The organism is Lelliottia sp. RD5, from assembly GCF_056032945.1.
On sequence record NZ_JBVYHQ010000001.1, the window covers coordinates 795,192 to 1,250,644 of the forward strand.

Genomic DNA, 455,453 nt, shown 5'->3' on the forward strand with positions numbered 1-455,453 from the left:
AAGATAAGACAAAATTCCACGCTAAATTTATAAGCGTACCGGCCACTGACCCCCTCCTGACGTCCTGTGTCGTTTTCCCGGCGTATCGCAATTCAATTTGCGAGATTAGGGTGAGAGAAGGCAAACGTTTACCTCTCAATTTATCAGGAGCTTAGGATATGGTCTGGAGTGACAGCTAATGGCAACAATTAAAGATGTAGCGAAACGCGCAAACGTTTCCACTACAACCGTATCACATGTAATTAACAAAACCCGTTTCGTGGCGGAAGAGACGCGCAACGCCGTTTGGGCTGCAATCAAAGAATTGCACTACTCACCGAGCGCTGTTGCTCGCAGCTTGAAAGTGAATCACACCAAGTCAATTGGTCTGCTGGCGACCAGCAGTGAAGCGGCCTATTTCGCCGAAATTATCGAAGCGGTTGAGAAAAACTGCTTCCAGAAAGGCTATACCCTGATTCTGGGAAATGCCTGGAACAGTCAGGAAAAACAGCGCGCTTACCTGTCGATGATGGCGCAAAAGCGCGTCGATGGCCTGTTGGTCATGTGTTCCGAATATCCAGAATCCGTGCTGTCGATGCTCGAAGAGTATCGTCATATCCCAATGGTGGTAATGGATTGGGGTGACACGCGCGCTGACTTTACCGATTCCGTTAACGATAACGCCTTCGAAGGCGGTTACATGGCTGGCCGTTACCTGATCGAACGTGGTCATCGCGAGATTGGTGTCATCCCCGGCCCGCTTGAGCGCAACACCGGTGCTGGCCGTCTGGCAGGCTTTATGAAAGCCATGGAAGAAGCGCTGATTACCGTCCCGGAAAACTGGATTGTACAGGGCGACTTTGAGCCAGAATCGGGCTACCGCGCGATGCAGCAGATTGTTTCGCACTCACATCGTCCGACAGCCGTGTTCTGCGGCGGTGATATTATGGCGATGGGTGCGCTTTGCGCAGCCGATGAGCTGGGTTTACGCGTCCCGCAGGATATTTCCGTGATCGGGTATGATAACGTGCGCAACGCTCGCTACTTTACTCCCGCGCTGACGACGATTCATCAGCCGAAAGACTCCCTGGGTGAAACGGCGTTCAACATGCTGATGGATCGTATCGTCAGCAAGCGTGAAGAGTCTCAGTCAATTGAAGTCCATCCGCGTCTGATTGAACGTCGCTCCGTCGCTGACGGACCGTTCCGCGATTACCGTCGTTAATCGTTTCTACGGGGCCGGTTATTCCGGCTCCCGTAGCCACTCTCTGTTCAGCGTTTCACTATCACCTAAATAGTCCAGCAGCCAGGCCAGCGCAGGCGACATATCGTTTTGCTGCCATGTCAGGCAACAGGCCGCAACCGGAAACGGATTTTCAAGCTCGAGCGCCACCCATTCTCCGCGATCAATCCGTGGACGCGCGAAATGCACAGGCACCATCCCCACACACAATCCAGCCGACAAACAGGTTGCCGACGATTCCCAGTCTGGCGCGACGACCCGCCGCTGGTTATCAAGCAGCCAGGTGATGCGCTTTGGCAGCGATCGTGACGTGTCCTCCATCACCAGCGACGGCCAGTTGCGCAACACGTCGTCACTCAGCGGGCCTTCCATCGTGGCCAAAGGATGATCGCTTGCCACCACGCAGCGCCAGCTCAATGTTCCCATATCCCGAAAGGCATAGCGGCCCCCGACGGGAATGGCCTGTGTCGCGCCGATCGCCATCTCCACCCTACCGTCGGATAACGCATCCCATACGCCATTAAACACTTCCTGGGACACGCGAAGTTCCACATCCGAGAAATGGCGATAGAAATCGACTACCATCTGCCGCGTCCGTTGAGGTTTAACGATGTTATCCACCGCAATCGAAAGATGACCGCGCCAGCCATTGGCAATCTGCTGGCACTGTTCACGCGTGATCATCATTTTTTTGATAACAGATCGGCCTTCTTTCAAAAACCACACGCCAGCCGGGGTCAGAACGACATCCCGATGACGGCGTTCGAACAGGGGTACTGCCAGCCACTCCTCCATCTGCCGTACCGTATAGCTGACGGCAGATGGTACGCGATGCAGTTCTTGCGCGGCTCCGCTAAAGCTACCATTTCGGGCGACAGCATCCACAACTTCTAATGAATATTCAGACCACATTTTTTGCCTGCAAAATTTTTGAACGCAACCGCCAAATATTAGCGTTTCACAAGCCAGATTGCACTCCCTACACTCTGCGCCAAAGTACACCTGCCTTCATTAGGAAATGACAATGCAACCCAACAACGGATTCTTAGTCTGGCTCGGCGGTTTGAGCGTGCTGGGCTTTTTAGCCACCGACATGTATTTGCCGGCGTTTGCCGCGATGCAGCAAGACTTGCAGACACCGGCTGCCGCAATCAGCGCCAGCCTCAGCTTGTTCCTGGCCGGTTTTGCCTTCGCACAGCTGCTGTGGGGACCGCTCTCTGACCGTTATGGCCGCAAACCTATTCTTCTTCTCGGCTTAACCATCTTTGCGCTGGGATGTCTGGGCATGCTGTGGGTGCGTGATGCAACCTGGCTGCTGGTACTGCGCTTTGTGCAGGCGTTTGGCGTGTGTGCTGCCGCAGTGACCTGGCAGGCGCTGGTCACCGACTACTATCCCGCATCCCGCGTTAACCGTATTTTTGCGACCATCATGCCGCTCGTGGGGCTTTCACCGGCGCTGGCGCCGCTGCTCGGGAGCTGGATTCTGGTGCATTTTGACTGGCAGGCGATCTTTGCCACGCTGTTTATCATCACCCTGGTTCTGATGTTGCCCGCGTTTGCGCTTAAGCCCGCTCAAGCCAAACCTGTCGAGAACAATGCGGTACGTGTCACCTTTATGTCACTGCTGCGTTCCCGCGCTTATCGTGGAAATGTGCTGATTTACGCGGCCTGTTCCGCGAGCTTTTTTGCCTGGCTCACTGGCTCACCGTTTATTCTGCACGACATGGGTTACACTCCTGCAGTGATTGGCCTGAGCTACGTACCGCAGACCATCGCGTTCCTTGTCGGCGGCTATGGCTGTCGCGCAGCGCTGCAAAAATGGCAGGGTCAACAGATGCTGCCCTGGCTGTTGGTGCTGTACGCGCTGAGCGTTATCGGCACCTGGGCTGTCGGGTTTATTCCAAACGTCGGCCTGGCTGAAATCCTAATCCCGTTCTGCGTGATGGCCGTGGCTAACGGCGCTATTTATCCGATCGTGGTTGCCCAGGCGTTGCGTCCGTTTCCTCATGCAACGGGTCGTGCTGCGGCATTACAAAACACGCTGCAATTGGGTCTGTGTTTCCTCTCAAGCCTCATTGTCTCGGCATTGATCGCAACGCCATTGATGACGACCACCAGCGTGATGCTGGTGACGGTCGCGCTCGCCGCACTCGGTTATCGCATGCAAGTTTCAGCCACTGAAAATATACAAGATGGAACGGCGGTAGAATCGTCACAAGCATAGTCGTGGACGTAATTTTGTGATTTACAAGTACTTAGGCTGCTAACAACTTTCAGTTGAATGCGTGATTTTTGAAGCCTATACTAAATTTGGTTCATATAAATACGATAAATATTATCTGTTAACGGGAGCCGGAGTGCTCCCGTTTTACCATGGAAGGCTTTTCGGCAAGGGTTATCCCCCTTCCTCTGTTCTACGTCGGATACTAGCCTCACGGATAATTCCGTGAGACTTCTCACAAACCATAAAAAGCGGCTACGCTGTTTGAAGGTTCTGATCACATCAGGTGATGGAGAAGCTATGAGTTCATCGTGCATAGAAGAAGTCAGCCTTCGGGACGACAATTGGTCCCGAATCGTGAGTGAGTTATTGAGTCGCGCGGGCATTACCGTCAACGGGCCCGCCCCTTCTGATATTCAGGTCAAACATCCCGATTTTTTTAAGCGCGTGTTACAGGAGGGATCGCTCGGATTGGGCGAAAGCTTTATGGACGGCTGGTGGGAATGTGAGCGGCTGGATGTTTTTTTCAACAACGTGCTGCGCGCCGGCCTTGATAGCCAACTCCCCCACCATCTGAGAGACACGTTACGCATCGCCTCCGCCCGCCTGTTTAATCTGCAAAGTAAAAAGCGGGCGTGGATTGTCGGGAAGGAACATTACGATCTCGGTAATGACCTGTTCACGCGGATGCTCGACCCCTTGATGCAGTATTCTTGCGCTTACTGGAAAGACGCCTCCACGCTTGAGGAGGCTCAGTTAGCCAAACTCCACCTCATCTGCGAGAAATTACAGCTACAACCCGGCATGCGCGTGCTGGATATTGGCTGCGGCTGGGGAGGACTGGCGTATTACATGGCCAAAAATTACGGTGTCAGCGTGGTGGGCGTGACCATTTCTGCCGAACAGCAAAAAATGGCTCAGGACCGCTGCCAGGGTCTCGATGTCACCATTTTATTGCAAGATTACCGTGATCTTAACGACCAGTTTGACCGCATTGTCTCTGTTGGGATGTTTGAACACGTCGGCCCCAAAAATTACGATACCTATTTCGCGGTCACCGATCGCAATCTCAAGCCAGACGGCGTGTTCCTTCTCCACACAATCGGTTCCAAAAAAACGGACCATACTGTCGATCCGTGGATCAATAAATACATTTTCCCGAATGGCTGTCTCCCCTCAGTCCGCCAGATTGCGAAGGCCAGCGAGCCTCATTATGTGATGGAAGACTGGCATAATTTTGGCGCGGATTACGATACCACGTTGATGGCCTGGCACGCCCGCTTCCAGGCCTCGTGGCCTGACATTGCTGATAATTATTCAGATCGTTTCAGGCGGATGTTTAGCTATTATCTGAACGCTTGCGCGGGAGCTTTTCGCGCCCGTGATATCCAGCTGTGGCAGATTGTGTTTAGCCGGGGTGTAGAGCACGGCCTGCGCGTGCCGAGATAGTTATCACGCGTATAAGCACAATTGAAAAATCCGGAAATGGCGATCATTTCCGGAATTTTTTGCCGTTTGAACGGTGAGCGGTTTGTTCCTCACCGTTCATACCTGCCGACAAGACGTTGACCGACCCGTCATCAAGGCATTAGCTGAAGATGCGTAAAATATAATCCAGAATAAGGGATGGAAGGGTGAAGTCCGGGTCAGCAAATGTCACACCGTGGGCGCCCAGCTGAGAGAAAATCGGCAGCGTAAGAGCAGGCAATACGCATAACAACAAGCCGTTAATTCCACTGGCAATCACTGCCCCTCGGAAACCACCGGTTGCGTTACCAAAGATAGCCGCCGCGCCCCCCGTAATAAAGCTTGCCATGATGCCTGGTACGATAATAGGAAGGCCTATGACCGGGAAAATTAAGATACAAACCAGTTCAACAATAAAGCTTATCAGGAAACCGATTAACGTTGCGTTTGGTGCCTTGGTGAACAGCACCATGACATCAACGGCAGGTACGGCACCCGGGGCGAACACGCGAGCAAAGCCTTTAAAGGCGGGAACAATTTCGGCAGTAAACAGATTCACACCTGCTTTAGCCAGATAGAGACCACAGGCAAAAATAGCGGATTGCTCAAGAATAAAGATAACAACGTTTTTATCTCCTGCACCTGGACCGTAAACCATTGTCATCGCATCTTTGACTTGAGGCTGGGTCGCAAATAGACAAGAGATAAGCAGTAAAACCAGCATGGTTAATAGCGTGGCGATATTCGGCTCACGAATAAAGTCAAATTTATTACTGATTTTCAGGTGTTCGGTATCAGTACTCTTGTTACCAAACCATTTCCCCATGTATGAGCCAATAATATAAGACGAGATGGCCGCATGTGAAATGGCATACTCATCTGAACCGATAATTTCACGACTAAATCGATTAAGAATAAAAGGTGATACCGCCATGTAAGTCCCGATCAACACTGAACATATCATCACCATTTGGTAATTACTGAATCCAAACTGCATTAATACTGCAGTGAGCGCGAAGGCCATAAACAAGACGAGATGCAAGGAAAGATAAATAAATTTAAAGCGCGTAAATCGCGCCAAAATAATATTGAGTATCATTGAAAAAAGAAGAATAAGCGCTGCTGTCGCCCCTAACTTATCAATTGTCGCGGCCATGATCGCTTCATTGCTGGGGACCACACCCACGATATCAAAAGCTTTTGAGAACAGTGAACTGAAAGCCGTCAGTACTTTCATTAAAATGCTGCCGCCCACTTTTATCATTGTAAAGCCAATAAAAGAAAGCGCCGTCCCGGTTATCAGTCTTGATACCGATGCCTTTTGGAATAACAAACCAAGAAATGCCACAATTGCTATTATTACGGCGGGCGTTTTCACTAGCCCTAATAGTATGTCCATTATCGAATCCCAGTCAGATATTGTATGCCCATGGCGAGCGTTTTATAAGAAACTCAAATCACCAGCATACTAGCACTACTCAGAATGGGTTAAGTGATAACTAAATCACAAAAGAAACGCAGTTACCCATAAAATAAAATAATGTTTCATTTTAATTGTTATGAATTGGTTTCCAAACCAGGAATTAGCGTTATAAATTTGTAAATGCCATTCTAGTCGAGTGGCATTGTGCTTTTAGCTGAAGCATTTTTAAACGCTGGCTTAATGAGCTTGAGATGGGTTACGTTAAGAAAGTGGGGAGACCACTCGGTCTGCGCGAATACGTGTTAAGGTAAAATGGAGCGAATTGCTGAACATTCCGCATAAAAAATCCGGAAACGATGATCATTTCCGGATGACTCACGTTGGCGTTGATAAACCGTCCACACGGATGCCAGAGATTAAACGTACTGAATCACTCTTCCGAGCCGAATTGAGTTGCCGCTTGTTTCGCAGCCAGTACGCGTTCAACGGTGTCCACTACAGCCTGCGTTTGCGGATCAATTTCGATATTGATGCGATGACCGATCTTTTTGTTGCCAAGCGTGGTGCGCTGCAGCGTTTCTGGAATTAAATGCACACAGAAACGCGTTGGAGTCACTTCGCCAACCGTCAGGCTAATCCCATCAACACCAATAAACCCCTTATACAAAATGTATTTCATCAGGGTGGGATCCTGGAGCTTAAACCAGATCTGACGGTTGTTTTCAGACGTGAGGATTTTTGAAATCTCAGCAGTGGTCATAATATGGCCTGACATTAAATGACCGCCAATTTCATCGCTAAATTTCGCCGCGCGTTCAACGTTTACCGTATCGCCTTCGACCAACTCGCCCAAATTGGTAATACGCAGCGTCTCTTTCATCAGATCAAAGCTAATACGATTACCGTTAATCTCCGTTACCGTCAGACAGCAACCGTTGTGCGCAACCGATGCACCTGTTTCCAGCCCGTCGAGCATATGATCCGGCAGCTCTACAACATGGGTACGGAAATTGGGTTTCTCATCAATAGACACCAGTTTTGCTGTGCCCTGCACGATACCAGTAAACATGCTTATCACTCCTTTTTTATCCGCGCGGCGTTGACACCGCTTAATCGCATCACAATAACAGCTGGAAAAACAGGTTGCCAGTTAAGCGCATTTTCTGGCGATTTTTTCACTAGATAAAAGAATAAACCCCGCTACAATAGCTGGCATCCCCCCTGCATTTTCTTCTTGCTGCCAGTTATGGCGGGTTTTGTAGTCTTTCAAATAACAACAATATAAAAGGTGTTCACGTGCAGAAGTACATGCTAGAAGCGCGGCAGTTATTAGCACTGGCAATACCAGTGATCCTCGCGCAAGTCGCTCAAACCTCAATGGGATTCGTGGATACGGTGATGGCCGGCGGATACAGCGCCACCGATATGGCTGCCGTGGCGATCGGTACCTCTATCTGGCTCCCGGCAATTCTTTTTGGCCACGGCCTGCTGCTCGCGCTGACGCCCGTTATTGCGCAGTTGAATGGTTCAGGACGTCGCGAGCGTATCGCCCACCAGGTGCGTCAGGGTTTCTGGCTCGCCGGTTTTGTCTCCATTCTGGTTATGGTTGTACTGTGGAATGCGGGCTACATCATTCGCTCCATGGATAACATCGATCCCGCGCTGGCGGATAAATCCGTCGGCTATTTACGCGCACTGCTATGGGGTGTGCCAGGCTATTTGCTCTTCCAGGTCGCGCGAAATCAATGCGAAGGTTTGGCCAAAACCAAACCCGGTATGGTCATGGGCTTTATCGGGCTGCTGGTCAACATCCCGGTCAACTACATCTTCATTTATGGCCATTTCGGCATGCCTGAACTGGGAGGCGTCGGCTGCGGCGTGGCAACCGCAGCCGTATATTGGGTCATGTTCTTTAGCATGATTTCCTATGTGAAGCGCGCACGTTCCATGCGTGACATCCGCAATGAAAAACGCTTCAGCAAACCTGATATGGATGTTCTCAAGCGTCTGACACAGTTGGGTTTACCTATCGCGCTGGCGCTATTTTTTGAGGTGACTTTGTTTGCCGTTGTCGCTCTGCTGGTTTCACCGCTGGGCATTGTGGATGTTGCAGGGCACCAGATCGCGCTGAATTTCAGCTCGCTGATGTTTGTTCTGCCTATGTCGCTGGCGGCCGCGGTGACGATTCGCGTTGGCTATCGCCTGGGACAAGGATCAACGCTCGATGCACAAACTGCCGCGCGCACGGGATTGGGTGTGGGAGTGTGTATGGCGCTCTGCACGGCACTTTTTACCGTCGCCCTGCGCGAGCAAATCGCCCTGCTGTATAATGACAATCCGGAAGTGATTACCCTTGCGTCGCATCTTATGCTGTTAGCCGCGATATATCAGCTCTCGGATTCCATTCAGGTTATCGGCAGCGGCATCCTGCGTGGCTATAAAGATACGCGGTCGATCTTCTTTATTACCTTCACCGCTTACTGGGTGCTGGGTTTGCCAACCGGTTATATTCTGGCACTTACAGATCTGGTCGTTGATCGCATGGGACCGGCCGGATTCTGGATGGGCTTTATCATCGGTTTAACGTCCGCCGCTATCCTGATGATGCTGCGGATGCGTTTCCTGCAACGTCAGCCGTCCAGCGTTATTTTGCAACGCGCAGCACGCTAAACCTCAGATAGCCGCCTGCGGGCGGCTACTTTCTCTTCACTTTGCGCGGTAATTCCGCAATCGCGTGAAATACGAAAGAAAATTGCGATTTCCCTCTTGCCTGATCTCCCCGGTGCCGCTAATATTCGTCCCCGTTGTCCCAGACAACACGTTGCGTTCATAGCTCAGTTGGTTAGAGCACCACCTTGACATGGTGGGGGTCGTTGGTTCGAGTCCAATTGAACGCACCATTTTGCGTCCGTAGCTCAGTTGGTTAGAGCACCACCTTGACATGGTGGGGGTCGGTGGTTCGAGTCCACTCGGACGCACCATTTCAGCTCTGAAATGGTGCACATTCCTTCTTTTGAATCCTGATTCATCCCTCTGCTAAATTCCTCCTTTCGTTTCATTTGCTCATTACCCGTTTTCTACCACAATTATTCTGCATGGCCGTTATTTCCCATGGAGTCGGTACAATAAAACAGGTAAGTCACGATGAAAAAAATTGCGATAATTGGGGCCGGGCCTACGGGCATCTACACGTTTTTCTCTTTGCTCAGACACAAGACGCCGCTTTCAGTGACAATCTATGAGCAAGCCGAAGAAGCCGGTGTTGGGATGCCGTACAGCGATGAAGATAATTCCAGGATGATGCTGGCCAATATCGCCAGCATAGAAATTCCGCCGCTTTTCTCTACCTACATCGACTGGCTGCGGACTCAGGATACCGCGCACCTCGCCCGCTACGGCGTCGATAAATCGTCCCTTCATGTCCGACAATTCCTGCCGCGTATTCTGCTCGGCGAGTATTTCCGCGATCAGTTTCTGAAACTCGTTCAGCAAGCCAGGAAAACGGGGTTTGAGGTCAACGTGATCGAGTCATGCCAGGTGACTGACCTCGAGGCGTTGCCAGACGGCGTCACAGTATGGGCAGAAAATCAGTCCAGTCCTGAGGTTTTCGACCTCGCGGTTATCGCCACCGGGCACGTCTGGCCTGAAGATGACACCTCTACGCGCGCCTTCTTTCCCAGCCCCTGGTCCGGTCTCATGGCGGAGGATATCCGCGCCTGTAATGTCGGTATTTTAGGGACCTCGCTGAGTGGCCTTGATGCCGCGATGGCCGTCGTCATTCAGCATGGCACATTCACTGAAACAGATAATCACTGTGTGACCTTCCGCCTGGATGAAGGGAGCGAGTCGCTTAGCATCGTGCTGGCCTCTCGTTCAGGAATCCTGCCAGAAGCCGATTTTTACTGCCCTATTCCCTATGAACCGTTAACCCTCGCGACAGAACAGACCATTGAAAATGAAATCGCAGCGGGCGCAGAAGGCCTTCTGGATCGCGTGTTTGCCCTCATGGTTCAAGAACTTGAACATGCCGACCCGCACTGGAGCCAAACCGTCGCACTCAACACACTGAATGCTGACAGTTTTCACGATGCCTGGTTTGCCGAGCGGCACAAGCACGATCCCTTCCGCTGGGCCGAGTCCAACCTTGAGGAAGTCGAACGCAATAAACGCGACAAACGCACGGTGCCCTGGCGCTATACGATTCTGAGGCTGCATGAAGTCGTGCAGGACATTGTTCCGCGTCTAAATGAGACGGACAGAAAGCGTTTTGACGCGGGTCTCGCACGCGTTTTCATCGATAATTATGCGGCCATCCCGTCAGAGTCGATTCGCAGGCTGCTGGCGTTACGCGAGGCAGGCATCATCAGCGTCGTGGCGCTGGGCGCGGATTACGACATGGAGGTGAAAGAGAATCTGACGGTGATTCGAACGCAGGATAAAACGTATGAATTCGACGTGTTTATCGATGCCCGTGGGCAAAAACCGCTGAAGACGAAAGACCTTCCGTTCCCGAGGTTGCGCAAGCAGATTGAGGCAACCGGCGATGCGATTCCGGACGTTGGCGATGATTACACGTTGCTTGAGCCTGAAGATGTTCGCGGGAAAATTGCGTTTGCCGCATTACCCTATCTTATGCATGACCAACCCTTCGTGCAGGGTCTGGTGGTCAGCGCTGAAATTGGGGAGGCCATTGCTCAGGCGGTCAATCGCCAGACATCAAAAACGCGAAAACGGCTGCCGTTTATTGAGATGTGAAGCGGTCTGATTTCGATGCAATCATTTAAAAGGAGCCTGTTAGCATGCTTTGCTACAGCTCTTTTTTATTTTGCGGCGTCTAACGCGGGTTGAAGCGACAAACATGACGTTGCGAAAAGGCATGAAATTCAGGGTGGGATTATTCCCCACCCTGAAACGCCGTACGCTTACTCGAAGTAAACCTGCGGATTATCAGACAGCGACACGAAGCTTTTGCTGTCTTTATCCAGCGCACGAATATCACCGCTTTCAATATCATAAACCCAGCCGTGCAGGCGGATGGCGTTGTTCCGTAAGCCAACGGCGACCGACGGGTGCGTTTTAACGTTATTCAGCTGAGCGATGACATTTTCCTGAACCATCGCGTTCACTTTGTCTGTCGGATTGTCCCAGGTTTTCTGCTCAACAACCGCTTTCGCGGCATCGGAATAGCGCAACCAGTGGGAGACAGCCGGCATAGGATCAAGATTCGCGTTGTCAGCAATGGCTTTCATCGCGCCGCAGTTGGAGTGACCGCAAATCACGATGTCGGTTACACCCAGCGCCACGACGGCGTACTCAATAGTGGCTGATACACCACCCGGCTCTGGCCCGAACGACGGTACGATATTTCCCGCATTACGAATGACAAAGAGCTGTCCGGGTTCCTGCTGGGTGACCAGTTCGGGGACCAAACGGCTATCCGAGCAGGAAATGAAAAGCGCTTTGGGATTCTGGCTGGACGCTAAACTGCGGAAGAGTTCTTTACGTTGCGGGAAAACCTCTTTTTGAAAGCTGAGAAAACCTTCAATAATATGTTGCATAGCAATGTCTCTTTTATCTGTTTTAGTTTAGGCATGATCTGGATCACGCTCCTGAAGTTTACCCACCGCGCTTCACTTGAGACAAGAAATATATTTCTGACCCGAATGCATCACGATTTCATGCGCGTTCGCATTGATGTTCTGGCGTTCAAACGCGCCGTACAGGCGTTCAAATTTAACAGGGCTCAGGCGACGGACGATCTCCTCAACTACTGCACCCGGCAGCGGCAGCATATTCGGATAGCTCCACATAAACGAGACGCGATCAGCGCCGGGCGTCACCTGCAAAATATCACCGGCGAGCAATACGCCGTCACCCTCGTGCCAGTGCAGCACCGTCCCGCCCGCAAAGTGCCCCCCCAGCCGCAGTAGCCTCACAGTCGGCAGAATATCCAGAACATCCCCGTCCCAAAAATGCAGCGCCGGGCAGTCTCGCATCACCCATTCGCGGTCGCTGGCGTGCAGATAAACCGGCGCGTCGAACGCCGCGGCCCAGTCCTGCATGGTCGTGTAGTAATGAGGATGCGATATCGCAATCGCGCTGATCCCGCCGAGTGCGGTGATCAAAGTTTGAGTTGCGGCATCAAGGTTCGCAATGCAGTCCCAAAGCACATTGCCTTGCGGAGTTCTCAGTAGAAAAGCGCGTTGATTAATTGCGAATTTGGGTACCGTTTTTAGGCTCAGAAGGTGCGGTTCAAGCTGCTGCCATTTATTCGTGTGCGACGTCACTACGGTGTCAAAATCGACCCAAGACTGCCCGCTCACCGGAACATACTGGCGCTCGTCCTCACAAATTTTGCAGCGTTCAACCGTGCCCCGTGACGCGTCATAAGACGTCCCACAGGTTTTGCAGAGAATAATCATGGGCTCTCCCGTTATGTCATCAGGGAAAGAGTATGGCAGGGATTGGCCTTACGTGCGGTGATGTACTTCATCGTCCATTTTTGGCTTATAATGTTCCAGGAACAAAAACGAACAAAGTAGGTAAATGATGGAAATTGATCTCGATAATCTGGTGTTTAACGGACTGGATGAAGCTGAAGAGCGCAACGCTGAACGTCTGGAAGATGCGGACAAAAAAGCGCAGGCGGTTGTGGCTGACGATGATTGCGGCGACGCCTGTAAAATCTAATCTTTCAATATCAAAGCACTGGACTGGTTCCGGTGCTTTTTTATGCATTTATCCAGGCTGTCAATCGCCGGTTGCCCGCGGATCTCATCACGATAATCGCTCGGCGCAGCGCCCATACCCATAACATCCTTTCGCCCTCTTCCTCTTTCATCGGTAGCCAATGCGGCGACACCTCTGCAGTCAGCGTTGTGTAGATACATTCAGGTATCGGCAGCACAGTTCGTTCCAGTAAGTGACGCGCGTCTGGCGTAACTCAGCGTGATGTTTTGTCATGGAACCACTCCGGATCGATGTTCGCGACATCGACGCCGTAAAGACTGGCAATCGGAAGTACCGACTCGATAACACGTTGCGCACTGTTCTCCGCGCGCTCGGATGGGGTTGCAAAGAACCGCCGTAACGTATTCACCCAGTTTTGCATGATTCTGACTCCTCACCGTTTTGTCTGATCTCAGTTAAACACCCGTTTTCACCACAAAGGAAATACCAATTTCGGCAGACGATGTGCGTTATCTGCAAAAGCATTCTTTTCCGCTACTTGTCGATAACACATTGTTCACTAATGCCTTTTTGCATATAGCAAAGAACGATTTCTTATTTGGCGATAGCGAACGCTTATGGGAGCGTAACGGGACAAAACAAAAACAACGGGAAAGCAGAGGAATCTATGGCAACGCACAAAAAACATTATCAGCAGGTCGTGCTGGCACTCGGTTTACTGACGGCAGGCGGTATTTTATCGACACAGGCTCAGGCCGATCAGCTCGCGGATATCAAAGCCGCAGGCGTGGTGAAAGTCGCCACTTTTGACGCGAATCCGCCGTTCGGCTCCATCGATGCGAAAACACATGACATCGTCGGATATGACGTTGACTTTGCGAAAGCGCTCGCAAAATCCCTGGGCGTTAAGCTGGAACTGGTGGCGACGAATCCCGCCAACCGCATCCCTTTGCTGCAATCTGGAAAAGCCGATCTTATTGTCGCGGACATTACCATCACCCCGGAACGTGCACAGGTCATTGATTTCTCAACGCCCTATTTCGTAACCGGTCAGCAATTCCTGGTTCCGGTAAAATCGGCGGATAAACTCGACGATTACAGCAAGGCGCGCATTGGCGCGGTTAAAGGAACCACTGGTGAACAGGCGTTGCATCAGCGTTTCCCGCAATCCCGCGTACTTTCCTATGATGATATTCCGCTGGCGCTGACCGCGCTGCGAAACGGTAACGTCCAGGCGATCACGCAGGACAGCACCATTCTGGCGGGCTTGCTGGCGCAAGCCCCTGATAAAGCCAACTTCAAAATTCTGCCGGACCTGCTCAGTAAAGAAGAGATCGGCGTCGGCGTGAAAAAAGGCGAAACCGCCCTGCTCAACGTCGTCAACACCGAGCTGGTTAACCTTGAGAAAAGCGGCGAAGCGGCCAAAATCTATGACGTTTGGTTCGGGCCACAAACCCCTTCACCGCAGCCCCGCGCCTTTAAAATAATAGAAGCCCAGTAAGATGCTCTCAGGTTTATTCTCACGCTCCGCGGCTCGTGCCGCGGATTTTTCACATCTGGAACATGCCAGCGTTGAGTTCCGAAATGTGGTGAAACGCTACGGCGACCATCAGGTGCTTAACGGGATAAATTTCACCGTCGCCCCCGGCGAAGTGGTGGCCATCCTCGGCCCCTCGGGTTCAGGTAAATCCACCATGATCCGGCTCATCAATCAGCTCGAATCCCTGAACGGTGGTGACATACTGATTGATAACAAACCCACGCGCGCGCTGACCGGCACAGCCCTTCGTCAACTGCGAAGCCGTGTCGGATTTGTGTTCCAGCAATTCAACCTATACGCCCATCTCAGCGCGTCTGAGAACATCAGTCTGGCGCTTGAAAAAGTGCACGGCTGGACGCCGCCGCTGGCTCAGGCTCGCGCGCTAGCCCTGCTCGAACATGTCGGCATGGTGGAAAAAGCGCAGCATTATCCGGCACAGCTTTCCGGCGGGCAGCAGCAGCGCGTCGCGATTGCGCGCGCACTGGCGTCCTCACCACAAATTATCCTGTTTGATGAGCCGACATCCGCGCTCGATCCCGAGATGATCGGCGAGGTACTGCAGGTCATGAAATCCCTCGCCCACAGCGGGATCACCATGATTGTGGTAACGCATGAGATGCAGTTCGCTCGTGAGATTGCTGACCGGGTGGTGTTTATTGACGGCGGCGAGATCCTTGAGACCGCCCCGCCAGCGCAATTTTTCCAGCATCCGGAACATCCTCGCACCCGCCGTTTCCAGCAAAAAGTGTTAAACCCGCTTCATCAGGAGCAGCCGTAATGCCCGCGCTCGACTGGCAAGGTGTGTTGACCGGACAACCTGTGCAATGGATTTTATCCGGCTTCCTGACCACGCTGTGGGTGACGCTGGCGGGGATGATCATCGCCACCAGCCTGGCGATTCTGTTTCTGTTGTTACGCACGGCTGGCGGTAAAACGGGCAATATCATCGTTTCCGTCTGGGTATCGCTGTTTCGCAATACGCCGTTACTGGTGCAACTCCTGTTCTGGTATTTTGCGGCGTGGAACTGGCTGCCGTTTACGCTCCGGGATTACATCAATGGCGAACACACCTGGTCTGTTTTACCGGGCGACGTCTGGTGGTTCACGCCTGAGTTTTTATGTTCCGCCTGGGGACTTGGCGTGTTCACCTCAGCGTTTCTGGTTGAAGAAATTGAATCCGGGTTACAGGCTGTCTCGCGCGGGCAGCGGCAGGCTGCGCTTGCGCAAGGGTTTTCCTCATGGCAGATCTTCCGCTTTATCCTGCTCCCGCAAGGCCTCGCGCATGCGTGGCAGCCGGTTGTTGGCCAGTATCTGAACTTAATGAAACTCTCCTCGCTGGCCAGCGGCATTGGCTTTGCCGAGCTGACCTATCAGGTGCGCCAAATTGAAAGTTATAACGCGCATGCGCTGGAAGCCTTTACCGTCGGCACGGTGCTTTACCTGCTGACCGGCGTATTAATGGGGCTGCTGCTGGGCAAACTCGGTCCCACTTGCACAAAGCGTATTCAGCGAGCACCAAAAATCACGATTGCCACAGGGAGTGAAAACGCATGATCGCCGGACTGGCTGTGATAACCGATAACCTGGATTATCTGCTGTGGGGGCGGCTTTCCGCAGGCCAGCCCGGGGGCGTGTTGCTGACACTGCTGATGGCGTTGGGCGCGGCGGTTCTGGCTCTGCCCACGGGTATAGCACTGGCAAGTCTGGCCTGGCGTTTCCCTGGCATGGTGCGCAAGGTGCTTTATGTGTGGGCCGAAGTGATCCGCGGTATTCCGCTTATCTTTGTAATTTTCTGGCTGTGGTATTTGCTGCCACTGTTAACCGGTGGGGATATGCCCGGTGCCGTTACCGTAACCCTGGCGCTGGCATGGTTTACCGCGGCGGCGGTGATGCACTCGGTGTTAGCGGGCCTTCGCGCCCTGCCGACCGGGCAATACGAAGCCGCGCTGACGCAGGGTTTTGGCACGCAGCAAACGCTATGGTTAATATTACTCCCGCAGGTATTCCGCACCATTCTGCCATCGCTTTTGGGGATTTTTATCAGTCTGCTGAAAGACACGTCGCTGGCCTTTATTGTGAACGTTCCGGAGCTAACGACCGTGGCCGGACAGGTCAATAACCGGGTGCAAATTTACCCGGCAGCGATCTTTATCTTCACCGGCTTGGTGTATTACCTGCTTTGCTGCGCCCTGGAGCAAATAGCAAAACGCTGGCGGGCAACCCGGCCAGCGTTTTGAGGAATGTACGTGATGAGAATGCGCGATGCGCCTTCATGCTTACGCGGTGAATACAACCAAGTAGATATTTTTGGATTTCATAACGCTGTTGATTAAAACATTTTTGATTTGAGGAATAATGATTCGCACATTTTATTTAAAGGTAAACATGATGTGCGCGTCATTTTTAACGCTGATTTTCAAAAGTGGCATCTGAAAATAAATAACGCGGGGTATTACTATTGCAAACAAGTAACGCTGCCAGGATTATCCCGCCAGCGATTTGATGACGGTTTCCATCGCCTGAGTGGTTAACTCGCTGCGCTTGATGCGCTGGTTTGCCAGCGAAGTGCGCAAAACGCCTGCGATAACAATGTGTTTTGGTTCCTGGCCTAAATCGCGCATTTCAAGAACCACTTTGCCTACGACCCGGCACATCTCCTGATACAACGCTTCGTCTTTGGTGATATTGCCCATATTGCTCACTCCATTGGCCTTTTCGCCTAGCTTAAAGGATTCACTGGTTCTATACAAAGAAAAAGCCCGGCACAATGTGCCGGGCTTTAATAAAAAATAAATGTTTAATTGTTTACAGGAATAACTGCGCCTTTATATTTGGTGCGGATCCAGTCCTGAATTTCTTTTGAATGCAGTACGCTCACCAGCGCCACGATATCTTTCTTCTTCTCATCGCCACGATGCACCGTAATGATGTTGGCATACGGGTTATTTTCACCGCTCTCGACGGCGATAGGATCGTGAACCGGGTCCAGACCCGCATCGATGGCATAGTTGGCGTTAATCACTACCGCATCACCTTCGTCATTGTTATACATCTGCGGCAGCAGCGCGGCTTCGACGTTCGGGGTGAATTTCAGTTTTTTCGGGTTTTCAACGATATCGCTGATGCGTGCCGTTACTTTATCAATGCCCGGCTTCAGCTTGATAACGCCTTCTTTCTCGAAGATGGAAAGAATACGACCTTCTTCAGAGACCGCATCACGCATGATAATTTTGCCGCCTTCCGGCAGGTCTTTCAGCGACTTGTATTTTTTCGAGTAAATGCCAATAGGCTCGATGTGGATCGCGCCTGCACTGACGAAATCGTAATCTTTATCGCCTGCATGATCTTTCAGCACGCTGTTCAGGTAAGGAATGTGCTGGAAATAGTTCGCGTCGATGTCACGGCCCGCCAACGCGGTGTTCGGCAGGATGTAGTCCTGGAACGGTTTGATTTCCAGATCGATGCCCTGTTTTGCCAGAATCGGTTTAGCCTGCTCCAGAATTTCGGCATGTGGCGTGTTGGACGCTCCCACGGTCAGGGTGTCCGCCCAGGATGCAAAACTCAGGGCGCTCAGCGTTGCGGCGGCAATCAGTGTCAGTGTTTTTTTCATGATGTCGGTTCCTGTGTGTTTTTTAGTATGTGTAATTTCAGCGTTTATCGAGCAATGAAGTCATGACATCGCCGCAATACTGGATAATGAAAACGATGATTAAAATGGTCACCGTTGCCACCAGCGTGACGTCACCGTGGTTGCGCTGGAATCCTTCCAGATAAGCCAGATTTCCCAAACCGCCTGCCCCAATCACCCCGGCCATTGCGCTGTAGCTCACCAGGGCAATCAGCGTTACCGTGATGCCTGATACCAGCGCAGGGGATGATTCTGGCAATAAAACCCGAAAAATTAAGGTACTCAGTCGTGCACCCATTGAACGCGTCGCTTCGATAACCCCTTTATCCACTTCTCGCAGGGCGATCTCGACCAGGCGCGCATAGAAAGGGGCCGCACCGACAATCAGTGCAGGAAGTGCTGCATTCGCACCGAGAATGGTGCCGACAATCGTTTTGGTGAAGGGAATCAACAAAACAATCAGGATGATGAACGGGATAGAGCGGAACACGTTCACCACAATCGAGATCACGCTATACAGCGTTCGGTTCTGAAATAACCCGCCGCGCGCGGTTAAAAACAGCGCCAGGCCCAGTGCAATGCCGAGCACAAAAGTCGCGATCCCGGACAGTGCGGTCATGTACAACGTTTCAAGCGTCGCCGCCCAGAGTTGATCCCATTTCAGATGCGGGAAAAGTGTTTCAGCCATGCTTAATTACCTCACCGTCAATATCGCTGTGCTTCAGGTCGGCGAGGATATTGTTCAATTGTTCTTCTGTCGCCACCACGTGCAGCCATAGCTGGCCAAACACACCGTGGGCGGTTTGTGTCATTTTGCCGTGCAGGATATTAAACGGCAGGCCGTAACGCAGCGTCAGCTCACCGACAATCGGCTTGTGCGTGCTGTGCCCGGTAAACGTCAGCTTAATGACGGTGCCTTCAAGTTCATTTGCCAGCTCCGGGTTGAATGCCTCCTCGTCGTGATACTGACTCACCTGGCGTACGAACTGCCGGGTAATCGGTTTTTGCGGATGCGTGAAGACGCTCAGGACGTCGCCCTCCTCCACCACCTGACCATTTTCCATCACCGCCACGCGGTCGCAGATTTTGCGCACAACGTGCATCTCATGGGTAATCAGCACAATCGTCAGCTTGAAACGACGGTTAATGTCGAGCAGCAAATCAAGGATCTGATCGGTCGTCTGCGGGTCGAGCGCAGAGGTCGCCTCATCGCACAGCAACACATCCGGGTTATTAGCCAGCGCACGCGCAATGCCGACGCGCTGCTTTTGCCCGCCGCTCAACTGGGACGGATAGGCATTTTCGCGTCCTGTCAGGCCCACCAGCTCCACCAGTTCAGCCACCCGCGCCGTAATTTTGTTTTTCGGTACGCCCGCGATTTGCATGGAAAAGGCAATATTCTCATTGACCGTACGCGACCACAGCAGGTTGAAGTGCTGGAAAACCATGCTGATTTTCAGTCGCGCCTGGCGCAATGCTTCGCCCTTCGCCGATGAGATGTCATGACCGTTAATCGTCACATTGCCGGACGTCGGTTTTTCCAGACCGTTCAGCAGGCGAATCAGCGTACTTTTTCCGGCGCCGCTATAGCCAATAATTCCGTAAATCTGTCCCTGCTCAACCGTCAAATTGACGTTATCAACAGCGGTGAGCGACACTTTCCCGTTGTCAAAAACCTTCGAAATATTCCTGAGAACAATCATTATTTTACTTATCCGTTACGCATATAGCGGTTTAGCAGTATGGATGTCCAAACGATAATAAACAGACGTTATCATGATTTAAATGAACAAAATAGTCTTTCTTATAACCTCCAGAAATATGTAGCGTGGCAACTGGCCGCAGGAGGATTAGCTTATTTTCAGCAATCATTATCTGTCAGATGCATATGTGACGGTGTAGTTGACGTAAAAACGCGCATTTTTGCAGCATTTTGCGCTTAGATAGCCATCCTCCCATCTGGAGCACTTGACGGCTTGCAGTCCTTACCGCTAAAAACGTTATTTATATTACTTTCCGTTCTATAAGGCAGTGAAACGTTCTTTATTGAGTAGATTTCACAGTCCTATCATCCAGCCATGTTCCTTTTCTGGAAAAGACCATGGCGATTTATCACTCCGTTACCGAACTGATCGGCCGCACGCCGATGATTCAGCTTCATAAACTGAATACCGGTCCGTGCTCACTCTTTTTAAAACTCGAAAACCAGAATCCCGGCGGCTCCATTAAAGACCGCGTGGCGCTGTCGATGATTAATGAAGCCGAGCGTAAAGGTCTGCTCGCACCGGGCGGGACCATTATTGAAGCCACCGCCGGAAACACCGGGCTGGGGCTGGCGCTGATTGCCGCGCAAAAAGGCTATGCCTTAATTCTGGTCGTCCCCGACAAAATGAGCCGCGAAAAAATCTTCCATCTCCGTGCGCTGGGTGCGCACGTTGTGCTGACGCGGTCCGACGTGAATAAAGGTCATCCGGCGTATTACCAGGATTACGCCCAGCGGCTGGCAGAGGAGACGCCAGGCGCATTTTATATTGACCAGTTCAATAACGAGGCGAATCCGCTGGCTCATCGCACCTCCACCGCGCCGGAGCTGTTTGAACAGCTTGGCGGCAGCATTGACGCCATTGTGGTTGGCGTAGGATCGGGCGGGACGCTTGGCGGGTTGCAGGCGTGGTTTGCCGAGCACTCGCCACACACCGAGTTTGTCCTCGCCGATCCGGCCGGATCGGTACTGGCCGATCAGGTGGAGTCCGGTCGTTATCAGGAAGCGGGTTCGTGGCTGGTGGAAGGCATCGGCGAGGATTTTATCCCGCCGCTGGCTCACATCGAAGGGGTGCACCAGGCGTTTCGCGTGAGCGATCGTGAAGCCTTTGCCACTGCGCGCGACCTGTTGAAAACCGAAGGCATTCTGGCCGGCTCCTCGAGCGGTACGTTGCTCGCGGCGGCGCTGCGATACTGCCAGGCGCAAACCACCCCCAAACGGGTGGTGACGTTTGCCTGCGACAGCGGCAACAAATATCTGTCGAAAATGTTTAATGACGACTGGATGCGCCAGCAAGGGCTGATCGCGCGTCCTCGATCGGGCGATCTGTCTGACTACATTGCGCTACGCCATGACGAAGGGGCCACCGTGACCGCCGCGCCCGATGACACGCTCGCCACCGTTCTGGCACGAATGCGCCTGTATGACATTTCCCAGCTTCCGGTGCTGGAGAACGGCCAGGTTGTCGGCATCGTCGATGAATGGGATCTGGTCAGCCATATCGCGGGAGACGAAGCGCGTTTCGCCCTGCCCGTGACGCACGCCATGACCCGTCACGTTGAAGTGCTGGATAAACATTCGCCAGAGAGCGCGCTGAAGCCGATTTTCGATCGCGGCCTGGTCGCCGTCATTAATGACCATGACCGTTTTCTCGGTCTGATAACGCGCAGCGATGTCCTCACCGTCTGGCGCAACCGTCTACAACAATAAGGAGAACACCATGAAAACACTGGCCACGTTAAGCGTCCACAGCGGCGAGTTTCACGATCAGCATGGCGCGGTGATGCCGCCGATTTATGCCACATCAACATTTGCGCAACCGTCACCCGGCAATCACACCGGATACGAGTATTCCCGCAGCGGCAATCCGACCCGCCATGCGCTGGAAACCGCCATCGCTGAACTGGAGAGCGGCACGCGCGGGTTTGCGTTCGCATCAGGGCTGGCGGCTATCGCCACCGTGCTGGAGCTGCTGGATAAAGACAGCCATATTGTCGCGATTGACGATGTTTACGGCGGAACGTATCGCCTGATAGAGAATGTGCGCAAACGCAGTTCAGGCCTGCAGGTGAGCTGGGTTGAGCCCGGCGACCTTGCCGGGATCGACGCGGCCATCCGCCCCGAGACCAAAATGATATGGGTGGAAACCCCGACCAATCCCCTGCTGAAACTGGCCGATCTCGCGGGGATCGCCGATATCGCCCGTCGCCATAACATTATTAGCGTCGCGGATAACACCTTTGCGTCGCCGGTCATTCATCGTCCGCTGGAGTTTGGTTTTGATATCGTGGTGCATTCTGCGACGAAATACCTCAACGGCCACTCGGACGTGGTCGCCGGGCTGGCGGTGGTCGGCAGTAATAGCGCGCTGGCAGAAAAGCTGGGGTATTTGCAAAATGCGATTGGTGGCGTCCTCGATCCGTTCAGCAGTTTCCTGACGTTACGTGGAATTCGTACCCTTGCGTTGCGCATGGAAAAACACAGCGCGAATGCGCTGGCGATTGCGCAACGGCTGGAGCAGCATCCACAAATTGAAAAAGTCTGGTTCCCGTGGCTGGAATCTCATCCACATTATCAGCTTGCCCGCACCCAGATGGCGCTGCCCGGTGGGATGATTTCGGTGGTGGTCAAAGGGGATGCGCAACGGGCAACGGACATCATCCGTAAGCTGAAATTATTTACGTTGGCCGAAAGCCTGGGCGGTGTGGAAAGCCTTGTTAGCCAGCCGTACAGCATGACCCATGCGTCTATTCCTCTCGATCAGCGGCTGGCAAAGGGCATAGTTCCACAGCTGATTCGCCTGTCTGTCGGAATAGAGGATGTGAACGACCTGATTGCCGACCTGGAACACGCGCTGACAATTTAACCCTTTTGCGGCAGAGAGGTCATCTGCCGCAACAACCTGCTCTGGCACCTTAACGCGTTGATAACAATCTTATGTGAAACTGCACAGATTATTTTTGAAACGCCGTTTCCATTTTCCTTTTGTCTGAAAATCAGCGTATAATGCGCGCCTAATCCCTGGTGAATGGTTTCAGCCCTTGGAATACAAAAAACAACGTAAAATTTCTCCTCTCCTTCGTTGGGCTGATACTCAGGCACACTTTCTTCTGCACGCTCATTTGATGTCACCTATCCTTAGTGCGTGCCATTTAAAATTTCGCAACACAGGTTTGACTCCGCGGCAGTGCGCCCCCGGAGCGAGATTCCCATATCCTTCCCAACTTAAAAGACTAAGACTGTCATGAAAAAGACGAAAATTGTTTGCACCATCGGCCCGAAAACCGAATCTGAAGAGATGCTGAGCAAAATGCTGGACGCCGGCATGAACGTAATGCGTCTGAACTTCTCTCACGGCGATTATGCTGAACACGGTCAGCGTATTCAGAACTTGCGCAACGTGATGAGCAAGTCGGGTAAAAAAGCCGCCATTCTGCTGGATACCAAAGGCCCAGAAATCCGCACCATTAAACTGGAAGGCGGCAACGACGTCTCCCTGAAAGCCGGTCAGACCTTCACCTTCACCACGGATAAAACCGTTGTGGGTAACAGCGATATCGTGGCTGTAACTTATGAAGGCTTCACCAGCGATCTGTCTGTTGGCAACACCGTACTGGTGGACGATGGCCTGATCGGTATGGAAGTCACCGCGATCGAAGGCAAAAACGTTGTTTGTAAAGTACTGAACAACGGCGACCTGGGCGAAAACAAAGGCGTTAACCTGCCAGGCGTTTCTATCGCCCTGCCAGCGCTGGCTGAAAAAGACAAACAGGACCTGATCTTTGGTTGCGAACAAGGCGTTGACTTTGTTGCTGCTTCCTTCATCCGTAAGCGTTCTGACGTTGTCGAAATCCGTGAACACCTGAAAGCCCACGGTGGCGAGAACATCCAGATCATCTCCAAGATCGAAAACCAGGAAGGCCTGAACAACTTCGACGAAATCCTCGAAGCGTCAGACGGCATCATGGTTGCGCGTGGCGACCTGGGCGTTGAGATCCCGGTTGAAGAAGTTATCTTCGCGCAGAAGATGATGATCGAGAAATGTGTGCGTGCGCGTAAAGTGGTTATCACCGCAACACAGATGCTTGATTCTATGATCAAAAACCCACGCCCTACCCGTGCAGAAGCCGGCGACGTCGCGAACGCCATCATTGATGGTACCGACGCAGTAATGCTGTCCGGTGAGTCCGCGAAGGGTAAATACCCGCTGGAAGCTGTAACCATCATGGCAACCATCTGCGAGCGTACTGACCGCGTGATGACCAGCCGTCTGGACAGCAACAACGATAGCCGTAAGATGCGTATCACCGAAGCCGTTTGTCGTGGCGCGGTTGAAACGGCTGAAAAACTGGATGCGCCGCTGATCGTTGTAGCGACCCAGGGCGGTAAATCTGCGAAAGCCGTGCGTAAATACTTCCCAAGCGCGACCATCCTGGCGCTGACGACCAACGAAACCACTGCGCGTCAGTTGGTTCTGAGCAAAGGCGTGATCCCACACCTGGTCAAAGAGATTGCCTCTACCGACGATTTCTATCGTCTGGGTAAAGAAGTTGCCCTGCAGCTGGTCGATCGTGGTCTGGCACGTAAAGGCGACGTTGTTGTGATGGTTTCTGGTGCACTGGTTCCAAGCGGCACCACAAATACGGCATCTGTTCACGTGCTGTAATCATTAACAAACGAATTGTTTTTTACAAAAAGCGCCCTCGGGGCGCTTTTTTATTTTTGACAACGCCATGTTTATTCTAAAAGCAAATCGAGTTTTTCTATTTAAGAGTGAATTATCTAAGATGAATCCGATGATAAATCCCTTTTTTAACATAGCTTTTTTAAAGAATTGCCCGGATTCGTTGTTTCTTTGAGCGAACGATCAAAATTAAGGGTATTCCCATCAAAAAAATATTCTCAACCTAAAAAACTTTGTGTAATACTTGTAACGCTACATGGAGATTAACTCAATCTAGAGGGTATTAATAATGAATCGTACTAAACTGGTACTGGGCGCGGTAATCCTGGCTTCTACTATGCTGGCAGGTTGTTCTTCTAACGCTAAAATCGATCAACTGTCTTCTGACGTTCAGACTCTGAACGCTAAAGTTGATCAGCTGAGCAACGACGTGAACGCAATGCGTTCTGACGTTCAGGCTGCTAAAGACGACGCAGCACGCGCTAACCAGCGTCTGGACAACCAGGCTACTAAATACCGTAAGTAATAGTACCTGTTAATAAAATGGCGCACATTGTGCGCCATTTTTTTGCCTGTTTTCCGCGAATCCCTACTGCATCACCACGTCCTGCTCGCCTTCAGAGACTGCCGCTGAAACACGAGTGTTCTGCACCGACAACACCGCACTGTTCGCAGAAGGGCCATTACCGGCCGACACGGCGACCGGAATCCCGGCACGACGCGTTAACGCTTTGTCGATCAGCGCCTTGTCATTCCCTTCCTGAGACACAAAAGACGCAAAGTCTGCGTTGTGGAGGATTGGCGTGGTTTGCGGGTTCTCGCCTTCTGTTTGCGCCAGAGGACGGTGCACCTCAATGTAGTGCCTGCCATCCGGTTCTACCGAGAACTTCACAGGTTCATTGATGATCTGCACGCGCGTCCCCACGCGGGCCTGCGCAAACAGCGCTTTGATATCCGGGGCGTTCATTCGCATGCACCCGGAACTGACACGCAGCCCGACGCTATCGGGAGCGCTGGTGCCGTGGATAAGATATTCCCCATTACCTATCCCCAGACGCAACGCAAAGCGCCCTAACGGGTTATTAGGCCCTGCTGGTACTACCGGCGGCAGTTTGATGCCCTGAGCCAGTGAGCGCGCTCTGATGCCCGCTGTAGGCGTCCAGGTTGGATTAGGGATCTTCTGGCTTACCCGCGTGGTGCTGACCGGCGTCTCCAGTCCTAATTGCCCTATCCCTAACGGATAGACCTGGACGATATTTTCACCCGGCGGGAAATAATAGAGCCGCAGTTCGGCCAGGTTCACCACAATGCCTTCTCGCGGCGTATCAGGGAGCAGCATTTGCGACGGGATCGTAATCACCGTGCCGGGCGCAGGATAGACCGGTGCAATCGTATTATTGGTTTCGAGGATCAGTTGCGCCGCCGTATTAAATCGTCGGGCAATAGCCTGCAAATTTTTATCCCCTTCCTGAATGGAATAGGTTTGATTTTGACCGATAAGACGGCTTCCCGCAGGCGGCAACGGGTAATCCATCGCGCTGGCAGAATGCAGGCCACCGAAAGAGCTAATCAGTAAAAGAGTAATAAGAGACGCGCGCTTCATGCTGAGATTCCTTATTCACTGACAGGACGCCAGAAAGCTGAAAAACCCGCGAGATGGGAACCACCTCGCGAAACATGAATGAATGCTGTTTTGTTAGTTTAGCTAATGTTGGCGGCTTTGGAGCGGATTGCGCGGATCATCGCTTCCAGCCCCTGAGATCGGGAGGGGGTTAAATGCTGTGCCAGCGCCATTTTTTCGAACCACGAGCGAATGTCGAAGGCGACAATATCCTGCGCGGACATCTGGTGATACAGAATGAAAACGACGGCCACCAGGCCTTTGACAATCGCCGCATCACTATCACCCTGTAACTCAATCACGCCATCATCGTTCTGGCGCATCACAATCCACACCTGACTCTGGCAGCCCTGAATAATATTCTCCGGGCTATGTGCCTCTTCGCTGAGAACCGGCAGTCGCTGCCCCAGCTCAATGATGTACAGGTACTTTTCTTCCCAGTTGGCGCAACGGGTAAAGTTACGCAACAGTTTATCTCTGTCCGGCAACGCGGCCATCTCTTGCCTCTCTCTTATCCCAGGAGGTGATGGATGCGTTTCAGCCCCGTCACCAGCCTGTCGACCTCTTCCGTCGTGTTATACATCACCAGCGACGCGCGGCACATTGCCGGCACCTGGTAAAACGCCATCAGCGGCATTGCGCAGTGGTGACCCGTGCGGACCGCCACGCCATAGTTATCCAGGAAACTGCCCACATCGTAGGCGTGATGTTTGCCCAGATTAAAGGCAATAACGCCTTTACGCGAGTCAGGACCATACAGGGTCAAATCCGGCACGCTGGCCAGTTCCGCGAGCGCATAGCGCATCAGAGACGCTTCGTACTCTGCGATAGCATCCAGCCCGATCGTCGAAACGTAGTCGATTGCCGCACCCAGCCCAATGATCCCGCCGGTATTCGGCGTACCCGCTTCAAACCGCCACGGGGCTTTGGCGTACGTCGTCCCCTGCGTCAGGCTGACGGTCGCGATCATCGATCCGCCCCCTTCCCACGGCGGCATCGCCTGCAAAATAGCGTCTTTCACATACAGCACACCGATACCGGTAGGGCCATAGAGTTTGTGGCCGGAAAACACGTAAAAATCACAGTCCAGCACCTGCACGTCAACGGTGTGATGCATAACGGCCTGCGCACCATCCACCAGCACTTTTGCGCCAGCCTGATGCGCTTTCGCAATGATTTCAGCGACCGGATTCTCCGTGCCCAGCACGTTAGAGATCTGCGTCATCGCCACCAGTCGCGTACGCGCATCGAGCAGCGCGTCGAGCTGCTCCAGCTGCAACGTGCCGTCCACATTGAGTGGGATGACGCGCAGCTGCGCACCTACACGCTCGCAGAGCATCTGCCACGGCACGATATTGGCGTGGTGCTCCATCTGGGTGATCACAATATTATCGCCCGCCTGCACTTGGGCATTGCCCCAGCTATTGGCGACCAGGTTAATCCCTTCGGTCGTGCCGCGCACAAACACCAGCTCTTCCGGCGAACGGGCATTGAGGAATGTCGCCACCTGCGTGCGGACAGTTTCCATACGCTGCGTGGCTTCCGCGCTCAGGGTATGGATCCCGCGATGCACGGCCGCATAGCCGTGGCGGTAAAATTCCATCTCGGCGTCAATCACCTGATTCGGCTTTTGCGCACTGGCTGCGCTGTCAAGATAGGCAAGCGGCAAACCGTTGACTTCACGGGTCAGGACAGGGAAATCCGCCCGCACTTTCTCTACCGGGAAACTCATGCTTTGCCTCCAGGCAAACGCTGACCAATGCGCGCCAGCACCTGCTGTTTGAGTACTTCGTCGCCGAGTGCTTCCGTCAGTTCCGCAGCAAACGCGTAGATGATCATTTTCTGCGCGGCCTGTTTGTCAATCCCACGCGAACGGAGATAGAACATCTGTTCGTCGTCGATACGACCGACCGTCGCGCCATGGCTGCATTTCACGTCATCGGCGTAAATTTCCAGCTGCGGCTTGGTATCCACCTCAGACAAACGCCCCAGCAGCAAATTGTTGTTGGTCATCTGCCCGTCGGTTTTGATAGCGTGTTGCGCAACATTGATCATGCCGTTAAACACCGCACGCCCCTTATCGTTGACGATAATTTTGTGCATCTGACGGCTATTGCAGTAGCCCTTATTATGCTCAACCCAGGTGCGCGTATCGCACACTTCAGATTTCACCGGCATCGCCAGGCTGTTAATGCGCAGTGTGGTATTTTCGCCGTTGAGCTGGGTACTGGTGTTATGGCGCAGCACCGAACCGCCGAGCAGGAAGCTGTGGCTAAACGCCGCCGCATCGGCTGCCATAAAGAGATCGTTATGGGCAAAATGGTGACACGTCGGGTTTTCGAACGCCAGCTTGATGTGATGCAGTTGCGCATTCGCCGCGACGTTCATCGTCACGCGCGCGCCGGTGAAATGCGCAGTCTCGTTCAGGCTGACGTAATGCTCAAGAATGGTCGCATCGGCCCCTTCGGCCAGTTCAACATGGTGACGATAATGCGCGGTGTTGACCTCGTCGCCCTCAAGACCCTGCGTGATATGCAGCAGCAGCAACGGTTTTGCCGGACGCTGATTACGCTTAACGCGAATGTGCGTCACGCTCGGAGAAAGGCTTTCGGTCAGATGCAGAAACACGTCCGGCTGCACTGGCGCGGGCAAGGCCTGACGATTGTCGTTAATCTCAACGTCAAAACCGCTGCCTTCGGTGCTATCGCTAAGTGACGGGTTATAGCACCCGTCGACAAACACCAGGCGCACGGCGTCAATATTCAGCGCCAGCGCATCGCGCTGAGCCGGGCTAACGTCCGCCAGCCGCGTCACAAACTGGCTGTTCAGCAAGCCGTCCAGCGGGGTGTATTTCCAGTTCTCATGCTTACGCGTCGGCAGGCCCAGCCGCAGCATGTGTTGCAGATGCTGCTGCGCGTATTCCGAACGCGTTTTGCCCTGCGCTTCAAACAGGCGATGCCACTGCTGCAGCGCGTTACTGCTGTTCGGTAAGCCAGCCATAGCCCTGCTCCTCCAGTTGTTTGACCAGCGTAAAATCACCCGATTTCACAATACGGCCCTGGTACAGCACGTGGACGTGATCCGGTTTGATATAGTCCAGAATGCGCTGGTAGTGGGTGACGATAATGAACGAACGTTTTCCATCACGCAGGGAGTTCACGCCATCAGCGACAATTTTCAGCGCATCAATGTCCAGCCCGGAGTCGGTTTCATCCAGAATGCACAGCTCAGGTTCAAGCACCGCCATCTGCAGAATGTCGTTACGCTTTTTCTCACCGCCGGAGAACCCCACGTTCACCGAGCGGGTCAGCAAATCTTCCGGCATTTTCAGCAGTTTGATCTTCTCTTCCATCAGATCCTGAAAATCAAAACGATCCAGTTCTTCTTGACCGCGGTATTTCCGCACCGCATTCAGAGACGTTTGCAGGAAGAACTGGTTGCTGACGCCCGGGATTTCGACCGGGTACTGAAAAGCCATGAAAATGCCTTCGCCCGCGCGGTCTTCCGGTGACAGTTCCAGCAAGTCTTTGCCTTTGAATTCAACCGTTCCGCCGACGACTTCATAGTCTTCACGTCCGGCAAGCGTAGCCGACAGCGTGCTTTTACCAGAACCATTCGGGCCCATAATGGCGTGCACTTCGCCCGGACGAACCTCGATGTTCAGCCCGCGCAGGATCGCTTTATCTTCCACACTGACCTGTAAATCTTTAATGCTTAACATGTGCTTTCCTTAATCCTTAACCGACGCTGTGTTCGAGGCTAATTGCCAACAGTTTTTGTGCTTCAACGGCGAATTCCAGCGGCAGTTCAGAGAACACGTCTTTGCAGAAGCCGTTCACGATCATCGAAATGGCATCTTCTTCGCTGATCCCGCGCTGCAGACAGTAAAACAGCTGATCTTCACCGATGCGTGAAGTGGTGGCTTCATGTTCAAGCTGAGCCGTATTGTTACGGCACTCCACATACGGGAAGGTGTGCGCGCCGCAGTCGGTGCCAATCAGCATCGAGTCGCATTGGGTAAAGTTGCGTGCGTTGGTGGCCGTCGGCATGATTTTCACCAGGCCGCGATAGCTGTTCTGGCTGTGTCCGGCGGAGATCCCTTTCGAAATAATCGTCGATTTGGTGTTTTTACCGATGTGAATCATTTTGGTGCCGGTATCGGCCTGCTGATGCCCGCTGGTCAGCGCTACGGAGTAGAACTCACCGATGGAGTTATCCCCGCGCAAAATGCAGCTCGGGTATTTCCAGGTGATGGCTGAGCCGGTTTCTGACTGTGTCCAGGACATTTTGCTGTTTTCACCTTCGCACAGCGCGCGTTTGGTGACGAAATTCAAAATCCCGCCCGTATTGCCATCGCCCGGGAACCAGTTCTGCACGGTGGAATATTTCACTTCCGCATCTTTATGGATAATCACTTCCACCACGGCTGCGTGCAGCTGGTAGCTGTCGCGCACGGGCGCAGAACACCCTTCGATATAACTGACGTAGCTGCCTTCGTCGGCCACCAGAATGGTGCGCTCGAACTGTCCGGTTTTTTCAGCGTTGATACGGAAATAGGTCGACAGTTCCATCGGGCAACGCACGCCTTTCGGGATGTAAATAAAGGTCCCGTCAGAGGCCACGGCGGCATTGAGTGCAGCAAAGAAATTATCGTTACTCGGCACAACGGTGCCGATGTACTTTTTCACCAGATCCGGATGATCGTGGATCGCTTCGCCGAATGAACAGAAGATAATGCCCTGCTCCGCCAGCTTGCCGCGATAGGTCGTGGCGACGGAAACGGAGTCAAAAATGGCATCGACCGCCACTTCGCGTCCTTCACGGACCGGCACGCCGAGCTGTTCAAACGCCTCTTCCACCTCTTTACTCAGATAACTATTTTCCCCGGTCTGCTGCACAGCGCCAGGCTGTGAGGCACAGGTATCGTCACAGCTACCGCAGGACGGCGCGGAGTAATAGCTGTAATCCTGATAGTTCAGATGTTTATAGTGCGCCTTCAGCCAGTGCGGCTCTTCCATCTCCAACCATGCGCGAAATGCGCTCAGGCGAAATTCGAGCATCCATTCTGGCTCGTTACGCTTTGCCGAGATTGCCCGCACGACATCTTCGTTAATGCCTTTTGCGAGCTCATCAGTTTGTAGCTGGGTGAAGAACCCCTCTTTGTAATTGAGGTGCCCGCCGCTCCAGGTGTTGACATCGTCAGTTGCTTCAGTATTACGAGACATAGTACCGCCTATACCCCAAAGCTTTCGCCGCAGCCGCATTCGTTCTGGGCTTTCGGGTTATTAAATTTGAATAACTGGTTTAAACCTTCGCGCACGAAATCGACTTCTGTTCCATCGATAAACGGCATGGCCTGGAGGGCGACAAACAGCTTCGCGCCGTCCGTTTCAAAGATCAGATCGTCTTTCTCAGGCTCGGTGACCGTATCCAGCACGTAGCCAAAGCCCGCACAGCCGGTCTGTTTCACGCCTAAACGCAAACCCACTATTTCCGGTTTTTTATCGATTAATTCGTGAATCTGCGCCGCCGCAGTCGGCGTGAGAGTCAATCCACGCCAGGCGAAATCAGCAGGGTTAAAGGTTTCTGAATGCAGTTCCATAGGTCCACCTCGTCTATTGAGCCACTACGGGCATAACACCATGTTAGTGATAACGATTATCACTTCAACCCCCTGACAGCAGGGGCTTTCGGCTTAATCGCCCTTTTTGGCTACTTTACTTAAGCATAGACCCTGCCACGGCTGGCAGGAGCGTTGGATAAAATAATGCAATACATTGATAAATAATGGATTATAAAAAGCTAATCGCTGCAACGGGTTACCCTGTTAAAGATGTATAGATAATGCCTATTTTTAAAATAGACAGAGCAGAATTTCCAGGAAAATACTGAAACAGGGTGAAAATGGCGCGTCGAGCGGGCGATTTGGCCGTCAGGCGCTAGACTTTAGGAGACACCAAAAGGAGATTACTATGTCATCACATGATTTTGAGAATGAAGCCGATCGCCTGGCGAATAAAGCCTTTAACAAAGCTGACGAACTTGCTGGAGAAGCGCAATCCCAGTTTGGCGCTGCGGTTGACTCTCCGAAACATCAGCTTAAAGGCGCAGCACGAAAATATGCCGCCAAAGCGTCGGATGTGGCAGATGATGTGTCTGAAAGAGTGCGTGATAATCCGCTTACTGGATTGATGGCCGCAGGTGCCATTGGCCTCATTATTGGCCTGTTGATGGGTCGTAAATAACACTTTCACTCTGGCCCGCAAGGGCCTTTTTTACAATCCCGCTTCGTGGAACGACACCGAAAACCCCTGCTCTCGCCAGTGATCCAGCTGTTCCTGCTGACGTGGTGTAGCGGTTTTACCCGTCCAGACAAAGATTTTTTGCCCCGGGAAAAGCTCCGGGCGTGGGGAATCGATCGGCTCTGCTAACACGTCAATATGCCAGCCTTTATGGGAAAGCCGGGCAGCTTCAAGCCACAGGCGCGTGCGGTCTTCGCACTCCCATCCCATTAACAGCGCGTCTTTGCCTGGTTTTTTGCGCGACTCTACAAGAGAAGCCGCCGCAACCTCAATGAGCACGCCGTCTAGCAGACTTGCCATATGGCGAACCGTGTTTTGATCGAGACTCATGCGTTGGCGGACCGGGACAAGAATATGATCGATGAGGGCTTCAACGGAATGCTCACGGCGGAAGTCAGCAAGTTTGGCGCGCAGTTTTGCCGGGCTGGCGTAGCGCAAGACCAGCATCATCTCTTCCTGATATGCCGTCCAGCTACTCTCCGTGACCAGTTCCTGCGTGCCCAAAAGGGCTTTCACCTTGCCCACCGAAACGCCGCTCTTCATAAGACGTTTAATTTCTTCGATGCGCAGAATGTCTTCTTCATCGAACTGGCGATGGCCGCCTTCGCTGCGCTGCGGTTTCAACAAACCATAGCGACGCTGCCATGCACGCAGCGTAACTGGGTTGATTCCGCATCGTTCGGCGACTTCGCCGATACTGTAATAGGCCATTAGCTCCCTCACGCTCAATACTTCCATACTAAAACTAACTAACCTTATCAGATTGTACAAACGAAATGTATAACTAAGAACCCGGATGACAGCAAGTATTAGTCTTACAAACCCGGATTAGGTTTATGCATTGTTGTACAAACTTTACGGCATGTATCGCTTAGCATGAGGGAGATTTACGGCAACGTTAGAAATCGACTTTCTTTTCAGGCCAGGCAATCGGCGGAATGCCCCCCAGTTTTGGGCTGGCAAAAAGATGCCCCTGAAACTCAGAAATGCCCGCCGATTCAAGCCACATCCACTCTTCCGCTTTTTCAACGCCCACGGCGCAAAACTGGATTTCCAGTGAGGCGCAGCATTTGATGATGGCCTGGACAATCGCCTGGCGCGGGCCGCTTTTATGCACATCCGCAACCAGTTCGCGGTTGATCTTGATACGATCTGGCTGGAATTGCGCCAGCAGCAGCAAGCCTGCAAAACCGGCACCAAAGTGATCGATCGCCACGCTGATGCCGGCGCTCTTGAGCTGTCGGACCGCCCCTTTGAATTCGGTGAGCCGCGAAATCACTTCACTTTCGGTGAATTCGATAATGATTTGCTCAGGCACCAGACCATTGGCGGCAATTTCTTTCAGCAGGAAATCGACGGCATCAGGCACATTGACCAGCGTCATCGGCAGCAGATTCAGGGATAACGTCTGGCCTTCAAGGCCCAGCGCACTCGCCATAGATAGCGCCACCTGTTTGCTTTTCAGATCAGATTCGTAAATCGCATTCCCGGTCAGCGACGCAAAATAAGTGACCGGGGACTCGCCATACGGCGTTCGCAGCAGCGCTTCCCAGGAGACAACTTGTTGAGTCAACGGGTCAACAATAGGCTGAAACGCAAAGCTACAGTCTGCCCCTTTGGCGATCACTTGAGGCTGGCGTGAAAACGCATCCTCTTCGGGGATGAAATCCCACGAATCGCCCGGCGGAATCTCGAAATAGTTTTCTTTTTCAGTGGCTTCGACAAAGGTTCGGAAGAACTGTAGCGCACGATCGTTGTACGTCAGCTGATAGCGCGTTGTCCCTTTATTCAACACCTGCTGAAGCACTTCTTCCCTGTCATAGCGCCTCAGATCAAAGAGTTCCATTCCTACATGGCCAAATCGTCTTGATGGACCGTAGTCATAGAGCAACTCCACCAGATTGTAGTGCCGGGTGTCCTGGCAAATATGCTCGTAGATACGCCTGACGCTCTCTTCTGGCCCTTCCAGCAGCTGGAAAAAGTGCATTCCGTTAAATAATAAAATCCCTGTGACGTCAGAGTGCCGATTCTTATCGGCGGCAGCCTCTACCATCTTTTCCAGAGATTTAACTGGAACGTCCGCGCAGATATGGCTGCGGTAAATAATGGTTGTGAGCATGATTTTCCAGGGTGTTTTTGAGTGGGTCACACATGCAAATGGTGTGAATATCGCTTGTTATACCATATTAGTTGCTTAACAAATAATTTACAGCTCAAGGATTTAGCTGTTTTTTTGCTCCGTTTTTCCGCCTTGTACAACTTTGCTTTTGCATACACGTTGTACAATATATCCTTTGCATAATCCTGCATTCGTGACAAACGTAACGCATTGATTTATATAAAACCTGTTACAAAAAATGAAAAAATATGAAAATACTGTACATTTTTAATGTACAGATTTAAGAAAAGTGTATACCTTATTTGTAACGTTACTGATTACTCATTTTTACAGGATCGAAACATGCGCCAGAACGGATACCAACCCGATGCCGCCACTGCCATTGCACAATACTTTGACAAGGCCGCCTTACCTACCCAGCAGGAGACGCTCGGACAGGTGGTTGTCGAAATCCTGCGTGACGGGCGCAGCCTGAACCGCAAGACGCTGTGTGCCAAGCTCCTGTGCCGTCTTGAAGATGCATCGGATTTGGAAGAAGAGAAACATTATCAAACGCTTATCGGATTACTGTTTGATCGCTGAAGTTCGCAAAACAATTAACAGGTTTCCTGGTTTGTCAGTCAACGGGACGAAGGAGCGCTGAGGGCTAGCAAAGACCAGGCGATCGGAAATGCTGTTAGAGATGCTGTTATGAATAGACGTGGTGTAGACAAAATAGTTGACGAGCTTATTGGTGAAGCCGTTCTTTCGCTTTTGAAAGAGAACGGCCCCATCAATACGCATGCATTAACGCAAAGATTACGGAATATGAAAGCTCATGAAAAGGATCCTGAGAGGCGGGAAGCCATAGCAGCGGTTATTGCAGAGATAAGCGGCAATGATGTGGCGTTTAAACATTACAGAGCCGTGCAAAACCCAGCGAATCGAGAGGGATCTCAAAGGATGAATAATAACAACGTTGTTCCTTTATTCAGCAACGGAAAGCCTGCCGATCCAAAGAAAATACATTGACTGCCAACCGCCACTTAACCATCACGGTGAGAATAAATGAGACAGAATATTCAGGTTCAACCCGAATTTAATACAGCAAACTTTGATAGCGCAGTATCAGAATATTTTCGTAACGCAGGCGATCGGTTTGCGGATGAGTCCGCTGTCTTTAACGCTGCGGTGCGTGATGTGCTGGTAAACGATGGGTATGTCTCCAACAAAGCGATCATTCTTTGGCTCATTCATGCGCTGGAGTCGACGAGCGATGTCGTTCGCGCCGACGTGATACGCAAAACGCTGGAAATCGTTGTGGGTTACACCATGGATGATATTTAACGCCCGCACCTCAATCCCTGTAACGTGTCATCGTCAAATGTGTCGAGCATCATGACGATGACACGCTCTTCTAAGCAACAATCCCTTCAATAAAACCTGATATATCAATGAAATGAATATATGGCATGGATTCTGCTTATGTCCTGCTTTCGAGAGTGTTTCCCGCTGAACCTCTCTTCATTTCTTAACAGGTCTGTTATTGATGAAAAAAGTCGCAAGCGTCTGCCCTTACTGCGGTGCAGGCTGTAAATTAAACCTCGTTGTCGAAAACAATCGTATTATCCGCGCCGAAGCCGCCGATGGCGTCACGAATCAGGGTACGCTGTGCCTGAAAGGTTTTTACGGTTGGGATTTTCTGAACGATACCCGACTCCTCACCCCTCGCCTGACCCAACCGATGATCCGCTACAACAAAGGTGACGCCTTTACGCCCGTCACCTGGGAAGAGGCGATCCGTTACACCGCGAATAAACTGAAAACGATCAAAGAACACTATGGCCCACGATCCATTATGACCACCGGGTCATCACGCGGAACGGGCAACGAAACCAACTATGTGATGCAGAAATTTGCTCGCGCCGTCCTGAACACCAACAATGTCGACTGCTGCGCGCGCGTATGTCACGGCCCGTCTGTTGCCGGTTTGCAGCAAACGCTCGGGAACGGGGCGATGAGTAACTCGATTAACGATATCGAGAACTCAAAATGCCTGCTGGTGTTTGGCTATAACTGTGCAGATTCTCACCCTATCGTGGCGCGACGCGTGCTGAAAGCGCGTCAGAACGGCGCGAAAATCATCGTTTGCGACCCGCGTCGTATCGAAACCGCCCGCATCGCCGATCAACATTTACCGCTCAAAAACGGCAGCAATATGGCGCTGGTTAATGCGTTCGGCTACGTCCTGCTGGAAGAGGAGTTGTACGACAAAACCTACGTCGCACGCTTTGCTGAGGGGCTCGATGCCTATCGTGAGACCGTCAAAGATTACGCCCCAGAAAAGGTTGAGCATCTGACCGGCATTCCCGCGCGGGACGTGCGTCAGGCAATGCGCATCTTTGCGGCCGCGCCGTCTGCCACGGTGATGTGGGGCATGGGCGTGACGCAGTTTGGACAAGCGGTGGATGTGGTAAAAGGGCTTTCCAGCCTGGCGCTGCTGACCGGGAATCTTGGTCGTCCTGCCGTTGGCGTCGGCCCGGTTCGCGGTCAAAACAACGTGCAGGGCGCGTGTGATATGGGCGTTCTGCCCAACATGTTCCCCGGCTATCAGGATGTCACCGATCCTGAAATACGTCAGAAATTTGCCGACGCGTGGGGAATTGACGCCACCAAAATGGACGATCAGCCAGGCGTTCGCATCACCGAAGTCCCGCATCTGGCGCTGGAAGGCAAGGTGAAAGCCTATTACATCATGGGCGAAGATCCGCTTCAGACCGAGGCCGATCTGGGCCTGGTGCGCAGCGGTTTTGAGGCTCTCGATTTCGTTGTGGTGCAAGATATCTTCATGACCAAAACGGCGGAAGTGGCGGACGTGCTGCTGCCCGCGACGTCCTGGGGTGAGCACGGCGGGGTATTCACCTGCGCCGATCGCGGATTCCAGCGTTTTGGCAAGGCGATCGAGGCCACCGGCAACGTGAAGCGCGACTGGGAGATCATCAGTCTGCTGGCCAGCGAGATGGGTTATCCGATGCATTACGATTCCAACCAGCAAATCTGGGACGAAATGCGCGAGCTGTGCCCGCTGTTTTACGGTGTCACCTACGAAAAAATGGGCGAGATGGGTCATATTCAGTGGCCATGTCCGACGCTGGATCACCCAGGCACGCCGTACCTGTACAAAGATAATCAGTTCGATACGCCGAGCGGCAAAGGTCAGCTGTTCGCCGCTCCGTGGCGCGCACCTGCCGAAGTGCCGGACCCGGATTATCCGCTGGTACTCTGCACCGTGCGTGAAGTCGGACATTACTCCTGCCGCTCCATGACCGGTAACTGCGCTGCGTTGCAAAGTCTGGCCGATGAACCGGGGCGCGTACAGATTCACCCGGCGGATGCCGACGCGTTGGGCATTGCGGATGGACAACTGGTGTGGGTGCGTTCGCGTCGCGGGAAAGTGATTACCCGTGCCAGCGTCAGTGAGCGCATTAACGCCGGTGCGGTTTACATGACTTATCAGTGGTGGATTGGGGCGTGCAATGAACTGACCCAGGATAACCTCGATCCGATTTCCAAAACGCCCGAAACCAAATATTGTGCGGTGCAGCTTGAGGCTATCGACGATCAGCGTTGGGCGGAGGATTATGCCGCGACGGCCTATCAGTCGATGAAATCACGGTTAATCAGTGCGGTGAACGTTTAGCAGAGCATTAACGGGAATGAACAGCAAAGAGGCTCGCCGGTGCGAGCCTCTTTTTTATCGCTTACTCTTTGTTTTGCTCTTTGGCTTCGACCTCGCGATACCAGCGTGGATGGTGTTTCTTCGCCCAACGACGGCTCACCTTCCCTTCAATCATCCCCTTCACTGACCCTTTCACCCAGAACGCCATATACATATGGATCAGGATGGCGTGAATCAAAATAATCGCCGCCGTGGCATGAATTAACAGACTCCAGCGCACCACCGTCATCGGGAAATAATGGGCAAAATAGGGACGCCAGATAATCACGCCCGTCGCCAGCAGCACAAAAATCATGCTCATAATGCTCCAGAACATCATTTTCTGTCCGGCGTTATATTTGCCGACGTCCGCCACTTTGTGTTCGTTGCCTTTCAGCACTTCAACAATCCCTTTTATCCAGGGCAGATCCTGTTTATCCGGAATGTTGTGATGCACGAAACGCACAAACATAAACATCAGCGCAAAGAATATCAGTACGCCAAAAAACGGATGCAGAATACGCCCCATTTGCGGTGTGCCGAAGGTCTGAGTGAGCCACTGAAGCGTCGGGAAAAAGAGCGCAATCCCGGAGAGAGAGACCAGGAAGAAGCAGATCACTACCGTCCAGTGACAGGCGCGATCGATAAACTTCGTGCGCAGGATCATTTTGCTCTTACTCATGATCGTTCTCCTCTTCATCGTCGTCCGTCTCTTTGTTTGGCCCCACACCGATATAGTGGTAAATCAGTCCGGCAAACGTGGCGATAAATCCGGCTGCAGAGAGCGGCTTCAGAATGCCTTTCCACAGGTTGACCGGGACGTCGATTTTCGGATCGTTTGGCAGATTGTGATACAGCTCCGGCTGGTCGGCATGGTGCAACACGTACATCACATGCGTGCCGCCCACGCCCTGCGGGTTGTAAACGCCGGCATGCGCATAGCCGCGTTTTTTGAGCTGCGCCACGCGCGTCTCCCCCATCTCCAGCATCTCTTTTTTGCTGCCGAAATGAATCGCGCCGGTCGGACACGTTTTGACGCACGCCGGTTCCTGGCCGACGGTCACGCGATCCACGCACAACGTACATTTGTAGACGCGGTTATCGTCAGGATTCAGACGGGGAATGTTGAACGGACAGCCGGCGATGCAGTATCCGCAACCGATGCAGTGCTCGGACTGAAAATCCACAATCCCGTTGGCATACTGGATAATCGCCCCGGCAGACGGGCAGGCTTTGAGGCAGCCCGGATCCGCGCAGTGCATGCAGCCGTCCTTGCGGATCAGCCACTCCAGCTTGTTGTTTTGCGTGGTTTCGCTAAAGCGCATCACCGTCCAGGATTTGGCCGTCAAATCCATCGGATTGTCGTACACGCCTTCGCACACCCCCACTTCATCGCGAATATCATTCCATTCGGAACAGGCGACCTGACAACCTTTACAGCCGATGCAGGTTGAGACATCGATAAGCTTCGCGACTTCGGTTTTGAAGTCCCGCGCATGGGGCGGAGGCGTGAAGCCGTTGGTGGCCGAACGCTTGATAATATCTTGTGATTGCATGGACATAGGTGGCCTCCCTTACGCCTTCTCGATGTCGACTAAAAACGCCTTGTACTCCGGCGTCTGCGAGTTGGCGTCGCCCACGGAGGGCGTCAACGTATTCGCCAGGAAGCCTTTACGTGTCGCCCCCTCAAAGCCCCAGTGACACGGAATGCCCACGGTGTTGACCTTACGTCCGTCAATGGTCAGGGTTTGCAGGCGTTTGGTGACCACCGCTTTCGCTTTGATAAAGCCACGTTTCGACATCACTTTCACTTCATCCCCGGCGACAATGCCCTTCTCTTGCGCCAGCGCTTCGCCAATTTCGACAAACTGATCCGGCTGGGCAATTGCGTTGAGCCGCGCATGTTTGGTCCAGTGACGGAACAGCTCGGTGATTGAATAGGTAGTGGCGACATACGGGAAGTCATCGGCTTTGCCCATATTCGGCAGGTCTTCCTTGAAGATGCGCGCGACGGGGCTGGATATGACATTCGGATGCAGCGGGTTGGTGCCAATCGGCGATTCAATCGGTTCATAATGTTCCGGGAACGGGCCGTCGTTCATCTTGTCGATGGAGAACAGACGCGCCACCCCTTCTGGATTCATGATAAACGGCCCGACGTTGCTGCCCGGTGCCGACGCGTTGTAATCCGCCACGTCCTGACCGGTCCATTTTTTGCCATCCCAGTGCAGCAAAGCACGTTTGGCGTCCCAGGGTTTCCCGGCCACATCGGCAGAGGCGCGGTTGTAGAGAATGCGACGGTTCGCCGGCCACGACCACGCCCAGCCTGGCGTACAGCCCAGTCCGTACGGATCGCTGTTATCGCGGTTCGCCATCTGATTGCCCTGCTCGGTCCAGCTTCCGCAGTACACCCAGCAGAAGCTGCTGGTGGTGCCGTCATCGCGTAGCTGCGCAAAACTGCTGAGCTGCTGGCCTTTTTTCGCCACCAGCTGGCCTTTGTCATCAAACAGATCCACCAGCGCCACGCCGTTGGCTTCGCGGGCAATCTCTTCCGGATGCGGATCGCGGGGATTTTTGTAATCCCACGACATGTTCAGCACCGGCGCCGGGTTCGCCCCGCCTTCGGCCTGATAGAGTTCGCGCAGGCGCGTAAACAGGCGGCCCAGAATTTTGCCGTCGTGCATCGCTTCACCCGGTGGCTCAGCGGCCGCCCAGTGCCATTGCAGCCAGCGGCCCGAGTTGGCAATGGAACCATCTTCTTCCGCAAAACAGGATGATGGCAGACGGAAGACTTCGGTCTGGATATCCGCTGGATTCACGTCGTTCATTTCGCCGTGATGCTGCCAGAAGGTTGATGACTCGGTGACCAGCGGATCGATAACCACCATGTATTTGAGCTTCGAGAGCGCCCGGGACGATTTGTTCTTATCCGGGAACGCCGCCAGCGGATTAAAGCCCTGAACGATGTAACCGTTGATTTTCCCGTCGAGCATCAGCTTGGCCTGGGTCATCACGTCATACAGACGATCCCATTTCGGCAGCCAGTCGTAGCCCCAGTTGTTGTCTGCCGTGGCATGTTCACCCCAGAAGCTTTTCATCATGCTGATAAAGAACTTCGGCGTGTTTTGCCAGTAGTTCACTTCGTTAAGCCCCAGCGACGGCGGGGTGATCTGCGAGATATAGGTCTGATAATCCGGCTGCTTTTCGGACGGCAGCGGCATGTAGCCCGGCAGATTGGTTGAGAGCAACCCCAGATCGGTGTAGCCCTGAATATTGGAGTGACCGCGCAGCGCGTTGACGCCGCCGCCTGCCATCCCGATATTGCCGAGCAACAGTTGCAACATGCCCGCCGCACGGATGATCTGTGCGCCCGCCGTGTGGTGCGTCCAGCCGAGCGCGTACAAGATTGTCGCCGTGCGATCCGGTACGCTGGTGCTGGCGAGGATCGCGCAAATGCGGTTGAAATCATCAATCGACGTTCCGCACAGACGGTTCACCATCTCTGGCGTATAGCGATCGACGTGCGCTTTAAGCAGATTCCAGACGCAGCGCGGATGGCTGAGCGTATCGTCACGCTGCACCTGGCCCTGCGCGTCCAGTTGATAGAACCAGCTCGATTTATCGTACTGACGCTTTTCGGCGTCATAGCCGCTGAACAGACCGTCATCGAACGCATAGTCGTCGCGAATAATCAGGCTGGCATTGGTGTAGGCACGGACGTATTCGTGCTGGATGGCGTCATGCGCAATCAGATAGCGAATGGCCCCCAGCAGGAAAGCGGTGTCTGAACCGGCACGGATGGGTGCATAAAGATCGGCAACCGCTGCGCTGCGGTTAAAGCGTGGATCCACCACCACCACCGTGGCGTCGTTTTTGGTCTGCGCTTCAACGACCCATTTAAAGCCGACCGGATGGGCTTCCGCGGCGTTACCGCCCATGATCAACACCACGTTGGCGTTTTTAATATCAACCCAGTTATTGGTCATCGCCCCGCGACCAAAGGTGGGTGCCAGGGCGGCAACGGTTGGACCGTGGCACAAACGTGCCTGACAGTCGATCGCCACCATGCCCAGCGCGCGGGCAAATTTTCCGTCGAGAATACCGGTTTCATTGCTGGCCGCCGACGAACAGAGCATGCCCGTGGTTGTCCAGCGGTTGACCGTCAGCCCTTGGGCGTTCTTTTCGATAAAGTTGGCGTCACGATCCGCTTTCATCAGACGGGCGATACGCTCGATGGCGTCGTCCCATGAAATACGCTGCCATTTATCAGACCCCGGCGCGCGGTATTCGGGATACAGCAGGCGGGTCTCACTGTGGATGTAATCCAGTACCCCTGCCCCTTTCGGGCAAAGTGAACCCCGGCTGACCGGATGATCCGCGTCGCCTTCGACGTGATAGATACTTTCTTTGACGTTTTTGGCATCGTCGCCGAGGCTATACATAATCATGCCGCAGCCAACCGAGCAGTATGTACAGTTATTACGCGTCTCTTTTGCTTTTAAGAGTTTGTATTGACGTGTTTCCGCGAGCGCGGAAAAAGATGATAAAAATCCGAGAGATGCAACAGTGGTTCCTGCCATACCGCCCGCGCAGATCTTAAAGAACTGCCTCCGGCTAAACTCCATGTATCCTCCAGCTTAAACTTAAGACGGGAAAAGGGACGGAGATTATAGGGTTATTAAGCTGGATAAACCATTATCCATTTGTGGTTATACGCGGTGAGATCACAGAGGAGTAAAAAACAAAAAAGGCCGCCTCAGCGACCTTTTATCAGGTATCGAACATTAATGGACGTGAACGCCCAACCGCCAGGCAAAATAGATCTCTTCTTTTAATTCATTAGAAGAGAGCGCGAGCAAGTCGGCAAATTCCAGTTCAAGCTGTTTAAGCTTTTTCAGGTACTGTGCCGGAGACAAGTTGCTCTTATCGCGACGCAAAAACTCTACTGCCAGTATGGCTGGGTTTAATTCGGTATCCATAACATCCTCTCTTGTGTACAAATCCTGACCAGTATAACACCTTTCACTGCCCATTTTTTGACCAGAGACAATTTGTTGCAGATGCTTACCGTTGTTTAAACCACGGTGGTCGTCAGCCGCGACGAGCAGCACAGGCGGTCCTGCTCATCAAAGATGTCAATTTGCCACACCTGATGACGGCCCCCCGTATGCAATGCCCGGCACACACCCCGCACACGCCCACTGCGCACAGACCGGATGTGATTGGCATTCACCTCAAGCCCGACGGCTTTTTGCTCGCCCTCGGTACAGAGATAACCCGCAACCGAACCCAGCGTTTCGGCGAGCACCACCGAGGCTCCGCCGTGCAGCAAGCCGAACGGCTGATGGGTGCGGTGATCCACGGGCATGGTGGCCTCAATCTCGTCTGCCCCGATACGCGTAAATTGAATATCGAGCAGCCCGACCATGTTGCCCTCGCCCATGGCGTTGAGCGCGTGCAGCGTGACGTCGCGTTTCCAGATCATCCCATAATCTCCAGTAAAGCCTGTAACGGATGGCGAACGCCGTTGCCTTCGACGCGTTTCACCTGGCTGCGACAGGAATACCCCGTCGCCAGACAGCGGTTACGCGGCAAACGCTGCATCGCCTGATGCCACGACAGTTCGTAAATCCCGAGGGAATTGGCGTGGTTTTTCACTTCATGCCCATACGTCCCGGCCATACCGCAGCAGCCGACGCTGACGTTTTCCAGTTTCGCCCCAAAACGGGCGAAGATAGACGCCCACTGAGCAGGCGCAGCAGGCAGCGCGGTCACTTCGGTACAGTGGCCAAACAGATACCAGGATTCCCCGCTTGTCTCCTGCGTCGCAACATTTTGCAGCGCCGCGGGCAACCATTCGTGTACCAGCATGACGTTGAAGTCACCGCGCTTATCGCCGAGCGTTTGTTTGTATTCATCGCGATAACACAGCACCAGCGCCGGATCGACGCCCACCATCGGCATCCCAAGCTGCGCAACGCGATTCAGGAAGTCAGACGTTTTCTGCGCCGTTTTGGCAAACCGGCTCAGGAAGCCTTTAATATGCTGCGCTTTGCCATTCGGTGAGAACGGCAGGACCACCGGCTGATAGCCCACACGTTCCACTAAGCGTACAAAATCGGCGACCACCCGTGCATCGTAATAGCTGGTGAACGGATCCTGCACCACCAGCACAGTTTTCGTTTTTTGTTCGTCGCTCAAGGTTTCCAGCTGTTCCAGCGTCATATTGGCCGAACGGTGTCCGACCAGCTCGCGTTGCAGAGACGGCGTTGAGAGCAGCGGCAGATCGACCATGCCGATATGCTTTTCGGACAGCTTGCGCACCAGCGGCTGATTGATGAAAAAGTTGAAGGTTTTTGGCGCGCGCGCCATCAACGGCGCATAGATTTCAACCGTCGCCACCAGATGATCGCGCATCGGGCGCAGATAGCGGGAGTGATAAAGCTGCAGGAAGCGCGAGCGGAACTCCGGCACGTCAATTTTGATCGGGCACTGCGTCGAGCAGGCTTTACAGGCCAGGCAGCCGGACATCGCCTCTTTCACTTCGTGCGAGAAATCGTACTCACCTTTACTGGCATGCCAGCTGTTTCGGGAGCGTTCAATCAGCGTGCGCAGGCTGGCGCGTTTTTCCGGCAGGTCGTTTTCCAGCTTAACCGGATCGACACCGCGATCCGCCAGCAGACGCAGCCATTCACGTACCAGCGTCGCACGCCCTTTTGGGGAATGGATGCGGTTGCTGGTGATTTTCATCGACGGACACATCGGGCTTTTCACGTCGAAGTTAAAGCACAAACCGTTGCCGTTACACTCCATCGCGCCGCGCCAGGATGAGCGCACCGCAATCGGGATCTGCCGGTCGAAGGTGCCACGCTTCACGGCGCCGACCTGCATCATCGGATCGTCAACGCCTGCTGGCGGGCAAATTTTGCCCGGATTGAGACGGTTATCCGGATCAAACGCCGCTTTGACTTTGCGCAGTTCACCATACAGTTGCTCGCCGAAAAACGCCGGGCTGTACTCTGCGCGGAATCCTTTGCCGTGCTCGCCCCACAGCAGACCGCCGTATTTCGCCGTGAGTGCCACCACCTCATCAGAGATGCGCTTCATCAGCATCTCCTGCTGGGGATCACACATATCCAGCGCAGGACGCACGTGCAATACGCCGGCATCGACATGGCCGAACATGCCGTAGCTCAGGCCGTGGCCGTCGAGCAGCGCACGGAACTCGACGATATAATCCGCCAGATGTTCCGGCGGTACGCAGGTGTCTTCCGCAAACGGAATCGGCTTCGCCGCCCCTTTAGCGTTACCCAGCAGACCGACCGCTTTTTTACGCATCGCATAGATCCGCTCGATGCCCGAGAGGTCGTTGCACAGTTGCCAGCCAATCACGCCGCCTTCACCCGTGGCGATCAGTTCATCGAGACGGTTGCATAGCATTGATACCTGGCTCTCAATCAGCGCCGCGTCATCGCCCGCAAATTCCACGATGTTCAGCCCGAGCATCTCTTTATCCGGCACGTCGGTAATCAGCTCGCTGACCGAATGCCAGACAATATCTTCCCGCGCCAGATTGAGCACTTTAGAGTCGACGGTTTCCACCGACAGCGCCCGCGCATCGACCATAAACGGCGCATTGCGCAGCGCGGAATCGAAAGAGTTATATTTAACGTTGACCAGACGGCGCACCTTCGGCAGCCGGGTGATGTCCAGACGCGCTTCAGTGATAAACGCCAGCGTACCTTCGGAGCCGGTCAGAATACGGGTTAAGTCGAATTCGCTGAGATCGTCATTGAAAACATGACGCAGATCGTAGCCGGTCAGGAAGCGGTTAAGTTTCGGGAATTTATCGATAATCAGCTGACGGTTGTCGCGACAGCTATCCAGCACGGTACGGTAAATTCTCCCGACCGCGGTGTTGTCTTTCCCGAGCGTTTCAGCCAGTTCAACCGGCATCGCCTGGGTATCAAGAATATCGCCGCCCAACAGCACTGCGCGGACGCCCAGAATATGATCGGATGTTTTCCCGTAGACCAGCGACCCCTGCCCGGAGGCATCGGTGTTAATCATGCCGCCAATGGTAGCGCGGTTACTGGTCGAGAGCTCCGGCGCGAAGAAATAGCCGTAAGGTTTCAGGAACTGGTTGAGCTGATCTTTTATCACGCCCGCTTCAACACGCACCCAGCCCTCTTCGGGGTTGATCTCAATAATACGGTTCATATAACGCGACATATCAATGATGATGCCCTGATTCAGAGCCTGACCATTGGTGCCGGTTCCGCCGCCGCGCGGGGTAAAGACCAGCGACGCGAAACGTTCCTGGGCCGCCAGACGCGAAATGAGCGCCACGTCTGCGGTGGAACGCGGGAAAACGACGGCATCGGGAAGTAACTGATAGATACTGTTGTCGGTCGCCATCGTTAGCCTGTCGGCATAGCTGGTGGCGGTATCACCTGTAAAACCCTGTTGCTCCAGTGCTTGCAAATAATTCAGTACCAGCTGAACGACGCCGGGTGCCTGAGAAATCAATGGGATCATTACTGTCGACCCTAATTATTAAGTGGTGAACTCCCTGGATAGTTCGCGCTGATTGCGGCTGGTAACGGCGTGGACCCTGGCGCAGAGATAACGCTTTAACGGGGAGGTACGCACCCAACCAACGCAGCTACAGCATGAAATATGACGGGAGATAATCGTTTGCGTTGTGTCTGAATGTTTGTATCACATTTTTTTCTTATACGCTCAGCAGAATTACGGGCAGAATCCGACTGTCAAAAACGGCTGAAATCACTAATGATTAGAGTGACGCGGTTTTAGCTTTCCACCTGCGCGGCTGGTGTTCATTAAAGGTAAATTTCATTTATGGTCAATCTTCGTCAGCCCAGGGACGTTGCGCAAATTCTGCTGTCGGTGCTGTTTTTAGCCATCATCATCATTGCGTGTCTATGGATAGTACGCCCTTTTGTTCTGGGTTTTGCGTGGGCCGGAACGGTGGTTATCGCCACCTGGCCACTGTTTATTCGTCTGCAAAAACTGCTGTTTGGTCGTCGCTCACTGGCGGTGGTGGTGATGACGCTGTTTCTTTTTCTGGTCTTCATTATTCCGATTGCGCTGCTGGTGAACAGTCTGGTCGATACCAGCGGGCCGGTGATTCGCTCGATTACCAGCGGCGAAATGACCATTCCGGATCTCGCGTGGCTGAACAGTGTGCCGATAATTGGCGCGAAGCTTTACAGCGGCTGGCATAGCCTGCTGGAGATGGGCGGCAGTGCGATCATGACGAAGGTCCGGCCATACATCGGCACCACCACCACCTGGTTTGTGGGTCAGGCGGCGCATGTTGGGCGTTTCGTGATGCATTGCGCCCTGATGCTGGTCTTCAGCGCCCTGCTTTACTGGCGTGGCGAACAGGTGGCCCTCGGCGTGCGTCATTTTGCCACGCGCCTGGCAGGACCGCGAGGTGATGCGGCCGTGTTGCTGGCAGGACAGGCGGTACGCGCCGTGGCGCTCGGTGTGGTGGTGACTGCGCTGGCGCAAGCGGTTCTCGGCGGCATTGGTCTGGCGATTTCAGGCGTACCGTATGCGACCATTTTCACGGTCATCATGATCCTGACCTGTCTGGTGCAGCTTGGGCCTCTGCTGGTGCTGGTCCCGTGCATTATCTGGCTTTACTGGAGCGGCGACACCACCTGGGGCACAGTGCTGCTGGTGTGGAGTTGCGTGGTTGGCACGATGGACAACGTTATCCGCCCGATGCTGATACGCATGGGCGCCGATCTGCCGCTGATTCTGATCCTGTCTGGCGTCATTGGCGGTTTGATTGCTTTCGGCATGATTGGACTGTTTATTGGTCCGGTTCTGTTGGCCGTGACCTGGCGTCTGTTCTCCGCATGGGTGCATGAAATTCCGCCGCCTGCGACCGACCCGGATGTGGTGTTACACGAACTCGAAACGCTGGAAGATAAAAACAAGCAGTAGTTCTCTCCAGGCGGGGCAACCCGCCTGATACATAAGCCCAACTAATCAATTTTGATACGTAAAACGAGTCTGGCCTGCTGCGCCTCACCTAACCACGTCATTCCCCTCGCAAAATGTTCACGCCCCTTAAACTATTGAGACGAATCTGATCGACGCAAAAACGTAGCATGCCTACTATTAGCTCAAGGTTATAAATCAACGCATTGATTTATAAGCATGGAAATCCCCTGAGTGAAACAACGAATTGCTGTGTGTAGTCTTTGCCCATCTCCCACGATGGGCTTTTTTTTATGCTTTTTTTTGGCGAGTACGAGCCTGAGACATAAAAAAGCCCGGCAAGCATGACGCCGCCGGGCTTTTTCAGGAAGACATTACTTCTTCAGTTCGGCCAGACTCAGCCAGGTTTGCACCACCGTATCTGGGTTCAGGGACAGGCTGTCGATCCCTTCTTCCATCAGCCATGCCGCAAAATCTTCGTGATCGGAAGGACCCTGACCACAAATCCCGACGTATTTGCCCTGTTTCTTGGCTGCGCGAATAGCCATCGACAGCAACGCTTTTACCGCTTCATTACGTTCGTCGAACAGCTCTGACACCACGCCAGAATCTCGGTCCAGGCCCAGAGCCAGCTGCGTCATATCATTGGAGCCGATTGAGAAGCCGTCGAAATGTTCCAGGAACTGCTCTGCCAGCAGGGCATTTGACGGGATTTCACACATCATGATGATCTTCAGCCCGTTCTCGCCGCGTTTGAGTCCCTGACGTGCCAGCTCCTCTACCACGGCTTTCGCCTGCTCAACGGTTCGCACAAACGGCACCATGATTTCGACATTGGTGAGACCCATTTCGTTACGCACGCGTTTTACCGCGTCGCATTCCAGGGCGAAACAGTCGCGGAAACTGTCAGAAACGTAACGGCCAGCACCACGGAAGCCCAGCATCGGGTTCTCTTCTTCTGGCTCGTAGCGCTCACCGCCCACCAGATTGGCGTATTCGTTAGACTTAAAGTCTGACAGACGCACAATCACCCGCTTTGGATAGAACGCCGCCCCAAGCGTCGCGATCCCTTCCGTCAGACGGCCTACGTAGAACTCTTTCGGCGAGTCGTAGCCTTTCATCATCTCGCGAATTTCTTTTTGAAGCGCGACGTCCTGGTCGTCAAACTCCAGCAGCGCACGCGGATGCACCCCAATCATGCGGTTGATGATAAATTCCAGACGCGCCAGGCCCACGCCTTCGTTAGGCAGACAGGCAAAATCAAAGGCACGGTCAGGGTTACCGACGTTCATCATGATTTTAAGCGGCAGATCCGGCATGGTATCGACGCTGGAACTTTTCACGCTGAAATCCAGAATATCGGCATACACGTAGCCGGTATCGCCTTCGGCGCAGGAGACGGTCACTTTCTCGTCATCTTTCATGCGTTCGGTCGCGTCACCACAGCCCACCACCGCCGGGATGCCCAGCTCACGCGCGATGATGGCGGCGTGACAGGTGCGGCCACCACGGTTTGTGACGATTGCCGCGGCTTTTTTCATGATCGGTTCCCAGTCAGGGTCGGTCATGTCAGTCACCAGCACATCACCCGGCTGAACCAGATTCATTTCGCTGATATCGTGGATCACTTTGACCGGACCCGCGCCAATACGGTGGCCAATCGCACGGCCTTCGGCCACGATTTTGCCCTGCGCATGCAGCGTGTAACGCTCCATCACCTGGCCGCGAGAACGCACGGTTTCTGGACGGGCCTGCACGATAAACAGCTTACCGGTGTGCCCGTCTTTCGCCCATTCGATGTCCATCGGACGGCCATAGTGCTTCTCAATTTGCACCGCTTGTTTCGCCAGCTCCTGCACGTCGTCATCACTGAGAGAGAAACGGTCGCGCTGCTCCTGCGGCACATCTTCAATCTCAACCTGTTTACCGTGTTCAAGATTCGGCGCATAAATCATGCGGATTTTTTTGGAACCCATCGTACGACGAACGATAGAGGGGCGATTCGCCGCCAGCGTCGGTTTGTGTACATAGAATTCGTCAGGGTTAACCGCGCCCTGCACCACCATCTCACCCAGCCCCCAGGCGGAAGTGATAAACACCACCTGATCGAAACCGGATTCGGTATCAATCGAGAACATCACGCCGGAAGCGCCAACATCGGAGCGCACCATGCGCTGCACGCCCGCAGAGAGCGCGACGCCACGGTGATCGTAGCCCTGATGCACGCGATAGGAGATGGCGCGGTCATTGAACAGCGAAGCAAAGACGTGTTTCACCGCGACCAGCACGGCGTCATACCCCTGCACGTTGAGGAACGTTTCCTGCTGACCAGCAAACGAGGCATCCGGCATATCTTCTGCGGTGGCGGAAGAGCGCACGGCAAACGAAGCCTGCGCGTCGTCGGCAGACAGTTGGTTATAAGCCTCATGAATGGCGTGTTCCAGTTCAGGCTGGAAAGGTGTGTCGATGATCCACTGGCGGATTTGCGAACCGGCTTTGGCAAGCTCGGTCACGTCGTCAATATCCGTTTTGTCCAGCAGGTCGTAAATGCGCTGGTTTACACCGCTCTGATCGAGAAAATAGTTAAACGCATCGGCGGTAGTGGCAAAACCATTCGGTACGGAAACACCCATACCGGACAGGTTTGTAATCATTTCACCCAGGGAGGCATTTTTGCCTCCAACTCTGTCTACATCATTCATGCCGAGTTGGTTATACCAAAGCACCAGCGGTGACGAGCCATTGTTGGACATCGAAACAATCCTTTTGTGATATTTAAGCGGAGTAAGAAACGTCTGACTTCGTATTTATACTTGCATATTTATCCCCGACAAAAAAACGGTGAATCGTGTAAGCACTTTTATTTTTCTCTTTTTCGGATACTTTCCCATCAGCGCCTAACGCCATGATTCGTATGGATTCATACAAAGACCATGAAACTTAGACGCCTATATGGAAAATGAAATCCACTTTTCATTAAAATTAAAAACACCATTTCATTTATAATTTAAAAACGTTCTTTGCTGTGTATTTTACTTTTTTAATTTATGCTTTCAGTCAATTAGGTTCGCTATTCTGGGTGAGTAAAATGGATAATGCTGTCGATCGCCACGTTTTTTATATTTCTGATGGTACGGCCATCACCGCCGAGGTGTTGGGCCATGCGGTGATGTCACAATTCCCGGTGGCGATAAACAGCATCACGCTGCCGTTTGTCGAAAATGAAAGTCGCGCCAAAGCGGTGAAAGAGCAAATTGATGCGATTTACCAGCAAACCGGCGCGCGCCCGTTAGTGTTCTATTCCATCGTTATCCCCGAAATTCGCGACATTATTTTGCAAAGTGAAGGCTTCTGTCAGGATATTGTGCAGGCGTTGGTCGCGCCCTTGCAGGGTGAGTTAAAACTCGACCCGACGCCCATTGCCCATCGCACTCACGGGCTCAATCCGGGCAACCTGATCAAATATGACGCGCGTATCGCCGCGATTGATTACACCCTGGCGCACGACGACGGGATTTCGATGCGTAATCTCGATCAGGCCCAGGTGATTTTGCTTGGCGTATCGCGCTGCGGCAAAACGCCCACCAGCCTGTATCTGGCGATGCAGTTTGGCATTCGTGCCGCGAATTACCCTTTTATTGCCGACGATATGGATAACCTGGTGCTCCCTCCCGCGCTGAAACCGTTGCAGCATAAACTGTTTGGTCTGACCATTAATCCAGAGCGCCTCGCTGCCATCCGCGAAGAACGTCGTGAGAACAGTCGTTATGCGTCCATGCGTCAGTGCCGCATGGAGGTGTCGGAAGTCGAAGCGCTGTACCGTAAAAACCAAATTCCGTGGCTGAACAGCACCAACTATTCGGTAGAAGAGATCGCCACAAAAATCCTCGACATCATGGGTCTGAATCGCCGCATGTACTAATATGCTAGTACATTATTTTCATTTCAGTTATGATCGCTTTCACTCTCGGGGCCGACATGCCCCGAACTTGAAATCAGCAGGGATTGGTTTAAGGTGATGCCCATCACTTCCCGGTAGTCTGCCGATGAAGCAAATATTTCTGAGACATTCCATGAATAAAACCGACGAACTTCGCACAGCGCGTATTGAAAGTCTGGTGACGCCCGCAGAACTGGCACAGCGCCACCCCGTTTCCGCAAGCGTTGCGGAACATGTCATTGCGTCGCGCCGACGCATCGAAAAAATACTGAACGGCGAAGATCGCCGTTTACTGGTGGTTATTGGCCCGTGCTCGATCCACGATCTTGATGCTGCAATGGATTATGCCAAGCGCCTGAAGGTGCTGCGCGATAAGCACCAGGATCGCCTTGAAATCGTTATGCGCACCTATTTCGAGAAACCGCGCACCGTGGTGGGCTGGAAAGGGCTGATTTCCGATCCTGATTTGAACGGCAGCTATCGCGTTAATCACGGTATCGAACTGGCGCGTAAATTACTGCTCCAGGTGAACGAACTCGGCGTGCCGACAGCCACCGAGTTTCTCGATATGGTGATCGGACAGTTTATCGCGGACTTGATTAGTTGGGGCGCGATTGGCGCGCGGACCACCGAAAGCCAGATCCATCGCGAGATGGCCTCTGCCCTTTCTTGCCCGGTAGGCTTTAAAAACGGTACGGATGGAAATACGCACATCGCGGTCGATGCTATCCGCGCCTCGCGTGCCAGCCATATGTTCCTCTCGCCGGACAAAAACGGTCAGATGACCATTTATCAGACCAGCGGTAACCCGTATGGCCATATCATTATGCGTGGGGGTAAAAAACCTAACTACCATGCCGAAGATATCGCCGCGGCCTGCGATACGCTGCACGAGTTTGATCTCCCGGAACATCTGGTGGTCGATTTCAGCCACGGCAACTGCCAGAAGCAACATCGTCGCCAACTGGACGTGTGCGATGAAATTTGTCAGCAAATACGCAGCGGTTCGACCGCTATCGCCGGAATCATGGCGGAAAGTTTCCTGAAAGAAGGCACACAAAAAGTCGTGGCAGGACAACCTATTGCGTATGGTCAGTCGATCACCGATCCGTGTCTAAGCTGGGAAGACAGCGAACTGCTGCTTGAAAAATTAGCGTCTGCCGTCGATAGCCGTTTTTAATTACCTCCCCCGCTGCCCTGGCGGGGTTTTTATTTCACTACCCGTCACTTTTCAAACCCTTCGCAGCAAATTTGATCCAGTCACATTTTTTTCACAAAAAGGCTTGCCGTGAAATTTCACTTTATTGATAATGATTATCATTGTTACTTTGATTATTATTTTTAAACATTATGTCACGTACGGATAACACGGCGACCACGCTCGCAAAAGATTGCACACAGCCTAAACCCACTGCTCCGGAGCGTCGGATAGACAGCAAAAGTCTGCTTGGCGATGAAGGACGGGTAATTATTGAGCATGACGGCCAGCAGTATCTGCTGCGCCAGACCCATGCCGGAAAACTGATTCTTACGAAATAAACCTAGCCATACTATTCGCCAGCCACCCAGGTGATCCCCAGGCAGCCAGCGCTTTCGATTTCCTAATGGAGAGTTGCTATGCCATACCTGCATTCCGCGTCGTTGCGCCCATCGCTGCTGGCGCTGGCCGTTGTCAGTGCCCTTCCGGGCATTGCTTTTGCGGCCTCTGATGAAATGACCGTCACCGCAACGGGCAACGCCCGCAGCGCGTTCGAAGCGCCAATGATGGTGAGCGTTATCGACGCCACCGCCCCAGAAAATCAAACCGCCAGCTCCGCGGCCGATCTGCTGCGCACCGTGCCGGGCATCACGCTGGACGGCACGGGCCGCACCAACGGTCAGGACGTGAATTTGCGCGGTTACGACAGACGCGGCGTGCTGATTTTAGTCGATGGCGTGCGTCAGGGAACGGATACCGGACACCTCAACAGCACGTTTCTCGATCCGGCGCTGATCAAACGTATCGAAGTGGTACGAGGCCCGTCTGCTCTGCTGTACGGCAGCGGCGCGATGGGCGGCGTGATTTCCTATGACACGGTAGACGCGAAAGATCTGCTGGAGGCCGGGAAAAACAGCGGTTTCCGCGTGTTTGGGACCGGTGCTACGGGCGATCACAGTATTGGCATGGGCGCCAGCGCGTTTGGTCGCACCGACGTGCTGGACGGCGTTGTTGCGTGGTCCAGCCGCGATCGCGGGGATTTACGTCAAAGCGACGGCACCACCGCGCCAAACGATGAATCCATCAATAACATGCTGGCGAAAGGCAGCTGGAAAATCGACAGCGCCCAGACGCTGGGCGGCTCGCTGCGCTATTACAACAACGCGGCGCAGGAGCCTAAAAACCCACAAACCATCGATGCAAGTGATAGCAGTAACCCGATGACGGATCGCTCCACCATCCAGCGTGATGCGCAATTGACCTACAGCATTGCACCAGACGGCAACGACTGGCTGAACGCGGATGCAAAGGTGTACTGGTCTGAAGCGCGTATCAACGCGCAAAACGTCGACAGCACCGCCGAATTCCGCAAGCAAACCACCAAAGGCGGAAAAGTGGAGAACCGTACGCATCTGTTTACTGACACCTTCGCCTCGCACCTGCTCACCTACGGCGGGGAGTATTATCGTCAGGAGCAAAATCCAGGCGGCGCGACCACCGGTTTCCCGGAGGCCAAAATCGACTTCAGCTCCGGCTGGCTACAGGACGAAATCACCCTGCGCGACCTGCCGATCACGCTGTTAGGCGGCACACGCTATGATAACTACCGTGGCAGCAGCGAGGGGTATGACGATGTCGATGCGGATAAATGGTCATCCCGTGCGGGCATCACGGTTACTCCGGCCGACTGGCTGATGCTGTTCGGGTCCTACGCGCAGGCGTTTCGCGCGCCAACAATGGGCGAGATGTATAACGATTCTAAACACTTCTCCATTGGCAGTTTCTACACTAACTACTGGGTGCCGAACCCGAATCTGCGTCCGGAAACCAACGAAACACAAGAGTACGGTTTTGGTCTGCGCTTTGACGACCTGATGCTGGCCAACGATGAGCTGGAGTTCAAAGCCAGCTACTTCGATACCAAAGCCAAAGACTACATCTCTACGACCGTTGATTTTGCTGCCGCGACCACGCAATCCTATAACGTGCCTGACGCCAAAATATGGGGCTGGGACGTGATGGCGAAATACACGGCGGATCTGTTCAGCCTTGACGTGGCGTATAACCGCACGCGCGGGAAAGACACCGATACGGGCGAATACATCTCGACGATTAACCCGGACACTGTGACCAGTAAACTGAACGTTCCGGTGGCCCAAAGCGGCTTCTCGGTTGGTTGGATCGGCACATTTACCGATCGTTCAACGCATATCAGCAGCGAATACAGTAAACAGCCGGGCTACGCGGTGAATGACTTCTACGTGAGCTATCAGGGACAGCAAGCTCTCAAAGGGGTCACTACCACGCTGGTCCTGGGCAATGCCTTCGACAAAGAGTACTGGTCACCGCAGGGCATTCCGCAGGATGGCCGCAACGGTAAGATTTTCGTCAGTTATCAGTGGTAATCCCCCTTGCCCCGGTGCGCCGGGGCCTTATCCGAAAGGAAGAGACAATGAATCACTACACCCGCTGGCTTGAGTTAAAAGAAGAAAACCCAGGAAAATACGCGCGCGACATCGCCGGGCTGATGAACCTCAGCGAAGCCGAACTGACGTTCGCCCGCGTGGGGCACGACGCCTGGCGTTTGCACGGGGACATCCGTGCGATCTTCGGCGCGCTGGAAACTGTCGGCGAAACAAAATGCATTTGCCGCAACGAATACGCCGTTCATGAACAGATCGGCACGTTCACCAATCAACACCTTAATGGCCATGCCGGGCTGGTGCTGAATCCGCGCGCGCTGGATCTGCGCCTGTTCCTGAGCCAATGGGCAAGCGTGTTCCACATCTGCGAAGCCACGGCACGCGGTGAACGCCAGAGTATTCAATTTTTTGACCATCAGGGTGATGCGCTGCTCAAGGTCTATACCACCGATAACACGGACGCTTCCGCGTGGGGCGATATTTTGACCCGTTTTATCGTTGCCGATAATCCTGCGTTGGATCTGAAAGCGGCCGATGTGGCGCTCAACAGCGCGTCGCCTGATGCTGAAAAAGTCGATGCGGAATGGCGCGCCATGACTGACGTGCATCAGTTCTTCAGCCTCCTGAAGCGCCACAGTCTGAACCGTCAACAGGCGTTCCGTCTGGTGGGTGACGACCTGGCCTGTAAAGTAGACAACCGCGCCTTAGCACGCCTGTTGGATGCCGCGCATCAGACCGGAAACGAAATTATGGTCTTCGTGGGCAACCGCGGCTGCGTGCAAATATTTACCGGCGCAGTGGAAAAAGTGGTGCCGATGAAGGGCTGGCTCAACATTTTCAATCCAGCGTTTACCCTGCATTTGCTGGAAGAGACGATCGCGGAAACATGGGTTACGCGTAAGCCTACCGCCGACGGCCACGTCACTAGCCTCGAACTGTTCGCCGCAGACGGGACGCAGATTGCGCAACTTTATGGCCAGCGTACCGAAGGCGAACCAGAACAAACGCAGTGGCGCGCGCAGATCGATGCTTTGACACCGAATGGGATAGCCGCATGAGAAAATGGCTTGCCCTGATTATTGCCCTACCGCTGACGGCGTTCGCTGCGCCACAGGAGAAGATCGTCGCGCTCGGCGGGGACGTTACGGAGATTATCTCTGCGTTGGGCGCAGAGTCTTCTCTCGTGGCGCGCGACAGCACCAGCCTGTGGCCGCAGCGGGTCACGTCGCTTCCAGACGTGGGCTATCTGCGCCAGTTAAACGCCGAGGGTATTCTGGCGATGCGCCCAACGCTGGTGCTGGCAAGCGCGCAGGCGCAGCCTTCGTTAGCGCTTAAACAGGTCGAGCAAAGCAACGTGAACGTCGTGACGGTACCGGGCGGTAACGATCTGAGCGCAATCGATGAGAAGATCCGCGTGATTGCGCAAGCAACCCATCGCGTCGTGAAGGGAGAGGCTCTGCGCAAAACGGTGCAGCAGGAACTGGCAGCGCTACCGACGTCGCCACTCAATAAACGCGTGCTGTTTATTCTCAGTCACGGCGGGATGAACGCGATGGCTGCCGGCCAACAAACCGCTGCGGATACGGCGATTCGCGCCGCCGGTTTGCACAATGCCATGCAGGGATTTTCGCGCTATCAGCCCTTGTCTCAGGAAGGCGTGATTGCCAGCCAGCCCGATCTGGTGGTGATCTCGCAGGCTGGCGTGCAGGCCGTAGGCGGCGAAGCGAATCTGTGGAAGCTGCCGGGTCTGGCGCAAACGCCTGCGGGTCGTAACAAACAGATTTTGCAGATTGATGATATGGCGCTGCTCGGATTTAGCGTCCGTACGCCTCACGCCATTCAACAGCTGCGTGATAAAGCCGAGCAATTGCCCTGATGACTCGCCGCATCGCGCTATCGCTATGGATGCTGGCATTTTCGCTGGCGTTGACGACGCTGCTGGCGACCGGTTTTGGCGCGTTGCGTCTGCCGGTCACGCTGCTGTGGAGCGGTCACGATGAAACCCTGCGCCAGATCTGGCTGACCATCCGTGTCCCGCGCGTGCTGCTGGCTCTGGTGATCGGCGGTTCGCTGGCGCTGGCAGGCTGCGTGATGCAGGGTCTGTTTCGCAATCCGCTGGCCGATCCTGGATTACTGGGGATCAGCAGCGGCGCGGCCTGTGCCGTCGCGCTGTGGGTGGTGTTGCCCTTTTCACTCCCGGCGTTGCTAATGCTTTATGCTCCCATGCTGGCGGCCTTTTTGGGTGCGCTGGCGGCCACGCTGGTGATTTTCTTGCTCAGCCAACAACAGGCCAGTTCCCTGTCGCGCTTACTGCTGGTGGGGATTGCCATCAATGCGCTGTGCGGCGCGGTAGTCGGTGTGATGTCATGGGTCAGCAATGACGCTCAGCTGCGTCAGCTTTCACTGTGGGGCATGGGCAGTCTTGGGTCTGCACAGTGGTCAACATTATTGGCTGCAACCTCGCTGATGATCCCAGCCGTGATGGTTATCTGGCGCCTGGCCGGGGCACTGAATTTACTGCAGTTGGGCGATGAAGAGGCGCATTATCTGGGTATCGACGTCCGCGCCGTGCAGCGTATGTTGCTGCTGTGCAGCGCCTTGCTGGTGGCGTCCGCCGTGGCAGTGAGCGGTGTGATTGGCTTTATCGGTTTAGTGGTTCCACATGTGGTGCGGATGTGGCTGGGCGCCGATCACCGGGCCGTTATCCCAGGCTCAGTGCTGGCGGGCGCTTTTTTACTGCTGATCGCCGATACCCTCGCACGCACCGTCGTTACACCGGCAGAAATGCCCGTCGGATTGCTGACCAGTCTGCTGGGCGCGCCGTGGTTTTTATGGCTCATTTTCCGTCGGGGAGCGCACTTTGGCTGAACAATTTCTGGCGCAGGCGCTGACCTACCGTATCGCAGATAAAACCGTACTTCATGATGTGTCGCTTTCGCTGAACCCGGGTGAAATGGTGGCGCTGATCGGCCCCAACGGTGCGGGAAAATCCACGCTGCTACGTCTGCTGACGGGCTATCTTCCACCGACCTCTGGCAGCTGTAAACTGGCCGGGAAACCACTGGGAAAGTGGAGCATGCAGAGGCTGTCGCGCCATCGCGCCGTTATGCGCCAGCAGACACAGCTCGAATTTGACTGGCCGGTTGAGGCCGTTATTGGAATGGGAAGATCGCCGTGGACCTCGCAGCCGGAAGCCACCGTGATCGCACAGGTAATGCAGATAACGGGGTGTACGCCGCTGGCAGGACGAAAATATGCAGCATTGTCGGGCGGTGAACAGCAGCGCGTTCAGCTGGCCCGGGCTTTGGCCCAACTGTGGTGCGACGGAGCGCCGCGCGGCTGGCTGTTTCTCGACGAACCCACATCGGCGTTAGATCTTTACCACCAGCAACATGTACTGCGGCTGCTGAAATCCTTAACCGCTAAAGGGAATCTGCACGTTTGCGTGGTGCTGCACGATCTCAATCTGGCCGCGCTGTGGGCCGATCGGATCGTGCTGCTGCATGAAGGGAAAATCGTTTCGCAGGGCGCGCCCGACTCGGTTTTACAGGCCGACGATCTGGCGCGCTGGTACGGCGCCCAAGTTCACGTTGGCCTGCATCCGACGAGTGCTATTCCGCAGGTATTTCTCGCCCCTTAGCTGGAACAGCTCACTTCCAGCCGTTTGCCCCAGTCCGGCGGGCGGCTGACATAGTCATCATCTCTGTCGTCAAACGGCGTGCGTAAGGCGTCGTGCAATCGATGCAACTCGGCATAATCGCCCTGCTCGGCCTGCTCTATCGCCCGCTGCGCCAGCCAGTTACGCAAGATCATGGCCGGATTGACCGCGTTCATTTGCGCGTTGCGGACGTCATCAGGCGTTTCCTCACGCTGCAGGCGCTCACGATAGGTTGCAAACCAGCTATCAAAGGCCTGTCGATCGATAAACTCATCGCGCAATGGCGAAGCGGCACTGTGCTTTTCGGTCTGACCAAGCATGCGGAAAGTGCGCGTATAATCGCTGCCTTCACGCGCCATAAGTGCAAACAGCGCGTTGAGGATATCGTTATCCCCTTTCTCCTGGGTCATCAACCCCAGCTTGCGGCGCATGAGTTTGCCGTATTCCTGCATCAGCACTTCCTGATACCGATCCAGCGCATCATTCAGAGCCTCGACGTCAATAAATGGTGAAAGAGCTTGCGCCAGACGCTGTAAGTTCCATAGTCCAACCGCAGGCTGATTTTCAAAACTGTAGCGTCCCTGATAATCAGAGTGGTTACAGATGAAATCCGGCTGATAGTCATCGAGGAAGCCGTACGGGCCGTAGTCAATCGTCAGCCCGAGAATAGACATGTTGTCGGTGTTCATCACCCCATGCGCGAAGCCCACCGTTTGCCAGCAGGCCATCAGCGATGCCGTACGCGCCACCACATCCCGGAACCAAAGAACATATTTATCGGCGTCGTTCTGCCACTGCGGCCAGTGATGGGCAATGACAAAATCAGCGAGTTGGCGGACCTTTTTTGGCTCACGGCGATAGTAAAAATGTTCAAAATGGCCGAATCGCACGTGGCTTTGCGCAATACGCATCAGCATTGCGCCCTGCTCCATCGATTCGCGGGCAACCTGAGTATCGCTGGTGACAATGGATAACGCGCGTGAAGTGGGGATCCCCAGGGCATGCATCGCTTCTGAGGCCAGGCTCTCACGGATTGTTGAGCGAAGCACTGCGCGCCCGTCGCCCATACGCGAATACGGCGTCAAGCCAGCGCCTTTCAGATGCCAGTCGACGGTTTGTCCGTTCGCGAGCTGTTGTTCGCCCAGCAAGATGCCACGTCCATCCCCAAGCTGTCCTGCCCACACACCAAACTGGTGGCCGCTATAGACCTGTGCCAGCGGGCGCATGCCGGGAAGCAGCGTTTCGCCTCCCCATACGCCCGCGCCTGCATCGGCGTGGAATAACGACGCAGGCACGCCTAGATCATTCGCCAGACTGGCGTTGTGCCAGATCAAACGGGCATTTTTCAGCGGAGTGGGATTGAGCGCGGTGTAGAAACCGGGTAATTCGTCATGCCAGTGAGCAGTAAAAGACAGGGTCATAGGTCCTCCTGTCTTAAGTGTAGAGGGTTTACCCGCACTTAAACACGGGCGAAATGAAGGGTTATCGTTGGACGAGGGACGTCACTTGCTCGGCAGTCACCGCTGACCACAAATTGCCTTGCATGGCGCTGAAATTGAATGGCAGCATACGTCGCAAGATCTCTTCATCGTCGACGCCTGCAACAATTACGCCCTGGCAATAGGGCGTGATTTGCGCCAGAATCGCGCGCATAAAGGGTTCAAACGAAAACTCGGCAACCCGCGCATGGATAAATCCTTTATCCAGTGCAATGCGTTTAAACAATCCATCAAAGACGGCTTTGTTGGATGCAGTTCCCGCCCCAAAGTCAGCCAACACCATTGGGAAATGGATTGCCATTCTTGCGAGCACGGGATCGTCTTTTCCATTATTTAAACCGGGAAAACTCTCATTAACCGTAAACTCAAGAAATGGATAGCGTTCTAATATTGATGTGGCATTCCCGTCTGCCAAAAGATACTCAACAATAGCAGGCGATATATTTATCCATGCAATAAGGTGATGCTGAATAAAAAACAGTTTACACGCGTCCAGCAATTCCAGCTTTTCGTGAAACAGCGCTAACTCGTCTGCCGCACTGAGATGCGGGGTGACCAGTTCCGTTGGAATACGGACGTCAGTTCCCACGCCAACAAAGTGAGCAAAAATTTCTAAACCTTTTAGCTCCCCTGCGCAATTGCGAGCAGGAAGTAATAATAGTTCAGAGTGATAAGGATTATTCAGGGTGACAATCATTGCGCCGGCCCCGCGTTTAAGAAGATAACGAGCATCCTGGAGCAATTGCTAAAATAATTCAACTTTATTGATTTTAAAAAGATTAATTTCATTGTTTCCTTTTTATTTTTAAGATTTTTCCATCAATCTAAAATAATTTTATCCTGGTTATGGTGTAATAGCCAGTTTTAGCGAAAACAGCTACTTATCGACATAATTAATTACATTTAGATTTAACTCAAACTGGATAACTTAAAAACGAGCGCGATTCAGATGACCGCGCCAGGAAGAAACGGAAACCGCCCGCTATATACGTCGAGCCTGCCAGAAGTTTTTCCGCCAGTAGACATTATCCAGAGAAGATCGCATCACACCGCGACTGGTTGAGGCATGAATAAACTGATTGTCGGTATCATAAATGCCAACATGCAGGCCACTTTCACCTGAGCCCGTTTTAAAAAACACCAGATCGCCCGGCAATAAATCGCCTTTGTCTATTTGCGTACCGATCTCAGCCTGCATCCGCGTTTCGCGCGGGAGTTGCAGATCGAACTTATCGCGGAAGGTCATCAGCACGAAGCCTGAACAATCAACGCCACCACGACTCATTCCACCGTAGCGATAAGGTGCCCCGCGCCAGTGTTGCAACTGGTCGTTAAGATTGGCGATCACGGTAATAGAATCCGATAACCGCGGATTAGGGGGCGGTGCACGATGACTGCTGCATCCTGCAAGTAATAACATGCCCACAATGATTAACCAGAATCGCATTTCCAGACGAATCCTCTGCTTTTTTATCCTTTCCGTAATTTAGCCTGTGATTACGCAACCTTGCAAGAAACGCTATTCCTGAACGGTCGAAATCAGCATTCGGTGCCCTTCAATATCCAGACGACGAAAAGGCATACCGTAAGCCTGAGCAAGATTAGGTGGCGTCAGTACGCTGTCGCGCGCGCCGCTGGCGATCATGGCCCCGCGCGCCAAAAGCCATACCCGGTGGGCGTGGCGCAGCGTGTGGTTTAAATCGTGACTGCTCATCACAACGGCGATGCCTTTGCCGGAAAGCAGGCTTAATAGCTTGTCGAGCGCGGCCTGCTGAGCCACATCCAGACCGCTCATCGGCTCATCCAGTAACAACACGCTCCCGTGAGGATTTCCCGCCGGATGGATTTGCAGGATCGCGGCGGCCAGGCGCACACGCTGCCACTCACCGCCGGAGAGTTGGTTGGCGTTGCGCGCGAGTTTATCTTCCAGCCCCAGCGCGCAAGTGACATCCTCAAGCAGCGCGGAATGGGTTTTATCATGCTGATGCAGGGCCAGATAGTGCCAGACAGGCATGGCAAAGGGCGGCATCTGCTGCTGGATAAGGTAGCTGCGCCGGTGAGCCAGCGAGACGGGAGACCACTCGCGAAGAGAATGTCCCAGTAACGTGATTTCCCCCTCACCCATCGTCAGCCCAGCCATACGGGCCAGCAACGTACTTTTCCCAGCTCCGTTGGGGCCGACAAGATGCACGATCTCACCCGGATGAACCTCAGCGTTGACCGGTTCCAGCCTTCCCTTCTGCGCCACGCCCGTCAGCTGCATCAGCATGGTCATTACTTCGCCAGTGCCAGCTTGATCGATTCCATCACAATAGGGTCTTCGGGTGCCATATCCGGAGAAAAACGTTGTACAACCTGTCCGTCACGGCCAACCAGGAATTTCTCGAAATTCCACAAAATATCATCCGGATACAGAGGCGCACGTCCTTTGCTCGCCATGCGCTCATAGAATCCGCTTTGTTCTGGCGCAACGGCCGTTGGGGCTGCAGCGATCAGCTTTTGGTAAAGCGGATGGCGATTTTCACCGTTCACATCAATTTTGCTGAACATGGGGAATGTGACGCCATAGGTGGTACTGCAAAACGTTTTGATCTCCTCTTCACTGCCCTGTTCCTGACCCAGAAACTGATTACACGGGAAACCAAGAACCACCAGGCCATCCTTCTCCCAGGCTTTTTGAATGTTTTCAAGCTGTTCATACTGCGGCGTCAAACCGCATTTCGACGCGACGTTCACGATCAACAACACTTTACCTTTGTAGCTTTCGAGCGTTGTTTTCTCGCCATCAATGGTCGTGACTTCGGTATTCAGAATATCGTACTGCATAGCGTCCCCTTAGTTTGTTTACTCTATCGGATCTCACGTCCGGCCTTTAATAGTAGACAGATAAAGCAATTAAATACCAAATATTAGTCTAAACAATAATTTATCATGAAATCAGTGAATTACAAAAATGACTCACGGCAAAGAGCGGCCAGGGCAGGACATGCAGTGATAAGTAAACCCGCAGCGGCAATACGCATCGCTCCAAAGCGGATAATTATTGTGCAGGTAAAAACGCCCGCCCCGATGCCGACCATAAAGGCAGCTTTACGACCTTGTTTTGCGCCAGTGAACATAACGGCAAGATACACGTTGCCCATCCCCAGAACAAAATGGTGATGGGCAGCGTGGCGAGAGAATTGTCAGGCGCAATTGCATTACCCACAATTGCGCCTGTAGCATAAAAAACTGCGGCGTTAGCACCGGCGAGAGCCTGTGCGGACGACGGAAGGAAGAGATTATTTTTCTGGTCTGCAACGGGCAGGAAGCGTTATGTGGACATGTGATTAATTATCCTGATTCATGGTAAGCACTATCCGGAAGCGCGCTTCACCCCTCTTCAGTCTGTCGAGGGCCTCGTTTGCACGCTCAAAGGGCATCTGTTCTATGACGGGCAAAGTCTGAAAGAGATGGCTGAACTTGAGCGCGCGCTCGGTTTGTGCCGGTGTGCTGACGAAGGATCCTGTCAGGGTACGTTCAGCGCCGATCATCATACCCGGCATGACCTGCAGTGGTGTTCGCCCGGCACCCAGCAGGATCGCTTTTCCCCGCGGTGCCAGGGCGGGCAGCAAGGCTGCGACCGTTTCTGAATCCGGCGCCGTAGCCACAATAAAATCGACACCACCGTCATTTTTCAGGCGTTCTAAACCGTTTTCCTTAAATGTATCGATGTAGTGATGCGCGCCCAGCTCAAAGGCCACTCGTTCTTTATCACTCCCCCGTGCAACTACCGTAACCTCAAAACCCATTTTACGGGCGTACTGAACGGCCATATGGCCAAGTCCCCCCATCCCGAGAACCGCCACTCGGTCGCCTGCCCTGGCACCAGAATTACGCAGCGCGTTGAAGGTAGCAGTGCCGGCGCAAAGGATCGGTGCGGCATGCACAGAAGAAAGCGCTGATGGAATGGCTATCAGCGCGGTATGTCGCATGACAACGTACTCTGCGTAGCCGCCATCGCAGCTCAGACCCGGCGTCAGCTGATTTTCACAGAGATGAAAAAGCCCGTTGCGGCATGGGTTACAGTATTGACAGTACCCCCCCAGACGCCCGACGCCTACACGCTGACCGGTTTGCCAGATACCCGGCACCCGATCTCCTTTCCGGGCGATATATCCGACAATCTCATGTCCCGGTATACGGCCTGGTTGGCCCTCCTGCGGCGCTTTTTCTGCGTCCCGGAGATCGGCACCGCATACCCCGCATGCTTCAATTTTAATGAGTACATCATCAGGGCCGGGAGCAGGTATCGGCCGCTCTGTCATTTCCAGCACACCGGGGGCAACGATCTGCATAGCACGATATTTTTTATTCATAAATTGCACCAGTAAAAATGGGGATTATCAGATTGCAGGCGCGACGAGAAAACGAGATACCCTGTTACAGGCGGTGACGGTTGCAACGGCTTCCACGGTCTCATTTCCATCTAACAGATTTTTCAGCGCGTCGCTAACGTTCTTCTCAACCACGACGTTGCGGGTGGACTGGTCCGTAAGATGAATCAGCAGCGTCTCGGTTTGGGAATATCATTTCTTCCTATTGAGCAGAATAGTCCAGCCGCGTCAGCTCAGTGTTAAGTCACCTTCGATCAGCATATTCTGGGCCAGTAACCACCGGTTCATGGAGATGTTAATCACCCGCTGATGGACCCCTTCAAACTGATGCATTGTGCCGTCACCGCTGACGTGAATGACATACTGAAGCCTGCCGGAAGCCGCCTTTGCAGGTCTGTCGCCGGTTGCCGGTATACCTTTCGGAAGATGCCCGTCAGTGTGTATTTCAAGATGTTTGAGCGCGATACCGCAAGCCCTGGCTTCCTGAATGAAGGCGGCCATCATGCAGGCATTAAACGCAGCGAGCATCAGCTCCTGGGGGTCAGGAGCCAGCCCTTCACCATCCAGCGAAACCGGTTCATCGGAATCGATAACATGACTTTGCATGACTGGTGTGGCGTTGTCTGCGGAAAAGGACTGGCAGAGCGTCCGGCTGGCCATGCTCCCCCGCCACGTAGTGACAAGGTCGTAATGCGCGGTCTGGATTTGCATAATCACTCCAGTACCGCACGCGAGCCAGCACGTGCGGCATACTCATCAGGCGTTACGGCCGGCCATCACACCGCCATCGATATCCCAGATAGCGCCGGTGACCCAGCCCGTCTTATCAGAAAGCAGGAAAGCAACGGTTTCCGCGATATCGACCGGGGTACCCACGCGTCCGATCGGATGGAAACTGTCAAAGCTGTTCATCACATCCTTCACGTCGTCTTTCGGAATGAAACCTTCGTAAATTGGCGTGTGAACGACGGCCGGAGAAACCGCATTCACGCGGATCCCTTTCTCACCAAGCTCAATGGCCAGGTTTTTGGTCAGCGCATGCAGACCGGCTTTAGCCATTGAGTAAGCTGAAGACGGTGTGGCACCGATGGCCTGTTGTGCCCACATGGAGCCGATATTCACGATAGAGCCTTTAATACTGCCCTCGACCATATTGCGCACCACGTCACGGGTAATAAAGAACGTGGCGCGGTTAATATTCATATACATGTCATAGTCTGACGTTTCATGTTCGGTGAAGGGTTTCGGGAAGAATACGCCAGCCGCATTGACCAGCAGGCTGATATCTTTGTGTTCGGCGTTAATGATATCCACCACGTGCTGCATACCTTCTTCTTTCATCAGGTCGGCAACGATGACGGAAACCTGACCGTCTGCAGCCAGTGCCTGGCGGGCCTGCTCAGCTTTGTCCTGACGATGACCAACAAGCACAACGCTGCCGCCGTTTTTCACGACCAGCTTCGCCGTTTCGAAGCCCATACCGCTTGTACCGCCGACCACTAACAGTTTTTTACCGGCAAAAGATGCGTTCATCGCTACCCTCTTTATATTCATCTGAGTGAGATTGATGAAAAGCCGCGCTCCTCATCGTGTGAAGCCAGAATGCCACCCTGAAGGTTGGTTGACGACTGAGAAGAAATTGCGACACAGGAAAGAAAATCTTTCTCGCTAGCGTATACTGAGACAAATAACGGATCAGGACGACGACAATGCGATCGCTAAACCGACTTAAATGGCTACACGCTTTTGAAGCCACCGCCAGGCACGGCAGCTTTACCGGCGCGGCACAGGAGCTGGGCGTTACGCCCGCAGCAGTAGGCCAGCTGGTACGCTCGCTGGAAGACTGGGTCGGACACCCGCTTCTTCACCGTACCCGCTCAGGAAAAGAGCGGCTGACGCTGGTTGATGAAGCGCAGGAGGCGCTGCAGGACATCACGCAGGGGCTCGACAAACTTGAAACCGGATTAAACAAGCTTCGTGGCCGCCGTTCGCGCTCGGTAGTGGTCGTAACGGCGTCGCAGGTACTGATGATGAACTGGCTAATGGATCGCCTGAACCGGTTTTCGGAAACGCACGAAAATATCGATCTGCGGCTTAACGTCACGGAAAAGCTGATGGACGTGTCGCACGGCGAGGCGGATATCGGTATTCGCTGCGGACAGGGCGACTGGCCTGGCGTGAATAAAACCTGGCTGATGGATGAAGAGGCGGTGCTGGTCTGCAGTCCGCGCCTGGTGCCACCAGAGAAAATGGCCTGCAGCGAATGGCTCGCCACGCAAAAACTCATTCACGATGACACGCCGCATCCTGGGGCGGATTTTCCGTCATGGGATGATGTACTGATGGCGGTTGGTGCACCCGAAGCGCTGGAAAGCGGGCTGCATATTAACTCCACCTCAGCAGTGATCCTGTCGGCCCTGAGCGGCAGAGGCGTGGCTATTGTCCGGTACGCTCTGGTGACGAAGCTTATCGAAACCGGGCAGCTGGTCCAACTGCATCCCGACCATCGCTGGCCACTCAAATGGTCCTATTATCTTGTCACTCCACAGCAGAATGTCATGCGTGATGAAGTAAAGGTATTCCACAACTGGCTTCTTCAGGACGTCGTCTCGGACCGTTCATAAACTGCCCCCTCAGGCATTACGCTGCCCGGTAATCACGCCGGGCAGCGTAATGCTTATTCCACGACAAATCACGACATAGAATTTCTACTCTGCTTCGCAAGATTATCTGATTTGTTGAAGCCCTCTGGCTTTTTCATAATCTTCCTCAACGAAAGGTAATACACACCGGATCTTTAAACGGGTGCATTGCCTCAACCCTGAGAAAAGGAGAGCAAGATGGCTTATCTGCAAATCACCCTGGATATCAGTAATGAAAACCGTACGGCAGCAGCAGGGGTATACCAGAAATACAAAACCCCGTTTCTGACCACCATCGAGGGTGCCACCTCTAAAGAACTGCTTATCCGTGACGAAGACGTCCAGGTGCTTCACGGTTTTAATACCGTCGCCCAGGCACAGGCATATCTCAACAGCCAACTATTCACACAGGACGTTGTTGCCGGATTAAAACCTTATTTAAACAGCGCGCCTGGCGTGCGTATTTTTGACGTCATGTAATGACTTTTCTGAGACAAACACTCACCGGAGTTTTCAATGTTCTTAAACTGGAATGAATATCGCAGTGGTCTGCTCGCCACTGTTGGCAAATTTGCCAAACTGCAGCCTGAATTTATGAAAGGCTTGCAGCAGATGGACAAAGGGGCGTCAGAAAACAAGCATCTCGATCCCAAAACCCATGAGCTGATTGCACTGGCAGTGGCTGTAACCACCCGCTGCGACGGCTGCCTGGCCGTGCATGTAGACGCTGCGGTTAAGCACGGTGCCACGCGTGAAGAGATCGCCGAAGCGCTGGCCGTTGCCATTAGCCTGAACACCGGCGCAGCGCTGACGTATACCGCGCGTGCTCTGGATGTGTACGATAATTTGCCAAACAAATAGGCCTGCAGACGGCCCCTGTGGGCCGTCAAATCACTGATTATGACATTACTGAATTCTGATTTTTCGCAGCGTGCGATCGTCACCCCGGATGATTATCAGTGGGTATCTTCTCCCCAGCCCGGCGTTGAGCGCGTGATGCTTGACCGCATTGGTCACGAGCAGGCTCGCGCAACCAGCCTTGTCAGATATGCGCCCGGGTCCGAATTTCCCGAACACAGCCATCCCGGCGGAGAGGAAATTCTGGTGCTCAACGGGACTTTTACCGAAAACGGTGTCGATCATCCTGCTGGCTGGTACCTGCGCAGTCCGGACGGTTCTTCTCATCAACCCTCCAGCCGCGACGGCACAACCATTTTCGTCAAGCTGCGCCAGATGTCTGCCGATGAACGCCAGCCGGTCAGGATAAACACGCAGGAGGCAGCCAACTGGCACGGGCAGCCGCACAGACAAATCTGCCCCTTATTCTCCGGTACTTCAGAAACCGTTCTGCTTCAGAAGCTTGCCCCGGGCGAGCCGGTCTTCTGTGCGCCACGTGTTGGCGGAGCAGAACTCCTTCTTCTGAAAGGGCAACTCGTGGCGCCGGAAGATTGCTATGAGGCAGGAAGCTGGCTGCGGTTTCCGCCGGGTGATATGCCTGCTCTTATGGCCACCGCCTCTGGTGCACTTTTTTATCTGAAAACGGGACATCTGAGCCCTACACCCCTGACCGGAGCGACATGATGAAGCAGCGCGTTGTTATCATTGGTGCGGGCATAAGCGGCCTTTATGCCGCCACGCTGCTTGAAAAAGCGGGTGTTGACTATGTGATTCTTGAGGCTCGCGACAGCACGGGCGGGCGCGTGCTGTCAGGCCTGGAATTGGCGGGCACCTCCGCGGGCATTCATGTAGATATGGGGGCCGCGTGGTTCTGGCCTGATATTCAACCAGACTTCGCGCACCTGATCGAGCGGCTGAATCTTCCGGTAATAGCGCATGGCCGCCCGGGTGACATGCTCTACGAACGCCAGCTGAATTCGCCCCCCGAACGCTATCCAGCATGGGAGAGCTCTCCGGCGTCTTTCAGGCTGAAGGGAGGAATGCAGGCGCTGACGGCGGCGCTCAAAAGTCAGATCCCGGTTGAGAGGATTAAAACAGGCCATCAGGTGATAGCTTTATCCCGGGCCGGCAAGGAAGTGCAGGTCCATACCCGGTCCGAAGGCAGTAAAAAAGCCGTGTTTTCCGTGGAGCATGCCTTCCTCGCTTTGCCTCCTGCCCTGGCAGCTAAAATAGATTTCAGACCGGCGATGCCGGAACAGGTGCTTTCAAACTGGCGGAAAACCCCGACGTGGATGGCCCCCCATGCGAAATATGTCGCTGTATATAAAACGGACTTACTGCATGCACGACAACTTTCAGGGAATGCAGGAAGCCGCGTTGGGCCAATGGTTGAGATCCACGACGTATCCGAGCCAGATTCGGATAAAACGGCAATTTTCGGTTTTATTGGCGTACCGGCACAATCGAGATGGACGGTCAGCGAAACGGTGCTCAAAGGCCTTTGCCGGGAGCAGCTCGTACGCTTATTTGGACAGGATGCGGCAGAACCAGAAGCTGAGTATATAAAAGACTGGGCGGCCGATCCGTATACTGCAACGGAATCTGATCTCCTTCAGGACGTCGGGCACGCAATGCCTGAGCAACTTCTCGCCAGGGGTGAATGGTCTCGCGAGATGACGGGCATCGCCAGTGAATGGTCGCCGCAGTTCTCGGGTTATCTGGCAGGCGCAATTGACTCCGCGTCAAGGGGTGTTCAGCGCTGGCTACATCAGAAATAATCCCGCAAAAATGGTTGCAGCCTTTCGAGCCGGAGATGGGTTATTAAAAAAATGGCTATCGGGTTCGATACTACGTCAGCTGTTAAAAGCAGCTGGCTTCTGAAATGTCTGTTTCTGGCACCTGTGGATACTTTCGCGACAAGGTCCGCAGTGAGCAAAAAGCGGACGTCTGCATGGGGTACGCAGACGTCCGGATAATGATACGAAGTGGACAGATTACTTAACCCGGTTCCCGTCTTCATCAATCACTTTTTCACCGTCCTCTTTGGTGAACGTGCCTTTCTGACCTTCAGGTAGAATATTCAGCACAATTTCTGAGGGGCGACAAAGACGCGTACCAAGCGGCGTCACTACAATCGGTCGATTAATCAGGATCGGATGCTTAAGCATAAAATCGATCAACTGTTCATCAGAAAATGTATCTTCATCAAGACCCAACTGCTCATAAGGTTCAACGTTCTTACGCAACAACGCGCGCACCGTCATTCCCATATCTGAGATGAGTTTAATCAGCTCGTCGCGGGTCGGTGGCGTATCGAGATAGTAAATAATGGTCGGTTCGTTACCGCTGTTACGGATCATCTCCAGCGTGTTGCGCGAGGTGCCGCAGGCCGGGTTGTGGTAGAGAGTAATATTGCTCATATCAGTATCTCATTACAAAGTGACAGAGAGCCGCCACGTCAGCGCGGCCAGTGTGACAAACAGCACGGGTAGCGTCATGATAATGCCGGTGCGGAAGTAATAGCCCCAGGTGATGGTCATGTTTTTCTGAGCCAGCACGTGAAGCCACAGCAGAGTGGCCAGACTGCCAATCGGGGTGATTTTTGGGCCTAAATCGCAACCAATCACATTGGCATAAATCATCCCCTCTTTGACGATGCCGGTCGCAGCACTTCCGTCAATCGACAGTGCGCCAATCAGCACCGTCGGCATGTTGTTCATCACCGACGACATAAACGCCGTCAGGAAGCCGGTGCCAAACGTGGCAGCCCATAGACCTCTCTCTGCCAGCCTATTAAGCACGTCAGAAAGAGACTCAGTGAGTCCGGCATTGCGCAGGCCGTAGACGACCAGGTACATCCCCAGCGAGAAAATAACGATCTGCCAGGGTGCACCGCGCAGCACTTTCCCGGTATTAATGGCATGGCCTCTCTTTGCCACCACGAACAGCACGGCTGCGCCAGCTGCCGCTATCGCACTGACGGGGATCCCCAGCGGCTCCAGAACAAAGAACCCGAGCAGCAGGAGCAGCAGAACAATCCAGCCGGCTCTGAACGTCGCCGGATCTTTAATCGCACTGGCAGGCACTTTCAGCAATGAAACATCATATGTCGCCGGAATATCCCGACGGAAGAAGAGATGCAGCATGAGCAGCGTGGCGGCAATGGCTGCCAGATTCACGGGGACCATCACAGAGGCGTACCGCGTAAAGCTCAGGCCAAAGAAATCCGCCGAGACAATATTCACCAGGTTAGAGACGATGAGCGGCAGACTGGCGGTATCGGCGATGAATCCCGCAGCCATGACAAAGGCCAGCGTCGTGCTCTGGCTGAACCCCAGCGCCAGCAGCATCGCAATCACAATTGGCGTCAGGATCAGCGCTGCACCGTCGTTAGCAAAGAGCGCAGCAACAGCGGCACCGAGCAGAATTATCCAGGTAAACAGCAGGCGTCCACGTCCGTTACCCCAGTGGGCGATATGCAGCGCGGCCCATTCAAAGAAACCGGACTCATCGAGCAGCAGGCTGATGATGATCACCGCAATGAATGCCGCTGTCGCATTCCAGACGATATTCCAGACCACGGGGATATCACCCATGTGGATGACCCCGGTTCCCAGCGCCAGTAAGGCCCCGATACTTGCACTCCAGCCAATACTGAGGCCTCGTGGCTGCCAAATGACCAGAACCAGCGTCAGTAAAAAGATACTCCCTGCCAGTAACATTTCAGACTCCAATATATATGTTTATATGTATGTGATTAAATCTATCAGCAGGAACTACAGGCAGATTTTTCCATCCATTTACGGACATCTTCGCGCAGGCACTGCCATGACGTCGTAATCGTCTCAGCTGCCCACGCTGGCATGTGGGGTGACAGACGATAATAGACCCATTTGCCTTCCCGACGGTCCAGCACCAGTTCAGCCCCGCGCAGGATAGCCATGTGGCGAGAAATCTTGGGCTGCGATTCGGAGGTGGCCGCGCAGATATCGCACACACACAGTTCGCCGGACTCACGGAGAAGCATGATAATGGCGAGGCGGGTTTCATCCGACAGAATTTTAAAAAGCTGAACAGGCTGTAGCATTTATCACTCCATTCCCTTTAGAATATACATATGCTATATCATATGTATTGAATTTAAAAATCATAAAAACCGCCCGGAGTAGAAAAATGGAAGAGTTCCCTGCCCTGAACACAGATTGCTTTGATCGGCAAATTGCTGAACGCCTTCCTTTACAGGAACCGCCGCGCATTCTGATTCTATATGGCTCGGTAAGAGAGCGTTCTTACAGTCGTTTTGCAGCAGAAGAAGCAGGTCGCCTGCTGACGGCGATGGGAGCTGAGGTGAAATTTTTTAACCCTTCCGGTTTACCCCTGCCGGATGATGCTCCGGATACGCACCCAAAAGTCATCGCGCTGCGCGAGCTGGTCAGATGGTGCGACGGGATGGTGTGGAGCTCCCCTGAGCGGCACGGGGCAATGAGCGCAGTGATGAAGGCGCAGATAGACTGGATACCCTTAAGCGAAGGTGCCGTTCGTCCTTCGCAGGGCAAAACCCTTGCGGTGATGCAGGTCTGTGGCGGCTCTCAGTCCTTCAATGCCGTGAACCAGATGCGCATTCTGGGTAGGTGGATGCGGATGTTCACTATACCTAATCAGTCTTCAGTGGCCAAAGCCTGGCAGGAATTCGATGAGAATGGACGAATGAAACCCTCATCCTGGTATGATCGTATCGTCGATGTCGCCGAGGAGCTGTTTAAAATCACGCTACTGCTTAAGGGACAAAGCGGTTATCTGGCCGATCGCTACAGTGAAAGAAAGGAAAGCCATCAGGAACTTTCATCCCGTGTTAATCAGGAAAAAATATAGCGGTCCTCTCTTGATAACTTCAAACCGAGTTCAGTTAACAGGGTCCTCTTTTGGCACAGCGAGGACCAGGATATCCTGCAGCACTCATCGCTCCTAAGAAGATCAGCGTATAGTGTGGTACCGCGAGCGGGAGCATTTCACGCTTCATCTGTCAGTGTTGCTGTATGTCTTGTCCCGCGAAGTACAGCATCCCTTTCCTCTTTCGGTATTCTACTCATCCAGAATATGCATCAGCGACTCGCTGTCTTTACGCGGCGCGTTCTCATCGAATAATGACGAAAAAACAAAATTCACGACCTCAATCGTGTTCGAGGACGCTCGAATACCAAACCTGATATATACACGTTGCACCATTCACCTCTTCAGGATTATTTATGATGTGCATACGCGTTTTTTGTTTATCGTCTGTGTTCCTTTACGGGATACACGTGCAGGCATCGCCAGGCTTTCGTCAGATAACGTTATCAGACCCGACGCGCGACAATCTCAATGTGGCTGTGTGGTATCCAACGGCTTCTGAGGGAAAAGCAGTTGATATAGGCAGTAATCCCGCTTTTGTTGGTGTGACGGTGAACCCCGATGCACCGCCATTGCCTGGCGTTCATCCTCTCCTGGTTATTTCACACGGATACCACGGAAACTGGCGGAATCTCTCCTGGATTGCTGCGGCGATGGCTGCAGAGGGGTATATTGTTGCCGCCCCGGATCATCCAGGCACGACGACGTTTGATCAGAATCCGAGAGAGGCTAAAAAGTTGTGGCGACGTCCGCAGGATATTTCTCGGGTTATTGATTTCGTCATAGCGTCCCCTACTCTGTTCGGGGCAACGGACAGGGGACGTATTGTCGCTTTAGGGCATTCTCTTGGCGGGTGGACAGTCATGTCGCTAGCGGGTGCGCGATTTCAGCCTTCTTTGTTCATTCGTGATTGTCAAAACCATTCCAGACGGGGCGACTGCCGGTTAATAGAAAAACTTGGCATCAATGACACGCTTTCCCTGGAAAAAATATCCGCAAATCACCGTGATGCACGAATCCGGGCTGTCGTCTCTCTTGATACAGGATTAGCTCCTGGTTTTACCCCTCAGAGTCTGAATGCTATTAATATTCCAGTCCTGATTTTAGCGGCACAGGCGGACGGACTGGGAGAATTACCCGCGGATCAGGAGTCTGGATACATTGCTGCCGAAATGAATCCAGACTGGAGACAATACGAGAGGGTTGAAGGCGCGACACATTTCAGTTTCATGCAGCTTTGTAAACCTGGCGCTGAAATTCTGCTAAACGAAGACTCACCTGGCGACGATATTGTTTGCCAGGATGGCCCCCGAGCAAAGCGAGTGGCTATTCATCAACGCCTGATTCGTAAAATCAGTGCATTTCTGAATTCTTCGCTTGATTACCCTGCATCTTCTGCCGGAACAAGGTAGGTGACACGCCGGAAATTCGCAGAAACTCACGGTTAAAATTGGATTTGGTGGTGAATCCAGACTCCAGCATGATATCCGTCACGGGCAACGGGGTGTTTGACAGCAGTTCCTTTGCCCGGTCAATTCTGAAGCCATTGATCCACTGCGATACATTGCACTGACTCACTGAATTGACTGCACCTGAAAGGTGCCGAGCTGGAATGCCGGTTTTTCGGGCCAGGATACTCAGTGTGAGGTCGGGATTAAGATAAATTTGTGTTTCACGAACGTGATTCTCGAGTCTGCGATAAATCCCCTCAAACTCTCCCGCGGGCACCACAACACACTCGGGAGGCGTTTCTTCACGGTTATCATTTCCTGATACCGTTGTCCTTCCCGCACTGACAATGGCCGCGGCGATGAGAGGAAGCAGTATCATCTGGAAAATGACAATCATATCCGGGGCTTGTTTTCCACCGCTGATGCTGAAGTCAAGCGTAACCGCAAGATCTGTCAGTGCAGATAGACACAAAAAGCAGCCTGCGAAAAATGCCATTTTTACAGTGTGTGTTGACTCTGCCAGTCGACTCAGCGTGAAGTTACCCTCTCCCTGCCATGCAAGACGAATGAGGCCACATCCGTATCCTGTAAACAGGATGAAGAGGATGAAATCCGTCGCAACCGGCCAAAACATCCGGATCACTAATGCAATGGCGGGGGGGAAAGTGAGCAATAATGCGCGACGCTGCTTATTAGCATCTGTCATCGTGATAAAACTGTGCCATGCGAGCGGGGGCAGGAGTATTGCTAAGACGGATTGAATATTCCTGAGCATGGCTGAATCGTATTCCCAGCGCAGCGTACCTAGCGTTAGCAGGACGGTGCAGGCGATAAGAAAACGCAGCGTCCCACTGTGGCGATTTTTTTCGGGGAATAGCGCCATGACGATTAAAACCAATAGCGCAAACAGAGTAATAACAGGAAAGGGAACAGAAAACATGACCGCAGAACCCTCATAAATATTTACGAGGAATAGTTGCACAGATGAAGGCAACCTGTCTTCTTAAACACAACAAAACAGTCTAACAATCCTTTAAGACACGATTTATCTCAACGCGACTCACCCCTCCCCTTTTTACCGTATCGTCTGCCCCTCGCGCTTAAGGGGCAGCGGCCTGAGCCCGTTAATTAATACATCGTGGTATGAATCGTACCCCGTTATGATACCCCTTGCGAACTTCCGCTCCTCACTCAGAGCAGACTGTATTCTGTCGCAGTCTGCTCCGTGCCAGAAGCGGAAATTGGCTTTATGAGCCGACATGCGTACGCCGCTCAGTTCGAACTCATTTCTAAGAATCAAAGCGCCAGCCAGCGGCAGTTGACAGCGTCACAAACGGACCCGCCAGCGTCATATTGTGATGACCTATGATCTCTTTTGCTGACAAATGCTCGTTATCCATCGTTGTATGCGCATCAGAAATCAGTACGGTTCTGAATCCCAGTTCCGGTGCTGCGCGGCAGGTGGAGTCCACACAAAACTCTGTTTTCATCCCGGCAATAACCAGTTGCGTTATACCGCGTTTGATAAGTTGATGCCGCAGGTCGGTATCCCGAAAACAATTGGGATACTTTTTAATAAACACGATATCCCGCTGAGCGTTCACATTCAGTTCAGACAGGAGTTGTGTTAACGGACTTTGCTCGGAGAATGGGGAATCATCAGGTCCGGTGTGGCGGGCAAAAAATACAGGCACATGAGCCTGCCTCGCTTTAGCAATCAGCTCGCAAACATTAGACAGAACGGCTTCTGCTGAATGTGGAGAGGCCGGGCCGCGGAAAAGACCTTCCTGCATATCAATGATTAACAGTGCGCTTTCAGGTAATGACATCAAATTTCTCCATTCAAATTATCATGAACGGAGAACAGGTCCCCGTCCGGTTTGGCGGGGAGCGTAGCGCTGTTTTGTCAGGTGCCGGTCACAGATACGCTCACGCCGCCGCAGAAAGCGGTGGTTGCTGCACGTGTCGTGGTAGCAGGGACTGACATACGCATTTTATGACCTTGATTGTTTTTATCTGGAATCAAAATTAGCACACCTCCCGATAAAAAATCTTTTAAATTATACAGCTGTACACGGCCGACTGCTGGCTTCCCACCCTTAAGATAGGGTATGAAAATGCACCGATGGTTTAGCGACCGGCCTTTAAGAGTAGCCAGATAAATACAGGTGCGCCCAGCGTCGCCGTCACGACGCCGATGGGCAACTCTGCTGCGGTCAGTGCAAGACGGGCAATAATGTCGGCGATGAGCAGCGTCGCGGCACCGGCAACAGCGGATGCGGGTAATAATGTACGGTGGTCGGTCATTCCGCCGAGGCGCAACATATGCGGGATGACAAGGCCGATAAATCCAATCGCCCCGGCCAGGGCAACGCTTACGCCGACCATCCAGCCGAGCGCGATGACCAGTATTTTGCGCCATAAGTCGATCGACAGGCCCAGTTGACGGGCCGAGGTTTCGCCTAAGGCCAGCATATTCAATGGCGCTGACTGACATGATGCCCAGACAATAATGGGCAACAGCAGCAGCATTAACCAGCCCTGACGCCAGTCTACGCCACCAAACCCTCCCATCATCCAGTACATCAGTTGGCGCAGATCAAACGATGTTGAGAAATACACCGCCCATGTCATCAGGGCGCTACAAATAATCCCCAGCGCGACGCCGGCCAGTAACAATCGGCTGGTCGACAGATTTCGTCTGGCAAAACGAAGCAAAATCACCGTGATCAGCAATGCCCCGGCGATAGCGCTGATGCTGACGATCCAGCCTGACAGCGCCCCTGCGCCGAACATCACTGCCGCGATAAGCCCGACGCCTGCGCCATTCGAGACGCCAAGCAATCCCGGCTCTGCCAGTGGGTTCTCAAACAAAGCCTGCATCATCGTCCCGCACAAGGCCAGCGCGGCACCTACCAGTATCACCGCCACTGTGCGCGGCAAACGAATTTGCCAGACAAAAAGTTGGCCCTGCTCGCTCATCCAGTTTTCTGGCCCAATCCACTGGTCACCCGCACAAAGGCTGACCGTCATAGCCACGACGAGTAATGCCAGGAGCACGAGTAACCCGCGCAGATCGGAGCGATGTTGACGAGAGGCATAATCATGCATGGGTATTGTTTTCATGTGGGAGATGTCATTGATTTTACGGCGGGTACGCGAGAGAGCAAAGAAAAAAGGCCGCATCAGCGGCCTTTTTAGGTAGTTCAATTACTCTGCTTTAGGCGTTGCGTTTTCGACACGGCTTTTTAACTTCTGTCCGGGTCTGAAGGTCACCACGCGGCGGGCTGTAATGGGAATATCTTCCCCCGTCTTCGGGTTACGGCCCGGACGTTGGTTTTTGTCTCGCAAATCAAAATTGCCAAAACCGGACAGTTTAACCTGCTCACCGTTTTCCAGAGCACGACGGATCTCTTCGAAAAACAGCTCTACCAGTTCTTTGGCATCCCGTTTGCTAAGCCCAAGCTTATCAAACAGATATTCTGACATTTCAGCTTTTGTAAGCGCCATAGGTTCAATCCCTCAATGATGCCTGGAATCGCTCTTTTAATGCCTCTACACATTTGGCGACGGTAGCGGCAATCTCCTCTTCTTCGAGTGTACGGCTGGTATCCTGAAGGATAAGGCTAATAGCGAGGCTCTTAAAACCTTCTGCTACGCCCTTGCCGCGGTACACGTCAAATAAGTTTACGCCAACTACCTGATTTACGCCAACTTTCTTACATTCGGCCAAAATATCTGCTGCGGGCACGTTTTCAGCCACCACAACGGCGATATCACGACGGTTCGCCGGGAAGCGTGAAACGTCCTGAGCCTGAGGAATGACGCGGTCTGCGACCTTGTTCCACTCTAACTCGAACACCATAGTGCGGCCGTTCAGATCCAGTTTGCGCTCCAGCTCAGGGTGAACAACACCAATGAAACCAATGCGTTCACCTTGTAAATAAATGGCAGCACTTTGGCCCGGATGCAAGCCCTGGCAGGCTTCAGCACGGAATTCAATTTCAGATAATTTACCGGTCAGATCGAGAACGGACTCCAGATCGCCTTTCACATCGTAAAAATCAACGCTGTTTTTCGTCAGATCCCAATGCTCTTCGTAGCGATTGCCGCAGATAGCACCTGCCAGCATCAGATCCTGGCGAATCCCGAGATTAGCCTGCGTATCAGGAACAAAACGCAGACCGGTTTCGAAGATACGGACACGGCTCTGCTGACGGTTCTGATTATAAACGATAGTACCGAGCAGACCGGTCAACAGGGAAAGTCGCATCGCAGACATTTCGCTGGAGATCGGATTTGGCAGAATCAGGGCTTCATGACCCGGATGCACCAGCTGCTGCAGTTTGGGATCAACGAAGCTATAGGTAATCACTTCCTGATAGCCTTTGTCGTTAAGCATGGTTTTCACACGCTTCAACGACAGATCGGCTTCTCGGTGAGTCCCCATGATCAAACCTGCTTGCACTGGCTCATCGGGAATATTGTTGTAGCCGTATACACGCGCCACTTCCTCTACCAGATCTTCTTCGATTGAAATATCGAAACGCCAGCTCGGCGCAATGGCCTGCCACTGATCCTGACCTTCTGTGACATCACAGCCCAGGCGACGCAGAATGTCGCTGACCTGCGCATCGGCAATATGATGACCAATCAGGCGATCCAGCTTACTGCGACGCAGCGTGATGGTTGCGCATTTTGGCAGCATTGCTTCGTTGGTCACATCGATGACCGGACCTGCTTCACCGCCACAGATGTCGATCAGCAGACGCGTTGCACGTTCCATCGCTTTGTACTGCAGAGCCGGATCAACACCGCGTTCATAACGGTGAGAGGCATCGGTATGCAAACCATGACGACGCGCGCGACCGGTGATAGACAGCGGACTGAAGAATGCGCATTCCAGCAGCACGTTCTGGGTTTCGTCATTCACGCCCGAATGTTCACCACCAAAGATGCCGCCCATTGCCAGCGCTTTGTTGTGATCGGCAATAACCAGAGTGTCTGCACTGAGCTTCGCTTCGCTACCGTCGAGCAGAACCAGGGTTTCACCCTCTTTCGCCATACGCACCACGATGCCACCTTCGATACGATCTTTATCGAAAGCATGCATCGGCTGGCCCAGTTCGAGCAGCACGAAGTTGGTGACGTCAACAACAGCGTCGATTGAACGGATGCCACAGCGACGCAGCTTCTCTTTCATCCACAGCGGCGTAGGCGCTTTAACGTTGATGCCTTTCACTACGCGGCCCAGGTAACGCGGACACGCATCAGCGGCCTCAACCTGAATCGGCAGCGTGTCGGCAATGGTTGCCGCTACAGGCGCAATATCTGGCGTGTTCAGCTCGGTTTGATTTATCACGGCCACATCGCGGGCCACGCCGATAATACCTAAGCAGTCGGCACGGTTCGGGGTGACGCTGATTTCAATCGTGTTGTCATCAAGCTTGAGGTACTCGCGAATATCGGTGCCAATCGATGCATCGACAGGAAGTTCGATGATGCCGTTATGGTCGTCGGAAATCCCGAGTTCAGAGAAGGAGCACAGCATCCCCTCTGATGGCTCGCCACGCAGTTTGGCGGCTTTGATTTTGAAATCGCCCGGCAGAACCGCGCCCACAGTGGCTACGGCCACTTTCAGCCCTTGACGGCAGTTTGGCGCGCCGCAGACGATATCCAACAGGCGTTCGCCACCGACGTTAACCTTTGTGACGCGCAGCTTGTCAGCATTCGGGTGCTGGCCGCACTCGACCACTTCACCCACAACCACGCCGTTAAATGCGCCGGAAACGGGTTCGACGCCGTCGACTTCCAGACCGGCCATAGTGATCTGGTTAGAAAGTGCTTCACTGTCGAGCGTCGTGTTTACCCATTCGCGTAACCACAGTTCACTGAATTTCATTGTTCTGTCCTGCCCTTATTTAAACTGTTTGAGGAAACGCAGATCGTTTTCGAAGAATGCGCGCAAATCGGTTACGCCATAACGCAGCATCGTCAGGCGCTCCATGCCCATACCGAAGGCAAAGCCGGAATAAATTTCCGGATCAATACCCACGTTGCGCAGTACGTTCGGATGAACCATGCCGCAGCCCAGAACTTCGAGCCATTTGCCATTTTTACCCATCACGTCAACTTCCGCAGACGGTTCAGTGAACGGGAAATAGGACGGACGGAAACGAACCTGCAAATCTTCCTCAAAGAAGTTGTTCAGGAAGTCATGAAGCGTGCCTTTCAGATTGGTAAAGCTGATGTTTTTATCAACGATCAGCCCTTCCATTTGATGGAACATTGGCGTGTGGGTCTGATCGTAATCGTTACGGTACACGCGACCCGGCGCGATGATGCGGATCGGCGGCGCTTGTTCCTTCATGGTACGGATCTGCACGCCAGAGGTCTGGGTACGCAGCAAACGCGTGGCATCAAACCAGAACGTGTCGTGGTCAGCGCGTGCCGGATGATGGCCAGGAATATTGAGGGCATCGAAGTTATGGTAGTCATCTTCGATTTCCGGGCCAGTCGCCACGGTAAAGCCGAGCTCACCGAAGAAACTTTCAATGCGATCGATGGTGCGAGTCACCGGATGTAGACCGCCGTTCTCGATACGACGTCCAGGCAAGGAAACATCAATCGTTTCTTCAGCCAGGCGCGCGTTCAATGCGGCGCTTTCCAGGTCAGATTTACGCGCGTTTAACGCTTGCTGAACCTGTTCTTTCGCTTCGTTGATGACTGCACCTGCAGCCGGGCGCTCTTCAGGCGGCAGCTCCCGCAGGGTGGTCATTTGAAGGGTCAAATGCCCTTTTTTACCCAGATATTCGACGCGGACATTGTCTAGTGCGGCAACATCTGAGGCTTGATTAATGGCGGCCGTTGCATTGGCAACCAGCTCTGCGAGATGTGACATGTTTTTCCTCGTTATGTGGCGATATTCATCAGCGATAGAAACAAAAAAAGCCTCCATCAGGAGGCTTTCCGGCGCTGTTTTTCGTTTCATCTTTCACGCGCAAGCCTCCTGAACTCAGGTGCTAAAGTAAAAGAAGAAGCGGAAAATAGCAGCATTCATGCTTGCGTTACCTTGTGTGGTACATGCCGTAAGGCCTTATTGAAAAGGCTAGACGGAGAATTGTCAATTATTTGATAGCCTTGTGAAACAAAAGAGGGAGCAAAGCCCCCTCTTTCAACTGGCTTATGCCAGTGCTGCTTTCGCTTTTTCGACCAGAGCGGTGAACGCTAATTTGTCGAATACTGCGATGTCAGCCAGAATCTTACGGTCGATTTCAACAGAGGCTTTTTTCAGGCCGTTGATGAATTTGCTGTAAGAAATACCGTTCTGACGTGCTGCTGCGTTGATACGCGCAATCCACAGTTGACGGAACTGACGCTTACGTTGACGACGGTCACGGTAAGCATACTGACCAGCTTTGATAACAGCCTGGAAGGCAACGCGGTATACGCGTGAACGCGCACCGTAGTAGCCTTTGGCTTGTTTCAAAATTTTCTTGTGACGTGCACGGGCAACTACACCACGTTTTACGCGAGCCATATGTGCTCTCCTGTATCTATTCTAATTAAAAAGTTAAAAAAACGTTAACGACTTATGCGTACGGCAGGCACGCGATAACCAGACCCAAATCGCCTTTAGAAACCATGGCTTTTGGACGCAGGTGACGTTTACGCTTGGTAGCTTTTTTAGTCAGAATGTGACGCAGGTTAGCACGCTTGTGTTTAAATCCACCTTTACCGGTTTTTTTAAAACGCTTAGCAGCACCGCGTACGGTCTTAATTTTTGGCATTTTAATAACTTCCACTTCGCATTGTTAATAAACGAAACATAGGCGAACAAAATCTGCGAAGCCCGTAGGCTCCACAGATCTTGCTACTTGAAGGCCTTACTGTTTCTTCTTAGGAGCGAGCACCATGATCATCTGGCGGCCTTCGATCTTCGATGGGAAGGATTCGACCACTGCCAGTTCACTCAGATCGTCACGGACGCGATTAAGCACTTCCATACCGATCTGCTGATGAGCCATCTCACGACCGCGGAAACGCAGCGTGATCTTAGCTTTATCACCCTCTTCCAGAAAGCGTACCAGGCTGCGGAGTTTTACCTGGTAATCGCCATCGTCTGTGCCAGGTCGGAATTTAATTTCCTTAACCTGAATAACTTTTTGCTTTTTCTTCTGTTCCTTAGAAGACTTGCTCTTTTCATAGAGGAACTTGCCGTAATCCATGATACGACAAACTGGCGGCTCGGCGTTAGGGCTGATTTCGACTAAGTCTACTCCGGACTCTTCTGCTTTTTCCAGAGCTTCTCTCAGACTCACAATACCAAGCTGCTCGCCTTCCAGACCTGTTAAGCGAACTTCTTGCGCGCGAATTTCGCTATTAATACGATTCGGGCGCGCCGTTTGAACTCGTTTTCCGCCTTTAATACCTTATACCTCCAGTTGTTGAAGACTGCGGCTGCGAATCTCTAGTCGCAGCTTCTCAATCACTTCATTTACGTCCAGGCTGCCCAAGTCTTTACCACGGCGGGTGCGAACGGCAACTTTGCCTGATTCCACCTCTTTATCACCGCAGACCAACATGTAAGGGACACGACGTAATGTGTGCTCACGGATTTTAAAGCCAATCTTCTCATTTCTCAAGTCCGCTTTTACGCGAATGCCCGCATTTTGTAGTTTCTGCGTCAATTCTTTAACGTAATCAGCCTGAGAATCGGTAATATTCATCACCACGACCTGCACTGGCGCAAGCCAGGTTGGGAAGAAGCCCGCGAATTCTTCGGTAAGAATACCGATAAAGCGTTCAATAGAACCCAGAATCGCACGGTGAATCATAACCGGAATCTGACGCTCGTTGTCTTCGCCAACATAAGAGGCGCTTAAACGCTGCGGCAGAGAGAAGTCCAGCTGCACCGTACCGCACTGCCAGGCGCGGTCGAGACAGTCATACAGTGTAAATTCGATTTTCGGACCGTAGAATGCGCCTTCACCCAGTTGATACTCAAATGGAATGTTATTTTCTTCAAGCGCAACTGCCAGATCCGCCTCAGCACGATCCCAGGTCTCGTCACTGCCGATACGTTTTTCCGGACGAGTTGAGAGTTTGACAACGATTTTCTCGAAGCCAAAAGTGCTATACATATCGTAGACCATACGAATACAGGCGTTAACTTCCTCTCGCACCTGACCTTCAGTACAGAAGATATGCGCGTCATCCTGAGTAAAGCCGCGTACACGCATCAGACCATGCAATGCACCTGATGGTTCATTACGATGACAGCTACCGAACTCCGCCATACGCAGCGGCAGATCGCGATAAGATTTCAGACCCTGATTAAAGATCTGAACGTGGCCAGGACAGTTCATCGGCTTGATGCAGTATTCACGGTTCTCTGAAGACGTCGTGAACATCGCATCTTTATAGTTGTCCCAGTGGCCGGTTTTTTCCCACAGCACACGGTCCATCATGAACGGGCCTTTCACTTCCTGATACTGATATTCTTTCAACTTAGAGCGTACGAAAGTTTCCAGTTCACGGAAGATAGTCCAGCCATCGTTATGCCAGAAGACCATACCCGGCGCCTCTTCCTGCATATGATACAGGTCGAGTTGTTTACCGATTTTACGGTGGTCACGCTTCGCTGCTTCTTCCAGACGAACCAGATAAGCATTCAGGGCTTTTTTGTCTGCCCAAGCGGTACCATAAATACGCTGCAACATCTTATTGTTGCTGTCGCCACGCCAGTACGCACCGGCAATCTTCATCAATTTGAAGTGGTGACAGAAACGCATGTTCGGCACGTGCGGTCCACGACACATGTCGACATATTCTTCGTGATGATACAAGCCGGGCTTGTCATCATGCGAAATGTTCTCATCAAGAATAGAAACTTTGTAGTTTTCGCCACGCTTCACGAAGGTTTCACGCGCTTCGTGCCAGCTGACATTCTTCTTGATGACTTCGTAGTTAGTTTCGGCGAGCTCGTGCATACGTTTTTCTAGCGCGTCGATGTCTTCCTGAGTCAGCGTATGGTCAAGATCAACGTCATAGTAGAAGCCGTTATCAATAACCGGGCCAATCGCCATTTTGGTATTCGGCCACAGCTGCTTAATAGCATGGCCCAACAGGTGCGCGCAGGAGTGACGAATGATCTCAAGACCTTCGGCATCCTTGGCGGTAATGATGGAAAGCTGTGCGTCGTTTTCAATCAGATCGGAAGCATCAACCAACTCACCGTTTACACGGCCAGCGATGGTGGCTTTAGCCAGGCCAGGACCAATGTCCAGGGCAACATCCATCGGGCTTACGGCACGGTCAAAATGGCGTTGACTGCCATCAGGAAGAGTAATTACAGGCATTTTATATCCTTATTTGCAGTGATGCCCCACACATAAGAGCATATACAAAGAAAATAATCGTGTTTTGACAATGGATTACGACACCATCTGACCAACAATCGTCAAATTGGCTCGCCATCCGACACATAACCGTAATCAGACAAACTCTGATTTACGATCTGTTCCCAGATGGTAACACTAACAAAAGGGGGAATGCACTCCCTGCACCGAGATTACTGCATCTACAACTTGCGTATGAGTTGAGTAAGTTTTGCGTTGCGGCGCTCGCGATCTACATTTGCTGGGCTACGCTTTTACAAGGCCTTACAACGAAGGGAGGGCATACTATGAATGTTTCCAGCAGAACGGTTGTCATATTGAATATTCTCTCTGCCGCGGGACTGGTCATGCTGCTTGCGAGCAAGTTTAACTGGTTTTGACTCTGCGGGTAGGCTATACATCCTGTATATTGATAAAGAGATGTAAGCTAAACACAAGGAAGGACCATGCCATCAAAACGCTTTGCGAAAAAACACTGGAAAATGGTGGTGGTATTAATCGCTATCTGCGCAGCGATGTTATTATTACGTTGGGCGGCAATGTTGTGGGGCTAAAGAAACGACTCAACATTACGTATGTTAATACATAATGTATCCCGCCTAATACGAATGGGTGATTATACGCTTACAAAGATAAAACATTAATTCGTAAATCTTTAAATAAATTTACGCCTTATCCCATGTTAAAAACCGGTACGTCAGAATCCGGTTTTTACAGGGTGGGATGATGCCAATAATGTCATGCAAAGTAATGACCCGTTAAGATCAAGACCACTCACCCGCCACAAGTTTATGTACATCAAATGCGTCATTCATTGACTGTCCGGTGGATTGTGAGCCCGGCGCAATGTTTGAGCCCGCTTCGACATCAGAAGCGCGAGTAATACCGATTTGAGTTGAGGCGTCACTGGCAGACTGTGTAGCTGAATCAGCGGCAAATACACCAAATGAAAGTGTTGAAAGCACCATTGCTGCTGCAGCGGTTTTGAATTTATTCATAATGTTTTTCTCTTTCTTAATTAATGCAGAATAACTTGAGACAAATAAATGCCTATGTTGTTAGTGTAGATCTGGATCACACTTTTGCATAGTCAATTTATTTATCAAAAAGTGTCAAATAAACTGAAGACTTATCAAGAGAGACAATTATGAAGAAATTATGGAGATAGCGAATAAATAGATTATTTAAAACGCTGTTTACGTTTTAATAGCACGCTTTGTTAAAATAAAAATGGGCCGAAAATATTTCGGCCCGAGAGAATTACATTTTGTAACCTAAGGAAATCGTGGTTCTACGATCTGTATGTTCCGGAGCAGAAGCCGGTGGTTCAGAGTTCCAGGTGACGTTATAAGCGACTTTCAAACCAAAGTGTTCGTTAATCGCCACATTCAGCGCAGTCTCTGAGTTCAGTGTCGTATCATCAGCACCAAATACGGAGACACCCTGAGTGAATTTGGCGTTATCAGTGAACTGCCAGGCATAGGTGCCAGACGCGTAACCCAACGGTTGCGTTTTGGTATCGCCATCTGTGTATTCGTCATAACGCACACCAGGACCGAATTCAAAACGGAAACTGTGTACTGGCCCGTTCAGGAACTGACGACCATAACCCGCAGTGAACACATCACGCTGACGGTAGCCGTTGTAGCGGTCTGTTAACCAGCTTGCCTGTCCGAAGAGATAATCCGTATCGGTCATGTTGTAACGGCTACGGCCGCCAACCGCATACTTCTCAGAAGAGCGCTCGTCGTTAGAGGAGGTATTACTCGCATTACCCCACAGTGACCAGGCTGTGCTATTTCCGTACCAGGTCATGGTGGTATCAGCCGTCAGGGAAGAGCTTTTAGTGTTACCCGATTGCGCCAGATAACCAGCGTTAAGGTTGCCTTCAAACGGTTTCTGCGCAGTGGAGGGGTCATCCATGACAGTAAAAACGGTATCATCAGCGGCTGCATACATTGAGGCAAACACGCCTCCCGCCAGCATCATTGCAGCGGGTACTGTCTTCAAAAGCTTCATTTTTAAGGGAGTCCGTACAACAAAAAAAGAGACCATCACGGTCTCGGAAACTTTCTTGAGGATCAATGAGAAGGCATCCGTAGAAAGGTAACAAATTATAAAAAGGCTCATATAACATAGCAATGATTTCTTATTTCATTTTTTGAATAAGAACGATCTTAAACCGACTTTTATTACATAATAAAAAGACGCTATCGCTTTAAACATTTATATTAAAAATCATACTGTTATTTACTTTCTTTTCTGCATAATGAGTGCCAGGCTTAAAGAAGCCATTCTAAAAGGAGGTCATAATGGTACAGATTTACACTCTGACGCTCTCCCCTTCTCTCGACAGTGCCACCCTGACACCACAGATTTACCCTGAGGGCAAACTACGCTGTAGCGCTCCCGTCTTTGAACCCGGCGGTGGAGGCATCAACGTTGCGCGCGCCATTACTCATCTTGGCGGTAAAGCTACCGCCATATTTCCCGCCGGAGGTGCCACCGGTGAACATCTGGTGGCATTACTGGCAGACGAACAGGTCGCCGTTGACACTGTTCAGGCCAAAGACTGGACGCGGCAAAATTTGCACGTTCACGTCGAATCCAGCGGTGAGCAGTATCGTTTCGTGATGCCCGGCGCCATGCTGACTGACGATGAATTCCGTCAGTTGGAAGAGAAAGTCATGGCGATTGAAAGCGGATCGATACTCGTGATCAGCGGCAGTCTGCCACCCGGCGTCAAAACCGAAAAACTCACGCAACTCATCCATGCTGCTCAAAAACAGGGCCTGCGCTGCGTTGTTGATAGTTCAGGCGACGCACTTACGGCAGCGTTGGAATCCGGCGATCTGGAACTTATCAAGCCAAACCAAAAAGAGTTGAGCGCGCTGGTGAATCGCGCATTAACGCAGCCCGACGATGTACGTGCCGCAGCTCAGGAGCTGGTACGCAGCGGGAAATCACGCCGCGTGGTGGTATCACTTGGGCCGCAGGGTGCGCTCGCCGTTGACGAGTCGGGTTACGTACAGGTCGTTCCCCCGCCGATGAAAAGCCAGAGCACCGTTGGCGCGGGTGACAGCATGGTCGGCGCGATGACGTTAAAACTTGCGCAAGGCGCATCCTTACTGGAGATGACGCGTCATGGCGTCGCGGCAGGCAGCGCCGCCACCATCAACAAAGGGACGCGGCTCTGTTCGCTCGCCGATACGCAAAAAATCGTCGACTATCTCACTCAACAGTAACCCTTGCTTCCCCCTAAACCCTGGGGGAAGTGTGCATAAAGTCGCCAAAATGGCACAATCAACTATGCTAAAAAAACTTTCATAATAACAACGAGGTGAAATATGAGCAGTGGTGATATCACCCGCTACGTGGTAATCGTAAAAATTCATGAAGATTCGCTGACCGAGCTCAACGAAATCACCAATCATTTCTCGCGAGGCGGTTTTTTGCTCACGATGGCGGATGATGAAGGAAACATTCATGACCTGGGCATCAACACTTTTGGGCTGATCAGCACCCTCAGTGCCGATGAAGTCAAAACGCTGGCCAATGGTCTTGTCGAAAGCGCGACAGGCAAAGAAGCCGACATCCAGGTTAACACCTGGGAAGCGTGGCAAAAAAGCGAACAATAAGTGCCCTGTATACATCCAAACGGCTCAGGTGTGCGTTAGCTCGTATTATTTAACGGCGGTTCTGCGCTAACTTTATGATCTGGCGGACAACATGGGAGAATCATCATGTGGCAGGCTATCAATCATCTGTTAAATGAACAGCTGGGCGAAGGGGAAATTGAACTGCGTAACGAGTTGCCGGGCGGAGAGATACACGCCGCATGGCATCTGCGGTTTGCCGGGCGCGATCTCTTCGTGAAATGTGATGAGCGGGAACTTCTTCCTATTTTCACCGCCGAAGCCGATCAGCTCGAGTTATTGTCGCGCAGCAAAACCGTCTCGGTGCCAAAAGTTTGGGCGCTGGGCAGCGATCGTGACTACAGCTTCCTGGTGATGGATTATCTCCCTGCCCGCCCTCTGGATGCTCACAACGCCTTTTTGTTGGGCCAGCAGATTGCGCGGCTGCACGCGTGGAGCGATCAACCGCAGTTTGGTCTCGATTTTGATAACGATCTCTCGACCACACCGCAGCCCAATGCCTGGCAGCGCCGCTGGTCCACCTTTTTTGCGGAACAACGCATCGGCTGGCAGCTGGAACTTGCTGCGGAAAAAGGTCTCTCTTTTGGCAACATTGATGCGATTGTCGACCACGTTCATCAGCGGCTCGCGTCGCACCAGCCGCAACCGTCGTTGCTCCACGGTGACTTATGGTCTGAAAACTGTGCACTAGGACCAAACGGCCCGTATATTTTTGACCCGGCCTGCTACTGGGGCGACCGGGAATGCGATCTAGCGATGTTACCGCTGCATCCTGAACAACCGCCGCAAATCTATGACGGCTATCAGGCTGTTTCACCGCTGCCCCCCGACTTTCTCGATCGACAACCGATCTATCAGCTCTACACGCTGTTTAACCGGGCAATTTTGTTTGGAGGGGAGCATCTGGTCAATGCCCAACGCGCGTTGGACAGGGTTTTAGCGGCATAGGCTCAGAAATAGCCATGAAAAGGGGTGGTCAACACCACCCTGTTTCGCTTTACAGAAATCCCAGCAATGAGAAGAAGAAATACCCACAGACGATAACAATCACCGGCAAAACGTACAGCGGGAATATCTGCAGGAAAATGGTGTGATGCGGCACTACAATGCGTGATTCAGTCTGCTCTCGGGTTAAGCCATCAACCCCCTTCGCTTGTTCAAGAATCAGTTGATCTTCAACGCCCTCACGCAGAAAACGGGTCTGGCGACTCATGCGTGCCCCCGACGCTTGCAGCGCTAGCGCGATAAAGATCAGTGCAAAGATTATCCAAAACACAATGTTCAATTGCTGCTGAAAATGAGGGGTGGGTGAGTTGTACCAAAAGAAATTCAAAAAAGGCGTATTAAAGCGCATCATCTCAATCATAACATGTGCAAAATCAAGCATAACTGCATTAATACCCGCCTGTTTTTCACTGCGCTCATACATGAATTTCAGCACTGAAATCAGCGTGGAAATCACCGCTGGGATGAAAATTACCCATCCGGCCACGCGTTTTAGCACTGCGATGCGTCCAGCTTGTTGATACGTCATCAGTTCCCCTTGATAAAGACGCTCTGTTTGAGCCTAAGTTTACCTTCAGGTGGCGAATTTCGCCTGATATTTAAAAGCGATATGGTAAATTGCTTCTGAGTTCCTGTTTTAACCTTCCGCTGTACCCCTACGAAAGGAGATGTTGTCATGTCGACCCCGCACCAAATTGTTGCTGCCATTTTCGATATGGATGGATTACTGATCGATTCTGAACCTTTGTGGGATCGTGCTGAACTTGATGTGATGGCAAGTATCGGGGTGGACATCAGCCGCCGCGCAGAACTTCCCGATACGCTGGGCCTGCGCATTGATATGGTCGTCGAGCTTTGGTTCGCGCATCAACCGTGGAGCGGTCCGAGCCGTGAAGAGGTTACCGCCCGCGTGATCGATAGAGCCATTTCCCTTGTTGAAGAAAAACGTCCCCTGTTGCCTGGCGCCCGCGACGCCATTGCGCTGTGCAAATCTCAGGGGCTAAAAGTCGGTCTGGCCTCCGCCTCCCCGCTGCATATGCTGGAAAAAGTGCTGGAGATGTTTGATCTGCGCGACAGCTTTGACGCTCTGGCCTCGGCAGAAAAACTGCCGTACAGCAAACCGCATCCGCAGGTGTATATGGATTGTGCCGCAAAACTTGAGGTTGATCCGTTGGCCTGCGTGGCGTTGGAAGATTCCGTGAACGGCATGATCGCCTCTAAAGCGGCACGCATGCGCTCGATTGTCGTTCCGGCGGAAGAAGGCCAGCACGATCCCCGCTTTGCACTGGCAAATGCGAAGCTGACGTCACTCGTCGATTTAACCCCCACTCACCTTTTCGGCCAATAGCATCGCGTTTCGGGCAACATGGGGTTGCCCGAAAACATGACCGCCATAATATTTTTAAAACATCATTTCATTTTAATTTGTATTTCCCCGTAACGGCTTCTATTCTTACCTTCAGAACGACAATAACCCTACACTCTGAGGTACATATGATACTGGATGCCTTTAATCTTTCGGGAAAAGTCGCCATCGTGACAGGATGCGATACGGGCTTAGGCCAGGGAATGACGCTGGGGCTCGCGCAAGCGGGATGCGATATTGTGGGTGTAAACCGCAAAATTCCCGAAGAGACGGCAGCCAAAGTCATCGCCTTAGGCCGACGTTTTATGGCGATACAGGCCGATCTCAGCAAGCAAGACACCATAGATGACATCGTCAGCAAAACCGTCGCTGAAATGGGGCGCGTCGATATTCTGGTCAATAATGCAGGCACCATCCGCCGGGAAGACGCACTGACCTTCAGTGAAAAAAACTGGGATGACGTGATCAACCTGAATCTGAAATCGGTGTTCTTCCTTTCCCAGGCCGTCGCACGCCAGTTCATCGCGCAAGGCGGAGGCGGGAAAATCATTAACATCGCCTCAATGCTCTCATTCCAGGGCGGGATTCGCGTACCTTCTTATACGGCGTCCAAAAGCGGGGTATTAGGTATCACGCGCCTGCTGGCCAACGAGTGGGCAACGCACAATATCAACGTCAACGCCATTGCACCCGGCTACATGGCGACCAACAACACTCAGCAATTGCGCGATGACGAGCAGCGCAGCAAAGAGATTCTCGACCGCATCCCCGCCGCGCGCTGGGGAACGCCTGAAGATCTGCAAGGCCCGGTGGTCTTCCTGGCGTCAGCCGCGTCGGATTACATTAGCGGGTATACCCTCGCCGTTGATGGAGGCTGGCTGGCGCGTTAGCGCCGCTTTGTGACAAAGAGTTACACCGTAACCTCTTCCGCCTACTGTATAAAAACCCTATACTGTATGAATTGACAGTTTCGTGGATTTTATCATGACGGCGGAAGGCCACCTCCTTTTTTCAATTGCCTGCGCAGTGTTTGCCAAAAACGCTGAGCTGACCCCTGTGCTGGCGCAGGGCGACTGGTGGCATATCGTTCCGTCTGCGGTCCTCACCTGCTTGCTGCCAGATATTGATCATCCGAAGTCATTTTTGGGGCAACGGTTAAAATGGATAGCCAAACCTATCGCCCGGGCCTTTGGCCATCGCGGATTTACGCACAGCCTGCTGGCGGTATTTATCCTGCTGACCTGCTTTTACCTCAAAATTCCCGAAAGCTGGATTGTCCCCGCAGATGCCATTCAGGGTATGGTGCTCGGCTATTTGAGCCATATCCTCGCTGATATGCTCACACCCGCCGGTGTTCCGCTGCTCTGGCCATGTCGCTGGCGCTTCCGCTTTCCTATTCTGGCTCCGCAAAAAGGCAACCAGCTGGAACGCGTATTATGCATGGCGCTCTTCGCTTACGCGGTATGGATGCCCCAGACGCTGCCCGAAAATGGTGCAGTGCGCTGGTCCTCACAGATGATCAATACGCTGCAATTTCAGTTCAATCGTTTTATTAATCACCAGATTGAACATTAAACCAACAAAATAATCACATCTGTCATAAATCATTCCATTTGGATATAAGCGCTACATCACACTTCTGCTAACCTTGCGCCAACATGATCGGAATATACCGATCGGATAATAAATCAGGAGAACGGGGATGAATTTTCCACTAATCGCGAACATCGTGGTGTTCGTTGTCTTGCTATTGCTGCTGGCGCAGACGCGTCACAAGCAGTGGAGCCTGGCGAAAAAGGTACTCGTAGGTCTGGTCATGGGTGTGGTATTTGGTCTGGCATTGCAGGCGATTTACGGCTCCGATAACCCGGTTCTGAAAGATTCCATTCAGTGGTTTAACGTTGTTGGTAACGGCTACGTCCAACTGCTGCAAATGATCGTCATGCCGCTGGTCTTCGCCTCTATTCTGAGTGCGGTAGCGCGTCTGCATAATGCCTCACAGCTGGGTAAAATCAGCTTCCTGACGATTGGCACTCTGCTCTTCACTACGCTTATCTCTGCGCTGGTCGGTGTGCTGGTGACCAATGTCTTTGGCCTGACCGCTGAAGGTCTGGTGCAGGGCACTGCGGAAACCGCGCGTCTGACGGCTATCGAAACCAACTATGCAGGCAAAGTAGCGGACCTGAGCGTCCCGCAATTGCTGCTCTCTTTCGTGCCGAAAAACCCGTTTGCCGATCTGACTGGCGCAAATCCAACGTCCATTATTAGCGTGGTGATTTTTGCAGCCTTCCTGGGTGTAGCAGCGCTGAAACTGCTGAAAGACGATGCGCCAAAAGGCCAACGCGTTCTGACGGCCATCGACACGCTGCAAAGCTGGGTAATGAAGCTGGTGCGTCTGGTTATGCAGTTAACGCCATACGGTGTTCTGGCGCTGATGACCAAAGTCGTTGCGGGCTCTAACCTGCAGGACATCATCAAACTGGGTAGCTTCGTTATTGCCTCTTATCTCGGTCTGGGCATCATGTTTGTCGTTCACGGCATCCTGCTGGGTGTGAACGGCGTCAGCCCGCTGAAATACTTCCGTAAGGTCTGGCCGGTGCTGACGTTCGCATTCACCAGCCGCTCCAGCGCTGCGTCTATTCCGTTGAACGTTGAAGCACAAACGCGTCGTCTGGGTGTGCCGGAGTCGATCGCCAGCTTCTCAGCCTCTTTCGGTGCGACAATTGGCCAGAACGGTTGCGCGGGTCTGTATCCGGCCATGCTGGCCGTTATGGTTGCGCCAACAGTCGGCATCAACCCGCTTGATCCGGTATGGATCGCGACGCTGGTCGGCATCGTGACCGTCAGCTCCGCCGGCGTTGCAGGTGTGGGTGGCGGTGCGACGTTTGCCGCGCTGATCGTACTGCCTGCGATGGGTCTTCCGGTCACGCTGGTTGCACTGCTGATTTCCGTTGAGCCGCTGATCGACATGGGTCGTACCGCGCTGAACGTCAGCGGTTCTATGACCGCCGGGACGCTAAGCAGCCAGTGGCTCAAGCAGACCGACAAAGAAATTATGGATAGTGACGAAAACGCCGAGCTGGCGCACCGTTAATCCCGCCAAAGTAAAAGCCACCTTCTTAGAAGGTGGCTTTTGAGAATGCCCCCTGTAAGGGGGGCGATTATCACCTTCTGTTCCTACTCTAGCATTTCCATCTGCTGTTCATGCGTTTGTTCCGTTTTCTCCTGATGCCGCACGTATCGTCTGATAATTTCTTCATTCACCCCAACCGTATCGACAAAATACCCACGGGACCAAAAATGGTTTCCCCATAATTTTTTCCTGATGTGTGGAAAACGGTTGTAGAGCCTGATTGCACTACGCCCTTTCAGATGCCCCATCAGAGTGGATATTGAGATTTTGGGTGGAACGATTACGACAAGATGTACATGATCTGGCTGAATATTTAGCTCAAGGACCTCACAATCTTTTATTCCGCAGAGAATATAGATCGTCCTATACAGTTCCTTGCCAAGCTTATCTTTCAGGATCCTGAAACGGTACTTTGGCGTCCACACTATGTGGTATTTGCAACGCCAATATACATGTGATGAACTCCTGTAAAGCCCCATGTCGGTTTGTCTCCTTTTACTTGTGGTGAGTAAGCAGAGATATTCCGGCATGGGCATTCTTCAGGCTATAGCCTTACAGGATCAATCACCACCTCCCTAGGAGGTGGTTTAGGGGTGACAACAAAAAACCGCCCTCGGGCGGTTTTTTGTTGTCTGTTATTCCTGAATATCTTGATCCTGACGGATTTGCATCGCCCAGCGTTGGGCTGCTTCCGGCTCACTGAAGGCTGGGGAGCGACGGAAATGTTCACTCATCAGGACAAACGCCACATATTTTCCCCGTAACTGCCAGACATCGCGAAAGCCATCCACCTTCAGGGCGTGAGCGGGCGGCGCAGGTTCGACGCGAGGCACGTAGCTAATAACAGGACGGTTTTGTTGACGAAATGATTTCATAATCAGCTGGTTCACTAAAACAAATTCTGGAAACAGGAAATTCCTATCATAGCCGATTCCCACCCCGTGCGTCGCGCCCGGCATGCACCGCATGCCGCCTTTCGTTAAACGTCCTGTCTGAAAAATCTCAGTTTGCCCGTCAACAAACTACATTGTTCTATAGTTAACAGGGTTTTTCGCAACAACGATCCACTTCAGCAATGAAAAAGGAGACGAGTGCAATGTCGCATAAAGATAAGAAACATCAAGCTCAACCATCGCCCATCCATGGTACAGAGGAATCAAAACCGGGTATGGATTCACTGGCACCTCAAGACGGCTCTCATAAAGCGACGCCTGAGCCCTCAGCCCCTGGCGAGCAGCCAACTGCATCGGGCAGCGTGAAATCGCCGGATACCGGCAACGATAAACTTAAGTCACTGGAATCTCACCGCAAGGGCGGCGAAAATTATGCGCTGACGACGAATCAGGGCGTGCGCATCGCCGACGACCAAAACTCGCTACGCGCCGGGAATCGTGGCCCGACGCTGCTTGAAGACTTTATTCTGCGAGAAAAGATCACCCATTTTGACCACGAACGCATTCCGGAACGTATCGTTCATGCGCGCGGTTCTGCTGCACACGGTTATTTTCAGCCGTATAAGAATCTCAGCGACATCACTAAAGCCGACTTCCTTTCCGACCCAGATAAAATCACGCCCGTGTTCGTGCGTTTTTCTACCGTTCAGGGCGGCGCGGGCTCTGCTGACACCGTGCGCGATATCCGTGGTTTTGCCACCAAGTTCTACACCGAAGAAGGGATTTTTGATCTCGTTGGCAATAACACACCGGTGTTCTTTATTCAGGATGCGCATAAATTCCCTGACTTTGTCCATGCAGTCAAACCGGAGCCTCACTGGGCAATTCCGCAGGGACAAAGCGCGCACGACACTTTCTGGGACTATATTTCGCTCCAGCCTGAGACGCTGCATAACGTGATGTGGGCCATGTCCGATCGCGGCATTCCGCGTAGCTACCGTACGATGGAAGGGTTTGGTATTCACACGTTCCGCATGATCAATGCTGAAGGGAAAGCAACGTTCGTCCGCTTCCACTGGAAACCGGTGGCGGGTAAAGCCTCGCTGGTGTGGGACGAGGCGCAAAAGCTGACCGGACGCGATCCCGATTTCCACCGTCGTGAGCTATGGGAATCAATCGAGGCAGGCGATTATCCAGAATACGAGCTTGGGTTACAGCTGATTCCGGAAGAGGATGAGTTCAAATTTGATTTTGACTTGCTGGACCCCACCAAACTCATCCCTGAAGAGCTGGTTCCGGTACAACTGGTCGGCAAAATGGTGCTCAACCGCAACCCCGACAATTTCTTTGCCGAAAACGAACAGGTGGCGTTCCACCCGGGTCATATTGTTCCGGGACTGGACTTCACCAACGATCCGCTCCTGCAGGGCCGTCTGTTCTCTTATACCGATACGCAAATCAGCCGTCTCGGCGGGCCAAACTTCCACGAAATCCCGATCAATCGCCCAACCTGTCCGTACCATAATTTCCAGCGCGACGGGATGCACAGGCAGGATATCGATACCAATCCGGCGAATTATGAACCCAACTCTATCAACGACAACTGGCCGCGTGAAACGCCGCCGGCCCCTAAACGGGGAGGATTTGAGTCTTATCAGGAACGCGTCGAAGGGACAAAAATCCGCGAGCGTAGCCCGTCGTTTGGCGAATATTACGCCCACCCTCGCCTGTTCTGGCAAAGCCAGACACCGATTGAGCAACAGCATATTATCGGTGCTTTTAGCTTTGAATTAAGCAAAGTGGTGCGCACCTATATTCGCGAGCGCGTCGTGGATCAGCTGGCACATATCGACGTCAAACTGGCGCAAAGCGTTGCCGATAATCTGGGCATTACGCTCAGCGACGAGCAGCGTCATCTTGCGCCACCGAAAGACGTCAACGGACTGAAAAAAGACGCATCGCTGAGCCTTTACGCTGTGCCGGGCGGAACCATTAAAGGTCGTGTCGTCGCAGTATTGTTGAACGACAAAACCCGTTCCAGCGACGTACTGGCAATCCTGCAAGCGCTCAAAACTAAGGGCGTACACACTAAACTGCTCTACTCACGAATGGGCGAGGTGACGACCGATGACGGCTCCGTTCTGCCGATTGCCGGAACGTTTGCGGGTGCGCCGTCGCTGACTGTCGATGCCGTTATCGTACCCTGCGGTGATATTAAGAGTCTTCTTGGCAACGGAGACGCCGCCTATTATCTGCTTGAGGCGTACAAGCACCTGAAACCGATCGCGCTGGCTGGCGATGCGCGCAAGTTCAAATCGCTGTTGAAAGTGGCCGATAAGGGCGAGGAAGGCATCGTTGAAGGTGACGGCGCTGACGATCAGTTTATGGATCAGCTTTTCGACCAAATGGCCGCACACCGTGTGTGGTCCAGAAGCAGCAAAATCGCCAGTATTCCGGCGTAAACATATCGCCGGGTAGACACTACCCGGCGATATTTCACGTTATAAATCCAGGAACGACCCCAGACGATAGCCGCGTTCTGCAATCGCATATTTCAGCGAGGGCGACGTCAGCACGTCAAGTTCCACAAGGCGCGGCCAGCAATAGGCACTTCTACGCACCGTGTTATCGACAAACGCGGGATGCGTCATCATCTCAAATGACCGTTCACCACGTGCAGCAGAAGCATCCAGAACCTGCAAGAACAGCGTTTCGCTGATTTCATCGCCATAAAAATCGCTGCTGTATCCTTCGCTAGTTGGCGCACGGCTCAACGTCAAATCGTGAGCAGTTTGCACCTGACGGTCCACGCGCATTGCCACCCCTTTTCGCGCTGCAAACTCTGCGACCAGCGGGAAAATTGCGGGGATCATATGCACATGATGATGGCTGTCAATATGGGTCGGTTCGCGTCCGAAAAGATCGACAAAACGATTAAACTGACAGTCCAGTTCACGCACAATTTCGTCGAGCGGCAACGTCCCCTGCTCCGCCATCTGCCAAATCCATTTTCCCAGTTGCCCGCTGCGCGTCAGTCCTGGCATCGACGACAGCGGCATTCCGAGCGTCAACACAAAATGCATCCCCACGCCCAAGCCCGGCCATTCGCGCGCTAGCGCGGCGGCATGTTCGACCGCTTCGCCGTTGACCAGCGCAGTGGTGGACGTCACCACTCCGTGGCGACTGGCTTCAACGATGCCGTAGTTTTGCCCCTTCGAGAGGCCAAAATCATCGGCGTTTACGATCAGCAACTTGTCCATTTTCGTCCCTCTTAGCGTTGTTCGCGTTTGAGTTTCTCAACCGTCGCCGCAAAATTAGGCAACCATTTTTCATGCGCCAGGATCATTTCGCGAGCCAGCAATTCCGCATCACGATCGGAATGCACCAGCGGGCTGAGATTCAGCGCCAACAACACATCATTCAATTCGCCACTCAGCGCCGCATGGCTGGCAGCCACTTCGAAGCCTTTGATAGTGTGAATCAAGCCCATGACTTTCTCATCAAAATGGGTGATACGCGCATGTGGTGTCGCGCCATCGCGGCCCAGAATGCAGGTCATTTCAACCGCCCAGTCTGCCGGGATATTATCAATATGCCCGTGATGCGGCACGTTCACGTAATGTTCAGCTTGCTTATCATTGTAAATCGCGTTGATCACTTCACAGGCGGCGTCGGAATAGTACGCTCCACCGCGCAGCTCAAGCTCTTTAGGTTTGACGTTCAACTCTGGATCTTTATACAAATCAAACAGCTGTTTCTCGACTTTCTGCACAACCTGCGCACGTGCGCCGCCTTTGTAGTACTCGCCCATTTCAATCGCCAGCATCTCTTTCTGCTTAAAGTAATAGAGCAAGTAAGAGCACGGCAGCAGATTCAGGGAACGAATCAGCCCTTCACTGAACGGCAGATCGAAGATATTTTTCACTGAACCGGCCGTCAGACGTCCCGACGCAACGCCGTCCAGCAGCTCAGCGAAGCGCGATTCGCCGTTGACCAACACGTCTTTGATAAAGACCATGTGGTTGAGACCAAAAAGTTCAATGGAAAGATCGTCACTGTCAGACAGCACCAGCACGTCACGAATAAACATTTTCATGCCGATTGGAATGTTGCACACGCCGATAAAACGTTTAAAACCGGTATGGCGATACACCGCTTCCGTCACCATCCCGGCCGGGTTGGTGAAGTTAATGACCCACGCCTGCGGGCAAATCTCTTCCACATCTTTAATAATGTCAAAAATCACCGGAATGGTGCGCAGGCCTTTAAACAGCCCCCCTGCTCCGTTCGTTTCCTGACCTAAGTAACCGTGGCTCAACGGGATACGCTCGTCGAGTTCACGCGCTTTAAGTTGGCCAACGCGCAGCTGTGTTGTGACAAAATCAGCGTCTTTTAACGCCAGACGACGATCGAGCGTTTTATGAATGGTTAACGGAACGCCGGCTTTTTTCACCATGCGCTGGCACAGGTCGAAAATAATATCGAGTTTCTCCTGCCCTTCTTCAACATCCACCAGCCATAATTCGCTCACAGGCAACTCGTGATAACGTTTCAGAAAACCTTCGAGCAATTCTGGGGTATAACTGCTGCCGCCGCCGATAGTCACGACTTTTAATTTCTGTTGCATAATATCTCCCTTAGCGTAATCAGGATAACTGCCTGCAAAGTATAGCGCGGCATTCCCGCTATAATATGGGCAAGCAATTACGTCAATATTGATGGCGGTTCACACCGCCCAAATTAATTGATGACCGTTAAACTTTTACGATAACTACTTGGTGTAAAAGAGGTGAATTTTTTAAAGGTTTTAATAAACAGACTCGGACTGCTATATCCCGACTCATATGCGATATCGGTGATAGAGTAGTTGGTAATTTCGAGCTGTTTTTTGGCAAAATTAATACGAATGCCGTTAATAATTTGCACCGGTGTTTTTTGATAATAACGCTGCGTGGCGCGGGTAAGATACTCTTGCGATTTACCCGACAGGGCGATCATATTTTCCAGCGCGTTATCGCCAAACTGCATTTTGTCATGCATTAATTCAACGGTACCACGGAGCCATTGCGGAATGTCATCGGCAATCTGCTGTTCATCACGATGATGGCGCAATCGGTTCATCACATAAAAGGTGACCGTCTCGATAAATTCGTCAAATTCATTGTCACGGAAATTCAATGATGCAATTACCGTTTCGATCCACGTCAGGAATTCATTTTTGACGCGATAACCCTGCGAGGCAACAAAGCAGAATGGCACCAGCGGTAAATAATGTTTTTCGAAGAAGCGTCGGCTTACGCCAACATTGAGAATACGCGTGGCACCAAATTCATAAAAACTCTGGTGATACGATCCCATCGGCAGGAAAACAAAGTCACCACGCTCCAGCAGCACCCGCTTGCCGTTGATTTCCTGATAGTAACGACCGGTCAGAACAATGGTGAATTCGTAGTAATCATGCTGGTGCAGGCCGCTGACGCTTTCCGTTTTATTGTAGATAACCACGTGAAAATTCTTGCCATTAAACAACTGCTGCTCAAGTGCGGTTTTAATTTCCATCGTGTTTACCTCCTGCGGCCTGACTTATTTCATCTTCTCGTGAAGCTCGATCAACTCTGCGACGAGCTCGCGTGCCAGCATTGACGTCATCAAATGATCCTGGGCGTGAACTAACACCAGACTGACTTTCATTTTACCTTCGCCCTGGTCGCTTTCAATCAGCTTTGTTTGCACCAGATGCGCTTCGTTAAGCGCGGTACGCGACTGCGCCATCATGGTTTTCGCGGCCTCGAAATCGCCCTGTTTCGCCCGCTTAAGCGCAGCGTATGCCAGGCTACGTGCTTGTCCAGAATTGATGATGAGACCCATCACCACTTCTTCGAGGTCGTTTTCGGCGGCTTCTTCTGCCACGATAGTATCCAAATCAAACATCTTCATCTCCTTTTACCGCCGCGGGTTGCCCCGCGGCCTGACAATCTTAGAATTTCAGTGCGTTAGCAATATCTTCTTCACTTTCCTGCTCATCAATCACCGCCTGTGCCTTATTAGACACCGCCACGAACGGCAGGTAGACCAGCGTTGAAACACCCAGGTTGAACAAGGCCACACAGAGTGCGGCAACACTGCCGTTACTATTGAAGAAGGCGCCAAGACCGGTTGGCATTGTCCACGGCGCGAGGTTGGTCACGGGTGGGATAATCCCCATCGAGTAGGCAGCCAGGGTAATGGCGGCCAAAATCGGCTGAACCAGCACGAAAGGAATAAACATCACCGGGTTCATAATAATCGGTAAACCAAACAGAATCGGCTCGTTAATCTGGAAGATGCCTGATGGGAGCGCCAGCTTCGCAACCTGACGATGATCAGCGCGGCGTGAACCGATAAAGATGGCGATAATCAGTCCCAGCGTTGCTCCGGAGCCACCCAGCAGAATATAGGAATCCAGCATCGGTTTAGCCCAGAAGTGGAACTCTTTCCCTGCGGCAATTGCAGCTTCAACAGAACCATACTGGTTATAGAGGGCGATATTCTCCAGCGCCCACGGGGTCATGATGCCATTATCCAGCGCGGTGAGTGCCAGCGAGCCGTGTACGCCGAAGAACCACAACAGAGAGTTAAAGATGACGTAGGCCCATCCCACCACACTGCCCATCGACGCCAGCGGTCTGGAGACAGAATCCATGATGATCTGGTGGAAGTTATTTCCGTGGTTGGCTAACAGCCAGGAGATAATACCGAATACGGATAAGATCAAAAAACCGGGAATTAAGGCTGAGAAAGAGCGTGATACTGACGCAGGCACGCTATCCGGCAAAGTAATGACCCAATTGCGACGAATAACAAAGGTAAACATCTCCGCAACGATCAGGCCAATGATCATCCCGGAAATAATATTCTGACCACCCAGCCAGTTTGCACCGACAGCATAAGCTTCACCGACACTGTATGGCGTCACGGTCATAAAAGCCGCCACGGCTAACAGACCCGCCGCCATCGGGTCAACTTTGCGTTCCTCAGCTAATGCTGAACCAATGAAAAATGGTGCCATCAGCGACATAATGCCTAACGTACCGTTATATACGTTACCACCAATAGCTTTAAAACCGTTCAGCGTTTCAATGGTAGAGGCATCCAGACGAATGCCCATAGAATAGAAAAACGAACCTTCACCAAAACTTAAAAAGACGTTATTGATTAAAACGAACATGGCCCCAGCCAGGGTCAGCGGCATTAATTTAATAAAACCATTTTTAATCGCATTAATATGAGGCTGCTTCCCTATTCTTACAGCAAAAGGAAGAAGTACCTTTTCAAGAGAGCCAATAAAATTACTCATAGAATTGCCCTTAAAAGCCGCAATAAATTATTGCGGCGTAAGTGTGTGAAATAACTCTTTGACGGGAAAATAAAATATTTTAATTAGCGGCAGCTTTTTTAATGGATGCAACTGCAGCTTTAAGAACACCCAAACCATCGATTTTGCCGTACAGCGCAGAATCGATCACTTCAACAGGTTTATTCGGCAATAAACGCTGAATTTCTGGCAGCATATAGGCAATTTGTGGTCCCAGTAGGATGACATCCGCAGCCGGGCCTTTTTCACCTGCCAGCGTTTCAGGAAACGCTTCAATCACCACAGGAACATCGTACTTTTCAGCTTGCGCGCGCATTTTTGACACCAGTAACGACGTTGACATGCCCGCAGAGCAAAACAGATAGATATGTTTCTTTTCCATAGCCACTTCCCTCTTGTATGACCACCCACTATCACCAGATTGACACCTGCGGGCGTTACACTTGTTTGTCATTGAAATCGAGTATACGGCAAGGCGGGATGAGGTGATAATTCGCGGTTAATCAAAATTGTCTCTCCTTGACCTGTCGTTTTGACTGCCCTCACAGTTTATGTAAATAATTCGCGCAAATAAATAAGATTCGTCAATGCATAAAAAAACCGGCCAGTTGGCCGGTTTGTTCAGATGCTCAGGCTAAAACGTTATTTTGCTTTCGGTGCCTGTGGATCGGTATCATACTCAGCACAGGTCTGATAACCCGAGTTGATCACGTGTCCTGTATCATCCAACGCGACAAAATAGGTTTCTGCTTTACCGTCACGTTGACCCAGAATGTAAGTCTGGCAAGTCCCACGCGCATGAATCATGGTCACTTCTGAAGAAGGTTTACCCGCTACCTGCATCACCTGCGCGCGGCTCATGCCTTTTTTCACATCTTTAACGACCGGCTGTGTAAATTGATCGGATGTACGATCATAAGCTGTACAACCTGCCAGCATAGTCAATACCGCCGCTGCACCTAAAATTCCCGCTACGTTCTTGTTCATATTCTTCCGTCCTCTTGTTTATCAGCGCTTGTTAATCAGCGTGTTATCTAAGCATGGGATAAAAATGTCTATTCATCAACTTTACGAGCGAAGCAGAGTGTTTTTCGGAAAATTCTAATAAAACAACGATAAGCGACAAAATCGTCTTAATTTGCCCCTCTCGAAACTGTGATCCTTGTCGTTTTCCGCCCAAAGGGTTAATTTTGACACATCACACAGTGTGCTTTTTTTGCTAATGGAGGGCGTAATGGCTCTGCAACAAGAAATTATTCAGGCGCTTGGCGTCAAGCCTGCCATTGATGCCGATGCGGAAATTCGTCGCAGCATCGATTTTTTGAAAGCCTATTTGAAAACAAACTCGTTTCTGAAAACGCTGGTGTTAGGCATCAGCGGCGGTCAGGACTCTACGCTTGCCGGTAAACTTTGCCAGCAGGCTATTTCGGAATTGCGCCAGGAAACAGGTGATGCGTCGCTGCAGTTTATCGCGGTGCGACTGCCTTACGGTGTCCAGGCCGACGAGCAGGATTGTCAGGACGCCATCGCTTTTATTCAGCCGGATCGCGTGCTAACTGTGAACATCAAAGGTTCCGTGCTTGCCAGCGAGCAAGCGCTACGCGAAGCGGGCCTTGAACTCAGCGATTTCGTGCGCGGCAATGAAAAAGCGCGTGAGCGAATGAAAGCGCAATACAGCATCGCCGGAATGACAAAAGGCGTAGTGGTGGGCACCGATCACGCCGCGGAGGCCGTAACGGGCTTTTTCACCAAATATGGTGACGGCGGTACCGACATTAACCCGCTTTTCCGCCTCAACAAGCGCCAGGGAAAACAGTTACTGGCCGCACTTGGCTGCCCGGAACACCTTTATCTGAAAGCTCCTACCGCCGATCTGGAGGACGACCGCCCTTCTCTACCGGATGAAGCCGCGCTTGGCGTCACGTATGAAAATATCGATGATTATCTGGAAGGGAAAACGTTGGATGAGCCCATCGCCCGTACGATCGAGGGCTGGTATCTGAAAACCGAGCATAAGCGTCGCCCACCGATTACGGTATTCGACGACTTCTGGAAACGCTAAACGTCATTAAGAGGCGGCCATTGCCGCCTCTTTTTTAACCACTCGCAACCTGCTACACTGTATAGCTGAACAGTATACGGAGTTTTTTGTGAGCAGGCGTCAATCTGCCCCGCGTCTTGAGTTTGAAGCGGCGGCCATCTACGAATACCCAGAACATCTTCGCCCCTGGCTTGAGGCGCTTCCAAAACAGCCCGGCGTCTATTTCTTTCATGGCGAGAGCGACGCCATGCCGCTCTATATCGGCAAAAGTATTAATATCCGCAGTCGGGTGTTATCGCATCTGCGTACGCCTGACGAGGCCGCGATGCTGCGCCAGTCGCGGCGAATTACCTGGATGCAAACCGCGGGCGAGTTGGGTGCATTACTGCTTGAAGCGCGTCTGATCAAAGAGCAGCAGCCGCTGTTCAATAAACGCCTGCGTCGCAATCGCCAGCTGTGCTCACTGCAAATCACGGCTGGGAAACCGCAGGTTGTTTATGCCCGAGACGTGGATTTCTCCCACGCACCGGGTCTGCATGGCCTGTTTGCCAATCGCCGTGCAGCATTGCAAGCGCTGCAAACGCTCGCCGATGCGCAGCAGCTTTGCTATGGCGTGCTGGGGCTGGAATCACTCACTCGCGGGCGCGCCTGTTTCCGCTTTGCGCTAAAGCGATGTGCAGGTGCATGCTGCGGTAAAGAAAGTATTGAAGAACACGATGCGAGATTAAGGGAAGGTCTGGCGGCGCTGAGCGTCACCTGCTGGCCATGGCAAGGCGCCATTGCGCTGAAAGAAACCCGCGATGATATGACGCATTATCACATCATTCATAACTGGTTCTGGCTGGGTGCCGTCGATACATTAGATGATGCGACGGCACTCCTGCGCGCCCCAGCCGGGTTTGATCACGATGGTTATAAAATCCTGTGCAAACCGCTGTTTGCCGGTGGGTATGAAATCATTGAACTCAGTGTCCCGGAAGCCAGGTAATTTCGCTGAACAACAGCGTCCCTTCAGATTCCAGTAAACGTATCGTGTGCGTTCCGTCCTGCCAGCTTGCGCCCTGATCGGCTGTCAGGAGTTTGTCCCCTAACTGCCACGCGCCACTCAGCACAAACGCCACGCCCCCGCGTGAGGCAAACGTCGTAAAGGTGCGATCGGCGACGCGCACTTTTGCCCGGCAACAGTCGCGCTTCGTCATGATATTGAAATCCATCGACATCCGCCCTTCGGTGAGATTCGCCTTCACCGGATGGTCACCCGCAAAACTAAACGGCTGGTGTCGTTTCAGGGTATGGCAGAACGCATGCCCCGCATCCAGCGTCACTTCGCCACCTTCAAGAAGTGTGATAACCCGATCAACACCTGGAAAAAGAGAGAACTCGCCGTTGCTGGCGATAGAGGCAATACTGGCACGCCAGTGAAAATCACGCGTCGCAGACGGAAAACAGCAAATCTCGCGCGTCTCGCCAGCCCCGTTTCGCCAGAGATTAACCGGCATTTTACGGATATCAAAAAAATCCATCACCACTCCTGAAAGGCGCAACTCGCACCAGGGCAACACTGCGTCAATGTCGCTATCTTGATTGTTATCGTTGGGTTATTACAGATGCATTATCGGCAGCAATGCAAGGAGGCCTTAGTGCGGCGCTAAAAAAAACACTAACGCCATGACTCTCTTAAACATTATCCAAACCGCTTACAGGAGCATACCGTGCTGGTGGCGCGTGACAAGAGGGTGAGAAAGAAAAAACCGCCGGACCTGTCCACCGCGATTACGCTTTTGTGAACAGGATTCCGGCGGTCTTATATGTGTTGAGCTGATTATTCAGCTGGCGGAGCCATTTTACCTTCTGGCGCAGGACGTTCTGTCAGACGCTTCTCAAAATTGGCATTGAATTGTTTTTTCTGTTCCGGGGTCAGAATGTTGTAAATCTTATTCTGCGTTTCCATACGGGCCAACATGCCGGCTTTGTGCTGCTCAGCCATCTTGTCGATTTGCGCTTCCGCTTTTGCTTTGTCAAACGTATTGCTCGCAATGATATCGTGCATTGCGCGGCGCTCTTCCAGCGGAGGACGTTTCATCTGATCGCGCTGGCTTTTCATGATCTCGCGGACCTGCTGTTTCTGCGCATCCGTCAGGTTCAGATCTTTAAACATCATGTCGTGATGCATACCCGGCTTGCCTTTATGGTGCATCATCTTGCTATCAGCGGGTGCGGCGGTTGTCGTCGCGGTGTCTGCGGCGAACGCCATGCTGGTAGCGCCCAAAGCCAGGGTAGAAGCAACAAACAGTGCAGTTAATTTACGCATAATTTTTTGTCCTTACTTTCAGTTATTCTTCGGCGCTATGCCGTGTTGACGAGATTAACTTTACGGGGTTTATCGTCAATAAATCAGAGCAACGGTAAAACAATGAAAGTGTAAAAAACAAATTATAGCCAAATGTGGAGGAATTAAGGATAAAGCGTGGAGAGTTGAAACAAAAATAGGCAAATAGCTGACTTTAAAGAGATTATGAAGAAGTATACCGTCCTGCGGATTAATAATAAAGCAGTACACCAGGATAAATCTGCAAATAACGGCAATCGCCGTTATCGATAAGAAATTAAATTGATACTCCTCTCTCCCCAGAGAGAGGAAATAGCGTCAGGTTAATTTCTCGAGCATCAACCCAGCCCGCAGGCCGAAGGCTACCGAGGGATTAGGGAATAACACGTATTCCGTCGTTTTCTGCACTTCGTAGCGCTCGTCACCGTCTTGCGCTAACACGACACCATGCCGAAAAGGAGTGAAGTTCAACGTATGCGCCGCCATGTGTAGCCGGAATGCCTCGCTGCGGCGGGTGATCTGCTGCACGACACGATAGCGCTCGACGGTTCCTGAATGATGTTCAGGCTCGTTTCCGGAAAGCAGGGCACGCAGCGCCAGATGCGTTGGCGCAAAGCGCGAAAGATCGTTCTGCCCGAACGGCAGCGCTTTTCCTAGCTCCAGCGTACAGGCCAGCGTACCAAAATTCTCGCAGGTAAAATGGGTAAATGTCCCGCCAGGTGACTGATGGAAGACCAGCGCCTCAAGACCCGCATCCCCCAGCCAGCCAAGGAAAGACTCATCCCAGGGCTGGTTGCGCTGCGGCATAACGCCGAAACGCACGTGATAAGACGCACGAATGGCGGTATGCAGATCGAGATGCCAGCGATCAGGACCCGCCGTGGCAAAAAACTCGCGCACGCTGTTTTCAAGCTGAAGTGCCCGCGCAGGCTCATCACCAGGCGGAAACTGCCCCCCGCGTCCACCAAACATCCGGTTGATATCACTTTCCAGATAGCGCTTGTTTTGCGCCAGCGCCGGGGGATTCCCCAGCACCACCAGCACGCGGCAGCGCAAAGAAATGTCACCGTTAAAAAGTGCTCGCAGCAGTAAATCGACAATCTCAACCGGTGCGGTTTCATTGCCGTGAATCCCGGCTGAAAGCACTAAAGACCGCTCACAGGCGTCAAAAGGGATCAGTTCAAGTAACCCGCGCCCGGACCATGTCCAGTGAAACGTCGGCCCCTCGCCTTGCCGCGCAGCAGGCGTTTCATCCGCCAGCGTCAGCGCCAGTAAATTCTGCATAATCTCTCCTCAGCGCTGGAACGGGTAAACCGATCCAAGATGCAGGATCGTCGTTAAGGCATCCAGCGCCTCACGCCCTTCGCGCAGCAGATGCGGATCGACCAAATCCGCCTGCGTTAAGCGATCGCGATAATAACGATCAACCCAGTCGTTGAGCGTATTGAATAAGGTATCGTTCATCAGTACCGCCGGATTGACGGCGCGGATTTCGTCCGGCGTCAGCACCACCCGCAGGCGTAAACATGCGGGGCCTCCACCGTTCGCCATACTTTCGCGCAGATCGAACACGTTAAGCTCGCTGATGGGATTATCGCCCTTGACCAGTTCGCTGAGATATCGCCATACGCCCTGATGATTTTGCGACTCCTGCGGGAGAACCAGCAGCATGCTGCCATCCTCGCGGCTCAGCAGCTGGCTGTTAAACAGATAGGTTTCCACCGCGTCCTGCACGCTGACGGCACTTGTCGGCACCTGAATTGGCGTAAAGCCCGGCACGCGCTCGGCCAGGGTAGCCATTAATTTCTCCTGCTGGGCAAACGCCTGCTCGTGGCAAAACAACACCTGACGATTCGAAACCGCAATCACGTCGTTATGAAACACGCCCCGATCGATAACCTGTGGATTTTGCTGCGCAAACACCACCTGCCCCGGGTTGACCTGATTCAGACGCGCAACGGCATGGCTCGCGGCCAGGGTCTGGCGCGCCGGATAACGGGACGGCGCGACGTGTCCACTATCATCGCGGCCATAAATAAAAAGCTGCGTGGAGGGTTCGCCGTAGTCCCCGCCCAGACGGTTATGGTTGGCTGCCCCTTCATCACCAAACATCGCCACCTGTGGGAGCGCTTCGTGCACGCTAAACCGCGCATCATCCTTGAAGATGGCGCGCAGCACCCGCTCGGTGGTGACCGCTTCAGTCGCGCGATGGAATTTATTGTTGAGATTCGCCACGGTCAGATGCACTTTTCCGTCCAGCGTATCTGCCGATGGCGCAACGGTGGCTGCATTAGCCACCCACATTGACGATGCTGAACTGGCCGCCGAGAGCAGGTGCGGCGCTTGCGTTCCGGCTTTTTCGACGACATGCTCATCGCTGCCGCTAAAACCGAGCTGGCGCAGCACCTCGACGTTTGGGCGCTCCTGCGGCGGGATCACCGCCTGCACAAAACCCGCGTCCGCCAGCGCTTTCATTTTTTGCAGCCCCTGCTTGGCCGCCAGCTTTGGATTCGAGACCTGGAATCGGTGTTTCGTCGAAGCTTCGTTGCCAAACGACAATCCGGCGTAATGGTGGGTCAGCCCCACCAGCCCGTCAAAGTTGACTTCACGCGCTTTCATGACGATTCCCCTGGGTAAAATCGAGTCCTGGGTTGAGCGTTTCCGGCAGCGTCAGAGCGGGTGTTTCCAGGCTGGCCATCGGCCACGCACAGTAATCGGCGGCATACCACGCGCTGGCGCGATGATTACCGGATGCGCCCACACCACCAAATGGCGCGGTGCTCGCCGCTCCGGTCAGCGGTTTGTTCCAGTTCACAATCCCCGCACGTGCTTCAATCAGCAGTTGATCAAACTTATCGCGATCGGGTGAAATCAGGCCGCTCGACAGACCATAGCGCGTATTGTTTGCCATCGCGATTGCGCTGTCGAAATCATCGTAACGCCAGACACACAGCAGCGGGCCAAAAACCTCTTCATCCGGTACATCCCGTGCATCCGACATATCAATGATGCCCGGCGTTAACAGGGATGTTCCTAGTTGCATCAGCGTGGGTTCCAGCAGCGTTTTCGCGCCACGCGCCACGTGTTCGCGCCAGGCCTGAATGACGTTATTCGCAGCCTGTTCGGAAATCAGCCCACCGATAAACGGCTGCGGCTCGGCATCCCATGCGCCAGGCACCAGACGCGCGGTCACCTCAATGAGACGCGCCAGGAAAGCATCGCCCTGCGCACCGTTTTTCACCAGCAGACGACGGGCGCACGTGCAGCGCTGTCCGGCGGTGACAAACGCCGACTGAATAGCCAGATGCACAGCGGCGTCAATATCATCAGGATCTTCAACAATCAGGGGATTATTGCCACCCATTTCCAGCGCCAGAATTTTCTCCGGCTGGCCTGCCAGCTGGCGATGCAGCTGATATCCCGTTCCTGCACTGCCGGTAAAGAGAAGGCCGTCGAGATCGCTTAACGCGCTCAGCGCCTGGCCGGTTTCACGTCCACCCTGAACCAGATTGAGCACGCCCGGCGGAAGGCCCGCCTGTTCCCAGAGTTTCACAACCGCTTCACCGCTCCACGGCGTCAGTTCGCTCGGCTTAAAAATAACGGTATTCCCTGCCAGCAGCGCGGGCACAATATGGCCGTTGGGCAGATGCCCCGGGAAATTGTACGGGCCGAAGACCGCCAGCACGCCGTGCGGACGATGACGCAGCGTTGCGGCGCCGTCGGCCATATCGGTGTGCTGTTCGCCGGTGCGGGTGTGATAGGCCTTAACCGAAATAGCGATTTTATTGATCATCGCCGTGATTTCGGTCGTCGCCTCCCAGCGCGGCTTGCCGGTTTCGCGGGCAATAATGCTGGTCAGTTCTGCCTTATTCGATTCCAGCAGCGTCGCGAATTTTTCGACGATCGCCTGACGCGCCGTAAACGGCAGTTTTGCCCACGCCGGAAAAGCTTTTCTGGCCGCCTGAGACGCCTGTGCTACCTGAGCCGGACTCGCATCAAACCCCTGCCAGAGCGCTTCGTTGCCTACCGGGTTGGTCTTCACGCGTCGTTCACCTTCGCCCGTGACCCAGTCGCCATTGATCCATAAACTCATGCTGTTTTCTCCTCGGGGCAAAGTCGCACCAGACGAACGGTATCGCCTGCGTTACATTTCAGGGCGTCCAACTGGGCTGCGGTCAGCACCAGACGTTCACATTTTGGGTTGGTATGAATCAGCATCGCGCGAAACTGATCGTACTGCTCGTTCGCCACCAGACAAGCGGGCCATTCACCGGGGGCGGGCTGGCCTTCTGCCACTGTCACCAGACGGCTTTTACGGATGGCACGCACGCGGTCGACGTCGCATTCCAGCGTCGGGCCACCGTCAAAAATATCGACATAGTTATGGTAGCGGAAACCTTCTTTCTCCAGCACCGCGCGAGCGGGCGCGGTCTGCGGATGAACCTGGCCAATTACCGCCTGCGCTTCTGGACTTAAAAAGTCGGTGTAGATCGGATGTTTCGGCATTAATTCGGCGATAAACGCTTTCTGCCCTGTTCCGCACAAATAGTCGGCACGGCTAAATTCCATCGAGAAGAAGCGTTCGCCCAGGCTTTCCCAGAACGGGGAGTAGCCCGTTTCATCAATAACGCCGCGCATTTCCGCCACCACTTTTTCGTTAAAGCGATCGCGAAACGCGGCCATGAACATAAAGCGGGATTTCGAGAGCAGATAGCCGTTGCCCTCTTTGCGCCAGTCGGGGTCAAGAAATAAAGTGCAGAGTTCGCTGCTGCCGGTGTGATCGTTGCTGAGGAAAAGCGTCGGCAGCGCGTTATAAACATTCAGCTCTTTCGATGCGTGAACCAGCGTGCCGACGCGGTAGTTGTACCACGGGTCATTAAGACCTACCGCCACCTCGATAGCGCAGATCCCGACCACGGTCCCGGTATCAGACTCTTCCAGAACAAAGACGTAGCCTTGTTCACTTTTTGGCAGCGTCCCTTGCCAGGTTTGCAGGGCGCGGTCGATACGAGACGACAGCGTTTTCTCATCGGCAGGAAGCGAGGTCAGCCCGCCTCCCGTCTTACCGGCAAGCTGCATGAGTCCGGCGAGATCGCCGCGCTCAACGGGACGGATAACCATCATGATGACACCCCGGATTTCACCTGTTCACAGGCCAGGGCAAAACGGTCTAAACCGGTGGCGACCTCTTCTTCGCTGACGATTAACGCCGGTGCAAAACGCACCACGTTAGCTCCCGCGATGAGCACCATCACGCCCGCTTTTGCAGCTTCCTGTGAAATAAGTTTAGCTTTTCCGGCAAATTCAGCCGTCAGTTCGCAGCCGATCAGCAGCCCCAGACCACGAATTTCTTTGAACATACCGGTTTTACTGTTAATGGCGTTTAGACGCTCCACAAACCAGTCGTGGCGCTGCTTCACGCCTTTTAACACCTCTGGCGTATTGATGATATCCAGCACCTGTCCAGCCACCGCCGAGGCCAGCGGGTTACCGCCGTACGTCGTGCCGTGCGTGCCCACGACCATCACGCTGGCACATTTGTTGGTCGTCAACATTGCCCCAATCGGGAATCCACCACCGAGTGCTTTGGCTGTCGACAGCACATCCGGCGTCACGCCGTAGTGCATATACGCATACAGCTCGCCGGTACGACCGACACCGGTCTGGACTTCATCAAAAATCAGCAGCGCATTGTGGCGATCGCACAGGTCGCGCAACCCTTGCAGGAACGCTTTATCGGCAGGCACCACGCCGCCCTCACCCTGCATCGGCTCGACAATAACCGCGCAGGTATTGTCATTAATCAGCTCAGCTGCAGAGGCCAGATCGTTATAAATGGCGTGACGAATGTCCGGCGGCAGCGGAGCAAAATCCTGTGAATAGGCCGGCTGACCGCCCGCGCTCACGGTAAACAGGGTGCGCCCGTGGAAGGCGTTTTTGAACGCCACTATTCCGCTTTTTTGCGCGCCAAAATGATCGTGAGCGTATTTACGTGCCAGCTTGAGCGCCGCTTCGTTGGCCTCGGCACCGGAGTTACAGAAAAAGATTTTTTCGGCAAAAGTCGCGTCGATCAGTTTTTTAGCCAGGCGCAGCGCAGGTTCGTTGGTATAGCCGTTGCCGGTATGCCAGAACTTCGCGGCCTGATCGTTCAACGCCTGACGCAGCGCCGGATGCGCGTGCCCGAGGGCATTCACCGCAATCCCACCGGCAAAGTCGATATACTCTTTACCCTGCTGGTCCCACAGGCGTGAGCCTTCACCCCGTACCGGAATAAAAGCCGCCGGAGCGTAAACCGGCATCATCCATTCATCGAAATTTTCACGCGTAATTGACAGAGACATAGCGACCTCATCCGGTAAATTAAAAGTTATTCAAATGTTAAATAATTGAGTGTTTGCACTGTGAATGTAGATTGCAGAGTTCGTGCCAGCCAGCGATAAAATTGCATAAATGGGTTGGGAGGACGGAATATCAATAAGTTAAGCATTACCGCCATTCACTTTTAATGCATAAAAAGTGAATATTTTTACAGCAAGCGGCGGTTTGCCGCAGGAAAAACAGAAATATTATTCACGAGCCAAATATTATTCTGGATTTGTGATCGCTCGCGAAATTTACCGGCCGTTTGCGCCCTGTTTGAGGGCAAGGTGCGTCGAAATGGTGCAAATATTGCACCGTCGGGATTTTCTGTTGCAGTTATTGGTTGAACCCGATAACAGACGACGCAAATTCTGCTAACATCCATGCACTATTCACCTTGCACTGGCAGCGACTATGAAATTTGTCTCTTTTAATATCAACGGCCTGCGCGCCCGCCCTCACCAACTGGAAGCCATCGTTGAGCAACATCAGCCAGACGTGATCGGCCTGCAGGAGACAAAAGTTCACGACGACATGTTCCCCCTCGAAGACGTCGCCAAACTGGGCTACAACGTCTTTTATCACGGGCAGAAAGGCCACTATGGCGTGGCGCTGCTGACCAAACAGACGCCGGTTTCCGTGCGTCGCGGCTTCCCCGGTGACGACGGTGAAGCGCAGCGGCGCATTATCATGGCGGAAATTCCCTCTCCGCTTGGGAACATCACCGTCATCAATGGTTATTTCCCGCAGGGCGAAAGCCGCGACCACCCGACAAAATTCCCGGCTAAGGCCAAGTTCTACCAGGATCTGCAGGATTATCTGACGACGGAACTGAACAAAGAGAATCCGGTGCTGATCATGGGTGACGTGAATATCAGCCCAACGGACCTGGATATCGGCATCGGCGAAGACAGCCGCAAGCGCTGGCTGCGTACCGGTAAATGCTCGTTCCTGCCGGAAGAGCGCGAGTGGATGCAGCGTCTGCAAAGCTGGGGCCTGGTGGATACGTTCCGTGCCGCAAACCCGGATACGCAGGACCGCTTCTCGTGGTTTGACTACCGCTCAAAAGGTTTTGATGACAACCGCGGCCTGCGCATCGACCTGCTGCTGGCCAGCGCGCCGCTGGCAGAACGTTGCATCGAAACCGGCATCGATTACGACATTCGCGGCATGGAAAAGCCGTCCGATCACGCGCCAGTCTGGGCGAAGTTCAAACTGTAATCGCCGGTGAAACTGCAAAAAACCCTGTTGATATGCGCCCTGTTGGGCGCATTTTTCATGATTCAGACGCTGCTGCCCCCCGGTTTTCTTTCGCTCGAATCGATCAAAACGCATCAGCTCGCGCTACAGGACTATGTTGAACAGGCTCCCGCACGCAGTGCCGTGCTCTATTTCGCCGCCTACGTGGTGGTCTCTGCCCTGTCGATTCCGGGTGCGGCGCTGCTCACCCTGCTCGGGGGCACGCTGTTCCCGTTTTGGCAGGGCATTCTGCTGGTGTCGTTTGCCTCGACGCTGGGCGCGACGCTGGCGATGCTGACCAGCCGTTATATTCTGCGCGATGGGGTTCAGCGCCGGTTCAGCCATCAACTAAAAACGGTTAATGAGGGGATGGATCGCAACGGCGCATTTTATCTTTTCGCCCTGCGTCTGATGCCCCTTTTTCCGTTCTTCCTGGTCAATTTGCTCGCCGGTTTAACAAGCCTTAGCGTGCGTCGTTACTGGTGGATTAGCCAACTGGCGATGCTACCCGCCACGGTGATATTCCTGAATGCCGGACGCGAACTGGGCAAGTTGACGTCGCTGCGCGATATTCTGTCGCCGGGCATACTTTTCGCCTTTACACTTTTAGGGTTATTGCCGCTCGTTTCACGCTGGCTGTTTTCTCGCTATTTCCATTCTTCTCATTAACAGGGAGGCATTATGCGCCGTGTGCGTTGCTGCGTATTTCTGATCGGACTGCTGCTGGCAGCCCCCGCTATGGCTGATGCCCGCTGGCAAACCGTGCAGAACGAAGCCAAAGGCCAGACCGTCTGGTTTAACGCCTGGGGCGGCGATCAGGCCGTCAACCGTTATCTCGATTGGGTGAGCGGCGAGATGAAAACCCATTACGCGATCACCCTCAAAATCGTGCATCTTGCCGATGCCGCCGATGCGGTCAAACGCATCCAGACGGAATCCGCCGCTGGGCGAAAAACCAACGGTTCTGTCGATTTACTGTGGGTGAACGGGGAGAATTTCCGCACGCTGAAAGAGGCAGACTTGCTGCAAACGGGCTGGGCGCAAACGCTGCCGAACTGGCGCTATGTCGATACCGATAAACCGGTTACCGAAGATTTTGCCATCCCCACCGACGGCGCAGAATCCCCGTGGGGCGGCGCGCAGCTGACGTTTATTGCCCGCAAACAGAGTCTGCCGGTTCCGCTCGCCGATCCCGAAGCCTTACTCAACTATGCGCAAAGCAATCCCGGCAAAATCACTTATCCGCGTCCGCCCGATTTCACCGGCACGGCGTGGCTGGAACAACTCCTGCTGACGCTTACGGCACATCCTGATGCGCTGAACGTCGCGCCGGATTCACATACGTTTGAGGCCGTGACGGCTCCGCTGTGGAATTATCTGGATAGACTGCACCCACTGCTGTGGCGCGACGGCAAAGATTTTCCACCGAGTCCTGCACGAATGGATGCCCTACTCGCCAGCGGTAATCTGAATATGTCTGTCACCTTTAATCCGGCCCACGCGCAGCAAAAAGTGGCCAGCGGCGAACTGCCTGCCGACAGCTACAGTTTTGGCTTTCGCGACGGCATGATAGGCAATGTGCATTTCGTGGCGATCCCGGCAAACAGCAGCGCCAGCGCGAGTGCCAAAGTTGTCGCCAATTTCCTGCTGTCGCCCGAGGCGCAAATTCGCAAAGCCGATCCTAAAATCTGGGGCGACCCGAGCGTGTTAAGTCCGCAAAAACTCGCCTCCGAGCAGGCCGCGCAACTGCAACAATTTATCCCCACCGGGTTGCCGAAAACCTTGCCGGAACCGCACGCGGCGTGGGTTAGCGCGCTGGAGCAAGAATGGTTGCGTCGTTACGGCACCCGCTAGGCTGGCTGGTCGGGATAGCGATCGCCGTCATTTATGCGCCGCTGATCCCTGCCGCAGTAATGCTGGTGACACCGGCTTTTTCGCTTGCCGGATGGCAGGCGCTGTTTAGCGATCCGCAGCTGCCGCAGGCGTTTATCGCCACGTTGGTTTCTACGCTTATCGCCACCGCAGGATCGCTTTTGATTGCCCTGTGCGTGGTCACGGCGCTTTGGCCCGGCGAGCGCTGGCGGCGTTTGCATACCCGACTGCCGTGGCTGCTGGCCGTTCCGCATGTCGCCTTTGCCACCAGCGTGCTGCTGATGTTTGCGGAAGGCGGTGCGTTTTATCAATGGTGCAGCGCCTGTTCTCCCCTGCTTGATCGCTACGGTATTGGCCTGGGGCTGACGCTCGCGGTGAAAGAGAGCGCATTTGTGCTGTGGGCGATGTATGCAGTGCTGCCCGAAAAGACGCTGGCGCAACAGTGGGTGGTACTGCGAACGCTCGGTTATTCGCGCATTCAAGGGCTTTTCTGGCTGGTGCTGCCCGCCATCACGCCAGCGCTCGGCGCGGTAATGCTGGCGGTGGTCGCCTGGTCGCTGTCGGTGGTGGATGTCGCGATTATCCTTGGGCCGGGTAATCCGCCGACGCTGGCGGTGCTGGCCTGGCAGTGGTTGAGTCAGGGTGATGCCCAGCAGCAGATCAAAGGGACATTGCTGTGCCTGCTGCTCCTTCTGCTGCTGGCGCTGTTTGCCGCCCTCGGTTTTATAATCTGGAGACGCTGGCATCGCCCGGTTCCCGCCGCGTCGGGCGTTCGGCAGCCGTTGGGCGCGCCCGTTGTCGGCACAACGCTGGGAGGGCTACTGCCGCTTTGCGGTGTTTTATGCGCAGCGGCGCTGGTGTTGCTGGCGGACGGAGACAGTTTTGATTTTGTGCCGTTTAGCACCAGTCTCTCGTTGGCCCTATTTTCTGGCCTGATCGCCCTGACGATTATTCTACTCTGGCTCGAGTGGGGACCGTCTCGCGGATCGCTCTGGATCTGGCTTCCGCTGGCACTTCCCGCCCTGCCGCTGGTCGCGGGACAGTACCGTATCGCACTCTTCATGGGCATCGACGGAACCTATTTCGCGGTGCTGTGGGGGCATCTGCTGTGGGTGTTGCCGTGGATGCTGCTGGTGCTGCAACCCGCCTGGCGCAGGCTGGATCCGCGCGCGATAGTAATCGCGAGAACGCTTGGCATGCGGCGCAGTAAAATATTTTGGACGATCAAATGCCCGTTGCTGACCCGCCCTCTGCTTACCGCTTTTGCCACGGGCTTCTCCGTCAGCATGGCGCAATATTTGCCCACGCTGTGGCTGGGCGCGGGACGATTCCCGACGCTGACCACCGAGGCGGTCGCGCTGAGCAGCGGCGGTAGCACGGCCATTCTCGCGGCGCGCGCGCTGTGGTTACTGGCGCTGACGGCAGCCGCTTTTGGCCTCGCGGCAGGTTTATCCCGCCTGGCGGGTCGTTTCAGACGAGGTCTACGTTAATGCTGATAGTAAAAAATCTGACGCTTGAACCGCTGTTACGCCGCGTGAACTTTAGCGTGAATAAGGGCGAGATCGTCACGTTGATGGGTCCGTCGGGCAGTGGAAAATCCACGCTGTTCGCCTGGATGGTGGGTGCACTCTCACCTGATTTTACGGTCAGCGGCGAGCTGTGGCTGAACGACAGACAATGCGACGCGCTGCCCATCGAGAACCGTAAGATCGGTATTTTGTTCCAGGATGCACTGCTGTTCGACCACTTTAGCGTGGGGCAAAATCTGCTGCTGGCGCTACCTGCGCATATCAAAGGCCGTGCTCGGCGTGAGCAGGTTGAGCACGCGCTGAAAAGTGCAGGTCTTGATGGGTTTTACGCAAGCGATCCGGCCACGCTCTCGGGTGGGGAGCGCGCCAGAGTCAGCCTGTTGCGCGCGCTTCTGGCGCAGCCGCACGCGCTGCTGCTGGATGAACCGTTTAGTCGTCTGGACAAAGCGCTGCGCGTCACATTTCGGGAATGGGTGTTCGCACAGGTTCGCGCGCTCAATATTCCCGTGGTGCTGGTCACGCACGATGAAGACGATATTCCGGCGGAGGGACGCGTGCTTCAGCTGTCCATGTGGCAATAATTTATGTGCTAACGCAAAGAACTCTGGCGAGCGGGGGACGAAAATGACACACCTTTTACCTGATATCAGATTTTTCGATGAAACGTGTTTCTCACCTGTCCACGCTCACCATGATCCTGGGGCTCGCCACTTTCTCCACCGCTGCCGCTGATATGGCGCAATCACTGACGTTTGCGCAGCTGCAACAGCATCAGGGTACGGTTATCGACACCCGCGCCAGCGCGTTTTATAACGGCTGGCCGCAGACGCTGTCTGGCCCGTCCGGGCATGAACCTGCCGCGCTGAATCTCTCCGCCAGCTGGCTTAACGTGATGAGTGACGAACAGCTCGCAGGCTGGGCAAAACAGCACAACCTGACGCCAGCGTCTGTGATTGCCCTGTACGGCAGTGACGCAGACAATCAGGCCGTCAAAGCGCGCTTAAACAATGCCGGATATTCGACGGTTTCAACGCTGGGCGACGCGCTGCAAACCCCTGCCCGCCTGCAACGCCTGCCTCATTTTGAGCAACTGGTTTATCCGCAGTGGATCCATCAGTTACAGCAGGGTAAAAAAGTGGCTGCCGCGCCGACAGGTGATTTTAAAATCATCGAAGCCGCCTGGGGCGCGCCCAAATTCTATCTTCTGAATCATATTCCTGGCGCGGATTACATTGATACCAATGAAGTCGAAAGCGAACCGCTGTGGAATAAAGTGTCAGATGACAAACTGAAAGCCATGCTGGCGAAGCACGGCATCCGTCACGACACGACCGTCATTCTGTATGGCCGCGACGTCTATGCTGCGGCACGCGTGGCGCAAATCATGCTGTACGCCGGTGTGAAGGACGTACGCATTCTGGACGGTGGCTGGAAAGCGTGGTCCGACGCGAATCTGCCGGTCGAGCGCGGGACACCTGCCAGGGTTAAACCGGCGAACGATTTTGGCGCGCCCATTCCTGGGCAGCCGCAGTTGATGGTGGATATGGAACAGGCGCGCGGTATGCTGCATCGCAAGGATGCCTCGCTGGTTAGCATTCGCTCGTGGCCGGAATTTATCGGTGAAACCAGCGGCTATAGCTACATCAAACCCAAAGGCGAAATCGCCGGGGCCCGCTGGGGTCATGCGGGCAGCGATGCCACCCATATGGAGGACTTCCACAACCCCGATGGAACCATGCGCAGCGCAGATGATATCGCGGCGATGTGGAAGCAGTGGAATATTCTGCCCGATCAGCATGTGGCGTTTTATTGCGGCACGGGCTGGCGCGCATCAGAAACCTTTATGTACGCGCGGGCGATGGGCTGGCAAAACGTCGCCGTGTACGACGGCGGCTGGTACGAATGGAGCGGTCATCCGCAAAACCCAGTCACGACCGGCCCACTGACGCCTGAAAGCACGCTTTAACGGGCGAGCGCTTTCAGCGTTTGATACCCGCTCCAGACGCGCGTTGTGGTGGTTAGCCAGCACAACGCGCCAAAGATCCAGGCGAAAAGCGCAAAGTGCATCGGGAACAAACAGCACAGCGCGAACAGCAGAATTGTCTCCGTCCCTTCCGTTAATCCCCCCAGATAATAAAACGACTTGTGCGCGTAGCCTGGATTATCAATATCATGCTTTGCAGCCAGCGCCGCAAACGCCAGAAAACTGCTCCCCGTACCGATAAACGCAAACAGCAGCCAGGCTGCCGCCAGGGCATTTTCCGCCGGAGCGGCCAGCGCAAAACCAAACGGCACCAGGGCGTAAAACAGGAAATCGAGCGCAATATCGAGAAAGCCACCGGCATCGGTTATGCCGCGCCGCCGCGCCAGCGCACCGTCGAGTCCGTCGAGCAAACGGTTCAACACGATGGCTACCAGCGCCGCCAGATACCAGCCCAGCGCCAGAAAAGGCAACGCCAGCACGCCGATGGCAAACCCTACCAGCGTTAAGCCATCGGCGGTGATAGTCGGCTTATCAAGCCTCTCCACCAGACGGTTAAGCCGCGTTTTTATGCGCGGATGCACATGTCTGTCAAGCATGCGGTTTCCCTTTAAACGTGTCGCAGAGCCCCTGCGCCGGAATATCCAGCGCAGCGTTGAAACGTGCCGAAAGATTCTGAAACGCAATCAGGGCGGTCATTTCTGTTATGCCGGCGTCGCTATAAAAACGCTTTAGCTCGGTTTTTACGTCGTCACCGATCTGCGGCGGCGTGGCGGTTGTCGCCTCCGCATAGGCCAGCGCAGCCCGCTCATCCGCGCTGAACAGCGTCGAATCGCGCCAGTGGCTGACGGCGTGCACTTTATCCAGCGCGCCGCAGCGCTCGGCCAGACGCAAGCTGTTGGCATCAATACAAAATGCGCAGTGACAAAGCTGCGATACGCGGGTCATCAGCAGCGAGCGCAGCGTTGGACTGAGGCGCGCATGACGGCGCTCAAGAAAGCCGACAAACAGCGCCACCAGCCAGAACAAACGCGGCATTCGTCCCCACCAGCGGGTGGGATTAAGCACGGCGCCGAAATGCTTTTTCTGCATCGCAGCGATGGGTTTTAGGCTGACGGGAATTGATTTGACGGGGTGGACCCAGGCGGTAGTTTCTTTCACCGAACTCTCCTGATAGCTGGACTCTTTGAAAGGCGACGATAATATGTCGTTTTTCTCCCTCAATTATTGATGACCATGCTGAAAACTCTCGATGTTGTCGCCGCGATCCTTGAACAGGACGGCAAAATTTTGCTGGCGCAGCGCCCACCCCACGCCGATCAGCCCGGAATGTGGGAATTTGCCGGCGGTAAAGTCGAAGCGGGCGAAACGCAGCCCGACGCGCTGATTCGCGAGCTGCGCGAGGAACTGGGCATCGAGGCGCAGCCTGCGCAGTATGTCGCCAGCCATGAGCGCGAAGTGTCGCAGCGGCCGATCGCGCTGCACGCATGGCACGTCCCGACGTTCAGCGGCGAGCTGACTGCCCATTATCACAGCGGGCTGGTGTGGTGTACGCCCGAGGAGGCGCTAACGTATCCGCTCGCACCTGCCGACATTCCCTTGCTGGAAGCGTTTATTCTTTTACGCGCCGCCAGACCAGCGGGTTCGTGCTGATGGTGCGTTCATCACGCTGGCACTGCAACAGCACGCCGTCGGCTTTCACGACCGCCCCTTCCGAATAGTTCTGATCCTGATAGATGCAGCATTGATTACACGGCTGCGCGCGCTGGCCGCCGGAGCTAAACACCTCTGCCGGAACGTTAACGTCGACATCCGGGCGAAAACGGTCAGCCTGAGCGCCTGTCGATAAAAGCGCAAACAGCGCGGTAATGATGTAACGGTTCATAGACGTCTGTTCCTGTTGTGTCCTTGTTATGACTATAACGGTTAATCGAGCTGAACCTTTAATTTGTCAGCCCATCGTTTTTTGTTATGACTCGCGCACGATAATTAATTTCCCTTTCGTCGCGAATTTTCGCTTGCCTCACAAAGCGGTACGGGTGGTATAGTCGAAAACGACCAAAAATCACCCGCACAACACACAAAATATAAAAAATCATCATAAGAGGTTCTTATATCTATGGATCAGACACGCACTCTGGAATCGTTTCTTACCCATGTTCAAAGCCGCGACCCGCATCAGAGCGAGTTCGCGCAGGCCGTTCGTGAAGTAATGACCACGTTGTGGCCGTTTCTTGAAGAAAACCCGCGTTATCGTCAAATGTCCTTGCTTGAGCGCCTGGTTGAACCGGAGCGCGTCATTCAGTTCCGCGTGGTGTGGGTTGACGATCGTAATCAGGTGCAGGTTAACCGTGCATGGCGCGTCCAGTTTAACTCCGCTATCGGCCCGTTTAAGGGCGGGATGCGTTTCCACCCTTCAGTGAATTTATCGATTCTGAAATTCCTGGGCTTTGAGCAGACGTTCAAGAATGCGCTCACCACGCTGCCGATGGGCGGAGGGAAAGGCGGCAGCGATTTCGATCCGAAAGGCAAAAGCGAAGGCGAAGTGATGCGTTTCTGCCAGGCGCTGATGACCGAACTGTATCGCCATCTTGGACCTGACACCGACGTACCGGCGGGCGATATCGGCGTGGGCGGACGTGAAGTTGGCTTTATGGCCGGGATGATGAAAAAACTCTCCAATAACAGCGCCTGCGTGTTCACGGGTAAAGGACTCTCCTTTGGCGGCAGCTTGATCCGTCCGGAAGCGACGGGCTATGGCCTGGTCTATTTCACCGAGGCGATGTTAAAACGCCACGGGTTGGGCTTTGAAGGGATGCGCGTGGCAGTGTCGGGGTCCGGGAACGTGGCGCAGTACGCAATTGAAAAAGCGATGCAGTTTGGCGCGCGCGTGATTACCGCCTCTGACTCCAGCGGCACGGTGGTGGATGAAGCGGGTTTCACCACAGAAAAACTGGCCCGACTGTGTGAAATCAAAGCCAGCCGCGACGGTCGCGTGGCGGACTATGCGCGTGAGTTTGGCCTGACCTATCTGGAAGGCAAACAGCCGTGGTCCGTGCCGGCAGATATCGCCCTGCCGTGTGCAACGCAAAACGAGCTGGACGTCGACGCGGCGCAGCAGCTCATCGCAAATGGCGTAAAAGCGGTTGCAGAAGGCGCGAACATGCCGACGACCATCGAAGCGACCGATTTGTTCCTGGAAGCAGGCGTGCTATTTGCGCCAGGAAAAGCGGCGAACGCGGGCGGCGTGGCGACATCAGGTCTGGAAATGGCGCAGAACGCGGCGCGTCTGGGCTGGAAAGCTGAGAAAGTGGATGCGCGTCTGCATCACATCATGCTGGATATTCACCACTCCTGCGTTGAGTATGGCGGTGAAGATAAGCAGACCAACTATGTGCGTGGCGCGAATATCGCCGGATTCGTGAAAGTGGCGGATGCGATGATTGGGCAAGGTGTGATTTAAGATTAGTTGGTGCGATCTGATGCACTCACCTCACCCCTCTCCCACCGAGAGAGGGGGAAGACATTAAAAACGGCAGCCGAGGCTACCGTTTTACTTTTACCTTGGGCGGTCTGGTGCCCTCACCCCAACCCTCTCCCACGGGAGAGAGAAGGAGAAGTAGAGGGAGAACACGCTAAAAATGGCAACAGGGATGTCAGGCAGCACTCTTTTTCTTTTTGAACGGTTTCTTCGCGCCGCCCGGCGCTACCATTCCTCTGAAATTTTTCACCGGCGTCGTTCGCGCCTGATTAATCAGGTCAAATAATGTTCCCACCAGCGGCTGCATAAAGTCCTGGTAACGGCACTCTTTTTCACTGATTTTGGTCAGGATCGATTCCCAGTGCGCCGTCATATCCGGTCGTGCGGCCAGCTCCGGCAGGGAGTGAATCAGCGCGCGGCCCGGATCCGTTGACTGGATATAGCGGCCTTTCTTGATAAGAAAACCGCGTTTAAACAGCAGTTCGATAATTCCCGCACGCGTGGCCTCAGTGCCTAATCCGTCCGTCGCACGCAGGATCTTTTTCAGATCTTTATCCTGCACAAAACGGGCGATTCCGGTCATGGCGGAGAGCAGCGTCGCATCGGTGAAGTGGCGCGGCGGTTGAGTCTGACGCTCAATCACTTCACCTTTTTCGCACAGCAGCTCATCGTTTTTCGCGACCACTGGCAGCGGCGTGCCGTCGTTTTCTTCGTCGCGCTCTTTATTCCCCAGCAGCGTTCGCCAGCCGGCTTCGGCCAGGAATCGCGCTTTCGCGACAAACTTCGCTTTGGCAATCTCCAGCTCGATAACGCATTTGCGGAACATGGCGTCGGCACAAAACTGCATCAGATACTGACGAGCCACCAGCTGATAAACCTTCGACTCATTTTCGGTCAGATTAACGTTGCTGGCGCGCGCCGTCGGGATAATCGCATGGTGGGCATCGACTTTTTTATCATCCCAGCAGCGATTACGTGTTTCCAGATTCACGGCGGGCTGCGGGAGCAGATCCGGCGCGTGGACACCAATCGCATTCAACACCGCGTGGCGCCCGGCAAAATGTTCTTCCGGCAAGTAGCGGCTATCCGAACGCGGATAGGTAATCAGCTTGTGCGTTTCATAAAGCTTCTGGCAGATATCGAGGACATTTTGTGCGCTCATGCCGTAGCGTTTGCCCGCTTCAATCTGTAATGCCGAAAGCGAAAACGGTAGCGGCGCGGGTTCTGATTCCCGTTTATCGTTATAGCTGGTGACGAGCGCAGGCTGACCGGCAATGCGGTTAACCACGTGATCCGCCAGCGGACGATGCAACAAACGCCCTTCTTCGTCCTGATATGGCTCACAGGCTTCGCTGGGCTGCCAGACGGCGACAAAACGCTCGTCCTTTGGCGTCACGATATGCGCTTTCACCTCAAAGAAATCTTTCGCCACGAAGTTCTCGATCTCTTCGTCACGGCGCACCACCAGTCCTAAAACAGGCGTTTGCACCCGTCCAACGGAAAGGACACCCTGATAGCCAGCGTTGCGCCCTAAAATCGTATACGCACGGGTCATGTTGATGCCGTACAACCAGTCGGCACGCGCACGGGCCAGCGCGGAGACGCACAGCGGGATAAATTCGTTATTAGAACGCAGGCGAGAAATCGCGCGCTCAACGGCCTGCGGATTGAGATCGTTTATCAGACAGCGCTGCACTTGCTTGCGCTTTTCCGGTGCCAGCTCAAGATAATCAAGCACTTCATCCACCAGCAGTTGCCCTTCGCGATCCGGGTCACCTGCATGGACGATTTCAGCGGCGTCGTGCAGGAAACGCTTGATCACATTGAGCTGTTTTGTAACCGACGGGCGCGGTTGCAAGCGCCATTTTTCCGGCACGATAGGCAGATCGTTGAGATTCCAGCGCGCGTAGCGGCTGTCATAGGCGTCCGGCTGGGCCTGTTCAAGCAGGTGCCCGATACACCAGGTCACCACCTGCCCGTTTCCGCACTCAATAAAGCCGTCGCCCTTGCGATGTGGCTTGGGCAACACATCCGCAATGGCTCGGGCCAGGCTTGGCTTTTCCGCAATATACAACCGCATCGAATTAACGAATCTCAATCATCGGACGGCCGCCGCGAGCCGTTACCAGCTCACCGATCGCGGTCAGGGTGATACCGAATTCTGCGGCCGTGGCTTTGACTTCAGCTTCCGATTCTGGCGTCACCGCCAGCAGAAGACCGCCGGACGTTTGCGGATCGCACAGCAGATCGCGCCATTCGGCAGGCATTTCGCCCATCAGATGTCCGTAGCTGGCAAAGTTACGCTGCGTCCCGCCAGGAACTGCGCCTTGCGCGATGTACTCTTCAACGCCCGGCAGTTTTGGAATGTCCTTATACACAATTTGCGCCTGTACGCCTGCGCCCTGACAGACTTCGCTCAGATGACCGAGCAGCCCAAAACCGGTAACGTCGGTCATCGCTTTCACGCCGTCAATATTGGCGAATGCGGCACCCGCGAGGTTCATCTGGCACATCACTTCCGTCGCAAGGCCAATATGCTCTGGCTTGAGCAGCGATTTTTTCTCGGCGGTGGTCAGCACGCCAATCCCCAGTGGTTTGGTCAGGAACAGTTTACAACCCGCCTGCGCGGTGCTGTTACGCTTGACGCGTTCCGTCGGGACGATGCCGGTGACGGCCAGACCAAAAATCGGCTCCGGGGCGTCGATGGAATGGCCACCCGCCAGCGCGATCCCCGCCTGCTGACAGGCAAAGCGCCCGCCCTCAATCACTTCGCGAGCAATTTCCGGCGCAAGGGTGTTAATCGGCCAGCCCAGGATGGCGATCGCCATGATCGGTTTACCGCCCATCGCAAAAATATCGCTGATCGCATTGGTGGCCGCGATGCGCCCAAAATCAAATGGATTATCGACGATAGGCATAAAGAAATCGGTCGTGCTGATAACGCTGGTGCCGTTGCCTAAATCATAAACCGCCGCATCATCACGCGTTTCATTACCGACAAGCAGGTTCGGGTCGACAAACTTCGCCTGTTCGCTGTGCAGAATGGTCTCCAGCACCTTAGGGGAAATTTTACAACCGCAACCTGCTCCGTGGCTGTATTGCGTTAGACGAATGGTTTGCTCGCTCATGGACATCTCCTGTCATTGCTGTGGCGCTATGGTAGCGCTCATTCCTTAAAGAGGTAAGTCTGACTGTCTGAATTCTGGCGCGGATGCGCAGAATCCAGACAGTTTAGTGTGATTATCAGAAATGGGTGACGAACGGTGTGGCGTCGGGCACGGAAACGGTGGTGGACGCTTTCAGCTGTGGCGTGCCGAGATAGAGGAAACCGACGATTTTATCGTGTGCGCCGCAGGACAATCCCTCGCGAACAACCGGGCTGTCGGTCAACGGACCGGTGCGCCAGATGCCGTTAAAACCCTGCGCGACCGCCGCCATTTGCATGGCCATCACTGCGCAACCTGCTGACATCTCTTGTTCCCAGACGGGCACCTTATGTCCGGCCTGACATTTTGCCACCACGGCGATAATCATTGGCGCGCGGAACGGCGCGCTGCGGGCTTTATCAATGGCCTTGTCGTCTTGACTGGCGGCGATTGCCGCTTTCTCGAGTAAAGCACTGAAGCGCTCACGCCCTTCACCTTCGATAATAAAGAAATGCCACGGCTGCAGCGTACCGTGGTCCGGCGCGCGCATACCGGCCTGCAGAATGCTGTCCAGCTGCTGACCCGCAGGCGCGGGTTCGGCCAGACGCGAAGCGCTACGACGGTTAACAAGCAGTTCAAGTGCGTCCATTGGTTAACTCCTGTCTTCAAAATTGCTCACAAAATTAACACGGCAGCAGATTTTGTTACAGCGTAGTGGGCGATTCCTGCTGACAAGTGGCGGTTGGGTCATTACGATAAGCCCACATTGCCGTCCAGTCGCGACGGAACAGTCATTTTCTGGTTAGGGAGTACACATGCGAACCCTTTGGCGAATTTTTGCCGGTTTCTTTAAATGGACGTGGCGGCTGCTCAATTTTGTCCGCGAGCTGGTGATGAACGTATTTTTCATCTTCCTGATTCTGGTCTGTGTAGGTATCTGGATGCACATCAGCAGCAGCAACCAGGCGCAGAATTCCGGACGTGGCGCGCTGCTGCTGGATATCACCGGCGTGATTGTCGACAAACCTTCCGCCAGTAATCGTCTGGGGGTGATTGGTCGCCAGCTGTTTGGTGCGACGTCCGATCGCCTACAGGAAAACTCCCTGTTTGATATCGTTGATACCATTCGTCAGGCCAAAGACGACCGCAACATCACCGGGATCGTTCTGGATCTGAAGAACTTTGCCGGCGCCGACCAGCCGTCAATGCAATATATCGGTAAAGCCCTGCGCGAATTCCGCGACAGCGGTAAACCGGTGATTGCGGTGGGCGATAGCTACAGCCAGGGGCAATATTATCTGGCGAGCTTTGCCAACAAAATTTGGCTTTCCCCACAGGGTACGGTTGATTTGCACGGGTTTGCGACGAACGGCCTGTATTACAAATCGCTGCTCGAGAAGCTGAAAGTGACCACGCATGTCTTCCGCGTCGGTACCTATAAATCCGCCGTTGAACCGTTTATTCGCGACGATATGTCGCCTGCCGCGCGTGAAGCCGACAGCCGCTGGATTGGCGAGCTGTGGAATAACTATCTGACCACCGTTGCCGCTAACCGTCAGGTCACCCCTGAGCAAATCTTCCCGGGCGCGCAAGCGATGCTGGATGGGCTGCAAAAAGTGGATGGCGATACGGCGAAATATGCTCTGGATAACAAACTGGTCGATACGCTCGGATCCAGCGCAGATATCGAAAAAGCACTGACCAAACAGTTTGGCTGGAGCAAAGAAGACAAGAATTACAGCGCGGTGAGCCTGTATGACTACACCACGAAGAAGCCGAGCGAAACGGGTGATAGCGTCGCCGTGGTTTTCGCCAATGGCGCCATCATGGATGGCGAAGAGACACCGGGCAACGTGGGAGGGGATACAACGGCATCGCAAATCCGTGAAGCGCGCCTCGACCCGAAAGTGAAAGCGATTGTTCTGCGCGTCAACAGCCCTGGCGGCAGCGTCAGTGCGTCTGAAGTGATTCGCGCTGAGCTGGCCGCGGCGCGTGCTGCTGGTAAGCCGGTCGTGGTCTCAATGGGCGGTATGGCGGCATCCGGCGGATACTGGATCTCCACGCCAGCCAACTACATTGTGGCAAACCCAAGCACGCTGACCGGTTCTATCGGTATCTTCGGGGTGATCAACACCGTAGAAAACAGCCTGGATTATCTGGGTGTGCACACGGATGGCGTTGCCACCTCGCCACTGGCCGATGTGTCTGTGACCAAATCGCTGCCGCCGGAAGTGTCGCAGATGATGCAGTTGACCATCGAGAACGGCTATAAGCGCTTTATCACGCTGGTGGCGGAATCACGTAAGTCAACGCCAGAGCAGATCGATAAAATTGCTCAGGGCCACGTCTGGACCGGTCAGGATGCGAAAAGCAACGGTCTGGTCGACAGCCTGGGTGATTTTGATGACGCCGTCGCGAAGGCCGCCGAGCTGGCGAAGCTGAAACAGTGGCACATTGCGTATTACCAGGATGAGCCAACGTTTATTGATATGGTCATGAACGGGATGTCCGGTTCAGTGCGCGCCATGCTGCCAGCCGCCATTCAGGCGTATCTGCCAGCGCCTGTGGCGACCGCTGCGAGCGTTGTCAAAGGTGAAAGCGACAAACTCGCCGCCTTTAACGATCCGCAAAACCGTTACGCATTTTGCCTGACCTGCGCAAACGTACGCTAACCTCGTCCCCTCTTCTCACGAAGGGGGGATTTTTCTTTGAAGCTTAAGAACACACCATCATGCAGAAGAAATCGATTTATGTAGCGTATACCGGCGGTACGATCGGTATGCAGCGCTCAGAAAATGGCTATATCCCTGTCTCCGGTCACCTGCAGCGCCAGCTCGCGCTGATGCCAGAGTTCCATCGCCCGGAAATGCCTGACTTCACCATTCACGAATACGATCCGCTGATGGACTCGTCCGATATGACGCCAGAAGACTGGCAGCATATTGCGGACGATATTAAAGCGCATTATGACGATTACGACGGTTTCGTGATCCTGCACGGCACCGACACCATGGCGTTTACCGCCTCCGCGCTCTCCTTCATGCTGGAGAATTTGGGTAAACCGGTGATCGTCACGGGGTCGCAAATCCCGCTGGCGGAACTGCGATCCGACGGGCAGATCAATTTGCTGAACTCCCTGTACGTGGCGGCAAATTACCCGATTAACGAAGTGACGCTGTTTTTCAACAATCGTCTGTATCGCGGAAATCGCACCACCAAAGCCCACGCAGACGGGTTCGACGCTTTTGCTTCGCCAAATCTGCAAGCGCTGCTGGAAGCGGGTATTCATATCCGTCGCCTTGGCACCCCGCCTGCCCCACACACTGCGGGCGAATTGATTGTCCATCCGATCACCCCGCAGCCGATTGGCGTGGTGACGATTTATCCCGGAATTTCAGCTGACGTGGTGCGTAACTTCCTGCGTCAGCCGGTTAAAGCGCTGATCCTGCGCTCCTACGGTGTGGGCAATGCGCCGCAAAACGGTGAATTCCTGAAAGAGCTTCAGGAAGCGAGCGCGCGCGGTATTCTGGTGATTAACCTGACGCAGTGCATGTCTGGCAAGGTCAATATGGGCGGTTATGCCACCGGCAATGCGCTGGCTCAGGCCGGAGTGATTAGCGGATTTGATATGACGGTCGAAGCCACGCTGACTAAACTTCACTATTTACTCAGTCAGGATCTGGACGTGGATGCGATGCGCAAGGCCATGATGCAAAACCTGCGCGGCGAGCTGACGCCGGACGAATAAGGAGTTTTTAATGAAACAACGAGCCCTGCTGCTGGTCGATCTGCAAAATGATTTTTGCGCCGGCGGCGCACTGGCTGTCGCTGAAGGCGACAGCACCGTTGATGTGGCTAATGCGCTGATTGCCTGGTGTAAAGCGCGCGGTGAGGCAGTGGTTGCGAGCCAGGACTGGCATCCTGCGGATCACGGCAGCTTTGCCAGTCAGCATAACGCGGAACCGTTTTCTCAAGGCGAACTCGACGGGCTGGCGCAAACGCTCTGGCCGGATCATTGCGTTCAGCAAACGGAAGGCGCACAGCTGCATCCGCTGCTCAATCAGCACGCCATTGATGCGGTGTTTCATAAAGGCGAAAATCCCTTAATCGACAGCTACAGCGCCTTTTTTGATAACGAACATCGCCAGCAAACTGCGCTGGATGAATGGCTGCGTCATCATGAGGTAGGCGAGCTGATTGTGATGGGGCTGGCGACGGATTACTGTGTAAAATACACCGTGCTGGATGCGCTAAAGCTCGGTTATCGGGTCAACGTTATTACCGATGGCTGTCGGGGCGTGAACCTTAACGCGCAGGATAGCGCGCTGGCGTTTATGGAGATGTCCACAGCTGGCGCGACGCTCTATACGCTGGCGGACTGGCAAGAGACCCAGGCTTAACGTTTAATCCGCGGTGTCGTAATACGAGATCGCTGTTTCATTTTTCTATGAGGTACGTCGTATGGCTTTTATCCCAAAAAATTATGCCCGGCTGGAAGTCGGTTATCGGGAAAAGGCGCTAAAACTCTTTCCATGGGTCTGCGGGCGCTGTTCACGTGAATTCGTCTATTCGAATTTGCGCGAGTTGACCGTGCATCATATCGATCACGATCACAGCAATAACCCGGAAGATGGCAGCAACTGGGAGATGTTGTGCCTGTACTGCCACGATCATGAGCATTCGAAATACACCGAAGTGGATCTGTACGGTTCAACGGTTGTGGCAGGAGAAGATGCGCAGAAGGACGTGGGTGAAGCGAAATACAATCCGTTTGCCAATCTAAAAGCGATGATTGACAAGAAATAACCCTGAATATCTCTCCCTCCCGTCATGTGTCGAAAACCATTCAGGAGGGAGGGATTGCCATATAGGCTGAGTCGCGCGAGGGATCAGGATTTAAAGGTCGCAATCGGTTTTGGCGTAATGCCAAAATCTTCTTTCAGCTCGCGCTTGCTTTTCATCACCATCTGACCCTGCGTGTCAATCGTCATGTGCTGAGCGTCATTGTTGTTGCGCGCCTGCCATAACATCACCAGTTGCAAACTGTTCTCTTTTTGCTCTGCCGTCAGCGCCACGCCGTCCGGCCATTTTCCTAATTCAACTGCCGTCACCAGACGCTGATAAACCTCTGGCGTCATACTGTTGATCATGTCATCGATATTCATGAAAAATCCGCTCTGAAGGAATAATTTGCTGAATCGTTTCTTCAGCCTTTGGTCTGGTCGCCATTTTCATCGTCTGAGAAGCTCATCGAAGCCGAATTGACGCAAAAACGCTCGCCCGTTGGCTGCGGGCCATCCGGGAACACATGCCCGAGGTGCGCATCACAGTTCCCACAGCGGATTTCGGTGCGCTGCATACCATGGCTGGAGTCGGTAAGGTAACGGATGGCTTCGTCACTCACCGGCTCGTAAAAGCTTGGCCATCCGCAGCCAGAATCGTATTTTGTTTGTGAGTTAAACAGCGGGGCATCGCACACCAGACAGTGATACACGCCATCCCGCTTATTGTGCAGTAAACGCCCGGTAAATGGGGGTTCGGTCCCGTGATTCTGCGTCACGTAGAACTGCATTTCAGTCAGATTTTTTTTCAGTTCATCAGGGTTATGTTGATTCGACATTGCTCATATCTCGCTGTTGAAACAGACACGTTTTACCGAGAATTCTAACAAAACATTAACACTGAAGTGTGAACTTTTGTTCTAAACTTATGCGTTGCGGTTCAGCAGTCAGCCAATTGTGATCTTTCTCACATATTTATCCTGATGGCCCTTTAAAATCCCGCGCGCAGCCCCCATGTGGTTGCTAGCTCAAAAGGAAAGTGAGGCGGTCAGTCGCACAAAGGTTATGCACAGGATTGATTTGTCGCAATGATTGACACGATTCCGCTTGACGCTGCGTAAGGTTTTTGTAATTTTACAGGCAACCTTTTATTCACTAACAAATAGCTGGTGGAATATATGACTATCAAAGTAGGTATCAACGGTTTTGGCCGTATCGGCCGTATTGTTTTCCGTGCTGCTCAGGAACGTTCTGACATCGAGATCGTTGCAATCAACGACCTGTTAGACGCTGAATACATGGCTTACATGCTGAAATACGACTCAACTCACGGTCGTTTTAACGGCACTGTAGAAGTCAAAGACGGCCACCTGGTTGTTAACGGCAAAACTATCCGTGTTACCGCAGAACGTGACCCGGCTAACCTGAAGTGGAACGAAGTTAACGTTGACGTTGTTGCTGAAGCAACGGGTCTGTTCCTGACCGACGAAACGGCGCGTAAACACATCACTGCGGGTGCGAAGAAAGTTGTTCTGACTGGTCCTTCCAAAGACAACACCCCGATGTTCGTTAAAGGCGCAAACTTCGAGAAGTATGCTGGCCAGGATATCGTTTCTAACGCATCTTGCACCACCAACTGCCTGGCTCCACTGGCTAAAGTTATCAACGACAACTTCGGTATCGTTGAAGGCCTGATGACCACTGTTCACGCAACTACCGCTACTCAGAAAACTGTTGATGGCCCGTCTCACAAAGACTGGCGCGGCGGCCGCGGCGCAGCTCAGAACATCATCCCTTCTTCTACCGGTGCTGCTAAAGCTGTAGGCGTTGTACTGCCAGAGCTGAACGGTAAAATCACGGGTATGGCATTCCGCGTTCCAACTCCAAACGTGTCTGTTGTTGACCTGACCGTTCGTCTGGAAAAAGCAGCGTCTTACGAAGAAATCAAGAAAGCAATCAAAGCGGCTGCTGAAGGCCCAATGAAAGGCGTTCTGGGTTACACCGAAGACGACGTTGTATCTACCGATTTCAACGGCGAAGTTTGCACTTCCGTGTTCGATGCTAAAGCAGGTATCGCACTGAACGACAACTTTGTGAAACTGGTTTCCTGGTACGACAACGAAACAGGTTACTCTAACAAAGTACTGGACCTGATCGCTCACATCTCCAAATAAGTTGAGATGAGAATCTGATCCAAAAAGGCGACTTCGGTCGCCTTTTTTATTGTCTCAACCCACTGTTTTAATGGACTTTTATACAATTAATGTCCACATAGCGTCCACAACGCCAAAGTCCTCTGACTTGCGGGACTTTGTCATTGTATTTACATCTTTGTGCAAATGTCGGCAGACTGTCTTAATACTTAGTGCTAATTATTTCCAACCACATGCTTTTTGGAGTGGTTTCATTGCTTCAGATAAACCGGCTAGATCAAATGTCGCATTGACGGGAGCTTCGTTATAAGGGGTTATCCTTGCGAACATTTTGTCTGCTTTCGCTAAGGCTTTAACAAAATCAATGTCGCTGCCTCTGTAAAAAACAGCTTTTGTATCAGTTGATATCGACCACTGTTTTTCAACAGCTTTTTGCTTATCTAAGCGATGTAGCATGCTCGTTTGTTCAAGGCCTAAATACACATCCCAATCTATGTATACATCCGTTTGCTTTTCACGGCAGGCAACGTAAATTGTCGGTGTAACGCTCTCACCAAACGGCGTCTGAATGAAATCATTACTGGAAAGAGCGAGAATAACATTCTTCGAATCATCTACCGGTGATGTAGTAATCGAAGTTTGCCACTTGCCGGGGTTTCCCACTAACTCATGAGTTGACTCGGTACTCTCAGAAGAATTCTTCGGGAATAATTTATCGTAACATGCCAATCTCTTTATTCCGTTAACTTCACTCTGGCATGCCGACAAGGCTTTACGGTCAGGTTGGTGAATTTCGGCTATTACTGTATTAGTAACCGGCATTTTCGAGTTTGTTGAAGGTTTAAAGGTTGGGTAGAAAAATCGATCATAACAAGACAATCGCTTATCATTATCTTTCTCAGCCGGACATTGATCTCGACTTTCAAATTTTTGAGCATTTTCGGTACGGGTTGGTGGTATCGAATTGTCATAGCAGGCAAGTCGATTGTCACTATTTTCTATAACCCGGCATTGAAGCACATCATTGAACTTATTAAGCTCAGGTGCGGCGTGAACTGACAATGCACTAAGCGCTATAAATGACGCTCCAGCAGTACAAGCATATGTATTCATTGGATCATCCTTTTGATGTTTGATGCCATAATCTATCCCCTATGAATGTTTACTTTTTGATATTAGTTACATCGGTTTTGAATTTTATCGGAATAGTACGCATTGACAAGAATGGAATGTGTTAATTTGAAGGTGTATCCAATTAAACTAAAGGAAGGAAGGGTCGAAATGAACTACACGCCCTTCCCCACGTATGCCTGCGGGAGGATTTATTCATTGTCATGGCAAATCTGTTTTAAAATCAGATGTGCAACATTTTGCAAATTCTAAAAATAACCAGCAATCCGCCAGCCCGCGCCATGCAATGGTTTTATTCACTCAATTAAAAATCCCCCATACCACCGCCACGCATATATGATCGTGACGAAAAGTAAAGCTTTCCTTTTATAACATGAGGTTAACCAGATACTTAGCTAATTGTCGCACCCCATTTTTTGCGAAGAGCTGCAAATACTTGCGCGGCGTGCAAAGGCCAGCAGACCGCAGAAACCCAGCGGCGGTGCGGGCTAGCCGGTTGCTTTGCGCAAAAATTCTTTTGCAAAATTTTTATGATCCAAATAGTGCAGGCGGGTGCGGTGTAGCGCCGTTTCCGTCTCGGATCCGCTTCCGTCTGCACTCTGTCGCTTCGTCTCTGGCGCGTGGTTGTACGAACGCAAAAAAGGCCGCATGGTGGCGACCTTATGTTTTTGCGCTTGTTGTGGGGTGTTCTGCGGCGTCTGATGACGCGTGGGTTTTCGTCAGGCAATCAGGGGGCTGTATTTCACTTTTAAAGCAGTGGCTTTACCGGCTGTTTCAGTGAACTGGGACGCCTGCCCGCTTGCCCCAGTGCTGGGGTGCGTATGCGACGCGCATATCTTCGCCAGCTCGTTTACTACGTCCAGCGTATCAGTTAACAACGTGAGAACGTTGATTTCTTCACTTCCCAGTTTAACGACCGGCGCGATTAACTCCTGCGCGGCGGCTACGCTTTTGCGTATGCCGGTTATTTTCTCCGTAAGCGATCCGCCGATAGTGATGTCGGCATTCCCTTTGATATTGTCTTCCAGCTTGCCGCCCACGTTACGCTTTACGTTCTGGCCGACACTGACAATATTATTTTTGCCGATCGACATGGTCATACTGCCGGACGTGCCGACGCTATAATCTCCCTCACTGATATGGACCACCGCACCGGCCAGAAGGGTAGCCGTTCCCAGCACGGTGGTTTTATCGGTAGCCTGCACGGTAGTTTCACGGGCAACTAGCGTGCGCTTTTCATCATCAGCGGTGATTTCGCGCTTCATTGAATTTTCGGTGATGGCCTGATCTGTTTGTCTCACCCAGTCACCGGCCACCGTCACACGCTGCGAAACACCATCACGTTGTTGCTGTAACTGCTCACCGGGCTTAACCGCTGGCAGGTTGTGTCCCTGGGGCATGATCTGGCGAACGAACGGCTTATCCTGCCGACCTTCCACAAATCCCACTTCAACCAGCGTGCCAGCCGGTGGAAACTGAAACATCCCTGACTCACTGCCCGCCATTGGGACCGGCAGCTGCACGGCAGAATAAACCGGCGTATTGGCTGCCGGGTTGCCGTTCTCGTCAAGCAGTTGCAGATCCACAGCGTAGCGCGGGCGGAACGGGTCAGCGATATTGCCGCCAGATACATCTTCGCTGGGCGCTTCAACCCTGGCGAATTTTGGCAAGTGCAAACCGGAAGCCAGTTCCGGGTATGCGCTTTCTATCTGTCGCTGGATGGGGGGTTTCTGCAAGGGCTGGCCGGTGGCCTTGTTTCGAGGCTGCCAGGTGATTGCCATGTTGTCGTTATCCAGGCGCACCTGGTTTAACCGCTGGCGGTTCACTTCAACACCTGGGCGCAGGCTCTGAATCATCGGCACCACCATGGAATTGCCGCCTGCGGATGCCTGGCTAAATTCATGCGGGATTACAACCGGCTTGCCCGCAAAGAGACTATCTTCCGCCGCGCCGGTAAAGACAGCGCCATCCGGCAACTGATACCAGACGTAATCCGGGATCGAAAACGCGCGGCCCAGGCTGGCAAAAAGCTGGTAGCCCGTGCCACTGTGTGCGAAATGTGGGATCGGTGTATCCGCGTAACTGACACCGGCAGGCGGGCCGACGGTTAACCCGCTTTGCTCCGTGATCCAGTCTGTTATCTGGCGTAGCGTCGGATGCTGGAATGAGCATGGCCATAACTTATCAAAGACGCCGATCAGCTCACGAACGAACAAACGGCAGGTGCCATTATCAGCAGGCTGCGACCGTTCCACATAACCAGTGAACCAGCGAAGGACCAGTCCGTCATAGCCCACATCAACCCGCACCATTTTGCCGGTGTAGTCCTTTGCCGTGCTGGCCGTAATGAAGCCACGACCGCAGGCGTTCAACTCCAGCACAATATTGCAGTCAACCATATGGATCGGATCGCTGGATAAAAACAGGCGTTTAATCGGTTTCATCGCTTACCCCAGCGCATCATTAACAGGCTTTAAAACCTTTTGCTCAAACCAGCTCATTTTGTCGGCTGGCTCACTGGCAGCAGAAGAACCACCGCCACCACCCGCCGCGCCGGTCTGTTTGGTGCTGGCCGTCGCGTTCCCTTTGCGGGCCTGACGTTTCTCCGGCACGCTCCCTTTTTCACGCAGGGTAAAACTGACCTGCCAGGCGAGGCGGTCTTCCTGCGGAACGGCATCAATCTGGCCGGTGAAGGTGGCTTCACGAAAATTAATGGCTGTCGCCGTGGCATTGGCGACGCGGTATGTTTTCAGCGCCCCGCTGGTTTCAGTTGCGGATGCCAGCTGGAAAAGGCGCTGTAAAACGGCCTCGTCATCAAACGTGACCAGACCCGACACGCGCAACTCTTTGGCCTTGATACCCTGTTCGGAATTGGTCGTACTCGATGTCTGGCCCGACTGGTCCTTTTCCTGAAACTGCATTGAAGGGGAAACCAGCATGTTTTGCATGGCGATCCCTTCACCATCAAGCGCGAGTAATGCGGTCTGGCTCATTTATCATTTTCCCTAAATCAATGAGCGAATCCCCGATAAACATCATCGCCGCAGTATGCACGGCGGTTGTCTTAGGGATGCCCTTTAAAAGCTCAAGCGCAGCAACGCGATGATTTCCGCTATAGCTAAAGGACCACGCCTTAGCGCTGGCCCCTTTCAGCTTTTCAAGCGACTGACTTAATGAAGAAAGCAGGCCCGCGCGTTCTTTAATAAAACCGCCAATCTGGCTTTGTAAGCCTGCGGGGGTGGTACTGACTGCGGCAGCCAGCTGCGCGGCGGCAACCCGCTGCGCGTTAACGGCCAGACGGTTTGTCTGAACGGATAGCGGCGCGGCGACCGGCAGCGAACTGACCTTCGACGGCAGTTGCATTTTTACCGTACTCAGCTCGGCCGCCGCTGCGGCCATTCGGCTGACCTGGGTAAATACCGGCGCAGGAAATACAGTGGCAAGACCGGACAATGCTTTCATAAAGGCATCATGTGTATTTTCTGCAATCATCATGACGATCACATCGCCGCTGCCGCCGCTGGTTGCCAGCTTACCCGCCAGATAACCCAGCGCATTCGCCGGACTCAGATATCCACCTGAATCCGCTGACTGACCCAGTCCATAAACCCACGGGTGCGCCGGAATGATTGCACAATCCAGCGCGGCCATATCGTCGGCAATCCTGATAATTGAGTCCTGCCACATTACTGCGGAACCTCCGGCCAGATCGGATTACCAGGATCGACGCGATTCAGCATGACGCGGTATTTTTTCCATGCCAGCAGCCGGGTAATTTCCGTTTCGGTTTGCATATCCAGATCAACGGCATCCTGTAAGGGTGCGATTGCATCAGTAGCGGCCTGCATTAAGCCGATTTTATGAGCCTCGGCACGGGCGAATAACTGCTCATCAGTGGGTTCTGGAAGATCGGCTAACATTGGCTGGCCGTAGACGTTCGCTACAATCTCACGGCCATTGCTCTGCCCGTCAATCAGGTAGTGATACCAGCGCTCTGAAATTGCGCTCGCGTCTTCGGGCCAGCTTCCGGCCTCCACATAGAGCGCCTTGTCATTTTCAAAGTAAAAGCCCTTCATTTTCGGGCTGTAGTAAATTGCCGTCATATTAGTACCCCACAGCCCGGATCAGGACAGCAACCTGCCCAATGCTTCCGTAAGCCCTGTTTGCCATAACCACACAACCGGTCCTTGTTTTAGAGACAAGCTGAAACATCCCTTCGGTGCCAGTGTTGTTATTCACGTTTAACGTACTCACCGATATTCCCAGGCAGGCATTTGGAAAGGCTTTGGGGAACGTGATCGACTGGGTGGTTTCACTGGTCATCGTTGCCCCCTGTAGCCACTGATCAATAATTCCCGTGCTGCCACATTGCCACCAACCATTTGCACCTTTTGAGGCGGCATTCGGCGCGGCGTAACTCCCCCTCAACTGATAACGGGAATCAAGATTCCCGTAATTTGAAGGTACAACCTGCCCATTGATAGTGACGTTTCCGGCCACGGCCAGGCCATTACCCATCGTAACTTTACCGGTAGCCAGCGCTACATAGAACGGGCGAAGACTGTTGTAATTGCCATACGCATCGCCTGAATTGGTCGCCAGCAGATAAAGATTGCTGCCGTCATTTCGCCAGAAGGTGCCGACATTCCCGTATGCAATACGGTAGCTTTCCACGGCGGTGGTCTGAAACTCTCCAGAAGCTGAAACCACGCCAGAAAATGAAGCTTTTTGCGTGGTGTAATCTATATTCATCAGATTAGCGACGTAGTCGCCAGCAGCATCGTAGCTATAGATTGACCAGCCATTTTTATAGGGTCCAAATGCCCAGCGCATTTTTCCGTTAGCGTCATAAACGTTCGCCATCGCGTTATAATTATTCGAGCCGACAGCATTTAAAAAATCACCCCAGGCAATCTGGCCCTTACTCGTTAAGCCCTGATTAAACGTCACTCCCCTTGAGAATGTTCCACCATTTGTTGCAGAAACAGCATCAACATCCGCCGCTGTGGGCTTGTTAAATTCGCTATACAGCTTCACCCATGAAATAGCTTCGCCTGCTTTTTTACGGCCTACATAAGCATGATGGTTTACCCCATCGACAGCCAGATAGGAAACAGTGGGCGTGCCGTCATAGGGAATGGTAATTCCTGATTTAACAATGCTGGTATCTCGCCAGAATGAAGAAAAATCTTCGTTTTTGACTTCTGCATCACGAACCGCACCCAGGCCCATCCAGCCCGTAACCGGGACTCGCCCGGCTGTTGTGTCTGTCGTCGATGTCACGACATCCGCCTTTGATGCCGTTCCCAGACTTTCTTTAACGTTGGTCAGGGTATCATTCACGGCTTTAACAGCTTTCGGCGTGGCGGCCTTGCTTTCATCGTCGCTGCCCGTTTCGCTACTCAGCTGAACGAATCCCTTTTCTTTGGTCGTGGCGTCGGGGTGATTGCGGGATTTTTCGTGCTCTTTTAGTGCCTGGTCGTTTAGCCCACCTTTTGGGCGCAAGTCCGTTATGTTTCCGCTTGCGTCAATACTGGCGAGCGCAAAAACATAATGCTGGGTGCCATTTTCAGCATAATCGGCCAGACTGGTTGCCACAGTGATTTTGCTATTGACGGCCCAGACGCTTGTCAGCGTTCCAGACCACGAAACATCCAGCCAGACTTTCACCGGCTTCGCCGAAATGGTGATGTTCTGGTTTGCGACCAGATCCGCACGCAGCCCGGCAACATACCCCGCCCCCTTAGTGACATAAAACTGACTGCCGTTTTTCGCGACCAGATAACCGGTGTCAAAAAAGGCGGCAGCGCCATAGAGATCGATATTCTCCATGCGATGACGTTCGTCCATCGCAGCCAGTCGCGCAGTAAAATCGATCTGCCATGTTTCTGCTGGCGTGGTGATTTGGGTTGCCGACTGTGCACCGCTGTATTCCATTAGCATGGAACGCACCAGGACATTTCCCTGCTGACCGCTGGCGTTTTTAACCTTGCGCTGGGTTGGCGCGTGAATGATCATCGCCAGCGTACTGGTTGCCTTATTTGTCAGCCCAATCCAGTTGAAATCAAAGTCGCCGGTATCAGCGCCCAGTGTGACGGAATACACGACAGAATGACCGTTCACGACGCCGGATTTACTCACGGCCTGGCGGTGGACAATCTTATCCGCTGCCGGAAGGGTTTCCGTGTGGCTGATTGGTTTGCTCACGTCCAGATTCGGAATGTAGGCGAAAACAAATTCATCCAGTGTAACCGGCTGATTATTGATTGCCTGCTGGGCTTTCCATTCTGTAAATGCTTTGGTAATGACTGCCTGTGACATTGTTTTCCCCTACTGCAAGCTTGCGCTATATGTTGCGCTTAATTCGTTATTCACATCGGCCAGCGTGGCGGGCCAGCAAACATAATCGCCCTGATACCAGCCGATATTGATATGTACCGGCAGAGTGGTGATCACTTCAAACCGATACCGGCGACAGGTGCGCCCGTATTTTCGGATGATTTCTAGCAGCAAATCGCTGTTATCGGCGACCTGACTGTCGGTCACGCGAACGGTGATGACATCCCAGTCCATTCCGTCCTGGCGCTCCAGCAATTCGACATAGCCGATCCCCAGCCGCTCAAAAATGGCAATAAATCCGGCAACCTCACCGGCCTGCTGTGCGTTGATAAACGCAAAACTCACCCGTTTACGGAAAAGGCTTAATGGCTCCCCCTTAAATCGGGCGATATCACGTTCCCAGGCAATCAGGTTTAACAGCGGTTCGGCGCTGGTCAACGGATCGAACTGCCTTAACGGCCACGTTAACCACCCGTACACCTGTGACCAGAACTTCACGCAGGCACGCAGCAACCTGGCAGGATCGCCACGGTCCATCCACGACGGCAACTTTAGCCCGGCCAGCAGTCTGGCAAACTCAGTCATTGGCAATTTCCACCGTTAAGGCCGCCAGACGCGGGACAGATAATTCACTGACAATATCTGTCAGTGAGAAACTCAGCGAATCGACCACAGGAAACGCTTTGTGGATCTCGCGGCCCAGATTTGAAAAAGAGAAACGTGCATACGGCCACGTTTTCTTAACGTCGTAATTAGCATTCTCACGAAACGCACAGCGGATTAGATTGGTCACATTGGCTTTCAGAACCAAAAGTTCTTCCGGCTCCATGTTTTCCACACTTGCCACGTACACGATCACCGCCAGGGTGTGAGTGGTTTCCGGCATGGCAAAACACTGCAAATCATCCCCGTGGCCGTGGTGGCCCTGGGTGTTGACGTAATCATTCACCGCGTCGATAAAAGGCAGCGAAGCTTCGCCGCTATCCAGCAGAAGGTAAGCATTTGCCGTACCTGGGCCGCGCGGGGCGTCATGCAGGAAGAAAATACGGTCAACGCTCAACCCGACAACGCCCGCAATCATGCTGCGATAAATGGCGTCCGTGTGGTAATTGCCCACCAGGTTAAACTGATTGCGCGTGCGGTCGCGCAGCTCGTCGTCGCTTTCTTCGTCTGCGCCAGGGGTGATTAACCAGTCGTCTTCATTTACTGCGCTGGCAATGCCTGCCACCGCGACGGGTAAAATACGGTAATACCCCGGCGCAAGGTTATAGCCGGTGCCGGTGCCGGTCGCCGCTACAGGTACAAGCGCACTTTCGATCCCGGCCGGTAATGTCGTGTCTTCACTCACGGCCAGCACATAAACCACGCCATTGATACGCTCGGTTTGCACCAGCGTTCCCGCAGGTATGGCAACCTCATCCGCCGCGCTCGCCTTGTAGAATCGCAGCACGCCAGCGGCAGCGCTGGCCGGTTTAGCCGTGACATTGACCGCCCAGGCCAGCAACCGAAGCATGGAACCGCTTGCCGTTGCCACAAACATGTTTGCCAGCACCACGTTGATCAGCGCGTCACGCAGCCATAACACCGGCGTGGTGACAATCTTCGAAATCAGCCGCCAGAATGGCGACATGCGCGATGTGTTCGTGACGAATCCTTCCGCCTCCACGGTGGCTTTAAACGCTGCGGTGATTTCGGCTTGGGTTGACGGCATCCCGCTGTCATTCAGCACCTGCTCAAAATCGACGTTAGGTTTCTCAGTCATAATGAACCTCAGTGTTAACACTGCCGAAATCGTAGGTTTCCGCAGTGACATACAACCGCGTGATGCTTTCTTCGGTGATAACAATCGTGCCAGGAATCAAGCGTTCGTCACTTTCGACCAGTAGCGATAGTTGCGTCAGAACATCACCGCGCATCGTCGGGCTTCGCTCCCCGATCAGCCGCGTAGTAATACCGCTTTCCAGGATGCTGTGGATAATGTCCTGACCGATACTGTCGCGGTTATTGCAGCGGCGCGGCTCGTTGCCGCTGTCCAGCGTGAAATCGCCGTCAGTGATCAAAAGGTCGATGTATAACGGTTCGGTACTCATCCTGCGTTAAGCTCCTGCCATTCGGCCAACTGGGCCGGGGTGATTCCATTCGGGGCGGTGATATAGGTATCGCCCCACGTTTTACGGCTATCCACCACGGTTTTACTGTCAGTTTTGACCTGGTTCATCAGGCCGCCGCGTGGAATATCTGCATTAATTTTGTTGCCCGTCAGCAGGGACGGCGCGTTCAGCTTTGGCGGCGCAGCTGTTGCACCATCAGGGATCGCCGGTGCTGTCGGGACCGTCGCACCGGCAGGCGGTGAAACGGTTTTCAGGTCAATATTGACGCCGGGGATTTTGTTCAGCTTTTCCACAATCCAGTTGTAGGTAGACGCAAAGGTATTTTTGAGAACGTCAAAAAGCTTGCTGAATACCCCGCCGATGGTGTCCGCAAATCCTTCAAACGCGGCCATTGGCGAAAGCCCCGCGAAGAACGCAACCACCACGGCCCAGCCGTCAGTAATGGATTGCCAGACCCGTGCGAAGACCTGGCCTACCTGCGCGGCGACGTCCATCACCCAGACAAAGGCCGCCGTATTCATGATCGCCGTGGTCAGCTCTTCCCAGTGGTTCACGACATACCAGACCCCCAGACCCAGCAGGGCCAGCGCGGCAATAATCAGGGTGATGGGGCTTGTCAGAAACTGCATGGCCGCACCGGCAAACATGGTCGCCGCGCCATAAATACGCATCGCAACCGCACCGGCTTTCAACACGATATTCCAGGCAGCCAGCGCCACGCGGCAAACGCCGGTCCAGAGGGCTAACAGTTTCGACTGGACCCACAGCGCGGCCAGCCCGATGCGGGTTGCCAGCAGCGAAGGACGCAACATATTGAAGGTCCATAACAGGGCTTTCCACGCACCGCCCAGCACTCTGGCAATAGCGGTCAGACCCATCATCGTGAAACCAAAGATTCCCATCACAATATTGGTGGCCGCACCGGCAAGCCCAAAGGACAGCACGCCCAGGGTGATGTAACCCAGCCAACGGGCAATGTTGGGGAACATCTCCAGCCAGCGGGCAAACTTCGCGCCCACGTCGGCGACGCGGTTCATCAGCGGAGTCAGGATCGGGATCAGCGTATTGCCCAGCGCGACACGCATCGCGTAAAACGTCGCGACAATGCGTTCCCACGGCTTCGCCATGCTGGCGGCCATTTCTTCGGCACGCTTCATGCCGTCATTACGGCCCAGCTCCGTGATGCTGCGGTTTAAATTATTCTGCTGGCCGTACAGCTTTTTAATGACATCAGCCCCCCCACCGAAAGCGGCGTCCAGCGCCTGCTGGGCTTTGACGTTCCCTTCAATGCTGGTCCCGTATTTGTCTTGCAGCTTCTGGAGGATGTCGCCCATTGGCAGCATTTTGCCGGTGGCATCAACAAAGCTCATACCCAGTTTTGATGCGGCAGCCGGGGCGCTTCGCAAAAACTGCTCATAGATGCCGCTGGACTCTGTACCCAGCGTGCGGGAAAGCGTACCCAGAACCGCGAACTGTTCATCCATGCTGACTCCGAAGTCAGCCCCGGCGTTTTTGGTCCCCTCGATCAGCTCCTGCATGGTCTGCATTTTCACGCCGAAGTTTTGCACCATATAGGCCGTTTTTCCGGCCAGCTCCTCGGCGAACCGGACATGACCCAGACTGGACAACTCAGCATTGAAGCGGGACGCCATCGCACCGATATACTCACCTGCCTCCTCGCCGCTGGCTTTCACACCCGCCGCCAGGGTATTGGCTGCAATCGTCACGCGGGGCAAATCCAGATCAGAAAGACCGGCCATTGCGCCTTTGATTGCATAGCTGGAATTCACCACATCCACCGCGCCTTTGCCGTAGCGCATGCTGAATTTGAGGGCTTCGCCGGATAGACGTTTCAGGGTGTCTTCTGCCACCCCCTTGGATCCCACTTCCGCCAGGGCCGCATTCATTTCATAGGCCGGACCCACCACGCCAGCGATAGACTGCGCAACGCCCCAGACAGCCGCCGCGCCAATACCGATTTTTGTAAAAGACGCCTGCGATTTTTCCGCGAAGCCGGTCAGCGAAGACTGGGCCGTTTTTAATGGCCGCGTCAGCTTATCAATCAGACTCAGCGTAAAATCCAGGTGGCTCATATCAGTTTCCGTTAAATGCTTTAGCTATCCCTTCTGCCGTTTTATTGGCTCTGGTCTGGGCGAAATATTCATCCAGCCATAGGGCGCGGGCGATGCTTTCTTCGTCGTCAGGTTCGTGCGGGAGGTAGTAGCGGCGCAGGGCAAGATATTGCTCAAGCCCGTTCGTGCGAATAGCCGCCACCCGCGCCGCTAGTTTTTTACTTCGATCTCAAGCTTCGGCGAGTAAATTTCATTAACCTTCTCGACAATCTGCATTTCGCAGCCTGGGTAATCTTCCATCAGCTGGTTTAATGCCGCCTTTGATTCGGCATCAACAATGCGCCCCAGATAGGTTGCCATTGGCGCAACCTTGTTGGTCATGGTCATTTCGTTGATCAGGTTGTTGTAGGCGGTCTTGTTCGGCTCAAAACTCAGGCTGACGCCCGCTACAGTCATGGTGATTTTTTTGGACTTGCTCATTTTGTTAAATCCTTACGATGTCGAATGATGCCCACCAGGGCGTTATGTCGTGCGGCGCAATCGGTGTACATCTGCCGATAGGCTGTTAATGCCGCGTCAAAGTCAGTTCCGGCTGGCCCCGCCAGTCGTGGCAGATTTACCGGGCAAAGCGTCAGCTGGTTTTCCTGAAAGGATTCGTTCGGCTTGATCTGCACTTTCGTTGAACAACCGGACGTAATCATCAGAAGCGCAAACGTTGCTAAAAACCGGCTTAATGGTTTCGGTATGGATAACCCGTTCCGTGTGGATCTCATTGGCTTTTAGTTCCGCTAATTTGACTTCCAGCGCTTCGCCAGATTGCCGTGTCGCTTCAACGACAATCTGGCGGGTTTCTTCTGCCGTCTTACTGGCGGCAAGGGTTAATTTTGCGTCGTACCAGTCATGCCCCTGCCACCCCACGGACATGGCAGCGATCAGGATGAGCAAATGACCCAGCAAGTTGCGCATCAGCGAACCCCGTTATGCTCAAGACTGAAGTGATTGCCGTCAGGATTAGACTTAAATCGCCCACCCCATGACCCACCCAAACTTTCCCAGTATTCACCCAGTGGTAAATAATCTTCGGTACGGGTTTTATATTCACCGTTAACAAACAAATTCAAATCCACGGCCAGGCGCTGGGTATGCAGGCTGTTTGCAATGCCAGTGCCTTTTCTGGCATTCAGGGCCGCACACTCTGGCGTGCGCTGCGCCTCTCCAAAGGTCAGACGCAAGCCGTGGTCATTTGCCCAAAGGATTAGCTGGGCAACATTCACAGCAAATAACTGCTGTTTCTCACTCAGTTTCATGGCGCTTACTTCCCCATCGTTTAATATAAAATTCCACGCCCCGCTTTAAACCTGCCTCAATAAAGGCGCTGCCCAGAATGCCCAACGCGCAGGCCAGACCAATGACAACCAGTTCGGGCATATTGGGGAATTTCAGCAGCGGGATCGCGGCCAGTGGCGCAACCGCCGATCCCAGAATCATCCGCCCGACCAGCAGGCGGGTGGTGATTTGCTCGTTGCTGACCATCAGTTGCCCCAGGCCGATCACCGCCCCAATAAGCAGCAGCTTTGCCAGCAGTGATGTTTCTCCATTTGGCATGTTCTTAACCTTTCAGATCGCGCGTGTCGCGGGCTGACAGGTACGGAACGCCGTCAATCGCTACAAAATCGGGGCTGGTCACCATGAATTTAATTTTCTTCGTGGTTTTACTGGCCTCGTTAGGGTTGATATTGACGATGTCAGACAGCGCCGGAACGCAGCCAAACACCTCGATTTTTTCTTCGTCGTCACCGGCGTTCGCGTAGAACAAAAAGTCCTTTGCAGGAATGCCGCGCCACGAACCGGCAGCACGGGCCACGGCGGTAAACTTTTTAAAGTTCTGTGAATCGACTTCGATTTCCACATCCGCCGTAACTGACCCTTTGGTGTGCCCGTTTGGAACGCCGCGCGTCTGCGCTACGGCGCTGTTATCCGTAATGGTGACGGTAGCGTTTTCAACATGAATCATGACGCCGTCATAGTTCACATCAAACGATCCGCCGCTAATGCGTTCTCCACTCATTGCTGGCTCTCCAGTGAAGTATCCAGTTCGATGCTGACGCCGATTTCTTTCGCGCTCTCATACGGTCGAACCACAAGGTAAATTTGCACCGCAACGCTACTGGTCCAGGTGATGGTGATATCGCCGTCTTTCGGCGGTTTCACTTCACCGGGGAATTCCACCCCATTGATCTGGCTGGAAATTGCCATTTCACGCAGCGGCTTGCCAAAATAGGTTTCATGCGCGGCAATACTGCCCGGTGTGCTGTTCAGCGAACGATCCGCAATCTTTGGAATGGCTCGCAAACGAACGCGGCGCGAGGCTTTATCGACGACGCGAACGTTTTCAATAACCTGATAATCACCGCCCTCAACATCCAGCGTGCGCCCGTCTGACCAGTAAATGCCGTCGTAATCGTGGTACCACATCGGCACGCTGTAGCGGTTGGCCTGCAACCCCTGCAACACAGCAAGATCAATTTCTTCGCCGATACCATCTTTTGGCAGGTTGTCACTGCCCAGTGCGGTGACCGCACCCGTTGCAACGCGTGCCGGGCTGTCGGCCACGGTCACGGAACGGTTACACAGTCGCCCCGCCAGGACGCCGGGTTCATTGCCCCACAAACGCGGGACCAGCTGCACGCCTGGCGACGCGATGCCGCTTTCCAGCTCAGCCATACGCAGTTGATAGTCGGCCCAGCTTTCGGCGTCCTCTGGACCGCCTACGGCAATCGCAAACCAGACAAAGCGCCCAAAATTAGCCTGTAACGTGGCTCGCATTTCGGTAGCGCGGCTGATAGTCGCTTTTTCTTTAACGTCGAACGCCAGGACTACCCCTTCAACGGAAGCCACAGACTGGGCCGCCGTGACGGCTTTCATCCAGTCGGTATCCGCTTTGTATTCCGGGTCTTGCTTGTCTGGCTCAGGCATAACGTGAACGTATGCAAACCAGTTCTGACCGGCATTATTCGCCGCTGCGGCCACAATGTTCCGTAACAGGCTATCGCCCTCACCCAGTGCTTTATCCAGATCGGTGCCGGTATTAATCGCCTGGGTTTTGCCGGTGTTGGTATCGCCATAACCCACAAAAAGGACAACCCGTTCGATGTCATTCGTTGTGCCGTTGTAGCGGTTTTTCTGACTGACTGTGACTGTAGGCCAGGTCATGTTTACCCCCTGATATTTTGCGCATCGACACCCCAGCCGAAGCCGATAGCCTGCATTTGTCGCGCAATAATTTGATTAAATTCGTCGTTGTTCACACCCAGAAAAACGCGACCTGGAATATCAATGGTCCATGTGCGTTTTGAGGGTGTGCCTTTCAGTTTTCGAATCACTAACCCCGCTTGGGCCATGCTCATGGTTTCCATGATCTGCTTACTGGATGGCTTCACCCAGCGCTTGCCCTTGCGGGTTTTGTACCCCAGCGCCCGCAGCCGTTTAGCCTGTCGGGGTAGCGCAGGCTGGTTAGCCTGCGGTTTGCGTGGGGCGGTACTCGCTTTCATCTGGATCCGTGCGCCATCCTGCTGGACTGCGCCGACCAGACCCGCCGCGATGGGCTTAGGTCCGTTGCGGTAGTTGCCGCCTTTCAGGTAAATACGGACCCCCTGAATTTCCGGCATTTCCCGCACGGCCAGCAGTTTGGGCAATCCCTTCAACATCTTGCCTTTGCCACGTTTACGCGGTGCCCACGGTGTGCCATCCGGGGCAGTCTGCTGGCGCTGGTGACGTTTTGCCGCCACAACGATCCCCAGCTTTGCGATGCGCCATAACAGGCGCTGGCGCTTACGGGGCGGCAGGTCAGCTTTTGCCAGCGTTTCGCGCATTTGCTTTAGCTGTTGCTGATTTAATTCACCCCGGATCACGATGCCTCACCACGCTGGACAATGACGTCGGCTTCCTCTGCCACCCAGATTTCTGGGTTAACCAGATCCCAGGCTTTATCCCTGAATGGGATCGGGCCGCTTTCCTGCTCCCGGATGATGAGCGGGTCAGCCAGGGCGACAACCACGTCAAGAATGCAGGTTCCTTCGTCGTCGAACTCCGGGTCCACAGTCGGATCGGGTAATTTCAGTTCGTCGCGCAGCTCGTTGGCATGTTCATCTACCCAGACCAGCACCAGGGCATAAACCAGACCTGGCGAATATTTACGAAACGGGAAGTTATCCCACGACAACCGGGCGCTGTAGGTCAGCACGCCGATCCGCCGCTGGTCATTTCCCAGCGCCTTTGCGCTGCGCATCAGCTCGCAATCGTCCATCGAACTGGAAAACATCTGCATGGCGTCTGCTGGCAGGTTTTCCGTGATAAAGGCCGTCAGGCTTTCCAGCTGGCTCATATCAAATGCACCCCCACGCGTGGCATTTGCAGCATGTTGCGCATCACATTGGCCGCTTCGGCCAGCAGATTGGCGCGGGTGTCCAGGCTTTCCTGTCCTGGGTGCGACTCACGCCGCCCGATGGTGGCAAACTCACCCAGCAGATCGGCTTTTGCGCGGGCGTATACCGCTTTTTTGTACTGGGCGGTTAACTGGTTTTCGTCGCCCATTTTTGCGCCGGGTACATCTGCGGCACGTTCGCAGCCCTTGCCATTCCAGTGCGTGACCACGTCGGCCAGTGTCGTATTCACTTCTGCAATGGCCGCAAGCAGGGCCATGCCTGCGGTATCGGATGGCAGATCGGCAGGCAGGTTGCGTGCCGCCTGAAACTCAGCCAGATCCAAATCCGGCCAGAACGCCACGCCGTTGGTGATTGCTGTCGGTGTGACCTTCACCGGCTTGCCGCTGATGCTGAAACTTGGCCCACTCATCGGTTACACCTCGTTGTGCAATAGAAACGGGCTAACGGGATCCATAGCCAACAACCCAAAGGGTTGATGCCTCCCCCGCGCCCGTCCCGGCTTGCGGGAGTCGTTATTGCTGGGTCAGGCTGTTAATCCGGGCGCGAACCTTTTCGCGCACGGTCTTAACTCCGGCGTTTTTGTTGTACGCCTCCGCCTGGACTAGCAGGGCATCAGCCTGCTCCAGCGTGTCCACATCATCCACGGCAGTGGCACGGGGTTTGCCGGATTCATCGCGCAGCAGGTAAAGACCGGCGAACTTGAACCACTTCGCATTAATCTCTTCGTGCAAGCGCCACTTTTCGCGGATGTTTTCAAATGTGCGGCTGAAATAAGGTTCAATGCTGTGACCGGCTGCCGCTTCATTCGTCGCCCATTCCAGCACCGTGTCTGCCACGAATGCGGGGATCGTGCTTTTGAAGTTCTCCGGCGTGGCCTGGCTTTCGCTGATCGCCACGTCGGCCCAGTCCAGCGCCTTGCTCATTTCCCCCGTGTCAAACAACCAGATCACGCAGTAAACCAGGACCGGATTTGCGAAACGGGCATCACCGGCGAGATATGACTCAACGGTCGGCATCCAGCGCGGCAAAAGGACATCGCGTTTGAATTCGATGCGGTCTTCAGTGCGCGGCAGGCTGCGAAGTCGTGCGACATCGCTTTCCAGCTCCAGCTTTAGCAGGTGGAAGCTGACCGGCGACGCGGTCAGGGCTTCTTTGTTATCCAGCGCCTTAGCGGTTTTTACGCGTGCGCGGTGGCGCTGACACGGGGACATAGCCATTTTTACTCGCCCCCTGCCGGTGCCGCTTCGTCGGTTGCCAGGGTAATTTTGTCGAATGCCGCATACAACTCGTCATGCTCGACACCGTAACCTTCCATGCGCAGGTAGTTATTTTCAAAACGCTTACGATCGTCGTTCCATTCGGCCTTACGCTTGCGCGTGCCCTGCTGGGTGTAGATATGCAGGTTGTCCAGCGTGGTGACGATCAGACGACCTTCAGGCATAAACGGCGGGGTATACACGGTGCGGCCCGCGATCTGACGACCAATAAGCTGCGCAGCAACCTTCTCAGTCGGGCGATCAATCTTATTCATCATGGTGGTGGCGTCGTTGCCGATAAGGTCAGCGGAGGCCAGCACAACGAGGCGCGGGTCATTGCGGAACGGCTCATAAATGCAGGTGTGTACCAGATCGGTGACAGCAGCATCCAGCCCCATAAAGTCAGCCTTAGCACCGCCAATGGTGACTTCGCCAGTAATGATCTGCGCGGCTGAACGGTCCTGAACAATTTTGTGCCAGCCGATGTTGACGTCTTCGCCGTTCGGGTTGGCGTCCGGGTCAGTATCATCCGCAACGCTTGTGCCATTGAATGCCACGCGCAGCATATCGAGCGCAAAAGACTCATTACTGAAAGCCTGAATACGCTGGAAGAACTCTTCTTCACTGCCCGCGTTTGCCCAGACAGTCAGAAGCGAGTAAGGCAGATACGAACCGGAATCCGTCTCTACGAGTTTGTATTCATTACCCGTGACGCCCAGGGCGCGAGAGAAGCGCCCCTCTTTTTTACGACCGGTATAGATACCTGGCTTACCGGTGCTGACCACCTGGCCGGTAAGCTGGTCAACATCCAGCACGTTCGGCAGCAGACGCAGGAATTCGGATTCTTGCAGCAACGCATTGCGCAGCTGGGTTTCCTTCGGATTAGTCAGCGAGAAATAGCGCGACGTGTCTGCCTGGCCATTGGCTTTCGCTAGGCCTGCGGCAAACTTTCGCAGCATCTGCTCTGCTTTTGGGGTTAGTTGCATTTCGGTTTATCCCTGGAAAGAAGATCGGTTAAACAAATTCAAACGGTTTGTTTCCGCCGTTTGGCGCGTTGTTCGGTCGGCGCGTGCTGTCGCTTTCCATCGCTGACAACTTGGTCAAAACAGTGGAAAGTTGCGTGCTCAGATCGCCAAGCTGGTTGCCAGCAGGCTGGCTACGGGCGGAAAATTCACGACGACGGCTGCGGCGCGGACGTTTTGACGGGGTCACGTTGAACGCTTTCATGGCTTTAGCCAGATTGGCTTTTGCCACGCTGAACTCTGCCGCTTTGACTTCGTCTTCCGGGTTCTCGGCCACTTCTTCGGCGAGATCGGCCACTTCGGCAGCAGCCTCGGCGATCTGGTCTGCAATATCCGCTACTTCTTCAGCAGCCTGCTCCGGCGTATCGACGGTATCAGCGTCACCGCTAGCTGCGGCCCCACCGTTTTTGACTAGCTCCAGCAGTTGCTGGATGAGGGCTTTTAACTCTTCCATTTTTTCTTCCTCGCCCTCGTTGGGCTTATCGGTGTTAGGTTCTGGTGTTGGCGTAAAATCTTTTTTGGCCGAAAACATGCGCGACCATAAAGAATCTTTTTTATCCGGCTTACTGGTCTGTAATTTCCCCAGACTGAACGTTTCAAGGTTTCCGCGTTCCGCATCCTTTTCTTCGCCAGCTAATACAAATTTGATTCGCTCAGTTCCCAGACTTGCCGGAATATCGGTTACTGCCAGCCCGAAAAGATAATCTCGACCACTCCCGCCAAAATCAGAAAGAAATTCAGCAGACGTAAAAAGTTTTTGCTCCATTCGGTTGGCATCAATCAGGAATTGATTCGGGATAATTTGTGCATACAATTTCGTGACATCACCTCCCGTCTCAACTTTTAAGGCGTCAACGGTTCCCAGATTGCAGGTAAATTCACGCTCACCAATACCGTTTTGAGGATGGTGCGGCCAAATCATTGCCGTATAGGTTTTATGGGTGTAGGTATCCGCCGCATCAATCAACCATTGCGGCTCAATAATGCGGCCATCCACAGCCTGTCCAGACGTGGCAACGCATAACCAATCAGTGCGGTAATGAGGTTGCGGCATAACTGACCTTCGTTGATGAATATAAATAACGATAATTCGTTCGTGGTGGTCAGTATTGCCAATTAAATTAAACGACGCGACCGCTTTATTTCTGATGTATTCGGCTATAAGTGGTTAGCCACCTATTGCCGAAATTTAATTATAAAATCTGGCGGATATTCCCGTCATAATAGCCGCATGGCTAAATATTCCGATGAATTAAAAGAAGCGGCCCGCACGCTTTATATTAAAAGCTGGTCGCCGAAAGACATTGCGCAGGAATTGAATATTCCCCCGCGTACTATTTACCACTGGGCGGATGTCGGGGAGTGGGGATCTCTGCTGCCTGCTGAATCAGTGGAAAATGTCATCGCCCGTCGCATTGATCGACTGACCAATCGCGATAAAAAAACCGCGCTGGAACTGGAAGAACTGCGCGATCTCGTTGCGCACCACGTCAAATTGATGGGCCAACGCAACAAGCACGCCGAAAAACTGGCAGAAATTCAGGCTAAAAAAATTGCCGGTGAGGGTGATAATTATAGTTTCGGTGGCGCAGCTGGCGAACCAGGTGAAGGAAAACGCCGTTATAAGAAAAACGACGTGTCCGGCATCACGCCTGAAATGCTCGACACCTGGGCGCGGGAACATCTTTTCGATTACCAGCTGCATTGCCGCGATCACAAAGATGAAGACTGGCGCTTTATCCTGAAAAGCCGACAAGTCGGCATGACCTACTATTTTGCATGGGAAGCATTCGAAGACGCCGTCGTCAGTGGTGACAATCAGGTTTTCTTCTCCGCCTCCCGCGCCCAGTCGGAAATATTCCGCGAATACATCGTCCAGATTGCGCAGAACCATTTCGGCGTCACACTAACCGGCAAAAATATCCGCCTCAGCAATGGCGCAATCCTGCGCTTTCTCTCCACGAACGCCAGCACCGCGCAGGGCTTTAACGGCCATCTGTATGGCGATGAAGTTTTCTGGATCCCGAAATTCACGCGCCTGCACGAAGTTGCCAGCGCGATGGCGACGCACAACAAGTACCGCACAACCTACTTTTCAACACCCAGCGCGAAAACGCATCAGGCTTACCCGGTCTGGACCGGTGACGAGTGGCGCGGCGACGATGCGAAACGCAAAGGTATTGAGTTTCCGAAAGACGCCGCCATGCGCCAAGGGATTATCTGCCCGGATGGGATCTGGCGTTATGTCATTACGATGGAAGACGCCATCAAAGGCGGGCTGGGTGCGCTCGTCGATATTGAACGGCTGCGCAACAAGTACAACCCGACCGCGTTCGCCATGCTTTACATGTGCCAGTTCGTTGACAGTAAAGACGCGGTGTTCAAGTTCTCCGCGCTCATTGGCTGCGAGGTGGACCGCGCAACATGGGGCGACTTTGATTTAACAGCTGCGCGGCCATTCGGAAACCGTGAAGTCTGGGCAGGGTTCGACCCGTCGCGCTCTGGCGACAACTCCACCTTTGTGATTATCGCGCCGCCTGTCCACGACGGGGAACGCTTCCGCGTGCTGGCCTGCTGGCAATGGCAGGGTTTTAACTTTAGCTGGCAGGCTGACCAGATTAAGCAGCTGATGCGCCGCTTCAATATTACCTATATCGGGATCGATACAACCGGCATCGGGAAGGGAGTTTATGACCTGGTCAGCAAGTTTGCGCCACGCGAGGCTACGGCCATTCTTTACAGCGTCGAAAGCAAAAACCGTCTGGTCATGAAGATGATCGACGTCGTCGAACGTAAACGCATTGAATGGGCGAAAGATGCCATAGACGAAACCAACAAAGAACGCGTCGAAATACCGGCATCATTTATGGCTATCCGTCGCACCACCACAAACAGCGGAAACGCGCTGACATTTGTTGCCGAACGCTCAGATGCGACCGGCCACGCGGATGTTTTCTTCGCTATCTCTCACGCCGTTATTAACGAGCCTATCGATCACGAATATGACCGCCCATCGACCTGGGCTTTTGGGAAAGCAGCATGACAAGCAAACGACACAGAGCAAAAAAATTCAGGGCCGCCACGGGCAAAAATATTGAGACGTTTACCCCAGGGCGTGGCAGCGTGATCACCTTTGGTGAACCGGAACCCATCCTCACGACCGGCACCGATTATCACAATATCTGGTATGACAACGAATACGGTCACTGGCGGCTACCGATTGACCGCCTGGCGCTGGCCCAGTTGCCTAACCTGAACGGCCAGCATGGTGGCGTGCTGTACGCACGGCGCAACATGGTAGCCGGTGGCTATATCAACGGCGGGCTATCGCCGGATCAGGTCGAACAAGCGGTCTTTGATTATCTGCTGTTTGGCGACGTCGCAATCCTGAAAATTCGCAATGTGTTTGGGGAGGTGATCGACCTGCTGCCCCTGCCCTCGCTTTATCTTCGCTGCCGGAAGGATGGCTCTTTCGCCGTTCTACAGGAAGGGCCAGCCCTTATCTATGACCCGGAAGATATCGTCTTTTTCAAAATGTACGACCCGCGCCAGCAGGTTTATGGCCTGCCGGATTATATCGGCGGTATTCATTCAGTTTTGCTTAACAGCGAAGCCACAATATTTCGCCGCCGCTACTACAACAACGGGGCGCATATGGGCTTTATTCTCTACACCAGTGATCCAAACCTTACGCTGGAAATGGAAAATGAAATCAAAGATAAAATTGCGCAGTCAAAAGGCCTCGGCAACTTCCGCAATATGTTTATCAATATCCCCAAGGGCGACCCGGACGGCGTCAAAATCCTGCCCGTGGGGGAAGTCAGCGCAAAGGATGAGTTTGCCAACATCAAAGGGATCACCGCCCAGGATATCTTTACCGCGCACCGCTTCCCCGCAGGGCTGGCAGGCATCATCCCGACTAACGGCGCCGTAATGGGCAACCCGGAAACGGCCCGCACCACCTATCGCAAAGATGAGGTGATCCCGCTGCAACGTAAATTGATGAATGGGGTCAACAACGACCCGGAGATCCCCGCGCATTTACATCTGAATTTTGACGTGGAAATTCCGGCAATTACAGCCGTAAAGGGCGATAAATGAACGCAGTTAAGTTAAAATCATCCCCATTGTTAGCAATGGCGTGCGGGATGGTGAACATGCGAGTTTTTAAAATTAAATGTCCAGAATGCGGCTCACCGGCCATCATTCGTAAATCTGACTGGAAGGATAAGAAACTGGCGGATTTATACTGCGCCTGTGCAGAAGTGGAATGCGGCCATACGTTTGTATTTAATGCGTCATTCTCTCATACACTCAGCCCCAGCGGGCTGACCGGTAATAAGCTGGTGAAATTCCTGATTGACCAGCTCAAGCCGGAAGAACGCCAGATTGCTCTGAACCTGTTGAATGGCCAGACGGCTTAAACGATTACATGTCTAGAGCTTTTATTTTTTGTGAAGACTATACGTGTGACACCGCATGTTATCTTGTTATATTGATGAAACTTGACGATTTTATACTGATTGCAAAGGAATAATCATGCAGATAACGGCTCCAATCAACTCTTTTTCTAATGGATTTAATACACAAGACGATATTTTTGGACGTATCAAACTTCACAGGTTTATAATGAGGGTCGCCAAAAATGCGCCGGATAAAAGTCTTGTTTTGGCTCTTGATGATAAATGGGGGAACGGTAAAACCTCGTTTGTTCAAATGATGAAATCAGAAATAGAAAAAAATCATTCAAATGATTTTGATGTGATCTATTTTGATGCTTTTAAAAGTGATTACCAATCAGATCCCTTTGTAGCGCTCACCGCAAGTATTTACTCTCTAATCAATAAGGATGAAGGGAAACTAAAACTACTGAGCAATGAGTTGCTAGAGATTGGTAAAAAAATTGGGGCTGCCTTTGCCATCAATGGAGCAAAATTCGCGATTAGCACACTGTCGGGAGGACTGCTATCTGGTACAAGTTTTGAAAAAGCCAGCGATACACTTACCGATTCCATTTCATCTTCTGTTGAAGGGTATATAGAGGAGAAAATCAAAACCAGTAAAAATGAACTTGCTGCCATAGAACGTTTTGGCGAACTCCTTACAGAAATCCACAAAGAAAGTGAACGAAAAATAATATTTATCATTGATGAACTAGACAGAGCAAGGCCTGATTTCTCTTTAGATCTTTTGGAAAAAATAAAGCATATATTTTCTGTTGAAGGTGTCATTTTCTTGCTTGTTATGAATCGAGAACAGTTTGAAAAAAGTGTAGAGTGCCGATATGGCAATATTAACTCCCGACTATATCTCAATAAATTCGTACATTACTGGTTCTCACTCCCAAAAATAAATCACTTGTCGCCTGACTGTATGAAAAACCAAAATCAGTCAACTATTAAAAGGTATCTTCTAAACATAGATAGAGGAAACAATCTGCTTACACGCAACGGAAAACTTATTAACTTACTTTCATATCTCTTAGATGTTAACGATTGTTCCTTACGTGAAGCAGAACGTTGTTACTCTGTGTTTACAGTTTTAGATAGCCCGAATAAAATACATGACTACAGCACAGACTTTGACAAAGTCGCACTGGCATTCGTAGCTTTTTTGAAAGTTCATAACTCACAACTTTTATCTAAATTAATATATAAAGTATGCACCATAGAAGAGTTATTTACGAACTTATCACTTTCCATATCACCTCCTCATATTCTCGCAGAGATGTACATCTTGAAAAATATACTTGAGTATCACTTTGCAAATGAAGAACAACTGATTGAATATAGAACCCGAGGTAAGTTCAATGAATTTGAGGGTGGTTATGGAAGACGAACTATGATTTTTGAACCCGCTTTTGAAATGGTAGAAGGGTTTGATGTAGGCTACTAAAATTTAGAGCTGCGTTAATATGGCAACTTTTTTAGCGAAGTTGCCATAATTATCTTTTATAATTTCATTTGGTTCTTTCATGATATCTTTTATTTAAAATATTTAAATATTCTCCAAATGGATCAAAGCGAAGCTGCGACACATCAATACCGTGCTTATCTCGCATGCCCTCCCAAAGCTTTTTAACCGTCTTGGCTTCGTCGCGTTGCTGACGAGTGATTAATTCCCCGTTAGCGCTGGCACGATAAATTTTGCCGTCAACTTCCAGACGGCTGCCCGTCAGAAGTGACAGGGCTTGCGCTTCTGATATTTCAAGCATATGAATGGCGGCATCATCCAGCAGTCTGGCAACCGCTGGCGCAAGCGCCGCCCTTCTGACGTTCTCTGCCTCTGATTTGGCCTCATTTTTTTCTACGGCAGAACGCCACGCGACATCTAATTCACTCCCTGGCTCATAAGGCGATCCGCTTTGCGGCCTTTTGAACGGGGTTTCACGTAGTCGCCGCATTAACCTGCGCCGCGTTGGCAGGTCCATGTTGTCAAAATCGAAAATTTCTTCCTCTGACTCTTCTGTCATAGCCTCCACATCAGGCGGGAAATCGGTGATTTTTTCGTCTTCCGTAGAGTTATTGACAGAACTCCAAGCGTCGCCGGTTGGCGACGGCAAAACGTCAACCCCCAAACCGGGGCCGCTTTTGGCTCCGGTGGTGGCTTTGGATTTGGCGCGAATGGTCCACTTAACCAGACGCGTGCAAATGCGGGAAATCTCACCCAGACGCGGCGACCAGACCCCGAAGACCTTTTCCGGGGTTTCACAGTAAGCATTCATTTCGTCAGCGTCCTGATATGCAAGACGGACGACATAGTCTTCGCGCGGGATTAACACGCCCCCCTGTCGCAGGATGTAAGTTGCGAAGCAACCCACATCGGCAGCTGCGCAGACCGCATCCATTGCAGGATCCGACAGCATGGCCGCGCCGCGTTTGAAGGTATTCGTAATTTTCTGACGGGCTGTGATCTGGTTGCTCAGTTTGCGCAGCTCACGGTAAACCGTCACTGGCGGCTGGCCCATTGGCTGAAACTGGCGGATGCGGTGAAGGGATGCCCAGGCCATTGCATATTTGGCCGTTTCATTCAGCGGCTTGCCGCTTTCGTCGTCCAGCTCACCGGCCAGTGCGTGGCCGTCGATATTTTTTGAAATGTATTTGGCGATATATGCCGTTGCAGATCCCTTACGCGGGTCCATTTTTTTGGACTTGAAACGAGCGCCGGTATTACGCCCCAGCTCGGCGCGGTCCTCTTTGATAAAGTATTCCCGCAGAATGGCAACGGTCGCTTTGACTTCTGCTTGCGGCATAAATAGCAGAGCGTGCCAATGCGGCGTGCCATCGTGGTGTGGCTCGGCGACACGGAAGCCATAGGGGCGTAAATCTTCGCGTTTCAGTTTGGCCGTTGCTCTGTTCCATACCCGGCAAAGATATTGCTGCGCCTGGGCAACCGTTGTGTGGTTCCATTTGGCGTTGTGGTGGCCTGACTGGATGTTGCTGTGATATTTGGATGGGCAAGTGATGGTCAGGAAAATGCCCACATCACCGCGTTGTTGCGCGACAAGTTCAACCCCAGCCATTCGCGCCATTAATTCATGACGGCGGATCGCCGGGTTAGACGTGGACTTGTTAATCATTTCTTCCAGTGATGAGACATTACCGTCTTCATCAACCAGTTCATGACTCTTGAAAAAATCTCGGTTCTTGCGGCGCTGTTCCTGCCATTCCATCAGGCTGGAAGCACTGACATAAGCATGGGCTTTTTTGTGAACAGCTCCAATTGCACGCAGCTGGTTTTCGCGCCAATCGCAACGAAGTCGCCATATTTTGCGGCCCCACCAGTCCGGCGAACACATACGCAAAATGGCAGTGAAGATCCGCTCACGCTCCCACGGCGCATTCCATGCAGGTGGTACAACGCGAAGGGCCAGCATTTCGCGGCCCAGGTGGCAATAAAGCCAGTCCAGCTCTTCAACGCTCATACCCTCGGCTGTTAATCCCAGGGCTTCGCATTCAGTTTCAAGCATTTCAGCAATGCGGCTACCGATCTCGTTTGCTGCACTTAATGCTTCCCGCTTTGTAAAATCTGCCAGACGTTGCCAGCGCCCGTGCCAGTATGCGGCCAGCTCGCCGGTGACATCAGTTGCCACGCCTTGCTTGCTGCGAACGACATCAAGACGCAGTAATGATTTTTTCACGGTCCCCATAAGAAAATCATTAATGTGTCGGGTTTCGCGGTTCGAACGTAGCCAATGAATTTTTTTGCGCCAGACTTCGCGGATAAAGAACGGCTCGGACGATAAACGGTCCTCTACACCTTCTGGGGTTTCTGCCCAAGCGACAGCGGCGGCAATTGCGGCCGCATTGTCAGCGTTGACTATCTTTTGATGAATTGAAAGCGGCAGGCCGCGCGGCTCGTATTTATCCAGGGCAAGGATAAGCGCTTTACGGTTGCGAACCTCATTAGGGTTGTAACCGGCGCGTTTGATCAGCCTGTCGATATGTTTTTCAACGGCAGGATGCTGCGCTAAGGCCACTGCAACCGGCGCAGGATCCGCGGACGTAAACGGAAACGCCCCAATTGCGGGGCGTGGTTTATTCCAGAGCCAGGCGAAATCCGTCACTTCTTACATTCCACATTGTACTTTTCGTGGGTCAGCAGTAACCACACCTTGCCATCGTCTTCACTCAATAAACGCCAGCGACAACCCAGACGGATCACTAGATAGTGATTCGGCTTAATACGGGAATAGTTTTTCCGGCCTTTCACGTAATGTCTTAATTCGGCAGTTGCCCTTTTGCATACACACAGCGGCGCGGCGCATGAAATTTGCAAACGGGTAACCATCAGAAATCCTCCGCAAGGTCGAATGCCCCCGATGCAACCATCGCATCGTAAGAAGATTGACCGCAGGCTGGTCCGCACTCAGGGCAACGGCCACCACCGGCACGGTCACAACCGGCGCAAACTTTGAGGACGCCGATCACCTCTTTGGCGGCCCCGCGTGTTATGGCGTTCGCGCTAACTGAACGGTTAACGCTAATTTCCTGAAAGTCGAATGCGCTATAAATCTCGCGCGTGGCTGGAGTGTCGCTGTTGGAAAGGATCACCGGCGCACCAGTCTGGCGGTTGGTTGCCAGCAGGGCGGCAGCTAACTGGCAATGCTCTTTTGTTCCAAACGGGGCGCTATGGTATTGGGTGAAGTTGGCGGTTTCGCTTGCTGGCAGGTATGGCGGATCGCAGTAGATAACAGCGTTACTGCCAATCATGATTTTTAGCGTGCTTTGGAAATCGCAGCACACGAAAACAGCTTTTGTGTCGTTAGCTTTTTCAGAGAATAAGCGAATCTGTTCTTCAGGGAAGTAAGGCGGGGTTTTGTGCTTACCAAAAGGAACGTTATATCCGCCCTGCCGGTTGTAGCGAACGACGCCGTTATAACCGTGACGGTTCAGGTAAAGGAACTGCGCTGCGCGAAGAATCTTGCCAGCATCTGGGCCATTGTCGAATACATCGCGCGATGAAAGATAATCACGGGCACGGGCGTTGAAATCATTCCGGATCCAGTTGTAACCATCCTTATCACCATAAACCTTAAACAATGGGCGGGCGGCATCGTTCACCGCATCAGGCCAGCGGGTTATCTGGCGATACAGGTTAATTAAATCGGGATTTATATCGCCCAGAATATAACGACGATATTCAGTATTGAGGAAAACAGAAGCTCCACCGACGAACGGTTCAACAAGGCAATCCGCCTTTGGCAGCATCGGCAGTAGATCAGGAATTACACGGCTTTTACCACCAGGCCACTTCACGAGCGAACGAATCATTTTTACTTTCTCCAGGATGCAAGAAGCCCGACGCGTTAGCGTCTGTTTCTTTTTTGTGGGTCGTTATGGATTAATTAGTTGGCTTGTCTGGCTCTGGCGGTTTATCGCGTAGCGCCTGTAACTCCGCGCGAGGGGCGACAAAGTCTTCAAATTCCCACGGCATTGACGCGGCGAACTCTGCAAGGCGTTTAATGCCCATCATCAGGCAGGTTTGTTCCGCTTCGCTCAGATCTTCATAGTTCAAATGCAGGTGGCTGCGGGTTAGTTGAGGTATTCCGGCCAAGCGACTGGCGGCGTCATTCGCCAGGATGAAAACCACTTTCCTACGGGTTTCATCCAGTCGATTGAAGCGGGTTGCCGTGTCGTTTATGCGGGAAGCTTTAACGGTGGCTTGCAGTCGGGCACGTTGCTTCAAAAACATTTGGCGTCCTGATTGCTGTCTGGTCTTATCCATCATGATTCCACCCTCAAAAACTAAGCGAAGATGCCCATCAGGCGAGCAAACCAACGGCGCTTATTACGTGGACGTGACATGAAAGGCATACGGCTATGTTTGACGAATTGCACTTCGGTTGCCTTTGGCTGGAAGAAACGCCCATTCGGGGTTTCGATCCAACCTCGGGTGTGGGCACGGTGTGTTATTAGCTGCCCTTTGGTCAGGAGGCTGGCAAATGAAGGGCATTCGGTAAGATCCATTATATTCATTACCTCAATTCATCATTTCGGTGTAACGCTCGCCTTTGTAGCGGGCATTCATATAGATCGCGTAAAGATTAACTTCACGCTTTTTCCCTGGGGCCGCCTGCAATATTGGAAGCATTCCCCTGTCCGCTCGTGTGCGCATTGCTCCCACTGATACACCCATACGTTTCGCGTAATCAGCAAGTGACTCTGAAACTCGATTTCCGAACGGGTAGTCTCCCGGCAAGTTTCCAGCCGTTGGTCCTGAATTCACTGAGGTTTTCAGCTTCTTAGGCATAAGTGTTATCCTCACGTCTTGGTGCTAACTGCTGTAGTTTGCCGCAATTAGCAATTGTCCATAGTTGATTGGTAGTGTTTTCACTACCAACGGCGCAATATTAGGAGTGAAAACACTACCATGTCAAGCGATCGTGGAAAAAGGCTCAAAGAAATACGTGAGGCCGAGGGGTTTAGTCAGGCAGGATTTGCCGAGTTAACCGGCATAAACATTGGAGTTATAAAGAATTATGAGTCTGGCCGTTCAGGGGCGGGGATCTCCGTAATCGATAGGGTCATTGAAACCAAAGATTTTAGTAAATACACGCTATGGATAATGACAGGACAAGCAAATGAGGCTGCCGGACAGATCAGTCCGGCTCTCTCCCCTGATGGGCAAAAGATCACATCCAACAACCAAAGCGGCAAGAAGGCTGGTTAGTTGCTTTGAAAATCAAAGAGCTATGGTCAACGGGTGGCATCTGCGCCTACAAAGTTAATTTTTGGGAGGGTAACGAATGACAATTTCAAAACTACCTGACGGGAGATTCCTTGTTGACGTACGCCCACAAGGCCGTGATGGAAAACGACTAAGAAAACGCTTTGCTACAAAATCCGAGGCTCAACAATATGAGCGCTGGGCAATTGCGTCTTTTCATAATAAAGAGTGGCAGGATCGGCCAGCAGACAAACGCCATCTCTCCGAACTGATTAACATCTGGTATCAGCTCAAAGGCCAGATGATGAAATCTGCTACTAACACACATAATAAAGTTAAGGCGATTGATAAGCGCCTAGGCTATCCGCGTGCGGATCAAATAAACAAAAAAATGATTGCCACCTACCGAGCCGAGCGGTTCGAGGCGGGCGTATCAGCCAACACAATAAATAGAGATATAACTGCCGTCTCAGCTGTCTTTGGCACTCTCATCGAAACTGGTAATTTCCACGACAAAAACCCGTTCTCCGGCACAAGAAAATTGAAAGTTGCCACCGCTGAGATGGGCTTTTTATCGCTGCCAGAAATTGCCGCTCTATTACATGAGTTACCCAGTGATGAGCAACTTGCTGCAGAGCTTTCCCTTTCAACTGGAGCGCGTTGGGGAGAGGTGGTCAGATTAGTTAACACAAGAGTGACTCATGGACGAGTTACGTTTATCGACACAAAAAATGGAAAAGATCGCACAGTCCCCATCAGCAAGAAGCTTGAGAAGGAACTAAGTGCCCGTGGTCGCGGCTTGATTTTTCCGGATGTCGATTATGGCATTGTGCGCGAAGCAATTAAGAAGGTTGCCCCTGACCTGCCTAAAGGGCAGGCGGTCCATGCATTACGTCACACATTCGCCTCGCATTTCATTATGAACGGTGGCAACATTCTTGTACTGCAGAAGATACTCGGACATGCCAAAATTCAACAAACAATGGTTTATGCGCACTTAGCGCCAGACTATCTACAAGATGCTGTCAGATTTAACCCGATGGAGAGTTCATAGTATGGATTTAAAAGACCCCTCTGACTCTGAATTAATGGAATATCTTAGAAAAAAATATTTAGCTGAATTGAGAGTTTCAAATCAACCACACAAATCGTACTTAGCATCAAGATATGAAGAACCGCTGGAATTGAAACCAGAAGAGTTTTTTGAATATATGGATTCTAAAGGTATTTCCGACAAATGTACTTCCTGCGGAAGTGAGGATGTGGTTATACCAATAGGGACTTATACTGAGTTAGATGAAAGTACAGATGCTGATAGTGCTGAATTAGAGCAAAAACGAATCAGATATGCGTCTTTTACATTTCTAACGGATTCTAGTGGTGAACCAACCCCTGCACGTCCATATTACATCAGACATTGTGCTGAATGCGGGCACCTAGACCTGTTCAGAGCGAAGAATGTTCTCGAATGGGTTAGAGAGCATAGAAAACAAAGCGGTGAAGGAGAAGGCAATGAGCCGACCTAAACTGCGCGTATGCGACGAAGGTGATGCCTACATGAATCGTCAAGATGATATACTTCAAAGTACCAAGCCCGGTGGCTCAGATGGAGATGGCACTATGGACAACCTTGAGAAACGAGTAACTAACCTCGAAGGCGATGTCAAAGTCATTCGAAATGACCTGACCACTATAATTGCTCGTTCCGATAATTTTGCGACGAAAGCTGACATTACGGAAATCAATGTCGAGATCACTGCACTCAGAGGCGAACTAAGAACCGAGATTGCCAAACAAGCTGGCGATATTCGTACTGAAATGGCTAAGCAAGGTGGTGACCTATCTACTGAGATGGCTAAACTTAGGGGTGAGCTCAAAACTGAGATGGCGGCGATGCGAGGGGAGGTCTTATCGGCTGTTAATGAATCGCAGCAATCTATCCTCAGGGCGCTTGATGAAAAGTCTAAATGGAAATTAGGTAGCGTATTTATTCCACTTGGGGTGGGTATCGTTGGTGTTATCGCAACACTTCTCGCTGGCGTCCTCTCGGTCATACTATCCAAGTAATCCAAACTTACACAGCCTCGCACATGCGAGGCTTTTTTCTGATTCAGGTGTCCACAAATTGCCCCAATCACTGATGTTACGTGTGGTTTTATGTTGTAGAATGCTGTAACCACATTACTGACAAAACAGTAACTTACTGAATTAAATAAATAAAGAGAGGCCACTTCGGTCGCCTTTTTTTATTTCTGAATAAAAGACAGAGGATTGCGTAATGATTCACAAAATTTTTGCTCTTCCGGTAGTCGAACAACTTACCCCTGTGCTTTCCCGCCGTCAGATTGATGAAGCGGATATCATCGTTGTCGACCACCCGCGCGTTAAGGCTTCTGTCGCGCTCAACGGTGCGCATTTGCTCTCCTGGAAACCGGAAGGCGAAGAAGAAGGCCTGTGGCTGAGCGCGGCAACATCCTTCAAAAAAGGCGCGGCGATTCGCGGTGGCGTACCGATTTGCTGGCCGTGGTTTGGTCCTGCTGCTCAGCAGGGTCTGCCCGCTCACGGTTTTGCCCGTAACCAGCGGTGGACGCTGAAAGCGCATAATGAAGATGACAACGGTGCCGTCCTGACGTTCGAACTGCAAAGCAACGAAGAGACCCGTGCGCTGTGGCCGCATGACTTTACGCTGTTTGCTCGCTTCAAACTGGGTAAAACCTGCGAAATCGAACTGGAAGCTCACGGTGAGTTTGAAACCGCCTCTGCTCTGCACACCTATTTTAACGTCGGCGACATTACCGAGGTCAACGTCAGCGGCCTTGGCGATACCTATATCGACAAAGTGGATAACGCGAAACAAGGTAAGCTGAGTGATGGCATCCAGACCTTCCCGGATCGTACTGACCGCGTTTATCTGAATCCAGAAGCGTGCAGCGTGATCCACGATGCGAAGCTGAACCGCGCGATTGAAGTGATCCACCAGCATCACAGCAACGTCGTGGGCTGGAACCCTGGCCCAGCGCTGTCTGTCAGCATGGCGGACGTGCCGGATGATGGCTACAAAACGTTCGTATGCGTCGAAACCGCTTGCGTGACTGTGCCGCAGAAAGCGAGCGCCGACAAGCCGTCTCGTCTTGGTCAGACGATTAAGATCGTGAAACGCTAACGATCGTCCCCCTCACCCGCAAAGTGAGGGGGAAACCGTTACACCACGTCTAATGCCGTTTTGTGGTCTGGCGCTGGAAAAGCATTATCCAGTTTTAGTAACTCTTCCGCTGAAAGCGCAATCCCCAACGCTCCCGCATTTTCCGTCACATGTTCAAGGGTAGCGGCTTTCGGGATCGCCATTACGCCTTTATGGCTAATCACCCATGCCAGCAAAATTTGCGCAGCACTTGCTTGATGATTGCGAGCAATGTCGTTCACGACGGGATGATTCATCAGACCCGAACGCAAGCGCCCGGCCTGAGCAAGCGGACAATACGCCATAACCGGCATGTTCTGCTGCTGACACCAGGGAAGCAGATCGTATTCAATGCCGCGAGACGCCAGATGATAAAGCACCTGGTCTGTTGCGCAGGCCGTACCGCCCGTCACGCTCGCCAACTCCTGCATGTCGTCGTAATCCAGATTCGAAACACCCCAGCGGCCAATTTTGCCCTGCTGCTGCAATGTCTCCATCAGTTCGACGGTTTCATCGAGACCAAAATTGCCGCGCCAGTGCAGCAAGTACAGATCGATATAATCGGTTCCAAGACGGCGCAGGCTGGCATCACAGGCGGCGATCCCTTTTTGTCCGCCGGCATTCCACGGATACACCTTGGAAACCAAATACACTTTTTCGCGCTGGCCTTTGATTGCCTCGCCCACCACCTCTTCAGCGGCGCCGTCAGCGTACATCTCAGCGGTATCAATCAGCGTCAGGCCAAGGTCAATGCCCGCTCGCAGTGCATCCACTTCGTTGCGACGCTGACTGGCATTTTCTCCCATGTACCAGGTTCCCTGCCCAATCGCGGGGACCGTCAAGCCTTCGGCAAAGGTCACGATTTTTTCACTCATTCGTCTCTCCTGTTTTCTCTGCACCACCGTAAAACAAACGGGGCGCAAGCGCCCCGTTGTGATGCATAAAATGCACTGTATAAGTGCGCAATCAGAAACTGTAAGTCACACCCGTTGAGAACAGACCGGACCAGGACTTGTCGACCATTGGGCTGTCTTTAACTTCATCGCTCACACGGGAATAACGAGTGGTGGCGTACACATTCCAGTCACTGGCGAATTTATAGCTCGCGGTCAGTTCCAGGTAAGGGCTCCAGCCGTCGTCCGCATCGTAACTTTTCAGGCCGCTGCGATTCGACTCTTTATGAGACACCCCATAATAGTAGTCGTTGTAGTTTTCGCTGCTGTAATCCACGCCGATGCCTGGCGTCAGCGTCAGGCCGCCGTTCGTATAACGGTAAAGCCACGCCAAATCCCAGATGAAACCGTTGCTATTGTCCAGCGTGTCGCCCGCAATCGAGGTGCGAAGGAAACCATATTGGGTGTTATGAACGTAGGAAAGCCCCGCCATCATGGTGCTTTTGCGTTTATCGAGCTGGCGTAGGGCGCGGCTGTCGCTGTCGCCCGGCTTAAAGTGCATCGGATCAAAGTAGGCCATGACAGAGAGCTTATCCGCCTCGTCATTCCACAGATAGTAACCGCCGCCAAGACCACGGAACCAGAAGTTGTCACCTTCATAGGTAATAACCGGGACCGGGTAAACGTCACGATCATACTGTTTGTATGGGCTATTGATCACACCCACGCCGGCGCCGAGGGACATTTTACCTTCAGCGTGCACGGTGCTCGCAGCGGTGGCGACAAGAACGCCCAATGCAAGAAGTTTGAGTTTGGTCACAATCCATTCTTTCCTGTAGTCAAATAATCAGCGGTTGAAGTGTAACCGCCCTTGCTAAACATCCCAAAATTTTTTGCCTGCTAATGAGTTTGATTAACCGATTATTTTCATTGTTTAAGATGACCGACTCCTTTCAATTCTGTGACGCCTGGATGAAACCTGACATTTTATGCTTATTTCATCGGCTAATTATTCGGATGAGTTATTGATATGTCATTGAAATTAGTTTTTGCAGGCATGCAAGTTTTGCAAATGCCATCTACGCTTAATTTTAAGAAGATGAATGCCTGAACACCCTGCGGTTGTGAGCGTCAGACCTGGCACACGGGTTGCTGCTTAGACAGTGAGATGCGACGGTTTTTCTTCCAGGAGCCTCCACTATTCATACGAACGGCTCTTTTCCTGTGCTAAAAACGAAAGGACGGCATGCCATGAATATATTCGATCACTATCGCCAGCGCTACGAAGCTGCCAAGGACGAAGAGTTCACACTGCAGGAGTTTCTTACCATTTGTCGGCAAGATCGCAGTGCCTATGCTAATGCGGCAGAAAGGCTATTGATGGCTATTGGTGAGCCTAACATGGTCGACACGGCGCTCGAACCACGGCTCTCCCGTCTCTTTTCGAATCGTGTAGTTGCACGATATCCCGCGTTTGAAGAATTTTACGGCATGGAAGATGCCATCGAGCAGATTGTTTCTTACCTGAAACACGCCGCCCAAGGCCTTGAAGAGAAGAAACAGATCCTTTATTTACTGGGTCCGGTGGGCGGCGGTAAATCGTCCCTGGCGGAACGACTGAAAGCGCTGATGCAGCGCGTGCCGATTTATGTGTTGAGCGCCAACGGCGAACGCAGTCCGGTCAACGATCACCCGCTGTGCCTGTTCAATCCGCAGGAAGATGCGCAGATTCTGGAAAAAGAATTTGGCGTTCCGCGCCGCTATCTGGGCACCATCATGTCGCCATGGGCGGCAAAACGCCTGCACGAATTCGGCGGTGACATCACCAAGTTCCGCGTGGTGAAAGTCTGGCCTTCAATTCTGGAACAGATTGCGATCGCGAAAACGGAGCCTGGTGATGAGAACAACCAGGACATCTCTGCGCTGGTCGGTAAAGTCGACATTCGTAAACTGGAACACCACGCGCAAAACGACCCTGATGCCTACGGCTATTCCGGCGCGTTGTGCCGGGCAAACCAGGGCGTGATGGAATTCGTCGAGATGTTCAAAGCGCCGATTAAGGTGCTGCACCCGCTGCTGACGGCCACGCAGGAAGGGAACTACAACGGGACAGAAGGTATCTCTGCCCTGCCGTTCAACGGGATCATTCTGGCGCACTCGAACGAATCAGAATGGGTGACGTTCAGAAATAACAAAAACAACGAGGCGTTCCTTGACCGTGTTTACATTGTCAAAGTGCCTTACTGCCTGCGGATCTCCGAAGAGATCAAAATTTACGAAAAACTGCTCAACCACAGTGAGCTGGTGCATGCGCCTTGTGCCCCAGGGACACTGGAAACCCTGTCGCGCTTCTCGATTCTGTCGCGTCTGAAAGAGCCAGAAAACTCCAGCATTTATTCAAAAATGCGCGTCTATGACGGTGAAAGCCTGAAAGACACCGATCCGAAAGCGAAGTCCTATCAGGAGTATCGCGACTACGCCGGTGTCGACGAAGGGATGAACGGATTGTCCACGCGTTTCGCATTTAAAATCCTCTCCCGCGTGTTCAACTTCGATCACGCTGAAGTGGCGGCCAACCCGGTGCATCTGTTCTACGTGCTCGAACAGCAGATTGAACGCGAGCAGTTCCCGCAAGAGCTGGCAGAACGCTATCTTGAGTTCCTCAAAGGCTATCTGATCCCGAAATACGCCGAGTTCATCGGCAAAGAGATCCAGACCGCCTATCTGGAATCCTATTCCGAATACGGGCAGAACATTTTCGACCGTTACGTCACGTATGCAGATTTCTGGATTCAGGATCAGGAGTATCGCGATCCGGATACCGGTCAGCTGTTTGACCGAGAATCCCTGAACGCCGAGCTGGAAAAAATTGAGAAGCCTGCCGGGATCAGTAATCCGAAAGACTTCCGTAACGAAATCGTCAACTTTGTCCTGCGTGCCAGAGCGCATAACAGCGGGCGTAATCCGAACTGGACCAGCTACGAAAAACTGCGCACGGTTATTGAGAAGAAAATGTTCTCCAATACCGAAGAGCTGTTGCCGGTCATTTCGTTCAATGCCAAAACCTCAACCGACGAGCAGAAAAAACACGACGATTTTGTCGACCGCATGATGGAGAAAGGCTATACCCGCAAGCAGGTGCGTTTGCTGTGTGAATGGTATCTGCGCGTGCGTAAATCGTCATAACAGTCCAGAAAATTGCCCGGCAGTTCTGCTGTCGGGCTAACAAAATAGGTAAACCGTAAGCCGGACAGACGCCGTTTTTCCGGCCTTACGGGGACCGCATAAAGTTGGCAAATGCAGTACGGGGGGCTTATGACCTGGTTTATTGACCGGCGTCTTAACGGCAAAAACAAGAGCACGGTGAACCGCCAGCGCTTCTTGCGCCGTTATAAATCGCAAATTAAACAGTCGATCTCCGAGGCCATCAACAAACGTTCAGTCACCGATGTTGATAGCGGCGAGTCCGTCTCAATCCCGACGGACGATATTAGCGAACCGATGTTCCATCAGGGACGTGGCGGCCTGCGCCATCGCGTCCATCCGGGTAACGATCACTTCGTGCAAAACGACCGCATCGAGCGCCCACAGGGTGGCGGTGGCGGGTCCGGAAGCGGTCAGGGGCAAGCGAGTCAGGACGGTGAAGGTCAGGACGAGTTTGTCTTCCAGATCTCAAAAGATGAATATCTCGATCTGCTGTTCGAAGATTTGGCGCTGCCAAACCTGAAAAAAAATCAGCACCGTCAGTTAAACGAGTACAAAACCCACCGCGCGGGCTATACCGCCAACGGTGTACCGGCCAATATTAGCGTGGTCCGTTCGCTGCAAAATTCACTGGCCCGACGCACAGCGATGACGGCAGGGAAACGTCGTGAGCTGCACGAGCTGGAAGTCAGCCTGAAAACGGTTGAGAACACGGAGCCTGCGCAGCTGTTGCAAGAGGAACGGCTCCGCAAAGAGATCGCTGAATTACGCGCAAAAATCGAACGAGTGCCGTTTATTGACACGTTTGACCTGCGTTATAAGAACTATGAGAAACGTGCGGAACCCTCCAGTCAGGCGGTGATGTTCTGCCTGATGGACGTTTCAGGCTCTATGGATCAGGCCACCAAAGACATGGCGAAGCGTTTTTATATTCTGCTTTATCTGTTCCTGAGCCGAACCTATAAGAACGTCGATGTCGTGTATATTCGCCACCACACGCAGGCAAAAGAAGTCGATGAGCATGAGTTTTTCTACTCGCAGGAAACGGGTGGGACGATTGTCTCCAGCGCGCTGAAGCTGATGGATGAAGTGGTTAAGGAACGCTACGACCCGGCGCAGTGGAATATCTATGCTGCTCAGGCCTCCGATGGCGATAACTGGGCTGACGATTCACCGCTGTGTCACGAAATCCTTGCGAAGAAAATTCTGCCCGTGGTGCGTTATTACAGCTACATCGAAATTACGCGCCGCGCGCATCAAACGCTGTGGCGTGAGTATGAGCATCTGCAAACGATGTTCGATAACTTTGCTATGCAACATATCCGCGATCAGGACGATATTTACCCGGTGTTCCGCGAACTGTTCCACAAACAATCGAGTACCAGCAACACATAATATAACAGCCAGCATTGATTGCTGGCTGTTTTCTTAATGACTCACATTAATACAATCCAAGTTTTTATTAATCAGGATCGTGCAATTCCTTCCACTCTGCTTGCCTTTATAAAGCGCCACATCCGCTCTTTCCATCACTTCTCGCAGTGCTTCACCACGATTGACACGCGTCAGTCCTGAACTAAAGGTAATTTTAACTCTGTGATCGCCTGCTACGGTCTCTGATGCCGCTATTACCCGGCGTATACGTTCTGCTGCCTCAGTTGCCTCTCTGTCACTGCCGGCCTGGAGCAGAATAATAAACTCTTCCCCTCCATAGCGATAAACAGATTCTGCACGCCGGATATTATTTTCCAGATTAAGGGCTAATGACCGCAAAACGGCATCTCCTGTTAAATGTCCGTAGTTATCATTAATCTTTTTAAAATGATCGACATCCAACAGAAGCAAATATAATCCCGCATCACCCAACTCGTCATTCATGCTGTCAAATGACTCATCAAGGACTCGCCTCAAAGGCAGACCGGTCAACGCATCATAGCTGGTACGTAGTTGAAGCAAGTGCCCTTTATAGCGAGACACAGAGGCTGAAAATGCCAGTAGCGCCGTCTCGAAATCATCAAATGGTGCATTGCTGTGTTCGCCGTCCTCAATTGTTTTTATAAGCTGGCGACACATCTTATGCACATGAATGTGTTTAGTGTTGATATCAAGAAGATAATTCCCATCCTCTTTATCATCTTGTAATTGCGTATTTAGCCAATAGCCAAAATCACAAAAATTATGTGCATCATCGCACGTCAGGTCTGATAATAAAACATCACGCCGGGCAACAAACCGTATTATATTTACCAACCATTTAAAATGTGCATCCGTCGAATGGTTCAATTCACGAATGGTCGTATCAATCTCTTTGAATTTCCGATTCATTACTACTCCTGGCACAAATTAATAACTGGCCAAAGAGTAACGAACTATGTATTTAGTTTTGTCAGAGCAGGTATATTTATAATTGGTTTTTTATGAATAATCTGTGCTAACGTATGAGTCCTGTATTCAAATATCACAAGCAATATAGCCATGTCGGAAATGATAAAAGATACAACAACCCACCAGCAACTGATCGCACTGCTAACGGAGCATGGCGCTCAATTTCGGGTTGTGGAGCATGAAGCCGTGGGGAAATGCGAAGCGGTGAGTGAAATTCGCGGTACCGATTTGGGCCAGGGGGCAAAAGCGCTGGTGTGCAAAGTAAAAGGTCATGGTGTAAACAGACACGTTCTGGCCATTCTCGCTGCCGATCAGCAGGCAGACCTGAGCCAACTCGCCAGCCATTTTGGCGGGAGTAAAGCATCGCTCGCCAGCCCGGCAGAAGTCGACAACCTCACCGCGTGCGTCTTTGGTGCGATTCCACCGTTCAGCTTTCATCCGCAGTTAACGCTGGTTGCCGATCCGTTGCTGTTTGAACGTTTCGACGAAATTGCGTTTAACGCGGGACTGCTCGAAAAATCAGTGATTATGAACACCGCCGATTACCTGCGAATTGCTCAACCTGAGTTGGTGACTTTTCGTCGATAATCTTGCAACGACTGGCACGTGTGTCAGTCGTGTTTCTCAAGAAATATCACGGAAGCCACAATAATCATCGCAATGGTAAAAAATGAGGACGATATAATCAGCGTCTCAATAAACATTTGATCGTGCATATTGATTCCTCCATTTTTGCTCTGTATATCCTTTTTACTGTCCCTTAATGACAGCGGCATGACACTATCAGGTCATTCTGATGAAAAATATGGCCGCAGTAACGATTCCGGAAAAAATAACTTTCTCGCCGCAACCTCAACGCCTATTTCCTTTATTCCGGCCGGTTTCCCGGCAACATGCCCCCTGGCGATGATGCCCACATCGAAACGGGTAATTCTCTTTTGAGTAAAGCCTCCTGACAGCGCACCGGGGAAAGTGTTAATCACGCATCTTCTGGCAACGGCATAAATAAAACGGATTTTTTGATAAAAGCCTGTTTAATCACGCCTTTGAAGGTAAAGTAAGCAGGCTTACTTTTTTTGGCAAGGAACCCTTTATGTTTGACCCTACCCTGCTGATCCTGCTGGCTCTGGCCGCACTCGGCTTTATCAGTCACAACACCACGGTCGCGATTTCAATTCTGGTGCTGATTATCGTGCGCGTCACGCCGCTGAACACCTTCTTCCCCTGGATAGAAAAACAAGGCCTCACTATCGGGATAATTATTCTGACCATTGGCGTGATGGCCCCTATCGCCAGCGGCACCTTACCGGCGTCCACACTTTTACACTCCTTTGTGAACTGGAAATCGCTGATCGCCATCGCCGTGGGCGTATTCGTCTCGTGGCTCGGCGGGCGCGGTGTGACGCTGATGAGTTCCCAGCCGTCTCTGGTCGCCGGTTTACTGGTCGGGACCGTTCTGGGCGTGGCGCTGTTCCGCGGTGTTCCTGTTGGTCCGCTAATTGCCGCCGGACTGGTTTCACTGTTTATCGGGAAGTCGTAGACAGACTGGCAATATAGCGCCCCGGCGTTTGCCCCAGTCCTTTCCTGAACATCGTGATAAATGCCGTAGTGGAGTCATAGCCGAGTGACTGCGCCACCTGCTGGACCGATTTGCCGCTAATCAGCAATTGTAACGCGACAATCAGCTGCAGTTGATGCCGCCAGCGGCGAAAGCTGAGCCCTGTCTCCTTCACCACCAGCCGCGCCAGATTGCGCTCACTCATCGCAAAGTGGCTGGCCCATTGCGCCAGCGTCTGCCATTCGGCGGGTTGCTCCGCCATTGTGTTGCTCATCATGCGGATTTTCGGATGGGGTGAGACGGGAAGCTGCAGCTGCTCCTGCGGCTGCTGTGGGATTTCATCGAACAGAACATCCGTCAGTCTGGACGTCGCGGGGAGCGCTAGCTGACCCGCTGTTTTGCTCGCCAGCGTCAGAATTAACTCGCGCACCAGCGGAGAGATTTTAAGCGTGCAGCAGCGATCCGGTAGCGTCACCGCGCCGGGTTCAATAAACAGGAAACAGAGCTGAGCCCCTGGCGTTGCCTTGTTACTGTGCACGATCTGGCCGGGTATCCACACCGCGTATTGCGGCGGTACCATCCACATGGCGTTGTCCACTTCACAGGTAATCGCCCCACGCAGGGCAAGGATCAATTGCCCTTTACGATGCTGATGCCGCGGAATGCGTTGCTCGTCTTCCACGACGCGAATATGAAACGCCACTGCCGCATGGTGCTGGCTGTCTGGATCGTAGCCGTCGAGTCCAAGACCTAACATAATGTTGTCCGATATGAGCGATAATCTGTCATTTTAGCTTGATTCAAACACAACGGGAAACGGGTATGGTGTGCACTCGTTAAGAGGTAAGAGAAAATAATGACTACAGCCATCCCTTCCACCGGTAAAGATCGCCTGCTGCTGATCGCCGGTATGCTGATGATCGCCACGACGTTACGCGTGACATTTACCGGTGCGGCCCCGCTGTTGGACACTATTCGTCACGACTATGGCCTGACCACTGCCCAGACGGGCCTGCTCACCACTCTGCCGCTGCTGGCGTTTGCCCTGATTTCGCCTCTGGCTGCGGGCGTGGCGCGTCGTATAGGTATGGAGCGCAGTCTGTTTATCGCTCTGCTGCTGATCTGCGCAGGCATTGGTATTCGCTCCCTGCCCTCATCCACGCTGTTGTTTGCCGGAACGGCAGTGATCGGCTGCGGGATTGCCCTCGGGAACGTCCTGTTGCCCGGCCTGATTAAGCGTGATTTTCCAGGGCAAGTTGCAAAGCTCACAGGCGCGTATTCCCTGACGATGGGCGCGGCGGCAGCGTTGGGATCGGCCATGATTGTGCCGCTGGCATTGAGCGGCGCGGGCTGGCACGGAGCGCTTCTGGCGCTGATGGTCTTTCCGCTTCTCGCTTTGCTCCTTTGGCTCCCGCAGTGGCGTCAGAAACACACCGCCTCGTTAAGCGGTGCGCGTGCGCTGCATAACCGAGGGATCTGGCGCTCACCCCTGGCCTGGCAGGTGACGATATTTTTGGGAATTAACTCGCTGATTTATTATGTGATTATCGGCTGGCTTCCGGCGATTTTACTCAGCCACGGCTACAGCGAAACGCAGGCAGGTTCCATGCATGGTTTGTTACAACTGGCGACGGCTGCGCCCGGTCTTGCCGTTCCGTTGGTGTTGCATCGGCTTAAAGACCAACGCGGCATCGCTGGATTCACGGCATTACTGTGCGCGGTAAGCGCGGCAGGGTTCTGGTTTGTTCCAGATCAGGCGATACTCTGGACGCTAATTTTTGGATTTGGGTCAGGGGCCACCATGATTCTGGGTCTCACCTTTATCGGGCTGCGTGCCGGATCAGCACACCAGGCAGCAGCGCTGTCAGGAATGGCGCAATCGGTCGGGTATCTGCTGGCTGCATGCGGGCCGCCGTTGATGGGTAAAATTCACGATGCGGCGGGAGACTGGCGCATTCCTCTTATGGCCTGCGCACTGGCAGCTGTGGTGATGGCTATTTGTGGTGTGCTTGCCGGACGCGACAGAGAGATCGCGCCCGACTAAAAACGATAAAAGGCAGGCTAAAGAGTCTGCCTTTTATCCGCGAGCGGCGTAAAGCATTGCCTGAACGAGAGGCACAGGTCGACCGGCCAGCGCACCGCGCTCATGCTGGAACAGCGTTGCCACAAAGAATGGATGCGTAACCAGCTCTACAGCCCGAATTTCTCCCTGCTCATCCCAGCCCGTCACGCGTATATCGCCGCTTTCCAGCTCTTGAGCGAACTCAGGGGATACGCCGTAATTGCAGTGATACCCTTCTTCAATCTCTTCCCGGCCGTAAGCCTTAGCAATCAGCGTATTCGCACGTAATTCAATGGTGTCCGTTTGCTCCACCAGCGAACAGGTCAGCGGCGCGATCACCATTCTGCCCTCACTGTCCGTTTCAGCATGTGCCGCATCATCCCAACCCAACACGTTGCGTGCATATTCAATTAACGCATGCTGGAATCCACCGCAGGTCCCCAGGAACGGAATGCTATTTTCCCGGGCATAGCGTGCAGCGATAAAGGCGCCATCAACGTTCTTATAGGGGCTTGCAGGAACCAACCAGATTGCGTCGTAGCCGACTAAATCTTCGGGGCTGAGCAGCTCGGTGGTAGCGATCCAGTCGTAATCCGCTGTTATTTCCAGCACAGCGGCAGCATCATCAATGGCTAAAGGGATAGCCTGGTGAGCAATAACATCGTGGTTATAATCGCCAACAAGTGCAATGCGAAGCGTATCTTTTAGCGGGGAGAGTTCCATAAGAGGTTCCATATGCCAGAAAAATATTCAGGTAACATAAGGAACCTCAGCCTACCGATCTTTTGCCCGTATCACAATACCTTAAATTAGAGGGGGAAAAATGTGGTGTTATAGTGTGTTAGCGTATTTTCACCCCTTCTTTGGACCGACTTACACCCAATGAAAACCAAGATTCTGGTGAGCGCATGCCTGATGGGCCACAAGGTTCGCTATAACGGCAGTGAAAAGGCGCAGATTTCTGAAACGCTCCAGCGCTGGCAGCAGGAACACCGGCTGGTAACGCACTGTCCGGAGCTGGCCGCAGGGCTGTCAATTCCTCGTTTACCTGCAGAAATTGTGGCAGGCAATGGAAAAGATGTCATGGAGGGAAACGCGTGCATTCTGGAAAGTGACGGCACCGACGTCTCCGGGCATTATCAACTGGCCGCCTGGCTGGCGTTGCGCGCGGCACTGGCGTCAGATTGCAGCGCGGCGTTGCTCACGGACGGCAGCCCCACATGTGGCAGCGAGTTCATTTACGACGGCAGTTTCACCGGGCAGAAACACGCTGGAATGGGCGTCGCCGCAGCGCTCTTGCGCGAACACGGTATAGAGGTATTTTCCGATAACCAGCTCATGGAGCTTATCGCCTGGGTTGAGGAGAGAGAAAATGATTCAATGTAAACGCGTCTATGACGCAGCGACCGAAGATGACGGATATCGCGTTCTGGTCGATCGGCTCTGGCCGCGAGGGGTTAAAAAATCTGACTTAGCGTATGACGAGTGGTGCAAAACGCTTGCGCCCTCCAGCACATTACGCAAAGCGTTTCACAGCGAGACGATTGATTTTGCGGCCTTCAGCCAGGCCTATCAGCAGGAGTTAGCCCAGCATGAGGACGAAGGCAAACGAATCGCCGCGCTGGCGAAAAACCAGACCGTGACGCTGCTTTACGCGGCTAAAAATACCGAACAAAACCACGCACTGGTGTTAGCCGACTGGCTGCGGCAGCGGCAGCGGCAGCGGCAGCGGCAGCGGCAGCGGTAATTTAACCGAGCATAAGCTCGTCGAGCATTTGCGGGGCTTCGTCAGGCGTCAGGGGCATCAAATGTTCAGGGCGGATAAACGCGAAACCGTGTTGCTTATCGAAGGCATAAACATCACCGGTCACCAGCCAAAGGGCACGATCCGCCGTGGCAGGCAGCTCCGTCATGACCCCGTTGACAGGATTCAGGAAACGCAAACCCGGCTGACAAAGCTCAAAAAGCTCAACGGATTTGCCGATATTACAACGCCCTGCGGACGTGCGGGCGCCAATAATCATTGCCAAACAACCCGGTTTTAACTGAAACATTCTTCTCTCGTGATGTACTCGCCCGCAGGCTAAGATAATTCCTAAAGAGAATTGTATCGCAATCAATTGCGGGATGTCACCTGGCTGGCGTCGGATGATCGCGTCGGAACAGATCCCACTCATCCATCACTTCACCGCCTGGCAACTTGCATTCTGTGCGTATGCCCTGCGGACTTTGCACCGGAACCCGCTCTCCGCCTTTCTTCACGCAGTAAACGGCTGCTGGATTTGCCATACCAATTTCCGGCGGTTTTGGGGCTTCTGGCGGGGTAGAACAAGCGGCTAATGGCAGCGCCATTGCCAGTAACAGATATCGCATAATAGTGTCCTTTCGAAAAAAAGAGCGCTAAGCGTAACGACTGAGCGGGGTTTTCTCCATGATTTCTCCATCAATTCTGCACTTTTTCGCCCTACAGTGAGCGCGTTCTCCCTGACCAGAGAACATCATTCCGTAATCAAGATGTCTTTGCCCCGCCTCACGCGCGGGGCCTTTTTCCCACCAAAAATAGCAGGCACTTCTGCTGATATATTAAATTCTCTGTATTCATGTTTTACTACACCCCACAGTCGAAAAATTCAGCATAGCATGCAGATACTGACGTCTTCTGCATGGGAGTCTACCCACGTCATGTCGGATATTATTCTTGCCCGTGTTTCAGAAACTCTCGCAACCGAACAATCACTCGAAAGCCTGGTACGTCAACTGCTGGAAATGCTTGAGATTGTCACCGAAATGGAATCGACCTATCTCACAAAAGTCGATATCAACGCACGTTTGCAGCACATTCTTTATGCCCGCAACAGTAAACAGATGCAGATCCCTGAAGGGCTGAGCGTCCCCTGGGGAGAGACATTGTGCAAACGGGCTATTGAGAGCCGTTGTTTTTACAGTGATGACGTGGCAGGACGCTGGGCAGATTGCGATGCGGCAAAAACGCTGGGCATCACCACCTACATGAGTATTCCCATTCATCTGGCAGATGGTTCGCTGTACGGTACGCTCTGCGCCACCAGCTCGGAAAAGAAAACCTTGAGCCATCGCGGTGAACAGGTGTTACAGCTGTTTGCCGGTCTTATCGCGCAGTACATCCAAAAAGAGTCGCTGGTCATGCAGTTGCGCGAAGCAAACGCTGCGCTGATTGCCCATTCGTATACCGATGCGCTAACCGGGCTGCCGAATCGCCGCGCGATTTTTGAAAACCTCACCACCCTTTTCTCGCTCGCGCGCCATCTCAAACGCAATGCGATCATCGCCTATATCGATCTGGACGATTTCAAACTTATTAATGACCGTTATGGCCATGAGACCGGCGATCAATTTTTGGTTGAGGTCGGTAAGCGGTTAACCACGGGCCAAACGGAGGATGATATTGTTGGCCGATTAGGTGGTGACGAGTTCCTGGTGGCGTGTCTTAGCAAAGAGAATACCGAAGCCGATAACACACAGGTGAATATTCTCAGGAAGCAGGTCAGTGCCTGTATCGCTGGAGAATATTGGTTGGGAAATGTGCATATCGTCTACCCCGGTGCCAGTTTAGGCATCGTCTCTGTCGATCCTTTACACGTTGATGCTGACGGTGCATTACGCGCCGCAGATGCTGAGATGTATCGTAATAAAAAAGAGAAAAGCAAAACGCGCTTTCTCCCATCGGATTAACCCCGTAAACTCTGGCGACAAATAAACCCATAAGGTAATGTCATGCGGATTGGAATTGTGTTCCCGGTCGTTATTTTTATAACGGCAGTGGTCTTTTTAACGTGGTTTTTTGTCGGCGGCTACGCCGCTCCAGGGGCATAAGTGAGAAAGACAACCATCATTATGTTAATCATCGCCGTTGTGGCCGTCGCGGGCAGCCAGCTAGGCTGGTGGTGATCCAAACGCAAAAAGGCCGCCTGATGGCAGCCTTTTTGACATGTTCAATGCTTAACTTTTGATTTTTCTGTAGATAAACAGAACGACCAACGCACCAATGACGGCGACGGCAAAGCTGCCGAAGTTGAATCCATCGACTTTACCAAAACCGAACAAGGTGCTGATCCAGCCACCGACCACGGCACCAATGACACCCAGAATCACGGTGACGAAGAACCCACCGCCGTCTTTGCCTGGCATAATCCACTTCGCCAGAATCCCCGCAATAAGACCAAAAATAATCCAGGATAAAATTCCCATAGCTAGCTTCCCTCTCTGTTTGGTTTTTGTTACTAAATCAACAACACAGAAAAGGATAGCACAGGATCTCAGAAAGGAAATTTGTGATAGGCATCACAGTGACTGGTTGCGTATTTTATCGACAACAAAAAAATTATCCGCCACACAAAAGATGGGGTTGCATCTTTGGATGAGAAGAATTATCTTTCTCATTACTGAATAGTTGAGTAAAACACTCAGGTATTTAGTACGACATTGCTCACATTGCTTCCAGTATTTCTTGCCCACTTTTGGTGGGCTTTTTTTTGCCTTCCGTTACCGATTTATCTCCCGAGGGTCATCAGCACGATGTCTGGGATGCATGATGTTGCAGATCGCCTCGGTACTGGGATAACGCAGACAAAAACACCTGCAAAACACTATTTAATTGAATTACCTGAAAAAACATAAACAACCCTCATCGTTAATATATACGCGTTAGGATCATCAACTTTTCGTCTCGAAAAGAAACCAAAATAAAACGTTAAACTTCATATTTTGGATTTAGGTGTGTTTTGTGGTCTATCTGAATCAAGCCTCCATTACCGCTGCCGATAATCACGTCAACTAACGTTTCATCGGCAAAGGGTACAAAGGAGTTTATTTTGAAAAATATTAAAATCAGGGTGGGGCTATTAATTGTTCTAGCATCTTTTACTTTAATGCTATTTCTCTCAAGCGGCCTTGGTCTCTATTTCCTGTGGCACAGTAACAGTGATATTCAAACGTTAAACTACAATGCCGCCGAACAAAAAGCGCTTAATTCTGCGCGCGATGCTATTTTGCGTGCCCGTATCATAATTGATACCGTAACCCAGGCAAAAATACATGGCGAGGATATCGACGAACCTGCTGTGAAAGCCAGTATTGAGAAAGAAATGCAATCTGCCGAGATACAGTATCAGCAATTTGTGAAAATCCCGGGTCTCTCCACCACTCAGCCAGAGCTGGGTGAAAGAATGCAAAACAGCTACGACCAACAAGTTAGCGTTATTAACCATAATGCGAGTTCTGTTATCAATGCAACAGGAGCGGAGGATCTTAAGCCAATTTTTGTCGCGAACCAAAGTGCAACGCTTAAGGCGCGGCAGGCATGGGACAGTGAGTACCAATCCTATATTACGGCTACTCAGCATAATCTGGCTAAAGTGATTGATTACAGCAACCGTTCTTATCATTTTGCCATACTTATAATGGTCAGCCTGCTTGCTATCGCCATCGTATTATTCATCTTTATCAACTTGTGGATGCGAAATACATTAATTCGCCCTCTCAGTGAGGTTGCCCAACATTTCGAACACATTGGTAAAGGGAATTTAACATCGGATATTCACGTTACCAGTACGAATGAAATTGGTTTATTGTTCGCATCATTACAAACGATGCAGGCAGAGCTGAACTCTACCGTTGTCACTATTCGACAGGGGGTGGAGTCTATTAATATTGGTACTCAAGAAATTTCTGCAGGAAATAGCGACCTGTCGCGTCGCACTGAAGAACAAGCCGCAGCCGTTGTTGAAACAGCAGCCAGCATGGAGCAGATTACCTCAACGGTGAAAATGAATACCGACAACGCGCTTCAGGCTTCGCATATGGTGCAAAATGCAGCAGGTATCGCAACCGCAGGTGAAGAACAAATGCAGAATATGATGCAGAAAATGGATGCCATCAGCCTGAGCGCACAGAAGATGGTCGATATTATCAGCGTTATCGATAGCATTGCATTCCAGACCAACATCCTGGCGCTGAATGCCGCGGTTGAGGCTGCGCGAGCTGGACAATCCGGTCGCGGATTTGCCGTGGTCGCCGGTGAAGTCAGAAATCTGGCGCGTCGCTGTACCGACTCTGCAAAAGAGATAACCGGTCTCATCAACGAATCCACGCTGTATATTCAGGAAGGGGCTGAGCTGGCAAACAGAACCAGCAAGACCATGCTGGATATCAGCAGTGCCGTCAGTAAGGTCAACGTGATGATGGACAACATTGCTTTAGCCTCACAAGAGCAAAGCCGTGGCGTGGAGCAAATTCGCGTGGCGATCACCCAGATGGATCACGTGACTCAGCAAAACGCAGCGTTAGTTGAGGAAGTGGCAACGACGGCATCGGGTGTGAATAACCAGGCAAACTTACTGACCCAGTCCGTGTCGATCTTTAAAGTGAAACAGACGTTTTAATTAATTTTTAAGAAACAAAACGATTAACCCGGGAGCGAGCACGCTCCCGGATTCTCATCAAAAGTAGTTTGCAGTCAAATGGACTCAATGCTGGGCAATCTCTCCGGCGCTGTGTTTGGGTCCTAACCGCCCTGCTTCTATTAAGATTTCTTCGATCAATTCTTCAAGACATTCTCTTCCGTGGTGGTCGCAAATAAGATGCACCTGCCGAGAAATCTCATCCGTTTTCATGCCGTCACACAACGCTGATTTCAACATTACAGACGCCCATCGTTTCGCTTCAGAATGAGTCAGCATAACCCCTCCCACTGTTTGTTACCTCTCTAAGCGTAGCTGGCAGAAAAGGGTTCGGTGAATTTTTACACCAGCCAAGTGTGACACTTCTTTTCAAGCGAAACGCATTTCCAGCTAGCTTCCGTCGCTGCGAAGTGGGTTCATTTTTACCTCCCTTAACGCGTGATGAAATCAGAGGCATTTATCAGAATGATTTTTAAGCCTCATTTATCTGATGCGTTCTTGACTCTTTCAGCGTGACCAGTGAAAATGCTGTATATAAAAACAGTTATTGAGGTAAGTATGTTTGTTGAGCTCGTGTATGACAAGCGTAACGTTCAGGGTCTGGTCGGTGCGAGTGACATCATTCTGAATGAGTTAACCAAACGCGTGCATCGTATTTTCCCCGATGCGATTGTGAAGGTTAAACCGATGCAAGCGAACGGCTTAAACAGCGATGCAAGTAAAAGCGATCGTGAAAAACTGAACCGTATGCTTGAAGAGATGTTTGAAGAGGCGGACGCCTGGATGGTGATGGAATAGAGATGGCGGTTTTGGGAGTTCTGGCGCATAAAACGGGAACGAGTCAGGGATGACCAGCCGTTGAGCCGGCTGGTCATCTAGGCGTTATTTCAGATGTTCTTTCAGCTGATAACCTGCCTGTCCGATAGCAGTCCGCACGGCAGGAACATCACTCAGTGCGTTGAGCAGACCGTAATCATGGATTAATCCGTTGTAACGGGTAACCGTCACGTTTACACCGGCGGCATCCAGTTTGCGGCCAAAAGCTTCACCTTCATCACGCAATACATCAAATTCGGCCGTCTGGATCAGAGTGGGCGGCAGACCCTGCAGCTGCTCAGATGTGGCGCGCAGCGGTGAAGCAAGAATGTTATTACGATCGCTCTCTTTTGTGGTGTAAGCATCCCAGAACCACTTCATCATGTTACGCGACAGGAAATACCCGTTCTCGTATTGATTATAAGAATCGGTATTGAAATGAGTGTCAGTAACGGGCCAGAGCATAACGTCATAGCGGATTGCTGGCGACTTATGGTGTTTTGCCTGCAGCGCGACAGCTGCAACCATATTTCCACCAACACTGTTGCCAACCAGGGCCAGGCGTTTTCCGTCGACGCCAATTTCATTTCCGTGCTCAGCTACCCAGCGGGTTGCCACATAAGCCTGATTAATCGCAACAGGGAAATGTGCTTCCGGAGATGGCGTGTAGTTCACAAAAACGGCCGCCGCTCCAGACTCATTAACCAGATCGCGAACGAGCCGCTCATGCGTCGCGAAATCACCCAGGATCCAGCCGCCGCCGTGGAAGAACATAAATACGGGCAAGGTTCCGGTCGTGTTATGAGGCTTCACAATAGTCAGCATTATTTCTTTGCCATCAATGCTGATTGTTTTTTCACTGACATCCGCGGCGGGCAGCTTCGCCCCTTTCTGTGCGTTGATCAACACCTGGCGCGCGTCCTGAGGAGACAACTGCTCAATAGGCTTCCCTCCACCGCTGTTCAGGGCATTCAGGAACGCCTGCACGTGACGTTCTGGTTGAGGATCAGCGGCAAAGCTGTTAACTGAAATGGCTGCCATTGCAGCAGTCATTAACGCAGATTTAAGATTCATAGTACCGTCCAATTAAAATTGCTTACTATTATATCGCGCGCTATATATGTGCGCGATTTATCCATCGTATTTCACCCTGCAAATACTACGCACGTTTAAAATGAAAAAGTGTTCCCCTACTCTGCCATTATTTTATTACATCATCTGGCGGAGAAAGGCCCCGGTCAAAACAGAAGCCTTGGGCATCCAGGGAGACAATTGACTGAATTACAGACCCAGATCTGACAGGCTCGGATGATCGTCCGGACGACGTCCCAGAGGCCAATGGAACTTGCGTTCGCTTTCCTTAATAGGCATGTCATTGATACACGCGAAACGATGCTGCATCAGGCCATCTTCTCCGAATTCCCAGTTTTCGTTTCCGTAAGAACGGAACCAGTTACCCGAGTCATCGCGCCATTCATAGGCGTATCGGACCGCGATGCGATTACCGCCAAAAGCCCATAACTCTTTGATGAGACGATACTCGAGTTCTTTTTTCCACTTGCGTTCAAGAAACCCTTTGGCTTCTTCACGATTATTTGCAAACTCTGCGCGGTTACGCCATTTCGTGTCCAGAGAATAAGCAAGCGATACCTTTTCCGCATCGCGGCTGTTCCAGCCATCTTCAGCAAGTCTTACCTTTTCAATCGCTGATTCGCGAGTGAACGGGGGAAGTGGCGGACGAGTTTGTGAATCAGACATGGTGGTGCCTCCAGTAAAATTGGATATTTCAGTGAGTATTTCATCTGTGGAACTCAGGTCTCTATTGCGAGACCTGTTTTAATAACAGCTGAGCAATATCTCGCGCATCATCTGCGGCGCTGTAATCGCCCATAACACGCGACAGGGTGATGGCACCTTCAATCAGTATCAGCAACTGCCTGGCCAGGGATGAAGACTGCTCAATATTCAGTTGCCCGGTGAGTTCGAGCGTGTAATCCAGTAATTTCTGTTTATGCAGTTTGGCGATCTGGCGAACAGGATCGGCACTGTCACCCACTTCACCAGCAGTATTAATGAACGCGCATCCGCGATAACCGTCTGACTCAAACCAGCCTTTAAGTACGGTGAATATATTCAGGATGCGGTCCTCCGGGGTATCCGCTTTGTCGCATTCAGCCCTGAACCACTCCATCCAGCGGAGATCACGCGCGTTCAGCGCTGCTGCCGCCACTTCGTCTTTGTTGGCGAAATAGCGATAAATACTTTTTCGGGCCACGCCTGAGGTTTTCACCAGAAGATCCATACCGGTCGCATGAATACCGTTCTGATAGATAAGCTGTTCAGCGGTGGCGAGAATTTTCTCTCGTGTGTTCATTGTGTTTTTGTTCATAGGATAATAGTAGAACGATCGTTCTACCTAATCAAGCACTCATTAATAAATCTTTTTGAATTACAGGTGTGATCATCAATAAATGCGTTTTAAATCAATAGTTATACTGCTAACAGCGAGGCTTCGTATGATGATGCTGCTATAGCGGAGAGGCTGGATAAAAAATCTTGTGAAAAGAAAATAAAATGAAATTTCGTGATGAAATAAGGTCATCAACGCTGAGGCATACCCGGCACATAAGGGCTGTCTGAGAACGCCAGACTCTCTCTAACCGCCCGCTCCATCTGCCGTCTGTCGAGAATAATACAGGTACGCTCACCGGGTACGGTTAACTTGAACTCGTCATGTAGCGGCAATGGAGAGATCAAATACCATCGCCCTTTGAATAAAAGCCAGTTCACTTTAAACCTCAAATCATAAGCGCTGAGCGTAACCTGAGCCACAGCGTCCAGACGTTTTATCGGTGTCCTGCTTCGATGCAGGCGAGACGAGCTTTGAGCCCGTCCCATTGGGGGAGCGGTCAGGGTCGCTATGCATTCTTCCTGTTTCTGAAAGCCGCCACTTTCATGCGATTGCCACACGTCGCCATACTGCACCAGCGGCGGCGATGCGATTTACTCAAATCGTGGAAAAGTAAAATACAGTTATGCGCTTCACACTGGCGCACGAATTCAAATTTATCGCCAGTGACCAGTTTCACCAGTGCATCGGCAACGGGCCAGAGAAGGCTTGCGGGGCTATGACTGGCAGCATGAGAATCGACGTGATAGCGCTGAACATCCTCATCCCATTGCAGTCTCGTCAGAGGATGCCCTTTCTCAAGGATCCTGTTAATGACATCCAAATTTACCGCAACAGAGTTCATCGCTGCGTGTACGACAGCCCTTGAGGCTTCACGGAGCTGGCGAGCTTCCGTTAATAATCCGGCGGGTGCCTGAGTGCCTTCTGAGACAAGGCCCGTCACGATCAGCCACTCTATGACGCTGTGATCGTTTTCAAAACAATCATGTCGATCACTCCCAGTCCCATATTCGCTGTTAATGAAATCCAGTGCGAGGTTATCGGCCAAAAAAAGAGGCGGGGAAGAAAGTTGTTTGGAATCCATAGTAATCCGTAACTCATAAAATAATTTTGACAGGTTACCAAATTTACTTGTAACCTTCAATTCCACACTTTAATGGTTACAAGAGGTTTGTCATGGCATCTTCCACCACCGGGCTTTCTGCTGCAGATAACGCATCAACCTCACCCGATCTCACTATTCATTACCGATACAAACAGGCAGGCAACGTTAAGGTTTTCTACCGTGAGGCAGGCGATCCGGCATCGCCTACCCTCCTGATGCTTCATGGCTTCGCGGGTTCATCATTTATGTTTCGCGACCTCATTACCCAACTGGCCGACCGTTATCATCTGATTGCGCCCGATTTACCGGCCTTTGGTTTTACCGAAGCTCCGGAGAGAGGTGAATATGCTTATACCTTTGACCAGCTTGCTGAGACAATTGACCAGTTCACCCAAGAACTTGATCTCAATACCTATGCTCTGATGGTTCATGACTACGGCGCACCTGTCGGCTGGCGGCTGGCGTTAGCACATCCGCAGCGTGTGACCGCCATCATTTCCCAGAATGGCAACGCTTATGAGGAGGGACTGGGAGAAGCCTGGGCGCCCATTCAGACATACTGGCGCGATCCCACACCAGAGAACCGACGTGCTTTGAGTGAATTTCCGACGCCGGCTTCAATAAAATGGCAGTATCTGGAAGGCGTTCCAGACCAGAGTCTTGTTTCACCTGATGGCTATTCGCTAGAAGGGATGCAGGTATTGCGCCCTGGCAATGCAGAAATCCAGCTCGACCTGCTGCTGGACTACGCCTCAAATGTCATGATGTATCCTCAATTCCAGCGCTATTTTCGTGATAATCAGCCCCCGCTATTAGCCGTCTGGGGAAAACATGATCCCTTTTTCATGGCTGCGGGCGCTGAAGCCTGGAAACGCGATATTCCTGATGCCGTCATTAACTTCTACGATACCGGCCACTTCGCTCTCGAAACTCATGCAAAAGAGATAGGTATTGATGTTCGCGACTTTCTGGACCGGCATATCCGCCGGCCAGATTAACTCTCTTCGTGAAAAAAACGGCCTCAGGTACAGGACGGCGAAGGGAGTCGCCAAAAAAACAGAAATACGCGTGGAAGCCATCATGGCCTTCGATGAAGGCATGAATTTGTCTGCTGAATAAAAAGTATGAAATCCAGCCAGCGCGATTAGCAATTAGCAATTAGCAATTAGCAATTAGCAATTAAAACGTTGGCTAACGTTATTCTCTGAAGGAAAAATACTCATGTCAGTAACTTCCGGTGTGCAACATATTGGTTTATCCGTATCAAATCTTGAAGAAAGCGCTGAGTTCTTTATTAAAGTATTAGGTTGGGAAGAAATTAAACGACGTGAAGATTATCCGGCCATCTTTGTGAAAGACGACGCACTGACGATCACCCTCTGGAAAACGCAAACAGAGGAGCCAGTAAAATTTGATCGTAAATTGAATATCGGACTCCATCACTTAGCTTTGCGGGTTAAAAGTAAAGAAGCGCTGTTTCAGCTTGTTGATGTATTAAAGGCGAACAAAATTGAAATCGAATTCGAGCCAACCTTTATCAGAGAAGGACCGTCGATGCATATGATGTGCTATGAGCCGAGTGGGATAAGAATTGAATTTTATTATCCTGGATAAGGGGTTTCTGAGACTCGCCATCAGGCGATTTTCAGTGCCACAGTCTAGCCGCTAGAATAGATTACGGCAAAAAATCGCGCGGCGTAGAATTCAGAATAGTGCGAAAAGCCGCAGTAAATGCGGCCGGGCATGAAAAGCCAAGCTGGTAAGCGACCTGCTTAATTGGGATACCATTTGCGAGGAGATCTAACGAAGCACAAATTCTTGCTCGTTGCTTCCATGTTCTGAAGCTGAAACCTGTGTCCTTTATAAATAGCCGTGAGAACGTACGTTCAGACATGGAAGCGATAAATGCCAGATCGCTGAGGGATGCTTCCCAGCGATGGTTGACCAACAGTTCTCTGACAGCGCGATACAGGCGCTCATCATTCGGTACAGGAAGCTCTGCTGATATAGGGGAGGCCTCGCTGATAATTTCCAGAAGAATTAACGCCATTTTCCGTTGAACCGGCCTGCTATATTGCTCACTGAATAATCCGGTTATCAGCTCTTTCACCAGCGCTGTAGCCGTAATCACATGTACGTGGTGGCTCTTAATAAAGCTCGTGCACTCCGCAATAAGGCTTTTACTAAAATAGACGGCCCTCAGATCGGTTTGCGACAAAAGGGTGTAACTGTGGATATGAAGAGGTGGCAACCACAAGGCTCGCTGAGGGGGGATTACCCACCGCTGACCCTCTGTTTCAACAAGCATAACGCCCGTGGTAGCAAAGAGAAGTTGCCCTTCAATATGATGATGGGGAGGGTCTACCTCTCCGCGCTGATAGCTAATTGCTGTGCTTGACCAGCCAGTGACTGCATCATGTCTTGGCGTTTTATCTATACTACCTGGCATTTCAGATTTAGTCCCTGCCATTATGATATCGATGTTGGATTCACCCTAAATATGACAGCTGGCTGAGTGAGTGACTCAACATGAAGATTATCACAGTTAATTCAGGAGCATTTCCCAATGCGAGTTCACTTTATCGTACATGAACATTTTGAAGCCCCGGGCGCCTATGAAACATGGGCCAGAGAACGCGATCATGAAGTCACATTCTCTCGTGTTTATACCGGTGAAAAACGTCCAACTGATGCTGAAGGCATCGACTTATTAATCATTATGGGGGGGCCGCAGGACCCTTCATTCACCGTTGAAAAATGTGCTCATTTTGATTCCAAAGGAGAACAAGCGTTAATCGCCTCAGCAGTGAACGCGGGTAAAGCTGTCATCGGTGTTTGCTTAGGCGCTCAGTTAATTGGCGAAGCGCTCGGTGCGCCGTTTGCCCATAGCCCGGAGAAGGAAATTGGTAAGTTCCCGATTATCCTGACAGAAGCAGGCGCAAAAAATGAGATGTTCTCGCATTTTGGGCCGATTCTTGACGTCGGTCACTGGCATAACGACATGCCAGGCCTAACTCCTGATGCAGAGATTATCGCTTACAGCACAGGATGCCCACGTCAGATCGTGGCTTACTCGGAGCTGGTGTATGGATTTCAGTGCCATATGGAGTTCACATTAGCTGAAGTTGAGCTTTTGATTGCCCATTCCGAGAACGATCTGAGGCGGGCCGCAGAATATCGGTTCGTCGATACGGCAGAAATACTTCGTGCACACGATTACCGTGAAATGAACAAGGCTCTGTTCACTTTTCTCGACAAACTTGTCGCGCGCTATCAGCAAAAGTATCAAACACAGCCATAAGGAGATCTCGTGAGTTTATTTACTCTGCCATCATTTCCAACTTCCGCTCCTGGCACCTGCGCGATCAGGATGGCATCAGCCTATTAGCCGTGGCCGCATCGACTGTCGGATAAGAAACCCCGCACCCGCCGAAGCGGGTCGCGTTTCATAAGCTGATTCTATTTCGTTAGATAAAGTGAACGCGCATAGGCTTGTTCCTGACTACTGATAAAGCTCTTAACGTTATTATCCGTAAAAGACTTAATGTTGGTGCCTTTCGGCATAGATACCTCTTTTTTCTCCAGCGTTAAAGTAAACATTGGCTGGATTTGGAGAGGCAAAAAAAAACGGGAACCCTCAGGCTCCCGTTCTTGTATAACCCAGCGAATGGATTACATGTTCGCGATAATCGCGTCGCCAAACTCTGAACATTTCAGCAGCTTAGCGTCGTCCATCAGACGTTCGAAATCGTAAGTCACGGTTTTGGCGTTAATCGCGCCTTCCATGCCTTTCACGATCAGGTCTGCGGCTTCGAACCATTCCATATGACGGAGCATCATTTCAGCAGACAGGATGATTGAACCTGGGTTCACTTTATCCTGACCTGCGTACTTAGGTGCCGTACCGTGGGTAGCTTCGAACAGTGCGCATTCGTCACCGATGTTTGCACCAGGCGCGATACCGATACCGCCAACCTGTGCCGCCAGGGCGTCGGAGATGTAGTCGCCGTTCAGGTTCATACACGCGATCACGTCGTATTCAGCTGGACGCAACAGGATCTGCTGCAGGAACGCATCGGCGATAACATCTTTAATGATGATCTCTTTGCCGGTGTTCGGGTTCTTGATTTTCTGCCACGGACCGCCGTCGATCAGTTCGCCGCCGAATTCTTCAGTCGCCAACTGGTAGCCCCAGTCTTTGAATGCGCCTTCGGTGAACTTCATGATGTTGCCTTTGTGAACAATAGTCACAGAGTCACGATCGTTGGTGATTGCGTATTCGATGGCTGCGCGCACCAGACGTTTAGTACCGTCTTCGGAGCACGGCTTGATGCCGATACCGCAATGTTCAGGGAAGCGAATTTTCTTCACGCCCATCTCTTCGCGCAGGAATTTAATCACTTTTTCTGCGTCAGCAGAGTCCGCTTTCCATTCGATACCTGCGTAGATGTCTTCTGAGTTTTCACGGAAGATAACCATGTCGGTCAGTTCCGGACGTTTTACCGGGCTTGGTGTACCCTGGTAGTAACGCACTGGACGCAGACACACATACAGATCAAGTTCCTGACGCAGAGCAACGTTCAGGGAACGGATACCGCCGCCGACCGGGGTGGTCAGTGGGCCTTTAATTGCCACGCGGTATTCGCGAATCAGGTCCAGCGTTTCTGCTGGCAGCCAAACGTCCTGGCCGTAAACTTGGGTCGATTTTTCACCGGTGTAAATTTCCATCCAGGAAATTTTACGCTCGCCTTTGTAGGCTTTCTCAACAGCGGCATCAACCACTTTCAGCATTGCAGGAGTAACGTCTACACCGATACCATCACCTTCAATGAAGGGAATAATCGGGTTGTGTGGAACGTTAATTTTGCCGTTTTGCAGGGTGATCTTTTTACCTTCCGCCGGAACAACTACTTTGCTTTCCATTAACCTCTCCTTCGAGCGCTTCTGGTTGTTACTGATCTTATGTTAATAATTTGTAATGAGCCGTCCGATAGTACCTGAATGTCCGGCGCCATGAAAGGCATTCGTTATTAGGCTATAATGCGGCAATTGACCGACGCTGAAAATACCATGAAGAAAACTTCTTTTAGAAATCACCGGGTTGAGCGATTCAGCTCACAACAAGCCACCAGAAGAACACCCGTAAACCAACCAAAACGGGTCATTTTGTTCAATAAACCCTACGATGTTTTGCCGCAGTTTACGGACGAGGCCGGGCGCAGCACCCTGAAAGATTTTATTCCTGTACAGGGCGTGTACGCCGCGGGGCGTCTGGATCGCGATAGCGAAGGTTTGCTGGTGTTAACCAACGATGGCGCATTGCAGGCCAGCCTAACCCAGCCGGGTAAACGCACCGGAAAGATCTACTACGTTCAGGTCGAGGGTGAACCGACGGACGAAATGCTCGTTGCGCTGCGTAACGGCGTGGCGTTAAACGACGGTCCGACGCTGCCTGCTGGCGTTGAGCGGGTCAGCGAGCCGGAGTGGCTGTGGCCGCGTAACCCGCCGATTCGCGAGCGTAAATCCATTCCCACCGCCTGGCTGAAAATCACCCTTTATGAAGGCCGTAATCGGCAAGTTCGCCGGATGACGGCCCACGTTGGCTACCCTACCCTGCGGCTTATCCGCTATGCCATGGGTCATTATACGCTGGATTCCCTGGCCAATGGGGAATGGCGCGACGCACCTGAATAAGGAGAAATCATGTTTAAACCTCATGTTACGGTTGCCACCCTGGTTCATGCGCAGGACAAATTTTTAGTCGTTGAAGAGACGATCAACGGCAAAGCGCTGTGGAATCAGCCCGCCGGGCATCTCGAAGCGGACGAAACGCTGGTTCAGGCCGCCAAACGCGAACTGTGGGAAGAGACCGGTATTGATGCGCAGCCCCAGCATTTCATCCGTTTGCATCAGTGGATTGCACCCGACCGCACGCCGTTCCTGCGCTTTTTATTCGTCGTCGAACTTAACGAAATGTGCGCCACTGAACCGCATGATGACGATATTGATCGCTGCCTGTGGGTCACTGCTGAGGAAATTCTTAACGCCCCAAACCTGCGCTCGCCGCTGGTTGCTGAGAGCATCCGTTGCTATCAGACGGGCGCTCGCTTGCCGCTTGACATTATTAGCGAATTTAACTGGCCGTTTACAGAGGGTGTCAACGGTGGGGGCGCGTGATAGAATATGCCGCCTTTAAGTTCAATGTCGTGAGTATTCCTATGTCAGTAAGCCCAAAAAAAGTGATCGTCGGCATGTCCGGCGGTGTCGACTCCTCCGTTTCTGCCTGGCTGTTGCAACAACAGGGCTATCAGGTCGAAGGCCTGTTCATGAAGAACTGGGAAGAAGATGACGGCGAGGAATACTGTACAGCGGCTGCGGATCTCGCCGATGCACAGGCCGTGTGCGATAAACTCGGCATTGAACTGCACACCGTTAACTTTGCGGCGGAATACTGGGACAACGTCTTTGAACTGTTCCTGGAAGAGTACAAAGCGGGTCGCACACCGAACCCGGATATTCTGTGCAACAAAGAGATCAAATTCAAAGCCTTCCTCGAATTCGCCGCTGAAGATCTGGGCGCTGACTTTATCGCGACCGGTCACTACGTGCGTCGTGCAGACGTTGATGGCAAAAGCCAACTGCTGCGCGGTCTCGACGGCAACAAAGATCAGAGTTACTTCCTTTATACGCTCGGCCACGAACAGATTGCGCAAAGCCTTTTCCCGGTCGGTGAACTCGAAAAACCTGAAGTTCGCAAAATCGCCGAAGACCTTGATCTGATTACCGCGAAGAAAAAAGACTCCACCGGCATCTGCTTTATCGGTGAGCGCAAATTCCGCGAATTCCTGGGACGCTACCTGCCGGCTCAACCGGGTAAAATCATCACCGTAGATGGCGATGATGTTGGCGAACATCAGGGGCTGATGTATCACACGCTCGGACAGCGTAAAGGTCTGGGCATTGGTGGTACAAAAGAAGGCAGCGAAGATCCCTGGTACGTTGTCGACAAAGACGTTGAGAACAATATTCTGATTGTTGCCCAGGGTCACGAGCATCCGCGCCTGATGTCTGTCGGTCTTATCGCCCAGCAGTTGCACTGGGTCGATCGCGAGCCGTTCACTGGTACGCTGCGTTGCACAGTCAAAACCCGTTATCGCCAGGCCGATATTCCCTGCACCGTGACGGCACTGGATGAAGAACGCGTTGAGGTTCGTTTCGACGAGCCGGTTTCTGCCGTTACGCCAGGCCAGTCAGCCGTTTTCTATCGCGGTGAAATCTGTCTGGGCGGCGGCATCATTGAACAGCGTCTGCCTCTGGCAGCGGTCTAAAAGAGCACACTAAAAGGAGCCCGTGTGGCGAAGAATTATTATGACATCACCCTGGCACTGGCAGGAATTTGCCAGTCTGCTCGTCTGGTGCAACAGCTGGCGCATCAGGGGCATTGCGATGCTGACGCGCTGCACGTTTCGCTTAACAGCGTTATCGATCTCAACCCTGGCTCTACGCTTGGCGTGTTCGGTGGCAGCGAAACAAATCTTCGTCTCGGTCTCGAAACGCTCCTCGGCGTGCTGAATGCCAGCAATCGTCAGGGGCTGAACGCGGAATTGACGCGCTATACGCTCAGTCTGATGGTGCTTGAACGTAAGCTGAACAGCGCAAAAGGCGCGATGGATACGCTCGGCGATCGCATCGCAGGATTACAGCGTCAACTCGATCACTTCGATCTGCAATCTGAAACGCTCATGAGCGCGATGGCCGCCATTTATGTCGACGTGATCAGCCCGCTGGGTCCACGTATCCAGGTGACCGGTTCCCCTGCCGTGCTCCAAAGCGCGCAGGTGCAGGCGAAGGTTCGCGCCTCGCTTCTGGCCGGTATCCGCGCCGCTGTTTTATGGCATCAGGTTGGCGGTGGCCGACTGCAGTTAATGTTTTCTCGTAATCGCCTGACCGCTCAGGCAAAACAAATTCTTGCTCATTGTTAACCTCCCGGAGTTGCGAATTATGGAATTATCCTCACTGACCGCCGTTTCCCCTGTTGATGGACGTTACGGCGATAAAGTCAGCGCGCTGCGCGGGATTTTCAGCGAATATGGTCTGCTGAAATTCCGTGTACAAGTTGAAGTACGCTGGCTGCAAAAACTGGCCGCGCACGCAGCAATCAAGGAAGTTCCTGCTTTTGCTGCCGAGGCAAACGATTACCTCGATAAAGTCGTGGCAGAATTCAATGAAGAAGATGCTGCACGTATCAAAACGATCGAACGCACCACCAACCACGACGTGAAAGCGGTTGAATATTTCCTGAAAGAGAAAGTGGAAAGCGTTCCTGCGCTGCATGCCGTGTCTGAATTTATCCACTTCGCGTGTACGTCCGAAGATATCAACAACCTCTCTCACGCGCTGATGCTCTCTACCGCCCGTCAGGAAGTGGTTCTGCCTTACTGGCGCAAAATCATTGATGCGGTCAAAGATTTGTCCGTTCAGTATCGCGATATTCCACTGCTTTCCCGCACGCACGGTCAGCCAGCGACCCCATCAACCATGGGTAAAGAGATGGCAAACGTGGCGTACCGTATGGAGCGCCAGTACCGCCAGCTGGAACAGGTTGAAATCCTGGGCAAAATCAACGGCGCGGTCGGCAACTACAATGCACACATCGCTGCCTATCCGGAAGTTGACTGGCACCAGTTCAGCGAAGAATTCGTGACCTCTCTGGGCATCCAGTGGAACCCGTACACCACGCAGATTGAGCCGCACGACTACATTGCTGAGCTGTTTGACTGCATCGCCCGCTTCAACACCATCCTGATCGACTTTGATCGTGACGTGTGGGGTTATGTGGCGCTGAACCACTTCAAGCAAAAAACCATCGCCGGCGAAATCGGTTCTTCTACCATGCCGCATAAAGTGAACCCGATTGACTTTGAAAACTCCGAAGGCAATCTGGGTCTGGCGAATGCCATGCTGCAGCACATGGCGAGCAAACTGCCGGTTTCCCGCTGGCAGCGCGACCTGACCGACTCCACCGTACTGCGCAACCTGGGCGTGGGTATTGGTTACTCGCTTATTGCTTACCAGTCTACTCTGAAAGGTGTGAGCAAACTGGAAGTGAACCGTGACCGTCTGCTGGACGAACTTGACCACAACTGGGAAGTGCTGGCCGAGCCGATTCAGACCGTGATGCGTCGCTATGGCATCGAAAAGCCCTATGAAAAACTAAAAGAGCTGACGCGCGGAAAACGTGTCGATGCTGAAGGCATGAAACAGTTTATCGATAGCCTGGAACTGCCGGAAGACGAGAAAACGCGTCTGAAAGCAATGACGCCAGCGAATTACATTGGCCGTGCTATCACCATGGTTGATGAACTGAAATAAGGCTCCCGCCCTCTTTCCGCCCGGAAAGAGGGTTCCTTCCACAGCGTTTACTCAATGTTTATCCCCACAGCCACATAATCAGCGTTAAACTATTCATACCATTAATTTTAGGGAGAAGAGATGATGCGCATATTGGTTGTTGAAGATAATGCTTTGCTACGTCATCACCTGAAAGTTCAGCTTCAGGAAATGGGCCATCAGGTCGATGATGCAGAAGATGCAAAGGAAGCCGATTATTATCTCAATGAACATCTGCCCGATATCGCCATCGTCGATTTGGGCTTGCCGGATGAAGACGGTCTGTCGCTGATCCGCCGCTGGCGCAGCCATGACGTCTCTCTCCCCGTACTGGTTTTGACCGCACGCGAAGGCTGGCAGGACAAAGTCGAAGTGCTCAGCGCGGGCGCAGATGATTATGTCACCAAACCGTTTCACATCGAAGAGGTCGCCGCCCGTATTCAGGCTCTGATGCGCCGCAACAGCGGTCTGGCCTCTCAGGTAATTTCGCTTCCGCCATTCCAGGTCGATCTTTCTCGCCGTGAATTTTCGATCAACGATGAAGTCATCAAGCTCACGGCGTTCGAATACACCATCATGGAAACGCTGATCCGCAACAGCGGCAAAGTGGTGAGCAAAGATTCATTAATGCTGCAGCTATACCCGGATGCCGAACTGCGTGAAAGCCATACGATTGATGTGCTGATGGGGCGTTTGCGTAAAAAAATTCAGGCACAGCATCCTCACGACGTCATCACGACCGTGAGGGGCCAGGGATACCTGTTTGAATTACGCTAAATGAAAAGACTTCTTCGTCATATTTTGCCGCTTTCTCTGCGGGTCCGTTTTTTGCTGGCCACCGCCGCGGTGGTGCTGATCCTCTCGCTCGCTTACGGCATGGTGGCGCTCGTGGGCTACAGCGTCAGCTTTGATAAAACGACCTTCCGTCTGCTGCGCGGGGAGAGCAATCTTTTCTACACGCTGGCGAAATGGGAAAACAACCACATTAGCGTCGATATGCCCGAGAATCTGAATCGGCAAAGTCCGACGATGGCGCTGATCTATGACGAGAAAGGTAAGCTGCTCTGGGCACAACGCCATGTTCCGTGGCTGGAAAAAAGTATTCGCCCGGAATGGCTCAAAACGAATGGTTTTCATGAAATTGAAGCCGATGTGAATGCCACCAGCAGGCTGCTCGACAATGATGCCTCCATGCAGCGTAAGCTCGCCGAGATCCGTGAAGATGACGACGACAGTGAAATGACGCACTCGGTCGCCATCAATCTCTATCCTGCCACGATAGATATGCCTCAGTTGACGATTGTGGTCATCGACACGATTCCTGTGGAGCTAAAACGCTCCTATATGGTCTGGAGCTGGTTCGTGTATGTGCTGGTCGCTAACCTGCTGCTGGTGATCCCGCTGCTATGGATCGCCGCCTGGTGGAGTCTGCGCCCCATCGAATCGCTGGCTAAAGAGGTGCGCGAGCTTGAAGAACATAATCGTGAAAAACTCAATCCTGAAACCACCCGCGAACTGACAAGCCTGGTGCGGAACCTCAATCGCCTGCTCAAAAGCGAACGCGATCGCTACGACAAATACCGCACCACGCTAACCGATCTGACGCACAGTCTTAAAACGCCCCTCGCCGTAATGCAAAGTACGCTGCGTTCGATGCGCGGTTCAAAACTGAGCGTAGATGATGCCGAGCCGGTGATGCTGGAGCAGATCAGCCGTATTTCGCAGCAAATTGGTTACTACCTGCACCGCGCCAGCATGCGTTCTGGCAGCCCACTGTTAAGCCGCGAGCTGCATCCGGTCGCACCGCTTCTCGACAGTTTGACCTCCGCGTTGAATAAAGTGTATCAACGCAAAGGCGTGAATATTAGCCTCGATATTTCGCCAGAAATCAGTTTTGTCGGCGAGAAAAATGATTTTGTTGAGGTGATGGGAAACCTGCTGGATAACGCCTGCAAATATTGCCTGGAATTTGTGGAAGTGTCCGCGCAACAGACGGATGACACGTTGCACATCATCATTGAAGATGACGGCCCTGGGATCCCAAAAAACAAACGCGATGTCGTTTTCGATCGTGGCCAACGCGCAGACACGCTGCGCCCTGGACAGGGCGTGGGGCTTTCCGTTGCCCAGGAGATTGTCGAGCAGTACAACGGCAGAATTGAAACCAGCGATAGCCTGCTGGGTGGCGCGCGGATGGAGGCCATTTTTGGTCGCCAGCACCCCTCTTCCGACGATAGTTAGCGCGGAATGTGAAAAAAGCGAGATTCCCGCACGCAGCATTGTGAGCTTCCGTTATAATCCGACTCAATAAGAGCCTGCGGAAATAAATAATATGGAATATCACTTAACGCTAAACTGGCCCGATTTTATCGAACGTTACTGGCAAAAACGCCCGGTCGTTCTGAAACGCGGCATCAGCAATTTTGTCGATCCCATCTCACCAGACGAACTGGCGGGACTGGCAATGGAAAACGAAGTGGACAGCCGACTGGTGAGTCATCAGGACGGGAAATGGCAGGTGAGCCATGGTCCTTTCGAAAGCTACGATCATCTGGGTGAAAACAACTGGTCATTACTGGTTCAGGCCGTCAACCATTGGCATGAGCCTACCGCAGCCTTGATGCATCCGTTCCGCGCCCTGCCCGACTGGCGCATGGACGACTTGATGATCTCCTTCTCTGTACCCGGTGGCGGCGTTGGGCCCCATCTGGATCAATACGATGTGTTTATCATTCAGGGTACGGGCCGTCGTCGCTGGCGTGTGGGCGAGAAAGTGCCGATGAAACAGCACTGTCCACACCCCGATCTGCTCCAGGTAGATCCGTTTGAAGGCATTATCGACGAAGAGCTTGAGCCAGGCGATATTCTGTATATCCCGCCGGGATTCCCGCATGAAGGTTATTCTCTGGAGAACTCGCTGAACTATTCCGTGGGATTCCGCGCGCCAAGCGGACGCGAGATGATCAGCGGATTTGCCGATTACGTGCTGCAGCGTGAGCTGGGCAGTCATCGCTACAGTGACCCTGATGTGCCTGCACGTGAACATCCGGCAGACATTCTGCCGCAAGAGTTAGATAAGCTGCGCGAGATGATGCTGGGCCTGATTAACGAGCCGGAGCATTTCAAACAGTGGTTCGGCGAATTTATCAGCCAGTCCCGTCACGAACTGGACGTTGCGCCTGCAGAGCCGCCGTATCAGCCGGATGAGATTTACGATGCGTTGCAGCAGGGTGATTCCCTGGTACGCCTGGGTGGCTTGCGTGTGCTGCGCATTGGCGATGATATTTTCGTCAATGGCGAAAAACTCGATTCGCCGCACCGTCCGGCGCTCGAAGCCCTGGCGAGCCATATGGTATTAAACGCGGAAACCTTTGGTGACGCGCTGGAAGATCCCTCATTCCTGGCGATGCTGGCCGCCCTCGTGAACAGCGGATACTGGTTCTTCGAAGACTGATACACATCATTCTTCAAGCTGCCTCTGCGTTGGCTGCGTCTGTTCACCCCGGTCACTGACTTCAGTAAGCGTCCGGGGATTCTCAGACTTGCCGCCTTGATCCAACTTCAAAGATTTCGTGAATGTTTAATTGCCCGGCAGTCATCTCGCTGACCGGGCTTTGTTTTACGCCTGCTTTGCCGCAATCTCGGCAATACGTACAATCACTTTCACCGCTTTTTCCATCCCTTCCAGCGTCACAAACTCATGCTTGCCGTGGTAGTTATAGCCGCCGGTAAACAGGTTCGGGCAAGGCAGTCCCATAAAGGAGAGCTGCGAGCCGTCAGTACCACCGCGAATCGGCTTCAACTGCGGTTCGATATCGCAATCGCGCATCGCCTGCTGCGCAATGTCCAGAATATGCGGATGCTCAACCACCTTCTCGCGCATATTGTAATAGCTGTCCTCAATGATCAGCTCAATGTAGCAATCCGGATGCAGTCCTTTGCCCACTTTTTTAGCAATTTCCATCATCTTACGCTTGCGCGCTTCAAAGGCTTTACGGTCGAAATCACGCACAATGTAATGCATCTGCGCGCTATCCACCGTCCCTTTAATACTGGTCAGATGATAAAAACCTTCGTAACCTTCGGTCTGCTCGGGGCTCTCTTCCGCCGGGACTTCCGCATGAATGCGCGTAGCCAGCGACAGTGCGTTCACCATTACCCCTTTTGCTGAGCCCGGATGAACGTTGTTACCAACGATTTTGATGGTAATTGACGCCGCGTTAAAGTTTTCGAACTCCAGTTCACCCACGCCACCGCCATCGACTGTGTAGGCCCACTTCGCGTTAAACGCGGCGACGTCAAAGTGTTTTGCGCCCTTGCCGACTTCTTCATCGGGCGTAAAGGCCACACGAATATCGCCATGCGGCACGTTTTTGCCTTTGAGCACGGCCAGCGCGGTCATGATTTCTGCAACGCCCGCTTTATCATCCGCGCCCAACAAGGTTTTGCCGTCGGTGGTGATCAGCGTTTGTCCCAGCAGCTGATGTAGCACCGGGAACATAACCGGGGACAAAACTTCGTCGCCGATGCCCAGCGCAATATCACCGCCACGGTAATTTTCAACAATTTGCGGGTTGACGTTCTTACCGCTGAAATCGGGCGATGTATCAACGTGGGAAATGAATCCAATGGCCGGAATGTCACCCTGGACATTCGCTGGCAGCGTCCCCATCACCGTACCTTTCTCGCTTAACGTCACATTGACCAGGCCAAGCTCCTCCAGCTGTTCCTTCAGCAGGTGCAACAACTTCCATTGACCCTCAGTGCTCGGCACCTGCCTGACACCCGCTTTAGATTGGGTATCCAGCGAAACGTACTGTAAAAAACGCTCAAGTAATTTATCCATGCAGTCACCCTCACTTTTTGTGACAACATTATCATTAAGCATCAAAACCCAAATATTGCGTCAGGTCACTTTTATCCCGTAAACGAGAATATTTTCGTTTATGTCGTTATTGGTTAATAAATATAGTTTATCAATCAGTCACAAGGATTGGTGATTTCAATGCTTTGCCGTAGAATGGCCGCCCTCATTGCGAATCACCAGGGTGGTTGAATACAAATCCCGCTATCGAAAACCCATTCGTAGCGCTTATAGGGGACAGAGCCAAAAATTGAATACAGAACTGGGTACGGTGTCGCCTCTGGTGCTTTTATCAGGGATCAGCAAAAGTTTCGACGGTAAGATCGTCATCGACGAGCTCAACTTGAGCATCAATGACGGTGAGTTTCTTACGCTGCTTGGCCCCTCCGGCTGTGGCAAAACCACCGTTTTGCGCCTTATCGCTGGATTAGAAAGCGTCGATAACGGCCAAATTCATCTTGAAAATCAGGACATCACCGATGTGCCTGCTGAACACCGTCACGTCAATACCGTCTTCCAGAGCTATGCCCTTTTCCCGCACATGACCGTGTTCGAAAACGTGGCCTTTGGCCTGCGCATGCAAAAAACGCCAAACGAACAGATTACCCCGCGCGTTAACGATGCGCTGCGCATGGTTCAGCTAGACGAATTCGCCCAACGTAAACCTCATCAGCTCTCCGGCGGCCAGCAGCAGCGCGTGGCTATCGCGCGTGCCGTGGTCAATAAACCGCGCCTTCTGCTGCTCGACGAATCCCTCTCCGCGCTGGATTACAAGCTGCGCAAACAGATGCAGAACGAGCTGAAAGCGCTGCAGCGCAAGCTCGGCATCACTTTTGTGTTCGTCACGCACGATCAGGAAGAAGCGCTGACCATGTCGGATCGGATCGTGGTGATGCGCGACGGAAAAATCGAGCAGGACGGCACGCCGCGGGAAATTTACGAAGAGCCTAAAAACCTGTTTGTCGCCAGTTTTATTGGCGAGATCAATATCTTTGATGCAACCGTCATTGAGCGTCTGGATGCGCAACGCGTCCGCGCCAACGTCGAAGGGCGTGAGTGCAATATCACGGTGAATTTTGCGGTCGAAAAGGGGCAAAAACTGAACGTCATGTTGCGCCCGGAAGATCTGCGCGTAGATGAAATTCATGACAGCACGGACGCCGAAGGGCTGATTGGTTTTATCCGCGAGCGCAACTACAAAGGCATGACGCTGGAATCGGTAGTGGAACTGGAAAGCGGCAAAATGGTGTTCGTCAGCGAGTTTTTTAACGAAGACGACCCGGATTTTGACCACCCGCTCGATCAAAAAATGGTCGTGAACTGGGTAGAAAGTTGGGAGGTCGTACTGGCTGATGAAGAACACAAGTAAATTCCAGAATGTGGTGATCGCCACGATCGTGGGTTGGCTTGTGTTGTTTGTTTTTCTGCCCAACCTGATGATCATTGCCACCAGTTTTCTGACTCGCGACGACGCTGATTTTGTCAAACTGGTCTTTACGCTGGATAACTATGCGCGCCTGTTGGACCCACTCTATTTTGAAGTGCTCCTCCACTCGCTCAATATGGCGGTCATTGCCACTCTTGCCTGCCTGGTGCTGGGCTATCCCTTCGCCTGGTTTCTGGCGCGTTTGCCGCAAAAAGTGCGCCCTCTGCTGCTGTTTTTGCTGATTGTTCCCTTCTGGACCAACTCGCTGATCCGCATTTATGGCCTGAAAATATTCCTGAGCACCAAAGGTTATCTGAACGCGTTTTTGCTGTGGTCAGGCATGATTGATACGCCGATTCGCATCATGTTTACCCCCGGCGCGGTGATCATTGGTCTGGTCTATATTTTGCTGCCGTTTATGGTGATGCCGCTCTATTCCAGCATTGAGAAGCTCGACAGACCGCTGCTGGAGGCCGCGAAGGATTTAGGTGCCAGCAAGTTTCAGACATTTATTCGCATTATCCTTCCGCTCACGATGCCGGGCATTATCGCGGGCTGTCTGCTGGTGATGCTGCCTGCGATGGGGCTGTTTTACGTCTCTGATCTGATGGGAGGCGCTAAAAACCTGCTGATCGGTAACGTGATAAAAAGTCAGTTCCTGAATATCCGCGACTGGCCGTTCGGCTCCGCCACCAGCATAACGTTGACGGTGGTGATGGGGCTTATGCTGCTGGTTTACTGGCGCGCTTCCCGCTGGCTGAACAAAAAGGGAGATCTCGAATGACCGGTCGTCTGCTGCGCGGCGGTTTTATGACCGTCATTTACGCGTATCTCTACATCCCCATTATCATTTTGATCGTTAACTCGTTTAACAGTTCGCGTTTCGGCATTAACTGGCAGGGCTTTACGACAAAGTGGTACAGCCTGCTGATGAACAACGACAGCCTGCTGCAGGCGGCGCAACACTCTCTGACGATGGCGATTGTGTCCGCGACCTTTGCGACGCTTATCGGATCGCTTACCGCCGTGGCGCTGTATCGCTACCGTTTTCGCGGTAAGCCCTTCGTTAGCGGGATGTTATTTGTGGTGATGATGTCGCCCGATATCGTAATGGCCATATCACTGCTGGTGCTGTTTATGCTGCTTGGCGTCCAGCTCGGATTCTGGTCGCTGCTGTTTTCTCATATCACGTTCTGCCTGCCGTTTGTGGTGGTGACGGTTTACTCGCGGCTCAAAGGATTTGACGTTCGGATGCTCGAAGCGGCCAAAGATCTGGGCGCGAGCGAAATGACCATTCTGCGCAAAATCATTCTGCCGCTGGCGATGCCTGCGGTGGCCGCCGGGTGGCTCCTGAGCTTCACCCTGTCGATGGACGACGTGGTGGTCTCCTCATTCGTCACCGGGCCGGGGTATGAGATTCTGCCGCTGAAAATCTATTCCATGGTCAAAGTGGGTGTCTCGCCCGAGGTGAACGCGCTGGCAACCATTCTGCTACTGTTATCGCTGGTTCTGGTCATCGCCAGTCAGCTGATTGCTCGTGATAAAACCAGGAGCTTTAAGGCTCACCACTCAGGGGACGTTAAATGATGAAATGGTCACGCCACCTGCTCGCGGCAGGCGCACTTGCTATGAGCATGAGCGCTGCGCACGCGGACGACAGCAAAACACTCTACTTCTATAACTGGACTGAATATGTACCACCAGGTCTGCTGGAACAGTTCACCAAAGAGACGGGGATAAAGGTTATCTATTCGACCTACGAATCGAACGAAACCATGTATGCCAAGCTCAAAACCTATAAAGACGGCGCATACGATCTGGTGGTGCCTTCAACCTATTTCGTCGACAAAATGCGCAAAGAGGGCATGATCCAAAAGATCGATAAAACGAAGCTGACCCATTTTTCAAACCTCGATCCGGAGATGCTCAACAAACCGTTCGACCCGAATAATGACTACTCCATCCCTTACATCTGGGGCGCGACGGCGATCGGCGTGAACAGCGATGAGATAGACCCGAAAACGGTGACAAGCTGGGCCGATCTCTGGAAGCCGGAATACAAAGGCAGCCTGCTCTTGACCGACGACGCCCGTGAAGTGCTCCAGATGGCGCTGCGTAAACTGGGTTATTCCGGTAACACGACTGACCCGAAAGAGATCGAAGCCGCGTATAACGAGCTGAAAAAGCTGATGCCTAACGTGGCGGCGTTTAACTCCGACAACCCGGCCAATCCGTACATGGAAGGCGAAGTGAATCTGGGCATGGTGTGGAACGGGTCGGCTTACGTTGCGCGTCAGGCGGGGACGCCGCTGCAGGTGGTCTGGCCGAAAGAAGGCGGGATCTTCTGGATGGATAGCTTGTCGATTCCGGCAAATGCTAAAAACGTCGACGGGGCGATGAAGTTGATTAACTTCCTGCTGCGCCCGGACGTGGCAAAGCAGGTGGCAGAAACGATTGGTTATCCGACGCCAAACCTCGCCGCACGTAAACTGCTTAGCCCGGAAGTGGCGAACGATAAGTCACTGTATCCGGACGCGGAAACCATCAGCAAAGGCGAATGGCAGAATGATGTGGGCGACGCAAGCCGCCTTTATGAAGACTATTATCAGAAGCTGAAGGCGGGCCGCTGATTTCGCATTTCCCCTCTCCCACCGGGAGAGGGGATCGTGTTTCATAAGCCTTTCAGCAACTTCTCAACAAAGTCCGGCACCACCGCGCTCGCGAGACCGTACTGTTTTTCTTCAAACTCACTGCCAACCTGACTCGGTTCCAGATTCAATTCAACCGTGTGCGCCCCGTGCAGTTTCGCCTCATGCACAAAACCGGCCGCCGGATAGACATGCCCGGACGTGCCGATAGCAATGAAAATATCGGCCATCGCCAGCGCACCGTAGATATCGTCCATTCCCAACGGCATTTCGCCGAACCACACCACATGCGGGCGCAGCGGTGACGGGAACTGGCAGCAGTGGCACTTGTCATCCGGCATGATATCACCGGTCCAGTCAAGCACCTGCCCGCTCCACGCGCAGCGGACTTTCAGTAGTTCGCCATGCATATGGATAACGTTACGATTACCGGCGCGTTCATGCAGGTTGTCGATGTTCTGCGTAACCAGCAAAAAACGATCGCCCAGCTCCTGCTCCAGTTTTGCCAGCGCCAGATGTGCCGCATTTGGCGCAATTTCTGGCGACTGTAACTGACGGCGACGAGCGTTATAAAACGCCTGCACCAAAGCGGGGTCGCGCGCGAAGCCTTCCGGCGTCGCGACGTCTTCAACACGGTGCTCTTCCCACAAACCGTCGGCAGCACGGAAAGTACGAATGCCGGACTCCGCGGAAATACCCGCGCCGGTCAGCACCACAACTCTTGGTTTTTCCATTCCGTCAGGCATCACTCTGTCTCTGAAAAATATTCGCTGGCGTAAGCGCTCACGCAAGCGACGTTTAGTTTTGCGAAAACGGGTGAGTCGATGTGACCGGCGCGACAGCATAATAACCTCGTCTAACTAGCGGGTGAGATGAAGGAATGCCGCACCGCGCATCCCCCCGGCGTCGCCATGACGCGCACGTTCAATACGTGGAACGCGAGCCACCGGCAACAAATGCCGCGGCAAACGCCCGGAAAGCTGCTCGGTGATCGCTGAAAAGTTGGATAACCCACCGCCAATCACCAGCAGATCGGGGTCGACAATGGTCAAAATATTGCCTAAACACACTGCCAGCAGGTCAAGGTAGCGTTCAACGTGTTCCCGCGCCTGTTCATCCCCCTGCTCCCACAGAGTGATGATCTCCGGAGCCTCAATTTTCTGATGATAGAAGTGTTCATAAAGCCATGCAAACCCACGGCCCGAAAGATAATTCTCGATACAACCGCGTTGCCCACAGCCGCAGCGCGTCAGCGGAAAATCGCGACCCACGACCTCCAGCGCATCCACCGGCAGGCGAATGTGGCCAAACTCGCCGGTAATATAGCTGCGACCGGTGATGGGTTTACCATCAACAATAATGCCGCCGCCGACACCGGTACCAAGAATGAGCCCCATCACCAGCGGATACGGGCGGAACTCATCGTCCCAGGCTTCTGAAAGGGCAAAACAGTTAGCGTCGTTATCGAGACGGACGTCACGATCGAGGAGTGCAGAAAGGTCGGCGCGCAGCGGCTTACCGCTGGCAGCAGGCACGTTCGCGGCATACAGCAGGCCGTCATCGGTTTCTGGCATGCCGGGAATGCCGATGCCGACCGTTCCCTTCACGCCAAAGCGGGTATCCGCTTGCGCCACCAGCGTGGCAATGGCGGTTAAAAATTCGTCGTAGCTTTCGCGCGGTGTGGGAACGCGGGTTTCCCACTGCAATTTGAGATGTTCATCAAATACGCCGAGTGCAATTTTAGTGCCGCCAATATCAAATCCATAATACATAACGCATTCCTCTTTAATATTTAGCGGCTTATACACAACATCATTCACGTTGCATCAAGGCGGCAAGTCTGAGGATCCCCAGGAGCTTACTGAAGTAAGTGACTGGGGTGAACAGACGCAGCCAACGCGGGGGCAGCTTGAAAGATGAAGTGTTTACCCGCTAAATCATGACGTAATTACTGGCCACTTAATACCCTCGCCGGATCAATTCGACTTGCGCGACGCGCCGGATACCAGCTTGCCAGCAGACTCAGTAAAAGTGCTGTAACCAGCACATAAATAACGTCCAGCCAATGTAATTCCGAAGGCAGGAAGTCAATAAAATAGATGTCGCCCGACAGGAACTGGTGTCCGATCAGCTTTTCAATTCCGTTGATAATCGGCGTCAGCTGTAGCGAAACGACCACACCGATCGCCACGCCGCACAGGCTGCCAAACAGACCCGCGAGCAAACCGTACCAGACGAAAATGGCGCGAATAAGGCCGTCTTTGGCCCCCAGCGTACGCAGCACCGCGATATCGCTGCTCTTGTCTTTCACCGCCATCACCAGTGTGGAAACGATATTGAAACAGGCAACGCCAATCACCAGCACCATCGCCAGATACATAATGGCGCGAATCATCTGGATATCACGGTACATATACCCGTAAGTGCCAATCCAGCTCTTAATGTAAACATAGTTATTGGTGACTCCACCGGCATCACGCACCAGTTTATTGGCGTTAAACACATCATTCACTTTGATGGCGATACCCGTCACGCTGTCGCCCATATCCAGATACTGGCGTGCGTCATCCAGCGGCACCATGGCGAAACTGTGATCGAGCTGGCCGCTCAACTGTAAAATGCCGGTGACATGCAAACGCACGCGTTTGGGCTGCTGAAGCTTATGGTCTGCGCTGGCGTTCGGGATCATGATCGATACCCAGTCGCCCTGCTTCACCTTCAGCGCATCGGCGACACCTTTACCGATAATGATTTGCTGATCGCCCGCTTTAAAGCCCGCCCACGCGCCGTTTTGTACAAACTGCGGCAACGCGCTTAGACGCGCTTCCTGCTGCGGATTCACGCCCTTGACCTGAATGGCGCGCAGGTTCGCCCCGCTTTCAACCAACCCCGTAAAATTGATGTAAGGCGCAGCGGCGGCTATGCCCGGTACTTTCTCAATTTTGGTCAGCGCATCGTTCCAGTTATTCCATGGCTGGTTAACCGGCTCGATTTCACCATGCGGAACGACCGCCAGAATGCGGTTATTGAGTTCACGCTCAAAGCCGTTCATCGCGCTTAAACCGACGATAAGCACCGCGACGCCAAGGGCAATCCCCACGGTAGAAATCACGGAAATCAACGACACCATGCCACCGCGACGGCGGCCCCGGCTAAAGCGTAAACCGATCAGTAAGGATAACGACGACGCCATTACTCGGCTCCCATCAGGGTCAGTTCCGCCGTCAGACGTCCGTCGCGCATCTCAAGCTGACGACTCATCCGCCCCGCCAGTTGCAGATCGTGCGTCACCACCAGAAACGCCGTGCCCTGCGAGGCGTTCAGCTCGCCAAGCAGCTGGAAAATACTGTCTGCATTACGCGCATCCAGATTACCGGTCGGTTCATCGGCCAGCACCAGACGCGGGTTGTTGACCAGCGCGCGGGCAATGGCGACGCGCTGACGCTCACCGCCGGACAGCTCAGATGGACGGTGATTTCCGCGATGCCCAAGCCCCACAGCTTTTAGCATGTCGCTGGCGCGCGCGTTAATTTCAGCCGGTTTCTTTTTGCCAATCAGCAAAGGCATCGCGACGTTTTCCAGCGCGGTAAAGTCCGGGAGCAAATGGTGGAACTGATAGATAAAGCCTAACTCGCGGTTACGCAGATCGGCTTTCGCCGTCGAAGACATCGAACTGAGCGGCTTACCCGAGAAAATCACATCGCCAGACGTTGGCGTATCCAGCCCGCCAAGCAGATGTAGAAGCGTACTTTTGCCGGAGCCTGAGCTGCCGACAATCGCCATCATTTCACCTTCGCCCACGCTGAAGCTGACTTCATGCAGCACGTCCGTCTGCACGTTGCCTTCCTGATAGCGTTTGGACAGGTTGTCGCATTGCAACAGGATCTTATTCATAACGTAAAGCCTCAGCGGGTTGAGTGGCGGCAGCGCGCCATGAAGGATAAAGCGTAGAAAGCAGCGCGATCGCCATGGCGACCAGCGCGATACCGACAACCTGCAGCGGTTCGATCGCGACCGGGAGCGCCGCACCGTCGAGCAGAATACCGATAATCGGCATCAAATTATTTAACTGGCTGGCAAGCAGCGTCCCCAGTACCGCACCGAGCAGCGCCCCGATAATCCCGGCACTCGCCCCCTGGACCATAAACACCGCCATAATCTGGCGCGGCGTTAGCCCCTGGGTTTGCAGAATCGCGACCTCGCCCTGTTTTTCCATCACCATCAGCCCAAGCGAGGTGATGATGTTAAACGCGGCGACGGCGACGATCAGGCTAAGCAGCAGCCCCATCATGTTTTTTTCCATGCGCACGGCCTGGAACAATTCGCCTTTGCGCTCGCGCCAGTCTTGCCATTTGGTGCCTTCAGGTAATTTTTGCTCGCTCAGCACGTCCACTTTCAGCGGTTCGTTGAGCCACAGACGCCAGCCGGTGATGTTGCCCAGCGGATAGCGCATCAGGCGCGACGCATCCTGAATGTTGACCAGCATCTGATAGCCATCGACTTCGCTGTTGGCGGCAAACGTGCCGATCACGTTGAACAAGCGTTGGCTTGGCAAGCGGCCCATCGGCGTAAACTGACTGGCAGAGGGCACCATCACGCGCAGCTGATCGCCACGGTTGACGCCAAGCTGTCCGGCAAGCTGTTCGCCCAGGATCACGTTGTATTTACCCGGTGCCAGATCGGTCTGTTTGACGTTCACCAGATACGGCGTGAGCGGATCTTTTTGCGCCGGGTCGATGCCCAGCATCACGCCAACGGAGACGCTACGCGCGCTTTGCAGCACCACATCGCCGGTCGTAAGCGGCGCAATACGATTGACGCCTTGCAGCTTCACCGCGCTTTCGGGTAGCTGTTGCGGATTGATCGATCCGTTAGTAGAAGAGAGAACCGCCTGTGGCATCAGCCCCAGAATGTTGTTTTGCAGCTCGCGTTCGAAGCCATTCATCACGGAAAGTACCGTCACCAGCGCCATTACGCCAAGCGTAATCCCGATAGTGGAAAGCCAGGAGACAAAGCGACCGAAGCGGTCCGCGGCGCGCCCACGCATGTAACGTAAGCCTATGAAGAGTGCGACAGGTTGATACATGAAATCCGTCTGGTGGCTGTTGGCAGACCCACGAGTATATAAGCGAATCCGTTAAGCGTAAATGACTGATACCGTAAGCTTTGGTAATGAATTTTCCGAAAAAACAAGAAAAATCAGAACGCTACTCGCAGATATGCACATCATTCCACCACCTTCACCCTCCACCTTTTCCGAAAATCATCCGGATACAGACTCTTACTGATTACATCCCCTTCCCGTTCGCCCAGGATCAACGTTTCGTTTATGGCAAAACAGGTATCCGTTACCGATGAAACAAAAAGCATTATGGATTAATCAGATAAAAGGATTGTGCATCTGTCTGGTCGTGATTTACCACTCGGTCATCACCTTTTATCCTCACCTCAACGCACTGCAACATCCGCTTTCCAGTCTGCTCGCCAAATGCTGGGTCTACTTCAATCTCTATCTCGCGCCGTTTCGTATGCCGGTGTTTTTCTTTATTTCGGGTTATTTAATTCGCCGCTATATCGATGACGTTGGCTGGCGCACGTGCCTGGATAAAAGGATCTGGAGCATCGTCTGGGTGCTGGCACTGTGGGGCGTATTACAGTGGCAGGCAATGAGCCATATCAACGACTGGCTGGCGCCGGAGCGCGAGCTCTCAACCTCCTCCAATGCTGCCTACGCGGACTCGTTCACCGGCTTTATTCGCGGCATGCTCACCGCCAGCACCAGCCTGTGGTATCTGTATGCGCTGGTCGTCTACTTCACGCTGTGTAAATTGCTGAGTCGCTGGAAGCTGCCGATGCTCGCCCTGCTGGCGCTGGCAAGCGTGGCGATTAACTTCCTGCCGCTGCCGTGGTGGGGAATGAACAGCGTGGTGCGCAATGTTGTCTACTACAGCCTGGGCGCATGGTATGGCGCGCAGCTGATGGCGTGGATGAAAGAGATGACGATGCGTCGTTACTGGCTGCCGGTCATGGCCTTTGGCGCGGTTTCGGTGGTGCTGTGGTTTGCTAACGTGCCACTGCTGCTTTCCCTGCTGTCGATTCTGCTGATCATGAAACTTTTTTACAGCCTGGAGCAGCGTTACGCCGTGCATCCCAATAATCTGCTGAATGTTGTCGGTTCAAACACGATTGCTATCTACGCCACGCATCGGATCCTGATAGAGATATTCAGCCTGGTACTGATTACCGAACTCAACGCCGCGTACTGGCCGGTGTGGGCTGAGCTGTCGCTGATTCTGGTATATCCGTTTATCAGCCTGCTGGTGTGTACACTCATCGGGTTAGGTGCGCGCAAAGCCTCCAGCGCCCTGTTTGGTGATCTATTCTTCGCGCCTCCGGCACGTCTTGCCCCCGCTCAACCCGCGCGCTAGCGCGCTTCTGCCCCCTTCACCGGGGGCACGTTTTCCCTCTGTGCGGTTCCAGTTTGCTTATGCAAAACGATCGAGGATAATAAAGACATTGCGTATCAGTGATATGCCCCAATACTGTTGGTATATCCATAAGAGATCCTGAAAGAGCCATGCCTGAACAATATCGTTATTCCTTGCCCGGCAAAGCGGGCGACCAACGTCAGCTAGGTGAACTGACGGGTGCAGCCTGCGCCACGCTCGTGGCGGAGATCGCTGAGCGCCATGCGGGTCCGGTGGTCCTGGTGGCCCCGGATATGCAAAACGCATTGCGTCTGCACGACGAAATTCGCCAGTTTACCGACAGTCTGGTCTTTAACCTCGCCGACTGGGAAACGCTGCCGTACGACAGTTTCTCCCCGCACCAGGAGATCATCTCCTCGCGCCTGTCGACGCTGTATCAGCTGCCGACCATGCAGCGCGGCGTATTGATTGTCCCAGTGAATACGTTGATGCAGCGCGTGTGTCCGCACAGTTATCTGCACGGTCACGCACTGGTGATGAAAAAAGGTGAACGGCTATCGCGCGACGCCCTGCGTACGCAGCTGGATAGCGCCGGTTATCGCCACGTCGATCAGGTGATGGAGCACGGCGAATATGCCACGCGCGGTGCGCTGTTGGATCTGTATCCGATGGGCAGCGACCAGCCGTATCGCCTGGATTTCTTCGACGATGAAATCGACAGTTTGCGCGTATTTGACGCCGACACCCAGCGCACGCTGGAGGAAGTCGACGCCATCAATTTACTGCCCGCGCATGAATTCCCAACGGATAAAACGGCCATCGAGCTGTTCCGCAGCCAGTGGCGCGACAAGTTTGATGTGAAGCGCGACGCCGAACATATTTACCAGCAGGTAAGCAAAGGCACGCTGCCAGCGGGGATTGAATACTGGCAACCGCTGTTCTTTAGTGAACCCCTTCCCGCGCTGTTCAGCTATTTCCCGGCGAATACGCTGATTGTGAACACCGGGGATCTGGAATCCAGCGCGACCCGTTTTGAAAACGAAACCCGCGCGCGATTCGAAAACCGTGGCGTTGACCCGATGCGTCCGCTGTTGCCACCGGAACAACTTTGGCTGCGTACCGATGCGCTGTTTTCGGAACTCAAAAAATGGCCGCGCGTGCAGCTCAAAACGGAAAATCTGCCCGAGAAAGCCGCCAATACCAATCTCGGGTTCGAGAAACTGCCCGATCTTTCCGTTCAGGCGCAGCAAAAATCGCCACTGGATAATCTGCGCAAGTTCCTGGAATCCTTCACCGGCCCGGTGATTTTCTCGGTCGAAAGTGAAGGCCGCCGCGAAGCGCTGGGAGAACTGCTCGCGCGTATTAAAGTGTCGCCAAAACGCCTTTTACGCCTCGACGAAGCGACAGATGCCGGGCGCTACCTGATGATCGGTGCGGCAGAGCATGGCTTCATCGACACGCTGAATAATCGTGCGCTGATTTGTGAAAGCGATCTGCTCGGCGAGCGTGTGGCGCGCCGTCGTCAGGACAGCCGTCGCACCATTAACCCGGATACGCTGATTCGCAACCTGGCGGAGCTGCACGTTGGCCAGCCCATTGTGCATCTCGAACACGGTGTGGGACGTTACGCGGGAATGACCACGCTGGAAACGGGCGGCATCAAGGGCGAATACCTGATGCTGACCTATTCCGGCGACGCCAAACTCTACGTTCCGGTGTCCTCGCTGCATTTGATTAGCCGCTATGCAGGCGGTGCGGAAGAGAGCGCCCCGCTGCACAGACTGGGTGGTGATGTCTGGGCACGCGCGCGTCAGAAAGCCGCCGAAAAAGTCCGCGATGTGGCGGCAGAATTGCTGGATATTTATGCCCAGCGAGCCGCGAAATCAGGCTATGCGTTTAAGCACGATAAAGAACAGTATCAATTGTTCTGCGACAGTTTCCCGTTTGAAACCACGCCCGATCAGGCCCAGGCGATTAACGCCGTGCTGAGCGACATGTGCCAGCCGCTGGCAATGGATCGTCTGGTATGCGGCGACGTGGGCTTCGGTAAAACGGAAGTCGCGATGCGCGCCACCTTCCTGGCGGTCGAAAATAACAAACAGGTCGCAGTGCTGGTGCCAACCACTCTGCTCGCCCAGCAGCACTACGACAACTTCCGCGATCGCTTCGCCAACTGGCCGGTGCGGATCGAGATGCTGTCGCGTTTTCGCAGTGCCAAAGAGCAGACGCAGATTCTGGAACAGGCACGCGAAGGCAAAATCGATATTTTGATCGGCACGCACAAACTGCTGCAAAGCGACGTGAAGTGGAAAGATTTAGGCCTGCTGATCGTCGATGAAGAGCACCGCTTTGGTGTGCGCCATAAAGAGCGCATTAAAGCGATGCGTGCAGACGTCGATATTCTGACCCTCACCGCCACGCCAATCCCACGTACGCTGAATATGGCGATGAGCGGCATGCGCGATCTGTCGATTATTGCCACGCCACCGGCGCGTCGTCTGGCGGTGAAAACGTTTGTCCGCGAATACGATAGCCTGGTGGTTCGTGAGGCAATCCTGCGTGAAGTGTTACGTGGCGGGCAGGTTTATTATCTCTTTAACGATGTCGAAAACATCCAGAAAACCGCCGATAAACTGGCTGAACTGGTGCCGGAGGCACGCATTGCCATCGGTCACGGGCAGATGCGCGAGCGCGAGCTGGAACGGGTGATGAACGATTTCCACCACCAGCGTTTTAACGTGCTGGTGTGTACAACGATTATTGAAACCGGCATCGATATTCCGACGGCGAACACGATCATCATTGAACGTGCGGATCACTTCGGTCTGGCGCAGCTTCACCAGTTGCGCGGCCGCGTTGGGCGCTCGCATCACCAGGCTTACGCATGGCTGATGACACCGCATCCAAAAGCGATGACCACCGACGCGCAAAAACGTCTGGAAGCCATTGCCTCGCTGGAAGATTTGGGGGCAGGTTTCGCGCTGGCGACGCACGATCTGGAGATCCGTGGCGCGGGCGAATTGCTGGGTGAAGATCAGAGCGGATCAATGGAAACTATCGGCTTCTCGCTGTATATGGAACTGCTCGAAAACGCGGTTGATGCGTTGAAAGCCGGGCGCGAGCCGTCGCTGGAGGATCTCACCAGCCAGCAAACGGAGGTCGAACTGCGCATGCCTTCCCTGCTGCCGGATGATTTTATCCCTGACGTTAACACGCGCCTGTCGTTCTATAAGCGCATCGCCAGCGCCAAAAAAGAGTCTGAGCTTGAGGAAATTAAAGTCGAGCTTATTGACCGCTTTGGTTTGCTGCCGGATCCCGCGCGCAACCTGCTCGATATTGCCCGGCTGCGTCAGCAGGCGCAGAAGCTGGGCATTCGCAAGCTTGAAGGGAATGAGAAAGGCGGTACGGTTGAATTTGCTGAGAAAAACCATGTCGATCCGATGTGGCTGATCGGCTTGTTGCAGAAGCAGCCGCAGCATTTCCGCCTGGATGGCCCGACGCGTCTGAAGTTCACTCAGGAACTGGCCGACCGTAAAACGCGCATGGAATGGGTGCGCAACTTTATGCGTCAACTGGAAGAAAATGCAGTAGCGTAGTGCGTTCCAGGCCCCGGTAACGCGGGTTATCGGGGCCTGATATTTACACAATCTTTCAATCCCCCTGCGTTTCCCGACACATCCATTCGCCATAATTATCAATTAACTTTTACCTATCAATAACCTTACTATTACTATGGATTTTGGTGATAATGATGACGTTGCGTTTGACTCGCTGGATAACCTTTTTCGCGCTTGCGGCGGCGGTGGCGATTGCCCTTCCCGCTCACGCTAACACCTGGCCTCTGCCGTCCGCCGGTAGCCGACTGGTGGGTGAAAATAAATTTCACGTCGTGGAAAATGATGGCGGATCGCTTGAAGCGATCGCGAAAAAATATAACGTCGGCTTTCTGGCGTTGTTACAGGCGAACCCAGGCGTCGATCCTTACGTTCCGCGCGCGGGCAGCGTTCTCACGATTCCGCTGCAAACGCTGTTACCTGACGCGCCGCGTGAAGGGCTGGTGATCAACCTGGCTGAATTGCGCCTCTATTATTACCCGCCAGGGAAAAAAGAGGTGACGGTGTACCCGATCGGTATCGGTCAGTTAGGCGGCGATACCTTAACGCCAACGATGGTGACGACGGTGTCGGATAAACGTGCAAACCCAACCTGGACGCCGACCGCCAATATCCGCGCGCGTTACAAAGCGCAGGGAATTGATTTACCTGCTGTCGTTCCGGCGGGTCCCGACAACCCGATGGGCCATCATGCCATCCGTCTGGCGGCCTACGGCGGCGTCTATTTGCTACACGGAACGAATGCTGATTTTGGGATTGGGATGCGCGTGAGCTCAGGCTGTATTCGCCTGCGCGATGGCGATATCGAAACCCTGTTCCGGGTGATTACACCGGGGACGAAGGTCAATATTTTAAACACGCCGATTAAAGTGTCGGAAGAGCCGGGCGGAAAACGTCTCGTCGAAATCCACCAGCCGCTGTCAAAAAATATTGGTGACGATCCGCAAACGCTGCCGATTGTCCTGAACGCCGCTATGCAAACGTTTAAAGCCAGTGCCGATAGCGCGGTGATGGAAAGAGCGATGGAGATTCGTTCAGGCATGCCGGTGGATGTGACGCCGCATCCCGGAGTCACTCAACAACCCCTCTAACGAGTGAACAAAAAAAGGCCCCGCAGTGATGCAGGGCCTTTTTTATTGCAGTGGCAAATATGAGGGTTTCGCCAGGCTTATTTATAAATAACAGCGGTGCCGTGCAGCGTGTTCGGGCCAGTCACTGACGTGATGCGGAAAGATTTTGCGCCCATTTCGTCAGCTTTTTGCGCCAGCTGATCTTCCAGTGAACCCAGGTTAGTCCCTGCGTTAGCGGAAATAATGCCCACTTTTTGCTGGTCTGCAGGAGTGGATTGCACTTCAACAGCCGCAAAGCTTGCGAAAGAGAGTGAGCTTAGAAAAGCAGCAGCGATCAGCGTTTTTACGTTTTTCATGATGAGTAGCCTTTAGCAGATGATTAGGAGGTCGTAAGTTAATTACTTAACGATCGATAGGTAAATGATAGATGTGATCTACGTCACACGTCAACACTATTTTATAATGATCGTTAAATTAATTTAAAACCTCATATTAATCATATTCATATGATTAATTTATTTTTATAAAATCAATGCTGGTCGCCACTGTCTATTATTTTTATAATGGTCGTTCAACAAACCAACCGAGGTACAACGGCTATGACAACCGACATCACGAGTTGCGCTAAAAAAAGCCGTGGCCGACCGAAGGTGTTCGACAGGGATGCGGCGCTTGATAAGGCCATGACACTTTTCTGGCAACACGGCTACGAAGCCACGTCTTTGTCCGATCTGGTCGAAGCCACTGGCGCGAAAGCCCCTACGCTGTACGCAGAATTTACCAATAAAGAAGGTCTGTTCCGTGCGGTGCTGGATCGCTATATCACCCGTTTTGCGGCGAAGCATGAGGCACAGCTTTTCTGCGAAGAGAAGACGGTTGAACAAGCCTTAGAGGATTATTTCGCAACGGTGGCGGCATGCTTTACCAGCAAGGAGACGCCAGCGGGCTGTTTCATGATCAACACTTCCGCCACGCTCGCGGCCTCGTCGAAAGCGATCGCCAACACCGTGAAGTCGCGTCACGCCATGCAGGAAGAGACGCTGGGTGCGTTTTTACGCCAGCGTCAGGCGCGGGGCGAGATTCCAGCGGATTGCGATACTGTAGAATTAACCCAGTTCTTGAGTTGCATCCTGCAGGGCATGTCGATCAGCGCGCGTGAAGGTGCGGGAATTGAAAAGTTGCAAAAAATCACTCATACCACGCTGCGGCTCTGGCCTGAGCTGCTCAAAGGCTGAATATATCGTCAGAAATAAGATTTGGCCTGTTGAACAATAGGTCAAATCTATCTCGAAAAGCGCCTCGTTTGCTACTCTTAAATGGTGATTATTGTGCTGCTAATGATTAGCCGCCATTCATGGAGAGTCGTTCACGTCACGAAGACGCTAATAACCGTAGCTTTACCTTTTCCCGACCGATGCGGCGGTACATTATTTCTGTCGATGACAAAGGCACTTTCTGACTGTACACATGCGGAAGGAAAATAAAGATGATTTTGCTATTACCATTATTCAAAGTGCTAATAGTAATTACATTGTTATTTGGTCTGTGGATTTTATGTGGGGGTTCAGTGCTGTTTGCATTTATCTCAGTGCTGATTACAGGATTTCTGCTCCTGCGCCAGCATCATGAATTTGACCTTTAACAACTGTTTTACAGCAAAAAAAGGCTCCTCAGCCTGAGCGCGTGAGGAGCCAAATTCAAAGAACTGCTTTTTTCACACCTTGTTATTCAAAACCAGTTGGCCATTGCCATCCAGTGGAATTTGGGTGCCGGGATCTTTATCCATTCGGATTTTGCCCTGCTGATCGCCGATCTTATAGGTCACGTCGTAACCCAGCATTTTTTCTGACTTATCGTAGACAGTTTTACAACGCTGCTGCGTGGTGGTGTAGGTATCTCCGTCCTGCATCGCGCCCTGGACCTGATTACCCGCATATCCCCCGCCTAATGCACCGACGACCGTGGCAACATCTTTCCCGCGCCCACCGCCAAACTGATGACCAATCACACCACCCGCTACCGCACCCAGAACAGAACCTGCGATGCGATTTTCATCCTGTACCGGACGACGATGGGTTACGGCCACGTTGCGGCACTCCTGACGAGGCGTTTTCACGGATTCTTTAATGGGTGTTGCTGATACAACTTGTGCGTATTGCGGGCCACGCTCAAACACGTTAAGACTGGCAACCGCCGCCACGCCGAGCGCAGCAGCCACGCCAATCCCTATACCCGCCAACATTGATTTATTCACGGGACTTCCTCCTTTGTTGCTGTTAGTAACAATTTTGCAATCAAAGACAGACTTCGCCAATCAGAATAAGGATCAAAAACAGAGGGGTTGAGCGACCATGAATACCTTTCGGAGAACTCCTGGACTTTCAGAGGGGGATGACAGGACGAGAGGCTAAAAAACCCCTCCGGTGGGACCGGAGGAGGTTGAGATTAGTGCAGTTTAAGACGTGGACGAATCACGCGGTTAATGCTGCCCACCAGCATCATCAAACCGGTTTTGAAATAACCGTGCAGCGCGACCTGATGCATGCGGTACAGCGAAATATACACGAAGCGCGCAATACGCCCTTCAACCATCATAGAGCCACGCATCAGGTTACCCATCAGGCTGCCCACGGTTGAGAAGTTCGACAGTGAAACCAGCGAGCCATGGTCTTTGTAGACGTATGACTTGAGGGTTTTGCCCTTCGTCTGCGCCAGGATGTTATGCAGCGCCAGGCTTGCCATCTGATGAGCCGCCTGCGCACGCGGTGGTACGAATCCACCTTCCGGGCGCGCACAAGATGCGCAGTCACCAATCGCATAGATATCCGGATCGCGCGTGGTTTGCAGCGTCGGTTCAACGACGAGCTGGTTGATGCGGTTCGTTTCCAGGCCGCCAATCTCTTTCATGAAATCAGGCGCTTTGATACCCGCAGCCCAGACCATCAGATCCGCTTGAATGTACTCGCCATCTTTGGTGTGCAGACCGCCAGCATCGGCACTGGTGACCATGGTTTGCGTCAGAACACGCACGCCCATTTTGGTCAGCTCGCTGTGCGCAGCGCCTGAAATACGCGGTGGCAATGCAGGCAGAATACGTTCGCCAGCTTCGACCAGCGTCACGTTCAGTGCATCGTTGGTCAACCCTTTATAACCGTAGCTGTGAAGCTGTTTTACCGCATTGTGCAGCTCAGCAGACAGTTCAACGCCCGTCGCCCCGCCACCGACAATCGTGATATTCACTTTGCCGTTCGCGCCAAGATTATTGGAATATTTCAGGAATAGATTGAGCATTTCCTGATGGAAACGACGCGCCTGATGCGGGTTATCCAGGAAGATGCAGTGATCTTTCACGCCCGGCGTATTGAAGTCGTTAGAGGTACTACCCAGCGCCATCACCAGCGTGTCATACGGCAGTTTGCGCTCCGGCACCAGCAGCTCACCTTTCTCATCTCGCAGCTCAGCGAGCGTGATGGTTTTGCTCTCACGGTTGATGTCCATCACCGAACCCAGCTGGAACTGGAAATCGTGATTACGCGCGTGCGCCAGATAGCTCAGGGCATCCACACCTTCATCCAGTGAACCGGTTGCCACTTCGTGCAGCAGCGGTTTCCACAGATGGCTGTGGTTACGATCGACCAGCGTAATTTTGGCTTTCTTACCACGACCCAGTTTTTTACCGAGTTGTGTTGCCAGCTCCAGCCCACCTGCGCCGCCGCCTACAATCACTATCTTTTTCAATGGCGTAGTCAATGTGACCCCCTCAAATTATTAACCAATTGTTAATTAAAAGTTATAAAAATAACCCTTAATTAACAACAGGTTACAGCACTGAAACCATTCATTGGTATTGAGAATAACACGCAAGGCGCATTGGTCATACCAAAATTGATATGAATCAAGTTTTGCCGCTTTAAATTTGCACAATTGTAGCAAAGACAAAGCCCGGCAAGCTTTCGCCGCCGGGCCAGAGAATCTTCAGAAAGGGTTAACCCAGAGTCTTGAAGGCTTTGATGCGCTGTAAATGCGGGGAGATATTCTTGAATTTGTGGGTCTGCTCTTCATCCCACACAATCTCATAATAGTGGTGCAAAAACTCCGCCGCGCGATGGCTGTTCAGCGCCTCATCCTGTCGGGAGAGGATCGCGAGGCAGCGATCGCGGTTTTTCTCGCGGAAATTACTGACGCATTTTGTGGCGATATCAACATACTCTTCAGGCCGGTCGATTTTGCCTTCCATGTTCTCTTCAGGGAACAGATTCGGGTTGAAGACGACCTGGCGAATATCGCAGAGAAAACCGATACGCTCCGCCCAATAGCCGCCGAGACCGACGCCACAAATCAGCGGGCGTTCGTCGACATTGAGCTGCAGCATTTTGTCCACTTCTTTGAGCAGATGCTGCATGTCATGCTTTGGATGGCGCGTACTGTAGCTAATCAGCCGCACGTCCGGATCGATAAACTGCAGCTGCAGCACTTTCTCATGGTTACCAGGACTGTTCGAGTCAAAACCGTGCAAATAAATGATCATCGTTTCCTCGCCACACTACGTCTTCCGGGATGGTTATTGGCCCGCTTTGTGTGCCTGCCAGCGCTCATTGAGTGCCTCGAGCTGCGCGTTCACCGTTTTCCAGCGAGCGCTGCTCATTAGCTCCTGACGGCTAAATGAACCTTTATGATACAATTGTGTAACACGTTCAGCATTGATCGGCGACAGGTTATCTAACACGCTAACCGCACCTTTACGATTATTGCAGACAAGGATCATATCGCAACCTGCGTCCAGCGACGCTTGTCCGCGCTCCGCGTAGCTGCCCATAATCGCCGCCCCTTCCATCGACAAATCGTCAGAGAAAATTACGCCGTTAAAACCGAGCTCTTTACGCAACACCGTTTGCAGCCAGTGCGAGGACCCGCTGGCCGGGCGCGGATCGACATCACTGTAAATCACATGCGCTGGCATGATGGCGTCGAGTTTATTGTCGGTAATCAGGGAGCGGAACACCGACATATCCTTGGCGCGAATCACCGCTTCCGGACGCGGATCGCGCGGTGTCTCTTTGTGCGAATCCGCCGTGACCGCGCCGTGCCCAGGGAAATGCTTGCCGGTGGTTTTCATCCCGGCATCATGCATTCCGTCAATAAAGCGCGTCGCCATCGCCAGGGCGATGTGCGGATCTTCATGATAGGAACGCTCGCCAATTGCGGCGCTGATATGGCCCACATCCAGCACGGGTGCAAAACTGATGTCGATATCCATGGCGATCATTTCGCTCGCCATCAGCCAGCCGGCCTCTTGCGCCAGATTGCCGCCCTCTTCTGTTCCCATCAACGCAGCGAATGATTGTGCGGCAGGCAGACGGGTAAATCCGTCACGAAAACGCTGAACGCGCCCACCTTCCTGATCCACCGCCACCACCAGATGATTGCGCGATGCCGCGCGGATTTGGCGGACAAGCTCGCGCACCTGCTCTGGATCGTGATAGTTGCGGGTAAACAGAATCAGGCCCCCAACAAGCGGATGCGCCAGAATCTCGCGCTCTTCCGCATCCAGTTCATACCCTTCGACATCCAACATTACTGGACCCACACGAACCTCTCTTATCCTTTAGTTTGTAACTGTCGCCAGGCATCGTCTGCCAGCGCAATAAATTGTTTGTCGCCCGACTGGCTAAAGCGAAGCTCGTACCAGCCCGCCATCAGCATCAGCACCCACGGCCGCCAGCGTTTTACCTGTTGCGCCAGCGCATGGACGCTCATATTCGCCGTCTGTGCATAGGCGCGAATCAGCGCCAGCCGGGCATCTTCCGTGGGTGCCCAGACTGCTGCCAGCTCCAGTGCGACATCACCGTCACCGGCATACTCCCAGTCAATCAGCCTTTCGCCCGTTCGGGTATGCACGATATTTCCGGCGTGAACATCCATATGCAATGGGGCTAACCGTAGCGGGTACGGTTCGCCGCGCGTACGCAACCTCTTCAGCGTTGCCAGCCAGAAAGGCGTATGCCTGCCGGGCGCCGCCTGCTGCCAGTAATAGTCCAGAAGCGGCAAAACCGTGATACGCCAGCCGAGGCGAGATTGCCGATGCAGATGATACAGCATGCCCGCGAGCGTTGGCGCATCGGGAAGCGCTGATTTAATCTCACCCGCAAGAAACTCAACAGCCATCCAGCCATGCTTGAAGAAGCGCGGATCAGGCACGACATCCGAGGGAAGCCGCTTGAGGGCATTATATTGACGACGAAAATGAAACGCGGGCGCGGCAGCATCATGATGCTGACGCAAAACCAGACGGTTTTCGCCCTCCTCAATAATGCAGCTCGCGCCGCTAAACCCGGCGTGGGTTTGCGGCGCGATAAGGCGATACGACGGGAAATAGCGCGAAATGAGGTCTTCGCGCGTGACGTTATTGTTGCGAAACGGCACCTTTACCTGACCAGATAATTTCACCTGTCTGAACCAGCATCAGCTGCATTTGCAGCGCTGGCGTATTCACGTTGCCGGTTGCGTTGGAATAGAGGACATATTGTGCCCCTACATTACGCGCGATACCCATTGCTTTGCTGCGCGAGCCCAGGCTGTCCTGCGGTGAAAGGCCCAGTTGCTGTTTCGCGACGGCCAGTTGCTGTGCGGACACCAGCGTAAACTTGCCGTTATTCGCCAGCGCATTGCGCAGGGTTTCGGTCGCTTCACCGGCATTGAGCGTTCCGTTGGTACGGTTATTCACGCTGTCCACCAGCAACACGCTACCTGCCGTTACCCCTTGCGCCTGCAACATTTTGCCAACCATCGGTTGCATCGCGCCGTTCCAGTCATAGTGACGTACGCGTGGCGCAGGCTGCGAGGTTTGATCAGGATGTTCGATTGGGCCTGGCTGCGCAGGAATAGTTGGCACGGACGGCACCGTAGGCACCGGCTGCGTCGGTTGCGCGGGCTGCTCGGTACCCGGTTTGGCCTCATCGACCGGCGCGGGCTGTTGTTCTGTGCGGGTGATACAGCCCGACAGGAAGAGTGCAAAAGCGGTAACGAGCGCGTAACGGCTCAAATTTCTAATCAAGGTTTACCCCTTACAAATAAAGATACAGTCTGACTTTATGCGCACCCAGATAATTAGCGCTGCCATAAAGCGTAACAGAGGAATTTGCCGGAATAACGGCGGTGCGTGGCGCTTCCAGCGGATGCATCTCCAGCCCTCTCACGTCATACCAGAAAAACCGATAATGGATGGTGACAGGCTCATGTCTTTCGTTATAGAGCGTGGAGGACGCCGATGGCTGGATGTCGCTGAGCGTCAATGTCGGCGCCTCGGCGGTGATCCCCGCAGCCAGAACCGACGATTCCATTACCAGCGTCTGTTCATCGCTGACCGGGATCGCGGGACGCGAGCTACAGCCCGCCAACACAATAGCCAATACCAGAACAGCAATACGCCCTCTTTGCATGTCAAAGACCTTTATGCGCCAGCATCGATCCGAGCGGACGACCGCCCAGGAGATGCATGTGAATATGATAAACTTCCTGCCCGCCATGACGATTACAGTTCATGATCAGACGGTAACCGTCTTCTGCAATACCTTCCTGCTCAGCAATTTTCGCGGCTACCGTCAGCATACGGCCTAACGCCACTTCATGCTCGGCTTTCACGTCGTTGACCGTCGGAATCAGAATATTGGGGATAATAAGGATGTGTGTCGGTGCCTGTGGCGAAATGTCGCGGAAAGCCGTGACCAGTTCATCCTGATACACGATATCGGCCGGAATTTCGCGGCGGATAATTTTACTGAAAATGGTTTCTTCAGCCATGACGTTTTCCTTGTGTGTTTAGTCTGGTGTGGCAACCACGGTAAGAGTCTTATGGCGACCTGTTGCTCTGTGGCACAACACAAGAGTATGAGCGACTTTCTCCTGTCCTTTCAACCTTATCCCTCGATTTCTTTCCTGAGTGCGAATTTCCTGGTCGCCGAGTGACCTTTCCTGCCTTTCAGCAGGACTAAAACATAATTTCAAGTGAACTAGTTACATCTGTTTACATAGCGAATCCTAATGCGTATATTTCGCATTTGCATTTTCATGCGCATTTTTAACATAGAAATGACCTCCGACCGTTATCGGGACTGGGGCAGTAAATTCACACTTCACTCAGAAAGGGTTTGATGATGTCTTTCATTAATCACTCCAGGGATGGGCAACGTCAGCCTGCCGCAACACCCACGTTGCTGGCAGCCTGCATTGCTATGGCATTGATGCCTACCGCAAGTTTCGCCGCACCAACCGAAGATACGGTCATTGTAGACGGCTCTCAGTCTGGTACTGCAAATGACGAGCAGGATTACAGCGTAAAAACGACCACCGTTGGCACCAAAATGCAGATGGTGCAGCGCGATATTCCTCAGTCTGTCACCATCGTTAGCGAACAGCGCATGGAAGATCAGCAATTACAAACGCTGGGTGATGTGATGGATAGCACCATGGGGATCAGCAAAAGCACCGCTGATTCCGACCGTAGCAGCTATTACTCGCGCGGTTTCCAGATTGATAACTACATGGTTGATGGCATCCCGACCTATTTCGAATCACGCTGGAACCTGGGTGACGCCCTTTCTGATACAGCACTGTTTGAACGTATTGAAGTCGTGCGTGGTGCGAATGGATTGATGACCGGAACCGGTAATCCTTCGGCTGCTATCAACATGGTGCGTAAACATGCCACTAGCCGTGAGTTTAAAGGCAATCTTTCTGCGGAATATGGTAGCTGGAACAAACAGCGCTATGTCATGGATATGCAAAGTCCGTTGACTGATGATGGCAATGTTCGCGCGCGTATCGTGGCCGGTTATCAGGACAACGACTCCTGGCTTGACCGATACAATCAAAAGAAAACCTTCTTCTCTGGAATTGTTGACGCAGACTTAGGCGAGACGACGTCGCTGTCCGCGGGGTATGAATATCAACGTATCGACGTTAACAATCAGACCTGGGGCGGCTTACCGCGCTGGAATACCGATGGAAGTGTGAGACATTACGATCGCGCACACAGCACTGCACCGGACTGGGCTTACAACGACAAAGAGTTCAACAAATTCTTTGCGACCGTGAAGCAGCGCTTTGCAGACAACTGGCAAGCCACGCTGAATGCGACCCATACCGAAGCGAAGTTCGACAGTAAAGCCATGTACCTCGATGCCTACGTTGATAAAAGCACCGGTATGTTGACCGGTCCCTACGTTAATTATGGCCCTGACTTTGGCTATGTTGGTGGTACAGGCTGGAACAGCGGCAAACGTAAAGTAGACGCAGTGGATCTGTTCGCGGACGGCGGTTACGAGCTGTTAGGCCGTCAGCACACCGTGATGTTTGGTGGCAGCTACAGTCGTCAGACCAACCGTTACACCAACTCATGGGCGAACGTTTTCCCTGAAGAACTGGGCAGTTTCTATGACTACGACGGCAATTTCCCGGAGACAAACTGGGGATCACAAAGCCTCGCCCAGGATGACAAAACCTATATGAAGTCGCTGTATGCCGCGACCCGTATCTCTCTGGCTGACCCGCTGCACTTGATCCTTGGCGCTCGTTACACCAACTGGCGTGTCGATACCATGACGTATGGTATGGAGAAAAATCACACCACCCCTTACGCCGGCCTGGTGTTCGACATCGACGATAACTGGTCGACTTACGCAAGCTATACCTCTATCTTCCAGCCACAAAATTACCGCGACAGCTCGGGCACATACCTCTCGCCTGTCACCGGTAATAACTATGAAGTCGGTTTGAAATCTGACTGGATGAACAGCCGCCTGACCACCACCCTATCCGTGTTCCGTATTGAACAAGATAACGTGGCGCAAAGCACTGGCCGAACGATTCAGGGATCAACCGATACGGCTTATGAAGGTGTTGATGGCACCGTCAGTAAAGGTGTGGAATTTGAACTCAACGGCGCTCTGACCGATAACTGGCAGATGACCTTTGGTGCAACGCGTTACGTCGCAGAAGATAGCGATGGCAAGGCGGTTAACCCGAATCTGCCACGCACGACGGTTAAACTGTTCACCCGTTACCGTCTGCCGGCACTGCCTGCCTTGACCGTTGGCGGTGGCGTTAACTGGCAGAACAGTGTCTACAGCGATGTTGCGACACCTTATGGCACATGGCGTGCAGAACAGGGCAGCTACGCGCTTGTTGACTTGTTCACCCGCTATCAGGTGACGAAAAACCTCTCCGTCCAGGGTAACCTGAACAACCTGTTCGATAAAACCTACGATACCAACGTCCAGGGTTCACTTGTTTATGGCGAACCACGCAACGTTAGCGTAACGGCCAGCTATCAGTTCTAAGTTATTAACGGTATGCAAAGGGAGCCAGAGGGCTCCCTTTTTATTTCGGGCAATAAAAATCCGCCTTCATAGAAGCCGGCATTGATTTCGCCCTAAAAGGGCGCACCAAAACCCTTAAACAAGTCTCTACCTGTCCTGTGAGATTTAAATCCCAAAACAATAAGGCAGAGCCAAAACCACTTGATGACCACGCCCACAGGACGTGGTTTTCAGTTGGCAATAAAAAAGGCAGCCATTCGGCTGCCTTAGTCTCCCCAAATCACCACTTAGTTGCTGCGGATGTACTCATCCATTTCGGTTTTCAGGTTATCGGATTTGGTTCCGAAGATGGCCTGAACACCAGAACCTGCAACAACTACGCCTGCTGCGCCCAATTTCTTCAGGCCAGGCTGGTCGACTTTAGCGATATCAGCAACACTGACACGCAGACGGGTGATACACGCGTCCAGGTTAGTGATGTTTTCTTTACCGCCGAATGCCGCAACGAGTGCTGGAGCCATTTCACCGGTCGCTGTCGCTTTCACATCGTCAGACGCATCTTCACGACCTGGGGTTTTCAGGTCCAGTGCTTTGATCAGCACACGGAAGATGGTGTAGTACGCCACTGCGTAGCACGCACCCACGATAGGGAACAGCCACAGCTTGCTGCTGTTACCAGACAGCACGATGAAGTCGATCAGACCGTGCGAGAACGAGGTACCGTCACGCATACCCAACAGGATACAGATTGGGAACGCCAGGCCAGCCAGAACCGCGTGGATGATGTACAGGATCGGCGCAACGAACATGAAGGAGAACTCGATCGGCTCGGTGATACCGGTCAGGAACGAGGTCAACGCTGCGGAAATCATGATACCGCCCACTTTTGCACGGTTCTCTGGTTTAGCAGAGTGCCAGATAGCAATCGCAGCAGCCGGCAGACCGTACATTTTGAACAGGAAGCCACCAGACAGTTTGCCTGCAGTTGGGTCACCTGCCATATAACGTGGGATATCGCCGTGGAACACCTGACCTGCAGCGTTGGTGTATTCACCAATCTGCATCTGGAAAGGAACGTTCCAGATGTGGTGCAGACCAAACGGCACCAGGCAGCGCTCAACGAAACCGTAGATACCGAACGCGACAACCGGGTTCTGGTATGCAGCCCACTGAGAGAAGGTCTGGATCGCGGAACCAATCGGTGGCCAGATGAAGGACAGGACCACACCGGTAAAAATCGCTGCCAGACCAGAAATGATAGGGACAAAACGCTTGCCCGCGAAGAAGCCCAGATATTCTGGCAGCTTGATGCGATAGAAGCGGTTGAACATATAGGCTGCAATAGCACCCGAGATGATACCGCCGAGAACACCGGTATCAGCCAGGTGTTTCGCTGCGATTTCTTCAGCAGGTAAGTGCAGTACCAGCGGCGCAACCACAGCCATGGTTTTCACCATGATGCCGTAAGCCACAACGGAAGCCAGAGCGGATACACCGTCGTTATTGGTGAAGCCCAGAGCGACACCGATCGCGAAGATCAGCGGCATGTTAGCAAAAACAGAACCGCCTGCTTCGGCCATCACGTGAGAGACTACGGCTGGCAGCCAGCTGAAGTTTGCAGAACCGACGCCCAGCAGGATACCTGCGATAGGCAGTACGGATACTGGCAGCATCAGCGATTTACCGACCTTTTGCAGGTTAGCAAATGCATTCTTAAACATATTGAGAGTGCTCCTGAGTATTTGTGCTTTTTTTTACGCTTTCACGCATGGGCACGGGGGGAGAACCGCGCCGTGGACAGGACATCTAAGCGCCCTTTATTTATTACACAGGGTAAAATAAATCCCTGAGACTTTGTTTGACGGCTATCACGTTTCAGCTTATGACGATCGAAAAACTTGCAGTTATTTACAAAAAGCATGTCCAGATATGTCAAAAAACACTGTCACCGCCCCAAATAAGGCGGTGAACTTTACTCGCTTTGTTTATTAATTACGAGCCTAAAAAAAACAGGTCTTTCAACGAGATTGCAGGCGGGCGGGGTCGATGTGGAACAGGCTGGCAAAGTTTTCCGTGGTGGCACGAGCCAGCTCTTCAAGGCTCACGCCTTTCAGTACGGCCATATATTCAGCCACGTCTCTCGTCATGGCTGGCTGATTTTCTTTACCGCGATGCGGTACCGGTGCCAGATAAGGAGAGTCTGTTTCCACCAGAATACGGTCGAGAGGCACATAACGCGCAGCATCACGCAGCTGCTCAGCGTTACGAAACGTCACGATCCCCGAAAACGAGATATAAAAACCTAAATCAAGCAGCTTACCCGCCGTTTCTCTGTCTTCTGTGAAACAGTGTAGTACGCCACCGCAATCCGTCACGTTTTCTTCCTGAAGGATGGCCAGTGTGTCAGCGCGTGCATCGCGGGTGTGCACGATAACCGGTTTGTTCAGCTCGCGTCCGATACGGATGTGATGGCGAAACGACTCTTGCTGACGTGGTTTTGTTTCTGGCGTGTAAAAATAATCCAGCCCTGTCTCCCCCATCGCAACCACGCCCTCTTCCGCTGCCATACGACGCAACGCTTCTACGTCATACTCTTCATCCTGATTTAACGGATGCACACCGCAGGAGAAAACAACGTTATCGCGCTCGCCCACCAGATCGCGCATAGAGCGGTATCCGGGTAACGTGGTGGCGACCGCCAGACAAAATTTCACATCGCGAGCGGCGGCTTTTTCAAGCACGTCATCCACGTTTTTATGCAGAGATTGATAATCCAGGCCATCGAGATGGCAGTGTGAGTCGACTAAAAACATAATGTCTCTCTCAGAGATGGGAAGCAGGCAGCAGCGCGCCGGGTTGTAAGTAACGTTCGATACGCAGGAAAAGATCGGTGAGCACCAGTTCGCGATTGAGTCCAGTGACCGTCAAGAGTTGTTCGCGGCAAGCGCAAATATCATGAAGAATGGCACGCAATTTCGCATCAGAAAGTTGGTTTGCCAGGGTGTTCACCAGTGGCCAGGCATCGGCGTTGCTCAGAAGCGTGGCGCTTTGCTGAAGTTTTAGCGCGTCCAACAGTAAGGAGGCCAGCCAGTGCAAGCGCGACGTGGCCTGATCGTGATTCAGGGTGCTCACCAGACTGAACCAATCACGGTTATCCAGAGCCTGACTGAATGCTTGACAGAGCTGCTCCCGCTGGACCCAACGATCTTTTTGCAGTAGTTCTAACGCCGCAGCGGGTGCGCCGCTGCTCAATCTAAGCGCCGTTAACGCCGCATCTTGTGACACCGTCACTTCTCGTTCAAGCCAGGTTAATGCCCATGCTTCTGAGGGGGCGGCAAGATGATGCAGCCTACAACGACTGCGCAGCGTCGCCAGCAATCGTCCCGGTTCACGGCACGACATAAAGAACCAGGTTTTTTCAGGTGGCTCTTCCAGCGTTTTTAACAGCGCGTTGGCGGCCGCCTCGGTCAGGAGAGCCGCATCTTTCAGCCAGACGACTTTCGCACCACCCAGCCTGGCGTGCTCGTACAGTTTTTCGCTGACTTCGCGCACGGCATCAATACCGAGCGAGCTCTTACCCTTTTCAGGTTCCAGAGTGTAGTAATCTGGATGTGTGCCTGCCTGCATCAGCTGGCAGCCACGACACTTTCCACAGCTTTTATGCCCTTCTGGCTGCTGGCACATTAAAAAACGCGTGAGTGCATAAATGAGGGCGTCGTCACCCATACCGGGTAACGCCTGAATCAGTAGCGCATGATGCCCCCGACCGGCCTGATAGCTGCTTATAAGCTGATCAAAGTGCGGACGCAACCATGGATACCATTTCATGCCTGTTGCTCCTGTAACCATGCGGTGATGGTCTCACGAATAGAGCGCGTGACATCCTCAAGCGACTGCGTGGCGTCAATCGTACGAATCGAGTCATCCTGCGCGGCCAACTCTAAATAACGGGCACGAGTGCGATTAAAGAAATCCAATGACTCTTGTTCGATACGATCCAGCTCACCGCGGGCACGGGCACGCTTCAGACCCACTTCTGGGGTCACATCCAGATAAAGCGTCAGGTTTGGGCGAAAATCACCCAGCACAGCGTTACGCAGTGTTGCCAGCATTTGTTGATCAATGCCTCGGCCACCGCCCTGATAAGCCTGAGTGGATAAATCATGGCGATCCCCAATCACCCACTGGCCTTCCGCCAGCGCCGGTTTAATTACCGTTTCAACCAGCTGTACGCGCGCAGCGTAAAACATCAGCACTTCGGCTTTTACGTCGATCGCTTCGTCGCCAACGGATTTGATGTCCAGCACCAGGCTTCTGAGCTTCTCGGCCAGTTGTGTGCCACCCGGTTCACGGGTGAAAACCATCTGCTCGATGCCGAGTTCTTTAAGTGTGTCCACCACCACATTTCGTGCCGTGGTTTTCCCGGCGCCTTCCAGCCCCTCAATGACGATGTAATTACTGCGCATTTTTTTCCTTAAGTGCTTTCAGATAGTCCTGAACAGAGCGATTGTGACTCACCAGGTTGGTGTTAAAGGTGTGCCCACCTTTGCCATCGGCCACAAAATAGAGATACGGAGTTTTTGCCGGATGCGCCGCAGCATCCAGAGAGGCTTGGCTCGGGGTGGCAATCGGTCCAGGCGGTAAGCCGCCAATCACGTAAGTATTATACGCGGTTGGCGTCTCCAGATCCTTACGCGTGATCTTGCCCTTGTAGTCTTCACCCATGCCATAAATCACCGTCGGATCGGTTTGCAGACGCATACCGATACGCAGGCGATTGATAAATACCGACGCCACCTGATCGCGCTCGCGTGCGAGAGCCGTCTCTTTTTCAACGATTGACGCCATTGTCACAAACTGATTTTTATCCTGATAAGGCAGCCCTTCCGCACGTCCTTCCCAGGCTTTATCAACGGCCGTCACCATTTTGGTGTGCGCACGTTTAAGAATAGCCACATCGGTTGTTCCGGCGGTATACATCCAGGTGTCGGGCCAGAACCAGCCTTCAACCCATTCCGGATGTTCCAGCTTAAGGACGTCCGCAACGGTGGCGTAGCTGTCATCTTTCAGCGTATGGCTGATATAAGGCGCGTCGCGGAGCTGTTTCAGGTAGTCACTCAGGCGCATACCTTCCACGAATCGCAGGGGGAATTGCGCCTCTTTTCCACTCTCCAGCAGTTCCAGCATCTCTCTTACCGTCATACCTGGCGTAAAGCGATAGGTCCCGGCCTTAAAGTGAGACAGCTCCGGCTCAATACGCAGCAGCCACTGGAATACGCGCGGACGGTTAATCACTTTGTCGCTGTAAAGCTGTTCACCCAGCGCCAGACGCCCGGTTCCTGCTTTCAATGTGAAAACAGTCTCTTCTTTAATCAGAATTTTACTGTCCGCCATCTGGCGAACTTTCCATAGTCCTACCCCGCCTGCAATACCCAGCACAACGATAAGCAGGAGGACAAAACGCAACATTTTTTTCATGACGATTTCACTTGCTCACACAGTGGGGCTAAGAACGAGTACAACTCACGCGACGACCAGCAGCGTTCACCGTAACTGCGAACGGGTACGACCGGCATCAACGCATTGCAAATGACCACCTCATCGGCAGCCAAAAGTGCGTCTTCGCCTGCGTTAATTTCGACAACGCGAAAGCCAGCTTGTGCCAGTTGTTGCAAACAATACTGCCGCATGATGCCATTGACGCCAGCCTGATCGACTTTCGGCGTCAACACCTCATTCCCTTTACGCCAGAGTAAATTGGCCGCACAGCATTCCGTAATGAACCCTTCACTGTCAAGAACCAGAGCTTCATCTGCCCCTGACTGTTCAAGATGAGTACGGATTAAGACCTGTTCAAGCCGATTGAGATGTTTGATTCCCGCCAGCATGGGGTTACGGCCGAGTCGAACGGGACTCAATTCTAAGGTGATGCCTTTACGGCGCCAGGCGTCATAATGTGCGGGATAATCAGAAACAGAGAGAATACGCGTCGGCTGATGACAGCTGGCCGCGCTGTATCCACGTCCCCCGCTGCCACGGCTAATGATCACTTTCAAAACACCCTGCTCATTTCCCAGAGCCCTTTCACGCATTTCGCGCTGGAGCTCGGGCCACTGTTCGAAGGGGATGAGCAGTCTTTCGCATGCACTCTGCAAACGCTGGAGATGCGCGGCAAGAAAACACACCTCACCGTTGACGATGCGCGCTGTCGTGAAACAGCCATCGCCAAACTGGATCGCCCTGTCGTTTGCGGGAAGAGAATCCTGCTTGTGGCCATTAATGAAGAACATGGTCGCTCCTTTTGCATGGCCAAATAGTTTGGCAGGACGAATAATGCAGAACAAGGGGAAAAAACGGAATAAAAAAGGCCCGACAAGCGGACCTTTTCATTTAACGCAATCTGACAGCGGGCTTCAGATCTTTTTAAAGATCAGAGAACCATTCGTGCCGCCAAATCCGAAGGAGTTACACAGGGTATACTCCAGGCCAGTAACCTGACGTGCTTCGTGCGGTACGAAATCCAGGTCGCAACCTTCATCTGGATTATCCAGGTTAATGGTTGGCGGAACAGCCTGATCGCGCAACGCCAGGATGGAGTAGATTGACTCTACCGCGCCTGCCGCACCCAACAGGTGACCGGTCATGGATTTGGTTGAGCTCACCATAATGCGGCTTGCTGCCTCGCCAAAGACTGATTTAACAGCCTGCGTTTCGGCTTTATCGCCAGCAGGTGTCGAGGTGCCGTGAGCGTTCACATAGCCAATCTGGCCCGGTTCGATACCGGCATCGCGAATAGCATTAACCATTGCCAGCGCAGCACCTGCGCCATCTTCCGGTGGTGAGGTCATGTGATAAGCATCACTACTCATGCCGAAGCCAATGATTTCAGCATAAATTTTCGCACCGCGTTTTTTCGCGTGCTCATACTCTTCGAGTACGATCATGCCAGCACCGTCACCCAGAACAAAACCATCACGGTCTTTGTCCCACGGACGACTTGCCGCCTGAGGGTTATCGTTACGGGTAGACAGCGCACGCGCTGCACCGAAACCACCCACACCCAGCGGGGTACTGGCTTTTTCTGCACCACCCGCAACCATTGCGTCGGCATCACCGTAAGCGATGATACGCGCAGCCTGGCCGATGTTATGCACACCAGAAGTACAGGCAGTTGCGATAGAGATGCTTGGGCCACGGAGGCCAAACATGATGGTCAGGTGACCGGCCACCATGTTAACAATCGTGGACGGAACGAAGAATGGGCTGATTTTACGTGGGCCACCATTGACCAAAGAGGTATGGTTTTCCTCGATCAGACCTAGACCGCCAATCCCGGAGCCAATAGCGGCACCAATTCGGGTAGCGTTCTCTTCCGTTATTTCAAGGCCAGAATCCTGCATGGCCTGAACGCCAGCGACAATTCCATATTGAATGAAGGCATCCATCTTGCGCTGTTCTTTGCGTGAGATGAATTCTTCACAGTTAAAATCCTTTACTAAGCCAGCAAATTTCGTTGCGTAGGCGCTAGTATCGAAATGGTCGATTAGGCTGATGCCGCTCTGACCGGCAAGGAGAGCTTTCCAGGTGGACTCTACGGTATTGCCGACAGGAGACAACATGCCAAGTCCGGTCACAACTACACGACGCTTAGACACGTATGTCCTCCAGGGAGGGATAAAAAAAGAGAGTGGTGGTTAATGAAAAAGATAAAACTCAGGCGGTCGAATGACCGCCTGGAGATGTTCACTTACGCCTGGTGACCGTTGATGTAATCAATGGCAGCCTGAACGGTGGTGATTTTCTCAGCTTCTTCGTCCGGAATCTCAGTATCAAACTCTTCTTCCAGAGCCATTACCAGCTCAACGGTGTCAAGAGAATCTGCGCCCAGGTCTTCAACAAAGGAAGCGGAGTTCACAACTTCTTCCTGCTTAACGCCCAGCTGCTCGCCGATAATTTTCTTAACGCGTTCTTCGATAGTGCTCATACTCTTAAATTTCCTATCAAAACTCGCTTTCGCGATGGTTTTCGTAGTGTATAAAATGTTGAAAAATTTGCAACTAAATCCCGGCAAGTCTCACCACGATTTTACGTTATTTTGCGGCCTTTCGCCCTAATAACGCAAATTTTTTTCTACACTTCTTCATTCAGGCCGCTTCTTCGTTGGTAGCGCCCTCAGATTCCGGTCACAGAGTAATCTGTGCGCCAGGTCTTATCGGCCATGCCGCCTTGATCCAACCTGAATGATTTTGTGTAGCTCGTGGTTAAACCATGTACATCCCGCCGTTGACGTGGAGGGTTTCACCAGTGATGTAACCCGCTTCGTCAGAGGCTAAAAATGCCACCGCACTGGCGATTTCATTTGGGGAGCCTAAACGCCCCGCAGGAACTGCCGCCAGTGTACCCGCACGCTGATCATCAGTCAGCGCACGCGTCATGTCCGTTTCAATAAAACCCGGAGCAACAACGTTAACAGTAATGCCACGAGACGCAATTTCACGCGCTAGCGACTTACTGAAACCAATCAGACCCGCTTTCGCCGCAGCGTAGTTGGCCTGACCAGCATTTCCCATGGTACCGACCACAGAACCAATAGTGATAATGCGACCATAACGCTTTTTCATCATAGCGCGCATTACCGCTTTTGACAGACGGAATACTGATGACAGGTTGGTTTCGATAATATCGTCCCACTCATCATCTTTCATTCGCATCAGGAGGTTGTCACGAGTGATACCGGCATTATTTACCAGAATATCAACTTCGCCAAACTCTGCGCGAATATTTCCCAGAACAGATTCGATAGATGCAGGATCGGTCACATTCAGTACCAGGCCTTTACCATTTGCACCTAAGTATTCGCTGATGGCTTGAGCGCCATTTTCACTGGTAGCTGTACCAATGACTTTCGCGCCACGCGCGACAAGTGTTTCAGCGATTGCACGTCCGATACCGCGGCTTGCGCCCGTTACCAGCGCGATTTTTCCTTCAAAACTCATGGTGTTCCTCTTTTATTGCGAGAGTGCCGCTGACAGGGCTTCCGGCTCGTTAATAGCCGATGCAGTCATGGTATCAACAATACGTTTTGTCAGACCGGTCAGGACTTTTCCCGGACCGGCTTCGAAAAGATGCTCAACGCCCTGTGAGGCCATAAACTCAACGGTTTTGGTCCACTGTACGGGGCTATAAAGCTGGCGAACAAGCGCATCGCGAATCGCTTCCGGCGCCGTTTCGCATTTCACATCAACATTGTTCACGACAGGCACAGCGGGTGCGTTAAACGTAATTTTTTCGAGCTCTGCCGCCAGCTTAACAGCAGCCGGTTTCATCAACGCGCAATGAGACGGAACGCTGACAGGCAGTGGCAGCGCACGCTTTGCGCCCGCAGCTTTACAGGCGGCGCCTGCGCGCTCAACAGCTTCTTTGTTCCCGGCAATAACCACCTGGCCCGGCGAGTTAAAGTTAACCGGTGAAACAACCTGACCTTCTGCTGATTCTTCACAGGCTTTGGCAATAGAAGCATCATCTAGCCCGATGATTGCAGACATCGCACCGGTGCCTTCTGGCACCGCTTCCTGCATGAATTTGCCACGCATTTCTACCAGGCGTACGGCATCAGCAAAAGCAATCACGCCCGCACAAACCAGCGCGGAGTATTCACCCAGGCTGTGACCCGCCAACAGCGCTGGGGTTTTGCCGCCCTGCTGCTGCCATACACGCCATAACGCCACTGACGCCGTCAGTAACGCAGGCTGGGTTTGCCAGGTCTTATTCAGCTCTTCTGCTGGCCCCTGCTGAGTCAACGCCCAAAGATCATAACCCAGAGCATCAGAAGCTTCTCGGAAAGTCTCTTCGATAATAGGGTTGTTTGCCGCTAAATCAGACAACATCCCAACCGCCTGAGACCCTTGGCCCGGGAACACAAAAGCAAATTGCGTCATTTTTAATCCTTAATTAGAAACGAACCAGCGCGGAGCCCCAGGTGAAACCGCCACCAAAGGCTTCAAGCAAGACCAGTTGGCCTCGTTTAATTCGTCCATCGCGTACCGCTTCGTCAAATGCGCAGGGTACGGACGCCGCAGAGGTATTGCCATGGCGATCGAGCGTCACAACAACATTATCCATCGACATGCCCAGCTTTTTCGCCGTGGCACTAATAATACGCAGGTTAGCCTGATGCGGAACCAGCCAGTCGAGCGCTGAACGTTCAAGATTGTTCTCGGACAGCGTTTCATCGACGATATGAGCCAATTCCGTCACGGCAACCTTAAACACTTCATTTCCTGCCATCGTCAGGAAGATCGAATTGTCCGGGTTAACACGATCCGCGTTAGGGAGCGTCAGCAGCTCACCATAACTGCCGTCAGCGTGTAAATGCGTCGAGATAATACCCTGCTCTTCTGACTGACCCAGCAGGACAGCGCCCGCGCCATCGCCAAAGATAATAATCGTGCCACGATCTTCTGGGTTGCAGGTTCGCGCCAGCACATCTGCGCCAATCACTAACGCATATTTTACTGCGCCCGATTTTACATACTGATCGGCAATGCTAAGCGCATAAGTGAAACCAGCACACGCGGCAGCAACGTCAAACGCAGGACAACCCTTAATACCCATCATGCCCTGAATCTGGCACGCTGCACTCGGGAACGCGTGAGTCGAAGAGGTGGTCGCGACAATGATCAAACCGATCTCATCTTTATCCACACCGGCCATTTCCAGCGCGCGGAGGCCTGCTTCATAGCCCATGGTGGAAACTGTTTCATCAGGCGCGGCGATACGGCGCTCACGGATACCTGTGCGTGTGACAATCCACTCGTCAGAGGTATCGACCATTTTTTCCAGATCGGCGTTAGTTCGCACTTGTTTGGGCAGAAAACTGCCGGTACCTAAAATCTTCGTATACATGTACGCTCAGTCACTTTTTGCTAATACAGATTCCAGGCGAGCGGCAATCCGCTGTGGGACTTGTCGCTGCACCGCCTGCACTGCCTGTTCAATGGCGACGGTAAACGCTCGCTGATTGGCCGCACCATGACTCTTAATCACCGTGCCGCGCAATCCTAACAGACAGGCGCCATTATACTGGTCGGGGTTGAGGTGACTGAATCGCCGCGTCAGGCTCTTTTGTAACCAACGCTTCAATAAAATCAGCCACCAGGCCGTTTTTTTCCCATCCCCCTGCGATTTGAGCAGAGAAAGGAACATTCTCACGACCCCTTCCATCGTTTTTAACGTCACGTTGCCAGTGAATCCATCACACACCAGAACATCAGTCTTACCGGTCAATAATTCATTAGCTTCAAGATAGCCAATATAGTTAATTGACGGTGCGGATTTTAGCAATTCTGCGGCTTCACGAATGCTATCCAGGCCTTTTGTCTCTTCTTCACCGATGTTCAGCAACGCAACCCGGGGATTTGAAATCCCCACAACTTCTTCAGCTAACACCGACCCCATGATGGCAAACTGGGCCAGCATTGTACTATCACAATCGACGTTGGCCCCCAGATCGAGCACCACCGTTTTGCCCTTTTGTTGGTGCGGCAATACCGTCACCAACGCAGGACGCTCAATCCCCTGAATGGGCTTGAGCATTAATTTCGCCAGCCCCATTAGCGCACCGGTGTTACCCGCGCTAACGCAGGCTTCTGCCCGCCCTTCTTTTACCAGCTCCAACGCAATGCGCATTGATGTTCCGCGACTGTTGCGGATCGCATGCGATGGCCGGGCATCACTGGCAATAACTGACTGCGCAGGAATAATCTGCAGACGTGAACGTTGTTCAAAGTCAGCTTTTGCAAGTAATGGCGTGATTGTGTCGGGATTACCGACTAAAAGAAGTGTGAGTTGAGAATTAGAGTTCAGTGCCTGCAATGCTGCAGGCACTGTCACGGAAGGCCCAAAATCTCCTCCCATGACATCTAACGCCAGGGTTAGACGTGTCAAGGTATCATCGCTGCCCGGTTTGGCGTTTCCCCAGTTTCCTGGGGAAATCCTCACTAAGCTTCATCACGCTTGCGCGTGATTACTTAGTGATAACCTTGCGGCCGCGGTAGAAACCGTCAGCTGTGATGTGGTGACGCAGGTGTTTCTCACCAGAAGTCTTGTCTACAGACAGGCTGGTAACTGCAGTCAGCGCGTCATGGGAACGACGCATGCCACGTTTGGAACGGGTTGGTTTATTCTGTTGTACGGCCATGGACCTTACTCCTTAATTACTTACGCTTTAAACTGGCTAATACGGCAAATGGATTTGGTTTTTGCGCTTCATCAGGCAATTCACCAAAGACCATGTCCGCGTCGGACACTTCACAGTGTTCAGAATCATGCACCGGAACTACTGGCAAGGCGAGGATGATTTCATCTTCAACCAATGCAAGCAGATCGATTTCACCGAATTCGTTAACCTCAATCGGTTCATACGCTTCCGGGAGTGCTCCAGCCTGTTCGTCTGAACGAACCGGACTGAAACAATACGTTGTGTGAACATGACGTATAAACGGTTTCCCGCAACGCTGACATTCGAGCGTTACCGTCACCTTTGCATCGCCGGTTAAAACGGCAAGACGCTGGTTATCGATATCGAACGACATGGAGCATTCTACATCAGTATCCACACTGACCACAGATTCGGCGATACGCTCAGCCTGATCGGGGGTATAAATACCTTCGTAATCGAGGCGTTTCTGAGCCGTACGAACCGGATCAAGAGTCAGGGGTAATTTTACCTTTTGCATAGGGCGCGCATATTAACTTTGTAACGTCATAGAGTCAAAGAAAAAGGCAACCGCAGCTGCCTTTTGCCAATTATTCGCACACATTGCGGCCTGTAGTTTAAAATGGCTGGCATCGATACGCTATATCTGGTGAAAAAAATATGCCGAAACTCGTGCTTGCTTCCACTTCTCCGTACCGACGTGCGCTGCTCGAAAAGCTGGGTGTTCCCTTCGAGTGTGCGGCGCCCATCGCTGATGAAACACCACAACCTGCTGAATCGCCACGCCATTTGGTTTTGCGCCTGGCGCAGGAAAAAGCGCAAAGTCTCGCCAATCGCTTTCCTAATCATCTGATTATAGGTTCCGATCAAGTTTGCGTATTGGACGGTGAAATTACCGGGAAACCCCACACCGAAGAGAACGCGCGCCAGCAATTAATGAAAGCGCGCGGATCTATTGTCACCTTTTACACGGGCCTGGCACTCTACAACTCTGCTACCGGTCATCTGCAAACAGAATGCGAACCCTTCGATGTGCATTTCCGCCATCTGAGCGAACAAGAGATTGAGGATTATGTCCGCAGAGAGCGCCCGTTGAATTGCGCGGGAAGTTTCAAAAGCGAAGGCTTGGGGGTTGCATTGTTTGATAAGCTGGATGGTCGCGATCCGAATACGTTGGTTGGCTTACCGCTGATTGCACTTTGCCAGATGCTGCGCCGTGAGAACGCTAATCCATTGATGGCGTGATTGGCGGGGGGCGCTGCGCTGTTGTTTTAAGATCAGCGCAGCGTCACCTGCATGCGGTTACCCGCGAAGAATTTTAAGACAACGCTTGAGCTGATTGTCCAGCGGCGCTTCGACACGCATCTCTGCGCCCGTCCCAGGATGGGTGAACTTCAACGCAGCGGCATGCAGGAACAAACGCGATAATCCGGTGCCAGCCAGCTGTTTATCAAATTCGCGATCGCCATAGCGATCGTCAAATGCGATCGGATGACCGGCATGAAGAGTATGGACGCGAATCTGGTGCGTACGTCCTGTGACAGGGCTGCATCTTACCAGGGTGCAAAATTCGTAACGCTCTTCGACTTTAAAACGTGTTTCTGAGGGTTTGCCTTCGCTGTTGACGCGAACGATACGCTCCCCGCTCTGCAAAATATTTTTCAACAGCGGGGCTTGCACCACTTTGACATGGGATTGCCATTGGCCACGCACCAGCGCCAGGTAATCTTTCTGCATCCCTTTCTCACGCAGCTGCTCATGCAACGAACGTAATGCGGAACGTTTTTTCGCCACCAGCAACACGCCAGACGTGTCGCGGTCAAGACGATGGACCAGTTCCAGGAAACGGGCTTCCGGTCGTAACGCACGCAACCCTTCGATAACGCCAAAGCTTAACCCGCTCCCGCCGTGAACCGCTGTACCTGAAGGTTTGTTCAGCACCAGGATATGATCGTCTTCATATAAAATGGCGTTGGTTAGCGCCGCCACTTTATTGAGATGCGGCGATACCGCTTCTTCTTCGCGTTCTGCGACACGCACTGGCGGGATACGCACTTCATCACCCGCTTCCAGTTTGTACTCAGGCTTGACGCGTTTTTTGTTCACTCGCACCTCGCCTTTGCGCAGGATGCGATAAATCATACTCTTTGGCACACCTTTCAACTGGGTGCGTAAAAAGTTATCGATTCGTTGCCCCGCTTCGTCATCAGCGATAGCAACCATTTTTACGGATGGAGTCTCTGTTTTCATGGTTGGCGATTCTAAATATCGTCAGGCATTAGCGCCACTCATTTTTATATGCTTATATTTACTTTTAATCAGCCTGCTCTCTCTCGACGCAATCGATTTGGTGGTTATTAAACCAATCATCACTTTGAAGTGAAGAAACTGTGAGTAACCGGGTGATAATTGGTAAAAGTCATCTTGCTATAACTGGGTTAGCAATGGAATAATGAAGTCGTTTTCCGTGTTAAATCTGGGTTTTGTAAGGATAACGACGGAATGACCAATTTTGTCTGACCGATCATCCACGCAGCAATGGCGTAAGACGTATTGATCTTTCAGACAGTTAGCGGGCTGCGGGTTGCAGTACTTACCGGTAAATGGAATCTTCTCTGGAGAGTTCTCCCAGGCTGTTCCCCTGATAATTGCGCTGTATTTCCTATGAAAAACAGGCAACCGACACTTTGCGCCTCTTAAACGAGCGACAACCGTGAGGTTGGCGACGTCACAGTCACGAGGCCATCGGTTCATACCCCGGAAAGCGTCACCTTGCCCGCAGCTTAGTCGTCAATGTAAGAATAATGAGTAAGTTACGATGAAAAGAATGTTAATCAACGCAACTCAGCAAGAAGAGTTGCGTGTCGCCCTTGTGGATGGGCAGCGCCTGTACGATCTGGATATCGAAAGTCCTGGACACGAACAGAAAAAAGCGAACATTTACAAAGGCAAAATCACCCGCATTGAACCAAGCCTGGAGGCCGCTTTCGTCGATTACGGCGCTGAGCGTCACGGTTTCCTTCCTCTGAAAGAAATTGCCCGCGAATATTTCCCTGCCAACTATAACTCCCACGGTCGTCCGAACATCAAAGATGTGCTGCGCGAAGGCCAGGAAGTGATTGTACAGATTGATAAAGAAGAACGCGGCAACAAAGGTGCTGCGCTGACAACCTTTATCAGCCTGGCGGGTAGCTATCTGGTACTGATGCCAAACAACCCGCGTGCGGGTGGTATCTCTCGCCGTATCGAAGGCGATGACCGTACCGAGTTGAAAGAAGCGCTGGCCAGCCTTGAATTGCCTGATGGCATGGGTCTGATTGTGCGTACTGCAGGTGTCGGTAAATCTGCCGAAGCGTTGCAGTGGGACTTAGGATTCCGTCTGAAGCACTGGGAAGCCATCCAGAAAGCTGCAGAGAGCCGTCCGGCGCCCTTCCTGATTCACCAGGAAAGTAACGTTATCGTTCGTGCTTTCCGTGACTATCTTCGTCAGGACATCGGTGAGATTCTGATTGATAACCCGAAAGTGCTTGAGCTGGCTCGCCAGCACATCGCCGCACTGGGTCGTCCAGATTTCACCAGCAAAATTAAACTGTACACCGGTGAAATCCCGCTGTTCAGCCACTATCAGATCGAATCGCAGATTGAGTCCGCCTTCCAGCGTGAAGTGCGTCTTCCTTCTGGCGGTTCCATCGTTATCGATTCGACCGAAGCACTGACCGCTATCGACATCAACTCCGCACGCGCAACCCGCGGCGGCGATATCGAAGAAACTGCGTTCAACACCAACCTTGAAGCAGCAGATGAAATTGCACGTCAGCTTCGTCTGCGCGACCTCGGTGGCCTGATCGTTATCGACTTCATCGACATGACGCCAGTACGCCATCAGCGCGCAGTGGAAAACCGTCTGCGTGATGCGGTTCGTCAGGATCGTGCTCGTATCCAGATCAGCCATATTTCTCGCTTTGGTCTTCTGGAAATGTCGCGTCAGCGCCTGAGTCCTTCTCTGGGTGAATCCAGCCATCACGTCTGTCCGCGCTGTAGCGGTACCGGTACCGTGCGTGACAACGAATCACTTGCACTCTCCATTCTGCGTCTCATTGAAGAAGAAGCGCTGAAAGAGAACACCAAAGAAGTTCACGCGATTGTTCCGGTTCCAGTGGCCTCTTACCTGCTGAACGAAAAACGCGAAGCAGTCAGTGCCATTGAATCACGTCAGGCTGGCGTGCGTTGCATCATCGTTCCAAACGATCAGATGCAAACGCCACATTACTCCGTGCTTCGCGTACGCAAAGGTGAAGAGACATCCACTCTGAGCTACCTGCTGCCGAAACTGCACGAAGAAGAGATGGCAATGCCTTCTGATGAAGAGCCTGCGGAGCGTAAACTCCCTGAGCAGCCAGCATTGGCTACCTTCATCATGCCTGAAGCACCGCCGGCCCCTTCTGAGCAGCCAGCGACCGCTAAGCCTGCAGTGCAGAAATCTGAAACCGAAGCTAGCGTGGCGTCTTCAGAACCTGGTCTGCTGGGTCGCATCTTCAGCGCGCTGAAGAAAATGTTCGTGGGTGAAGAATCTCAACCTGAAGAGCCGAAAGTTGCTCCGAAAGAAGAGAAAAAAGAGCGTCCGCAGCAGGACCGTCGTAAACGTCAGAACAACCGCCGCGATCGTAATGACCGCCGTGACAACCGCGATAATCGTGATAACCGCGACAATCGTGATAATCGTGATAATCGTTCTGAGAACAACAACGAAGGTCGTGAAGCGCGCGAAGACAACCGTCGCAACCGTCGCGAAAAACCGCAGCAAAATGCGGAAGATCGTGAAATCCGCCAGCCAGCGGGCGATGAGTCTGAGAAAACCAGACAGCGTGACGAGCAGCAGCCACGTCGTGAGCGTAACCGTCGCCGTAATGACGACAAGCGCCAGGCGCAGCAGGACGTTAAAGCCGTCACTCTGGAAGAGCCCGCTGCCCAGGAAACTGAACAGGAAGAGCGCGTCCAGGTCATGCCGCGTCGTAAGCAGCGTCAGCTGTCACAGAAAGTTCGCTTCGAATCTGAACAGACTGAAGCGGCAACTCCCGCTGTGAACGTCCCTGTGGTTGAAGAAACGCAGAATACGCAACTGGCAAAACTGGAGCTTCCCGCTGTTGTTGAGCCAACGCATGAGCAAGACGACAATACGGAAGCGCGTGATAACAATGGTATGCCACGTCGTTCCCGTCGCTCTCCGCGCCACCTGCGCGTGAGCGGTCAGCGTCGTCGTCGCTATCGTGACGAGCGTTACCCAGCCCAGTCACCGATGCCAATGACGGTCGCCTGTATGTCACCAGAAATGGCCTCCGGTAAAGTGTGGATCCGCTACCCGATTGCACGTCCTCAGGATCAGCAGTTTGAAGAGCAGACTGCAGTTGAAACCGTTGAGCCAATGGTCGCAGCTCCTGCCGACGTTGCGCCTGTCGCGGTTGAAGAAGTGCAACACGTCGTGGCTGAGCCGCAAACGGTTGAAGCGGTTGAAGTAGAAACTACACATCCGGAAGCGATCGCTGCGCCGGTTGATGCCCAACCTCAGGTTATCGCGCAAGAAGATACGGCTGTTGCTGAGCAAATCGCGGAAGCCGCTGAACCTGCAGCACCTGTAGAGGCTGTAGAAACTATCGTGGAACAGCCTGCTGTTGCCGAAGAGAAAGCGGACGTTGTGGCTGAAGTTGAAGCTGAAGTCGTGGCAGATGTTGTCGCTGAAGCTGAACAACCTGCGCCTGCCCTCGTTGCAGAGCAACCTGTTGCTGAAGTGAAGCCACAACCGGCCGCATCTGCTGTTGTCGGTCATCATCACGCGACAGCGCCGATGACGCGTGCTCCAGCACCGGAATATCAGCCAGAAGCGCCACGTCAGAGTAACTGGGTGCGTCCTGCGTTCGATTTCGACGGTAAAGGTGCTGCAGGTGGTCACAGTGCCACTCATCAGGCAACTGCACCGGCAACACGCCCGCAGTCTGTTGAGTAATTTGCAGCCCTAATGAAAAGCCGACCTCAGGGTCGGCTTTTTTATTGCTTAAAATGTTAAGCGAGTGGTTTTCTCATTCCCGCCATTTGCGGCATGATCTCCCGCATCATCTCCAGAAATCGTCTTAATCGCGCCGGGTAATAGCGCGACCACGGATAAACAAGGTGTACCGGCAAAGGTGCAGGTTGCCAGTCAGGTAAAAGATGCACCAGCCTTCCTTCGCGAATATCCTCTTCCACCGTCCAGCTTGATACTGCCGCAATACCCAGTCCCATCAGCGCAGTATTTCGCGCGACATACAGGCTATCAGTGCTCAGACGAGGCGAAATAGCGACGCGTGTCGGCTCCTTTTCCCCTCGTTTGAAGAGCTCAATATGTTGATGATAAAAAGTGCTGAGCGCCACCCACGGCAACGCGCTGAGATCGTCGGGATGCGCTGGCACAGTAAACTGTGCGAGCAGAGCCGGGGACGCAACAACGCTGCGGGGAACTTCGGCGAGCAAGACGGACACCGTGGCAGGATCGACTTCAGCGCCCACGCGAATCGCACAGTCGATATCATCGCTGAGAAAATCTACTGACCTGTCATTGAGTTTCCACTCGATTGATAGCTGCGGATAGCGGGTCAAAAACTGCATTAACGGGGGTAACAGCTGTTCCTGGCCAAACGCATGGGGCGCGCGTACGCGTAAAATCCCCACCGGTTCATCTTCGGCTTGACCCACTTCATCTTCCAGCGCCAGCCAACTGTCGATAACCCGTCGCGCGTGATGGTAGCAGCGCTCACCGTCGTCGGTTAATTTCATCGCGTGGGTGGTACGGAGTAACAGCCGAACGCCAAGCAGCGTTTCCAGGGACTGCAAGCGCCGACTGACGGTCGCCTGCGTGGTATCGAGCTGTCTTGCCGCCGCCGAGAGCGAACCCGACTCCACGATGCGAATAAATGTGCGCATCAGTTCCACTCTATCTATACGCTCAGTTCGTTTCATTTTCTTCATGGTTATACGCTATACGTATAAATGTTTTACCACCCTACTGGCTACCGCCTCAAGCGAGATTGCGGAAAAATAGCCTCATTCCATGAATGAGGTACACCGAATGAACGCAGTCATCGCTACACAGACCCGCCGCTGGACTATTTTTATCCTTGCCATTGGCGCAGGTTTTAGCGTCGCATCAATTTACTATGCCCAACCGCTTCTGCCGCTGATGGGGGCGGATCTCCATCTCAGTATCGCGGGCATGGGGCTGGTCCCCACGTTGACGCAGACGGGTTACGCTCTGGGTATCTTGTTCCTGCTGCCTCTTGGGGATCGACACGATCGCCGCGCGTTAATCCTTTTCAAAAGTGCGGCGCTGGCGCTGTTTCTTCTCGGCTGCAGCCTGACTGAACAGCTTCACTCGTTACTGTTCACCAGCTTGCTGATCGGCATGGCCGCGACCATGGCACAAGATATCGTTCCTGCGGCAGCCATTCTCGCGCCGGAAGGAAAACAGGGCAAAACCGTCGGCACCGTGATGACCGGTTTACTGCTGGGCATTCTCCTGTCTCGTACCGTCAGCGGGGTAGTTGGCGAAGCGTTCGGCTGGCGCGTGATGTATCAGCTGGCGGCAGCAAGCATCGCGATTATCGGCGTTGTGATGTGGGCGGTCCTGCCACGCTTTGCGATTCATTCAACGCTGAGCTATCCGGCATTACTGCGGTCAATGGAACATCTGTGGCGTCGCTATCCTGCCCTGCGTCGTGCCGCGCTGGCGCAAGGATTCCTGTCGATTGCCTTTAGCGCTTTCTGGTCAACACTTGCGGTCATGCTGTTAGATCGCTATCACCTTGGCAGCGCGGTGGCAGGTGGATACGGGATTGCCGGCGCAGCAGGTGCATTGGCGGCGCCATTGGCAGGTGGCCTGGCGGATAGACTCGGTGCAGGTAAAGTGACGCAACTGGGCGCGGCGCTGGTAACGGTATCCTTCGCATTGATGTTTTTGATGCCGGCGCTTGGCACCAGCGGACAGTTAATCTTGATTGCCGTCTCCGCAGTGGGCTTTGATCTCGGTTTGCAGTCAAGCCTGGTTGCGCACCAGAATCTGGTTTACAGTCTCGAACCACAGGCCCGTGGGCGTCTCAATGCCCTGTTGTTCACTGTTATTTTTATCGGTATGGCGCTTGGCTCAGCGTTAGGGAGCAAAGTGTATGCGATGGTAGGCTGGCCCGGCGTGGTGGCGCTGGCAACGGTTTGTGGCGCAATAGCACTGCTGATCCGTCTGATTGAAAGTGCGCGCGTTGTTGCCGTTCAGGTACAAAATCGATAAAAAAAAGCCCAATCCGAAATTCCGGGTTGGGCAGACAAAACATATCCAGTTTCAAGATATGTTCTAAGAGGTCAATTTTGTTATCTGTTCAGCTGGAACAGAGACATTCCCTGCATATCAGTAAACGCCTTATATGAAGCCTGGAGCGCCGCCTGTTGCATGGTGTAAGACGAAATCGCCGCGTTCCAGTCAACATCGACCAGATCGCTCATCTGCTTCGTCTGACCCAGCGCACGATCAACGCCCAATGAATCCAGCGTATCGAGTTCGTTAAGCTTGGTTCCGACATCTGCCACGACAGTCAGCACGTTGTTCTGGGTGTTTTTAATGCCGACAGCAGCGGTGTCCAGCGCCAGTTTCTGCGTAGCTGCAGCAGCTGAATCCGTGTCTACTGGCACCTTCAACGCCGCGATAGCGCTGTCGAGAATTTTAAACATATTCTGTTCACCGTAACCGCCGCCCGGGACTTCTTGCGCGTTGCTGGTGATGCTTTCAAAGATCTGATTACCGGTATGGCTGATCGCCATGGTGCGTGCGGAATCCACTTGCTGCGTAATGGATTCAGTGCCGCCGCTGTACGTTCCCGTTGCGGAGTCGAACGGGGCCGTTTCCGTTTTATAGCCTGCGAAAATGAAGCGGCCGTTACCGTCAGTCGAGTTGGCCAGATTCATCAATTGGTCACGGATACCCTGCAAATCAGACGCCAAAGAAAGACGGTCATCATCGCTCAACGTACCGTTACCGGCATAAACGATTTTTTCCTGCGCGCTGGAGATCGCCGTGTTGACCTGACCGAGCACGTTATCTTCCAGTGAAACTTTCTGTTTCGCAAAGGTACGTCCCAGCTTGTACTGTTCGTTCTGCGATTGCGCCTGAGACAGCACGATGGCCTGCGAGGAGGCAATCGCATCGTCCGAAGGACGGTTAACGCGTTTACCGGTGGACATTTGTTCACCGTAGCTCAGCCACTTGCTCTGGGATTCGGTAATCCCACGCATGTTCTGCTGGTACATCATTTGGGTGCTAATGCGCATTCTTTACCTCGGCCTTAGCGAATATTAATAATGGCGTCGAAAAGGGTGCTGGCCGTTTGCAGAACCTGCGCATTCGCCAGGTAATATTGCTGGAAACGCTGCAAATTGCCGTACTCTTCATCCAGGTTCACGCCAGAAATCGACTGCTGCTGATTGCTGAGCTGCGTCACCACGTTGGCTTTCGTCGCGCTGCTGGTCTTCAGTGAAGCCGTCTGGCTACCGACTGTACTGACCAACGAGGCATAGGCATCGTTAAAGCTTTTATTCCCGCCAACAGACTTGCTGTTTTGCAGCTCAAGCAGTGCCTTACCGTTACGGTTATCACTCTCACCCGCTGTCGCGTCAGACGCCATCGCCAGTTTGGATTCATCTTTGATCAGAAGTTCCATGTTGACGATCGTGTCGACGACCGGCTTAACCACAAAACTGTCTTTATTAGCCGCTGCACCACTCACGTTAATTTTAACGCCATCAAACGTCATATCCCCGCTACCATCTGGCGTTGCGGTGAACGTGGTTTTGTCTGACAGGCGCGTCACGGTCCAGTTGGAACCGTTGTATTCCAGTTTGTAATCTGTCGCCTGAACTTTTGAGCTGTCATCAATGGTGGCCGTAACGGCCGCACTGCCGGTGTTTTTGGCATTTTCCATGACGGCCGGCGTGCCGAAATTGAACAGTTTGCCGCCTGCATCCTGATTGGCATCAAAACCTTTCTCATGCTGCTGGTTCATGGCATCGGCAAACGCAAGCGCCATCTGGTTAAGGTTATTACGCGTCTTATCCAGATCTTCATTACGGAACGTAATCAAGCCACCCAAATAGCCGGTATTCAGCACTTTATCCGGGATCTCAACATTACCCGCTGAGGCATCCACATACGCCACGGTCATGCGTGAAGGATCGGCACTTGATGGAACAGCCGCCAGCTTATTGGCCGCACTGCCCTGCACCAGGGTGTAGCCGTTACCGAATGAAACGTTGTACGTGCCACTGTCCTGTACCGCGACTTCGACACCCACAATCTGATTCAGCTCGCTGACCAACTGGTCGCGCTGATCGAGCAGGTTATTAGGGGAAGCCCCTGCACCCACACCGGTCAGACGTGAAATCTGGTCGTTGAGGTTAGCAATCTGCGTCGCATAGGAGTTGATCTGGTCAACGCTTGTCGCAATGGCAGTGTTAACCTGCTTATCCTGGTCGCGCAGGTACTGATCGGTCACCTTAAACTGATTGACCAGACCATCGGCTTTTCCAAGCACAGTCTGACGCGCAGCGGGATCTTCTGCGTTACTGACCAGCGTTTGCAGGCTAGTAAAGAAGCTCTGCAACGTTGCAGAAAGGGAATTCGTGGTATCAGACAGCACGTCGTCAATTTTTGACATCTGCTGATAGCGCGTGGTCAACCCGCTGCTTTGGTTCTGCGCAGCGCGCAGCTGATTGGTGATGAACGCATCGTATTCACGCTGTACGCCATTAACGTACACGCCATTACCGACCCAACCGCCGCCCGTCAACGTACTGTTTGCTGCACCCAGCACGGTGGTCTGACGGGTATAACCTGCCACGTTATAGCTGGAAATGTTATTACTGACCGTATTCAGTGAAGCCTGAGCCGCACTGAGGCCACTCATAGCGCTGTTAATCAAACTGGACATTGAGGTTCCTTTTAAACTTTCAGACACGGGTCCTGATAAGGATTATCGACAGCCGTAGCACAAACTTGAGTCTTTAGAATAAATTTTCGAGATCGTTGCTATAGGCTTTGCTGACTTTCTCGCCCATCGATTTAAGCTGTTGAATCATGTTCGTCAGTTTATGGGCATATTGCGGATCGGTGGCATAGCCCGCATTTTGCAATGCCTGCGCGCCCTGCTCTGCCGTCGCAGCATTGGTGACGGCCGCATAGCGCGGATTTCGGCTCAACATGCCCACATAATCTGATAACGCTTCGAGATAAGAGCTGTAGACGCGGAATTTGGCTTTGACCTTCACTGCCGCGCCATTTTCATATTCTGTCGTCGTGATTTCTGTCGTTGGACCTTTCCAGCCAGAGGAGGCTTTAACACCAAAAATGTTAAAGCTCGGCTCGCCATTTTCACGGCGAATTTGTCGCTGACCCCACCCGGATTCCAGCGCTGCCTGCGCCAGAATCAGGTGATGTGGAACCCCACTCTGTTCGCTGGCCAGGCGCGCTGGCAGCGAAAGTTGGGCGAGGAAATCTTTACTGTCGCCGGAAAGCGCCTCATCGTTACTTTCTGCAGGCTTAGGCATCGCCTTACGCACCATCTGCGTAAGCGCCTGATTCTGATAGGTCGTCACCGTTTCCAGATCGAACTTCATCGGAACCTGCTGCGTCTGCTCTTCGGGTTGAATCCCCTGAGCCGCCTGCATCTGTTTCACAATCATATCGGCGAGGCCAAGCCCCTTGCCGGACGTCATTTGCTGAGCAACCTGCTGGTCATACATGCTGGTGTAGAGGCGTGTCGAATCGCTGCTGAACATCCCGTCTTTCGGTAACGTTTCACGCATGCTTTTCAACATCATCTGCACAAACATCCCTTCCACCTGGCGGGCAACCGGGCGGAGGTTAGCCGCCTGGTCTTGTCCTGCTTTGGTTTTCAGTTCGTTGAGGGACTGGGCATCCCAGGCCGCACTTGCCATCAGTTTGCTATCGCTCAGCATTAGATGATTTCCAGTTTGGCGCGCAGACAGCCCGCACTTTGCATGGACTGCAAAATCGACATCAAATCCATCGGTGTAGCACCCAACGCATTCAAGGCACGCACGACGTTGTTCAGGTTGGCGCTCGAACGCACGGTTTGCAGTGAACCGCCGCTCTGGCGCATATCAATCTGCGTTTGTGGCGTCACAACCGTTTGTCCACCGCCAAACGGCGTATCCGGCTGGCTGACTTGCGCCGAGCGGTTCACGCTGATCGACAGGTTACCCTGTGCGACGGCACAGCTATCCAGCGTCACTTCTCGGTTCATCACCACCGACCCCGTACGCGAGTTGATGATCACTTTGGCATCCTGAAGCGGAACGTTGACTTCCATATTCTGGATATCCGCCAGCATACGCACCTGATTGCTGCTGCCGCTGGAGGTGCGGATCTGCACGGTACGCGCATCCAGCGCAGTCGCGCTACCGTAGCCACGGCTGCGGTTGATGGTGTCGGCAATCTGCTGCGCCATCGTGAAGTCTTCATTATTCAGTTGAAGATTGATGGTGTCGCCTGCGCCAAACTGGGTCGGCAGTTCACGCTCGATAATTGCACCGTTCGTAATACGACCGCCGTTCAACTGGTTTACCTGCACGCTGCTTCCGCCTGCTGATGCCCCCGCACCGCCGACAAGAATGTTACCCTGCGCCAGCGCATAAACCTGGCTATCCACCCCTTTCAGAGGGGTCATCAGCAGCGTCCCGCCGCGCAGGCTTTTTGCGTTACCCATCGAGGAAACCACCACATCAATGGTTTGACCCTGTCGGGCAAACGCCGGGTAAGAGGCGGTGATCATGACCGCCGCCACGTTTTTCAGCTGCATGTTCGTCCCTGTCGGTACCGTAATACCGAGCTGGGAAAGCATGTTATTCAAACTTTGCGTGGTGAAAGGCGTCTGGGTGGTCTGGTCGCCCGTGCCGTCCAGGCCGACGACCAGGCCATAGCCGATCAGTGAGTTTGCTCGTACGCCCTGTACACTGGTGAGATCGCGAATGCGGTCGGCCTGGGCGAACGTCGCCACCAGCACCAACACCATTCCGAAAAGGGATTTAAACATAGGTCACCTTGCTTACATCGGCGATAAATTAAGGAAGAAACGTTGCAGCCAGCCCATATTCTGCGCTTCATTGATATAGCCGTTACCGACGTACTCAATACGCGCATCCGCCACCTGAGTGGACGGCACGGTGTTGCTGCCACTGATGGTGCGAGGGTTAACCACACCGGAGAAGCGAATGAACTCAGTGCCCTGATTGATGGCGATCTGTTTTTCACCCACAACATGTAAATTGCCGTTAGCCAGAACCTGGTCAACTGTTACAGTCAGCGTCCCGCTGAAGGTATTGCTGGCGTTTGCGCCACCTTTACCATTAAAGCTGTTGCCGCCAGATGCTTCGACATCGGCGCGTTCATTGCCAAACAGGCCCTGCAGATAGCGTGGAACGGTATCAAAGCCAAAATTGGTTTTTCCATCTCGGCTGGCGTTCGCCGAAGAGCTTTTGCTCGCACTGACGTTTTCCTGCAGCTGGATGGTCAACGTATCGCCAATGTTACGTGGGCGGCGGTCTTCAAACAGCGGCTGGTAGCCATAGTTGATAGGCTGTGCGGTCTGGAAAATAGAACCATTCACCACAGGCGTAGGGCCTGGGATCGGTTGGGCGGTAGTCGCACCCTGCACCAATGGTTTGGACGGGATCAAGGCGCAACCGCTGAGGGTTACGGCCAGAACAGTCACTATTGGATAACGAAACACCGCGTTTTTTTGCATTACCTTCATCTTCGAAAACAGGGGTCCGATGCAGCATTTACCGCACCGGACGACCCCTTAGAGTTGCGTCAGTTTTTGCAGCATCTGGTCGGTCGTCGACACTGCTTTACTGTTAATTTCATACGCGCGTTGAACCTGGATCATATTCACCAGCTCTTCCGCCACGTTGACGTTAGACGTTTCTACATAACCCTGATACAGCAAACCTGAGCCGTTCAGGCCAGGCGTACTTTCGTTAGGTGCACCCGAGGACTGGGTTTCCGTGTAGAGGTTTTCACCAATGCTTTCCAGACCGGTGTCGTTCATAAAGGTCGTCAGGTTAAGCTGTCCAACCTGAACAGGCGCTGCCTGCCCCTGTTGCGTCACGCTCACCACGCCATCACGTCCGATGGTAATGCTCAGGGCGTTAGCCGGAATGGTAATCGCAGGCTGAACCTGGAAACCACCCGCCGTCACCAGCTGACCATTCTGATCCACCTGGAACGAACCGTCGCGCGTATACGCTGAGGTACCATCAGGTAACTGCACCTGGAAGAACCCCTGGCCTTTAATGGCGACGTCTTTGCTGTTGTTGGTCTGAGACAGGTTACCCTGGCTGTGCAGACGCTCGGTCGCAACCGGACGCACACCCGTACCAATCTGCAGGCCTGACGGCAGCGTTGTCTGCTCAGACGACTGCGCGCCCGGCTGACGAATGGTTTGATAAAGCAAATCTTCGAACACGGCACGCTGACGCTTGAAACCATTGGTGCTGACGTTCGCCAGGTTGTTGGCGATGACATCCATGTTGGTTTGCTGTGCGTCAAGACCCGTTTTCGCGATCCATAAAGAGCTGATCATAAGAAATCCTGTTAACTCATAGACAGCAGTTGGTTAGCACGTCCGGCGTTTTCATCGACGCTGGTGATAACCTTCATTTGCATTTCGAAACGACGCGCGCTGGCAATCATATCGGTCATGGCGGCAACCGGTTTAACGTTACTGCCTTCCAGTACGCCGGACATCACGCGGATGCTCGGATCGGGCTGCAACGTCGCACCCCGCGTAGCCAGTGCCGAAGCGCTGGTACGGAACAGACCGTCATCACCGCGCGTCACTTCATTGCCTTCGGCTTTCACCAGCTTCAGTTTGCCAACCGGCGCCACGGTATTCGCTGGATCGCCCGGGTTCAGGGCCGAAATGGTCCCGTCCGCCGCGATGGTGATTTCCGAACCTTCCGGCACCGTCAGTGGACCCGCTTCGCCAATCACCGGGTGACCCTGAATCGTCAACTGACCGGCAGAATCGACCTGGATATTACCGTTACGGGTATAACCTTCCGTACCGTCAGCCGCTTGCACCGCCAGCCAACCATCCTGCTGAAGCGCCACGTCCAGCGGACGTGAGGTGTAATCCATTTGGCCAGGCGTCATATCGGCACCCGGCGTAGAGGCGATAACCAGCGTACGCGTCGGCAGCGTCAGCCCTTCGACCGGTACCGCGCGCATTGCATTAAGCTGCGCTCGGAATCCCGGCGTGGAGGCGTTCGCCAGGTTACTGGCGGTCACAGCCTGCTGATTCAGCGTCTGACTGGCTGCGCCCATCGCGGTATATATTGCGTGATCCATTACATCATCCCGTTAGACGATTAACGCAGGTTAACCAGCGTGTTGAGGATCTGATCCTGGGTTTTGATGGTCTGCGCGTTCGACTGGTAGTTACGCTGCGCAACAATCATGTTCACCAGTTCTTTACTCAGATCCACGTTTGACGCTTCCAGTGCACCGTTGGTCAATGAACCAAAGTTACCGGTTCCTGCTGTACCCAGCAGCGCAACGCCGGAAGACTGCGTTGCCGTCCACACGTTATCACCTTCGGATTTCAGGCCTTCGTTGTTGGCGAAGTTTGCCAGCACGATCTGACCCAGAACCTGATTCTGCTCGTTAGAGTAGTTACCCATAACGGTGCCATCATCGTTAATCTGGTAGCTCACCAGGTCACCCGGCTTGTAGCCGTTCTGGTTAGTTGCCACGATGTTGTTCGCACCGGTGTTCTGCTGCATGGAGTTAGCAAAACTCAGGGCAAATGTCGCAGGCGTTGCACCAGGGATAGTCGCCGTTGTGACGTTAACCTGACCGCCCGTGTCCAAAACACCGCTGGCGGTGAAGGTCAGCGTCGTTGCCAGCGTTGCTGCACTACCCGGCACGCTCGCATCCTGGGAGTAGACATCCCAGGTGTTCGCGGCGGTGTCTTTGACGTAGAACAGATTCATGTTGTGTGCATTACCCTGGCTGTCATAGACAGTCACGGTGCCTTTCTTGTTGTAAGAATCTGGGTCAGAGGTATCTGCAACATTAAATGGCTTTGTCGGCGCGGTATCCGTTGAGTTCAGGTTGATCTGCTGTGATGCGGTGTCGGTAGGCTTCGCCGCCATCAGCGTATTCGGGATAGAAATCGCCTGCGGGTTTGCGCCGGTCTGGATGGTCGGTGGCGTACCTGCAACCGGATACCCCGTCAGCTGCAGGCCCTGCATGTTGACGATGTTACGGTTTTCGTCCAGCTTGAACTGGCCGTTACGACTGTAAAAAACTGAACCGTTGGCATCAACCATACGGAAGAAACCGTTCTGGCTGATGGCAACGTCCAGTCCACGACCGGTGTTGGTCGTTGTGCCGTCGTTAAAGTCCTGGGTGATACCAGCAACTTTTACACCTAAACCGACTTTGGAACCGGCGAACATATCTGCGAAAGACGCAGTACCGGATTTGAAACCATAGGTCGCGGAGTTGGCAATGTTGTTACCAATGACGTCCAGGTTGGTGGCGGCGGCATTCAGGCCGCTGACCGCTTGTGAAAAGGCCATGAGTTACTCCTGATAAGTATTAAGGCTTAAATAATCTGCCGAACTTCGTCGAGCGTGGTGGTACCAGAAGTACCCAAATCCAGTTTGTTGCCGTCACTGCCGCGCGTCACGCCCTGAACCAGTGCGAACTTAAGCGGCTGAGCCACCAGCTGATTCGGACCACTGCTGGCAGAAATGGCAACGCTATAAGAACCGTTTGGTGCGGTAGTGCCGTCCGTCATCGAGCCATCCCAGCTAAAGGTATGGACGCCTGCTTTCAGCTCACCGATATCGATAGTGCGTACAACGACGCCATCTTTATTGGTGATTGTGGCGGTGACTTTGTCGGCGGCTTGCTGCAACTCAACGCCAAACGGCGTTGTGGTGGTCGTACTGTTGCCTTCGGTGGTGCTGGTCCCAGCCAGGATGGTCGTCCCTGGGATCATCACACCGTGGCCAATCAGGTTACTGGCTTGCAGTGACTGGCTATCATTAAGTTGACCCGAAACGGAGCCGAGCGTGGTGTTCAGCTTCTCGATACCACTCACGGTACTGATCTGCGCAAGCTGCGTGGTCAGTTCGTTGTTTTGCATCGGGTTGGTCGGGTCCTGGTTTTTCAACTGCGCAACCAGCAGCGTTAAAAAGCTACCCTGTAGATCGGATGCGCTATTACCCGTCAGGGATTTAGAACCGCTGGTACTGCTGGTGCCTGTGACGCCGGAGTTAGTCGGGTCATTCACGTTGACGGCGATGGACATGCGTGTCTCCTTTACTGGCCGAGAGTGAGCGTTTTGAGCATCATGCTCTTGACGGTATTGAGCACTTCAACGTTCGCCTGATAGCTACGGGAAGCGGACATGGTGTTCACCATCTCACCGACTACGTCGACGTTTGGCATTTTGACGTAACCGTTCGCATCCGCCAGCGGATTGCCCGGCTCATACACCAGTTTGTCAGGTGCCTGGCTCTCAACCACACTGGAGACTTTCACGCCGCCCGTTGCCGCGCCCGGCGCAGCATCGACCTGAAAGACAACCTGTTTGGCACGATAAGGCTGGCCGTCTGGTCCGGTCACGCTGTCGGCGTTCGCCATGTTACTGGCGGCAACGTTCAGACGCTGGGACTGGGCGGTCAACGCCGAACCGGCGATATCAAAAATGTTCAGTAAGGCCATGAATTAGTTGCCTCCCTGCAGAACGCTCTGCATGCTTCTAATCTGTCCACCGAGAACGGTCAGGCCCGTCTGATATTTCAGGCTGTTATCGGCAAACTGCGTGCGCTCCCGGTCCATATCAACGGTGTTACCGTCAAGGGATGGCTGATCGGGAATGCGGTAAAGTAAATCGGCAGACGGTGCCGTCATTGCCTGAGCGGGGATATGACGCGAAGACGTCAATGCCAGGGCAACACCGGTCCCTTCCGCGCGGCCACGCTCCATCACTTTTTTAAGCTCACTGGAAAAATCCATATCGCGCGCCTGATACCCTGGGGTATCCGCGTTCGCGATGTTGCTGGCCAACACTTCTTGCCGCTGAGCGCGCAGGTTGAGCGCTTCCTGTTGAAAACGTAACGAGGCGTCAAGTTTATCGAGCATATCTTCTCCGCTGATGGCGAAATTTCAGCATGTAGCTTAAAACTCAACCCGTACACCTTATCGACGGAATACACGCAAAATGCGTCGCTATTTGTCGCGTTGAAGAAAAAGCCTAAGGGGTAGAATCGTCTCAAATCCAGGAACCGCGGGAATGTGTGATGCTGTCGTTCAAAAGTGGCTTAGCCGCTACCCTTTTACTGTTAAGTCCTCTGACGCAGGCTCAGGATCTGAATGCCCAGCTGACGGCTTTTTTTGCCCAGCGTCTGGCAGGCTTTAGTGATGAGGTGACGGTGACCGTCCGTACGCAGCCCAATCTCCTGCCCACCTGCGATCAACCTGCACTCAGCATCAGCGGCAACACAAAACTGTGGGGCAATGTGAACGTGCTGGCGCGCTGCAACAACGAAAAGCGCTTTTTACAGGTGAATGTACAAGCGACGGGCAACTATGTTGTCGCCGCCCAGCCCATTGCCCGCGGTAGCGTGTTGCAAACGACCAGCGTGGAATTAAAGCGCGGCCGGCTGGATCAGCTCCCACCGCGCACTATGCTTGATATTAATCAGGCGCAAGATTCCGTGAGCCTGCGCGATTTAGCGCCAGGACAAGCGATACAACTGTCGATGCTTCGTCAGGCCTGGCGCGTAAAAGCAGGACAACGCGTCATGGTGATCGCTAACGGAGACGGATTTAGTGTGAACAGCGAAGGTCAGGCGCTGAACAACGCCGCCGTCGCCCAAAATGCGCGCGTAAGGATGTCCTCAGGTCAGGTGGTGAGCGGAACCGTCGGATCTGATGGGATTATTCTGATTAACCTATAATCTTTTTAAAGGTTTCACGGCACCTGCCGATAAATAATTAACAAATGATAATGTCAGGCGCCAACGCCGCGAACCTCTATGAGGACAACACTATGAGCATTGATCGTACATCGCCCCTGAAACCGGTTAGCACTGTACAACCTCGTGAAACGAATGACGCGCCAGTGCTGAAACCACGCGCAGAAAAATCGTCCACGGCGAACAGCACCAGCGCCAGCGTCACCCTCAGTGATGGGCAGTCTAAACTGATGCAGCCTGCAACAAATGATATCAACGTCGAACGTGTCGAAGCGCTGAAAGCGGCTATTCGTAACGGCGAATTGAAGATGGACACCAGCAAAATTGCTGATGCATTGCTTCAGGAAACGCAGAGCTTCTTACAGAGTAAATAACCGTATGAGTCGACTGTCAGAAATATTGGATCAGATGACGGTAGTCCTGAACGATCTGAAGACGGTAATGGATGCCGAACAGCAGCAGCTGTCCATGGGACATTTTACCGGTAGCGCTTTGCAGCGTATTACTGAAGATAAAAGCTCGCTGTTGGCAACCCTGGATTACCTGGAACAACAGCGTCGTGCGGAGCAAGACCCGCGACGTAGCGCGAATGATGATATCGCTGAGCGCTGGCAGACTATTACTGAGAAAACTCAGCACCTTCGCGATCTCAACCAGCATAACGGTTGGTTGTTAGAGGGGCAGATTGAACGCAATCAGCAGGCGCTTGAGGTGTTAAAACCTCATCAGGAGCCTGGACTGTATGGCGCTAATGGCCAGACGGCCAGCTCGCGCGGCGGCGGTAAGAAGATTTCGATTTAATCGCGATAGCGATTAGACAGACGACGGGGAGCACCAGCAGGTGACTCCCCTTTCGTGGTTTATACCGTTCGGCGGGCGAACTCTTTCACTTTAAAACCGAGTACCGCCAGCGTGGCGAAATAGGCCACGATCCCCACCACGACCACCGCCATCAGGCGCAGCAGACGATACAGCATAGTGCCGTTTGACCAGTCAGGCATTACGTACATCATCCCCACCAGCGCACCAGCCATCACCAGAACCGCAATCACCAGACGAATCAGGAAGCGCATCCAGCCCGGCTGCGGCGTGAAGATGTTTTGCTTACGCAATTGCCAGTACAGCAAACCGGCGTTCAGGCATGCTCCAAGACCGATCGACAGCGACAAACCGGCGTGTTTCAGCGGACCAATAAAGATCAGGTTCATCACCTGAGTCAGGATCAGCGTCACGATGGCGATTTTGACCGGCGTTTTAATGTCCTGACGGGAATAGAAGCCCGGTGCCAACACCTTTACAACGATCAACCCCATCAGGCCCACGGAATACGCCACTAAGGCGCGCTGGGTCATCAGGGCATCAAACGCGCTGAATTTCCCGTACTGGAACAGCGACACCGTCAGCGGTTTTGCCAGAATCCCCAGCGCGACCGCACTTGGCAACGCCAACAAAAAGCACAGGCGCAAACCCCAGTCCATCAGGCGGCAATACTCATCATGATTTCCGCTGGCAAAGCTCCGCGACAGAGACGGGAGCAAAATGGTTCCCAACGCCACGCCCAGCACGCCAGACGGAAACTCCATCAGTCGGTCAGCGTAATACATCCATGACACTGAACCCGACACCAGGAATGAGGCAAAAATGGTGTTGATAATCAGGGAAATCTGGCTGACAGAAACGCCGAGAATCGCCGGTCCCATCTGCTTAATCACGCGCATCGCGCCCGCATCGCGGAAATTAATACGCGGCAGCACCAGCATGCCGATTTTTTTCAGATGCGGGAGTTGATAAGCCAGCTGAAGCACGCCACCGACGGTGACTGCCCACGCCAGGGCCAGCACGGGAGGGTTAAAGTGAGGAGCGGCAAACAGGGCAAAACCAATCATGCTGACGTTCAAAAAGGTCGGGGCAAACGCCGGGACCGAGAATCGGTTCCAGGTGTTGAGGATCGCTCCCACCAGCGAGGCCAGTGAAATCAGCAAAATATAAGGAAAGGTGATGCGCAGAAGTTGCGTCGTCAGGGCAAATTTATCCGCCGTGTCGGCAAAGCCCGGTGCCGTCACCATAATGACCCACGGGGCCGCCAGCATCCCAACAACCGTTACGATCGCCAGCGCCAGCGTCAGCAAGCCCGAAACATAGGAGACAAACACGCGGGTGGCGTCTTCACCCTGCTTGCTTTTGTATTCTGCCAGGATCGGGACAAACGCCTGGGAAAATGCGCCTTCTGCGAAAATACGGCGCAGAAGATTGGGTAATTTGAATGCCACAAAAAAGGCGTCGGTTGCCATGCCTGCACCAAAGACCCTTGCCACAATCGCGTCACGGGCAAAACCCAGCACGCGAGAAAACATGGTCATCGAGCTGACGGCCGCCAGCGATTTTAATAAGTTCATTAACGTGAATTTCCACTACCACACGGCAAAACGCCTGCAATGCAGGCGTTAAAAGAAGCGCTTAGTCTACCCGTATTTATGCGAATTACTATCCGCAGATGCGACGGGGATTAAACCGTTTTCATTCGGTCATCGCCTCGCGCCAGAGCTTTTCAATGATGCGCTGGGCCATGATCGCCTGTTCACCCGACGTTTCAGGAACCGTCTGATTTTGTACGCACTCAATGAAATGACGCGCGCATCCGGCAAAGCCGCGCTGCTCGAGCGTACTTTGCCAGCTGGCTATCGGACGGGTCAGCACGCCGCTGCCCTTTTCTTCACACCATTCCCGCATATCGGTGATGTCATATAACGCGCCATCGGTCACGGCCTGTACCGATTCGCGCTGGCTTCCCGCGCGACGGTGCATGCTGGTCGTCACCTGCACATGGTCCACAGAAAAATGGTGTTCGGCATACACCATCTCCCCTTGATCGTTGGTTTGCAGCGTACCGCTGTTGAGTTGAGCGTTACCGCCGGCCAGCCACAGCGCGGTGTCGATCACATGCAGATAGTCGTCCAGCAGCGTAAAGCGCAAATCGTTCGGGCCAATACTGTCGGTGCGATGCTTATCCATACGCAGCGACGCCGCGCTGCCCAACTGGGCTTTTAAATCCTGATAGACCGGCGAGAAGCGACGATTAAACCCGACCATGAGCGTCAGGTTTTTACGCGCAGCCAGCTCAATCAGCCGCTCTGCATCCGACACGTTTTCCGCCAGCGGCTTATCGACGCAGACATGAACGCCGGCGTTTAAGAGTGCAGTCACGACCTGATAATGCGTTGCCGTGGAGGTGTGGACAAACACCGCATCGCACTCGCGCGCCAGATCGAGCAGAGAAACGGCGTAAGGCATCCGCCAGGTTTCACATATTTGCAGTGCTTTCGCCCGCGTGGGAGACCATGCTCGCGCCAGCGTCCAGTCAGATGCGGCACCCAGAACGGGTAGCCAGGCTTTTTGCGCGATACCACCCAGCCCGACAACACCAATGCGTAGTTTCGTCACGGTTATTCTCCTAAATGTGCCAGCAAGGAATCCAGGCGCTGCTTCAGCTCCGCCACCTCCATTTCGAGCGCGTCAACGCGGGCTGTCAGCGATTCGTCATCGGCGGGCGCCACAGCCTCCACCACGTTGAACAGCGTTTCAACATCCCCACTAAACAAATGCATAAAGCGGCTTTCACGTTTACCCGGTTCTCGTGGCAGACGCATGACAAAGGGGCCGTCTTCACGGGTAGAGAGATTCTCCAGCGTGTTCTCCACTTCCTGCATATCGCTGAATTCATGCATTCTCGAGGCGCGAGAGCGCAGTTCTCCCGGCGTTTGCGCGCCGCGCAGCAGTAACGTTGTGACGATCGCGACCTCGGCGGAGGTGAACTTGAGGTCGCCAAACTCGGAATTGCAAAAACGCTGCTCATATTTGGTGACGCGATTGCCGAATCCGCTGACGGTACGCAGATAATGGCGTTTTACCAGCGCATCCAGATGATCCTGAACATCGTGTTCGCTAAGGCTAAGCACCGGTTCGCGGTTGGATTTTTGGTTACAGGCCAGGGTGACAGCATTTACCGACAGCGGATATTGCTCCGGCGTCGTCACCTGTTTTTCCAGCAGACAGCCAATGACGCGCGCTTCCGTGGCGGTTAACTGATATTTCATCTTTTATCCTTATCGACCTGCGGTCCAGTCTTTGGTGGTTAACGCCGTCAGCACGTGGTCACGCCACTCGCCGTCGATCAGCAAATACGATTTTGCATAGCCTTCTTTTTCAAATCCCAGACGCGCCAGCAGATCGCCGCTGCGCTGATTGTGCGGCATGTAATTGGCCATGATGCGATGGATATGCTGCGTCCGCTGCATGTAGCGAATGGCAGAGGTGAGCGCTTCAAACATCAGTCCCTGCCCTTGCCATTTTTGACCAATGGAGTAGCCGAGATAACAGGCGTGAAACGATCCGCGCACCACGTTAGAAAAATTGGCGATCCCGATGATTTCTTTTTCTTCAGGGTCTAGTAATGCGAAATAAAAAGCCGTTCCCTGCTTATGAAACTCGGCAATCATATTCAGTCGCGCCTGCCAGCCAGAAGGAAAGCAGTGACTTTCATCCCTTACGGGTTCCCAGGGTTTTAAAAACTGGCGATTTTCGGCGTAATAATCCGCCAGACGCCAGGCATCACGTTCATGCACCAGACGAACGACCAGTCTGTCTGTTGTCAGGCGCACTTTTGGCACGTTACTGCGATAGCCAAACATCGATACCACTCCTTCCCGTCACATCAACCCTATTACCCGTTAGCTTTACTATACCTGCGCCTGTGCCTTCTGTGAAAACAGTGACATACCATTTTTCGTTGAATTCACAAAATTCGATGAAAAAGCTGAATCAAACCACCCTTTTGATAAAAAAATATTGTCGCAAGCAGGGGTGGGAAAACGCGCGTCAACACCGCAGAATATTAGCGTGCTCATCTTTCTCTACACCGACCCATTCAAACTGCATCACGGCGTGGCTAACGCAGCGGCAGCCTGAAGACTCTGTGTACTTTTCCCTGGAGGGAAAATGTCCCGCGTATCACAGGCCCGTAACCTCGGTAAGTATTTCCTGCTCGTCGATAACATGCTGGTTGTGCTGGGCTTTTTCGTCGTCTTCCCGCTGATCTCTATTCGTTTTGTGGATCAGATGGGCTGGGCGGCGTTAATGGTCGGCATTGCGCTGGGTCTGCGACAGTTTGTACAGCAGGGGCTTGGCGTTTTTGGTGGGGCCATTGCTGACCGCTTCGGCGCAAAACCGATGATTGTCACCGGCATGCTGCTGCGTGCGGCGGGCTTCGCCACCATGGGTATTGCACACGATCCCTGGCTGCTGTGGTTTTCCTGTTTTCTCTCCGGTCTCGGCGGCACGCTGTTTGACCCACCGCGTACCGCACTGGTCGTGAAATTAATTCGTCCGCGACAGCGCGGCCGTTTTTTCTCGCTGCTCATGATGCAGGATAGCGCGGGCGCGGTTATTGGCGCGCTGCTGGGAAGTTGGCTGCTGCAGTATGATTTCCGACTGGTCTGTGCGACGGGTGCTGCGCTGTTTATCCTTTGCGCTGCGTTTAATGCCTGGCTCCTGCCGGCCTGGAAACTCTCGACGGTCAAAGCTCCCGTGCGGGAAGGGCTGGGCCGCGTCATGGCCGATAAACGTTTCGTCACGTATGTGCTGACACTGACAGGCTATTACATGCTGGCCGTACAGGTGATGCTGATGCTGCCGATTATGGTGAACGACATTGCGGGCTCCCCTGCCGCCGTGAAGTGGATGTATGCCATCGAAGCCTGTCTGTCACTCACTCTGCTCTACCCCATCGCGCGCTGGAGCGAAAAGCGTTTTCGTCTGGAACATCGCCTTATGGCCGGCCTGCTGGTGATGACGCTCAGCATGATGCCCATCGGTTTAGTGAGCAGTCTGCAACAGCTTTTCGTGCTGATTTGTACCTTTTATATCGGCTCGATTATTGCTGAACCCGCCCGCGAAACGCTCGGTGCAGGGCTGGCTGATCCACGCGCTCGTGGCAGTTATATGGGGTTCAGCCGCCTCGGGCTGGCACTCGGCGGCGCGCTTGGATATGCCGGCGGCGGCTGGCTATTTGATTCTGGTAAGGCCTTGAATCAACCCGAATTACCTTGGGTGATGCTCGGTGTCGTGGGCTTTATTACGCTTATTGCCCTGTGGTGGCAATTTAGCCCAAAGCGAAGCGCGAGCGGTATGCTTGAGCCAGGGGCTTGATTTGAAACATGCTTTTTTCTCCGCCATACTAAAGACTGTTGATCACTAAATGGAGGAGAAACGTGAAGCTCTACATCTACGATCACTGTCCGTTCTGTCTGAAAGCCCGAATGATTTTCGGCCTGAAGAATCTCCCGGTTGAGTTAGTCACGCTGCTGAGTGACGACGAAGAGACGCCCATCCGCATGATTGGCAAGAAAATGGCGCCAATCCTGCAAAAAGACGACAGCCGCTATCTCCCCGAAAGCATGGACATCGTCCACTATGTCGACAAACTTGATGGCGCGCCTTTGCTCACCGGTAAACGCAACCCGGCTATCGAAGAGTGGCTACGAAAAGTGAACGGCTACGCCAATCGGCTGCTCATTCCACGCTTTGCCACTGGCGCTTTTGATGAATTTGCCACGCCCCAGGCGCGCGCCTATTTCGTTGCGAAAAAAGAGGCTGCCATCGGTGATTTTTCCGAACACCTTTCTCACTCGCCTGGCCTTATCAAAAATATCAGTGACGACTTGCGCGCACTGGATAAGCTGATCGTGAAGCCAAATGCCGTGAATGGCGAATTGTCGGAAGATGATATTCACCTGTTCCCACTGCTGCGTAATTTGACGCTGGTAGCAGGAATTAGCTGGCCGTCGCGCGTCACCGATTACCGCGACAATATGGCGAAGCAGACACAAATCAATCTGCTTTCCTCGCAGGCTGTATAGCGTCATCAGGGCGGGAGCCCCTCCCGCCTCTTTGATTATCAGTTTTTTCTGCTGGTCTCATGGATATCACCCTGACATACTGACGCGTCAGGACAGAAGCGCCGATATCATGTTGAGGAACCCCATGAAAAAGTTTGTCATTGCTGCTGCGTTTGTTATCAGCGGCCTGCTGGTGGGCTGTAACCAGCTTACTCAGTACTCCGTCAGCGAGCAGGAAATTAATCAGGCGCTGGAAAAACATAACAATTTCTCGAAAGACATCGGCGTGCCCGGCGTCGCCGATGCCCATATCGTTCTGAATCAACTGGTCAGCCAGATTGGACGCGAAGAGCCCAACAAGGTGACGTTGTCAGGTGATGCAAAACTGGATATGAACTCGTTGTTCGGCAGCCAAAAAGCGAATATCAAGCTGAAGCTCAAAGCCTTGCCCGTCTTCAACAAAGAAAAAGGGGCAATTTATCTGCAGGAGATGGAGATCGTCGACGCCGTCGTCACGCCGGAAAAAATGAAGCCGGTTCTCCAGACGCTGATGCCCTATCTGAACCAGTCTCTGCGCAATTATTTTAATCAGCAGCCAGCCTATGTTCTCAGCGAAGACAAGAGCAAGGGCGAAGCGTTAGCCAAGAAATATGCCAAAGGTATTGAAGTGAAACCGGGTGAAATCATCATCCCCTTCACCAATTAATCTCTGAGAGCGCCAATGGCGCTCTTTTTTTTGCACATTTGTTTTACGGAAATGTGTGCAAACGAAAACGTTTACGCCTATGATTTGTGTCCGGCAAAAACAGCCATCCTTATGACTGATTCCTGATAAGCCGGAGCATATCAATGACTGCACAACCCCAGGTTCTGAAAATCCGCCGCCCTGACGACTGGCATATCCATCTGCGCGATGGCGATATGCTCAAAACCGTTGTGCCCTATACCAGCGAACTCTATGGCCGCGCCATTGTAATGCCTAATCTGGCTCCACCCGTTACCACCGTCGATGCGGCTATTGCCTATCGCCAGCGCATTCTCGATGCAGTTCCAGCGGGCCATGATTTTACCCCGCTCATGACCTGCTACCTCACCGACTCGCTCGACCCGAATGAAGTCGAGCGCGGATTCAACGAGGGAGTGTTCACCGCAGCTAAACTGTATCCCGCCAATGCCACCACTAACTCCAGCCATGGCGTCACCCATATTGACGCGATCATGCCGGTGCTGGAACGTATGGAAAAACTGGGGATGCCGCTGCTGGTTCACGGCGAAGTGACGCACGCCGAAATTGATATTTTCGATCGCGAAGCCCGTTTCATCGACTCTGTAATGGAACCTCTTCGTCAGCGCCTTCAAGGCCTGAAGGTGGTGTTTGAGCACATCACCACCAAGGATGCCGCGGAATACGTGCGCGACGGTAATGCGTTGCTCGCCGCGACGATCACCCCGCAGCACCTGATGTTTAACCGCAACCACATGCTGGTCGGCGGTGTACGTCCGCATCTGTATTGCCTGCCGATCCTCAAACGCAACATCCATCAACAGGCTTTGCGTGAGCTGGTCGCGAGTGGTTTTACCCGTGCGTTTCTGGGGACAGATTCAGCTCCGCATGCGCGACATCGTAAAGAGGCAAGCTGTGGCTGTGCTGGCTGTTTCAACGCCCCTACCGCGCTGGCAAGCTATGCCACGGTCTTTGATGAGATGGGCGCGCTTGAGCATTTTGAAGCGTTTTGTTCGATCAATGGCCCCCGTTTCTACGGCCTGCCGCTCAATGACACTTTTATCGAACTGGAACGTAAAGAGAGCCAGGTCGAAGAATCTATTGCGCTGACGGATGACACCCTGATCCCGTTCCTGGCGGGTGAAACCGTTCACTGGACGGTTAAACGCTAAATATTTATCGCCCCCTGTTGTAAGCGCCGCTTAATGCCTGTATAAATAAACAGTACATTACACAGGGGGCATTTATGCGTATTGAAGTGACCATCGCCAAAACAACCGTCTTGCCTGCTGGCGCGCTTGATGCGTTGGCGGGTGAGCTATCCCGTCGTATCAATGATAATTTCCCCGACCAGGCCGGAGCCGTAACCGTGCGTTACGCCACAGCCAATAATCTCTCCGTCATTGGCGCAGCGAAAGACGATAAAGAACGCATTACCGAGATCCTCCAGGAAACCTGGGAAAGCGCCGACGACTGGTTCATCACAGATTAATATTGCTCCCTCATTGTTTTTCTTTGCCGGGTCGCCCCGGCTTTTTTTCATCTCATTTAAATAAGTTCAAATTAATTGCTTATCTTCTTAAAAAATCGTGAATGAGACGGCGTTTTAATGTTCAAACATTCTTAAAAAGCGCAAAAATGTGTTGCGACCTGTTTATTTCACCTGCATAACCTGTATTTATTGGTATACTGAAATTGCTTCAGAAAAACACGCATTGAACCTCACAGCCGTTGTCTTTAAACACGCATTAAGGGGTTATGATGGAAAAGAATAATGAAGTCATTCAGACCCATCCACTTGTTGGTTGGGACATCAGCACTGTAGATAGCTACGATGCGCTGATGCTGCGTTTGCACTACCAGACCCCAAATCAACCAGACCGCCACGACGCGGAAATTGGACAGACGCTGTGGCTAACCACGGACGTTGCACGTCAATTTATTTCTATTTTAGAAGCAGGAATTGCAAAAATAGAATCTGGCGATTACCAGGAAAATGAGTATCGTAGGCATTAAATACGCCCAACATTCACTCAACAGGCACCCATGTGGTGCCTCATTTATTTCACCCTTGTATAAGCCTGCCATATTAATTACTCTGCAAACCAAAGTACTGGTTTAAGAGACTCTCATGAAATACGACTTGATTATTTTAGGCAGCGGCTCCGTAGGTTCTGCAGCCGGATATTACGCCACTCAAGCGGGCCTTAACGTGTTAATGATTGATGCCCATATGCCTCCCCATAAAGAAGGCAGCCATCACGGTGATACCCGCCTCATTCGCCACGCTTACGGTGAAGGGGAACGCTATGTTCCGCTGGTGCTGCGTGCTCAAACGCTCTGGAATGAGTTGGCTGCACTCAATGAAGAGCCTATTTTTGAGCGTACCGGCGTCGTCAATCTTGGACCTGCCCATTCTGAATTTTTGGCCAACGTTGAGCAGAGCGCGCGACAGTTTAATCTGAACGTTGAACGCATCGACGCCACTGCCATCATGAAACGCTGGCCAGAAATTACGGTTCCTGAGGACTATATCGGCCTGTTTGAAGCAGAGTCAGGCGTGCTGCATTGCGAAACCGCCATCAAAACCTGGATTTCGCTTGCTGAACAAGCGGGCTGCGCGCAACTGTTTAACTGCCCGGTGACCGCTTTACATCACCATGATGATGGCGTGACCGTCGATACGTCGGAAGGCCAGTTTACGGCTTCTCGCCTTTTGGTAAGCGCGGGAACGTGGGTGACAAAGCTGATTCCCGATCTGCCCGTCCAGCCGGTACGCAAGGTCTTTTCCTGGTTCCAGGCCGATGGCCGTTTCAGTACGCAGAATAAATTCCCAGCCTTCACCGGAGAGCTCCCTAACGGCGATCAGTTCTACGGTTTCCCGTCGGAAAAGGACGCGCTCAAAATTGGCAAACATAACGGCGGGCAGATCATTCACTCTCCGGACGAGCGCAAACCGTTTGGCAACTATCCGGGCGATGGCTCTGAAGCCTTTAATTTCTTACGTCACATCCTGCCGGGGATTGGCGGACTGTTGCATGGCGCGGCCTGTACTTACGATAACACCCCCGACGAAGATTTTATCATCGACACTCTACCGGGCCACGACAATACCCTCCTCATTACAGGCTTGAGTGGACACGGCTTTAAATTCGCCTCTGTTCTGGGGGAAATAACAGCCCAATTTGCCCAAGGCATCACGCCGCCTTTTGATCTCACCCCTTTCTCGCTTTCACGTTTTCGCGGATAATATCCACCATAAGGCTCCGGTTATTGGGGCCTTTATTTTTAACTGCTACCGGGGAAATATGCACAGAATCTTTAATTATCTGATCAACAATATTAGAGAGCATTTTATGCTCTATATATTGCTATGGTCTCTGTTAGCGCTAATAGACATTATCTATATTGTATTTTTTTGAAAATCCCACTGACCTTTATTGACAATACTTTATAAAAATTGAATTTATGCGCAAATTATTTGAAGACTCACACTCGCACTCAATCCCAGTGATTTCAGCACCAAGCATCATTTAACACGAAGCTTTTGAATTACTTACCGCAAATCCTTTCAATTAAACTGAAATACAATAAATTAAAATCCTTATTCCTAAATATCAGTTGCAATAATGTTTTCGACACGCCATTTTGAGCATTCCTTTAATTGAGAATGGTCGTCATTATGCAACTGCGTAATTCTTCTGCACGCTATGGATTAATATCCATACTGCTGCACTGGGGTATTGCACTCGCCGTTTACGCGATGTTTGGTCTTGGCCTGTGGATGGTAACGCTGAGCTATTACGACGGCTGGTATCATCAGGCACCTGAGCTGCATAAAAGCATCGGCATTCTGCTGATGATGGGGCTCGTCATTCGCGTTATCTGGCGACATATTTCACGTCCCCCTTCTGCGCCGAAAAGCCATAGTACGTTGACTCGGGTTACCGCAGCAGGCGCGCATATTGCGCTGTATTCGATCCTCTTTGCCATTTTCATCAGCGGCTATCTGATTTCCACCGCAGACGGTAAACCCATCAGCGTATTTGGTCTTTTCGACGTCCCGGCCACGCTGACCGATGCCGGTTCACAGGCCGATCTGGCCGGCCAGATACATTTATGGCTGGCCTGGAGCGTCGTTATTTTATCCGTACTTCATGGCCTTGCGGCCCTTAAACACCATTTCATCGATAAGGACGATACGCTCAAGCGCATGCTTGGCCGCTCGTCTGTAGACTCTGGAGCATAAAATGAAAAAACGCCTGCTGGGTATCGCATTGGGTTCACTGTTATTCACCACAGGTTCTGCCGTTGCCGCCGATTACAAAATTGATAAAGAGGGCCAGCATGCCTTCGTCAATTTCCGCATTCAGCACCTCGGATACAGCTGGTTGTATGGCACGTTTAAAGATTTTGAGGGTTCGTTTACCTTTGACGAAAAAAATCCCGCTGCCGATAAAGTGAATGTCACGATTAATACCAACAGCCTGGACACCAACCATGCTGAGCGCGACAAACATCTGCGCAGCGCCGAATTCCTGAACGTCTCAAAATTCCCGCAGGCAACATTCGCCTCAACAGACGTCAAAAAAGACGGTGAAGACCTGGATATTACCGGCAACCTGACGCTCAATGGCGTCACCAAACCTGTGAAACTGGAAGCTAAGTTGATCGGCCAGGGGGATGATCCATGGGGTGGCAAACGTGCTGGCTTTGAAGCATCGGGCAAAATTCGTCTGAAGGACTTCAATATCACGACCGATTTAGGCCCAGCATCGCAAGAAGTGGATTTGATTATTTCTGTGGAAGGCGTGCAGCAAAAATCATAGTAAAAAATCCCGGTCGCGCGCTGCGACCGGGATATTAACGCATTATTCCGGGTCCGGAATACCGAGTTTAGTGTTCAATCGTCCACGCGATTTATTGAAGATCTTATTCCCGTTTTCGCGCCCGGCACGACGACGGCGTTGTTCCTCTTCAGGCAGCACACTTTCCTCGCTGCACAGCTCGCTGCAACAACCCCTGAATTTTTCTGCACACGTCGGGCACTGAATAAACAGCAGGTGACAGCCGTCGTTTTTGCAGTTGGTGTGGGTGTCACACGGCGTTCCGCACTGGTGGCAATGCGCGATAACATCCTCAGAAATACGCTCGCCCATACGCTCATCGAAAACAAAATTCTTACCGATAAAGCGTACCGGTAGACCCTGCTCACGCGCACGGCGCGCATACTCGATAATCCCGCCTTCGATATGCCAGACTTTATTGAAACCGCTGTGTTTCATCCAGGCACTGGCTTTTTCACAGCGTATCCCGCCGGTGCAGTACATAATGATTTTTTTATCTTTATGTTCCTGCATCATCTCGACGGCTTTCGGCAACTGTTCACGGAACGTATCAGCCGGGATTTCCAGCGCGTTTTCGAAATGGCCCACTTCGTATTCATAGTGATTGCGCATATCGATAAAGACGGCGTCAGGGTCGTCCAGCATGGCGTTCACTTCTGCTGCTTTAAGATATTCGCCCACGTCGCTGGCATTAAACGTCGGATCGTCAATTCCGTCAGCCACGATACGTTCACGCACTTTCATGCGCAGTACCCAGAACGATTTGCCATCATCATCAAGCGCGATGTTAAGGCGCACGTTGTTCAGTGCCGGATCAAAACTGTAGAGAAAATCGCGGAAAGCACTGACTTTGCTCTCTGGCACGCTGATCTGCGCGTTGATGCCCTCATGAGCGAGATAAACACGCCCAAACACATTCAGCGTCTCAAAGGCTTTGTAGAGCGCATCACGGGTTTCCTGAGGCTCAGCGATGAAAAAATACTTATAGAATGAGATCGTTATACGTGGCTCTGTTTCGGCCAGCATACGTGCTTTTAACGTCTCATTCGAAATGCGGTTGTGTAACACTGGCATGGTGTACGGTTCCTGCAATCGTTAAGAAATGAAAATCGGCGGCATCATATAGCAAACAATGCGAATTTACATCCCCACATTTTGCGCTACATTTCTCTTATTCAAATTATAAAGCAGCAACATTTGCTGCTTATGCACCCAATTTGGGCCATTCGTTTTGGTAATGTATTTAAAAAATGCGAGAATAATGGTCAAAGGACGATTTAAAACAGGAGTGATATGACCCACTTACCTAAATTTTCTGCGGCACTGCTCCATCCTCGATATTGGTTAACCTGGTTCGGCGTCGGTCTTCTTTGGTTACTGATTCAACTGCCCTACCCGCTGCTTTACCGTTTAGGATGCGGCCTTGGTCGCCTCGCCCAGCGTTTTATGAAGCGTCGCGTCAGAATCACGCATCGCAATCTGGAACTATGCTTTCCGGAAATGAGCGAGCATGAGCGCCAGGCGTTGATCACAAAAAATTTCGAATCCGTCGGAATGGGCCTGATAGAAACGGGAATGGCCTGGTTTTGGTCAGATAAACGCATGGCGCGCTGGTTCGACGTCGCGGGCACCGGCATGGAACCGGTACATCAGCTGCAGGCACAAAAAACGGGCGTGTTGCTGATTGGCATCCACTTTCTGACGCTTGAAATCGGCGCGCGCATGTTTGGAATGCAGGCTCCGGGTATCGGTGTTTACCGCCCAAATGACAATCCGGTGATAGACCTGCTGCAAACATGGGGTCGTATGCGCTCCAACAAGCAGATGATCGACCGTAAAGATCTAAAAGGCATGATCAGAGCGCTGAAAAAGGGTGAAGTGCTTTGGTACGCGCCCGATCACGACTACGGTCGCCGCTCCAGCGTTTTTGTTCCGTTTTTTGCCGTCGAAGAGGCCGCCACCACAACAGGAACCTGGATGCTGGCGAAGATGTCGAACGCGGCGGTGGTTCCTTTCGTCCCACGGCGAAAACCTGACGGGAAAGGCTATGAGCTGATCATGATTGAGCCTGAATATTCGCCGCCGGTCGACGATGCGGAAACAACCGCCAGGTGGATGAACAGCGTCATTGAGAAATGCATTATGCTCGCCCCGGAGCAATACATGTGGTTGCATCGCCGCTTCAAAACCCGTCCCGAAGGGATGCCTTCTCGCTACTGAGTTATGCGGTCTTCGGACCGCATCGACTTTTCGCTTTACAGTGCCTACATTTTGCACACAATTAGCCTGAAACTCACCCATTGCGCCAGGTCTAGTCGGAATAAGACATCCGCGTGACAACTTATTGGCGCATTCATACTTGCAAAACCAGAGAATCAGCTATTCTTTCCCTGAAAGCCATTGAGAATCACAGGGAGACACCGATGACTATGTACGCCACGCTGGAAGAAGCTATTGATGCCGCTCGCGAAGAGTTCCTTGCGAACAACCCTGGTATTGAGGCTGAAGATGCCGATGTGCAACAACTCAACATTCAGAAGTATGTGCTTCAGGATGGGGATATCATGTGGCAGGTAGAGTTTTTCGCTGATGAGGGAAGCGACGGTGAATGTTTGCCGGTGCTGAGTGGTGAAGCGGCACAGGCCGTTTTCGACAATGATTTTGATGAGATCGAGTTGCGTCAGGAATGGCTTGAAGAAAACACCCTTCATGAGTGGGATGAGGGTGAGTTTCAGCTTGAACCGCCGCTGGATACTGAAGAGGGGCAAACCGCTGCGGATGAATGGGACGAGCGGTAATCAGCCGTTACTCATAAGGTCCGTGCTGCGCATCGATGGGCAGCAATAGCGTGTCAAACACCAGCGAAAAGGGTAAATCGAGAACCGTCAAATAACGCCATGCAGAATCGCGTACATCCCATTTCACACCGGGATAGTATTGATTTCCGTGGCCCTGACCGGGGATCGTTCGGCTAATAATACTGCCGCACCCGCTGAGCAGCAGCGACATCATGACCACAATGACTATTCTCATCGACACCTCATATAAAAAAATACCGGCCGTGGCCGGTATTTTTATTTTGCCTGGCTTACTTCGCCTTTGCCTTTATCGCACGGGGATTGAGCTTTATTGTCGAGTAGTAATTCACCCAGGACGAGTATCTCTCAGGGGATGCCCATACGCGGTAATGCAAGCGCGCCATGGTGATCGGATCGCTCAAGAGCACCAGACGACGATCGCGGTTCAGTTTTTCCGGCGTTTCGTTCAGCGCTTGTTCAACGTGGCGATCGCGGGCGATCTCCAGTACCTGGCTTGCACGGTGGCGCGCGGTTGCCATTGCTGTCGCGAGTGCGTTAAACGATGGATTAAACACGGCGTGAATAAAGCCATCATCCAGCGAACGACTGCGGTTCAGCACCAGATATCTGTCGGTATCGACCAGCACCTGCGGCGGCGAATACTCTTCTGGAATCAGGAACAGCTTCCAGCGTTTGGTGCGTAATCCCATTGTCGAACGACTGGAGATCACGGAGACAAACGGCGACAGAATCAGCGAGAACACGATCGGTGCCAGCCAGAACAGGAAGCGTAAATCCAGCCACGCCATCCCTGCTGCCCACACCAGACCGAGCAACATCTGGGAACCATGACGCATAAACGCTTCGCTCCACGGCGTGGAGTCATCATCACGCTGCGGCGAGTTCCACACGACTTCCCAACCCAGGAACGCGCTGACCACAAATACGGTGTGGAACAGCATGCGCACCGGCGCCAGCAGCACTGAGAACAGGACTTCGAGCAGCAGCGAAAGCGTCACGCGGCAGAACCCACCATACTCTTTCGACCCTTTGCACCAGATGAGAATGATGCTGAGCAGTTTCGGCAGGAACAGTAAGATCATCGTTGACGCAAACAGGGCAATCGCCAGCTCCGGACGCCACTGCGGCCACACCGGGAACAGCTGGCGCGGTTGCAGGAAGTATTGCGGTTCCGTCAAGGCATGCACGACCTGTAAAGCGGTCGATAAGGCCAGGAACATAAACCACAGCGGCGCAGACAGATAGGACATCACGCCCGTCAGGAATACCGCGCGGTGAACCGGGTGCATCCCTTTCACGAGGAACAGACGGAAGTTCATCAGGTTGCCGTGACACCAGCGACGGTCGCGTTTCAACTCGTCGAGCAAGTTTGGCGGCAGCTCTTCATAAGAACCCGGCAGATCGTAAGCAATCCACACGCCCCAACCCGCACGGCGCATCAGCGCTGCTTCGACGAAATCGTGCGACAGGATAGAGCCCGCAAATGAGCCCTCACCGGGCAGCGGCGCGAGCGCACAGTGTTCAATGAACGGCTGAACGCGGATAATCGCGTTGTGACCCCAGTAGTGAGATTCACCCAACTGCCAGAAGTGCAGACCAGCGGTAAACAGCGGACCATATACGCGCGTCGCAAACTGCTGACAACGCGCATACAGCGTGTCCATACCCGATGCTTTTGGCGACGACTGAATGATCCCGGCGTTCGGGTTCGCTTCCATCAGACGCACCAGACCCGTCAGACAGTCACCCGTCATCACGGAGTCGGCATCCAGCACGACCATATAGCTGTACTGATTGCCCCAGCGACGGCAGAAGTCATCGATGTTGCCGCTTTTGCGCTTCACACGGCGACGGCGACGACGATAGAAAATCTGTCCTTCGCCCTGCACTTCCGCGATAAGTTCCATCCACGCTTTTTGCTCGGCAACGCAGATATCGGGGTTGTAGCTGTCGCTCAGGATGTAAACGTCGAAATGCGCAGCGTTACCGGTCGCCTTTACAGACTCCCAGGTCGCACGCAATCCCGCAAACACCCGGTCAACGTCTTCGTTACAAATCGGCATAATCAGCGCAGTGCGGTGCTCAGGATTTAAGGCTTCATCCCCCACCGTTGACGCAGAAATACTGTATTTATCACGCCCCATCAGCAGCTGCAGGAAGCCCATCAGCGCTGTCCAGAAACCGGCTGAAACCCAACAGAACAGAACGGCGAACAGCAGCAATATTCCACTTTGCAGAATGTACGGCAGCAGCTGCATGAACGACACCCACAGATCCTGCCCGAACATATCGGCAGGATTGATCAGTGCCCAGCCCTGATAAGGCAGGATGGTCTTCATGTACCACGTCGCGACGACGGTCTGCGCAAGCGTCAGCAACAGCAGGGTATAGCGGCGGATAGTCCCGACGGTACGCCATTTCTGCTCAGAAGCCTGCTGTTCTTTGGTCAGACGTGACAGATAGCGCGGCGCGACTTCACGACCGCGCAGGCGATCCCAAAAGCGACCGACCGGGTTGGTGCGCCATGGATCCGGGAACATCGAAGAACGCGTGGCTTTTGGCATAGCCTGAAGCTGTGTGCGTCCTTCGTCGTCCTTGATCAGCTGGCCTTCTGCCAGCGAGTCCGGCCATGCCTGCTCCAGACGCGCTTTGACTGAACCCAGCGGCGTATCATCATCACGAGTAAACGGATGATGTTCGCCATCCAGCGCGGTGTGAACCGCGCGGATGTCGCTCTTGGGCAGTGCCGCTTTCTCAATGTCTGTCAGCGGCAGGGCATCAATGTATTCAGTTGTATTATTCATTAGCAGGTAACTGATAGCTCCAGGTTTCGCTTAGCGGCTGATCGGCATTGACCAGCGCAGCACGCATTTCAGTGGTCTGTTTTGGATCTTTCACTTTCACGCGCAGGGTTAAGCGCCACCCTTTTGTTACTGGGTTATAACGCACGGAGCTCTCAGCGATCTCGCCATTATCACCAATACTGGTTTGCGCCGTCACAGGGGTATCCGGAGCCAGTTTTTTCATGTCCTGACCCGTGAAGTCCACCACAAACGCGACGGTACCATCAGGTTGACGAATAAGATTTGACTGCTTCACGTCACCCGTAGAGCGGCGCGTCTGCATCACATACGCATTGTCAGGCGCATGCAATTTATCTTCATCGCGGCTAAAGGTGATGGTGTAGTTGAAGTTCATCTCTTTGCCAGCCTCAGGAAGCTGATCCGGAGTCCAGTAAGCGACGATATTGTCGTTGGTTTCGTCGTTGGTTGGAATTTCAACCAGCTCGACTTTTCCTTTACCCCAGTCCCCTTTCGGCGTGACCCACGCGCTTGGACGCAGATCGTAACGATCGTCGAGATCTTCAAAACGGGAGAACTGTCGGCCACGCTGGAGTAAACCAAAGCCCTGCGGGTTTTCCATTGCAAAGCTGCTGACAGCCAGGTGTTTCGGGTTATTCAGCGGACGCCAAATCCATTCATTGTTGCCAGCAAGAATAGAAAGGCCGTTTGAGTCATGCAGTTCTGGGCGGAAATTCGTCGCCGGAGAAGGCTGATTTGGCCCAAACAGGAACATGCTGGTTAATGGTGCAACACCCAGTTTACCCACTTTGTCGCGCAGATAGACTTTCGACTGCACGTCAATAACGGAGTCACGGCCCGGCATAATGACAAAGCGGTAAGCGCCCGTCGCACGCGGGGAGTCGAGCAGTGCATAGATAGTCAGACGTTTATCAGTGGGTTTTGGACGTTCGATCCAGAACTCACGGAAACGCGGGAACTCTTCGCCAGACGGCAGAGCTGTGTCAATCGCCAGACCGCGCGCAGACAGGCCGTAAACCTGGCCGGAACCGATCACACGGAAATAGCTGGCACCCAGCATGCTGACGATTTCGTCGTTTTTATCTTTGCTATTGATTGGATAAAGCACTTTGAAGCCTGCAAAACCCAGGTCTTTCACGGTGTCTTTATCGTGCTTCACATCGCCAAAATTAAAATAGTCGGGGCTGTATTTGATTTTACGTACCGCCGTTGCCGTCACTTCATTGATGGCAACCGGCGTGTCGAAGTACATACCCTGGTGATAAAATTCAAGCTTGAACGGGGTTTTTATATTGTTCCAGTACGCTTTATCGTGATTAAACTGGATCTGCTGATAGTCCGCGTATTTCATGTCGCGGAAAACGGAGGGCAGGTTACTTTTCGGCGCTTCGTAGCCTTTATCAGCCATCGATTTAGCCTGTTTTGCGACGTCGTCGATGGAAAAAGACCATGCTGACGAGGTATACAGGGACAACAACACTGCCGCACCCAACCAACGCATTTTCATCATTTTTGATTTATGTTTCATAATAAGTAAGCACTTCCCCCTTTGTGTGCTTAATTCGATCCGATCCATTTTACTGGAAATTCAGGCAATCCGACAACATTATCACCGCTTTGTTCAGCGCACCGGCTCAGGGATTAAGCAAGTAGAAGACCCTCTTTCTACTTTGCGTGCTTATCCTGGAGACAGGGTGTCGGTCTTGGTGTAGGGTTGGCTTCGAATGTAACCACTATTAGTCTTATGGATAAGGCGAAAAGTCTGAGAATGCGCAACGTTATATGATCACTGCACCCACTCAACGTGAATACTTCCTCGACTCCATCCGGGCATGGTTAATGCTTTTGGGGATCCCGTTCCACATCTCACTGATTTACTCAAGCCACACCTGGCATGTAAACAGTATAGAGCCCTCATGGTGGCTGACACTGTTTAACGATTTTATACACTCATTCCGCATGCAGGTGTTCTTCGTGATATCGGGCTATTTTTCCTACATGCTGTTTCTGCGGTATCCGCTGAAACGCTGGTGGAAAGTGCGCGTCGAACGCGTCGGTATCCCCATGCTCACCGCTATTCCACTGCTGACGCTGCCTCAGTTTATCATGCTGCAGTATGTCAAAGGCAAAGCGGACAACTGGCAGAACCTGACCTTTTATGAAAAATATAACACCTTGGTCTGGGAGCTGATTTCTCATCTCTGGTTCTTATTAGTTCTGGTGGTCATGACCACGGTGAGTCTGTGGATATTCAGCCGCTTGCGCCGTCGGTTAAGCCGTCACACGGAAGATCAATTCGCGACCCTCTCCTTTGCCAAGCTTTCCGTTATTTTCCTGCTGCTTGGGATGGCTTATGGCGTGATACGCCGTACGCTGTTTATGGTATATCCGCCTATTCTCAGCGACGGACTGTTTAATTTTGTGGTGATGCAAACCCTGTTTTACATTCCGTTCTTTATGCTGGGCGCGCTGACCTTTATTTCGCCGAAGCTAAAGGCCTTGTTCATCACCCCATCACCGTGGTGCGCCGTCGGCTCTGCGCTGGCTTTCGCCGCCTATTTGCTGAATCAAAAATACGGCAGCGGCGATGCGTGGATGTATGAAACTGAAAGCGTGATTACGATGTTGCTGGGGCTATGGATGGTAAACGTGGTGTTTGCGCTGGGGCATCGTCTGCTGAATTTTAAATCGAAACGTGTGACCTATTTCGTCAACGCTTCCCTGTTTATCTATGTGGTTCATCATCCCCTGACGCTCTTTTTTGGTGCATACATCACGCCGCATATCGCCTCAAACACGCTGGGATTCTTCACCGGACTGGTGTTTGTGGTGGGTATCGCCATTGTGCTGTATGAAATTCATCTGCGGATCCCGCTGCTGCGTTTCCTGTTTTCAGGCAAACCGCAGAACAAAGCGGAAAGCCTCAACGCAGCGCAGTAATTTTTTGTGCGCCGGGTCTCCGGCGCGCTTACAGAAGCCACTCCACGGGTAGCCACCAGGCCAGACGCACCAAAACGCGCTGCCAGAAGCGGGTTGAGGGCTCTTTCGTTAACACAATGTCTTTCCCGTCTTTGTGCTCGATCCAGTTCAAACGCCCCGTGTTATCGAGCCGAATTTGCCAGGCCTCCTGCATCCGGGTCTTCAGAAAACGTCGATGGATAATTTGCGCCAGCGTTTCGCTTTCTATCACAAATCCCATTTCGGTATTGAGCATGGTTGATCGCGGGTCAAAATTCAGCGAACCGATAAACACTTTTTGACCATCAATACTGAACGTTTTGGCATGAAGACTGGAACCGGAATTCCCCGTCAAGCCACGATCGTGTAATCCCGGCACGAAATCCTGCGTCGGCTTAAGTTCATACAACTCAATACCGTGTCGCAGCAGTTTTTTACGCCAGCGCGCATAACCCGCATGGACCACGGCGACGTCGTTAGCCGCCAGCGAATTCGTCAGAATCGCGACCTTGACCCCTTTGCGCACCATTTGCAGCAGCAGCGCAACGCCTGCCCGAGTGGGGACAAAATAAGAAGAAATAATATCAATTTGTTCGACCGGAGAGCCCATCACGTCCAGTAAACGCTGCGGCAGTAGGGAATGACGTTTTGCCCGTCCCAGCCCTTTACGCGGATCGTCGCTGAGCAAGCGGGTTTTCGCCCAAATCAGCGGTAAATCCCGCGCCTCAAGCTGGGTAATGAACTGGCTGGATTCCAACTTATTCAAATAACGTTGGGTTATCTCGCTCTGATACCATTCATCCGGTGGCTGGATCCGCGCTTCGATCTCCGCTTCCGACAGTTCCAGAACCTGCTTTAGAGTGGATACGCAGGCGCTGCTCCAGTAACGTTCAAAGTCATCAGCCACATCCGCCACAACCGGCCCCACCGCCATCACATCCAGATCGGAAAAGAGCGGCGCGTCCCCTGCCCCAAAGTACGCATCGCCGACATTGCGACCGCCAATCAGGGTAACTTCACCATCGACAGTGAAACTTTTGTTGTGCATACGGCGGTTGAGACGCGCGAAGTCGGTGAGATACCCCAGCGCGCGGAGCGTTCTAAAGGAGAAGGGATTGAATAGCCGTACATCAATATTTTGATGCGAATCGAGCAGACGTAAAATGGCATCCAGCCCCTGGGTATTGTTATCGTCGAGCAGAAGCCGGACGCGCACCCCGCGCGTCGCCGCCGACAGCAAAACGGAAAACAACAGCCGCCCGGACATGTCGTCTTCCCAGATGTAATACTGCACATCTAACGTTTTTTCCGCCATTTCCGCCAGCCGATATCGGCACGCAAACGCGTCCAGGCTATCGTCCAGGGGGAGAAGACCGCATAATCCTGGATGTTCTGCGCTAACAGGCGCAATAGCACGCCCGAGCCGCGTTTTATGCGTCAGGGATAAGTCCTCGTTGGATAAGGAGTTGCTGGTAAAGCTGGGCATTTTCTTCATCATAACAGACAAAGTATACCCGCTCCGGCAGAGGCTTGCGGGTGAGGAATTCTGAAACTGTATCTACCGCTATTTCCGCAGCCGCCGCTTTGGGATACCCGTAAACGCCCGTGCTAATGGCGGGGAACGCCAAAGTTTGATATCCATTCGCCGCAGCCAGACGCAGACAGTTAAGATAGGCGTCCTTTAACGTCCTCGCTTCATGATGATCTCCCCCCTGCCAGACAGGGCCAACCGCATGAATCACCGCTTTCGCCGGAAGTTCGCCTGCGATGGTAATCACCGCATGTCCAGGGGCACATTCGCCCTGCTGCTGGCACACCGTTTTGCAGGCTTCCAGCAGTTGTGGTCCGGCCGCACGATGAATGGCTCCGTCAACCCCTCCACCGCCCATTAACGACGGTTTGGCTGCATTGACGATAACGTCAACCTCCATCGTCGTGATATCCCCAACAACAACGTCTATTTGCGGCTTCATATACATTCCTCTACTACCTGTATTTTAGTAAGTGTATAGCAGGGGAATGTGGCAAAGAAGGATTTGATCAGAAAAGCCCCCCGCCACCGGACGGAGGGCTTTGGCTTAGCGATAGTCTATTTGCACAATGGCCAATGACTTTTCTGGATTGATGTATTTCATGCTGACCCTGGCGATATCTGGATTGACGTTGCGACCGCTAACGGCATCCTGATAGCTGACCTGAGTCGTTTGCATCTTCCCGTCTTTAGGACAGGAAAGCGCAAACTGCTGCTTTTGCGGTGTAATTTCACACGGATCCTCGACAATCATCCCACGGAAATGAATAACACCGCCGTTAACAATCGTTGCCGAAAAAGCCGGTATCAGAGCAGATGAAAGCATCATCCCCACACCTAACATCATTTTTATACTGAACGCGACCATGGATTGGTTCCTCAATGAGAAATCATCCTTGATGGGTGTCGTGCATTCCTTATCTAGAGCATAGAGAGATTCATTGGGAACCGCCAAATTATACAATGCATTGATTTCGTGAATGTTTCATTCAGAAGTCGGCCACTGTTGCGATAAATGAAGTGATTTCCCATCGGTAACAGTAACGACAATTTTCACAGAATCTTTAGGGCTAATATTCAAACTGAGCCTGGACAAATCAATGGCCTGATTCGCAGGAAGAGAAAGCGTATTCCGCTGACTAGAGGTACTTTGCCCGCCTCCCCCTTGTCGGGAAGAGGTGATTTGAACCTGGCACACACAAGGCTCGGATAACGTCACCTGGGGAATAATGGTCGTCATGTCCCCATTTTGTGTCGTTTTAAAGGTAATTTGGCTGGAGAGCGCAGCGAGGAGCAGAAGGGTATGCATGATAAACTCCCGAAAAAAAACAGGGCCTATGCCCTGTTTTTTTGTAGCACAGAGTGCGTATTAGTACTGATGCGCAGTTGCGTTGTTGCCGAAACCAACCTGAGTAACAGACACAGTTGAGCCAGATGCGGTCTGGTCTACTGCTGCGCCGTTGCCGCCGCCGAACTGTTTAACAGTCATTGTAGAATCTTTACCATTCCACTGATCGAGGGTTGCGCTGTTACCAAAGCCGTTCTGCACCAGTTCGATAGAGCTGTCATCAGAACCTTGACCAACATCAGCACCGTTACCTCCACCGTGCTGAGAAATAGACAGTTCAGAATCTTTTGCATTAGATTGCAGAGCAACAGCTGAGTTACCGCCACCGGACTGGTAAATACTCAGTGTGGAGTTAGGACCGCTATTACCGCCACCCCAACCACCACCGTGGCCGTATTGTGGAATTGAACCAGCCAGAGCACTGCCAGAAACTACGATTGCTGCGATTGCTGCCACTTTGAAAAGTTTCATGGTAAACCCCCATCGGATTGATTTAAGTCGTCGAAATAGTTAGCGTTGGATAACGCGAATAGCCATTTGCGACTGTCTCTGAACAACAACTGCTGTTTTTTGCGTACCATACTGCGTAATACTCGCTCTGTTACCCGAACCTTTCTGAATAATCATCGCGGTATTACCAAAAGCACCCTGCTGAATACTTGCATCGTTCCCGTTGCCGGACTGATCAATATAAGCAAGGTTGTAAGTCCCTGATTGATCAACTTTCGCTCTATTGCTTCCACCTTCCTGAGAAACAACGGACAGTAATTTTGAACCGCCCTGACGAACTTCTGCGTTATTACTCACGCCTTGTTGACCAATAATGGCTGCCTGATTATATGAAGACTTACTTAATTCATTAACCGCGAAGTTGTATTCCGAATTTGCCAAATCCGAACCTGCCGCGATTGATAACCCAGGCGCACCCAGTAATGTAAACATCATAAATAACGTTCTGTTTTTCATGTTGTCACCTGGACCTGGCTAAATAAACATCTCGGTGTTAACGCGATTCGTTTTTTGTTAACGCCGCGTTACGATGAAGAGTATGTCCACCGAAACAATTTAAATATCTCACCCGCGCGACTTATTTTTATTTAAAGAGTCACCTCAAAGTATTAATTAATGCTGAAATATGCTGTTGCCAGCGGGACTTAGTATTCTTTATAAATATTTTGACAGAATACTTGCGTGCCCTGCCAGGCTGCTTCCCCTCTCAACTTCATCAATGTCACTGCGCATATGAGAGGGGTAACATGACTCACTCGTCACAACTCACTCGATTTCTTAAGAGCATTCCGATCACAAAGGAAGTCGTAGACATCACGACGAACTCATACCTGAAATAGCAGTGACATTAATAATTATTATGCTTATAAATCAATTGAATATAATTATTTGTATGATTTTTAAAATGTGTGCAGAAGAATTATTGTGTACAACTTTTTTATCATAACTAAACAATTCCACGGCCTTAAATTAACAATTTAATATTGATTTTTACATTCTGTTACACCATTAACACTTGATTTAAAAATCGTAATAGCTAGATTGAAATCAGCAGTACGGAGTATTTTTTAATATTTACCTCTCTCTAGAGGTTATGTTCAGATTCTACACACAGCAGTCCTACATCTGTCAGTACCTCTGGTGTCCCCTTGTATATTTCAGGGGGACGGCTGCCAGGTGTTATAAAAAGTGGGGTTTCATCATGTTTAATGAAGTCCATAGTTTACAAGGTCATACATTACTGTTGATCACTAAGCCGTCCTTGCAAGCGACAGCCTTATTACAGCATTTGAAGCAATCTCTTTGCTTGAATGGGAAACTGCATAATATTCAACGTTCTTTCGATGATATTGTTCCTGGCAGCATCATTCTTTTCGACATGATGGAAGCCGATAAAAAGCTTATTCATTACTGGCAGGATAACTTAAGCAGGAAAAACAATAATATCCGTTCGCTATTATTGAACACTCCTGACGAATATCCTTTCCGGGATATTGAAAGCTGGCCGCATATTAATGGCGTCTTTTACGTCACAGAAGACGAGACGCGTGTGGTAGAAGGGCTGCAAGGTATTTTGCGCGGAGAGTGTTACTTTTCCCAAAAGCTTGCCAGCTATCTCATCACTCACTCCGGAAATTATCGCTATAACAGTTCAGAATCCGCGCTGCTGACGCACCGTGAAAAAGAGATCCTGAATAAATTACGCATCGGTTCTTCAAATATTGAAATCGCCCGTTCTTTATTTATCAGCGAAAATACCGTTAAGACACATCTCTATAATCTTTTCAAGAAGATAGCTGTTAAAAACAGGACTCAGGCTGTTTCATGGGCAAACGATAATCTCAGGCGTTAATAACATGAAACGCACGTTGAGTTGGATAGCGGCAGCGGGTTTTCTGCTTGCTGCCGGGAACCTTCACGCTGTTGAAGTGGAAGTTCCCGGATTGTTAACTGACCACACTGTCTCATCTATCGGCCACGATTTTTACCGGGCATTTAGCGACAAATGGGAAAGTGATTATCCAGGCAACTTAACAATCAATGAGCGTCCCAGTGCTCGATGGGGAAGCTGGATCACAATAACGATTAATCAGGACGTTATTTACCAGACCTTTTTATTCCCGACGAAACGAGACTTTGATCAAAACGTAAGTTTTGCACTGGCACAGACCGAAGATGCGGTAAATCGCCTGCAAATCGACAAGGCTCTCCTGAGCACTGGCGATTTAGCAAAAGATGAATTCTGACGACGAATAATATCCGGAGGCTGTAATGCGTCTCGCACACACAGTGATTTCATTAATGCTGATTGCTCCACTGAGCTGGGCCGGGAATATGACTTTCCAGTTCCGCAACCCTAACTTTGGCGGCAATCCGAATAACGGGGCATTCTTACTGAATGAAGCCCAGGCTCAAAACTCATATAAAGACCCCAGTTACAAAGACGATTTCGGCATCGAAACGCCTTCTGCACTGGATAACTTTACTCAGGCTATTCAGTCGCAAATATTAGGCGGCTTATTAACGAATATTAATACCGGTAAACCAGGTCGTATGGTGACCAATGATTTTATCGTCGATATTGCTAATAAAGATGGGCAACTGCAGTTGAATGTCACCGACCGGAAAACGGGTAAAACATCCACGATCCAGGTTTCCGGTCTGGCCAATAATTCAGCTGACTTTTAAACAACCTCGAAATAAGGACAATACTCATGCAGCGCTTTCTGATTCTTGTTGCAGTGTGCTTATTGAGCGGTTGTTTAACTGCTCCGCCCAAAGAAGCCGCGAAACCAACATTAATGCCTCGGGCTCAAAGTTATCGTGATTTAACGCATCTCCCAATGCCGACAGGCAAGATCTTTGTCTCGGTATATAACATTCAGGATGAAACCGGTCAGTTTAAACCGTATCCGGCAAGTAACTTCTCGACCGCAGTACCGCAAAGTGCCACCGCGATGCTGGTGACAGCGCTCAAGGATTCACGCTGGTTTATTCCGCTGGAACGTCAGGGACTGCAAAACCTGCTGAATGAACGCAAAATCATTCGCGCAGCTCAGGAGAATGGTACCGTAGGCATGAACAACCGCGTGCCGTTACAATCGCTCGTGGCGGCCAACGTGATGGTTGAAGGGTCAATTATCGGTTATGAAAGTAATGTGAAATCGGGCGGTGTCGGGGCACGTTATTTTGGTATCGGGGCTGACACGCAATACCAGCTCGACCAGATTGCCGTCAACCTGCGAGTGGTCAACGTGAGCACAGGTGAGGTGCTTTCATCGGTGACGACCAGCAAAACGATTCTTTCGTATGAGGTTCAGGCCGGTGTGTTCCGCTTCATCGACTATCAGCGTCTGCTGGAAGGTGAAATCGGCTACACCTCGAACGAACCGGTCATGATGTGCCTGATGTCAGCCATCGAAACAGGGGTTATCTTCCTGATTAATGACGGTATCGATCGCGGCTTGTGGGACCTGCAGAATAAAAATGAAGTGAAAAATGACATTCTGGTGAAATACCGCGAAATGTCTGTGCCTCCTGAATCCTGATTCAGAAGCGCAAAAGAAAAGCGAGACCCATGGGTCTCGCTTTTTTATTTACTTAATACGGTAACGTTTTGCGCCCTTTCCCGTCGCGCAGCCAGCCACAGCCCGCTGTTTTTCATGGCATAACCAAACACCAGGCCCAGTAGCAAAGACGGGACGATCATTTTCCAGTCGCCCTGACCGGCAAACGTCGCGCATGCGCCAATAAAGGTTCCAGGAACAAATGACAGCAACAGATGCTTCGCCTGGATGCACATTAAAAAAGCCACCACGGCCGTCATCATATAGCCCACGATCTCAAGATGCGGTGCCAGCGCACTGCCCTTCATGATAATTAACGCCCACACCACGCCGCTCATCATGGTACATCCTGAGATGAACAGTCCTTTAAGCCCGCCCTGTGGGCACGCGAAATAGGCCGTACAGCCCAGGAATCCCGCCCAACTGAGTAAACCAAGAGACACAGCCACCCATCCCCAAAGTCCGGAGAGAATGCCTGTCGTGATTGCGATAGAAAGGAGTATGTTCATGGCGCGCATCTTATCAGATACGCGGCCATGAAATGAGATCATGAGCACATTTTATGCAAACCAGAATACATCGTTGCATTTAAAATGTGATTCAAATCACTCTTCGTGTTCTTCCTGTAATTCATCCCACATGGCCGACACGGCATCGCGGGTCAATGGGGCCATTGTCCGCCAAAAAGGCGACGTGGCATGCGCTTCGATTTTCCCGAGGAAAGCGCCGCACCACGGCAACAGATAATCGGCAAACAGCGTTTCGAGTGCTTCGCTTTCATCTTCCCCGGCATGATCTTCAATCCAGGACGCGGCCAACAACAGGGTGCCAATGTGATCGGCAGGGGCATCCGTCAGCGGCATTCCACGCTCGGACAGAAACGCGCGCACTTCAGCTTCCGTTGCGCCCTCTTCCCATGCCGAACGATACGGCGATACACGGCACTCTTCGCCGACAAACAGGGCGTTGTAGTCCGCCGCAATCTGCTGCATATCGCAGCTTTTTTGCAGACGTTGCAGTTGCTCGTCCTGCTCCAGGGGCCAGTTTTCCGCGAGCTTGCCTTCGCGAATCAGCGTAAACAGCGGCACCAGCAGCGGATCCTGCGGCTGACGGTAATACAAGGTGCCCAGTACGCGGCAAAGGATTGAAAACTCGTTCATTTAATTTTCCATTACACTATTAAAGATCTGCAAATTCAGGGATACGAGGCATGCCGCGCGACTCAAGGAAATCGAGCATACGACGCGGCGTGACGTTAAGAATTCTCTCTTCCGGGAACCCCACCTCATCAAGCACTTTCCGACACTCGGTAAACTCACCCAATGTAAACGCCGTGTGAGAATCAGATCCCAGCGCAACCATTCCGCCCGCATCACGCACAGCCGCCGCGACGGCACGACAGTTCGCTTCACTGCCGATTCGGGAGTGAATAAAGGAAGAGTTGTTGATTTCCAACGCCACACGATGTTTGGCCGCCGCTTGCGCCACGGCCTGAATATCGATAGGGAATTTAGGATTGCCGGGATGGCTGATAATGTGCACGTTGCCGCTGGCAATCGTCGCAATCATTGCCTGAGTGTGGGTGTCCTTATCCTGCGGCGGGAACACCGGCTCATGAAAACCGGCGATAATCATGTCCAGAGACGTGAGCATTGGGCCAGTACAGTCGATTTCGCCGTCCGTATTTTTAATATTGGCCTCAATACCACGCAGTATCCCGACGCCATCAACCAGGCGTGGCCAGATACGCATATTCACAAAATGCCAATAGTGCGGCGCATCAGCCATATCAGGACCGTGATCGGTAATGGCGAAAAGCTTGATGCCTTTCAGCCGGGCTTGCGCGATGTAGTCATGGAGGGTGCTGTAAGCATGGGTACTGGCGACGGTGTGCATATGCAGGTCAACGGGATACATCGGTCTCTCCTCTGATGTTTTACCAAAGGATAGCAGGAATGGGGGGTGAATATTAGCAAAAACCCGGCCAGCGCCGGGTTTGACTCATGCCTGAATCAGTAGCCAAGCTGTCTGTTGACCTGCCCGGTGGCTGCTTTTCCCTGTTCCAGATGAGTGATGGTACGGGCAATATACTCCACGGCTTCTGCTGGACGCGTCACCGCCGCGATATGCGGGGTCATCGCCACGCGCGGATGCGCCCACAGCGGGCTTTCGACCGGCAACGGCTCACTGCTGTACACATCCAGCATGGCGCCTTTGAGCTTGCCCGTATTCAGGGCGTCAATGAGATCGTGCTCAACCACATGAACGCCGCGCGCCAGGTTCATCAAATAGCTTTGATCCGCCAGCTGGTTGAGCAGGCCTTTGTTGATAATCCCCACGGTTTCTGCGGTGTTCGGCAGCAGGTTAATCAGCACACGCGTGCCCTTTAAAAATGCCGGGAGTTCTTCCCCCCCAGCGAAGCTTTGTACACCGGGATACGTTTTGCGGCTGCGGCTCCAGCAACGCAGCGGGAATCCCCACGGTGCGAGCGCTTCGGCAACCTTTGAACCCAGTACCCCTGCGCCCAAAATACCGACGGTAAAATCTTCACGCTGATAATCGGGCAGCGGTTCCCACTGAGATTTCAGCTTGAGCGCCTGGTAATCATCAAAACGGCGGAACCAGTGCAGCACCTGGCTAACGGCATATTCCTGCATCTGCTGACCCATTCCGGTATCTTCGAGCCGGAACAATAGAATATGTTCTGGCAGCATTTCCGGATGGGCTTTCAGTTTACTCAGAATCGAATCGACACCCGCCCCAAGGGCAAACACCGCTTTCAGGTCACGCCCCTGCAGCATCTCTACTGGCGGATGCCAGACTAACGCGTAATCGGCATGTTCATTATCGCCGCGCTTCCACTCACGAACGCGTGCGCCAGGCAGAGCTGTCGTCAGCGCGTTAATCCAGTGAGGGTTATCAAACGTCGGGTGATAAAAGATGATATCCATAATGACTCCTGCCTTTTATTTCGCTGTTTTATGTGCATTTTCAACTGGATTGCCAGCATAACAAATTTATCTGGAAACTGCGTTGCTGATAAAAGAGACGCTTTCAGCACATTCAGGAATCATGTTGCTTAAAGTTTGTCTCAACATGCTAAATAACTGAAAAAGTTGATTGACGGCAGTTCGGCTTTTCCTTACATTATCGCCCGTCCCAGCAGCATCGGGATGACAATACGGTGAGGTGTCCGAGTGGCTGAAGGAGCACGCCTGGAAAGTGTGTATACGGCAACGTATCGAGGGTTCGAACCCCTCTCTCACCGCCATATTTGAAGAAGAGCTCGCATGAAAATGCGGGCTTTTTTTTCGTCTGTCGAAACGCCATTTTACCCGCTCCTGGCTCACATTCTCCTTCATTGACGCTAACCTATTCGTGAGAGTGATTATTGCTTAACCGAACAGCCGTCCATACACAAAATAAGCTTGACCGTTTTAGCGCAACTCCCTATAGTAGCGCCCCGTTGCCCCCTACGCGGTAAGGCAGCAGAACAATACGGTGAGGTGTCCGAGTGGCTGAAGGAGCACGCCTGGAAAGTGTGTATACGGCAACGTATCGAGGGTTCGAACCCCTCTCTCACCGCCATATTAAAAGAAGAGCCCGCATGAAAATTCGGGCTTTTTTTCGTCTGATGTTTATCACATAACGTCTGCTACAACACGTTGCTGACAAAACAAAGCCCGGTTTCCCGGGCCTTGAAAGCAACGGCGCACTCAGTAATAGGCGTTTAACGTGTGCTGGCAAAGCGCCGAACGCACACAGTCGTCTTTCGTGAAACGCACCACACCGACCATATCGTCTTCAACAAAACGTGACATTGCGTCGCTCAGGCCAGACTTCACGCCCGACGGCAAATCGCATTGGGTGATATCGCCATTGACGATAACGGTCACATTTTCCCCGAGGCGCGTTAAAAACATTTTCATTTGCGCAGCAGTCACGTTCTGAGCCTCGTCAAGAATCACGACCGCATTTTCAAATGTACGTCCGCGCATATAGGCGAACGGCGCGATTTCCACCTTACCAATCTCTGGTCGCAGGCAGTACTGCATAAAAGAGGCACCCAGGCGTTTCACCAGCACGTCATAAACGGGTCGGAAATACGGGGCAAATTTCTCTGAGATGTCGCCGGGCAAGAAGCCGAGATCTTCATCGGCCTGCAATACCGGACGGGTGACGATAATTCTGTCCACATCCTTATGAATCAGAGCCTCCGCCGCCTTAGCAGCACTGATCCAGGTTTTCCCGCATCCGGCTTCACCGGTGGCGAAGATCAGCTGTTTACTCTCGATAGCATTCAGGTAGTGCGCCTGAGCTTCATTACGCGCTTCAATAGGTGAATGATCGCGGCTGTCCCGCGCCATGCCAATTGCTTCTACGCCACTCATCTGCACAAGCGAGGTGACCGATTCTTCTTCACGCTGTTTATGGCTACGTGAATCCCGTCTCAGCACACGTTTTGCTTCACGACGAGCTTTGATCACTGCTTTTTGTCTTCCCATGGATAGCACCTTGAGTTGTTGGAATTCATCACACGCACCACCATTCGCGGCGCGATCATGCAAACGAACATCTGAGGGTTGGCTTCCTTCTAAGCCATTGCTTGCCTTTTTGAATGACACAACCGAACGGCTATGCGCACCGCTCTGTATGTCGGAAAAGTCATGTTTATGCATCGGGGAGGAGAATTTTGTGGTGAAGAAATCGCTGCCGGAGTCAGAGCCTCCGCGCTGGGTGTTGCGGTTGTGGTATTGCTTATGTCCAATACAGGACCCAACCATTCGCGATCTCCATAGTGATTCGATATCACTGCCGGGAACTACCGCCGTCTTATAATAATTACATCAGGATTTATCATAAATGCAACATTTATTTTACCTGAGTGCAACTTAAAGACCACTCCTGCAGCTAAGATGAGTCTCTTACAGGAATATTACAGAAATATAACAGAGAGATAGACATACGAAAAAATAATATCCCCGCGAAGTATCACGGGGATAAATTTACGCTTCGATCAGGCCTTGGGCGAGATACGCGCCTTCACCGCGCACGCCTGGCAGAGCAAAGAAATAGCCGCCGCCGATAGGTTTTATGTACTCTTCCAGCGCTTCGCCGTTTAAGCGTTTTTGCACGGTCAAGAAGCCCTTTTCCAGATCGTGCTGATAGCAGACAAACAGCAGCCCCATGTCCAGCTGACCGGAGTTAGTGACGCCCAGAGAATAGCTGTATCCACGGCGCATCATCAGATTCGACTGGGTTTCCGGGGTACGCGGGTTGGCCAGACGAATATGACTGTCCAGGGCAATGGTATCGCCATCAGGATCGCGCGCGTAATCCGGCACGTCATGCTCGTTTTTCATGCCCAGCGGCGCACCGCTTTGCTTATCCCGACCGAAAATCGTCTGCTGCTCTTTAAGCGGCGTACGATCCCAGAACTCAACGTGGAACTGGATAATCCGCACCGCCTGATAGCTCCCACCAACGGTCCATGCGGGCTCACCCTGGTCCGCCGTCGTCCACACCACGCTTTTCATCAGTGCGGCGTCAGTGCTGTCCGGATTAGCCGTACCATCTTTGAAACCAAGCAGGTTGACAGGGGTCTCTTTCCCCTGGCTTCGCGCCGCGTGATCGGAGATAAATCCTTCACGCTTCCAGCGCACGCTGAGTAAATCCGGCGTGTGCTTGATGATATCGCGCAGCGCGTGGATCACCGTATCCTGGGTGTTGGCGCAGATCTGGATCAGCAGATCGCCATGACACAGCGCCGCATCCAGAGAATCATTAGGAAAACGCGTCATCTTCTGCAGCGTTTTCGGCTTGTGCTTCTCCAGACCATAGCGCGCGTCAAACAGCGAGTCGCCGACCGAAACCGTTACGGTCAGATTATCCGGGGCAATAAATGGCCCCAGAATTCCTGAATCCATCGGCGGCATGCGCGGGTTAGGCTTTTCTGGCGCCGGGCCGCCTGCCGTCAGAAACGCGATACGTTTCGTCAGCACGCGGAACAGACGTTCCAGATCCGCTTTGTCGCTTGCCAGCGAGTCAAAGGCGACCACCATCATGGCCGCCTGCTGCGGCGTCAAAATTCCGCCCTGATGCTCGCCGTAAAACGGCTGCGTTTCCATCCGCGCATTGGGGGAGAGCGTGCCCGGCGCGCTCTCCGGTTTTGCCGCATGCGCTACCGGGCAGCCGCCTGCCAGCGCGAGCGCACCACCCAGCGCCCCCACGCCTTTCAGCAATCGACGCCGGGAAGGTTCCGCGACGCCGTACTCTTCTTTCTCATTCATGATGCTTAGTCCAGACCCAGCACGCCGCGCAGCTGAGCCAGATCTTCTGCCAGCGTGGTGATCGGTCCTTTCAGCGCATTACGATCCGCATCGGTTAACTTGTCGTAGGTTTCATACCCGTCTTTGGTGCGGTATTTCGCCAGAATGGTATTCACTTTTTTGAAGTTTGCATCCACTTTGGCCAGCAGTGCGCTGTTATCTTTTTGCAGCTGCGGACGGAGCAAATCGACAATTTTCTGCGCGCCTTCGACGTTGGCCTGGAAGTCCCACAGGTCAGTATGGCTGTAGCGATCTTCTTCGCCGCTGATTTTGCTGGCGGCCACTTCTTCAATGAGGCCCGCCGCGCCACCCACTACTTTTGATGGCGGGAACGCCAGCTCGCTGATGCGTTTTTGCAGTTCCAGCACGTCGGTATTGAGCTGTTCAGCGTATTTCTCCATGCCCTTGGTGGAGTTGTCGCCAAACAGCGCTTTCTCCAGACGGTGGAAACCGGTGAACTTCGGATCGGCGGCTTTCTGCTCATAATCGTCTTCACGGGCGTCAATGCTGCCGTCGAGATCAGAGAACAGCTCAGCGATCGGCTCGATGCGCTCATAATGCTGACGCGTTGGCGCATACAGGGATTTCGCTTTTTCGATATCGCCCGCTTTCACCGCGTCGGTAAAGGCTTTGGTTCCGGCCACCAGGTCGGCGGTCTCTTTCGTGACGTACGCTTTATACGCAGTGATCGCTGTGCCGAGGCTCAGCAACGCTTCGCCTTTTGCTGCATCGGCCGTCGCTTCGCCTTTCACGATCAGCTTGCCTTTCGGGTTAGTCAGCAGTCCGCAGGTCATGTCGTATTCGCCCGGTTGCAGGTTCGCGGTCATTTTCTGACTAAAACCGGGCGCGATGTTTTCACGCTCTTCCACAACCATCACGCCTTTGAGGATTTCCCACTCCAGCGCCTTCTGGCTGTGGTTTTGAATAATAAACTGCGTTTTACCGCTGTTGACCGTGATAGTCATCGGCTCACACTGTTTATCGTTCACGGTCACTTTCACCTGAGGAACATCAGCCGCCTGAGCAGAAAACGCATACGCAAACAGCGCTGCCACACCAACCTGTAACGCACTACGACGAAATTGAATTGCCATGACTCTTCCCTTTCTAAAGTATGTTGTAACTCTACACGTCAGCCTTCAAGCTGCGTCTGCTCATCCCAGTCACTTACCAGAGTAAGCTCCTGGGGACTTTCAGACTTGCCGCCTTGACCCAGCGTGAATGATTTTGTGTATACACTGTGCACTTCACGGCGCGGTTCGCGACGGCTGAGTGCTGGGGCGTGATGGCATAAAGAACAACACCAGCGCCGGAATGAGATAGATGAAATACATCGCCACTTCGCTGACGCTCGGCGTTTCCTGATAGCCAAAAATGCCTTCGAGGAGAGTCCCGATGAGCGAATGGGTGGAGAGAACCGTGCTGAGATCGAAGGCAACATCCTGGAAATGGTTCCACAGGCCTGCCTCGTGGAAGGCGCGAATCGCACCCGCAGCCAGACCCGCTGCCACCAGCAGAATAAACAGGCTGGTCCACTTAAAGAACGCGCCCAGATTCAGGCGTATGCCGCCCCAATACAGCATAAAGCCCAGTACCACCGCGGTTGCCAAACCAAGCATCGCACCAATAGGTGGCCAGATCCCCACATCCTGCTGGAACGCAGCCAGCAGGAAAAAGACCGACTCCAGCCCTTCGCGCGCGACGGCGAAAAAGACCATCAGGATCAGCGCCCAGCCGTGGCTGTTGCTTTTTTGCAGCGCGTTATCGACCGCCTGCTCCAGTTGAACTTTGACGTTGCGCGACACTTTACGCATCCAGAACACCATCCAGGTGAGGATCACCACGGCGATCGCCGCGACAAGGCCTTCGAACAGTTCCTGTTCTTTTTGCGGGAATTCACCGGTGGTTTCGTTGATCAGAATACCCAGGCCCAGGCAGAGCGCTGCGGCGAGGAAAACGCCAATCCACATCACCCCGATCCAGCGTCCGCGTTGGGTTCGCTTGAGATAGCTGGCGATCAAGCTGACAATCAAGGCCGCTTCAAGACCTTCACGTAACATAATGAGAAATGGAACAAACATGCCGACACCTTAAATGTTTATCGCGGTCAACTGATGCAAAGAAAGGTAAATTCTTGTGATAGTGATTATCATTACGGCGTGAATAAACACAAGCGAAATATGTGAGGTTTTGATGACGAGATGTAAATCGCTCGCCTGTTAATAATTTCATTCGTTATCGTTATGTGTATAACTTATAACGTAAATGCCCATTTACGCTTGCCAGTCCCTATGGCTAAATAAGCGCTTCGATAACCTGCTGAAAATTTAAAATGTATAACTTTGTCCATTTCCTGCTGGCGCTGGTGATTATTCTTGCGCTCGCCTGGCTGGTGAGTTTCGACCGCCGAAAAATTCGTATTCGCTACGTTTTACAGCTTATTGTCATTGAAATTGCGCTGGCGTTCTTTTTCCTGCATGCGGAAAGCGGACTCTTCGTGATTAAATATGTTTCCGGATTCTTTGAATCCCTGCTGAAATTTGCGGCAGAAGGAACAAACTTTGTCTTTGGTGGAATGGGTGAAAAAGGGCTGGCGTTCATTTTCCTCGGCGTTTTATGCCCAATTATTTTCATCTCTGCGCTGATTGGTATTCTCCAGCACTGGCGAATTCTGCCGATTTTTATTCGCGTTATCGGCACGCTGCTGTCCAAGCTGAACGGCATGGGAAAACTGGAATCGTTTAACGCCGTCAGCTCTCTGATATTGGGTCAGTCGGAAAACTTTATTGCGTATAAAGGTGTGCTGGGCGATCTCTCTTCTCGACGCCTGTTCACCATGGCTGCCACGGCGATGTCGACCGTTTCGCTGTCGATTGTCGGCGCGTATATGACTATGCTCGATGCCAAATTTGTGGTCGCTGCGTTAATTCTGAATATGTTCAGCACCTTTATTATTTTGTCGGTCATCAACCCAGCGCGACCTGAAGCCGAACCCGAAATCAAACTGGAAAAACTGCACGAATCTCAGAGTTTCTTTGAGATGCTGGGCGAGTATATTCTGGCCGGTTTTAAAGTGGCGATGATTATTATGGCGATGCTAATCGGCTTTATTGCCATTATTAGCGCCATCAATGCCCTGTTCTCCAGCGTATTTGGCATAAGCTTCCAGCAAATTCTTGGCTACGTGTTTTATCCGCTGGCGTGGCTGGTGGGCATTCCGCTGAGCGATGCGTTAAATGCGGGCAGCATTATGGCGACGAAACTGGTGGCGAATGAATTTGTGGCCATGATTGAGCTGCAAAAAATAGCCGGTCAAATGACGCCGCGCGGCCTGGGTATTCTGTCGATCTTCCTGGTCTCCTTTGCCAACTTTGCGTCCATCGGGATTATCGCGGGCGCGATTAAAGGCCTGAACGAGCAGCAAGGAAACGTGGTATCTCGCTTTGGTTTGCGCCTGGTCTACGGCGCGACGCTGGTGAGCCTGCTGTCGGCAAGCTTCGCCGGGTTAGTATTGTAAAAAATAACGGCGGGATTTCCCGCCGTTTTCTTAGAACTGAACGCAGACCGGCTGATCAACGCGCATCACCGATTCCTGCGCAAACCGTGATTTATACACCCCGCGCAGGGCTTCAATATTCTTCTCGCTCTGGGCATCTTTGCCGTGGATCAGCATTAACGCTTTGCTTGGCTCACGCGCCACTTTTCCGTCATTGCCCAGCCATTGGCCGCGCGCATCAAACACCGTTAAGCCATCACGAAAACGCGGCGTCACGTCCTGATCCACAAATTGCTGCCACTCCTGACCGGTGATCGGTTCCCCTGCCGGACGGTTCAGCCCGAAATACAGCGTGGTCTGCTGCATCTGATTATCGGCTTTGCAGGTGGCGTCAGCGGCGCTGTGTGTGGGTGAGTTACACCCTGCCAGCATCAAGAGCGCGGCAGCCATAAGCCCTGTTTTGATTGTCATTGTTCGCTATCCTCATTGTTATAAGCACAGCGATATGAGCGTAAATGGCGGGATTTAGCAAGAGGGATGAGGGTTTCCCTCTCCCGTTTGGGTGAGGGAAATATGCGGCAGTGTTGGTCGTTACGTTCACGTTAAAATTTATGCTTTCTTTCACCGGAGCACTTGTGAACGTGCCATGGCGGCTCAATCGCCGCCGCCCTGGCGACCCGGGCTCCCGGCAAGAAAATCGTCGCTATGCGGTGCCCTCGTCTTATTCCTTCTGGCAATCGGGGACGGGCGCTGTAACATCCCTGTAAATGCGCCCTCGCCGCGCATCCATGCGCGTCGCCCCGGCCAACAGGAAACGACTCGGCGATTTACAGCCGGACCAGCTATTGCTGCAATTTTTTTAATTTTCAGCGACATCCTTTCCGCTGGCATTGAGCAGGAAAATAAGTGAACGGAACGACACGCTGAGTCGCATGTCCCCTCACCCCTGCCCTCTTCCTAAACGGAGAGGGCGTAAATTGGAATCAATTACTCGGCCTGCAGTTTAGACGGTGGTGCCGTATGGTACTGTGCATCCGCTTCGGCAAAACGTTTTTGCATTGACGCCGACGGTGCTTTGCCCAGCAGGCTGAACACCACGATCCCGATGCTACCGAAGATAAAGCCTGGAATGATTTCGTACAGGCCCAGCCACGCAAACTGTTTCCAGACGATGACCGTCACCGCACCGATGATCATCCCGGCCAGCGCGCCGTTACGCGTCATGCGCGACCACAGCACGGAGAACAGCACAACAGGGCCAAACGCGGCACCAAAGCCTGCCCATGCGTAGCTCACCAGACCCAGCACGCGGTTTTCCGGGTTAGCGGCCAGCGCGATAGACACCAGCGCCACCACCAGCACCATGAAGCGCCCGACCCACACCAGCTCTTTCTGGCTCGCGCCTTTACGCAGGAAAGCCTTATACAGATCTTCCGTAATCGCACTGGAGCACACCAGCAGCTGACAGCTCAGCGTCGACATCACCGCCGCCAGAATGGCAGACAGAAGAATACCGGCGATCCACGGGTTAAACAGAATCTGCGCCAGCTCGATAAACACGCGCTCGGCATTCTGATTAACCGCCCCCGCCAACGCCGGGTTAGTCGTGAAGTAGGCGATACCGAAGAAGCCGACGGCACACGCACCGGCCAGACACAGGATCATCCACGTCATACTGATTCGACGGGCATGAACGATGGTGTGGTGAGAATCGGCAGCCATGAAACGCGCCAGAATATGCGGCTGACCAAAGTAGCCCAGACCCCAGCCCATCAGCGAAACTATCGCGACAAAGTTAAGCCCTTTCAGCATATCGACGTTTTCAATGCTCTTCTGTTTGATCACTTCCAGCGAATCGCCAAAGCCGCCAACCGTGATAACCACAATTACCGGCGTCAGGATCAGCGCAAAGATCATCAAACTCGCCTGCACGGTATCGGTCCAGCTCACCGCCAGGAAACCACCCACAAAGGTATAAAGGATGGTCGCGGCGGCACCGGCCCACAGCGCCGTTTCGTAGCTCATCCCGAAGGTGCTTTCGAACAGACGCGCGCCCGCCACAATGCCGGAGGCACAATAGATGGTGAAGAACAGCAAAATTACCAGCGCGGAGATAATGCGCAGAATGCGGCTGTTATCTTCAAAGCGGCCGGTGAAATAATCCGGCAGCGTCAGCGCATTGTTATTCAACTCGGTGTGAACGCGCAGACGCCCCGCCACCAGCTTCCAGTTGATCCATGCGCCCAGCGTCAGGCCAATCGCAATCCAGCTTTCAGAGATCCCCGAGATGAAAATCGCACCCGGCAGGCCCATCAGCAGCCAGCCGCTCATGTCGGATGCGCCCGCAGACAGCGCGGTTACCATCGGCCCTAAACGGCGTCCACCCAGAATATAATCATCGAAATTTTTCGTTGATCGCCATGCCAAAAACCCTATCAGGATCATGCCAAAAATATAAACGAGAAATGTCACCAGCATCGGTGTGCTAATAGCCATTCAAATTCTCCAAAATGTCGAGCGACAGCCTTCCCGGCCGCCTTATTATTTCATCACCGGAACGTAGTGACGCGTGTATGTGTTTCTGTGGGCGCGCGTATCCTGCCGTAAGCGTTCCCCTTTCACAAATGATTTAACACTGCATTTACATCAAATTCATCCCTGGTTTTATACGTCTTTTACAGAGGTTGCACTCGCTCACGCTTTTACGGGTTGCACCTTTTAAAAGTGTTAAGTGCCGCATAAAAACAGGGTTCACACGCAGAATCCAGCTCTTTTTTCCAGCTTACCTTCCGTTAACAATTCATTCATTTTTCAGCTTGCAAACCATGTCACATTTAACGCGGTTGCACAAAGTTGCAACATGGTGGATATTTCACGCTAACCACAGAACATTACTACAGCACAACAGGAGTTTTGGCATGGGCATGACCACCATGGGGGTTAAGCTGGATGACGCGACCCGCGAACGGATTAAAAGCGCCGCCACTCGAATTGACCGCACACCGCACTGGTTAATTAAGCAGGCCATTTTCAATTATCTGGAACGTCTGGAAAGTGAAGACGGTTTACCGGAATTGCCTGCCCTGCTGGCCGGCGCAGCTAACGAAAGCGAAGATACGGCACCCGCGGCCGAAGAAAATCACCAACCTTTCCTGGATTTCGCCGAACAAATTCTGCCGCAGTCCGTTAGCCGCGCGGCCATCACCGCCGCGTATCGCCGTGCCGAAACCGACGCCGTACCGATGCTGCTCGAGCAGGCCCGCCTTCCTGAACCGATTGCCTCGCAGGCGCACAGCCTGGCGTATCAGCTCGCCGACAAACTGCGCAACCAGAAAACCGCGACTGGTCGCGCCGGAATGGTGCAAGGACTGTTGCAGGAGTTCTCTCTTTCTTCACTGGAAGGGGTGGCGCTGATGTGTCTGGCCGAAGCGCTGCTGCGTATTCCGGATAAAGCCACCCGCGATGCGCTGATCCGCGACAAAATTAGCAACGGTAACTGGCATTCGCACATTGGCCGCAGCCCGTCGCTGTTCGTAAACGCCGCCACCTGGGGTCTGCTGTTTACTGGCAAGCTGGTATCGACCCATAACGAAGCCAATCTGTCACGCTCGCTGAACCGCATTATCGGCAAAAGCGGCGAACCGCTAATCCGCAAAGGCGTGGACATGGCGATGCGCCTGATGGGCGAACAGTTCGTGACCGGGGAAACCATTTCCGAAGCGCTGGCGAACGCCCGCAAGCTCGAAGACAAAGGGTTCCGCTACTCCTACGATATGCTGGGTGAAGCGGCACTGACCGCCGCCGACGCGCAGGCGTACATGGTCTCTTATCAGCAGGCGATCCACGCGATTGGCAAAGCCTCTAACGGCCGCGGTATCTACGAAGGTCCGGGCATTTCGATCAAGCTTTCTGCCCTGCACCCGCGCTACAGCCGCGCGCAGTATGGCCGCGTGATGGACGAACTGTATCCGCGCCTGAAGTCTTTAACCCTGCTGGCGCGCCAGTACGATATCGGTATTAATATCGATGCCGAAGAGGCCGATCGTCTGGAAATATCTCTCGATATGCTGGAAAAGCTGTGCTTCGAGCCAGAGCTGGCGGGCTGGAACGGGATTGGTTTTGTCATCCAGGCCTACCTGAAACGCTGCCCGTTTGTCATTGATTACCTGATTGATTTGGCCTCTCGCAGCCGTCGCCGCCTGATGATCCGTCTGGTGAAAGGCGCGTACTGGGACAGCGAAATCAAACGTGCGCAAATGGACGGCCTGGAAGGCTATCCGGTTTACACCCGCAAGGTCTACACCGACGTCTCTTATCTGGCCTGTGCGAAAAAACTGCTTGGTGTGCCGAACCTGATTTACCCGCAGTTCGCCACCCACAACGCCCATACGCTGGCGGCGATTTACAGCCTGGCTGGACAAAACTACTATCCGGGCCAGTACGAATTCCAGTGCCTGCACGGCATGGGTGAACCGCTGTATGAGCAGGTCACCGGCAAAGTGGCGGATGGCAAGCTGAATCGCCCATGCCGCATTTATGCTCCGGTCGGCACGCATGAAACGCTGCTGGCGTATCTGGTGCGTCGCCTGCTCGAGAACGGGGCAAACACCTCGTTCGTGAATCGCATCGCCGACACCACCCTGCCGCTGGATGAGCTGGTGGCAGATCCGGTTCAGGCGGTGGAAAAATTAGCGGCACAGGAAGGCCAAATCGGCCTCCCGCACCCGAAAATCCCCCTGCCGCGTGAGCTCTACGGGAAAGATCGCGTCAACTCTGCGGGTCTGGATCTGGCGAACGAACACCGCCTGGCGTCGCTCTCCTCTGCCCTGCTCAACAGCGCGCTGCAAAAATGGCAGGCCAAACCGATTCTTGAGCAATCGGTCGACGCCGGTGAAATGCAGCCCGTTGTTAACCCGGCCGAACCGAAAGATGTTGTCGGATTTGTGCGCGAAGCCACCGAGAGCGAAGTGGAACTGGCGCTGGAAAATGCCGTCAATAACGCGCCGATCTGGTTTGCTACACCACCGCAGGAGCGCGCGGCAATTCTGGAACGCGCCGCGATCCTGATGGAAGACCAGATGCAGCAACTGATCGGCATTCTGGTGCGCGAAGCGGGTAAAACCTTCAGCAATGCCATTGCCGAAGTGCGCGAGGCGGTCGATTTCCTGCATTATTACGCAGGCCAGGTGCGCAACGATTTCGATAACGAAACCCACCGTCCGCTCGGCCCGGTTGTTTGTATTAGCCCGTGGAACTTCCCGCTGGCGATTTTCACCGGACAGATCGCGGCCGCGCTGGCTGCCGGTAACAGCGTGCTGGCAAAACCTGCCGAGCAAACGCCGCTCATTGCCGCGCAAGGGATCGCTATCCTGCTCGAAGCAGGTGTTCCGCCTGGCGTAGTGCAACTTCTGCCCGGCCGTGGCGAAACCGTCGGTGCGAAGCTGACGTCCGATAATCGCGTACGCGGGGTAATGTTTACCGGCTCGACCGAAGTGGCGACGCTGCTGCAACGAAACATCGCGACGCGCCTTGATCCGCAGGGTCGTCCGACGCCTCTGATCGCCGAAACCGGCGGGATGAACGCCATGATCGTCGACTCTTCCGCCTTGACCGAACAGGTGGTGGTGGACGTGCTGGCCTCGGCGTTCGACAGCGCCGGGCAGCGTTGCTCCGCCCTGCGCGTATTGTGCCTGCAGGACGACATCGCCGATCACACGCTGAAAATGCTGCGCGGTGCGATGGCCGAATGCCGGATGGGGAATCCAGGACGCCTGACCACCGATATCGGGCCGGTGATTGATGCCGAAGCCAAAGCCAATATCGAACAGCACATTCAGGCGATGCGCGCCAAGGGCCGTCCGGTCTTCCAGGCGGTACGTGAAAACAGCGAAGATGCCCGCGAGTGGAACAGCGGGACGTTTGTCTCCCCGACGCTGATTGAACTTTCAAGCTTCGATGAGCTGAAAAAAGAGATCTTCGGCCCGGTTCTGCACGTGGTGCGCTATAGCCGCAACAACCTTGAAGCGCTGGTGGAGCAAATCAACGCCTCCGGCTACGGCTTAACGCTCGGCGTACACACCCGTATCGACGAAACCATTGCGCAAGTCACCGGCAGTGCGAAAGTCGGTAACCTGTACGTCAACCGCAATATGGTCGGCGCGGTGGTCGGCGTGCAACCGTTTGGCGGCGAAGGGTTATCCGGCACCGGTCCGAAAGCCGGTGGTCCGCTGTATCTGTACCGTCTGCTGGCGAATCGTCCAGAAAACGCGTTAGGCATTACGCTGGCGCGACAGGATGCTGAGCGCCCGGTCGATGTGCAAGTCAAAGCCCTGATTTCTCAACCGCTGGACGCGCTGGTGAAATGGGCAGAAAAACGCCCAGAATTACGCGCGCTATGCCAGCAGTACGGCGAACAGGCGCAGGCCGGTACGCAGCGTCTGCTGCCTGGCCCAACCGGCGAGCGCAACACATGGACGCTGATGCCGCGCGAGCGCGTGCTGTGCGTCGCGGATAGTGAACAGGATGCGCTGGTTCAGCTTGCTGCCGCCATGGCAACGGGTTGTGAAGTGCTGTGGCCGGAGGACGGTTTGCACCGCGACCTGGCAAAACAGCTGCCGAAAGAGGTCTCCAGTCGTATTCGCTTCGCGAAGGCCGACGTCCTGATGGCCCAGGCCTTTGACGCGGTGATTTACCACGGTGATTCCGATCAGCTGCGCGAGTTGTGCGAGCAGGTCGCGGCACGCGACGGTGCGATTGTGTCGGTTCAGGGCTTTGCCCGTGGCGAAACCAATCTGCTGCTGGAACGTCTGTACGTGGAGCACTCGCTAAGCGTCAACACCGCGGCGGCGGGCGGTAACGCCAGCCTGATGACAATCGGGTAACGCTGTGATAATAAGGCTCCGGAAACGGGGCCTTTTTTTAGGGTGAAATGATGAAAAGAGTAATGATGACCGCGGCAGCGTTGCTGTTCAGCGCCAGCGCGCTGGCAGATGATTGCGCCAATGCCAACACGCAGTCCGAGATGAATATCTGCGCGGCGCAGCAGTATCAGGCGGCGGATAAAAAACTGAATCAGACGTATCAGGATGCGATAAAGCGCGCCGCCGTGCCACAGCGCGATCTGCTCAAAAAAGCGCAGCAGGCGTGGATCACCTTGCGCGATGCTGATTGCGCCTTTGCCGCCTCCGGCACGGCGGGCGGTAGCGTTCAGCCGATGATCCTGAATCAATGTCTGGCGGAAAAAACCGCCGATCGCGAAGCGTTTCTTGCCTCAATGATGCAGTGTGAAGAAGGCGATTTGAGCTGCCCGCTGCCGCCGGCCAATTAACGCAGGCGAATGCCTTCGATAATCATGCGCTGGACGTTATCGACCGCGCTCTGGAAAAACGCATCGTCCTGAAGCGTTTTTCCGGTTACCGCTTCGACCTGACTGCCAAAATCGGCATAGTGCTGCGTTGAGGCCCAAATCATAAAGATCAGGTGATGCGGATCGACCGCCGCCAGCTTACCGCTCTCCACCCAGCCCGCAATAATCGCGGACTTTTCGTCGATAAGTTGCTTTAAATCTCCGCTCAGCTCCGCCTGTAACAGCGGCGCCCCTTGCAGCATCTCCATGCAAAACAGTTTAGAAGCCTGCGGGTAATCGCGGGACACCTCCAGCTTGAGCCGGATGTACTCTTTTATCGCCACCAGCGGCGTGAACTCTTCCCGAAACGCCTTCAGCGGTGCCAGCCAGATATCAAGAATCTGTTGCAGCACCGCCACGTAGAGCGCTTCTTTCGAGGGGTAATAATAGAGCAGATTGGTTTTCGATACGCCCGACAGCTCGGCGACCTGTTCAAGACGGGTGCCATGAATACCGTATTGCGAAAAGGTGTCCAGCGCCGCGCGTAAAATAGCCTGTTTCTTGGCACTGACTGCTCGCGATCGCTTCCCGGGGGTTTGCACTGCGCCTTGTGTCATCTGCGCTCTCCTTGTTGGTTTGCATCAGCATAGCAAAACCACCGCTGACTCACGACCTCTTGCAGTGCAATACCTCTCGCTATGTCGTCGTAAAATTTGCAGATAAGTATGCGGGCATTCAACGCCCAAAGATGAAGATGCGAAAAAGCAAAAATGCCCTTTCGGGCATTTTTGCTTTGCTTGAATTTATCCTGACAGGACGGGTTCAGATGCTGCGGTGCTACACACAAGCATTAATGGAAAAACAGCGCAATCAGGATAATGATTGGAATGGGTACGCCTAAAAAGAACAGTAACAATGAGCGCATTTTAAACCTCTCGCATAATTAAGGATTATAAATCACGTTGACGGCCACCGAAGGTCGCACACAGGCTGGCTACGAAAGCACCCGCCAGCAGAGAAATGAATGTCCAGAGCATGAGATAGCTCGTGGTTTTGCGTGCGGTATCAGCAGCTTGCTGCGCTTTCTCCTTCGCTTCTTTTAATTTAGCCTGAGCTTTGTCATAGGTGCTTTGTACCCGCTGTTCAGCCTCTTGCTGACTGATACCGGTATTTTGAGCAATCAGACGGGCGACATACTGACGATCTTCCTGAGGTAAGGCGCCGGTGGTAATGCTATTGGCAAATATCCCGGTCACTTCGCCTAACTGTGCAGGAGAAACGGGTGGATGAGAGGGAGAGGGAGATGGCGTTGCAGGAGCAGCTGCTGCAGTGGGCGAAGCGGCGTCCGCTGCACTATTTGCTGGTGTCGCAGGATTGTTTTCCCTGAACATTGAGTTAACGAAGTAGCTCATTGATGAACCGGGTACGGCAGACGAGCCGTTCGCCATGCTCGCTGCACCCGCCGCCGTGGTCATCGCAGCCCCCTCGGCAACATTACCCACGATTTTAGCCCCGCCTCCAACGAGGGTCCCCACCGTGCTCGTTAACAGCACAGCAGAGACCAGCGCCGCGACAGCCCAGGCCAGAAACCCATGTGCAGTATCGCGGAAGTAAACTTCATCGGTGTGGGTATCAACCCATTTCGTGCGGAGTCGTCCGGATAAATAGCCGCCCATACCCGACGCAACAATTTGAGTGAACGTCAACCAGGCGATAGCAGCGATACCGACCGTACCAGCGTCAAGCCCGCGACTTTCCCATGGCGAAACGGACGTAAGACCCAAACCAGCGCCTAATATAAGCAAAATCAAAGAGAGGGATGCCGCGGCTGCCGCGCCGGCAAAGATGGCACCCCATGATACGGCACTGCTGCTCGCCGCAGGCACGGGAAGACGCGCATCGGGATACGTCGTATTAACTGTGGAGCGTTCATGAATGTCAGTCATAGCTGTTGTCCTTAATTAATCTTTGCGTTCGGAACCAGGAACTGATTGAAGAAGCAGGAAACACATTAAGGCTCTTCAGGAGTCGGGCGATGTCATTTTAAAAAGGAAGGCTGTAAAACTTAAAAAAGACAGCCCAAAATCACACTGGAAAGGTATTCCACGCATTAAGGATAGTAGATAATTTCGCTTTAGAGGGATTTTAAAATTTAAACATCCGCTACTATTTTAAGATAGGGGATTTTGTAGCGAGGATGAGATTTACCCAGCGCCAGCGTTAATGGCAACAGAATGACGCGATGTCGATATTACCTTCTAAGCATCCGTAATACGCATACTCTTATGACGCTAACAGAACATTCAGGGGAGCGATCTTCCCGGGCTGACCTATTCTTCCTGATGGAGTTTCGTCACATCATTGCGTCACCGCTAGCTGACTTGCCTGATAGCAGAGAAATATTTATCGGCTAGAAAGTTTATCGCAGAGAATAGGAATAGTTATTACGTCAGGAACGTGGGAGTAAAATTAAAGATCGTGGATATGATAATTTACTACCACCCCATTTTTTCAATCGAAAATACAAAAGCGCCCTGAAGAATATATTTGTCATATGAGCCAGAAAAAGAGGGATGATAATAATTAAACCCACAAATAAACTCATCCTAACGTTTATTTATCATGCGTTTTATCGTTATACGTTGCCACAATTAAAAGACGTTTACGCCATGAACAATAGATATGCTTTAAGTGTATCGCTTCCACTTAAAGCATCACCCAAAATTATCACTGCATGCCACTCCGCACCCCATTCACATTTTCCCCGAGTCGCCTCGCATATAGTAAACTTGCTTTTTAATTCCCCCGTGGTCATTTATCCAGGCAGGTATAATAGCCGCAGAGAGCCTCAGTAATAGACGCTGTGAATATCAGGTTGAAACGTATTTAACCGGGAGCGCGGAATAAAAGTCCAGCAGCATCGTTATTCCGCTGACCACAAACAACTTACAAGGCGTTGAATAGGGCTGCAAAGAATTCGGTGTCAGTGCGGGCGTTGCCCAAACGGAAAATAAAGTCATTGAGGGTCTGAAGAATTTCACGAGCAGGTGCACAAAAAGGACATATTACCGTGCGATCCCGATGCGGCCGGGATCGTGAGAACGTTGCCCTTCTCTTCCGCACTGTCCCTGCACCGCCATCGCGCATAGCTGCCTGTTTTGCGTGCATCTCTTTTGACCAGACAGTCCACTTTTTTGGCACTCAATTCATCAACCAATAGTTAACACATTAATAACACTGACAATTTAAAAACTGGCATCACCTTTGCAAAATCTTTCTCACGAGGCTGAACAGGAAATGCAGGATGCAGCGCCACGTCTGACTTTCACCCACATTGAGATGTAGAGAGGTTCGTGATGAAAATTGGCGTATTCGTCCCCATTGGCAACAACGGCTGGTTGATCTCCACGACGGCTCCGCAGTACATGCCGACCTTTGAGCTGAACAAAGCCATCGTACAGAAAGCCGAGCACTATCATTTCGACTTTGCGCTCTCGATGATCAAGCTGCGCGGCTTTGGCGGCAAAACTGAGTTCTGGGATCACAACCTGGAATCCTTCACCCTGATGGCAGGCCTTGCGGCGGTCACCTCACGTATCCAGATTTACGCTACCGCCGCCACGCTCACCCTGCCCCCGGCGATTGTCGCGCGCATGGCCTCTACAATTGATTCCATCTCCGGCGGACGTTTTGGCGTCAACCTGGTCACCGGCTGGCAGAAGCCTGAGTATGACCAGATGGGGATCTGGCCGGGTGATGAATATTTCTCGCGCCGCTACGATTACCTCACCGAGTACGTACAGGTCCTGCGCGATCTGTGGGGCACGGGTAAAAGCGACTTCAAGGGCGACTACTTCACCATGAACGACTGTCGCGTCAGCCCGCAGCCATCAACGCCTATGAAGGTGATTTGCGCAGGACAGAGCGACGCGGGGATGGCGTTTTCCGCCCAGCACGCTGACTTTAATTTCTGCTTCGGCAAAGGCGTCAACACGCCTGCAGCCTTCGCCCCCACCGCCGCACGCATGAAAGACGCCGCCGAAAAAACCGGTCGCGACGTGGGATCGTACGTCCTGTTTATGATCATCGCCGATGAAACCGACGAGGCCGCCCGCGCCAAATGGGAGCACTACAAGGCCGGGGCCGACGAAGACGCCCTGAGCTGGCTGACTGAACAGAGCCAAAAAGATACCCGCTCCGGCGCGGACACCAACGTGCGCCAGATGGCTGACCCAACGTCTGCCGTCAACATCAATATGGGTACGCTGGTTGGGTCTTATGCCAGCGTGGCGAAGATGCTCGATGAGGTTGCCAGCGTGCCGGGCGCGGAAGGCGTACTGCTGACCTTTGATGATTTCCTGACAGGCGTCGAGACCTTCGGCGAGCGCATTCAGCCGCTGATGCAATGCCGTTCGCACATTCCCGCCGTGACCCGGGAGGTGGCGTGATGACAACGTTACCCGCACGCCCGGAAGCCATTACCTTTGCGCCGCACCACAGCGCGCTGATTGTGGTCGATATGCAAAACGCCTATGCCAGCCCGGGCGGCTATCTGGATCTGGCAGGCTTTGACGTTTCGGCCACCCAACCGGTAATTGCGAACATCAAAACCGCCGTTGCCGCCGCACGCGCCGCAGGCATCCTGATCGTCTGGTTTCAGAACGGCTGGGACGACCAGTACGTCGAAGCGGGCGGCCCCGGATCGCCCAATTTTCATAAATCAAATGCGTTGAAAACCATGCGCAACCGCCCAGAACTGCAGGGCACCCTGCTGGCAAAAGGCGGCTGGGATTACCAACTGGTGGACGAACTTGTCCCGGAACCGGGCGACATCGTGCTGCCCAAACCGCGCTACAGCGGCTTTTTCAACACGCCGCTCGATAGCCTGCTGCGCAGCCGCGGCATTCGTCATCTGATTTTTACCGGGATCGCCACTAACGTCTGCGTGGAATCCACGCTGCGCGACGGCTTTTTCCTTGAATATTTTGGCGTAGTGCTGGAGGACGCAACGCATCAGGCCGGGCCGGAGTTTGCGCAGAAAGCCGCGCTATTCAATATCGAAACCTTCTTTGGCTGGGTCAGCACTGTCGCCGATTTTTGCGATGCCGTCTCGCCACCGTCGTTAGCCCGTATCGCCTGAGGAGCAACACTATGCCGAAATCCGTGATTATTCCCGCTGGCACCAGCACGCCCATCGCTCCGTTTGTGCCGGGCACCCTTGCCGACGGCGTGGTGTACGTGTCTGGCACACTGCCGTTCGATGAGTTTAACAACGTGGTCTATCCGAATGACCCAAAGGCGCAAACCCGCCACGTGCTCGAGACTATCAGGCGCGTTATCGAGACGGCGGGTGGCACGATGGAGGACGTGACCTTCAACAGCATCTTTATCACCGACTGGAAAAACTACGCCGCGATTAATGAAATCTACGCGGAGTTTTTCCCCGGCGAAAAACCGGCGCGATTTTGCATCCAGTGCGGGCTGGTGAAGCCAGAGGCGTTGGTTGAAATCGCCAGCGTTGCGCACATCGCAAAATGAGGCTGCCATGAAAATATCCGTTTCGCCGCCCCCCTTCGCCGACGCGCCCGTGGTGGTGCTGATTGCCGGATTGGGGGGAAGCGGCAGCTACTGGTTGCCACAGCTCGCCGCGCTGGAGCAAGAATATCAGGTGGTATGTTACGACCAGCGCGGCACCGGCAATAATGCCGGGGAGCTCCCCCACGGATACACGCTGGGAAATATGGCCGACGAGCTGTATCAGGCTCTGACTGACGCGGGTCTCCCGCGATTCGCCGTGATCGGTCACGCGCTGGGGGCACTGGTTGGATTACAGCTGGCTATTGAGCATCCCGGCGCCGTTCGCGCGCTGGTGTGCGTAAACGGCTGGCTGTCGCTAAACGCCCATACCCGCCGCTGTTTCCAGATTCGCGAACGCCTGCTCCATGCAGGTGGCGCGCAGGCCTGGGTCGAGGCCCAGCCGCTGTTTCTTTATCCGGCAGACTGGATGGCGGCGCGCGCCCCGCGCATGGAGGCCGAAGAGGCGCTGGCGCTGGCACATTTTCAGGGCATCAACAATCTCCAGCGCAGACTGCAGGCCCTGAAGCAAGCGGATTTTCGTGCTCAGGCGAAGCACGTCCGGTGTCCGGTGCAGATTATCTGCTCCGCCGACGATCTGCTGGTGCCCGCCGTCTGCTCATCTGAGCTCCACGCGGCCTTACCCGGCAGCCATAAGACAGTCATGCGTCAGGGCGGACACGCCTGCAACGTCACCGACCCCGATACGTTTAACGCGCTGTTACTCAACGGGCTGGCCAGCCTGATGCACAACCCAGAACCGGTTTTTAAGGAGTCACGATGAGCGAAGCCATCACCCCGACGGCAATCAAAACGCTGTTTACCGAAGCCAGAACGCACAACGGCTGGCAAGAAACGCCCGTTACTGACGAGACGCTGCGCGAGATTTACGACCTGATGAAGTGGGGTCCCACCTCCGCCAACTGTTCCCCCGCCCGGATAGTGTTTGTCCGCACGCCGGAAGGCAAAGAGAAGCTGCGTCCGTCGCTCTCAAGCGGCAACCTGGCGAAAACGCTGGCGGCACCTGTCACCGCCATCATTGCCTGGGACAGTGAGTTTTACGAGCGTCTGCCCGAGCTGTTCCCGCACGGCGATGCGCGCAACTGGTTTACCTCAAGCCCGGCGCTGGCCGAAGAGACCGCCTTTCGCAACAGCGCCATGCAGGCGGCGTATCTGATTTTTGCCTGTCGGGCGCTGGGGCTGGATACCGGCCCAATGTCCGGTTTCGATCGGCAAAAAGTGGACGAGGCCTTTTTCATGGGCACCACGCTGAAAAGCAATCTGTTAATCAACATTGGCTACGGCGACGTCAGCAAAGTGTACGGCCGCCTGCCGCGGCTGTCCTTTGAAGACGCCTGCGGGCTGGTATAAGGAGCGAACATGAGCACTCTGGACGTACAAACCTTTCGCGATGCGATGGCCTGCGTGGGCGCAGCGGTCAATATCATTACCACCGACGGGCCTGCCGGGCAGGCCGGTTTTACCGCCAGCGCCGTGTGCAGCGTGACCGATTCGCCCCCAACTCTGCTGGTGTGTTTGAACCGTGGGGCCTCCGTTTGGCCGACGTTTACTGAAAACCGCACCCTGTGCGTGAACACGCTCAACGCCGGACAAGAGCCGCTTTCCACTCTGTTTGGCGGCAAAACGCCGATGGCCGACCGTTTCGCGGCCGCACGCTGGCAAACTGGCGAAACAGGCTGTCCGAAACTGGAAGATGCGCTGGCCTCGTTCGACTGCCGCATCAGCCAGGTGGTAAGCGTCGGCACGCACGACATTCTGTTTTGCACAATCGAATCCATTACCCGCCACCCTGCGCCGCAAGGCCTGGTGTGGTTTGATCGCGGCTACCACGCGCTTTTGCGACCCGCCTGTTAACCCTCCTTAAGGAGATAGCTCATGGCAATGTTCGGTTTTCCCCACTGGCAGTTGAAATCGACCTCTACTGAACACGGCGTGGTCGCGCCGGATGAACGGCTTCCCTTCGCCCAAACCGCCGTCATGGGGGTGCAGCACGCGGTCGCCATGTTTGGCGCGACCGTGCTGATGCCCATTTTGATGGGGCTGGATCCTAACCTGTCGATTCTGATGTCGGGCGTCGGCACGCTGCTGTTCTTCCTGATAACCGGTGGGCGGGTGCCGAGCTATCTGGGGTCCAGCGCCGCCTTTGTGGGAGTGGTGATTGCCGCAACGGGGTTTAGCGGCCAGGGCATCAACCCCAATATTAGCGTGGCGCTCGGGGGAATTATCGCCTGCGGGATGATCTATACCCTTATCGGGCTGGTGGTGATGAAGGCCGGTACCCGCTGGATAGAACGGCTGATGCCGCCGGTGGTGACGGGCGCGGTGGTGATGGCGATCGGTTTGAACCTCGCTCCAATTGCGGTGAAAGGCGTTTCAGGTTCATCGTTCGACAGCTGGATGGCGGTGATGACGGTGCTCTGCATCGGGCTGGTCGCCGTCTTTACGCGCGGAATGATCCAGCGTTTGCTGATTCTGGTTGGGCTGATCGTGGCCTGTCTGGTCTATGCGTTAGTGACCAGCGTATTTGCCGTAGGAGCGCCGGTGGACTTTACGCTGATGCAAAACGCCGCCTGGTTTGGCCTGCCGCATTTCACTTCGCCGACCTTTAACGGGCAGGCGATGATGCTCATCGCCCCGGTAGCGGTAATCCTGGTCGCGGAAAATTTAGGCCATCTGAAGGCAGTCGCAGGGATGACCGGACGCAATATGGACCCGTACATGGGCCGCGCGTTCGTCGGCGACGGGCTGGCCACCCTGCTTTCCGGCTCGGTCGGCGGCAGCGGTGTGACCACCTACGCGGAGAACATCGGCGTGATGGCCGTGACCAAGGTTTACTCTACGCTGGTGTTTGTCGCAGCGGCGGTGATTGCGCTCCTGCTCGGCTTCTCGCCAAAATTCGGCGCGCTGATCCACACCATTCCCGCCCCGGTCATCGGCGGTGCATCGATTGTGGTGTTTGGCCTGATTGCCGTTGCCGGAGCGCGTATCTGGGTACAGCATCATGTCGATCTCAGCCAGAACGGCAATTTGATTATGGTCGCCGTCACGCTGGTTCTGGGCGCGGGTGATTTCGCGCTCACCCTCGGCGGGTTCACGCTGGGCGGGATCGGCACGGCCACCTTCGGCGCAATCCTGCTAAATGCGTTGTTGAGTCGCCGAAAGGCAGTCGCACCGCAGACAGACGCAGTTCATCAGGATTCTTGATTAGCAGTGGCGCTGTCGGCTTCCGCCAGCGCCCTTTTCTTTCTTTTCAGCTTTAACTCACTGACCAGCACGCCCAGGATAATAAAAGCCGCACCGAGCAGCGCCAGCAGCGGCAGGCGTTCGCCGGCAAGACGGCCAAAAATCCCTGCCCACACCGGTTCGCCAGTATAGATAACCGTCGCGCGCGTGGGCGATACGCTTCGCTGTGCCCAGTTCATCGTGACCTGAATAATAGCGCTGAAAATGCCCAGCCCCAGCGCGACAATAATTAACCCCGGCGACATCGACGGGACAGATTCCCCTGCCGGCACCATCGCGATAAATGCCACCAGCGACGCCGTCGCCAGTTGCACGACCGTGACGCGCTTGACGTCCACCTTGCCAGCCCAGGCGCTGATCAGAATGATTTCCGCCGCAATCGCCACCGCGCCAATCAGGGTAATGATTTCGCCTGGCCCCATCACCAGCAGGCTGTCGCCCGGTCCGGCGAGCAGGATCAGCCCAATAAACGCCAGCACAATACCGATACAAGACATCAGCCCAGGCATTCTGCCCAGACATAACCACTGCAACAACGGAACCAGCGGAACATACATCGCGGTGATGAATGCCGATTTACTGCTGGGGATGGTCTGGAGGCCCCAGGTTTGCAGGCTGTAACCCATCGCAATCGAAATACCAATCACCACGCCGGCTTTTAACTCGATTAACGTCAGCCCGCGCAAGGTTTTCAACGAGATCAGCGCGACCGCAATGGCTGCCGTCGCAAACCGCAGACCGACAAAGAAAAACGGGTCACTCAGCGTTACCGCATACTGCACCGCGAGGAATGTGCCACCCCAGAACATGGTGATTAAAATCAGGATCGCTTCCTGAGGTTTGATAGAAAAGGCGTAACGAGAGAGGGACATCAGGCACCAGCAGCAAGGAGTAATAGCAAGAATTAATCCTGTAGTGTGCGTTCCCTTGGATTTTAGTTCAACGTTGCGGCAATAAAAAAACCGCCGGGAGACCCGGCGGCAGGGGGAGATTTCAGGTTATCGGACGCTGAAATGAGGAGATAACGAGCTAACTTTTGTTACTCCCATGGCTGTTTTTACCCCCTTTTTTGCCAGCTTCGGATGCGCGTTGAGGATCGTTTTTGAAGTTCCCCCCGCTCTGCTGGCCACCTTTACGACCTGCTTCTGATGCTCTGTCACGGTCTTCGGCGAAATTACCTGACCCACCACGATGGTTTGCCATCTCTAACCTCCAGAGTGTAAACATTAGACATCATACTGCATTCAGTAAAAGAGAACTCTTTCACCTGGCGGCGTCAGGCGAGCACCTTCTCTGCTGTCTGCGCCGCGTGAAGGTAAGCTTAGTGGAATGCACCGAGCCAGCCAGTGAACGGTAATATTCTGCAACATGATATCAACCATACGGGTGAGATTTCAGGGGCAACATCCATAAGCTTCTCTTATCATTCATAAAAGACGATCCTGCAAAAGTGTTTCATTTTGCTACAAAGAAAAATCTTAAATATATTGTTATAAATCAAAGAAATGGCTTTCAGATTTGCAGTCTGCCCGTGACGTCATATCTTTAAGTGAACGCAGCGATTCGCTGTACGCAACCCTAAACGAGGAGTAGTGCAAGATGGCTAAAGTTCTGGTGCTCTATTATTCCATGTACGGACACATCGAAACCATGGCTCACGCCATTGCAGAAGGTGCGAATAAAGTTGATGGCGTTGAGGTGGTGATTAAGCGCGTTCCGGAAACCATGAATGCAGAAGCGTTCCTGAAAGCCGGCGGTAAAACGCAGAATGCGCCGCAAGCGACGCCGCAAGAGCTGGCTGACTATGATGCGATTATTTTTGGTACGCCAACACGTTTCGGCAATATGTCCGGGCAAATGCGCACGTTCCTCGATCAAACCGGCGGCCTGTGGGCCTCGGGCGCGCTGTACGGCAAACTCGCCAGCGTATTTAGCTCAACCGGAACCGGTGGCGGTCAGGAACAGACCATCACTTCAACCTGGACGACGCTTGCGCATCACGGCATGGTGATTGTGCCGATTGGCTATGGGGCGCAGGAGTTGTTTGATGTTTCAGCGGTTCGCGGCGGTACGCCTTACGGCGCCACGACGATTGCCGGCGGTGACGGTTCGCGTCAGCCAAGCCAGGAAGAGCTGGCTATTGCGCGTTTCCAGGGTGAACACGTCGCGGGTCTCGCCAAAAAACTGAACGGTTAACCCCAACAGGAGGACATGCATGCCAACTCAACAATCTAAAGCTCATCACGTCGGTGAGTGGGCAAGTCTACGGAATACCTCTCCAGAAATTGCTGAGGCCATCTTTGAAGTTGCGGAATACGACGAAAAGCTGGCGGAGAAAATTTGGGAAGAAGGTAACGATGAAGTGCTGGTGCGCGCCTTCGAAAAAACTGACAAAGACTCGCTGTTCTGGGGCGAGCAAACCATCGAACGTAAAAACGTCTGATCGTTCCCCCCGCCAGGACGGGGGGTTTACCTCTTATTTTGCCGCGTCGTTCATCAGCGTATTAAATTGATCAATTGGACAGAAGCCATTGGCATCGATTGGGCAGCCTTTCAGCTCAAGCGTCACGCGCTGAGCCGGTGATTTCAGGGACAGCACATCGGCGTTACGTAACTGCTCCGAGCTTTGATACACATACTCAATTTTCATCAGTTCGCGATTCGCGTTCTTGTCATGCCAGCGCTGGAAGACAATTTTCCCGCCAATCGGCGTGCGCTCGTGCTGGTCGTGAAGTTGATAGGGTTTGAAGTCCAGCGCGGTAAGCAGCGAAGCGATATTCGAATCATGCCCGACCAGCACGGTAATTTTGGGGGCTTTTGCCTGATCGGTCACCAGGGCGTTATCGATGTATTTTACCAGCGGTTTAGCGACGTTACGCGCCACCTCGGTGGAGGTGAAAAGCGAATCCTGATAGCCATTTTTCAGCTGTGACAACACGCGCCACTGCTGATCGGTTTTGATTTCTCCCCAGGCTACCTGGTCCAGCGGGAATCCTTCGTAATATTGCAGGGTAAAAGCATCCACCAGCGAATTGCCGACTTTCAGCGGGCCAGATACACCCGGCTCTTTTTCATACTCGGCGCTGAAGGTGTCTTTCGCTTCAGTCAGAGAGCAGACTTTTTTCTCTTTGCAGGACGGAGAATCGGCATAATTCGTCATCTTCTCCAGCAGCTTGTAGCTTTCATCAAGCTTCATGCTCTGACGCTCTGCCTCCATCGCTTTTAACGCTTTCTCACGGAATTCAGGTGAATTATCGGTAATCACCGGGTTAAAGGTCGGGTCCATGGTGCCCATTTTGTCCTGATGATGGACCGGGACATCACAGCCAGGGAACGCGCCGGTGATAAAGAATTGCGCAGTCGCAACGGTGCGTTGCAGGCTGTTGGCATAGGTATACACCGCGTTGGCCGGTGGACATTCCCCCGATGTCACCATTCCCTGCTCTGCGAGCCATTCACGCATGTAATGGCCCATATACACTTCGAGCACGCCGCCCTTGGTGGTTAGCTGTCCGCCCGGTACTTCCCATTCCGGCCATTTGTTGGGCGTTGACTGTTCAAGGACGCTACCGTTATTGGCCAGCGGTGCGCGCAGATTGTGGCGGCTCATGATCAAGACCTGCTGTAGCTGATAGCCTTCCGGGGCAGCTTGCGCCTGTACGCCAGAAGTCATCATCACCGATCCTGCCACTGCGATTGCCAGTAGTGCTTTTCTCATCCCTACTTCCTCACGTCTTGTTATGGTCGAATTGAGTGTGACAGATTTATGACATATTTCCGGGAACCATTTCTCAAACTGATAGATAACTCTTTTTACGGCAGCGTAAAATGGTTTTATAATAAAACTATAAATTAAGGAGCCACCGTGAAACGCACCCGTCTTGAAGAAAGCACCTGCCCCGTCGCACGCTCGCTGGACATCATCGGCGACTGGTGGTCGTTACTGATTGTCCGCGACGCCTTGCGCGGTCTTAAACGCTTCGGCGAATTCCAGAAAAGCCTCGGGATTGCCAAAAATATGCTCGCCTCCCGTCTTAAACAGCTGGTTGAAGAAGGGATCCTCGTTCTGCAACCCGCCTCCGACGGCAGCGCCTGGCAGGAATATGTCCTGACTGAAAAAGGCCGCGCTCTGCAAACCGTGCTGGTTGCGCTGTCGCAATGGGGAAATGATTTCCTGTTTGCTGACAATGAGTTTGGCAGCGTTCTGGTGGATGCGCAAAATCGCAAACCACTGCGCAGGCTGACGCTCGTATCACACGACGGGCGTGAACTGTCCCCCGAAGATGTTGTGCCGAAACTGCCTTAATCTCATATTTTCAAAGCGTTAGTTTCACCTCGAAAAGCAGAAGCAAAATATCGCGCACAAATTAGTTGCATAATAAAACCACTTAGCACAAAGTTTATTTGGTTTCATATTAAAACCAATCAACTCCCTTTGCTTTGAGGCTACACATCATGACAACCGAACACGCTACCGCATTGATTACAGGCGCTTCATCCGGGATTGGCGCCGTTTACGCCGATCGTCTTGCCGCTCGCGGCTATGATGTAGTGTTGGTCGCCCGCCGTGAATCGCGGCTACAGACGCTGGCAGCCCAGCTGCGCAATCGCTATCGCGTTTCGGTCGAAATTCTGGTCGCGGATCTGACCGAAGACGCAGGCATCCGCGCGGTAGAAGAAGTCCTTAAAAACAACGTGGCGATCGACACGCTCATCAACAACGCAGGAACGGCGCAGATGGCCCCGTTCCTGGCAGGCGACATTGCACAACATCAGACGATCAACACGCTCAACACCACCGCGCTGATGCGTCTGACTTACGCCATTTTGCCGCGTCTGGCACAAAACAATCGCGGTACGATCGTTAACATTGCGTCGGTGTTGTCTCTGCACGCCCGAGCGGGCAGCGCGCTTTATAGCGCCACGAAAGCCTGGGTTCTGAATTTCACCCGCGGTTTGCAGGAAGAGTTTGCCGAAAGCGCGATCCGCATTCAGGCCGTGTTACCCGCAGCCACCGCGACGGAGATCTGGGAAATTTCAGGTGTGTCAATGAACGATCTGCCGGAAGGTTCGGTCATGACGACGGACAATATGGTCGATGCGGCCCTTGCCGGGTTGGATCAGGGCGAGCGGATAACGATTCCGCCTCTGCATGATGTGCAACTCTGGGAACGTTATGAACAGGCTCGCCTGGAACTGTTTAGCAGTGCCCGTACCGGCGAACCTGCCCCACGTTATTTCAAACGCTAATTAGCGCTCCAGCTGGCCGCCGTATTCCTGCATCCACGCGGCCAGCGGCGAAAGTGCGCCTTGAAGCGTGAGCCCCAGCGGCGTGATTTGATATTCCACACGCGGCGGAATTTCGGGGAAAATCGTGCGCGATACCAGCCCGCGCTGTTCAAATAAACGCAGCTGTTTGGTCAGCTCTTTTTGCGTGATCGGCGCTGCCGCGCGCAGCAGCTCGCCAAATCGCACGGGTGTGTTAAGCATAATCAGTCGGTAAATAATCGGGATCGCCCATTTTCCTGAGATCAGGCTGACGAACTGCGTCATCGGGCAGGACTCGGTCGCATATTTTTTTTCACAGCACAGTTCGCGTGTTTCCGCCATAGCACACCGTTCGCCTCTTTAGTATCCAAATGGTACCTGGTTTCTTTTGGATACTAACGTTTCTATAGTGCTTTCTCCAGTGACATTTCAGGAGAACAGCATGAGTCGTTTAGCAGGTAAATATACCCTGATTACCGGTGGCACCACCGGGATTGGGCTGGCGACAGCGCAGGAGTTTATCGCCGAGGGCGCACACGTTGCGGTAACAGGACGTAACCCGGAAACCCTCGCCGAGGCGAAGCGAATTTTGGGTGATAGCGCCTGGGTGATCCCTGCTGATGCCGGTGACATTTCGGCGCAAAAGCAGCTGGCAGAAACGATAGCCACACGCTGGCCACGGCTGGATGCGGTATTTATTAACGCCGGAGATGTGACGCACGGACGCATCGAAGAGTGGCGCGAGGAGGCCTGGGATCGCCTGATGGGCATCAACCTTAAAGGCCCGTTCTTTTTGATTCAGGCGCTGCTCCCGCTGTTGAATAATCCTTCATCCGTTATCCTTTGCGGGTCCGTCAGTGCGCGAATCGGGCTGCCTGCCAGTAGCGTTTATGCGGCAAGCAAAGCCGGTTTATTGTCACTTGCTCGCACGCTGTCTGCGGAACTGTTACCGCGCGGAATTCGCGTCAACGGCTTAAGCCCTGGTCCGGTTGAAACGCCGGCGATGAACAAGCTTGGGCTGGGTGAGGATGCGCAAAAAGCCATGAAGGCTGAGATCATCAATCTGGTTCCGCTGGGTCGAATGGGGACACCTGGCGAGCTGGCAAAGGCCGCGCTGTATCTGGCATCCGATGAATCAAGTTATACGGTAGGGACAGACCTATTGGTCGATGGCGGTACGGGGAGCCTGTAGTCAAACAGGGGAGCGACGCTCCCCTTTTCCATTGCTGGGGTCAATAACGGCACGTCAGGGTATTAGCCAAACAGCGGCAGTTTATACATGCGGAAGCACGTGATGTTATAGCGATAGATGCCCACATTGCCCGCTGGGGTGTTGTTAATGTTCCGGTACAGGCCAGAACCGATCGTGAAATCTTGCAGTACCACGCCTTCAGCATTCATTTCACGAAGCGGCAGCCGCCCTTCCACGTCACCATTTCCAGATTCAAAAGCCAAATCGCTATAACCCGGATCGCAGGTTAACGGCAGTCCGTTGCTGTCGAACAGCGCACCGCCGTAGCTGACAACAATGTTCCCGTTAGCCATTTCCTGCTTACAACCACACAGGCTGCTGTAACCTTCTGGGCCAGAGGCGTACTCAGCCAGCATCTGTACCGTCATGGTATTCAGATTAATGCGGTAGTGGCCGATACGACTTTCATTGTCCTGTGGCAACACACTGTTGGCGTCAGACCGCGAGCGATAATTGCTGTTATTGAACAGCGAAATATCAATGATGCCCGGCGTCGCATTGGGGATTTCCAGCACGTTGTGTTGGCCCCAGTTCCAGAACACAGCATCCGCTTCTTGCGCCTGCTGAGGATCGGTAAGGTCGTATGGCGTGCCGTCAGCTCTCAACGGCGTCAGAAGATAACGACTCAGCTCATCAGGCCAGTCGCTGTGAGTTCCCATGATGAAGCTCAGGTCGTAGGTCCCCACTTTCAGGCCAAAAACGACACTCTGATTACGACCAGAGGTGATCAACATATTATTCGTTTCGTTGATATACGCCTGATTAATATGCAGCCAGTCAAGCGTGCCACCGGCCGTGTCCGGTGGGTTGGATGGCCGTTCTGCGCGGCTCAACCCCAAAACCTGCACCATATCGTAGTAATCAATCTCCTCGCCGGTTTCTAAACTGATGATTGATACGCCATCCTCAATGCTTAATCCGCCGTCTGGCCGCGTACCCGGCATATATTCCGACGCAGCAACCAAACAGTTGTTCACGCCCTTATAGGCGTATGCGGAAGACTGCTGATACAACGAGTGATGAAAGGCGTTATCAAGATCGTACATAGCGTGAACGCGACCCACCATGTCGAATTCGTACATCTTCAGATAACCGCTCTGGGCAACGGCGGAAGAGACGAAATGCCCATTCGCCAGGCGCAATAAATTATTCGACGGCATCGATTTCACCGTATACCAGCGCACATTGCCTTTGTTATCCAGCGCAAGATTATTACGATCAAAATACGAGATAAAATAGAGGCCGTCGGCCAGGAGTGATTCATCGGCTGCCAGCGAATTAACCGTAATCTGCGGGAATAAATTATAGTTGGCAGGATCGGTGGGGTCGCTGACGTCGGCATCGGTGGGCGGCAAAGGAGCCGTTTCAATTAACGGTAAAAGCGTTGAGCCAGACGCGGACATCACCGTGACCTTATTTTGAATGCCCGGCAGTAATCCGGCGGCGGGAATTAAATTGGCACCCGCCACAACGGGCTGGGTAAACGTCATGACGGGAAATTGACCCTTTGTGTCAGATACGCTAATCGTTGCCGTATCGCTGGCTTCAAACCATATGCCAATATAAAAACTTAACGGTGACGTCGTAAAGGGATCCAAAAAAACCAGGGCATTATCCTGAGTGTGCGAAGTCGTCACCTGTTCCATCAAAGCGCTGTAAATCTGGTTATGGCTCACCACAATAGGATCGTCAGGATTAATGCCCTGAGCAATCGACGGACGGGGAGCAGGCGCAGCATTGACATAAGAGAGCGTCATAATTTATTTCCTTATTAATATATGATTTATGGAGATGGACGTATTAACCGGGTCTGAGATTTTTTTCACCGTCCCCGGTTATATTCTGCCGCCAGATATTCCAGCAGATGCACGACATTACGCGGTGCGAGCCGGGTTAACTGAGGCCAAATAGGATGGCTGAAAAGATAGTCCTGAAACGCACGTGCGGGTTTGAGTGTTGCCTGACGAAATGACGAGCGATTAATTTTCCCGGTGAGATGACAAACAGCGAGATTGTAATTTTTCTGCGAATAACAATTCCATGTATCACGCCAGACAATATCCGATCTCACCGTCTCACTGCGCAGGCGTTGTTTTGTATCTAAGTATCCCTCCTCATAGACAAAACTAATATTGCAGCGCTGCTGCGCAATATCTCTTCGGTTGGCCATTAAGCATGCCCCGTAAATAAAGCATTCATGCTCCAGCCAGTGATGAACCGAGAGCAAACGATGATGGGTTAATACATGTACCAGTGCAAAATGGCGATAAGCGGCAAGCACCGGTTTGACAATTGTCCCTGGGTCGTTCGCTCGAACATTGGCAGGCCCATACGCAATATCAAACAAAAAGGGTCGTCGACTAATGACTCTGTCCTTATCAAAGACTTTTCGCACCAGAATGGGTGAGAAACCGCTTTCGGCAGGCATTGACGGATACCACCAGTCGGGGGAAATCCCGTTCTTAAGCGCCACGTAGTTGGTTGAAACCGCGATCACGCGACCTGTTTTATTGTCAGCCGTGGCAATAACGTAGAGGTTATTGTGACTGCCATTAAATTCTACCGTAAAAGAGATGGTCGAATATTCCCCGCTCAGCGTAACTGTCGGCAAATGAACTTGTTCAGATCTGGCTGAAAATGCCAGATGCGTAAAAGCGCGACTTAATGTCTGGCGCTTTTCGCCTAAAAGCTTGAAATCTCCCCCAGCGGCAATGCACTCTGCAAGGGACTGAAAACCTGGACTATCCTTAATGGAGGTAGATTCATCCGTAAATGAGATATTACAGGTGCTACAACGCCAGCGTTGCGCGCCAGCAGGTCCGCGCCCGTGACGAATTAACGCATCACCCTGCCCACATGTCGGGCAATACACTAATATCTCTGGATAGGATTTATTACTTTGTTGATTAAAAGCGCTGAGTGCTGATGTTGAGATAATCGGGAAAATATCACCGCATTCCGGACATAATCCATTTTGTCCGATGAATTGATAGTGCACATGATTAGCCATACCAAAAAAGGAACACGCTACGTTTTTGCAACAATTGACATGTTCCCATTGATTCATGAAATTTATTCTCTATTCACACAATGTATGACGAATATCTGACGGCGAATATCCTTCGTTGAGAAGAGACTTCATCATCAGCATATAAGGCTCGGTATATCTGAAAAAGGTCTGGTAACTGCTACAAAAATAATTGAGTTCAGCGACACCCCGTGAAGAGAGAGAGATACGATCTTTTGGACATCCCCCGTGGCACGCGAATTTGACGTCGCAGTTAATACATTCTGGTGCCACCGGTTGCTTGTTTTGCCCGAATAGCCGGTTGGCATCGCTGTCCAGCATTTCGCCAATCGTGCTGTGCTGTATATTACCCAATAAATTTGCTTTATTTACGAAATGGTCACATTGATAGAGATCACCATTTTGTTCAAGGGCAAAAGCGTTGCCGCACGTCGGTGAAAACACGCACGTCAGTGCCGGTAAACCACACCATGCGGCAAACGTGTGTTCAAAAAAAGGAATCTCTATGACCCCAATATCACGACGTATCCAGTGATAAAATATCGTTTTTAAAAAAACACCAAAACTTGACGGCGTTACGCTGCGTTCATCTATCCCTTCCGCTGTGGTTTCCAGCAGGGGAATAAACTGCATATGATGACTGCCTAAGCTTTTTAGATATTCATACACCCGAACGGGATATTGGCTATTCATGGCATTGACAACCGTCAGTGTATTAAACTGCACCTTGTATTTCTTGAGTAAATCGACCGCCTCTACAACGCGCTGATGGGTTGGTTTTCCTGAAATTGTTTTACGAAAAGCGTCATGCAGAAGCGCATCACCGTCTATCGAAATACCAATCAGAAAATTGTGCTGATGGAAGAAACGACACCAATCGTCATTAAGAAGGATCCCGTTGGTCTGAAAGGTGTTCAGGATCGTCTTACCCTGCGAAAATTGTTTTTGCAAGGTTACGGCGCGGTGGTAAAACGCTAAACCTGCCAGCGTGGGTTCACCACCCTGCCAGGCGAAAATAACCTCATCCGTTTCCTGCGCAGCAATATGCTGGCGAATAAATTGTGTGAGTATTACATCATCCATGCTGCGCGTTTTACGTTCTGGATAGAGCTGTGCCTTTTCAAGATAAAAACAGTAATCGCAGGCAAGATTGCATATTGCACCGGTAGGTTTGACCATGACATGGCAACTTTTCATTTTAACTCCTTCGTATCATGGCCTTGTAAAATTAATCACAAGGCCATGAAAATCCTTTAGTTCCAGTCTACCGGTGTAGGTTTATCGCCCCTGGCTTTCATAAGTGAATCATTTTCAATACTGGACTGATAGCGTTGTAACGCATCCACCATTTTTTGCTCCAGAACGGGTTGTTTGCCGAGCTGATTCATTGTCTCGCCGCGGTCCAGCTTGAGGTTATAGAGATATTTAGGTTTGCTATTACGATCAAAAATCATCTTCCAGTCGCCGTCACGAATTGCCCACATATCCGTCGGATCATCCTGGAAAGGCATATCAATCGCGAATAACAAGGGTTGCTGACGATTCATCGTTTGTCCCTCAAGAACAGGGACAATCGATTCTCCATCAATAATACGGTCGGTCGGCAAATTAAAATGAGTCAGCTCTGCAATTGTCGGCAATATATCCAAACCGCTCACAGGCGTATCTGTTACCGTACCGGCTTGCAAATGGTGACCATATTTAATGATGGCGGGCACGCGTATTCCGCCCTCCCACAAATTATCTTTGCGGCCACGTAAGCCATCCGTTTCACCCGCCATATTAAGTTCATACCATTTGCGCGCTTCACGCGTCACAGGGCCGTTATCACTGGTAAAGATAACAATCGTGTTATCCTCCTGCCCCATTGATTTTATTTTTGCGAGGACTTTACCAACCTGTTCATCCATATAACTGATATTGGCATAGTATTCTCCCGGTCCGCGATAAGGCTTATCAGCCCAGTCGGCGTAAAACATATCGGGATGTTTTTTTTCATACTCGCTCATATAGTTTTTATAGAGCTCAAGATATTTCTTCGGCGAAGCGAGCGGTGTATGTACCTCTGTGAAAGCCACATACATAAAGAAAGGGTTATTATCTTTTTTATCGTTTAGCCAGTTAATAGCTTCCTGACTGACAAATTCGCCGCTAATTTGGTTAACTGTCCCCAGCGCTTTACCATTCCGATAAAAACCATTCGGGTACACTACGCCATTGCGAGGACGCTCTTTCGCTTTATCCAGATCGCTGGTGACAAAACCGGCAGCATTAACCAGCGTATGTTCAAAACCTGCATCTTCAGCCTGGGGCTGATCGTGGCGGTCAGCGCCAGCATTCAGGTGCCATTTCCCCATCATTGCCGTGTCGTAACCCTGATCTTTCAGGTAGCTGGCTATGGTCTTTTCGTTACGGCCCAGTGCGACATTTTTATTGGTCGGGATCCAGGATCGAATCCCCGTTCTGAACGGTGTACGCCCGGTCAATAAACCTGCACGCGAAGGCGAACAGAGTGGCGCTGGGGCATAATATTGCGAAAACCTCACCCCTTCCTGCGCGAGTTTATCAATATTAGGGGTTTTCACGATCGGATGCCCATATACACCTAAATCCCCATAACCCAGGTCATCGGCCAAAATAATCACGACGTTAGGTTTATTTAATTGATTCCCAGACTGCTCTGCCGCCAGAGTATTTCCCATTCCCCCTGTCATGCCAATGACCGCGCTGACAAACACCGCTAAAGTTGTCTTTCTCATTATCGTTCCTTGTTATTAATTTAGAAATCGTAACCGAGCATATAAATCAACTGGTCGCCAAAACCGTCGTAACCTAACTTGTTATCGAAATAACGCCATGTGGCACTGGCTTTAAAGTGGGGATAAAATTTCCATGTTAAGGTCAACCCGCCATTAATGCCGTTTTTACTGTGTTGTTGTTCGGCGTAAGCATCATTGCGATCCAGCTCAAATTCATTCCAGTCAGAAAGCACCATTTTTTCGCCCCATAAATCGAAAAACCAGGCACTTGTCCAGCCGACGACATATCCATTCAGACCCGTGGCCTGACCATATTTGCTGGAGACATAATCATTTGAGAGATTATGCAATGCCACATAGGGCTTAAAAAAACCGGAGGGGCCGGACCAACCTAAATAGCCAAATCCATACATCATATTCAGTTCATCACCCCAGGTATTTTCAAACTGACCGTAGAGTTTCCCCATAAAACTGAAATCAGAATCGAATAACCGGATATGAGTCTGTGCAGAAAGCACATGATTGCGACCTTCAACGGCATGATTTAATACGTTACTTTCATAAAATGAGTAGAACTCCCCCTTATCAAATATCGCACCAAAATCCGCAGTTGCTTTCCAGACCTCTCCCCTGTGCGTATTTTCAAACCCCGTATTCCAGTTTGCATAACCCGCATTAATAGACCCATAAGAGGTCTTTAATTCCAGAGCATGCGCCTGGCCGGCAAATAAAATAGATATGGTCAGTAATGCTTTATTGAAATGTTGGTCTTTCATTATTATCCCTGCTCCATGCAGTATCCCAGATGAATATTGATTCCAGGCAACATAGTAATGAGAGACCCTCGGGACCAATGTGATGATTTTCACGCATTTTTTGTGACAAGGCGCGCCGTGCCAGGAGGTCACACAATGTGGGTTTATTTCGATGCTAACTTATTGATTTTCCGTAGCGCTCATCCACAATTTCATTTTTAGATCTGAGCTTTTCTCCGGTTGAACCGTTTTGTGTGTTAAATCTGCCGCCGTCGGGACTTTTCATCGTCATTTTGTGGCAAGCTTGCGAAAAGGTTAATTCAGCCACCCTTCGGTACTGCACAAACAGCGTCTACGCCGTCAGGCAAAAGAGTGGGACTGATTCTGACGATGACGCAATCGAGAGGTAAACGATGTATTCAAACGCTATCCAATTACAGATTACTGAATCTCCAAGAAAATTTATCGATGTTGCCCCCGTGATGTTGAACGATACAACGATGCTGGAACGCAAAAATAAGGTTCTGACACGAATGCAGAATGAAGGATATGACGCGCTCATCATCTATGCCGATAAAGAGCATGGGGGGAATTTCGAGTACCTGACGGGTTTTGTTCCACGCTTTGAAGAAGGTTTGCTGATAGTCAAAAAAACCGGTGAGGCGACACTGATTCTGGGGAACGAAAACCTCAAGATGGCGAACTATTCCCGCATTCAAGCCACCTTAAAACATTGCCCCCTTTTCTCTCTGCCTAACCAGCCGATGGACAACGAACGCCCCCTTGAAGATATTTTCATCGAAACAGGTCTTGATACGATATCCAAAATCGGTTTGGTCGGATGGAAGATGTTTACATCGGCAGCCGCGAATAATAAACACCTTTTCGACATCCCCTGGTTTATTGTCGACGCCGTGAAAAACTCTATTGCCTCAAGCGCAGTGCTGGAAAATGCCGCACATCTTTTCATTCGTGGCGATCGGGGTGCAAGAATTACAAATAACGAAAATGAGATTGCGCACTATGAATATGGTGCCAATCTGGCCTCGAATTGTATGCTTGATGCGATGAATGCCGTCGAACCCGGCCTGCGTGAAACTGATTTGGGGGCACTGCTGGCCGCCGAGGGTCAATACCAGACGGTCGTCATTATCGCGGCGACGGGGCAACGTTTTGAGAAAGCGAATTTTTACCCTTCTTATAAAACGCTGGAGCGTGGACAGCCGCTGTCGATGACAACCGGCTTTAAAGGTGGGCTTTCAAGCCGTACGGGGTTTGTTATCGCAGAGGAAAGCGAACTGCCCGGCAATCAAAAAGACTACCTCGATAGAGTCGCAAAACCTTATTTTGGTGCTGTCACGTGCTGGCTTGAAAATATCAAAATAGGGATGCGCGGTGGCGAAATGTACGATCTCATTGAGAAGGTACTCAACAAAGAAAAATACGGCTGGCATTTGAATCCCGGTCATCTCAGCGCAGATGAAGAGTGGATGTCGTCCCCCATTTATAAAAACTCAGCTGAAACGCTCAAAAGCGGCATGATTATGCAAATTGATATTATCCCCTCCGTGCCGGGATATACGGGTGTGAGTGCCGAAGAAAGCATCGCCCTGGCAGATGAGGAGCTTGTGCAGAAAATCCAGCACGCCTACCCTGAATTATGGGCGCGAATCACGACTCGCCGCGAATACATCCATCATGTTTTAAATATTCAGCTCACCGACGATGTCATTCCGCTGTCCAATACAGTGGCCTATCTTCGCCCGTTCCTGCTCGCGAAAAACAGGTCGTTCACATGTTAAATGAGGTAATGCTCTGAGATCCCCTCGCGGAAAAAGGATTTATGATGAGGCCTGCTGTTGAGCGTGATTGATTCGAATGCATAAAAAGAGGGAATCCTTTTATTCCCTCTTTTTGCAGAAACGCAATGCGTGGCTTACGATTTAGTCAAATCAATGCTCAGAATGCGTTCTTTAGCCCCTTCCACAAATACATCCGGATCCCAGTCGCGGTTAAAGCCTTCTTTGATACCGATATAAAGGGTATCAAAGTCTGGGGATAGCACCATCTGGTTCGGATATACCGGCACACTGAACTGTTTTTTGACGGCGTAATTTTGGGCATCGATCACGCTTATCGTCCCGCTGGTGAAATTGGTGACATAAATTTCGTTATATTTCGGGTTGTATTTCACCGCATTGGTTCCAGCACCGGTGCGAACATAACCGAGTTGTTTGCCACTCTGGAGATCAAAAACATATAAACCGTCGTTTTCGCCCCTGCGGTCTTCATGGTCAAACACCACCACAAATATGCGATTAGAGGCAGAGTCCACCGCCAGATTTTGCGCGCTGGTAATTTGCGGGTTTGCATTTTTCAGGCTGATAGTACGTAACACGCTCTGTTTTTTGGCATCAATTTCATTGATGTAATCTTTGCCTCCGATATAAATCTTTTGCGTTTTATCATCCTGGGTCAGACCGTAGGCCGTACCGCTGTACGCACCTTTCACCTCGCCTTTCATCGCCAGGGAGGTGCCGTCCAGCATTAACAATTTATGTACCGACGTCATGCCTTCGGCGCTCTTCAGCATATTGCTGTAGCTGACAAAAAGCGTGTTGGTTGCCTTGTTGTAAACCATATGACGCAAATGCTCGAAGCGTGAATCGGCGGCATTCACCTCCTTAAAACTCAACTTCTCGCTGGTTTTCGTCAGCTTCCCGGTCTGGGTGTTTACCGCACTGATGCGTAGTGAAGCCGACTGCGTATGCCCCACGTAGAGCTGTTGCTGGTCCTGATTCATCGCCAAAGAAAATGCGCGGTAAGGCATATCAAGGCGGTTCTCGATTTTCAGCGACGCTGGATTAAACGTATATAAAAATCCTTTATTGGCTTCGCGGTTTACGCGGTCGGTCGCAGCAGCATAAAGTTTATGATGAGTATTATCGAAAGCCATTTCATAAATACCTTCATTGGCTTCCTGAAGATAATTGGTTTTCATCGCAAAGCGAGACAGTTCACGCTGCGGCGGATCAATGGCAAATGCGGTAGTAGAGAATAACGTTGCGATGAAAAAACATCCCAGTTGCTGTGCTACGTTGCGGCAATTCATTTTTTACTCCTGCTCGTCAAATTAATTTAAACGTCTTACAAGGCATCAATATCCCCTGTATGTATGTTTCTAAAATTGTATTTCCCCACCGAAGATATAGGTGCGGCCACGCGCCGTGGTATTAATCGTTGATCCTTCTTTGGCGTAATCCAGGCTCTGATTCATTCGGTTTAACGCTTCGGAATAATCACGATTAGTCACGTTCTGAACGCTAAAGCGCAGCAGCACATTGTCAGTCACCTGCAGGGTGCTGTAGAGATCGATAACGGTTGGAATATCCGGCATGCTCTCTTTCGGCACGGTGTTGGTATTGGTGCTGATCCCTTCTGTACTAAGACGTTTGGATTTGCCGGTAAATTTAACCAGGCTACCGATGGTCAGCCGCTGATCAAACAACCGTCCGCCCACGTCTAACGTGGCATAGCTGTCTGGCAGATCGCTGATATCGCTGTAGGCAAAGCTGTACACGGTGCTGGCAATAGACGTCGGTTGATCCGTGTGCTGTTTGCTCCAGGAGATGTTCGCGTACGCAAAGCCCATGTCGTATCCGGCTTCAATTTCATAGCCTTTGGTGGTGACAGGCGACGTGGTATTGACGTACACATTGGCGTTAAAGCCACCAAATGAATTGTCGAAGTCATGACACAGCTGCCCGTCATAGCAGAGCATGAAGGACTCGCTGGTGATGTAATCCTTGATGCGGGACTGATACGTAAGCGCCTTCATGTGGAAACTGTCTTTCTCCACCAGCAGACCTTTTTTGTTGATGTTAAAGCCCGCTTCCCAGGTTTCGGCTTTCTCAGGCTTGAGGAACGGGTTCATTGAGGCCCCGCCCTCGTTAGCAAAAAAGACTTCCTGAACGTTTGGCGCACGGGAGGAGCGGCTCCAGCTCACGAAAGGTTGTAACCATGGCATGACCTGCGCAGAAAACGTGGCGGACGGATTGAAGGCGTTGTCATCCAGATTGAGGTTACCTTCCCCCTGCGGGAAACATTTTTCATTGGCGGAACAGGCCGGTTTGTGTCCCTCAACCTGGCTGCGGGTATAATTTAGATTCAGATCCAGCTGATAAATATCTTTATTCAGCGTCAGGCCGGTATACAGGGACGAAATCTTTTGCGTGCCTGCTGGAGCAAACGCGTTTCGGTCGGTTTCGTTCGATTGCACAAAACTGCGGCTGTACCGGGTATCCATTAATTTGCCGCCGAGCTGATAGGTCGCATAAAAATCATCAGCGAGGGTAAATCTGCTGGTATTACTGATATCAAGAGCGTTTGATTTATTCGTCGTCGACGAGCTGTTGAAATTATACATAGACTCAGGTTTGTAATCCTGATTGCCCCGGCTGGTACTGGCCAGCACGTTTAAATCTACCAGTTCATTGAGCGGTGCATAATTATAACGCAGATAATAATCGTCGCTGGTAATATCGCGGCGAGTGAAAGAATTGCTGTAATTTCTGGCAGAAAATTCAAATTTATTGAATTGGTCCAGATTGAAATTCAATTTATAGAGCTGCGATTGCGGCTCCTGGCGCAGGTATTTATTGTCTTCGCCAATGAAGTCTTTACTGCTGCGGCCACCACCGTTTTTATATGTCGCATAGGTACGGGACCCGCTGATGCCCACCAGCGCACCGAGGCCGCCGCCATTTTCAAAGGTTTCGGTTTTACCCGCAACCGCGATCATGCCGGTTCGACCCAGCCCGTTATCGCCCACCGAAAATCGAGAAAGTACGCCTGTCTGGCGTCCCTCTTTTAACACATCATCCACGCCAATCGTGCGCATATTTGCGCTTCCCGCCAGGGCATTGACCCCTTGGGAACCTGCGCTGCTGCCGCGCGTGACGTCGACTTCAGCGAGGAAATTCGGATCAAGCGGGACGCCAGCGGCAGTGTTTGAACCGCCGTGATAGTTTGCCGGTGCCATGCCGAAATAAGTCTGGGTGACGCCATCGACCATGGTATTTACGCGCCCGAGGCCGTTCATCCCACGGATATTCACGCTGATTGAACCCTGCAGGGGATCGATTTGAGTATAGGTACCCGCCATACTGCGCAGTGAGGCATCCAAACTCTGCAAATTCTTATTTAACGTACGTGAACTGTACGCGCCCGGACGGGTATAGGTTTCATCCGAGGAGCCCACCTGATTTTTATCGTCCAGCGAGTTGTCGATAATGGTTAATGGAGAAAAGACAGATTCCCCTTCTTTTTCTGCCGCATAGGCATGGCTGTGCACAATAAGAAGCCCGGTCAAAAGTCCTTTGACCATTTGAGGTTTTTTCATAATCAAGTCCTGAGTTTAATTATATTTAGCGCAAAAAAATGAATAGCTCACGCATCGCCCTATTCAAAAAGACGACGGTAAAATACCCATAATAAATTCATGTCATTAATGCGGCTGAGCAGGTGCGATATATCACCCTGCTCTTATTCGACCATTAACGAATATTATCTAAAGCCAAATTTATATTTCAGGAAGAACAATTAGCCTGATAACAGACGCTGTATTTCTAAATTTCTAACAAGCCAAATTCAACCGGGAGCGTGACTTTTTGTACGCCATTCTTCACCAGCTCTTTTGGCGGAGGAGGCAACGGCCGCGCATTGATTAGCGCATTTAATGCCGCGCGGTCCAGCGAAAGGGTTCCGGATGAGGTGACCAGTTTTGAACTGAGTATTTCGCCACGCGCATCCACACTGAACGCAATAACGGCAGTCCCGGTACGCTTGCGGCGTCTCGCATCCTCAGGATAGTTGCGCATTTTATTGATCTTGCCTTTCACTAGCGATTCCCAACTGATTTCGCTTTTGCTGATGCGAGACGAATCCGTATCTAACGGCGCGGCATTACGCTGAGTCTGCACCGTCTGGACCGGTGGTGCCGCCAGACTGGTCGTCGTCGAATTGCCTTTCTCTTCTTTCTGTTCGCGCTGGTTTTTTTTCTTGGTTTCCGTTTTCTTTTTGGCTTTCGGTTCAGGCTTTGCTGCCGCAATTTTGAGTTCAGCCTCTTCATGCACCAGCAGCTTTGGCATTTCCTTTTCTGGCCGGCGTTCTTCTTCGGTCATGGCTTCCACTTTACGCTGCTGGCTGACGCCAGGCGGCAGATCGGGTCTGATAATAGAGACTTCAAACTCAGGCGAGAACTCCACCATCACCGCGGCAGGCGTTGCTATTGGCTGCTCCTGCGCAAAATGAAGGACAAAAGGCAGGGCTATCGCCACATGAAAAATGACACTGGCGGCCGTACTTCTCATCCATGGCGTACGAGGCATCACGAGTTGTGCATTCATATTAAGGCGCATTTTCCACGGGCACTGACCAGACGTAATCCGCCTGTTTGGCGGTTAGCGTGGTTCCCTCGGTGGTAAGCATCACGACGACGGGGTTTTCAACCTTCAGATCCGCCAGATGCAACGGCACACCGATATCTTTTGAAGCGTGATAGCCGCCCGCAATCAACAGCGCAGGGCGAGGTGCCTGACGAATTTGTTCGGCCATAAAGCGGTCGCGATGTTGCTGGATGGCAACCATGGCGTTGACCTGTGCATCGCTAATTTGTCCGTCATGCATAATGTAAATAATGGCGGACAACGATTCGCGAACCTGCGGGCGAACCGATAAATCACCCTCTGGGAACACGGGATTGTTATACAGTTCAGTGACCTGGATACGGGTGATATTTGCCGCCAGCAGCGGGTATGGCCCTTTAAGCGCGGTCATGACAACATCACGGTAAAGGTCCCACGGCCAGCCACTTTTCCAGCGCATGGCCTCTGCCGCTCGGGTCGGGCTGATGGTTGCGCCTGCCAGACTTTCTGCTTTTAAGCGATTAACACTGACCTGCTGATCGCTATCGATCATTTCCATCAGCACACTGCCCTGCGCACGTGATTGATTCAGATTTTGCAGTAACCATTGTTCAATTTGGTGGTGGCGCACATTGGTATGCTCTTCACCGACAATCACAATGGGGGCGCTGGCGAGCGTCGTGATGAGCTGGGCAGGCGTCATCACCGTACCGCTCGCCGCTTCTTTAATGCACAGGCACTCAATCGCTATAGCGTTTTGGGCGGGCGTGTCCTTTGGCGGACTATGACATGCCGCGATCGTCAACATGCTGCTGAGAATCAGGGGGTTTAAGAAATTATCCATATTTAACCTGCGTTTCCGTGAACGTTGAGCGCTTATTTTACGCTGCAAATTTTGGCCGGATTATAGCCATTGATGAAAATGATTATCAAGATCATTCGCATTATCAATTATGGGAGAGTGAAAAAAGAAGGCAGATAACGGGCGTGACGTTGCGATAGCTCTGCCGCAGCACAACACATTATTGGTGTCGCTTGTCGTCGTCGCTGCTTAGCCTGGGATGTCGATAATCGGGACGATCCAGGCGGCTCAAATGGAATGGAGACTTAGCCGCGATTGCAGGGGTGTTTGGCCGCTACGCTGCTAAGTTTGATTCTGTGACTCTTCATGCTCCTTCCCGCCAATTTCTTGTCGCGGGGTTACTTTTTTATTCAGGATTCATAGGAGTCATTGAACCCGTTCAGGCTTTGATGCGCACTCTCAGCATATTGATGGCGATGATTATCATCGCGGCGGTTATGCTATTATTTCCGGCGCTCAAGATGGCTCGCTGAGCATTATTCACCTGCCTCATCACAGGTCTGTGACAATATTTTATCCTGCCAGAAGTAATAAAGGATTTACCCATGATCGTACTCCGTCCGATGCATAAAGAGGAATTTTCAGGCTATCTGGACTATTTCATTCCAGATTATGCGCAGGAAATTGCCTCAAATTATCGACTTTCTGCCGAGGCTTCCCTTGCAAAAGCCAAACAGGAGATTGCTGCCGATCTTCCTGATGGCGTTAATACCGCCGGGCAGGTTTTGCTGTGCCTGTTCACCCAACAGGATAATAGGGACAGCCATGTCGGGTACCTGTGGTACAAACCGGATACGGCTTCACGCACTGCATTTATCTATGATTTTCATATCTTCAACGCGTGCCAGGGACAGGGGCTGGGCAAACAGGCGCTGCAAGCGTTTGAGCAGATGTTGCAGGAACAGGATTTTGAACATATCAGGCTTCGTGTTGCCGGAGACAACGCGCGTGCCCGCCACGTCTACGAGGCGATGGGCTTTGGGGTCACGGGTTTTAACATGAGCAAGACGATAGCGCGTTAATAATCCCTTCGGGTTGGCACTCCCCGCACCGGTTCTCGGGGCTTTTTGACGCCACCAACTTCACCATGACATCCGCCCACGAAAGATATATGCTTTATATATAAAATATTACGGAGTGTATGCTGTGGGTATTGTTAAAATTTCGGACTTGTTGCATGAAGATGTCCGTGATGCCAGTAAAGCCATGTCACGTTCAGTGAATGCGCAGGCCGAATATTGGATCCGCCTGGGGATGATGAGTGAGCTTTACCCCGAGCTTAACTATCAGCAGATCAAAATGATGATGCTGAAATCAGGCTCTGACCGCTTAATGGAGGTGATCAATGCCATCAATTCCCATTAAAACCTCTGATGAACTCGCCCGACAGCGCCATGCGGGCGCGTTGCTTGCTTCCGTGTTCGAGATGCTGGACACATTTATTGTGCCTGGCGTGACCACCCTGGAAATCAATAATCGTGCAGAGGCATTTATTGTTGATGCATTGCAGTCCCGCCCTGCCAGCAAAGGTCAGTACGATTATCCTTACGTGCTGAATACTTCGGTGAATGAAGTCGTGTGTCACGGCATTCCGAAAGCGAACGAACACCTAAAATCTGGCGCTATCGTAAATGTCGATATCACGCTCGAGAAAGAGGGACTGATAGCGGATTCCAGCAAAATGTATCTTATCGGCGACGTCTCTCCCCTGGCTCGTCGGTTGGTCGAAAAAACGTGGGAAGCCATGTGGCTCGGCATCAAAGCGGTAAAACCCGGTGCGCGATTGGGCGACATTGGACATGCCATCCAGACGCATGTTGAAAACAGCGGCTATAGCGTTGTCAGGGAATATTGCGGCCACGGGATAGGCAAAGAGATGCATGAAGAACCGACCGTGCTGCATTACGGTAAACCCGGTACGGGCGTTGTGTTGCAGGAGGGCATGGTGTTTACCATCGAACCGATGGTCAATCAGGGCAGTAGCAAAATAAAAACCAAAAAAGACGGCTGGACAGTTGTGACCCGGGATAAAAAACTCTCGGCCCAGTGGGAGCACACCATCGCCGTGACCGCGGACGGTTTTGAAGTATTAACGCTGCGTAAAGATGAAACTATTCCTGACCACATCGTATAAAATTTATGACGCTTCAGGAAAATAGCGTCCTGAATTGCGCACGCTCATAGACATGATGCCCATCCGGCTGCGCTTTCAACACCTTTTCCCTCTCGGGAGCCATGCCGGAAATCATGATGAAGCGCATGTACAGCGCCCAGTTTCCCTGCCCCCTCAGTAATCCGAACACCTTATATCAATTATCCTTCGGCACACCGTCCATTGCGCTTAGGGGGAACCCTGAGCAGCGTAAATGACATACTTAACTACACCGACTAGTTAATCAGCCCTGCTGGAAAGGGATAACCCGAAGGCCAGATCTTGCTCTGCTTAACCATCCTAAACGGTGCGGCCCCGGCACACACTTTTAAAAACATATCAAAAAAACGCCTCGAGCAGATAAACACAACAAACTGATAAATATAAATAATAAAAAATAACTGACTCAAAACTTGGACAAATAAACGTATTTGTGTAAGTTTTAATTATGCACTTTCGTCGCGTTATTCACAGTCAGGGTGAGACTCATGAGCACTATGTCGTCGGCTATCAATCGATTTATGGACTATTACGCCGAGCTGGATAGCCAGCCACCGTCAGCGCTGGCGGCGCTTTATCATCCTGATGCGGCCCTCATCGACCCATTTGGCGAGCATCAGGGGCTGTTTGCGATCCAGCGTTACTTCACCCATCTGCTGGCGAACGTAGATCACTGCCGCTTTGTGATTGATGCTCCGCTCTGCGTGACCGATCGTTTTGCCGTGACATGGACCATGCACTGGTCTCATCCGCGCGTTTCCGGGGGCGAGAAGCTTGCCCTGCCTGGGTGCTCGGTGGTGGATGTGCAGGACGACCAGATTATTCGCCAACGCGACTACTACGATGCCGGGGAGATGATTTACGAACATCTTCCCGTGCTGGGCTGGGCGGTGCGTGGTGTCAAAAGGAGGGTGCGCTCATGATGACTGTCCTCATCACCGGCGCGAGCTCTGGCATTGGGGCTGGGCTGGCAAAATCCTGGGCGGATGACGGGTGTCACGTTATCGCCTGCGGACGAGATCCGGCCCGGCTAGAAGCGCTGCATCAGTACAGCCCGAATATTACGGTACGTCTGTTTGATATGACGGACAAAGCGGCCAGCCTTCAGGCGCTGACCGGATGTCATGCCGATCTGATGATTCTCTGCGCGGGCACCTGCGAATACCTGGATGACGGTGTAGTGGATGCCGATCTGGTCGAACGGGTTATGAACACGAACTTTCTGGGGCCCGTGAACTGCATCGCAGCACTCCAGCCACAGCTGGTGGCGGGCAACCGCGTGGTGCTGGTCAGTTCGATGGCGCACTGGCTCCCCTTCCCTCGGGCAGAAGCCTATGGCGCGTCAAAAGCTGCACTGACGTGGTTTGCCGAAAGTCTGCGTCTGGACTGGGAACCCAAGGGCATTGCCGTCACGGTAGTCTCACCGGGCTTTGTCGATACGCCCCTCACCCGTAAAAATGATTTTTCCATGCCCGGTCAGGTCAGCGTGGACAGCGCCGTGAAAGCGATCCGTCGCGGCCTGGCGAAAGGGAAAAATCACATCGCGTTTCCCACCGGTTTCAGTCTGATTTTACGCCTGCTGGCAGGGTTACCCGGGTTTCTTCAACGCGCCCTGCTGCGCCGGATGGTGCGCTCATGAATATCGCGATTATTGGCAGCGGCATCGCCGGGATGACCTGCGCCTGGCGTCTGGCCGGGCATCACAAGGTCACGATTTTCGAGGCCGCACCGACGCCCGGCGGGCATACCGCAACGGTCGATGTCACCATGCCGCAAGGCACTTATGCGATTGATACCGGGTTTATTGTCTACAACGATCGCACCTATCCGCGCTTTATGGGCCTGCTCAGCGAGTTGGGTATTCGCGGGCAAAAAACCCAGATGAGCTTCTCGGTACATAATCCGCAAAGCGGTCTGGAATACAACGGGCACACCCTCACGTCGCTTTTTGCCCAGCGCCGTAATTTGGTCAATCCGCGATTCTGGGGGCTGCTGAAAGATATCACGCGGTTTAACCGTGAGGCGAAAGCCGCGCTGATGAGCAATATTGACGAAAACGCCACGCTCCAGACGTTCCTGGAACAGCACGGCTTCAGCCCGTTTTTTGCCCGACATTATATTCTGCCGATGGGCGCCGCCATCTGGTCGTGCTCCCTTCAGGAGATGCGTCATTTTCCGTTGCCGCTGTTTTTACGCTTCTTTGAGCATCACGGTCTGCTGGATATCACCGATCGTCCGCAGTGGTATGTGGTGCCGGGCGGCTCGCGGGAGTACCTCCGTGCCATGCTGGCGCAACTGGGCGATCGCGTGACCCTGCATGTTAACGCGCCGGTGCAGCAGGTATTCCGTCATGAAAAGGGCGTGAAGATCCAACTGGAGGCATCAAGTCATGCCTTTGACCAGGTGATCTTCGCCTGCCATTCCTTACAGGCGCTGGCGATGCTTGACGAGCCAACCCCTGCGGAACGCGAGGTGCTGGGTAATATCGGCTGGCAGCGTAATGAGGTGGTTTTGCACAGCGATCCGCGCTGGCTGCCGGTGCGCGAGCGCGCATGGGCCAGCTGGAACTATCGCCTGAGCGAACGCGATCAGGCCAGCGCGTGCGTCACCTACAATATGAATATCCTGCAGGGATTGCCAGCAGGAAGCCCGTTGTTCTGCGTCACCCTTAACCCGGAAATCGCCGTGGACGAGCGCTATGTCCTGAAACGTTTTGTCTATGAGCACCCGCTGTTTAATCCGAAAAGCTGGCGCGCGCAGGCCCGTCGCCACGAGATTAACGGCCACCAGCGGAGCTGGTATTGCGGGGCCTACTGGTACAACGGGTTCCATGAGGATGGCGTACGCAGCGCACTTGATGTGGTGCATGGCATTGCCTGTGGAGAAGGAAACTGAAATGAACAGCTGCCTGTATCAGGGGATTTTACGCCATCGCCGTTTCCAGCCTAAAGCGCACCATTTTCGCTATACCGTTTTTATGGCCTGGATCGATCTGGATGAGCTGGAGGCGCTGCCTTCGCTCGGGATCCGGCGTAACCGGTTTGCTTCCGCAGCCTTTTACGATGCGGATTATCCCCTCGGCACGCCGCTGAAAGAGAACGCGCTAAAGCGTATTCAAACCTTGACCGGCGAGCGTCCCGATGGCCGCGTGATGCTCCTGACTCAGCTGCGTTATCTCGGGTTTCATTTTAATCCGGTCAATTTTTATTACTGTTATGACGCAACTGACACCCTGCGCTGGGTGCTGGCCGAGGTGCGCAATACGCCGTGGAATGAGCGTCATTACTATGCCGTGGATGGCCAGACAACGCGTCCGATTGAAAAAGCTTTTCACGTTTCACCGTTTAACCCGATGGACATGATCTATCACTGGCGCTTTAACCCTCCCGGTAAAACGCTGCATATGCATATCGAAAACCACCAGGAATCGAAGGTATTTGACGCCACGCTGATGCTGAAACGTGAGCCTCTCACGCGCGCGGCTTTGCGATCCCTGCTGTGGCGTATTCCGTTAATGACCCTAAAAACCGTTCTGACGATTTACTGGCAAGCACTGCGGCTATGGCTGAAGCGCGTGCCTCTTCATAACCACCCCGTTAGCAGGAGTGAACGATCATGACCGATCCTGCCTTTGCGCTTGATCCCGATATTCCGCGCAACGCCCGTATCGCCCGCTGGCTGCTTTTTCGTCTTTTAGGCGGTATCCGCAGCGGCTCGCTTACCGTTCGAGAAGGGACGCAGGCCTTCCATTTTGGCGACTCGTCTTCCGGGCTACGCGCTGAAGTTCAGATTGTGGCCCCGGACGTTTACTGGCGGTTGCTGACCGGCGGAAGCCTTGCCGCCGCCGAAGCCTGGATGGATGGGGAATGGGAGACGCATGACCTGACATCGCTGCTACAGGTGCTGGCGCTAAACAGCCCCGTGCTGGGGCGTCTGGAAAGCGGTTTTCGCATTCTGGGCAAGCCCGTGGAACGCCTTCGCCACTGGATGCGTCGCAACCACCGCGAGCAGGCGCGGGAAAATATCGCCGCCCATTACGACCTCGGCAATGAGTTTTATGCGCACTTTCTCGACCAGGATCTGCTCTACTCCAGCGCATTATTCACCGCCGACGAGCAGAATCTTACCCTCGCCCAACAGGCAAAAATGGCGCGTCTGTGTGAACAGCTGTCCCTGAACGCAAGCGATCACCTGCTGGAGATCGGTACCGGCTGGGGCGCGATGGCGGAATACGCTGCGCTTCATTACGGCTGTCGCGTCACGACCACAACCTTATCGCAGGAGCAATTCACCTGGGCAAAAGAGCGGATCGCCCGTGCGGGATTGCAGGATCGCGTTCAGGTTCTGCTGTGCGATTATCGCGACCTGACCGGTGAATTCGACAAACTGGTGTCGGTCGAAATGATAGAAGCGGTGGGTGAACGCTATCTGCCTGCGTTCTTCAGCACCTGCCAGGCACGCCTGCGCCCTGGCGGCAAAATGGCGATTCAGGCCATTACCATTCAGGATCAGCGCTATCGCGACTACAGCAAAAGCGTCGATTTTATTCAGCGCTACATCTTCCCCGGCGGATTTTTACCGAGCATTACCGTGATGAGCAACCTGATGACGCGCCACACGGATTTTGTTGTCCGCAATCTGTTCGACATGGGGCCCGATTACGCGCGCACGCTGGCCCACTGGCGGCAACGTTTTCTCCACGCCTGGCAGGATATTGAAAAGCTGGGCTTTGATGAACGGTTCCGCCGGATGTGGCTTTATTATTTTGCCTACTGCGAAGCCGGATTTAATGCCCGCACCATTAGCGTGGTGCAGTTGATTGCGGAGCGCGTATGAACCGCCACGTGCAGGTATTTCTGATAGCGATTGCGTTCGATCTTTACTGGACGCTGGTGGTGCTGTTTCGTGAACGCGGGCTTTTTCTGTGGCTCGCTCTGGCGATTCTTGCCTTCCTGATGCTGTCGCCTGCACATCGGCTTTATGCGTTACTGCTGGCGGTGATGGGCAGCGGCCTGGATACTCTCTGGGCGCTAACGGGGCTTATCGACTTTCACGGCGAGGCATTGTTACCCCTGTGGATGCTGGCGCTGTGGCTGATGTTCGCTACCGTCTGGACCCATCTGACTCGTACAACCGCGCTCCCGGGATGGATCCTCACGCTGATGGGCGCCCTCGGCGGCCCGGTCGCGTACATTATTGGTCAACGGTTAGGCGCAATGACCTTCCTGGAACCGGCCTTCGTCGTCGTCAGTTGGATGGCGCTGGGATGGCTTACCCTGATGCTGTTATTCCATATCCTGATCGGGAGACGACCATGCGATCCGCTTTAATAGTGCTGCTGTTGCTGGTTATCATCACGCCGGTGACCCATGCCGCCGACTGGCTAAGCTGGCGCAAAGTGGGCGATGCGACGCTCACCAGGGGACCCTTTTCCGTCTACACCTCGCAGCTGCGCACACCGGATGGCAACTACACCGGACCGGGGCAAAATCAGGCGCTGATCATTACCTATAAACGCGACATCAGTCGCGATGACCTTGTCGACGCCACGCGTGACCAGTGGCAGGCGTTGGGTATTCTGGAACGTGAACCGCAGAGTGAATCCTGGCTGCGTATGCTGCACTCGCTCTGGCCCGATGTGGTGCCGGGTACCCAGCTGGTGTTTGTTTTCGACGATAAGCAGGGACAGTTCTGGTATCGGGCCTCCGCGACGCAAAAAACGTTTACCCCGCTGGGACCGCGCCAGTCTGAAGCGTTTAGCACCCATTTTCTGGCCATCTGGCTTGACCCCAATACGCAATATCCCGCGCTGCGTCAGCAGTTAATCGGAGGTGAAAAATGAAACGCATTCTGGCATTGGGCGTCGCCCTGCTGATGTTACTGGCAGGCTGTAGCGCGGAGATCGGCGATTATCGAAACCAACAGCCGTCGCTCGATATCTTCCGCTATTTCCAGGGTAAAACCGAGGCGTGGGGTATGGTACAAGATCGCAGCGGTAAGCAGCTGCGTCGCTTTCACGTTGAAATTTCTGGCGATGTCATTGGCGATACGCTGACGCTGAATGAACATTTTGTCTATGACGATGGCGAGAAGCAGCAGCGGGTATGGCACATTCGTCGCGTGAGCGCCGATCGTTACGAAGGTACGGCGGGTGATATTGAAGGGGTAGCAACGGGCCAGGCAGCGGGTAACGCCTTTAACTGGCGCTACAGCATGAACGTGAAAGCGGACGGGAAAACCTGGCTGCTGCACTTCGACGACTGGATGTATTTGCAGGACGGCACGCATCTATTTAATAAAACCGAGATGAAAAAGTTCGGCGTCACGGTCGGCACCGTCACGCTATTTTTCACCCGGAAAGCGCCGTAATAGGCCTGTAAAATGCAATTTTACAAATAACGCACTTGTCATAGCCGTTGCGTAACTGAAAAAAACCTCGATATCGTTATCGAGGTTTTTTTCGTATGTGATGGACGTGTAGAGAATCGAATTCCAGACCCCTTTCAGATCGCAAGTTTTCAGGACCGCTTCAATTTTTAGGCTGCCGGGTGCCTCCCGGTGAGCCTTTGGGTTTACCGCCCGTGGCATGCGGTTTCAGTCTTTCACGATGAGTGCCACTTAAGAGGAGTCATCGGGTGACTTTACCCCGCCGCTTAGGGGGATTCACCATGATCTCAATCCAGGGTAATTTTAAAAGCGGTCTGATAGTCAAGAGGATAAAAAGGGATCTTCAAAGGCAACCGTATTCTCTTTACAGGTACTTATTCACTGCACCTACAACTTCGTCATGGGTGAGTTCGCGGTCAGACGCAACATAAATCTCGATATGATCCCCGGTTAATGAATGAACCCCGGTAAGCATTATTTTTAACGAAACTTCATCACCGTTTGGGTAATATCGCGTGATCGATGTGACAGGTTTAAGCATATTAATCACTTCTGCCTGCTGCGAATTGAAGAAGACCAAAACCTTTTTCATATACTGCCTCAATCCGGTCCTGCGTGTGTTTTAAAGCGGGGATCGCTTCCGTTTCAAAAATCGCAGATATTTAGAAAAGGCCATGCAACCGCATGGCCTTTGTAAGTATTGTTCATCATTAAAATCATAATGCTCCGGAGCCACCCAGGAGAGCTAAGACTTTAAGATAATCAATACACCTGCCTGATAGACAATTCAGGTGAGGTGGGCTGAGTGTATACAGTAAAAAAAAATACACACCCTCAAAAAAGAGATGGTGGCACATGTGTTGTTTGATAGCATATTTAAGTGCAACTGAGGGGGTTATCACAGCACAATCAGCTATTTTCCCTTGTGTATACCCTCTTCATCTGTACGTAATGATTTAGTCATTTAATCATTTAGTCATTTGGTCATTTGGTTATTTGAATGGGCCTGGCGATGGCGATGGTGATGGTGATGGTGATGGTGATAATAAACCGCCCGAAGGCGGTCTGATTGTCTATCTGCTGTAGTAGTCATCAATGAACTGATGCCTGAACGCCTCAATGGACAGTTGCTCAACAATACTTCCTGTAATGGCAATTTTTATACGTCCCATCGGGTCTCGCCCAGCGATAACCCTCACCTCGATTGAGGTATTAGCAGAGGTTTTGAGATAATCGACAAAGCTGCTGATAACGTCGTCTCTACCATAGACGGCGAAGCACATTGTTCCACAATGTAATGTCTCTGAACGTCCCTCAAGCATAAGCAAGCTCCTCATGAATTGGGATTATCAATTGTAACTTAAAAACCAGTTTGCGTTATTTGACGCCCTTACTGATTCGTAAATCCTCTCTCATGTTGCTCCTGCACGATCGCTATCGTCAGAAAGCCCTGCATAACATTTAGCGTCACCTGCAAGACTTCAGAGCGTATCAGCGCCCATGACGGCCTTATCACGATTATTTTGCTTCTCACGGAAGCGGCAAGATGTGTTGCGTGGGTACATAGCTGGCTGAAGCGGTAGACAAGCGACGCTGTACCAACATCATGGTGTGTTAATCGATGGGAACGAGGGAGAAATAATTAACCCGCCAGGTGGGTTATAAGATTTACGTTTCAGAAGAGGGGCAAAAGTGATGGCTGAGTCGGCAAATGCACCCAGTGCATAGAACACACCATGTACGCCGCCCAAAGCAACAAGGGGTTACCTTTCGGTAACCCCTCGTCTTTATTTGGCGGAAGCGTAGAGATTCGAACTCTAGAACCCTTTCGGGTCGCCGGTTTTCAAGACCGGTGCCTTCAACCGCTCGGCCACGCTTCCTAAGTGAGGCGCAATATAAACGTCTATTAGCGCCTTGTAAAGCAGGAATTTTTCTAAGTTTACCCACGTGCATTTTTATAACGTGAAAAAGCAAAAAACCCTGCGATATTGCTATCGCAGGGTTTTCGAATTTGGCGGAAGCGTAGAGATTCGAACTCTAGAACCCTTTCGGGTCGCCGGTTTTCAAGACCGGTGCCTTCAACCGCTCGGCCACGCTTCCTAAGTGAGGCGCATCATAAACACCTCATCTTGCGCTGTAAAGAGTGATGTGATTCATTCGCTTCAAAAATAGCCAAACCGCGATCAATCGGTTGAAATAACAACGCATTGACCATTTTATCAGCATGAAATTTCACGTATCCGTCTTAATGTTTTTTGATGTACATATCTTTGGTGAAGTAAAAGCCCAGTTTATCTGGCGTAAATCCACCGACCCACGGTTTCACCAGATGGGTTCTGACATAGTGATACACCGGAATGGCGGGCACATCCTGCGCCAGCAGATCTTCAGCTTGCTGGTAGAACTTGCCGCGCTCTTCCGGGGTTTTCGCTTTTGCCGCCTCCACCAGCGCCTTGTCATAGGCCGGATTACTGTACTGACTGGTGTTTTCGCTATCACCGGTACGGAAGTTATTCAGGAAAGTCGCGGCATCGTCATAATCCGCAATCCATGCGTAACGCACCGCATCAAAATTATGGGTGTGCATGGTATCCAGCATGGTTTTCCACTCCTGATTTTGCAGCTTCGCTTCCACGCCCAGATTTTTCTTCCACATCGAACTGGCCGCGATAGCGATGCGCTGATGCGATTCCGACGTGTTATAGAGCAAATTGAAGCTGAGTGGATGGCTGGCGTTGAAACCGGCGTCGTTCAGCAATTTTTTCGCTTCAGCGATACGCTTATCGATGGGCCAGCTCGCGTAGTCAGGGTTTTTAAGCTTAACGCCGCCGATGTCCGGCTGACTGACAAGCCACGCCGGGCGCTGCCCCTGCCCCAACACTTTGTCGGCAATAATGTCTTTATCCAGCGCCATATTCAGCGCTTTGCGCACGCGCACATCATTAAACGGCGGTCGGGTGGTATTGAATTCGTAATAGTAGGTGGCGAGCTGCGGCGACACGTCCAGCTCAGTGCCCAGCGTTTTCTTAAGCTGAGCAAATTGGTTAATAGGCACCGTATAGACGATGTCGATCTCGCCGGCCTTATAGCGGTTAACGTCGGAGGCCTCAGAGGTAATCGGCAGATAGGTTACCTTGTTGATCACCGTGTGCGCATCATCCCAATAGCGCGGGTTACGTTCAGCAACAATACGCTCGTTGACCACCCACTGCGAAAGCTTATACGCCCCACTGCTGACGAAATGCTCCGGTTTCGTCCACTTTTCACCAAAACGGCCGATCAGCACTTTATCAACCGGGACGAGCGAGGGGTGCGCCAGCATAGCGAGAAATGCCGCATTGGGCTGGGTGAGCGTGACTTCCAGCGTTGTGTCGTTGATCGCTTTCACGCCCAGTGAATCCGGCGTTTTCTTGCCCTGTGCGATATCCGCGGCGTTGACGAGATGCATATTCCCCGGATAGCTGGCGTAAGGAGAAGCCGTTTTCGGATCGACCAGACGTTGCCAGCTCCAGACCACGTCCTGCGCGGTGATCGCGGTGCCGTCACTCCAGGTGATGCCAGGACGTAAATGGAAAGTCCAGACGGTGTTGTCTTTATTCTCCCATTTCTCTGCCAGTCGCGGCACAATCTCACCGCCTGGCGAAACGCTCACCAGCCCTTCGAACAAATCACTGATAATATTGAATTCGACGTCGCTTTCGACTTTATGCGGATCGAGCGATGCGGGTTCACTGCCGTTGTTTCTGACCAGTTCCTGTTTTTCTGCCAGTGGGGTTCCTGCTGGCACGCTGGCGGCCCAGCTCGTTGCGCTTGCGCACAGGATGCTCGCGGCCAGCAAAGAAAGTGTAAAGCCAGTACGTGATGGTGATTTCATTTATTCGCCTTATTGTCTATTTTTTGACGATGCGCATTCACTCTTAGCGCTCTAACTGTATTAAGGCAATATTTTTCAGTAACCTATAAGAGGTTGATCTGAATAAAATCGTCAAACCACGCTTCCTGCTACGGAAACAAATTTATTCGGTACAAAGCTTCAGTGCCGCCGCTAAGGTATTGAGTAAAGATGGGTAAAACCATTTTGCTACTGGCGCAACGTTTCTTATTCTTGCCGTTAATTACATCTGTCATAAGAGAGTGGCTCATGGATCGTATTATTAGTTCTTCACGCGACCGCACGTCGCTACTCAGCACCCATAAAGTGCTGCGCAATACCTATTTCATGCTAAGCCTGACGCTGGCGTTTTCTGCGCTCACGGCGACAGCCAGCACCGTGCTGATGCTGCCGTCTCCGGGCCTGATCCTGACGCTGGTGGGCATGTATGGTCTGATGTTCCTCACCTATAAAACCGCTGACAAACCCATCGGTATTCTGTCCGCGTTCGCCTTTACCGGCTTCCTGGGGTATATCCTCGGCCCAATGCTGAATGCTTATCTGTCTGCGGGTATGGGTGACCTCATCGGCATGGCGCTGGGCGGGACGGCACTGGTGTTCTTCTGCTGCTCGGCCTACGTTCTGACGACCCGTAAAGACATGTCTTTCCTGGGGGGGATGCTGATGGCGGGTGTCATCGTTGTGCTGGTCGGCATGGTGGCGAATATCTTCCTGCAATTGCCCGCGCTGCACCTGGCAATTAGCGCAGTGTTCATTCTGATCTCTTCAGGCGCGATCCTGTGGGAAACCAGCAACATCATTCACGGCGGTGAAACGAACTACATTCGCGCAACCGTGAGCCTGTATGTGTCGCTGTACAACATCTTTGTCAGCCTGCTGAGCATCCTGGGCTTCGCAAGCCGCGACTAACCCATTACGCTTTGAACGGAGCCTCGCTTATGCGGGGCTTTGTTTTTTGGTACACTGCGCGGGTTTTGACTGACGTGTGAATGATTATGCTGAGCTTTGAAGGTAAAGAGATAGAAACCGACAGCGACGGTTATCTGAAAGAGAGCAGCCAGTGGAGTGAAGCGCTGGCCGTCGCGATTGCCGAAAAAGAGGCGATCACGTTGTCACCTGAGCACTGGGAAGTGGTGCGTTTTGTGCGTGAATTTTATCTGGAATTCAACACGTCGCCTGCTATCCGCATGCTGGTGAAAGCGATGGCTAACAAGTTTGGCGAAGAGAAAGGCAACAGCCGTTACCTGTATCGCCTCTTCCCGAAAGGCCCGGCCAAACAGGCGACCAAAATCGCCGGCCTGCCCAAACCGGTGAAATGTATTTAATACCGGATACTAAACGTGTCATATTCGCGATCGGGTTGGTGAGGTTCAGTGAAGACTTTTTCAACCCGAGCGCTACGCGGCCCGCCGGCTTTCAACCAGGCAGTCAGTTGCTCAATTTTATCAGCCTCACCACAGGCAACAACTTCGACACTGCCGTCATCCAGATTGCGCGCGTAGCCTGTTAGCCCGAGCTGTAACGCCTCGCGTTGCGTGCTGTAGCGAAACCCAACGCCCTGGACCGTGCCGTGAACCCACGCGATTGTGCAGACTTTTGACATCATCGTTTCCCCTATCCTGCTCTGGCGCGTTGCTTTTCCTGACTGAACTCGGGAAAATGGCGGCCATTTTATTGAATCGACAGAAAAGCAAATTATGAGTGTACGTTTAGTGTTAGCGAAACTCATAAACCATCACAAATTCCGCTTAAGCATCAATCAGTCCTGAATAACTCAATTCTGCCTTCCCGTAATCGTCGGGTAGTCTAACTAAGCAATTATAATCCAAAGCAATAATTTCGAGAACCTTACCGCTTAGGTCAGTCTCGTTCTGACGATTCTAATTTTCTGACATGACAATCGATCGATTTTACAGATCAATATATGGTTATTGATAGATTTTATAGATCAATGTAAAATCATGATTTGCCGAAGATAGTCGCTTACAAACCAAACGACTCAATTCACGAGTTCGCCACAATGAACTTTCAACAAGGAAAAAGTTGAAATGAATCTATCTAATACACTGAAAATTATAATTTTTCATGCATTCCTCATTGCAGGTTGTACTTCAGCATCGAGTGCTGTGTATCTTTTGCCAGAAGCAAAATCGTTCGGGGTTGCCAGCGAAGATGAGAAAGCGCTGATGTTTTTTGCTATGGATAGGAACGTCAATCTGAAAGGGATTTGCTTCGCTTTGGCTAGACAATCCCCCTCAATCATTACCCATGCCAATATCATCGCAACGACAAACAACGGAAATTTTAGGATGCATGGCATAAGCCCTGATCTTCAGGGTGAGACCAAAGAAGTCACTTGCGCATTTGGTTCAGAAGCGGGGGATTTTCTGACTGCGTTATCAAACTCAACATTCACCAACGTTACGTTTGATTTTAGTGGTGTTATCCGCAAATACTCTTTCGATACTGTGGCCTTTGCCAAAATATTGACTACGGATAGTAAGCAGGTTACTGATAAAGCGGCGGACGACTACGCGAAAGGAATCCGTGCTCCGATTTTCTACAACCAGAAAACCAACGATACTTTTGCTGATAACGCAACGAAGAATTACAGGATAAGCGATCAGAAGCTCAACAAAGTTTGGAAAGATTTGGATGCTGCCACACGTAAGAAACTTCTTTTCTCTCAACTCGAATGGATTAAGCAGAAAGCTCACTGCAATGATGAAGCAACCTGTCTTCTCGAAATGACGAACAAACGTATTCAGGTACTGGAGGACGCCAGCAGGAATGTTAAATGATAACCTGACGAGGATCTACGAAGGTGATTGGCAAGAATGCATTACTACCAATCAAGTTTATGGTGGCAAGTACTACGTCGGACGTTTCAAGATTGAAAATGTCTTCATCCTAGAATACATGGCGCTGATACACGATATCGAGATCCCCAACCACTGGCTATCTTATGCAGACGATATCAACGAGCAGAAAGTAATCTACATGGAAACGAGCGACATTCTAACAAAATCGCTTTTCCATAAAATTCGAGAAATGATTAAACAGCCACCGAACCACATACAACTTTATCGTTCAGGAAACAGGGTTGTTAAAATTGAAATCCAAGGTTCATTATGAAATTATTCAATCGTAAGATCAGAAATTATTTCGTAGTTATCATGTGTTCGACAACTCCATTTTATACTATGGCAAATGACAACCCAGTAGCTGTTACACAGAGTCAGTCGACCGAAGCCAAATCGAGAAAACTGCCTGCCATTGATATTCTTTACCGAATCTACAAATCTGAGGAGATCAGTGAAAGATTTCTTCGAAATGAAATTAGAACGACAGATGAATTCAGAAAATGTAAGGTAATGGTCAAAGGTCAGATTGAAAAAATAGGCACTTCACTCTTCACCCCTGCCCCACAAATACAAATTACTGTTCCCGGTGCAACCCATAATCTTCACTTCAATTTCGAAAACAGCAGTTACAACAGAGAGGAAGTCGCAAAATTTGAACCGGGAGATACGATCATACTTTCAGGAGCCAATGCCAGAATGGGCACTTTCGGAGGAATATTCTTTGATGATACAAGCATTATGAATAGCATGGTATCGAAAAAAACCAATCGAATGTTAGTTCTTAATGGTGGGATTTATGACAGATCAATATGCGATAAATAGCCATAGGCTATTTATCGAAAGGTTTATTGAAATATCAGCATTGTCATGATAGATGATTAAAACACTAACCGCTTAAATATTAACATTAAAATAAAAAAGTTGGAGGAGTTTAGATCCTCCAAAATACCAAAACTAGCTTAACCTATAACCCATAACACACCGAAAACAAAACGACACATAAAAGCAGTAACAGAAATAATTTCAATGTGTTAGGGAACTTATCCTTCCAAAAGGTCAATGATAACTGCTCCTCAATCCACCTTTTTTCCATTTCACTGAAAAATTTATAATGTGCATACCAATTGCTTCCACAAATTTGTTTTGTGATTGTGGTCGAATCAAAATCGCGCATCAGATTGTCAAGCTGCTCAATGTACTTGACAGAATCCGGATCACTTTCTGATTTAGCTTCATAATACAACCTTTCAATCTCTCTGAAGATCGCAGTTTGTTTCTTCCCTGCTTTTTCATAATTAATTTTATCACCATCATAGAAATTGATGTACAAGCTGCCAATACTCAAAATGATAAAAATGGCAGCGATATGCTTAGAACTCATTTCATCCATGTACAGGCCGAAAATAGATACAGCTAGAGAGATGATGCCAATCCAACCAGGAAGTTTGCCGACAATATCAAATGTGGCAAAGGTCTTCTTCGCACCAAATCCGACATTATATCCAGCAGAAGCAATATGGTTTAGAAGGTCATTTTTTTGCATACAATTTACTCGATTGGTATGTCAATAACATTTTGGGCAACAACAATATTGTTCTTAACTATGTAGCACCAAACCTTGTGGGTACCTCTAAATTTTGTATGTTCAGTATGCGTTGCTTGGCCTAAGGTTATTTGGCCTCGGATTTCATCCCGCTGTTCAGCTTCTCTTCCTCTATTCAAAACCTTCCAATAAATGTCATAAGGTTCGGGAATTACCTCCAAACTTTCTGGGTTGATCGAAAATGATAAAGTTCTATTCGCAGGTAACCAAGAGCGAGCTATATCTGACAGGTATGCTTTAATCGAACGTTCCCTATATCCATTCTCTTTGACATTACAGCTGACTTCGAGCGGAAATCTGATATCAACATCATCAAATTTTTCATCTGTAAATTCTTCAGTATTGCGCCATGCCTGAGCAGAGAATGATTCATTAATGAAATTAGCTGATTCCAGACCCTGAGAATCACGCATTTCCACCGCTGCTTTCGGGAAAGTTAGTCCGAAGACTTCCCGCCAGTGCTCATGACATTTCTTTGTAGAGCCATTCTCATAGGCTTCTATCGCTTGTGCGCATAGTTTGAACGCTCGTTTTGCTTGCCGCTGAAAATTTCGGTAGACCTTTACTCGCTGTCCACTTCCTATCGCAGCATAATGCTCATGGGCATCCTCTTGATGGAGAAAATCGAAGAAGTCTCGGCACATAAGTCCATAACTGACCATTCCGGTATCATCGTAGTCATCAGTTTGTTTGAGAAATCGCCATGCCAATGTGTCAATGAGAAGTCCCCCCATGTCAATAGTGTTTCTGTTTTTCCAAGCTCTCAACATGCGGCATAGATTATGAAGATTTCGACTTTTGTTGTTACGAAAATTCCTCATCTCGGTAATTTCCATCCGAGGTTTAGTTATCCTCCACCCACCATTTCCATCGTTGGCTTTCGTATCAGGATACCTAAAATGCCCTTCATCAGTTTCAAAAACTGGTTGCACCTCGATATGGAAAGAATCAAAAACGATCTGCACAACCAACCTATCAACCTTAACTTCTTGCTGGGAAAAGGACAGTTTTAATGCATCTTTTACATCGCGAAGCAAACGTCGCTGGGGATTAGTTCCGGATTGATAGTCCTCCCACATTCCTGAGGGCATAATGTACAACATATCCAAGTCAGACGTTTTACTAACAGCTGTTCGACGACCTGCTGAACCAACTTTCAGCCGGTTGTTGAAACCATTTTCAGACCCCCTAAACCTAATATTAAGTCTTCTTGTGGCGTTTTTATAATGTTTCGCAATTGCCTGCATACGTTCATCCGGAATTTTCAAATTGTTCAGAAAACTTCGAAACATCTCTGCTGTTTGCATCTAATTATCCTTAACCTGTCCACGGAGTACATCATCCACCGATAGTGATGATTGATCTTTGTTCAATTCGACGTCTTCATCAATTTCATCCAATCAGGCTTTCTTTATGTCAGAAAGCATGCGGTGGCTAATGTTAATACAAAAAGTATGTTTTTCATCCTTTTTCATTCGGTTAAATGATCTGTGCTAGAAAAGTGATTGATATCAACAATCGACCGTTTCTCGATACCACTTTTCATGCATTCAAAGAGGTATCATAAAATTACCATTTGAATTAATGATACCATCGATCAATAATGATACCGTTATTTGATACCAATTGGAGACGTTATGGGTCGTACATTTGCATATTGCCGTGTTTCAACTAATGAGCAGACTTGTGAAAATCAGATTTTTGCGATTCGCCGAGCTGGGTACGACATTGCCGAGCATAGGATTATTTCGGAGGTTGTGTCTGGTGGTGTTCTTGCGATGAAGAGAAGAATGTTCGCAGATATGATCAACCATAAGCTTGAAGCAGGTGATCGGTTAGTAGTTTTGAAACTGGATCGGCTTGGGCGTGATAACATCGACGTGCAGCAAACGATAGCAATGCTCGTTGAGCATCAAATTGATGTTGTATCGCTGGATCTTCCAGCCAGTAATCTTAACAGTGCGGAAGGTAAGTTGATGTTGCAAATGTTTTCAGCTTTTGCTGAATTCGAAAAATCACGCATCACTGAACGTACCAAAGAAGGTCTCGAAAGAGCAAAAAGCGAAGGTAAGAAGTTAGGTCGCCCCATCGCGATAAAAACTTTCAAACAGGTTCAGGAAGCCAAAGAGAAAGGTTTAAGCCAGTCTAAAACTGCTAAGCTGCTTGGTTTAGGTATTGCAACTGTTAAGCGTCACTGGAACACAAAAGTATAGGTTTTCTAGCTCACGTCAATAACGCATATGCTTCCAACGAATATTGCGTAGATCACATATGCACAATACAATCCACGCAGAGCCTCCTAAATCTCCATCTACGCCGTTTAGAGCTAAAGGTAATACCTTGCGGTAAGATTCATATAAAACCCCTGAAAAAGCGATACAGAAGCATTTAGGTGATATCACAATTGTATATTCCTTACTACTTTCAAACCAAGATCGTGAGTGAAGCGAACACACGAACGAAGTGAGTGTTGTTAACTAAACTACCCAACTACATAATTATATTTTTATATTTTATATATAGAGAAAAATGTAGTTTTTAGATTGTTTTTTGCACAATCGTTAACTATCCGTCTTCGCTTCGCTTGACGGAACTCGCTTCACTCGTGTCTTGAATGTTTTTAATATTGACTTTCAACTGTTGACATAATGCAACTTATTAGGTTTGGTCTTGTTAAACTTATCGTCCTGAAAATAATGGTAATTATCTTGAGGTCTAACTATCGACAGATGGAAATCTCGCAGAAGACGTTTTAGAATCACTACCACTTTTCCAAACCAATGTTTCATGGGGTAGATCAATTGCCAAAACTTGATTTTTTGCATACTGACTTCGAACGGGTTAGTTACCTTGCTAACCTTTTAACTTCTCGTGCGACAGGCCTTTCTTACGATGAAGAAGAGTATGTGATGTTAAGGGAAATGCTAATCAATGATTCTGTCGTCTCAACCTGGCTACCCAGTTTTGTTAGACAACATCGAAGTCTTGATTCCTTTTGGTCCTTCATAAAAACCAAATTCGGTACTTATGCTGAACGGCGAACCTTTTTATCAGAACAATTCACACCCTTGTTGGACTTCTTAGAATTCGGCGAACCTGTAAAGACTCCGCCCCAGATGATACTTAATCCAGCAGAGCAACAGGCGTTGAAGCGCACATCGCAAGAGGTTGATAGTTCATACCATCAAGTTGGATTTTCCAATCAAAACCCGATAATTACACGAAACAAAAGGAAAGTGTTCATCGTTCATGGTCGGGATAATGAAGCTAAGCAGGAAGTAGCTCGATTCATTTCAGATCTAGGTCTTGAGCCAATAGTATTGCATGAACAAGCAAGCCAGGGTCGCACCATCATCGAAAAAATAGAACGTTATACGAATGATGCGGATTTCGCTCTCGTGCTCTATACGGCATGCGACCATGGTCGTGGGGCATATGAAACTAAAGTTTCCCCACGAAATCGTGCGCGGCAAAATGTCGTATTTGAACATGGGTATCTTATGGCAAAACTTGGCAGGGAAAATGTTTGTGCTTTGGTAAAAGGAGACATTGAAACTCCTAATGACATAAGTGGCGTAGTTTATGTTTCCCTTGATTCATCTGGGGGATGGAAAATTAGCGTCATGACCGAACTCAAATCATGTGGTTACGATCTACGGTCTATATTCTGAAATTGAACTTTCACGATAATGTTAAGCGGTTTTGAATACGAAATACATTACCGCTAACACCTTAACTTTTCATTGGGTATCAAATATCAAAAATGTCATCTAAGGTGCGTTCCTCCCTGGCTTTCAACTGCTTATGCTGCAATCGGATACGTTCAACAAATTCTTCTGAATCCAACAAATAGTCAAAGTGATCATGAAGAATTATTCCCTCGCTTTGCAAAAGCGCAGCATTGTTAATACCCTGAACATCAACGTGTACACGTCGCTTATCACTGAAAAATCGAATGACATCACCATCATTAAATTTAATTTCGAAAAGATGACCTTTTGCTTTTACCGTAGTACAAACTATTGATAAGGTGCTCGCCTGTATCTTTTGCTTAATTTCCAGTCGTTCTGTATTGAATATTTCTTTGTAATGTTCCGGTACAGCATCCCAACTCACGGAAGTATCAATACCTGCGTCACTGATCAATTCGTCGTTTAACTGCTTTTGAAGCCCTTCTATCTGGTTCTCGATTTCAATTAGCCTTAAATTCAAACCACTTGGGGCATAATCCTCAAGTAACATATCCATACCGATTTTGTACTTCTTTTGGGCGTCATTAATCATTGCTTGTATCGCCCCGACGTTCGATGTATGACTTTTCACATCTTTGAAAATTTTATCGGCGCATATCTGAACAATGGCATTTTCAATTGAAGCCCCATTGAACGACTTTGCACCGCAATGCATACGCTTATCTAATGACTTCATGCCATCGCAACGATATCTGATCTTATTGTATTGATAAAAAGCGACCATTGCTGCCCCACATTTACATTTGAAGCGCCTAATCCCTGTTAGCAGTGGTATATAATTGTTAGGTTCATTTGCCAATTTACGATTGATGACGTTTTGTAAGTTGTAGAATTCCTTTTCGTTCATAACCTGCGGATAATAGTTAAGTAGGATATGTTCAACACCATCAACTCGGATTGACTTCTCACCCATTAATGTTCTTGATTGCAGGAAGTTACAAATCAATTTCGGAGACCACATATCCTTGAAATGTTTTCTCTTTGCTGTACCTCTAGGTGGGGTGTAGTTTTCATTTAGATACTTTGCAACCCGCATGTATCCCCAGCCTTTTAATCGTAAGTTGACGATCAGCTTTGCAATTGGAAAAAAGTATTCATGCGGTTTAACAGTTCCATCTGATACATCCGCCCAAAAAACGTTTGCGCCTGAACTGCGTATTGCATATGGATAACCATTTTCAGCTAAACCACCAGCTTTGAACTTATCGATTTTTAGCTGTGCTGCGGATTTTTGACGCAGGGACTTCACCATGCTTTCCTGATTTGCGCGCGAAAAGGTCATTATGGAAAGCATCAATTCCATTGGGTTATCCGTTACACTTGCTTTTGTGTAAATACGGTTATCCATTCCTGTATAGATGGTAATGCCCAATTCAAGCAATTCCATGAACAGACGTTGTGCTTTCAGAATTGTATCGCGACTTATGCGATCTAAACTTTCGACTGTAAGCCATGAATCGTTAGCGACTTCCCCCTCTTTAACTGCCTCGATAAATGCACCTAAACTGCCCTTTTCAAGATGCTTTGATTTAAACGCAGACAATCCGGCATCGATGATTTCAACAAGCTCTAAACCGTTTTCGTGTGCTACCCTACGCGCCGTTTCCAACTGTCGTTGCAATGATGAACCTTTTGCCTGTTTATCACTTGACCAACGTATATAACTGTACAGTTTGCGTTTTTCCATGGGAGTACCTAATGAACACATCAGAAGAGAGTCAAAAAACAGATTTTACAAGGTTTTCCCGTTTAGTGTTAACCAAAGGGCGCGAGAAGTCATTACTGCGTCGTCATCCCTGGGTGTTTTCCGGCGCGGTTGCGCGTATGGAAGGTAAAGCCAGCCTCGGTGAAACCATCGATATCGTTGACCATCAGGGAAAATGGTTAGCTCGCGGCGCTTACTCGCCCGCCTCGCAGATTCGCGCGCGCGTCTGGACGTTCGATAAAGACGAAACCATCGACATTGCTTTCTTTACTCGTCGTTTACAGCAGGCGCAGCAGTGGCGCGACTGGCTGGCGAAACGTGACGGTCTGGATAGCTATCGTCTGATCGCGGGAGAGTCCGACGGCCTGCCGGGCGTGACGATCGATCGCTTTGCCAATTTCCTCGTGCTGCAGCTCTTAAGCGCCGGTGCAGAATACCAGCGTGCGGCACTGATCAGCGCGCTGCAAGCGTTGTATCCAGAATGTGCCATTTACGATCGCAGCGATGTCGCGGTGCGCAAAAAAGAGGGCATGGAGCTTACGCAAGGCACCGTCACCGGCGAACTGCCACCAGCTCTGCTCCCTATCGAAGAGCACGGCATGAAGCTGTTTGTCGATATTCAGGGCGGGCATAAAACCGGTTACTACCTCGATCAGCGCGACAGCCGTCTGGCCACGCGCCAGTATGTTAAAGATAAACGCGTGCTGAACTGCTTCTCCTACACCGGCGGCTTTGCCGTTTCGGCACTGATGGGCGGGTGCAGCCAGGTAGTAAGCGTTGACACCTCTCAGGAAGCGCTGGATGTCGCTAAGCAGAACGTTGAGCTGAACAAGCTGGATCTGAGCAAAGCGGAATTCGTTCGCGATGACGTTTTCAAACTGTTGCGTAAATACCGTGACCAGGGTGAGACATTCGACGTCATCGTGATGGATCCGCCGAAGTTTGTCGAAAACAAAAGCCAGCTGATGGGCGCGTGCCGCGGTTATAAAGATATCAACATGCTGGCGATCCAGTTGCTGAATCCTGGTGGCATTTTGCTGACGTTCTCCTGCTCTGGCCTGATGACGACCGATTTATTTCAGAAACTCGTCGCAGATGCCGCTGTAGATGCGGGTCGTGATGTACAATTTATAGAACAGTTCCGTCAGGCAGCCGACCACCCTGTGATCGCTACCTACCCGGAAGGGCTCTATCTGAAAGGGTTTGCCTGTCGCGTCATGTAACTTGAAAAGTGAAATGTTGCCCGCACATCTTGTGTATGTAACATTTTTCGGGAGGTGACTATGATTGCCAGCAAATACGGTATCGGCCAGCAGGTCCGCCACTCTCTCCTGGGGTATCTGGGTGTGGTGGTGGATATTGATCCGGAATACTCCCTTGACGAACCCTCAGCCGATGAGCTGGCGGCGAGCGCTGAACTTCGCGCAACGCCCTGGTATCACGTGGTGATGGAAGACGATGATGGCCAACCCCTTCACACTTATCTGGCAGAAGCGCAGTTAAGCAGTGAACCGCAGGACGAGCATCCGGAGCAGCCGTCGATGGACGAACTGGCGCAAACTATCCGTAAACAGCTCCAGGCCCCACGCCTGCGAAATTAATCGATAAAAAAGCCCGGAATTCTCCGGGCTTTTTTTATTTCGCCAGACCTAAACGCGGTATATCAATCGCCGGGCAGCGATCCATCACCACGTTCAACCCCGCGTCGCGCGCTAGTACAGCCGCCTGCTCGTTGATGACGCCGAGCTGCATCCACAGCGTCTTCGCACCAATAGCAATCGCTTCCTGCGCTACACCCCACGCCGCTTCAGAGTTACGGAATACATCGACCATATCGACTTTTTCCGGAACATCCGCCAGCGTGGCATAGCCCTGCTGCCCCAGCAGCGTTTTGCCGGCCACTTTTGGTGACACCGGAATGACGTGATACCCCTGATCGAGAAGATATTTCATCACCCGATAGCTTGGGCGATCGGGTTTATCACTTGCGCCCACCAATGCGATGGTGCGGGTCGAGGTCAGAATGCCGATAATATCGTTCTCTTTCATGGTGTTTCTCCTGGCTTTTTATAAAGTGTACGCCAAACAACCGCAGGCAACCATTCATCCCATACATCTGTATGAGGGCAAAACGTCGGAATATGTCTATATGTTAGTAAACGTGTTTATCGAAAAATTTAGATACATTATTACGACGAAAGTATATTCGACGGGAGCGCCCTATGAAGACCGGCATTGTCTCAGCAGTACTTGCGTTAGTGATGCCGGTTTGCGTGTATGCCACCACGCTTCGGTTATCAACCGACATCGACCTGCTGGTTCTGGACGGTAAAAAAGTCTCCAGTTCACTGCTGCGGGGGGCAGACAGCATTGAGCTGGATAATGGGCCGCATCAACTCGTCTTTCGTATCGAAAAAAATATTCGCCTCTCCAATCACGAGCAACGCCTTTATATTTCTCCCCCGCTGGTGGTGAGTTTCAATACCCAAAAAATCAGTCAGGTGAATTTTAATTTGCCGCGTCTGGAAAACGAAAAGGAATCCGAGGCGTTTGAATCCGCACCACGAATAGAACTACTGGATGGCGATGCCATGCCCATCCCCGTGAAACTGGATATCCTTGCGCTGACCAAAACACCGAAGGGCACCGATTATGAAGCGGATACCGAGCGCTACAACAAAGCGGGCAAAAACGCGTCGCTCCCAGGATTCGCCACCATGATGGCTGACGACAGCACGCTTTTGTCCGGCGTATCGGAACTGGATGTGATCCCTCCGCAATCTCAAACGCTAACGGAACAGCGGCTCAAATTCTGGTTCCAACAGGCCGATCCCGACACCCGCACACGATTTTTGCAATGGGCGAAGCAGCAACCTTCGTCATAAGCCGCTTTTTTTCACCCTTTCTCTTGCAGCATCAGGCGCTTCCCGTCATCTTGTAGCCAGTTAACCTGACGGAAAGAGATTATGGAACTGACGACACGTACCCTGCCAGAACGTAAACATATTGCGCTGGTAGCACACGATCATTGCAAGCAAATGCTGCTTAACTGGGTTCAGCGCCACCAGGCTTTGCTGGAAAAACACAACCTGTCGGCGACAGGCACCACTGGCAATCTGATTCATCGTGAAACAGGGCTGGAAGTGAATGCGATGCTGAGCGGCCCCTTGGGTGGCGACCAGCAGGTCGGCGCGCAGATTTCGGAAGGCAAAATTGATGTGCTGATTTTCTTCTGGGATCCGCTGAACGCGGTCCCGCACGATCCTGATGTAAAAGCCCTGCTGCGCCTCGCCACGGTGTGGAATATTCCGGTGGCAACAAACCTTTCAACCGCCGACTTTATTATTGAGTCACCGCACTTTAACGCATCGGTTGAAATTCTGATCCCTGATTACCCGCGTTATCTGGCCGAGCGTCTCAAGTAAAACGATGCCGGGCTAATATTTAGCCCGGCACACACTAGGGTTTTCTCGCCACCGGTACATCGATAGCTTTCAGAATATCCACAAAACAGGATGGATTGTCCTTAGCGAACAGCAGCCACACCCTGTGGCGCGCGCGGGTTATCGCGACATAGAGCAGCCGACGCTCTTCCGCATCAGGGTAGTCTTCTATTTCGGGCAACAGCGCCTGTTCCATAACCGACTCACGCGCCGGAGCCGGAAAACCATCGCTCCCTTCCTGGAGCCCGAGCACAATGACGAAATCCGCCTCCTGCCCTTTGCTGGCGTGGATGGTCATGAAATCGAGTTGCAGCTTTGGCCACCGCGTGGCCGCTTTCTCCAGGATCGTCGGCTTAAGATGATGATACCGCGCCAAAATCAGAATCCGTTCCTCTGCTTTGACAAATCCGCTCATCTTATCAAGCAGGGGTTCCAGCTGATCGTCTGGCAGCAGCGTGACGGCTTTTTTATCGCCCGTCGAAAGACTGTTGAGCGGTTTCGCCAGTTGATGGGGGTTTTGCTGAATAAACCGGTTGGCGATTTCGCCGATGCGCGAGTTAAAGCGATAGGTGGTATCCAGATCGCTGCGGTCGCCCTCACCAAAATAATGGTGGAAAGCGGTTGTTAACGACAGTTGAGCACCACTGAATCGATAAATGGCCTGCCAGTCGTCACCCACTGCAAACAGCGAAGCGTGTTTATTTTGTGCCCGTAACGCCACCAGCAAAGCGGCGCGCTGCGGAGAGATATCCTGAAATTCATCTACCAGAATATGCTTCCAGGGGCTGACGAAACGGCCTTTTTCAAGAATGATAATGGCCTGATGAATCAGCCCGGAGAAATCCACCGCGTTTTCTTCTTTCAGAGCGGTTTTCCAGGCTTTCAATAACGGTGCCATCAGTTTGACGCGTTTTGTGAAGAGCACTCGCACTTCCTCGGGCGCACTCTCAATCATCTCCGCCTGTGAACCGCCATGCATGCGCATCAGACTCACCCAGCGATCCAGACGCGATCCCAGACGACGCATCAGTTTTTCATCCTGCCAAAAACTGCCTTCAGGCACCGTCCAGTCGAGCTCTTCTTCAAGCCACTGTCGCCATCCCTTAGCCATTGCCTTTTTTTCACTGCACTGCTGCTGCAATGTCTTGATGAACAGAGCAAGCCTGGCCTGGGTGTCGTTTTCCAGTTTACTGATAACCGGCGCTTTTTTGCTGCCCTGCTGAATAATATGCAGTGCCAGCGCGTGGAATGTTCTGGCGGTAACGTCACGCGTGTGCAGCCGGTCGTGAATGCGCTCGTCCATTTCTTGTGCCGCTTTACGGCCAAACGCCAACAGCAGAATTTGCTCGGCTGTCGCTTCGCCTCTGGCGAGTAACCATCCAGCTCGAGCCACCAATACTGATGTTTTTCCGCTGCCTGCGCCAGCCAGCACGAGCAGTGATTGCTCCCCATTTACCACGGCTCGCGCCTGCGCGGGATTTAAAGGCGAGGATTCGATTTGGCTAAAGAATTCCGCGTGCTGCGACAACATCTCGTCAGTCCATGCCTGATTATGCGCAAGCCTGCTTTGATCGATATCGGTTAACCACGCCTGGCACTGACGCCAGACATCACGGCAATTTTCAAACTCATCAAGTCGTGAAACCGGAAGCGGAAGCGCGGTCAGAGCCTGATGAATACGCTGCTGCATGTCAGCCGTTTGGGCGCGTGTGAGCCATTTCTTTTGTTCACTGCTCTGCGCAATATCGGCTAAAACCTGCTCGAGCACTTGCCGCGCGACCTCGCTCATCTCATCGCTCCATTTTTGCCAGAGCATATTGAGCTGATGATGAAATCGCTGCGTTTCGGCCCATTCCGTGCCATGCAAACGAACCACTTTATCCGCAGGTAAGACAAACTCGAGTTCGCCCCACACCAGACCACGCTTGCAATGAATAGCCAGTAGCTGATTAAAAGGAATGAGATATTCGTGGCGCTCGCCCGAGACTTTTACACCGGCGTTGAGCAGGACAACTTTATCGTAGGGATGTTGCGCCAGGCGTTTGCCTAATGATGTTGCTTTTAGTTCCATGTCCAGCCTGATCCACGCAGTGATAGTTTACGCATTAGTTTACCTGCCAGTTTTCAGGTGCTCCAGCCTAAAAAAACGTTACAATCATCAGGCTTTAATTTTATCGAAAAGAAGTGAGGGTTTATGCGTACCGTTCTGAATATTTTGAACTTTGTCCTTGGCGGTTTTGCCACGACTCTTTCCTGGCTTTTTGCCACGCTGGTCAGCATTGTGCTTATTTTTACACTTCCGTTAACGCGCTCGTGCTGGGAAATCACCAAACTGTCGTTTGTGCCTTACGGCAATGAAGCCATTCATGTTGATGAGCTCGAACCCGGCAACAAAAATATCCTGATGAATACCGGTGGGACATTGCTGAATATTTTATGGCTGATCTTCTTTGGCTGGTGGTTGTGCCTGATGCACATCGCCGTAGGTATTACACAGTGTATTACGATTATCGGTATCCCGGTTGGGATTGCCAACTTCAAGATTGCCGCTATCGCTCTGTGGCCTGTTGGTCGACGCGTAGTGGCCGTAGAAGTTGCCCAGGCTGCGCGTGAATCCAATGCCCGCCGTCGTTTTCAGTAAATAAGGATACGCCACCCACATGCTAAGCCCATTGCTTCGCAGATACACATGGAACAGTGCCTGGCTCTATAACGCCAGGATTTTTATCGCGCTTTGCGGTGCGGCGGCGCTGCCGTGGTGGCTCGGCGACGTTAAGCTCACCATTCCGCTGACGCTCGGCGTCGTTGCAGGTGCACTTGCCGATCTTGATGACCGTCTGGTTGGGCGCTTGCGAAACCTCGTGATTACCCTGGTGTGCTTTTTTATTGCCTCCGCGTCGGTCGAGCTGCTTTTCCCATGGCCCTGGTTATTCGCCCTCGGGTTGATGATTTCCACCACCGGGTTTATTTTGCTGGGGGCACTTGGGCAGCGCTATGCGACGATTGCGTTTGGCGCGCTGCTGATCGCGATTTACACCATGTTAGGCATATCGCTGTATGACCAGTGGTATCAGCAGCCACTCCTGCTGTTAATGGGGGCCATCTGGTATAACATGCTCACGCTGACCGGGCATCTCCTATTCCCGATTCGCCCGTTGCAGGACAATCTCGCCCGGAGTTACGAACAGCTGGCGCACTATCTGGAACTCAAATCCCGACTTTTCGATCCTGATATAGAAGAAGAGAGTCAGTCGCCGCTATACGATCTCGCGCTGGCAAACGGAGAGCTTGTCGCCACGCTTAACCAAACCAAAGTTTCATTACTTACCCGCTTACGTGGCGATCGCGGTCAGCGCGGAACACAGCAAACACTGCACTATTACTTTGTCGCTCAGGATATTCATGAGCGTGCCAGCTCATCACATATTCAATACGCTGCGCTGCGCGAGAAGTTCCGTTACAGCGACGTTATGTTCCGCTTCCAGCGACTTCTTTCGATGCAATCTCAGGCTTGTCAGCAACTGGCTCGTTCCATTTTGCTGCGAACGCCGTATCAACACGATCAGCGATTTGAGCGCGCTTTTACTCATCTTGACGCCGCTTTGGATCGCGTTCAGGCAAGCGGTACATCGCCAGATCAGATGAAAGCCCTCGGCTTTTTGCTGAACAATCTGCGAGCCATTGATGCGCAACTCGCGACAATCGAGTCGGAGCAGGCATTGGCGATGCCGGGTCATGACACTGAAAACCAACTTGCCGATGATGGGATGCACAGTGTTTCAGATATATGGCTGCGTTTGAGCCGCAACTTCACCCCCGAGTCAGCACTGTTTCGGCATGCAGTGCGGATGTCCGCCGTACTTTGCACGGGTTACGCATTTATCCAAATAACGGGCTTACAACATGGTTACTGGATTCTTTTGACTAGCCTGTTTGTCTGTCAGCCCAATTATAATGCTACACGTCACCGGCTGGCGTTGAGAATCATCGGTACCCTTGTGGGTGTCGCCATTGGGCTTCCTGTGCTCTATTTTGTCCCCTCAATTGAAGGACAATTGATCCTTATTGTGATTACCGGCGTCCTGTTTTTCGCATTTCGTCACGTCCAGTATGCGCACGCCACGATGTTCATCACCTTGCTGGTTTTGCTTTGCTTCAACCTGCTAGGTGAAGGATTTGAAGTCGCTTTGCCACGGGTGATCGACACGCTAATTGGCTGCGCTATTGCCTGGGCGGCCGTGAGCTTTATCTGGCCTGACTGGCGTTTCAGGAACTTACCGCGCGCACTGGATCTCGCAATCAATGCGAACTGTCGCTATCTTGACGCGATTCTTGAGCAGTACCATCAGGGCCGCGACAACCGTCTGGCATACCGTATTGCCAGACGCGATGCTCATAACCGTGATGCGGAACTGGCCTCTGTCGTCTCAAATATGTCAACGGAACCCCGTGCAACGCCAGAAATTCGCGAGGTAGCCTTCCGACTTCTGTGTCTAAACCATACCTTTACCAGCTATATTTCAACCTTGGGTGCGCATCGCGAGCAATTAACCAACCCCAATATTCTCGCCTTGTTGGATGACGCTGTATGTTACGTTGATGATGCGCTTCATCATCGACCCGCGGATGAACCACGCGTACAAATGGCGATAGACGAACTCAGCCAGCGCATTGCGCATTTTGATCCCGGTACAGACAGCAAAGCTCCGCTTATCCTCCAGCAAACAGGTCTGCTTATTGCTCTTCTGCCCGAGATCTGCCGACTACAACAACAAATCGCTACTTCCCGGAATGATTATCAGACCTTACAGGAAGCGCATTAAACCACTCATTAAGCTCCCGACGCCTGGCTGTCGGGAGCGCCGCCTCATGTAGCCCTTCGATTGCCCCCGCAAGTGCAAACAAGACCTTAATGCCAAGGTGCTTATTTTTGGCTCTGATCTTCAGCCAACTTTCTTCAGCTCCAAGTGTACGGAGCATAATTTCACTGGTAATACCCGCTTCGTAGAGGAGAACTTCAATCGGAAAAGTCAGGTTGGGCAAATCTTTTAGCCTGCGCCGATTATCCCGCTCGACACGTTCCTGTCGTGCTGCTTTTAATGCAAAGCTGGAAAGTTGCAGGAGCTTTTCCCGATCTTGCCAAAGTCCGTCGTCCACACGGTAATAGTTCAACAGAACAGGCCTGCCACGTTTTACCAATTCCAGATAGGTCGGATTATGTTTTACACAGTACTGCGCACTCTCTTCACACGCTCGCAGATACAGTTCGCCCTCAGACACCATGGCAAACACAGCCTCATTTACCGCCAATGTATAGCCACCAAAAAGTGCCCTATGATGGATATCACCCAAAGATGAGAGGTATTCCTGGGATTTATAGATCCGTTCGTATGATATCTTTTTCATGATATTATCCTTTAAAATCATGCAGTAACAACGCTATTAATTACTATCGGATCCGCTAGCAGAAAAATAGGCAACTTATTGTCACTCGGCAAGATGAATTTACGATATTGGCCGATCTCGAACGAAATTTGCGAGGCGCTTTCCGAAATTGAGGTTGATCTTTAGTCATACAGGGGTTACTGTATATTCATACAGTAACTACAGGGCTGGAATGATTATGCACACTTCAAGCTATGCAAATCGCTCAACATCTTTTTCTCCATCCAAGGGCAATGACACGCAAAATACTTTCGGGCGTGTTTCGACCGGGATGATAAGTGAAGTGGTTTATCGTGAAGACCAGCCCTTGATGACACAGTTGCTGTTGTTGCCGCTATTACAGCAACTCGGCCAGCAGTCACGCTGGCAGCTGTGGTTAACGCCAAAGCAAAAATTGAGTCGCGAATGGGTCCAATCTGCTGGATTACCGCTCGCAAAAGTGATGCAGATTAGCCAACTGGCCCCCTGCCATACGGTAGATTCAATGATTCGTGCATTGCGCACCGGGAATTACAGCGTGGTGATTGGCTGGCTATCAGAAGAATTAACGGAAGATGAACATTATCGTTTAGTGGAAGCCGCCGAAGAAGGTAACGCGATCGGCTTAATAATGCGTCCGATTCATCCCGATTCTCTCGGCAGAGGACACCTTTCTGGGCTAAAAATTCACTCTAATTTGTATCATTAAGTAAATTTAAGATTTTTCCTGGAACTTTTTTTGACAGTTGGACAGCCGATTGGTTCCATAAGAAAAAACTTCGTCAAAGCCTGTCTGGCGCGGTTTCCCTTAATTTTACAGCATAAAATCCGCATTCAAAATGTTAAATATTGTGTATACGGAGCTTTTTTTTTCATATGCCTGACGGAGTTCACACTTGTAAGTTTTGAACTACGTTGTAGACTTTACATCGCCAGGGGTGCTCGGTCTAAGCCGAAGATATCGGTAGAGTTACTAGTTTGAGCTCGCCCCCCGGTGAAGGATTTAACCGTGATTTCTCGACGAGATCTTCATGGCGATTTTTGGATGATAACGAGGCGCAAAAAATGAAAAAGACAGCTATCGCGATTGCAGTGGCACTGGCTGGCTTCGCTACCGTAGCGCAGGCCGCTCCGAAAGATAATACCTGGTATGCAGGTGGCAAACTGGGCTGGTCTCAGTTCCACGACACTGGCTGGTACAACAGCTCCCTGAACAACGATGGCCCAACTCACGAAAGCCAGCTCGGTGCAGGTGCGTTTGGTGGCTATCAGGTTAACCCGTATGTTGGTTTTGAAATGGGTTACGACTGGTTAGGTCGTATGCCATACAAAGGCGACAACGTTAACGGCGCATTCAAAGCTCAAGGCGTACAGCTGACCGCTAAACTGGGTTACCCAGTGACCGACGATCTTGACGTGTACACCCGTCTGGGCGGCATGGTATGGCGCGCTGACTCCAGCAACAGCGAACGTGGCGACGACCATGACACTGGCGTATCTCCAGTATTCGCTGGTGGCGTAGAGTGGGCAATGACCCGCGATATCGCTACCCGTCTGGAATACCAGTGGGTTAACAACATCGGCGACGGCAACACCGTTGGTGTTCGTCCTGACAACGGCATGCTGAGCGTAGGTGTTTCCTACCGTTTCGGCCAGCAGGAAGAAGCAGCGCCAATCGTTGCTCCAGCTCCGGCACCAGCTCCGGAAGTACAGACCAAGCACTTCACTCTGAAGTCTGACGTTCTGTTCAACTTCAACAAAGCAACTCTGAAACCAGAAGGTCAACAGGCACTGGATCAGCTGTACACTCAGCTGAGCAATCTGGATCCTAAAGACGGTTCAGTAGTGGTTCTGGGCTTCACCGACCGTATCGGTTCTGACGCTTACAACCAGGGTCTGTCCGAGAAACGTGCACAGTCTGTTGTTGATTACCTCGTGTCTAAAGGTATCCCAGCTAACAAGATCTCTCCACGTGGTATGGGCGAATCTAACCCAGTGACCGGCACTACCTGTGACAACGTGAAACCTCGCGCTGCACTGATCGACTGCCTGGCACCAGATCGTCGCGTAGAGATCGAAGTTAAAGGTATCAAAGACGTTGTAACTCAGCCTGCGGCATAAGTTATCGTCTTATAAAAAAACCCCGCCATGCGGGGTTTTTTATTATCTAACGAAACGTAATTTACGATTTTTTTCCAAGCATCGCCTGAAGATCGTTTTTCAACGTAGACATCTGGTTGGCATATTTCTCTTTATGCTCAGCATCTTCAATCAACTGTACGACCGTCTCAGAAAGCGTTTTACCCCGACGTTGAGCAAGCCCGGCTAATCGTTGCCAAACCATGAACTCAAGATCGATTGATTTCTTACGCGTGTGCTGATGCTCGGCGTTAAAATGCCGTTTGCGGCGAGCGCGGATGGTCTGCTTCATACGGTTCATTAACGCGGGATTAATATGCTTCTCTATCCAGCTATTAACGTGTACCGGTTCGTTTTCGAGTGTCAGTAATAAATCCACCGCTTCTTTTGCAGCACTGGCTTCGATGTAGCAGGTGATCAGCTCCCCTTCACGGTGCTTTTTGACCAGGTACTTCCATTTCCAGCCGCTTTCGAGATTTTCCAGTTGTTGATATTTCATTGCGATCTCAGTGTTACCTCGTAACTCTGTTCAGAATATCAGTTTTTTGACAATCTGCTGAAAAGAAATCATTTCCTGTGAGCTGTTACGCCGCATTCACTACCTGATTTTCCTAATCCCGGTTGGGCAGAGACCGATGCTTACGGTATACTCCACGGTTTTACATCTAACTAAAAAACATCAACTTTGACCATTACGAAACTAGCATGGCGTGATTTGGTTCCTGATACCGAAAGCTATCAGGCGCTATTTACACAGCCAAACCTCGCAAAAGAGCACGACTTCATACTTAGCGATACGCAACCGCGTTTGCACTACGCGCTTGAGCAGGTGTTAAGTCCATGGACAACCTCCCCTTTCATGCTGCTGAAGGCGCCTGAAGAAGCTGAATACTTGGCGCTGATCGCCGATGCTACGCGTCAGTTGTGGCCTGAAGAAAGCACTGTGTATGGCGGCCAATATCGTATCGCGGGACGTGATGTTACTTTCGAACCAGCCGCACACGCTGAAGATAACTTCGCCGCTACGGGTGAAGTCATAACGGCCGAGTGGGCTGAAGCTGAACAACTGTTTGGCTGCCTGCGCCATTTTAATGGCGAGTTGAGCTTACAGCCTGGGCTGGTGCATAAAGCCAACGGTGGCGTCCTCATTATCTCTCTACGCACGCTCATGGCACAACCGCTGCTGTGGATGCGACTGAAGACAATAGTGACTCACCAGCGCTTTGACTGGCTTTCCTATGATGAATCGCGCCCATTGCCAGTTACCGTCCCCTCAATGCCGGTTTCATTAAAAGTGATTCTGACGGGGGATCGCGAGTCGCTGGCTGATTTCCAGGAAATGGAACCCGAATTAGCCGATCAAGCCGTCTATTCCGAGTTTGAAGACAACATCCAGATTGCCGATGCCGACGATATGTCGCAATGGGGTCAGTGGGTGATAACCATGGCTGAGCGTTACGAATTGCCAACACCAGCGGAAGATGCATGGGCGGGTTTAATTCGTGAAGCGACGCGCTACACGGGTGACCAGGAAACGCTTCCGCTCTGTCCTCTGTGGATTGGAAAGCAATTACGCGAAGTAGGCGTTATCTGTGGGCAGGAATCGTTTACGGGCGAACAATTCTCGCAAATGCTGGCGCAGCGTGAATGGCGAGAAGGTTATCTTGCCGATCGTATGCAGGATGAAATCCTGCTTGAGCAAATACTGGTTGAAACCGAAGGCGAACGTGTCGGCCAGATTAACGCGTTGTCAGTCGTTGAATTCCCGGGACATCCGCGTGCCTTTGGCGAGCCCTCACGCATCAGTTGCGTCGTACATATCGGCGATGGTGAATTTACCGACATCGAACGTAAAGCAGAGCTGGGCGGGAATATTCATGCTAAGGGCATGATGATCATGCAGGCGTTTCTGATGTCACAGCTTCAGCTTGAACAGCAAATCCCCTTCTCCGCCTCACTGACGTTTGAACAGTCCTATGGAGAAGTCGACGGGGACAGTGCGTCAATGGCTGAGCTTTGCGCGTTAATCAGTGCTCTTGCCGATGTACCGATTAACCAGAGCATTGCTATCACAGGTTCTGTCGATCAGTTTGGTCGCGCTCAGCCCGTCGGCGGGTTGAACGAGAAAATTGAAGGCTTCTTCAATATTTGCCAGCAACGCGAGTTTAGCGGTAAGCAAGGGGTCATTATCCCTGCGCCAAATGCTCGCCATCTGAGTCTGAGCCAGGAAGTGCTTGACGCGGTAGAGGCTGGCCAATTTTCTATCTGGGCCATCGACGATATTACAGATGCGCTACCCTTACTGACAAATCTGGTCTGGGATGCAGAAGGTCAAACAACGCTGATGCAGGCTATTCAGGAACGTATTGCTCAGGCAATGCAACAGGATGCTCGTCATCGTTATCCATGGCCGTTACGTTGGCTGAGCTGGTTTAGTCCCAACTGATCGGACTTGTTCAGCGTACACGTGTTAGCTATCCTGCGTGCTTCACTAAAATAAGGCTTACTGAGAACATGGTAGATAAACGCGAATCCTATACAAAAGAAGATCTTCTTGCCTCTGGTCGTGGTGAACTGTTTGGAGCTAAAGGCCCGCAGTTACCCGCTCCAAGCATGCTGATGATGGACCGTGTCGTGAAAATGACCGAAACCGGCGGCAACTTTGACAAGGGTTACGTTGAAGCGGAACTCGATATCAACCCAGAACTGTGGTTCTTCGGTTGCCACTTTATCGGCGATCCGGTCATGCCTGGCTGTTTAGGTCTGGATGCAATGTGGCAGTTGGTTGGTTTTTATCTGGGCTGGCTGGGTGGCGAAGGTAAAGGCCGCGCACTGGGTGTGGGCGAGGTGAAATTCACCGGTCAGGTTCTGCCTTCTGCGAAAAAAGTCACCTACCGTATTCACTTCAAGCGCATTGTGAACCGTCGTCTGGTGATGGGTCTGGCGGATGGCGAAGTGCTGGTAGATGGTCGTGTAATCTATACCGCACACGATCTGAAAGTTGGCCTGTTCCAGGACACTTCTGCGTTCTGATTTCTGCTGTGCCAAGACCATAAAGGCGAAACCTCCGCGATGCGGAGGTTTCTGTTTCTAAAGAGACGTGTCACGCAAGTAGAACCCTATCCCCAATGGCTTCTCGCCAGCCCCCTAACCAGTAAGAACGTTGATTTAACGTTTGGTAAGGACACATTTCTTTTGAGCGTCCGGCGATGCCAGCCTGGTATCCACGTTGGTGCGCCCGTTCCAGGCGATCTCGTTTCTGTCTCTTCATGCCTCGTTTCCCTCATTCTTTGGTCTGGTGGAAAGAAAACAGTGGCTGCAAAATATGCAAGCACAGTAAACGAATAACCTGAATCCCTCCGTACGTCAATGCGCAAAATTCACGCCAGTGTCATATTTGTGAGCTACAGGGAATATCATTTGTACAAAATTTGTGACACTGCACAAGTATCAACCTGAAATGAAAACGAAAAAAAACCGCAATCAACGAAACGCAGATTGCGGTTTTAGGCGATTAATTTTACTTATGGCAGGCGAGAAATTTCTTTCGCTATACTTGCCGATTCCTGGACCCAACCTTGTGCCAGCATTTTAACCATCTCGTCGTATCCGTCTTGCTGCTGTTTCAGCTCCAGATAGAACGGACGCTTAATCAGCTGCCCCTGGTGGTTCAACAGCCATTCTCCGCTGATGATAACCTTTCCATCATAACGGCCATGGAACCCCGTCACGGTGACATTGAGCGTATCCTGATCGCTACCCAGAGGCTGGGAAGCCACTATCCAACCGGGCAACTGACTGTTCAGATTCGCCACCAGCGTATTGCGCAGTTGCTGATCCAACGGGCTCGCCCACAAATTGTTATTTGCGATCACGTATTGCACGTCGCTGGTCTGATATACCACGCCGTTACCAGCGAGTGAATCAGGGATCACGACTTGCTCAACCCACAGCAGACGATTGCCCTGAGACGTGCTGCTCTGCCCTCCCGTCTGTACAGCCAACGGCAGCTGATAGTAACTTTTGTTATCACTTCCTGAGCTACAGGCCGTTAAAACCATCACTCCGGCGATGAATAGCCACTTTTTCATTATTTTGCCCTCTTCGGCTCAGGATCTTTCTTGTCCTTCGCTTCAAATACCAGCGCGTTACTCTTCTCGTTCAGCGTTTTCAATACAGGCTGCAGTTCACGTAAGACCTGATCCAGGCGCTGCATATCCGCCACCATTTTGTTGTAAGCCGCGGAGCCAGGCTGGAAGCCCTGCATACTGCGATTAAGCTCGCGCAACGTTTTCTGCATATCCTGCGGAAGCTGCTGCATCGACTGATTCGCAGTAATCTTGTTGATATTATCCAGCGTGGTTTGCAAACGACGCATCGTCGCCTGACTTTCAGTCAGGCTGTTTGTCGCTTGCTCAAGCATCGGATTAAGCGGCAGATTGTTAATCTTATCAAGCGTTTCCATTAGGCGCTGCTGGATTTGTGCCAGACCACTGCTCACCGTCGGGATAATCTTGTAACCACCAAATTCGCGCACACCCGTTATCGCAGGCGCTTTAGGGTAGAAGTCCATATCAACGTACAGCGCGCCGGTGACCAGGTTACCGGTTTTCAGCGAGCCACGCAGACCACGATTCATGAGATCGTTAATATGCCCGCCAATATCTTTTGCTTCGCCTATTTGATTCAGTAAACGCTCTGGCTCGATGCGAATCAGCACGGGAATTCGATAATCATCATCCAGAGACTGACGCAGACCCGGGACGAAATACGGGACCTGGCCGACAGTGCCCAGACGGATGCCACGGAATTCAACCGGTGCACCGGGCTGCAAACCACGAACGGAATCTTTGAAGAACATCAGATAATCAATATGATCGGTATAAAGCGCATCCTGGATGCTTTTCTGATCGTCAAAGAGTCTAAACGGCGTTTTTGCCGCAACGGGCTGGCCAAGCTCCATCCCTTCCGGGACATCAAAACTCACACCGCCACCGAACAACGTGGTTAGGGAGCCCATTTCGACACGCATCCCCGCCGACGTCAGATCAACCGCAATACCGCTGTCTTTCCAGAAACGGACATTACTGGTCACCAGACGGTCGTTAGGCGCGTTAATAAAGAGCTGATAGCTGATGGTGCGTTTTTGCGCATCGAACGTACTGGTTTCGACTGAACCCACACGATATCCGCGGAACAACACCGGATCGCCAGGGCTAAGCTGACCCGCTTTTTTACTGTCCAGAATCACCCGGATGCCTTTCGCATCAGGCGGTGCCAGCGGCGGCGCATCCAGCAAATCATACCTGCCAGGCTGGTTACCTTTCGATCCAGGTTGCAGTTCAATATAAGCCCCAGAAAGTAACGTTCCCAGACCGCTAATCCCTTCACGGCCCACCTGCGGTTTAACCACCCAGAATACGGAATCACTGTGCAGTAGCTTTTCCATCCCCGCGTTCAGTCGAGCTTTAATTTCAACATGCGTTAAATCGTCAGTCAGCGTTGCGCTCTCCACGACGCCCACATCTACGCTACGGCTTTTGATGGTGGTTTTCCCGCCCTCAATGCCTTCGGCGTTGGTGGTGATAAGCGTGACTTCTGGCCCCTGATGGCTGTAATGATAAAACAGGATCCAGGCCCCGATCAGCGCCGTCACAATGGGGAAGATCCATACTGGCGACCAGTTTTTGACCTTCTGCACTTTCGCCTCTCCACTCTTATTTTCCATGCTCTCACTCTTCCTCATGGCTTGACTCTGGCTCACGATCCCACGATAAACGAGGGTCGAAGGTCATGGCCGCAAACATCGTCATCACAACAACCAACGCAAACATCAGCGCACCCATAGCGGGATAAATACTCATCAGTCCCCCCATGCGCACCAGCGCAGAGAGAACGGCAATCACAAACACGTCGATCATTGACCAGCGGCCAACAAACTCGACAACTTCGTAAATCAAATGCATGCGTTCACTGTCGCGTTTACCGTGGCCGTTAGCATCCCAACAAAGCCAGGCGATCGCGATCATTTTCAACGTTGGTACCATGATACTGGCGATAAAAATCACCATCGCCACGGGATACGATCCTTCTCCCCATAGCAACACTACACCAGCAAGGATGGTTGACGGCATTTTGTCGCCCAGCAAATCTGTAATCATGATGGGCAAAATATTGGCGGGCAGATAAAGCATGATAGACGTTACGAGCAGTGCCATCGTCCACTGAACGCTATTTTTACGCCGTGCATGCCCTTTGGTTCCGCAGCGGGGACACTCTTCAAGATCGACAGGCAACACCGCTGTGCAGCATGAACATGAGCGTAATCCCTGACGAATACCGGGAACACCCACTTTAACTGTTTGCGATAACGTCGGCGCGGGGGCGATATCATCCCAGGCCCAGCGCCGGTCAACACACTGGAAAGCCCGAAGCTGCAGCACGCAGTAAAGACACCAGGGAATAAAGCTACTGCCGATCCCCACGTCGCCATAAGCCATCAGCTTCACGAAGCTCACCAGAATGCCGGCGAGAAAAATCTCCGCCATTCCCCAGCTTTTGAGCTGGAACAGGATTCGGGCGAGTGTGATTTTGAGCTTTACGGGCATCCGCACGCGATTGACTAACAGTAAAATCACGGTGAGACAAAAGGCGGGCACAATCTGAACAAAGAGAAGGAAGAATGTGCCGAGACTGGCGTAATCTTCCGAAAACATGACGCCGGGTATTTCCAGCAAATCAACTTCGCTGGTCATACCGCCGACTTTCATATAGATGAAGGGAAAAAGGTTCGAGAGCACCAGCATAAACAACGCAGCAAGTGCGTAAGCAGTGGGACGCTGCCTTGGCGCGTCCCACTCCGTTGTCAGCGTTGCCCCACAGCGTGGGCATGCCGCCTTATGTCCGTGGCCCATATCAGGCAGTGCCACGAGCATATCGCATTGCGAGCATAAAATATGCCGGTCGGCATGGTGCTGATCACACATAGTGTATCCCTGGTTATGCGCCGTTTTTCAGAGCCTCAAGGTACTCCCAACGCTCGAATGCTTCCTCCAGCGCCTTTTCAGCCTGGGAAAGATCTGCCAATATTTTCTGAGTATAGTCGTGCGGTTGGCTAAAGAAGGATGCATCAGCAACCAGAGCCTGCAGAGTTTCCAGATTGCGTTCCAGCTCTTCGAGACGCTGCGGCAGAACGTCGAGTTCACGCTGCAGGTTATAGCTCATTTTGGCCGTCGATTTTTTGACAGTTTCGGTTTTCGCGACAGCGTTTTCCGATCCATTATTGGCTTTTGGCTGTTTAATCGACCGCGACTGTGATTGCTGTCCACGCGCATCGTGATAACCGCCCACATAACGCCCAATATGCCCTTCGCCTTCGAAAATCCAGCATTCCGTTACGGTGTTATCAACAAACTGACGATCGTGGCTCACCAACATAACGGTACCTTGATAGCCATCGATTAGCTCTTCGAGCAACTCCAGCGTTTCGACGTCCAGGTCGTTCGTCGGTTCATCGAGAATCAGCAGGTTACTTGGTTTCAGGAACAGACGGGCCAGCAGAAGTCGGTTACGTTCTCCACCTGACAACGCGCGCACCGGCGTCATCGCACGTTTAGGATGGAACAGGAAGTCCTGCAGATAGCCCAGAACGTGACGGGGTTTACCGTTCACCATCACTTCTTGCTTACCTTCCGCCAGGTTGTCCATCACGGTTCTGTCGGGATCAAGTTCCGCACGGTGCTGATCGAAATACGCCACTTCCAGCTTAGTTCCGCAATGCACACGTCCGCTGTCAGCCTGCAATTGGCTCAGCATCAATTTCAGCAGCGTGGTCTTGCCGCAACCGTTCGGGCCGATCAGCGCAATTTTATCGCCACGCTGGACCTGAGCAGAGAAGTCACGCACCAGCACTTTGCCATCAACCTGATAATTAACGTTTTCCATTTCGAAGACGATTTTGCCGGAGCGGGACGCTTCTTCGACCTGCATTTTCGCCGTGCCCATCACTTCGCGGCGCTCGCTGCGTTCGTTACGCATCGCTTTCAGCGCACGTACGCGGCCTTCGTTACGGGTACGACGGGCTTTGATGCCCTGACGGATCCAGACTTCTTCCTGCGCCAGTTTGCGATCAAACTCTGCGTTCTGGAGCTCTTCGACGCGCAGGTTTTCTTCTTTTTCAAGCAGATAGGTATCGTAGCTGCCTGGATACGTCACCAGCTTACCGCGATCCAAATCGACAATGCGCGTCGCCATATTGCGAATAAACGAACGGTCATGCGAAATGAAGATAATGGTGCCATTGAAGGTTTTCAGGAACCCTTCCAGCCAGTCAATCGCTTCAATATCCAGGTGGTTGGTTGGCTCATCAAGCAGCAGCACTTTCGGGCCGCTCACCAGCGCACGACCCAGCGCCGCTTTACGTAGCCAGCCGCCGGAAAGCGACGCCAGCTCCATGTCCGCTTCCAGGCCTAACTGATCCAAAACTTCAGTGATGCGACTTTCAAGCTGCCACAAACCGTGGTGATCAAGCAGGTCCTGCAGACGCGCCATTTCGTTAAGGTTTTTTTCACTCGGATCGGTCATCACCAGATGAGAGATTTCGTGGTAGCCCTTCAGGTATTCGGCCTGTTCAGAAATACCCTCGGCAACAAAATCATAAACGCTGCCCGCGACGTTGCGCGGCGGATCTTGCTGCAAACGCGAAACAATCAGATCTTGTTCGTAAACAATACGTCCGTCATCCAGGCCCTGTTCACGGTTCAGAATTTTCATCAGCGTAGACTTGCCCGCGCCGTTACGGCCAACCAGACAGACGCGTTCGTTATCTTCGATGTGCAGTTCTGTATCATCGAGAAGGGGCGCATCGCTGAAAGACAGCCAGGCGCCATGCATACTAATTAATGACATTTATATTTCCTTTCAGACCGCGGTAATCAACCAGCAGTTATGAATTTGACGGTTACGGGCAAAGTCCTGAGACAGTGTTTTTTGGCTAATTTCTTGTGCTTTCAGTCCCAGCGCTGCCAGCCCGTCGTTATCCATACGGAAGCCGCGTTTGTTATTTGAGAACATGATGGTGCCGCCTTTGCGCAGCAGACGTTTCAGGTCGGACATCAGACGGATGTGGTCGCGCTGAACGTCAAACGTATCTTCCATACGCTTAGAGTTAGAGAAAGTCGGTGGATCGATAAAGATCAGGTCAAACTGCTCATCGGTATCACGCAACCAGCCCAACACATCGGCTTGCAGCAGACGATGCTGACGCCCGGTCAGGCCGTTGAGGCGCAAGTTGCGCTCCGCCCATTCAAGATAGGTCCGTGACAGATCCACCGTTGTCGTGCTGCGCGCGCCGCCCAAACCGGCGTGCACGCTCGCGCTGCCGGTATAGGCAAACAGGTTGAGGAAGTCTTTACCCTTGCTCATCTGGCCCAGCATACGACGGGCAATGCGGTGATCCAGGAACAGACCGGTATCAAGATAGTCAGTGAGGTTCACCCACAGGCGAGCGTTGTATTCGCCCACTTCGATAAAGTCGCCTTTATCGCTCATCTTCTGATACTGATTTGTCCCTTTCTGACGCTCACGGGTTTTGAGCACCAGCTTGTTAGGGGCGATGCCAAGGACGCCAATAGTGGCGGCAATGATATCCAGCAGACGCTGACGTGCTTTTTGCGCATCAATCGTCTTCGGCGCGGCATATTCCTGCACCACGACCCAGTCAGCGTAGCGATCTACCGCCACGTTGTACTCCGGCAAATCGGCATCGTACAGGCGATAGCATTCGATCCCTTCCTGCTTCGCCCATTTTTCGAATTTTTTCAGATTTTTACGCAGGCGGTTCGCGTAGTCCTCCGCCACGGTTGAAGGTTTACTGTCGCCCTCTTTCTCGGTGAGGTGATAGTTTTTCTGTACGCAGTCCAGCGGGCCGTTTTTGGCTTTAAATTGACGTTCTGCGCGCAGTTGCAGGCAGCTCAGCAGTTCAGGAGATCCACTGAACAACGACAGATTCCAGCCGCCGAAATAATCTTTCATTGAGCGACCCAGCAGGCTGTGCAGGGCAATCAGCGCCGGTTCGCTATCGAGACGCTCGCCATACGGCGGGTTGCTGATAACCGTACCGTACGGGCCTTTTGGCAGCGGATTGGTCAGCTGCGCGACATCTTTCACTTCAAACGAGATCAGCTCACCAATACCCGCACGACGGGCGTTGCTGGCTGCGCGTTCAATCACGCGCGCATCGCTGTCTGAGCCGTAGAAACGTGAACCGTAATCAGCCAAGCCCTTACGCGCACGGACCTGGGCTTCGGCTTTGACCTCTTTCCAGATAGCGTCGTCGTGCTGCGCCCACCCGCTAAAGCCCCACTGCCCGCGGTGCAGGCCAGGCGCGCGATCGGTTGCCATCATAGCCGCTTCAATCAGCAACGTACCGGAACCGCACATCGGATCCAGCAGTGGCGTACCAGGCTGCCAGCCAGAACGCATAACAATTGCGGCCGCCAGGTTTTCTTTAATCGGTGCAATACCCGCACGATCGCGGTAACCGCGCTGATGAAGGCCTTCCCCACACAGATCCAGCGAAATATGCGCAGTCTCTTTGTTCAGCCACACGTTGATACGCAGATCCGGGTTTTCGCGATCGACGTTCGGGCGCTCAAGATTTTTGCGCGTGAAGCTATCCACAATCGCATCTTTAACTTTCAGCGCACCGTATTGGCTGTTGCGGATTTCATCATTCAGTCCGCTAAAGTGCACAGCAAAGGTCGCGCCAGGTGCAAAAATCTCTGTCCAGTCAGTCGCCTGCACGCCGAGATACAGGTCAAGGTCGCTGTAGACTTTGCACGCACCCAAAGGCAGCATGATGCGCGACGCCAGACGGCTCCACATCAGGCTCTGGTAAATAAGCCGCGTGTCGCCCTCAAAATGGACACCACCCTGAACGACCTGGCACTCACGCGCGCCAAGGCTTTCCAGTTCAGTTTTCAACAGCTCTTCCAGCCCACGGGCCGTACTGGCAAACAGAGAATTCATATCGTCACTTATTACTCATAGAAAATTGTTGCGCATTATACACAGAATCATTCGATTTGCCTCGCGCCAGCACGCTGATGAAGCCAACAAAACGGCGCGCCAGTGAATAAAGTGTATATAGATAATCCGGGTGATATGTCATAAAGTTGAAGGCTTATTTTTATTGAGGGGAGTGTGCAGTGGCGACGTTATCCAGGCTTTTTATCCATCCAGTCAAATCAATGCGCGGAATTGGCCTGACGCATGCACTCGCAGACGTCAGCGGTTTTGCTTTCGATCGCATTTTTATGGTCACTGAGCCTGACGGAACGTTCATCACTGCGCGTCAGTTTCCGCAATTGGTGCGGTTTATTCCCGCGCCGCTGCATGACGGTTTACATCTCACGGCACCGGACGGTTCCAGCGTCATTGCGCGCTTCAATGATTTCTCGCCCGTTGATGAACCGACGGAAGTCTGGCGCAATCATTTTACAGCGCGTATTGCCCCCGAAGAGATCAACCGTTGGCTAAGCGGCTTTTTCTCTCGCCCGGTACAGTTGCGCTGGGTAGGGCCCGAATTGACGCGTCGCGTTCAGCACTTTGAATCTGTTCCGCTTTCCTTTGCCGACGGTTTCCCTTTCCTGCTCACCAACGAAGCCTCACTGCGGGATTTACAGAATCGTTGTTCCGCGAGCGTACAAATGGAGCAGTTTCGCCCCAATTTGGTTGTGACTGGCGCACAAGCATGGGAAGAAGATACCTGGAAAGTGATTCGCATTGGCAGCGTGATCTTCGATGTCGTGAAACCCTGTAGCCGCTGCATTTTCACCACGATCAGCCCTGAGAAAGGTCAAAAGCACCCTTCCGGCGAACCGCTTAAAACGTTGCAATCTTTCCGAACCGCGCAGGATAACGGCGATGTCGATTTTGGTCAGAACCTGATCCCTCGCTCCAGCGGTGTGATTCGCGTAGGCGATGAAGTCGAAATCCTGTCCACCGGAGCAGGGCGAATCTACGGCGCAGGCGCGGAAGAAGAAACGGCAGAAGTGGAAGTGCAACCCGCAACTGCGGTGACCCTTCAGTGGCAAGGGCAAACGCTCAAGGGGAACAATCAACAAGTCTTGCTTGAGCAACTGGAGCAAGCCGGAATTCGCGTTCCTTATTCGTGTCGCGCGGGGATTTGCGGTTGCTGTCGTATCAAACTGATAGACGGCGAAGTGACAGCATTGAAAAAATCAGCGGTAGGCGAAGATGGGACCATCCTTTGCTGCAGCTGCGTTCCTAAAACATCGCTACAGCTTGAGCTTTAAACGGCCTGTTCCAGGCTAAATGAATCCACACGGAGCTGAGGTTTGAGTCTGTCATTCATGACTTTGATCGCATCACCCAGTTGCATCGTACGCCCGGCAATGATCACGCCGGGTTGTGCCAGCAAGCAAAGTGCTGCATTTTCGCCAGGCTCAACCACCAGCAAACTCACCTCTTCTGATGTATCGCTGAGATGCACGCAAGCTGCATCACCCGTGCCCGGCATCCACGCCTGGCCATGAGCGAGAAAGTGCCAGCTTTTCGGCATCTGAGGCTTGAGGAAACGAATAGCCACCAGCGCGTTCAAAATCAACTCAGCACGCTGTTCTTTGGTTAGCACGAAGTCGCGGCACTTCTCTTCAAACGAGAAATAAAGGGCTGCATCATCAACGCAAAAGCCCGATGGGGCAAAGGCATCAGGTGTGAGCATACGGCGGGCATAACGAGAACGAAATAACATGCCATTGGCTAAATCGAGCATCATTCGATCGTGCTCTTCACAAAAATACCAGCGCCAGTTATCGTCAGGTTTAATTCGCATTTTCCTCTCCCGTCCCTCACATCCTGTTCTTAAAATGTCCTGATTGTCGCTTCGTTTATAACATCAATAAATAAAAGACCATAATGTCTAAATAAGCAACAATGACGGAATATAAAACAACCAGGGCCGGAAATAAAGCCCTGGTTGTCTTATAGAGAGAAAAGTTTAGATATGATTAACGATTTCTTTAATCAATTGAGGGCCTTTAAAAATAAAACCAGAATAAATTTGTACCAGCGTCGCACCCGCAGCCATCTTCTCACGCGCAGCGATGACCGAGTCGATTCCACCCACGCCAATGATCGGTAAACGCCCTTTTAATTCTGCAGACAACGCGCGAATAATTTCTGTGCTTTTTAATTGCACCGGACGACCACTTAACCCACCCATTTCATCCGAATTTTTCATTCCGATGACCAATGATCGATCGAGGGTCGTATTGGTCGCAATAACACCATCAATATTATGGCGAACCAAACTATCGGCAACCTGGATCAATTCTTCCACGGAAAGATCCGGGGCGATCTTAACCGCGACCGGAACATATTTATGGTGAATTGCCTGCAGTTCATTTTGTTTATTTTTAATGGCTGATAACAGATCGTCCAGCGCTTCACCATATTGCAGCGTACGTAAACCAGGGGTATTTGGCGACGAGATATTAACCGCAATATAACCCGCATAAGCATAGACTTTTTCCATACAAATCAGATAGTCATCTTTACCCTGCTCAACCGGCGTATCTTTATTTTTGCCAATATTAATACCCAGCACGCCGTCAAAATGCGCTTTTTTTACGTTCTCGATCAGATGATCGACACCGTGATTATTAAAGCCCATTCGATTGATCAACCCTTCGGCTTCAACCAGACGGAACAGTCGCGGCTTATCGTTACCCGCTTGTGGACGTGGCGTGACCGTGCCGACTTCAATGGAACCAAATCCCATCGCGCCCAGCGCATCAATACACTCGCCGTTCTTGTCCAGGCCAGCAGCCAGGCCCAGGGGATTCTTAAACGTCAGTCCCATACATTGAACAGGTTTTTCCTGCACTTTCTGGCGCACCAGCGCTTCGAGAGGTGTTCCTGTAATGCGACGTAACTGCTGGAATGTCAATTCATGAGCGCGCTCGGGATCGAGCTGGAAAAGGGCTTTACGAACGAAGGGGTAATACATGAACTCTCCTGGATTCCGGTGTGCAAACCGGACACGGATTATCAGCGATCGCAGCGCGAAAGGGAATTGACCTGAGGCAAAAAAACGGCTTTCTGCGCAATCGTTTTCCTTTCTGGCGGTTTCTTATGCATTTTCCGGATTTTTAATTCCAGATAAATCATTTAGTGGAATAACCCCGCAATGTCACACTCCTGAAAATTGTTATCAATGTTAGATAAAAGCAAACAAATGGTTATAAGGAGCAAACATGCGCGTCATCACGTTGGCTGGAAGTCCGCGTTTTCCTTCACGTTCCAGTGCCCTGCTGGAATATGCCCGCGAACAGCTGAATTCGCGGGATGTCGAAGTGTGTCACTGGAATCTGCATAACTTTGAGCCTGAAGATCTGTTGTATGCCCGGTTTGAAAGTCCGGCGCTTCAGGCGCTGATTGAACAACTTAAAGGGGCTGATGGCCTGATTGTGGCGACGCCGATTTACAAAGCCTCATTTTCTGGCGCGCTAAAAACGCTTCTCGATCTGCTGCCTGAACGCGCGCTGGAGGGAAAAGTCGTCCTTCCGCTGGCGACCGGTGGCACCGTCGCCCATATGCTGGCCGTTGATTATGCCCTCAAGCCCGTTCTCAATGCGCTGAAAGCCCAGGAGATCCTGCACGGCGTGTTCGCCGATGATTCTCAGGTTGTGGATTATCAGCATAAACCGCAGTTCACCCCCAACTTGCATTCGCGTCTTGATAGCGCACTCGAAACGTTTTGGCAGGCATTGCATCGCCGCGATGCTCAAGCCCCTACCTTTGGCCGTCTGAAAGGAGTCGCCCATGTTTAAACACCTCTTTCGTCTCGGGCTAACGGGTTTGCTGGCCGTCTCCGCGCTGGCTCATGCGGCGAATGCTGCGCCGGAAAGTTTACGTATCGGCTACCAGAAAGGCAGCATCAGCATGGTGCTGGCAAAAAGCCATCAGCTGCTGGAAAAACGTTATCCGCAGACGACGTTTTCGTGGATTGAATTCCCGGCTGGCCCACAAATGCTCGAAGCACTCAATGTGGGCAGTATAGATGTAGGCAGTACGGGAGATATTCCGCCGATATTCGCCCAGGCCGCAGGCGCTGATCTGGTTTACGTGGGCGTAGAGCCGGCTAAGCCTAAGGCCGAAGTTATCCTGGTGCCTGAAAACAGTCCGATTAAAACCGTCGCGGATCTCAAAGGCCATAAAGTTGCGTTCCAGAAAGGGTCCAGTTCGCACAACCTGCTGCTTCGCGCGCTGCAACAAGCGGGCCTGACGTTCAAAGATATTCAGCCGATCTACTTAAGCCCGGCCGATGCGCGCGCCGCTTTCCAGCAAAATAACGTGGACGCGTGGGCCATCTGGGATCCGTACTATTCTGCGGCTCTGCTTCAGGGTGGCGTTCGCGTTCTAAAAGATGGCGAAACGCTTAAACAGACCGGTTCGTTCTATCTTGCCGCGCGTCCTTATGCCGAAAAGAACGGCGAATTTATACAAGGTGTGCTGAACACCTTCAGTGAGGCAGATGCGCTCACCCAAAGCCAACGTCAGGAGAGTATCGCCCTGCTGGCAAAAACCATGGGCCTGCCCGAACCGGTGATCGCAAGCTATCTGGATCACCGCCCAATAACCGTGATCAAGCCTGTTGACGCCCACACGGCAGTTTTGCAGCAACAAACTGCCGATCTGTTTTATGAAAACCGTCTGCTCCCGAAAAAGATCGATATTCGCGACCGTATCTGGCAACCCGCTGGCAAAGAAGGATCGAAATCATGAGTCTGAATCTGTTCTGGTTTTTACCGACCCACGGTGATGGGCATTATCTTGGTACTGAGGAAGGGGCGCGTCCGGTCGATTACGGCTACCTGCAACAAATCGCGCAAGCCGCAGACAGAATCGGATTCACCGGCGTACTGATTCCCACAGGCCGTTCCTGCGAAGATGCCTGGCTGGTGGCCGCGGCCATGATCCCGGTCACGCAGCGTCTGAAGTTTTTAGTCGCCCTGCGCCCAAGCGTGGTTTCCCCCACCGTTGCCGCACGCCAGGCCGCCACGCTTGACCGACTCTCAAACGGACGAGCGTTGTTTAATCTGGTGACCGGCAGCGACCCGACGGAACTCGCGGGAGACGGCGTCTTCCTAGACCACACCGAACGCTATGAGGCCTCGGCAGAATTCACCCACGTCTGGCGTCGTCTGCTTGAGGGCGAAACCGTCACCTATGAAGGCAAACACATTCACGTACGTGATGCGAAACTTTATTTCCCACCGGTTCAGCAGCCGCGTCCTCCTCTTTACTTTGGCGGATCGTCGGACGTTGCACAGGATCTGGCGGCAGAACAGGTCGATTTGTATCTCACCTGGGGCGAACCGCCTGAACAGGTGAAAGAGAAAATTGAACAGGTGCGCGCCAAAGCCGCCGCGCATGGCCGTCAGGTGCGTTTTGGGATCCGTCTACACGTCATTGTGCGGGAGACGAATCAGGAAGCGTGGCAGGCCGCCGATCGTCTGATTTCACATCTTGATGATGACACCATTGCCAAAGCGCAGGCCGCCCTGGCCAAAACCGATTCGGTGGGCCAGCACCGGATGGCCTCTCTTCATAACGGTAAACGCGAAAACCTGGAAATCAGTCCGAACCTGTGGGCGGGCGTTGGCCTGGTGCGGGGTGGCGCAGGAACGGCGTTAGTGGGTGATGGTCCAACGGTGGCGGCACGAATCAATGAATATGCCGATCTGGGGATCGACAGCTTTATTTTGTCCGGTTATCCGCACCTCGAAGAGGCGTATAACGTCGGCGAGCTGTTGTTCCCGCATCTGGATGTCGCCATCCCGGAAATCCCACAGCCGCGTCCGCTGCAGATTCAGGGCGAAGCGGTGGCGAATGAATTTATTCCCCGTAAAACGGCGCAGAGTTAACGAGGTCAGTATGGCGAATCCATCCCGAAAATGGCTCCTGCGTCTGGCGCCCTGGTTCCTGCCCGTCGGCATTGTGATTATCTGGCAAATTGCGTCGTCTGTGGGCTGGTTGTCGAGTCGTATTCTGCCCTCTCCCGAGGGCGTGGCGGAGGCGTTTTGGTCGCTCAGTGCCAGCGGTGAACTTTGGCAACATCTGGCGATCAGCTCCTGGCGTGCGGCGATTGGATTTTCCATCGGCGGGTCGATTGGGCTGACGCTTGGCCTGATCAGCGGATTATCGCGCTGGGGGGAGCGCTTACTGGATACCTCGATTCAGATGCTGCGTAACGTGCCGCATCTGGCGCTGATCCCGCTGGTGATTTTATGGTTCGGCATCGATGAGAGCGCCAAGATTTTCCTCGTCGCGCTCGGCACGCTGTTCCCAATCTATATCAACACCTGGCACGGCATTCGAAACATAGACCGGGGATTGGTGGAGATGGCGCGCAGCTATGGTTTATCCGGTTTTTCTCTGTTCATTCATGTGATTCTGCCGGGGGCTCTGCCGTCGATTATGGTGGGCGTTCGTTTCGCGCTCGGTCTGATGTGGCTGACGCTGATCGTCGCGGAAACCATCTCCGCCAATTCCGGGATTGGCTATCTGGCGATGAACGCCCGTGAATTTCTGCAAACCGACGTGGTGGTGGTTGCCATCATTCTCTATGCCCTGCTTGGCAAACTCGCTGACGTCAGCGCCCAATGGCTTGAGCGCAGCTGGTTGCGCTGGAATCCGGCCTATTCCTTGAAGGAGGCAAACGTATGAACACGGCTCGCTTAACCCAAGGGACACCTTTATTGCTCAACGGCGTGACGAAACGCTACGGCGAAAATACGATTCTGAACGCGTTGGATCTGCATATTCCCGCAGGCCAGTTTGTCGCGGTGGTCGGGCGCAGCGGCGGAGGTAAAAGTACGCTACTGCGCTTGCTTGCCGGGCTTGAAGCCCCCAATGGCGGAGAACTGCTGGCCGGAAATACCCCGCTGGCCGAACTCCAGGACGATACGCGCATGATGTTCCAGGATGCGCGCCTCCTGCCATGGAAAACGGTTATCGACAATGTCGGGCTGGGGCTAAAAGGCCACTGGCGGGACGCTGCGCGGCAAGCGCTGGCATCCGTCGGACTCGAAAATCGTGCAGGCGAATGGCCAGCAGCGCTTTCGGGAGGACAAAAGCAGCGCGTGGCCCTGGCGCGTGCGCTAATTCATCGCCCTGGCCTGCTGCTGCTGGACGAACCGCTGGGTGCGCTTGATGCCCTGACGCGTATTGAGATGCAGGATTTGATTGAATCGCTGTGGCAAGAGCACGGTTTTACCGTGTTGCTGGTTACACATGATGTGAGTGAGGCCGTCGCGATGGCCGATCGCGTCTTGTTAATCGAAGACGGGAAAATCGGACTGGACGTGACGGTCGATATTGCTCGCCCACGTCGTCTGGGATCTGTCCGGCTGGCAGAGCTGGAATCAGAAGTGCTGGATCGGGTTATGAAGCGGGGAGCAACAGAACAACAGCGCATCAAAGCGAATGCCTGATGCCCTCGCCCCTCTCGTAGAAAGAGGGAACACACATCAAAAACGGCAACCAGATGGCTGCCGTTTTCTGTTACCTGGTGCGGTCTGATGTGCTCACGTCATCCCTCTCCCGAAAGGAAAGGGATGGATCGTGGATTTATCAGGCCAGCGCTTTGCTGATTTTCTCGAACAGATCGCCCGATAAATTCTCCAGCCCTTTTAGCTGCTCCAGCGCCGCGCGCATTTTCGCCTGACGCTTCGCATCGTAGCGTTTCAGGCGGATCAGCGGCTCAATCAGACGCGACGCGACCTGCGGGTTACGGCTGTTAAGCTCCGTCAGCATCTCCACCATAAACTGATAACCGCTGCCGTCTTCCGCATGGAAAGCCGCCGGATTGCTCCCGGCGAACGCGCCAATCAGCGAACGGACACGGTTTGGGTTGCTCATAGTAAAGGAACGGTGCTTCAGCAGACTACGGACGTTGCTCAGCACATCGGCTGAAGGGCTGGTGGATTGCAGAATAAACCACTTATCCATCACCAGACCGTCATGATGCCACTTATCGTCGTACTCCTGCATCAGCGCATCACGGCACGGCAGCTCGGCAGCAACCGCTGCGCCCAACGCGGCCAGTGCATCGGTCATATTATCGGCGTCGTGATACTGCTTGCTGACTAACGCATCGGCAAATTCGGTGTCACCAAATGCCAGATAGCGCAGACAGGTATTACGCAGCGAACGTTTGCCGATATCCGCGTGTTCAACGCGATATTCATCCAGCCTGTTGGCGGTGTAAATCGCCAGGAACTCATCCGCCAGCTCAGTCGCAAGCGTTCTGGTCAGCGCTTCACGCACAGCGGTGATGGCAATGGGATCGATGATATCAAACAGCTCAGCGATTTCGTTCGCGGAAGGCAGCGTCAGAATTTCTGCGGCCAGCGCCGGATCGATGTGTTCATCAAGCAAAATAGCGCGGAATGCATCGGCAACGTGCACCGGCAACGACAGCGGCTGGCCCTGCTGATGACGATTCACGTTCAGCTTGATGTAGGTCGCCAGCAGGCTTTGCGCCGCATCCCAACGGGAGAAATCGTTACGCGCATGACGCATCAGGAACGTCAGCTGCTGATCGCTCCATTTGTATTCCAGTTTGACCGGTGCAGAGAATTCACACAACAGCGCCGGAACGGGCTGGAAGTAGACGTTATCAAAGATGAAAGTCTGCTCAGCCTGGGTGACGTTCAGAACGTGATGCACCGGATGGCCGCCTTTTTGCAGCGGGATCACTTTTCCTTCGTTATCGTAAAGCTCGATACTGAACGGAATATGCAGCGGATGTTTTTCTTCTTGTTCAGCCGTCGGCGGCGTACGCTGGCTGATGGTCAGCGTGTACTGCTCGGTTTCCGGGTTGTAATCGTCTTTAACCGTGACAATCGGCGTCCCGGCCTGGCTGTACCAGCGGCGGAAATGCGACAGGTCAACGTTAGATGCGTCTTCCATGGCCTGCACGAAGTCATCGCAGGTGGCTGCGCTGCCGTCGTGACGCTCAAAGTACAGCTGCATCCCTTTCTGGAAGTTCTCTTCGCCCAGCAACGTATGGATCATACGAATGATTTCAGAACCCTTTTCGTACACCGTCAGGGTGTAGAAGTTGTTCATTTCGATCACTTTATCCGGGCGAATCGGGTGCGCCATTGGGCTGGCGTCTTCGGCAAACTGCAGGCCACGCATGGTGCGCACGTTGCTGATGCGGTTAACGGCGCGTGACCCCAGGTCAGAGCTGAACTCCTGATCGCGGAACACTGTTAAGCCCTCTTTCAGGCTTAACTGGAACCAGTCGCGGCAGGTGACGCGGTTGCCGGTCCAGTTGTGGAAATATTCATGACCAATCACGCGTTCGATATCGAGATAATCTTTATCCGTCGCGGTGTCAGTACGCGCCAGGACATATTTGGAGTTGAAGACGTTAAGGCCTTTGTTCTCCATCGCGCCCATATTAAAGAAGTCGACGGCCACGATCATATAGATGTCGAGATCGTATTCGAGGCCGAAGCGCTCTTCGTCCCACTTCATTGAATTGATCAGTGAAGTCATTGCCCACGGCGCGCGGTCGAGATTACCGCGATCGACAAACAGCTCCAGGGCGACATCACGGCCGGAACGCGTTTTGTAGGTATCGCGCAGCACGTCGAAATCACCGGCCACCAGCGCAAACAGGTAACACGGTTTTGGGAACGGGTCCTGCCACTGGGTCCAGTGACGGCCATTTTCCAGCTCGCCCTGACCAACACGGTTACCGTTAGAGAGCAGGTACGGATATTTTGTTTTATCCGCAATAATTTTGGTGGTGAAACGCGCAAGCACATCCGGACGATCCAGATACCAGGTGATATGGCGGAAACCTTCGGCCTCACACTGGGTGCAAAGCGCTTCTCCCGATTGATACAGACCTTCCAGCGCGGTATTTGCTGCCGGGCTAATTTCGGTCACGATGCGCAGCGAGAAACGCTCTGGCAGATTGTTAAGGACCAGCTGGTTCTCTTCTTCTTTATAGTCAGACCAGACTTCATCATTAACATGAACAGAAACCAGCGTCAGATCTTCACCATCAAGACGCAGCGGAACTGCCGTCGCGCTTTGGCGGGTCACCTGGCTTACGGCCGTCACGACGGTTTTTGTGGCATCCAGGTCAAAAGTCAGATCGATATCGCTAATCAGGTATTCCGGCGCACGGTAGTCGTGGCGGTATTTGGCTTGTGGCTGTTGTGTCATAGAAAACCTTATGCATCGTTTGTCGAATAACGAGTCAGTCTATTCCTGTTGCGCAAAACGCGCTACGCAGAATCTTCATCTTTTCAGCAACAAAACCCTTTTTTGCTACATTTGTATAACACGGGGCACGAAATGCTCTCGACCATAACGGTGGCTTATGTTGTGATCGGGGTTCAATAAATCGCTAAACAAGGTATACTCCAGCGGTTTCAATAGTTGTTTATTGTACTAAACGCTCCCGTGAGAGGATGCTACGGCGCACCTATGACTCAATTCGCTACCCCTGTTCTGCATACGTTGCTGGATACCGATGCGTATAAATTGCACATGCAGCAAGCCGTTTTTCACCATTACTACGACGTACAGGTAGCGGCCGAGTTTCGTTGCCGTGGTGATGACTTGCTCGGTATTTACGCAGACACCATTCGTGAACAGGTCGATGCTATGCAGCATCTGGCGCTGCAGAACGACGAGTACCAGTGGCTCTCGGGCCTGCCGTTCTTTAAAGCCGACTATTTAGACTGGCTGCGCAATTTCCGCTACAACCCTGAACAAGTGACGATCACCAACGATAACGGCAAGCTGAATATCCGTCTTGCTGGCCCGTGGCGTGAAGTGATCATGTGGGAAGTGCCGCTGCTGGCTGTCATTAGCGAGATTGTGCACCGCTATCGCTCTCCCGAAATGGGCGTTGAACATGCGCTCGCGACACTTGAAAGCAAACTCGTCGAATTCGCCCAGATGTCCGAATCCGTGGATATGTCGCGTTTCCGTCTGATGGATTTTGGTACGCGCCGCCGTTTCTCACGCGACGTACAGCAAGCCATTGTCGAGCGCTTGCAGCAGGAGCCGTGGTTTGTTGGCACCAGCAATTATGACTTAGCCCGCCGCCGCAATCTGACGCCAATGGGCACACAAGCCCACGAGTGGTTCCAGGCGCACCAGCAAATCAGTCCCGATCTCGCAACCAGCCAACGTGCTGCGCTGGCGGCCTGGCTGGAAGAATATCCGGATAAGCTAGGAATTGCGCTGACCGACTGCATTACTATGGATGCGTTCCTGCGCGACTTTGGCCCTGAATTTGCGGAGCGCTATCAGGGTTTGCGCCATGATTCCGGAGATCCGGTTGAGTGGGGCGAAAAAGCGATCGCGCATTACGAAAAACTCGGCATTGATCCGCTGACTAAAGTGTTGGTTTTTTCTGATAACCTGGATCTGTCCAAAGCCCTTGAGCTTTATCGCCACTTTTCATCCAGAGTAAATTTGAGCTTTGGAATTGGCACGCGTTTGACCTGCGATATTCCTCAGGTCAAACCACTGAATATCGTTATCAAGTTAGTGGAATGTAACGGTAAGCCGGTTGCTAAGCTCTCTGACAGCCCTGGCAAAACCATTTGCCATGACAAAGCCTTCGTGCGCGCGCTGCGTAAAGCCTTCGATCTGCCGCAAATTAAAAAAGCCAGTTAGTCCATTGGGGGGGCGTTCCTGGCCCCCTAGCCTCATTTTTTTCTCATTTCTTCTCTTTTCTCTGCGAAATCTACTTGTCTGATGGCGGATGCCAGGTAACATAGATATCCCCCTATATGGGCGGACATGTGTCTATGCCCTAAATAATGAGGGTTGCAGGAAGGCGATAAGCGAGTGAATTTCCCCTGATCTTACATAAGTAAGTGATTGGGGTGAACGAGCGCAGCCAACGCACATGCAACCTGAAGTTTGACGGGTATTTTTTCCGACTATTAACAGAGAGATTATTATGAGCGTTGTGCCTGTAGCCGACGTACTCCAGGGCCGCGTCGCCGTTGACCAAGAAGTCACCGTGCGCGGATGGGTACGTACTCGCCGAGATTCTAAAGCTGGCATCTCCTTCCTCGCCGTCTATGACGGTTCCTGCTTTGATCCTGTACAGGCCGTAATTAATAATTCTCTGCCCAATTACAATGACGAAGTTCTGCACCTGACCACCGGTTGCTCCGTCATTGTTACGGGTGTTGTGGTCGCTTCTCCGGGTCAAGGCCAAAGTTTTGAACTGCAGGCGACGGCAATTGAAGTGACCGGCTGGGTTGAAGATCCTGACACCTATCCAATGGCCGCTAAACGCCACAGCATTGAGTATCTGCGCGAAGTCGCTCACCTGCGCCCGCGTACCAACATGATCGGCGCCGTGGCCCGTGTGCGTCACACTCTGGCGCAGGCTCTGCATCGCTTCTTTGATGAGCAGGGTTACTTCTGGGTATCCACCCCGCTGATCACCGCATCGGATACTGAAGGTGCGGGCGAGATGTTCCGCGTATCGACTTTGGATCTTGAAAACTTGCCGCGTACGCCAGAAGGCAAAGTGGACTTTGACAAAGATTTCTTTGGTAAAGAAGCTTTCCTGACCGTATCCGGCCAGCTCAACGGCGAAACTTACGCCTGTGCGCTGTCTAAAATTTATACCTTCGGCCCTACGTTCCGCGCGGAAAACTCCAACACCAGCCGTCACCTGGCAGAGTTTTGGATGCTTGAGCCAGAAGTGGCTTTCGCGAACCTGAACGATGTGGCAGGTCTGGCAGAAGCGATGCTGAAGTACGTCTTCAAAGCGGTACTTGAAGAACGTGCTGATGACATGAAATTCTTCGCCGAGCGTGTAGACAGCGATGCGGTTGCACGTCTGGAGCGTTTCGTCTCTGCCGATTTCGCTCAGGTTGATTACACAGATGCGGTGGCTATCCTGGAAAAATGTGGTGAGAAATTCGAGAACCCGGTTTATTGGGGCGTGGATTTGTCTTCCGAGCACGAGCGTTACCTGGCTGAGAAACACTTTAAAGCTCCGGTCGTGGTTAAAAACTATCCGAAAGACATTAAGGCTTTCTACATGCGCCTTAATGAAGACGGCAAAACCGTCGCCGCAATGGACGTGCTTGCGCCTGGCATCGGTGAAATCATCGGTGGCTCCCAGCGTGAAGAGCGTCTGGACGTGCTGGACGCACGTATGGAAGAGATGGGTCTAAATCCGGCAGATTACAGCTGGTATCGCGACCTTCGCCGTTACGGCACCGTGCCACACTCAGGCTTTGGCCTGGGCTTCGAACGTCTGATTGCCTATGTCACTGGTGTTCAGAACGTACGTGACGTTATCGCATTCCCAAGAACGCCGCGTAACGCCAGTTTCTAAGCATTAAATTGATAACGGCCAGCATTTGCTGGCCGTTATTTTATTCTGCAGTGTCAATTATTGTCAGTTGAAAGTCAGCGTTTATTCAATGCAACCCCGCCAATCCCTCTAGCTGTTACGTTTTATTTCCACGAAACATCCATGTACAAAAAATAAACCGCATTCTTATTGCGCCTACTCACGACTGATTGCATTAGCACAAATTTCGACCATACAAAAAGACATCCAGACGGCCAATGTTGACAATAAGAAAAACAGGGTTGTTTAGGTTCTGTTGATATGAAACGCCTTTATTAAAATTAAACATAAGCAATTCATATATATAGCAATGCGCCAGTCTTTTTATTCAGCAATCAGTTCTGAAATTTGAGGTGGTTCACAAAGTTCCAGTAAATTCACATCTAGTTACACATAATTGCTTTTTGTTACCCAATCTTTATCTTTGTAGCACTTTCAGGCTAGCGAAACGGTTCTTTGAATGGAAAGATGCCTGTCAGATACATAAAGACACCAAACTCTCATCAATAGTTCCGGAAATATTTATTGACAGAATTTATTGAGTGCAGTGGCGAGTGTCATAAAAAAACCAATGAGGGTAATAAATAATGATGAAGCGCAATATCCTGGCAGTGGTTATCCCTGCCCTGCTGGTAGCCGGTGCAGCAAACGCTGCAGAAATCTATAACAAAGACGGTAACAAACTGGATTTGTACGGCAAAGTTGTTGGTAAACACATTTGGGATAAATCTGGCGGAGACGGTAATAGCGCTGATGATTCCTACGCACGACTGGGCTTCAAAGGTGAAACTCAGGTTAACGACCAACTCACCGGTTTCGGCCAGTGGGAATACAACCTCAATGCTAGCGGTGCTGAAGGTTCTCAGGACACAAGAACTCGTCTTGCGTTCGCAGGTCTGAAAGCAGGTGATTACGGTTCATTCAGCTATGGTCGTAACTACGGCGTGTTCTATGATGCACTGGCATCTACCGATATGCTTGTTGAATACGGCGGCGATACTCTTTGCCAAACTGATAACTTCATGACTTGCCGTACTACTGGCGTTGCGACTTATCGTAACACCAACCTCTTCGGTCTGGTTGAAGGCCTGGCGCTGGGTCTGCAGTATCAGGGTAAAAACGTAGGCGATCATGGCGTTGAGCGTCAAAACGGCGACGGTGCTAGCTACTCTTTAGGTTATGATTTCCTGGACGGCTTCAACGTTACAGCTGCTTACACCAACTCAGATCGTACCGATGGCCAGGAAATTGATGGTAAAGGTAAACGTGCTGAAGGTTGGGCGACCTCTGCAAAATATGATGCTAACAATGTTTATGCAGCGGTTATGTATGGCGAATCAAGCAACATGACTCGTGAAAACGATGATCAGTTCGCTAATAAAACTCAGAACATTGAAGCTGTAGTTCAATACCAATTCGACTTCGGTCTGCGCCCATCCGTAGGCTACGTACAATCTAAAGGTAAAGACCTTGCAGCGCGTACTACCTTCAACGGCGGCGATGCTGACCTGGTGAAATATGTAGAAGTGGGTACTTGGTACTACTTCAACAAGAACATGAACGTCTATGGTGCTTATCGTTTCAACCTGCTTGATGAAAACAACTACACCCGTGATGTTAAACTGGCTACTGACGATACCTATGTGTTAGGTCTTGTATACCAGTTCTAATAAGCAAGCAGCCCTCTCTGCTAAATGCCTAGAAAACAGGACTTCGGTCCTGTTTTTTTATGCCTGAAAGTAAATAATGGCGACTTTTGAAAAGGCGCACGCTTTTTGTCGCAAACGGTTGGCATTTTGTAGATCAACCGTTAACCTGATAGCGGATTTCACTTCTGTAATCACAATGGAACCTCGTCATGTTTGAGAACATTACCGCTGCCCCTGCCGACCCTATTCTGGGCCTGGCCGATCTGTTTCGTGCTGATGACCGTCCGACCAAAATTAATCTGGGGATTGGTGTCTATAAAGATGAGACCGGCAAGACACCGGTTCTGACCAGTGTTAAAAAGGCCGAGCAGTATCTGCTGGAAAATGAAAATACCAAAAATTACCTCGGCATTGATGGTATTCCGGAATTTGGTCATTGCACTCAGGAACTGCTGTTTGGCAAAGGCAACGCGATTATCAGCGATAAACGTGCTCGCACAGCGCAAACACCTGGCGGTACTGGCGCACTGCGCGTCGCGGCGGATTTCCTTGCAAAAAACACCTCTGTCAAGCGCGTCTGGGTAAGTAATCCTAGCTGGCCGAACCATAAAAGCGTGTTTAATTCCGCGGGTCTGGAAGTGTGTGAATACGCCTATTATGACGCGGTGAATCACACCCTGGATTTTGACGGTCTGCTGGCAAGCCTGAATGAAGCGCAAGCAGGCGACGTGGTTCTGTTCCATGGCTGCTGCCACAACCCAACCGGTATTGATCCTACGCTTGAGCAGTGGGAAACGCTGGCAAAACTGTCTGCTGAAAAAGGCTGGCTGCCGCTGTTCGATTTCGCCTATCAGGGCTTTGCTCGCGGCCTGGAAGAAGATGCTGAAGGCCTGCGCGCTTTTGCTGCGCTGCATCAGGAGCTGATTGTCGCAAGTTCCTATTCCAAGAACTTTGGCCTTTACAATGAGCGCGTAGGCGCCTGTACGCTGGTTGCGTCTGATGAGCAGACCGTTGACCGTGCCTTTAGCCAGATGAAATCCGTTATTCGTGCCAACTACTCGAACCCACCGGCGCACGGTGCTTCCGTGGTTGCGACAATTCTCAGCAATGACGCGCTGCGCGCCATCTGGGAACAAGAGCTAAACGATATGCGCCAGCGTATCCAGCGTATGCGTCTGCTGTTCGTGAACACGCTGGCGGAGAAAGGCGCGGATCGCGATTTCAGCTTCATTACGAGGCAGAACGGGATGTTCTCGTTTAGCGGCTTGACCAAAGAGCAGGTTCTGCGTCTGCGCGAGGAGTTCGGTGTCTACGCTGTCGCTTCTGGTCGCGTCAACGTTGCGGGTATGACGCCCGATAATATGGCGCCACTTTGCGAAGCCATTGTCGCAGTACTGTAAGCGACAATAGATAAAAATAAAGCCCGCTTCTGCGGGCTTTATTATTTGCTTTACCAGACAGGCATTTCATCCTGCAGGAACGGATTGTGCAAACGCTCATATCCCAGCGTCGACATCGGTCCATGCCCCGCAATAAACGTCACGTCGTCGCCCAACGGCAACAGCTTCTGTTTAATTGACTGAATTAACTGTCCGTGATCGCCGCGTGGAAAATCGCTGCGTCCTACGCCACCTTTGAAAATCACGTCGCCTGAAATCAGCAAACGCGATTGGTCATCAAAGAAAACGATATGCCCCGGCGTGTGGCCCGGGCAATGCAATATCTGTAACGTCACATTCCCGACGTTCACGCTTTCGCCCTCTTCTAGCCAACGATCGGGTGTCAACGGTAGACACTCATCGAGGCCAAACATGCGGCTTTGGGCGGGCAACCCTTGCAGCCAGAACTCATCTTCTTTTTCCGGTCCAATCACCGGCACACCGTAATGTTGCGCCAGTTCAGCCGCCGCCCCCACATGATCAAGGTGACCATGGGTTAGCAAAATCTGCATCAACGTCACGCCGGACGCTGCGACTTCTTGCTTGATCTTCTCAGCATCTCCGCCGGGATCGACAAGAGCGGCCAGTTTGGTTTGTTCACACCAGATAAGCGAACAGTTCTGGGAGAACGCAGTCACCGGAATAATACGATAGTTCATACTGCTCCTTCATTATTACCAGTGCCGATTTGGCCCGGTATCAATATGCACAAAGTTGCTACGTGGGTAATATCCTACACCACCTGCGCGCAGAGATAACGCGGCTTTGCGAATATTGGCTAATGAAATGCCTTCAATATGAAAATCCATCGCCTGCCCTTTCGTGTGATAACTTTTTTTAGCTACCCCACGGCTATGGGCTCGCAATTCATTATTGGTATCGAGCGAACGATAGCCAGAAACGAGTTGCACGGGCTTGCGTGTTCCAAGCAATCCCTGAAGGCGGAAAAGCTGATCAAATAATCCTGGGTCGATGGCTTTTATTTTATTCGCGCGATAGTCACGGAAAAAATGGTTTAGTTTTGCTAATTCATCCTGAATATAGCCTCTGCCATCAAAAAACTCCGCCTTAATTGACTCACCGGTGTGCAGGTTATTCAACGTCAAAATACGCGGACGAGGTGTCGAGAGGGTGGCAAATGCTGGCGTAGGCAAGATGGCCGCAGCGCCGAGCGCAACACCACCTAACGCCAGCAGTTTGCGGCGATTAGCGTCAAATTTGTCCATGGTAATCAGGTCTACAGGTCAATGTTATCGTAAATATGCTTAGCGCACGAAGGGCACCTTAACTGGCTCAACAGCCTGCGTCAAGACGACCAACCCCAGTAAAGACGGGGCTTGTAGCGATTTAGCCCCACCTTCACCATAACTTACGACAATCTATTTTCCCGAACTACTTCATTTACCTGATTAATTGTTCCGCTTTTGACAAAATTTGTGCGCCGGATCGCGCAGTGAGATCATAATTGTAAATATCTGTACGATATTGAGTACGCCCATCTTCGCCAACAAACGCGGTCAGATAGTAAAGATTAACCGGAATATTGTGTCGAATATTAACGTAGCGCGTATTCCCCTCTTTGAGCGTGTCTGAAATCCGCGTGTCGTTCCACCCCGCATCGCCCAACAACATATTTGCCAGTTCCGACGCTTTATTCACGCGCACACAGCCGGAGCTCAGCGCACGCGCATCCTTCTGGAATAAGTTATGGTTCGGCGTATCATGCAGGTAGATCGCGTCCGAGCTCGGCATATTGAATTTATACCGGCCTAGCGAATTGCGCTCACCCGGCGCTTGCTGGAAGCGGAATGGCAGGTTTGATGGCGTTATCGTTGACCAGTCAACCTGATAAGGATCGATGGCCTGGCTGCTGTTCCAGCCGCGCATCACGGTATAGCCGTGACGTTCAAGATAACCAGGGTCATCCCACAACTTCGGCAGAATATCTTTGCGTGCCAGCGTCGGCGGGACGTTCCATGGCGGGTTGACGACCACGTTGTTGAGCGCGCTGCTCATCATCGGCGTTTTACGATCCGGGCGCCCAACGATAACGCGAGACGCAAGGACTTCACTGCCATTCTGGTAATACACCAGCGAATAGGCCGGTATGTTCACCATAATGCCAGTTGAGAGCGTTCCTGGGAGGAGTCTCAGACGCTGAATATTGAGTGCCAGTACTCCTGCTCGCTGCGCCGGAGAGACATTTAGCCAGTCGCGCGTTGATGGGCCAATTACGCCATCAGAGCCGAGGCCCTGCGTCATCTGGAATGCTTTTACTGCTGCCACCAGCTCGCGATCGTATGGCGCGGGTTTACCGGTCGGTAACGCGGCTTTCGCTTCAGGCGCAGGCGCGGACGGGCTCACCACAACACCTTGCGGATCATCACCGGGGAGTGCAATTTTCGGTTCTGCCCCAGTTGCGCCTGAACGCAACAATATTTCACGCAACGCAGGCACATCACTGCTCCATTGGCCTGGTCGCAGCGTAGCGGTGCCGCGCAGTTGTGGCCACGGTCGCGTATCGGCCACCAGCTTAAGCAAGGATTGATGCATCGTGGCATATTGCGGGTGTGCTGGCGCAAGGCTGGCAATAAAACGCGGTAAGGTTCCCTGATCGAGTGCCCATTGCCACTGGTTAATCACAGAGAGTGCAGGCGTCGCCAACTTGTACGCTTTATCGCTATAAAGCCAACGGTTGCCATTGACCGGAATCCCGGCGACAAACTGGAGATAACCCATCATGGCGTCGGAAAGCACGATATCCCGCGCCATTCCCGTCACAGCGGGGTCGGTCAACAGTTCAACCCACGCGGTAAATTGCGGCTGAAAACCCGCAATCGCCACTTCGGCCAGTTGCTGCTGGAAAGCGCGTACGGCAGTGCGATCTTCCCACATCGGCTTCATGTCGCGTGCGGCATAGAGCAATGTCAGTTGGCTGATATACGCGGGTGTATAGCCCGATGGCAGCTCGGATTGCAGCTGCTGGTGAAGCGCTGCGGTATCGACACCTGCGGGCAGAGGTTTAATACCTGCCATAATGGCTGTCGCGGGAGACTGCTCCAGCGGCTGTAAAAGTGAAGTTGGCTGCGAGCCCATCGTCGCGGAGCTATCAACCGGAACCACTTCAGGCTCATCGGCCTGTGCGTTAAACAGTGGAGCGAATATTACGGTCAGGCATACAGCGAGTGCTGATAGCTGACAACCACGAATTTTCTTTAGCAACATCCCTTGCCCCCTGTTTTCATACGACCTGCCCACAACACCGGGGCTTTTCTTCATTATAGAAAGGCATATACGCTGTTGCCTGACCTTATGTAAAGAAGTTTAAAGATAACGTAATCCGAATTACAAGTTAAACAAATAAAAAGGGCGGCACCGAAGTGTCGCCCTTTTCGTCAAAGCGCCTTACGACGCGTCAGCTGCTTCGGGTAATGACTCCGGCGGTTGCGGTGCAAAGCCGCGCAGACCCACCACATGCACATGCTCAGTATTCTGGAATACTTTACGAACCAGTTTATACGTTGTGCCTTTCTCAGGACTGATGTTTTCAGGTGCTGCGATAATCAGCTGCATCCCCAGACGATCGCACAGCTCGAACAGCGTAGCGATAGAACGGGCATCCAGTCGCGCGGCCTCATCGAGGAACAGCAGACGGCAAGGCGAAATATCTTTCCCGCGCAGGCGGCGCGATTCGTCTTCCCAGCTCTGCACAACCATTACCAGAATCGACATCCCGGTACCGATCGCTTCCCCGGTCGACAACGCACCGGATTCGGCACGCAGCCAGCCGTCTGAGCCGCGGTTAACCTCAACTTCCATTTCCAGATAGTTACGGTAATCGAGCAGCTCTTCGCCGATAGTTTGTGGTGTACGCTGCCCCATATCGATCTGCGGATTGAGGCGCTGATAGAGCTTCGCCAGCGCCTCAGAGAAGGTCAGACGATTGCTGTTAAACAGATCCTGGTGTTGCTCATGCTGTTCAGAAAGCACATCCAACAGCGTGGCGTGAGCTTCGCGGACGTTCACGTTCAGACGCACGCTGTTCACCTGGCCAAACGAGACGCTTTGCAGACCCTGGTTGAGCATCCGAATACGGTTCTGCTCGCGCTGGATCGTTTTCCGGATAATATTCGCTACGCTGCGAGAGCTGATCGCCAGCTTCTGTTCACGAGACGTCAGCTCTTCGGTCAGACGACCCAGCTCGATCTCCATTTGCTCGATAGCTTCAACCGGATCGTCCGTGCGGATAATATCCTGACGGATACGCTCACGCAGGTGCTGATATACCGCCACAAAGAACTGAATTTTGCGTTCCGGGCGCTTTGGATCTTCAGACATGCGCAGTACATCGCGCAGATGCTCGTTGTCCGCCACCGCTGGGCGCAGCGCACCCAATGCCTTATCCGACATGGAACGCAGCTCATCACCGGAAAGATAGGCAAGCTCACGGCGATGCAGACGACGCTCAACGCCACTGTCTTTCACCAGGCGCATCACCGCACACCATCCCGCTTTGGCGGTCACAACCTGCTCGCGCATTTCGTGATAATCACGTTCCAGCTTGCGCAGGCGACGAGTGAGATTATCCATCTCCGCTTCACACAGCGTCAGGGCTTTTTCCAGCTGATTGCGACGCGAGCGGTTGTTGCTTAACTGGCTGTGCAGTTCATCACGACGAATACGCGCCCGCTCTTCAGCCCCGCTGTCCGCACGCACGCCGATATCCTGGAGCTCTTTCTGCAGATCGGTTAACAGCTCTTTTTTGGTGTCAAACGAGCTTTTCAGCGACGCCAGAACCTGGCCATACTGGCTCAGCTGTGCCGCATGACTGCGCAAAGCGTCACGCGTGCGGCTACGTTCTGTTTCCGCTTGCTCCAGACGCTGACGCAGTTTTTCGTTGAGATCGCTGTTACCGCTCAGCATTTCCGCCGAGTCGCTGTAGCCAAAGTGAGCGCGACGCTGCACCACTTCGGTCAGTGCAAACGCCTGCTGACGCGCATCGCGCTGCACCTGCTGAGAATACGCGTAGTCTTCTTTCAGCTGTTCAAACTGTTCCGGGTCGCTTTGCAGAACGGATAATACCGGCTCAAGTTTCGCCAGTTGATTCCCGTGCTGCTGGACAAAGCGAGCGGCTTCCTGCGCTTCATCCAGGCGTTCCTGGATTTCGTCTACGCGGTCAGCGAGCGTTTCATCGGCCAGCAGATTCAGACGCGGCAGAATGCGGTTAAGCGCTGCAACGCCCTCTTTCGCCTGTTCGAACTGAACGCGGCTCTGCTGATTGTCGTTTTCATGAAGGCTTATCGCACGCTCAAGCTCACCGCGACGGGTGTTGAGCTTGCGGATTTCCGCTTCTGGATCGGGCTCAAACGCGACGGCAACGTGGCTACCGATAAAACGACTGAACGACTGGTGTAAACGCTGGGTTTTCTGCACATCAAAGGACAACGTCGCGAAGCGCTCGGACAGCGTTTCACGTTCCGCATGCAGACTTTCAATACGGTTTTCGCGTGCGGCACGACCAAACAGCGGCAGCGTTGGGAAACGGGAATAGCGCCACTGACGATCGGCGATTTTCACCACCACCGCTTTTTCAAGCTCATCCACGCTGAAGACGCTGTCATCAAAGGACTGCGGATCGCCTTCGATCAGGTAGAGATCTTCCGGACACTCTTCCAGGCCTTCAAGCTGGTCGGCAATCAGGGACAAATCCGGCACAACGATGGCGTTTCGGGATGGGCCATAAAGTGCTGAGAAGTACGGCGCATCATCCAGGCTAACATCATCATAGATTTCAGAGAGCAGCACGCCGCCAAAACGTTCTGCGAGCGCATTGAGGCGAGAATCTTCGGCGCCGCCGGGCTGGCTTAAGCGCTCAATTTCTTCGTCAATGGCACGTTTACGCGCGCCGACTTCATCGCGTTCAACAATCGCTTCACGCTCGCGCTCCAGCAGCTGCTGCAGATATTCGGTGACATCCTGGCTGGATTCAAACTCTTGACCACACTGCTCACTGAGCTGATTGAGGCTGCTTTGCGCGGCTAGCCAGACAGGCGCTCGTTGCAGCAGTTTCTGCGTGCGTGCCTGAAGCTGTTCCAGCTCCTGTCGCAGCGACATACGCTGCTCACCGGCATTTGAAACGCTGTCAGAAAGAGAGGCAATACGGGCTTCCAGTTCCTGATGCAGGGCTTCCAGTTCGTCGATGTCGACACGTTTTCCGTGGCGCTTGCAGAATTCAGCCAGCAGACGCTCGGCTTCCTGCTGTTCCCGAAGACGCTGTTCCAGCTCGTTCAGACGCATACGCAACGGCTGAACCTGCTCAGCCAAATGGCGCTGGTTTACACCGTCACGCAGAAGTTCACGCGCGACTTCCCACGCATCGCTTCGCGCCAACGGGCCGTTGATCGCGGTAACCAGCTGGTAAGCCTGTTCAAACTGGCTGTGCGCAGTTTGCGCCACGCTCATTTTCTGATCGAGAGAGAGTAATTTATCTGTGGCTTCTTGCTGTTTTGCCTGGAATGTCTCCAGCCATTCATCCGCGCTTTCTGGCGTCAGATCCGGAAGATGACACAGCTCTTTCGCGCGCTGCAACGCTTGCAGCGCCTGGGTGTACTGGATCGCACGGGTTTGCTGAACATCAAGCGCCTGCTGATAGTCGGCAAGCTGGTTTTTCAGCTCATCCACTTCCAGCTCTGCGGCTTCGGCGCGCGCTTCGTTCTCTTCCTGCATCTCGGCGGCTTCTGCCACCACTTCATTTTGTTCTTCGAGACGAATCTGCAGCTCATCGAGATCGGCTTCGTAACGCTCAATTTTTTCCTGCTGACGCAGGGCGGTTTGCACCAGATTCAGATGGTCGCTGGCCGCCTGATAATCCGCTTCGAGATCGCCTTCAGCACCGTTCTGTTCGCCCAGCTCACGCGCCATCTCAACGTGCTTATACTGCTCTGCCACCAGCTGTTTACGCGAGGTGAACAGCTCGCGGCGATATTCAAGCGCCTTATCCAGATGAATGCGGCGTTCATTCGCGTGGCGCATATAATCCGCCGCCACGTAGTTGGTCGCTTCGCTGATCAGGTGCTTAAACAGGTCGCGGTCAGACTGGGTGACGCGAATGGCTTCCAGCGTCATGCGGTTTTCACGCAGCGCGGCTTCCATATCCTGGAATGCTTTACGCACGCCGCTGTTTTCCGGCAACAGGTAGTCGCGCAACGAGCGGGTGATGGCGCTGGAAATACCGCCGTACAGCGAGGCTTCAATCAGGCGATAGTATTTGCTACGGTCCGAGGCGCTGCGCAGACGACGCGCAACAATGCCCAGATCGAACATCAGCGAGTGGTAATCGGTAATCGAGTTGAACTGCTTGAACTGAACCCCTTCGATCTCCTCAAGCTTCTCTTTCAGCTCCTGGAGAGAGAGGACGCGCGCCTGGCGATCGTTCAGCGTTTCCGTCAGCATTGCTGTTGGCTGGACGGAGGTCGGCAACCCTTGAATCGCGAACGGTTTGATGTCCACTTTACGGTCACGGCCAGCGACCTGTTGCAAGCGAACGCCCACTACCACGCGCTGGTGGCGGGAGTTGATGACATCCAGCACGGAATAACAGACGCCGGCTTTGAGCTTACCGTGCAGACCTTTATCACGCGAGCCGCTCGTGGCTCCCGCTTCCGTGGTGTTACGGAAGTGCAGCAGCGTCAAATCGGGAATCAACGCCGTGACAAACGCTGCCATCGTGGTGGATTTACCCGCACCGTTCCCCCCGGAGAGCGTTGTCACCAGCTCATCCAGATCAAAGGTTCGGGCAAAGAAACCGTTCCAGTTAACCAGCGTCAGTGAACGAAATTTACCACGTTCAATCATTACTCTTCCTCCCCGCTTTCCGTCTGGGTCTCTTCAGGCTCGTCATTGAGCTGCAAATGGTTTTCGACCGGCATCGCTTCACCGTCACGGATCATGCGCAGCTGCGCTTCACGCGGATCGTCGCCCGCACGCACATCAGCACCAAAGCGGAAAACCGCTTCTGTGATACGGAATTTGCTGCTGTCATGACCCATAAACCACACCATGCCGAGACGGCGCAGACGGCTCAGAGAAGAGCGCACTTTTTCCTGTAATTTCTGACGATCAAGATCTGAACCGGTGGAACGATTGTTCACCAGCTTCAGCAGCTTGCCCTCTTCGGCGAGGGTCAGCAGCTCATCGTACAGCTCTTGCTGAGTGAAAATCCCCTCATTGGCCAAACGCTCAGGGCTGAGATAGAGATAACAAAGAATTTTGCCTACCATCATGTCCAATTCAGAAAGAACCGAACGTGGGATCAGCGTCGTCGAGCGCGGACGCAGATAGAAGAATCCTTCCGGGGCGCGGATCAGCTCCACGTTATAGCGGGCGTAAAACTCTTCCAGATACTCCTGGAAATCCATCAGAAACGCGTGATTATCCAGTTCATCAAGGCCAATGTGGCGACCGGCACGCAATTGGCTATCCAGCGCCGGAAATAACGGATTCGCCAACGCCTGGGCCAGCTTAACTGGCATCATTTGTTCAATATTTGTCAATGACATGCGCCTGTACCTTGGCTCCGTAATCGTTAATCGGCTGCCACTTCGGCGGCAGTCCGGTGAAATCTGCTTGCGCGACGCCCAGGCGCACGGCCTGGTCGACGACGATGCGGGCAATATCGAAATGACGCGCACGCGGGTATTGCACCAGATAATCGCGCACCACGAGACCGAGATCTAGCGGCACTTGTCTGGATTTATAGACCGCCAGCTGTTCTTCGATCATGGCCGCAAGTTGTTCACGAATTTCGTTGAACTCTTCAAATTCCAGATCCGGCGGCAGTTCACCGGTGACCTCTTCATCGCGAAGCGTCATCTCTTCGTCACGCATGTCCAGCAGACGATCGGCATTGGCGTAGGTCAGCGCCCATGGCGCATCGAAATAGGTTTGCACCGACTGGCGCAGACGCTGAGCGAACACACGGTTTTTATCCATATCAATCGCGGTACGGATAAACTTATGTACGTGACGGTCATAGCCGATCCACAGGTCAATCGACTGTTGACCCCAGCTAATAATGCGGTCGAGTTTACTTTGCAGATCAAAGACCAGCTTGTCGACGAAATGCAGATTGTCATGCGCCATCGTCGCATCCTGAATACGCAACAAATTGGCCTGGAGCTTATCGCCCGCCGCTTCCAGCGTATCCTGCAGTTCACGTAGCGTACCGGAGGTTTCTGACAATAAAAGTTCACAGCTGGAGATCGCCGCACGCCAGTCTTTGTTCAGCAGCTGCGCGATATCATCTTTTACCTGTTGCTGCTGTTCATCCATCAAGCGCTGGGTCAGATCGATGCTGTCAAAAATTTCGGCGACCGAGTATTTCAGCGGAGCATAAACGTTGCGATGCCAGTGGAATTCATCTCCGTTTTCATCCGCCGCATCCGCTGCACGCTTGAGCTCATCCGCAACGATTGATAGCTGCATGGAAAGGCGCAGCGTGGAAAACTCACGCTGACGAATGTAATAATCCGTGATGCCGATACCCAGAGGCGTCAAACGATAGATGGCGTTGCCTTCGGTCTGCTCGCTGGTAAAGCGGTTCAGCAGACGTTGACGCACCATATCGTTAATTGCGTTGTTGGCACGCACGCTAATGGTTTCGCTGGTTTGCTCAAACGCATCACTCACATGGCGGAAAGCGTCCACCAGTTCACCCTCGCTCATTTCACCATCCAGGCGCTCGCCATTCAGCGTGGCAATGGCCAGCAGAAAAGAGAGTCTGTCGACCGGCAGCGCGATGGAGAAATCGTTTTTTCTGGCCCAGGCAACCAGCTCGGGGACTGTCTGGGAAAAATCACTCATAAATTATCCTTGCATCTGCGGTGTAAGCCTAACGGGCCAGGCTTTTAATCGCGGTGACGTGTATATAGCGGCCAAGGCTCACAAACGGCTCCTGGCGGCAATACCGTGTTTCTATTTCTGTTAAGGCGTCCAGACATTCATGCTGTTTTTGTTTATCGCGCAGATAATCATGAAACACCCTGACGCCCGTTTTCCCGGTAATTTCCCAGCCAATCTCCTCCAGCCAGCCGTAGACCTGCTGGGGATCGCGCGGAAAATCTGGCGAAAGCGTACGTCGTTTCTTTTTATACATGCCCTGCTGCACATAACCGAAATTACCCACCAGCACATTGCGCATCAACAGGCCATTGGCATTGTAGAACATCAGCGACAGCGCGCCGCCGGGGCTAAGCACCGTCCACAGCGTGTTTAACATTGCTTGCGGTTCAGCGACCCATTCAAGCACCGCGTGAAACAATATCAGATCAACCTGAGTTTCCAAATGCTGGGCAATGTCCTGAGCGGCGCAATGTATAAAATGCATGTTGTCGCTCACACCTTTCTCGTGTGCCGCGCGTTTCGCGCGTGCAACCATCTCAGCGGAAAGATCGCAAAACGTCACGTGATGGCCGCGCTCTGCCATTAAAATGGCCGTCTGACCTTCACCGCCGCCGGCATCGAGAACGCGCAACTTTCGGCTGCCGTAGGTGGCAAGCAGCGTATCCAAATCCTGCCAGAGGATCGTCTGACGCAACTGCCCTTTAGTGGTGCCATAAATGTTGCGCGAAAACTTTTCCGCGATGTCATCAAAATTGCGATCCCGCATTGGGAGAGTTCCGCCCGCTACCAGCAAAACCGCTATTTTGTCACACCCGCGCGGAGAATGAACCTCTCTGGTGTAATATCGCGGGTAATCGCCTGCTGTATGGTTAAAAAAGGAACCAAAAAGGATGCTTTTTACCCTAAAGAAAGTTATTGGAGGCATGATGCTTCCTCTGCCCCTCATGCTGTTGCTCATGGCGCTCGGACTGCTGCTGCTTTGGTTGACTCGTTTTCAGAAAACGGGAAAAACCGTGATGACAGCGGGCTGGCTGATGCTACTCCTGTTGAGCCTGCAACCTGTCGCTGACGGGCTGTTGCGCCCGATTGAAGATAAGTACCCGACGTGGCAGGGAAAACAGAAGGTGGATTATATCGTGGTGCTGGGTGGCGGTTACACCTGGGACCCCAGTTGGGCACCCAGTTCAAACTTAATCAATAACAGTCTGCCGCGTTTAAACGAAGGCATACGCCTGTGGCTGGCGAATCCGGGTTCAAAAATGATCTTTACGGGCGCGCCCGCAAAAACCAATCCGGTGAGTACCGCAGAAGCCGGGGCACGCGTGGCTGAATCACTCGGCGTGCCGCGCTCGGCGATAATCACTCTCGACAGCCCTAAGGATACGGAAGAAGAGGCCGCAGCGGTGAAACAGGCCATTGGTGATGCGCCGTTCCTGCTGGTGACGTCCGCCTCGCATTTACCCCGCGCGATGATTTTCTTTGAACATGCCGGATTACATCCTCTTCCCGCGCCGGCTAACCAGCTGGCCATTGATGCGCCGCTGAACCCGTGGGAACGCGCGATCCCGTCGCCGGTCTGGCTGATGCACAGCGATCGCGTGGGCTATGAAACGCTCGGACGCCTCTGGCAATGGCTGAAAGGCTCGTCAGGCGAGCCAGGGCAAGAGTGATTTCGAGGCGAGATCGAAATTGGCGCGATTAAAGCGCCCGGTGTTGACGAGCTGCGCCACTTCATCCCACATGAGATAAACCCAGCGCCGCCACAGAAAGGATTCCGAGACGGGCGCGCGCTGGAGATAATGCCAAAGCAAACCTTCTGCCAGGCCACTGTCGCTTAAACGGAAAAGCTCATACTCACGCGGTGCCCAAAGCATAATCCCCGGTCCAACCATCGCCAGTAGCTGATCGCTGCGTGAATCTTTAAGCATGCTGCGCAGGGTGAAATTGCCATGAATTAACACGCAATTGTCGTTAAAACCGTCGAACAGCGTAGGCAGACATTCGCGCGTACGGAATAAAATCCGCTTATCCTGCATTGTCAGCCCGGTATTACTGAATTGATTGAGCGTGCCCCACAATACTTCGACCCGCTGCCGATACCAGTGCGGCCAGATATTTTCCTGGGTGCTGTCCACAGCCCCTACCAGACCACGGCTATCCTGCCGGTGCCAGGCAAGCAGCGCTTCGACGATCTGGTCTTTCAGTTGCTCCCATCTGTCCGGGGTACGCGCGGGTGCCTCAACGGGAACACCGCGCAACCGTTCAATCAACAGAACATCCGGACCGGGATGTTCTTCGTGAGTCATCACGCCATAGACGGTCGGCATACGCACCGTTCCGCTACGCGCAAGCAGGGACATTTTCCACGCCAGCTGTCTGGCGACACCGGGGGAAGAAAAACTCCTTGCCATTAACGGCATCGGATTACCGTGACTGTCATACAGCGACCACAGCGAAGTGTCCGCCTTTTCATTCACACATTCCACCCGGCTGAGTTGTTCCCCCAGCAGATGGCTTAGCTCGGCACGCAGCTGTTCCATATCGGATTATCCCCATCAAAACTACTGCTTTTATAATGAGCGCGTCGCAGACGGATGTCACCCTGATAAGATCAATTTGGATGAAGAAAAATGAGGGAAAACCTAACGGTAGAGCATCCCCTCGAGTGAGGGGATGTGGGGGAATTAACGCAGTTCAGCACGCACGCGTTCAAGATCTTCGGGTGTATCAACGCCCGTTCCAGGAACTTCCTGGGCAACCGCAACGTGGATTTTTTCGCCATACCAGAGCACACGCAGCTGTTCGAGCATTTCGATATGCTCCAGCGGACTTGGCGCCCAGGTCACATAGCGACGGATAAAGCCGGCACGATAGCCGTAAATACCCAGGTGTCGCAGGAACGTGTCACCAATAACCTCATGAGAGGCGGCAAAACGGTCGCGATCCCACGGAATAGCCGCACGGGAGAAATAGAGCGCGTAGCCTTCAGCGTCCATCACCACTTTAACCGCGTTCGGATTAAACGCTTCTTCAGCATGATGAATCGGCACGGCAAGCGTCGCCATTCCCACCTGACGTTGCGCGAGGTTTTCCGCAACCTGGCGAATAATTACCGCCGGGATCATCGGCTCATCGCCCTGCACGTTCACAATAACGGTATCATCGCTGAAACCGCATTTTTCGACGACTTCAGCCAGTCTTTCCGTACCAGACTGGTGATCGGCGCGAGTCATGCACACTTCGCCGCCTGCCGCTTCGACGGCACGGGCAACGTCTTCGTGATCCGTGGCAACAATCACTCGATCGGCACCTGACTCACGGGCTCTTTCAAGCACATGGACAATCATCGGTTTACCATTAATATCCACCAGCGGCTTGCCTGGTAAACGCGTGGAGGCAAAACGTGCCGGAATAATGACGACAAAACTCATGGTCGGCTCTCTTCTGCAGCCAGCGAGCGGGCTTGCGTTTCAAGCAGGACCGGAATGCCATCGCGCAGCGGAAACGCCAGATTATCCAGTTTGCAAATAAGTTCTTGTTTATCCTGGCTGTAATAGAGTTTGCCGTTGCACACCGGGCAGGCAATGATTTCAAGTAAACGGTGATCCATAGTTCCTCCGTATAAATAATGATGAAAGCTTACCACATTCCTTTTTCAGGCTATGTCTATTTCCCAGCCACTCCGACACGCATCGAAAAGTTGATCGGGTAATCGCGACAGAGTGACCCGTTTTGCCCCCTGCCAGGTGGCGAACTGGTTGAGCGCTGAGAAAAGCCCTTTTTCCAGAGCTGAACTGACTCTGACGCCCTCTTCCAGATACAACGCAATCACTTCCAATACGCCGGTTTTACGGTGCATTTTGGCATCCATACGCCCCACCAGTTGGCCTTTATGCAGCAGCGGTAGAACAAAGTAGCCATACTGACGTTTCGGCGCGGGGGTGTAGCATTCAAGACGATACGTGAAACCAAACAGCTGTTCGGCGCGCTTGCGGTCCCAGACGATAGGATCAAACGGTGATAATACGGTACTGTGTGACGCGCTCAACCTCCCGTCCAGAGCCAGAGGCAGGAGCGGTAATAAATCCGCATGTAGCCACATTTCACCCAACGTTTCTACGTCCACCTGGACAACACGCTGGTTTTCTTGCCAGCGTTCCAGCGTCGATTTCAGGGCCGGTTGACGAAGGCGATAGTAATCCGCCAGCCACTGCATGCGGAAAATGCCTAAGCTACGGGCGCTGTTCTCCAGCATGATGGCCTCTGCCGCTGTTTGATCGAGCAGATCTCGCGCATCGTCCCAGTGAGGCATCACGCGCTGAGTGAGATCGTAAACTCGCTGGAAATTACGCCGCTCAACCACCATCACTTTTCCGGACGTAAACAGCCCTTCGAGATGGCGTTTATGCGGCTTCCACTCCCACCAACCGCTTGTGCCTTGGCGGGGATGTTCAAAATCTGCTGAGCGGACCGGGCCGTTTTCGTGAATGTGCTCAATGAGTTGTTCGATCTCATTCGCATTTTCGTGCATCCACTCCTGACGATACTTCCAGCCCATTTTTTCTGGCGCCAGCATCCGGTGGCGGACCAGACCAAAATCACGTCGCGGCAGAAAACATGCCTCATGAGCCCAATATTCCATGAGCTCTCCCCGACTCAGCGCGTCATCAAGCCAGTGGGAGGGGTAATTTCCCAGACGACTAAAAAGGACGAGATAAGGGCTGCGAGCAACAATGTTGATCGTATCGATTTGCAACAGCGACATACGCTGAATAGTAGAGAGAATATCCGAGGGTTGCGCGCGGCGGCGAGGTTTCTTTAAAAGCCCCTGCGCGGCAAGATGCAGATTACGGGCGGCCTGGAGCGAGAGGTGCGGTAAGTGCATGCGTTTTCCTGTTCGTCGTCGCGCCACCAGAACCGCTTCCGCTTAACGCACCAGCGAAATCAGTTCCTGGAGCAACAGTTCTGGTTTTTCGCCGCTGAGTTCAGCATCAACCGGAAGATACCACCAGTTAGATTTAGCAAAAGCGCGGCATTTCACCGCATCTTTCTCGGTCATGATCAGGTTTTGGTTAACGGTCACGAGCGGATCAACATCCGCAAGGCTCAACGCCTGATGATCGGCAAGAGGAACCCTGGCTTCAAGTTGGGCACCGCATTGCTCCAGCGTGGCAAAGAAACGAGGAGGATGTCCAATCCCCGCCATCGCCACCAGCGCGGGCAGTTGCGAAACATCCCGCCGGTCTCCGGTCAGCAGATTCACGGCCTCACTGGGCATTAGTCGCATAGGAATTTCACCAGGCAGCGCTTCACCGCCGTTGACAATTACGGCGTCGACCGTACGCAGCCGCGATGCTCGTTCGCGCATCGGCCCGGCGGGTAACCACCACCCATTACCGAAACGACGCACCCCGTCAATAACAACAATTTCTTTGTCACGCGCGAGCGCATAGTGCTGCAAGCCATCGTCCGTAATGATGATGTCAACCGGGTATGCGGCCAGCAAAGCCTGAACGGCTTCGCTCCGTTTTGGTGAAACAGCAACCGGAGCACCGGTTCGCTGAAAGATCAGCACCGGTTCGTCACCCGCTTGTTCCGTTGTGGTATGCGATGTGAGGAGAAGAGGATAGCGTTCGGCTTTTCCGCCATACCCACGTGATACGACGCCTGCCCGGATACCGCGCTGAGCGAGTTGTTCCACCAGCCAAATGACCACGGGTGTTTTACCGTTCCCTCCGGCCGTTAGATTACCGACGACAACAACGGGTACCGGCGCACGCCACGCACGTTTAATACCAATACGGTAGCAAAGACGGATGAGGCCGCTCACCAGGCCGTACAGCCAGGAAAGCGGCAATAGCAGCAGCCACAGAGGTGATTCTCCGGACCAGATGCGTGCAATCATGCGCCAAACTGCATTTTATGAAGCTGAGCATAGACGCCGCGTTGCTCGACAAGATCCGCATGGCTTCCGCGCTCGACGATCAAGCCATCTTCCACTACGACGATTTCATCAGCTTGCTCGATCGTGGACAACCGGTGAGCAATCACCAGCGATGTGCGGTTTTTCTGCAGTTCATCCAGCGCCGACTGAATCGCGCGCTCAGACTCGGTATCCAGCGCCGACGTTGCTTCATCCAGAATCAGAATCGGACTGTCGCGCAACAGCGCGCGAGCAATCGCGATTCGCTGACGCTGACCGCCTGAAAGCAGCACGCCGTTCTCTCCAATAATGGTGTCGAGACCGTTATCCATCTTGTTGATGAAGTCCATCGCATAAGCCATACGAGCCGCATTTTCGATTGCTTCACGGCTGTACTCTTCCGTACGCGCATACGCGATGTTATTGGCTACCGTATCGTTGAACAGATGGACGTTCTGAGAGACCAGCGCGACCTGATTACGCAGCGACTGAAGCGTGTACTCTCTCAGGTCATGACCGTCCAGCAGGATTTCACCTTCATCGATATCGTAGAAACGGGTCATCAGGCTGGCAATCGTCGATTTACCTGAACCTGAACGCCCTACAAGCGCAACAGTTTTACCTGCTGGAATGGTCAGGTTGATATTATGCAAGGCAGGGGTTTCGCGGCCAGGATAGGTGAAGGTCACATTGCGGAACTCCACATCTCCGTGAGCGCGTTCGATAACACGTTTGCCTTCGTCTTTTTCCTGTTCGGAGTCCAGAATACTGAACAGCGTCTGACATGCCGCCATACCGCGCTGGAATTGTGCATTGACGTTGGTCAGTGATTTCAGCGGGCGCATCAGAGCAATCATCGATGAGAACACCACGGTTATCGTACCGGCCGTTAATGTCTCCATAACGCTTGGGAAGCTGGCAGCATAAAGAACAAATGCCAGCGCCAGAGACGCGATCAGCTGAATGATCGGATCGGAGATTGAAGAGGCTGAAACCAGTTTCATCCCCTGCAAACGCATTTTGTTGCTGACCTTGTCAAAGCGTTTAGTTTCGACGTTCTGTCCACCGAAGATTAATACCTCTTTGTGGCCTTTCAGCATTTGCTCGGCACTGGTCGTCACCTGCCCCATCGTATTTTGCATATTCTTGCTGATGCTACGAAAACGCTTGGATACGACGCGAATAGCGATTGAGACAATCGGTGCCAGGACGATAAGAATGATCGACAACTGCCAGCTGTAATAGAACATCAAAACGAAGAGGCCGATAATCGAAGCCCCTTCACGTACGACGGTAATCAGCGCACTTGAAGATGACGACGCCACTTGCTCGGAGTCATAAGTGATACGCGACAGTAAAGTGCCGGTAGATTGCTTATCGAAGAAAGCAACGGGCATCCCCATCATGTGGCTGAACAGTCGACGACGCATGGTCATCACCACTTTGCCCGATACCCACGATATGCAGTAGCTAGAGACATAGCTGGTCACGCCGCGAAGGATCATCAGCCCGATAACCACCAGAGGCATCCATAGCAACACTGAGCGATCCGTTTTACCAAAACCGTCGTCCAGTAACGGTTTGAGGAGCGATAGCATAAAGGTATCGCTTGCTGCGTTGAGGATTAATGCGATACCCGCCACGATCAGACCTGTTTTAAAGGGTGCAATCATCGGCCAGAGTCGGCGGAAGGTCTGCCACGTGGAGAGATCTTTGTCGTTATGCATTCAAAAAACCAGCATTTGTTGAAATAGCCGCATATTCTACCCGTTATCTACGGGCACGCCAAACCACTGATGATACCAACGCGGTAAAATTTGATCTCGTAAGCGGCGGATTTGCCAGCCTTGTGGTGAAAAGTTGACTGAGATTTGCCCATATTGAGGTGTATCGAACCAAGAGTAGTCCTCCTGTTTATAACGTTTAACCACTTTGAAAGACGGAAATCGCCATGCGTTGTAACGCGCTGCCGAGGCCAACGCAATTTTCCCGCCAACACGCTGTACCAGCGCCTGCGATGAAGAGGTGTTACTGCCATGATGTGGCACCTGGATAAGTGTAGACGTTAGAAATTGCCAGTGGTGGCTGAGCATCGCTAACTCGGCCTTTGCTTCAATATCGCCGGTTAACAATGCGCTGTGCTTACCATCATCGATTTTCACCACGCATGAACGATTATTTCCTAACGCCTGGTACGATCTCGGCGGCCAGTGAACGGTGAAGGTCAAGCCTTGCCACTGCCAGTGCTGCCCCTTGAAACAGGGCTGGTGGTTGGCCCAACCTAGCGGGCTTCTTATCCACATCCTTGGCCAAACTTCACGTAGTGAATTCAACCCACCGATGTGATCGCTGTGTTCATGGCTAATGATGACCCCTTCAGGGGTCAGATGATGCCAACGCAGCCAGGGAATAATATGCTGCTTAGCACTGTCTCCGCCGGGCCAGGCCAAGCCGGTATCATACAAAATAGCTCTGCCATTATGCTCAATGACCATTGCCAGCCCCTGCCCAATATCCAGCATATGGACCGTCCAGCCTTCTGATTTCACGGGTCTCCAGAACAGATACGTAAGCAACACGCTGCACACAAGACTTATCGCAGGAGCCGATACCCAGACCCGAAATCGCCAGCCAATAATCACGAGCCACGGCATGAGCGTGACCGGTAGCCAGCGTTCATCAATATCTAGCCACCCGTCCGGTAGCCCTTTCAGCAGCCAGAAAAGTACAGCCAGTGACTTATCTGCTAATCGCCATACGCACTCTTCGAAAAGGGGTAAGGGACAAAGATGTAGCAGCATTCCTGCCAGGATCAACGGTACTGAAATAAACGTAACTAGCGGGACGGCGAAAATATTGGCGACTAATGAGGAGATGCTCATACCGTGAAAAATACTGACTTGCAGCGGTAACAGTAAAAATAACATTCCCACTTGCAGATGTAGCAGATTTATCAATGGTTTTATCCACCGTGGATAAGCCCACTCCGGCAGAGGCAACCACTGATACCAAAAAACAAGCGCGGCGACGGCAAAGGCGGAAAGCGCGAGGCTTTGTGAAAGGACGGCCAGAGGGTCGACAAAGAGAATTGCCGCTACGCAGCATAACCACACCTGCCATGGAGACCAATAACGGCCGCTGACACGCAGTGAAGCCAGTGCAGCAAGTGAAACAACAGTGCGTAACGCTGGCGGTTGCATACCGGTGAGCCACGCATAGAACACAGCGAAACACACTCCCGCCAGAAGCGGCATGCGCCATCCTGTCCAGCGACACGGAAGGAAGAACTGGATGCCCCGCACGATAAGCCATATGATCGATGCCGCAAAGGCAATGTGTAACCCGGAAATTGCCATCAGGTGCAACGTACCTGTTTCACGCATCAGGTTTTTGATCTCAGGAGAGATCGCCAATCGCTCCCCCATTCCTAATCCGAGAATCACTGTTCCCCATGAATAAGACGCTAAAGCTGAAGTCAGCGACGAAAGATAACGAGATCGTAAGCTGCAGGTGAGATCTAACGCTTGTGCATGGGTGAATCGCCCGCTCAGCGGCTGGTGCATGCTGAGTGCATAGCGCTGTGAATCGAATCCCCCGTCATTCAGTTCGCCGTGCACAGCACGAAGACGTAACGTCATGGCCCATCGCTGTCCCGCACATGCCGCTTGCGGTAAATAGTTACCGTAAAGCGTGACGCCTGTTGTTGAAAACCAGGGTTTTCCGTTGAGGCTCACGATTCGCCCTTGATGAGTGGTTGCACCATCGGTGGAGGTAATCACCACTTCAGCTTGCTGCGGCCCTGCCGTTAAATGCTGCATAGGCCAAACGGATTCAAGAGCAGCTAATACGCCCCATGCAAAAAAAATCATCCACAAACCGATATAGCGCAGCCATTTCAACCGCTGAAATCCCAGCAAAGTCCCGGTGGCAATGCAAACCCAGGCCGTCCAAATATCGGGGAGTGAAGGCAACCATAACAGCGGTAATATCGCTGTTATCAGACATGCACTTATCGCCGGAATACCCATAACACCTCCCTGTTCAGGACAGTGTGATGCGGTAGAAGCGCAGCGTCAGGCTACAAAAGGAAAAAATACGAGCGGTGCAGGAGAGATTATTTCCGTTTGCAGCAACGACAAATAGGAATTGCAAAGCGGCTTCAGGTTTTAGCTAAGCACATAAAAAAAGCACCCGAAGGTGCTTTCATTAGATAACCCAGTTTTGCCCGGAGGCAAACTCAGTTTCCGTAAATATTGGCGCGATCGCGCAGTTCTTTACCCGGTTTAAAGTGCGGAACATATTTGCCTTCCAGATCCACTTTATCGCCAGTCTTCGGGTTACGCCCGGTTCGTGGTGCACGATAGTGCAGAGAGAAACTACCGAAACCGCGGATTTCAATGCGCTCACCCTGTGCCAGAGTAGAGGCCATATGCTCCAGCATCTCTTTCACTGCATCTTCCACTGCTTTTGCAGGGATGTGCGATTGCTGGCTGGCAAGTCTTTCAATCAATTCTGACTTGGTCATGATTCCTCCGGTTCCTTCAAACCATTTAGCTGAACAGCTTATTAAACAAGGGCGGCCGTAGCCGCCCTTTGTTATTGATTACAGGACGAATCCTGCAATCTGTCAAGTCTGCTCGTCATCCTTCGATGATGTAACAGGGTTACATCTCAATAAGATGCAGAGAACTTGATATTACTCGCCTTTAGCTGCTTTGAAAGCTTCAGCCATTGCGTTGTTGGAGAAACCAGCATCTTCCTGTTTGTTAACAGTTGCGATTGCATCTTTCTCATCAGCTTCGTCTTTAGCACGAACAGACAGGCTGATTGCACGGTTCTTACGGTCAACACCGGTGAACTTAGCTTCAACATCATCGCCAACGCTCAGAACCAGAGTCGCATCTTCAACGCTGTCACGTGAAGCTTCAGAAGCGCGCAGGTAACCTTCAACGCCGTCAGCCAGTTCTACGGTTGCGCCTTTAGCGTCAACTGCAGTCACTTTACCGTTTACGATTGCGCCTTTCTTGTTCACAGCAACCCAGTTGTTGAACGGATCTTCTGCGAGCTGTTTAACGCCCAGAGAGATACGCTCACGTTCTGCGTCAACCTGCAGAACAACCGCTGCGATTTCGTCGCCTTTTTTGTATTCACGAACTGCTTCTTCGCCTGTAGCGTTCCAGGAGATGTCAGACAGGTGAACCAGGCCGTCGATGCCGCCGTCCAGGCCGATGAAGATACCGAAGTCAGTGATAGACTTGATTTTACCTTCAACACGGTCGCCCTTGTTATGGGTTTCCGCGAACTGCTGCCATGGGTTGTTTTTGCACTGTTTCAGGCCCAGGGAGATACGACGACGCTCTTCGTCGATATCCAGAACCATAACTTCCACTACATCACCAACGTTAACAACTTTGGATGGGTGGATGTTTTTGTTGGTCCAGTCCATTTCGGAAACGTGAACCAAGCCTTCAACGCCTTCTTCGATTTCAACGAAGCAGCCGTAGTCAGTCAGGTTGGTAACGCGACCAGTCAGTTTAGTACCTTCTGGGTAACGTTTAGCGATAGCGACCCATGGATCTTCGCCAAGCTGTTTCAGGCCCAGGGAAACACGGGTACGCTCGCGGTCGAACTTCAGCACTTTAACAGTGATTTCGTCGCCAACGTTTACGATTTCGCTTGGATGCTTAACGCGTTTCCACGCCATGTCGGTGATGTGCAACAGGCCATCAACGCCACCCAGATCAACGAATGCGCCGTAGTCAGTGAGGTTCTTAACGATACCTTTGACTTCCATGCCTTCCTGCAGGTTTTCCAGCAGCTGATCGCGCTCTGCGCTGTTCTCGGATTCGATAACGGCACGACGAGAAACAACAACGTTGTTACGTTTCTGGTCCAGCTTGATGACTTTGAACTCGAGCTCTTTGCCTTCGAGGTGCAGAGTGTCGCGAACAGGACGAACGTCTACCAGTGAACCTGGCAGGAACGCGCGAATACCGTTCAGCTCAACAGTGAAGCCACCTTTAACTTTGCCGTTGATAACACCGACTACAGTTTCAGCTTCTTCGTAAGCTTTTTCCAGCGTGATCCAAGCTTCGTGACGTTTAGCTTTCTCACGGGACAGCAGAGTTTCACCGAAGCCGTCTTCTACTGCATCCAGTGCAACGTCAACTTCGTCACCCACCTGGATTTCCAGCTCGCCCTGGGCGTTTTTGAACTGCTCTGCCGGAATGGCAGACTCAGATTTCAGACCGGCGTCAACCAGTACGATATCTTTGTCGATAGCAACAACAACACCACGAACGATGGAACCCGGACGGGTTTCGATTGTTTTTAAGGATTCTTCAAATAGTTGAGCAAAAGATTCAGTCATGTTTAATCTTCAGGTTAATATAACGTCCACCTGGCTCCGTGCCGGATGGGGTTGTTTCACATACCCGCCGTCAATCCATTGCAGCGGGGGTACTACCAATTCTGTCGCAGTTAAGCGAGTGCCAATTTCTGGCGCGCATATTGTAACGCTTTTTCAATCACTTGCTCAATAGTTAAACTGGTCGAATCCAGAACTAAGGCATCTTCTGCCGGAACAAGTGGGGCTACAGCGCGGTTACGATCGCGGTCGTCGCGCTCTTTTATCTCGGATAAAAGGCGATCAAAGTTAACACTAAACCCCTTTTCCTGCAACTGAAGCATACGACGTTGCGCGCGTTCTTCCGATGAGGCGTCAAGGAAAATTTTAACAGGTGCATCAGGGAATACCACTGTGCCCATATCGCGGCCATCAGCAATTAACCCCGGTGCTTCACGAAATGCACGCTGACGGCGCAACAGCGCCTCTCGAACGCGTGGGAAGGCGGCGACCTGAGAAGCGGCATTCGCCACTTCCTGGGTGCGGATTTCACCGCTCACGTCTTCGCCTTCAAGAATGACTTCAAGGTTGCCATGTGTAGAGATAAAACGCACGTCCAGATGCGCAGCCAGAGGCACCAGCGCTTCTTCAGAGGCCACATCGACATGGTGATGCAACGCCGCTAAAGCCAGTACGCGATAGATTGCTCCCGAGTCTAAAAGATGCCATTGCAAGGCTTCTGCCATCGCTTTACACAGAGTACCTTTCCCTGCGCCACTTGGCCCATCAATGGTGATTACCGGGGCAGCTGCCGTCATCTTTTTCTCCTTCATTAAGGCATACCGTTAACATGAACGCCGCGCATTATACGCGCCAAAGCAGGCAACTGTTATCTTTGCATGCAAATTACGGAATTTATGAAGCAGAGTGTAGAAGAAATGGGCGGGAACACTGTCAGGAAGCGTAAGTCTTTGCCGCATCCGAAGATGCGGCAGGGATTTATCAGGCAAGGGTACTGATACGCGCGAGCTGTTCGAAATAATCCGGGAAGGTTTTTGCGGTGCATTTCGGGTCAAGAATCGTCACTGGCGTGTCGGATAACGCCACCAGCGAGAAGCACATCGCCATGCGGTGATCGTTGTAGGTGCCGATCTCAGCGACCTGCAGTTTTGCAGGAGGCGTGACGCGAATATAATCTTCGCCCTCTTCCACCTGCGCGCCGACTTTGCGCAGCTCGGTCGCCATCGCAAACAAGCGGTCAGTTTCTTTGACGCGCCAGTTGTAAATGTTTCGAAGCGTTGTTGTCCCTTTAGCAAAGAGCGCCGCCGTCGCAATCGTCATTGCCGCATCCGGAATATGGTTCATATCCATATCAACCGCATTCAGTTCACCGTGCGTACAGGAGATGAAATCATCACCCCAGGTCACCACCGCGCCCATCTTTTCCAGCACATCGGCAAAGCGAATATCGCCCTGCACGCTGTTGCGGCCGATTCCGGTGACTTTAACCGTACCGCCTTTAATCGCACCCGCGGCCAGGAAATAGGACGCTGACGATGCATCGCCTTCAACAAGATAATCGCCTGGAGATTGATACTGCTGGGCACCGCGAACCACAAAGCGCTGGTACGCCTGGTTTTCGACCTCTACGCCAAACGTTTTCATCAAATGCAGCGTGATATCGATATAAGGCTTAGAGACCAGATCGCCTTTGATGCTAATCACCGTATCCTGCGGGGCCAGCGGTGCAGCCATCAAAAGTGCGGTCAGAAACTGACTGGACACGCTGCCGTCGACGTCCACATTGCCGCCGGTAAACCCACCGCGTAAACGTAATGGCGGATAGTTTTTCTGCTCAAGGTAATCAATCTGCGCGCCGCCCTGACGCAGCGCGTCGACCAGATGGCCAATCGGACGTTCTTTCATGCGCGGTTCGCCGGTCAGCACGATATCGTTACTTCCCAGACACAGCGCAGCCGCCAGCGGACGCATTGCCGTACCGGCGTTACCTAAAAACAACTTTAGCTCGGTGGCCGATTTAAGCGCCCCGCCGTTACCCACGACTTCACAGCGAGTACGATCGGCAGACAGCGTGAACTGAACACCCAACGCCTTTAGCGCATTGAGCATATGGCGAACGTCATCGCTATCCAGCAGGTTAGTAAGGACAGTCGTGCCGTTTGCCAAAGCGGCCAGCAGCAGCGCGCGGTTCGAGACACTTTTTGAGCCAGGCAAATTAATGGTGCCATCGACTCGCGCGATAGGATGTAACGTCAGGGATTCCATGAAGCTTAACTCTCAACTCGACATAATAAAAAAACCCCGCAGCGACGCCACGGGGTGAAAATAACGCGATTAACCGTGGCGACGTTCGAAGTCAGCCATAAAATCAGTCAGCGCTTTGACGCCTTCAACTGGCATTGCATTGTAGATAGACGCACGCATACCACCTACGACACGGTGGCCTTTAAGCGCATGCAAACCAGCGGCGAAAGACTCCTCAAGGAAGACTTTATCCAGATTGCTGTCCGCAAGCTGGAACGGTACGTTCATGCGTGAGCGGTTAGGCTTAGCGACATCGTTACGATAGAAATCACTGCCATCAATGGTGCTATAAAGCAGCTCGGCTTTTTGCTGATTGATCTTGTCCATCTGCGCCACGCCACCGTTTTTCTTGAGCCATTTAAAGACAAGGCCAGAAAGATACCAGGCGAACGTCGGCGGGGTGTTGAACATCGAGTCGTTATCGTTCAGTACGGTGTAGTCGAGAATTGAAGGACACGCCTTCTGCGCTTTGCCTAAAAGATCTTCGCGCACAATCACTAGCGTCAAGCCAGCCGGACCGATATTTTTCTGCGCACCCGCATAGATAACGCCATAGCGGCTGACGTCCAGCGGGCCGGAAAGGATCGTGGAAGAAAGATCCGCAGTGACCACCACATCATTGCCAAAGTTTGGCTCTTCATGAATGGCGATCCCGTCGATGGTTTCATTCGGGCAGTAGTGCAGATACGCGGCATTGTCGGATAGCTGCCATTCGCTCATCGGTTTCACCGCGCGCAAGCCATCAACCGTCACTTTGGCATCGATCACATTGGGGGTGCAGTATTTATGTGCTTCTTTAACCGCACTGGCCGCCCAGTAACCGGCATCGACATAATCTGCGGTCGTTTTGTCGCCCAACAGATTTAACGGAATTCCCGCAAACTGGCCACGGCCGCCGCCATGACAGAACAATACTTTGTAGTTCGAGGGAATATTCAGCAGATCGCGAAAATCCTTTTCTGCCTCTTCCGCCACCTGGATAAATTCTTTACCACGGTGGCTAATTTCCATCACCGATGTACCAAGACCCTGCCAGTCGCAAAGCTCCTGCTGCGCTTGTTTAAGTACATCTACCGGTAACATTGCCGGACCTGAACTGAAATTGAAGACCTGAGCCATTTACCCTCACCACGCTAAAAGCACTAAGTTATAACTGTGGATATCGGTTTTATCATTCAGTGACACGCGCCGCAATGTCTAAAACTTATGACCTGGAAAATGAGTCCACCGTCACACAAAACATTCTGCCATCACGTCCGCACAAAACCGACAAAATGGCTGTCAGGTGATACGTTTAGCCCTGCTAACCTTCGTCCATTCTGGATGCGCGCAGCGGGGACATAATTGATGATCTCCCGCCTGCATGGCGACAACATAGCTACAGCGTATACAGGCGTACTCCTCTGACTCTGGCACAACCATAAAACGCTTTACGCACTCATCGGGCAAAATACACAGGCCCGGCTTCACATCTTCATCGTCATAATAATAAACGCTGATCTGTCCGTTGGTTTCCATAATTGCGAGCCGCACTTGCCCCAACTGCTCCACGCTGTTGAGGCGTAATTCCATGAAAAACTCAAATTCGGTCATGTTGGCGCTGCGGACTTTCTCCCAGGCAAGCTGCCCTTCCTGCACAATCACCACCGGTTTCCCTTCCAGCAAATCCTCCAGCTTTTCACTTTTCGACATCAGCCACATCACCAGGCGATACAGCAAGGCCAGCGTGATAAACACGATCAACACCGGAATCATCGGTACGTCATCGTAAAAAGCAACGTCTCCAGCCGCTGAACCCAAGGTAAGGATGATTAATACTTCAAACAGCGACATCTGACGTACGCCGCGGCGACCCGTAATCTTGAGAAACAAAAAGACCAATATAAAAGTGTAAAGGCTACGAAGTGCCACTTCTCCTAAAAACTCTAACGGAACTTTGTCGAATGCCATCCGATGAAGATCAAACGCTTTCATTTTTTTCTATGCCTTAACAGTGGGTTACTGCCTGTAAGCATAGCCCAGCCTTTTATTTTCGCCGTATCCTCCGCGAAGATAGCGCCAGTCACGCAAAACCCGTATCATTGCGCGCTTTCCGTACGATAAAAGTGATAGCCATGACTCAAACATTCATCCCCGGCAAAGACGCCGCCCTGGAAGATTCCATCGCTCGCTTCCAGCAAAAACTGACCGACCTGGGCTTTAATATCGAAGAAGCGTCCTGGCTCAATCCAGTTCCGCACGTCTGGTCTGTTCATATTCGTGATACCGATTGCGCGCTGTGCTTTACCAACGGTAAAGGTGCCACCAAAAAAGCGGCGTTGGCTTCTGCGCTGGGTGAGTATTTTGAGCGTTTGTCCACGAACTATTTCTTTGCGGATTTCTGGCTGGGCGACACGATCGCAAACGGCCCGTTCGTGCACTATCCGAACGAAAAATGGTTCCCGCTTACGGAAGACGATGAATTACCAGACGGCATTTTGGATGCGCGTCTGCGTGCGTTTTACGATCCTGACAACGAACTGACCGCCGGTATGCTGATCGATCTGCAATCCGGTAACGACGAGCGGGGTATTTGCGCCCTGCCGTTTACCCGTCAGTCTGATGAACAAACCGTCTACATTCCGATGAATATCGTCGGTAACCTGTATGTCTCTAACGGTATGTCTGCAGGCAACACCCGCAATGAAGCTCGCGTTCAGGGCCTTTCCGAAGTGTTTGAGCGTCATATCAAAAATCGCATTATTGCGGAATCCATCAGCCTGCCGGAAATCCCGAGCGACGTGCTGGCGCGCTACCCAGGCGTGGTGGAATCCATCGCCAAACTGGAAGCCGAAGGTTTCCCAATATTTGCTTACGACGGTTCACTGGGGGGTAAATACCCGGTTATCTGCGTAGTGTTGTTCAACCCAGCTAACGGGACGTGCTTTGCCTCGTTTGGTGCGCACCCTGATTTCGGCGTCGCGCTGGAACGTACCGTGACCGAGCTTCTGCAAGGCCGCAGCCTGAAAGATCTGGACGTGTTTACGCCACCAACCTTTGATGATGAAGAAGTGGGCGAACACACTAACCTGGAAACGCACTTCATTGACTCCAGCGGTTTGATCTCCTGGGACATGTTCAAGCAGGACGCTGACTACCCGTTCGTGGACTGGAATTTCTCCGGCACAACTGAAGAAGAGTTCGCCACGCTGATGGCGATCTTCAAAGCCGAAGATAAAGAAGTGTATATCGCCGATTACGAACACCTGAGCGTTTACGCCTGCCGTATTCTGGTGCCTGGCATGTCCGATATTTACCCGGCAGAAGATCTGTGGCTGGCAAATAACGCGATGGGCAGTCATCTTCGTGAAACCTTGCTCGCCTTGCCGGGCAGCGAATGGGAAAAAGAAGAGTATTTGAACCTGATCGCCCAGATGGACGATGAAGGTCACGATGATATGACCCGCGTGCGCGAGCTGCTGGGTCTGGCGACCGGTAAAGACACTGGCTGGTATACGCTGCGTATCGGCGAACTGAAAGCGATGCTGGCGCTGGCCGGTGGCGATCTGGATCAGGCTTTGGCCTGGACCGAGTGGACCATTGAGTACAACCAGTCTGTATTCAGCGCAGAGCGCGCAAATTATTACCGCTGCCTGCAAACCTTGCTGCTGCTCTCTCAGGAAGACGATCGCCAGCCGCTGCAATATCTGAACGCCTTCGTGCGTATGTATGGTGCAGAAGCCGTTGAAGCCGCGAGTGCCGCCCTAAGCGGCGAAGCGCCATTCTATGGCCTTCAGCCTGTCGACGGCGACCTCAACGCGTTCCCGGCACATCAGTCACTGCTGAAAGCGTATGAAAAACTGCAGCGCGCGAAAGCCGCTCACTGGTCAAAATAAGCGCACATAACACTATAGACTGTAGGCGTATCTAATTCGCTGAGCTATATTACGGGGCAATTTCATTGCCCCGTTTTTATATTTATTCACAATGAATTTTAATTGTAATAATAACGTTAATTACAGGTAAATATAAATATGTTTACTTGCGTTTTACTGTTACTTTTTAGGGCAATTACTCCATTTTAATTAACTGCCGTCAGGAGCCTTTAGGAAATAATTCAACTCTTTTCATAACTTTTAAAATTTATTTTTATACGGATAATCAAAAACTTACGCCGCAATCGTAGCAAAACCATACGCTTTGCGGGCCTATAAGCCAGGCGAGATATGATCTATATCAATTTCTCTTCTATAATGCTTTGTTAGTATCTCGTCGCCGACTTAATAAAGAGAGAGTTAGTGTGAAAGCTGACAACCCTTTTGATCTAATACTCCCAGCAGCGATGGCCAAAGTGGCCGAAGAAGCGGGTGTCTATAAAGCAACAAAGCACCCGATGACGACGTTCTATCTGGCGATTACCGCTGGTGTGTTCATCTCCATCGCATTTGTCTTCTACATCACTGCGACCACCGGTACTGCTGCGATGCCTTTCGGTATTGCAAAATTAATTGGCGGTATCTGTTTCTCACTGGGTTTGATTCTGTGCGTCATCTGTGGCGCTGACCTCTTTACCTCAACCGTCCTGATTGTTGTGGCAAAAGCGAGCGGAAGAATCACCTGGGGCCAACTGGCGCGCAACTGGCTCAATGTCTACGTTGGCAACCTGATTGGCTGTTTGCTGTTTGTTTTGCTCATGTGGTTGTCTGGCGAGTATATGGCCGCCAACGGTGGCTGGGGGCTTAATGTCCTTCAAACCGCCGACCACAAAATGCATCACACATTTATCGAAGCCGTCGCTCTGGGTATCCTCGCAAACCTGATGGTATGCCTGGCTGTCTGGATGAGCTACTCCGGACGCAGCCTGATGGACAAAGCCATGATAATGGTTCTGCCCGTCGCCATGTTTGTCGCCAGCGGCTTTGAACACAGCATCGCAAATATGTTTATGATCCCGATGGGGATCGTTATCCGCAACTTTGCAAGCCCCGAGTTCTGGACCGCTGTTGGTTCAAGCCCGGAAAGTTTCTCTCACCTGACTATTATGAATTTCATCACAGATAATCTGATCCCAGTCACCATTGGGAATATTATCGGTGGGGGTCTGTTGGTTGGGTTGACATACTGGGTCATTTACCTGCGTGGCGACAATCATCATTGATGGTTTCTCAGGCAGTAAATAAAAAATCCACTTAAGAAGGTAGGTATCACATGTCCGAACTTAATGAAAAGTTAGCCACAGCCTGGGAAGGTTTCGCGAAAGGTGACTGGCAGAAAGAAGTCAACGTACGTGACTTTATTCAGAAAAACTATACCCCGTATGAAGGTGACGAATCCTTCCTGGCTGGTGCAACTGACGCAACCACCAAGCTTTGGGACAACGTAATGGAAGGCGTTAAACTGGAAAACCGCACTCACGCGCCAGTTGATTTCGATACTTCCGTTGCTTCTACCATCACTTCTCACGATGCTGGCTACATCAACAAAGCCCTTGAGAAAATCGTTGGTCTGCAGACTGAAGCGCCACTGAAACGTGCAATTATTCCGTTCGGTGGCATCAAAATGGTTGAGAGTTCATGCAAAGCGTACGATCGCGAGCTGGACCCAATGCTGAAAAAAATCTTCACTGAATACCGCAAGACTCACAACCAGGGCGTGTTTGATGTTTACACCAAAGACATCCTGAACTGCCGTAAATCTGGCGTTCTGACCGGTCTGCCAGATGCGTATGGCCGTGGTCGTATCATCGGTGACTATCGTCGTGTTGCGCTGTATGGCATCGACTTCCTGATGAAAGACAAATACGCTCAGTTCCTGTCTCTGCAATCCGATCTGGAAAACGGCGTAAACCTGGAAGCGACTATCCGTCTGCGTGAAGAGATCTCTGAACAGTACCGCGCTCTGGGCCAGATCAAAGAGATGGCAGCGAAATACGGCTGTGACATTTCTGGTCCTGCGACCAATGCTCAGGAAGCGATTCAGTGGACTTACTTCGGCTACCTGGCGGCTGTTAAGTCTCAGAACGGTGCAGCAATGTCCTTCGGTCGCGTATCCACCTTCCTGGATGCTTACATCGAACGTGATATTAAAGCGGGCAAAATCAACGAACAAGACGCTCAGGAAATGATTGACCACCTGGTCATGAAACTGCGTATGGTTCGCTTCCTGCGTACACCTGAATATGATGAACTGTTCTCCGGTGACCCAATCTGGGCGACTGAATCCATCGCAGGTATGGGGGTTGATGGCCGTACTCTGGTTACCAAAAACAGCTTCCGCTTCCTGAACACCCTGTACACCATGGGTCCGTCTCCGGAACCAAACATCACTGTTCTGTGGTCTGAAAAACTGCCTCTGAACTTCAAGAAATTCGCGGCTAAAGTGTCCATCGATACCTCTTCTCTGCAGTACGAGAACGATGATCTGATGCGTCCTGACTTCAACAACGATGACTACGCTATCGCATGTTGTGTAAGCCCGATGGTTGTTGGTAAGCAAATGCAGTTCTTCGGTGCTCGCGCTAACCTCGCGAAAACCATGCTGTACGCTATCAACGGCGGCGTTGATGAAAAACTGAAAATCCAGGTTGGTCCTAAATCTGAACCAATCAAAGGTGACGTTCTGAACTTCGACGAAGTCATGGAACGTATGGATCACTTCATGGATTGGCTGGCTAAGCAGTATGTCACCGCCCTGAACATTATCCATTACATGCACGACAAATACAGCTACGAAGCGTCTCTGATGGCACTGCACGACCGTGACGTGGTTCGCACCATGGCATGTGGTATCGCAGGTCTGTCTGTTGCCGCTGACTCCCTGTCTGCTATCAAATACGCGAAAGTTAAACCAATTCGTGACGAAGACGGTCTGGCTGTTGACTTCGCTATCGAAGGCGAATACCCGCAGTTTGGTAACAACGACTCTCGTGTTGATGACATGGCGGTTGACCTGGTTGAACGTTTCATGAAGAAAATTCAGAAACTGACCACCTACCGTAACGCTATCCCGACTCAGTCTGTTCTGACCATCACATCTAACGTTGTGTACGGTAAGAAAACCGGTAATACCCCAGACGGTCGTCGCGCTGGCGCGCCATTCGGCCCAGGTGCTAACCCAATGCACGGTCGTGACCAGAAAGGTGCTGTTGCCTCTCTGACTTCCGTTGCTAAACTGCCGTTTGCTTACGCGAAAGATGGTATCTCTTATACCTTCTCTATCGTTCCAAATGCACTGGGTAAAGACGACGAAGTGCGTAAAACCAACCTGGCTGGCCTGATGGACGGTTACTTCCATCACGAATCATCCATCGAAGGTGGTCAACACCTGAACGTGAACGTGATGAACCGTGAAATGCTGCTTGACGCGATGGAAAACCCGGAAAAATATCCGCAGCTGACCATTCGTGTATCTGGCTACGCAGTACGTTTTAACTCCCTGACTAAAGAACAGCAGCAGGACGTTATCACTCGTACCTTCACTCAATCCATCTAACTGGAATTGACTGAAATCACGCGGTAAAAAGCGTACAATAAAGGCTCCACATCCGTGGGGCCTTTTTAACACCCTCTCCACGTTAAGTCTCTTTTGCCCGGCATCTATACTAAATGGATAACAGCCAAAACAGACTCGACATAGCCAACTGAGCTATGCATATAAACAGGTCCCGGACGGGCCGAATCTGGAGATATCACCGCAATGTCAATTATTGGCCGTATTCACTCCTTTGAATCCTGTGGCACTGTCGATGGCCCAGGCATCCGCTTTATTACCTTCTTCCAGGGTTGTCTGATGCGTTGCCTGTATTGCCATAACCGTGATACATGGGACACGCACGGCGGTAAGGAAATTACCGTTGAAGAGCTAATGAAAGAGGTGGTGACCTATCGCCACTTTATGAATGCCTCTGGCGGCGGCGTAACAGCATCCGGAGGAGAAGCTATTCTCCAGGCAGAATTCGTCCGTGACTGGTTCCGCGCCTGCCGGAAAGAAGGCATTCATACCTGTCTGGATACCAATGGTTTTGTGCGTCGCTATGACCCGGTCATTGATGAGTTACTTGAGGTGACCGACCTCGTCATGCTCGATCTGAAGCAAATGAACGATGAAATCCACCAGAATCTGGTCGGCGTCTCAAATCACCGTACGCTGGAGTTTGCCAAATACATCGCAGGTAAAGGGATCAAAACCTGGATTCGTTATGTCGTCGTGCCAGGCTGGTCAGATGATGATGATTCTGCGCATCGCCTGGGTGAATTCACTCGTGATATGGGGAACGTCGAGAAAATCGAACTGCTGCCGTATCATGAGCTGGGCAAGCACAAATGGGTGGCGATGGGCGAAGAATACAAGCTCGATGGCGTTAAGCCGCCGAAGAAAGAGACCATGGAACGTGTGAAAGGTATTCTTGAGCAATACGGACACAAAGTGATGTATTAATAAAAAGCCCGGGCAATCGCACCGGGCTTTTTACTTTATTATTTAAAGACACCATTAATAATGGTGGTCACAATTGCGGTACTGAGTGCAATTAACACCAGATCGTCCCCCACTACCCGCCATTCATAACCTGGGTAAGAAGGTAACTGGCCTAACATCGATGCAGGAACGGTTTTTTTCGCAATTCCTGGAGGAAGGGGTTTTCCACGTGCGAGATTTTTCGCAATACCCGGAGGCAGAGAGTCATAGCCTGTTAAGCCATAGTTTAATGCCAAATGACGGGCATGATCGAAGCTGACATGCACATCAACATCATCACTTACGTTTTTATTCGATTTGCCGGAATATTGATGCGCGTTATTCTGTTTATTACCGTGGTTGCCAGCGTTTGCATTTCCATGGTTGCCGCTATTACCCTGGCCACCGCCATTACCATTGCCCTCACCATTGCCAGGATTTGCCATTGCCGGAGCAGTAGCAAACGTTAAAGACAACACTACTGCCAGAGCGGTAGCGGAAAAACGATGACCAGACATGATTGCTGCCTTTTAGTGGTAGAACGCAATTCAATTATCACCTGGCGCCTAAAACAAACAATGTCTAAAACTCTTATTTGTGACTGGAACAAAAAAGCCTGTCATCGACAGGCTTTTATTTCATCAGGCATGTGCCACCGGCGTTGGATGTTCTCCGGCTTTGCGCAGCAACATGAGAAGATAAATAAACGAGACGCTGGCAATCATAATAAACAGCAGATTATCAGAATAACTTTGCATCAGCATTGAGGTAAAAGTCGGGCCAAGCAGGCTGCCGATGGTATAGCTCAGCAACAGCGCCTGATTCATCGCCACCAGCTGATGATGCTCTACTTTCTCGCATGCCCAGGCCATCGCGACGGGATAAAGCGTAAAGCCCGCCGCCCCAAGGATAAACAGCGCGGGAGCCATGGCGGCATTGCTGAGCATCGCCAGACAACCCAGAATCACCACGAATACCTGAACGCGCAGCACCAGCAAGCGACCATAGCGATCCGCCAGTTTACCAATCGGCCATTGACCGACGATACCTGCACTCACCATCACCGCCATCCAGAATCCAATCCCGGCGTCGCTCACGCCCTGGTGATTCAGATACAGCGGCATCAAGCCATACAGTGAACCCAGCACAATACCGGAGATAATACAGCCGTTGACGCCAAGACGCGCATGGCGAAGTCTTAGCATCGGCCAGACCTGCGTGGCCTCCTGATGCTCGCTGCCCTGATTCACAATACGGGTAAACAACAACGGTAGAATAGCGGCCAGTACCATGCCAGTGACCCACGGCAGAACGCTCATCAAATCGGTAGACAGTTTGCTGATCATCAACTGCCCAAGCACGGTACCAACGTAATAGACCATCATATACGCTGCCAGCAAACGCCCACGGTTGCGTGATGTACCGCTGCACATCAGCGCACTTTCCACGACCACCCAGATCATCGCGCAGCCTACGCCCGCGATAAACCGCCACGTCATCCAACTCCAGAACCCGATCATCAGGCCCAGGCCCACGCATCCGGCAGCGAAAATCAGTGAAGCCAGATAATAGCTACGATTAAAGCCAAAGCGCTTAATTAATTTACCCGTCAGCAATGTACCGAGGAGGTTGCCGGTAAAATAGGACGAACTCACCATCCCCACTTGCCAGGTCGGTAAGTTTTCATGGGCGAGCCAAAGCGGGACGAGCGTATTTAAAACCGCAATCGCCAGGGTCAACAAAAGCAGGCCACAGAGCAACAGCAGCACTGGCCGGGTATAGGTGGTCATGGATTAAAAACCGTGAGGAAGTAAAGATTTCGAGCGCATCATGCCACCAGCAAAAACAAAGTCAATCCATGGGTTTAGGGGGCTCGCACGATTTGTTCCCTGTCGATTTAAAAAACTTATCCTCCTTCCCGCTTCGCCCGTATGTATAATATTTATCTGATTGTTTTTATTAATTTATAAGACAAATAATTAACAGGGCTCAGTTGAAAAATTTCATGATAGAAAATAAAAAAGCCGGGATTATTTCCCCGGCTTGATATAACAAAATAAAGCTTTAGCTGGCGATAGCCATACCAACCGTCATATGCAGACCGTAGAACACCCCACGGCCAATGAGTTCTCCCGCCAGTACCAGCACAAAGGCAAGGGATAACACCGGTAAGGCAGGCTGGTATCCTTTGAGCTGAGGAATGACCCAACAGGTCAACGCGAGAGCCAGCAGGACGATACGCCAGGCCATCAGCGATCCATAATCCGGCACCAGAGCAGAAGCCTGCTGGATTGAACTATGAATAGTGGCTAACTCTGCCCCCTGCATTAACGCCACAATCGCACTGATCACCAATGCCAGCAGTGAAACGGCAGGCAGGAGTCGCATTGCCCAGCCATCAACACCCGCGACGCGCAACAGCAGGAAGCCCAGCAGCGGCCCGCCGATAAACATCGTCAGGAAGAAGCTCATCGGCGTCCAGACGCTGTACCAGGTTGGGACGGTGTCGATGGTGTTGTATACACGTACCATCATCCAAACGAAGACCACGCCCAGTACCATTGTCACAACAAGCCACAACGTGCGTAAGCCTGCAGGCAGTTTTTTCATCGCTGCCAGCAACCAGCCAAGCCCGCCAATTGCAAAGAAGATCGCACCGCTGGCAATTTCATTACTCAGCGATGAAGCGCCAATGCGATTCAGTGAGTTGAAAGCCCGCATAGGAGATCCCAGATGCAATGTTGAAGCGATAAAGCCGATGCCCATTAACACCCACAAACCAAACATACTCAGCACCAGACGTTGCTGCTGTTCAGGCTGTAACTGTCCTTTAAGCAACGCCAGAGCGAGAACGATAAAACCGCCGGCGACGCACTGCCCAAAGACGGTGAAAATCATCAGCGGCCACTCATGCCATCCACTTCCCATTTTACACCTCCTTCGGATTGGCCAGATAGCCGGTGGTATCACCTGTCGGACGGCTATTGGCATTCGGTTTAATAACAATACTTGGCTTGGTAAAATGCGCTCCCGGTAGCGGAGCAACCGCTGCCAGCTGGCCATGCTTCTGACGCAACTCTTCAATTGGACCAAAGTCCAGTGCGCGCAGAGGGCAAGAATCTACGCAGATTGGCTTTTTACCGTCTGCAACACGGGAATGACAGCCATCGCATTTCGTCATATGGCCTTTTGCAGCGTTGTACTGCGGGGCGCCATACGGGCACGCCATATGGCAGTAGCGACAGCCGATGCAAACATCTTCATCAACGACAACAAAACCGTCATCACGTTTGTGCATCGCGCCACTCGGGCACACTTTGGTACACGCAGGATCTTCACAATGGTTACAGGCAATCGACAGATAGTAGGCAAACACGTTCTGATTCCAGACGCCGTTGTCCTCCTGCCAGTCTCCACCCGCGTATTCGTAAATACGACGGAAGCTAACATCCGGGGTTAAGTCTTTGTAATCTTTACACGCCAGTTCGCAGGTTTTACAACCGGTGCAACGACTGGAATCAATAAAAAATCCATATTGGGTTGTCATCGGTTACTCCTTACACCTTTTCAACCTGAACGAGGTTCGTGTGGGACGGATTGCCTTTCGCCAGTGGCGACGGGCGCTGCGTAGTCAGCACGTTAATGCTGCCTGCCTGGTCGATGCGATTTGCATCAGGGCTATACCAGGCCCCTTCCCCAAGCGCGACCACGCCAGGCATCATGCGCGGCGTCACTTTCGCTTCAATATGGACCTCTCCGCGATCGTTAAAAATTCGGATACGATCGCCGTTAGCGATGCCGCGCTTGCGAGCATCCAGCGGGTTAATCCACATCTCCTGGCGACAAGAGGCTTTCAGCACGTCCACATTGCCGTAGGTGGAGTGAACGCGGGCTTTATAGTGGAACCCTGTCAGCTGTAACGGATATTTTGCAGTGAGAGGATCGTTATAGTTTTCGAAACCAGGGGTGTAGATCGGGAGTGGATCGATAACGTCGCCTTCCGGCAACTCCCAGCTGGAAGCGATCTTCGCCAGCGCTTCGGAATAAATTTCAATTTTTCCCGACGGTGTGGTCAGCGGATTCGCCTGGGGGTCCTGACGAAATTCCTTGTAGGCCACATGGTGCCCTTCGGGATCGCGCTGCTTAAACATGCCTTGCTTACGGAACGTGTCGAAATCAGGCAGTTCAGGAACCGCTTTGCGAGACTGCTCGTGCAAATAGCGCATCCATCCTTCCTGCGTGCGACCTTCTGTGAACTGCTGCTCGACGCCCAAACGTTTCGCCAGCTCAGTAGTCATGTCGTAGATGGTTTTACATTCAAACCGCGGTTTGATGACCTGGTCGGTGAAAATGACGTAGGACATGTTGCCGCAGGAAGCATCAAGGGCAAAATCCATCTGCTCAGAAGCGGTGCAGTCCGGCAACAGAATATCGGCATATTTGGCCGATGAGGTCATGTGACAGTCGATCACCACAATCATCTCGCACTTCTTGTCATCCTGAAGAATGTCATGCGTGCGGTTGATGTCGGAGTGCTGGTTGATAATGCAGTTACCTGCATAGTTCCAGATCATTTTGATGGGCACATCGAGTTTGTCTTTACCGCGCACACCGTCGCGCAGCGCCGTCATCTCCGGGCCACGCTCAATTGCGTCAGTCCACATAAACATCGAAATACTGGTCTGTACTGGATTTTCCAGCGTCGGCATGCGCTCAAAAGGCACTTCATAGGAGCCTTCGCGCGCACCACTGTTCCCCCCATGGATGCCCACGTTACCGGTCAGAATCGAGAGCATTGAGATAGCGCGAGTCGCAATTTCACCATTGGCATGGCGCTGAGGTCCCCAGCCCTGGCTGATGTACGCAGGCTTAGCAGACCCGATTTCGCGTGCCAGCTGTACGATACGCTCGACTGGGATACCCGTAATCGTAGAAGCCCACTGTGGGGTTTTCGCTACGCCGTCACTGCCCTGTCCAAGAATGTAAGCCTTATAATGCCCATTTGCAGGCGCACTGGCGGGCAAGGTTTTCTCGTCATATCCAACGCAGTATTTATCCAGGAAGGGCTGATCAACAAGGTTCTCGGTGATCATGACCCATGCCAGCGCGTTGACCAGCGCAGCATCCGTACCCGGACGGATTGGGATCCACTCGTCTTCACGGCCAGCGCCCGTATCGGTATAGCGCGGATCAATGATGATCATTCTGGCATTCGATTTCGCGCGGGCCTGTTCCAGATAGTAGGTTACCCCGCCACCGCTCATGCGCGTTTCGCCAGGGTTATTACCAAACAGGACCACCAGCTTGCTGTTTTCGATATCTGACGGGCTGTTGCCATCGGCCCAACCGCCGTAGGTGTAATTCAGCCCCGCCGCGATCTGCGCCGAAGAGTAGTCACCATAATGGTTGAGATAACCGCCGCAGCAGTTCATCAGACGAGCAATCAGCGTTTTTCCTGGCGGCCAGGAGCGGGTCATTGTCCCGCCGAGCGTCCCGGTGCCATAGTTCAGGTAGATAGACTCGTTACCATACTCTTTAATCAGGCGCTGCATGTTGGTGGCAATCGTATCGAAAGCTTCTTCCCAACTGATACGCTCAAACTTGCCTTCACCACGTTGGCCAACACGCTTCATCGGGTACTTCAAACGATCCGGATTGTAAACGCGACGACGCATGGAGCGACCACGCAAACAGGCGCGGACCTGATGTAACCCTTCGTAGTTATCATCACCCGTGTTGTCCGTCTCAACGTACTTGATTTCACCATCGACAACATGCATACGCAGCGGGCAACGGCTGCCGCAGTTAACGGTACAGGCGCTCCACACCACTTTTTCAGCCGCAGTCTTCGGGGCAATAACGTCAGCCGCCGATGCTATACGTGAGAAGGGTAAGGTGAACGCACTGCTGGCAACGGCCAGGCCGCCAATCGCAGTCGTTTTGACTAATCCGCGACGGCTTACCTCGGCAGCCAGTAAAGCATCAGGCGCTTTGATTTTCATAAATACTCACTTTGGTTGCTCACAAAAAAGATGCGGCATAGACCGCTATATAGTTTTTTATATAGAGAAACGGTTATTCAGGCACATGATGTGCTGGGTTTCATTCAAAGGAGTATTACTACTTTAGGAGGAGCTGATATTGTTTCGAGTCAAAGCAGAGGCATAAAAAAAGCGCCCTCAGGCGCTTTTTATTTTAAAACAGATTAACCGATGTATTGCTGACCTTTCATGTAAGGACGCAGTACTTCAGGGATTTCGATACGGCCGTCAGCCTGCTGGTAGTTTTCCAGCACCGCAACCAATGTACGGCCTACAGCCAGACCAGAACCATTCAGCGTGTGAACCAAACGGGTCTTTTTATCAGCCTTGGTGCGGCAACGTGCTTGCATACGACGCGCCTGGAAATCCCCCACGTTCGAGCATGAAGAGATTTCGCGGTAAGTATTCTGCGCAGGAACCCAGACTTCCAGGTCGAACGTTTTGGTTGCGCCAAAGCCCATGTCGCCTGTACACAGCGCCACTCGACGATACGGCAAGCCTAACAGCTCCAGAACTTTCTCAGCATGGCCGGTCATTTCTTCCAGCGCATCCATTGACTCTTCCGGGCGAACGATCTGAACCATCTCAACTTTGTCGAACTGGTGCATACGAATCAGACCACGCGTGTCACGGCCGTAAGAGCCGGCTTCAGAACGGAAGCATGGAGAATGCGCAGTCAGTTTGATTGGCAGGTCGTCTTCGTCGATGATTTCATCACGCACGAGGTTAGTCAGCGGGACTTCAGCCGTTGGGATCAGCGCATAGTTGCTGCTATCGGCTTCTTCGTCCAGCGGACGAGTATGGAACAGATCGCCTGCAAACTTAGGCAGTTGACCAGTGCCATACAACGTATCGTGGTTCACCAAATACGGAACGTAGGTTTCGCTGTAGCCGTGCTGCTCGGTGTGGAGATCCAGCATGAATTGCGCCAGTGCGCGGTGCAGATGCGCAATTTGCCCTTTCATCACGACAAAGCGAGAGCCCGTCAATTTCACGGCGGCCGCAAAGTCCAGCCCTGCGTGCATTTCACCCAGCGTCACGTGGTCGCGAACGTCGAAGTCGAATTCACGAGGCGTACCCCAGCGTTTCACTTCGACGTTGTCGTTTTCGTCTTTGCCGACAGGAACGCTATCATCAGGTGTGTTCGGGATTGCCAGTGCAATATCACGAATTTCAGCCAAGAGAAGTTCCAGCTCAGCTTTCGCCTGATCCAGTTCTTCACCCAGTTTGTTCACTTCCAGACGCAATGGCTCAATATCTTCCCCGCGTGCTTTCGCCTGGCCAATGGATTTCGATCGAGAATTACGCTCAGCCTGCAGATTTTCAGTTTGTACCTGCAGAACTTTACGACGCTCTTCAAGAGCGCGCAGCTTATCTACATCCAGCTTAAAGCCCCGGCGTGCCAGTTTTTCAGCGACTGCGTCTGGCTCATTACGCAACAGATTGGGATCGAGCATGCTTATCCTGTGCTTATCGAATTAAATGAGGGAAATGTGACCACAGCCTGCGGCCACAGGGATACAATGCCAACATTACCGCAACGATCGCGCTAACGGTAGCGTTTTATAGGGCTATTTTGATCCTGTCCGGTAAGCCAGGCGAGCTTTTCGCCAATCTTACCTTCAAGACCTCTGTTTGTGGGCCGATAATAGCGCGTTTGTGCCATCTCCTGCGGGAAATATTCCTCGCCCGCGGCGTAGGCATTTGGCTCATCGTGCGCATAACGATATTCCTGCCCATAGCCCATCTCTTTCATGAGCTTAGTTGGCGCATTGCGCAGATGAACCGGTACGTCATAATCCGGACGCTCGCGCGCATCCGCCATCGCGGCTTTAAAGGCGGTATAGACGGCATTACTTTTTGGCGCACACGCCAGATAAACAATGGCTTGAGCGATGGCGCGCTCCCCTTCGGAAGGGCCTACTCGGGTAAAACAGTCCCAGGCTGAAAGGGCGACCTGCATGGCTCGTGGATCCGCGTTACCGACGTCCTCTGACGCTATCGCCAGACAGCGACGCGCAACATAGAGAGGATCGCCACCCGCTGTGATAATTCGTGCATACCAGTACAACGCCGCATCTGGCGCGCTACCGCGAACAGACTTATGCAGTGCAGAAATCAAATCGTAAAAACGATCGCCTTTATTATCAAAACGCGCGCTGCGTTCTCCGGCGATTTCCGTCAGCAACTCAGATTTCAGTACGCGTTTACCTGCGTCACCCAGCTCGGCCATATCAGCCATCATTTCCAGGGTGTTCAATGCCCGGCGCGCATCACCGTTTACTAACTCTGCGATTGCGCGGCGCGTATCATCAGGAAGAACAACATCCTGGCCGCCATAGCCACGTGCTTTATCTTCCATTGCCTGAGTGAGCACTTGCTCAATATCTTCTGTCGTCAACGACTTCAAAAGGTAAACGCGTGCGCGCGAGAGAAGTGCAGAGTTAAGTTCAAAGGAAGGATTTTCGGTAGTTGCGCCGATAAAGAAGATAGTGCCGTCTTCAATATGCGGCAGAAATGCATCCTGCTGGCTCTTATTGAAACGATGAACTTCATCAACGAAGAGAATGGTGCGACGACCCGCATTGCGATTTTGCCGGGCGCGTTCGATAGCCTCGCGGATCTCTTTCACACCGGAGGTGACGGCAGACAAACGTTCGACATCAGCATCGGCATAGCGAGCAATCACTTCCGCCAGCGTGGTCTTGCCTGTCCCCGGCGGCCCCCATAAGATCATTGAGTGCAGATGCCCGGCTTCGATAGCGCGCGGCAACGGTTTCCCGGGAGCCAGCAGATGCTGCTGACCGATGTACTGCGCTAAATTTTCTGGCCGCATGCGAGCGGCCAGAGGTTGAAACGCATTCTCAGAAAAATCGAGCGAAAGATTGCCCACTCACGCCTCTTACTTATTGCGTTGATCATCCACCGTTACGCCCTGCGGCGGGGTAAAGGTGAATTTGGATGCATCAATAGCGCCATTTTGCTGTGACTTAAGCTGATAGCTACTACGCTGCTCGTCTTGTTCCACAGCGCTAAACTGATTGATTGTCCCGTTGTTGCTCACGTTAATGGTGAACTGCTTCAGGTTACCGTTACTGGTCTTCGGCGTCAGAACAAAATCATCACCGTTTTGTTTGATATTGTACTGCTGCCAGTCACTCGTCTGGTTGCGCGCAATCAGCATAAACGGCGTATTGCTCGTCGCATCCTTCAATAATGTCGCGGTAGCCTGCTCGACAAATGGATTGTAGAACCACAGGGTTTTACCATCGGAAACCAGAATGCTTTCATCTGGCTGGGTCATATGCCAGTTAAAAAGATTGGGGCGCTTAACCCATAAATCACCCTGTCCTTCCTGGACTGCATTCCCGCTGCCGTCAGTCACTTTCTGAGTGAAGCTGGCATGGAAGCTACTGACTTTATCCAGGCGGCTTTTAAGATCGCTAGCGGCATCGGCCCAGACGCTACTGGCAACAAAGCTGGTCAATAATGCTCCGACGATTGCGATTTTTTTCATTATCAGTCCTTAAATTCGTCATCCCGAAATGGGGTTCTGTCATCCATTCTGAACCTGCCAAACGGCAGGCAACAGAAGAAAATGCTTAATTTTTACTGTTTTACCCATCTTTGCAAACGATGACAAGTTACTCAAACGGTGGCGGAGCAAGTACCTCGCGGTTACCGTTGTGACCGGGCTCGCTCACGATGCCCTGCGCTTCCATCTGTTCAATAATACGCGCCGCACGGTTGTAACCAATACGGAACTGACGCTGCACGCCAGAAATGGACGCTTTACGCTTTTCAGTAATGAAGTTAACCGCCTGATCGAATAAAGGATCGAGCTCTTCAGCGCCGTCATAGCCGCCACTGCCGCCTCCCTCACTTTCACTTTCAGAGGTAATACCGTCAACGTATTGCGGGCGACCACGCGCTTTCCAGTCCTGCACGACGGCATGAACTTCCTGATCCCGAACAAACGCACCGTGCACACGCACTGGCGTTGTCGAGTTCGGACCAGAGTAAAGCATGTCGCCCATGCCGAGCAGCGATTCCGCGCCACCCTGATCGAGAATAGTTCGCGAGTCAATTTTGCTCGATACGGTGAACGCAATACGCGTTGGAATGTTAGCTTTAATCAGACCGGTAATGACATCGACAGAGGGACGCTGTGTCGCCAGTACGAGATGAATGCCCGCAGCGCGCGCTTTCTGTGCCAGGCGAGCGATCAGCTCTTCCACTTTTTTACCCACCGTCATCATCAAGTCGGCGAATTCATCCACCAGCACCACGATATAAGGCAGTTTTTCCAGAACCGGATGCTCAGTAGCCATGCTGTCGCCAGGCTTCCAATATGGATCGGGAATCGGACGGCCCATACGCGCCGCTTCTGCGATTTTATCGTTGTAACCTGCAAGATTACGCACGCCGAGCGCCGACATCAGTTTGTAGCGGCGTTCCATCTCATTGACGCTCCAGCGCAAGGCGTTGGCAGCGTCTTTCATGTCGGTAACCACTTCGGTCAGCAGATGTGGAATACCTTCGTAAACCGAAAGTTCCAGCATTTTCGGGTCAATCATGATGAAACGCACGTCTTCCGGCTGGGCTTTATAGAGCATGCTCAGAATCATGGCGTTGACGCCGACAGACTTACCGGAACCTGTTGTACCCGCGACCAGCAGATGGGGCATTTTCGCCAGATCCGCAACCACAGGTTCACCCGCAATGTCTTTACCCAGCACGATAGTGAGCGGCGATGGATTATCACGGAATTTCGCGTTATCCAGAACCTCACGCAAATAGACGGTCTGACGTTTTTTGTTAGGCAATTCCAGACCGACATAGGGTTTGCCTGGAATGACTTCAACCACACGCACTGCCACGGTCGAGAGCGAACGCGCCAGGTCACGGGACAGGTTGGAAATTCGCGCAGCTTTAACGCCCGGCGCCAGATTCAGTTCAAAACGGGTGATGACCGGGCCCGGAGAGTAGTTCACCACATCCGCTTTAATGCGGAAATCCGCCAGACGCGTTTCAACCAGTCTCGCCATTTGCTCAAGTGCGAAAGTATCGACCGGTTCCACTTCAGAAGGCGGAGAGGTTAACAAATCCAGCGATGGCAACGGCGTCGTTGGTCTTTGCACCGGACGGCTGTCACCATTACGCATCAGCAGCGGGTGAATCAAACTTTCCTGCGGTTGTGCCGGAGACGGCTGATGCTGCGCATAGTGCGGCGGTGCAGCGAGAGGCTGCTGCGGCGCAGCAGGTTGCTGAACATGTTGTGGCTGCGTAGGGGCAAACGACTGACGCGGTTGCTCCTGTTCAGGCATGACGCTCGGCGTAAATAACGGCGCACTCGGCGTATCATCAACCAAATCTTTTAGCGGCGAGAATTCAAAATCTGACAATGAGAACGCATTCGCTCCCGTTGGTTGATCGCCAGAATAACGTTGCTGCTGCGTGGCAGCGAACTGTCGTGCGAGCTCAGCCTCTGCGGCATCATCCTCACTGTCCTGGGTAGGATTATGCAACGCCTCATGTTGATGTTCTTCGCCGTAACGCTGATTTTGCTGCGCGGCAAACTGGCGAGCCAGCTCATCCTGATGCATTTCTTCAGCGTCATCGTAATCCTCTTCAGCCATTCTCTCGTCTGAAGTTTGCTGAGAAGGAATTTTGATACCAAAGGAAGCAGACGCCAGTTCGCGGCGCGTTGGCACGCGTACGCGGTTTGGTCGCGGTAACTGCGGCCCAATACCCTCTTTTACCTGAGGGCGTGGCGTAGCGCCTGCCGCCAGATTAAATACGGGTGCAGCAACGCCTGCAGCGGTTGTCGCATGTGAAGTTGCGTGCTGAACACCCGCCGCAACAGGCGCAACGCTTGAGGCGGCCCCCATATCAGAAGCAACAGAGGGGGAAAATGCCGGCGTGCTGACAGGCTCTTTAGCCGGCTCTGGCACTGGCTGGTACCACGCAGCGAGCTGCTCACGCTCACGTGCACGGCGCTCTTCCACTTCCTCAAAGTAATACATCGGTGGACGAGACGGTTTCGTCTCCTCCACTACTGGCGCAGGCTCAACATCCTCCTGAACAGGCTCGACATATTCAGGCGCAGGTTGCTGATGCGGCGGAACGACAGGCTGTTCATATGGCTGATAAGACTGTGGTTCATAAGTCGTGTCAGGCTGATACGGTTGCTGCCAGTGTTCCTGGTGCTGAGCCGGAGTGTAACTTTCTGGCTGAGGGGCAATTGACGGCTCTGGCGTATGAACGCCAGGTGCGGTTTGCCAGTCAATGACGGGCTGCTGCAAATCGGTGTCTGCCGTGAGTACAGGTGCAGAAGGCGTGACAGCTTCCACTGGCGCAGCGTAAACCTGCGCTGCCGTGGTTGCCATTGCTGCTGTGGCAACCGGTGCCGTGACCGAATGGCCGTTTAGTAAAGGATCGTACTCATCATAATCGCCAGGCATTGCCCGGTGACCGGAGAACAAAACGTCATCAGGATCGGCGGCAACATCTCTGGCGCTGTATTCGACGTGCTCCTCATCATCCATGCGTTTGCCGGAGAAAAGTGCTGCATCGGTTTTACGGCCAAGGGGATTTACAAATTTTTCAGCGACACGTTTACGACGCTCCAGCGCGCCTCGCATAATACGCGTGCGGCGAGACTCACGACGATCCGCTGTTGACGATGTCTCTTCATCATCATCTTCGTATTCATCTTCATCTTCATCAACCCATGTATCGTCACGACGCGTACGGTTGCTGGCGAAGGTTAAAATATTAAGGATAAAGTTGCCCAGTTTTTCAGCAATGCTGACCCATGACCATCCCGTAAACAACGTCAGGCCCGCGGCCCAAATGCACAGTAAGGTAATGGTGCCACCGCTGCTGTGGAGCATAGGCTTGAGTGCAGTGCTTAAGAGACTGCCGATCACCCCACCGGAGGCGAAATACCAGATATCATCGGCATTGATCGCTGCCAAACCGCAGGACGTCAGGATCAACGCTAAGGCGCCAATGAGACGCAGTGATACCGCAAAATAGTCGATGTAATCTTCGTTCTGACGGTGACGCCAGGCGAACCAACATCCCCCGACAATAATGACAGGTATGGTGTAAGCCATCACGCCAAACACGAAGAACAGTGTATCTGCCAGCCACGCGCCAGGAACCCCACCCAGGTTATGGATAGGCTCATGCCATGCAGTCTGCGACCAGCTAGGGTCGGAAGGGTTGAAACTGAGTAAGGCTGCCATCAACCAGACGGCAAAAAGGGCAACAAGAATCAGTAACGCCTCCAGGAGTCGGCGCCCGCTGCTTAACTTCGTTAAAGTGACTTCTTTGTCTTCAGTATATTCCTGGCTCAAAAAAGGCTCTCCAGGTATCAGGCATTTCCTGCCTGTTTGCTAAAACGGACAACAGCGCCGGGATACCCGGCACTGTTGCTGTATGGATTAACAGGAGTGTAATCAAATTACACTGATTTTGCACCTGTTCCGTATTAGCGTGTCTTAATCACCAGACGATTGCTCTGTTTGACTTCTTCCATTACCACATAGGTACGGGTGTCGTTCACACCAGGCAGTCGCAGCAAGGTTTCACCTAACAGTTTACGATAGGCTGACATATCAGGTACGCGGGTTTTCAACAAGTAGTCGAAATCGCCTGAAACCAAGTGACACTCTTGAATTTCTTCAAGTTTTTGTACCGCGGTATTAAATTGCTCAAACACATCCGGTGCGCCACGATTCAGAGTAATCTCAACAAAAACGAGAAGTGAGGCATCCAGATAATGCGGGTTTAACAGAGCTGTATAGCCCTGAATAAAACCCTGTCTTTCCAGTCGGCGCACACGCTCGAGGCACGGCGTCGGAGAAAGTCCCACACGTTTTGAAAGCTCGACGTTGGAAATACGCCCATCCTTTTGCAACTCATTAAGAATGTTACGATCGATGCGGTCGAGATCTTTGCCAGGGCGCTTTTTGCTATCTACCATTATTATTGTCTCTCTGTATTCCTTCCCTACTCCTGCCTGGACCCTTTGCACTTCACTGTTCAGAGTCTGTACCCGTTGTTTATCGCATCGCCTTTTATAATGTGTACGCGATGCAGATTCGGGTTCTACGGTAAGAAGACCGTTGCCCAGAGGCTGCCATCGACATCATGGAGGGTATCTGTCCACACCCTGCATAATTTTCGCTGACCCGGTAAAAATGGCGTTTATGTGCATGCCTATGCGACACACCGTTAGCGCAGATTTTTTCTTCCTTCAATGTTTTCGCAAAAGCGCAGGGGATTGTCAAAGTAAAACATCGTTTTTTAGTACAACGTGCCAGTTATTCATTGCGGTCGGGTATTAATCCTCATTTTGTCGCCTTATAAACGACCGATTTTCATCAGAAATCGTTATATTGTTACGCTTTTTTCCCCGCGTCATCGCCAATGGCTATTGCACAAATCGTTTACAAAATTGCTGTGCTCTTTTTTTACGGCAACAAATTCCCTACAATCCGAGCAAATGTCTGCCAACACTAATGAGGATCTCATGGGCACGGCCAAACACAGTAAGCTGCTAATCCTTGGTTCTGGACCTGCGGGATACACCGCAGCGGTCTACGCTGCACGCGCTAATCTGCAACCGGTTTTGATCACCGGCATGGAAAAAGGCGGTCAGTTGACCACCACAACGGAAGTGGAAAACTGGCCAGGCGATCCGCATGACCTAACCGGGCCGCTGCTGATGGAGCGCATGCACGAGCACGCGACCAAGTTCGACACAGAAATTCTGTTCGATCACATCAACAAAGTTGATCTACAAAACCGTCCTTTCCGTCTGACCGGCGACAACGGCGAATACACCTGTGACGCGCTCATCATCGCGACGGGCGCATCTGCTCGTTATCTGGGGTTGCCTTCTGAAGAAGCATTTAAGGGCCGCGGTGTCTCTGCCTGCGCAACCTGTGATGGTTTCTTCTATCGTAACCAGAAAGTAGCGGTCATCGGCGGAGGCAACACCGCGGTTGAAGAAGCACTGTACCTGGCGAACATCGCCTCGGAAGTGCACCTGATTCACCGTCGCGACACCTTCCGTGCTGAAAAAATTCTGATCAAACGCCTGATGGACAAAGTCGCCAGCGGCAATATCGTGCTGCATACGCATCGCACGCTGGAAGAAGTGACCGGTGACCAAATGGGTGTGTCAGGCCTGCGCCTGCGCGATACGCAAAACAGCGATAACGTCGAATCCCTGGAAGTGGCTGGCCTGTTTGTCGCCATCGGTCACAGCCCAAATACCGGTATTTTTGACGGTCAACTGGCGCTGGAAAACGGCTACATCAAAGTGCAGTCGGGCATCCACGGGAATGCAACTCAAACCAGCATTCCGGGCGTCTTTGCTGCGGGAGATGTTATGGACCACATCTATCGTCAAGCGATCACCTCTGCGGGCACAGGCTGCATGGCCGCGCTCGATGCAGAACGTTATCTGGACGGACTGGCTGAACTGAGTAAATAATCTTTACAAGTCAGTAACAAACGTAAATAAAGGCGACGATAGGTCGCCTTTATTTTGCCTGGCATGTAACATTGCGAAGCCCAATTCTAATAATGTTACCTGCAAAGTACGCAATGGAAAAAAACCGTCAACAAGAGTTAACTCGCTGGCTTAAACAGCAAAGCGTTCTTTCGCGCCGCTGGCTGAATATTTCCCGCCTTTTGGGTTTTATCAGCGGTTTGTTGATTGTCGCCCAGGCATGGCTGCTGGCCCGCATTCTCAACCATATGATTATGGAAAATATACCGCGCGAGGCACTGTTGATGCCTTTTGTCGTGCTGGTGTTGGTCTTTATTCTTCGCGCCTGGGTTGTCTGGCTACGCGAGCGGGTGGGCTTTTATGCCGGACAGCAAATTCGCTATGAAATCCGACGTAAAGTGCTCGACAGACTTCAGGAAGCTGGCCCCGCATGGATTCAGGGAAAACCGGCCGGAAGCTGGGCGACGCTTATTCTCGAACAAATCGACGATATGCACGATTACTATGCCCGCTATCTCCCGCAGATGGCGCTGGCGGTTTTTGTTCCGCTGCTTATTGTGCTCGCCATTTTCCCAACCAACTGGGTTGCTGCGTTAATTTTGCTGGGAACTGCGCCGCTTATACCGATGTTTATGGCAATGGTCGGAATGGGGGCTGCTGATGCCAACCGGCGCAATTTCCTTGCGCTCGGCCGCCTGAGTGGGCATTTTCTTGACCGACTGCGTGGGATGGAAACCCTGCGCGTCTTTGGCCGTGGTGAAGCCGAAATTGACAATATTCGCCTCGCGTCACAGGATTTCCGCCAGCGCACGATGGAAGTGCTGCGTATGGCCTTCCTGTCCTCCGGCGTACTTGAATTCTTTACGTCGCTTTCGATTGCCCTGGTGGCCGTTTACTTCGGTTTCTCGTATCTCGGCGCGCTCGATTTTGGTCACTACGGCACGGCAGTAACGCTGTCTGCTGGTTTCCTCGCGCTCATTCTGGCACCCGAATTTTTCCAGCCGCTGCGCGATTTGGGGACGTTTTATCACGCCAAAGCGCAGGCCGTTGGCGCCGCTGACAGCCTGAAAACCTTCCTTGAAACGCCGCTGGCCCATCCCGAACGCGGTGAAGTCACGCTCAACGGTAAGGAGCCAGTCACTCTTGAAGCCCATGACTTTTCTGTGCTTTCGCCAGAAGGCAAAGTGCTCGCTGGTCCGCTTAACTTCACGCTTGCTGCGGGTCAGCGCGTCGTTTTAGTCGGCACGAGCGGTTCAGGGAAAAGCTCGTTGCTGAATGCGTTATCCGGATTTATGGCGTACACCGGTTCGTTGCAGGTCAATCGAACCGAACTGCGCTCGCTTGAGCCCGATGCCTGGCGCAAACAGTTGAGCTGGGTGGGGCAAAACCCACAGCTACCTGCTTCTACGCTGCGCGAGAATGTCTTACTGGCGCGTCCCGATGCGCATGAAGATGAGCTCAAATCAGTGCTCGATCGCGCCTGGGTTAGCGAGTTCCTGCCGGGTCTGCCAAACGGCGTTGATACCGTGGTGGGCGATCAGTCCGCAGGACTTTCCGTTGGCCAGGCACAGCGCATCGCCGTGGCGCGTGCCCTGCTTAACGCAAGCCAGCTGATGTTGCTCGACGAACCCGCCGCCAGCCTGGATGCCCACAGCGAGCAACGTGTTATGCAGGCGCTGAATGACGCGTCAAAGCAGCAGACGACGCTGATGGTGACGCATCAACTGGAAGGCATTGCCGAATGGGATCAGATTTGGGTGATGGAAAACGGCCATATTGTTGAGCAAGGCGATTACGCAACGCTCGCTGCGGCTCAGGGGCCCTTTGCGGCTCTGCTGGCAAATCGTCAGGAGGATATTTAATGCGTGCCCTACTCCCGTATCTCGCGCTTTATAAACGCCATAAATGGATGCTCACACTCGGCGTTGTGCTCGCCATTTTAACGCTTCTGGCAAGCATTGGCCTGCTGACGCTCTCTGGCTGGTTCCTGTCCGCGTCTGCTGTTGCAGGCTTTGCCGGATTATACAGCTTCAACTATATGCTGCCCGCTGCGGGCGTTCGTGGCACGGCTATCGCGCGCACCGCAGGTCGATATTTTGAGCGTCTGGTCAGTCACGACGCAACTTTCCGCGTCCTGCAGCATCTGCGTATTTTCACGTTCAGCAAGCTGCTGCCGCTCTCTCCTGCCGGGCTGGCGCGTTTTCGTCAGGGTGATTTACTAAACCGCGTCGTCGCTGACGTCGATACGCTGGATCACCTTTACCTGCGCGTGATTTCCCCGCTGGTAGGTGCTTTTGTGGTGATCGCCGTTGTCACGCTGGGGCTTTGTATGCTTGATGTGCCGCTTGCCCTCACGCTCGGCGGCATAATGTTACTCACGCTTCTCTTGTTGCCACCGCTGTTTTATCGCGCGGGCAAAGCAACGGGTGAAAAACTCACGCGTTTGCGCGGGGACTACCGTCAGCAGTTGACATCATGGCTGCAAGGCCAGGCCGAATTAACCATTTTTGGTGCCAGCCGACGCTATCGCGCCCGGATGGAAAGCACTGAGCTGAGCTGGCATGAAGCTCAGCGCAGACAATCGGAGCTGACGGCGCTCTCTCAGGCGTTGATGCTGTTGATTGGCGGTTTCGCTGTGATTGCAATGCTGTGGATGGCCGCCGGAGGCGTGGGGGGGAATACCCAGCCCGGTGCGCTAATTGCTCTGTTCGTCTTTTGTGCACTTGCAGCATTTGAGGCGCTCGCGCCTGTGACCGGCGCATTCCAGCACCTTGGCCAGGTTATTGCCTCTGCGGTGCGCATCACGCAGATCGTTGAGCAAACGCCGGAAGTCCAGTTCAAGGAAGGTCACTCAGTCGTGCCAGACAGCGTCGCTGTGCAGCTGACAGAGGTGACGTTTGCCTACGAGGGACAAACGCAAAATGCGCTTGATGGTATCAATCTGACAGTCCAGGCGGGGCAGAATGTCGCCATTCTTGGCCGAACAGGCTGTGGTAAATCGACGCTTTTACAGCTGCTGACCCGTGCGTGGGATCCGCGCCAGGGACAGATTCTTTTTAATACCACACCCCTGACCGATTTTAACGAGCAGACGCTGCGCAAAATCGTCAGCGTTGTACCGCAGCGCGTTCATCTCTTTAGCGCAACTCTGCGCGACAATTTACTGCTGGCCTCCCCTACCGCTTCTGATGAAGCGTTGTGCGCTGTTCTCGAAAAAGTGGGTTTACACAAGCTGCTTGAGGATGACGGTTTGAACGCCTGGCTTGGCGAAGGAGGACGCCAGCTTTCCGGTGGTGAATTGCGTCGTCTGGCAGTAGCAAGAGCATTACTGCACGATGCCCCCTTCATGTTATTGGATGAACCGACAGAAGGCCTCGACGCAACCACTGAAAGCCAAATCCTTGATTTACTGGCGCAAACCATGAAAAACAAAACCGTGCTGATGGTGACTCACCGCCTGCGCGGGCTGGCGAATTTTGATCAAATAATTGTCATGGACAACGGACAGATTATTGAGCAAGGTAGTCACGCAGAATTGTTCGCGAAACAGGGTCGTTATTACCAGTTTAAACAACGTCTGTAGACTATATTTGAACCGATCCTAACTCGCGTATTGGAGTTCTGTTGTCATGCGCCTGGTCCAGCTTTCTCGTCATAACATTGCGTTCCCTCCGCCAGAGGGAGCGCTACGTGAACCCAATGGGCTACTCGCACTCGGCGGGGATTTAAGCCCGGCACGCCTGTTAATGGCCTACCAGCGCGGGATTTTCCCGTGGTTTTCACCCGGCGATCCCATTTTGTGGTGGTCACCCGATCCCCGCGCGATACTGGAGCCATCACAGTTTCACCTCAGCCGCAGCATGAAGCGCTTTCATGCCAAATCACCCTACCGCGTCACGCTTAATTATGCTTTTGGGCAGGTTATTGAGGGCTGCGCGGCAGATCGTGATGAAGGCACCTGGATTACCCACGATATTATCAATGCCTATCTTCGTTTACATGAACTGGGCTATGCGCACTCGATTGAAGTCTGGGACAACGACACGCTGGTGGGGGGAATGTATGGCGTGGCGCAAGGGACATTATTTTGCGGTGAATCGATGTTCAGTCGCGCGATTAACGCCTCTAAAACCGCGCTGCTGGTTTTTTGTCAGGAGTTTTCCCTGCGCGGTGGTCAACTGATGGATTGTCAGGTGCTCAACGAACACACGGCGTCACTAGGTGCGGTTGAAATTACGCGTCGCCATTACCTCGATCAACTGGACAAGCTACGCCTGCAAAAGCTCCCACAGAACTTTTGGGTGCCGAGAACACTCTTTATGCCTCAGGTGTAAATGTTTTCCGCCCATTTTTGATGAGGAGTGTTATAATTGGTGCCGCAGAGTAGCTTCTGCCTGTTGCCCCGCCGCCGTTTGGGAACTCTTCGCATCAGATAACGTCCTGACGTTTATCCTGTCGTCACCCCTTTACGAATGCGCTTCTCGTACGGTTATACCGTGACGACTGGGCAATGCGCCGAAACTGTTTTGTTGCGTTTTAAACGCGCAATTCTTTACTTAATTGATGAATTTCGGCATTATCTTGCCGGTTCAAAACTTGGTAGTGATACCCCAGAGGATTAGATGGCCAAAGAAGACAATATTGAAATGCAGGGTACCGTACTTGATACGTTGCCTAACACCATGTTTCGCGTAGAACTGGAAAACGGTCACGTGGTCACCGCGCACATCTCCGGTAAAATGCGCAAAAACTACATCCGTATCCTGACGGGCGACAAAGTGACTGTTGAGCTGACCCCGTACGACCTGAGCAAAGGCCGCATTGTCTTCCGTAGTCGCTAATTAATTTCGCCGCTGAAGGCGTACAGATATAAATAAGGCCGGGATATCCCCGGCCTTATTTTTTTGTATTTCTGGATGGTTATTGATGCCTATATCGCAGCAGCAGTGAATGAGCGCGCGTGGGCAATTAAGCTCAGTGCGAAATGCGCAATGTTGGCGATTTATCATTGCTTGTCTGGCAGTGAACAGAGCTCTGCCATATCCTTCAATGTCTTCGAGTCGCTAAGCTGCCTGTACGGCAGTGAACCCCGGCCTTATCGATACTCGCCATGTATTTACTTTCTAAGCTGCCTGTACGGCAGTGAACAGCTGCGATCAGAACATTCGCGCCACCAACCATTTCTAAGCTGCCTGTACGGCAGTGAACCCAGCGGCGGGCGCGGGTTGCCCGTTCTTCACTTTCTAAGCTGCCTGCACGGCAGTGAACCAGCGTCGTTCCGGCTCTGAATCATCGACACCTTTCTAAGCTGCCTGCACGGCAGTGAACGACCGCAAACCCGACGAACGTAAAAGTTTAAATTTCTAAGCTGCCTGCACGGCAGTGAACTGAAGTGCTACGGCGCTATCTTATTGTTGCGACGCAAAATAATCAACATTCAGCCATTTCCACCCTTTTTTCTGAGTGGTTATTTACGCGTAATAAAATCAATACGTTAAAAATCATCTGAAAAAAGGGTTTTGGATTGTGCCGGGAACTATCCCGGCACGGTTCGGTTAGAGGGAACGGTTTGTGACCTGGATCTGAGGGCCATTGAGATCGTCAGCAATCGCGTGCGTGATGTCGTGCAGCAGGCCGGTAAGATGAGGGCGCATCTCTCCATCAACGTGTGAAATCTGCAAAACGTGATTTAACGCGCGGCAGTAATCACAAAGCGTTTCGGTATCTTCTAAAAGCCACTCTTTTCGCTTCAGGGGGTGGTCATCGGCGCTTTCAACCACGTAAAAGTCGGTCATCGATTTTGCCACCTCGCGTTGAAGCGTGTCCAGATAAGCAGAAAGGCATCGACAGACAGGTTGCATTTGCGAAAGAGAGTGGCAGTCGAGCAATATTTCGGTGAGCAGGTTGCAGCGCTCCGCAAGAACCGGAAGAACCGGAAGATCAAAGTTATTCAGGCTTAATTCGCTGTACAATGGGTTAACGCTTTCTTTTGAATTCATCGGGTAATTCCTTCACACACATTGAATTTACCACCGCAGGAAACGCCAAATTCGCAGGCGGCGGACGAAAAGGAATTGGCGTACCAGTGTGTGTGCATACTGGCGCTTCAAAAGAAGCTCCCGATTCGCCCGCCAGAAGCAGAACTATACCCTTTTCCTTAGGGCGAACGAAACCACCGACAAAATATTGCCGATCACACACTTTCAGGACGCCAATCCTGACACCTGATTTTGCAGGTGCGCCGCCATTTTATGACTGTATTTTTATCCAGCAATAGCGCGTTTTAAATTCTGGAAAACGCCTCGCAAAATTTTTCAATTTATACCGTGAAGCCAGACCAAGGCGTTCCTTCTGTAACAATGCCGGACACCTCAGGTGACCGGCATTAAAATAACGCCCTGTTTTAACGCAGAAAAATACCCGGAAGACAATCAGGTGTTAGCCACCTTATACCCAACACCAATTAAGTCATTGAGCTCACTTTCAGCAAACAGTCTTGCCCGGTAACACTCGCCAGAAAACTCCGGATAACCATCCAGTGAGCAAATTACATCGTAGACAGTGGCAATAATCTCACCGTTTACATCACTGATAAAAAATGAACGAGCATGATTGGTATAAATACTGTAATAGTCATTATGGTCGAAGACGGCACCCATAAAATCGGTTATTTGGGGAACGGTTTCGGAAGGAAGGTCAATACTAGGTTGCGCCTGGGTCACCGTATTTGTCGTGAGATTAACGGCGTAGAACATTACCCGAGCAGGATCGGTTTGATAGGGTTCAGCCGTTGCGTCGGCGGTAATGGCACGCGTAACGGCTTGCCCATCCGGATCAACGCAGGAGCGGTTATCAAATAACGAGAGAACAAATTTCCCCTGACTTACATCTGTATTGCCGACAAACTTACTGTTATCAGTAACACATACCGTATGGGCGCCATTTTCAAAGGCCGTGATACCAGACGTATCGAGCCCATTAGCAAAGAGAGCTCCATTAAATCCACCTGAATTTATCGTCCATAAAATTTCCCCATTTTCGGGAGAGATACCAAGGATAATACCCGTGGAGCGAGTGTGTACAATAATAGCTTCGCCGTTGACGTTACCTGCTGGGATCCAGGAAAGTGAGTTAAGATGAACGTCATTTGTCGGGCTGTTATTCAGGATCTGCGCATTATTAAAATCCCTGGTATAATTTCTGGCCCAGATCATCGTCCCTGTATTGTCATCAAATTTTAGGATAGACGCATCCTGCCTCATGGTATTCGTCGATCGATCCGGGTTATCGTTACCGATCATATAGATATTACCGGCTGAGTCCCAGGCCAGATCGTGAGTATTGGCAAAACGATTGTTATTACTATCGCGTAGAGTAAATTCCAGAATAACATTGCCTAAAATATCAATTTTGAAAAACCGGCGGCCGTACCAGTGTTCATCTTCATCGCTCCCTATGTAAAAGTAACCATTGTGGGTTCTTAACATCTGATTACGATAAGGCTCGGAATAATAACAGCGGAGATCGCCATTCTGGTCATACCCATCGCAGTTTGTGGTCATTAGCCAACTATTTCCCCATACAGAGGTAAACTTTGTTGTATCCGTATGTTCAATATTCAAATGAAAAATAGTTGCATCGCGATAAACTTGCGTATCCGTTCGCACCATGATGATTTGGTTAAAAATCTCTATGCCATCCAGGTCTTTAAACATAACCCTGACTTGATTGGGATAATTGGCATAAAGTCCTATTACAGGAATTTTCACTATATTGTCGGTATTCTCAATAGTGACATCAGAAACGTAGTTGAAATCCACACTTGTTGGACTGGTATTTCTGGCTAGAACCGTATAAGAATACGTTACCGCCTCATCGATTATAAAATTAAGGTACGCCGCAAGCTGATTGTTTGCAGGGGCGAGATCCCTATCTGTATAAATAATTGCCATATTAAGCACCTGATAGTATTAGTTACTGTTCACGCTATTGACGCGCATTTCATTTACCTGCTGGGGGATGATTTGATTCCCTTTCAACAAATAATCAATCACCGCATTGGAAAGGTTATAGCCACCTTTTACCTGTTTATTCTGCCCCTGAGTAAATGCGTTAAAACCATCGCCTCCCGGCGCAAGGAAACTGTTGGTTGCGACGCGATAGGTTTCGTTATCAATAATGGGTTTGTCATTTAAGGTGAAAAGCACGACGCGCTGGCCCGTTGGTTTTTGCGGGTCGTAACGCATTTTCACGCCTTTTGACATTTGCAACACCCCATTCGTGAGGGACGCGCCATGCTCCATCAGGCTACGCAGGGCTTTACCGCTTAAATCCATTACAGTGAGTTCATTCGGGAATGGGAATGTGCTGATCACATCACCCAGTGTGATAGTCCCCGCATTGATATCCGCGCGAAGTCCCCCAGAATTCGTCAGCGCCAGCTGCGCATCAGGGGCTGCAATCAGCATCGCATCGGTAAATACGTTGCCCATCGGAGAAGACTCACCATACGCGCGAGTCAGCGTGATGGGCGTTGTTCCCACTTTTTGCTGGACCGTTTCTGACAGCGTTTTATTCCAGCTGTCGATGACCTTTTGCGTGGACGGGTCGGGCTTCCACTCATCGGCATAGAGCGTTTTCAGTTCAAAACTTTTTGTGTCGTGACGATGCTTTTCAGGATCCACATTGAGCACAAGCTTACCGATATTGATCCCGCCGCTGTCTGTCGAGAGCACCAGCGTCTGCCCAACTTTTATTGGCTCAGGCGTTCCCACATGTGCGTGCCCGGTAATCAGAATATCCAGTCCTTTCACCTGTCGCGCCGTTTGAATATCTTTATCAAGCGCCCGCCTGACATCTGCGCTGCCAATACTGGACTGCCGGGCAGGAAAACCTTCATGCATCAGCGCAACCGTGATATCGACTTTTCCGCGTAGTTCGTCCAGATAGTACTGCAAATATTTCACTTCGTCCCGCGCCTCAATTCCCTGGCGCATTGAGGATGAAACCGTATCATCGAAAGCAAAAACACCATGCAGCCCAATTACGCCGATTTTCACCCCTTCCTTTTCAATAATGGTGTAGGGTTTATTCCAGAATAAAACATTGCTATTTTTATAAAACACATTCCCTAAAAGAACGGGGAATTTAGCCTGACTGAGTTGAAGCAACGTATTATCCCATCCATGATCGAACTCATGATTGCCTACCGATGCAGCATCAAAGGACATAGTATTCATAATATCTATGATTGCTTTCCCTTTCGTCAAACTGCTGATATAGGGACCGGTAAAATAGTCTCCGGCATCAAAATAAAATGTGGCTTTGTTTTTTGATTTTTCCTGCTTAACAAACGTGGCGATAGTTGCGAACCCACCAATAGCACGTTTCCCCTGAGCAACATAAGGTAATTTATATGGCTCAACATGTGCATGAAGATCGTTGGTGTAAATGATGGTTACATCCTGTGCAATCGCCTGAGATAAATATCCAGACATCAACAGAACAGCGAAAATAGATTTTTTCATCTTAGCCTCTTTAATAAAATGACGGACTCCATTGTCTTTTTAAAAGCGGCATAAAGTGTGAGCCTTCTCACGACATCAATGAAAAAGAATCGACAATATTATCGACTTACAAAATCAGTTGGCGAGGGATATGGAACGCACTTATAAAATACCGATGAATGTCTGTAAAAGTTGGGCATGTCCTAATCTCGGTATTCCGAACGCCGCTGACTATATTTATCCCGTATATCGGCTAGGATATGCGACGCTGGAATGCCAAAAATGCGGCAGCCTTCCCCCGCTCTTTAATGAAAAGGAGTGTGACGACTGGTTTTCTCTGTTTATGCATGAGAAACTGGGTGCGACAGGACAAGGTTGCCCGCGTTGCTATACAACAACGATTATTCGCTATGGTCATACCCGTGCAGGAAGTCCACGTTTTCAGTGCCGGGCCTGCCGGTATGTTTTCACCCCTCTGCAGATAAACAGTCGTCATCGCAGCAACATTGATTGGCTTTTATCTCAACTGGAACGCGGTCTGTATGCCGGAGAAATAACAGAACACAGAATATTGTCTCTGGCCGTTAACTGGTGTGAACGCCACCTGTACGGCTCCGCACCATCCGTAACACATATTGCCACCTCAACGCTGGTTATCTCCTTTCAGGGCAACGTAGCCAACCAGTGTTTGTATGCTGTTATTAGCACCGATGTTCATTCCGGAAAAGTGGTGCAAGTCACCACAAATTATTGTGACTGGAAGGCTGGCGCATCGCTGCTCTATCACGAAATCTCACCGCCCTTTTCCCACGCCCTTCTGCCCCGTGATGTGGAATATGTCCACGAGCGGGAGGTGCACTTTATGAAGCGCTGCCAGTTTGATGAGATTCAGTACGGTAGCGCCAAACTTAAACGTAACGATCGGGGGAGTATTATTCGCCCAGCGGTGGCCATTCATAGCCATTTCCAGCGTTTGAAGCGACGCTTCCCGGATGTCATCCATCATTATCTTGCCCATGAATGCGTACTGCGCGGCGGTGCAATTACGGCGTGGTCCGCTCACGTTGGCATCGGGAAAACCGATCTCTGGTATATAGCAGAAAGCGCGACTGGCACTGTGTCAGCAGATAAACCTTTCCGCCTGACCGATACCCGACGCATTGGGTGGTGGGAAAATGTTTGGGAGCGTTGGGAGAATGGCGAACACAGCAAAATGATTGGGCTACTGACGGGACAACGACGCACGGAAGACCCGATATTAACCTCGCTGGGATCCTGTACCGCCTTTGTCACCTGGCTAAAAAAGCATCCCTGGTCATTGCGGAGTGACAGCTACGGACCGCGCGTGGTGAGTCAACATTTGGTGGCACTCGGTTATATTTATAACCAACAGCTCGGCTGAACGGGCTGAATAACGGGTACTTTGAGCACATAAAAAAACCGGGCTAATGCCCGGTTTTTAAGACTCACGTTCAACTTAGTGTGCCGCTTCCGGCTTGTGCTTCTGCGCACTCTGGAAGTCATACGTCAGTTCGCCCTTCGCCTGATCCAGCGCCACGGTTACCTGGCCGCCGTCCACCAAAGAACCAAACAGCAGTTCGTTAGCCAGCGGTTTTTTCAGGTTATCCTGGATGGCTCGCGCCATCGGACGCGCGCCCATCGCACGGTCATAGCCTTTCTCGGCCAGCCAGTTGCGGGCCTCCTGGCTCACTTCCAGCGATACGCCTTTCTGATCAAGCTGAACCTGCAACTCGACAATGAACTTGTCCACAACCTGGTGAATCACCTCGGTAGACAAGTGATCGAACCAGATAATGTTATCCAGACGGTTACGGAATTCAGGCGTAAAGATCTTCTTGATCTCTTCCATCGCATCGGTGCTGTTATCCTGATGGATCAGGCCGATCGATTTACGCTCGGTTTCACGCACGCCGGCGTTGGTGGTCATCACCAGCACCACGTTGCGGAAGTCCGCTTTGCGCCCGTTATTGTCCGTCAGCGTTCCGTTGTCCATCACCTGCAGCAGGATGTTGAACACGTCCGGGTGCGCTTTCTCGATTTCATCGAGCAGTAGAACCGCGTGCGGATGCTTAATCACAGCGTCGGTAAGCAAACCACCCTGATCAAAGCCCACGTATCCCGGAGGCGCACCGATCAAACGACTCACGGTGTGACGCTCCATATACTCGGACATATCGAAACGCAGCAGTTCAATGCCCAGCGCTTTGGAAAGCTGAACCGTCACCTCGGTTTTCCCCACACCGGTCGGACCGGCGAACAGGAATGAACCGACCGGCTTATGCTCGTGACCCAGCCCCGCACGCGCCATTTTGATGGCTTCGGTTAAGGCTTCAATCGCTTTATCCTGTCCGAAGACCAGCATTTTCAGGCGATTGCCGAGGGTACGCAGCGTGTCGCGATCGCTCTGAGAAACGCTCTTCTCAGGGATACGCGCGATACGCGCCACCACGGATTCAATGTCTGCCACGTTAACGGTTTTCTTGCGCTTGCTGACCGGCATCAGACGCGCACGCGCGCCCGCTTCGTCGATCACATCAATCGCTTTATCCGGCAGATGACGGTCATTGATGTATTTCACCGCCAGCTCCACCGCCGCACGCACCGCTTTCGCGGTATAACGCACGTCGTGGTGCGCTTCATATTTCGGTTTCAGGCCGTTGATGATCTGCACCGTTTCTTCAACGGACGGCTCAGTAATATCAATTTTCTGGAAGCGACGCGCTAATGCACGGTCTTTCTCAAAAATGTTGCTGAATTCCTGATACGTCGTCGACCCCATCACGCGGATCTTACCGCTCGACAGCAGCGGTTTAATCAGGTTAGCCGCATCCACCTGGCCGCCAGACGCCGCGCCCGCACCGATGATGGTATGGATTTCATCGATAAACAGGATACTGCTGGTGTCTTGCTCCAGCTGTTTCAGCAAGGCTTTAAAGCGTTTTTCAAAATCACCACGATATTTCGTGCCCGCCAGCAGCGAACCAATATCCAGCGAGTAGATGGTGCAATCCGACATGATTTCTGGAACGTCGCCCTGCACGATACGCCAGGCCAGCCCTTCGGCAATCGCGGTTTTACCCACGCCCGATTCCCCCACCAGCAGCGGGTTGTTTTTACGGCGACGGCACAGCACCTGAATCGCACGTTCCAGCTCTTTATCGCGGCCAATCAGCGGATCGATTCCGCCAACGCGAGCAAGCTGATTAAGGTTGGTGGTGAAGTTTTCCATACGATCCTCCCCGCCTGCTTGCTCTTCAGGATTGCTCGCCTGACTGCTGGAATCGGATGCCTGATTCGGCTCGTCTTTTCGCGTTCCGTGAGAGATAAAGTTGACCACGTCGAGTCGGCTGACTTCGTGTTTACGCAGCAGATATGCCGCTTGCGACTCCTGCTCACTGAAGATGGCAACCAGCACGTTTGCGCCGGTCACTTCGTTACGGCCAGAAGACTGGACGTGG

The 455,453-nt window shown here is 52.3% G+C and carries 445 protein-coding genes, 6 tRNA genes, 1 other RNA gene, 2 pseudogenes, 1 CRISPR repeat array and 1 other annotated feature (1 of these 456 only partly in view); of the genes and pseudogenes, 194 read left to right on the top strand and 260 right to left on the bottom strand.

Annotated features, from left to right (window positions below; genetic code table 11):
- Positions 1–178 precede the first annotated feature (178 nt).
- Positions 179–1,204: an HTH-type transcriptional repressor PurR gene (purR, locus tag AC0LWE_RS03970; protein ID WP_202666897.1), complete on the top strand. Its 1,026-nt coding sequence runs from the start codon at positions 179–181 to the stop codon at positions 1,202–1,204.
- A gap of 18 nt (positions 1,205–1,222) precedes the next feature.
- On the opposite strand, the gene punR is transcribed toward purR, so the two are convergent.
- On the bottom strand, positions 1,223–2,134 hold the full coding sequence (punR, locus tag AC0LWE_RS03975; protein WP_202666898.1) for a DNA-binding transcriptional activator PunR: 912 nt from the start codon (positions 2,132–2,134) through the stop codon (positions 1,223–1,225).
- 112 nt (positions 2,135–2,246) lie between these two features.
- Between punR and punC the strand changes: the two genes are divergently transcribed.
- Together punC and cfa are read left to right on the top strand one after the other, a co-directional pair.
- Entirely contained in the window at positions 2,247–3,446 is a 1,200-nt protein-coding gene (gene punC / locus AC0LWE_RS03980; RefSeq protein WP_219346668.1) for a purine nucleoside transporter PunC, read from the top strand.
- Between the two features lie 297 nt (positions 3,447–3,743).
- Positions 3,744–4,892 carry a cyclopropane fatty acyl phospholipid synthase gene (cfa, locus tag AC0LWE_RS03985; protein ID WP_219346669.1) on the top strand — a complete coding sequence of 383 codons (1,149 nt, stop codon included), beginning with the start codon at positions 3,744–3,746 and terminating at the stop codon, positions 4,890–4,892.
- Positions 4,893–5,031: 139 nt separating this feature from the next.
- Here the strand turns inward: cfa and AC0LWE_RS03990 are convergent, their stop codons facing one another.
- Both AC0LWE_RS03990 and AC0LWE_RS03995 read right to left on the bottom strand, forming a co-directional pair.
- Complete coding sequence (locus AC0LWE_RS03990) at positions 5,032–6,309, bottom strand: PTS ascorbate transporter subunit IIC (protein WP_059178132.1); 1,278 nt, start codon at positions 6,307–6,309, stop codon at positions 5,032–5,034.
- Positions 6,310–6,763: 454 nt separating this feature from the next.
- Entirely contained in the window at positions 6,764–7,402 is a 639-nt protein-coding gene (locus AC0LWE_RS03995) for a riboflavin synthase subunit alpha (RefSeq protein WP_174341976.1), read from the bottom strand.
- A gap of 227 nt (positions 7,403–7,629) precedes the next feature.
- Between AC0LWE_RS03995 and mdtK the strand changes: the two genes are divergently transcribed.
- From mdtK to AC0LWE_RS04015, 4 genes are all read left to right on the top strand, one after another.
- Positions 7,630–9,003, top strand: a complete 1,374-nt coding sequence (gene mdtK, locus AC0LWE_RS04000; protein WP_202693561.1) for an MdtK family multidrug efflux MATE transporter — start codon at positions 7,630–7,632, stop codon at positions 9,001–9,003.
- 153 nt (positions 9,004–9,156) lie between these two features.
- Positions 9,157–9,233, top strand: a tRNA-Val gene (locus AC0LWE_RS04005).
- Between the two features lie 4 nt (positions 9,234–9,237).
- Positions 9,238–9,314: transfer RNA gene (locus tag AC0LWE_RS04010), tRNA-Val, on the top strand.
- A gap of 163 nt (positions 9,315–9,477) precedes the next feature.
- Positions 9,478–11,088: an FAD-NAD(P)-binding protein gene (locus tag AC0LWE_RS04015; protein ID WP_474264844.1), complete on the top strand. Its 1,611-nt coding sequence runs from the start codon at positions 9,478–9,480 to the stop codon at positions 11,086–11,088.
- A gap of 167 nt (positions 11,089–11,255) precedes the next feature.
- Here AC0LWE_RS04015 and AC0LWE_RS04020 read toward each other — a convergent pair whose 3' ends face one another.
- Both AC0LWE_RS04020 and AC0LWE_RS04025 read right to left on the bottom strand, forming a co-directional pair.
- The gene (locus AC0LWE_RS04020; RefSeq protein WP_059178136.1) at positions 11,256–11,891 is read right to left on the bottom strand and encodes a carbonic anhydrase; all 636 of its coding nucleotides are present in this window, start codon (positions 11,889–11,891) and stop codon (positions 11,256–11,258) included.
- A gap of 72 nt (positions 11,892–11,963) precedes the next feature.
- Complete coding sequence (locus AC0LWE_RS04025) at positions 11,964–12,755, bottom strand: MBL fold metallo-hydrolase (RefSeq protein WP_216981483.1); 792 nt, start codon at positions 12,753–12,755, stop codon at positions 11,964–11,966.
- A 127-nt stretch (positions 12,756–12,882) separates the two neighbouring features.
- Between AC0LWE_RS04025 and AC0LWE_RS04030 the strand changes: the two genes are divergently transcribed.
- Complete coding sequence (locus AC0LWE_RS04030) at positions 12,883–13,023, top strand: hypothetical protein (protein WP_072241814.1); 141 nt, start codon at positions 12,883–12,885, stop codon at positions 13,021–13,023.
- A 253-nt stretch (positions 13,024–13,276) separates the two neighbouring features.
- Here AC0LWE_RS04030 and AC0LWE_RS04035 read toward each other — a convergent pair whose 3' ends face one another.
- Positions 13,277–13,444 carry a hypothetical protein gene (locus tag AC0LWE_RS04035; protein WP_216981484.1) on the bottom strand — a complete coding sequence of 56 codons (168 nt, stop codon included), beginning with the start codon at positions 13,442–13,444 and terminating at the stop codon, positions 13,277–13,279.
- Between the two features lie 246 nt (positions 13,445–13,690).
- Here AC0LWE_RS04035 and AC0LWE_RS04040 point away from each other — a divergent pair, with 246 nt between their 5' ends.
- Genes AC0LWE_RS04040 through AC0LWE_RS04055 form a run of 4 tightly spaced genes read left to right on the top strand, consistent with a single transcriptional unit; the run spans position 13,691 to position 16,800 of the window.
- Positions 13,691–14,524 carry an ABC transporter substrate-binding protein gene (locus AC0LWE_RS04040; RefSeq protein WP_202666903.1) on the top strand — a complete coding sequence of 278 codons (834 nt, stop codon included), beginning with the start codon at positions 13,691–13,693 and terminating at the stop codon, positions 14,522–14,524.
- A 1-nt stretch (position 14,525) separates the two neighbouring features.
- Positions 14,526–15,341, top strand: a complete 816-nt coding sequence (locus tag AC0LWE_RS04045) for an amino acid ABC transporter ATP-binding protein (protein WP_474264846.1) — start codon at positions 14,526–14,528, stop codon at positions 15,339–15,341.
- Complete coding sequence (locus AC0LWE_RS04050; RefSeq protein ID WP_219346671.1) at positions 15,341–16,117, top strand: amino acid ABC transporter permease; 777 nt, start codon at positions 15,341–15,343, stop codon at positions 16,115–16,117. The genes AC0LWE_RS04045 and AC0LWE_RS04050 overlap by 1 nt, the downstream gene beginning before the upstream one ends.
- The gene (locus AC0LWE_RS04055) at positions 16,114–16,800 is read left to right on the top strand and encodes an amino acid ABC transporter permease (RefSeq protein ID WP_219346672.1); all 687 of its coding nucleotides are present in this window, start codon (positions 16,114–16,116) and stop codon (positions 16,798–16,800) included. Before AC0LWE_RS04050 ends, AC0LWE_RS04055 begins: the two co-directional genes overlap by 4 nt.
- Before the next feature lie 246 nt (positions 16,801–17,046).
- Here AC0LWE_RS04055 and fumD read toward each other — a convergent pair whose 3' ends face one another.
- From fumD to AC0LWE_RS04075, 4 genes are all read right to left on the bottom strand, one after another.
- On the bottom strand, positions 17,047–17,256 hold the full coding sequence (gene fumD, locus AC0LWE_RS04060) for a fumarate hydratase FumD (RefSeq protein WP_012017168.1): 210 nt from the start codon (positions 17,254–17,256) through the stop codon (positions 17,047–17,049).
- 104 nt (positions 17,257–17,360) lie between these two features.
- Positions 17,361–18,173, bottom strand: a complete 813-nt coding sequence (locus AC0LWE_RS04065) for a MetQ/NlpA family ABC transporter substrate-binding protein (protein WP_059178142.1) — start codon at positions 18,171–18,173, stop codon at positions 17,361–17,363.
- A 37-nt stretch (positions 18,174–18,210) separates the two neighbouring features.
- On the bottom strand, positions 18,211–18,879 hold the full coding sequence (locus tag AC0LWE_RS04070; protein ID WP_059178143.1) for a methionine ABC transporter permease: 669 nt from the start codon (positions 18,877–18,879) through the stop codon (positions 18,211–18,213).
- A complete protein-coding gene (locus tag AC0LWE_RS04075; RefSeq protein ID WP_202666906.1) occupies positions 18,872–19,894 on the bottom strand; it encodes a methionine ABC transporter ATP-binding protein in 1,023 nt (340 codons plus the stop codon). Before AC0LWE_RS04075 ends, AC0LWE_RS04070 begins: the two co-directional genes overlap by 8 nt.
- A 398-nt stretch (positions 19,895–20,292) precedes the next feature.
- Between AC0LWE_RS04075 and AC0LWE_RS04080 the strand changes: the two genes are divergently transcribed.
- Together AC0LWE_RS04080 and AC0LWE_RS04085 are read left to right on the top strand one after the other, a co-directional pair.
- Positions 20,293–21,663, top strand: a complete 1,371-nt coding sequence (locus AC0LWE_RS04080; RefSeq protein WP_219346673.1) for a pyridoxal-phosphate dependent enzyme — start codon at positions 20,293–20,295, stop codon at positions 21,661–21,663.
- A gap of 10 nt (positions 21,664–21,673) precedes the next feature.
- Positions 21,674–22,819, top strand: a complete 1,146-nt coding sequence (locus AC0LWE_RS04085) for a trans-sulfuration enzyme family protein (RefSeq protein ID WP_219346674.1) — start codon at positions 21,674–21,676, stop codon at positions 22,817–22,819.
- On the opposite strand, the gene AC0LWE_RS04090 is transcribed toward AC0LWE_RS04085, so the two are convergent.
- A complete protein-coding gene (locus AC0LWE_RS04090; protein ID WP_156421711.1) occupies positions 22,816–23,085 on the bottom strand; it encodes a hypothetical protein in 270 nt (89 codons plus the stop codon). The two genes, AC0LWE_RS04085 and AC0LWE_RS04090, sit on opposite strands and share 4 nt — an antisense overlap.
- On the opposite strand from AC0LWE_RS04090, the gene ynhH reads away from it, so the two are divergent.
- From ynhH to AC0LWE_RS04105, 3 genes are all read left to right on the top strand, one after another.
- Positions 22,995–23,201, top strand: coding sequence for a protein YnhH (ynhH, locus tag AC0LWE_RS04095; RefSeq protein WP_419720718.1), 207 nt, complete (start codon positions 22,995–22,997; stop codon positions 23,199–23,201). The two genes, AC0LWE_RS04090 and ynhH, sit on opposite strands and share 91 nt — an antisense overlap.
- Positions 23,198–24,619 (top strand): pyruvate kinase PykF, encoded by a 1,422-nt coding sequence (gene pykF, locus AC0LWE_RS04100; RefSeq protein WP_012017162.1) that lies wholly within the window; start codon positions 23,198–23,200, stop codon positions 24,617–24,619. Before ynhH ends, pykF begins: the two co-directional genes overlap by 4 nt.
- 307 nt (positions 24,620–24,926) lie before the next feature.
- Positions 24,927–25,163 carry a major outer membrane lipoprotein gene (locus AC0LWE_RS04105; protein ID WP_012017161.1) on the top strand — a complete coding sequence of 79 codons (237 nt, stop codon included), beginning with the start codon at positions 24,927–24,929 and terminating at the stop codon, positions 25,161–25,163.
- Between the two features lie 63 nt (positions 25,164–25,226).
- On the opposite strand, the gene ldtE is transcribed toward AC0LWE_RS04105, so the two are convergent.
- The 7 genes from ldtE to sufA all read right to left on the bottom strand — a co-directional run bounded on the left by ldtE (position 25,227) and on the right by sufA (position 31,860).
- Positions 25,227–26,240 (bottom strand): L,D-transpeptidase LdtE, encoded by a 1,014-nt coding sequence (gene ldtE, locus AC0LWE_RS04110; RefSeq protein WP_174342007.1) that lies wholly within the window; start codon positions 26,238–26,240, stop codon positions 25,227–25,229.
- A gap of 98 nt (positions 26,241–26,338) precedes the next feature.
- On the bottom strand, positions 26,339–26,755 hold the full coding sequence (sufE, locus tag AC0LWE_RS04115; RefSeq protein WP_216981489.1) for a cysteine desulfuration protein SufE: 417 nt from the start codon (positions 26,753–26,755) through the stop codon (positions 26,339–26,341).
- A 14-nt stretch (positions 26,756–26,769) separates the two neighbouring features.
- A complete protein-coding gene (gene sufS, locus AC0LWE_RS04120; protein WP_219346675.1) occupies positions 26,770–27,990 on the bottom strand; it encodes a cysteine desulfurase SufS in 1,221 nt (406 codons plus the stop codon).
- Complete coding sequence (gene sufD, locus AC0LWE_RS04125; protein WP_174342010.1) at positions 27,987–29,258, bottom strand: Fe-S cluster assembly protein SufD; 1,272 nt, start codon at positions 29,256–29,258, stop codon at positions 27,987–27,989. The genes sufS and sufD overlap by 4 nt, the downstream gene beginning before the upstream one ends.
- On the bottom strand, positions 29,233–29,979 hold the full coding sequence (gene sufC, locus AC0LWE_RS04130; RefSeq protein ID WP_202693571.1) for a Fe-S cluster assembly ATPase SufC: 747 nt from the start codon (positions 29,977–29,979) through the stop codon (positions 29,233–29,235). The genes sufD and sufC overlap by 26 nt, the downstream gene beginning before the upstream one ends.
- A gap of 16 nt (positions 29,980–29,995) precedes the next feature.
- The gene (gene sufB, locus AC0LWE_RS04135; protein WP_059178154.1) at positions 29,996–31,483 is read right to left on the bottom strand and encodes a Fe-S cluster assembly protein SufB; all 1,488 of its coding nucleotides are present in this window, start codon (positions 31,481–31,483) and stop codon (positions 29,996–29,998) included.
- An 8-nt stretch (positions 31,484–31,491) separates the two neighbouring features.
- A complete protein-coding gene (gene sufA / locus AC0LWE_RS04140; RefSeq protein WP_202693572.1) occupies positions 31,492–31,860 on the bottom strand; it encodes a Fe-S cluster assembly scaffold SufA in 369 nt (122 codons plus the stop codon).
- A 370-nt stretch (positions 31,861–32,230) separates the two neighbouring features.
- Here sufA and AC0LWE_RS04145 point away from each other — a divergent pair, with 370 nt between their 5' ends.
- Positions 32,231–32,503 (top strand): ElaB/YgaM/YqjD family protein, encoded by a 273-nt coding sequence (locus AC0LWE_RS04145; RefSeq protein ID WP_012017153.1) that lies wholly within the window; start codon positions 32,231–32,233, stop codon positions 32,501–32,503.
- Positions 32,504–32,533: 30 nt separating this feature from the next.
- On the opposite strand, the gene AC0LWE_RS04150 is transcribed toward AC0LWE_RS04145, so the two are convergent.
- Together AC0LWE_RS04150 and AC0LWE_RS04155 are read right to left on the bottom strand one after the other, a co-directional pair.
- A complete protein-coding gene (locus AC0LWE_RS04150; RefSeq protein ID WP_131489390.1) occupies positions 32,534–33,271 on the bottom strand; it encodes a MerR family transcriptional regulator in 738 nt (245 codons plus the stop codon).
- 187 nt (positions 33,272–33,458) lie between these two features.
- Positions 33,459–34,679: a diguanylate phosphodiesterase gene (locus AC0LWE_RS04155; RefSeq protein WP_219346676.1), complete on the bottom strand. Its 1,221-nt coding sequence runs from the start codon at positions 34,677–34,679 to the stop codon at positions 33,459–33,461.
- Between the two features lie 342 nt (positions 34,680–35,021).
- Here AC0LWE_RS04155 and ycgZ point away from each other — a divergent pair, with 342 nt between their 5' ends.
- From ycgZ to fdhF, 4 genes are all read left to right on the top strand, one after another.
- The gene (ycgZ, locus tag AC0LWE_RS04160) at positions 35,022–35,261 is read left to right on the top strand and encodes a regulatory protein YcgZ (RefSeq protein ID WP_059178158.1); all 240 of its coding nucleotides are present in this window, start codon (positions 35,022–35,024) and stop codon (positions 35,259–35,261) included.
- 108 nt (positions 35,262–35,369) lie between these two features.
- Complete coding sequence (locus AC0LWE_RS04165; RefSeq protein WP_059178159.1) at positions 35,370–35,690, top strand: hypothetical protein; 321 nt, start codon at positions 35,370–35,372, stop codon at positions 35,688–35,690.
- Positions 35,691–35,726: 36 nt separating this feature from the next.
- Positions 35,727–36,005 (top strand): biofilm/acid-resistance regulator YmgB/AriR, encoded by a 279-nt coding sequence (locus AC0LWE_RS04170; protein ID WP_131489389.1) that lies wholly within the window; start codon positions 35,727–35,729, stop codon positions 36,003–36,005.
- Between the two features lie 202 nt (positions 36,006–36,207).
- Entirely contained in the window at positions 36,208–38,358 is a 2,151-nt protein-coding gene (gene fdhF, locus AC0LWE_RS04175) for a formate dehydrogenase subunit alpha (RefSeq protein WP_219346677.1), read from the top strand.
- 61 nt (positions 38,359–38,419) lie between these two features.
- Here the strand turns inward: fdhF and fdnI are convergent, their stop codons facing one another.
- From fdnI to ydiJ, 6 genes are all read right to left on the bottom strand, one after another.
- Positions 38,420–39,058: a formate dehydrogenase-N subunit gamma gene (fdnI, locus tag AC0LWE_RS04180; RefSeq protein ID WP_059178162.1), complete on the bottom strand. Its 639-nt coding sequence runs from the start codon at positions 39,056–39,058 to the stop codon at positions 38,420–38,422.
- On the bottom strand, positions 39,051–39,938 hold the full coding sequence (gene fdxH / locus AC0LWE_RS04185; RefSeq protein WP_219346678.1) for a formate dehydrogenase subunit beta: 888 nt from the start codon (positions 39,936–39,938) through the stop codon (positions 39,051–39,053). The genes fdnI and fdxH overlap by 8 nt, the downstream gene beginning before the upstream one ends.
- Positions 39,939–39,950: 12 nt before the next feature.
- A complete protein-coding gene (gene fdnG / locus AC0LWE_RS04190; RefSeq protein WP_219346679.1) occupies positions 39,951–43,001 on the bottom strand; it encodes a formate dehydrogenase-N subunit alpha in 3,051 nt (1,016 codons plus the stop codon).
- Positions 43,002–43,160: 159 nt separating this feature from the next.
- Positions 43,161–43,355: a YdiH family protein gene (locus AC0LWE_RS04195; RefSeq protein ID WP_012017143.1), complete on the bottom strand. Its 195-nt coding sequence runs from the start codon at positions 43,353–43,355 to the stop codon at positions 43,161–43,163.
- A 95-nt stretch (positions 43,356–43,450) separates the two neighbouring features.
- Positions 43,451–43,861, bottom strand: coding sequence for a 1,4-dihydroxy-2-naphthoyl-CoA hydrolase (gene menI / locus AC0LWE_RS04200; RefSeq protein ID WP_219346680.1), 411 nt, complete (start codon positions 43,859–43,861; stop codon positions 43,451–43,453).
- Positions 43,858–46,914 carry a D-2-hydroxyglutarate dehydrogenase YdiJ gene (ydiJ, locus tag AC0LWE_RS04205; RefSeq protein ID WP_219346681.1) on the bottom strand — a complete coding sequence of 1,019 codons (3,057 nt, stop codon included), beginning with the start codon at positions 46,912–46,914 and terminating at the stop codon, positions 43,858–43,860. Before ydiJ ends, menI begins: the two co-directional genes overlap by 4 nt.
- A gap of 324 nt (positions 46,915–47,238) precedes the next feature.
- Between ydiJ and ydiK the strand changes: the two genes are divergently transcribed.
- Together ydiK and rprA are read left to right on the top strand one after the other, a co-directional pair.
- Entirely contained in the window at positions 47,239–48,354 is a 1,116-nt protein-coding gene (gene ydiK / locus AC0LWE_RS04210) for an AI-2E family transporter YdiK (protein ID WP_202666918.1), read from the top strand.
- A 184-nt stretch (positions 48,355–48,538) separates the two neighbouring features.
- An RNA gene (gene rprA / locus AC0LWE_RS04215) (antisense sRNA RprA) lies at positions 48,539–48,646 on the top strand.
- Positions 48,647–48,725: 79 nt separating this feature from the next.
- Here rprA and ppsA read toward each other — a convergent pair.
- Entirely contained in the window at positions 48,726–51,104 is a 2,379-nt protein-coding gene (ppsA, locus tag AC0LWE_RS04220; protein WP_059178167.1) for a phosphoenolpyruvate synthase, read from the bottom strand.
- A 335-nt stretch (positions 51,105–51,439) separates the two neighbouring features.
- Here ppsA and ppsR point away from each other — a divergent pair, with 335 nt between their 5' ends.
- From ppsR to AC0LWE_RS04260, 8 genes are all read left to right on the top strand, one after another.
- Positions 51,440–52,273, top strand: coding sequence for a posphoenolpyruvate synthetase regulatory kinase/phosphorylase PpsR (gene ppsR / locus AC0LWE_RS04225; RefSeq protein ID WP_059178168.1), 834 nt, complete (start codon positions 51,440–51,442; stop codon positions 52,271–52,273).
- 151 nt (positions 52,274–52,424) lie between these two features.
- Positions 52,425–53,471, top strand: coding sequence for a 3-deoxy-7-phosphoheptulonate synthase AroH (aroH, locus tag AC0LWE_RS04230; protein ID WP_131489380.1), 1,047 nt, complete (start codon positions 52,425–52,427; stop codon positions 53,469–53,471).
- Between the two features lie 170 nt (positions 53,472–53,641).
- Positions 53,642–53,830, top strand: coding sequence for a hemin uptake protein HemP (gene hemP, locus AC0LWE_RS04235; RefSeq protein ID WP_202712935.1), 189 nt, complete (start codon positions 53,642–53,644; stop codon positions 53,828–53,830).
- Positions 53,831–53,908: 78 nt separating this feature from the next.
- Positions 53,909–55,894, top strand: a complete 1,986-nt coding sequence (locus AC0LWE_RS04240) for a TonB-dependent hemoglobin/transferrin/lactoferrin family receptor (RefSeq protein WP_219346682.1) — start codon at positions 53,909–53,911, stop codon at positions 55,892–55,894.
- A gap of 47 nt (positions 55,895–55,941) precedes the next feature.
- Positions 55,942–56,970, top strand: coding sequence for a hemin-degrading factor (locus AC0LWE_RS04245; protein ID WP_219346683.1), 1,029 nt, complete (start codon positions 55,942–55,944; stop codon positions 56,968–56,970).
- Positions 56,967–57,788 carry a heme/hemin ABC transporter substrate-binding protein gene (locus tag AC0LWE_RS04250; RefSeq protein ID WP_202666921.1) on the top strand — a complete coding sequence of 274 codons (822 nt, stop codon included), beginning with the start codon at positions 56,967–56,969 and terminating at the stop codon, positions 57,786–57,788. Before AC0LWE_RS04245 ends, AC0LWE_RS04250 begins: the two co-directional genes overlap by 4 nt.
- The gene (locus AC0LWE_RS04255; RefSeq protein WP_219346684.1) at positions 57,788–58,780 is read left to right on the top strand and encodes a FecCD family ABC transporter permease; all 993 of its coding nucleotides are present in this window, start codon (positions 57,788–57,790) and stop codon (positions 58,778–58,780) included. Before AC0LWE_RS04250 ends, AC0LWE_RS04255 begins: the two co-directional genes overlap by 1 nt.
- Positions 58,773–59,552: a heme ABC transporter ATP-binding protein gene (locus AC0LWE_RS04260; RefSeq protein WP_219346685.1), complete on the top strand. Its 780-nt coding sequence runs from the start codon at positions 58,773–58,775 to the stop codon at positions 59,550–59,552. The genes AC0LWE_RS04255 and AC0LWE_RS04260 overlap by 8 nt, the downstream gene beginning before the upstream one ends.
- Here the strand turns inward: AC0LWE_RS04260 and selO are convergent.
- The 9 genes and pseudogenes from selO to AC0LWE_RS04305 all read right to left on the bottom strand — a co-directional run bounded on the left by selO (position 59,549) and on the right by AC0LWE_RS04305 (position 66,978).
- Positions 59,549–60,991, bottom strand: coding sequence for a protein adenylyltransferase SelO (gene selO, locus AC0LWE_RS04265; RefSeq protein ID WP_219346686.1), 1,443 nt, complete (start codon positions 60,989–60,991; stop codon positions 59,549–59,551). The two genes, AC0LWE_RS04260 and selO, sit on opposite strands and share 4 nt — an antisense overlap.
- 61 nt (positions 60,992–61,052) lie before the next feature.
- Positions 61,053–61,766, bottom strand: coding sequence for an EAL domain-containing protein (locus AC0LWE_RS04270; protein ID WP_059178176.1), 714 nt, complete (start codon positions 61,764–61,766; stop codon positions 61,053–61,055).
- A gap of 285 nt (positions 61,767–62,051) precedes the next feature.
- A complete protein-coding gene (locus AC0LWE_RS04275; RefSeq protein ID WP_059178177.1) occupies positions 62,052–62,516 on the bottom strand; it encodes a C40 family peptidase in 465 nt (154 codons plus the stop codon).
- 72 nt (positions 62,517–62,588) lie between these two features.
- On the bottom strand, positions 62,589–63,344 hold the full coding sequence (gene btuD, locus AC0LWE_RS04280) for a vitamin B12 ABC transporter ATP-binding protein BtuD (RefSeq protein ID WP_202666925.1): 756 nt from the start codon (positions 63,342–63,344) through the stop codon (positions 62,589–62,591).
- Complete coding sequence (locus AC0LWE_RS04285) at positions 63,344–63,895, bottom strand: glutathione peroxidase (RefSeq protein ID WP_219346687.1); 552 nt, start codon at positions 63,893–63,895, stop codon at positions 63,344–63,346. Before AC0LWE_RS04285 ends, btuD begins: the two co-directional genes overlap by 1 nt.
- 224 nt (positions 63,896–64,119) lie before the next feature.
- A pseudogene (locus AC0LWE_RS04290) lies at positions 64,120–64,376 on the bottom strand (MFS transporter); the annotation flags it as partial.
- Positions 64,377–64,398: 22 nt separating this feature from the next.
- Entirely contained in the window at positions 64,399–65,427 is a 1,029-nt protein-coding gene (locus AC0LWE_RS04295) for an alcohol dehydrogenase catalytic domain-containing protein (RefSeq protein WP_219346688.1), read from the bottom strand.
- Positions 65,428–65,673: 246 nt separating this feature from the next.
- The gene (locus tag AC0LWE_RS04300) at positions 65,674–66,156 is read right to left on the bottom strand and encodes an OsmC family protein (RefSeq protein ID WP_219346689.1); all 483 of its coding nucleotides are present in this window, start codon (positions 66,154–66,156) and stop codon (positions 65,674–65,676) included.
- A 45-nt stretch (positions 66,157–66,201) separates the two neighbouring features.
- On the bottom strand, positions 66,202–66,978 hold the full coding sequence (locus AC0LWE_RS04305; RefSeq protein WP_202693589.1) for an SDR family NAD(P)-dependent oxidoreductase: 777 nt from the start codon (positions 66,976–66,978) through the stop codon (positions 66,202–66,204).
- A 176-nt stretch (positions 66,979–67,154) separates the two neighbouring features.
- Here AC0LWE_RS04305 and AC0LWE_RS04310 point away from each other — a divergent pair, with 176 nt between their 5' ends.
- The 5 genes from AC0LWE_RS04310 (at position 67,155) to AC0LWE_RS04330 (ending at position 70,762) form a co-directional block, all read left to right on the top strand.
- Positions 67,155–68,069 (top strand): LysR substrate-binding domain-containing protein, encoded by a 915-nt coding sequence (locus AC0LWE_RS04310; RefSeq protein WP_202665899.1) that lies wholly within the window; start codon positions 67,155–67,157, stop codon positions 68,067–68,069.
- Positions 68,070–68,285: 216 nt separating this feature from the next.
- On the top strand, positions 68,286–68,567 hold the full coding sequence (locus AC0LWE_RS04315; RefSeq protein ID WP_202666930.1) for a hypothetical protein: 282 nt from the start codon (positions 68,286–68,288) through the stop codon (positions 68,565–68,567).
- A gap of 36 nt (positions 68,568–68,603) precedes the next feature.
- Positions 68,604–68,948 carry a carboxymuconolactone decarboxylase family protein gene (locus tag AC0LWE_RS04320; protein ID WP_059178185.1) on the top strand — a complete coding sequence of 115 codons (345 nt, stop codon included), beginning with the start codon at positions 68,604–68,606 and terminating at the stop codon, positions 68,946–68,948.
- A gap of 39 nt (positions 68,949–68,987) precedes the next feature.
- Entirely contained in the window at positions 68,988–69,668 is a 681-nt protein-coding gene (locus AC0LWE_RS04325) for a cupin domain-containing protein (protein ID WP_219346690.1), read from the top strand.
- Positions 69,665–70,762, top strand: a complete 1,098-nt coding sequence (locus AC0LWE_RS04330) for a flavin monoamine oxidase family protein (protein WP_474264858.1) — start codon at positions 69,665–69,667, stop codon at positions 70,760–70,762. The genes AC0LWE_RS04325 and AC0LWE_RS04330 overlap by 4 nt, the downstream gene beginning before the upstream one ends.
- A gap of 216 nt (positions 70,763–70,978) precedes the next feature.
- On the opposite strand, the gene arsC is transcribed toward AC0LWE_RS04330, so the two are convergent.
- From arsC to AC0LWE_RS04345, 3 genes are read right to left on the bottom strand one after another with little or no spacing between them, the layout of a single operon-like run.
- A complete protein-coding gene (arsC, locus tag AC0LWE_RS04335; protein WP_059178188.1) occupies positions 70,979–71,404 on the bottom strand; it encodes a glutaredoxin-dependent arsenate reductase in 426 nt (141 codons plus the stop codon).
- 12 nt (positions 71,405–71,416) lie between these two features.
- Positions 71,417–72,706 carry an arsenic transporter gene (locus AC0LWE_RS04340; protein ID WP_202712923.1) on the bottom strand — a complete coding sequence of 430 codons (1,290 nt, stop codon included), beginning with the start codon at positions 72,704–72,706 and terminating at the stop codon, positions 71,417–71,419.
- A gap of 44 nt (positions 72,707–72,750) precedes the next feature.
- Positions 72,751–73,071, bottom strand: a complete 321-nt coding sequence (locus AC0LWE_RS04345; RefSeq protein ID WP_219346691.1) for a transcriptional regulator — start codon at positions 73,069–73,071, stop codon at positions 72,751–72,753.
- A gap of 86 nt (positions 73,072–73,157) precedes the next feature.
- On the opposite strand from AC0LWE_RS04345, the gene arsH reads away from it, so the two are divergent.
- On the top strand, positions 73,158–73,856 hold the full coding sequence (gene arsH, locus AC0LWE_RS04350; RefSeq protein ID WP_131489501.1) for an arsenical resistance protein ArsH: 699 nt from the start codon (positions 73,158–73,160) through the stop codon (positions 73,854–73,856).
- Positions 73,857–74,230: 374 nt separating this feature from the next.
- On the top strand, positions 74,231–75,286 hold the full coding sequence (locus tag AC0LWE_RS04355) for an alpha/beta hydrolase family protein (protein WP_219346692.1): 1,056 nt from the start codon (positions 74,231–74,233) through the stop codon (positions 75,284–75,286).
- On the opposite strand, the gene AC0LWE_RS04360 is transcribed toward AC0LWE_RS04355, so the two are convergent.
- The 11 genes from AC0LWE_RS04360 to thrS form a co-directional block, all read right to left on the bottom strand.
- Positions 75,228–76,265, bottom strand: coding sequence for a helix-turn-helix domain-containing protein (locus AC0LWE_RS04360; protein ID WP_219346693.1), 1,038 nt, complete (start codon positions 76,263–76,265; stop codon positions 75,228–75,230). The genes AC0LWE_RS04355 and AC0LWE_RS04360 overlap by 59 nt on opposite strands.
- A gap of 349 nt (positions 76,266–76,614) precedes the next feature.
- On the bottom strand, positions 76,615–77,154 hold the full coding sequence (locus AC0LWE_RS04365; protein ID WP_219346694.1) for a cysteine hydrolase family protein: 540 nt from the start codon (positions 77,152–77,154) through the stop codon (positions 76,615–76,617).
- Positions 77,155–77,455: 301 nt separating this feature from the next.
- A complete protein-coding gene (btuC, locus tag AC0LWE_RS04370) occupies positions 77,456–78,436 on the bottom strand; it encodes a vitamin B12 ABC transporter permease BtuC (RefSeq protein ID WP_219347701.1) in 981 nt (326 codons plus the stop codon).
- 99 nt (positions 78,437–78,535) lie between these two features.
- Positions 78,536–78,835 (bottom strand): integration host factor subunit alpha, encoded by a 300-nt coding sequence (ihfA, locus tag AC0LWE_RS04375; RefSeq protein ID WP_003857805.1) that lies wholly within the window; start codon positions 78,833–78,835, stop codon positions 78,536–78,538.
- Between the two features lie 4 nt (positions 78,836–78,839).
- Positions 78,840–81,227: a phenylalanine--tRNA ligase subunit beta gene (gene pheT / locus AC0LWE_RS04380; RefSeq protein WP_219346695.1), complete on the bottom strand. Its 2,388-nt coding sequence runs from the start codon at positions 81,225–81,227 to the stop codon at positions 78,840–78,842.
- Between the two features lie 15 nt (positions 81,228–81,242).
- On the bottom strand, positions 81,243–82,226 hold the full coding sequence (gene pheS, locus AC0LWE_RS04385) for a phenylalanine--tRNA ligase subunit alpha (RefSeq protein ID WP_012017123.1): 984 nt from the start codon (positions 82,224–82,226) through the stop codon (positions 81,243–81,245).
- A 40-nt stretch (positions 82,227–82,266) separates the two neighbouring features.
- Positions 82,267–82,390 (bottom strand) — a sequence feature (Phe leader region).
- On the bottom strand, positions 82,341–82,385 hold the full coding sequence (gene pheM / locus AC0LWE_RS04390) for a pheST operon leader peptide PheM (protein ID WP_001386830.1): 45 nt from the start codon (positions 82,383–82,385) through the stop codon (positions 82,341–82,343). (Overlaps the previous feature by 45 nt.)
- Before the next feature lie 118 nt (positions 82,391–82,508).
- Entirely contained in the window at positions 82,509–82,865 is a 357-nt protein-coding gene (gene rplT / locus AC0LWE_RS04395) for a 50S ribosomal protein L20 (RefSeq protein WP_012017122.1), read from the bottom strand.
- Positions 82,866–82,917: 52 nt separating this feature from the next.
- Positions 82,918–83,115 carry a 50S ribosomal protein L35 gene (gene rpmI, locus AC0LWE_RS04400; protein ID WP_012017121.1) on the bottom strand — a complete coding sequence of 66 codons (198 nt, stop codon included), beginning with the start codon at positions 83,113–83,115 and terminating at the stop codon, positions 82,918–82,920.
- A 96-nt stretch (positions 83,116–83,211) separates the two neighbouring features.
- Complete coding sequence (gene infC / locus AC0LWE_RS04405) at positions 83,212–83,754, bottom strand: translation initiation factor IF-3 (RefSeq protein ID WP_071818735.1); 543 nt, start codon at positions 83,752–83,754, stop codon at positions 83,212–83,214.
- Positions 83,755–83,757: 3 nt separating this feature from the next.
- Positions 83,758–85,686, bottom strand: coding sequence for a threonine--tRNA ligase (gene thrS, locus AC0LWE_RS04410; protein WP_219346696.1), 1,929 nt, complete (start codon positions 85,684–85,686; stop codon positions 83,758–83,760).
- A gap of 326 nt (positions 85,687–86,012) precedes the next feature.
- Between thrS and yncL the strand changes: the two genes are divergently transcribed.
- Complete coding sequence (yncL, locus tag AC0LWE_RS04415; protein WP_131489496.1) at positions 86,013–86,105, top strand: stress response membrane protein YncL; 93 nt, start codon at positions 86,013–86,015, stop codon at positions 86,103–86,105.
- A gap of 66 nt (positions 86,106–86,171) precedes the next feature.
- Complete coding sequence (gene yniD, locus AC0LWE_RS04420; protein WP_096759519.1) at positions 86,172–86,279, top strand: small membrane protein YniD; 108 nt, start codon at positions 86,172–86,174, stop codon at positions 86,277–86,279.
- Positions 86,280–86,489: 210 nt separating this feature from the next.
- On the opposite strand, the gene AC0LWE_RS04425 is transcribed toward yniD, so the two are convergent.
- Both AC0LWE_RS04425 and AC0LWE_RS04430 read right to left on the bottom strand, forming a co-directional pair.
- The gene (locus AC0LWE_RS04425; protein WP_131489495.1) at positions 86,490–86,723 is read right to left on the bottom strand and encodes a YdgH/BhsA/McbA family protein; all 234 of its coding nucleotides are present in this window, start codon (positions 86,721–86,723) and stop codon (positions 86,490–86,492) included.
- A gap of 262 nt (positions 86,724–86,985) precedes the next feature.
- Positions 86,986–87,744 carry a DUF481 domain-containing protein gene (locus tag AC0LWE_RS04430; protein ID WP_059178200.1) on the bottom strand — a complete coding sequence of 253 codons (759 nt, stop codon included), beginning with the start codon at positions 87,742–87,744 and terminating at the stop codon, positions 86,986–86,988.
- Positions 87,745–88,037: 293 nt separating this feature from the next.
- Here AC0LWE_RS04430 and pfkB point away from each other — a divergent pair, with 293 nt between their 5' ends.
- The 3 genes from pfkB (at position 88,038) to AC0LWE_RS04445 (ending at position 90,329) form a co-directional block, all read left to right on the top strand.
- Entirely contained in the window at positions 88,038–88,970 is a 933-nt protein-coding gene (gene pfkB / locus AC0LWE_RS04435) for a 6-phosphofructokinase II (RefSeq protein ID WP_131487092.1), read from the top strand.
- A gap of 102 nt (positions 88,971–89,072) precedes the next feature.
- Positions 89,073–89,363 (top strand): type V toxin-antitoxin system endoribonuclease antitoxin GhoS, encoded by a 291-nt coding sequence (ghoS, locus tag AC0LWE_RS04440; protein ID WP_059178202.1) that lies wholly within the window; start codon positions 89,073–89,075, stop codon positions 89,361–89,363.
- A gap of 105 nt (positions 89,364–89,468) precedes the next feature.
- On the top strand, positions 89,469–90,329 hold the full coding sequence (locus tag AC0LWE_RS04445; protein WP_131487090.1) for a fructosamine kinase family protein: 861 nt from the start codon (positions 89,469–89,471) through the stop codon (positions 90,327–90,329).
- A gap of 49 nt (positions 90,330–90,378) precedes the next feature.
- Here the strand turns inward: AC0LWE_RS04445 and AC0LWE_RS04450 are convergent, their stop codons facing one another.
- Positions 90,379–90,915 (bottom strand): YniB family protein, encoded by a 537-nt coding sequence (locus AC0LWE_RS04450; RefSeq protein ID WP_474264865.1) that lies wholly within the window; start codon positions 90,913–90,915, stop codon positions 90,379–90,381.
- 147 nt (positions 90,916–91,062) lie between these two features.
- Between AC0LWE_RS04450 and hxpB the strand changes: the two genes are divergently transcribed.
- The 4 genes from hxpB to AC0LWE_RS04470 all read left to right on the top strand — a co-directional run bounded on the left by hxpB (position 91,063) and on the right by AC0LWE_RS04470 (position 94,846).
- Positions 91,063–91,734 carry a hexitol phosphatase HxpB gene (gene hxpB, locus AC0LWE_RS04455; RefSeq protein WP_219346697.1) on the top strand — a complete coding sequence of 224 codons (672 nt, stop codon included), beginning with the start codon at positions 91,063–91,065 and terminating at the stop codon, positions 91,732–91,734.
- Positions 91,735–91,880: 146 nt separating this feature from the next.
- Positions 91,881–92,642 carry a 2-dehydro-3-deoxy-D-gluconate 5-dehydrogenase KduD gene (gene kduD / locus AC0LWE_RS04460; RefSeq protein ID WP_202666941.1) on the top strand — a complete coding sequence of 254 codons (762 nt, stop codon included), beginning with the start codon at positions 91,881–91,883 and terminating at the stop codon, positions 92,640–92,642.
- Positions 92,643–92,736: 94 nt separating this feature from the next.
- Positions 92,737–93,327 (top strand): metal-dependent hydrolase, encoded by a 591-nt coding sequence (locus tag AC0LWE_RS04465; protein WP_059178207.1) that lies wholly within the window; start codon positions 92,737–92,739, stop codon positions 93,325–93,327.
- 127 nt (positions 93,328–93,454) lie between these two features.
- On the top strand, positions 93,455–94,846 hold the full coding sequence (locus AC0LWE_RS04470; RefSeq protein ID WP_219346698.1) for an L-cystine transporter: 1,392 nt from the start codon (positions 93,455–93,457) through the stop codon (positions 94,844–94,846).
- 83 nt (positions 94,847–94,929) lie between these two features.
- Here the strand turns inward: AC0LWE_RS04470 and tnpA are convergent, their stop codons facing one another.
- Both tnpA and cedA read right to left on the bottom strand, forming a co-directional pair.
- A complete protein-coding gene (gene tnpA / locus AC0LWE_RS04475; protein WP_202667349.1) occupies positions 94,930–95,364 on the bottom strand; it encodes an IS200/IS605 family transposase in 435 nt (144 codons plus the stop codon).
- 156 nt (positions 95,365–95,520) lie between these two features.
- Entirely contained in the window at positions 95,521–95,775 is a 255-nt protein-coding gene (cedA, locus tag AC0LWE_RS04480; RefSeq protein ID WP_255210202.1) for a cell division activator CedA, read from the bottom strand.
- Between the two features lie 206 nt (positions 95,776–95,981).
- Between cedA and katE the strand changes: the two genes are divergently transcribed.
- A complete protein-coding gene (gene katE, locus AC0LWE_RS04485) occupies positions 95,982–98,240 on the top strand; it encodes a catalase HPII (protein ID WP_219346699.1) in 2,259 nt (752 codons plus the stop codon).
- A gap of 39 nt (positions 98,241–98,279) precedes the next feature.
- Here katE and chbG read toward each other — a convergent pair whose 3' ends face one another.
- The 8 genes and pseudogenes from chbG to osmE all read right to left on the bottom strand — a co-directional run bounded on the left by chbG (position 98,280) and on the right by osmE (position 104,119).
- Positions 98,280–99,038 (bottom strand): chitin disaccharide deacetylase, encoded by a 759-nt coding sequence (gene chbG / locus AC0LWE_RS04490; RefSeq protein WP_202666943.1) that lies wholly within the window; start codon positions 99,036–99,038, stop codon positions 98,280–98,282.
- 11 nt (positions 99,039–99,049) lie between these two features.
- Positions 99,050–100,405 carry a 6-phospho-beta-glucosidase gene (locus AC0LWE_RS04495; RefSeq protein WP_059178212.1) on the bottom strand — a complete coding sequence of 452 codons (1,356 nt, stop codon included), beginning with the start codon at positions 100,403–100,405 and terminating at the stop codon, positions 99,050–99,052.
- A 113-nt stretch (positions 100,406–100,518) separates the two neighbouring features.
- Positions 100,519–101,337: a transcriptional regulator ChbR gene (gene chbR / locus AC0LWE_RS04500; protein ID WP_474264869.1), complete on the bottom strand. Its 819-nt coding sequence runs from the start codon at positions 101,335–101,337 to the stop codon at positions 100,519–100,521.
- Between the two features lie 24 nt (positions 101,338–101,361).
- Positions 101,362–101,709 carry a PTS N,N'-diacetylchitobiose transporter subunit IIA gene (gene chbA / locus AC0LWE_RS04505; protein WP_202666944.1) on the bottom strand — a complete coding sequence of 116 codons (348 nt, stop codon included), beginning with the start codon at positions 101,707–101,709 and terminating at the stop codon, positions 101,362–101,364.
- A 46-nt stretch (positions 101,710–101,755) separates the two neighbouring features.
- Complete coding sequence (gene chbC / locus AC0LWE_RS04510; RefSeq protein ID WP_059178215.1) at positions 101,756–103,114, bottom strand: PTS N,N'-diacetylchitobiose transporter subunit IIC; 1,359 nt, start codon at positions 103,112–103,114, stop codon at positions 101,756–101,758.
- Positions 103,115–103,124: 10 nt separating this feature from the next.
- A pseudogene (locus tag AC0LWE_RS04515) lies at positions 103,125–103,187 on the bottom strand (hypothetical protein); the annotation flags it as partial.
- Between the two features lie 6 nt (positions 103,188–103,193).
- Positions 103,194–103,586 (bottom strand): PTS sugar transporter subunit IIB, encoded by a 393-nt coding sequence (locus AC0LWE_RS04520; protein WP_072241784.1) that lies wholly within the window; start codon positions 103,584–103,586, stop codon positions 103,194–103,196.
- 188 nt (positions 103,587–103,774) lie between these two features.
- Positions 103,775–104,119 (bottom strand): osmotically-inducible lipoprotein OsmE, encoded by a 345-nt coding sequence (gene osmE / locus AC0LWE_RS04525; protein WP_059178217.1) that lies wholly within the window; start codon positions 104,117–104,119, stop codon positions 103,775–103,777.
- A 247-nt stretch (positions 104,120–104,366) separates the two neighbouring features.
- Between osmE and nadE the strand changes: the two genes are divergently transcribed.
- Positions 104,367–105,194: an ammonia-dependent NAD(+) synthetase gene (gene nadE, locus AC0LWE_RS04530; protein ID WP_202693603.1), complete on the top strand. Its 828-nt coding sequence runs from the start codon at positions 104,367–104,369 to the stop codon at positions 105,192–105,194.
- 88 nt (positions 105,195–105,282) lie between these two features.
- Positions 105,283–106,161 carry an excinuclease Cho gene (gene cho, locus AC0LWE_RS04535; protein WP_219346700.1) on the top strand — a complete coding sequence of 293 codons (879 nt, stop codon included), beginning with the start codon at positions 105,283–105,285 and terminating at the stop codon, positions 106,159–106,161.
- On the opposite strand, the gene ves is transcribed toward cho, so the two are convergent.
- The 7 genes from ves to astC form a co-directional block, all read right to left on the bottom strand.
- Positions 106,139–106,696, bottom strand: coding sequence for an environmental stress-induced protein Ves (gene ves, locus AC0LWE_RS04540; protein WP_219346701.1), 558 nt, complete (start codon positions 106,694–106,696; stop codon positions 106,139–106,141). The two genes, cho and ves, sit on opposite strands and share 23 nt — an antisense overlap.
- 299 nt (positions 106,697–106,995) lie before the next feature.
- Positions 106,996–107,484 carry an ATP-independent periplasmic protein-refolding chaperone Spy gene (gene spy, locus AC0LWE_RS04545; protein ID WP_059178221.1) on the bottom strand — a complete coding sequence of 163 codons (489 nt, stop codon included), beginning with the start codon at positions 107,482–107,484 and terminating at the stop codon, positions 106,996–106,998.
- Positions 107,485–107,820: 336 nt separating this feature from the next.
- A complete protein-coding gene (gene astE / locus AC0LWE_RS04550) occupies positions 107,821–108,786 on the bottom strand; it encodes a succinylglutamate desuccinylase (protein ID WP_219346702.1) in 966 nt (321 codons plus the stop codon).
- A gap of 9 nt (positions 108,787–108,795) precedes the next feature.
- Complete coding sequence (gene astB, locus AC0LWE_RS04555; RefSeq protein ID WP_219346703.1) at positions 108,796–110,121, bottom strand: N-succinylarginine dihydrolase; 1,326 nt, start codon at positions 110,119–110,121, stop codon at positions 108,796–108,798.
- Positions 110,108–111,595: a succinylglutamate-semialdehyde dehydrogenase gene (gene astD, locus AC0LWE_RS04560; protein ID WP_474264874.1), complete on the bottom strand. Its 1,488-nt coding sequence runs from the start codon at positions 111,593–111,595 to the stop codon at positions 110,108–110,110. The genes astB and astD overlap by 14 nt, the downstream gene beginning before the upstream one ends.
- Positions 111,592–112,626, bottom strand: a complete 1,035-nt coding sequence (astA, locus tag AC0LWE_RS04565; RefSeq protein ID WP_059178227.1) for an arginine N-succinyltransferase — start codon at positions 112,624–112,626, stop codon at positions 111,592–111,594. Before astA ends, astD begins: the two co-directional genes overlap by 4 nt.
- Entirely contained in the window at positions 112,623–113,843 is a 1,221-nt protein-coding gene (gene astC, locus AC0LWE_RS04570; RefSeq protein ID WP_202693609.1) for a succinylornithine/acetylornithine transaminase, read from the bottom strand. The genes astA and astC overlap by 4 nt, the downstream gene beginning before the upstream one ends.
- 433 nt (positions 113,844–114,276) lie before the next feature.
- Between astC and xthA the strand changes: the two genes are divergently transcribed.
- The 6 genes from xthA (at position 114,277) to AC0LWE_RS04600 (ending at position 120,468) form a co-directional block, all read left to right on the top strand.
- Entirely contained in the window at positions 114,277–115,083 is an 807-nt protein-coding gene (gene xthA / locus AC0LWE_RS04575; RefSeq protein ID WP_059178229.1) for an exodeoxyribonuclease III, read from the top strand.
- 57 nt (positions 115,084–115,140) lie between these two features.
- On the top strand, positions 115,141–115,770 hold the full coding sequence (locus AC0LWE_RS04580) for a TVP38/TMEM64 family protein (RefSeq protein WP_267970611.1): 630 nt from the start codon (positions 115,141–115,143) through the stop codon (positions 115,768–115,770).
- 21 nt (positions 115,771–115,791) lie between these two features.
- Complete coding sequence (locus AC0LWE_RS04585) at positions 115,792–116,955, top strand: ABC transporter substrate-binding protein (protein ID WP_219347702.1); 1,164 nt, start codon at positions 115,792–115,794, stop codon at positions 116,953–116,955.
- Positions 116,928–118,463: an ABC transporter permease family protein gene (locus AC0LWE_RS04590; RefSeq protein WP_219346706.1), complete on the top strand. Its 1,536-nt coding sequence runs from the start codon at positions 116,928–116,930 to the stop codon at positions 118,461–118,463. Before AC0LWE_RS04585 ends, AC0LWE_RS04590 begins: the two co-directional genes overlap by 28 nt.
- The gene (locus tag AC0LWE_RS04595; protein WP_216981518.1) at positions 118,463–119,083 is read left to right on the top strand and encodes an ATP-binding cassette domain-containing protein; all 621 of its coding nucleotides are present in this window, start codon (positions 118,463–118,465) and stop codon (positions 119,081–119,083) included. Before AC0LWE_RS04590 ends, AC0LWE_RS04595 begins: the two co-directional genes overlap by 1 nt.
- A gap of 77 nt (positions 119,084–119,160) precedes the next feature.
- Positions 119,161–120,468 (top strand): sulfurtransferase, encoded by a 1,308-nt coding sequence (locus AC0LWE_RS04600; RefSeq protein ID WP_219346707.1) that lies wholly within the window; start codon positions 119,161–119,163, stop codon positions 120,466–120,468.
- Here the strand turns inward: AC0LWE_RS04600 and AC0LWE_RS04605 are convergent.
- Together AC0LWE_RS04605 and AC0LWE_RS04610 are read right to left on the bottom strand one after the other, a co-directional pair.
- Positions 120,465–121,082 carry a CDP-alcohol phosphatidyltransferase family protein gene (locus tag AC0LWE_RS04605; RefSeq protein ID WP_219346708.1) on the bottom strand — a complete coding sequence of 206 codons (618 nt, stop codon included), beginning with the start codon at positions 121,080–121,082 and terminating at the stop codon, positions 120,465–120,467. The two genes, AC0LWE_RS04600 and AC0LWE_RS04605, sit on opposite strands and share 4 nt — an antisense overlap.
- Positions 121,075–121,644: a carboxymuconolactone decarboxylase family protein gene (locus AC0LWE_RS04610; RefSeq protein ID WP_219346709.1), complete on the bottom strand. Its 570-nt coding sequence runs from the start codon at positions 121,642–121,644 to the stop codon at positions 121,075–121,077. The genes AC0LWE_RS04605 and AC0LWE_RS04610 overlap by 8 nt, the downstream gene beginning before the upstream one ends.
- Before the next feature lie 75 nt (positions 121,645–121,719).
- On the opposite strand from AC0LWE_RS04610, the gene AC0LWE_RS04615 reads away from it, so the two are divergent.
- On the top strand, positions 121,720–122,136 hold the full coding sequence (locus tag AC0LWE_RS04615; RefSeq protein ID WP_273542841.1) for a pyrimidine (deoxy)nucleoside triphosphate diphosphatase: 417 nt from the start codon (positions 121,720–121,722) through the stop codon (positions 122,134–122,136).
- Here the strand turns inward: AC0LWE_RS04615 and AC0LWE_RS04620 are convergent.
- On the bottom strand, positions 122,096–122,368 hold the full coding sequence (locus AC0LWE_RS04620; RefSeq protein ID WP_059178237.1) for a YnjH family protein: 273 nt from the start codon (positions 122,366–122,368) through the stop codon (positions 122,096–122,098). The genes AC0LWE_RS04615 and AC0LWE_RS04620 overlap by 41 nt on opposite strands.
- Positions 122,369–122,602: 234 nt before the next feature.
- On the opposite strand from AC0LWE_RS04620, the gene gdhA reads away from it, so the two are divergent.
- The gene (gene gdhA / locus AC0LWE_RS04625) at positions 122,603–123,946 is read left to right on the top strand and encodes an NADP-specific glutamate dehydrogenase (protein WP_202712894.1); all 1,344 of its coding nucleotides are present in this window, start codon (positions 122,603–122,605) and stop codon (positions 123,944–123,946) included.
- 193 nt (positions 123,947–124,139) lie between these two features.
- On the opposite strand, the gene AC0LWE_RS04630 is transcribed toward gdhA, so the two are convergent.
- The 3 genes from AC0LWE_RS04630 to AC0LWE_RS04640 form a co-directional block, all read right to left on the bottom strand.
- Complete coding sequence (locus AC0LWE_RS04630) at positions 124,140–126,044, bottom strand: DNA topoisomerase III (RefSeq protein ID WP_131487066.1); 1,905 nt, start codon at positions 126,042–126,044, stop codon at positions 124,140–124,142.
- 4 nt (positions 126,045–126,048) lie between these two features.
- A complete protein-coding gene (gene selD / locus AC0LWE_RS04635; RefSeq protein WP_219346710.1) occupies positions 126,049–127,092 on the bottom strand; it encodes a selenide, water dikinase SelD in 1,044 nt (347 codons plus the stop codon).
- Between the two features lie 115 nt (positions 127,093–127,207).
- Positions 127,208–127,759: an NAD(P)H nitroreductase gene (locus tag AC0LWE_RS04640; protein WP_219346711.1), complete on the bottom strand. Its 552-nt coding sequence runs from the start codon at positions 127,757–127,759 to the stop codon at positions 127,208–127,210.
- A gap of 166 nt (positions 127,760–127,925) precedes the next feature.
- On the opposite strand from AC0LWE_RS04640, the gene sppA reads away from it, so the two are divergent.
- The 4 genes from sppA (at position 127,926) to yajD (ending at position 131,916) form a co-directional block, all read left to right on the top strand.
- Complete coding sequence (gene sppA / locus AC0LWE_RS04645) at positions 127,926–129,782, top strand: signal peptide peptidase SppA (protein ID WP_059178241.1); 1,857 nt, start codon at positions 127,926–127,928, stop codon at positions 129,780–129,782.
- Positions 129,783–129,841: 59 nt separating this feature from the next.
- Positions 129,842–130,858 (top strand): asparaginase, encoded by a 1,017-nt coding sequence (ansA, locus tag AC0LWE_RS04650; protein ID WP_059178242.1) that lies wholly within the window; start codon positions 129,842–129,844, stop codon positions 130,856–130,858.
- A 10-nt stretch (positions 130,859–130,868) separates the two neighbouring features.
- On the top strand, positions 130,869–131,510 hold the full coding sequence (gene pncA, locus AC0LWE_RS04655; protein WP_059178243.1) for a bifunctional nicotinamidase/pyrazinamidase: 642 nt from the start codon (positions 130,869–130,871) through the stop codon (positions 131,508–131,510).
- A 61-nt stretch (positions 131,511–131,571) separates the two neighbouring features.
- Positions 131,572–131,916, top strand: a complete 345-nt coding sequence (gene yajD, locus AC0LWE_RS04660; protein WP_012017073.1) for an HNH nuclease YajD — start codon at positions 131,572–131,574, stop codon at positions 131,914–131,916.
- 83 nt (positions 131,917–131,999) lie between these two features.
- On the opposite strand, the gene AC0LWE_RS04665 is transcribed toward yajD, so the two are convergent.
- Both AC0LWE_RS04665 and msrB read right to left on the bottom strand, forming a co-directional pair.
- Positions 132,000–132,275 carry a YeaC family protein gene (locus AC0LWE_RS04665; RefSeq protein WP_059178244.1) on the bottom strand — a complete coding sequence of 92 codons (276 nt, stop codon included), beginning with the start codon at positions 132,273–132,275 and terminating at the stop codon, positions 132,000–132,002.
- Between the two features lie 41 nt (positions 132,276–132,316).
- Positions 132,317–132,730, bottom strand: coding sequence for a peptide-methionine (R)-S-oxide reductase MsrB (msrB, locus tag AC0LWE_RS04670; RefSeq protein ID WP_059178245.1), 414 nt, complete (start codon positions 132,728–132,730; stop codon positions 132,317–132,319).
- Positions 132,731–133,069: 339 nt separating this feature from the next.
- Here msrB and gapA point away from each other — a divergent pair, with 339 nt between their 5' ends.
- A complete protein-coding gene (gene gapA / locus AC0LWE_RS04675; protein ID WP_012017070.1) occupies positions 133,070–134,065 on the top strand; it encodes a glyceraldehyde-3-phosphate dehydrogenase in 996 nt (331 codons plus the stop codon).
- A gap of 198 nt (positions 134,066–134,263) precedes the next feature.
- Here the strand turns inward: gapA and AC0LWE_RS04680 are convergent, their stop codons facing one another.
- The 23 genes from AC0LWE_RS04680 to AC0LWE_RS04790 form a co-directional block, all read right to left on the bottom strand.
- On the bottom strand, positions 134,264–135,157 hold the full coding sequence (locus AC0LWE_RS04680) for a type VI secretion system-associated protein TagO (RefSeq protein WP_474264882.1): 894 nt from the start codon (positions 135,155–135,157) through the stop codon (positions 134,264–134,266).
- A gap of 737 nt (positions 135,158–135,894) precedes the next feature.
- Positions 135,895–137,619: a type VI secretion system Vgr family protein gene (locus AC0LWE_RS04685; protein ID WP_474264884.1), complete on the bottom strand. Its 1,725-nt coding sequence runs from the start codon at positions 137,617–137,619 to the stop codon at positions 135,895–135,897.
- A gap of 3 nt (positions 137,620–137,622) precedes the next feature.
- Positions 137,623–138,168: a baseplate complex protein gene (locus AC0LWE_RS04690; RefSeq protein WP_474264886.1), complete on the bottom strand. Its 546-nt coding sequence runs from the start codon at positions 138,166–138,168 to the stop codon at positions 137,623–137,625.
- On the bottom strand, positions 138,140–138,862 hold the full coding sequence (locus AC0LWE_RS04695) for a hypothetical protein (protein WP_474264888.1): 723 nt from the start codon (positions 138,860–138,862) through the stop codon (positions 138,140–138,142). Before AC0LWE_RS04695 ends, AC0LWE_RS04690 begins: the two co-directional genes overlap by 29 nt.
- Positions 138,862–139,278: a tail fiber assembly protein gene (locus AC0LWE_RS04700; protein WP_474264891.1), complete on the bottom strand. Its 417-nt coding sequence runs from the start codon at positions 139,276–139,278 to the stop codon at positions 138,862–138,864. The genes AC0LWE_RS04695 and AC0LWE_RS04700 overlap by 1 nt, the downstream gene beginning before the upstream one ends.
- A gap of 1 nt (position 139,279) precedes the next feature.
- Positions 139,280–141,496, bottom strand: coding sequence for a phage tail-collar fiber domain-containing protein (locus AC0LWE_RS04705; protein ID WP_474264893.1), 2,217 nt, complete (start codon positions 141,494–141,496; stop codon positions 139,280–139,282).
- A gap of 9 nt (positions 141,497–141,505) precedes the next feature.
- Positions 141,506–142,099 carry a hypothetical protein gene (locus tag AC0LWE_RS04710; RefSeq protein WP_474264895.1) on the bottom strand — a complete coding sequence of 198 codons (594 nt, stop codon included), beginning with the start codon at positions 142,097–142,099 and terminating at the stop codon, positions 141,506–141,508.
- The gene (locus tag AC0LWE_RS04715) at positions 142,092–143,276 is read right to left on the bottom strand and encodes a baseplate J/gp47 family protein (RefSeq protein ID WP_474264897.1); all 1,185 of its coding nucleotides are present in this window, start codon (positions 143,274–143,276) and stop codon (positions 142,092–142,094) included. The genes AC0LWE_RS04710 and AC0LWE_RS04715 overlap by 8 nt, the downstream gene beginning before the upstream one ends.
- Complete coding sequence (locus AC0LWE_RS04720; RefSeq protein ID WP_474264899.1) at positions 143,269–143,604, bottom strand: DUF2590 family protein; 336 nt, start codon at positions 143,602–143,604, stop codon at positions 143,269–143,271. The genes AC0LWE_RS04715 and AC0LWE_RS04720 overlap by 8 nt, the downstream gene beginning before the upstream one ends.
- A complete protein-coding gene (locus AC0LWE_RS04725) occupies positions 143,601–145,718 on the bottom strand; it encodes a phage tail tape measure protein (protein WP_474264901.1) in 2,118 nt (705 codons plus the stop codon). The genes AC0LWE_RS04720 and AC0LWE_RS04725 overlap by 4 nt, the downstream gene beginning before the upstream one ends.
- 1 nt (position 145,719) lies before the next feature.
- Positions 145,720–145,899, bottom strand: a complete 180-nt coding sequence (locus AC0LWE_RS04730) for a DUF6890 family protein (RefSeq protein ID WP_474264903.1) — start codon at positions 145,897–145,899, stop codon at positions 145,720–145,722.
- A gap of 8 nt (positions 145,900–145,907) precedes the next feature.
- A complete protein-coding gene (locus tag AC0LWE_RS04735; protein WP_474264905.1) occupies positions 145,908–146,177 on the bottom strand; it encodes a putative phage tail assembly chaperone in 270 nt (89 codons plus the stop codon).
- 102 nt (positions 146,178–146,279) lie between these two features.
- Positions 146,280–146,663, bottom strand: a complete 384-nt coding sequence (locus AC0LWE_RS04740; protein WP_474264907.1) for a hypothetical protein — start codon at positions 146,661–146,663, stop codon at positions 146,280–146,282.
- Positions 146,663–147,004, bottom strand: coding sequence for a M15 family metallopeptidase (locus AC0LWE_RS04745; RefSeq protein WP_474264909.1), 342 nt, complete (start codon positions 147,002–147,004; stop codon positions 146,663–146,665). Before AC0LWE_RS04745 ends, AC0LWE_RS04740 begins: the two co-directional genes overlap by 1 nt.
- Positions 146,991–147,302 carry a phage holin family protein gene (locus AC0LWE_RS04750; protein ID WP_474264911.1) on the bottom strand — a complete coding sequence of 104 codons (312 nt, stop codon included), beginning with the start codon at positions 147,300–147,302 and terminating at the stop codon, positions 146,991–146,993. Before AC0LWE_RS04750 ends, AC0LWE_RS04745 begins: the two co-directional genes overlap by 14 nt.
- 4 nt (positions 147,303–147,306) lie before the next feature.
- A complete protein-coding gene (locus tag AC0LWE_RS04755) occupies positions 147,307–147,765 on the bottom strand; it encodes a phage protein (protein WP_474264914.1) in 459 nt (152 codons plus the stop codon).
- On the bottom strand, positions 147,762–148,910 hold the full coding sequence (locus AC0LWE_RS04760) for a DUF2586 domain-containing protein (protein ID WP_474264917.1): 1,149 nt from the start codon (positions 148,908–148,910) through the stop codon (positions 147,762–147,764). The genes AC0LWE_RS04755 and AC0LWE_RS04760 overlap by 4 nt, the downstream gene beginning before the upstream one ends.
- Before the next feature lie 2 nt (positions 148,911–148,912).
- Complete coding sequence (locus AC0LWE_RS04765) at positions 148,913–149,611, bottom strand: hypothetical protein (protein WP_474265172.1); 699 nt, start codon at positions 149,609–149,611, stop codon at positions 148,913–148,915.
- Positions 149,605–150,081 (bottom strand): phage tail protein, encoded by a 477-nt coding sequence (locus AC0LWE_RS04770; RefSeq protein WP_474264919.1) that lies wholly within the window; start codon positions 150,079–150,081, stop codon positions 149,605–149,607. The genes AC0LWE_RS04765 and AC0LWE_RS04770 overlap by 7 nt, the downstream gene beginning before the upstream one ends.
- Positions 150,078–150,551: a head completion/stabilization protein gene (locus AC0LWE_RS04775; RefSeq protein WP_474264922.1), complete on the bottom strand. Its 474-nt coding sequence runs from the start codon at positions 150,549–150,551 to the stop codon at positions 150,078–150,080. The genes AC0LWE_RS04770 and AC0LWE_RS04775 overlap by 4 nt, the downstream gene beginning before the upstream one ends.
- 103 nt (positions 150,552–150,654) lie before the next feature.
- A complete protein-coding gene (gpM, locus tag AC0LWE_RS04780; protein ID WP_474264924.1) occupies positions 150,655–151,359 on the bottom strand; it encodes a phage terminase small subunit in 705 nt (234 codons plus the stop codon).
- A gap of 2 nt (positions 151,360–151,361) precedes the next feature.
- Positions 151,362–152,384, bottom strand: coding sequence for a phage major capsid protein, P2 family (locus tag AC0LWE_RS04785; protein WP_474264927.1), 1,023 nt, complete (start codon positions 152,382–152,384; stop codon positions 151,362–151,364).
- A gap of 28 nt (positions 152,385–152,412) precedes the next feature.
- Positions 152,413–153,474 carry a GPO family capsid scaffolding protein gene (locus AC0LWE_RS04790; RefSeq protein WP_474264929.1) on the bottom strand — a complete coding sequence of 354 codons (1,062 nt, stop codon included), beginning with the start codon at positions 153,472–153,474 and terminating at the stop codon, positions 152,413–152,415.
- 177 nt (positions 153,475–153,651) lie between these two features.
- On the opposite strand from AC0LWE_RS04790, the gene AC0LWE_RS04795 reads away from it, so the two are divergent.
- The 4 genes from AC0LWE_RS04795 (at position 153,652) to AC0LWE_RS04810 (ending at position 158,315) form a co-directional block, all read left to right on the top strand.
- Positions 153,652–155,463 (top strand): terminase large subunit domain-containing protein, encoded by a 1,812-nt coding sequence (locus tag AC0LWE_RS04795; RefSeq protein WP_474264931.1) that lies wholly within the window; start codon positions 153,652–153,654, stop codon positions 155,461–155,463.
- Positions 155,460–156,521: a phage portal protein gene (locus AC0LWE_RS04800; protein WP_474264933.1), complete on the top strand. Its 1,062-nt coding sequence runs from the start codon at positions 155,460–155,462 to the stop codon at positions 156,519–156,521. The genes AC0LWE_RS04795 and AC0LWE_RS04800 overlap by 4 nt, the downstream gene beginning before the upstream one ends.
- A gap of 47 nt (positions 156,522–156,568) precedes the next feature.
- Positions 156,569–156,844 carry an Ogr/Delta-like zinc finger protein gene (locus AC0LWE_RS04805; RefSeq protein WP_474265174.1) on the top strand — a complete coding sequence of 92 codons (276 nt, stop codon included), beginning with the start codon at positions 156,569–156,571 and terminating at the stop codon, positions 156,842–156,844.
- Positions 156,845–156,959: 115 nt separating this feature from the next.
- On the top strand, positions 156,960–158,315 hold the full coding sequence (locus AC0LWE_RS04810; protein WP_474264935.1) for a KAP family P-loop NTPase fold protein: 1,356 nt from the start codon (positions 156,960–156,962) through the stop codon (positions 158,313–158,315).
- A 64-nt stretch (positions 158,316–158,379) separates the two neighbouring features.
- Here AC0LWE_RS04810 and AC0LWE_RS04815 read toward each other — a convergent pair whose 3' ends face one another.
- The 6 genes from AC0LWE_RS04815 to AC0LWE_RS04840 form a co-directional block, all read right to left on the bottom strand.
- On the bottom strand, positions 158,380–160,986 hold the full coding sequence (locus AC0LWE_RS04815) for a replication endonuclease (RefSeq protein WP_474264937.1): 2,607 nt from the start codon (positions 160,984–160,986) through the stop codon (positions 158,380–158,382).
- A complete protein-coding gene (locus AC0LWE_RS04820; RefSeq protein WP_474264939.1) occupies positions 160,983–161,210 on the bottom strand; it encodes a ParE family toxin-like protein in 228 nt (75 codons plus the stop codon). Before AC0LWE_RS04820 ends, AC0LWE_RS04815 begins: the two co-directional genes overlap by 4 nt.
- Entirely contained in the window at positions 161,210–162,193 is a 984-nt protein-coding gene (locus tag AC0LWE_RS04825) for a DNA adenine methylase (RefSeq protein ID WP_474264941.1), read from the bottom strand. The genes AC0LWE_RS04820 and AC0LWE_RS04825 overlap by 1 nt, the downstream gene beginning before the upstream one ends.
- Before the next feature lie 70 nt (positions 162,194–162,263).
- Positions 162,264–162,614 carry a hypothetical protein gene (locus AC0LWE_RS04830; protein WP_474264943.1) on the bottom strand — a complete coding sequence of 117 codons (351 nt, stop codon included), beginning with the start codon at positions 162,612–162,614 and terminating at the stop codon, positions 162,264–162,266.
- A 53-nt stretch (positions 162,615–162,667) separates the two neighbouring features.
- Positions 162,668–162,889, bottom strand: a complete 222-nt coding sequence (locus AC0LWE_RS04835; RefSeq protein ID WP_474264945.1) for a phage filamentation protein Fil family protein — start codon at positions 162,887–162,889, stop codon at positions 162,668–162,670.
- 13 nt (positions 162,890–162,902) lie between these two features.
- Positions 162,903–163,172, bottom strand: a complete 270-nt coding sequence (locus tag AC0LWE_RS04840; protein WP_449547194.1) for a DNA-binding protein — start codon at positions 163,170–163,172, stop codon at positions 162,903–162,905.
- Positions 163,173–163,292: 120 nt separating this feature from the next.
- On the opposite strand from AC0LWE_RS04840, the gene AC0LWE_RS04845 reads away from it, so the two are divergent.
- From AC0LWE_RS04845 to AC0LWE_RS04865, 5 genes are all read left to right on the top strand, one after another.
- Positions 163,293–163,592, top strand: coding sequence for a helix-turn-helix domain-containing protein (locus AC0LWE_RS04845; RefSeq protein ID WP_474264947.1), 300 nt, complete (start codon positions 163,293–163,295; stop codon positions 163,590–163,592).
- A 76-nt stretch (positions 163,593–163,668) separates the two neighbouring features.
- Entirely contained in the window at positions 163,669–164,643 is a 975-nt protein-coding gene (locus tag AC0LWE_RS04850) for a phage integrase (protein ID WP_474264949.1), read from the top strand.
- A gap of 1 nt (position 164,644) precedes the next feature.
- Positions 164,645–165,115: a hypothetical protein gene (locus AC0LWE_RS04855; protein WP_474264951.1), complete on the top strand. Its 471-nt coding sequence runs from the start codon at positions 164,645–164,647 to the stop codon at positions 165,113–165,115.
- Complete coding sequence (locus AC0LWE_RS04860; protein WP_474264953.1) at positions 165,102–165,656, top strand: hypothetical protein; 555 nt, start codon at positions 165,102–165,104, stop codon at positions 165,654–165,656. The genes AC0LWE_RS04855 and AC0LWE_RS04860 overlap by 14 nt, the downstream gene beginning before the upstream one ends.
- A gap of 211 nt (positions 165,657–165,867) precedes the next feature.
- Positions 165,868–166,752 (top strand): D-hexose-6-phosphate mutarotase, encoded by an 885-nt coding sequence (locus AC0LWE_RS04865; RefSeq protein ID WP_202666962.1) that lies wholly within the window; start codon positions 165,868–165,870, stop codon positions 166,750–166,752.
- Between the two features lie 38 nt (positions 166,753–166,790).
- Here AC0LWE_RS04865 and AC0LWE_RS04870 read toward each other — a convergent pair whose 3' ends face one another.
- A complete protein-coding gene (locus AC0LWE_RS04870; protein WP_202666963.1) occupies positions 166,791–167,645 on the bottom strand; it encodes an aldo/keto reductase in 855 nt (284 codons plus the stop codon).
- A gap of 91 nt (positions 167,646–167,736) precedes the next feature.
- The gene (locus AC0LWE_RS04875) at positions 167,737–168,483 is read right to left on the bottom strand and encodes a MipA/OmpV family protein (protein WP_059178248.1); all 747 of its coding nucleotides are present in this window, start codon (positions 168,481–168,483) and stop codon (positions 167,737–167,739) included.
- 431 nt (positions 168,484–168,914) lie between these two features.
- Between AC0LWE_RS04875 and yeaG the strand changes: the two genes are divergently transcribed.
- Both yeaG and AC0LWE_RS04885 read left to right on the top strand, forming a co-directional pair.
- On the top strand, positions 168,915–170,849 hold the full coding sequence (yeaG, locus tag AC0LWE_RS04880) for a protein kinase YeaG (protein WP_059178249.1): 1,935 nt from the start codon (positions 168,915–168,917) through the stop codon (positions 170,847–170,849).
- Between the two features lie 129 nt (positions 170,850–170,978).
- On the top strand, positions 170,979–172,262 hold the full coding sequence (locus AC0LWE_RS04885) for a YeaH/YhbH family protein (RefSeq protein WP_219346766.1): 1,284 nt from the start codon (positions 170,979–170,981) through the stop codon (positions 172,260–172,262).
- Positions 172,263–172,295: 33 nt separating this feature from the next.
- Here the strand turns inward: AC0LWE_RS04885 and AC0LWE_RS04890 are convergent, their stop codons facing one another.
- Complete coding sequence (locus AC0LWE_RS04890; protein WP_202666964.1) at positions 172,296–173,192, bottom strand: diguanylate cyclase; 897 nt, start codon at positions 173,190–173,192, stop codon at positions 172,296–172,298.
- Between the two features lie 150 nt (positions 173,193–173,342).
- Here AC0LWE_RS04890 and AC0LWE_RS04895 point away from each other — a divergent pair, with 150 nt between their 5' ends.
- Positions 173,343–173,840 carry a YbaK/prolyl-tRNA synthetase associated domain-containing protein gene (locus AC0LWE_RS04895; protein WP_059178252.1) on the top strand — a complete coding sequence of 166 codons (498 nt, stop codon included), beginning with the start codon at positions 173,343–173,345 and terminating at the stop codon, positions 173,838–173,840.
- A gap of 23 nt (positions 173,841–173,863) precedes the next feature.
- Here AC0LWE_RS04895 and yoaI read toward each other — a convergent pair whose 3' ends face one another.
- Together yoaI and AC0LWE_RS04905 are read right to left on the bottom strand one after the other, a co-directional pair.
- Positions 173,864–173,968: a small membrane protein YoaI gene (yoaI, locus tag AC0LWE_RS04900; protein WP_096759518.1), complete on the bottom strand. Its 105-nt coding sequence runs from the start codon at positions 173,966–173,968 to the stop codon at positions 173,864–173,866.
- Between the two features lie 72 nt (positions 173,969–174,040).
- Positions 174,041–174,235 (bottom strand): hypothetical protein, encoded by a 195-nt coding sequence (locus tag AC0LWE_RS04905; RefSeq protein ID WP_131487056.1) that lies wholly within the window; start codon positions 174,233–174,235, stop codon positions 174,041–174,043.
- 110 nt (positions 174,236–174,345) lie between these two features.
- Here AC0LWE_RS04905 and AC0LWE_RS04910 point away from each other — a divergent pair, with 110 nt between their 5' ends.
- The gene (locus tag AC0LWE_RS04910) at positions 174,346–174,792 is read left to right on the top strand and encodes a DUF441 domain-containing protein (protein WP_012017062.1); all 447 of its coding nucleotides are present in this window, start codon (positions 174,346–174,348) and stop codon (positions 174,790–174,792) included.
- On the opposite strand, the gene AC0LWE_RS04915 is transcribed toward AC0LWE_RS04910, so the two are convergent.
- On the bottom strand, positions 174,776–175,567 hold the full coding sequence (locus AC0LWE_RS04915) for an AraC family transcriptional regulator (RefSeq protein WP_059178253.1): 792 nt from the start codon (positions 175,565–175,567) through the stop codon (positions 174,776–174,778). The genes AC0LWE_RS04910 and AC0LWE_RS04915 overlap by 17 nt on opposite strands.
- 99 nt (positions 175,568–175,666) lie before the next feature.
- Between AC0LWE_RS04915 and AC0LWE_RS04920 the strand changes: the two genes are divergently transcribed.
- Positions 175,667–176,854 (top strand): CynX/NimT family MFS transporter, encoded by a 1,188-nt coding sequence (locus AC0LWE_RS04920; protein WP_131487054.1) that lies wholly within the window; start codon positions 175,667–175,669, stop codon positions 176,852–176,854.
- A gap of 33 nt (positions 176,855–176,887) precedes the next feature.
- Here the strand turns inward: AC0LWE_RS04920 and AC0LWE_RS04925 are convergent, their stop codons facing one another.
- Positions 176,888–177,595: a CTP synthase C-terminal region-related (seleno)protein gene (locus tag AC0LWE_RS04925; RefSeq protein ID WP_219346768.1), complete on the bottom strand. Its 708-nt coding sequence runs from the start codon at positions 177,593–177,595 to the stop codon at positions 176,888–176,890.
- 159 nt (positions 177,596–177,754) lie between these two features.
- On the opposite strand from AC0LWE_RS04925, the gene AC0LWE_RS04930 reads away from it, so the two are divergent.
- Both AC0LWE_RS04930 and AC0LWE_RS04935 read left to right on the top strand, forming a co-directional pair.
- Positions 177,755–178,258 (top strand): 2-thiouracil desulfurase family protein, encoded by a 504-nt coding sequence (locus tag AC0LWE_RS04930; RefSeq protein WP_219346769.1) that lies wholly within the window; start codon positions 177,755–177,757, stop codon positions 178,256–178,258.
- The gene (locus AC0LWE_RS04935; protein ID WP_474264958.1) at positions 178,245–178,619 is read left to right on the top strand and encodes a DUF488 domain-containing protein; all 375 of its coding nucleotides are present in this window, start codon (positions 178,245–178,247) and stop codon (positions 178,617–178,619) included. The genes AC0LWE_RS04930 and AC0LWE_RS04935 overlap by 14 nt, the downstream gene beginning before the upstream one ends.
- Position 178,620: 1 nt before the next feature.
- Here AC0LWE_RS04935 and AC0LWE_RS04940 read toward each other — a convergent pair whose 3' ends face one another.
- Both AC0LWE_RS04940 and AC0LWE_RS04945 read right to left on the bottom strand, forming a co-directional pair.
- Positions 178,621–178,926 carry a hypothetical protein gene (locus tag AC0LWE_RS04940; protein WP_059178258.1) on the bottom strand — a complete coding sequence of 102 codons (306 nt, stop codon included), beginning with the start codon at positions 178,924–178,926 and terminating at the stop codon, positions 178,621–178,623.
- Positions 178,927–179,002: 76 nt separating this feature from the next.
- Positions 179,003–179,245 (bottom strand): putative hemolysin, encoded by a 243-nt coding sequence (locus AC0LWE_RS04945; RefSeq protein WP_059178259.1) that lies wholly within the window; start codon positions 179,243–179,245, stop codon positions 179,003–179,005.
- Positions 179,246–179,554: 309 nt separating this feature from the next.
- On the opposite strand from AC0LWE_RS04945, the gene AC0LWE_RS04950 reads away from it, so the two are divergent.
- Both AC0LWE_RS04950 and AC0LWE_RS04955 read left to right on the top strand, forming a co-directional pair.
- Complete coding sequence (locus AC0LWE_RS04950; RefSeq protein ID WP_219347707.1) at positions 179,555–180,583, top strand: sensor domain-containing diguanylate cyclase; 1,029 nt, start codon at positions 179,555–179,557, stop codon at positions 180,581–180,583.
- Between the two features lie 42 nt (positions 180,584–180,625).
- Complete coding sequence (locus AC0LWE_RS04955) at positions 180,626–180,724, top strand: YoaK family small membrane protein (protein ID WP_041689378.1); 99 nt, start codon at positions 180,626–180,628, stop codon at positions 180,722–180,724.
- 126 nt (positions 180,725–180,850) lie between these two features.
- Here AC0LWE_RS04955 and AC0LWE_RS04960 read toward each other — a convergent pair whose 3' ends face one another.
- The gene (locus tag AC0LWE_RS04960) at positions 180,851–181,099 is read right to left on the bottom strand and encodes a GlsB/YeaQ/YmgE family stress response membrane protein (RefSeq protein WP_012017053.1); all 249 of its coding nucleotides are present in this window, start codon (positions 181,097–181,099) and stop codon (positions 180,851–180,853) included.
- Between the two features lie 623 nt (positions 181,100–181,722).
- Here AC0LWE_RS04960 and AC0LWE_RS04965 point away from each other — a divergent pair.
- Entirely contained in the window at positions 181,723–183,291 is a 1,569-nt protein-coding gene (locus AC0LWE_RS04965; protein WP_219346770.1) for a methyl-accepting chemotaxis protein, read from the top strand.
- A 576-nt stretch (positions 183,292–183,867) separates the two neighbouring features.
- Entirely contained in the window at positions 183,868–184,107 is a 240-nt protein-coding gene (locus tag AC0LWE_RS04970) for a DinI family protein (protein ID WP_202665924.1), read from the top strand.
- 84 nt (positions 184,108–184,191) lie between these two features.
- Here AC0LWE_RS04970 and AC0LWE_RS04975 read toward each other — a convergent pair whose 3' ends face one another.
- The 4 genes from AC0LWE_RS04975 to AC0LWE_RS04990 all read right to left on the bottom strand — a co-directional run bounded on the left by AC0LWE_RS04975 (position 184,192) and on the right by AC0LWE_RS04990 (position 187,619).
- Positions 184,192–185,199 carry an alpha/beta hydrolase gene (locus AC0LWE_RS04975; RefSeq protein WP_219346771.1) on the bottom strand — a complete coding sequence of 336 codons (1,008 nt, stop codon included), beginning with the start codon at positions 185,197–185,199 and terminating at the stop codon, positions 184,192–184,194.
- 207 nt (positions 185,200–185,406) lie between these two features.
- Positions 185,407–185,883 (bottom strand): nuclear transport factor 2 family protein, encoded by a 477-nt coding sequence (locus tag AC0LWE_RS04980; RefSeq protein WP_059178265.1) that lies wholly within the window; start codon positions 185,881–185,883, stop codon positions 185,407–185,409.
- 61 nt (positions 185,884–185,944) lie between these two features.
- Positions 185,945–186,514 (bottom strand): TetR/AcrR family transcriptional regulator, encoded by a 570-nt coding sequence (locus AC0LWE_RS04985; protein ID WP_219346772.1) that lies wholly within the window; start codon positions 186,512–186,514, stop codon positions 185,945–185,947.
- Between the two features lie 529 nt (positions 186,515–187,043).
- Positions 187,044–187,619 carry a CGNR zinc finger domain-containing protein gene (locus AC0LWE_RS04990; RefSeq protein WP_219346773.1) on the bottom strand — a complete coding sequence of 192 codons (576 nt, stop codon included), beginning with the start codon at positions 187,617–187,619 and terminating at the stop codon, positions 187,044–187,046.
- Between the two features lie 92 nt (positions 187,620–187,711).
- On the opposite strand from AC0LWE_RS04990, the gene AC0LWE_RS04995 reads away from it, so the two are divergent.
- Together AC0LWE_RS04995 and AC0LWE_RS05000 are read left to right on the top strand one after the other, a co-directional pair.
- Positions 187,712–188,638, top strand: a complete 927-nt coding sequence (locus AC0LWE_RS04995) for an alpha/beta fold hydrolase (RefSeq protein ID WP_219346774.1) — start codon at positions 187,712–187,714, stop codon at positions 188,636–188,638.
- Positions 188,639–188,861: 223 nt separating this feature from the next.
- Positions 188,862–189,254 carry a VOC family protein gene (locus AC0LWE_RS05000; RefSeq protein ID WP_202666972.1) on the top strand — a complete coding sequence of 131 codons (393 nt, stop codon included), beginning with the start codon at positions 188,862–188,864 and terminating at the stop codon, positions 189,252–189,254.
- Positions 189,255–189,315: 61 nt separating this feature from the next.
- On the opposite strand, the gene AC0LWE_RS05005 is transcribed toward AC0LWE_RS05000, so the two are convergent.
- Complete coding sequence (locus tag AC0LWE_RS05005) at positions 189,316–190,089, bottom strand: AraC family transcriptional regulator (protein WP_202667352.1); 774 nt, start codon at positions 190,087–190,089, stop codon at positions 189,316–189,318.
- Positions 190,090–190,206: 117 nt separating this feature from the next.
- On the opposite strand from AC0LWE_RS05005, the gene AC0LWE_RS05010 reads away from it, so the two are divergent.
- A complete protein-coding gene (locus tag AC0LWE_RS05010) occupies positions 190,207–190,941 on the top strand; it encodes a type 1 glutamine amidotransferase (RefSeq protein WP_202666973.1) in 735 nt (244 codons plus the stop codon).
- Between the two features lie 371 nt (positions 190,942–191,312).
- Here AC0LWE_RS05010 and icd read toward each other — a convergent pair whose 3' ends face one another.
- Positions 191,313–192,563, bottom strand: a complete 1,251-nt coding sequence (gene icd, locus AC0LWE_RS05015) for an NADP-dependent isocitrate dehydrogenase (protein ID WP_059178273.1) — start codon at positions 192,561–192,563, stop codon at positions 191,313–191,315.
- 117 nt (positions 192,564–192,680) lie between these two features.
- Between icd and rluE the strand changes: the two genes are divergently transcribed.
- From rluE to AC0LWE_RS05055, 8 genes are all read left to right on the top strand, one after another.
- Positions 192,681–193,334, top strand: a complete 654-nt coding sequence (gene rluE, locus AC0LWE_RS05020) for a 23S rRNA pseudouridine(2457) synthase RluE (RefSeq protein ID WP_219346775.1) — start codon at positions 192,681–192,683, stop codon at positions 193,332–193,334.
- Positions 193,335–193,343: 9 nt separating this feature from the next.
- Positions 193,344–193,817 carry an NUDIX hydrolase gene (locus tag AC0LWE_RS05025; RefSeq protein WP_202693622.1) on the top strand — a complete coding sequence of 158 codons (474 nt, stop codon included), beginning with the start codon at positions 193,344–193,346 and terminating at the stop codon, positions 193,815–193,817.
- Positions 193,818–193,858: 41 nt separating this feature from the next.
- On the top strand, positions 193,859–194,968 hold the full coding sequence (gene mnmA / locus AC0LWE_RS05030; protein ID WP_059178276.1) for a tRNA 2-thiouridine(34) synthase MnmA: 1,110 nt from the start codon (positions 193,859–193,861) through the stop codon (positions 194,966–194,968).
- Between the two features lie 24 nt (positions 194,969–194,992).
- Positions 194,993–195,622 (top strand): high frequency lysogenization protein HflD, encoded by a 630-nt coding sequence (gene hflD / locus AC0LWE_RS05035; RefSeq protein WP_059178277.1) that lies wholly within the window; start codon positions 194,993–194,995, stop codon positions 195,620–195,622.
- Positions 195,623–195,641: 19 nt separating this feature from the next.
- Entirely contained in the window at positions 195,642–197,012 is a 1,371-nt protein-coding gene (gene purB / locus AC0LWE_RS05040) for an adenylosuccinate lyase (RefSeq protein ID WP_059178278.1), read from the top strand.
- Positions 197,013–197,135: 123 nt separating this feature from the next.
- Positions 197,136–197,807, top strand: coding sequence for a two-component system response regulator PhoP (phoP, locus tag AC0LWE_RS05045; RefSeq protein ID WP_166638653.1), 672 nt, complete (start codon positions 197,136–197,138; stop codon positions 197,805–197,807).
- On the top strand, positions 197,808–199,271 hold the full coding sequence (phoQ, locus tag AC0LWE_RS05050; RefSeq protein WP_131487041.1) for a two-component system sensor histidine kinase PhoQ: 1,464 nt from the start codon (positions 197,808–197,810) through the stop codon (positions 199,269–199,271). It abuts the gene before it with no gap.
- A gap of 91 nt (positions 199,272–199,362) precedes the next feature.
- Positions 199,363–200,484 carry a ribosomal protein uL16 3-hydroxylase gene (locus AC0LWE_RS05055; RefSeq protein WP_059178280.1) on the top strand — a complete coding sequence of 374 codons (1,122 nt, stop codon included), beginning with the start codon at positions 199,363–199,365 and terminating at the stop codon, positions 200,482–200,484.
- 165 nt (positions 200,485–200,649) lie between these two features.
- On the opposite strand, the gene pepT is transcribed toward AC0LWE_RS05055, so the two are convergent.
- Positions 200,650–201,876, bottom strand: a complete 1,227-nt coding sequence (pepT, locus tag AC0LWE_RS05060) for a peptidase T (RefSeq protein WP_131487040.1) — start codon at positions 201,874–201,876, stop codon at positions 200,650–200,652.
- A gap of 235 nt (positions 201,877–202,111) precedes the next feature.
- Here pepT and potA point away from each other — a divergent pair, with 235 nt between their 5' ends.
- From potA to potD, 4 genes are read left to right on the top strand one after another with little or no spacing between them, the layout of a single operon-like run.
- Positions 202,112–203,263, top strand: a complete 1,152-nt coding sequence (potA, locus tag AC0LWE_RS05065) for a spermidine/putrescine ABC transporter ATP-binding protein PotA (protein ID WP_202693681.1) — start codon at positions 202,112–202,114, stop codon at positions 203,261–203,263.
- A complete protein-coding gene (gene potB / locus AC0LWE_RS05070; protein WP_059178283.1) occupies positions 203,247–204,104 on the top strand; it encodes a spermidine/putrescine ABC transporter permease PotB in 858 nt (285 codons plus the stop codon). Before potA ends, potB begins: the two co-directional genes overlap by 17 nt.
- Positions 204,101–204,907, top strand: coding sequence for a spermidine/putrescine ABC transporter permease PotC (potC, locus tag AC0LWE_RS05075; protein ID WP_059178284.1), 807 nt, complete (start codon positions 204,101–204,103; stop codon positions 204,905–204,907). The genes potB and potC overlap by 4 nt, the downstream gene beginning before the upstream one ends.
- Positions 204,904–205,950 carry a spermidine/putrescine ABC transporter substrate-binding protein PotD gene (gene potD, locus AC0LWE_RS05080; RefSeq protein WP_131487039.1) on the top strand — a complete coding sequence of 349 codons (1,047 nt, stop codon included), beginning with the start codon at positions 204,904–204,906 and terminating at the stop codon, positions 205,948–205,950. The genes potC and potD overlap by 4 nt, the downstream gene beginning before the upstream one ends.
- Before the next feature lie 41 nt (positions 205,951–205,991).
- Here the strand turns inward: potD and cobB are convergent, their stop codons facing one another.
- The 5 genes from cobB to lolC form a co-directional block, all read right to left on the bottom strand.
- Positions 205,992–206,813, bottom strand: a complete 822-nt coding sequence (gene cobB / locus AC0LWE_RS05085; RefSeq protein ID WP_216981537.1) for a Sir2 family NAD+-dependent deacetylase — start codon at positions 206,811–206,813, stop codon at positions 205,992–205,994.
- 15 nt (positions 206,814–206,828) lie between these two features.
- The gene (gene nagK, locus AC0LWE_RS05090; protein ID WP_216981538.1) at positions 206,829–207,740 is read right to left on the bottom strand and encodes an N-acetylglucosamine kinase; all 912 of its coding nucleotides are present in this window, start codon (positions 207,738–207,740) and stop codon (positions 206,829–206,831) included.
- A 176-nt stretch (positions 207,741–207,916) separates the two neighbouring features.
- On the bottom strand, positions 207,917–209,161 hold the full coding sequence (lolE, locus tag AC0LWE_RS05095) for a lipoprotein-releasing ABC transporter permease subunit LolE (RefSeq protein ID WP_059178287.1): 1,245 nt from the start codon (positions 209,159–209,161) through the stop codon (positions 207,917–207,919).
- Complete coding sequence (lolD, locus tag AC0LWE_RS05100; protein WP_219346776.1) at positions 209,161–209,862, bottom strand: lipoprotein-releasing ABC transporter ATP-binding protein LolD; 702 nt, start codon at positions 209,860–209,862, stop codon at positions 209,161–209,163. The genes lolE and lolD overlap by 1 nt, the downstream gene beginning before the upstream one ends.
- Positions 209,855–211,054 (bottom strand): lipoprotein-releasing ABC transporter permease subunit LolC, encoded by a 1,200-nt coding sequence (gene lolC / locus AC0LWE_RS05105; RefSeq protein ID WP_059178289.1) that lies wholly within the window; start codon positions 211,052–211,054, stop codon positions 209,855–209,857. The genes lolD and lolC overlap by 8 nt, the downstream gene beginning before the upstream one ends.
- Positions 211,055–211,322: 268 nt before the next feature.
- Between lolC and AC0LWE_RS05110 the strand changes: the two genes are divergently transcribed.
- The 3 genes from AC0LWE_RS05110 to ldtC all read left to right on the top strand — a co-directional run bounded on the left by AC0LWE_RS05110 (position 211,323) and on the right by ldtC (position 217,101).
- Positions 211,323–212,396, top strand: a complete 1,074-nt coding sequence (locus AC0LWE_RS05110; RefSeq protein WP_219346777.1) for an acyltransferase family protein — start codon at positions 211,323–211,325, stop codon at positions 212,394–212,396.
- Positions 212,397–212,545: 149 nt separating this feature from the next.
- Complete coding sequence (gene mfd / locus AC0LWE_RS05115; protein ID WP_219346778.1) at positions 212,546–215,992, top strand: transcription-repair coupling factor; 3,447 nt, start codon at positions 212,546–212,548, stop codon at positions 215,990–215,992.
- Between the two features lie 152 nt (positions 215,993–216,144).
- Positions 216,145–217,101 (top strand): L,D-transpeptidase LdtC, encoded by a 957-nt coding sequence (gene ldtC / locus AC0LWE_RS05120; protein WP_267970649.1) that lies wholly within the window; start codon positions 216,145–216,147, stop codon positions 217,099–217,101.
- Positions 217,102–217,178: 77 nt separating this feature from the next.
- Here ldtC and bhsA read toward each other — a convergent pair whose 3' ends face one another.
- A complete protein-coding gene (gene bhsA, locus AC0LWE_RS05125; RefSeq protein WP_059178292.1) occupies positions 217,179–217,436 on the bottom strand; it encodes a multiple stress resistance protein BhsA in 258 nt (85 codons plus the stop codon).
- 243 nt (positions 217,437–217,679) lie between these two features.
- Between bhsA and AC0LWE_RS05130 the strand changes: the two genes are divergently transcribed.
- Entirely contained in the window at positions 217,680–218,315 is a 636-nt protein-coding gene (locus AC0LWE_RS05130) for a TetR/AcrR family transcriptional regulator (protein WP_174342087.1), read from the top strand.
- Positions 218,316–218,794: 479 nt separating this feature from the next.
- Here the strand turns inward: AC0LWE_RS05130 and AC0LWE_RS05135 are convergent, their stop codons facing one another.
- The 8 genes from AC0LWE_RS05135 to hinT all read right to left on the bottom strand — a co-directional run bounded on the left by AC0LWE_RS05135 (position 218,795) and on the right by hinT (position 224,880).
- The gene (locus AC0LWE_RS05135) at positions 218,795–219,334 is read right to left on the bottom strand and encodes a glycine zipper 2TM domain-containing protein (RefSeq protein ID WP_041689373.1); all 540 of its coding nucleotides are present in this window, start codon (positions 219,332–219,334) and stop codon (positions 218,795–218,797) included.
- Between the two features lie 191 nt (positions 219,335–219,525).
- Entirely contained in the window at positions 219,526–220,830 is a 1,305-nt protein-coding gene (locus tag AC0LWE_RS05140; RefSeq protein ID WP_202666981.1) for an NAD(P)/FAD-dependent oxidoreductase, read from the bottom strand.
- A gap of 235 nt (positions 220,831–221,065) precedes the next feature.
- A complete protein-coding gene (gene ycfP / locus AC0LWE_RS05145) occupies positions 221,066–221,608 on the bottom strand; it encodes an alpha/beta hydrolase YcfP (protein WP_059178295.1) in 543 nt (180 codons plus the stop codon).
- Positions 221,609–221,641: 33 nt separating this feature from the next.
- On the bottom strand, positions 221,642–222,667 hold the full coding sequence (nagZ, locus tag AC0LWE_RS05150) for a beta-N-acetylhexosaminidase (RefSeq protein WP_202693625.1): 1,026 nt from the start codon (positions 222,665–222,667) through the stop codon (positions 221,642–221,644).
- An 11-nt stretch (positions 222,668–222,678) separates the two neighbouring features.
- Positions 222,679–223,503: a thiamine kinase gene (gene thiK, locus AC0LWE_RS05155; RefSeq protein WP_202693683.1), complete on the bottom strand. Its 825-nt coding sequence runs from the start codon at positions 223,501–223,503 to the stop codon at positions 222,679–222,681.
- Complete coding sequence (gene lpoB, locus AC0LWE_RS05160) at positions 223,484–224,131, bottom strand: penicillin-binding protein activator LpoB (RefSeq protein WP_131487094.1); 648 nt, start codon at positions 224,129–224,131, stop codon at positions 223,484–223,486. The genes thiK and lpoB overlap by 20 nt, the downstream gene beginning before the upstream one ends.
- 13 nt (positions 224,132–224,144) lie before the next feature.
- Entirely contained in the window at positions 224,145–224,519 is a 375-nt protein-coding gene (locus tag AC0LWE_RS05165) for a YcfL family putative periplasmic lipoprotein (RefSeq protein WP_059178299.1), read from the bottom strand.
- 1 nt (position 224,520) lies between these two features.
- Positions 224,521–224,880, bottom strand: a complete 360-nt coding sequence (gene hinT / locus AC0LWE_RS05170) for a purine nucleoside phosphoramidase (RefSeq protein WP_059178300.1) — start codon at positions 224,878–224,880, stop codon at positions 224,521–224,523.
- 353 nt (positions 224,881–225,233) lie between these two features.
- On the opposite strand from hinT, the gene fhuE reads away from it, so the two are divergent.
- Entirely contained in the window at positions 225,234–227,417 is a 2,184-nt protein-coding gene (gene fhuE, locus AC0LWE_RS05175) for a ferric-rhodotorulic acid/ferric-coprogen receptor FhuE (RefSeq protein ID WP_202666005.1), read from the top strand.
- Positions 227,418–227,683: 266 nt separating this feature from the next.
- On the opposite strand, the gene ptsG is transcribed toward fhuE, so the two are convergent.
- From ptsG to yceD, 14 genes are all read right to left on the bottom strand, one after another.
- Complete coding sequence (gene ptsG, locus AC0LWE_RS05180; protein ID WP_059178302.1) at positions 227,684–229,117, bottom strand: PTS glucose transporter subunit IIBC; 1,434 nt, start codon at positions 229,115–229,117, stop codon at positions 227,684–227,686.
- 297 nt (positions 229,118–229,414) lie between these two features.
- Positions 229,415–230,209: a metal-dependent hydrolase gene (locus tag AC0LWE_RS05185; protein WP_131487030.1), complete on the bottom strand. Its 795-nt coding sequence runs from the start codon at positions 230,207–230,209 to the stop codon at positions 229,415–229,417.
- Positions 230,210–230,219: 10 nt separating this feature from the next.
- A complete protein-coding gene (holB, locus tag AC0LWE_RS05190) occupies positions 230,220–231,224 on the bottom strand; it encodes a DNA polymerase III subunit delta' (RefSeq protein WP_219346780.1) in 1,005 nt (334 codons plus the stop codon).
- Positions 231,221–231,862: a dTMP kinase gene (gene tmk, locus AC0LWE_RS05195; protein WP_059178305.1), complete on the bottom strand. Its 642-nt coding sequence runs from the start codon at positions 231,860–231,862 to the stop codon at positions 231,221–231,223. Before tmk ends, holB begins: the two co-directional genes overlap by 4 nt.
- Positions 231,852–232,874 (bottom strand): cell division protein YceG, encoded by a 1,023-nt coding sequence (yceG, locus tag AC0LWE_RS05200; RefSeq protein ID WP_219346781.1) that lies wholly within the window; start codon positions 232,872–232,874, stop codon positions 231,852–231,854. Before yceG ends, tmk begins: the two co-directional genes overlap by 11 nt.
- Positions 232,871–233,686 carry an aminodeoxychorismate lyase gene (gene pabC / locus AC0LWE_RS05205; protein WP_219346782.1) on the bottom strand — a complete coding sequence of 272 codons (816 nt, stop codon included), beginning with the start codon at positions 233,684–233,686 and terminating at the stop codon, positions 232,871–232,873. Before pabC ends, yceG begins: the two co-directional genes overlap by 4 nt.
- A gap of 123 nt (positions 233,687–233,809) precedes the next feature.
- Positions 233,810–235,051: a beta-ketoacyl-ACP synthase II gene (gene fabF, locus AC0LWE_RS05210; RefSeq protein WP_012017005.1), complete on the bottom strand. Its 1,242-nt coding sequence runs from the start codon at positions 235,049–235,051 to the stop codon at positions 233,810–233,812.
- 92 nt (positions 235,052–235,143) lie between these two features.
- Entirely contained in the window at positions 235,144–235,380 is a 237-nt protein-coding gene (gene acpP / locus AC0LWE_RS05215; protein ID WP_003857954.1) for an acyl carrier protein, read from the bottom strand.
- Positions 235,381–235,657: 277 nt separating this feature from the next.
- On the bottom strand, positions 235,658–236,392 hold the full coding sequence (fabG, locus tag AC0LWE_RS05220) for a 3-oxoacyl-ACP reductase FabG (RefSeq protein WP_012017004.1): 735 nt from the start codon (positions 236,390–236,392) through the stop codon (positions 235,658–235,660).
- Between the two features lie 12 nt (positions 236,393–236,404).
- Positions 236,405–237,334: an ACP S-malonyltransferase gene (fabD, locus tag AC0LWE_RS05225; RefSeq protein WP_059178308.1), complete on the bottom strand. Its 930-nt coding sequence runs from the start codon at positions 237,332–237,334 to the stop codon at positions 236,405–236,407.
- A gap of 13 nt (positions 237,335–237,347) precedes the next feature.
- Entirely contained in the window at positions 237,348–238,301 is a 954-nt protein-coding gene (locus AC0LWE_RS05230; RefSeq protein ID WP_059178309.1) for a beta-ketoacyl-ACP synthase III, read from the bottom strand.
- A gap of 6 nt (positions 238,302–238,307) precedes the next feature.
- Positions 238,308–239,342 carry a phosphate acyltransferase PlsX gene (gene plsX / locus AC0LWE_RS05235; protein WP_174342093.1) on the bottom strand — a complete coding sequence of 345 codons (1,035 nt, stop codon included), beginning with the start codon at positions 239,340–239,342 and terminating at the stop codon, positions 238,308–238,310.
- A gap of 79 nt (positions 239,343–239,421) precedes the next feature.
- Entirely contained in the window at positions 239,422–239,595 is a 174-nt protein-coding gene (gene rpmF, locus AC0LWE_RS05240) for a 50S ribosomal protein L32 (protein ID WP_003857964.1), read from the bottom strand.
- Between the two features lie 16 nt (positions 239,596–239,611).
- Positions 239,612–240,133 carry a 23S rRNA accumulation protein YceD gene (yceD, locus tag AC0LWE_RS05245; protein ID WP_059178311.1) on the bottom strand — a complete coding sequence of 174 codons (522 nt, stop codon included), beginning with the start codon at positions 240,131–240,133 and terminating at the stop codon, positions 239,612–239,614.
- A gap of 140 nt (positions 240,134–240,273) precedes the next feature.
- On the opposite strand from yceD, the gene AC0LWE_RS05250 reads away from it, so the two are divergent.
- On the top strand, positions 240,274–240,858 hold the full coding sequence (locus AC0LWE_RS05250; protein WP_219346783.1) for a Maf family protein: 585 nt from the start codon (positions 240,274–240,276) through the stop codon (positions 240,856–240,858).
- 57 nt (positions 240,859–240,915) lie between these two features.
- Here the strand turns inward: AC0LWE_RS05250 and rluC are convergent, their stop codons facing one another.
- Positions 240,916–241,863, bottom strand: coding sequence for a 23S rRNA pseudouridine(955/2504/2580) synthase RluC (gene rluC, locus AC0LWE_RS05255; RefSeq protein WP_059178313.1), 948 nt, complete (start codon positions 241,861–241,863; stop codon positions 240,916–240,918).
- A gap of 568 nt (positions 241,864–242,431) precedes the next feature.
- On the opposite strand from rluC, the gene rne reads away from it, so the two are divergent.
- The gene (gene rne / locus AC0LWE_RS05260) at positions 242,432–245,614 is read left to right on the top strand and encodes a ribonuclease E (protein ID WP_219346784.1); all 3,183 of its coding nucleotides are present in this window, start codon (positions 242,432–242,434) and stop codon (positions 245,612–245,614) included.
- A 56-nt stretch (positions 245,615–245,670) separates the two neighbouring features.
- Here the strand turns inward: rne and AC0LWE_RS05265 are convergent, their stop codons facing one another.
- On the bottom strand, positions 245,671–246,603 hold the full coding sequence (locus AC0LWE_RS05265; RefSeq protein WP_219346785.1) for a LysR family transcriptional regulator: 933 nt from the start codon (positions 246,601–246,603) through the stop codon (positions 245,671–245,673).
- 109 nt (positions 246,604–246,712) lie between these two features.
- Here AC0LWE_RS05265 and AC0LWE_RS05270 point away from each other — a divergent pair, with 109 nt between their 5' ends.
- Positions 246,713–247,924: an MFS transporter gene (locus tag AC0LWE_RS05270; RefSeq protein ID WP_219346786.1), complete on the top strand. Its 1,212-nt coding sequence runs from the start codon at positions 246,713–246,715 to the stop codon at positions 247,922–247,924.
- Positions 247,925–248,004: 80 nt separating this feature from the next.
- Here AC0LWE_RS05270 and flgL read toward each other — a convergent pair whose 3' ends face one another.
- From flgL to flgB, 11 genes are all read right to left on the bottom strand, one after another.
- On the bottom strand, positions 248,005–248,958 hold the full coding sequence (flgL, locus tag AC0LWE_RS05275) for a flagellar hook-associated protein FlgL (RefSeq protein ID WP_059178317.1): 954 nt from the start codon (positions 248,956–248,958) through the stop codon (positions 248,005–248,007).
- 14 nt (positions 248,959–248,972) lie between these two features.
- Entirely contained in the window at positions 248,973–250,613 is a 1,641-nt protein-coding gene (flgK, locus tag AC0LWE_RS05280; protein ID WP_219346787.1) for a flagellar hook-associated protein FlgK, read from the bottom strand.
- Positions 250,614–250,686: 73 nt separating this feature from the next.
- Entirely contained in the window at positions 250,687–251,640 is a 954-nt protein-coding gene (gene flgJ / locus AC0LWE_RS05285) for a flagellar assembly peptidoglycan hydrolase FlgJ (protein ID WP_059178319.1), read from the bottom strand.
- Positions 251,640–252,737, bottom strand: a complete 1,098-nt coding sequence (locus tag AC0LWE_RS05290) for a flagellar basal body P-ring protein FlgI (RefSeq protein ID WP_059178320.1) — start codon at positions 252,735–252,737, stop codon at positions 251,640–251,642. The genes flgJ and AC0LWE_RS05290 overlap by 1 nt, the downstream gene beginning before the upstream one ends.
- 12 nt (positions 252,738–252,749) lie before the next feature.
- A complete protein-coding gene (gene flgH, locus AC0LWE_RS05295; protein WP_082691909.1) occupies positions 252,750–253,448 on the bottom strand; it encodes a flagellar basal body L-ring protein FlgH in 699 nt (232 codons plus the stop codon).
- A gap of 57 nt (positions 253,449–253,505) precedes the next feature.
- On the bottom strand, positions 253,506–254,288 hold the full coding sequence (flgG, locus tag AC0LWE_RS05300; RefSeq protein WP_064325681.1) for a flagellar basal-body rod protein FlgG: 783 nt from the start codon (positions 254,286–254,288) through the stop codon (positions 253,506–253,508).
- Positions 254,289–254,299: 11 nt separating this feature from the next.
- Positions 254,300–255,055 carry a flagellar basal body rod protein FlgF gene (locus AC0LWE_RS05305; RefSeq protein WP_131487021.1) on the bottom strand — a complete coding sequence of 252 codons (756 nt, stop codon included), beginning with the start codon at positions 255,053–255,055 and terminating at the stop codon, positions 254,300–254,302.
- 20 nt (positions 255,056–255,075) lie between these two features.
- Positions 255,076–256,290: a flagellar hook protein FlgE gene (gene flgE / locus AC0LWE_RS05310; protein WP_474264977.1), complete on the bottom strand. Its 1,215-nt coding sequence runs from the start codon at positions 256,288–256,290 to the stop codon at positions 255,076–255,078.
- Between the two features lie 26 nt (positions 256,291–256,316).
- The gene (gene flgD, locus AC0LWE_RS05315) at positions 256,317–257,027 is read right to left on the bottom strand and encodes a flagellar hook assembly protein FlgD (protein ID WP_059178324.1); all 711 of its coding nucleotides are present in this window, start codon (positions 257,025–257,027) and stop codon (positions 256,317–256,319) included.
- A gap of 11 nt (positions 257,028–257,038) precedes the next feature.
- Positions 257,039–257,443 (bottom strand): flagellar basal body rod protein FlgC, encoded by a 405-nt coding sequence (flgC, locus tag AC0LWE_RS05320; protein WP_059178325.1) that lies wholly within the window; start codon positions 257,441–257,443, stop codon positions 257,039–257,041.
- Between the two features lie 3 nt (positions 257,444–257,446).
- Positions 257,447–257,863, bottom strand: coding sequence for a flagellar basal body rod protein FlgB (gene flgB / locus AC0LWE_RS05325; RefSeq protein WP_059178326.1), 417 nt, complete (start codon positions 257,861–257,863; stop codon positions 257,447–257,449).
- A gap of 158 nt (positions 257,864–258,021) precedes the next feature.
- Between flgB and flgA the strand changes: the two genes are divergently transcribed.
- From flgA to flgN, 3 genes are all read left to right on the top strand, one after another.
- Positions 258,022–258,681 carry a flagellar basal body P-ring formation chaperone FlgA gene (gene flgA, locus AC0LWE_RS05330; protein WP_059178327.1) on the top strand — a complete coding sequence of 220 codons (660 nt, stop codon included), beginning with the start codon at positions 258,022–258,024 and terminating at the stop codon, positions 258,679–258,681.
- 92 nt (positions 258,682–258,773) lie between these two features.
- A complete protein-coding gene (flgM, locus tag AC0LWE_RS05335) occupies positions 258,774–259,073 on the top strand; it encodes a flagellar biosynthesis anti-sigma factor FlgM (protein WP_059178328.1) in 300 nt (99 codons plus the stop codon).
- A gap of 4 nt (positions 259,074–259,077) precedes the next feature.
- On the top strand, positions 259,078–259,500 hold the full coding sequence (flgN, locus tag AC0LWE_RS05340) for a flagella biosynthesis chaperone FlgN (protein WP_012016980.1): 423 nt from the start codon (positions 259,078–259,080) through the stop codon (positions 259,498–259,500).
- A gap of 59 nt (positions 259,501–259,559) precedes the next feature.
- Here the strand turns inward: flgN and murJ are convergent, their stop codons facing one another.
- From murJ to rimJ, 4 genes are all read right to left on the bottom strand, one after another.
- On the bottom strand, positions 259,560–261,095 hold the full coding sequence (murJ, locus tag AC0LWE_RS05345) for a murein biosynthesis integral membrane protein MurJ (protein WP_202666530.1): 1,536 nt from the start codon (positions 261,093–261,095) through the stop codon (positions 259,560–259,562).
- A gap of 121 nt (positions 261,096–261,216) precedes the next feature.
- The gene (locus AC0LWE_RS05350) at positions 261,217–262,140 is read right to left on the bottom strand and encodes a Gfo/Idh/MocA family protein (protein WP_219346788.1); all 924 of its coding nucleotides are present in this window, start codon (positions 262,138–262,140) and stop codon (positions 261,217–261,219) included.
- Positions 262,141–262,142: 2 nt separating this feature from the next.
- Positions 262,143–262,793 carry a YceH family protein gene (locus AC0LWE_RS05355; protein ID WP_202666991.1) on the bottom strand — a complete coding sequence of 217 codons (651 nt, stop codon included), beginning with the start codon at positions 262,791–262,793 and terminating at the stop codon, positions 262,143–262,145.
- Between the two features lie 9 nt (positions 262,794–262,802).
- Positions 262,803–263,387, bottom strand: coding sequence for a ribosomal protein S5-alanine N-acetyltransferase (gene rimJ / locus AC0LWE_RS05360; RefSeq protein ID WP_059178332.1), 585 nt, complete (start codon positions 263,385–263,387; stop codon positions 262,803–262,805).
- Between the two features lie 307 nt (positions 263,388–263,694).
- On the opposite strand from rimJ, the gene mdtH reads away from it, so the two are divergent.
- From mdtH to AC0LWE_RS05410, 10 genes are all read left to right on the top strand, one after another.
- Complete coding sequence (gene mdtH / locus AC0LWE_RS05365; protein WP_131487018.1) at positions 263,695–264,903, top strand: multidrug efflux MFS transporter MdtH; 1,209 nt, start codon at positions 263,695–263,697, stop codon at positions 264,901–264,903.
- Between the two features lie 62 nt (positions 264,904–264,965).
- Entirely contained in the window at positions 264,966–265,613 is a 648-nt protein-coding gene (gene grxB / locus AC0LWE_RS05370; protein ID WP_131487017.1) for a glutaredoxin 2, read from the top strand.
- A 124-nt stretch (positions 265,614–265,737) separates the two neighbouring features.
- Positions 265,738–266,298: a lipoprotein gene (locus tag AC0LWE_RS05375; RefSeq protein ID WP_059178335.1), complete on the top strand. Its 561-nt coding sequence runs from the start codon at positions 265,738–265,740 to the stop codon at positions 266,296–266,298.
- Positions 266,299–266,441: 143 nt separating this feature from the next.
- Positions 266,442–267,488, top strand: coding sequence for a dihydroorotase (gene pyrC, locus AC0LWE_RS05380; protein WP_059178336.1), 1,047 nt, complete (start codon positions 266,442–266,444; stop codon positions 267,486–267,488).
- Between the two features lie 74 nt (positions 267,489–267,562).
- Positions 267,563–267,808, top strand: coding sequence for a DNA damage-inducible protein I (gene dinI / locus AC0LWE_RS05385; RefSeq protein WP_059178337.1), 246 nt, complete (start codon positions 267,563–267,565; stop codon positions 267,806–267,808).
- A 269-nt stretch (positions 267,809–268,077) separates the two neighbouring features.
- Entirely contained in the window at positions 268,078–268,332 is a 255-nt protein-coding gene (gene bssS / locus AC0LWE_RS05390) for a biofilm formation regulator BssS (RefSeq protein WP_059178338.1), read from the top strand.
- Positions 268,333–268,447: 115 nt separating this feature from the next.
- Entirely contained in the window at positions 268,448–269,566 is a 1,119-nt protein-coding gene (gene solA / locus AC0LWE_RS05395) for an N-methyl-L-tryptophan oxidase (protein ID WP_219346789.1), read from the top strand.
- A gap of 58 nt (positions 269,567–269,624) precedes the next feature.
- Entirely contained in the window at positions 269,625–269,738 is a 114-nt protein-coding gene (locus AC0LWE_RS05400) for a DUF2770 family protein (protein ID WP_174342100.1), read from the top strand.
- 260 nt (positions 269,739–269,998) lie between these two features.
- Positions 269,999–270,565 (top strand): cytochrome b, encoded by a 567-nt coding sequence (locus AC0LWE_RS05405; RefSeq protein ID WP_131487013.1) that lies wholly within the window; start codon positions 269,999–270,001, stop codon positions 270,563–270,565.
- Position 270,566: 1 nt separating this feature from the next.
- Positions 270,567–271,145: a YceI family protein gene (locus tag AC0LWE_RS05410; protein ID WP_202694711.1), complete on the top strand. Its 579-nt coding sequence runs from the start codon at positions 270,567–270,569 to the stop codon at positions 271,143–271,145.
- Between the two features lie 42 nt (positions 271,146–271,187).
- On the opposite strand, the gene trhO is transcribed toward AC0LWE_RS05410, so the two are convergent.
- Entirely contained in the window at positions 271,188–272,237 is a 1,050-nt protein-coding gene (trhO, locus tag AC0LWE_RS05415; protein WP_131487011.1) for an oxygen-dependent tRNA uridine(34) hydroxylase TrhO, read from the bottom strand.
- A 219-nt stretch (positions 272,238–272,456) separates the two neighbouring features.
- Between trhO and AC0LWE_RS05420 the strand changes: the two genes are divergently transcribed.
- Complete coding sequence (locus tag AC0LWE_RS05420; RefSeq protein WP_174342101.1) at positions 272,457–273,383, top strand: Kdo(2)-lipid IV(A) acyltransferase; 927 nt, start codon at positions 272,457–272,459, stop codon at positions 273,381–273,383.
- A gap of 203 nt (positions 273,384–273,586) precedes the next feature.
- Entirely contained in the window at positions 273,587–273,961 is a 375-nt protein-coding gene (locus AC0LWE_RS05425) for a MysB family protein (protein ID WP_012016963.1), read from the top strand.
- Between the two features lie 7 nt (positions 273,962–273,968).
- Here AC0LWE_RS05425 and AC0LWE_RS05430 read toward each other — a convergent pair whose 3' ends face one another.
- Genes AC0LWE_RS05430 through mdoG form a run of 3 tightly spaced genes read right to left on the bottom strand, consistent with a single transcriptional unit; the run spans position 273,969 to position 278,314 of the window.
- Complete coding sequence (locus tag AC0LWE_RS05430; protein ID WP_131487009.1) at positions 273,969–274,196, bottom strand: YceK/YidQ family lipoprotein; 228 nt, start codon at positions 274,194–274,196, stop codon at positions 273,969–273,971.
- A 55-nt stretch (positions 274,197–274,251) separates the two neighbouring features.
- Positions 274,252–276,786, bottom strand: a complete 2,535-nt coding sequence (gene mdoH, locus AC0LWE_RS05435) for a glucans biosynthesis glucosyltransferase MdoH (RefSeq protein ID WP_202665124.1) — start codon at positions 276,784–276,786, stop codon at positions 274,252–274,254.
- On the bottom strand, positions 276,779–278,314 hold the full coding sequence (gene mdoG / locus AC0LWE_RS05440; protein WP_096759577.1) for a glucans biosynthesis protein MdoG: 1,536 nt from the start codon (positions 278,312–278,314) through the stop codon (positions 276,779–276,781). The genes mdoH and mdoG overlap by 8 nt, the downstream gene beginning before the upstream one ends.
- A 272-nt stretch (positions 278,315–278,586) precedes the next feature.
- Between mdoG and mdoC the strand changes: the two genes are divergently transcribed.
- Positions 278,587–279,744 (top strand): glucans biosynthesis protein MdoC, encoded by a 1,158-nt coding sequence (gene mdoC / locus AC0LWE_RS05445; RefSeq protein WP_202667001.1) that lies wholly within the window; start codon positions 278,587–278,589, stop codon positions 279,742–279,744.
- Between the two features lie 28 nt (positions 279,745–279,772).
- Here mdoC and AC0LWE_RS05450 read toward each other — a convergent pair whose 3' ends face one another.
- The 6 genes from AC0LWE_RS05450 to csgB form a co-directional block, all read right to left on the bottom strand.
- Entirely contained in the window at positions 279,773–281,257 is a 1,485-nt protein-coding gene (locus AC0LWE_RS05450; RefSeq protein WP_202667357.1) for a phospholipase D family protein, read from the bottom strand.
- Entirely contained in the window at positions 281,193–281,735 is a 543-nt protein-coding gene (ymdB, locus tag AC0LWE_RS05455; protein ID WP_202667003.1) for an O-acetyl-ADP-ribose deacetylase, read from the bottom strand. Before ymdB ends, AC0LWE_RS05450 begins: the two co-directional genes overlap by 65 nt.
- Positions 281,736–281,840: 105 nt before the next feature.
- Complete coding sequence (locus AC0LWE_RS05460; RefSeq protein WP_202667004.1) at positions 281,841–282,161, bottom strand: type 1 fimbrial protein; 321 nt, start codon at positions 282,159–282,161, stop codon at positions 281,841–281,843.
- 117 nt (positions 282,162–282,278) lie between these two features.
- On the bottom strand, positions 282,279–282,602 hold the full coding sequence (csgC, locus tag AC0LWE_RS05465; protein WP_072241792.1) for a curli assembly chaperone CsgC: 324 nt from the start codon (positions 282,600–282,602) through the stop codon (positions 282,279–282,281).
- A 60-nt stretch (positions 282,603–282,662) separates the two neighbouring features.
- Positions 282,663–283,112, bottom strand: coding sequence for a curli major subunit CsgA (gene csgA, locus AC0LWE_RS05470; protein ID WP_202667006.1), 450 nt, complete (start codon positions 283,110–283,112; stop codon positions 282,663–282,665).
- Positions 283,113–283,151: 39 nt separating this feature from the next.
- Positions 283,152–283,607 (bottom strand): curli minor subunit CsgB, encoded by a 456-nt coding sequence (gene csgB / locus AC0LWE_RS05475; protein WP_174342106.1) that lies wholly within the window; start codon positions 283,605–283,607, stop codon positions 283,152–283,154.
- Between the two features lie 745 nt (positions 283,608–284,352).
- On the opposite strand from csgB, the gene csgD reads away from it, so the two are divergent.
- Genes csgD through csgG form a run of 4 tightly spaced genes read left to right on the top strand, consistent with a single transcriptional unit; the run spans position 284,353 to position 286,699 of the window.
- Entirely contained in the window at positions 284,353–285,003 is a 651-nt protein-coding gene (gene csgD / locus AC0LWE_RS05480) for a biofilm master transcriptional regulator CsgD (RefSeq protein WP_059178352.1), read from the top strand.
- Between the two features lie 4 nt (positions 285,004–285,007).
- A complete protein-coding gene (csgE, locus tag AC0LWE_RS05485) occupies positions 285,008–285,397 on the top strand; it encodes a curli production assembly/transport protein CsgE (RefSeq protein ID WP_059178353.1) in 390 nt (129 codons plus the stop codon).
- Between the two features lie 25 nt (positions 285,398–285,422).
- Entirely contained in the window at positions 285,423–285,839 is a 417-nt protein-coding gene (csgF, locus tag AC0LWE_RS05490; protein ID WP_059178354.1) for a curli production assembly/transport protein CsgF, read from the top strand.
- Positions 285,840–285,865: 26 nt separating this feature from the next.
- Positions 285,866–286,699: a curli production assembly/transport protein CsgG gene (csgG, locus tag AC0LWE_RS05495; RefSeq protein WP_059178355.1), complete on the top strand. Its 834-nt coding sequence runs from the start codon at positions 285,866–285,868 to the stop codon at positions 286,697–286,699.
- A gap of 44 nt (positions 286,700–286,743) precedes the next feature.
- Here csgG and AC0LWE_RS05500 read toward each other — a convergent pair whose 3' ends face one another.
- The 4 genes from AC0LWE_RS05500 to ghrA all read right to left on the bottom strand — a co-directional run bounded on the left by AC0LWE_RS05500 (position 286,744) and on the right by ghrA (position 289,668).
- Complete coding sequence (locus tag AC0LWE_RS05500) at positions 286,744–287,226, bottom strand: DUF1097 domain-containing protein (protein WP_202667007.1); 483 nt, start codon at positions 287,224–287,226, stop codon at positions 286,744–286,746.
- 96 nt (positions 287,227–287,322) lie between these two features.
- Positions 287,323–287,877: a TorD/DmsD family molecular chaperone gene (locus AC0LWE_RS05505; protein WP_059178356.1), complete on the bottom strand. Its 555-nt coding sequence runs from the start codon at positions 287,875–287,877 to the stop codon at positions 287,323–287,325.
- A gap of 19 nt (positions 287,878–287,896) precedes the next feature.
- Positions 287,897–288,634 (bottom strand): phosphatase, encoded by a 738-nt coding sequence (locus AC0LWE_RS05510; protein ID WP_131487556.1) that lies wholly within the window; start codon positions 288,632–288,634, stop codon positions 287,897–287,899.
- A gap of 95 nt (positions 288,635–288,729) precedes the next feature.
- Entirely contained in the window at positions 288,730–289,668 is a 939-nt protein-coding gene (gene ghrA / locus AC0LWE_RS05515) for a glyoxylate/hydroxypyruvate reductase GhrA (RefSeq protein WP_219346790.1), read from the bottom strand.
- Positions 289,669–289,900: 232 nt separating this feature from the next.
- On the opposite strand from ghrA, the gene AC0LWE_RS05520 reads away from it, so the two are divergent.
- A tRNA-Ser gene (locus AC0LWE_RS05520) sits at positions 289,901–289,988 on the top strand.
- Between the two features lie 229 nt (positions 289,989–290,217).
- A tRNA-Ser gene (locus AC0LWE_RS05525) sits at positions 290,218–290,305 on the top strand.
- A gap of 128 nt (positions 290,306–290,433) precedes the next feature.
- Here AC0LWE_RS05525 and phoH read toward each other — a convergent pair.
- The 4 genes from phoH to efeU form a co-directional block, all read right to left on the bottom strand.
- Entirely contained in the window at positions 290,434–291,222 is a 789-nt protein-coding gene (gene phoH, locus AC0LWE_RS05530; RefSeq protein ID WP_041689363.1) for a phosphate starvation-inducible protein PhoH, read from the bottom strand.
- Between the two features lie 501 nt (positions 291,223–291,723).
- Complete coding sequence (gene efeB / locus AC0LWE_RS05535) at positions 291,724–293,007, bottom strand: iron uptake transporter deferrochelatase/peroxidase subunit (RefSeq protein WP_474264986.1); 1,284 nt, start codon at positions 293,005–293,007, stop codon at positions 291,724–291,726.
- A 5-nt stretch (positions 293,008–293,012) separates the two neighbouring features.
- Positions 293,013–294,140 (bottom strand): iron uptake system protein EfeO, encoded by a 1,128-nt coding sequence (efeO, locus tag AC0LWE_RS05540; protein ID WP_059178361.1) that lies wholly within the window; start codon positions 294,138–294,140, stop codon positions 293,013–293,015.
- Between the two features lie 153 nt (positions 294,141–294,293).
- Complete coding sequence (efeU, locus tag AC0LWE_RS05545; RefSeq protein ID WP_202694718.1) at positions 294,294–295,127, bottom strand: iron uptake transporter permease EfeU; 834 nt, start codon at positions 295,125–295,127, stop codon at positions 294,294–294,296.
- Between the two features lie 251 nt (positions 295,128–295,378).
- Here efeU and AC0LWE_RS05550 point away from each other — a divergent pair, with 251 nt between their 5' ends.
- Entirely contained in the window at positions 295,379–296,563 is a 1,185-nt protein-coding gene (locus AC0LWE_RS05550; protein WP_059178363.1) for a NupC/NupG family nucleoside CNT transporter, read from the top strand.
- A gap of 30 nt (positions 296,564–296,593) precedes the next feature.
- Here AC0LWE_RS05550 and AC0LWE_RS05555 read toward each other — a convergent pair whose 3' ends face one another.
- Positions 296,594–297,013 (bottom strand): DUF3574 domain-containing protein, encoded by a 420-nt coding sequence (locus AC0LWE_RS05555; RefSeq protein ID WP_202694719.1) that lies wholly within the window; start codon positions 297,011–297,013, stop codon positions 296,594–296,596.
- 516 nt (positions 297,014–297,529) lie between these two features.
- Entirely contained in the window at positions 297,530–299,038 is a 1,509-nt protein-coding gene (gene putP / locus AC0LWE_RS05560; RefSeq protein WP_131487563.1) for a sodium/proline symporter PutP, read from the bottom strand.
- Positions 299,039–299,460: 422 nt separating this feature from the next.
- On the opposite strand from putP, the gene putA reads away from it, so the two are divergent.
- Positions 299,461–303,423, top strand: a complete 3,963-nt coding sequence (gene putA, locus AC0LWE_RS05565; protein ID WP_219346791.1) for a trifunctional transcriptional regulator/proline dehydrogenase/L-glutamate gamma-semialdehyde dehydrogenase — start codon at positions 299,461–299,463, stop codon at positions 303,421–303,423.
- Between the two features lie 50 nt (positions 303,424–303,473).
- Positions 303,474–303,869 (top strand): lysozyme inhibitor LprI family protein, encoded by a 396-nt coding sequence (locus tag AC0LWE_RS05570; RefSeq protein WP_202665130.1) that lies wholly within the window; start codon positions 303,474–303,476, stop codon positions 303,867–303,869.
- Here the strand turns inward: AC0LWE_RS05570 and rutR are convergent.
- Both rutR and AC0LWE_RS05580 read right to left on the bottom strand, forming a co-directional pair.
- Positions 303,866–304,504: an HTH-type transcriptional regulator RutR gene (gene rutR, locus AC0LWE_RS05575; RefSeq protein ID WP_059178367.1), complete on the bottom strand. Its 639-nt coding sequence runs from the start codon at positions 304,502–304,504 to the stop codon at positions 303,866–303,868. The genes AC0LWE_RS05570 and rutR overlap by 4 nt on opposite strands.
- A gap of 333 nt (positions 304,505–304,837) precedes the next feature.
- Positions 304,838–305,833, bottom strand: coding sequence for a hypothetical protein (locus AC0LWE_RS05580; RefSeq protein WP_219346792.1), 996 nt, complete (start codon positions 305,831–305,833; stop codon positions 304,838–304,840).
- A gap of 1,410 nt (positions 305,834–307,243) precedes the next feature.
- Between AC0LWE_RS05580 and rutA the strand changes: the two genes are divergently transcribed.
- The 7 genes from rutA to rutG are packed head-to-tail and all read left to right on the top strand — an operon-like array spanning position 307,244 to position 312,686.
- A complete protein-coding gene (gene rutA, locus AC0LWE_RS05585) occupies positions 307,244–308,335 on the top strand; it encodes a pyrimidine utilization protein A (protein WP_202667017.1) in 1,092 nt (363 codons plus the stop codon).
- Entirely contained in the window at positions 308,335–309,027 is a 693-nt protein-coding gene (rutB, locus tag AC0LWE_RS05590; protein ID WP_174342118.1) for a pyrimidine utilization protein B, read from the top strand. The genes rutA and rutB overlap by 1 nt, the downstream gene beginning before the upstream one ends.
- Before the next feature lie 11 nt (positions 309,028–309,038).
- Positions 309,039–309,425, top strand: a complete 387-nt coding sequence (rutC, locus tag AC0LWE_RS05595) for a pyrimidine utilization protein C (protein ID WP_059178371.1) — start codon at positions 309,039–309,041, stop codon at positions 309,423–309,425.
- A 7-nt stretch (positions 309,426–309,432) separates the two neighbouring features.
- Positions 309,433–310,245 carry a pyrimidine utilization protein D gene (gene rutD, locus AC0LWE_RS05600; RefSeq protein ID WP_219346793.1) on the top strand — a complete coding sequence of 271 codons (813 nt, stop codon included), beginning with the start codon at positions 309,433–309,435 and terminating at the stop codon, positions 310,243–310,245.
- On the top strand, positions 310,242–310,832 hold the full coding sequence (locus AC0LWE_RS05605) for a malonic semialdehyde reductase (RefSeq protein ID WP_219346794.1): 591 nt from the start codon (positions 310,242–310,244) through the stop codon (positions 310,830–310,832). The genes rutD and AC0LWE_RS05605 overlap by 4 nt, the downstream gene beginning before the upstream one ends.
- 9 nt (positions 310,833–310,841) lie before the next feature.
- Complete coding sequence (gene rutF / locus AC0LWE_RS05610; protein WP_059178374.1) at positions 310,842–311,336, top strand: NADH-dependent FMN reductase RutF; 495 nt, start codon at positions 310,842–310,844, stop codon at positions 311,334–311,336.
- A 21-nt stretch (positions 311,337–311,357) separates the two neighbouring features.
- Complete coding sequence (gene rutG / locus AC0LWE_RS05615) at positions 311,358–312,686, top strand: pyrimidine utilization transport protein G (RefSeq protein WP_219346795.1); 1,329 nt, start codon at positions 311,358–311,360, stop codon at positions 312,684–312,686.
- On the opposite strand, the gene AC0LWE_RS05620 is transcribed toward rutG, so the two are convergent.
- A complete protein-coding gene (locus AC0LWE_RS05620) occupies positions 312,674–313,597 on the bottom strand; it encodes a DMT family transporter (protein WP_059178376.1) in 924 nt (307 codons plus the stop codon). The two genes, rutG and AC0LWE_RS05620, sit on opposite strands and share 13 nt — an antisense overlap.
- Before the next feature lie 157 nt (positions 313,598–313,754).
- Positions 313,755–313,928 carry a con-10 family general stress protein gene (locus AC0LWE_RS05625; RefSeq protein WP_012016914.1) on the bottom strand — a complete coding sequence of 58 codons (174 nt, stop codon included), beginning with the start codon at positions 313,926–313,928 and terminating at the stop codon, positions 313,755–313,757.
- A 396-nt stretch (positions 313,929–314,324) separates the two neighbouring features.
- Between AC0LWE_RS05625 and wrbA the strand changes: the two genes are divergently transcribed.
- Positions 314,325–314,921 (top strand): NAD(P)H:quinone oxidoreductase, encoded by a 597-nt coding sequence (gene wrbA, locus AC0LWE_RS05630; RefSeq protein ID WP_059178377.1) that lies wholly within the window; start codon positions 314,325–314,327, stop codon positions 314,919–314,921.
- A 19-nt stretch (positions 314,922–314,940) separates the two neighbouring features.
- Positions 314,941–315,168, top strand: a complete 228-nt coding sequence (locus AC0LWE_RS05635) for a YccJ family protein (protein ID WP_012016912.1) — start codon at positions 314,941–314,943, stop codon at positions 315,166–315,168.
- Between the two features lie 33 nt (positions 315,169–315,201).
- Here AC0LWE_RS05635 and agp read toward each other — a convergent pair whose 3' ends face one another.
- Positions 315,202–316,443, bottom strand: a complete 1,242-nt coding sequence (gene agp / locus AC0LWE_RS05640; RefSeq protein ID WP_219346796.1) for a bifunctional glucose-1-phosphatase/inositol phosphatase — start codon at positions 316,441–316,443, stop codon at positions 315,202–315,204.
- A gap of 147 nt (positions 316,444–316,590) precedes the next feature.
- On the opposite strand from agp, the gene AC0LWE_RS05645 reads away from it, so the two are divergent.
- Both AC0LWE_RS05645 and AC0LWE_RS05650 read left to right on the top strand, forming a co-directional pair.
- A complete protein-coding gene (locus AC0LWE_RS05645) occupies positions 316,591–317,031 on the top strand; it encodes a winged helix-turn-helix transcriptional regulator (protein ID WP_131487572.1) in 441 nt (146 codons plus the stop codon).
- A gap of 149 nt (positions 317,032–317,180) precedes the next feature.
- Positions 317,181–317,975 (top strand): SDR family NAD(P)-dependent oxidoreductase, encoded by a 795-nt coding sequence (locus AC0LWE_RS05650; protein ID WP_219346797.1) that lies wholly within the window; start codon positions 317,181–317,183, stop codon positions 317,973–317,975.
- Here AC0LWE_RS05650 and AC0LWE_RS05655 read toward each other — a convergent pair whose 3' ends face one another.
- On the bottom strand, positions 317,976–318,335 hold the full coding sequence (locus AC0LWE_RS05655) for a winged helix-turn-helix transcriptional regulator (protein WP_059178381.1): 360 nt from the start codon (positions 318,333–318,335) through the stop codon (positions 317,976–317,978).
- A gap of 100 nt (positions 318,336–318,435) precedes the next feature.
- Here AC0LWE_RS05655 and AC0LWE_RS05660 point away from each other — a divergent pair, with 100 nt between their 5' ends.
- The gene (locus tag AC0LWE_RS05660) at positions 318,436–319,185 is read left to right on the top strand and encodes an SDR family oxidoreductase (protein ID WP_131487575.1); all 750 of its coding nucleotides are present in this window, start codon (positions 318,436–318,438) and stop codon (positions 319,183–319,185) included.
- A 62-nt stretch (positions 319,186–319,247) separates the two neighbouring features.
- On the opposite strand, the gene AC0LWE_RS05665 is transcribed toward AC0LWE_RS05660, so the two are convergent.
- The 5 genes from AC0LWE_RS05665 to AC0LWE_RS05685 all read right to left on the bottom strand — a co-directional run bounded on the left by AC0LWE_RS05665 (position 319,248) and on the right by AC0LWE_RS05685 (position 325,808).
- Positions 319,248–321,002: an aryl-sulfate sulfotransferase gene (locus tag AC0LWE_RS05665; protein WP_219346798.1), complete on the bottom strand. Its 1,755-nt coding sequence runs from the start codon at positions 321,000–321,002 to the stop codon at positions 319,248–319,250.
- 65 nt (positions 321,003–321,067) lie between these two features.
- Entirely contained in the window at positions 321,068–322,312 is a 1,245-nt protein-coding gene (locus AC0LWE_RS05670) for an IS1/IS1595 family N-terminal zinc-binding domain-containing protein (RefSeq protein ID WP_219346799.1), read from the bottom strand.
- Positions 322,313–322,324: 12 nt separating this feature from the next.
- Positions 322,325–323,470, bottom strand: coding sequence for an anaerobic sulfatase maturase (locus AC0LWE_RS05675; protein ID WP_219346800.1), 1,146 nt, complete (start codon positions 323,468–323,470; stop codon positions 322,325–322,327).
- A gap of 56 nt (positions 323,471–323,526) precedes the next feature.
- Positions 323,527–324,987: a sulfatase family protein gene (locus AC0LWE_RS05680; protein ID WP_411909856.1), complete on the bottom strand. Its 1,461-nt coding sequence runs from the start codon at positions 324,985–324,987 to the stop codon at positions 323,527–323,529.
- A gap of 65 nt (positions 324,988–325,052) precedes the next feature.
- Complete coding sequence (locus AC0LWE_RS05685; RefSeq protein ID WP_059178387.1) at positions 325,053–325,808, bottom strand: outer membrane protein OmpK; 756 nt, start codon at positions 325,806–325,808, stop codon at positions 325,053–325,055.
- 392 nt (positions 325,809–326,200) lie between these two features.
- On the opposite strand from AC0LWE_RS05685, the gene AC0LWE_RS05690 reads away from it, so the two are divergent.
- On the top strand, positions 326,201–327,589 hold the full coding sequence (locus AC0LWE_RS05690) for a M24 family metallopeptidase (RefSeq protein WP_219346802.1): 1,389 nt from the start codon (positions 326,201–326,203) through the stop codon (positions 327,587–327,589).
- A 134-nt stretch (positions 327,590–327,723) separates the two neighbouring features.
- Here the strand turns inward: AC0LWE_RS05690 and AC0LWE_RS05695 are convergent, their stop codons facing one another.
- The 4 genes from AC0LWE_RS05695 to AC0LWE_RS05710 form a co-directional block, all read right to left on the bottom strand.
- On the bottom strand, positions 327,724–328,899 hold the full coding sequence (locus AC0LWE_RS05695) for a YncE family protein (protein WP_219346803.1): 1,176 nt from the start codon (positions 328,897–328,899) through the stop codon (positions 327,724–327,726).
- Between the two features lie 69 nt (positions 328,900–328,968).
- On the bottom strand, positions 328,969–331,188 hold the full coding sequence (locus AC0LWE_RS05700) for a TonB-dependent receptor domain-containing protein (protein ID WP_219346804.1): 2,220 nt from the start codon (positions 331,186–331,188) through the stop codon (positions 328,969–328,971).
- A gap of 226 nt (positions 331,189–331,414) precedes the next feature.
- Positions 331,415–332,194, bottom strand: a complete 780-nt coding sequence (locus AC0LWE_RS05705) for an energy transducer TonB (RefSeq protein WP_234593610.1) — start codon at positions 332,192–332,194, stop codon at positions 331,415–331,417.
- A gap of 1 nt (position 332,195) precedes the next feature.
- Positions 332,196–333,056 carry a ChaN family lipoprotein gene (locus AC0LWE_RS05710; RefSeq protein WP_219346806.1) on the bottom strand — a complete coding sequence of 287 codons (861 nt, stop codon included), beginning with the start codon at positions 333,054–333,056 and terminating at the stop codon, positions 332,196–332,198.
- Positions 333,057–333,619: 563 nt separating this feature from the next.
- Between AC0LWE_RS05710 and AC0LWE_RS05715 the strand changes: the two genes are divergently transcribed.
- The 11 genes from AC0LWE_RS05715 to AC0LWE_RS05765 all read left to right on the top strand — a co-directional run bounded on the left by AC0LWE_RS05715 (position 333,620) and on the right by AC0LWE_RS05765 (position 341,595).
- The gene (locus AC0LWE_RS05715; protein WP_219346807.1) at positions 333,620–334,096 is read left to right on the top strand and encodes a GNAT family N-acetyltransferase; all 477 of its coding nucleotides are present in this window, start codon (positions 333,620–333,622) and stop codon (positions 334,094–334,096) included.
- Between the two features lie 124 nt (positions 334,097–334,220).
- Positions 334,221–334,439, top strand: a complete 219-nt coding sequence (locus AC0LWE_RS05720; protein WP_012016898.1) for a ParD-like family protein — start codon at positions 334,221–334,223, stop codon at positions 334,437–334,439.
- Entirely contained in the window at positions 334,420–335,208 is a 789-nt protein-coding gene (gene map, locus AC0LWE_RS05725) for a type I methionyl aminopeptidase (RefSeq protein ID WP_219346808.1), read from the top strand. Before AC0LWE_RS05720 ends, map begins: the two co-directional genes overlap by 20 nt.
- 506 nt (positions 335,209–335,714) lie before the next feature.
- Positions 335,715–336,149, top strand: a complete 435-nt coding sequence (locus AC0LWE_RS05730) for a nuclear transport factor 2 family protein (RefSeq protein WP_059178394.1) — start codon at positions 335,715–335,717, stop codon at positions 336,147–336,149.
- Entirely contained in the window at positions 336,146–336,865 is a 720-nt protein-coding gene (locus AC0LWE_RS05735) for an SDR family NAD(P)-dependent oxidoreductase (RefSeq protein WP_219346809.1), read from the top strand. Before AC0LWE_RS05730 ends, AC0LWE_RS05735 begins: the two co-directional genes overlap by 4 nt.
- Complete coding sequence (locus AC0LWE_RS05740) at positions 336,862–338,121, top strand: NAD(P)/FAD-dependent oxidoreductase (protein WP_219346810.1); 1,260 nt, start codon at positions 336,862–336,864, stop codon at positions 338,119–338,121. Before AC0LWE_RS05735 ends, AC0LWE_RS05740 begins: the two co-directional genes overlap by 4 nt.
- Position 338,122: 1 nt before the next feature.
- Entirely contained in the window at positions 338,123–338,845 is a 723-nt protein-coding gene (locus AC0LWE_RS05745) for a DUF1365 domain-containing protein (RefSeq protein WP_219346811.1), read from the top strand.
- The gene (locus AC0LWE_RS05750) at positions 338,842–340,062 is read left to right on the top strand and encodes a class I SAM-dependent methyltransferase (RefSeq protein WP_474264998.1); all 1,221 of its coding nucleotides are present in this window, start codon (positions 338,842–338,844) and stop codon (positions 340,060–340,062) included. Before AC0LWE_RS05745 ends, AC0LWE_RS05750 begins: the two co-directional genes overlap by 4 nt.
- On the top strand, positions 340,059–340,556 hold the full coding sequence (locus tag AC0LWE_RS05755) for a DUF2878 domain-containing protein (protein ID WP_202667040.1): 498 nt from the start codon (positions 340,059–340,061) through the stop codon (positions 340,554–340,556). Before AC0LWE_RS05750 ends, AC0LWE_RS05755 begins: the two co-directional genes overlap by 4 nt.
- Positions 340,541–341,068, top strand: a complete 528-nt coding sequence (locus AC0LWE_RS05760) for a chalcone isomerase family protein (protein WP_474265000.1) — start codon at positions 340,541–340,543, stop codon at positions 341,066–341,068. Before AC0LWE_RS05755 ends, AC0LWE_RS05760 begins: the two co-directional genes overlap by 16 nt.
- The gene (locus AC0LWE_RS05765) at positions 341,065–341,595 is read left to right on the top strand and encodes a DUF3833 domain-containing protein (protein ID WP_202694740.1); all 531 of its coding nucleotides are present in this window, start codon (positions 341,065–341,067) and stop codon (positions 341,593–341,595) included. Before AC0LWE_RS05760 ends, AC0LWE_RS05765 begins: the two co-directional genes overlap by 4 nt.
- A 382-nt stretch (positions 341,596–341,977) precedes the next feature.
- On the opposite strand, the gene AC0LWE_RS05770 is transcribed toward AC0LWE_RS05765, so the two are convergent.
- From AC0LWE_RS05770 to AC0LWE_RS05790, 5 genes are all read right to left on the bottom strand, one after another.
- Positions 341,978–342,205 (bottom strand): hypothetical protein, encoded by a 228-nt coding sequence (locus AC0LWE_RS05770; RefSeq protein WP_059178402.1) that lies wholly within the window; start codon positions 342,203–342,205, stop codon positions 341,978–341,980.
- Positions 342,206–342,686: 481 nt separating this feature from the next.
- Positions 342,687–342,935, bottom strand: a complete 249-nt coding sequence (locus tag AC0LWE_RS05775) for a hypothetical protein (protein WP_059178403.1) — start codon at positions 342,933–342,935, stop codon at positions 342,687–342,689.
- 470 nt (positions 342,936–343,405) lie between these two features.
- A tRNA-Ser gene (locus AC0LWE_RS05780) sits at positions 343,406–343,493 on the bottom strand.
- A gap of 132 nt (positions 343,494–343,625) precedes the next feature.
- A tRNA-Ser gene (locus AC0LWE_RS05785) sits at positions 343,626–343,713 on the bottom strand.
- Positions 343,714–343,858: 145 nt separating this feature from the next.
- On the bottom strand, positions 343,859–345,487 hold the full coding sequence (locus AC0LWE_RS05790) for an ABC transporter substrate-binding protein (protein WP_219346813.1): 1,629 nt from the start codon (positions 345,485–345,487) through the stop codon (positions 343,859–343,861).
- Positions 345,488–345,754: 267 nt separating this feature from the next.
- Between AC0LWE_RS05790 and yccA the strand changes: the two genes are divergently transcribed.
- Both yccA and tusE read left to right on the top strand, forming a co-directional pair.
- Complete coding sequence (gene yccA / locus AC0LWE_RS05795; RefSeq protein WP_041689359.1) at positions 345,755–346,414, top strand: FtsH protease modulator YccA; 660 nt, start codon at positions 345,755–345,757, stop codon at positions 346,412–346,414.
- 86 nt (positions 346,415–346,500) lie between these two features.
- Positions 346,501–346,830 carry a sulfurtransferase TusE gene (tusE, locus tag AC0LWE_RS05800; protein ID WP_474265180.1) on the top strand — a complete coding sequence of 110 codons (330 nt, stop codon included), beginning with the start codon at positions 346,501–346,503 and terminating at the stop codon, positions 346,828–346,830.
- On the opposite strand, the gene yccX is transcribed toward tusE, so the two are convergent.
- Entirely contained in the window at positions 346,827–347,108 is a 282-nt protein-coding gene (gene yccX, locus AC0LWE_RS05805) for an acylphosphatase (RefSeq protein ID WP_202667360.1), read from the bottom strand. The genes tusE and yccX overlap by 4 nt on opposite strands.
- A gap of 445 nt (positions 347,109–347,553) precedes the next feature.
- Here yccX and AC0LWE_RS05810 point away from each other — a divergent pair, with 445 nt between their 5' ends.
- From AC0LWE_RS05810 to AC0LWE_RS05820, 3 genes are read left to right on the top strand one after another with little or no spacing between them, the layout of a single operon-like run.
- Positions 347,554–348,306, top strand: a complete 753-nt coding sequence (locus tag AC0LWE_RS05810; RefSeq protein ID WP_284554493.1) for a lysozyme inhibitor LprI family protein — start codon at positions 347,554–347,556, stop codon at positions 348,304–348,306.
- A complete protein-coding gene (locus AC0LWE_RS05815; RefSeq protein WP_284554494.1) occupies positions 348,296–348,640 on the top strand; it encodes a hypothetical protein in 345 nt (114 codons plus the stop codon). The genes AC0LWE_RS05810 and AC0LWE_RS05815 overlap by 11 nt, the downstream gene beginning before the upstream one ends.
- Positions 348,637–349,191 (top strand): hypothetical protein, encoded by a 555-nt coding sequence (locus AC0LWE_RS05820; RefSeq protein WP_284554495.1) that lies wholly within the window; start codon positions 348,637–348,639, stop codon positions 349,189–349,191. The genes AC0LWE_RS05815 and AC0LWE_RS05820 overlap by 4 nt, the downstream gene beginning before the upstream one ends.
- Positions 349,192–349,333: 142 nt before the next feature.
- Here AC0LWE_RS05820 and AC0LWE_RS05825 read toward each other — a convergent pair whose 3' ends face one another.
- Both AC0LWE_RS05825 and AC0LWE_RS05830 read right to left on the bottom strand, forming a co-directional pair.
- Complete coding sequence (locus tag AC0LWE_RS05825) at positions 349,334–349,912, bottom strand: SLATT domain-containing protein (protein ID WP_284554496.1); 579 nt, start codon at positions 349,910–349,912, stop codon at positions 349,334–349,336.
- A gap of 5 nt (positions 349,913–349,917) precedes the next feature.
- On the bottom strand, positions 349,918–351,279 hold the full coding sequence (locus AC0LWE_RS05830) for a nucleotide-binding domain-containing protein (protein ID WP_284554497.1): 1,362 nt from the start codon (positions 351,277–351,279) through the stop codon (positions 349,918–349,920).
- Positions 351,280–351,609: 330 nt separating this feature from the next.
- Between AC0LWE_RS05830 and AC0LWE_RS05835 the strand changes: the two genes are divergently transcribed.
- Both AC0LWE_RS05835 and AC0LWE_RS05840 read left to right on the top strand, forming a co-directional pair.
- Positions 351,610–352,185, top strand: coding sequence for a recombinase family protein (locus tag AC0LWE_RS05835; protein ID WP_474265005.1), 576 nt, complete (start codon positions 351,610–351,612; stop codon positions 352,183–352,185).
- A 588-nt stretch (positions 352,186–352,773) separates the two neighbouring features.
- On the top strand, positions 352,774–353,643 hold the full coding sequence (locus tag AC0LWE_RS05840) for a TIR domain-containing protein (RefSeq protein ID WP_284554499.1): 870 nt from the start codon (positions 352,774–352,776) through the stop codon (positions 353,641–353,643).
- 79 nt (positions 353,644–353,722) lie between these two features.
- Here the strand turns inward: AC0LWE_RS05840 and AC0LWE_RS05845 are convergent, their stop codons facing one another.
- Entirely contained in the window at positions 353,723–355,411 is a 1,689-nt protein-coding gene (locus AC0LWE_RS05845; RefSeq protein ID WP_284554500.1) for a recombinase family protein, read from the bottom strand.
- 11 nt (positions 355,412–355,422) lie between these two features.
- On the opposite strand from AC0LWE_RS05845, the gene rlmI reads away from it, so the two are divergent.
- Both rlmI and hspQ read left to right on the top strand, forming a co-directional pair.
- A complete protein-coding gene (rlmI, locus tag AC0LWE_RS05850; protein WP_284554501.1) occupies positions 355,423–356,652 on the top strand; it encodes a 23S rRNA (cytosine(1962)-C(5))-methyltransferase RlmI in 1,230 nt (409 codons plus the stop codon).
- Positions 356,653–356,712: 60 nt separating this feature from the next.
- Entirely contained in the window at positions 356,713–357,030 is a 318-nt protein-coding gene (hspQ, locus tag AC0LWE_RS05855; RefSeq protein WP_059178407.1) for a heat shock protein HspQ, read from the top strand.
- 34 nt (positions 357,031–357,064) lie between these two features.
- On the opposite strand, the gene AC0LWE_RS05860 is transcribed toward hspQ, so the two are convergent.
- Positions 357,065–357,478, bottom strand: a complete 414-nt coding sequence (locus AC0LWE_RS05860) for a CoA-binding protein (protein WP_012016874.1) — start codon at positions 357,476–357,478, stop codon at positions 357,065–357,067.
- A gap of 173 nt (positions 357,479–357,651) precedes the next feature.
- Between AC0LWE_RS05860 and csgI the strand changes: the two genes are divergently transcribed.
- The gene (csgI, locus tag AC0LWE_RS05865) at positions 357,652–358,314 is read left to right on the top strand and encodes a curli synthesis inhibitor (RefSeq protein ID WP_131487599.1); all 663 of its coding nucleotides are present in this window, start codon (positions 357,652–357,654) and stop codon (positions 358,312–358,314) included.
- 81 nt (positions 358,315–358,395) lie between these two features.
- Positions 358,396–358,854 (top strand): methylglyoxal synthase, encoded by a 459-nt coding sequence (gene mgsA / locus AC0LWE_RS05870; protein WP_059178409.1) that lies wholly within the window; start codon positions 358,396–358,398, stop codon positions 358,852–358,854.
- A gap of 34 nt (positions 358,855–358,888) precedes the next feature.
- Here the strand turns inward: mgsA and helD are convergent, their stop codons facing one another.
- A complete protein-coding gene (gene helD / locus AC0LWE_RS05875) occupies positions 358,889–360,943 on the bottom strand; it encodes a DNA helicase IV (RefSeq protein WP_202694742.1) in 2,055 nt (684 codons plus the stop codon).
- Between the two features lie 123 nt (positions 360,944–361,066).
- Here helD and AC0LWE_RS05880 point away from each other — a divergent pair, with 123 nt between their 5' ends.
- Both AC0LWE_RS05880 and yccS read left to right on the top strand, forming a co-directional pair.
- Entirely contained in the window at positions 361,067–361,513 is a 447-nt protein-coding gene (locus AC0LWE_RS05880) for a YccF domain-containing protein (protein ID WP_059178411.1), read from the top strand.
- A 19-nt stretch (positions 361,514–361,532) separates the two neighbouring features.
- Entirely contained in the window at positions 361,533–363,695 is a 2,163-nt protein-coding gene (gene yccS, locus AC0LWE_RS05885; RefSeq protein ID WP_219346814.1) for a YccS family putative transporter, read from the top strand.
- Here yccS and AC0LWE_RS05890 read toward each other — a convergent pair.
- Positions 363,652–364,278 (bottom strand): TfoX/Sxy family DNA transformation protein, encoded by a 627-nt coding sequence (locus tag AC0LWE_RS05890; RefSeq protein WP_059178413.1) that lies wholly within the window; start codon positions 364,276–364,278, stop codon positions 363,652–363,654. The two genes, yccS and AC0LWE_RS05890, sit on opposite strands and share 44 nt — an antisense overlap.
- 217 nt (positions 364,279–364,495) lie before the next feature.
- Here AC0LWE_RS05890 and sulA point away from each other — a divergent pair, with 217 nt between their 5' ends.
- Entirely contained in the window at positions 364,496–365,005 is a 510-nt protein-coding gene (gene sulA / locus AC0LWE_RS05895) for an SOS-induced cell division inhibitor SulA (protein WP_059178414.1), read from the top strand.
- A 356-nt stretch (positions 365,006–365,361) separates the two neighbouring features.
- The gene (ompA, locus tag AC0LWE_RS05900) at positions 365,362–366,417 is read left to right on the top strand and encodes a porin OmpA (protein ID WP_202667049.1); all 1,056 of its coding nucleotides are present in this window, start codon (positions 365,362–365,364) and stop codon (positions 366,415–366,417) included.
- A gap of 61 nt (positions 366,418–366,478) precedes the next feature.
- On the opposite strand, the gene matP is transcribed toward ompA, so the two are convergent.
- Positions 366,479–366,934: a macrodomain Ter protein MatP gene (gene matP, locus AC0LWE_RS05905; RefSeq protein ID WP_202667050.1), complete on the bottom strand. Its 456-nt coding sequence runs from the start codon at positions 366,932–366,934 to the stop codon at positions 366,479–366,481.
- A gap of 186 nt (positions 366,935–367,120) precedes the next feature.
- Between matP and AC0LWE_RS05910 the strand changes: the two genes are divergently transcribed.
- Together AC0LWE_RS05910 and fabA are read left to right on the top strand one after the other, a co-directional pair.
- The gene (locus AC0LWE_RS05910) at positions 367,121–368,881 is read left to right on the top strand and encodes an AAA family ATPase (protein ID WP_202667051.1); all 1,761 of its coding nucleotides are present in this window, start codon (positions 367,121–367,123) and stop codon (positions 368,879–368,881) included.
- A 68-nt stretch (positions 368,882–368,949) separates the two neighbouring features.
- Positions 368,950–369,468, top strand: coding sequence for a bifunctional 3-hydroxydecanoyl-ACP dehydratase/trans-2-decenoyl-ACP isomerase (fabA, locus tag AC0LWE_RS05915; protein WP_059178418.1), 519 nt, complete (start codon positions 368,950–368,952; stop codon positions 369,466–369,468).
- A 70-nt stretch (positions 369,469–369,538) separates the two neighbouring features.
- Here fabA and rmf read toward each other — a convergent pair whose 3' ends face one another.
- The 6 genes from rmf to rlmKL form a co-directional block, all read right to left on the bottom strand.
- Positions 369,539–369,706, bottom strand: coding sequence for a ribosome modulation factor (rmf, locus tag AC0LWE_RS05920; RefSeq protein ID WP_012016862.1), 168 nt, complete (start codon positions 369,704–369,706; stop codon positions 369,539–369,541).
- 253 nt (positions 369,707–369,959) lie between these two features.
- Complete coding sequence (gene pqiC, locus AC0LWE_RS05925) at positions 369,960–370,526, bottom strand: membrane integrity-associated transporter subunit PqiC (RefSeq protein WP_219346815.1); 567 nt, start codon at positions 370,524–370,526, stop codon at positions 369,960–369,962.
- Complete coding sequence (pqiB, locus tag AC0LWE_RS05930) at positions 370,526–372,163, bottom strand: intermembrane transport protein PqiB (RefSeq protein WP_202667053.1); 1,638 nt, start codon at positions 372,161–372,163, stop codon at positions 370,526–370,528. Before pqiB ends, pqiC begins: the two co-directional genes overlap by 1 nt.
- Positions 372,164–372,167: 4 nt before the next feature.
- Positions 372,168–373,421 carry a membrane integrity-associated transporter subunit PqiA gene (gene pqiA, locus AC0LWE_RS05935; protein ID WP_059178421.1) on the bottom strand — a complete coding sequence of 418 codons (1,254 nt, stop codon included), beginning with the start codon at positions 373,419–373,421 and terminating at the stop codon, positions 372,168–372,170.
- Between the two features lie 13 nt (positions 373,422–373,434).
- On the bottom strand, positions 373,435–375,342 hold the full coding sequence (locus tag AC0LWE_RS05940; RefSeq protein WP_059178422.1) for an ABC transporter ATP-binding protein: 1,908 nt from the start codon (positions 375,340–375,342) through the stop codon (positions 373,435–373,437).
- 12 nt (positions 375,343–375,354) lie between these two features.
- A complete protein-coding gene (rlmKL, locus tag AC0LWE_RS05945; protein WP_059178423.1) occupies positions 375,355–377,463 on the bottom strand; it encodes a bifunctional 23S rRNA (guanine(2069)-N(7))-methyltransferase RlmK/23S rRNA (guanine(2445)-N(2))-methyltransferase RlmL in 2,109 nt (702 codons plus the stop codon).
- A gap of 179 nt (positions 377,464–377,642) precedes the next feature.
- Here rlmKL and AC0LWE_RS05950 point away from each other — a divergent pair, with 179 nt between their 5' ends.
- Entirely contained in the window at positions 377,643–378,752 is a 1,110-nt protein-coding gene (locus tag AC0LWE_RS05950; RefSeq protein WP_219346816.1) for a YcbX family protein, read from the top strand.
- Here AC0LWE_RS05950 and zapC read toward each other — a convergent pair.
- Complete coding sequence (zapC, locus tag AC0LWE_RS05955) at positions 378,749–379,291, bottom strand: cell division protein ZapC (RefSeq protein ID WP_059178425.1); 543 nt, start codon at positions 379,289–379,291, stop codon at positions 378,749–378,751. The two genes, AC0LWE_RS05950 and zapC, sit on opposite strands and share 4 nt — an antisense overlap.
- 165 nt (positions 379,292–379,456) lie before the next feature.
- On the bottom strand, positions 379,457–380,467 hold the full coding sequence (gene pyrD, locus AC0LWE_RS05960) for a quinone-dependent dihydroorotate dehydrogenase (RefSeq protein WP_202712710.1): 1,011 nt from the start codon (positions 380,465–380,467) through the stop codon (positions 379,457–379,459).
- A gap of 247 nt (positions 380,468–380,714) precedes the next feature.
- Between pyrD and ssuE the strand changes: the two genes are divergently transcribed.
- From ssuE to ssuB, 5 genes are read left to right on the top strand one after another with little or no spacing between them, the layout of a single operon-like run.
- Positions 380,715–381,290: an NADPH-dependent FMN reductase gene (gene ssuE, locus AC0LWE_RS05965; protein ID WP_131487610.1), complete on the top strand. Its 576-nt coding sequence runs from the start codon at positions 380,715–380,717 to the stop codon at positions 381,288–381,290.
- Entirely contained in the window at positions 381,283–382,245 is a 963-nt protein-coding gene (locus AC0LWE_RS05970) for a sulfonate ABC transporter substrate-binding protein (protein ID WP_059178428.1), read from the top strand. The genes ssuE and AC0LWE_RS05970 overlap by 8 nt, the downstream gene beginning before the upstream one ends.
- Positions 382,242–383,387: an FMNH2-dependent alkanesulfonate monooxygenase gene (gene ssuD / locus AC0LWE_RS05975; protein ID WP_131487612.1), complete on the top strand. Its 1,146-nt coding sequence runs from the start codon at positions 382,242–382,244 to the stop codon at positions 383,385–383,387. Before AC0LWE_RS05970 ends, ssuD begins: the two co-directional genes overlap by 4 nt.
- A gap of 10 nt (positions 383,388–383,397) precedes the next feature.
- A complete protein-coding gene (gene ssuC / locus AC0LWE_RS05980) occupies positions 383,398–384,189 on the top strand; it encodes an aliphatic sulfonate ABC transporter permease SsuC (RefSeq protein WP_216981601.1) in 792 nt (263 codons plus the stop codon).
- Positions 384,186–384,956, top strand: a complete 771-nt coding sequence (gene ssuB / locus AC0LWE_RS05985) for an aliphatic sulfonates ABC transporter ATP-binding protein (protein WP_202667057.1) — start codon at positions 384,186–384,188, stop codon at positions 384,954–384,956. The genes ssuC and ssuB overlap by 4 nt, the downstream gene beginning before the upstream one ends.
- 139 nt (positions 384,957–385,095) lie before the next feature.
- On the opposite strand, the gene pepN is transcribed toward ssuB, so the two are convergent.
- Positions 385,096–387,708 (bottom strand): aminopeptidase N, encoded by a 2,613-nt coding sequence (pepN, locus tag AC0LWE_RS05990; protein WP_219346817.1) that lies wholly within the window; start codon positions 387,706–387,708, stop codon positions 385,096–385,098.
- 264 nt (positions 387,709–387,972) lie between these two features.
- Between pepN and pncB the strand changes: the two genes are divergently transcribed.
- From pncB to AC0LWE_RS06010, 4 genes are all read left to right on the top strand, one after another.
- Positions 387,973–389,175 (top strand): nicotinate phosphoribosyltransferase, encoded by a 1,203-nt coding sequence (pncB, locus tag AC0LWE_RS05995; RefSeq protein ID WP_202667059.1) that lies wholly within the window; start codon positions 387,973–387,975, stop codon positions 389,173–389,175.
- Between the two features lie 289 nt (positions 389,176–389,464).
- Positions 389,465–390,865: an asparagine--tRNA ligase gene (gene asnS, locus AC0LWE_RS06000; protein WP_059178434.1), complete on the top strand. Its 1,401-nt coding sequence runs from the start codon at positions 389,465–389,467 to the stop codon at positions 390,863–390,865.
- Between the two features lie 605 nt (positions 390,866–391,470).
- The gene (locus AC0LWE_RS06005; RefSeq protein WP_273542914.1) at positions 391,471–392,553 is read left to right on the top strand and encodes a porin; all 1,083 of its coding nucleotides are present in this window, start codon (positions 391,471–391,473) and stop codon (positions 392,551–392,553) included.
- 188 nt (positions 392,554–392,741) lie between these two features.
- Positions 392,742–393,932: an amino acid aminotransferase gene (locus AC0LWE_RS06010; protein WP_059178436.1), complete on the top strand. Its 1,191-nt coding sequence runs from the start codon at positions 392,742–392,744 to the stop codon at positions 393,930–393,932.
- A gap of 50 nt (positions 393,933–393,982) precedes the next feature.
- Here AC0LWE_RS06010 and AC0LWE_RS06015 read toward each other — a convergent pair whose 3' ends face one another.
- The 7 genes from AC0LWE_RS06015 to cmoM form a co-directional block, all read right to left on the bottom strand.
- Complete coding sequence (locus AC0LWE_RS06015) at positions 393,983–394,630, bottom strand: MBL fold metallo-hydrolase (RefSeq protein ID WP_059178437.1); 648 nt, start codon at positions 394,628–394,630, stop codon at positions 393,983–393,985.
- A gap of 15 nt (positions 394,631–394,645) precedes the next feature.
- The gene (mepK, locus tag AC0LWE_RS06020; protein WP_131487618.1) at positions 394,646–395,197 is read right to left on the bottom strand and encodes a peptidoglycan L,D-endopeptidase MepK; all 552 of its coding nucleotides are present in this window, start codon (positions 395,195–395,197) and stop codon (positions 394,646–394,648) included.
- 175 nt (positions 395,198–395,372) lie between these two features.
- Positions 395,373–397,196 (bottom strand): L,D-transpeptidase, encoded by a 1,824-nt coding sequence (gene ldtD, locus AC0LWE_RS06025; RefSeq protein ID WP_202667060.1) that lies wholly within the window; start codon positions 397,194–397,196, stop codon positions 395,373–395,375.
- A gap of 180 nt (positions 397,197–397,376) precedes the next feature.
- Complete coding sequence (gene mukB / locus AC0LWE_RS06030; RefSeq protein WP_174342158.1) at positions 397,377–401,825, bottom strand: chromosome partition protein MukB; 4,449 nt, start codon at positions 401,823–401,825, stop codon at positions 397,377–397,379.
- Entirely contained in the window at positions 401,825–402,529 is a 705-nt protein-coding gene (gene mukE, locus AC0LWE_RS06035; RefSeq protein WP_059178441.1) for a chromosome partition protein MukE, read from the bottom strand. Before mukE ends, mukB begins: the two co-directional genes overlap by 1 nt.
- Positions 402,510–403,832: a chromosome partition protein MukF gene (gene mukF, locus AC0LWE_RS06040; RefSeq protein ID WP_059178442.1), complete on the bottom strand. Its 1,323-nt coding sequence runs from the start codon at positions 403,830–403,832 to the stop codon at positions 402,510–402,512. The genes mukE and mukF overlap by 20 nt, the downstream gene beginning before the upstream one ends.
- A gap of 28 nt (positions 403,833–403,860) precedes the next feature.
- Positions 403,861–404,637 carry a tRNA uridine 5-oxyacetic acid(34) methyltransferase CmoM gene (cmoM, locus tag AC0LWE_RS06045; protein WP_059178443.1) on the bottom strand — a complete coding sequence of 259 codons (777 nt, stop codon included), beginning with the start codon at positions 404,635–404,637 and terminating at the stop codon, positions 403,861–403,863.
- A 124-nt stretch (positions 404,638–404,761) separates the two neighbouring features.
- On the opposite strand from cmoM, the gene elyC reads away from it, so the two are divergent.
- Complete coding sequence (elyC, locus tag AC0LWE_RS06050) at positions 404,762–405,541, top strand: envelope biogenesis factor ElyC (protein WP_219346818.1); 780 nt, start codon at positions 404,762–404,764, stop codon at positions 405,539–405,541.
- Here the strand turns inward: elyC and AC0LWE_RS06055 are convergent.
- From AC0LWE_RS06055 to AC0LWE_RS06115, 13 genes are all read right to left on the bottom strand, one after another.
- A complete protein-coding gene (locus AC0LWE_RS06055) occupies positions 405,518–406,411 on the bottom strand; it encodes a YcbJ family phosphotransferase (protein WP_174342160.1) in 894 nt (297 codons plus the stop codon). The genes elyC and AC0LWE_RS06055 overlap by 24 nt on opposite strands.
- A 144-nt stretch (positions 406,412–406,555) precedes the next feature.
- The gene (gene kdsB, locus AC0LWE_RS06060; RefSeq protein WP_131487625.1) at positions 406,556–407,302 is read right to left on the bottom strand and encodes a 3-deoxy-manno-octulosonate cytidylyltransferase; all 747 of its coding nucleotides are present in this window, start codon (positions 407,300–407,302) and stop codon (positions 406,556–406,558) included.
- The gene (gene ycaR / locus AC0LWE_RS06065; protein WP_059178447.1) at positions 407,299–407,481 is read right to left on the bottom strand and encodes a protein YcaR; all 183 of its coding nucleotides are present in this window, start codon (positions 407,479–407,481) and stop codon (positions 407,299–407,301) included. Before ycaR ends, kdsB begins: the two co-directional genes overlap by 4 nt.
- A gap of 45 nt (positions 407,482–407,526) precedes the next feature.
- The gene (locus AC0LWE_RS06070) at positions 407,527–408,756 is read right to left on the bottom strand and encodes a winged helix-turn-helix domain-containing protein (RefSeq protein ID WP_202667063.1); all 1,230 of its coding nucleotides are present in this window, start codon (positions 408,754–408,756) and stop codon (positions 407,527–407,529) included.
- Between the two features lie 42 nt (positions 408,757–408,798).
- Positions 408,799–409,776, bottom strand: a complete 978-nt coding sequence (gene lpxK / locus AC0LWE_RS06075; protein ID WP_219346819.1) for a tetraacyldisaccharide 4'-kinase — start codon at positions 409,774–409,776, stop codon at positions 408,799–408,801.
- On the bottom strand, positions 409,773–411,521 hold the full coding sequence (gene msbA / locus AC0LWE_RS06080) for a lipid A ABC transporter ATP-binding protein/permease MsbA (RefSeq protein WP_219346820.1): 1,749 nt from the start codon (positions 411,519–411,521) through the stop codon (positions 409,773–409,775). Before msbA ends, lpxK begins: the two co-directional genes overlap by 4 nt.
- A gap of 36 nt (positions 411,522–411,557) precedes the next feature.
- A complete protein-coding gene (locus AC0LWE_RS06085) occupies positions 411,558–413,822 on the bottom strand; it encodes a ComEC family protein (RefSeq protein ID WP_202667065.1) in 2,265 nt (754 codons plus the stop codon).
- A gap of 209 nt (positions 413,823–414,031) precedes the next feature.
- Complete coding sequence (ihfB, locus tag AC0LWE_RS06090) at positions 414,032–414,319, bottom strand: integration host factor subunit beta (RefSeq protein WP_012016828.1); 288 nt, start codon at positions 414,317–414,319, stop codon at positions 414,032–414,034.
- Between the two features lie 171 nt (positions 414,320–414,490).
- On the bottom strand, positions 414,491–416,164 hold the full coding sequence (gene rpsA, locus AC0LWE_RS06095; RefSeq protein WP_474265017.1) for a 30S ribosomal protein S1: 1,674 nt from the start codon (positions 416,162–416,164) through the stop codon (positions 414,491–414,493).
- 110 nt (positions 416,165–416,274) lie between these two features.
- A complete protein-coding gene (gene cmk / locus AC0LWE_RS06100; protein WP_012016826.1) occupies positions 416,275–416,958 on the bottom strand; it encodes a (d)CMP kinase in 684 nt (227 codons plus the stop codon).
- Between the two features lie 184 nt (positions 416,959–417,142).
- Positions 417,143–418,426: a 3-phosphoshikimate 1-carboxyvinyltransferase gene (aroA, locus tag AC0LWE_RS06105; RefSeq protein ID WP_202667067.1), complete on the bottom strand. Its 1,284-nt coding sequence runs from the start codon at positions 418,424–418,426 to the stop codon at positions 417,143–417,145.
- 69 nt (positions 418,427–418,495) lie between these two features.
- The gene (gene serC, locus AC0LWE_RS06110; RefSeq protein ID WP_202667068.1) at positions 418,496–419,584 is read right to left on the bottom strand and encodes a 3-phosphoserine/phosphohydroxythreonine transaminase; all 1,089 of its coding nucleotides are present in this window, start codon (positions 419,582–419,584) and stop codon (positions 418,496–418,498) included.
- 162 nt (positions 419,585–419,746) lie between these two features.
- Positions 419,747–420,439 (bottom strand): DUF421 domain-containing protein, encoded by a 693-nt coding sequence (locus AC0LWE_RS06115; RefSeq protein ID WP_202667069.1) that lies wholly within the window; start codon positions 420,437–420,439, stop codon positions 419,747–419,749.
- Positions 420,440–420,579: 140 nt separating this feature from the next.
- Here AC0LWE_RS06115 and ycaO point away from each other — a divergent pair, with 140 nt between their 5' ends.
- The 4 genes from ycaO to pflA all read left to right on the top strand — a co-directional run bounded on the left by ycaO (position 420,580) and on the right by pflA (position 426,880).
- Positions 420,580–422,340: a 30S ribosomal protein S12 methylthiotransferase accessory factor YcaO gene (gene ycaO / locus AC0LWE_RS06120; RefSeq protein WP_202667070.1), complete on the top strand. Its 1,761-nt coding sequence runs from the start codon at positions 420,580–420,582 to the stop codon at positions 422,338–422,340.
- 404 nt (positions 422,341–422,744) lie between these two features.
- Positions 422,745–423,602 carry a formate transporter FocA gene (gene focA, locus AC0LWE_RS06125; protein ID WP_012016821.1) on the top strand — a complete coding sequence of 286 codons (858 nt, stop codon included), beginning with the start codon at positions 422,745–422,747 and terminating at the stop codon, positions 423,600–423,602.
- Between the two features lie 50 nt (positions 423,603–423,652).
- Positions 423,653–425,935, top strand: coding sequence for a formate C-acetyltransferase (gene pflB / locus AC0LWE_RS06130; protein ID WP_131488389.1), 2,283 nt, complete (start codon positions 423,653–423,655; stop codon positions 425,933–425,935).
- 204 nt (positions 425,936–426,139) lie between these two features.
- Positions 426,140–426,880 (top strand): pyruvate formate lyase 1-activating protein, encoded by a 741-nt coding sequence (gene pflA / locus AC0LWE_RS06135; RefSeq protein WP_012016819.1) that lies wholly within the window; start codon positions 426,140–426,142, stop codon positions 426,878–426,880.
- Between the two features lie 38 nt (positions 426,881–426,918).
- On the opposite strand, the gene AC0LWE_RS06140 is transcribed toward pflA, so the two are convergent.
- The 10 genes from AC0LWE_RS06140 to lrp form a co-directional block, all read right to left on the bottom strand.
- Positions 426,919–427,416: an anti-virulence regulator CigR family protein gene (locus AC0LWE_RS06140; protein ID WP_202667071.1), complete on the bottom strand. Its 498-nt coding sequence runs from the start codon at positions 427,414–427,416 to the stop codon at positions 426,919–426,921.
- Between the two features lie 123 nt (positions 427,417–427,539).
- Positions 427,540–428,688, bottom strand: coding sequence for an MFS transporter (locus AC0LWE_RS06145; RefSeq protein WP_059178459.1), 1,149 nt, complete (start codon positions 428,686–428,688; stop codon positions 427,540–427,542).
- A 274-nt stretch (positions 428,689–428,962) separates the two neighbouring features.
- Positions 428,963–429,826 carry a dimethyl sulfoxide reductase anchor subunit family protein gene (locus AC0LWE_RS06150; protein WP_059178460.1) on the bottom strand — a complete coding sequence of 288 codons (864 nt, stop codon included), beginning with the start codon at positions 429,824–429,826 and terminating at the stop codon, positions 428,963–428,965.
- 1 nt (position 429,827) lies between these two features.
- Positions 429,828–430,445 (bottom strand): DMSO/selenate family reductase complex B subunit, encoded by a 618-nt coding sequence (locus AC0LWE_RS06155; protein WP_012016816.1) that lies wholly within the window; start codon positions 430,443–430,445, stop codon positions 429,828–429,830.
- A 10-nt stretch (positions 430,446–430,455) separates the two neighbouring features.
- Positions 430,456–432,900, bottom strand: a complete 2,445-nt coding sequence (dmsA, locus tag AC0LWE_RS06160) for a dimethylsulfoxide reductase subunit A (protein WP_059178462.1) — start codon at positions 432,898–432,900, stop codon at positions 430,456–430,458.
- A 203-nt stretch (positions 432,901–433,103) separates the two neighbouring features.
- Complete coding sequence (gene serS, locus AC0LWE_RS06165) at positions 433,104–434,396, bottom strand: serine--tRNA ligase (RefSeq protein WP_174342169.1); 1,293 nt, start codon at positions 434,394–434,396, stop codon at positions 433,104–433,106.
- Positions 434,397–434,488: 92 nt separating this feature from the next.
- Positions 434,489–435,832, bottom strand: coding sequence for a replication-associated recombination protein RarA (gene rarA, locus AC0LWE_RS06170; protein ID WP_131488404.1), 1,344 nt, complete (start codon positions 435,830–435,832; stop codon positions 434,489–434,491).
- Positions 435,833–435,841: 9 nt separating this feature from the next.
- Positions 435,842–436,456 carry an outer membrane lipoprotein periplasmic chaperone LolA gene (lolA, locus tag AC0LWE_RS06175; RefSeq protein WP_012016812.1) on the bottom strand — a complete coding sequence of 205 codons (615 nt, stop codon included), beginning with the start codon at positions 436,454–436,456 and terminating at the stop codon, positions 435,842–435,844.
- Between the two features lie 127 nt (positions 436,457–436,583).
- Complete coding sequence (locus tag AC0LWE_RS06180; protein WP_474265023.1) at positions 436,584–440,303, bottom strand: DNA translocase FtsK; 3,720 nt, start codon at positions 440,301–440,303, stop codon at positions 436,584–436,586.
- Positions 440,304–440,437: 134 nt separating this feature from the next.
- Entirely contained in the window at positions 440,438–440,932 is a 495-nt protein-coding gene (gene lrp, locus AC0LWE_RS06185) for a leucine-responsive transcriptional regulator Lrp (protein ID WP_000228473.1), read from the bottom strand.
- A gap of 549 nt (positions 440,933–441,481) precedes the next feature.
- On the opposite strand from lrp, the gene trxB reads away from it, so the two are divergent.
- The 5 genes from trxB (at position 441,482) to infA (ending at position 447,309) form a co-directional block, all read left to right on the top strand.
- Positions 441,482–442,450 carry a thioredoxin-disulfide reductase gene (gene trxB / locus AC0LWE_RS06190; RefSeq protein ID WP_059178467.1) on the top strand — a complete coding sequence of 323 codons (969 nt, stop codon included), beginning with the start codon at positions 441,482–441,484 and terminating at the stop codon, positions 442,448–442,450.
- 113 nt (positions 442,451–442,563) lie between these two features.
- Entirely contained in the window at positions 442,564–444,330 is a 1,767-nt protein-coding gene (cydD, locus tag AC0LWE_RS06195) for a heme ABC transporter permease/ATP-binding protein CydD (protein ID WP_216981612.1), read from the top strand.
- Positions 444,330–446,051 (top strand): heme ABC transporter ATP-binding protein/permease CydC, encoded by a 1,722-nt coding sequence (gene cydC, locus AC0LWE_RS06200; protein ID WP_202694088.1) that lies wholly within the window; start codon positions 444,330–444,332, stop codon positions 446,049–446,051. The genes cydD and cydC overlap by 1 nt, the downstream gene beginning before the upstream one ends.
- A gap of 46 nt (positions 446,052–446,097) precedes the next feature.
- Positions 446,098–446,802 carry a leucyl/phenylalanyl-tRNA--protein transferase gene (gene aat / locus AC0LWE_RS06205; protein ID WP_202694089.1) on the top strand — a complete coding sequence of 235 codons (705 nt, stop codon included), beginning with the start codon at positions 446,098–446,100 and terminating at the stop codon, positions 446,800–446,802.
- A 288-nt stretch (positions 446,803–447,090) separates the two neighbouring features.
- A complete protein-coding gene (gene infA / locus AC0LWE_RS06210; RefSeq protein WP_002211347.1) occupies positions 447,091–447,309 on the top strand; it encodes a translation initiation factor IF-1 in 219 nt (72 codons plus the stop codon).
- A 222-nt stretch (positions 447,310–447,531) separates the two neighbouring features.
- Positions 447,532–447,856: a CRISPR direct-repeat array (repeat unit 25 nt; unit sequence CTAAGCTGCCTGTACGGCAGTGAAC).
- Positions 447,857–448,023: 167 nt separating this feature from the next.
- On the opposite strand, the gene AC0LWE_RS06215 is transcribed toward infA, so the two are convergent.
- From AC0LWE_RS06215 to AC0LWE_RS06225, 3 genes are all read right to left on the bottom strand, one after another.
- Positions 448,024–448,467 (bottom strand): hypothetical protein, encoded by a 444-nt coding sequence (locus tag AC0LWE_RS06215; RefSeq protein ID WP_219346822.1) that lies wholly within the window; start codon positions 448,465–448,467, stop codon positions 448,024–448,026.
- A 432-nt stretch (positions 448,468–448,899) separates the two neighbouring features.
- A complete protein-coding gene (locus AC0LWE_RS06220; protein WP_219346823.1) occupies positions 448,900–450,420 on the bottom strand; it encodes an aryl-sulfate sulfotransferase in 1,521 nt (506 codons plus the stop codon).
- A gap of 18 nt (positions 450,421–450,438) precedes the next feature.
- Positions 450,439–451,995 carry a bifunctional metallophosphatase/5'-nucleotidase gene (locus tag AC0LWE_RS06225; RefSeq protein ID WP_474265040.1) on the bottom strand — a complete coding sequence of 519 codons (1,557 nt, stop codon included), beginning with the start codon at positions 451,993–451,995 and terminating at the stop codon, positions 450,439–450,441.
- 130 nt (positions 451,996–452,125) lie between these two features.
- On the opposite strand from AC0LWE_RS06225, the gene AC0LWE_RS06230 reads away from it, so the two are divergent.
- Positions 452,126–453,376 carry an IS1/IS1595 family N-terminal zinc-binding domain-containing protein gene (locus AC0LWE_RS06230; RefSeq protein ID WP_219346824.1) on the top strand — a complete coding sequence of 417 codons (1,251 nt, stop codon included), beginning with the start codon at positions 452,126–452,128 and terminating at the stop codon, positions 453,374–453,376.
- Positions 453,377–453,451: 75 nt separating this feature from the next.
- Here the strand turns inward: AC0LWE_RS06230 and clpA are convergent, their stop codons facing one another.
- A protein-coding gene (clpA, locus tag AC0LWE_RS06235) for an ATP-dependent Clp protease ATP-binding subunit ClpA (protein WP_059178474.1) crosses the window boundary here: on the bottom strand, positions 453,452–455,453 show its 3' portion. 278 nt of this gene lie beyond the right edge of the window; only the last 2,002 of its 2,280 coding nucleotides appear in the window; the start codon falls outside the window, past its right edge — the gene reads right to left on this strand; its stop codon occupies positions 453,452–453,454.

Excerpts from the sequence above, each read along its gene's own strand:
- purR (WP_202666897.1), top strand. The coding sequence starts at position 179 with ATGGCAACAATTAAAGATGTAGCGAAACGCGCAAACGTTTCCACTACA.
- punR (WP_202666898.1), bottom strand. The coding sequence starts at position 2,134 with ATGTGGTCTGAATATTCATTAGAAGTTGTGGATGCTGTCGCCCGAAAT.
- punC (WP_219346668.1), top strand. The coding sequence starts at position 2,247 with ATGCAACCCAACAACGGATTCTTAGTCTGGCTCGGCGGTTTGAGCGTG.
- cfa (WP_219346669.1), top strand. The coding sequence starts at position 3,744 with ATGAGTTCATCGTGCATAGAAGAAGTCAGCCTTCGGGACGACAATTGG.
- AC0LWE_RS03990 (WP_059178132.1), bottom strand. The coding sequence starts at position 6,309 with ATGGACATACTATTAGGGCTAGTGAAAACGCCCGCCGTAATAATAGCA.
- AC0LWE_RS03995 (WP_174341976.1), bottom strand. The coding sequence starts at position 7,402 with ATGTTTACTGGTATCGTGCAGGGCACAGCAAAACTGGTGTCTATTGAT.
- AC0LWE_RS04015 (WP_474264844.1), top strand. The coding sequence starts at position 9,478 with ATGAAAAAAATTGCGATAATTGGGGCCGGGCCTACGGGCATCTACACG.
- AC0LWE_RS04020 (WP_059178136.1), bottom strand. The coding sequence starts at position 11,891 with ATGCAACATATTATTGAAGGTTTTCTCAGCTTTCAAAAAGAGGTTTTC.
- AC0LWE_RS04025 (WP_216981483.1), bottom strand. The coding sequence starts at position 12,755 with ATGATTATTCTCTGCAAAACCTGTGGGACGTCTTATGACGCGTCACGG.
- AC0LWE_RS04030 (WP_072241814.1), top strand. The coding sequence starts at position 12,883 with ATGGAAATTGATCTCGATAATCTGGTGTTTAACGGACTGGATGAAGCT.
- AC0LWE_RS04035 (WP_216981484.1), bottom strand. The coding sequence starts at position 13,444 with ATGCAAAACTGGGTGAATACGTTACGGCGGTTCTTTGCAACCCCATCC.
- AC0LWE_RS04040 (WP_202666903.1), top strand. The coding sequence starts at position 13,691 with ATGGCAACGCACAAAAAACATTATCAGCAGGTCGTGCTGGCACTCGGT.
- AC0LWE_RS04045 (WP_474264846.1), top strand. The coding sequence starts at position 14,526 with ATGCTCTCAGGTTTATTCTCACGCTCCGCGGCTCGTGCCGCGGATTTT.
- AC0LWE_RS04050 (WP_219346671.1), top strand. The coding sequence starts at position 15,341 with ATGCCCGCGCTCGACTGGCAAGGTGTGTTGACCGGACAACCTGTGCAA.
- AC0LWE_RS04055 (WP_219346672.1), top strand. The coding sequence starts at position 16,114 with ATGATCGCCGGACTGGCTGTGATAACCGATAACCTGGATTATCTGCTG.
- fumD (WP_012017168.1), bottom strand. The coding sequence starts at position 17,256 with ATGGGCAATATCACCAAAGACGAAGCGTTGTATCAGGAGATGTGCCGG.
- AC0LWE_RS04065 (WP_059178142.1), bottom strand. The coding sequence starts at position 18,173 with ATGAAAAAAACACTGACACTGATTGCCGCCGCAACGCTGAGCGCCCTG.
- AC0LWE_RS04070 (WP_059178143.1), bottom strand. The coding sequence starts at position 18,879 with ATGGCTGAAACACTTTTCCCGCATCTGAAATGGGATCAACTCTGGGCG.
- AC0LWE_RS04075 (WP_202666906.1), bottom strand. The coding sequence starts at position 19,894 with ATGATTGTTCTCAGGAATATTTCGAAGGTTTTTGACAACGGGAAAGTG.
- AC0LWE_RS04080 (WP_219346673.1), top strand. The coding sequence starts at position 20,293 with ATGGCGATTTATCACTCCGTTACCGAACTGATCGGCCGCACGCCGATG.
- AC0LWE_RS04085 (WP_219346674.1), top strand. The coding sequence starts at position 21,674 with ATGAAAACACTGGCCACGTTAAGCGTCCACAGCGGCGAGTTTCACGAT.
- pykF (WP_012017162.1), top strand. The coding sequence starts at position 23,198 with ATGAAAAAGACGAAAATTGTTTGCACCATCGGCCCGAAAACCGAATCT.
- AC0LWE_RS04105 (WP_012017161.1), top strand. The coding sequence starts at position 24,927 with ATGAATCGTACTAAACTGGTACTGGGCGCGGTAATCCTGGCTTCTACT.
- ldtE (WP_174342007.1), bottom strand. The coding sequence starts at position 26,240 with ATGAAGCGCGCGTCTCTTATTACTCTTTTACTGATTAGCTCTTTCGGT.
- sufE (WP_216981489.1), bottom strand. The coding sequence starts at position 26,755 with ATGGCCGCGTTGCCGGACAGAGATAAACTGTTGCGTAACTTTACCCGT.
- sufS (WP_219346675.1), bottom strand. The coding sequence starts at position 27,990 with ATGAGTTTCCCGGTAGAGAAAGTGCGGGCGGATTTCCCTGTCCTGACC.
- sufD (WP_174342010.1), bottom strand. The coding sequence starts at position 29,258 with ATGGCTGGCTTACCGAACAGCAGTAACGCGCTGCAGCAGTGGCATCGC.
- sufC (WP_202693571.1), bottom strand. The coding sequence starts at position 29,979 with ATGTTAAGCATTAAAGATTTACAGGTCAGTGTGGAAGATAAAGCGATC.
- sufB (WP_059178154.1), bottom strand. The coding sequence starts at position 31,483 with ATGTCTCGTAATACTGAAGCAACTGACGATGTCAACACCTGGAGCGGC.
- sufA (WP_202693572.1), bottom strand. The coding sequence starts at position 31,860 with ATGGAACTGCATTCAGAAACCTTTAACCCTGCTGATTTCGCCTGGCGT.
- AC0LWE_RS04145 (WP_012017153.1), top strand. The coding sequence starts at position 32,231 with ATGTCATCACATGATTTTGAGAATGAAGCCGATCGCCTGGCGAATAAA.
- AC0LWE_RS04150 (WP_131489390.1), bottom strand. The coding sequence starts at position 33,271 with ATGGCCTATTACAGTATCGGCGAAGTCGCCGAACGATGCGGAATCAAC.
- AC0LWE_RS04155 (WP_219346676.1), bottom strand. The coding sequence starts at position 34,679 with ATGCTCACAACCATTATTTACCGCAGCCATATCTGCGCGGACGTTCCA.
- ycgZ (WP_059178158.1), top strand. The coding sequence starts at position 35,022 with ATGCGCCAGAACGGATACCAACCCGATGCCGCCACTGCCATTGCACAA.
- AC0LWE_RS04165 (WP_059178159.1), top strand. The coding sequence starts at position 35,370 with ATGAATAGACGTGGTGTAGACAAAATAGTTGACGAGCTTATTGGTGAA.
- AC0LWE_RS04170 (WP_131489389.1), top strand. The coding sequence starts at position 35,727 with ATGAGACAGAATATTCAGGTTCAACCCGAATTTAATACAGCAAACTTT.
- fdhF (WP_219346677.1), top strand. The coding sequence starts at position 36,208 with ATGAAAAAAGTCGCAAGCGTCTGCCCTTACTGCGGTGCAGGCTGTAAA.
- fdnI (WP_059178162.1), bottom strand. The coding sequence starts at position 39,058 with ATGAGTAAGAGCAAAATGATCCTGCGCACGAAGTTTATCGATCGCGCC.
- fdxH (WP_219346678.1), bottom strand. The coding sequence starts at position 39,938 with ATGTCCATGCAATCACAAGATATTATCAAGCGTTCGGCCACCAACGGC.
- fdnG (WP_219346679.1), bottom strand. The coding sequence starts at position 43,001 with ATGGAGTTTAGCCGGAGGCAGTTCTTTAAGATCTGCGCGGGCGGTATG.
- AC0LWE_RS04195 (WP_012017143.1), bottom strand. The coding sequence starts at position 43,355 with ATGGATACCGAATTAAACCCAGCCATACTGGCAGTAGAGTTTTTGCGT.
- menI (WP_219346680.1), bottom strand. The coding sequence starts at position 43,861 with ATGATCTGGAAACGCGACGTCACGCTGCACGCGCTCAACGCCATGGGC.
- ydiJ (WP_219346681.1), bottom strand. The coding sequence starts at position 46,914 with ATGATCCCATTGATTTCTCAGGCACCCGGCGTCGTTCAGCTGGTACTG.
- ydiK (WP_202666918.1), top strand. The coding sequence starts at position 47,239 with ATGGTCAATCTTCGTCAGCCCAGGGACGTTGCGCAAATTCTGCTGTCG.
- ppsA (WP_059178167.1), bottom strand. The coding sequence starts at position 51,104 with ATGTCCAACAATGGCTCGTCACCGCTGGTGCTTTGGTATAACCAACTC.
- ppsR (WP_059178168.1), top strand. The coding sequence starts at position 51,440 with ATGGATAATGCTGTCGATCGCCACGTTTTTTATATTTCTGATGGTACG.
- aroH (WP_131489380.1), top strand. The coding sequence starts at position 52,425 with ATGAATAAAACCGACGAACTTCGCACAGCGCGTATTGAAAGTCTGGTG.
- hemP (WP_202712935.1), top strand. The coding sequence starts at position 53,642 with ATGTCACGTACGGATAACACGGCGACCACGCTCGCAAAAGATTGCACA.
- AC0LWE_RS04240 (WP_219346682.1), top strand. The coding sequence starts at position 53,909 with ATGCCATACCTGCATTCCGCGTCGTTGCGCCCATCGCTGCTGGCGCTG.
- AC0LWE_RS04245 (WP_219346683.1), top strand. The coding sequence starts at position 55,942 with ATGAATCACTACACCCGCTGGCTTGAGTTAAAAGAAGAAAACCCAGGA.
- AC0LWE_RS04250 (WP_202666921.1), top strand. The coding sequence starts at position 56,967 with ATGAGAAAATGGCTTGCCCTGATTATTGCCCTACCGCTGACGGCGTTC.
- AC0LWE_RS04255 (WP_219346684.1), top strand. The coding sequence starts at position 57,788 with ATGACTCGCCGCATCGCGCTATCGCTATGGATGCTGGCATTTTCGCTG.
- selO (WP_219346686.1), bottom strand. The coding sequence starts at position 60,991 with ATGACCCTGTCTTTTACTGCTCACTGGCATGACGAATTACCCGGTTTC.
- AC0LWE_RS04270 (WP_059178176.1), bottom strand. The coding sequence starts at position 61,766 with ATGATTGTCACCCTGAATAATCCTTATCACTCTGAACTATTATTACTT.
- AC0LWE_RS04275 (WP_059178177.1), bottom strand. The coding sequence starts at position 62,516 with ATGCGATTCTGGTTAATCATTGTGGGCATGTTATTACTTGCAGGATGC.
- btuD (WP_202666925.1), bottom strand. The coding sequence starts at position 63,344 with ATGACCATGCTGATGCAGCTGACGGGCGTGGCGCAGAAGGGAAGGCTG.
- AC0LWE_RS04285 (WP_219346687.1), bottom strand. The coding sequence starts at position 63,895 with ATGCAGTACGATATTCTGAATACCGAAGTCACGACCATTGATGGCGAG.
- AC0LWE_RS04295 (WP_219346688.1), bottom strand. The coding sequence starts at position 65,427 with ATGAATAAAAAATATCGTGCTATGCAGATCGTTGCCCCCGGTGTGCTG.
- AC0LWE_RS04300 (WP_219346689.1), bottom strand. The coding sequence starts at position 66,156 with ATGCAAATCCAGACCGCGCATTACGACCTTGTCACTACGTGGCGGGGG.
- AC0LWE_RS04305 (WP_202693589.1), bottom strand. The coding sequence starts at position 66,978 with ATGAACGCATCTTTTGCCGGTAAAAAACTGTTAGTGGTCGGCGGTACA.
- AC0LWE_RS04310 (WP_202665899.1), top strand. The coding sequence starts at position 67,155 with ATGCGATCGCTAAACCGACTTAAATGGCTACACGCTTTTGAAGCCACC.
- AC0LWE_RS04315 (WP_202666930.1), top strand. The coding sequence starts at position 68,286 with ATGGCTTATCTGCAAATCACCCTGGATATCAGTAATGAAAACCGTACG.
- AC0LWE_RS04320 (WP_059178185.1), top strand. The coding sequence starts at position 68,604 with ATGTTCTTAAACTGGAATGAATATCGCAGTGGTCTGCTCGCCACTGTT.
- AC0LWE_RS04325 (WP_219346690.1), top strand. The coding sequence starts at position 68,988 with ATGACATTACTGAATTCTGATTTTTCGCAGCGTGCGATCGTCACCCCG.
- AC0LWE_RS04330 (WP_474264858.1), top strand. The coding sequence starts at position 69,665 with ATGATGAAGCAGCGCGTTGTTATCATTGGTGCGGGCATAAGCGGCCTT.
- arsC (WP_059178188.1), bottom strand. The coding sequence starts at position 71,404 with ATGAGCAATATTACTCTCTACCACAACCCGGCCTGCGGCACCTCGCGC.
- AC0LWE_RS04340 (WP_202712923.1), bottom strand. The coding sequence starts at position 72,706 with ATGTTACTGGCAGGGAGTATCTTTTTACTGACGCTGGTTCTGGTCATT.
- AC0LWE_RS04345 (WP_219346691.1), bottom strand. The coding sequence starts at position 73,071 with ATGCTACAGCCTGTTCAGCTTTTTAAAATTCTGTCGGATGAAACCCGC.
- arsH (WP_131489501.1), top strand. The coding sequence starts at position 73,158 with ATGGAAGAGTTCCCTGCCCTGAACACAGATTGCTTTGATCGGCAAATT.
- AC0LWE_RS04355 (WP_219346692.1), top strand. The coding sequence starts at position 74,231 with ATGATGTGCATACGCGTTTTTTGTTTATCGTCTGTGTTCCTTTACGGG.
- AC0LWE_RS04360 (WP_219346693.1), bottom strand. The coding sequence starts at position 76,265 with ATGTTTTCTGTTCCCTTTCCTGTTATTACTCTGTTTGCGCTATTGGTT.
- AC0LWE_RS04365 (WP_219346694.1), bottom strand. The coding sequence starts at position 77,154 with ATGTCATTACCTGAAAGCGCACTGTTAATCATTGATATGCAGGAAGGT.
- btuC (WP_219347701.1), bottom strand. The coding sequence starts at position 78,436 with ATGCATGATTATGCCTCTCGTCAACATCGCTCCGATCTGCGCGGGTTA.
- ihfA (WP_003857805.1), bottom strand. The coding sequence starts at position 78,835 with ATGGCGCTTACAAAAGCTGAAATGTCAGAATATCTGTTTGATAAGCTT.
- pheT (WP_219346695.1), bottom strand. The coding sequence starts at position 81,227 with ATGAAATTCAGTGAACTGTGGTTACGCGAATGGGTAAACACGACGCTC.
- pheS (WP_012017123.1), bottom strand. The coding sequence starts at position 82,226 with ATGTCACATCTCGCAGAGCTGGTTGCCAATGCAACGGCCGCCATTAAT.
- rplT (WP_012017122.1), bottom strand. The coding sequence starts at position 82,865 with ATGGCTCGCGTAAAACGTGGTGTAGTTGCCCGTGCACGTCACAAGAAA.
- rpmI (WP_012017121.1), bottom strand. The coding sequence starts at position 83,115 with ATGCCAAAAATTAAGACCGTACGCGGTGCTGCTAAGCGTTTTAAAAAA.
- thrS (WP_219346696.1), bottom strand. The coding sequence starts at position 85,686 with ATGCCTGTAATTACTCTTCCTGATGGCAGTCAACGCCATTTTGACCGT.
- yncL (WP_131489496.1), top strand. The coding sequence starts at position 86,013 with ATGAATGTTTCCAGCAGAACGGTTGTCATATTGAATATTCTCTCTGCC.
- yniD (WP_096759519.1), top strand. The coding sequence starts at position 86,172 with ATGCCATCAAAACGCTTTGCGAAAAAACACTGGAAAATGGTGGTGGTA.
- AC0LWE_RS04425 (WP_131489495.1), bottom strand. The coding sequence starts at position 86,723 with ATGAATAAATTCAAAACCGCTGCAGCAGCAATGGTGCTTTCAACACTT.
- AC0LWE_RS04430 (WP_059178200.1), bottom strand. The coding sequence starts at position 87,744 with ATGAAGCTTTTGAAGACAGTACCCGCTGCAATGATGCTGGCGGGAGGC.
- pfkB (WP_131487092.1), top strand. The coding sequence starts at position 88,038 with ATGGTACAGATTTACACTCTGACGCTCTCCCCTTCTCTCGACAGTGCC.
- ghoS (WP_059178202.1), top strand. The coding sequence starts at position 89,073 with ATGAGCAGTGGTGATATCACCCGCTACGTGGTAATCGTAAAAATTCAT.
- AC0LWE_RS04445 (WP_131487090.1), top strand. The coding sequence starts at position 89,469 with ATGTGGCAGGCTATCAATCATCTGTTAAATGAACAGCTGGGCGAAGGG.
- AC0LWE_RS04450 (WP_474264865.1), bottom strand. The coding sequence starts at position 90,915 with ATGACGTATCAACAAGCTGGACGCATCGCAGTGCTAAAACGCGTGGCC.
- hxpB (WP_219346697.1), top strand. The coding sequence starts at position 91,063 with ATGTCGACCCCGCACCAAATTGTTGCTGCCATTTTCGATATGGATGGA.
- kduD (WP_202666941.1), top strand. The coding sequence starts at position 91,881 with ATGATACTGGATGCCTTTAATCTTTCGGGAAAAGTCGCCATCGTGACA.
- AC0LWE_RS04465 (WP_059178207.1), top strand. The coding sequence starts at position 92,737 with ATGACGGCGGAAGGCCACCTCCTTTTTTCAATTGCCTGCGCAGTGTTT.
- AC0LWE_RS04470 (WP_219346698.1), top strand. The coding sequence starts at position 93,455 with ATGAATTTTCCACTAATCGCGAACATCGTGGTGTTCGTTGTCTTGCTA.
- tnpA (WP_202667349.1), bottom strand. The coding sequence starts at position 95,364 with ATGGGGCTTTACAGGAGTTCATCACATGTATATTGGCGTTGCAAATAC.
- katE (WP_219346699.1), top strand. The coding sequence starts at position 95,982 with ATGTCGCATAAAGATAAGAAACATCAAGCTCAACCATCGCCCATCCAT.
- chbG (WP_202666943.1), bottom strand. The coding sequence starts at position 99,038 with ATGGACAAGTTGCTGATCGTAAACGCCGATGATTTTGGCCTCTCGAAG.
- AC0LWE_RS04495 (WP_059178212.1), bottom strand. The coding sequence starts at position 100,405 with ATGCAACAGAAATTAAAAGTCGTGACTATCGGCGGCGGCAGCAGTTAT.
- chbR (WP_474264869.1), bottom strand. The coding sequence starts at position 101,337 with ATGGAAATTAAAACCGCACTTGAGCAGCAGTTGTTTAATGGCAAGAAT.
- chbA (WP_202666944.1), bottom strand. The coding sequence starts at position 101,709 with ATGTTTGATTTGGATACTATCGTGGCAGAAGAAGCCGCCGAAAACGAC.
- chbC (WP_059178215.1), bottom strand. The coding sequence starts at position 103,114 with ATGAGTAATTTTATTGGCTCTCTTGAAAAGGTACTTCTTCCTTTTGCT.
- AC0LWE_RS04520 (WP_072241784.1), bottom strand. The coding sequence starts at position 103,586 with ATGACAAACAAGTGTAACGCCCGCAGGTGTCAATCTGGTGATAGTGGG.
- osmE (WP_059178217.1), bottom strand. The coding sequence starts at position 104,119 with ATGAACAAGAACGTAGCGGGAATTTTAGGTGCAGCGGCGGTATTGACT.
- nadE (WP_202693603.1), top strand. The coding sequence starts at position 104,367 with ATGGCTCTGCAACAAGAAATTATTCAGGCGCTTGGCGTCAAGCCTGCC.
- ves (WP_219346701.1), bottom strand. The coding sequence starts at position 106,696 with ATGGATTTTTTTGATATCCGTAAAATGCCGGTTAATCTCTGGCGAAAC.
- spy (WP_059178221.1), bottom strand. The coding sequence starts at position 107,484 with ATGCGTAAATTAACTGCACTGTTTGTTGCTTCTACCCTGGCTTTGGGC.
- astE (WP_219346702.1), bottom strand. The coding sequence starts at position 108,786 with ATGCAGAATTTACTGGCGCTGACGCTGGCGGATGAAACGCCTGCTGCG.
- astB (WP_219346703.1), bottom strand. The coding sequence starts at position 110,121 with ATGAAAGCGCGTGAAGTCAACTTTGACGGGCTGGTGGGGCTGACCCAC.
- astD (WP_474264874.1), bottom strand. The coding sequence starts at position 111,595 with ATGAGTTTATGGATCAATGGCGACTGGGTCACGGGCGAAGGTGAACGA.
- astA (WP_059178227.1), bottom strand. The coding sequence starts at position 112,626 with ATGATGGTTATCCGTCCCGTTGAGCGCGGCGATCTCGCCGGACTCATG.
- astC (WP_202693609.1), bottom strand. The coding sequence starts at position 113,843 with ATGTCTCTGTCAATTACGCGTGAAAATTTCGATGAATGGATGATGCCG.
- xthA (WP_059178229.1), top strand. The coding sequence starts at position 114,277 with ATGAAATTTGTCTCTTTTAATATCAACGGCCTGCGCGCCCGCCCTCAC.
- AC0LWE_RS04580 (WP_267970611.1), top strand. The coding sequence starts at position 115,141 with ATGATTCAGACGCTGCTGCCCCCCGGTTTTCTTTCGCTCGAATCGATC.
- AC0LWE_RS04590 (WP_219346706.1), top strand. The coding sequence starts at position 116,928 with ATGGTTGCGTCGTTACGGCACCCGCTAGGCTGGCTGGTCGGGATAGCG.
- AC0LWE_RS04595 (WP_216981518.1), top strand. The coding sequence starts at position 118,463 with ATGCTGATAGTAAAAAATCTGACGCTTGAACCGCTGTTACGCCGCGTG.
- AC0LWE_RS04600 (WP_219346707.1), top strand. The coding sequence starts at position 119,161 with ATGAAACGTGTTTCTCACCTGTCCACGCTCACCATGATCCTGGGGCTC.
- AC0LWE_RS04605 (WP_219346708.1), bottom strand. The coding sequence starts at position 121,082 with ATGCTTGACAGACATGTGCATCCGCGCATAAAAACGCGGCTTAACCGT.
- AC0LWE_RS04615 (WP_273542841.1), top strand. The coding sequence starts at position 121,720 with ATGCTGAAAACTCTCGATGTTGTCGCCGCGATCCTTGAACAGGACGGC.
- AC0LWE_RS04620 (WP_059178237.1), bottom strand. The coding sequence starts at position 122,368 with ATGAACCGTTACATCATTACCGCGCTGTTTGCGCTTTTATCGACAGGC.
- gdhA (WP_202712894.1), top strand. The coding sequence starts at position 122,603 with ATGGATCAGACACGCACTCTGGAATCGTTTCTTACCCATGTTCAAAGC.
- AC0LWE_RS04630 (WP_131487066.1), bottom strand. The coding sequence starts at position 126,044 with ATGCGGTTGTATATTGCGGAAAAGCCAAGCCTGGCCCGAGCCATTGCG.
- selD (WP_219346710.1), bottom strand. The coding sequence starts at position 127,092 with ATGAGCGAGCAAACCATTCGTCTAACGCAATACAGCCACGGAGCAGGT.
- AC0LWE_RS04640 (WP_219346711.1), bottom strand. The coding sequence starts at position 127,759 with ATGGACGCACTTGAACTGCTTGTTAACCGTCGTAGCGCTTCGCGTCTG.
- sppA (WP_059178241.1), top strand. The coding sequence starts at position 127,926 with ATGCGAACCCTTTGGCGAATTTTTGCCGGTTTCTTTAAATGGACGTGG.
- ansA (WP_059178242.1), top strand. The coding sequence starts at position 129,842 with ATGCAGAAGAAATCGATTTATGTAGCGTATACCGGCGGTACGATCGGT.
- pncA (WP_059178243.1), top strand. The coding sequence starts at position 130,869 with ATGAAACAACGAGCCCTGCTGCTGGTCGATCTGCAAAATGATTTTTGC.
- yajD (WP_012017073.1), top strand. The coding sequence starts at position 131,572 with ATGGCTTTTATCCCAAAAAATTATGCCCGGCTGGAAGTCGGTTATCGG.
- AC0LWE_RS04665 (WP_059178244.1), bottom strand. The coding sequence starts at position 132,275 with ATGAATATCGATGACATGATCAACAGTATGACGCCAGAGGTTTATCAG.
- msrB (WP_059178245.1), bottom strand. The coding sequence starts at position 132,730 with ATGTCGAATCAACATAACCCTGATGAACTGAAAAAAAATCTGACTGAA.
- gapA (WP_012017070.1), top strand. The coding sequence starts at position 133,070 with ATGACTATCAAAGTAGGTATCAACGGTTTTGGCCGTATCGGCCGTATT.
- AC0LWE_RS04680 (WP_474264882.1), bottom strand. The coding sequence starts at position 135,157 with ATGAATACATATGCTTGTACTGCTGGAGCGTCATTTATAGCGCTTAGT.
- AC0LWE_RS04685 (WP_474264884.1), bottom strand. The coding sequence starts at position 137,619 with ATGAAACCGATTAAACGCCTGTTTTTATCCAGCGATCCGATCCATATG.
- AC0LWE_RS04690 (WP_474264886.1), bottom strand. The coding sequence starts at position 138,168 with ATGAGCCAGACCGCATTACTCGCGCTTGATGGTGAAGGGATCGCCATG.
- AC0LWE_RS04695 (WP_474264888.1), bottom strand. The coding sequence starts at position 138,862 with ATGTGGCAGGACTCAATTATCAGGATTGCCGACGATATGGCCGCGCTG.
- AC0LWE_RS04700 (WP_474264891.1), bottom strand. The coding sequence starts at position 139,278 with ATGACGGCAATTTACTACAGCCCGAAAATGAAGGGCTTTTACTTTGAA.
- AC0LWE_RS04705 (WP_474264893.1), bottom strand. The coding sequence starts at position 141,496 with ATGTCACAGGCAGTCATTACCAAAGCATTTACAGAATGGAAAGCCCAG.
- AC0LWE_RS04710 (WP_474264895.1), bottom strand. The coding sequence starts at position 142,099 with ATGACTGAGTTTGCCAGACTGCTGGCCGGGCTAAAGTTGCCGTCGTGG.
- AC0LWE_RS04715 (WP_474264897.1), bottom strand. The coding sequence starts at position 143,276 with ATGACTGAGAAACCTAACGTCGATTTTGAGCAGGTGCTGAATGACAGC.
- AC0LWE_RS04720 (WP_474264899.1), bottom strand. The coding sequence starts at position 143,604 with ATGAGTACCGAACCGTTATACATCGACCTTTTGATCACTGACGGCGAT.
- AC0LWE_RS04725 (WP_474264901.1), bottom strand. The coding sequence starts at position 145,718 with ATGAGCCACCTGGATTTTACGCTGAGTCTGATTGATAAGCTGACGCGG.
- AC0LWE_RS04735 (WP_474264905.1), bottom strand. The coding sequence starts at position 146,177 with ATGAGCAAGTCCAAAAAAATCACCATGACTGTAGCGGGCGTCAGCCTG.
- AC0LWE_RS04740 (WP_474264907.1), bottom strand. The coding sequence starts at position 146,663 with ATGCGCAACTTGCTGGGTCATTTGCTCATCCTGATCGCTGCCATGTCC.
- AC0LWE_RS04745 (WP_474264909.1), bottom strand. The coding sequence starts at position 147,004 with ATGAAACTGAGTGAGAAACAGCAGTTATTTGCTGTGAATGTTGCCCAG.
- AC0LWE_RS04750 (WP_474264911.1), bottom strand. The coding sequence starts at position 147,302 with ATGCCAAATGGAGAAACATCACTGCTGGCAAAGCTGCTGCTTATTGGG.
- AC0LWE_RS04755 (WP_474264914.1), bottom strand. The coding sequence starts at position 147,765 with ATGAGTGGAGAACGCATTAGCGGCGGATCGTTTGATGTGAACTATGAC.
- AC0LWE_RS04760 (WP_474264917.1), bottom strand. The coding sequence starts at position 148,910 with ATGACCTGGCCTACAGTCACAGTCAGTCAGAAAAACCGCTACAACGGC.
- AC0LWE_RS04770 (WP_474264919.1), bottom strand. The coding sequence starts at position 150,081 with ATGAGCCAGCTGGAAAGCCTGACGGCCTTTATCACGGAAAACCTGCCA.
- AC0LWE_RS04775 (WP_474264922.1), bottom strand. The coding sequence starts at position 150,551 with ATGAGTGGGCCAAGTTTCAGCATCAGCGGCAAGCCGGTGAAGGTCACA.
- gpM (WP_474264924.1), bottom strand. The coding sequence starts at position 151,359 with ATGGCTATGTCCCCGTGTCAGCGCCACCGCGCACGCGTAAAAACCGCT.
- AC0LWE_RS04785 (WP_474264927.1), bottom strand. The coding sequence starts at position 152,384 with ATGCAACTAACCCCAAAAGCAGAGCAGATGCTGCGAAAGTTTGCCGCA.
- AC0LWE_RS04790 (WP_474264929.1), bottom strand. The coding sequence starts at position 153,474 with ATGCCGCAACCTCATTACCGCACTGATTGGTTATGCGTTGCCACGTCT.
- AC0LWE_RS04795 (WP_474264931.1), top strand. The coding sequence starts at position 153,652 with ATGGCTAAATATTCCGATGAATTAAAAGAAGCGGCCCGCACGCTTTAT.
- AC0LWE_RS04800 (WP_474264933.1), top strand. The coding sequence starts at position 155,460 with ATGACAAGCAAACGACACAGAGCAAAAAAATTCAGGGCCGCCACGGGC.
- AC0LWE_RS04805 (WP_474265174.1), top strand. The coding sequence starts at position 156,569 with ATGGTGAACATGCGAGTTTTTAAAATTAAATGTCCAGAATGCGGCTCA.
- AC0LWE_RS04810 (WP_474264935.1), top strand. The coding sequence starts at position 156,960 with ATGCAGATAACGGCTCCAATCAACTCTTTTTCTAATGGATTTAATACA.
- AC0LWE_RS04820 (WP_474264939.1), bottom strand. The coding sequence starts at position 161,210 with ATGGTTACCCGTTTGCAAATTTCATGCGCCGCGCCGCTGTGTGTATGC.
- AC0LWE_RS04825 (WP_474264941.1), bottom strand. The coding sequence starts at position 162,193 with ATGATTCGTTCGCTCGTGAAGTGGCCTGGTGGTAAAAGCCGTGTAATT.
- AC0LWE_RS04830 (WP_474264943.1), bottom strand. The coding sequence starts at position 162,614 with ATGTTTTTGAAGCAACGTGCCCGACTGCAAGCCACCGTTAAAGCTTCC.
- AC0LWE_RS04835 (WP_474264945.1), bottom strand. The coding sequence starts at position 162,889 with ATGGATCTTACCGAATGCCCTTCATTTGCCAGCCTCCTGACCAAAGGG.
- AC0LWE_RS04840 (WP_449547194.1), bottom strand. The coding sequence starts at position 163,172 with ATGCCTAAGAAGCTGAAAACCTCAGTGAATTCAGGACCAACGGCTGGA.
- AC0LWE_RS04845 (WP_474264947.1), top strand. The coding sequence starts at position 163,293 with ATGTCAAGCGATCGTGGAAAAAGGCTCAAAGAAATACGTGAGGCCGAG.
- AC0LWE_RS04850 (WP_474264949.1), top strand. The coding sequence starts at position 163,669 with ATGACAATTTCAAAACTACCTGACGGGAGATTCCTTGTTGACGTACGC.
- AC0LWE_RS04855 (WP_474264951.1), top strand. The coding sequence starts at position 164,645 with ATGGATTTAAAAGACCCCTCTGACTCTGAATTAATGGAATATCTTAGA.
- AC0LWE_RS04860 (WP_474264953.1), top strand. The coding sequence starts at position 165,102 with ATGAGCCGACCTAAACTGCGCGTATGCGACGAAGGTGATGCCTACATG.
- AC0LWE_RS04865 (WP_202666962.1), top strand. The coding sequence starts at position 165,868 with ATGATTCACAAAATTTTTGCTCTTCCGGTAGTCGAACAACTTACCCCT.
- AC0LWE_RS04870 (WP_202666963.1), bottom strand. The coding sequence starts at position 167,645 with ATGAGTGAAAAAATCGTGACCTTTGCCGAAGGCTTGACGGTCCCCGCG.
- yeaG (WP_059178249.1), top strand. The coding sequence starts at position 168,915 with ATGAATATATTCGATCACTATCGCCAGCGCTACGAAGCTGCCAAGGAC.
- AC0LWE_RS04885 (WP_219346766.1), top strand. The coding sequence starts at position 170,979 with ATGACCTGGTTTATTGACCGGCGTCTTAACGGCAAAAACAAGAGCACG.
- AC0LWE_RS04890 (WP_202666964.1), bottom strand. The coding sequence starts at position 173,192 with ATGAATCGGAAATTCAAAGAGATTGATACGACCATTCGTGAATTGAAC.
- AC0LWE_RS04895 (WP_059178252.1), top strand. The coding sequence starts at position 173,343 with ATGTCGGAAATGATAAAAGATACAACAACCCACCAGCAACTGATCGCA.
- yoaI (WP_096759518.1), bottom strand. The coding sequence starts at position 173,968 with ATGCACGATCAAATGTTTATTGAGACGCTGATTATATCGTCCTCATTT.
- AC0LWE_RS04910 (WP_012017062.1), top strand. The coding sequence starts at position 174,346 with ATGTTTGACCCTACCCTGCTGATCCTGCTGGCTCTGGCCGCACTCGGC.
- AC0LWE_RS04915 (WP_059178253.1), bottom strand. The coding sequence starts at position 175,567 with ATGTTAGGTCTTGGACTCGACGGCTACGATCCAGACAGCCAGCACCAT.
- AC0LWE_RS04920 (WP_131487054.1), top strand. The coding sequence starts at position 175,667 with ATGACTACAGCCATCCCTTCCACCGGTAAAGATCGCCTGCTGCTGATC.
- AC0LWE_RS04925 (WP_219346768.1), bottom strand. The coding sequence starts at position 177,595 with ATGGAACTCTCCCCGCTAAAAGATACGCTTCGCATTGCACTTGTTGGC.
- AC0LWE_RS04930 (WP_219346769.1), top strand. The coding sequence starts at position 177,755 with ATGAAAACCAAGATTCTGGTGAGCGCATGCCTGATGGGCCACAAGGTT.
- AC0LWE_RS04935 (WP_474264958.1), top strand. The coding sequence starts at position 178,245 with ATGATTCAATGTAAACGCGTCTATGACGCAGCGACCGAAGATGACGGA.
- AC0LWE_RS04940 (WP_059178258.1), bottom strand. The coding sequence starts at position 178,926 with ATGTTTCAGTTAAAACCGGGTTGTTTGGCAATGATTATTGGCGCCCGC.
- AC0LWE_RS04945 (WP_059178259.1), bottom strand. The coding sequence starts at position 179,245 with ATGCGATATCTGTTACTGGCAATGGCGCTGCCATTAGCCGCTTGTTCT.
- AC0LWE_RS04950 (WP_219347707.1), top strand. The coding sequence starts at position 179,555 with ATGTCGGATATTATTCTTGCCCGTGTTTCAGAAACTCTCGCAACCGAA.
- AC0LWE_RS04955 (WP_041689378.1), top strand. The coding sequence starts at position 180,626 with ATGCGGATTGGAATTGTGTTCCCGGTCGTTATTTTTATAACGGCAGTG.
- AC0LWE_RS04960 (WP_012017053.1), bottom strand. The coding sequence starts at position 181,099 with ATGGGAATTTTATCCTGGATTATTTTTGGTCTTATTGCGGGGATTCTG.
- AC0LWE_RS04970 (WP_202665924.1), top strand. The coding sequence starts at position 183,868 with ATGTTTGTTGAGCTCGTGTATGACAAGCGTAACGTTCAGGGTCTGGTC.
- AC0LWE_RS04975 (WP_219346771.1), bottom strand. The coding sequence starts at position 185,199 with ATGAATCTTAAATCTGCGTTAATGACTGCTGCAATGGCAGCCATTTCA.
- AC0LWE_RS04980 (WP_059178265.1), bottom strand. The coding sequence starts at position 185,883 with ATGTCTGATTCACAAACTCGTCCGCCACTTCCCCCGTTCACTCGCGAA.
- AC0LWE_RS04985 (WP_219346772.1), bottom strand. The coding sequence starts at position 186,514 with ATGAACAAAAACACAATGAACACACGAGAGAAAATTCTCGCCACCGCT.
- AC0LWE_RS04990 (WP_219346773.1), bottom strand. The coding sequence starts at position 187,619 with ATGGATTCCAAACAACTTTCTTCCCCGCCTCTTTTTTTGGCCGATAAC.
- AC0LWE_RS04995 (WP_219346774.1), top strand. The coding sequence starts at position 187,712 with ATGGCATCTTCCACCACCGGGCTTTCTGCTGCAGATAACGCATCAACC.
- AC0LWE_RS05000 (WP_202666972.1), top strand. The coding sequence starts at position 188,862 with ATGTCAGTAACTTCCGGTGTGCAACATATTGGTTTATCCGTATCAAAT.
- AC0LWE_RS05005 (WP_202667352.1), bottom strand. The coding sequence starts at position 190,089 with ATGCCAGGTAGTATAGATAAAACGCCAAGACATGATGCAGTCACTGGC.
- AC0LWE_RS05010 (WP_202666973.1), top strand. The coding sequence starts at position 190,207 with ATGCGAGTTCACTTTATCGTACATGAACATTTTGAAGCCCCGGGCGCC.
- icd (WP_059178273.1), bottom strand. The coding sequence starts at position 192,563 with ATGGAAAGCAAAGTAGTTGTTCCGGCGGAAGGTAAAAAGATCACCCTG.
- rluE (WP_219346775.1), top strand. The coding sequence starts at position 192,681 with ATGCGGCAATTGACCGACGCTGAAAATACCATGAAGAAAACTTCTTTT.
- AC0LWE_RS05025 (WP_202693622.1), top strand. The coding sequence starts at position 193,344 with ATGTTTAAACCTCATGTTACGGTTGCCACCCTGGTTCATGCGCAGGAC.
- mnmA (WP_059178276.1), top strand. The coding sequence starts at position 193,859 with ATGTCAGTAAGCCCAAAAAAAGTGATCGTCGGCATGTCCGGCGGTGTC.
- purB (WP_059178278.1), top strand. The coding sequence starts at position 195,642 with ATGGAATTATCCTCACTGACCGCCGTTTCCCCTGTTGATGGACGTTAC.
- phoP (WP_166638653.1), top strand. The coding sequence starts at position 197,136 with ATGCGCATATTGGTTGTTGAAGATAATGCTTTGCTACGTCATCACCTG.
- phoQ (WP_131487041.1), top strand. The coding sequence starts at position 197,808 with ATGAAAAGACTTCTTCGTCATATTTTGCCGCTTTCTCTGCGGGTCCGT.
- AC0LWE_RS05055 (WP_059178280.1), top strand. The coding sequence starts at position 199,363 with ATGGAATATCACTTAACGCTAAACTGGCCCGATTTTATCGAACGTTAC.
- pepT (WP_131487040.1), bottom strand. The coding sequence starts at position 201,876 with ATGGATAAATTACTTGAGCGTTTTTTACAGTACGTTTCGCTGGATACC.
- potB (WP_059178283.1), top strand. The coding sequence starts at position 203,247 with ATGAAGAACACAAGTAAATTCCAGAATGTGGTGATCGCCACGATCGTG.
- potC (WP_059178284.1), top strand. The coding sequence starts at position 204,101 with ATGACCGGTCGTCTGCTGCGCGGCGGTTTTATGACCGTCATTTACGCG.
- potD (WP_131487039.1), top strand. The coding sequence starts at position 204,904 with ATGATGAAATGGTCACGCCACCTGCTCGCGGCAGGCGCACTTGCTATG.
- cobB (WP_216981537.1), bottom strand. The coding sequence starts at position 206,813 with ATGCTGTCGCGCCGGTCACATCGACTCACCCGTTTTCGCAAAACTAAA.
- nagK (WP_216981538.1), bottom strand. The coding sequence starts at position 207,740 with ATGTATTATGGATTTGATATTGGCGGCACTAAAATTGCACTCGGCGTA.
- lolE (WP_059178287.1), bottom strand. The coding sequence starts at position 209,161 with ATGGCGTCGTCGTTATCCTTACTGATCGGTTTACGCTTTAGCCGGGGC.
- lolD (WP_219346776.1), bottom strand. The coding sequence starts at position 209,862 with ATGAATAAGATCCTGTTGCAATGCGACAACCTGTCCAAACGCTATCAG.
- lolC (WP_059178289.1), bottom strand. The coding sequence starts at position 211,054 with ATGTATCAACCTGTCGCACTCTTCATAGGCTTACGTTACATGCGTGGG.
- AC0LWE_RS05110 (WP_219346777.1), top strand. The coding sequence starts at position 211,323 with ATGAAACAAAAAGCATTATGGATTAATCAGATAAAAGGATTGTGCATC.
- mfd (WP_219346778.1), top strand. The coding sequence starts at position 212,546 with ATGCCTGAACAATATCGTTATTCCTTGCCCGGCAAAGCGGGCGACCAA.
- ldtC (WP_267970649.1), top strand. The coding sequence starts at position 216,145 with ATGATGACGTTGCGTTTGACTCGCTGGATAACCTTTTTCGCGCTTGCG.
- bhsA (WP_059178292.1), bottom strand. The coding sequence starts at position 217,436 with ATGAAAAACGTAAAAACGCTGATCGCTGCTGCTTTTCTAAGCTCACTC.
- AC0LWE_RS05130 (WP_174342087.1), top strand. The coding sequence starts at position 217,680 with ATGACAACCGACATCACGAGTTGCGCTAAAAAAAGCCGTGGCCGACCG.
- ycfP (WP_059178295.1), bottom strand. The coding sequence starts at position 221,608 with ATGATCATTTATTTGCACGGTTTTGACTCGAACAGTCCTGGTAACCAT.
- AC0LWE_RS05165 (WP_059178299.1), bottom strand. The coding sequence starts at position 224,519 with ATGCAAAGAGGGCGTATTGCTGTTCTGGTATTGGCTATTGTGTTGGCG.
- hinT (WP_059178300.1), bottom strand. The coding sequence starts at position 224,880 with ATGGCTGAAGAAACCATTTTCAGTAAAATTATCCGCCGCGAAATTCCG.
- fhuE (WP_202666005.1), top strand. The coding sequence starts at position 225,234 with ATGTCTTTCATTAATCACTCCAGGGATGGGCAACGTCAGCCTGCCGCA.
- ptsG (WP_059178302.1), bottom strand. The coding sequence starts at position 229,117 with ATGTTTAAGAATGCATTTGCTAACCTGCAAAAGGTCGGTAAATCGCTG.
- AC0LWE_RS05185 (WP_131487030.1), bottom strand. The coding sequence starts at position 230,209 with ATGTTTTTAGTCGACTCACACTGCCATCTCGATGGCCTGGATTATCAA.
- holB (WP_219346780.1), bottom strand. The coding sequence starts at position 231,224 with ATGAAATGGTATCCATGGTTGCGTCCGCACTTTGATCAGCTTATAAGC.
- tmk (WP_059178305.1), bottom strand. The coding sequence starts at position 231,862 with ATGCGCAGTAATTACATCGTCATTGAGGGGCTGGAAGGCGCCGGGAAA.
- yceG (WP_219346781.1), bottom strand. The coding sequence starts at position 232,874 with ATGAAAAAAATGTTGCGTTTTGTCCTCCTGCTTATCGTTGTGCTGGGT.
- pabC (WP_219346782.1), bottom strand. The coding sequence starts at position 233,686 with ATGTTCTTCATTAATGGCCACAAGCAGGATTCTCTTCCCGCAAACGAC.
- acpP (WP_003857954.1), bottom strand. The coding sequence starts at position 235,380 with ATGAGCACTATCGAAGAACGCGTTAAGAAAATTATCGGCGAGCAGCTG.
- fabG (WP_012017004.1), bottom strand. The coding sequence starts at position 236,392 with ATGAGTTTTGAAGGAAAAATCGCGCTGGTAACGGGCGCAAGCCGCGGT.
- fabD (WP_059178308.1), bottom strand. The coding sequence starts at position 237,334 with ATGACGCAATTTGCTTTTGTGTTCCCGGGCCAAGGGTCTCAGGCGGTT.
- AC0LWE_RS05230 (WP_059178309.1), bottom strand. The coding sequence starts at position 238,301 with ATGTATACGAAGATTTTAGGTACCGGCAGTTTTCTGCCCAAACAAGTG.
- rpmF (WP_003857964.1), bottom strand. The coding sequence starts at position 239,595 with ATGGCCGTACAACAGAATAAACCAACCCGTTCCAAACGTGGCATGCGT.
- yceD (WP_059178311.1), bottom strand. The coding sequence starts at position 240,133 with ATGCAAAAGGTAAAATTACCCCTGACTCTTGATCCGGTTCGTACGGCT.
- AC0LWE_RS05250 (WP_219346783.1), top strand. The coding sequence starts at position 240,274 with ATGCCGAAACTCGTGCTTGCTTCCACTTCTCCGTACCGACGTGCGCTG.
- rluC (WP_059178313.1), bottom strand. The coding sequence starts at position 241,863 with ATGAAAACAGAGACTCCATCCGTAAAAATGGTTGCTATCGCTGATGAC.
- rne (WP_219346784.1), top strand. The coding sequence starts at position 242,432 with ATGAAAAGAATGTTAATCAACGCAACTCAGCAAGAAGAGTTGCGTGTC.
- AC0LWE_RS05265 (WP_219346785.1), bottom strand. The coding sequence starts at position 246,603 with ATGAAACGAACTGAGCGTATAGATAGAGTGGAACTGATGCGCACATTT.
- AC0LWE_RS05270 (WP_219346786.1), top strand. The coding sequence starts at position 246,713 with ATGAACGCAGTCATCGCTACACAGACCCGCCGCTGGACTATTTTTATC.
- flgL (WP_059178317.1), bottom strand. The coding sequence starts at position 248,958 with ATGCGCATTAGCACCCAAATGATGTACCAGCAGAACATGCGTGGGATT.
- flgK (WP_219346787.1), bottom strand. The coding sequence starts at position 250,613 with ATGTCCAGTTTGATTAACAGCGCTATGAGTGGCCTCAGTGCGGCTCAG.
- flgJ (WP_059178319.1), bottom strand. The coding sequence starts at position 251,640 with ATGCTGAGCGATAGCAAACTGATGGCAAGTGCGGCCTGGGATGCCCAG.
- AC0LWE_RS05290 (WP_059178320.1), bottom strand. The coding sequence starts at position 252,737 with ATGTTTAAATCCCTTTTCGGAATGGTGTTGGTGCTGGTGGCGACGTTC.
- flgH (WP_082691909.1), bottom strand. The coding sequence starts at position 253,448 with ATGCAAAAAAACGCGGTGTTTCGTTATCCAATAGTGACTGTTCTGGCC.
- flgG (WP_064325681.1), bottom strand. The coding sequence starts at position 254,288 with ATGATCAGCTCTTTATGGATCGCGAAAACGGGTCTTGACGCACAGCAA.
- AC0LWE_RS05305 (WP_131487021.1), bottom strand. The coding sequence starts at position 255,055 with ATGGATCACGCAATATATACCGCGATGGGCGCAGCCAGTCAGACGCTG.
- flgE (WP_474264977.1), bottom strand. The coding sequence starts at position 256,290 with ATGGCCTTTTCACAAGCGGTCAGCGGCCTGAATGCCGCCGCCACCAAC.
- flgD (WP_059178324.1), bottom strand. The coding sequence starts at position 257,027 with ATGTCCATCGCCGTCAACGTGAATGACCCGACTAACTCCGGCGTCACA.
- flgC (WP_059178325.1), bottom strand. The coding sequence starts at position 257,443 with ATGGCCTTACTGAACATTTTTGATATCGCCGGTTCGGCGTTGACCGCC.
- flgB (WP_059178326.1), bottom strand. The coding sequence starts at position 257,863 with ATGCTCGATAAACTTGACGCCTCGTTACGTTTTCAACAGGAAGCGCTC.
- flgA (WP_059178327.1), top strand. The coding sequence starts at position 258,022 with ATGCTGTCGTTCAAAAGTGGCTTAGCCGCTACCCTTTTACTGTTAAGT.
- flgM (WP_059178328.1), top strand. The coding sequence starts at position 258,774 with ATGAGCATTGATCGTACATCGCCCCTGAAACCGGTTAGCACTGTACAA.
- flgN (WP_012016980.1), top strand. The coding sequence starts at position 259,078 with ATGAGTCGACTGTCAGAAATATTGGATCAGATGACGGTAGTCCTGAAC.
- murJ (WP_202666530.1), bottom strand. The coding sequence starts at position 261,095 with ATGAACTTATTAAAATCGCTGGCGGCCGTCAGCTCGATGACCATGTTT.
- AC0LWE_RS05355 (WP_202666991.1), bottom strand. The coding sequence starts at position 262,793 with ATGAAATATCAGTTAACCGCCACGGAAGCGCGCGTCATTGGCTGTCTG.
- rimJ (WP_059178332.1), bottom strand. The coding sequence starts at position 263,387 with ATGTTTGGCTATCGCAGTAACGTGCCAAAAGTGCGCCTGACAACAGAC.
- mdtH (WP_131487018.1), top strand. The coding sequence starts at position 263,695 with ATGTCCCGCGTATCACAGGCCCGTAACCTCGGTAAGTATTTCCTGCTC.
- AC0LWE_RS05375 (WP_059178335.1), top strand. The coding sequence starts at position 265,738 with ATGAAAAAGTTTGTCATTGCTGCTGCGTTTGTTATCAGCGGCCTGCTG.
- pyrC (WP_059178336.1), top strand. The coding sequence starts at position 266,442 with ATGACTGCACAACCCCAGGTTCTGAAAATCCGCCGCCCTGACGACTGG.
- dinI (WP_059178337.1), top strand. The coding sequence starts at position 267,563 with ATGCGTATTGAAGTGACCATCGCCAAAACAACCGTCTTGCCTGCTGGC.
- bssS (WP_059178338.1), top strand. The coding sequence starts at position 268,078 with ATGGAAAAGAATAATGAAGTCATTCAGACCCATCCACTTGTTGGTTGG.
- solA (WP_219346789.1), top strand. The coding sequence starts at position 268,448 with ATGAAATACGACTTGATTATTTTAGGCAGCGGCTCCGTAGGTTCTGCA.
- AC0LWE_RS05400 (WP_174342100.1), top strand. The coding sequence starts at position 269,625 with ATGCACAGAATCTTTAATTATCTGATCAACAATATTAGAGAGCATTTT.
- AC0LWE_RS05405 (WP_131487013.1), top strand. The coding sequence starts at position 269,999 with ATGCAACTGCGTAATTCTTCTGCACGCTATGGATTAATATCCATACTG.
- AC0LWE_RS05410 (WP_202694711.1), top strand. The coding sequence starts at position 270,567 with ATGAAAAAACGCCTGCTGGGTATCGCATTGGGTTCACTGTTATTCACC.
- trhO (WP_131487011.1), bottom strand. The coding sequence starts at position 272,237 with ATGCCAGTGTTACACAACCGCATTTCGAATGAGACGTTAAAAGCACGT.
- AC0LWE_RS05420 (WP_174342101.1), top strand. The coding sequence starts at position 272,457 with ATGACCCACTTACCTAAATTTTCTGCGGCACTGCTCCATCCTCGATAT.
- AC0LWE_RS05425 (WP_012016963.1), top strand. The coding sequence starts at position 273,587 with ATGACTATGTACGCCACGCTGGAAGAAGCTATTGATGCCGCTCGCGAA.
- AC0LWE_RS05430 (WP_131487009.1), bottom strand. The coding sequence starts at position 274,196 with ATGAGAATAGTCATTGTGGTCATGATGTCGCTGCTGCTCAGCGGGTGC.
- mdoH (WP_202665124.1), bottom strand. The coding sequence starts at position 276,786 with ATGAATAATACAACTGAATACATTGATGCCCTGCCGCTGACAGACATT.
- mdoG (WP_096759577.1), bottom strand. The coding sequence starts at position 278,314 with ATGATGAAAATGCGTTGGTTGGGTGCGGCAGTGTTGTTGTCCCTGTAT.
- mdoC (WP_202667001.1), top strand. The coding sequence starts at position 278,587 with ATGATCACTGCACCCACTCAACGTGAATACTTCCTCGACTCCATCCGG.
- AC0LWE_RS05450 (WP_202667357.1), bottom strand. The coding sequence starts at position 281,257 with ATGAAGAAAATGCCCAGCTTTACCAGCAACTCCTTATCCAACGAGGAC.
- ymdB (WP_202667003.1), bottom strand. The coding sequence starts at position 281,735 with ATGAAGCCGCAAATAGACGTTGTTGTTGGGGATATCACGACGATGGAG.
- AC0LWE_RS05460 (WP_202667004.1), bottom strand. The coding sequence starts at position 282,161 with ATGGTCGCGTTCAGTATAAAAATGATGTTAGGTGTGGGGATGATGCTT.
- csgC (WP_072241792.1), bottom strand. The coding sequence starts at position 282,602 with ATGCATACCCTTCTGCTCCTCGCTGCGCTCTCCAGCCAAATTACCTTT.
- csgA (WP_202667006.1), bottom strand. The coding sequence starts at position 283,112 with ATGAAACTTTTCAAAGTGGCAGCAATCGCAGCAATCGTAGTTTCTGGC.
- csgB (WP_174342106.1), bottom strand. The coding sequence starts at position 283,607 with ATGAAAAACAGAACGTTATTTATGATGTTTACATTACTGGGTGCGCCT.
- csgD (WP_059178352.1), top strand. The coding sequence starts at position 284,353 with ATGTTTAATGAAGTCCATAGTTTACAAGGTCATACATTACTGTTGATC.
- csgE (WP_059178353.1), top strand. The coding sequence starts at position 285,008 with ATGAAACGCACGTTGAGTTGGATAGCGGCAGCGGGTTTTCTGCTTGCT.
- csgF (WP_059178354.1), top strand. The coding sequence starts at position 285,423 with ATGCGTCTCGCACACACAGTGATTTCATTAATGCTGATTGCTCCACTG.
- csgG (WP_059178355.1), top strand. The coding sequence starts at position 285,866 with ATGCAGCGCTTTCTGATTCTTGTTGCAGTGTGCTTATTGAGCGGTTGT.
- AC0LWE_RS05500 (WP_202667007.1), bottom strand. The coding sequence starts at position 287,226 with ATGAACATACTCCTTTCTATCGCAATCACGACAGGCATTCTCTCCGGA.
- AC0LWE_RS05505 (WP_059178356.1), bottom strand. The coding sequence starts at position 287,877 with ATGAACGAGTTTTCAATCCTTTGCCGCGTACTGGGCACCTTGTATTAC.
- AC0LWE_RS05510 (WP_131487556.1), bottom strand. The coding sequence starts at position 288,634 with ATGTATCCCGTTGACCTGCATATGCACACCGTCGCCAGTACCCATGCT.
- ghrA (WP_219346790.1), bottom strand. The coding sequence starts at position 289,668 with ATGGATATCATCTTTTATCACCCGACGTTTGATAACCCTCACTGGATT.
- phoH (WP_041689363.1), bottom strand. The coding sequence starts at position 291,222 with ATGGGAAGACAAAAAGCAGTGATCAAAGCTCGTCGTGAAGCAAAACGT.
- efeB (WP_474264986.1), bottom strand. The coding sequence starts at position 293,007 with ATGAATGAGAAAGAAGAGTACGGCGTCGCGGAACCTTCCCGGCGTCGA.
- efeO (WP_059178361.1), bottom strand. The coding sequence starts at position 294,140 with ATGGCAATTCAATTTCGTCGTAGTGCGTTACAGGTTGGTGTGGCAGCG.
- efeU (WP_202694718.1), bottom strand. The coding sequence starts at position 295,127 with ATGTTTGTTCCATTTCTCATTATGTTACGTGAAGGTCTTGAAGCGGCC.
- AC0LWE_RS05550 (WP_059178363.1), top strand. The coding sequence starts at position 295,379 with ATGTATAACTTTGTCCATTTCCTGCTGGCGCTGGTGATTATTCTTGCG.
- AC0LWE_RS05555 (WP_202694719.1), bottom strand. The coding sequence starts at position 297,013 with ATGACAATCAAAACAGGGCTTATGGCTGCCGCGCTCTTGATGCTGGCA.
- putP (WP_131487563.1), bottom strand. The coding sequence starts at position 299,038 with ATGGCTATTAGCACACCGATGCTGGTGACATTTCTCGTTTATATTTTT.
- putA (WP_219346791.1), top strand. The coding sequence starts at position 299,461 with ATGGGCATGACCACCATGGGGGTTAAGCTGGATGACGCGACCCGCGAA.
- AC0LWE_RS05570 (WP_202665130.1), top strand. The coding sequence starts at position 303,474 with ATGAAAAGAGTAATGATGACCGCGGCAGCGTTGCTGTTCAGCGCCAGC.
- rutR (WP_059178367.1), bottom strand. The coding sequence starts at position 304,504 with ATGACACAAGGCGCAGTGCAAACCCCCGGGAAGCGATCGCGAGCAGTC.
- AC0LWE_RS05580 (WP_219346792.1), bottom strand. The coding sequence starts at position 305,833 with ATGACTGACATTCATGAACGCTCCACAGTTAATACGACGTATCCCGAT.
- rutA (WP_202667017.1), top strand. The coding sequence starts at position 307,244 with ATGAAAATTGGCGTATTCGTCCCCATTGGCAACAACGGCTGGTTGATC.
- rutB (WP_174342118.1), top strand. The coding sequence starts at position 308,335 with ATGACAACGTTACCCGCACGCCCGGAAGCCATTACCTTTGCGCCGCAC.
- rutC (WP_059178371.1), top strand. The coding sequence starts at position 309,039 with ATGCCGAAATCCGTGATTATTCCCGCTGGCACCAGCACGCCCATCGCT.
- rutD (WP_219346793.1), top strand. The coding sequence starts at position 309,433 with ATGAAAATATCCGTTTCGCCGCCCCCCTTCGCCGACGCGCCCGTGGTG.
- AC0LWE_RS05605 (WP_219346794.1), top strand. The coding sequence starts at position 310,242 with ATGAGCGAAGCCATCACCCCGACGGCAATCAAAACGCTGTTTACCGAA.
- rutF (WP_059178374.1), top strand. The coding sequence starts at position 310,842 with ATGAGCACTCTGGACGTACAAACCTTTCGCGATGCGATGGCCTGCGTG.
- rutG (WP_219346795.1), top strand. The coding sequence starts at position 311,358 with ATGGCAATGTTCGGTTTTCCCCACTGGCAGTTGAAATCGACCTCTACT.
- AC0LWE_RS05620 (WP_059178376.1), bottom strand. The coding sequence starts at position 313,597 with ATGTCCCTCTCTCGTTACGCCTTTTCTATCAAACCTCAGGAAGCGATC.
- AC0LWE_RS05625 (WP_012016914.1), bottom strand. The coding sequence starts at position 313,928 with ATGGCAAACCATCGTGGTGGGTCAGGTAATTTCGCCGAAGACCGTGAC.
- wrbA (WP_059178377.1), top strand. The coding sequence starts at position 314,325 with ATGGCTAAAGTTCTGGTGCTCTATTATTCCATGTACGGACACATCGAA.
- AC0LWE_RS05635 (WP_012016912.1), top strand. The coding sequence starts at position 314,941 with ATGCCAACTCAACAATCTAAAGCTCATCACGTCGGTGAGTGGGCAAGT.
- agp (WP_219346796.1), bottom strand. The coding sequence starts at position 316,443 with ATGAGAAAAGCACTACTGGCAATCGCAGTGGCAGGATCGGTGATGATG.
- AC0LWE_RS05650 (WP_219346797.1), top strand. The coding sequence starts at position 317,181 with ATGACAACCGAACACGCTACCGCATTGATTACAGGCGCTTCATCCGGG.
- AC0LWE_RS05655 (WP_059178381.1), bottom strand. The coding sequence starts at position 318,335 with ATGGCGGAAACACGCGAACTGTGCTGTGAAAAAAAATATGCGACCGAG.
- AC0LWE_RS05660 (WP_131487575.1), top strand. The coding sequence starts at position 318,436 with ATGAGTCGTTTAGCAGGTAAATATACCCTGATTACCGGTGGCACCACC.
- AC0LWE_RS05665 (WP_219346798.1), bottom strand. The coding sequence starts at position 321,002 with ATGACGCTCTCTTATGTCAATGCTGCGCCTGCTCCCCGTCCGTCGATT.
- AC0LWE_RS05670 (WP_219346799.1), bottom strand. The coding sequence starts at position 322,312 with ATGAATCAATGGGAACATGTCAATTGTTGCAAAAACGTAGCGTGTTCC.
- AC0LWE_RS05675 (WP_219346800.1), bottom strand. The coding sequence starts at position 323,470 with ATGAAAAGTTGCCATGTCATGGTCAAACCTACCGGTGCAATATGCAAT.
- AC0LWE_RS05680 (WP_411909856.1), bottom strand. The coding sequence starts at position 324,987 with ATGACAGGGGGAATGGGAAATACTCTGGCGGCAGAGCAGTCTGGGAAT.
- AC0LWE_RS05685 (WP_059178387.1), bottom strand. The coding sequence starts at position 325,808 with ATGAAAGACCAACATTTCAATAAAGCATTACTGACCATATCTATTTTA.
- AC0LWE_RS05690 (WP_219346802.1), top strand. The coding sequence starts at position 326,201 with ATGTATTCAAACGCTATCCAATTACAGATTACTGAATCTCCAAGAAAA.
- AC0LWE_RS05695 (WP_219346803.1), bottom strand. The coding sequence starts at position 328,899 with ATGAATTGCCGCAACGTAGCACAGCAACTGGGATGTTTTTTCATCGCA.
- AC0LWE_RS05700 (WP_219346804.1), bottom strand. The coding sequence starts at position 331,188 with ATGAAAAAACCTCAAATGGTCAAAGGACTTTTGACCGGGCTTCTTATT.
- AC0LWE_RS05705 (WP_234593610.1), bottom strand. The coding sequence starts at position 332,194 with ATGAATGCACAACTCGTGATGCCTCGTACGCCATGGATGAGAAGTACG.
- AC0LWE_RS05710 (WP_219346806.1), bottom strand. The coding sequence starts at position 333,056 with ATGGATAATTTCTTAAACCCCCTGATTCTCAGCAGCATGTTGACGATC.
- AC0LWE_RS05715 (WP_219346807.1), top strand. The coding sequence starts at position 333,620 with ATGATCGTACTCCGTCCGATGCATAAAGAGGAATTTTCAGGCTATCTG.
- map (WP_219346808.1), top strand. The coding sequence starts at position 334,420 with ATGCCATCAATTCCCATTAAAACCTCTGATGAACTCGCCCGACAGCGC.
- AC0LWE_RS05730 (WP_059178394.1), top strand. The coding sequence starts at position 335,715 with ATGAGCACTATGTCGTCGGCTATCAATCGATTTATGGACTATTACGCC.
- AC0LWE_RS05735 (WP_219346809.1), top strand. The coding sequence starts at position 336,146 with ATGATGACTGTCCTCATCACCGGCGCGAGCTCTGGCATTGGGGCTGGG.
- AC0LWE_RS05740 (WP_219346810.1), top strand. The coding sequence starts at position 336,862 with ATGAATATCGCGATTATTGGCAGCGGCATCGCCGGGATGACCTGCGCC.
- AC0LWE_RS05745 (WP_219346811.1), top strand. The coding sequence starts at position 338,123 with ATGAACAGCTGCCTGTATCAGGGGATTTTACGCCATCGCCGTTTCCAG.
- AC0LWE_RS05750 (WP_474264998.1), top strand. The coding sequence starts at position 338,842 with ATGACCGATCCTGCCTTTGCGCTTGATCCCGATATTCCGCGCAACGCC.
- AC0LWE_RS05755 (WP_202667040.1), top strand. The coding sequence starts at position 340,059 with ATGAACCGCCACGTGCAGGTATTTCTGATAGCGATTGCGTTCGATCTT.
- AC0LWE_RS05760 (WP_474265000.1), top strand. The coding sequence starts at position 340,541 with ATGCGATCCGCTTTAATAGTGCTGCTGTTGCTGGTTATCATCACGCCG.
- AC0LWE_RS05765 (WP_202694740.1), top strand. The coding sequence starts at position 341,065 with ATGAAACGCATTCTGGCATTGGGCGTCGCCCTGCTGATGTTACTGGCA.
- AC0LWE_RS05770 (WP_059178402.1), bottom strand. The coding sequence starts at position 342,205 with ATGAAAAAGGTTTTGGTCTTCTTCAATTCGCAGCAGGCAGAAGTGATT.
- AC0LWE_RS05775 (WP_059178403.1), bottom strand. The coding sequence starts at position 342,935 with ATGCTTGAGGGACGTTCAGAGACATTACATTGTGGAACAATGTGCTTC.
- AC0LWE_RS05790 (WP_219346813.1), bottom strand. The coding sequence starts at position 345,487 with ATGAAATCACCATCACGTACTGGCTTTACACTTTCTTTGCTGGCCGCG.
- yccA (WP_041689359.1), top strand. The coding sequence starts at position 345,755 with ATGGATCGTATTATTAGTTCTTCACGCGACCGCACGTCGCTACTCAGC.
- tusE (WP_474265180.1), top strand. The coding sequence starts at position 346,501 with ATGCTGAGCTTTGAAGGTAAAGAGATAGAAACCGACAGCGACGGTTAT.
- yccX (WP_202667360.1), bottom strand. The coding sequence starts at position 347,108 with ATGTCAAAAGTCTGCACAATCGCGTGGGTTCACGGCACGGTCCAGGGC.
- AC0LWE_RS05810 (WP_284554493.1), top strand. The coding sequence starts at position 347,554 with ATGAATCTATCTAATACACTGAAAATTATAATTTTTCATGCATTCCTC.
- AC0LWE_RS05815 (WP_284554494.1), top strand. The coding sequence starts at position 348,296 with ATGTTAAATGATAACCTGACGAGGATCTACGAAGGTGATTGGCAAGAA.
- AC0LWE_RS05820 (WP_284554495.1), top strand. The coding sequence starts at position 348,637 with ATGAAATTATTCAATCGTAAGATCAGAAATTATTTCGTAGTTATCATG.
- AC0LWE_RS05825 (WP_284554496.1), bottom strand. The coding sequence starts at position 349,912 with ATGCAAAAAAATGACCTTCTAAACCATATTGCTTCTGCTGGATATAAT.
- AC0LWE_RS05830 (WP_284554497.1), bottom strand. The coding sequence starts at position 351,279 with ATGCAAACAGCAGAGATGTTTCGAAGTTTTCTGAACAATTTGAAAATT.
- AC0LWE_RS05835 (WP_474265005.1), top strand. The coding sequence starts at position 351,610 with ATGGGTCGTACATTTGCATATTGCCGTGTTTCAACTAATGAGCAGACT.
- AC0LWE_RS05845 (WP_284554500.1), bottom strand. The coding sequence starts at position 355,411 with ATGGAAAAACGCAAACTGTACAGTTATATACGTTGGTCAAGTGATAAA.
- rlmI (WP_284554501.1), top strand. The coding sequence starts at position 355,423 with ATGAACACATCAGAAGAGAGTCAAAAAACAGATTTTACAAGGTTTTCC.
- hspQ (WP_059178407.1), top strand. The coding sequence starts at position 356,713 with ATGATTGCCAGCAAATACGGTATCGGCCAGCAGGTCCGCCACTCTCTC.
- AC0LWE_RS05860 (WP_012016874.1), bottom strand. The coding sequence starts at position 357,478 with ATGAAAGAGAACGATATTATCGGCATTCTGACCTCGACCCGCACCATC.
- csgI (WP_131487599.1), top strand. The coding sequence starts at position 357,652 with ATGAAGACCGGCATTGTCTCAGCAGTACTTGCGTTAGTGATGCCGGTT.
- mgsA (WP_059178409.1), top strand. The coding sequence starts at position 358,396 with ATGGAACTGACGACACGTACCCTGCCAGAACGTAAACATATTGCGCTG.
- helD (WP_202694742.1), bottom strand. The coding sequence starts at position 360,943 with ATGGAACTAAAAGCAACATCATTAGGCAAACGCCTGGCGCAACATCCC.
- AC0LWE_RS05880 (WP_059178411.1), top strand. The coding sequence starts at position 361,067 with ATGCGTACCGTTCTGAATATTTTGAACTTTGTCCTTGGCGGTTTTGCC.
- yccS (WP_219346814.1), top strand. The coding sequence starts at position 361,533 with ATGCTAAGCCCATTGCTTCGCAGATACACATGGAACAGTGCCTGGCTC.
- AC0LWE_RS05890 (WP_059178413.1), bottom strand. The coding sequence starts at position 364,278 with ATGAAAAAGATATCATACGAACGGATCTATAAATCCCAGGAATACCTC.
- sulA (WP_059178414.1), top strand. The coding sequence starts at position 364,496 with ATGCACACTTCAAGCTATGCAAATCGCTCAACATCTTTTTCTCCATCC.
- ompA (WP_202667049.1), top strand. The coding sequence starts at position 365,362 with ATGAAAAAGACAGCTATCGCGATTGCAGTGGCACTGGCTGGCTTCGCT.
- matP (WP_202667050.1), bottom strand. The coding sequence starts at position 366,934 with ATGAAATATCAACAACTGGAAAATCTCGAAAGCGGCTGGAAATGGAAG.
- fabA (WP_059178418.1), top strand. The coding sequence starts at position 368,950 with ATGGTAGATAAACGCGAATCCTATACAAAAGAAGATCTTCTTGCCTCT.
- rmf (WP_012016862.1), bottom strand. The coding sequence starts at position 369,706 with ATGAAGAGACAGAAACGAGATCGCCTGGAACGGGCGCACCAACGTGGA.
- pqiC (WP_219346815.1), bottom strand. The coding sequence starts at position 370,526 with ATGAAAAAGTGGCTATTCATCGCCGGAGTGATGGTTTTAACGGCCTGT.
- pqiB (WP_202667053.1), bottom strand. The coding sequence starts at position 372,163 with ATGGAAAATAAGAGTGGAGAGGCGAAAGTGCAGAAGGTCAAAAACTGG.
- pqiA (WP_059178421.1), bottom strand. The coding sequence starts at position 373,421 with ATGTGTGATCAGCACCATGCCGACCGGCATATTTTATGCTCGCAATGC.
- AC0LWE_RS05940 (WP_059178422.1), bottom strand. The coding sequence starts at position 375,342 with ATGTCATTAATTAGTATGCATGGCGCCTGGCTGTCTTTCAGCGATGCG.
- rlmKL (WP_059178423.1), bottom strand. The coding sequence starts at position 377,463 with ATGAATTCTCTGTTTGCCAGTACGGCCCGTGGGCTGGAAGAGCTGTTG.
- zapC (WP_059178425.1), bottom strand. The coding sequence starts at position 379,291 with ATGCGAATTAAACCTGACGATAACTGGCGCTGGTATTTTTGTGAAGAG.
- pyrD (WP_202712710.1), bottom strand. The coding sequence starts at position 380,467 with ATGTATTACCCCTTCGTTCGTAAAGCCCTTTTCCAGCTCGATCCCGAG.
- ssuE (WP_131487610.1), top strand. The coding sequence starts at position 380,715 with ATGCGCGTCATCACGTTGGCTGGAAGTCCGCGTTTTCCTTCACGTTCC.
- AC0LWE_RS05970 (WP_059178428.1), top strand. The coding sequence starts at position 381,283 with ATGTTTAAACACCTCTTTCGTCTCGGGCTAACGGGTTTGCTGGCCGTC.
- ssuD (WP_131487612.1), top strand. The coding sequence starts at position 382,242 with ATGAGTCTGAATCTGTTCTGGTTTTTACCGACCCACGGTGATGGGCAT.
- ssuC (WP_216981601.1), top strand. The coding sequence starts at position 383,398 with ATGGCGAATCCATCCCGAAAATGGCTCCTGCGTCTGGCGCCCTGGTTC.
- ssuB (WP_202667057.1), top strand. The coding sequence starts at position 384,186 with ATGAACACGGCTCGCTTAACCCAAGGGACACCTTTATTGCTCAACGGC.
- pepN (WP_219346817.1), bottom strand. The coding sequence starts at position 387,708 with ATGACACAACAGCCACAAGCCAAATACCGCCACGACTACCGTGCGCCG.
- pncB (WP_202667059.1), top strand. The coding sequence starts at position 387,973 with ATGACTCAATTCGCTACCCCTGTTCTGCATACGTTGCTGGATACCGAT.
- asnS (WP_059178434.1), top strand. The coding sequence starts at position 389,465 with ATGAGCGTTGTGCCTGTAGCCGACGTACTCCAGGGCCGCGTCGCCGTT.
- AC0LWE_RS06005 (WP_273542914.1), top strand. The coding sequence starts at position 391,471 with ATGATGAAGCGCAATATCCTGGCAGTGGTTATCCCTGCCCTGCTGGTA.
- AC0LWE_RS06010 (WP_059178436.1), top strand. The coding sequence starts at position 392,742 with ATGTTTGAGAACATTACCGCTGCCCCTGCCGACCCTATTCTGGGCCTG.
- AC0LWE_RS06015 (WP_059178437.1), bottom strand. The coding sequence starts at position 394,630 with ATGAACTATCGTATTATTCCGGTGACTGCGTTCTCCCAGAACTGTTCG.
- mepK (WP_131487618.1), bottom strand. The coding sequence starts at position 395,197 with ATGGACAAATTTGACGCTAATCGCCGCAAACTGCTGGCGTTAGGTGGT.
- ldtD (WP_202667060.1), bottom strand. The coding sequence starts at position 397,196 with ATGTTGCTAAAGAAAATTCGTGGTTGTCAGCTATCAGCACTCGCTGTA.
- mukB (WP_174342158.1), bottom strand. The coding sequence starts at position 401,825 with ATGATTGAACGTGGTAAATTTCGTTCACTGACGCTGGTTAACTGGAAC.
- mukE (WP_059178441.1), bottom strand. The coding sequence starts at position 402,529 with ATGTCATTGACAAATATTGAACAAATGATGCCAGTTAAGCTGGCCCAG.
- mukF (WP_059178442.1), bottom strand. The coding sequence starts at position 403,832 with ATGAGTGATTTTTCCCAGACAGTCCCCGAGCTGGTTGCCTGGGCCAGA.
- cmoM (WP_059178443.1), bottom strand. The coding sequence starts at position 404,637 with ATGCGGGATCGCAATTTTGATGACATCGCGGAAAAGTTTTCGCGCAAC.
- elyC (WP_219346818.1), top strand. The coding sequence starts at position 404,762 with ATGCTTTTTACCCTAAAGAAAGTTATTGGAGGCATGATGCTTCCTCTG.
- AC0LWE_RS06055 (WP_174342160.1), bottom strand. The coding sequence starts at position 406,411 with ATGGAACAGCTGCGTGCCGAGCTAAGCCATCTGCTGGGGGAACAACTC.
- kdsB (WP_131487625.1), bottom strand. The coding sequence starts at position 407,302 with ATGAGTTTTGTCGTCATTATTCCGGCACGTTTTGCCTCCACGCGTTTA.
- ycaR (WP_059178447.1), bottom strand. The coding sequence starts at position 407,481 with ATGGATCACCGTTTACTTGAAATCATTGCCTGCCCGGTGTGCAACGGC.
- AC0LWE_RS06070 (WP_202667063.1), bottom strand. The coding sequence starts at position 408,756 with ATGCACTTACCGCACCTCTCGCTCCAGGCCGCCCGTAATCTGCATCTT.
- lpxK (WP_219346819.1), bottom strand. The coding sequence starts at position 409,776 with ATGATTGCACGCATCTGGTCCGGAGAATCACCTCTGTGGCTGCTGCTA.
- msbA (WP_219346820.1), bottom strand. The coding sequence starts at position 411,521 with ATGCATAACGACAAAGATCTCTCCACGTGGCAGACCTTCCGCCGACTC.
- AC0LWE_RS06085 (WP_202667065.1), bottom strand. The coding sequence starts at position 413,822 with ATGGGTATTCCGGCGATAAGTGCATGTCTGATAACAGCGATATTACCG.
- ihfB (WP_012016828.1), bottom strand. The coding sequence starts at position 414,319 with ATGACCAAGTCAGAATTGATTGAAAGACTTGCCAGCCAGCAATCGCAC.
- rpsA (WP_474265017.1), bottom strand. The coding sequence starts at position 416,164 with ATGACTGAATCTTTTGCTCAACTATTTGAAGAATCCTTAAAAACAATC.
- cmk (WP_012016826.1), bottom strand. The coding sequence starts at position 416,958 with ATGACGGCAGCTGCCCCGGTAATCACCATTGATGGGCCAAGTGGCGCA.
- aroA (WP_202667067.1), bottom strand. The coding sequence starts at position 418,426 with ATGGAATCCCTGACGTTACATCCTATCGCGCGAGTCGATGGCACCATT.
- serC (WP_202667068.1), bottom strand. The coding sequence starts at position 419,584 with ATGGCTCAGGTCTTCAATTTCAGTTCAGGTCCGGCAATGTTACCGGTA.
- AC0LWE_RS06115 (WP_202667069.1), bottom strand. The coding sequence starts at position 420,439 with ATGAAAGCGTTTGATCTTCATCGGATGGCATTCGACAAAGTTCCGTTA.
- ycaO (WP_202667070.1), top strand. The coding sequence starts at position 420,580 with ATGACTCAAACATTCATCCCCGGCAAAGACGCCGCCCTGGAAGATTCC.
- pflB (WP_131488389.1), top strand. The coding sequence starts at position 423,653 with ATGTCCGAACTTAATGAAAAGTTAGCCACAGCCTGGGAAGGTTTCGCG.
- pflA (WP_012016819.1), top strand. The coding sequence starts at position 426,140 with ATGTCAATTATTGGCCGTATTCACTCCTTTGAATCCTGTGGCACTGTC.
- AC0LWE_RS06140 (WP_202667071.1), bottom strand. The coding sequence starts at position 427,416 with ATGTCTGGTCATCGTTTTTCCGCTACCGCTCTGGCAGTAGTGTTGTCT.
- AC0LWE_RS06145 (WP_059178459.1), bottom strand. The coding sequence starts at position 428,688 with ATGACCACCTATACCCGGCCAGTGCTGCTGTTGCTCTGTGGCCTGCTT.
- AC0LWE_RS06150 (WP_059178460.1), bottom strand. The coding sequence starts at position 429,826 with ATGGGAAGTGGATGGCATGAGTGGCCGCTGATGATTTTCACCGTCTTT.
- AC0LWE_RS06155 (WP_012016816.1), bottom strand. The coding sequence starts at position 430,445 with ATGACAACCCAATATGGATTTTTTATTGATTCCAGTCGTTGCACCGGT.
- dmsA (WP_059178462.1), bottom strand. The coding sequence starts at position 432,900 with ATGAAAATCAAAGCGCCTGATGCTTTACTGGCTGCCGAGGTAAGCCGT.
- serS (WP_174342169.1), bottom strand. The coding sequence starts at position 434,396 with ATGCTCGATCCCAATCTGTTGCGTAATGAGCCAGACGCAGTCGCTGAA.
- lolA (WP_012016812.1), bottom strand. The coding sequence starts at position 436,456 with ATGAAAAAAATCGCAATCGTCGGAGCATTATTGACCAGCTTTGTTGCC.
- lrp (WP_000228473.1), bottom strand. The coding sequence starts at position 440,932 with ATGGTAGATAGCAAAAAGCGCCCTGGCAAAGATCTCGACCGCATCGAT.
- trxB (WP_059178467.1), top strand. The coding sequence starts at position 441,482 with ATGGGCACGGCCAAACACAGTAAGCTGCTAATCCTTGGTTCTGGACCT.
- cydD (WP_216981612.1), top strand. The coding sequence starts at position 442,564 with ATGGAAAAAAACCGTCAACAAGAGTTAACTCGCTGGCTTAAACAGCAA.
- cydC (WP_202694088.1), top strand. The coding sequence starts at position 444,330 with ATGCGTGCCCTACTCCCGTATCTCGCGCTTTATAAACGCCATAAATGG.
- aat (WP_202694089.1), top strand. The coding sequence starts at position 446,098 with ATGCGCCTGGTCCAGCTTTCTCGTCATAACATTGCGTTCCCTCCGCCA.
- infA (WP_002211347.1), top strand. The coding sequence starts at position 447,091 with ATGGCCAAAGAAGACAATATTGAAATGCAGGGTACCGTACTTGATACG.
- AC0LWE_RS06215 (WP_219346822.1), bottom strand. The coding sequence starts at position 448,467 with ATGAATTCAAAAGAAAGCGTTAACCCATTGTACAGCGAATTAAGCCTG.
- AC0LWE_RS06220 (WP_219346823.1), bottom strand. The coding sequence starts at position 450,420 with ATGGCAATTATTTATACAGATAGGGATCTCGCCCCTGCAAACAATCAG.
- AC0LWE_RS06225 (WP_474265040.1), bottom strand. The coding sequence starts at position 451,995 with ATGAAAAAATCTATTTTCGCTGTTCTGTTGATGTCTGGATATTTATCT.
- AC0LWE_RS06230 (WP_219346824.1), top strand. The coding sequence starts at position 452,126 with ATGGAACGCACTTATAAAATACCGATGAATGTCTGTAAAAGTTGGGCA.